The sequence below is a fragment of the Hydrogenimonas urashimensis genome, from assembly GCF_016593255.1.
GTDB classification, from domain to species: domain Bacteria; phylum Campylobacterota; class Campylobacteria; order Campylobacterales; family Hydrogenimonadaceae; genus Hydrogenimonas; species Hydrogenimonas urashimensis.
Genome location: NZ_AP023212.1, coordinates 57,672 through 514,061 on the forward strand (window position 1 = coordinate 57,672; position 456,390 = coordinate 514,061).

The window sequence follows — 456,390 nt, forward strand, 5'->3', positions numbered from 1 at the left end:
TTTGCGGGAGAGCGGCTTCGAGCGGCATCGCGTTTTGGGCATGGCAGGAATTCTTGACAGTTCCAGAATGGCCTATTTCATCCAGGAGAAACTGGGATACGGTGCCGGTCAGATCCGGGCGTCTGTGATGGGCGGTCACGGTGACGACATGGTGCCGCTTCCCCGCTACTCCACCGTTGCCGGCGTGCCCCTCAACGATCTTCTGACGGATGAAGAGATCGACGAGATTGTCGAGCGGACCAAACATGGCGGTGCGGAAATCGTCAACTATCTCAAGACAGGTTCCGCCTATTATGCGCCGGGTAAGTCTGCGGTGATCATGGTCGAGGCGATACTCAAAGACACGAAGCAGATCTATCCCTGTGCCGTCTATCTGGATGGCGAATACGGATACAGCGACGTGGTCAGCGGTGTTCCTGTCAGCATCGGTGCCGACGGTGCCGAGGAGATCATCAATATCTCGCTCAATGCCTGCGAGCGGAAAATGTTCAAAAAATCGGTTGAGTCTGTCAGGGAACTGATCGATACACTCGAGAAAAACAACTTTTTTGGAGAGAAACGATGAGAGAAATTGCCTACGAAGATATCGTCAAAGCGGTCAAGAACATGGTCATTCATACGGCCACGAATCTGCCGGAGGATGCGCTGAAAAAACTCAAGGAGGCGCATGAGAAAGAAAAAAGCCCGGTGGCCAAGAAAGTTTTGGAGCAGCTTCTCGAAAACGCGGAGATCGCGCGAACTGAGAAACGCCCCCTCTGCCAGGATACGGGTCTTGCGGTCTATTTCGTCAAGGTGGGACAGGATGTGCATGTAACCGGCGGCACCCTGACCGATGCGATCAACAAGGGAACGGAAGAGGGATACATCGAAGGGTATCTGCGCGCTTCCACGTGCGACTGTTTTACCCGCGCCAATCTCAAAGACGTGATCGGCTACAATCTTCCCGCCGTCATCCATTACGATATTGTCGAAGGGGACAAAATCGAGATCGAATACGCCGCCAAAGGGGGCGGAAGCGAAAATGTCAGCCGCGCCCGTGTATTGGCACCGGCACAGGGGCCGCAGGGTGTCATCGATTTCGTCAAGGAGGTCATCTCCGAAGCGGGCCCGAATCCCTGTCCTCCGATCATCGTCGGTGTCGGAATCGGCGGTACGTTCGAAAAAGCGGCGGTTGCGAGCAAGTATGCGCTCTTCCGTGAAGCGGGCAAACCCCATCCGGATCCGGAGGTGGCCGAGTTCGAAAAAGAGCTTCTCTACGAGCTCAATAAACTGGGGATTGGTGCCATGGGAATGGGCGGTACGGAAACGGTATTGGCTGTCCATGTCGAAAAAAATCCGTGCCATATCGCCAGCCTTCCGGTCAGCGTCAATGTCCAGTGCCACAGCAGCCGACACAATCACGTAACGATTTAAGGATTTGCCATGAGTCAAGTACACTATCTTACCACACCGCTTACAGACGAAGATATCATGAACCTCAAAGCCGGGGATATCGTCTATCTTTCCGGCACGATCTTTACAGCCCGAGACGCGGCGCACAAACGCCTTGTCGATCTGATTGAGAACAAAGAGGAACTTCCCTTTCCTTTGCAGGGCGCCGTCATCTATTTTGTCGGACCGACTCCGCCCAAGCCGGGTGAACCGATCGGAAGCGCCGGGCCGACGACCAGCTACCGTATGGACAGCTACTCGCCGACACTCATCAAATACGGTCTGAAAGGAATGATCGGAAAAGGGAAACGCAACCAGGCGGTCAAAGACGCCTGTAAAGAGTACAAGGCGGTCTATTTCGGTGCGACAGGGGGTGCCGGTGCGCTTCTTGGCAAGCTGATCAAAGAGGCGGAAGTGATCGCCTACGAAGAGCTCGGACCCGAGGCGATCCGCATGCTCAAAGTCGAAAATTTTCCGGTGACAGTCATCAACGACGCCTATGGGAACGACCTTTATGAAGAGGGTCGCAAGAAGTACGAAGTCAAAGACTGAAAATCTAAACGAAAGGGATTAACATGAACATTCATGAGTATCAGGCGAAAGAGATTTTTCGTGAGTATGGCGTTCCGGTGCCGCGCGGACAGGTTGCGTTCAGCGTCGACGAAGCGGTGGAAGTGGCCAAGAATCTGGGTGGCAACATCTGGGTCGTCAAAGCGCAGATTCATGCCGGCGGCCGCGGCCTGGGGGGTGGTGTGAAACTCGCCAAGTCGATCGACGAGGTGCGCCACTGGGCCGATGAGATACTCGGCATGACACTGGTGACCCATCAGACCGGACCGGAAGGAAAACTGGTTCAGAAAGTCTACATCGAAGAGGGTGCGGATATCGCCAAAGAGTACTATCTTGGAATGCTTCTGGACCGTGCACTCGAAATGCCGGTCATGATGGCCTCCACCGAGGGCGGCATGGAGATCGAAAAGGTGGCTGCCGAGACACCCGAAAAGATCGTCAAGGTCCATATCGATCCGGCGATCGGATTCCAGGGATTCCACGGACGCGAGCTTGCTTTCGGTCTGGGATTGGCGAAAGAGGAGATCGGACCTTTCATCAAATTCGCCCAGGCACTCTACAAAGTCTACATGGACAAAGATGCGGAGATGATCGAGATCAATCCTCTTATCAAAACCGGGGACGGCAAATTTCTGGCACTTGATGCCAAGATGGGATTTGATGACAATGCGCTGGGCCGCCATCCGGACATTCATGAAATGCGTGACCTGAGTGAGGAAGAACCGACGGAGGTGGAAGCCAAACAGCATGGACTCAGCTACATCAAACTTGACGGGAATGTTGGATGCATGGTCAACGGCGCGGGTCTCGCGATGGCGACGATGGATATCATCAAGCACGAAGGGGGCGAACCCGCCAACTTCCTCGACGTGGGTGGCGGAGCCAACCCCGAAACGGTGGCCAAAGGATTCGAAATCATTCTCAAAGACCCCAACGTCAAAGCGATTTTTGTCAACATCTTCGGCGGGATTGTGCGCTGCGACCGTGTAGCCAACGGTATTCTCGAAGCGACGAAACTGACCGATGTCAATGTACCCGTCGTCGTGCGTCTTGATGGAACCAATGCGGAAGAGGCGGCAGAGATTCTCAAAAATGCCGGTATCAAAAACATCATTTCAGCGACCGACCTCGCAGACGGTGCGAAAAAAGCGGTCGAAGCTGCGAAGTAAAAGGAGAGTAGTATGAGTATTTTGGTCAATAAAGATACGAAAGTCATCGTCCAGGGATTTACCGGCAAAGAGGGTACCTTCCACGCTTCTCAGTGCATCGAGTACGGTACGAAAATCGTCGGTGGCGTTACGCCGGGCAAAGGGGGACAGGAACACCTCGGACAGCCGGTCTTCAATACGGTAAAGGAAGCGGTCGATGCGACGGGTGCCACAGTCTCCATGATTTTCGTTCCGCCGGCTTTTGTCGCCGATGCGGTCATGGAAGCGGCCGATGCGGGTATCGAACTTTCTGTCATCATTACCGAAGGCGCACCCGTCAAAGACATGATGTACGCCAAAGCCTATGCGACGAAAAAGGGAATGAGTACGATAGGACCCAACTGTCCGGGAGTCATCACGGCGGAAGAGTGCAAAATCGGAATCATGCCGGGTTTTATCTTCAAAAAAGGGCCCGTGGGTCTCATCTCCAAATCGGGTACGCTGACCTACGAAGCTTCCAACCAGGTGGTTAAGGAGGGGTTGGGAATCACCACGGCCGTCGGAATCGGCGGTGACCCGATCATCGGTCTTAGCTACAAACAACTCCTTCCGATGTTCGAGGCCGATCCTGAAACCGAAGCGATCGTTATGATCGGCGAGATCGGCGGGGATCTCGAGATTCAGGCAGCCGAATTCATCAAAGAGCATATCAGCAAACCGGTCGTCGCTTTCATCGCAGGTCAGACCGCTCCGAAAGGCAAGCGGATGGGACATGCAGGTGCGATCATCTCCGGCGGCAGCGGTACGGCAGCCGAAAAGATGGCGGCACTCGAAGCGGCTGGTGTCAAAGTCGTCGTTTCTCCTGCTGACATCGGCAAGGCCGTCAAAGAGGTAATGGGCAAGTAAGTTGCTTAAAACCTACGAAGTAGCCAACATACGCTGCGAAGGGTGTGCCGCCACAATAAAAAAGGCACTCTCTGGGCATTTTGGTAACAGCGTTGTCATCGACTTGAGTGTAATGCCACGAAAGGTAACAGTCGAAATCGGGGACAATGCTGAAGAAGAGATTTTAATTTCATCCTTAAGAAAACTGGGGTATCCTCAAGTCGACGATGAAATATCGAATATAGAAAGCGCGGTGATGAAAGGAAAAAGTTTCGTTTCCTGTGCTATTGGAAAATTCAATCCAACGAAGGAGAAGCAATGAGTCTGATGAAAGCACCGGAGAACACTCCGGTTTGGACCGATGAAAATCGATGCAAAGCATGCGACATCTGTGTTGCCGTATGCCCTGCGGGCGTACTGGCCATGCGTTACGATCCCCACACCATTCTGGGACAGATGATTACCGTCGTCGAGCCCGATTCCTGCATCGGATGCAACGAATGTGAACTCTCATGCCCCGATTTCGCTATTTTCGTAGCGGACAAGAAAGAGTACAAGTTCGCCAAACTGACCGAGCAGGCGAAAGAGCGCGCGAAGAAGATCGCCGAAAACAACTATATGGTTCTCGGTGCCTAACAAAGGAGAAAAAATATGAGTGACAAAAGAGAATTGATATCTTCCGGTAACGAACTTTCCGCCATTGCAGCGGTCGACGCCGGCTGTATGTTCTTCGCCGGATATCCTATTACCCCGTCGAGTGAAATCATGCATACGATTTCCGACCTCTTGCCGAAAGTTGGCGGTGCGGCCATTCAGATGGAAGATGAAATCGGCGGAGTCTGTGCCGCTATCGGTGCGGGAATGAGCGGTGTCCGATCCCTGACGGCGACATCCGGTCCCGGAATCTCCCTCAAAGCGGAGAACCTGGGCCTTGCACAGATGGCGGAAGTGCCGTTGGTGGTGGTCAACGTCATGCGTGGCGGTCCCTCCACCGGTCTGCCGACCCGTGTTGCCCAGGGCGATGTCGCGCAGGCGAAAAATCCGAGCCACGGCGACTACAAATCGATCACCCTCTGTGCCGGAACACTTGCTGAGTGTTATACGGAAGTGGTGCGCGCCTTCAACCTGGCCGACCGCTTCATGCAGCCTGTAATCGTCTTGACCGACGAAACTCTGGGCCATATGCACGGCAAAGCGATTCTTCCGAGCCTCGAAGAGGTCAAAGCCGGCATCAAGCCGCGCAAAACCTTCGACGGCCCGCCGGAAGAGTACAAGCCCTACGGTGTTGGCCAGGATGAACCGGCGGTTCTCAATCCGATGTTCAAAGGCTACCGCTACCATTTTACCGGCCTTCATCACGATGCCGACGGATTCCCGACCGAAGAGATCGAAACCTGCCGCAAACTGATCGACCGTCTTTTCCGAAAGGTCGACGCTCATCGCGACGAACTGGAAAGCAACGAAGAGTACATGCTTGATGATGCCGATATCCTCTTCGTCGCTTACGGTTCCGCATCACTGGCGGCCAAAGAGGCGATTCTGGAACTTCGTGAGCAGGGTATCAAGGCAGGCCTTTTCCGACCGATCACTCTCTGGCCGAGCCCGGAGGAGCGACTCTATGAACTTGGACAGAAATTCGACAAAGTCCTCTCTATCGAGCTGAACCAGGGACAGTATCTGGAAGAGATCCAGCGGGCGATGGGACGCAAAGATATCCAGAAACTGACCAAAACCAACGGCCGACCATTCTCCCCGGCAGACATTATCAACAAAGTCAAGGAGGTATTCTAATATGGCTTTCAATTACGATGAATATTTGCGTGTCAACAAGATGCCAACCCTCTGGTGCTGGGGATGCGGTGACGGCGTGATCCTGAAAGCGTTCATACGCGCCATGGACAAACTGGGCATCAACAAAGACGATATGTGTGTCGTTTCGGGAATCGGTTGTTCCGGGCGCTTCTCCTCCTATATCGACGTCAATACGGTCCATACCACCCACGGCCGAACCGTAGCCTACGCTACGGGAATCAAACTGGCCAACCCTGACAAGCATGTCGTCTGTGTCGCCGGTGACGGCGATGCGCTGGCGATCGGCGGTAACCACACCATTCACGGCTGCCGACGAAACATCGATATAACAATGATCCTTATCAACAACTTCATCTACGGCCTGACCAACTCCCAGACCTCTCCGACCACGCCCCAGGGCATGTGGACGGTGACAATGAAAAAAGGCAATATCGATCCGACATTTGATGCCTGCAAACTGGCCGAAGCATCCGGTGCCTCCTTCGTCGCCCGCGAAAAGGTGAGCGAGCCGAGAAAGCTGGAAAAAGTTTTCGTCGAAGCGCTGAAGCACAAAGGATTCTCCTTCGTCGATGTCTTCTCCAACTGCCACATCAACCTGGGTCGAAAAAACAAGATGCAGTCGGCGATGGAAAACCTCGACTGGATTGACTCTATCACGATGTCCAAAAAGAAGTGGGAAAAACTTCCGGACGAAGAGAAGAACAGTTATTTCCCGACCGGTATTCTGAAACAGGATACCGAAGTCGAAGAGTACACGAACCTCTATGGCAAATTGAAAGAGGTCTATCAGGGCAAACGTGGGCCTTTGACGCCGGAAGATTTTAAAAAATCGAGCAGTGAAGGATAAGCGATGAGTAGAATTGTCATGCGATTTACCGGAGTCGGCGGACAGGGTGTCCTGCTGGCCGGCGAGATTTTCGCCGCGGCGAAAATCAAAATGGGCGGCTACGGTGTCAAAACCGCAACCTATACTTCCCAGGTGCGCGGCGGTCCGACCGTCGTTGATATCCAGCTCGACGACAAAGAGATCTGGTACCCTTATGCCATTGACGGGCAGATCGACTTCATGCTCTCTGTCGCCGACAAAAGTTTCCAACTCTTTAAAAACGGGGTGCGCGAAGGCGGAACCATCGTGATCGATCCCAACCTGGTCTATCCGAAGGACGAGGATTACGCCAAGTGGAATATCTACGAAATTCCGATCATCACGATCGCCAAGGAAGAGGTCGGTAACGTCATTACCCAAAGTGTCGTCGCCCTGGCCATTGCCAACACCTTTACGAAGGCACTTCCGGAAGAGGCTTTGATCGAAACGATGCTCAGCAAAGTTCCGAAGAAAGTTCATGAAGCGAATCTCAAAGCGTATGAGCTTGGCAAGAAGTATGCCGAAGAGGCCATTGCCAAAGGTCCTGTGAAAAAGTAACATTTGGCCGAAGTTCTGCAGCGCCTTTGGGCGCTGCAATCTGAATAATCTTCTCTATTTTTTTTACCTCAAAAACCACTGCCTCCTTTTTGTTATAATCACTCCAAATCACGAACCTTTAACGTCTTGGAGTCTCAATGATACGAACCGCCTGTCCTCTGGACTGTTACGACGCCTGCGCCATCACCTGCGACCCGGCTCATCCCAACAAGCCGATCGCCACAGAAGCCCATCCCATGGCAAACGGGGCGCTCTGCGCCATGCTCAACCGCTACATGCACGAAACGCCACGTATCGAAAGAGCGAGAGTGGATGGCAAGGAGGTGTCGATGGAAGAGGCTCTCGATGCCATCGCGGAATCACTGAAAGCGCCAAATCCGCTGCTTTGGCGCGGTTCGGGAAACCTGGGTGTCATGCAAAATGTCACCAACCTGTTGATGAGCGGACTGGGCGGGACGCTGACTCACGGAAGCCTCTGCGACGCGGCGGGCCAGGCGGGCATTGAAGCGGGACGGGGACTGAATCGTATTTTGCCCCCCGAGCAGATCGCCAAAGCCGACGTGGTGGTTGTCTGGGGACGCAACCTGACAGTGACCAACGCTCATCTGATGCCCTTCATCGAAGGGAAAAAACTGGTTGTCATCGACCCGGTAAAAACCCCCATCGCCAAAAGGGCAGATCTGCATATCCAGCTCAAACCCCGTACCGACTTCTACCTGGCCATTATGCTCTCGCGCTTCAATATCATGGAAGATGCCCAGAACGACGAATGGCTGGAGTCGATGGAGATGGATATCGACGACTTCTACGATTTCACCCGGAGCTTTCGCATCAAAGCTATATTGGAGTATATGGGACTGAGCCTCGATCAGATGGGAGATCTTTTGCTGATGCTCCAGCAACCGAGAGTGGTCTATCTGGTGGGAAACGGTGTACAGAAATATACCATCGGCCACTATGTGCTTCAGGCCATCGACTCCCTGGCGGCGACGATGGGGCATTTTGGCAAAGAGGGGTGCGGTGTCAGTTTTCTTGGCAACAGCCGTCTGGGATTTGATGACCCTTTCAGGGTCAAAACCGATACGGTCTCCATCGTCACGACCCCGTTCGAAGCGTTTGAGACCGTGCTTGTGCAGGGAGGCAACCCCGCTGCTTCCATGCCCAACTCCCGACGAGTCGTCGAATCCTTGAAGAAGGTCGAAAACCTTATCTATTTCGGCCTTTACGAAAATGAAACAAGCGAACTGGCGCGCATCGTTCTGCCGGCCAAAACTTTTCTGGAAAAGGAGGATATACGCCTCAGTTACGGCCATCAGTATGTGATGCGGATGAACAAAGTGATCGACAGCGACATCGGTATCAGCGAGTACGATTTCACCAAAAAGATGTTCGAAAAGCTGGGGCTGGAGGGACTGGAGCCAGAAACGGTCTACCTCGACCGGTGGCTCGGCCAGTGTGAGAAGGAGGGGGAAGCCCACATCGCTCCGGGTTATGAAGAGATTCCCTACGCCGAAGGGTTTGGAGACGAGGGTGACGAACCTTTCGAATATATCGATGACTTCGACGACGATTTCGAGGATATCAAACCTCTTAGAAAATTCAGAAAAAAAGGGCTCAAAGAGGAGAAGGACATCTATCGGCTTCTGACTCCCAAATCTCCCCACTCCCTCAATACCCAGTTCAGACGGGACGACAGGGTGTACCTCCATCCTTCACTCGGATACAAAGACGAAGAGAACGTCATCGTATTTTCCGAAATCGGCGAGCATCCGTTCAGAGTCAAAACGACGGAGAAAGTACGCCCCGACTGTGTACTCATTCACGCCGGGACCTACGGCGTCAATTACCTCACGCCGGATATCGAAAGCGAGGAGGGAGACAACGCCTGTTTTCAGGAGGTCAAAGTGAAAATCCGCCGAGAGGGCGAAGAATAAGGGCACCTCCAACAATCCATGATTAAGAAAAATTTAAAAAATATGCTATAATTCCATCAGGCACGGCGGATGCTTGCATGACGCAAGTCATGAGGAAAGTCCGGGCTGCAGTGAAGCAGGGTTCCGTCTAACGGACGGCCACCGGAAGGTGAGGGACAGTGCAACAGAAAGCAGACCGCCATCCGGAAAATTGGCACACAACAAAGCGGTGCCAGCACCGCAGGCCCGCTGCCGAAGCGGACCCAGTGTCGACATAGCGAGCAGGGGCCTTACTCCTGCCGCGCAATTTTCGGATGGTAAGGGTGAAACGGTGGGGTAAGAGCCCACCAGCGCCTTGGGCAACCTTGGCGGCTATGTAAACCCAACCCGCAGCAAGAAGGGTATGGTATAAGCTTCACAACTTGGGCCCTTCGCTTGAGCGTCATGGCGACATGACGTGTAGATAAATAAGCATCCTCGACATAACCCGGCTTACAGCCGTGCCTAATAATCCCTCTTCTACACTTTAATCAATAAAATCAATAATATAAACTGATTTTAATTTGTTATTCTTTATACTGCTTTCATCTTGCATCCAAGGAATCTACAGATGAAAAAAGGCGTTTCTTTTCTTTTTGCCACGGCAATTGTCTCTTCCGTTGTCATGGCGGATCATCATGCTATCCACTGGGGCTACAGCGGCCACGGCGGGCCGGAACAGTGGGGACAGCTCTCTGACGATTACAAAATGTGCATGATCGGTAAAAACCAGTCTCCCATCGACATCCGAACCGATACTGCCTACAAAACCGAACTGCCGGCGATCCGGTTCGATTACCACACTGCGACCGAAGATGTGGTGGACAACGGCCATACCGAGCAGGTCGACATCGAGGCCGGCAGCGGCATCACGATCGACGGCATCACATTCGAGTTGAAGCAGTTTCACTTCCATACACCCAGCGAAAACCGCATCGACGGAAGATCCTTCCCGCTGGAGGCTCACTTCGTCCATGCCGATGCACACGGCAACCTGGCGGTCGTGGCGGTGATGTTCCAATACGGCAAAGCCAATCCGATTCTGGCCAAAATCTGGAGCAAAATGCCCAAACATGCGGGCAGAAAACACCATTTGAGTATGACGGCAGACGATGTCAAACATCTGCTTCCCAAAAACAGAGCCTACTACCGTTTCAACGGCTCTTTGACCACGCCGCCCTGCTCCGAGGGGGTCCGTTGGCTTATTCTCAAGCATCCGGTTACTGTCTCCAAAGCCCAGGTCCGGGAGTTCGCCAACATCATGGGAGATGCCAACAACCGTCCCGTTCAACCTCTCAATGCTCGTATTATTCTGAAGTAGGCGATGTACGACCCTTTCGATATTCCTACACGCAAAACGACGCGGCGGAAACCCTTCCGCCCCCGGTGTAAATCCTGTCGCACCAACAAATACATCGTTCCCGTCGTTTACAGTGTCGAGGTCACCAAAGAGCTTCTGAAAAAAGAGAAGAAAGGCGAACTGAAGATAGGTGGCAATGCCAGAAGCGTCGATGCGCCCAACTGGTACTGCATGCGTTGCGGGGGGAGCTTTCTGCGCTAAGTCGTAAGTCGTTTGTCGTTGGGGTGCTGATAGCGGTTTTTATAAATTACCAACGACCAACGACCACTCACCTTTTTATAGAAATTCTTTACGCAGCGCCTCTTTGTCGATGCTTCGACTGTGGAGTGATTTTCTCGGCATGTTGGGATTGAAAACGATCTGAGCCGGCAGCATATAGTTGGGGAGATGTTTTTTCAGTTCGAAAAGGATCTCGTTTTTCGGCAGCTCTCTTTTGCCCCCGTAGACCATGACGATCTCCTCCTCGATTTCCTCGTTTGGTATCGAAAAAACGACGCATTCGGTGATTTCGGGTATGTTCGCATAGACGACACTTTCGATCTCGTAGGGGCTGACACGGTAGCCCTGGGTCTTGATCATATCGTCCTTGCGGCAGACGAAATAGATGTATCCCTCTTCGTCTGCGTAGACATAGTCCCCGCTGGCCACGACGATTTCGTCGGTAAGCCGGCCTTCGGGTTCGAGGACCTTGTCGAGTATTCTGATACTTTTGAAACGTTTTTCGGTCTCTTCGGGTGCGTTCCAGTACCCCTTGTAGATACAGGCCCCGCGATGGATCAGTTCGCCGACTTCGCGGGGCTTGCACGCCTCTCCCTGATCGTTGATGATGTAGAGTTCCACGTCGGGCACCGCCTTGCCGATGGAGTTGGGGCGTATATGGATCTGTGCCGGATCGAGGTAGGCGGAACGAAACGCCTCGCTCAGGCCGTGCATCGAGTAGAACCTGGCATCGGGGAAGTGGGTCGTGATGTTTTTGATCATGAGCGGAGTGATGTTGCCGCCCGATGAAGTGATGGTTCGCAGTTTTTTAAAATGCTCGGGCTTCGGAATGCGGTGGGGGTCTTCGTCGAACATCTGGGTGATGTGGATAGGCATCAGCGGCAGGATTGTCACGCCGTCGTCGATGAGATGGGTGAAAAAATCGCTCGGAAGGACAAATTTGTGAATCGCGAGTGTCGCCCGATTGAAAAGCGCCGTGAATATCTGATTCAGACCGTAGTCCAGGTTGAAAGAGAGGATGCCGCTGATGACATCGTCGGCACGGATATCCAGATACTTCGATACGATGGCGGCTCCGTCGAAAAAGGCACGGTGGTTGATGACGATTCCCTTGGGATTGCCCGTCGAACTGAAAGTGTAGGTGATGGCGGCGTTGTCGTGTCCCTTGATCTCGCAGCTGTGCTCGCCCGTGTAGCATTTGTAGATCTCTTCGAAAGAGACATCGCTGGCATCTGTGGGAGTGTAGGAGACAATCTTTCCCGAAAAACCGGTCGCTTTGACGGTTTCGATTTTTTGGGTATCGGTAATGATGCACACAATACCGCAATCCTCGATGATATGTTTGACCTGTTCCGGTTTGAGCAGCCGGGTAATCGGCACGAAGATATGTTCAGTGGACATGATAGCCAAAATAGCGATTGCCTGGTCGCAGCTCTTGTTGGAGTAGATGCCGATACGGCTACCTCTGGGCAGCGACAGGGTCGTAAGATAGTGTGCCACCTGGTTGACACGTTCCAGAAGCTGGGCATAGGTATAGTGCTCGCTTCCCAGCGTGATGGCTGTTTTTTCGGGATGGTAGCGGGCGGCGTTTTCGAGCAGTTCGCGAACGGTATTGACGGTCATGGTAACTCCTTGGTGGCCTCGTTGTTTTCCAAAATCGCCTGCATTCCGTAGGTCCAGATTTCGTAATTTCTGTCCAGAACGATTTCGGGTATCTGATGGAAATGCAGCAGTTTTTTGTAGAAGAAGCGGATAATCGTTTCCGCATCCTCCTTTTCCAGTACTTTCGTGATTCCGCCTGTGAGAACGATATTGTTGAGGTTTTCGAGTTTCAGTTCCACATACTCGCTGTGGTGTCTGGATACTTTGTAAAGAACGAGGAATATCGCCAGCTGCATCAGAACCTTCGTCGCCGCTTCGCTCTCTTCTTCGAGAACGTTTTCGGTGACATTGAGGTGGTTGAGCAGCTCATAGACGAATTCGTTCTGACGGGCCGTATGCACCAGGCTTTCTCGGGATTTGTAGACACCCAGCTTTTTGAATACAAGGCGGTCGTAGCCTCCTTCGCCGGTGATGTTGTCGCTTACAAGGTCACGGCTGTAGTGGATGTCGGTCGTAGCACCGCCGATGTCGATGACGATAAAAGGATCGGTTACGTCGAGACGGCGACTGATGAATGGAAGCGCCCGGTTGACGACGTAGGGGGTGGAGAAAATCTGGTTGGCCGTGATTTCGTAAAGCTGTTTGATATCTTCCTTGCCCATGATGTCGGCCTGGTAGAGGTCGGTCAGGTAGGTTTTGAGCGCACGTTCGTTGATCTTCAGTTTTTCGGTGATGATGTTTTCAAGCACGACCAGCCGCCGGATGTGTCCGCTCAGGAAATTCCGTTCGTCGGCGCTGCCGACGTAGACGATATTCTGGAAGGTGCACTTTTCCAGAAAACCGATGAGTTTCTCGTCGAATATTCCTCCCACACCGTCGATGCCTCCTACGATGATGACCACATCGATCGTCTCCACAGGAGGTGTGGCCCTTTCGATTTCGTGATAGAGCACCGTATCGATGATATTGATACCCGAGTTGAAGGCGATATTGATCGCGTATTTGAGGCTGAAAGAGTTGCTGATGCCAATAATCAGAGTGCTCAATCCGCCGTTGGCGGAGCTGCAGATCTGGATCTCTTCCGGCCTGTATTTGGCGACAAGATCACCGCATTTGTCCATCAGATCCTCGAAAATCGGGCGGTTGAAATCGCGGAACCAGTGGCGGATAGTTCCGTTTTCCGCCACTTTGAAATAGGTACTGCCGATATCGAATAGAAGTTTTTTTCTGACGGCGCTCATTGCATGATTCCTATGTCTTTGATGATTTTGTCGACGACCCTTTCGCCCTCTTTGAGCCTGATTTTCGATCTTTCGAAGGCGAAGCTTCTGTCGGATATCGGCAGTTTTCCCCGTTCTAGAATGCGAATGTTCTCCTGGGGGTCGCGAATCGTTATGACTTCGTTGGCGTTGATGACATGGGGAGAGAAGGGGATCTCGATATGTCCCTTTTTGATGGCGTTGAAAACTTTGCGCCAGAGGGTGTCGGCGCTGTCGTTCAAAACCGCCTCCATGATTTCGTTGACCATGTTGGTGAGGTTTTCCTCCTCCTCTTCGTCGCTGACATTGGGCAGTCCCTTGAGCATGCCGAGGGTGTACTTGACACTGGCGACGGCCCGGGCGTTGGCCTCTTTGGTCGGAATGCCGAAGGCTTCGTTGCGTGTCTTGGTGATGATCTTGTCGGCACCCACCATGGCGGCGATGACGGTCGAGGCGGTGATCAGGGCGTCGGAGAACTCCTTGTTGTAGGGAAACGCCCCCATCCACTGGTGGTAAACGAGATGGATATCCGCGTCGTGATGGCCGAACATATCGGCGTAGCGGCGGGAAAGTTTCCTGATCACGTTGGCGGTGACCACATCCTGAATCATCGATCCGGTCTGGGAGAAACTGACGGAGAAAGATTTGACGCCCTCCTCGAGTGAAAGCAGCATTTCGATGATCTGGATGACGATGACAATGGCCGGCGGCTGAAGCGTGGCGCTCAGGGGACCGAAAGATTCCCGGTTGATCGGTTCGTTGAGCTTGGAGTAGAGGGCGCATACTTTCTCGACATATTTCCAGTAGAGAAAAGCTTTGTCCAGCGGAAAATTTTTGGAGTAGGGGAGCAGGTAGGTGATGGGTCCCCCTTCGATCTCGAAAATGCCCGAAGCGAGCGCCATCTCCACAAGGAGCCTGGCATCCGGTGTGCCGTGACGGAGGCTGACGGGGGTGTCGAAATGGGTGATCATTTTCCGGGTCGTGCGGTAGCCGTGGTTGATGAGCGGATAGCCGTTGAGCATGTCCACGTCGTTCTCTTCACTCAGCGCTAGCATCTTCTTGGCGGTGGCGTAATCGTTGAGACGTGTGTTGGAATCGATCGTCAGGGGCAGGACGTCGACACCCGCCTCCTTGAACTCTTCGTAGAGACGAAACACCTTTTCATAGGTCGGAAAGCCGCCGCGGGGCTGTACCTGCATCGCGTCGGAGGTTTTGAAACGATGGGAGATGAAGAGCTCTTTGCTGGCGTTTTTCACGAACTCTTCGATCTCGTCGAAATCGAAATGGTCGACATACTCGTTTCTCGTGATGATTTCCCGTTCGCGCCTGAAAAGGCTCATGCGCTCTCCTTCAGAAAAACTTCGAGCCGGTCGAGACCCTCGTTGAGATCGACCTGGTGAAAAACGAGGTCGAAGCCGTAGCTTTTGAATTTGGGCACGAGCGCATCTGGGTCCATCTCTCCGACTCCCAGGTTGCCGCCGATCATGAAGACGACGCGTTTTCTGAAGCGGTAGCTCTCTTTAAGAATCTGCAGATCCCGGCACCACCCCTCCGCCTCGCCGTTGAGGGACGAGATGAGCAGGACGTCGGCGTCGGTCTCGATGACGGCATCGAGAAACTCTTCGAGATAGGTGTTGACCCCCAGGTTGAAGACGGTAAAACCGCGTTCTTTGAGAGAGATTTCGATCAATCGGTTGGCGACGACATGGATGTCGTTTCCGACCACTCCTGTTACAACTTTCATCCGGATTCTTCTTCACTTGGAAATATGATCGATATTTTATCCAATCGGAGATGTTTTTAAGTATAATTTTCCAAAAAAGGTGGAAAGATGAAGTTCTTCACGGCCGATATCTGCGATGAATGCAAAGAACGGGTCCAGGTGCTCGATCCGGTTTTCAAATCCTACGGGGGCGCACCGGCGTGCTACGGGCCCATCCAGACGCTGAAACTCGAGAAAAACAACACCGAACTGATCTCCCTGCTCAAAGAGGAGGGGCACGACCGATTCATCGTCGTCGATGTGGGAGGCGCCTACGATGCGGTGGTCGGTGAGAACCTGATGAAACTGGCGCACCACAATGGCTGGGCCGGCATCCTTGTACATGGGTATGTCCGCGATATCCATGTGACAACGACGATTCCCGTAGGCCTCTGGGCGCTTGGGACCTGTCCCAGGAAAAGTTTCGAACACAACCCGGCACAGCGGGATGTGGAACTCTCCTTCGCCGGCGCGACTTTCCGCAATGGCGACTACCTTCTGGCGGATAGGGACGGCATTGTGGTCATCTCACCCGAAACAATGGCCGATTTGCAGGAAAAGCTCTTTTAAAGGCTGCCGGTGCGACTCGATGATATGCGGGAGAGCGGCCATGTCGACGACCGCCGTTTCCGAAGCCCGGGACCGGGGAGGATCGGTTGGCAGTCTATTGAGAATCTGGCCGCTGATACGGATGCTTTTACGGACCAAATTCGGCTGGGTACTCATCGCTTTGGGAATCCTCGCCTACATGGGTGGGTACGATCCTCTGGCGCTGCTGGACGGCGGCGTCTCTTCAGGGCCTGTGGATCGGGCGCACGAGGAGCAGGAGGCCCGTTTCGTCAAGAGGGTGCTTGCAAGTACCGAAGATGTATGGAGCCGCCTGCTGCCGGCATACGGCAAAAACTACAGCCCGCCGGTTCTGGTGCTTTATCGGGGCTCGACACGCAGCGGTTGCGGTTACGCCGCGTCACAGGCGGGTCCTTTCTACTGCCCGAAGGATCAAAAAATCTATCTCGATCTCGGCTTTTACAACGAATTGGCGAATCGTCACGATGCGCCCGGCGATTTCGCGCAGGCCTATGTGCTCGCCCACGAGGTAGGGCATCATGTGCAGAATATTTTCGGTACGCTCGAAAAGGTCCACCGGGCACAGAAAAACGCTCTGCAGATCGGCGACAAGGCGACGGCGAACCATCTTCAGATACCGGTGGAGCTTCAGGCCGACTGCTATGCCGGTGTCTGGGCCCATTACGCCCGAAACCGGCTGGAACCGGGTGATTTGGAGGAGGCGATCAACGCGGCGTCGCGCATCGGCGACGATACGCTTCAGAAAGAGGCACAGGGGTATGTGGTACCCGACAGCTTCACCCACGGCACCTCGAAGCAGAGGATGACGTGGTTTCTCAGAGGATTCAGGAGCGGAAAACCCGAAGCGTGCGATACGTTCCGATAGTTTGGCGACTATTTTTTTATTTTCGTGATTTTCGAACCCTCGAGGGTCAAGTTGTACATCAGGCCTTCGTTGCCGAAAACGAAGCCGATGACGGGGTCCTTGAAGTCGATCGTGTTGACATCTTCGCCGACCCCCCATTTGGCAAGAGCCACCGATGCGTCGACGCCGATCTTCCAGCCGTCGCTGTTGCGGAAATCGTCGAGCGCTTTTTGGGTCAGAAAGACAATAAGAAGCGATTTTCTCTGGGCACCGATCTGAAAACCGTAGGATGCGGCGACGGTGTTGTAGTACCCGACGATCCTGCCGCGAACCATCAGCCCCCCTTCGCCATATTCGCCCCCGATGCCGAAACCGGCTTTGTAGACGTTGGGGAAAACGAGATAGCCATTGGCTTTGCGCAAAAACTCGGCACCGCCTTTGACCTCTTTGTCAAAACGCTTGATCGTCTCTCTTATTTCGATGGTGAGCTCCTCTTTCGAAGCGGCGTGAAGAGAGTGCGCCCAAAAGAGGAGCAGTGCCAACCATGCAAAAAACATTCTTTTGGTCATATACGTGCCCCCAATGGTCGATTTCCGGAATTATAGCCAAATCGTTGCTATGCTTTGAAAAGGGGATATGAACGATTTTAAATGACCGCAAAGCCCTCTCTCAAGAGATTCGTTGTAAAATTTCCCAGATATTACGGAAACGGGACCATCAGTATGCGAAAAACGTTAATACTCTGTCTGCTTTTTTTCCCATTGGTGCTGGCGGCGCGGGTACACTATGCCAAGCTCGAACCGGTGGAAATCTATGTCATAAAGGCGGCGGCGCCGGGGCAGGTACTTGAGGCTGACGACGGGGCCGAGGGGCGTATCGGGGACGCCAGCGTGGTCGTGCAGATCGACGACAGGGTAGACCGGGCGCAGAAAAGGGCCGTCGAACTCTCCCTGAAAGCTCTGAAATCGACTCTGCAGCTGACCCGGGAGATGGAGAAGAACCAGCAAAAGGTGTATGAAAAAGATTACCGCTACTATCTGCGCACGAAGGATTTGAAGACCAAGTCGCAAACCGAGAAGGATAGGATATTCACCGCGATGATGGCTTCGAAAAACCAGCTTCTGAGTCTGCGGGAGAAGATTGCCACCCTGGAAAAACAGATCGCGGACACCGAATACCAGAAAGCTCTGCTCGATGACAGAATCGCCAAAAAAGCGGTCCGTGCCAATGGTCTTTATATCTACAAAGTGGCGGTGAGACGCGGTGATTACGTCAATCCGGGTGCTCTGCTTCTCAAGGCGATGGATATCTCCCGGGGGCGACTCGTTCTCTACCTGGATGCGGACGAGATCGAGGGTATCGCCGACAAGCGCATCTATCTCGACGGCAAAGAGACCGATCTGACATTTAACAAGGTGATCCGCGTGGCGGACGATGTGCATATCTCCTCCTACAGGGCGGAGGTCATTCTCGATCGTCCGGGAAAACTCTTTTCAAGACTGATCAAAGTTGAACTGAAATAAGGAACAGAACATGACACTTCAGGAACTCGACCGGGCCTATGTGCTTCCGACCTATGCCAGAAACTATGTCCACTTCGTACGGGGCGAGAATTCGATGCTCTACGACGCGGAAGGAAACGATTATGTCGATTTCGGCAGCGGCATCGCCGTGTGCAGCGTGGGCCATGGCAACCCCAGGCTCGCGGCGGCGATCTGCGACCAGGCGAAGAAGCTGATTCACACCTCCAATCTCTACCTGATCGAACCGCAGGCGCTTCTGGCCAGACGGCTGGCGGAGCTGACCGGTATGGATGTGCAGACCTTTTTCGCCAACAGCGGAGCGGAAGCCAACGAAGGGGCCATAAAAATCGCGCGCCGTTACGGCACTGACGATGAAGGCAACGTCAAACGCTACAAGATCATCACCCTCGAGCACTCCTTCCACGGGCGCACCATCACAGCGCTCAAAGCGACGGGACAGGAGGCGATGCATACCTATTTCGGCCCATTCCCGGACGGCTTCGTCTACGCGAAGAACATCGCCCACGTCTACGACCTGATCGACGATCATACGGTGGCCGTCATGATCGAACTGGTGCAGGGCGAAGGGGGTGTGCAGCCGATGGAGAAAGAGGAGGTGCAGCAGCTGGCGGCGGAGCTGAAACGGCGGGACATCCTGCTGATCGTCGACGAGGTGCAGACGGGCATCTACCGCACCGGCGAAGTGCTGGCGAGCAACCTTTACGAGATCGTGCCCGATATCGTCACCCTGGCCAAGGGACTCGGCGGCGGTGTACCGATCGGGGCGATCATGACGACCCACAAAAACATTCTCAAAGCCGGTGACCATGGCAGCACGTTCGGGGGAAATTTTCTCTCCACCCGGGCGGCGCTCGAGGTGCTCGACATTCTGGAGGAGAGGAAAAACAGCGGCGAGCTGGACCATATGCTGCTTCTTTTTGAAGAGCGCCTGAAATCGTATGTGACGAAGTATCCGCACCTTTTCGAAAAAGAGGTGGGCATCGGCCTCATGCGGGGACTTCGCGTCAAAGAGGGGAGAGATGCGGCCGACATTATCAAAGCGGCCTTCAAACAGCGTCTTGTTGTTTTGAAAGCGGGCAAAAACACGGTCAGATTCCTGCCGGTGCTGACCCTGACGAAAGAGGAGATGGAGCTTGGATTTGAACGGTTCGAAACTGCGCTGGGCACTCTGTAGCCTTCTGGCCGTCTCTGTGCTGCAGGCGGGAGAGGCCGATGAGCTGCTCTCTGCGCTGAAGCGAAAAAGTCTTGCGCTTCAGCACGAAAAGAACCGAGCCGACAGTGGCGAGCTGGAGTTCAGCTGGGTCAATGCGGTAACGCTCAGCTATACCGACAGTCGCAGCGAACAGTTCGACACGACGCAGAGACGGCGCGAATTCGCCATTGTCGTCGATCAGCCGATCTTTAAAAGCGGCGGCATCTGGTATGCGGTCAAATATGCGAAAGCGACGCGGCATGTGGGGGATCTTCTCATCGAAACACAGCGCAGGCAGCTGATCAAACAGGTGGTCGCCACGCTTTTTAATTTCAAGAAAAACGCCTACCAGATAGAGAAACAGAAACTGATGATCGAAAACGACAGGCTCGACATAGAGCGGAAAAAAGAGCAGTATCTCAGCGGAGACCTCGACAGTGGCTTTCTCGACCAGGCGATTTTGAAGAAAAACCAGGACACGCTTAACCTCTATGTCCTTGAGGATACAAAAGCTCAGCTGCAGAAGCGGTTCGATGATCTGAGTGACGCCGACCCTTCGACGATAAAACTGCCCCGTTTCACGCTGATGGACAAAGAGACCTTTTTGAAAAACCATATCGACCTGGCCCGCCAGAAAGAGGAGATCGATCAGAAAAACTATTTCAATACGATGACATGGGCCCGCTACATGCCGACGCTCTCCGTGCAGGCGAGTTACGTCAAACCGTACGAAAACAACTATTTCTTCAGCGGGGGAAACGTTTACGATCTGACCGATGACTACTATACCTACGGTTTTCGTCTCTCGATGCCGCTTGATATCAAATCCTACTACACCATCGAATCGACGAAAGTGGATTATCTCAACGCCAAAGTGAAGCTGAGCGACAGCAGAAGAGAAGCGGACAACACCTATGTCGCGACGCTTAAACGCCTGAAGGTACTCGACCGGATGATAGAACTCTCCAAAAGCGACGAAGTGCTCTACAGCAGCCTTGTGAAGAGTACGAAAGAGAAGGTGGATGCGGGCGAAATGACGATGTACGATCTTCAAACGATGCAGAATTCAAAAAGAATCCGCCAGCTTGATCAGAAGATATTCGATCTGGACAAGCAGCTGGTGCTGCTCGATCTTTACGAAAAGAGTTACGAAAGTGTGGGAAAGTGAGACTGCCGTTTTGCGGCAGACGCAAACGCCAGGAGCGTCGAACCTATTGCGCGAAGGAAACAGATGAAGCCATTTTCCGAATATATGAATGAGTGGCTCTACGGACCGGATGGGTATTATGCCCATTTCAAGGCGATCGGAAAAGAGGGGGATTTCTATACCGCTGTAAGTACCAGCCGCTTTTTCGGTGCGACGATCGCCCACTACATGATCTCCCTGATCAAAAAGGAGAAGCTCTCTCCCCGGACATTCCTGGTAGAGATCGGGGCGCATCAGGGATATCTGCTCGGTGACATGATCGAGTGGATCGCCCAGGAGGCGCCGGAGCTGCTGGAGACGATGCGTTTTGGCATAATCGAACGGTTCCCTTCGCTGCAGCGTGTGCAGAAGGAGTATTTCAAAAGCCGTTTCGGCGATACGGTCGTTTTGCACCACTACATCGATGCGAGACAGATCGGTGCTAAAGAGGCTTTTGTCGTCGCCAACGAAATTTTGGACGCATTTCCCTGTGACCTGGTCTACAGGGGGAAAACGGCACTCGTTGATGAAAACCATGCAATCCGTTTCGAAGGGGAGGATGAACAGGCACTGGCAATCGCCAAACGGTACGGTCAGCAAAAGGGAGAAGTGGCGAGAGGGTATGAAAGTTTCGCCGCTACGCTTTATGAAGCGGCCGAAAAGATCGTGTTCACCGCTTTCGACTACGGAGAGAAGGAGGCGCGTCCCGACTTCTCTATCCGAATATACAAAGGGCATGAAGTCTTTCCCCTTTTCGAAGAGGGGATCGATCTCAAAGAGCTTTTTGGAAAGAGTGACATTACCTACGATGTCAATTTTTCCCATGTCATGGACGCTTTCGAGGGGGCCGGTTTTTCGACAGCCGCTTTCAAAACGCAGCTTCGGGCACTGACAGAGTACGGTCTGCCCGATCTGTTGGAACAGCTGGCACGGCTGGGAGATCAGAAACTCTATCTGCGGGAGCTCAATAAAATCAAAACCTTAATCGATCCACAAATGATGGGAGAACGTTTCAAACTGATTGAGTTTCATAAGAATATCGGATAAAATAGATGGCATGAAAAGAGTCGCATCGATTGTTTTGTTTGTATTGATTCCGATGTTTGCGGACAGTGTGAACGGGTGGGAGCCTCTGCACGAAGCGGTCTACGAGGCCGATATGAACCGGACACGGGGGATTGTGGAAAACTCCGATGCCGATATCGATGCCCAGTCAAAAGCCGGGATCGCCCCGCTGCATATCGCCGTGAAGATAAGAAATCTGCCGATGGTGGACTATCTTCTCGAGCATGGTGCGGATGTGGACATTCAGGACAATAACGGCTACACACCGTTGCTCTATGCCATCGGCCAGCATCGTCTGAAGATCGTAAAGACGCTTCTACAGCATGATGCCGATGTCAATCTCGCCAACAGCCAGGGGATCACCCCACTTCAGCAGGCGGCCTACAGCAACGATTTTCCGATTGTCGACTATCTGCTCGACCATGGTGCCGACCCGGAGATTTTGAATGCAAACGGCATCAATGCCTGTGAACTGGCCTATATCAAAGGGAATTTTTCGATGGCACACCATCTGCTGGCCTACACGAAAGGTGTTTGTGGAAAGTATGTGGATGAACTGAACGCGACGAAGGGGAGCAGAGAATGAAAATCATCGTCAATGGAGAGGAGAAGGAGTTCGCCGACAACATCACGCTGGCACAATTGATCGAACATCTCGGCATCGCCGAGAAGGTGATGGCGGCGGCGGTAAACATGGAGGTGGTGAAGAAAGAGGCGTGGGACCGCTTCGTGCCGAAAGAGGGTGACAAAGTCGAGCTCCTGCACTTTGTCGGAGGGGGATGATCGTCGAAACGGTGATAAGCAATTCGTAGACGGTGATCCGTTCGATGCCTATGTCGTCTCGATGGCGGCGACGGCGATGGCGAAACCGCCGTCGTGGGCGATGGAGAGGGAGGTGGCGGTGATGCCGAAAACTTCTGACACTCTTTCATTCAGCCTGAAATGCGGCGCGCCCTTCGCGTTCTTGCCGATAACTATGTCGTGAAAACCGACCTCCTTGCCGATTCCGGTACCCAGAGCCTTGGCTACCGCCTCTTTGGCGGCCCAGAACCCGGCGGCGGTCTGCGGCCCTTTGACGAGGGCGATCTCTTCTTCGCTCAGGTAGCGGGACAAAAACTTTTCGCCATGCTTTTGCAGTGACTTTTCAATGCGATCGATTACGACGATATCGACACCGATCATTGAATGACGAACTCCGTAAAGTAGATATGGCGTATTTCACCGTCTTCCAGGTGCCTGTTGATCTGGGCGATGATCTCCTCTTTGAGCTTCTCTTTCCCTTTGGCAGTCGTGATCTCTTCCACCGTTTTGGAGGAGAGGATGGAGATGACGATATCGCGGATCAGGGGCGTTTTTTTGTCCAGTTCCGGCGTGAGCTCTTCACTGTCTTCTTCCAGGTTCATCTTGGCCACAAGGAATCTTCTGCCGTTTTCACTCATCAGGTTGACGGTGAACTTGTCGAGCGGGTACATCGGTCCGACTCCGATATCTTCGCTCCGGTGGGAACGCTTTTTCTCCACCTTTTCCTGTTTGACGGCCGTCGCATCCTCCGCCTCGTCGCCCGAGAGCATCAGGTAGGCGACAACCCCGCCGATGGCAAGCACCAGAACCAGCAGTACCACGATAAGAATGAGCACGACATTGCTGCCGCCCGATTCTTTTTTCGAGTCGTTTTCACTCTCTGCTGCAGCTTCTTTTTCTTCTTCGGCCATGCATTCTCCTTGGCATTTATAAATATTTGAAATAGTATCGTCGTTTCGGGCCTGAAGTTAATACCGTTGTCCCACAAAAAGGAATCGGCATGGCGTATTATACGTCAATTCAGGGGCCATACGGAGTAAATAGGTTAAAATATCGGCAAAAAGCGAAAGCAGGCAGTACGAGTGGGAATATTGGAATCTTTCTTTGCACGCATCGGCGCACCCTTTGTCAAAATGTACGAAAAAATCGGCGATTTCGGCCGATTCGTCGAATTCCAGGTGGGGTTGATTCCTCTGTATTTCACCCGTCCCCACCGTATCCGTGAATTTTTCCAGCAGATGGACAGCATCGGCATCGGGACACTGGGAGTCATCCTGCTGACGGCCCTTTTTACCGGCATGGTCGAAGCGATCCAGCTCTATCACGGTTTTCACCAGTTCAATGCGGAAAATTTCATGGGGTATACGATTTTCGTTTCGATCTCCCGTGAACTTGGCCCGGTTTTCGCGGCTTTGATGCTCACATCCCGCGCCATCAGCGCCATGGCGGCGGAGCTGGGCACGATGCGCGTCACCGAGCAGATCGACGCGATCGAAACGCTTGCTGTCGATTCGAAAAAATATCTGATCATTCCGCGGATTCTGGCGACGACAATCTCGCTGCCGCTGCTCGTTATTGTCTTTGATTTCGTCGGCAATGTCAGTGCCTATCTCATCTCAACCGAGGCGCTTGGGGTCAATCCGGTCTCCTATCGGAACCTGATACAGCAGTACCTGGAATTCGGTGACATCGGAACGGGGATTTTGAAGGCGTTTGTGTTCGGCTATCTGGTCAGCTCCATCGGTACCTATCTTGGATACATCGCCCGGGGCGGTGCGCGGGGCGTCGGACAGGCGACGACGGCCGCCGTTGTCTATTCGGCGATAACGATTTTCGCTGCCAACTACTTCCTCTCTTCGCTCTTTCTCTTTCTGGATTGGTAGAAATTTGCCTTTTTGGCGGGCAGCTCCGCAAAGCGCGTTTTCTGAGCGCTTCTACTCACACCTGTCGATTCCCAGAGTTTTCATCAAAGCATCAAAAAACGGACCGGCCTCTTTGTCGTAGTCGTCGTGAAATTCGACGGCGATGAATCCCCGGTTCTCTCCTTCGCGGACATCGCTGATTTCGACCTGGCACTCCTTTCTGTAGTTGAGCCGGTCGATCGCATTCAAAATCTTCTTTTTTTCCGCTTCGTTTCTGTATAGGAGCTCGAGTTTATCGTAGCGCTCCTCGTGGGAATGGATGGCTGTAATATTGTCAAGAATATCCGGCATATGCTCTATCTTTCTTCAATTAAAGTTGTATCTATGTAAAATAGCGGGGTGATTATAGCAAAAGGAAACCGATGGCTTTCATATTGAATCCCAAATCCCATTTCAATCTCGCCAATCTCTTTACGATGGTCAATATCACCTGTGGTCTTATCGCCACCTACCTCATTACCCAAAACAACTTTTTTGATGCCATTGTCTTCGCATGGATCGGCGGCGCTTTCGATATTTTCGACGGAAAGATCGCCAGGAGATTCCGCCTCTCCAACGAGTTCGGCATTCAGCTCGATTCGTTCGCCGATTTCCTCTCGTTCGTACTCGTTCCGGTCTTTTTGATCTTTCAGGCCGTCTATTCCCATCTGGAAGGCGGTTGGTTCTACTTCTCGGCGATAGTGAGCATATACTATGTCATCAGCGGACTTCGCCGGCTGATCCAGTTCAACATCAACGCCGAAGCCGGTGAGGTGGGAAAATATTTCGTGGGGGTGCCGACACCGCTGGGAGCGATACTCCTGTGGCTCGTCTATCTCGGATATACCTACAATATTCTTCCAAGCGAATCGGTGACCATGCTGATGATCGTCATCGGCTGGTTGCTCAACTCCACGGTGAGAGTGCCGCACCCCTGATGGGAGAGTCAAAAAAAGAGGCCGGATGTTTCACATCCACTCCACGACTTTGGCGACCTCGTCGGCGACGAAACATTTCAACGGGGTTTTGAAAGAGGGCTTGTTCGGGACTATCGCTTTTGTAAACCCCAGCGTATGGGCTTCTTTTAGGCGCTGTTCCAGGTGGAATACTTCCCGAATGTCGCCGATGAGGCTCACTTCGCCGATGAAGATGCTCTCATCGCTGAGCGGCCTGTTCCTGAAACTGCTGATGATGGCGGCGATGATGGCCAGGTCCGCGGCGGGTTCACTGATTTTGATTCCCCCCGCGATATTGACGAAGACGTCGTACTGGCCGAAGGGGAGGTCCAGTTTTTTTTCAAGAAGGGCCAGGAGCATCGTCAGTCGGCTCGAGTCGTACCCGGTGGTGGAGCGTTTCGGGTTGCCGTATCCGCTGTCAGCCACGAGTGCCTGCACTTCGATGACCAGGGGTCGGCTCCCTTCCATGATGACAGTCACTGCGCTGCCGGCCTGCGCTCTGCCCCGGCTGAAAAATTTGCTCGCGATATTTTTGGCGCTGACCAGACCCTCCTGCGTCATCTCGAAAATCCCCACTTCGCTCGTACTGCCGAATCGGTTTTTGAAAGCGCGCAGCATCCGGATCTCCCGGCTGCCGTCTCCTTCGAAATAGAGCACCGTATCGACCATATGCTCCAGTACGCGGGGGCCGGCGATGGAGCCCTCCTTGGTGATGTGGCCGATGATGAAGATGGGAAGCTGTTTCTCTTTCGCAAGGCGCATCAGGTCGAAGGTGATGGTACGCACCTGGGTGACACTTCCGGGTGCGGAGGGAATCGCTTCGGAGTAGAGGGTCTGGATGGAATCGATGATGATCAGATCGTACCGGTTTTTCGCTACTTCCGCCATCACCGCCTCCAGGCGGATTTCACTGAGCAAAAAGAGATCCTCGTGGTTGGCGCCAAGGCGGTTGGCACGCATTTTGATCTGTCCTCCCGACTCCTCACCGCTTACATAGAGCACCCTTTTTCTTTCCCTGGCGAGATTGCCGCCGATTTTCAGAAGCAGCGTCGATTTTCCTATCCCCGGACTGCCGCCTATGAGCACCAGGGAACCCGGGACGATGCCGCCGCCGAGCACCAGGTCGAGTTCGCTGTCACCGCTTGTAAACCGCGTGACCTCCTCTTCGTGGATCTGGGTAATCGGTCTGGCTTCGGGTGCGCCCGCGGAGGTCTTGGAGATTTCGTCCAGGACCTTCTGCTGTTCGGCGGAGAGTTCGACGAAGCTCTCCCATGCGCCGCAGTTGGGACATTTCCCCATCCAGCGGGGGCTCTGCATCCCGCAGGCCTGGCATTCGAAAAGGGTCTTTTTTTTAGCCATCAATCAATCCGTACTTTCTTCATCCCTCTTGACCGTTTCCGGTTCACCGCCCAAATCATTCCTCCAGTTCTTCGGCTCTGTAGGCGCGGACGATGCTGCCGTCTTTGTCAAGGATTTCCATCAGATCGGCATTTTCATTGACGTTGAGCCTGTAGGTTTCGCCGCTCGCCCGTTCGCTGACGAAATGTTTGGAAAGGAGGTTGAAGCCGTCGTTGTCCAGAAGCTCTTCGAGACGCTTTCGCTGCGATTCGGTGAGGGCATGGAGATCGACCCGGTGGATTTTTCCGGAAGACGGGATCTCCTCCTCTGTCGGTTCGGTGAAGATCGCGTCGAGGATCGTGTTGACGAACTCTTTGGGATCGAAAGGGATCAAATCTTCCGCCTTTTCACCCACTCCCACATAATAGATGGGAAGTTTCAGCTCTTCCGCGATGCTGAAGAGTGCGCCCCCTTTGGCGGTACCGTCGAGTTTTGTGATGATGATCCCGTCGATGTCGATCATCTCCTTGAAGGCTTTGGCCTGGTTGATGGCGCTGTTGCCCTGGGTGCCGTCGAGGATCAGAATCTTTCGATGCGGTGCCCCATCCATCGCTTTGCCGCAGACCCGGACGATCTTTTTGAGCTCTTCGGCAAGATTGCTCTGGGTGTGCAGTCGTCCTGCCGTGTCGATGATGACATGGTCGAAACCTTTTGCTTTGGCGGAGCTGATGGTATCGTAGGCGACGGCGGAGGGGTCGTGCCCCTGCCGGGTGTAGACGATGGGAATGTCGAGCTTTTCGGCCCAGGTTTTGAGCTGTTCGATCGCTGCAGCGCGGAATGTGTCGGATGCGCCGAGCATGACCGTCTCCCCCTCCGTTTTGTAGCGCTGTGCCAGTTTCGCGATGGTCGTCGTCTTGCCTGCGCCGTTGACGCCCACGATCAGTTCGACGAAGGGTTTTTCGCCCCGGGGTTCGATCTTTTCGACCTCGTAGATAAACAGAGAGATGAGTGTGTTGTAAAGCTGTATGCGCTTGATGTTTTCTGGAAGGGATTCGACGATTTTCTCGACGAGGTCGTAGGTCACATCCGCTTCGAGCAGGAGGTCTTCGAGTTCGTCACGGCCGATCTTTTCCCGTTTGACAGGCGCGTTGCTTTCGATCGTTTCGACCGTCTTTTTAAGCCCGCGTTTCAGAAAGCTGAACATTATTTGCTCACCTTTTTCAGTGCCTCTTTGATGTCGCTTTCGAGCATCTCTTCGGGAACCAGGCCGATGTAGTGACGGAAATATCTGCCATCGACGAAAAGGACCATGAAGGGGATCGAAAAGTTTCGGGGCTGATGGAGCATGTCGGCGACTTTGGCGGCGATGGCCATATTGTCAGGGGCGTTGGAAACGAAATAGTTGATATTGTGCCCCGTAATGAATCGTCGCATTTCGGCGGGATTTTTCGATTCGATCGAAACGCCGATGATTTTCAGTTTGCCCCTGTATTTCTCCTGCAGGTTCACGAGATGGGGAATCTCGGCACGGCAGGGGGGACACCATGTGGCAAAGAAGTCGAGCATAACGACACGCTCTTTTGCGCCGAAATCGAATTTTCCGTCTCTGAGCGTCGCTTTGACGGTATTGTTCGCGTCTTTGAGAATAAAAAGAGTTTTCTGTGCCACATTCACTGTCGTGCGGCTCGCTTTTTTCTCTTTTTTCTCCCCGCATCCTGTATAAAGGAGTGTCACAAACACCAGAACCGTAAGTGAGAGAAATTTGATACGCATTTGAAAACCTTTTTGGATAAAATGGCGATATTATAAGATATCAGGGCTTAAACATTGGACAAAAAAACTTTCAGAAAACAGTGCCTCGCAAAGTTGCAAAAAGCTGAAAAAAACGGTAGATTGAACCGGAACAGGAAAGTGTTGAAAAGAATCGATATGATTATAAGAAAATATAATCCAAAATCCATTCTTTTCTATCTTCCGATGAGCCATGAAGTCGACGTCAGACCGCTGTTCAGGCGGTTGCGGCGCGACAGAAAAATTTACGTTCCGTTTATGGAAGGCGAAAGTTTTAAGCTGGTACAATACAGACTGCCGCTGAAAAAGAAGCGGTTTGGTATTTACGAACCGATGAATTCACATTTTTATCTGTCAAAAATAGATATGGCGATTGTGCCGGTTGTGGGGGTTGACGGCCGATTTCGCCGCATAGGATTTGGAAAAGGTATGTACGATAGATTTTTTGGGTCGCTGAGGCAAAAGCCTCTGACCGTGTTTGTACAGTTGGCGAAATGCTGTACAAAAAAGAGAATTACCGATGATTTCGACGTCATGGCAGATATCTACATAACCCCCGAAGATATTACAGTCCGAGGGAAAAAAGATGTTGACAGAATTGATCATAGGAGGTGCGGCAGCCACTGTTAGCGGTGTAGCGGCATTTTTCATCACAAAAAAGATCGACGCTTCGAAATACGACATCTTCGTCGAACAGGCCAAGGCGAAAGCCAAGGCGATTGAACACGAAGCGGAAGTGGTTTTGCAGAACGCCCGGCTCAAAGTGACCGAGGCGGAGCTCGAAGCGAAGCAGAAATACGAGGACGAGCTGCTCCGGCTCAACAACGAGTTCAATGCACGGCTGGCGCAGCTGGAGAAACGGGAAGAGCAGCTTGCCAAACGTCTCGAAGAGGAGTTGAAGCAGGTCTCCGAAGAGAAAGAGGAGATCAAAAACGCCAGGGCGGAACTCAAAGCCGCCCGGGAGCAGACAGAGGCGCTGCGCAGGGAGTATGAAACCAAACGCGACGAGATGTTGAAGATACTCGAACGGGCATCGGGTCTTACCGCCGACGAAGCACGTGAACTCGTTCTCAAAGAGGCGGAAGAGGATGCGCGGGCCGAGATCGCCCATATCGTCAGAAAATACGAAACCGAGGCGAAGACGGAAGCCAAACGGAAGGCGAACTACATCCTTGCGCAGGCAACGACACGGTATGCCGGCGAGTTCGCCGCGGAACGGCTCATCAATGTCGTCTACCTGCCCGATGACGAACTCAAAGGGCGCATCATCGGCAAAGAGGGACGGAACATCAAAACCCTGGAAATGCTGCTGGGCGTCGATATCATCATCGACGATACGCCGGGAGCCATCATTCTGAGCAGTTTCAACCTCTATCGGCGTGCCATCGCGACACGGACAATCGAACTTTTGATCGAAGACGGTCGCATTCAGCCGGCGCGGATCGAAGAGATCTATGAAAAGGTGACGGAAGAGTTCGAGCAGATGGTCCTTGAAGAGGGAGAGAGAATCGTCGTCGACCTGGGTGTCTCCCCGATGCATCCCGAACTGATGAAACTGATCGGACGCCTGCGTTACAGGGCCAGCTACGGACAGAACGCCCTTGGGCACTCTCTTGAAGTGGCGCATCTGGCGGGCATCATGGCGGCGGAGATGGGCGGAGACGAGACTCTCGCCAAGCGTGCTGGCATTCTGCACGATATCGGCAAATCTCTGACGCATGAATATGCCGGAAGTCATGTCGACCTGGGGGCGGAAGTGTGCCGCCGCTACAAAGAGCATCCGGTGGTGATCAACGCCATCTATGCCCACCATGGGCATGAAGAGCCTGAAACCGTGGAAGCGGCAGCCGTCTGTGCCGCCGACACGCTTTCGGCGGCCAGACCGGGAGCGCGCCGGGAAGTACTCGAAAGTTTCCTCAAACGCGTCAAGGCGATCGAGGAGATCGCGACTTCCAAACCGGGAGTCCATCACGCCTACGCCATCAACGCGGGCCGGGAGGTGCGCGTCATCGTCAACGCCTCTCTCGTCAACGACGACGAAGCGATCCTCCTCAGCAAAGAGATTGCGGAGGAGATCGAAAAAAGCGTCCAGTATCCGGGCGAGATCAAAGTGAACGTGATAAGAGAGACCCGGGCGATCAACTACGCGCGGTAGAAGCTTTTTTCGAGAGCCGCGCAGCGGTGCCGGGCCCGCTGCCGAAGCGGACACAGCGTCAGCGCAGGAAGGAGGGCTTTGCTCTCCTTCCGTGTACGGCGGAGCCGAATGTGAGTCAAAAGCGTCCAGTATCCGGGCGAGATCAAAGTGAACGTGATAAGAGAGACCCGGGCGATCAACTACGCGCGGTAGAAGCTTTTTTCAAACAGCCGCGCAGCGGTGCCGGGCCCGCTGCCGAATCCTTCTGATGAAAAAATTTTTCGATTCCGCGCTGTCGCATGACAATACGATGATGCCGATATTCCTTCCCTATCCCTTCGGGTTTTGATACAAAACTCCACACTCTTTATGTATAGATAAATTTAATTATCAAAAAGTGATTATGTTAAAGCAAAAAGAGAGTAAAATACGCGAAATATATAATTTTTAACGGTCGCTACAGCCATGCAAGGAGAATACTATATGCCTGAACAGACAACAAAGAGCCGGTGCGGACGCATCAAAGCCTATTTCAGACGGGAAGAGCGCTATGAAGGTCTTCAGCTCGTCTTCAAAGAGCATCCAGAGCTGAAGGAGGAGATACTCCAGGCGATCGATGAAACGATGAAAGAGACCGGAGAGAAACCGGCTGTTTTCGAAAACAGCGAAAAATCGGGTGCCGAACCGTACGCGTTCTATGTCGAATTCAACGACGATTACGACAAAGAGGGTGGTGACTTTTTCGAGATTCTTCTCAAAAAACTCGGCATCGACAAGTGTGAAGAATAAACCTCAAGCGCGGCATCGTCGAAGGGTGCCGCGCTCCTCTTTTTCTATCTGACTCTGCCTACGCTTCCTTTTTTGATTTTGCAGCCTCCTCCATATTGATGACGGAATCGTCATAGGGATCGAGATGGATGTTGATGAGCCAGTCGGCTTTCGGGTCGACTGCCTTGATCTTCTCCTCGACGTTGTCGCCAATGCGGTGCGCTTCCAGCAGTGACATCTCCGGATTGAATACCAGATGGACATCGACGAAGTAGTCGTTGCCCGCTTTTCGCGTTTTGAGCCAGTGGTAGTCTGTCACACCCGGTTCGCTTTTGATCGCTTTGACGATCTTTTTGACTATCTCCTCTTCGAGCGCCACGTCCAGAAGCATCAATACCCCTTCATGAATCAGCTCGTAGGCCGAGTAGATGATGTAGATGGCGATGAGGATGCCCAGAATCGCATCGATCATGAAGAAAGCAGTGAAATGGATGACGGCGAGGGAGACGAGGATGGCGCCGTTGCTCAGAAGGTCGGTTTTGTAGTGCAGGGCATCCGATTTGATCACCATGTTCTGGGTGACCCTGGCTACATGGTTAAGATACATCACCAGCGCGCCGGTCATAACGATGGAGAGCAGCATCACCCCGATCGATGCATCCAGGTGGGTGATCGGTTCGGGATGGAGGATTTTCATGACCGCCTTGTATCCGATGAACAGACCCGACATCGTGATGACGACTCCTTCGATGACAGCGGCGATCGCTTCTACTTTGCCGAGTCCGTAATTGAACTTTTCACTGGCCGGTTTTTCGGCATTGGCGACGGCGAAATAGTTAAAAAGCGAGACGGCCAGGTCGAGGCCGGAGTCGATAGCCGATGCGAGAACGGCGACGGAACCGCTGATGATCCCGACAATCAGTTTGACGATCACCAAAACGACAGCGACGGATGAACTGACAACGGTGGCTCTCTTCTGCATTGTCATATTTTATCTCCGGAAAAAATTTTTCTTATATGGTGCGGCATGCACCCTCGTCCGCGGCATCGTCGCCGTACGGGAACAAGGCGCCGCGGTGAAGTGCAGCCGACTTCGCACCGATGGACAGATTTATGAATTTTATCCGATTTAAACTATAATCCTCTTTATGGATATTGACAAAATCATCGAAGAGCGCCGCTCCTGGCTCGGCTGGAAAAATATCGCACCTTTGCGCGAAGCGCTGAAGAAGTTGCCCCGCATCGACGACGTCGAAGTGCTGCTGGACGATACCGTTACGATTCGCAGCGACTCCGTCACCTCCGCCCAGCGTGAACAGATAGAGACGGCAGCGCGGATGATGATACCGTGGCGCAAAGGGCCCTTCGATCTCTTCGGAATCTTCATCGACAGCGAGTGGCGAAGTTTCAAAAAGTACAATCTGCTCAGGCCCTACATGGATCTGGAAGGAAAAAGGGTGGCCGATGTGGGATGCAACAACGGGTACTATATGTTCCGGATGCTCGAGTTTCGTCCCCACAGTATCATGGGCGTCGACCCCTCTCCGCTTTTTCGAACCCAGTTCGATCTGATCAACCTCTATGTCAAAAGCCGTCTGCTACGTTACGAAATGCTGGGCATTGAACATATGCGCGGGTTTGCCGATATGTTTGATACAGTGTTCTGTTTGGGAGTGCTCTACCATCGAAGCGACCCGATTGCGGCGCTGAAATCTTTGAAACAGTGTCTCAAACGCGGCGGCGAACTCTTTCTCGATACCTTCATGATCGACGGAGAAGAGCCGGTCTGCCTCGTGCCCGAGTCGACCTATTCGAAGATTTCGAACGTCCATTTCGTTCCGACGATTTCCGCGCTGGAAAACTGGTGCAAAAAAGCGGGTTTTGAAGGTTTCGAAGTGCTCGAGATCGTAAAAACCGAAAAGGAAGAGCAGCGAAAGACCGAATGGATCGCGGGAGAAAGCCTTGATGCGTTCCTCGATCCGCACAATTCAGCCTTGACGGTCGAAGGATATCCTGCTCCCAAACGGGTCTATATCAAAACCTACAGGAAGTAGTATGGCCGAAGAGATCATCACCGAAGAGGAGACGGAGAGCGAAAGCGAAGAGCTGCATCCGGAACTGCTTGAACGCGTCGAACTCAAAACCCATCAGCGCATCGACCAGTCCCTTTGCGGCACTCTTCTCGAGCTGCGGGTGGGATATGCGAAGGTGGAACTCGAAACGACCCGTGAAATGGTCGTTGACGAGATGGGACTCGTTCATGGAGGATTTACCTTCGCCGCAGCGGATTTCGCTGCCATGGCGGCCGTGAACGACCCGAACGTGGTACTTGTCAGCAGTGAATGCCGTTTTCTCTCGCCGGTGAAAGTGGGTGACAGGATCGTTTTCGAAGCCACAGAGCTTTACAAAGAGGCACGAAAGCGGAATATCCATGTCGTCGGCTATTTTGAAGATATCAAGGTCTTCGAAGGGGAGTTCATGGCGGTCGTTCTCGAACGCCATGTGCTGAAGCTCAAACTCGTCAAAGACGAAGCGTAGAAGAATTGACGAAGGGCAACCGAGCCCAAATCAGCCCAGTGCCTCGATCCAGTAGGGGATGACCTTCTTTTCCGCTTCCAGTGTCGTCCGGGGTCCATGGCCGGGATGGAGAATGGCGTTTTTGGGCCATTCCAGTGCTCTTTTGAGACTTTTTACCATCGCGACGGGATCGGAGTAGGGAAAATCGACCCGCCCGATCGATCCTTTGAAAAGAAAATCTCCGCAGAACCAGTTTCCTTCGATCTCGATGGCGCTTGTGCCGGGTGTATGTCCCGGAAAATGGAGGAAGGTCATCGTCACGCCGCTGAGTTGCAGTGTTTCGTCCGGCTTGACGGCGACATCCGCCCTGCTAGGGGGCGTTCCCTGGGAAAAGGGATCCTTTTCGAGCATGAAGGTGTCGCCCTCGGGACAGCAGATCGGAACACCCAACCGCTTTTTCAACTCCGCATTGCTCCAGACGTGGTCGAAATGGCCGTGGGTATTGAGAATGGCGATGGGGTTTTTCACATGTTTCATGACCCATTCCGTGGCTCCGACACCCGGGTCGACGATGAGATCCCTTCCGTCGATCGTGACGATGTAGCAGTTGGTTTGGTACGCTCCCATCGGCTGCATCTGTATCTGCATGGTATAATCTTTCCTATGGAATTTTTCAGTGAAACACGCGCCGCACTGCTCGAAAGCGATCCTCGTAAAAAAGGGGCGCTTGTGGAGCAATTGTACACAAATTTGAAACAGAACAAGCTGACGTTCGATCACGACGCACCGGTGAGTCTTTTCGAACAACCCTCCTATGCCCCCATCGTGCAGATCGTTCGCCCCCGGGATGTTCCCAAGCGCAGACATTTCGACAATCGTGAGGGGCAGGGGATACTTCTGCATGCCATCGCCCATATCGAATACAGCGCCATCGACCTTGCGCTCGATTCGGCCTACCGTTTCCGTCACATGCCCCGCGAGTACTACAGGGACTGGATCGAGGTGGCCGACGACGAGGTGCGCCATTTCCGCATGCTTGAGGAACTGATGAAGAAAGCGGGTGTGAGGTATGGCGACTACCCTGTGCATACGGCACTTTTTGACGCCGGAAAAAAGAGCGGGAAAGATATTTTGGAACGGATGGCGGTGATTCCGAGGTACCTGGAAGCCAACGGCCTGGATGCCAATCCGAAAATCATCCGAAAGCTTCGGAACTCTCCCCCCGATGCGATGCTCGATGCCATCGCCGAAGCGCTGGAGGTGATCCTGGAGGAAGAGGTCGTCCATGTCGCCAAAGGGGACAGATGGTTCAAATACGTGTGCGCACAGCGGGGTATCGACCCTTCGGTCTATTTCGAGATAATCGAGCGATTCTATCCCGGCATGGAAAAGAGACATCCGCAGCTCAACATCGAGGCGCGTCGTGCCGCGGGATTCGCCTGCGAAGAGCTCAAACGGATGGGGGCCGAAAAGTGTGAATAAGAGTGCATCCAGAATCTTTCCGACAAAAATGGAATGCCCTGCAAGATGGGTGGGGCGCCTACATATTCTTCGCATAGGCTAAAAGATGGGAAATCCCGGCTAACTTATGTCTTCCAATTATATATAAAAGCTGCCATTAATAAAAATTTCAATATCATGTACCACATTAAAAAAGATGAGGAGCATCACGTGGCACGAGAAATCCCCTTTTTCAAACCCGACATCGGCAACGCGGAGCGTGAGCAGATCGAACAGGTTCTCGATCTGGAGGGTGAAACGAAAATCGAAGATCTCGAAAATGCGTTTGTCAAAAAAACCGGGGCGACCTATGCCGTTTCGACCAACAGCGGTACATCCGCGCTCCATCTGGCGATGTGCGCGATGGATCTCAAACGCGGCGACAAGATCATCTGCTCGGTGAACTCTTTTCCCTCCGTACCGGAAGTCGTTCGCCATTTCGATGCCGAGCCTATTTTCGTCGATATCGACAGCGAGGATTTCAATATCGACCTGGATGCTTTCGAAAAGATTTTGGAAGAGAACAAGTCGAAAAAGCTCAAAGGGGCGATCATCAACCATGTCGGCGGGCAGCCCACCGATCTGGCGAGACTCTACGAGATAGCCGAGAAGTACGGTATCCGGATCGTCGAAGATGCAAGCGACGCGCTGGGCGGGAGCTACGAGGGAAAACCCATCGGTGCCACGGGTGCCGACATCACCTGTTTCAGCTTCTCCCCCCACATGAAACACTCCATCGCCAATGCGGGGATGCTGCTGTGTGAGGACGATTCGCTCTATGAGCGCTCCATCCTTCTGCGCAACCACGCCATCAAGTCGGACGGATGGGACAAATACGGAAATCTCGAATATATGTACGATGTCGTCGATATCGGGTGCAAATATGATATCAGCATTCTCGATGCCGCCTACGCGCTCGCCCAATACAGTCGCGTCGACAAGATGATAGCAAGACGACAGCAGATCGCGAAAATGTATGACGAACAGCTTGCCGGTATCAAACATGTGACGCTTCCTGTGAAAAAACGGGACCATATTTACCAGCTCTATATCGTGCGCATCGACCGCAACAGGGACGGTTTCGCCCGGGCGCTCAAAGAAAAGGGTGTCCATACGGGGCTGCACTACATTCCTCTGCATCTGATGAGCTACTACAAACAGAAATACAATCTGAGGGTCAACGATTTTCAGCAGGCGCTGCAGACCTATCAGCAGGTGCTTTCTCTTCCCATCTACCACAATATGAGCGACAGTGACGTCGAGTATGTCTGCAACATGGTCAAAGAGGTCGCCGCAGAACATATTTGATGCCCGCCGTTGTCACCTTTTTCGAAAATCTCTACTACCGCCCGAAATGGTACCACTGGGCGGCAGCATTTCTGCTTCTTCCTTTTTCGATTCTCTACGCTTCGATCATGTGGATTCGACGCAGGATCGTTCGCCGCAGAAGATTCAAACTCCCGATCATAGGGGTGGGGAATCTGCTCGTCGGCGGCAGCGGCAAGACGCCGATGACGATCACCCTGGCGAAAAGGTACGAGAAAGCGGCCGTCGTACTGCGCGGCTACGGCCGCAAGAGCAGGGGGCTCGTGGTAGTCAGCCGATGGGGACGCATCGAATCGGATGTCGAAACGAGCGGCGACGAAGCGATGCTGCTGGCGCGATCACTGCCCGATGCGACGATCATCGTCGCCGAAGACCGCATCGAGGCGATCGAAAAAGCCCATGCGATGGGGGCAACGATCGTTTTTCTCGACGACGCTTTCAGCAAAGTGGGGATAGAAAAGTTCGAGATACTTCTCTATCCCGCCAAAACTCCCAACATCCTGCCGCTTCCTTCAGGGCCCTTTCGCGAATTTCCGTCGGAGAAAAAGTTTGCAGACCTCGTGCTCGTGGAAGGAAGGGATTTCGAACGCATCGTCACATGCGAGGGATGTGACGAGCCAATGCTTCTGGTCACCGCCATCGCCAATCCCCAGCGGCTGGAACCCTTTTTGCCAAAAGGGCGGATCAAAGGGCGCCTGATACGTCCGGACCATGCCTGGTTCGACACAAACGAAATTGAAAGAGCGATGCAAATTGCCGGCGTAAAAAAGATTCTGACCACACAGAAAGATGCCGTGAAACTTGAAACATCCGGTTTTGACATGGCACTTCTTACGCTTCGGCTGCGCATTGAACCTACCGTTTTCGATGCAATCGAAAGGTATGTCGAGCGTTTTGACACTCAACGACCGGCTGCGGCTCCTACGTAATCGCACTCATCGTTTTTTTACCTGCGGGCTGATATACTCTCTGCCAGACGATACCATTTGGAGAAATGATCATGAAAAAGAAGATGCAAGTGGTTCAGACACTGCTCGACACCCTTCCGTTCATCAAGAAATTCGCCGGCAAAACCATTGTCATCAAATATGGCGGGGCCGCCCAGGTGAAGGAGGAACTCAAGGAGAAATTCGCCCAGGATGTCGTACTGATGCATCTGGTGGGTATCCGTCCTGTCGTCGTGCATGGCGGTGGGCCCAAGATAACGCAGCTTCTGTCGGATCTTGGCATCGAAACAAGTTTTGTCGACGGGCAGCGTGTCACGACGAAAGAGGCGATGCGCATCGCCGAAATGGTCCTCAGCGGGGAGGTGAACAAGGAGATCGTTTCGCTTCTGAACGACCACGGTTCCAAAGCGATCGGCATCAGCGGCAAAGATGCCCATTTTATCCAGGCACGGGCGAAAGACCGCAGCCGATTCGGCTATACGGGGATCATCGAAGAGATCCACGCCGATGTGGTGCAGAATCTGATGAACGAGGACTTCATTCCCGTCATCGCACCGATCGCCGCGAGCAAGGATCCGGGCGAACCGGGTTTCAACATCAATGCCGACCTCGCCGCAAGCAAGATCGCCATAGCGCTCAAGGCGACGAAGGTGATTTTCCTTACCGATACGCCGGGCGTGCTGGATGGCCAAGGCCGGCTGATCGGGACGCTGGGAACCGAAAAGATCGAGCTGCTCAAGCAAGAAGGGATCATCAGCGGAGGCATGGTACCCAAAGTCGACGCCTGCCTCGAAGCGATTCAAGGGGGGGTCCAGAAAGCGCATATCATCGACGGGCGTGTCGAACATTCCATTCTGTTGGAAATTTTTACCAGCGAAGGGATCGGCACGCAGATCGTTCATTGAGCGGGAGGTGGAACATGAATCTCTGCAGCGACGAAGTGAAAGATTACGATGGGTCGGCAGCCGGAGCAGGCTGTGGCTGATTTCCGGTTGGTTGTGGTGACAGCTTCCGATACAGCCGAGGCGGAGCGCATTGCACGCAAAATTGTCAAAAAGAGGCTGGCGGCGTGTGTCAACATCGTGCCGAAAGTCCGATCCATCTATCGGTGGAAAGGAGAGGTACAGGAAGATCGCGAGACACTGATGCTGATCAAAACCGACAGGCGAGTGCTTGCCAAACTCAAAAAACTGATCAGAAAGATGCACAGTTACGACCTCCCAGAAATTCTGGCATTCAAGATCGACGGAGGAGATCGCGACTATCTGGCCTGGCTGGACGATGCGCTGCGAAAGAGATAGACGAAAGCGGGAGTGACGGAGGAGCGGGTTTTCTTTTTTCACCGTCAGTGGCGAGGCGGCTCGGGTTTTCCTGTCTGCAATGAGCGTCTGGAGGCGGAAAAGCCTGTAATTGCCAAAACGCACCGCCGATGCATCGAAACGGCGACGGGAGCCGCTGCCTTGCTCTTCCCACCGGTTGAGAGAGGTCTGCCGTTGCAGAAACAGCCGAAGAGAGAAAACGCCCTGAAACCGAAGAGAGAACCGGATGTGCGTACCCGAAAAATGGTATACTTTCACCAAAAAAGCAGGATGATGCATGACTTTCATCGAGACACGCGGCAATGACGGCAGGAAGCCGTCGGAAGTGACTTTCAGTGAAGCGATACTGAGCCCGAGTGCCAGCTTCGGCGGACTCTACGTACCCAAAAAGCTGCCTGAGCTGGGGTTTGATTTTTTCAAAGCCCATATCGACAGCCACTACAGCGATCTGAGTCGGGCGCTTTTTGAAAAGTTCGACGTGGATGTGGACCCGGAAGATCTCGACAACGCGCTGGCACGCTACAACCGTTTCGATGACCCCTCCGACCCTGTCCCCCTTGTGAAGGTGGAAGAGGATGCCTTTGTCAGCGAACTGTGGCACGGACCGACACGCGCTTTCAAGGACATGGCCCTTCAGCCTTTCGGCTACATTCTCTCCAGACTGGCGCAAAAGCGCGGCGAACACTACCTTATCATGGCGGCGACCAGCGGGGATACGGGACCCGCGACGCTCGAAACGTTCAAAAACACCCCGAACATCAAGGTGGCATGCCTCTATCCAAGCGGGGGAACCAGCGACGTTCAGCGCCTGCAGATGGTGACGGAGGAAGCCAGCAACGAAAAGGTGATCGGCATTCGGGGAAATTTCGATGATGCCCAGACCGCTTTGAAGAATCTTCTGGCCAGCGAGAGTTTCAATGCCAGGCTCAAAGAGAGCCATACCGAACTTTCCGCCGCCAACTCGGTCAATTTCGGACGAATCATTTTTCAGATCATCTACCATGTCTCCAGCTATCTGAGGCTCGTGAAAGAGGGTGAAGTCTCGCTTGGAGAACCTGTCTATCTGATCGTACCCAGCGGGAATTTCGGCAATGTGTTGGGCGGATACTACGCGAAAAAGATGGGACTTCCGGTCGAAAAGCTTCTCATATCATCTAATATCAACAACATCCTGACAGAACTCGTCACGAAAGGGGAGTACGATCTGCGGGGAAAATCGCTCATTCAGACCACTTCACCGGCTATGGACATTCTCAAATCTTCCAATGTGGAGCGGGTCCTTTTCGACAAGTTCGGCGCGGAGCGGACAAAACAGCTGATGGACGATCTGAACGAAAAGGGCGTCTACAGACTTTCGGAAGATGAACTGGCGATGCTTCGGGAGGATTTCGACGCCACCTTCTGCAGTGACGAGGAGGGGAAGGCGATCATCGCGAAATACGCCAAAAAGGGGTACATCATGGACCCGCATACCGCCACCTGCTTCAAAGCCTACGGGGAGTTGAGAAAGAAGAGCCTCAAAACGGTGATTTACTCGACAGCCGAATGGACGAAGTTCAGCCCCACAGTCAGCGAAGCGCTGGGCCACAGGGCAAAGCGGGATCTCGATGCACTGCAGTGGATCAGCGAACATTACGGCGTACCCGTTCCCAAAGTGATCGCCGACCTTTTCGAAAAACCGGTCATCCACGACACGGTGGTCGACAAAGAGCGGATAGAGGAAGAGATCCTCAAATTCATCTGATGAACTCCCGATGCGTGTAGCGATTGTCGGCGGCGGTGCGGCGGGGTTGATGACCGCATTGACGGCAGCGGAAAAAAGTATTCATATAGATTTATATGAATCGGGTCCGAAATTGGGACGCAAGATCCTCGCATCCGGCAACGGCCGCTGCAACATCTCCAACCGCCGCCTCTCTTTGGAAGATTACAGCGGCCGTCATCCCGCTTTTGTCCGCTACGCCCTGAAACGATTCGATTTCGACGCTTTCGAAAGATTCTGCCACTCCATCGCCCTTCCGCTCTCGATCAGACCCGACGGCAGAGCCTATCCCTTAAGTAACGAGGCCCGTTCGGTGCATCGTGCCTTCACGGAGGAGATCCGCCGCCGCGGTGTGAATGTCAGGATTCAAACCCCCGTTGACTCGATAGAGAAGGTTTCCGGCGGTTTCCTGATCCACTCTCCGGCAGGCTCCGAGGGATACGACAGGGTGGTGTTGGCAGCCGGTTCTCCGGCCGCTCCGCAACTTGGGGGAACAGACGGCGGCCTTCATCTGGCACGAAAACTGGGACATACCGTTGTTGCTCCCTATCCGGCGCTTGTGGGCCTGCATCTGGCGGGAAAGATGCATGAGAAGATGAGCGGTGTCAAAAGCGATGCCGCTTTGAGACTTTTTGAAGATGGCCGCCCGGGCGGGAAGGTCAACGGCGACCTGCTCTTTACACGGTACGGCATCTCCGGCTTCGCGGTTCTTGATATCTCCATCGATGCGTCACGGGCTCTTCGGGAAGGCAGACGGGTCGATGTGGAGATCGACCTGCTGCCCGATTATCACCGGCAGCAGCTCGTATCGGAGATGACCCATGCCCTGAAGTGGATTCCTGATGCCTCAATCCATCGGCTGATACACGGGTTTTTGCCCCTGAAGGTAGCCGATCAGCTTCTGATATCGCTCGATTTGCCCGGGGAGACCCCCTGCCGAAAGATCAATGCCAGACAGATACGACAGATCGCCTTCCGGATCAAAGCCTGGCGGTTCGAGGTGACCGATACCCATGGGTACAAACACGCAGAGAGTGCCGGTGGCGGGGTGGCCACCGACGAGGTGGATCCCAAAACGATGGCGTCGCAAAAAGTAGACGGCCTCTTTCTGGTAGGAGAGGTGCTGGACATCGTGGGAAAACGGGGCGGCTACAACCTCCATTTCGCCTGGGCCAGTGGATATCTTGCCGGAAAATCTCTCTGAAACCTTTCTGAGGGAGGAGTCACCGGCTCTTTTCAGTCTTCCATAAGTCACAATCTGGGATAATCTTTAGAATTCTTTAAAATTTCATCGAAGGTGACGGACTATGGAAATCCTCAAGCTCGGCGAAACCGCGAAAAAGATGCACGTCGGCCCGGAGCGTGCGAGAGAGATACTCGAAAAGCGTGTCGTTCCCGGCATCAAAAAGAGTTCATCCACCCGCGAGACGTACTATGTGCCGCGGATAATGTTCGACTATGCGAAAACGATGCTGGGACTGGAAAAGGACAAAGAGTTCAAAAAACTCGAAACGGACGACGGGATATCCGGCCGTTTTGCAAACAGAAACGGTCCCCGGGTGATCTCCTTCTCCAATCTCAAGGGCGGCGTCGGCAAAACCTCCATTGCGGCCAATTTCGCCTACAACCTGGCGCTGCTGAACAAACGGGTGCTGCTTGTGGATATGGATTCACAGGCCAACAGCTCCCGCTATTTCGCCAACCGCTACTTCGTAGGCGAAAGCATCAAGAACCTATTCGATCGGATGAGCCGGCGGGAGCATGTGGGGTACGAGGAGATCAAAGAGAAGATTGTGCCGATCGCGTTCGACAACGCGACGATCGATCTTCTGCCGAGCGAACTCTCCCTGGGGCGTATCGTCGAACTGAGCCGGTCGGTCTTTACACTTCCGCATAAAAAACTGAGCGACATCCTCAAGCTCGTGAAGGAGGATTACGATTTTATCGTCATCGATACGCCTCCGTCAACGGGGCTTTCACTGCATATGTCTCTTTATGCCAGCGATCTTGTGAGTATCGTCACCGACGCGGAGGATTTCAGCGTCAACGGATTGAACGAACTCTATCTGGAGATCAAGGAACTGGCCGAAGAGACCGACCACGATGTAAAGGTCGATTCTGTCTTTATCAACAAGGTCAAAAAGAGCAACATCCACAGCGTCTACATCGAAGCGATTGCCGAAATGGCCGTCAACGAAGGGATAGAGAATCTCTACACGATCAAAGAGAGTACCCGTTTTAAAGAGTCGCAGAATCTGCACATCCCTCTGATCGAGTACAAAAAGGAACTGGAGAAAAAACTTATGATCGCCGAGAGCATGCTCGAATATGCGATCGAAAAAGCGGTGGAGGCGTAGGATGGCGAAAATCAATCTGGAAAAATTCAAAAGCAATGCCAAAAGCGCACTGTCGAAAAAAGAGACGCACGGGATTTTCAAAGAACAGGGAGAGAAACTGGAGACGATTCCGCTCAGTTCTCTCGAAAAAGGGGTCGTGATACGACTCTTCGAAAAAGAGCCGGCCTCTTTGGTGCGATCGATCAAAGAGCAGGGGCAGCTGGAACCGATTATTGTCCGAAAAAAAGGGGAACGATACGAGATTCTTGATGGATATCGCAGGGTCGCCGCCGCCGAAAAGTTGGGACGGGCGGATATCTCGGCGGAAGTGGTCGAAGCGGAGGCGGAAGAGGCGCCTTTCATGCCCTATATTCTCAACGCCCCGGAGAGTTTCGATCTGATTGAAGTCGTGCACTATCTGCACCGGCTCAAAAAAGAGTTCGGTTTCGACGACGAGACGATCGAAAAAAGAACGGGCCTCAAGGTTGCCGACTACCGTGAGCTCTTTTTCGAGACGGAAGGGGCAGAAGGGGTCCTTGACGCGTTCAACCGACATTTCGAGGGTCTACTGAAGCGATATTTCCGCGTCATTCATGGAGAACTCGATATCGAAAAGGGAGGGGTGCGTTTGAAGCTGCGCATCGACGGCCAAGAGGCAGATGAGGCAACAAAAGCGGAAATTTACCGATTTATCTACCGATTGAGTCGATTATAACAGGGAGATTCGTTGCGCCACTCCGTTTTTTTCATTGTGTCCTGCCTTTTCCTCCTTACCGGCTGCGGAAGCGGCGGAAACCCGGTGCCGACGGAGGCCTCGGCGGATGAAAGGGGGGTGGCGCAAAAGAGCTATCCTCTCCATGAAAACATCACTTCGACGATTTTCTGGATCGGAGAGGAGGCGAGTGCGGACAACGGCGGTATCGCCAATGTCGCCAGCGTGTGGGACGAAAAGTGGATGGAGCGGTACGGAGGGGTCGATACGCCCGATCGGCGCAACGGCTATCTTCCCGCCGCTTTCAAGCCTATGGAGAATCCTTTCTACGCGGCACTCCCTTTCAACGACTTCGATGAAAACGGTGAGAGAAAACCGGATCTTTCCGCAACGATTCCCTGGTACGAGCCGGGCCTTCCAAAAGAGCGTTCCTACTGCAAAAACCGCTGGATCGAAATCGTCAAGGACGGGAAGAGAGCCTATGCCCAATGGGAAGATGCCGGGCCTTTCGGCGAGGATGACGCCGCTTATGTTTTCGGTAACGCGGCACCGAAGAACACCCTCAACGCAAACGCCGGCATCGATCTCTCTCCGGCGGTTCGCGACTATCTGGGTCTGAAGGATATCGACTGGGTCGACTGGCGATTCGTCGAGGAGGAGGATGTGCCGCAGGGGCCGTGGAAGGAGGTGCCCACTCTCAGCGGTGTCGGGTGGCCGCTGTGGTATCGTCCCGCCCCGAATACCACATGGCAGTGGCAACTGCAAAAAGAGGTGAACATCTCCTACGATGTCGAAGTTTACGACATCGATCTTTTCGACAGCGGTACGGACCGGATCGAGGCGCTCCATCGAGACGGCAGGAAGGTTGTCTGCTATTTCAGTGCGGGCAGTTACGAAGAGTGGCGGGAGGATGCCGGATCTTTCCCCTCCGATGCGGTGGGCCTCTCTCTTGAGGGATGGGCCGGGGAGCGGTGGCTCGATATCCGGTCCGAAGAGGTACGCAACATTATGGTTAAAAGGCTCGATCTGGCCCGAATCAAAGGGTGTGACGCTGTGGAGCCTGACAATGTGGATGGGTACGCCAACGATACAGGCTTCACTCTCAGTGCCAAGGACCAGCTCGACTACAACAGATTTCTCGCCGACGAGGCGCACAAAAGAGGACTGGCCGTCGCATTGAAAAACGACCTGGATCAGGTTGAAGCGCTCGAACCGTGGTTCGATTTCGCGCTCAACGAAGAGTGCCACATCTACGAAGAGTGTGATCTGCTGGAGCCTTTCATCAAAGCGGGCAAACCGGTGTTCAATGCGGAATATGCGCAAATGTACCGCCGCGATCCCGAGATTCGCCGGCAGCTGTGTGACGATGCGAAAAGAAGAGGCTTCCATACACTTATTTTGCCGCTCGATCTTGATGACACTTTTCGCTACAGCTGTGAATAGATCCATCCAAACAGTGTATGTATATTAATGATTTTTTGAAAAAGACGATATAGAAATAACAGATTTTTTCACCTATTAAAACCGTATCGCCAAAGCTCCGAGGTGGCAGCCGGTGCGTCGGAAACGGGTTCTGGAAAGCGACTATGGGTAAAACAGGAATAGAGGATTCGGTCACTGTCGGTTTGCTCGATTCGGACGAGAAGTTCCGTGCGCTCGTCGAACATGCCGTCGTGGGCATATACATCATACAAAACGGCAGGTTCAGCTACGTCAACGAGCGGCTGGCGGAGATATTCGGCTACGAACAGCATGAGCTGATCGGAAAGAGCAATCTCGATCTGACACATCCGGACGATAGGGACCTTGCGACCAAGAATATCAGAAAGAGGATCGAAGGGCACGAAGAGAGCATCGAGTACTCATTCCGCGGAGTGACGAAGGGCGGCGAGATCAAATACATCCGTGTTTTCGGGAGTGTTTTTGGTTCCACAGGAGAGCGGGCGATCATCGGGACACTGATAGACGAGACCGAAACGGTCATCGCCAAGCAGCAGCTGGAAAAGCTCGCCAATTACGATACCCTCACCGGACTTTACAACCGCCATGTCTTCGTCGACGAGTTCCGGCGTGCCGTAGCGTTGGGGAACCGGCGTGGTCACAAGGTGGCGCTGATCGTTTTCGATATCGACAATTTCAAACGAATCAACGATTCCCTGGGCCACAAGGCCGGCGACAGGCTCCTGGAGATTATCGGGGAGCGTATAGCACGGATTCTTCGCAAGACCGATCTTTTCGCCCGCATCGGCGGCGACGAGTTCGCCATTATCGTCGAAGACTACCTCAATCTCGAAGAGATAGGCGTTCTTATCGGCCGTATCCAGAATGCGGTGCACAATGCCGTGGAGATCGAAGGGCTCTCTTTGCATATTTCCATCAGTCTCGGTGTTTCGCTCTTTCCCGAACACGGCAGGGATATCGAGACACTCCAGAAAGCCGCGGACATCGCTCTTTACGAGGCGAAGAAAAACGGCAAGAACCGTTTCGCGTTTTTCGCCCACAACAGTGATGTCATGTTCGACAATATTCAGATGGAGAACGAGCTTTTCGAAGCGATAGACAAAAAGGAACTGATGATCCATCTGCAACCGCAGATCGATTTGAAAAGCGGCGATATCTGCGGGGCCGAAGCGTTGATACGCTGGAACCATTCGCAAAAAGGGATCATCCCCCCCGATCGTTTTCTCCCGCTGGCCCGGGAGCTTGGTATTTTGTATAAAATCGACACGTTCGTCATCGAAAGTGTCCTTGAGATGCTGGAGAGATGGAAAGAGGCGTGCCGTTTCTGTCCCGTAGTTTCGGTCAATATCTCGAGCGCTCTTTTTCACCATCAGCGATTTCTCCCGACAATGAAAGAGATGCGCCGACGATACGGCGTCATCTGTGAATCGGTCGAACTGGAACTGACCGAGGATATTCTGATCGAAAACGAAAGACACGCCTATCTGCTCATCAAGGCCTTGAAATCGTTGGGTTTCAAACTTTCGATCGATGATTTCGGCACAGGATTCTCCTCTTTGAGCCATCTGAAGATGCTGGAAGTGGACAAACTGAAGATCGATCGGAGTTTCATCGAAGATATCGCGGGCAATCCCAACGATATGGCGATCGTCAAATCGATTATCGTCATGGGACACACACTGGGACTTGCGATCGTTGCGGAGGGGGTGGAGAGTGAAGGGCAGCGCACTATTCTTGAATCGATCGGCTGCGACATCATCCAGGGGTATCTCTATTCGAAACCTCTGCCGGTCGAGGCGTTCGAGAAGATGTGGCTTCCCGGACTCTCCCGGCTTGGATGGCAATAGCGCCTATTTTTCCCAGGTCCACTTTCGCAGTTTCTGGTGGCAGCCCACACACTCTTGCATAATATGGGTGTAACCGGCGGCTATTTTGCTGTAGTCGTGTTTCGTGAAGATGTCTTCTCGCATCATTCTGACGTACCGTTCGATATTCTGTTCACTTTTCATTGCAAGGCTCAGAGCGAATTTCGGATTGTCCGGCTCGAACTTTTTCAGCGCCTCGCCATGTTTTGTCAGGTATCCCTCTCGGACGCGTTTGAGTGCGCGCACGCCTGCGAGCAGAGTTTCCCTCTCGTTGTAGAGAATACCCTTCTGGATTTTCATGAGGCCGTCGGCCATGGAAGTCATCGTGTTTTTGAGCGCTTTTTGCTCAGGGGTCATTGGTGAATTGGTCTGACCGGCACCCAACATCACAATTCCGAGCCCAAGTGTCACAATCAGTTTTTTCATGACAGCTCCTTTTTGTGAGATAAGAATATTTTATAGTATTATTGTAAAAACGTTCTTGAAAATAATAAATTAGAATTATATTTAAGAAGTGGTGCCGAAGCGTGTTGAAACCCCTATGAGAGAAGAATTTCGTAGGGGCGGCGAATCTGTTCGACGAGAGCGGGAATACTCACATTCCGGCTGACACGCGCAAACTCTTTTCCGTCCAGAAACACGATGGCCGTGGGGATGGAAAAAACACCGAAATGTGCGGCAATATCGGCATGTTCGCCCACATCGATCGTGATTTTCTCTATTTTGGGAAAGTTTTTGTCGAACGCTTCGAAAAGTTTGGGCTGCAGCGCGTGGCAGACGTTGCAGTGCTCGCCCCAGAAATAGAGCATAACACCTGTTTGGTTGTGAATCTTCTCTCCGATACTCTCGATTCTCATGCGGCTCCTTCGCGGTCTATATGAAAACGATTCCGAACATTGTAGCAGAATCGATCTGTCAGTGCCTGTGCTTTTTCAGTTCTACGAACCCTTCATCTTTCAGGTGCCGAACCAATGCTTCGCTATCCGGCAGGTCGTTGCGGATGCCTGCCCATGTTTGGGAATAGCTGTCATAAAAATATCTGTCTGCGCCGATGGGAACGTCGATTTCTTCGCCAGTGACGGGATTGTCGTATCTCTCTTCACCTCCCAGGGCATAGAAGGTGTCCCAGAGCTCTTCCGTTTTTTCATGCGTCTGCGATTCCCACATCCGCAAATTCTGATTCATCCGGTATTCGGCGTTTTCATGGATGATTCGAGACATGTTCCTGTAGTGTCGCAGGATACTTTTGGCTTCGGCCGCACTGTTTCGGTAGTGTTGCATCAGCCATTCCTGGGAGGTTTGCCAGCTTGTGGCGATATGTTCGAACACCTGCATCCATGATGAGAGTTCTCCTTTTTTCGCCGTCTCAATAAAAAGAGGTGCCGGTCCCCATGCGTAGGAGTATCCGGCCCCCTGCAGGGGCATGGTCGTATACTGGATGATTCCGACGATCAGCATATCGTACGGTTCGCCTTTTTCGGTGTAATGGGCCCTGGCCAGGACCGCTTTGGTCTGTAACGATCCTGTGAACCCCGCTTTCCGTGTCAGTTCGTTGTTTTCGGCTTCCAGCTTTCGGCTGATTTCGCGCTCTTCTGCAGCCGAGTCGATGGCCAGATTGTCAAAACGGATGTTGTAACGGCTTTGAAGGTCCTGGAAGAAACGGTATCTGATGTACTCCTGCGGCTTTTGAGGGGGAATCCCGCTGTTGCCGCCATACAGCTGCGCATACTGATAGAATGGATAGTAGATGCCGTAAATACCGGCATTTCCGTTTAAGGATGAGAGCCTAACGAGTCGGATGTAGCCGTTGACGCCCAGGTCCGCGGTGCCTCCGTCTGCCTGCCAGTTTAGCGGGACATCAATGGTGAAACTGCCGTCGCGCGGCGTCCAGCGGCGATATGCGGTGTGGATGGAGCGATTTGCTCCATGATCGGTATGCTTCGGTTTCAAAGAGGCGATGGCGATCGATAGGGCCTTGAAGTCCCCCATGTTTTTCGCTCTGACGAAACTCGCGATGCCGGGTGCCGATCTTTTGGTCATGACCTGGATGATACGGTAGGGTGCGCCGGTGCGGCAGAGAAATAGGGTGGAGTCACCCTTTTGGAGTACGTGCTCGGGTTGACAGCTTTTTTCCATTCGCCGGATAACAGTTTCCGGGTGTTTCGTTTTGCCGAGCCACGCGTCGCTGCCGCGGTAGGAGAGTGTCACACCCTTCCTAGAGGTTTCGACTCTGCACCCTTGGGGGACGTAGACAATGAACTCTTTGGCTTTGTGAAGATGCCACTGTTTTGGGAAAGGGTTCGAAACGGCTTTTTTGCCCGCTTTTTCCCTTCGCGCTTTTGGGGTGTGGTCCGATGCAGGCAACCGGCACCCTTCCCGTTGAAAGATACCGGCTTTCTGCCAGCGGAGGCGGCATTTGTCGATGATTTCGGCACGGGATGGGGTGAGGTTGCCGATATCGCTCGCTGTTGGTTTGAAATAGATGTATTTGCCGCGAATTTCGCAATCACCGGTCTGAATGTCGAGAATCTCATCCCCCTTTTCGATCCAGTAGTCATAGAGGCCCTCTTCGATATCCAGTTTCATACCGGGCTGATTCATGTTGATGTAGATGCCGTTTTCCAGGGATATTGCCGGCGTCGGCAGCATGAAAAACAGCAGCGAAACGGGCAGCAGGAGAAAAAAACGGCAGGCGTCATGCACGCATCCTCGACAGGCCGTTGCGGTTTCGTCTCTTTTCATTTTGCTCTCCTTTTATCGTCCTTCCAGCTCCTCCTGAAGCTCCAGAAGCTCCAGGTAGCGGTCGGCTTTGGTATTGTACTCCACCTCCAGGTCGTTCAGTTCGTCGGTGAGTTTCTGGATGCCATTTTCCTGGTAGCAGTCGGGGTCGGCCAGGCATTCGTTGATTTCGGCGATGCGGTTTTCCAGCACGTCGATCTCTTCCGGAAGCATGTCGAGTTCGCGCTGCTCTTTGTAACTCAGTTTTTTCTTTTTTTTCGGTGCAGGTTTGGCGCCTTTTGGGGTGGCCTTTCGGACTTCCAGCTCCTGTTCGAAGTGGTCCAGGTTTTTGAGCTCTTTTTCGATGGCGAGGAATTCCGAGTAGGGCTGGTAACTCTCTTCGACGATGCCGTGGCCTTTGAAGATGAAGAGCTTTTTGGCGATCTTGTCCACGAAGTAGCGGTCGTGGCTGACGAAGATGAGCGCACCCGGGAAGTTGAGCAGGTACTCTTCGAGAATGTTGATGGTGGGAATGTCCAGGTCGTTGGTCGGCTCGTCGAGGATGAGGCAGTCGACCTTTTTCGTAAACAGAAGCGCCAGGGCGACCCGGTTCTTTTCGCCGCCGCTGAGAACGCCGATTTTTTTGTCCAGGTACTCTTTGGGGAAGAGGAAGTTTTTCAGGTAGCCGTAGACGTGCATGTTCTTGCCCTGCACGTCGACCCGGTCGCCACCGAAAGGACAGAAGGTTTCGATGAGGTTTTTGTCGTCGTCGAGCATCTCCCGGTGCTGGTCGAAGTAGCCGATTTTGAAATCGCCCCGCTTGATGACGCCGGCATCCGGTTTTTCGCGTCCCAGCAGCAGGTGCAGGAAGGTCGATTTGCCGCTGCCGTTTTTTCCCACGATGGCGATGCGGTCTTTTTGGAGGATGCGGTTGGAGAAGTTGTGGATGAGCAGTTTGTCGCCCAGCCGTTTTTCCAGATGTTCGATCTCAAAAAGCACCTTTTTGCGGCTGACGCCCTCCTCGCGGTTGAAGTGGTGCTTCTCCCGCTCCAGCTCCAGTTTGATCTTTCGGATGGCGGCGGGATTTTTCTTCGCCTTTTCCCGCATCTCCATGACCCGTTTTTTGCGCCCCTCGTTGCGTTTGAGGCGCGCCTTGACCCCTCGGCTGAGCCACTCTTCCTCCGCTTTGAGGAGTTTGAGCAGGTTTTCGTGCTCCTTGGCCATGGCCTGAAGCAGCTGCTCCTTTTGCAGAAGGTAGCTTTCGTAACCTCCCTTGAAGCTGCGAAGCTCGTGGTTGTCGATCTCTACCGTGCGGGTGGCGATGCGGTCGATGAAGTAGCGGTCATGGGAGATGAGCAGCAGGGTAAATTTCTCTTTGAGCAGCAACTCCTCGAGAAATTCGACCATATAGACATCCAGATGGTTGGTGGGTTCGTCAAGGAGCAGAATATCCGGTTTTTTCAAAAGCAAAGAGGCGAGGGCGACGCGGCGCTGTTCGCCTCCGCTGAGCAGGTTTACCGGCCGGGTTTCGTAGGTTTTGAGGTCGAACTCTTTGAGAATCCGCTCGATTTTGTCGTCCAGATTCCAGGCGTTGTGATAATCAAGAAAGGCGGTCAGCCTGGCATGTTCCTCAAGAAGGGCCTTGTTCTCGAAATCTTCGGCCAGAAGATTGGAGAGCTCCTCGTAGCGTGTTTTGGCATCCTGAATTTCCGTCAGCTCCTTCTCGATGGCTTCCCTGACCGTCACCCCCGCTTCGAAAGAGGGCTGCTGGCTGAGCATTTCGATGCGAATGCCCTGGCGGACGATCCGTTTTCCGGCATCCGGCTCGATTTCGCCGCTGACGATTTTCATGAGTGTGCTTTTGCCGCTGCCGTTGCGACCGACGATGACGATGCGTTCATATTCATCGATATGAAAATGGATGCCTTTGAAAATGATCTGTGATTCGAACTGTTTGTCGACTTCAAGAAGGTCTACAAGCGCCATGGATACCTTTTCTTACATAGTTGGGTTAGGTTGAACGAATGGAATTGGATTTTAACCTAACTTGGCTATAATCCCCATAATTTCAAATATGCAAGGATCTCCCGAAATGGTTGAAGCACTCTCCATAATTTTCTTTCTGTATGTCTTGATAAAAGTCTACATCAGTGTCATGCAGATAGGGTATGTCGCCAGGGCGAAAGAGATGCCGCCGGTTCTGATGAAGCCCGGAAGCTGGATGAAATCCGCACGCTATCTTATCTCCAACGAGCGGCTCAAAATCGTCGAAACACTGGTGGAGTACGCTCTTTTCGTCTTCTGGCTCTCCTGGGGAATCCACTGGCTCGATACGATCACATGGAACATGGATCCTCTCTGGCAGGCTGTCGTCGCCGTCGATCTTTTCCTTGTCGTCAATTACATTGTCGAGCTGCCGTTTTCCATCTATAAAACCTTCGTCATTGACGAGCGGTTCAAATTCAACCATTCCACGCCCGAACTTTTCATCAAAGACCAGATCAAAGGGGGTCTTCTGACGCTGGCACTGGCTTCGGTTCTGAGTGCCGCGATCGCCTGGATCATCATAAACGTTCCGATGTGGTGGTTTTTCAGTTTTCTGCTTGTTTTCGCCGTGATCGTCCTTTTGAACCTGCTCTATCCGACCTTCATTGCGCCGATTTTCAACAAGTTCACCCCTCTTAAAAACGAGGCACTTAAAGAGAAGATCGACAATCTGCTGGCACGGAGCGGTTTTGAGAGCGAAGGTGTCTATGTGATCGACGCAAGCAAGCGGGATGCCCGCCTGAACGCCTATTTCGGAGGCTTGGGGAAGAGCAAGCGGGTTGTTCTTTTCGATACGCTGCTCAACAAGCTGAACGAGAATGAGCTGCTCGCGGTTCTTGGACACGAACTGGGGCACTTCAAACACCACGATATCTACAAGAACATCCTGATGCTCGGAGGGGTCCTTTTCGTCGGCTTCTACATCTTCGGAAATCTTCCCACCTCTCTTTTTATGGAGTTGGGTGTGCGCGAAACGCCGGCGATGCTGATGATCATCTTCATGCTGATGATCTCCGTTTTCATTTTCCTGTTCATGCCGATCATGAGTTTCGTAAGCCGACAGAACGAATACGCCGCCGACCGCTATGCGTCGCGAATGTGCGGGAGTGAAAGCCTTGTCAGCGCCCTGAAAAAACTGGTGGACGAAAACAAGAGCTTTCCCAAAGCCCACAAGCTCACCATCTTCTTCTACCACTCCCATCCCCCTATCATCGAACGATTGAAAGCGCTGGGTGACAAAAGTGTCCGCGACGACACAGAAGACGAGGCTCTCAAAGGCGAGTGCACGATATGACGATCGAACAGGCGCTTCGCGAAGCATCTGTTTTGTTGTCAAAAGTCTCCGAACGCCCGAGGCTGGAGGCGGAGATACTGATGTCCCATCTTCTCCATAAGGAGCGGACATGGCTGCACACGCACAGTGACGAATCTTTGGGAGACGAAGAGGGTTACCGCAGGTTCGTGGAGCGCCGCAGAAAGAGCGAACCGATTGAGTATATCGTAGGCCGTGTCTCCTTTTACGATGTGGAGCTTGAAGTGGGAAAGGGTGTTCTCATCGCCCGTCCCGAGACGGAGCTTTTGGTCGATATGGCCGCTGAGGTCATTCGGAAGCACCGTTTGCAGCGCATTTGCGAAATCGGTGTCGGAAGCGGCGCCGTAAGCATCGTACTGGCCAGAAAGTTTCCGCATCTGACAATCGTGGCAACCGACATTTCCCGGGAGGCACTCGGATACGCTGAAAAGAATATAAAAAAATATGGCCTGCACGAGCGCATCGAACTTGTGCATACCAATCTACTGGATGGCGTTTCATCGGAGTGCGAAATGATTGTCTCCAACCCTCCCTATATCTGCAAAGCCTATCTGCTGCCCCATTCGGTGCGGTACGAGCCGCAAAACGCCCTGATAGGGGGTGAATGTGGCGATGAACTGCTCAAGGAGATCATACTCACGGCGAAGCGGCGGAAGATTCCCCATCTTATTTGTGAAATGGGATACGACCAGCGGGAGTCGATTGCCGATTTTTGTACCCAAAAGCGGCTTCCTGCGCCCAGGTTCTACAAGGATCTGGCGGGACTCGACCGTGGATTTTATCTGCAGTTGGCAACCAAAAGCCGATGAGAGGAAATTTCGCCACCCTGCCGGTACGATCACAGCTTTCAATTTTGTTTTATATCGTGTTTTTGTCGAAAAACGGAGAGGGCGCAAAAGTCGAACATCCTTCCGAAATCTTCGAGTTCAAAGCTTAAGAGGTGCACGGGACGGAGTATCCCGGCAAAAGCATGGGCTCTGCCCATAATCAGTAAAAAGGAGAATTCATGCCATCCAGCCCAACCAACCCACCCAGATCCCCCATCGAACTGTCGATGCCGAAAAAACTGTGGATCGGCTATCTGTTGATCCTTGGCATCACGCTGGGTGCCGGGATTTGTGCCGGGGTTTTCGCGGCACCGGTTGTCTTCCATGCCGACGATCTGCTGGGCGGAGGGGTATTGAGCCACTATCAGGAGGGGATCATCATGACGCAGATCTTCCTGAAAATGAACTGGCTTGTCAATATCGCGTGCACGCTCATACTTTTTGCGGAGGGGTACCATTTTCTCCGTTTCTACCGTGACCAGATCACTTTCTACAGCGCTTTTGTTACTGTCTGGACCGGCTTTATGTTTACGCTCTACTACACGCCCCAGATTGTAGAGTTTCAGCGGCAGGGGGAGACGATTTTGAACAACAAGCTCTTCCAGAATGCCCATATGATGTCTGAGTGGGATTTCAAGATCTTTGTGGTAGCATTGACCGTACTACTGGGACGATACCTCTACCGAAAGATCGTCTGACGCCAGGGGATGGAATGATTGAAATCAAAGGCTTGAAAAAACGCTTTGGTCCCAAAGAGGTTCTAAAAGGGGTGGACCTGACTATTCCGGAGGGCAAGACCACCGTCATTCTCGGACTTTCAGGCGGAGGAAAGTCGACGATAATCAAACATATTGTCGGACTGCTCAAACCGGATGAGGGAGAGATATGGGTCGATGGCGAAGAGATAGGCCGTGCCGACGAAGAGCAGATCCGCGCCATTCGCAAAAAGGTGGGTTTTCTCTTTCAAAGCGGTGCCCTTTTCGACAGTATGAACGTTTACGAAAATGTCGCCTTTCCTCTCAGGGAACACACCGATATGACGGAGGATGCGATACGCAGCCGGATTGTCGAGTGCCTGGAGATGGTCGCGCTCAAGCCCAAAGAGGTGATCGATCTCTATCCCGATGAACTAAGCGGCGGCATGCGCAAACGCGTGGGCCTGGCCCGCACGATCGTCCTGGGGCCTCGTATCATTCTCTATGACGAACCTACGAGCGGACTCGACCCCATCACCAGTGACCTGATATCGAAGATGATCGTTCATCTGAAAAAGACACTCGGCGTCACTTCGGTGCTCATTTCGCACGACATAAAAGAGAGTTTCAAAGCGGGAGACTATTTCGCGATGCTCTATGACGGAAAGATTATAGAATTCGGGGACGCCGAGCACTTCAAGGCGACAACGAACCCCTACGTCAGACAGTTTCTGGATGGGAAGAGCGAAGGCCCCATCCAGTTTCAGGAAGGATAGGAGTACGCGCAGAAGGAATCAGTCCATCTGATTGCGCATCCAGGTCGGAATGTCGAGGATATCTTCGTTGTCGTAGCCGCCAACCACTTTGACACGGGGTGTGCTGACCGGAATGGCGGCTTCCGCGTTCTCTTCGGGCTGCATCAGGGTGATCTGCTGTTTTTTTGTTTCAGCCTTCTTCTCCTCCTCTTTGGCATGCCCCTCTGCGCTTTCGAAACCCGTGGCGACGATCGTGATTTTGACTTCGTCGACAGAGAGCGACTCGTCGGTCGTGGTTCCGAAGATAACGTGGGCATCTTCGTCCGCGTTGTCCTCGACGATGCTCATCGCTTCGCTGATCTCCAGAATCGGATAGTCCGGATGGATATGGAAATGCACGAGTACGCCCATCGCCCCCTTGATATCCATGCTGTCTAGAAGCGGTGATTCGATGGCGTTTTTGATCGCCTCGTAGGCCGCACTCTGTCCGGAGGCTTCACCGACGCCCATCAGGGCGAGTCCACGGTGGCTCATGACGGTGTTGACATCCGCGAAGTCGAGGTTGATGTCGTGCTCGCCCCGTGAAACGATGACGTTGCTGATGCCGCTGACGGCTCGTGCAAGAATGTTGTCGACCAGTTTGAAACTCTCTTTGATACCGAGATTTTTGTCGACGATGCTCAAAAGCTTTTCGTTGGGGATGACGATGATCGAGTCGCTCTCTTTTTTGAGCTGTTCGAGTCCCGTTTCGGCGAGTTTCATCCGTTTTCGTCCTTCGAATCGGAAAGGTTTCGTGACGACCGAAACGGTAAGCGCACCGACCTCTTTCGCCGCCTGTGCGATAATGGGGGCGGCACCCGTTCCGGTGCCACCGCCAAGCCCCGACGACACGAACACGATATCGGCACCGGCTAGGACCTCTTTGATCGTGTCGTAACTCTCGAGCGCCGACTCCTGACCGACTTCCGGTTTCATTCCGGCACCGAGCCCTTTTGTTAGCTTCTCTCCCAGCTGGATCTTGTAGGAAGCTTTCGATGTTTCCAACGCCTGGGCATCGGTGTTCGCCACGATCAGATCGATTCCGTCGATTCCCTGGTGAATCATATGGTTGATCATGTTGCCGCCGCCGCCGCCGACACCGATCGCTTTTATTTTCGCTCCACTGACTGTAACTGACTCCTCTATGGTGAATCCGGGCACTCTTCTCTCCTTCCTAGAATATTTGTGTCATCCAATGCCAGAACTTTTTCAGTGACTGGCCGAATGTTTCTTTGTCTTCCTGCGCGACGCGCGCAAGGGTCTGTTTGACATCCTCGTTTTTCAGTTTGATGCTATTCTCTTTTTCCTGACCGGTGGAGGTCGGCGAAATGGTGGGCAATTCTCCCTCGTCGGTCGTGATAGGCTCTTTCTTGTGAAGCATCTTTCTATGGGAATCGATTTCGTACTGGGTATATCCTCCCGCCCCGTATTCGAGCAGTCCCATGACCGTCGCGAAGGCGGGATCGTTGAGCGGTTCGAAATCCCCCTCGACAGGGGATGGTCTGGCGATGCGGACGGGCATGTTGTCGAAGATCGCCATGGCCAGTTCTCTGATGCCGTCGAGTTTGGTCATGCCTCCTGTGAGGACGATGCCCGCTCCGATCTGGTCGCGGAGATTGCTCTTTTCCAGCTCTTTGGCAAGAATCATAAGGGTCTCCTGCACACGCGCCTGGATGACGTTGTAGACAATCTCCAGGGAGATTTCGTGATTCTCCTCCTCGTCGCCGATGACGGGGATCTCGATCAGGTCGCTGGAGGGGGAACGGAGCGAGCCGTATTCGAGCTTGATCCGCTCGGCGACATGCAAGGGAGTGTGCAGCGCCATCGAGAGGTCGTTGGTAATATGGTTCGATCCGACAGCCAGAAACGTGTTGAAACGGATGGAGTTGCCCGAATGGACGACCATCTCGCAGGTTGAACCGCCCATGTCGATGACGCAGACACCCAACTCCCTTTCGTCGTCATTGAGTACGGAGATAGCGGAAGCGTAGCCCGCGAGGACGACATTGTCGATCTCGATGCCGGCTGACTTGACCGCTTTTTTGAGATTGCTGAGGCTCGATTTCTGGGCCGTGATGATATGGGTATCGACCTCGAGCCGGCTCGCGTTCATGCCGAAAGGATCTTCGATGAACTCCTGCTCGTCCACTTTGAAGTTGTAAGGAAGAACATGAAGGACCTCATACTCGTTGGGGATATTGGCATTGTAGAGGGCTGTCTGCATGACGCGGTTGATCTCACTGATGCCGATCTCCTGCTGGGGGATGTTGACGATCCCGGAACTGTTGATCGAACGGGTGTAGGCACCGGAGATCGAGATGATCGCCTTGGAAGCGACGGTACCGGCGACGCGTTTGGCATCGCTTAGTGCCTGACGGATCGAACGTGTCGTCAATTCGATATTGGTGATCGTTCCTTTGCGGACACCCTGGGATTTGGCGACGCCCGAGCCTATGACATGGATCGTGTTCTCTCTCTTTTCAGCGATGACAACGCTGATTTTGCTCGATCCGATATCAATGGCGAGGAGAGGTTTGCTCACTCAGCTTCCTTTAGAAATATCTCGATCGGATATTTTTGCTGCAGCTGCGTTATCAGATTGTTTTGGAGAAGATTGGATTTGATCTTTCCTGCATTCTCTTTGACAAACGCCTCGTGCTCTTTCAGTTTGTCACTGTCAAGCAACTTTTGTTCCACTATCGCATAACTGACAGCTTTGTTGTCAAGAAGTATCGCGCCCCTGGCCTTTTTCGCACTGAAAAGCTGCCGCAGAAAGAGGGAGGCTTCGGCTTTCGTCAAAGGGGGAAGTTTGTCAACGCTGTCACGTGTCACATAGTCAGATTCCTGTGCATCCGTAAGATTTTCGCTCGACTTTTGTGCGACTTTTTTCAACGCTTCGGCACGTTTTATCTTCATGAAGTCGTTTTTGACATCATTGTAGGCTTCCTCGAAACTTTTCGGCTTGGGCAGAATCATCTTTTCGATTTTGATGACCGCGTACCTGCCGCCTACGATTTTGGGTTTGAGGGTCGTCCCGGCAACGGCGCCTTCGATCGCCTCCCATGTCTTCGTGTCAAAAAGTGGGTCTCCCGCATCGACAACACGCTCCTCGCTCGCACTCTTTTTCCCTTTCTTAAGATCGATATACGCAAGCTGAGCCTTTTTCTTCGCGTGTTTGAGGCGAATTGCTTCCACGATCTTCTCTTTTGCCGATTCGAGGGGGAGAATCTCTCCCTTTTCATTCACGAAATCGGTTCGGTTCTCTTTGTAATAGCTTTCGATTTCGGTATCGGAGGGTGTTTCGTCGGAGGGTTCGACCCAGAGGATCGCCAGTTTGAAACGTTTGGGGGTCATGTAGGCCTCTTTGTGCGCTTCCCAGTATTTCTTCAGTTCCTTTTCATCCGCCTTTACGGTGACATCGTCGGCCGTGAAGACTTTGTAGCGGAGTCTGTCGGCCATGAAAAGCGCCGCGCCGAAGGCTTCAACCTCCAGCGGTGCCGCGTCGGAAGAGAGCAGGGAGAGTGTCTTCTTGATCAGGATTTCGCTTTTGAGACTCTCTTCGAACGCCTTTGGTTTCATCCGCATGTTCTGAAGCACGGCGAGATAGGTGTTTTTGTCGAATTTCCCGTCTTTTTGGAATGCGGGAATCGCAAGAATCGCCTTTTGCACCTCTTCGTCACTGACCACGATGCCGTGGTCTTTTGCGAAATTTTTGACGAGTGCCTGGTAGACAAGCGATTGCAGAACCTGTTTTTGAAGCCCCATTTTTCTGGCGGTCGCTTCATCTAGCGTGCCACCCATTGCACGGTTGTACTGCTCAAAGGCATTTCCGTAGGCCTGCTGAAACTCTTCCAGCGAAACGGGAATGTCGCCGACGAGCGCGACGCTGTTGCTTTTGCTTCCGTACTGGTAGGTGCCCCATCCCACAAAACCGGCGCCGACGAAAGCGATCGTGCTGATCCAGATGGTGATGACTAGATATTTTCTGTGTTTCTGCATCCAAGAGATCATTCAAAAGCCTTTGATGTTTATGCGGTATAATTGATTAACTGATTTTATTTGATTTGAAATTAATTTCGGTTTAAATTTAACGCTTTAGCGCCGAATTTACCGATATTTTGTCAATACTTTACAACTTGTCAAAAAAGTTTACAAATATTGACAGAAATGAGGGGAAATGCCGTGAAAAACAGCGAAGTGACGGAGCGTGACCTGGCTCACATATGGCACCCGTGCACCCAGATGAAAGATCATGAACGGCTGCCTCTGGTGCCTGTCAGATCGGGCAGGGGCGTCTGGCTCGAAGATTTCGAAGGCAACCGGTTCATCGACGGTATCAGCAGCTGGTGGGTCAACCTTTTCGGTCATGCCCATCCCTACATCACCCGGAAGCTTTCCGAACAGGCGGCGACCCTTGAGCATGTGCTGCTGGCCGGTTTCACCCACGAACCGGCGGTGCGGCTGGCCGAAAGGCTCTGCCGTATCGCTCCGGGCGGTCTGGAAAAACTCTTCTTCGCCGACAATGGTTCCAGCGCGATCGAAGTGGCACTCAAGATGAGTTACCACGCCCACCTCAACGCGGGGGAGAGGAGACCGCTCTTTCTCTCCCTGACCAACAGCTACCACGGCGAGACGATCGGGGCGCTCTCCGTCGGTGACGTGGCACTCTACAAGAAGACCTACGAACCGATCCTCATCCGCTCCCTACAGACGCCGGTGCCGGAAGACCGGAGTGTCGAAGCGGCCGAAAACGCGGCAATCGCCCTCGAAGGTATTCTCAAAGAGCGCGGAGGAGAGATTTCCGCACTGATCGTGGAGCCGCTGGTACAGTGTGCCGGATACATGCACATGTACCATCCCCGTTATCTGAGCCTTGCCAAGAAGCTGTGCGAAGCCTACGGCGTGCACTTTATCGCCGACGAGATCGCCGTCGGATTCGGTCGGACCGGTACGATGTTCGCCTGCGAGCAGGCGGATGTCGTTCCCGATTTCATGTGCCTCTCCAAAGGGCTCACCGGCGGGTATATGCCCCTCGCCGCTGTGTTGACGACCGACGAAATCTACAGCCGTTTTTACTGCGACTATCTTGAATACAGAGCCTTTCTCCACTCCCACAGCTATACCGGAAACCCGCTCGGATGCAGCTGTGCCAATGCGGTATTGGATATTTTCGAAACAGAGAATGTGCTAAAGAGCAACCGTGAAAAAATTCGATGGATGACGGAGCTTCTCGAGCCTTTCGGGAAGCTGCCCAACGTCAGGGATGTCCGGCAGCAGGGGCTGATCGCAGCGGTGGAACTTAAGGGGTACCGCCCTGAAGAGCGGGTCAATCTCAAACTTTTCGACTACTGCCTCAAGCGGGGTGTTTTCATCCGTCCTCTGGGGCATGTCCTCTATTTCATGCCTCCCTACATTATCACGAAAGAGGAGATGGCAACCATGATCGAAACGGCCTACGATGCCATAAGGAGCCTGTGATGGCGGATTCGAACATTCGGGTTGGAACCTCGGGTTTTTATTACGAGCACTGGCGCGGGGTTTTCTATCCCGAGGATCTTGCGAAATCGCACTTTTTCGAATACTATATGCGCCGTTTCAAAACGGTCGAGCTCAACAGCACCTTCTACCATCTGCCCCGTCTGAAGACGACAGAGCACTGGGCGCAGATGTCGCCGAACGACTTTCTCTTTTCGCTCAAGGCCTACCGGGGCATCACCCATTATCGTAAACTCAAAGATGTCGAAGAGGACCTTTACCGCTACCTTCATCTGGTCAAGCCGCTGAAGCCGAAACTCGGGACCATACTCTTCCAGCTTCCACCTTCGCTGCATCTGGACCGGGAACTGCTCGCCGATTTTCTTCAACTGCTTCCCAACGGATATCGCTACACGATCGAATTCCGCCATGCAAGCTGGCTGAACGACGACATTTTCAACCTGCTCAAAAGCTACAATGTGGCACTTTGTGTCAACGATTTCGGGAAACGGCAGATGGATTGGATCGCGACGGCCGATTTCGGCTATCTCCGTTTTCACGGACCGACGGGGCATTACGGGGGAAGTTACGACGACGCGACGCTGGCGGCATGGGCCGATCGTCTCAAAAAGGAGATCCGGTCACTGCGGGCGATCTTCGTCTATTTCAACAACGATTTCGGCGGATATGCCGTCATGAACGCGATGACTCTGATGAGAATGCTCGGAATAAGCTATAATTCGCAAAAAGATTCGGAAACGCGATGAACGAAAAAATTCCCCACGTTCCTGTTCTTCTGGAAGAGGTTCTGCGCTGTTTCGAAGCGATGCCCCGCGAGGGCTTCTTCATCGACTGCACGCTGGGGTATGGCGGCCACAGCGAAGCGATTTTGGAAAAATTTCCGAAGATCCGTCTCATTGGAATCGACCGTGATCCGGAAGCGATCGCCTATGCGACGAAACGCCTCGCACCGTTTAAGGAGCGTTTCGAGGCGAAACAGGGACGCTTTTCCGATCTGCTGCCGTCTCTTTTGACGCTTCCTGTCGCCGGTGTTCTGGCCGATTTCGGTGTCTCATCACTTCAGCTGGACAAAAAGGAGAGGGGATTCAGTTTTCTTTCGGAAAACCTCGATATGCGGATGGATCCCGAAGCCCCATTGAGTGCCTACGAGGTCGTCAACCGCTATCCGCAGGAGGAGCTCGAGCGCATTTTCAGGGAGTACGCCGAAGAGCGCGCCTACAAAAGAGCGGCCAGGGCGATCGTGGAGGCGCGGGCCGAAAAACCGATCGCAAGCGGGTTGGAGCTGGCGGAGATTCTTGGCCGTGTCATCCCAAAACGGGGAAAGACCAATCCCGCCACGGCGCTTTTCCAGGCGATACGCATCGAAGTAAACGATGAATTGGGAGAGATCGAGCGGCTTTTGGATATTCTCGAAAAGATGCCGCCCAAAGGGGCGGTCGTCGGCCTGATCACATTCCATTCGCTGGAGGACAGGCTAGTGAAGCAGCGTTTCAGAAAGTGGAGTACCGAGTGCATCTGTCCCCCCGAAGCGTTCCGGTGTTCCTGCGGCGGCGGCCATGCCCTTGGCAAACAGCTCGGCCGTAAACCTGTAACGGCTTCCGCCTCGGAGCTGAAAGAGAATCCAAGAAGCCGCAGTGCGAAACTGCGCTGTTTCAAATTCAAGGAGTAGAAGCGTTGGCGGAAAAAAAGGTGTCGAAAAAAGCGGCAGCCGAAAAAAAAACCTCGACGACCGCTAAAGAAAAAACGGAACTGGTCGATAGTATCAGTGAGGCCACTTACGACGGCACGGCTGATTGGCAGTTTTTACTTTTGGTTTTAATCTCTATTGCCATTGCTCTCCTCCTTTTGCTGCCGAAGATATATCTTAGAAACTCTATCTATTATCAAAGCCGTGCCATCGACCGACTCGAAACCCAGTACGGTGCCCTTCTGGAAGAGAACAAGCTTTTGAAACGGAAAGTGGAGGGATTGAAGGTCAAAAACCAGATTCTCGACACCATCTTCTGACCATGATCGAAAAATTCATCCGTTTCGGAATCGAAAAGCCGATACTGAACCATATTTTTCTCGCGTTCTTGCTCCTTCTTTCGATTTTCGCCTACCACAATATCCCCAAGGAGATCTTTCCGCCCGGCACGCTCGATAGGGTCGTCATCACAGGGCACTACAGCGGTGCGAGCGCGGATATACTGGACAAAATGGCCGTTCATACGATCGAGGACGGGCTCAAGAATCTAAGTGAAATCGATACGATCGAATCGGTCATCAAGAACGGCGCCTTTTCGATCGGTGCCGATATCAAGCCGGGGAACGATCCCTCCCTGACGCTTGATGATGCCAAAGATATCGTCGCCAACATCCGCAGGGATCTTCCGGCAGACATGGACGAACCGATCGCCAAGATCGCCAAACGCAATTTTCCCCTGGTACTCATCGCCGTCGCGGGCGATACGAAGAAGAAGGAACTGCTCGCCGTGGCGGACGAGATCAAAAACGATCTTGCCAATCTCAGGGAACTCAGCGACATCGTCATATACGGCGACGCGGATGACGAACTCGACATCTACATCGACAGCGAAAAGGCGAAGGCGCTCGGGGTCTCCTACCGCTCTTTGATCAATGCGCTCTCCCAGCTTGCTTCGATCTTTCCTGTCGGTGCCGTGAAGCAGCGGGGGGAACACTATTTCATCAGTACCATAAACGGTGAAAAAAAGGCGAAAGAGCTGGAAAACACGATTCTCAAGGTCGACGGGAAGAGTATTCTTCTCAAGGATGTGGCCACCGTGAGGTTCCAGCTCAGCGATCCTGAGGAGATTTCGCATTTCAACGGTATCAAAAACGTCTCCATCTCCGTCAGCAAGTCGGAGCGGGGCAATGCCATCGCCCTTTCCAAAGAGATAAGGCGGATGCTCGAGGGGTACAAAAAGAGATATCCGCAGCTGACTTTCGACGTCTATACCGATACCTCCGTCTGGATAAAAAACCGCCTCAACACGGTTGTCTCCAACATCATCTTCGGTCTCTTTCTGGTCTTTCTCTCCATGCTGCTTTTCGTCAACGCCCGCATCGCCCTGGTCGTCGCCATCGGTATTCCTGTCAGTTTCATGATCGGCCTGGTGGCCCTCGAAATTCTCGACTACAGTCTCAATATGCTGACACTGCTGGGGGCGCTGATCGCGCTGGGGATGCTGGTGGACGAGGCGATCGTCGTGGCGGAGAATATCTACCGCTACATCGAAGAGGGAATGCCGCCGCAGGAAGCGGCTCTCAAAGGGGCGGTGGAGATGTTTCCCGCTGTGCTGACAGCGACGATGACCACCGTTTTCGCATTTCTTCCCCTGCTCATGCTCAGCGGCCAGCTGGGGGAGTTCATCAAGGTGTTGCCGGTGATGATCACGGTACTGCTGCTCAGTTCGCTTTTCGAAGCTTTCTATTTTCTGCCGCTGCATGCGAAAGATATGCTCAAACCGACGCATGAAATGAGTTTCACACGCCGTTTCTGGGCACGCAACTACGCCGTGTACCGTGCCGTTCTCAAACCTCTGGTCCACTACAGGTATCTGTCGCTTCCCCTGATGGTCGGCGCGATCGTGCTGGCAACGTGGCTGTTGGCGAAACAGAGCAAATTTCAACTCTTCCCCGATTTCGATACGACGCAGATATACATCAATGGCGAGGTGGACATCAACAACGACCTGCGGGACAACGAAAAGATCGTCTCGAAACTCGAAGCGGCGCTTCTGAAAAGACTTGATAGAAGAGATGTCGCCTCTTTGACGGCGGTCATCGGCCTGAAGGTGGACAGCAACAACAAAGGAGAACACGCCGACAATCTCTTTCACATTTTCGTGAATCTGCACGAACCGGTCCCGAAGAACTTTTTCGACAGGTATCTCAATCCCTGGCTGAGTCCCGAATACGACGACAGCGACATGATGCGTGTCCACTCGGCCCAGGAGATCGCCGGGCAGATTCAGAGCATCGTCGAGCCTTTCCGAAAGATGAAGGACAGCTACGGTCCCCTTTTCAAGGAGATCAACGTCATCGTGCCCCAGGCGGGCATCGTCAAAAGCGATATCGAACTCTCCTTCGGCGGGGCTCCCGAAAAGGTGGCATACGCCCTCAAAAGCGTCGAAAAGGTGCTGCAGGAGATAAAAGGGGTCGAAAACATCACGGACGATGCCATGCTGGGCGAGGATGAGCTAAAACTAAGAGTCAACCGTTATGGCCAGCGTCTTGGATTCAACGAAGTGCTGGTCACGCAGGCGCTGCAGCCCTTCTTTCTGGAAGGCGAGTACGGAAAGATGTTCAACGAGGAGGGATTGGTGCGCATCCGGCTTCAGGAGAGGTTCAAGGACCGTTACGAGCGGTTTTTGCATTTTGAACTTCAGGTACCCGGAAGGATGCAGTGGGTGAAACTTTCGGAGATTGTCGATATCGGGCACAAAAAGAGCTTCGCGAAAATCTACAAAGTCGACGGAAAACGAGTCAGCACTGTCTATGCCTCCTTGAACAAAAAATTCGTCACTTCCGGCGAAGTGATGGACCGGCTCGCCCCCCTTTTTGTAAAACTCGAAAAAGAGGGTGTGTCGATCGATATCAAAGGAGAGGAGAAGGAGAACCGTACCGTCAGAAGAGAGATCATTCAGTCCGCCGTCGTGGCGATTTTTCTGATATTCGTCGCGCTTGTCTGGATGTTCGACTCCATCGCCCTGCCGTTGATTACGCTGACGACGATTCCTCTTTCGATCTTCGGCGTGCTGATCGGCCACATCGTCATGGGAATGAATATCACGATGCCGAGTCTCATCGGCATCGTGGGTCTTTCGGGGGTGGTGGTCAACGATGGGCTGATCATGATCGATTTCATCAAACATACGCGCTCCATCGACGAACTGCTGGAGAGGGCCAGACTGCGATTGCGGCCGATTCTGCTCACATCCCTCACCACTGTTCTGGGACTTTCGTCGCTAATGTTTTTCGCTTCCGGGCAGGCTCTGATACTCCAGCCCATGGCGGTGACCCTCGGTTTCGGTCTGATCTGGGCGACGGTTCTTAATCTCTACTTCGTTCCGCTGCTCTTTTCGGTACTCTACAGGGTGAAGGCGTAGGGGAAGTCGCAAAAAATCCATCGCTTTTGCACCCTCATGCGGCCGGGGAGAAAAAGCGTGATCGGAGGCAAACCGTTTTTCACCCTGCCATGCCTGCCATCTGTAAGCTATTAGTGGTATAATAATGGCTTTTAAGACCGGATCGAAACACAATTCATAGGGGGAAACATGTTATTCGAAGATGAAGAGGATATCTTTACGGGCGGATCGCCGAAGAGAAAATTTTTCGACATTGTCTACCATGCCAACCGCAATCTCGTGGAAAACGAGATCGACAAGCTGGTGATGCGTCTGTGTATCGTGGAGTCGATGCTCGAAGAGAAAATCGGCGAAGAGGCCCTCGAGAACGAAGTGCGGCGGCACTCGGCACTTCCGTCCGAAGAGCTCGAGGATTGCATGGCAAGCAAATACATCGGATTGACGGCGGACATTCTGACGCAGAATGAGTAGGGCCGTCGCCGTTTTGCTGTTCGTTTCGTCTCTGCTGTTGGGAGCGGGGGCGAACGATCCCAACGAGGCATGGAGCCATTACGATACGTTTGCTTTGAAAAAAGATCAGGTTCAGCATGTCCGGATAGATGCGAACGAAAAGAGTCATCGGCTTGCGTTCAGGTGGACACTTTACAAAAACGGCGGACTTGTCATGCATGTCGATTACGACGGGCACAGGTTTCAGCCGCTGCTCTACACCGGCTACAAACGCAACGCCTTTCGCATCGATCTTTTCTCAAGGCCGAACGACGCCACGCCAATGCAGTTGGAAACACCTTTCGCGCTGTTGATTTTCACGGCTTTCGATCCCCGAAAGCGGGAAGCTCACATCGATATGAAGATCAGAAGCGACGAAGCGAGTGAAGTATTTTATGTAAAAGGGAAGTAGAGACGATGCTTGAAGCTGTTGAATCGAAGATGCGCGAATACATCGCCGAGCTGGAAAACGACGAGGTGGCGAAACTTTTCGAAGCGCTGCCGCATGGGAAGCGTCTTCGCGCGAAACTGGTGCTGAAAGTGGCGAAAAGTGACGACAGAGCCGTCGTGCTGGCCGCGGTTATCGAAATGATCCATGCGGCGAGCCTGCTTCATGACGATGTGATCGATGATGCGATGACGCGCCGCGGCGTGCCTTCGATGAACGCGACCGAAGGGAGCAAGCAGGCGATCATGATGGGAGACATCCTCTATTCCAAAGGATTCGAGGAGCTGACGGCATTCGAGAGGAAAATCGCCTCCACCGTGGCCCGCGCCGTAACGCAACTGAGCATCGGGGAGCTTATGGATGTGCGCCTTTCGGATCGCTTCAACCCCGACGTGGCCGCCTATATGCGGATGATTTATCAGAAGACGGCGGCGCTGATTGAGGCGACCGCCGCATCGGCGGCATTGCTGGCCGGAAAAGATGAAAAAATCTACGGCATTTACGGCAAAAATCTCGGCATCGCCTTTCAGATCATCGACGACATTCTCGACATCACCCAGACGTCCGAACGGCTCGGCAAGCCGGCGATGCACGATTTCGAAGAGGGCAAAACGACACTTCCTTATATCTACCTCTACGAATCTCTCGACGAAACGGCGAAAGAGCGTCTTGTTTCCCTCCATCGAAAGCCGCTCACGGATGAAGAGAGAGCGTGGATTACAGGTATGATGGAAGAGACCGGGGCGCTGCGCAGGGCCTATCTCTACGCCAAAGAGCTGGGAGAGGAGGCGGTCGCGCTCATGGAAGGGGAGGGCGAAACCTCACTGGCCGAGATCGTCACGGCGATGATCGAAAGGGAGTTTTGATGCAGTATCTCGTCGTGAGCTATTCCCACAAAAATACCGATATCGTCGTTCGGGAGAAGCTGGCTTTTTCGGACGCGGAAGAGAAACACCGGGCACTCCGTTCCGTTCTCGATGTTCACGGGGTTAACGAGGCGATTCTTCTTTCTACGTGCAACAGGGTCGAATTCATCGTCAGCACATCGAACCCTTCCGCTGCGCTCGATGCCATATTCATGGTTTTGCACCACCACAGCGCTCTTTCTGTCGAGGAGTTGGAAGGACGGGCCGACGTCTACGAGGATGAAGGAGCGGTGCACCATATCTTCGCTGTTGCTTCTTCGCTCGATTCACTGGTGGTGGGGGAGACGCAGATTGCAGGGCAGCTCAAAGATGCCTTCCGCTTCGCCTACGAAAACGGCTACTGTTCGCAGAAACTGGCGCGCGTCATCCACTTCGCCTTCAAATGTGCCGCCGAGGTGCGCAACTCCACCGATATCTCCAAGAGCCCCGTGTCGGTGGCGGGAGCTGCGGTCACACAGGCCAAAGAGGTCATGGGAGGCAACCTGGGCGGTTTCACGGGGCTGGTCGTGGGAGCGGGAGAGATGAGCCGTATCGTGGCGCAGCATCTGGTGGCCAACGGCTGCAACGTCATCATCTTCAACCGTTCGATGGAGCGAGCCAAGGCGATCGCCGAAGAGGTGGGCGAACGTATCGACGTGGAACCGTTCCACGCACTGCCGGAATATATCAACCGTTACCGTCTTCTTTTTACGGCAACAGGCGCGTCCCATGCCGTGATTACCGATGAGATGGTGCAGCCGGCGACATTCGAGCGCCACTGGTTCGACCTGGCGGTTCCCCGCGATGTGGATGTCATAAGCGGCAAAAACGTCAACGTCTACGCCGTCGACGATCTTCAGCAGATCGTCGATACCAATCTTTCGATGCGCCGGGAACAGGCACGAAAAGCCTACGAGATCGTCGGGCGCTACACGATGGAGTTTTTCAGGTGGCTGCAATCGATGATGATCGATCCGCTCATCAAGGAGATCCGTCTCAAGGCCAAAAAGTCGGCATTGGCGGAGGTGGAACGCGCCGTAAAGAAGGGATTCATCACGCCGGAGTCGCGTGAAAACGTGGAACGTCTCGTCCACAACGCTTTCAAGAAGTTTCTCCACGACCCGACCGTGCGCCTGCGTGCCGTGGCCGACCAGCCGCGCGCCGATACGATAATCGAAGCGATCAAGTATATATTCGATACCGACGCCGAGGTGAAGATGGGCGACAAGTACAAGTGCGAGTTTATTATGAAGGACGACATAAAATAGTGAAGACTGACAAGTGAAAAGAGATTGAATTTTTAACAACCAATACACCCATGACAAAAAGGTAAGAACGTGCGATTTTCCAAAATGTTGATTCCAACCCTCAAAGAGGCGCCCAAGGATGCGGTGCTGCCCAGCCATATCTACCTCGTGCGCGGCGGATTCATCCATCAGGTGGCCAGCGGCATCTACGATTTTCTGCCACTGGGCAAAAAGGTGCTCGACAAAGTGCGGACCATCGTCAAGGAGGAGCTCGACGCGGCAGGCTCTCAGGAGGTCCAGCTCGGGTTCGTCACGCCGGCGGAGCTGTGGAAGAAGAGCGGCCGTTACGAAAAGTATGGAGCGGAACTGCTCCGTTTTGAAGACCGCAAAGGCAACGAATTCGTTCTGGGACCGACCCACGAGGAGATGATGGTCGAACTCGCCAAGCAGTTCGTCAGCAGCTACAAGCAGCTGCCGCTGAACCTCTATCAGATCAATCTCAAGTTCCGCGACGAGGCACGACCGCGTTTCGGTCTGATGCGCGGGCGTGAATTCATTATGAAAGACGGTTACAGTTTCCATGCCGACCGTGAGGACATGATACGCGAATTCAATCTGATGGAAGCGACCTACCGCAAAATTTTCACCCGCATGGGGCTCGATTTCCGGGTCGTCGAAGCCGACAGCGGTGCCATCGGAGGCGAGGGAAGCAAAGAGTTCATGGTGCTCGCCGACAGCGGAGAGGATACGATCGTCGTCTGCGAAGGGTGCGAATACGCTGCCAACATCGAAGCGGCGAAACGCAAAAGGCCCGAAACCGAAGCGGAAGCACCGGAAGCCGACCTGAACAAGTTCCATACGCCGGGGATCACTACGATCGAGGATCTGTCGCGATTTTTCTACGTCGATCCCCATTATCTTGTCAAAACGGTAGCCAAAAAGGCGATTTATGACGAAGGCAGAAGTGAAATCGTCCTCTTTTTCCTGCGTGGAAATGATGAACTCCAGGAGGTCAAGGCGGCCAACGCCGTCGGTGCGAACGAACTGGTCGATGCATCCGAGGAGGAGCTCGAGGCGGTCGGACTCGTACCCGGATACATGGGGCCGGTTGATCTGATCCGCAACGTCGGCGCGATGGAGGGGGCACCGCCCTACCATGAAGAGAGAGCGCATCTAAATGTCCGAATGGTTTTCGACGAAGGGCTGAAAGATGCAAAAAACATGATCTGCGGGGCCAACGAGAAAGATTACCACATCGTCGGAGCCGATCTGAGTGTTTTGAAGGATCTGGAGTTCACCGACCTGGCACAGACACAGGAAGGGGACGCCTGCGTGAAATGCGGCGGAAAACTCTCCTACACCAAAGGGATCGAAGTGGGGCATATCTTCCAGCTCGGCACCCGCTACTCCGAGCCGCTCGGTGCCACATTCCTCGATCAAAACGGCAAGGCGCGCCCTTTCGTGATGGGGACTTACGGCATCGGTGTCAGCCGCCTGCTCGCTGCGGTCATTGAACAACACCACGATGAAAGAGGCTCCATCTGGCCTCTTTCCGTGGCCCCTTTCGAAGCGGTCGTAATCGTCGGCAACATCAAGGATGAGGCACAGAAAGAGACGGGTGAAACGATCTACCGGCAGCTTCTTGATGCCGGTGTGGATGTGCTGCTTGATGATCGGGCGGAGCGGTTCGGCTTCAAAATGAAAGATTTCGAACTGATCGGTTTCCCCTACGCCATCGTGGTGGGAAAGAGACTTGCCGACGGCATGGTCGAACTGGTCAATCGGCAGTCGCTTGAAAAAAGGGAGCTTCCCGTGGAAGAAGCGGTACGGCAGCTGGTGGAAACGATCCGATGATCTATTTTCTGCTCTATCTCTTTCTGGAGATACTGGTTTCGGTCGAAATTTCTTCCGCCATCGGCCCCTTCTGGACCTTTGTGGAGGTGATTGTCAGCGCCATCGCCGGTTTGCTTCTGTTAACGAACTTCCGTTATACTTTTTTCGAAATCCTGCGGGCGATGACGGAAGGGGATATCACCCCCGAAACGTTCCAGAACCAGAATATGGCGGCACTTATCGGTGCACTGTTGCTGATCGTTCCCGGATTTTTGACCGATATCGTCGGCGTGCTGCTGCAGTTTGGCGTCTTTACCAATCTGCTGGCCTCGAAACTCGCCCGTAAAAAGCGCACGAAAAGCCATATAGATACCAATCCATTAGATGAAGGAGAAACGGATGTCATCGATGTTGAAATCATTGAGCATCATGATGATCGCAGGTAGTCTCGCCTTTGCGGGCGGTGACGGCGATGTGATCCATTATGTCAAAAGAAAGCTGAGCAGAAATCCACAGGTGAAGATCAACGACGCCAGAATCGACGACAAACTGCCGATTCCCGGTATCAAAGGATGGTCGGCCTATGTGGTCTCTCTCGACATCAATCTGACGCGCGGCAAGGAGACGCGACGGATCAAATTTGACGATATTCTGTTTGTCAGCAAAGATCTCATCACGTCGGAACTTGTCGACAGGAAGACGGGCCGCGACGTGCGCTCGATGATTCAGCCGAAAATGCCGAAAGATATCTACAGCAAGGATCATCTGCTCTACGGCAATCCCGATGCAAAACACAAGATTGTGCTCTTTTCCGATCCCCTGTGCCCCTTCTGCCGCATGTCGGTGCCCGATATACTCAAAGCGGCCAGAAAGCATCCCGACGCCATTGCGCTCTACTATTACCATCTCCCCCTGACCACTATCCATCCGGCATCCGAAACGCTGGTGCGAGTGATGGAACTGGCGCAGAAGGAGGGGCGCATGGATATCGTCGAGAAGATGTACAAAATCTCCGTGGATCCCGAACTCAAGGATGAAAAGAAGATTCTCGAAATCGTCAAGAAAGAGGCGGGCTACACGGTAACGCCGAAGCAGATTCATCAGGGCTGGATCGACAGGAAACTGAATCGGGACCGTATGATGTCCCGGAAACTTCTGGTGACAGGAACCCCGACCGTTTTCGCCGACGGCAAAAAAGATGTCACGCGTGAAAAATACAAAACATTCATACAAAAGAAGAAGTAGTCATGGATAAACTGATTATCGCCACACGGGGAAGCCAGCTTGCGATGTGGCAGGCCGAATATGTCAAGGCACAGCTGCTGAAGAGCTTTCCGAATATGGTCATCGAGTTCGCCGTCGTCACGGCGACGGGCGACAAAATTTTGGACAAGCCCCTGGCCCTAATCGGCGGAAAGGGGCTCTTTACCAAAGAGATTGAAGATGCGATGTTGGCCGGCAGGGCGCATCTTGCCGTTCACAGTCTCAAGGATGTGCCCACCGAACTGCCCGAGGGACTGCGCCTTGCGGCCATTACCAAGCGCGACGATACCAGGGATGTCTTTCTCTCCCACACCTACAGAACCATCGACGACCTTCCCCACGGGGCCGTCGTCGGTACGACCAGCCTGCGCCGTCAGATGCAGCTGCGCGCGATCCGGCCGGATTTGACCATCAAAAATCTTCGCGGCAATGTCAATACCCGACTGAGAAAACTGGCGGAGGGGCAGTATGACGCCATCATTCTCGCCTATGTCGGGATGAAGCGCCTGGGCCTTCTTGAAAGCGTTCCCTATCACGACCCCATCAGCGAGGATGTGATGATTCCCCCGTCGGGCCAGGCGTCATTGGGCATCGAGATTATCGACGATCCCGAGGTGGCGAAAATCGCCGAAACCCTCAACGACCCCGATTCGCAACTGGCCGCGAAAATCGAGCGCGATTTCGTGGCGCGGCTGGAAGGAAGCTGCCAGGTGCCCATCGCCGTCAATGCCAAAGTCAACGAAAAAAACGTTCTGGGCAGGGCGATGGTAGGCCTTCCCGACGGTACCGAAATTTTGCAGGAGACTCTGGAATTGCCCAGAGAGGAAGCGGAGGAGATGGGTCTCAAAATGGCCGATATCATGATCGAAAATGGCGCCAAGGAGTTGTTGGCCCGCGCCGAGGCGATGGCGTTCAAAGAGGAACGCTGCGAGCGCTTCTGACCTCTGCCGCATGGCGCCGCTTTGGCGTCATGGCCCCTTTCTATTTTTGTACTTCTTGCCTTTTGCTATCTCCACTTTTTTCCCGGTTCCCGATAAAATTGGCATCGGTGCCGCGAAATCCGTAGACAGGGGCGCGATTTGCCCCCGGGAGCGCGATCGTTCAAACCCCGATGCTTGCGGGAGAGCACAACGCTGATGTTGGCACGCCAATCGAGTCGGGACGGTTTTGCCTCCGAATCTCTTTATGTGCATATACTATATTAGTATACAAATTATGATTAATATCCATATAGAATACTATTATGGTATAATACACAAAAGGAGGGCGGATGAAGATCAAAAAGATGGAACTGGCGCGCAGGTTGAATTTGCGGTACGCCACACTGCTGGAGTGGGAAAAGAAGAGGCCGGAAGTCTACCGCCGACTGGTGCTTTCCTACGAATATGAAAAAGTGATCGAAGAGATATCCCAAAGACTTGCGGATACCCAGTCACTGATCGAAACGGTTCGAAAGGAGAAATCGTGAAAAAGAGAAATGTTTCTGTCGCCAAAAAAGATGATCCGATCTACAAAGAGCCTTTGCAGATCGAAAATGCAACGGTCGCTTCCAAGAAGGTGCCCAAAGGGAAGAAAAAACGTAACAAAGAGAAAAAGAGAAAGAGAAAAAGCGAAGAAACCATCACTTTTTCGATTACGAAAGAGGAAGAGGCGGAGTTTCAGGAGATGCTCGAACAGCAGAATGGGGCGACCCTGAAGATCGCAGAAGAGTCGAAGATCGTCGATGAAAAATTGACATCGTATCTGGAAAAAATCATGGATGCGGAGAATGTGTGGCCGCAGAGTATCGGATATTATGAATTGATCGGCTTTTTGAGTGACATCAAGCACCACAATGCACAGATCCGTCGGGAAAACGAAATACTGCTGGAAACATTCGGCCTGTCCTAAACGAAACCAAGATCCGTTAAACGGAGTTTTCAGCTCGTTGTGGCTATGATAACGTCAGTGTGCCGTCACGGCTCTTGAGAGGCGGAATGTTTCGCGATGGATCAATGCAACAAAAAGAAAGGGGTGTGCTATGGCCACGGAACCTTTGGGTATCGATACGATCGATCACCGGTGCGACCCGGATATCTTTGGATTTGAGACAACAAAAGATGTCGAAGCGGCATTCGCCCCGATAGGGCAGGAGCGGGCGATACGGTCGCTGGAGTTCGAACCCGTTTCGGCCGCCAACCGCTACAATGTCTATGTCATGGGCCCGGGCGGGCTCGGGAAACACGAATTTGTTGAAAAGATTCTGCAGGAGAAGGCCCGGTCGAAAAAGACCCCCCGCGATATCTGCTATGTCAACAATTTCGATGAGCCCAACAAACCCGTCGCAGTCGAATTGGAGCCCGGACTTGCCAAAACTTTCAGAAGCGATATCGAAAAACTTGTCGAAAATCTGAAAAATGCCATTCCCGCCGCTTTCGAGAGCGACGCCTATCATGCCCAGCGGAAAAGGATCGACGAGCGGTTCAAAAACCGAAGCGAAGAGGTCTACAAGAGCATCGAAGAGGAGGCCAAATCGATGGGCATGGCGATGCTCAGGACTCCCGCCGGTATCGTGTTCGTCCCCCACAAAGAGAATGGCGAACTGATGAATCCCAAAGAGTTCCAGGCGCTTCCCCCCGAAGTGCGTGAAGAGATGGAACGCCGTGTGGATCTGCTCAACGAGCATTTGGGGGAGGCAACGCGGGAACTGATGCTGTTTCGCAAAGAGCTTTTCGAAAAGATCAAAGAGCTCAACATAGAGACGACGAAAATGGTAGCCGGCGATATGATCGAGACGATCAAAAAGCGCTATGAAGCGTATGAAAAAGTACAGAGTTATCTGGAAGCTTTTGAAAAGGATGTCGTGGAGAATGTCCAGGACTTTCTTTTCAAAGAGGAGCAGATGGCGGGTGTGCCGCAGCCGTTCGTTCCCCTCTTCCGTCCCTCTTTCACCCGGTACGAAGTCAATATCCTCGTCTCTCACGACATGAAAAAGGGCGCCCCGGTCATCTATGAAGACAATCCCTCCTACGAAAATATCGTGGGACGCATCGAGCATATCGCGCAGATGGGCACACTCATCACCGACTTCACGCTGATCAGGCCCGGATCGCTCCACAAAGCCAGGGGCGGGTATCTGATCATCGATGCCCGGAAGATACTGGTCGAACCTTTCGCCTGGGAGACGCTGAAAAGGGCACTGATGTCGGAAAAGATCAAGATCGTTCCGAAAGAGAGGATGATCGGGCTCATCAGCACGTTGACACTGGAGCCGGAACCGGTGCCTCTTGACATCAAGGTGGTGCTCGTGGGCAGTCGGCTGCTCTACTACCTGCTGTACAATCTCGACCCCGATTTCAAGGGTCTTTTCAATATAAACGCCGATTTCGACGAGATTTACGACAGAGACGACGAGTCTTTGCGGCTCTACGCGTCGCTGATCGCTTCGATCGCCAGAAAAGGGCGCCTGAACCCGCTGACGAAAAGAGGTGTGGCCCGGACCATCGACTACAGCTCCCGCCTGGCCGAAGATGCCAGGAAACTCTCGCTTGAAATCAAGAAAATCACCAATATGCTGGAACAGGCCGACTATTTCGCCCGAAAGAGAGGGAGCGAAGTGATCGATGACATCGACATCGACACGGCGATCGAGGAGATCGAATACCGCAGCGGCCGGATCAAAGAGCGGATTCTTGAAGAGTTCGAGCGGGGGATCGTGAAGATCGATATCGAGGGGGCGAAAAGGGGCCAGGTCAACGGTCTTAGCGTCATCGATCTGGGTGAGATCTTCTATGGCAAGCCTGTTAGGATCACGGCGGTCGCCCGTATGGGCAAGGGCGAAGTGATCGATATCGAAAAAGAGTCGGAACTGGGGGGTAAGATTTTTTCCAAGAGCATCATGATCGTGACCGGCTTTCTCAAAGGCCGTTACGTGCCGGATATGCCCCTGACACTCACCGCCTCCTTGGTATTCGAACAGAGCTACAGCGGGGTGGAAGGAGACAGTGCCTCCCTTGCCGAGACCTGTGCGCTCCTCTCGGCGATCGCGCAGGTGCCGATCAGACAGAACATCGCGATCACCGGTTCCATGAGCCAGAAGGGCGACGCCCAGGCGATCGGAGGTGTCAACGAGAAGATCGAGGGATTTTTCGAAGTGTGCAAACTCAAAGGGCTGACAGGAGATCAGGGGGTCATCATACCCAAATCGAACATCGATCATCTGATGCTCAAAAAAGAGGTGCTCGACGCGATCGGGAGGGGAGAGTTCCACCTCTATGCCGTCGAAAACATCGACGAGGCGATCGAAATTTTAACCAACCTGCCGGCCGGTAAAAGGGGCGATGACGGAAAGTTTTCCAAAGGGAGTGTCAACCGCCTCGTGGAGGATAAACTGACGGAGTTTGCAAAAAAAGCCAAAGAGATCATGCGCGGAAGCACCAAATAACCATCGAAAGGAAAGAGATACCATGGCGAATCTGCAGGCTTGGCTGGAGAGGCTGAAAAACGAAGGCGATCTGAAAATCATCGATGAACCGGTCGATGTCGATCTGGAGATGGCGCATATCGCGTATGCGGAGGTCAAAAAAACCGATTCCAAAGTCTTGCTTTTCACCAAACCGGTCAACAGGAAAAAAGGAATCGAATATCCGATGCCCGTGGTCATGAACATGTTCGCCGATTTTGGCGTAACCGAAAAGATCTTCGGCCGCCATCCCGATGCCATCGCCGCGGAAATCGAAGAGCTTCTGCACATGAAACCGCCGCAGGGTTTCAGGGAAAAACTCTCGCTCATTCCCAAACTTTTCGCTCTCAAAAACGTCTTTCCCAAGCGTATGAAGCAAAAAGGTCTCTGCCAGCAGATCGTCAAAACCGGCCCCGAGGCGGATCTGGACGAACTCCCGATCCTCAAGACATGGAGCGAAGATGGCGGCCCCTTCATCACGATGGGGCAGGTCTATACCCGTTCGCTGGACGGCAAGATGCAGAATCTCGGAATGTACCGACTGCAACAGTATTCAAAAAACCGCCTCGGCATGCACTGGCAGATTCACAAGGATGCCAGCCACTTCTTCGATCAGTACAAAGAGGCGGGCAAAAAGATGCCAGTCACCGTCGCGATCGGCGGCGACCCGCTCTATATCTGGTGCGGCCAGGCACCGCTCCCCCACGGCATGTTCGAGCTTCTTCTGTATGGCTTCGTGCGCAACGAGAATGCGCGGCTAATCAAGTCCATTACCAACGATATCTGGATACCCGAAGATGTCGATATCGTCATCGAAGGGGAGGTCGACCCCGCCGAAACACAGATCGAGGGACCTTTCGGCGACCATACCGGCTACTACACCCTCAAAGAGCCGTACCCTGTCATGACGGTTACGGCGGTCACGATGAAAGAGAATCCCATCTATCAGGCCACGGTCGTCGGTAAGCCGCCGCTGGAGGACAAATATATGGGATGGGGCACCGAGCGCATCTTTCTGCCGCTGCTAAAGACCACCACTCCCGATCTGATCGACTACCATATGCCCGAAAATGGGGTGTTCCACAATCTTATACTGGCACAGATGGAGACACATTACAAAGGGCATGCCAAACAGTTCATGCACGCCTTCTGGGGGGTGGGACAGATGAGCTTTGTCAAGCATGCCGTTTTCGTCGGGAAGGATGCGCCGAAACTGACCGACTACGAAACCGTCACCGATTACATACTCAACCGCGTCGCCCCCGAAAAGGTGCTCATCACCGAAGGGATCGTCGACGCCCTCGACCACTCCAGTCCCGAAGCGCTGGTTGGCGGCAAGCTGGGGCTCGACTGCACCGGTGAAGAGGTGGCCAACGGTGTCGACGAACCCATCGACGACGAAAGGCTTCTTGAGGCACTCCGGACCATCGATCCCAACATCGTGGCGATCAGACAGTATGCCACCCATACCAAAAACCCCGTTACGGTCATCGCCTACCGGAAAGAGCGGTGTGTCCAGTCGCTTTTCGACGATATCGAAGGACTCCACCGGCACATCAGAATCGTCGCGGTGGTCGATGCCGAAGCGAACGATGTCGACAACCCCTACATGCTCGTCTGGCGCATCGCCAACAACATTGACGCCCAGCGCGATGTCCGGCTGAAACCCTTCATCATGCTCGATGCGACCAACAAAAACGAACTCGACGGCTATGGGAGAGAATGGCCCGGAGATGTCTACTGCGATCCGGAGGTGCTGAAATCACTGCAGGAGCGGGGACTGCTCGACATCGATGATGCTTTTGCTAAGAAATTTCAGCTGATATAACCGCTCTCCCTGCTACGGTCGGATGGTTGCCACCCAGCCGACCAGATCTTTCGTGATGGCATCCAACGCTTCGTTGAACGCTTTGACACCGCCTTCGGCATCGTCAGTCGGCGCAGGCGTTTCGGCCGTGAAAATTCTTGAGACACTCTTTTTGTCGCTGTGAAAAGTCGCAAGAAGACGGACAGTGGCAGTGGATGGACCCTTTGAGGAAAAATCCTGGCAGAAGGCGAGCAGTTGAATCTGCAGCATGGCTTCGGGCCGAAGGGACGAAAGGCCGTCGGATACGGTTTGGGCGATATTCGCCTCTTTAAAAGCCGTCAGCAGTTTGTTCTGCAGCATTGTGCCCACCGTGTCGTACCAGATGCTGTAGGCGTAGGGCTGAAGCCGGTAGTTTTTCGTCAGGTAGTAGATGTTCCGCGTGGCGGTCGTTCGGCCGTTTTGTTTGACGAGAATCTCCAAGGTGCGCCAGACGGGTTTTTCAAGGGCCCTTTTTTCCAGACCCGGCGTTTCGGGTGCAATGGTGTAGCTCTGTGCGGGGGGAACCTCTTTGACGGCACATCCGCCGAGCAGCAGGAGAATAAGGGGTATGAAAAATTTCATCGATTGCTCCTTTCGCCGGGTCCAAGAAGGGGGCGGGACTCTTTGAAGAGGAGGTCCCTCGGGCTCTGGCGGAGTTGCCCGATTTCCTCCTCAAGCTCATACAGAAGCGACTGGGTCGTTTCCAAAAGGGCGTCGGCACGGGTGATGGTGGGGTTGAGCATGCTTTGAAAATCGAATTGGCCCTCGTCGAGATGTCGCGTGAAGGTATCGCTCATCCGCCTGAATGCCTCGGCACTTTCCTGGATGGCACGCATGGTACGGTTGCCGTCGTCCGTAAGCTTCAAAGCGGCCGCTTTGACGGCATCGGAGGCTTCATAGAGTTTTTCGAGTCTTTCCGATGCATCGGCGAGATTCTGCAGGAGACGCCGGATGTTTCGGGTGTTCCTTTCGCTGATAAGACTTTTGAGCCGGCGGGTCGAGGCGTCGAGATTGGCGACAATGCCGTTGAGGTGTTCGATGGTATCTTCGCTCAGTATTTTGTTGATGCGTTCGAAGGCGTCCGCCATATTGACCGCCACTTTGGGCAGGGCGTCGCCCAGTTTGGTCAAGGCGGAGGGTTTGGAAGGTATGATGGGAATTCTGCCTTTTTCCATCTCAATCGGTTTCGCTCCCGCCCGTCCTCCGCTGATGTCGACATAGGCGATACCGGTGACCCCTTCGAGTTTGAGCTGGGTGTACATTCCCTCGCGCACGACGAAATCGGCCGGAAGGCGGAGCGTGAGGCGGATGCGTGTCGGATCGTTGGAGTTGATGTGGATGTCGCTCACCTTGCCGATTTCGACTCCCATGAATTTAACAGCCCCGTTTTTGGGAAGCCCCGAAACCGATTCGAACATGTAGGTATAGTAATCCCTGTAAATCTTTTTCCGCTCGCTGAATTTGCCCATCCACAGGGCGAAAAAGACCGCCCCGGCGGCCAACAGCAGAACGAAGAGACCGACAAGGGTGTAACTGGGTCTGCTTTCCATCACGACTCCTCTGTTGCATTGGAATATATCGGCATTTTTTCATGCAGCATCGCTTCGATACGGACTCTGGCCCGGTTTCCGCCGAAGAAGCGGTGTATGAAAGGGTGGCCGCTTTTGAGAATTTCCGTCAGCTTTCCTTCGGCCACGACCTTGTGGTCGGCCAGAACCGCCATGCGGTCGACGACGTTGAAAATGGTGTCGATATCGTGGGTGACCATGACGATTGTCAATCCCAGCAGTTTGCGAAGTTCGGTGATGAGGTTGTCGAACGCTTCGGCGCTCACGGGGTCCAGGCCCGAAGTGGGTTCATCCAGAAACAGAAGTTTCGGGTCCATGACCAGGGCCCGGGCAAGACCCGCCCGTTTGATCATCCCGCCACTGAGTTCTGCGGGGTAGAGTTTTCCGACATCCGGTGCCAATCCCACCATCTCGAGCTTCGAGAGCACGATCTTTTCGATCAAAGATTCCGAAAGCGTGGTGTATTCACGCAGCCAGACGGCGATATTGTCGGCGACGGTCAGCGAGGTGAAGAGCGCGCCGAACTGGAAGAGGACTCCCCATGAGGCGCGGAGCCTGTGGGCGTCGGCATCGGATATGTTGAGTACATCATAGCCCAGCACTTTCACCTGCCCGGCAGTGGGCCGCAGTAGCATGATCATCTCCCGCAGCAGTGTCGTCTTGCCCGAACCACTGCCGCCCAGCAGGCCGTAAATCTCCCCTTCGTAGACGGTGATGTTCACGTCGTCGTGTACCACCTTTTCGCCGAAGCGGGTACGGATATGACGCATTTCTATTAGAGGCTTCATATGCCAAGCTCCGTGAAAATGACCGAAAAGAGGGCATCGACCGCGACGACAAGAAAGATGGCGTTGACGACGCTCATGGTGGTGTAGCGGCCGATGCTTTCGGTGGTTCCGGAGACTTCAAAACCCCGAAAACAGCCGATGGCGGCGATGATGAAAGCGAAAAAGGGGGCTTTGAAAATGCCGACGATGTAGTGTTTGACATCCACGGCATTCTGGAGACGGTCGAGAAACTGCACCGAATTGATGCCCAGCTGCGATTTGGCGATGATCATCCCGGCATAGATACTGATGATATCGGCGAAAAAGATAAGCAGCGGGAGCGCGACGATCATGGCGAAGATGCGGGGCAGGACGACGAAACGGAAAATCTCGAACCCCATCGTCTTCATCGCGTCGATCTCTTCGGTGATCTTCATCACCCCGATCTGCGCCGTGTAGGCCGAGCCGCTGCGTCCCGCGACGATGATGGCGGTGATGAGCGGTGCCAGTTCCCGCGGAATGGAGATGCCGATCATGTCGACGATAAAGATGTTGGCGCCGTATTTTTCCAGTTGTACGGCACTCTGGTAAGCCACGACGATTCCGACCAGAAAGGAGCTGAGCGCCACGATGGGCAGGGCTGTCACCCCCGCTTTGTAGATGTTGGAGGAGGTCTCCTTGAAGCGGATGGACGAAGGATGAAGGATGCTTCTGAATATGGCCGCCGATGTTTCGCCCAGAAAGTTGAGAAAACGAATGAAATCCATGACAACGGTGACGGCGCTTGCGCCGACACGGTTCAGGAAATCGGAAAACAGAACAAAGGCTCTTGTTTCGGCTTTGGGAACAGGACGGCTGTAGCGTTTGACCAACCGGTACATGCGGCAGAACTCTCTGGGGACGCGGCGTACTTCGAGCGGGAGAGTTTTGCCGAGTTCTTCGCGGATGGCGATGAAAAATATCATACCCCCCGTATCGACACTGCGAACGCCCGAAAGGTCGAAAACGACGCGTTTTGACTTTCTGATGCGGGGCAGCAGCGCACGGTAGGAGGCTTCGATTTCGTCGAGCCGGTCGATTCGCCACTCTCCCGACAATCTGACGAGAGTGCAATCCTCTGTGTTTTCGAGTTGGAAAAAAGTTTCACTGTCCATACCGATGATTTTAGCCAAGCCGATATTAAAGGGATGTTACGCAATGGCGGGTGACGGAAAAGAGGAAGGGTGCTTTGTCGCATCTTGTTTTCTCCTCCCACAATACCCGGTCACTCTCTGCCGACCCCGATGGCTCTAAACCTGATTTTAATCAACGAAAAGATAGAATAAATAAAATTTTTTGGATTTTTTGGAGAATTTATTGAGAGTCGATAAATATTTGAGCAGTGTCAATCTCGTCAAGCGGCGTACGATCGCCCAGGATATGGTAAAAAGCGGGGTCGTTTTCATCAACGGGGTGCAGGCGAAGCCGAGCAAAGAGGTAAAGGTGGGCGACACGATCGAAATTCGCTATCTCAAAGGAGCGAGACGGTACAAAGTGCTCAAGATACCGACGACCAAATCGATTCCAAAAAGTGCGAAAGATGACTATGTCCAGGAGCTTGCATGACATACGACGAAGCCAAGACGGTATTCGAACGCCTTTTCCTCGGATTGATGGACGAAGAGGAAGCGAAAAAGATTCTGATAGAGATGGCCGAGCGTGGTGAGACCACTGACGAGATTGCGGCGGCGGCGGAGGTGATGCGGGCCCATTCGGTGAAGCTGCCGGTTCCCGAGGATCTTCGGATCAAACTGATCGACAACTGCGGCACGGGTGGCGACAAGAGCGGCACTTTCAACATTTCGTCGACTGTCTCGCTTCTTCTGGCCGGGGCGGGATGCTACGTGGCCAAACACGGCAACCGCTCCATCACCAGCAGATCGGGAAGTGCCGACATGCTCGAGGCGCTGGGCATCAGGCTCGATCTCTCTCCCGAAAAGCAGGTGCAGATGCTGCAGGAGTGCGGTTTTACCTTCATCTTCGCCATCTATCACCATCCGGCGATGAAGTTCGTCATGCCGATTCGCAAATCGATCTCTCACCGAACCATTTTCAACATATTGGGACCTCTCAGCAATCCGGCCGGTGTGCAAAAGCAGTTCATCGGTGTTTTCGACCCCGCTTTCGTACCCAAAATCGCCAAAGCGCTCAAGAGGCTCGGCTCGAAACGGGCGATGGTCGTCAGCAGTCGGGACGGTCTGGATGAAATTTCGCTCGGGGCGCCGACGGATACCGCATTTTTGGATCAGGGGCATCTGGAACTGCGCACCATCGATCCTGTCGAGTACGGCATCGGCCATGCGCCGCTGGAAGCCGTTGCGGGGGGAGACGCGCAGGAGAACGCGCGAACAGCACGGGAGATTCTCACGGGCAAGTTGCAGGGGCCCAAACGGGATATCGTGCTGATCAACGCGGCAGGAGCGCTCGTCGTGGACGGCAAAGCGCGCGATATCGGCGAAGGATTGGCTCTGGCCAGAGAAACCATCGATTCAGGAAGGGCCGCCGAGGCGCTCGAGAAGATCATCCGGGTCTCCAACGCTTTATGAAAGAAGCGGAAGTCATAGAAGCGCCGCTGGAGAAGATCGACAGCGTCGCCCGAAAGATCGCAAAGAGGCTTCCAGAGCATGCGATCGTGTTTTTGCGGGGTGATCTCGCCGCTGGAAAGACGACGCTTGTCAGGGCGCTTGCCAAAATAAGGGGGTACGGGGAGGCGGTCACCTCTCCGACCTTTTCGATCCAGCAGATATACGGAAAAGATCTTTTCCACTACGACCTCTATCAGTGCCCTAACGAGAAATTTCTCGCCATGGGGCTTCTGGAGAGTCTGGAAGAGCCGGGATGGCACCTGATCGAGTGGGGAGACGAAAATCTGGAAAACTATTTGAAAGCGCACGGTTTCAGTACGGTCGTCATAGAGATCGAACCGACGGAGAGCGGACGCCGATACAGGATAAGCGCCGATGCATAGACTCAAAACGGAAAATCTTGTCAAAACCATCAAAAAACAGATGATCGTCCGGGGAATCTCGCTCGAATTGCAGACCGGGCAGGTGGTGGGGCTGCTGGGCCCCAACGGGGCGGGAAAGACGACGACGTTTTACATGATATGCGGACTGATTCCCGTCAGCGAAGGAAAGGTCTTCATCGACGACGCCGATGTGACCAAAGAGCCGTTGCATGCCAGGGCGCGGAGGGGTATCGGTTATCTTCCCCAGGAATCCAGTATTTTCAAGGAACTGACGGTGGAAGAGAACCTGCTGATCGCAGCGGAAGCGGCGAAGCTCGACAAGGAGAGTGCCGCCAAACGCATCGAAAGCCTGTTGGAACTTTTCAACATCGAGCCGATACGAAACCGCAAGGGCATCCGTCTCAGCGGCGGTGAAAGACGCCGGACAGAGATCGCGCGGGCTCTTGTTAACAAGCCGAAATTCCTGCTTCTGGACGAACCTTTCGCCGGTGTCGATCCTATCGCCGTCATCGACATTCAGAATGTGATCCGTCAACTGCTTGAGCTCGATATCGGTGTGCTCATTACCGACCACAACGTCCGGGAGACGCTCGGCATCTGCCACAGGGCCTATGTCATGTACGAAGGGACACTGATGGCGGAAGGAAGCGCAAAGGAGATCGCCAGCCATCCCGAAGTCATCAAACACTATCTGGGAGAGCATTTCACTCTATGAAACTGCGCCAGACACAGAGTGCCGGCTTAAAGACGAAGCTTTCGAGCACTTTGCGCAGCTGGCTGCCGATTCTCCAGTCGGGCCTGGAAGAGCTGGAAGATCAGCTCAGGGCCTACGAAGAGGAGAACCCCTGCATGGAGGTCCGCTCGGGTTTCGAAGAGCAGTTTTCGGCCAAATTCGGCAAACATGTACTCCACAGCCGTGAGCGTTCCGGCAGTGCCGAGGCGATCGAAGCACTGACCATCCACGAAAAATCCCTCTACGAACGTCTCTACGAACAGATCGGCGCCCCGCTTTTTCCCACGCCCCGGAGTGAAGCGATCGCCTTTGCGATCATCGAAGAGATCTCCGCGGAGGGGTATTTCGAAGGGAGTGTGGCATCGATAGCCCGCCGCCTGGCTGTTTCGCCCCAAGAGGTTGAAAAGATACGGCAGCGATTTGCTTACCTCTCACCTTCGGGTGTCGGAGCGCGAGATACTGCCGAAGCGATGCTTTTTCAGCTTCGTCAGAGCGAAGTGACCGAGCCTCTCTATTCGCTGGTGGCGCGAATGCTGGAAGACTTCGAAAATCTCGCACGGTTCAAGGAGAACCCGCTCTATTCGGAAGCGATCGGAGTGATACGCCGATTCAAAAATCCTCCGGCCATCGAAACGATGGAGGCCTCGCCGCCGGCCATACCCGATCTCATCATTGTCCGAAACGACGAGAACATCGAAGTGAAAATCAATGACGACTTCTATCCGGACATTCTGGTCCACGGCGGCGATCTCGACCACCGTTTCCTCCGGAAAAAGATGAAAGAGGCGAGGGATCTTTTCGATGCGCTTCAGATGCGCAAGGCGACACTCTACAAGATAGGGCTGATGATCGTCGAATTCCAGTACGATTTTTTTCGGGGAGGTGACATCCGTCCGATGAAACTTAAGGATATCGCCGAAGAGTTCGACCACAATCCCTCTACCATATCCCGTGCCATCGCCAACAAATATCTGATGTGCGACCGCGGCATATTCCCGATGAAGGCGTTTTTCACTGCCGGACTCGACGAAGATGTGAGCAACGCCTCGATCAAGAGGTTTATTGCCGAAACGATTGCCTCAGAGGATAGAGACAAACCCCTGAGCGACCAGAAGCTTCTTGAGTTGATCGAAGAGAAATTCGGTGTCAAGATGGTGCGAAGAACGGTGACAAAATACCGGAAACAGATGAAGATAGGCGGATCGAGTGAACGCAAACGATTTTACAGACTTGCGTGAGCGGCTCGATGCGGAGGTTCACAGGCGCGAGTGTGCCCTGGAGCTTTCCTCCAAGCGCCCCGATCCGCTGATGGTGGCCAGGGATCTCGACGACGACCGTGCGATCCTGCTCTGCGCGCTTTTTGGGTACGGCAATGCCGGAAGGATCGTCACATTTCTTCGTTCCCTGGATTTTTCGCTGCTCGATGCCGACGAAAGAGAAATACGAAAGGGCCTTGAGCACCGCTACCGTTTCCAGTCGCCGGAAGATGTCGTACAGATCTTTCTGACCCTGCGGCGGGCGGGGCACGGCGCGATGGAAGAGATTTTCATGGAAGGGTACCGTCGGAACCATGCCGTTATCGACGGCGTTTTTGAACTTATCGAGTATTTCGGACGACTCAACGGATGGAACAGCCGGGGATACCGTTTTCTCACAAGCACCGTTCCCGCCGACGGGCGGCCGCGGAGTGCCTATAAACGGTGGATGATGTTTCTGCGATGGATGGTGAGGAAGGAGGCACTGGATCTGGGGCGATGGCGGGGAGTCGACACGGCGGACCTGATCATGCCTCTGGACACCCATACCTTCCGCGTGAGCCGGCGCCTTGGGCTGCTGAAGCGAAAAAGCTGTGACTGGAAGGCCGCCGTCGAATTGACCCGGTCGCTGAAACGCTTCTGCCCGGAAGATCCCGTCAGATACGATTTCGCCCTCTACAGGATCGGGCAGGAAAAAGCGGAATTATAAGGCCTGTATTAAAGCCTGATTAATGGACGTTATGCTAAAATCGCACAAATCTATGACAAAGGAAGATGAATGGAAGGTCGTATTTTCACCTTTTTGGGTGTGATTTCCGAAAATCACTCCTATCTGTTCGCGTCCCACTTCATTTTGGCGGCCATTCTTGTACTGCTGGTGGCAAAAATGGCGACGAAATCGCTCAAGCTTGTTCCGACAGGTACGCAAAACGTGATGGAAGCCTACCTGCAGGGTATCGTTGCGATGGGTCGCGATGTCATCGGTGAGAGCAATGCACGTAAATACCTGCCGCTCGTTGCGACGATAGGTTTGATCGTTTTCTTTTCCAACCTTATGGAGATCATTCCCGGTTTCGAACCGCCGTCGGGCAATATCAACATGACCTTGACGCTGGCGCTCATCGTATTCATCTACTACAACTTCGAAGGCATCAGGAAAAACGGACTCGTCCATTATTTCGCGCATTTCGCCGGTCCTGTGAAATGGCTTGCGCCTCTGATGTTTCCGATCGAAATCGTTTCTCATATTTCCCGCATCATTTCCCTCTCGTTCCGACTTTTCGGAAATATCAAGGGAGACGACCTTTTTGTCATGGTACTCCTTCTGCTCGTTCCCTGGATTGCGCCGATTCCAGGATTCATGCTCATGGCGTTTTCAGCCATATTGCAGACATTCATCTTCATGATCCTCACCTACGTCTATCTGGCGGGTGCAGTCATGCTCGAAGAGGAAACCCTCTGATCGGGTATTCTGTTTGAAACGGACAATCGCCGAAACTCTCGTCAGTTTTCTCCTGGGCGCCGCCTGGGCGGTTGTTCTGCTGGGCGCCCTTTTTCTCTTCTGGTCATTTCTTCCTTTCGGTATTTTTATCGCCATCATGGCCGGCATCGTCGGATCGCTGTTCGGACTTCTGTGCGTGGTGCTTCTGGAAGTGGCGGCACTGCAGTTTGACAAGTATCGGGAACTGAAACATCAGACCCGCCTGCTGGAGCAGATCAGCGCCACTTTGAACCGGAGCGATGATTCTTCGTTACGCCATCACTGATCCGGCGTACTACACTTCCGACCCGGCAGAACTGCGTCGCAGGGTACGCACAATGCTCGCACAACACGGTGCCCACATGGTCTGCCTCCGCGACAAAGAGTGCCATGACTATCATCTCCTCGCCGAAGCCTTTCTTTCCCTGAAACCGGAATTTCCCGGCACGAAATTTCTGCTGCATACCGACTTCGCCCTGGCCGAGAGGCTGGAGGCTGATGGTGTGCATCTGCCTTCCGGCCGTATCGACGATGTCACGGAAGTGAAAAAGAGGGGGCTGTGGTGCATTGTCAGTACCCATACCCCCGAAGAGATTACCCTGTGTGAAAAGAAAGGAGCCGATGCCGTAACCTACAGCCCGATTTTTGCGACCCCCGGCAAAGGGGAGCCCAAGGGTTTAGAGAAGTTAAAAGAAATTAAAGATAAAATATCTCTCAAACTCTTTGCCCTTGGCGGCATCGTGTCGATAGAACAGGTCAAGGCCGTCGAAAGAGCCGGAGCCGACGGGTTTGCGTCGATACGCTATTTCGTCGAATGAAGGAAAAAAACAGATCATGAGCGCTTTTGAAGTCGTCATCGGACTGGAAATACATGTCCAACTCAATACCAAAACGAAAATATTCTGCAACTGTGCCACCAGTTTCGCCGACCGTCAGAACATCCACACCTGTCCAGTGTGTCTTGGACTGCCGGGGGCTTTGCCGGTGCTGAACAAAGAGGCCGTCAAAAAGGCGATGATGTTCGGCTACGCCATCGAAGCGACGGTGCACAGAAAGTCGATTTTCAATCGCAAGAACTATTTTTATCCCGACCTGCCGAAAGGGTATCAGATCAGCCAGTTCGAGGTACCCATCGTCGAGAACGGCCATCTGATGATCGATTTTGACGACGGAAGCCAGAAACGCATCGGCATCACCCGTGCCCACCTCGAAGAGGATGCGGGCAAAAACATCCATGAAGGCAGGCACTCTCTTGTCGATCTGAACCGCGCCGGCACGCCGCTTCTTGAGATCGTCAGCGAGCCGGACATGCGAAGTGCCGACGAAGCCGTCCGCTATCTGAAAAAACTTCATGCCATCGTCCGCTATCTCGGCATCAGCGACGCCAATATGCAGGAGGGTTCCTTCCGCTGCGATGTCAATGTCTCGATCCGTCCGAAAGGGGACGAAAAGCTTTACACCCGTGTCGAAATCAAAAACATGAACAGTTTCCGTTTTATCCACCAGGCCATTGGCTACGAGGTAGAACGCCAGATCGAAGCGTGGGAAGACGGTGTCTACGACGAAGAGGTGTGGCAGGAGACCCGCCTTTTCGACCCGGACAAGGGAGAGACCCGTTCGATGCGCGGGAAAGAGGAGAGTGCCGATTACCGCTATTTCCCCGAGCCGGATCTGCTGCCGGTCATCCTTGACGAAGAGATGATCGAAGAGGCGAAACAGATTCCCGAAATGCCGGATGAAAAACGGGCGAGATATGTCAAGGATTTTGGTCTTCGCGAATACGATGCGGCGGTCATAACTTCGGAAGTCGAAATGGCACGCTATTTCGAAACGATGGTAGAGGAGGGCGCCGATCCGAAAGAGGCGGCGAAGTGGCTGACGATCGAACTGCAGGGCAGGCTCAAGGGCGTGGCGGCACTCGAATCCTCACCTGTGACGGCCAAACAGTTGGCGGCGATTGTCAAACGCATCGCCGACGGTACCATCAGCGGCAAAGCAGGCAAAGAGGTGCTCGACTATCTTTTCGAACACGAAGGAGCAGATGTGGATGAGGCAATCGAAAAACTCGGCCTCAAACAGGTGAGCGACGACAACGCCATCCTGGCGCTCATCGACGATGTGCTCGCCGCCAATGCCGAGAAGGTGGAGGAGTACAAAGGGGGCAAGGAGAAGCTCTTCGGCTTCTTCGTCGGGCAGGTGATGAAAGCATCCAAAGGGTCGGCCAATCCCGGCAAAGTGAACCAGCTGCTTAAAGAGCGTTTGAACCGTTGAAACAGCTCTTCGTAAAATATCTCGTCTCCTTCTCCTATCTGCTGGAGAGCTCTTCGCGCTACAAGCGCGTGAAGAGATTTTTTGACAATCTTCTCAACAACGACGATTACCCCTACAAAAAATATTTCGACATTTTCATGGTATTCATCATCCTCTCAAGTGTCACCATCCTCGTCGTGGATGTGCGCGAACATGTGGCCTACTGGCTGGAGTGGTACGATTATTACATTGTAACTATCATTTTCATCATCGAATATGAACTGCGCCTCTGGGTACACGGGGATATGCACAAAATCATCATCGCGCACTACGAAGAGGCGGAATTTTTCGAAAAGCCCTTTTCTTTGAAAAAGGTCTTTTCCGAAATTTTCGCCCAGAAATGGGAATTTGTCACTTCCCTGCCCGCTATCATCGACCTGGTCGCGATTCTTCCCAGCTACCGGGAAATCCGGGTTTTGCGGGTTTTCGTACTTTTCCGTGCTTTCAAGATGCTTCGCTACTCCAGGAGTCTGTTGCAGTTTTTCGACATTCTCCGTAGCAAGAAGGTTGAACTCTACGCCCTTTTTCTGCTGCTCGCATTTTTCACGCTGATCGCTTCGATGATGATCTATGTTTTCGAAGGGGCGGGGCAGAATCCCAATATCAATTCGCTTTTTGACGCCATCTACTGGGCCGTCGTCACCGTCACGACCGTTGGTTACGGCGACATCACTCCTGTAACTCACGAGGGGCGCTTCATTTCGATTCTGGTCATTATCACGGGTCTTGGGGCTATCACCTTCCTGACATCGATCATCGTTTCCGCCTTTGGTGAGAAACTGCCCGAAATCAAACAGACACGGGTTCTGAACCAGGTGGCGAAAGTCAAAGATCTCAATCTGGTATGCGGATACGGAAAGATCGGCCAGATCGTATCGCAGAAACTCAAAGCCCGCGGCGAGAAGATTCTGGTTATCGAAAACGATCCCCAGAAGGTCGAAAGGGCGGAACTTGACGGCCACAGAGTACTGCAGGCGGATGCCACCAAAAGCGCCACGCTGCTGCAGCTGAAGCTGTGCGACAATGTCAAGTCGATCATCGCGGTCACGCATAATGACATCATCAACGTTTTCATCACGATCAACGCACGAAGTCTTTGCAAGAGTGTGGAAATCATAGCGCGCTGCAGCGAGAAGAGTGTCGCCACGAAACTTAAACTTGCCGGCGCGAATCACCTGATCATGCCCGAAGAGATTGCCGGGCTCCTCGGGGCCGTTTATATCGGCCAGCCGGTCGCATTCGACGCGCTGCAGGCGATACTGACCCGCAAGAAATCGGCACGCATCGACGAAGTGGAGGTGAAGCGCGGTTCCTTCCTGGACGGCAAAAAAGTTGGGGATTTCGATTTTACCGGTTCACGGCTGGTGCTTTTGGCGGTGCTCAAACCTCTCAAACCGGATGAAAAGATGAGTCACTACGTACTCTTCAACCCTCCGGAGGAGACGCAGCTGCACGCCCATGACATTCTCGTCGTCATGGGCTACAATGTCAGTATCGCCGATTTCAAGGAAAGGATGCTCGAGAGTGTTCGATACAAAAAAAGATCAGCGTGAAATCGTGCTGTTCGGCTACGGGAAGCTGGGTCACCGAGTCTACGAGATGCTCTCGACCTATTTCTCCAAAATTACCGTGGTGGAGCAGAGTGACATACTGACGCAGGATGCCAAAGACCACGGCATCGTCAAATCCTTCACGGTCGACTTCAAGCATGACCAGGAGCTTATGGACCTGGGGCTGGAGGGGAAGATTCTCTTCTGTGCGATGGACGAAATGGCGATGAACATCTTCCTGGTGCTTTCACTCAAAAGCATGACGCAAAACGCCACGATCATCTCCATCTCTACTTCGGCGGAGAATACGAGAAAACTCAAATTCATCGGGGCCGACAAAGTGATCGACATCTACGAAGCGAGCGCCAACCGCATTGTCGACATCATTACCCGTCCAGCGGTAACGCGGGTTCTCGATGAGATCATTTTCATCGACAACGGCATCAGTCTCGAAGAGATCGAGATACCGCCGAACTCTTTCCTGGAAGGAAAATATGTGCATGACATCGATTTCAAGGCGATGGATCTGATTTTGGTCGGAATTACGGACAAGGAGATGGGAGACGATTTCATCTTCGTCTCACGCGGTATCGATCACAAGTTCGATGCGGGAGATATCCTGGTCCTGCTTGGCGAGAGCCCGGCGCTTGATGCGTTTTACAAAAAGCTGACGGAATCCCGCCAGACTTCAACAGAATCGAAAAGAGGTTGAGATGAAAAAAGTAGCGGTCGTCGGAGCGGGAAAATGGGGACAGGCGCTTGCCCATGCGTTGAGTCAGAAATGCGATGTGGTCATCACATCCAGAAGGCCGCGCGACCTTCCGAATTTTGTTTCACTCGAGATGGCGATGGCGCGGGATTTCGTCGTCATCGCCATTTCCGCCCAGGCGATACGGGGGTGGCTCGAAGAGCACCGTGTATTCAGGGATTCCCACCATCTGCTCATCGCATCGAAGGGAATCGACGCGAAAACCGGCGCGTTCATGAACGAGATTTTCGAGGAGTATCTTTCGCCCGCCCAGCTCAGCTACCTTACGGGACCCTCCTTTGCCAAAGAGGTGATGCAATCTCTGCCCACGGCACTGGTGGTCAACAGCCGCAACCGTATGATCGCCCAGGAGTGGAGCGAACTTTTTCCCGATTTCATAAAAACCTATACCAGTACCGATGTCGTCGGTGCGGAAGTGGGCGGAGCCTACAAGAACGTCATCGCCATCGCGGCCGGAATCTGCGAAGGTCTGCAGCTGGGTGAAAATGCCAAGGCGGCTCTCGTTTCCCGGGGGCTCGTGGAGATGGCGCGCTTCGGGACCTATTTCGGTGCCAAAGAGGAGACTTTCCTTTCCCTCAGCGGGGCGGGCGATCTCTTTTTGACGGCCAACAGCCGACTTTCACGAAATTTCCGTGTCGGTCTGGGGCTGGCGCAGAAAAAGAGCCTTGATGAAATTCTAAAAGAGCTTGGCGAAGTGGCGGAAGGCGTCGGTACCGCCCATGCACTTCACAAAATTTCCATCAATAACGACATCTATCTGCCGATCGCCAACGAAGTCTACGAAATTTTGCACGGCAAGAGCGTCAAAGAGAGTCTGAAAGATCTACTATCGCACAGGAGGAACTGATATGCAGAACTATCTCAAAGAGGCCAAAACCTCCGCGTCGGTGCTGGCTACACTGAGTGGCGAGGTGAAAAACCGTGTCCTGCATTCGATTGCGGATGCCCTTGAAGCCAACGACGTATTTATTATCGAACACAACAGGTACGATATGGAGGAGGGGAGGCGGAACAACCTCTCCTCCGCCCTGATGGACCGTCTTTTCCTGAACGAGAAGCGCATCGCCGAGATGGCGCAGGCGGTCAGGGATATCGCATCTCTCAAAGAGCCGGTGGGACGGATACTCGACGGATGGGTTACCGACAACGGTCTGCGAATTGAGAAGGTCAGCATTCCCATCGGTGTCATCGGCATCATCTACGAGTCGCGTCCCAATGTCACGAGCGATGCGGCGGCGCTCTGTTTCAAAAGCGGCAACGTTGCGATCCTCAAAGGCGGAAAAGAGGCGCAGCGGAGCAACGAGGCGATCGCGAAAATCATCCAGAATGTCCTTGAAGAGGAGGGGCTTCCGCGTTCCTTGATCAGTCTGCTTCCCGATGCCAGCCGCGAAGGTGTGGCGAAACTGATCAAAATGGACAAGTACGTCGATCTGATCATTCCGCGCGGGGGTGAAGCGTTGATCCGTTTCGTCAATGAAAATGCGACGGTGCCTGTTGTCAAGCATGACAAAGGGCTCTGTCACACCTACATCCATGCCGACGCCGATTTTAAGGAGGCGGTGAAGATCGCGGTCAACGCCAAATGCCAGCGTCCGGGTGTCTGCAATGCGATGGAGACGCTGATCGTCGATGCGGCCATCGCCCCGAAGATTCTTCCGGAGCTCAAAGAGGCGTTCGATGCGGAATCGACCCGGCTGCTCGGGGACGATGCGACACGTGCCGTCATCGATGTCGCTCCCGCGACGGAAGAGGATTACGATACGGAGTATCTGGCCAACACCCTTTCGATCCGAGTGGTCAACGGTGTGGACGAGGCGATCGCCCATATCCGTCGCTACGGTTCGGGACACTCCGAAGCGATTCTGACCAACAATCACCGGGCCGCCGAAAAATTTCTCAACGAAGTGGACGCTGCCTGCGTCTACGTCAACGCGTCGACCCGTTTTACCGACGGAGGCGCCTTCGGTTTCGGCGCGGAGGTTGGCATCAGTACCAACAAACTCCATGCGAGAGGGCCGATGGGCATCAACGATCTGACTACTTACAAGTACAAAATCTACGGAGAGGGACAGATTCGCTGAAAGATGGCCGAGACCGTTTTGGATATCCGCAACCTCACCTTCGGTTATACGAAAAAAAAACTGCTCTATAAAAATTTCTCCCTTTCGCTGAAAGTGGGGGAAATTGTCACGATTCTCGGCCCGAGCGGGAGCGGGAAGAGCACGTTGTTCGAACTGATCGCCGGCAATCTCAAACCTATGACAGGGAAGATCGAAAAAGCCCCTTTTTCCCAGGTTTTTCAAGACCCCTACAGCTCTTTTCATCCCACCTATACCGTCGAAAACCAGATCGCGGATGTCGCCGATCTGCAGGGCATCGAATCGCTGTGCCGCCAGATAGGATTCGATTATGCCCTGCTTCGGAAGTATCCCCATGAACTTTCGGGCGGGCAGCTTCAGCGTGCGTCCATTCTACGCTCGCTTTTGATGAAACCCAAACTGCTTCTTGCCGACGAGCCGACGTCCGCTCTGGATAATCTGATTCAGCTTGATGTGATGAAACTTCTTTTGAAGACACTGGAGAGAGTCGGTATTCTGATGATTACGCATGACCGCGATCTGGCGAAATGGTGCAGTGACCGCATCATCGAACTTGCATAATTTTTTTGTATAATAGTTTATGAAGTCGCTACTCTTTTTTCTTCTTTTCGCCTATGCATTGATAGGGCAGGATATTACTCCATCCGCAGTTTTCTCGGTCAGAGGCTATGTCAACGATTTTGTTGTTTCCGACGGAAAACTCTTTGTCGCAACCGACAGAGGCACCGTCGATATTTTCGATTTGAAAAAGATGGCGCTGGTTTATCAAATTGTCTTGAACCCAACCGAAGACGGATGGGGAGAGAGGGTCCCTGTGAGGATTTTGAGCGTCGATGTTCAGGACCGTCGCATTCTTGTTACAGGTATCGTGAAAGATGGCTTTCGGGCTGTGTGGCTCTTTGAAAACCTGAGACTCAAGCCGATTGTGGATGCAAAAGAGAAATTGATGCTCAAGGAGGCACACTTCGCCGATGACGGCCACATCGTAATGGGGACGTTCAGTTCCGAATTGATCCGATATTCCCTGCAGGAGAGAGCGCCCCTGTATCGCAGACAGCTCAACGATACGGCGATCGGAGATATGGCGATGAGCCTGGACCGGCGCTTTGTCGTAACGTCCGATGAGAGCGGCGCCGTACGTGTCGTGTGCGCGAAGACGGGAAAAGTGGTGCGTGAGCTTCCATCAAAACATCTGGACAATGTCTTTCATGTCGCTGCAGGCAAAGATGTGATAGTAACGGGGGGAAACGACAGGCGGGTCTGTATCTTCGGGAAAAAGCGAAATTATGTGATTCGTACCGACTTTCCCGTCTATTGCGTAGGCGTGAGTCCGGAAGGGAAAACAGGTGTCTATCTCAAAGGCGACGATCAAATCCTGCAGCTTTTTGATATCGAAACGGGCAAAGAGACGGACCGCCTTGTCGGCCATAAGGCTCTCGTCAATCAAATCCGCTTTCTGGATGAAACGACGCTGCTCAGTTCCGAGAAGGGGCCGTATGTCTACTTATGGAAAATCAAAAGCGCTAACCCACGGTAAACAGACCATCCCATTCATCATCCCATGGCTTGCTCCTTTCTGCATCCCGTTTGTTACAATATCGCAACTGCCGCATCATTGCCAAAATGAGCCGGGCAGCAGATGAAATGGCGACCCGAAAGCGTCAAACAGGAAAATTCCAAGGAGGTCTCTTATGGAAAAGATGACGGACGAGGCGTTGGAAAAGAGTATCGAAGCTCTAAGAAGGGCCTACAGGAAAGAAAAAGAGAAAATGGAATGGACGGACAACGATTTTGAGGCTTCGATGGTAGCCGAAGAGATGGAGCGTCTCAAAACGAAAATCAAACGTCTAAGAGGCATTCTGAAAGAAAGAAAAGAGAAGCAGAGGCCTGCTTAGCCATGGCCGAGCGTATTGATGCGCATATCGCCGAGATTCGCAACGATTCCGTTCACGGCGCTACTTTTCTGACAAAAAAAGCGCTTGCGGCGATTCGGGAAGCGGCGGTGGCGGGATCGCAGGAGAAGACGTTGCGAAAAGCGGCGCTGCAGATCGCGGCCGCACGGCCCATGATGGCATCTTTGTTCAATGTCGCCAACGGGCTGTTGTTTCAGCTCGACGAAGATGCCGGCAGGGATGCCGTGATCGCCTATTGCGACGCTTTTGCCGAATCGATGGATCGCGCCGCCGCCTCCGTTTTGGAGTCCGGCATCGAAAGGATCGCCGGTGCCCGAACCGTTTTGACCCACTCCTACAGTTCGCTGGTGTGTGAAACATTGCTTGCGGCCGCCGGACGGGGAGAGAGATTCCGTGTCGTATGCACGGAGTCTCGGCCCGGAAACGAAGGCGTGGCGCTTGCCGAAAGAGTGTGCAAAGCGGGGATCGAGACATCGCTGGCCATCGACGCATCCGCGGGTTTTATGATGCAGCGGATCGATCTCGTACTTCTCGGAGCGGATGGCGTCGGCCGATTCGGCCTCGTTCACAAAATGGGAACCTATCCGATCGCGCTTGCCGCCCGCGAGAGCCAGGTGCCGTTCGTGTCGCTCGCAACCTCGGAAAAATTCTGGCCCGCAGAGGTTAGATACGTTTCGGAACCGTCGAAACCTTCCGATGAAATCGGAGGCAAAAACGTCTGTTTCGATGCGATCAATCTCTATTTCGACGTGACGCCGCTTCGGCTTGTCGATACGGTAGTGACGGAAGAGAGCGCATTGGAAGCCGGAGGGATCCTCGATCTATGCGGCTCGAAGCCTCTGCATCCGCTGTTGAAAAAATCAGTGGGTTGATTTTTCCATAGCTTCCAGCAGAGCGGAGAGTTTTTCACTGATCGCCGGCTTGAACCGTTCTTTGGATTCAAGCACTTTGAGCTCTTCCGGAAGCTGTTCGAAATTTCGCAGGGTTTGGTCGCGTATGACCTCAAGAGAGGGAATCGGTACGATCGTTTTGCCGCCGCTCATGCAGTGGCGCAGGAGGGGCGTGCCCCGCATATCTTCGTTATGAAGAGCGATCGTGTCTTTGTGGATCTTTCCGTCCCGATACTCTCTGAAAATCTGTTTTTTTGCCGGAAGCGTAAGTTTGCCCGGGCTGAATTTCATTTTCGGACGGCCCTCATATTCGACCAGTTTGTAGGCGCAGTCAAGATACGGGCTGTCCGCAGAAACGACCAGTTCCGTGCCTACACCCCATGCGTCGATCGGGGCGCCCCGCTCCAAAAGATCTTTGATCTTGTATTCGTTGAGGCCGCCGCTTACCAAAACCATCGCATCGTTGTATCCCGCATCGTCCAGGATTTTTCGGGCCGCTTTCGAGAGTGTCAGAATATCTCCGCTGTCGAGTCTCACGCCTTTGAACGTTTTCATTCCCAGTTTCCGGACGGTCTTGACGGCATCTCTTACCCCCTCGATCGTGTCGAACGTATCGACCAGCAGAATGGTGTTGTCGGGGTAACTTCGGGCGAAGTGTTCGAACGCGCTCTCCTCTGTGTCGTGGGCGAGAATGAAGGAGTGTGCCATCGTCCCGAAAATCGGCAGGCCGAACTCTTTACCCGCCAGGACATTCGAGGTTCCGATGAATCCGCCGATATACGCGCTTCGGGCCGCTTTCATTCCGGCATCGGTGCCATGGGCACGTCTGAGGCCGAAATCGACCAGTCCGGTCCCTTTGGCCACACTGTGGCATCGCAAAGCCTTCGTGGCCACGAGAATGGAGATCTGCATCGTGTTGATCAGAAAAGTTTCGATAATCTGCGCTTCGATCAGAGGTGCTTCGACGCGAACGAAAGGTTCGTTTTCAAAGAGAATCTCCCCTTCTTCGACGGCGTAGACGTCGCCGGTGAAACGGAAGGTGGTGAGGTAGTCCAGAAAGTCGCTGCTGAATCTGCCCGTTTGTCGCAGAAAGTCGATCTCTTCCGGTTCAAAACGCAGCGATTCGAGATAGTACAGAAGCTGTTCAAGGCCGGCACTTACCAGGTAGGATCGTTTCTTTGTGTGCCGCGCAAAAAAATCGAAAACGGCCCTGCCGTTCATCCGATGGTCGAAGTAGGCCTGCGCCATCGTCAACTCGTACAGATCGGTCAATAGACTCATGTTTTTTTCGTCGACGAATCCAAATTTCATGCCAAGTTCCATAGTTTTTCATATATTGTACAATATCGGGATGAACCATCACGAAAAAGGAGAAAACATGCGGATCAGAATCACCGAAACGGATGCTCTGATCGTCGTGGACATGCAAAAGGATTTCATGCCCGGCGGGGCGCTGCCCGTGCCGGGAGCGGATACCATCGTTCCCGTTGTCAACAAATATGTGGAGCGATTTGCGCAGACGGGCAATCCTGTCTACCTTACAAGGGACTGGCATCCCGACAATCACATCTCGTTTTCCTCCAACGGCGGTGTATGGCCAAAGCATTGTCGGCAGCATACGGAAGGGGCGGCCTTTGCGAAAGGGCTTGCCATTCCTTCGGACAACCGTTTCATCGTCTCCAAGGGGGTTTCGGAAGATTTCGATGCCTATTCGGGTTTTCAGGGGACGATTCTTGAATCGCTGCTTCGTGAGAGGGGTGTCAAGCGGGTGTTCGTCTGCGGAGTGGCGACCGACTACTGCGTCAAACACACGGTGCTGGGGGCGGAAAATCTCGGTTTTCGCACGGTGCTTCTTGAAGATGCCCTCAGGGGCGTGGATGTCAAGCCGGGCGATTCTGCCCGGGCCGTCGATGCGATGCTTGAGCGGGGCAGCGTACTTTGCACATTTGAGGATCTGGTCTAATCGTATCAGCGGCTGATGGCGTGGGCTTCGTATTCGCTTTCGATGGTCTCCTGCATCTGCCTGTGAAGCCTTTCGTACCAGTCCTTGGGAGCGTTGGCGACATCGATGGAGGGGAGGAATATCACTTTCAGATCACCTCCTGTGGACGTTTTTTCATGCTCGTTGACGACACTCTTGCTTCCCAGAATCACCACGGGCTGGACGCGCAGTCCGAATTTTTCCGCGATGAATTTTGCCCCCTCCTTGAATGGAAGAAGCTTCTGGTCTTTCGAGCGGGTCCCCTCCGGAAAGATGGCGACGGGTCGGTGCATCACCTCCAGTGACTCCTTGACATCCTTCATCAGCTTGATGAGTCCCCGGCGATCTTCCCTGTCGATGCCGATCATTTCCGCGCCGCTGAGCAGTTTGCCGAACCAGGGAACTTCGAAAAGCTCCTTTTTCGCGACCCATCGGAGGTTTTTGTCCAGAAGCGCTTCAAGGGTGATGATGTCGACGATGCCCTGGTGGTTGATCAGATAAAGCTGCGCCTTCTCGTCCGGCCGGCCTGCGACTTCGACTCCCGCCCCCAGTAAAAAGAGCATCACTTTGTTCCAGAAGTGCAGGATGGAACCTTTTCTCTCGGGAAAAAGTCCGAGCAGGAGGATCATGATCGATACGACGACAGAAATGACAAGAGCGGAGTAGTAGAATCTAATTCGAGCAAAGATCTTCATTTTTCACCCATCCTATGCGGTTGTTTGGCAACTGTATTTTCGTGTAGCTGGCATTTCGGTTCATCTCTTTGGCCGTCGTCTTTTCATAGAGCCTCATGAAAGGTGTGCTCTTTTCGGTCGGCAGGAGATAGACGGTCGATTCCGCTTTGATGCAGACATTTTTAAGAGGTATCAGATAGGTCAGCAGGTAGGCGGAAGCGAGTACTATGAGGATCGGGTAGCCCCATCCCCTGTGTCGAAGCCAGAGTATGAGCCATATCAGTATCAAAACGACTGTCGCGGCGATTTTGAACTTGGTGAATTCACTGGCCTGCGGGTCGAGGTTGGTCTGGGTGCTGACACTGCTGCGCTTGACGATAATGGGCACATGAAATTTCTCGTATCGATTCTTTTTCAGATTGAAATAGCTGAAAACGACCTGTTCGACACCGAGGGGATAGACTCCGTAGTAAAGAAGCGTCGTGGCGTTCAGATCGCCCTCGTAGGAGTCGATTCCCTGCATCATGCTGTCGGGCAGCCTGAAATCGTCGTAGTTGCCGTATTCTATGAGAAGCTGCAATGCGAGAATGTTGCTGTTTTCATCGTAGGAGGAAGCCTGGTAATTGATCAGCTCCATCCGGTTGGCGAGCAGGCCGCTGAACTCTCTGGGCGGATTGAGCCTGACGGCCGTCAGTGTGATGCTCTCCGTACGGTATTCGCGGTTTCCGTCTGCGTATCTTACAATGAAGGCGGGCAGCTGAATCGTCGGCCCGGTCGCTTTGAAGAAGTAGGTGAGATGGTTGATGGCCCGGGCGGGGATATCGTCGTGCTTTCTGACGACGGAGACATTTTTCCCCCCTTTGAGCTCGACGATATATGGACGGTATTTGTCAAGAGAGGTGATCTTGATGGTGACGGGAAAAATCTGTCCCACGTAGATTTTCTTCGGTACCTCTTCGATCGTAAGATAGATCATCCGTTCCGTCTGCTCTTCGATGCTCTCTTCGTCGCCGCCCAGGCTCTTTTCCGGCACGACGGCGGGTGTTTCGAGGGCAGGGGGTTCGTCGAAAACAGACGGTTCCTCGTCGATGGTGGTGAAAGCGAAAAGCTGTAGCCATCCCACCACAAGAAGGAGAAGAATCCGAAACATCACTTAAAGGATAAACCCTTCCAGCATTCTGACACCGTCGGCGGATCCGAGAATAGGCTCCATGGCCCTTTCTGGATGGGGCATCAGGCCAAAAACATTTTTCGTTTCGTTGCAGATGCCGGCGATATTGTCGATCGAGCCGTTCGGATTGTCGGGGTTGCCGTTTTCATCACAGTACGTAAGCAGTACCTGTCCGTTGTCATAGAGTCTTTTGAGGCGTTCTTCGTCGATGTAGTAGTTGCCTTCGGCGTGAGCGATGGGGATATTGAGTGTTTCGCCCTCGCGGCAGTGTCTGAGGAAGCGATTGTCACTGTTTTCAATTTTGAGATACTGATGTTTCGAGACGAAGTGAAGATTTTCGTTGCGTTTCATCGCGCCGGGCAGCAGATGGCTTTCAAGAAGTATCTGGAACCCGTTGCAGATGCCAAGCACATATCCACCGTTGTCGGCATAGGCTTTCACAGCTTTCATAACGGGACTGAATCGTGCGATGGCGCCGCTTCGCAGATAATCGCCATAGCTGAATCCGCCGGGAACGACGACGAGATCGGTGTTGGCGGGAATCACATCCTCTTCGTGCCAAACGATCTTCACCTCCTGGTCCAGACGCTCGAATGCGTAACGGGTGTCGTACTCGCAGTTGGTGCCGGGGAACTGCAGAACCGTGACGTTCATTGCACAATCTCGATGCTGTAATCTTCGATGACGGTATTGGCCAGCAGCGTTTCGCACATCTTCTCCACCTCTTTCTGGGCGTCGTGCATCGAGTCGGCCTCAAGGTCGAGAACGATCTGTTTGCCTACACGGACATCGGAGACGTTGCCAAATCCCAGCGAACCGAGAGCGTGGTGGACCGCTTTGCCCTGCGGGTCGAGAACACCTTCTTTGAGATAGACGTTGACGATGGCTTTCATGTAAATCCTTTTATTGGTGAATGGTGACGAGCGGATGGTGGACACCCGAGGGTGAGCGCTCACCCTCCTTGCCGTTTGGCGACAGAGATGAACGAAGCCGTTTTCCGCAGCGTTTCACTCTTCGTATTTCGCTTTTCACCGTGAAAGAATACGTTTCAGTACTTCTTCGTAGGCGACCTTCAGGCCGCCCAGCCCTTGGCGGAACCTGTCTTTGTCGAGCTTCTCACCTGATTCCATATCCCAGAACCGGCAGCTGTCGGGGCTGATCTCGTCAGCAAGAAGTATTTTCCCCTCGCTGTCGTATCCGAACTCGACTTTGAAATCGACCAGATTGAGACCCTTTTTCGCGAAAAAGGCTTTGAGGATCGTATTGATTTCGCGCCCCAGCCGTTTGAGCTCCTCCAGGTCCCCTTCGTTCCTGACCAGGTCGAGGATGATGCAGTGCTCGTCGTTGATGAGCGGATCACCCAGTTCGTCGCATTTGTAGTAGAACTCCACCAGGGAGAAAGGAAGCTGTGTGCCGTCGGGAATGCCGAGCCGTTTGGTGAGACTGCCGGTGGCGATGTTGCGTACCACCACCTCGATCAGGATGATGTCCACTTTTTTGACGAGCATGTGGTTGTCGTCGGGGGTATCGACGTAATGGGTCGGGATGCCGGCATTTTCAAGGAGTTTGAAAAGCTCGGTACTGATTTTGTTGTTCAGTGCCCCTTTCCCAGCCTCCAGGCCGTACTTTTCTCCATTGAAAGCGGTCAGGTCATCTTTGAATTCGGCGATCAGGAGGTTCGGATCCTCTGTCGTAAAAAGATGTTTGGCCTTGCCCTCGTAGAGCAGCTCTTTCTTTGTCATTTCCTCTCCTGTGTGATGATCAGAGCGCGCAGGATATCAACACCCTCTTTGAGCTGGTTGTCGTTGTAGAGATCCTCTTTCGTGATGATTTTCTCTTTTTTGAGCGCCTTTTTTTCGGAAGCTTTCTTCTCTTTGCCGTTGCCGTCGATCTTTTCGAGTTCGCTTTTGAGATGTTTTTTGAGCTCGGATTCCTTGATTGAGAAGTGGTCTTCTTCCACCGTCACTTTCCCGAAAGGCACGACAATGTCCGGCGTGACGCCAACCGCCTGTATGGTCCGTCCGCTGGGAAGATAGTACCTTGCGATCGTCAGGCGCAGCGCCTCGGTCTTGTTGATGGGCAGGATGATCTGTACGCTTCCTTTTCCGAATGTCTTCTCGCCTACGAGGACGGCACGGTGGTGGTCCTGCAGGGAACCGCTGACGATTTCGCTCGCACTCGCGCTGCCGCCATTGACGAGTACGACGATCGGAATCTTTTTGTAGGTTCCTTTCGCCGTCGCTTTGAAGACTTCGTTTTCGTCTTTGACGCGTCCTTTTTGGGAAACGATGACGCCCTTGTCGACAAAAAGATCGACCATGCCGACCGCCTGGTCCAGAAGTCCTCCCGGATTGTTGCGCAGGTCAATGATGAGCCCTTTGGCGCTCGGGTTTTCGACCAGCGCTTTTTTGACATCGTTGACCACTTTTTTGTCGAAGGAGACGACCCGCACATAGAGAATGTCGTTGCCGATTTTTTTGGTATAAACCGACTGGATTTTGATGATGTCGCGGATAATCGTGACGACGATTGGCTTGGGTTCGTTTTTGCGGACGATGGTGAGGACGATTTTCGTTTTCGGTTTGCCACGCATCAAAGAGACCGCTTCGTCGAGCGTCATGTTCAGGGTCGATTTGTCATTGATTTTGAGAATGATGTCTCCCGCTTTGAGGCCCGCCCGATAGGCCGGCGTGCCTTCAAGAGGCGCAATGACCGTCAGCGCACCGTCGCGCATGCCGACGGTCACACCCAGCCCGCCGAACTCGCCGCTGGTCTGGATTTTCATCTCTTTGAAACTCTTTTCGTCGAGGAAGGAGGAGTGGGCATCGAGATTGGCCATGAGCCCTTTGATCGCTTTGTTGATGATATCGTTGATCGTCAGGTCATCCACGTAGTACTTTTCGACCGTTCCGATGACCTGGGTGAATTTCGTCAGGGCTTCGAGTTTCGAAACCTCTTTTTTCTCTTTGCCTTTCGCAAAGAGAGCGGGGGATGTGACAAGTGTCAGTGCTGCGGCGGTTGAGAGAAAGCCGGCAGCGATAAAACCTCTTTTTTTCTTCATTTTGTATGATCCATTGCTAACGATAAAATTTGTGGTTGATATTATATTGGTTTGTCTCTGAAATGTTGATAAATAAAATTTTCGCCCCCAAAATGTTCATGATAGCGGGAAGTTTAGAAACATTCAATGATTCAAGATCAAAAAACTTGACACAATAAGACTAAAGTAGTTATAATACGGCATATTCCATCGAACATCAGAGAGTTTCTGTGCGACTTAAGTTGCAGTAAAGTTTACAGGGATGCGCTAATATATCCGCAAAAGAAGCCTCTCTGCGACAGAGAAAAAAAGGAGTTGCCAATGAGCATTTTTGAAAAACTGACTCACCAGATGACCGAAACCATCGAATCGGGTGTGAGCCTAGCCCTTCACAACAAGAATCCCGAGGTGGAGCCGGTCCATCTGGTATGGGCGCTCTTGACCAACAGCGGCAGTGTCCTGAACCAGGCACTCAACCGTATGAACGTCGACAAGGCGCCTATCGAACTGGAAGCCAAGAGCGTTGCCGACAGGCTGCCCAAAGTCTCCAGTGTGACCAAAGAGAGTATAAAGATTTCCCGGGCCCTGCAGGAGTCGCTGCAGAAAGCGGAAGGGTTGATGGCCAAGCAGGGCGACCAGTTTCTTGCGGTCGATACCTGGATGCTCGCCAACCTTGACCATCCGCAGATCAAAGAGGTGCTGGGCAAGTATCTCGACATGATGGAGCTCAAAAAGACTTTCGAGGCGATTCGCGGCGGTAAGAAGATCGAGAGCCAGACCGCCGACGAGACACTCGAAGCGCTGGAGAAGTACGGCATTGACCTGAACAAGAAGGCGATCGATGGCGAACTCGACCCGGTCATCGGCCGGGATGAAGAGATCGAGCGGGTCATGCAGATTCTGATCCGAAAAACCAAGAACAACCCGATTTTGCTGGGTGAGCCCGGTGTCGGTAAGACGGCCATCGTCGAAGGGCTTGCGCAGCGCATCGTCAACAAAGAGGTGCCGCTGAGCCTGCAGAACAAGCGGGTCATCGCGCTCGATATGAGTGCGCTGATCGCCGGTGCCAAATACCGCGGTGAGTTCGAAGACCGGCTCAAAGCGGTCATCGAAGAGGTCAAGAACAGCGGGGATGTCATTCTCTTTATCGACGAGATTCACACCATCGTCGGTGCGGGTGCGTCCGAGGGAAGCATGGATGCGGCCAACATGCTCAAGCCCGCGCTCGCCCGCGGCGAGCTGCACACCATCGGTGCCACGACGCTCAAGGAGTACCGCAAGTACTTCGAAAAAGATGCGGCGCTCCAGCGCCGCTTCCAGCCGGTGTACGTCAACGAACCGACGATCAACCAGGCGCTTCAGATTCTGCGCGGACTGCGGGAGCGGCTCGAGGCGTTCCACAACGTCACGATTCTTGACAGCGCGTTGGTGGCGGCGGCCAAACTCTCGGCCCGCTACATCACCGACCGCTACCTGCCCGACAAGGCGATCGACCTGATCGACGAAGCGGCGGCGGAACTGAAGATGCAGATCGAGAGCGAGCCGAGCGAGCTTGCACGAGTGAAGCGTGAAATCGGTCAGCTGCAGGTCGAAAAAGAGGCTCTGACAATGGAAGAGTCGAAAAAGAATGAAGCCCGTCTTGCCGAAATCGAGAAGGAACTGGCCGATCTTGAAGAGAAGAAACGCAAACTTGAAGCGCAGTTTGAGACCGAAAAGAAGGTCTTCAACGATATCGCACAGATCAAAGTGGAGATCGACAGGCTGCGCACCGAGGCGGAAGCGGCCAAACGGGAAGGCGACTACAACAAAGCCGCCGAGATCGAGTACGGAAAGATTCCTCAACTCGAAGAGCAGCTCAAACAGCTCGACGAGCAGTGGGAACGCATGCAGAAAGAGGGTACGCTTCTGAAGAATGCCGTCGACGAAGAGATGATCGCCAAGATCGTCAGCCGATGGACACAGATTCCGGTAACCAAAATGCTTCAGAGCGAAAAAGAGAAGATTCTGCACGTAGAACAGGTTCTGGCCGAAGACGTGGTCGGACAGGAGCAGGCGATCAAGGCGGTTGCACGGGCCATCAAGCGCAACAAGGCAGGACTCAGCGAACAGAACCGTCCCATCGGAAGCTTCCTCTTCCTGGGACCCACCGGTGTGGGTAAGACCCAGACCGCCAAGACGCTGGCGAAGTTTCTCTTCGACACCGAAAAATCGCTCATCCGTATCGATATGAGCGAATATATGGAAAAACACGCGGTCAGCCGTCTGGTCGGTGCGCCCCCGGGATATGTGGGCTACGAAGAGGGCGGACAGCTCACCGAAGCGGTTCGGCGCAAACCCTACAGCGTCATCCTCTTCGACGAGATCGAAAAGGCCCATCCGGATGTTTTCAACATCCTGCTGCAGGTGCTTGATGACGGACGCCTGACGGACAACAAGGGCGTAACAGTGGATTTCAGGAACACGATTATCATCCTGACATCCAATATCGCGTCCGACAAGATCATGGAGTTCAAAGATCCAGAAGACAGGGAAAAAGCGGTCAAGGACGAGCTGAAGATGTACTTCAAGCCCGAATTCCTGAACCGTCTGGATGACATCATCATCTTCAATCCGCTCGATAAAGCGGCGATTGCGAAGATCGTGGAAATCCTCTTCAGGAGCATCCAGGAAAAACTTACCGAGCGCGACATCAAAGTTTCGCTCACCGATGCGGCCAAAGAGCGAGTCGCCGAGGCGGGTTTCGATCCGGTCTACGGTGCACGACCTCTCAAAAGGGCGCTTTATGAACTGATCGAGGATACGCTGGCCGAACTGATTCTCGAGGATCGGGTCAAAGAGGGCGACACTGTCATCTTCGACGTGGAAAACGGCCAGATCGTTCCCCGTATCAATCCGTAATCTTCCAATTCCGCGGAGGCCGGCCAATCCGGTCTCCAAGCTTCTTCTTTCTCTTTTTGGGCACTTGTGCGAAACTTCATAGACTCCAGCAGAGATTTTTCCGGTCGAGATGTTACGACAAAGCCAAATCCGAAGCCCGAGCGTATCTGGATCGAAAGATCTGGCAAAATTTCACTTTCTTTGATGTAAAATAGGATCAAAGAGGCAACATCGGAATGTTTCAAGGTGACCAATGAAAAAGGCAGCGTGTGTCATTGTCATTCTACTGCTGGCGGCACTCAGCGGCTATCTCTACCACCGACTCCATAAAATAAAGATGCAGAGTTTGGAGCGTTCGGAAGATACGCAGACGCTGCAGTATCTCAACGAGAGCCTCCAATCGCAGAACAGAAAATTGAAGCGGAAAAACAGAATGCTCCGTGCGAAACTGAAACGGCAGAAAGAGGCGGTCGGACGGTTTCGTGCGGCATTCAAAGCCAGAAGCCGGCAGTGGATAGAGACGCGTCTGACAGGTGTGGAGGCGCAGAGCGCCCCCTTTGCAGGGATGCCCGCCGTAGCGGCGCTGACGCTTGCCGATGTCCGGACCTATTGCGAAGATGCCGATTCGATGCGGAAACTTGAGGAGCTCTTTTTCGGGTTCAGCGCGGAAGGGGAGTCCCCCGACGAAATCTGCACGCCGGACCTGAACGAAACGGCCCGGAAAATTAAAAAAGACGCGACAGCGGCGCTGAAACGCTATCTTCTGATTGACCCCCGAAACGAAGAGGAGGTCGCCTCCTACTGGAAGGAGGAGATGAGCGACGGACTCGCTGCGGTCGGTGAAGAGGACGGGCGGATCCGACGCTACACGTTGAAGATGTACGAAGAGCTTTTCGACGAACTGAACGTAAGTTCGGCTGTAAGGCGATCTTTGGATGAAACTTTCAATTATTGGAAGTATGTGTTCGGAATGAGAGTCGGGCAGTCGCAATGATCTTCGCCTCCTTTTCTTGATGGGTGACATAAAGGAGTGTGAACCCGAGTCTCTCCTGCAGTTGCACGATCTCTTGGGCGAGGCGGTGGGAGAGGGCGGTGTCGAGGCTCGAGAGGGGCTCGTCCATCAGCAGAATTTCGGGTTCGAGGATCAAGGCCCTGGCGAGGGCGACCCGCTGCTGTTCGCCCCCGGAGAGTTCGGAGGGCTTTTGGGGACCGTATCCGGCCAATCCCACGCGCCGAAGCATCGCGTCGACCCGCTCTTTCCGCTCCTTTTTTTCAACCCCCCGTATTTTCAGGCCGAAACCCACATTCTCTTCCACACTCATGTGGGGCCAGAGCGCAAGATCCTGAAACACCATACCCAAGTGGCGCTTTTCCGGCGGTACGAGAATCTTTCCGTCGATGGCAACGGGCCGTCCCTTCAGCAGGATCGCACCCTTTTCAGGGGCGCAGAAACCGGCTATAAGACGCAGAAGCGTCGTTTTGCCGGAGCCGGATGGTCCAAGAATCACAAGTCTTTGGCGCTCCCTCACATCCAGGGAAAAATCTTCGAAGAGTCTCCTGCCGCGATAGCGGAAGGTGACATTTTTGAGCTGTATCATGCTCATCGGATACCCTTTCGCACAAAAAACCACCCCCATGTGGCGGCTGCCGGCAGCACGATGGCGGCGGCCATCAGAAGGGAAAGGGTTGCGATGGTATCAGGTCTGCCGTTGGCCATCAGTGTAAAGATACGCACGGGAAGGGTCTCTTTCCCCGGAGGATAGAGGATCATCGTCATGGCGGTGTCGCGAAAGATGAAGAGATAGGCGACGATCCACGCACCGGCGATTCCGTCGGCTGCCAGCGGCGAAACCACATGGAGTATCCGCTGGAACCATCCCGCGCCCGCCATCTGTGCCGCCTCCTCCATCGAGGGGGGAATCATCGAAATTTTCGCCATGCAGATACGGCTGGTCAAGGCGGTATATTTCGCGAGATAGCCAAGAAGCAAAATAAGGGGCGTGGTGTAGACGATGCCGGTGATGGGACGGTTCCAGAAAACAACCAGCGCGATGCCGACCACCGTTCCTGGCAGCGCAAACAGAAAAAGTGTGGCCGGATCGAGCATTCGGACAGGGCGGTATGGGCTTTTGAGGGAGAAATATCCCGTAAAGAAGCCGACGAAAGTGAGAACGAAGGCTCCGCCAAAAGCGTAGAGCAGACTGCGCAGCAGCGCATCATCGCTTTGTGTCAGCGCCAAAGCGAGCGGTCCGGTGCCGCCGCCTTGGTGTATCAGGGCGAAAAAAGGAAGGAAGAGAAATACCGAAACAAAGAGAACAAGAATGGCGGAGATGATTATTTTCGCTTTTGGGCCCAGGGCAATGCGAAGAAACTCCTCTTCCGCGGCGATATAGGAAGGGGCCGCCGTCCGTTCCCGAAGGTAGCGGTTTTCCAGCAGAATCAGCAGCAGTGCGAAAATGACCAGGGAAAGCCCCGCAGCCGTGGCGCTTGAGATATCGTAGAAGGCGGCGAAACGGGTGAAACTCTCCACGGCGTAGACATCGTAGCGAAAATACATCGGCACACTGAATTCTCCGAGTGTAAGAAGAAAGACGAGCAGAGCGGCCAAAAGAAGTCCGTGGCGTATGGAAGGAAGAGTGATGTAGCGCAAAACGGCGGGCCAGCCAGCGGCGAGCCGCCCCGCCTCTTCCAGGTGGGGATGGATGGTGCGCAGATAGAGTGCGGTCAGCAGCACCGGAAGGGAAAGATAGACGCAAAAAAGAACGAAGGCGGTACCGGTAAGACCGAAGAGCCACGAGGAAGGAAGGTGCAGATAGGTAAAAAGAGCGTCCCACGCCACAGCGAGAATATAGGGAGGCATCAGCAGGGGGACGAGAAACAGAAAAGTGAAAAAATGGCGCATCGGAAGATCGGTTTTGCCAAGCACCAGCCCCAGTGGCACGCCCACAGACATCGTCGATGCCGTCACGAGAAAAGCGAGGGTGAGACTGTTGTGCATCTGTGCGAGAGCTTGGGACGAGAAGAGAATCGCCATCAGGGGTGAGGCGGTGCTTCCGGTCGTAAAGGTTTGATAGAGCATGAGTGCGACCGGAAGAATTCCTGCCAGCAGAAGTATGGCGCCCACAAGACCCAGAAAAAACGGCATGCTACTCCGTGGTCCAGCGTTTCAGGTAGGGTTGAAGTTCCATCAGCTTTTTTGCGACCTTTCCGTAATCGACCTCCATGATCCGAATGGCGTCGATTGGCCTGAGTTCCCTGGGCACGCTCACCCCGGGATGGAGGGGAATCTGGGCACAATCGGCGAAAGCGAGCCGCCGTTCGGTCTCTTTTGAGAGCAGGTAGTCGATAAGCCGTTTCGCCTCTTTCGGATGGGGGGCGTTTTTGATGAGAACGGCGGCGTTGGGCACGATGAAACATCCCGGCTGTTTCGGCTTCTGATCTGGATAGACCATCGTCACGGGCTTGCCCTGGCGAATACGGTTGACGGCGTCGTCACTGTCGACGAGGGCGAAGGCATAGCGTCCCTCCGCGACAAAATCGGCGCTTTCGCCATTGCTCGTCGTCACTGTCACGTCGTTGTGTTTCATGCCGCGCATAAAGGCATCGGCCCTGTCTTCGCCCCAGTAGACGAAGAGCGCGGCGATATGGGCCGTCGTGGTTCCAAAGAGAGGATTGGCGATGACACTCCTTCCTTTCCATCGGCTTTGGGTATAGGCTTCGATACTCTCTGGCTTTTTTTTGACACTGTTGTGAACGATGAGCACGCGCGCCCTGGCCGAAAATCCGGTCCAGTACCCTTCGGAATCTTTGAAAACAGAGGGTATCCCTTCGGCGTTGGGCGAAATATAGGGGGCCGATATCCCCTTTTGCTTGAGAACTTCCGCGCGGATCGGTTCGTTGGCCCAGTAGACATCCGCCCTGGGATTGGACTTTTCGGCGATCAGCCGGTTCATGACGCCCGTGCTTTTGGCTTCCTCGGTATCATAAAGCGCTTTGACTTCGATGCCTGTCTCTTTTTCGAACGCCTTGAGTATGGGTTCTGAAAAGACCCTGTCTTCGGAAACGTACACCACCACGACCGCTCTGTTTTTCTCCTTTTCCGTGTCCTTGCCCGTGTACCAGTAGATCAGCAAAGCCACGGCCAGCACGATCAGGCCGATGATGAGTTCCTTTTTTTTCATCCCCGCTCTCCTTTTCGGCACCCGGGTATGCGAATGCCGCGGATGGAACTTCTTTTTCCTTACTTATAATGATAACAAATTCGCAGATGCCGGTCTGAAAAAACGAAACCGGCGTAAACGGAAATTTTCAGCTCTTTGATGCTACCATTTTCATTCATGGAAAATCTGGCGCAAACAGGGGATGAAAACGTGAAGCCGGGAATAAAAATCGCAAATCTATTGTTATTGTGGGGATGGCTGCTTTCAAGTGCCTACGGGATGGATTCGGACAAGACCAAGCACGCCGTGGCCGGCACGCTTATCTATGGCGCCTGCGTCGGCATCGGCAGCGCGACCGATACGGAGTGGCTCAACTACAAAACCTGTCTGCTGCCGGTCTTCGTGGCGGCGGCGGGAAAAGAGGCGTACGATGCGGCAACGGACGGCGATGCCGAGTGGGCCGATGCAGGGGCCACCGTCGCTTTTCCCCTGATGATCGCGGGAGTCACGTTCCTCGTCTACGAATGGTAGGGCTTCTGTCGTTGAAGGATGATCGACTTCATCATTCTAATCTCCTATTAAGCGAAGTTTAATTAAAATTACGGGCTAAATTTTATAGAAGGACAGATAGATGAAACGAACCTATCAACCGCATAACACCCCGCGCAAAAGAACACACGGTTTCCGTGCACGCATGAAAACGAAGAACGGCCGCAAAATCATCAACGCACGCCGTGCCAAAGGTCGTAAGCGATTGGCGGTTTAATCCACTTCGAATCCCTCAAGCGTTCCGCCGACTTCAACAGGGTCTACAAAACCGACAAACGCTGGCATGACAGGGCGTTTGTCCTTTTTGCGGTGCCGAATGCGAAGGGATGCAGGGTTGGCTTTGTCGCAAGCAAGAAAATCGGCAATGCTGTCAAAAGAGCCCGGGCCAAACGGAGGCTTCGGGCTCTCTTTTTGAAAATGGCACCGCTTCTGAAAAACGGCGAGTATGTGATGGTGGCCAAACCTCCGGTACTCGATACCCCTTTCAGTGAACTTGAAAAAGCTTTCAGGCGGGCCATCAAACGATTGGAAATCGGGCAATGAGGCTATGAGATGATCAGAGAGGCACTATCGGGATCTTTGAAGTTCTACCAGAAGTACCTGACACTTCTTGGGTTTGGAAGCTGCCGATATTACCCGACCTGTTCCGAATATGCCAAATGGCAGATCGAAACCAATCCGAACATTTTGAAAGCACTTTTTTCTTCCACCCTCAGGATTCTTCGATGCAACCAGTTTTTTGACGGTGGCATCGATTATCCGAAAATCTCCTGTAAACATTTTTCACCGACTCGTCTGCAAGGTCCGCTGCCCGAAATCAAATTCTGGTACGTACCTGAACGGAATGGATGCAGAGTTATAAAAAATACTTTTTCGAAAGGCCCATCGTGTTAGAAAATATGAATACCCAGACACGTGTCGTTATAGCGACCGTGCTTTCCCTGCTCGTTTTCATCGGCTATGACTACTTTTTCATGCCCAAACCGGCGCATCTGGCAGAGCGAAACAGAACGGTACAAAGTGCCCAGGCGGGGGAAAGCCGGGGGACTCAGGCAGCGCCTGCTGCAAAAAGTGCGGCACCGGCGGAAGAGAAGCCGAAGGCGGCTGCTCAGGAAGCGCCGGCCGGCAGCGCTCTTGGCCGTGTCATCGCAACGGTCGAGACTTCCAACGCGACCATCGAATTCGATGCGCTCGGGCGGATTTCACAGGTCTATCTGAAAGATATCCAGTACAGAACCGAAGAGGGAGAAGAACTCAAACTCTTCAACTCGCCCAAAATTCCAAAGCCTTTGGAGATTCGTTTCAGCGACCCGGCGCTCAACGCGCTCGCTTTCAAAACGCCCTATACCGTTTCTGCCCCGAAACTGGATGTCAGCGGAGAAAAGCCTGAAACGATCACGTTCACGCAGAATCTTGACGGATTCATCGTTAAGAAGACAATCACGATCTTTCCCGATCACCACTACGATATCGACGTCAAGCTCAGCCGTCCCGTCTCCTACTTCATTTCACCCGGTGTCCGCCCCGATCTGCGCATCGACAATTATACGGTCCATGGCGCCATGGTCGAGGAGTCCGACGGAACGTTGACATTCATCAAGGATGGGGACGCAAAAGGGACGGAGGCTTTCCGAAAAGCGCGTATCGCCGTCGCGTTCGATCGTTATTACGCAACATCCTTCTATGATTTCGAAAATGGTCTGAACGTGGTCGTCAACAAAGATGCGGAAGAAAATCCCGTTCTTTTCATCAAGGAAGAGGGCGATTCTGCGACACTGCATGGGTATATTGGACCAAAAGAGTACAAGATTCTCCACGCCATCCATCCGGAGCTGACGAAAATCATCGAGTTCGGCTGGTTCACATTCATCGCCACCCCGATGTTCAAGGTGTTGATGTGGCTGCACAGCTTCATTCCGAACTGGGGATGGACTATTGTTCTTCTGACACTTTTGATCCGCATTATTCTTTATCCGCTGACCTACAAAGGCATGGTTTCGATGCATCGGCTCAAACAGTTGCAGCCGAAAATCAAGGAGATCCAGGCGAAATACAAGGGTGACCCGCAGAAGATGAATGCCCACATGATGGAGCTTTACAAAAAACACAAAGCCAACCCGCTGGGCGGATGTCTTCCGATGATTCTGCAGATTCCTGTCTTCTTCGCGATCTACCGCGTCCTGCTCAACGCCATCGAGCTCAAAGGCGCGCCGTGGATTCTGTGGATCCAGGACCTTTCGGTCATGGACCCCTACTATGTTCTACCGGTTCTGATGGGAGCGTCGATGTGGCTCCATCAGCGTGTCACACCGAGCAATTTCACCGATCCGATGCAGGAGAAGATCTTCAAATGGCTGCCGGTTGTCTTTACCTTCTTCTTCGTCACATTCCCGGCCGGTCTGGTCCTCTACTGGCTGACCAACAATATTTTCTCGGTGGCTCAGCAATTGATGATCAACCGCATGCTTGAGAAACATCCAAAGGCGGAGTGATGAAACGTTTCGAAGCATCGACCCTGGAAGAGGCATACGCTGCGGCTGCCAAGGAGTTCTCCTGCTCCGTTACCGAGCTGGATATTCAGGTCGTCCAGAATCCTTCGAGGGGATTTCTGGGCTTCGGACGAAAACCGGCCATCATCGTGGCAAACGCCGTCAACAGAAAAAAGGGTTCGGCCAAACCCAGGAAAGAGAAGATGCCATCGAAAGGGGCCGAACCGGTTGAAGAAAAGAGAAAAAAGAGGGAGAACGAAAACGTTCATGCAGCAGAAGACAACGAGAGTCCCGCTGAGCACGCCGAAGTCTCCAAGGAGCCTGTTGAAGAGTTCAAAACAGAGACTCCGCAGGTCACGGAAGAAAAGAAGCTCGAAAACCGCGATTTCATAAAGAAGAGCAATGACGCCATTTTCGGAAATTTCTACACGGAAACTCCCGACATCGCGACAGTCGCGGCCGAGATCGAAAACGAGATCAATGCACTCTTTTCTCACGCATGCTTCGACATCGAGACGATCCGGGTCTCACCCTACGACGATGAGACGGTTCTGATCGCTTTCAAAGGCAACGATGCCGCCCTGCTGATCGGAAAGGAGGGGTATCGCTACAAGGCGCTCGCCCACCTGCTGTACAACTGGATCCACAGTAAATACGGCTTCAAGGTACGGCTGGAAATCGCCGAATTTCTCCAGAATCAGGAGATGATGATCGAGAACTATCTGCAACCGATTATCGAGCGCGTCGAAAACGAGGGGCGCGGCCAGACCAAAGTGCTCGACGGTATTCTCGTACAGATCGCCCTCAAACGTCTCAGAGACCGCTTCCCCGACAAGTATGTGGCAGTACGTACCAACCGCGAAGGCGGCCGATATATCATCATTAACGAGTTCATGGAGAGAAAATGAGCGACACCATAGCCGCCGTCGCCACCGCCAGCGGGGTGGGGTCGGTCGCTATCGTTCGTCTCAGCGGAGAAGAGGCTCTGCGGATTGCCCGTAAGCTTACGAAAAAAGAGACATTCATTCCCCGCCACGCCCACCTGTGCAACCTCTACAACCAAAATGACGAACTGATCGACGAGGCGATCGTCATCTGGTTCAAGGCGCCCCACAGCTTCACGACAGAAGATGTGGTGGAGTTTCAGTGCCACGGCGGCTCGGTCGTCGCCGAGGAGATTCTGCGGAGCGTGATCGCCCACGGGGCGAGACTCGCCGAGCCCGGAGAGTTCACCCGGCGCGCTTTCATCGGTGGACGCATTGACCTGACGGAAGCGGAAGCGATCGCGAAACTGATCGAAGCCCGAAGCGAGGATGCGGCGAAAATTCTGGCCCGACAGATGAAAGGGGAGCTCAAGCGTTTTGTCGAAGAGATACGCGACAGGCTCCTGCGCGCTGTCGCCTACGCCGAGGTGACGATCGATTATGCCGAAGAGGATCTTCCCGTCGATATGGTAGACAGCATGTTGCACCAGCTCGAGACGATCGAAAAGCAGATCGCGACCATCGTCGCATCGAGCGAGAGAAGGCGCGGGTTGATAGAAGGTTTCAGGGTGGCCATTATCGGCAAACCCAATGTGGGGAAAAGTTCGCTGCTCAATGCGATGCTCAATTACGAGCGGGCCATCGTCAGCGAGATTGCCGGGACGACGCGGGACACGATCGAGGAAGAGCTTCGTATCGGAACCCATCTGGTGCGCATCGTCGATACGGCTGGTATTCGCGAATCGACAGACACGATCGAGAAGATCGGCATCGAACGCTCAGTCGCCGCTATCGAGCAGAGCGATATCGTCATCGCGATGTTCGACATGAGCCGTCCCTGGGACGACGAGGATGAGCAGATACTCTCTCTGATCCGGCGGTACAGCGAAAGCAGAGAGATCATCGTCGTACTCAACAAAATCGATCTGCCCAAAAAACTGCGGACAGAAAAGCTCGAAACCTTCCATCCGCTTCGCCTGGGACGGGAGACGAAGGGCGAAGAGATCATCGAAGCGCTTGAAAAGCGGCTCACGCAGATGGCGCAGGGCGACGAAGTGCTGCTGATTTCGTCGCGGCAGATCAAGGCGGTCAAGAGGGCGAAGAAGGCGATTTCCGAAGCCAAAGAGCCGCTTGTCGAGGGAGAACTCGAGCTTTTCACCTATCATCTGAACGAAGCGATCACAGCAATCAGCTCTATCTCCAAACCAGTGGATTTTAACGATATTATGGATAAAATGTTCGGGGAATTCTGTCTGGGAAAATAGATCCTTACAGCCTCCAATGCGCTAAAAATCGATCGACAAATGTCGATATTTACGTTAGTCCAAATTTTTGAAACATTTTAAAAAGGAAAGATTTTTTATGTGTGGAATTGTTGGATATTTAGGAAAAAGAGAGATCAAAAGCCAGCTTATCGATGGTCTTCGTGAACTGGAGTACCGGGGGTACGATTCTGCCGGCATCGCTGTCATGCAGCAGGGCAGCATCCAGTCCTTCAAGGCTGTCGGCAAACTGACCAATCTTGACGAAAAGACGAAAAATTTTCAGACAAAAGGGCAGGGGGTCGGCATAGGCCATACCCGGTGGGCGACCCATGGCAAACCGACCGAACTCAATGCCCACCCCCACATGGGCGAGTACAGCTACGTCGTCCACAACGGAATTATCGAAAACTATCGGGAAATCAAGGAGATGCTCGAAAATGAAGGAGTCCATTTCCTGAGTCAGACCGACACCGAAGTGATCGTCCACCTTTTCGAACATGAGGCAAAACGCCACGACGATCTTTTCGAGGCTTTCAAAGCCACGATCGACCGGCTCGACGGGGCTTACGCCGTGCTGCTGGTGTCGCAGAAGGCGCCCGATACGATCTTTTTCGCCAGGAATGGATCGCCGATGATCATCGGGAAAAACGCCCACGGAGAGGTCTTTTTCGCCTCTTCCGACGCGCCGCTGATCGGAGAGGCCGAAGAGGTGGCCTACATGGAAGACGGCACGATCGGCTATGCAACGTCCGGGAAGATCCATGTCGAACCCGAACCGCTTCAGTTCGTTCCCCTCGCCGGCGACAAGATGACGGCCCAGAAAGGGGGCTACCGCTTCTTCATGGAGAAGGAGATCTACGAGCAGTACCAGGTGGTGAGCGATGCGATGATCGGCCGGGTGCTGGATGACGATATTGTCTTCGAAGAGCTGGACGATGCGTTTCTCGAAGGCATCTCGCGGATTAAAATCTGCGCCTGCGGAACCAGTTACCACGCCGCGCTGACATCCAGCTACCTTTTCGAACGCCAGGCGAAAATGCCTGTCAACGTGGAGATCGCCAGCGAATTCCGCTACAAAGATCCGCTGCTGACGGAGGATACGCTTTTTATCGTCATCAGTCAGAGCGGGGAGACGGCCGATACCCTCGAAGCGCTCAAAATGGCCAAAGAGGCGGGGCTCAAGACGCTTGCCATCTGCAATGTCGACAACTCATCCATCGTTCGTCTCGCCGACGCGACGATTCTGACCCGCGCTGGTATCGAAAAAGGGGTCGCGAGTACCAAGGCTTTCGCCACCCAGGTGATGGTGCTCTGGATGCTGACACTCTTTTTCGCCAAGAAACGGGGAACCATGAGCGACGATGCGATCCGAAACGAACTGCTCTACATGAGCTATGTGCCGAAAGATCTTAAAAAATCTCTGGAAGTGCACGAAAAATGCAAACGTCTCTCCAAACGCTACCTGCACGGCCATGGCTTCTTTTTCATCGGCCGGGACATCTTCTACCCACTGGCGCTTGAAGGGGCGCTGAAACTCAAGGAGATCAGCTACCTGCATGCCGAAGGGTATCCGGCGGGAGAGATGAAGCACGGACCCATCGCCCTGGCCGACGCGGAACTCTTTACGATCGCCCTGATGCCCAAAACGATGCTCTACGACAAAACCAAGAGCAACGTCGAAGAGCTTAGCGCACGCGATTCGACGATTCTGTCCATCTCTCCGGAGATGTTCGACCTGGCGGACGATTTTATTCTGACCCATCCCCACAAACATCCGATGCTCGAATTTTTCGAAATGATGGTCGTCGAACAGCTGTTGGCGATGGAAATAGCCATCCGCATGGGCAACGATGTGGACATGCCCCGAAACCTTGCAAAGAGTGTCACCGTTGAGTAGATGGATTATTCTGGCCATCGTCGCCATCGCCGTCATCGTGCTGTGGCGCCTGAGCCTGAAGACTCCCGCAGCCATCTCTTTTACACAAAGAGGCATGCTGCTGCAAAACGGCGAATGCCGTCTGCATCTGCCCATGGAGAAAATCGAATCCGAAAATTTCCAGGCCGATGCGCTCTTGGTAGAGAGAACCGTTGCGACATTCCCCAACGGATACAGGGTCGTGGATGAGAAGGTTTCGATGCCGGAAAACTACACTTTCGGAAAAGCTGTCTCGGCCATGGTACGGGCCGTTTTTGGCATGAAGCATCTTGAAAGCGTTGCGGAAAACAGAAAAATGGTCGTCTACGAGGGAGTGCTTCAAGACGGCAGAACAATGAAAGTTTTGGCCGTTTTCAAAGGAAAAAAAGATTTGGAACTCCTCTACCCCCTCAACGAATCCTTCTTTTTGACGATTAAAAGATGTCTGATCGACGGCAAGGCCGCCAAGGAACCGACCATCGTGAACCATGTCATCGATGAATCGGAAGATTCGCTGATTCCGTATGCCAAGTGGGATCAGAAGCTTTTCGACCTTGATATACTGATCAATAAAGATATGTAACAGTTTCTCAGTTGCCTTCGAGTATAATGTGTAATATGAGTTAAAAAAGTCAAAACGATTGGAGGTGATGTCGTTTGATCCTTGCCCAATATGCCATTTTCGGCACGCTTGTCGCCGGGCTCCTCGCTCTGCTTTATTATCAATACAAAAAAATCAAAAAGCTCCAGACAGAGAATCAAAAAGTCGCATATCAGCTCAAAGAGTGCCGAAGTCTCGATGAAGTGACCGGCGCCTACAACTACGCCTTTTTCGTCAAAATGGGAAACATCCAGGTCAAGCTGGCGCGACGGAAGAAGTGGCCCATCAGCATGCTGCTGGTCGATATCGTGGAGCTTGAAAAGATCAATGTTCGACGCAGCTACGCCGTGGGAAATGCGGTGCTGCAACACCTCTACAACACGATCAAAGCGTGCATACGTGAAAGTGACATTATCGGACGATTCGGAGGATCGGGCTTTTTCATTCTGCTCAACGACTGTGCGGAAGACGATCTTCCCAATGTCATTGTGCAGATTCAACAGTGCGTCAATACATCTTCATGTGTAGACCACAATATAGAAATTCCCTACAAAATACGTTTCGGCGGTGTGACAATGCACGGCAAACATATCTATCTCAATACGATGTTGAGTGCTGTGGAAGAGGCCCTTCACGGTGCAAAACTGCGAAACTGTACCTACGCCATCGCCGATCATACGGGAAGCGTCATAAAATCCGATGCGAAACAGGAAATGGGGTAAAAAGAGGAGGAGGCGCGAATACCGCCTCCGGAAGATTACAGCGGAGTAACGTTTTCTGCCTGAGGGCCTTTTTCTCCCTGTCCGATAGAGAAAGTGACTTTCTGACCTTCGTTAAGTTCGACACGGCCGAAACCTGTATGATTGACTTGACGGAAATGAACGAAGACATCTTTGCCGCCATCTTCGGGTTGGATAAAGCCGTAGCCTTTTTCGGTATTGAACCATTTGACGGTTCCGTTGATAATATCTGCCATGAGATATCCTTTTCTTGAAAAATTCGAAAGGATTGAAGCTGTTTTGCGGGGTAGAAATTCTATATCGAAAGATCGAAGGTAGAACGGTCACACACAAAGACGAGAATCGAAATCATCTTTCTTGAAAAGCAGTATAGCGGAATGTTCCGACAATAGCAAGCTTTTTGGAATATTCCACCGGCAATCTTTTTATCGACCAAAAATCGAGCCTTTTTTCAACGTTCATTTGTGAAACCATATGGATGCGGTTGCGCAGGCACAACGGTTGCATGCGCAGACGTCCCTATGGCCGCACCGTATGCTCTCGGGCTGAGCGATGACGATATTGTAATGTAGCGGTCGGCAATGACCATGTTGTAATTAAAATGGGTGGTTGCCGCCCGCCTGGGTGTCCAAACACCTGAGAGAGTTTCGAAGTGCTTTTCCACGCCCAGGAAGCATCTGGCTGCGAAGACGATGGTCTGGAGTTTGGAGAAGACTTATGTCAGAGAGAGTGGATTTAACGCTTTTTCAAGCACTCTTTGACTATAATCCCAACAATTACATTTTACTGCAAGGGTACCCGAATGCAACAGGATATTGCCGAAATATTGAAGGCGCACAAACTCTCCCAGGAGGATTACGACCATATCAAGAAAATCCTCGGACGGCTTCCCAACATCGTGGAAATCGGCATCTTCAGTGCCATGTGGAGCGAACACTGCAGCTACAAATCGAGCAAGAAGTATCTGCGGGGTTTTCCCACCGAAGCGCCGTGGGTCATCCAGGGGCCGGGCGAGAACGCGGGTGTCATCGATATCGGCGACGGGTACGCGGCTGTCTTCAAAATGGAGAGCCACAACCACCCGAGTTTCATCGAACCCTACCAGGGGGCGGCGACGGGTGTCGGCGGGATTTTGCGCGACGTCTTCACGATGGGGGCGCGTCCCGTGGCCAACCTGAACGCCCTGCGTTTCGGGCGTGTCCGTGGCGACGACGCATCGGCGGCCTACCAGCGCCACCTGGTGCGGGGCGTCGTGGCGGGCATCGGCGGTTACGGCAACTGCATGGGGGTTCCCACCGTCGGCGGTGAAACCTTCTTCGACGACAGTTACAACGGCAACATCCTGGTTAACGCCTTTACGCTGGGCATCGCCAAAGCGGACGAAATCTTCTACGGCAAAGCCGAAGGTATCGGCAACCCGGTTATCTATGTCGGCTCCAAAACGGGCCGCGACGGCCTGGGCGGGGCGGTGATGAGCTCGGACAGCTTCACCGAAGAGTCCAAAAGTCTGCGCCCCACCGTCCAGGTGGGCGACCCCTTCACCGAAAAACTGCTGCTCGAAGCGTGCCTGGAGCTTTTCAAAACCGACTATGTCGTCGGCATCCAGGACATGGGCGCGGCGGGCCTTACCTCCAGCTCCTTCGAGATGGCGGGCCGAAGCGGCAGCGGTATGCGGATGGACCTGGACAAAGTCCCCATGCGCGAAGAAGGAATGACCCCCTACGAGCTGATGCTCAGCGAATCCCAGGAGCGGATGCTCATCTGCGCCCGCAAGGGAACGGAAGATAAGATCATCGAAATTTTCAACAAATGGGACCTCGACTGCGCCGTCATCGGCGAAGTGACCGACACGGGCCGCATGGAGCTTTACTGGCACGGCGAAAAGGTGGCCGACGTGCCGGTCGACCCGGTGAGCGAAGAGGCGCCCGTGCTCGACCGTCCCGTCAAACGCCCCGCCTATCTCGACGAGATCGCCGACATCGACATCGACCGTTTCGACCTGCCTTCCAACCAGGAAGCTTTTGAAACCCTCGTCAAATCGATCGAAGTGGTGGACAAAGCGTGGGTCTACGAGCAGTACGACTCGATGGTGCAGACCAACACTGTCAAAAAAGGGGGCGACCTGGACGGCTCGGTCATCCGCGTCAAGGAGAACGGCCGCGCCATCGCCATGAGCAGCGACTGCAACCCCCGCTACTGCTACATCGACCCCAAAGGCGGCGCCGCGGCGGCGGTGATGGAGTCGGGCCGCAACGTGGTCATGACCGGTGCCAAGCCTCTGGCCATCACCGACTGCCTCAACTACGGCAACCCCGAAAACCCCGAAGTGATGTGGCAGTTCGCCCAGGGGTGCGAAGGCATCAAGGAAGCGTGCGCGAAACTGAACACCCCCGTCACCGGCGGCAACGTCTCTTTGTACAACGAAACCAACGGCGTCAGCGTCTTCCCCACCCCCACTATCGGCATGGTCGGCCTCAATGACGATCAGCACAAAGTGCTCCCCTCCTGCTTCCAGAAAGAGGGCAACCGACTCCTGCTCCTCGGCGAAACCCGTAAAGAGTTCGGCGGAAGTCTCTACCTCAAAGAGCTCTTCAAAACCGTCGGCGGCAAACTCCCCGCCATCGACTACGACAAAGAGCTGGCGCTGTGGGACCTGATAATCGAGGCCAACAAAGAGGGACTCCTTAAAGCTGCCAAAGACCTGAATGTCGGAGGCCTCGCCATCGCCGTCGCCAAGATGGCCGCTGTCGGCGGCATGGGCGCTGAAGTCGAAGCCGACCTTGGTGAAAACGTCAACATCTTCAGCGAAAGCCTCTCCCGCGCCCTGTTGGAAGTCGCACCCGAGCATGCCGAAGCGGTCACCAAAATGGCTGAAGCACGTGGGCTTGCCTGCCAGGTTATCGGTACTGTGGGTGGGGACAGCGTGAAAATCAACGATGTTCACATGCCTATGAGGCAGCTGGATGATCTCTATTCCAATACATTTAAAAGAATTATCGAGCAGGATATCTAAGCGACATGGAATCTCAACGGTTTTAATATGTTCCGAGCGGTGGTAAGGATATAATAAAAATACGGTGGGATATCGCTACCACCGGACCTCCCTCTTTCCTCTCTATTTATAGGGCCAAATTAGCGACGGCAACTGTATTCTGCGTTCAAAGAAATAGAATAGTATTGACTATTATACGATAAACATATATAATCGTTCAATATATTAAACTATAATGGATCGAAGATGGAAGTATTTGAAAGCCTCCGAAAGGTCTCCTACCATAAGTTGAAGCAGAAGCTTCCAGAGTATCGTCGATTTTTGTATCGGAACATACTCGAGAGCGATAGCCGCATCGTCGGTATCTATGGCGCTCGCGGCGTGGGGAAGACGACGCTGATGCTGCAGGTGGCGCAGACGCTCGATTATGCTCCCGACGAATTGCTCTATCTCTCGTGCGATCATCCGCTTTTTACGGAGGTGTCGCTCTATGCTTTCGTCGAGTATTTTTATGAGCATGGTGGAAAGTGTATCCTGATCGATGAGATACACGAGGCGAAGAATTTCGAGCGGGAGATGAAAGCCGTTTATGATTTTCTAAAGATCAAAGTGATCTTTTCCGGTTCATCGGCCGTGAAAATCACCAACGCATCCTTCGCCAGGCGTTATGCGATGTTTCATCTGCCGGCGCTCTCCCTGCGGGAGTATATGGAGATGGCGTTGAAGATGAGCTTCGACGCCTATCCTCTTGAAAAGATTCTGCAAAAGCATACCGTGATCGCGGATGCTGTCAACAGAGAGCTTGGTGAGCGGAAAATATTGAAGCTCTACAGAGATTATCTCGATCACGGGGCCTATCCCTACTATTTCGACGATCCCGAGAGCTACTACCAAAAAATGGTCGACAGTATCAATACGGCGCTCTATACGGATATCGCACTCCTGTATGGAGTCCCCGCCGAGAAAGTCACTCTGCTCAAAAAGCTCCTGCTGACCATCTGTGTATCGAAGCCTCTGGAGCTCTCCATAGAAAAACTCTCCAAAAGGGTCGGTGTCTCCAAGGCGACACTCTACAAATATATCGATTATCTGCACCGTGCCGAGCTTTTGAAGCATATCACCCACGAAGCGAAACGGTTCAAGTCGATGCAAAAACCGGACAAGCTCTATCTGGCGCATCCGAATCTTTTCAATGCTCTGTGCAAACAGAGCGATATCGGCACACTCAGAGAGACGTTTTTTGCTTTCTCTCTTTCGTATGGGCATTCCATCCATTATCTCGACAGAGGCGATTTTCTCATTGATGAGAACATCACATTCGAGATCGGCGGCAGAAATAAATCCTTCGAACAGATTAAAGAAGTTCATAACGCTTTTGTAGCGGCGGATGATATCGAGATAGGATTCAAAAACAGAATACCGTTGTGGCTGTTTGGGTTTCTGTATTGAGGGCGCCTCCTGCGCTAAGGGTATTGGGCATGGAGATTCGCTTCGCAAATCGGCATGAGGTATGAAAAAGTATCTCACCTTCTCACCCTCTCGCCAGCCGTGAAGCGGCGATCTTACCTTCTTACCTCCCGCTGAAGCACTTCAAACACTTGATGTGAAAAGTGCTTAATGAAGGTCAGGTGATCACAACCAGCAGTGAGCGGTGAGTGGTATAATAAAAAGAATAAGCCATTAAGAACAAACTTAAAAAGGTTGATAATAAAATAAATCTAACAATCCGCTTAGTTCAAACGTTATAAGTAGATAATGAAAAATGGAAAATAAAAAAATAAACATTCAAAGCACAATAGTATATATAGTTATCGCTGGAATCTTTGGTTTGCTTGGTGCGATTATTCCACCGTATTTCTTAGGTGAACTGAAACAACAACCGGATTATTATCCCTTTTTATATTGGGTTATTGAAAATAGTCATGCAACGACTGGAATATTATGGTTTTTTGTAGGTATTTTTTTGGGCTACAAACAACCAAAAATATGGTTCATTTGGGGAATAGCGGTAATGAGTTTATTCCCTATTCTTACAATTTATGAAGTAATCATATACCCTAAATCCCACAATCTTTTACCCTTTGAAATTATTATGTATGCTATATTAAGCGTTATTCCGTTTTTGGGGTCTTTAACCGGAATGATAATTAAAAATTTAAGAAAATAAAATCATTTATAATCAAGCACTTCAGCGGATGATAACGTGCCGCTGATTTTTGTAATAGATAAAAATAAATGAAAAAAATGAAGAAATTAAAAAAACTTTTACTAATAATAGCTCTACCGCTATTACTGGCGGCATGTGGTAAACCCTATGGTCAAAATATAGAAATAAAAAATATCAAAACTAAAGAAACGGTCATTCTTAATAAAAAGTCCTCTAAGGGTAACATTTACGGCATAAGAATAAAAATTTCAGGACAAATTGAAGGTGAATCAAAAATTTCTCTTATCCAGAATAATAAAGAATACAAAACAAATAAATTAAAAGATAACTTTTCGTTCATTTGGAATTGTGATTGGTATTCAGACAGTGCCAAAATTATCTATGAACCAGTTAATGCTAAAAATGGAAAAGTGTTTATAGAATATAAATTTAAAGACATGTAGAGCCCAGATAACAAAACAATGCACCTGACCTTTTTCCACCGCGCTCCAAAAGGCAGGTGATTTCTATGTTATGCTTTTAAAAATTCATGATAATATTGTTGCCACCTGACCCCTAGGGCCTGACCCCGGAGGAGAAGCCCTCTTCTATACGGTCCCGCGGTTGCGAGGTTTTACGAGAAAAATCCGAGATTGCGCTGATGGAAGCTCCCGAGATTGGGGAAGATCGCATCGAGATCACTCTCCGATACCCCCATCCATGCCGCCAGGGTGGCGAGATAACTCTCCATGGCGATGGTCGGCACCAGACGGTCGTGCCAGGCATCGGGTGAGTCGGGCTCTATGCGCGGCATGGTGCCGTAGATCGCTCCACCCTTGACCGCACCGCCCATCACGAAAGCGTGCGATCCCCAGCCGTGGTCGGTTCCCGCACCGTTGGGACTGAGAGAGCGGCCGAAGTCGGAGACGGTAAAGGTCGTCACCTGCTCGGACAATCCCATCTCGTCGAGTGCATTCTGGAATTCACCAAGTGATTGGCTCAGGTAGCCTGCCTGATGTTCGTTGTCACTGTCGTGGGTGTCCCAACCGTGATGATTGACGAAGAAAATCTGTCGTTTCGGAGTGCCGGGGAAGTTCTCTTTCACCGAGAGAATCTTGGCGGCGATCTCGAGCTGTTTGCCCAGCGGCTTACCCACTTCATGGACCCCGGTATCGAACTCCAGCTCTTTGACTCCGTCAAAAAGTCCGTTAAGCGTCTCGGGACGGTTGAGCTCGACCACACGTCTGGAAGCGAAAACTTTCATCAGTTTATGGCGGGCAGCCATTTTGGATTCGTAGATGTCCTGATAGACATTGCCCAGATCGCTTCCGCCCGATTCAGGCCCGAAACCGTAACTGCGCATCGTATCACCCGGAATCTCCGCGTCGGCAAACTGCACCGCCTCGTGCCGGCCGCCGTTTTGCAGCAGGGTATTGACATCGGCGGCATTGATATTGGCATAGGCCGCTGCCGTATCACCGGGATCGTAGAGCCAATCCGCCGCCCGTGCCGCCCAGCCGCTGCGACTGCCGCCGGTGGCGTCTCCTAGCATCCATTGGTTGCGCTGGGTATTGTGGGCGAAGAGTTCAAAGGGAATCGCTTTGCTTCCCTCTTCGACCTCTTGAGCGGTGACCGGCTCGACAAGGGTGCCGACATTGGCGATGACGGCGAGTTTCCCGTCTTGGAAGAGCTTCTGCATATCACCCATGTTCTCACGCATGCCGTATTCACCGGTGAGAGACAGAAGAGACTCTTTGGCCAGGGCAATGTTTTTGCGTACAGCCTTGTAGGCGTCATATTTTTCATCCAGGGGTGCTATCATGTTGCACACATCCGCTCCCCCTTCAAGAAGCACACAGACGATGGCTTTGTAGTCCCTGCCGTCATCAGCCGCTTCGAGCCGTTCGAATGCTCCCAGCAGTGACATCAGTGCCGGGATGCCTGCCGAGGTCGCAAGTGCCTGTTTGAGAAAGTCTCTGCGTTTGGTATTGGTTCCCATCTTTACTCCTTAACGCTGCAGCGCATAGTCGGGGGATGTCATCACCAGCCCGATCGTCAGGCGTGTCAGATTCTCATCGCTCAGACCGGAATGGTTCTGCATGTATCTTTTGATGGCGGAGCGGGTGTTTTGGCTGAGATTTCCACCGGTCAAAATCAGATCGAGACGGTCGAGCAGAGCATCATGCTTTTTACTGTGTACCAGCTCTTTTTCTTGCTCGAACTGAAGCGCTGCCGTGATATGGAAGGTCCGGTAGACAAAGCCGTTTTTCGTAATGAGCCCCATCAGCACATCATCGATTCCCTGTTTGCCGTACAGTTCCAGCTCGGGTGCGGCGAGATTGCGTTTTTTGAGCGCTGCCGGTGCGTCATCGGGAGCGAAATAGTTAAAGACCGTCAGGGCTTCCAGCGGCCCCTCCTGCTTCATCATCCCCGTTCCGTGGAAATTGAACGATTTGTAGCGATAGAGGACGTCATCTCCCTGGGTGAGATTGTTCTCAGCGTTTTGGGCATGAAAGGCGCGCCACAGGTGGGTGATGTAGAGCATCGGTTCTCTAAATTTCCCGAAGTGTTCGGGATCGTTCTCTTTTCCGTGCAGTGCCTCTTCATCGAGCAGAATCGCTTTGACCACCGCTTTGAGATCCCCGCGGACTCCGCGACCGTTGTCGGCGAACACCCGGGCGACCCGCTCGACATAGGCCGGCGAAGGGTTGGAGGTGACCAGCCTTTGGATAAGCTGCCGGGAGATGAAGGGGGCTGTATTGGGATGTTCGAAAAGCAGATGCAGGGCCGTATTGATATCGGTTTTGGTATCTCCGCCTGCAGGAATGATCTTTCGGGCGTGCAGTATCCTCTTCTCACCGGTGTCGTGATAGGTTTCGAATGCGGCCATCGGAGAGGTCCGGGCATGGTAACTGTCGAAACAGGCCTCTGTCTCGAAGTGTCCGTTGTCGTCACTGAGACCGGTGAAGACTCTTGCCATCTCCCGGATATCGTCCTGCGTATAGGTGGCGATCCGTCTGCCTCCGATGGTTTTGTATGTTCCATCCATATTGAGTTCATACAGCCCGATGGTAAAAAGCTGCATCACCTCTCTGGCGTAGTTCTCATCCGGGTGGCTTCCCACGGAAGGATCGGCTTTGGCGTTGCCGAGATAGCTGAGATATCGGCCCATCGCCGGGTGGTAGGTCACCTCCCGAAGCAGTGTTTCGAAATTGCCGAAGGCATTCTTTACCAGCACATCGTAGTAGGACATCCGCGCATCCGGATAGGTCAGCAGAGGGCCGTTGCGGGAGATGACGAGTACCTCGCTGAGTGCGAAGGCCACCCGCTGGCGGAGCTGATCCTCTCCATAAACGGCGATATCCCACCACGCATCCCGCTGCAGGTCCCCCAGTGCATCGCTGTAGGTTTTCCAGTCTTCGCGGTGGAGACTGAGATCGGGCACACGGCCGACCCCCTTGGCATGGGCATGCGCCCAGGCGACGTGGTAAGTGGGGGCTTTGGCAAACTGAGCCTCCAGCCACGCTTCGTAATCTCCACCGGAGACAAGATCGTCGATCTCTTCCCTTGTCGCACCGAATGTAGCGCGTGAGAGAAAAGCCGAAGCTTCCTCGGCAGAAGCGACTCTGTACGTTACAGGATTTACATGTGTATGGCTATTTCCTTCCGATCCGCAACCGGCAAATGAAAGTATGAGCATATACAAAACAAGCAACCATTTCATATTGTAATCCTTGAATATCAGACCATATCACTATACCGTCACTTTGTTAATCAATTGTTGCTTGATGTACAATATTTGTTATGTTGCGATTTTGTTCCGGTAAAAGAGGGATATGAGGATAACAATATTACAAGACAATCAGCGAAAAACTCTGAAATACCAATAAGTCGATAAAAGCTCTTCTCGAAGATCCGGTATACCAGGGTTTAGGGGTCAGACGATAATAATAACAAAGCCCGAAACACTCATGAATCCGATCTTATCAGTTACTGTGAAATTATGTAACGAATCGAAACGTACTGCCCAGCGAAGAATATGGTTTGTTTATTACCGTGTATATTTAAGAAAGTTTAATGGTATACTCGTATCGGAAAGAGATACGATAAGAAGATAGAAGAACGATAGTGAGCAAAAGGAGTTATTGTTATCACTTGACCCCTTTCTTCCCAGGGATTCGAGAACATCAAGTCGATTCCCGGTATCGGTGATGTGACCGCCATTACATTGTTGCACCTGTTCATGCACTATGAGGATACCGACCAGGCGCAAATCGTCTCTTTGGCCGGCTTGGACCCTATCGAAAAAAATTCTGGAACATCGGTGCGTGGACGAACGAAAATTTCCAAAGCCGGAAGCAGAATATATCGCAGTGCTTTATTTATGAGTGCGATGGTGGCTATTCGTTACAACGATAGAATGAAAATATTTTATAATCGTCTCAAATCATGCGGCAAACATACGACTGCCGCTCAGGTAGCTGTGATGAGAAAGTTGCTGATCATCGCCCATTCACATTATAAAAATAATGAAACATACAAGACACAGACTGATAAATGGGCATCTGGGCAAGGATGTGAAGCAGCCTGATTTAAGGAAGACTGCTTTATGGTCGGAAAGTCGTTGTAAAATGTAAAGGTTCTTCAAGATTTTTAGAAGGTTTTAAGGTGGCGACTGATCCTTATGCTCTTAAAGGAACAAAGTGTGAGAAAAACAAATGTATCATTAAAAAATTCCGATAAATATATTTGTGATAATATAAAAAGAATTAAACCAGATGATATTGATTTCTACTCAAGCAATATTTTTAAAGGTTTAAGAGATTTTACAGAAAATGTGGTTGTAAAATTATCAGGGGAAGAGTATTATAGTCATGATATTTTTAATAATGTTAAAGGTAAAGTTTTTTCCAATGGTAAATATAAATTTTTAAAAGATTTTCATCAATTACTTCAAAAATCAATGTCTCATTATACAGAAGTCGGCGAGAATGCAACAAGGTTGATATTTAAATATTACGAATATCTACTAAAGATTAAAACACTTATGAAAAACGAATTTGATTTAGACTTATTAAGTGGATTGGAAATAATTGAAGATTTTATAAATGAAGATAAAGATTTAAAAGAATACTATGAAAAAATAGCCAATGTAATTAGTACACCTACTATTTTTAGAAAATCCTTGGATTATAGTGATGTTTATTATGTTGATCGAGTGAAACCATTTTTTATTAATCAAAAGATTTTTTATGAAGTAACTTTTAGAATAGCAAATGATTTTACAAGCAAATTTGATAGAATGATTGCTTTTACAAATATAGAATTAATATCAAATTATGCTTTAAAATTTGCAATAGTTGAAAATACCATAGAGCTGTATGACAAAATAATCCCTATTAAAATTATAACAGATTATGAAGTATCTATTAGGCCTTGTGAATTTAAAAATCTATCACAAATAATCTTTGGTAGATACAACAATTTCTCAAGAAATAATGAATATAAAAACTTAATGCGGTATATGAAAAATAATAATTTAAATTTATTAGATATTATTTATTTAAGTGAAGAAAAATATATACAATTTAAAATAGATTTAGCAAATAATGCAAAAACATCAAATATAAGAGATTTGTTGGATAAGTATAGAGAAATTGTACTACCTAAGCTTCCGGGTTCTAATATATTAAGATATTTATTGTATGTAATGAACAATAATATTATTAAAAAACAATTTTGGAGCAAACCTAACAATAAATTATCAGATTTGTATTTGAAAAATAGTGTAATTCCTTTTGATAAAATTCCTTATAGTTTTTTTCCTCCTAAACATACTCCAAGAATTGTTGAATTGTTTAAATGTATAGATTCTGAGAATAGAGAAGATGAACTACTCGCAAGGTTAATTAGAAATAATTCAGAAATAAGAGGAATGTTATATACAAACAAAAAAGATATAAAAACTTTTAAGAATATTGACGAACTAATAAAAAAATATAATGTTAAATTGTACCATGCACATAAACCTGATGCAGAATTAAAAGAAGATAGAAGGCAAATATATCTACACGGCTATGAAAAAAATGTTATAGAAATAATAGAAAAGATAAATAATTTATCTAAAAAAGGATTAAAAGGATATTCGGAAGCAGTTAAATCTTGGTTAGAAGAAAAGGGAGGCTTTGTTGATGATCCTATAAAAAAAGAGGCATTAATAGATATGTTTGAAAATTCAACAGTTTCATTGGTTTATGGATCGGCAGGAACAGGCAAAACAAAATTGATAGAATATATAACACTTTTTTTTAAAGATAGAACAAAAGATTATAGCATTTTGTTTTTAGCAAATACTCATACTGCTGTTAATAATTTAAGAAGAAGAGTAGGCAATGTTTCAAATTCCACTTTTGGAACAGTGAAAAAATATAGTCAAGAAGAATTCACTATAGATATTCTCATAATTGATGAGTGTAGTACAATTAGTAATATTGATATGCTCAATATTTTAAAGAAAATCAATTTTAAATTATTAGTACTTGTGGGAGATATTTATCAAATAGATTCTATTAGGTTTGGAAATTGGTTTTATTTATTAAATAAATTTTTTCCACATTTGGTAGTTGAGCTTCAAGAGACTCGTAGAACAAAAAATACGGAGTTGTTAGATTTTTGGAATGCTGTTAGAAATTTAGAAAATACTATTGAAGAAAGAATCAGTAGAAATAATTTTGCAACAAGTTTAGATAATACAATTTTTGAAAGTAGTGATACTGATGAAATTATTTTATGTTTAAACTATAATGGTCTATATGGGATAAATAATATCAATATGTTGCTACAACAAAGCAATCCAAAACCTGAAGAGAAATGGGGCATATATGCCTTTAAAATTGGTGATCCTATTTTGTTTAATGAAATAGGTAGAAGAAGTTTTGGTGGTGTTTTGTATAATAATTTAAAAGGAATTATTAAGGATATTAGTTTTGAATACAATCAGGAAACAGGCGAGAAAATAAAAATTTTTTTTACAGTAGAAATTGAGGATGTTTTAACTGAATTTGATGTAGCTGGAACAGATGTGGAGCTAATTGAGCCGAAGGAAAATAGTTCAATTATCAAATTTTATGTTAATAAATTTGCTTCTGCAGATGAAGATAGCAGTGAATTAAAAGATGATATTATTCCTTTTCAAATTGCTTATGCTCTTTCAATTCATAAATCTCAAGGATTAGAATATAACTCTGTAAAAATAGTCATTACAGATGAAGTGGAAGAACAAATTTCACATAATATATTTTATACAGCTATTACAAGATCAAAAGAAAAATTAAAAATATATTGGTCACCACAAACACAGAAAAAAATATTAGAAACAATAACACATAAATTTAATGATAAAGATTTCAATATATTGAAAAGCAAAATAAATACTTATTGACAGTTTGATATGTTCTATTGTTATATAAACTGTTTTGATACAACGGCCAAGACGATCAAGTGATTTTGATCGTTAAACTAAATGTCTCAACATAATCTCCCCCTAACCACCCAAGAGCTATAATTCCAGAAATCTTTCGACAGGACAGTGAATATGCGAGCATTGATCAGTGTGAGTGACAAGACGGGTGTGGTGGAGTTCGCCAGGGGATTGGCGGATATGGGTTGGGAGATCGTCTCGACGGGCGGTACTTACAAAATTCTCAAGGAAAACGGCATCGACGCCATCGAGATCGACGAAGTGACGAAGTTTCCGGAGTGTTTCGAGGGTAGGGTGAAGACGCTGAACCCCTACATTCACGGTGGTATTTTGCATCGGCGTGACAAGCAAAGCCACATAGAGCAGGCCAAAGAGTTGGGTGTGGAGGCGATCGACCTGGTATGCGTGAACCTTTATCCGTTCAAAGCGACGATCGAGCGGACCGACGATTTCGAGGAGATCATCGAAAACATCGACATCGGCGGGCCGGCGATGGTGCGGAGTGCGGCGAAGAATTTCGACAGTGTCATCATTGTCACCGACCCTGCCGACTATACGTCGGTACTCGAAGCGCTAAAAAGCGGCGACAATACGCTGCAGATGCGCCGGAACCTGATGATCAAAGCCTTCGAGCATACGGCGGCCTACGACAGCATGATCGCCAACTACATGAACCGACGCTTCAACGAGGGATTCGGGGCGAAGCAGTTTATCGTCGGAAGCAAAGTGTTCGATACCCGCTACGGCGAAAACCCACACCAAAAAGGGGCCCTCTACGAGTTCGACGACTTCTACACGAAAAACTTCACGACGCTCAAGGGTGAAGCGAGTTTCAACAACCTCACCGACATCAGCGGGGCGGTGAAGATCGCCGCGGCGTTCGGGGATGAAAAGGCCGTCTGCATCGTCAAGCACGGCAACCCCTGCGGTTTCGCCATCCGCGACGACCTGGTCGACGCCTACACCGAAGCGCTCAAGTGCGACCCGGTGTCGGCTTTCGGCGGTGTCGTGGCGGTCAACGGGGTGGTGGACAAGGCGCTGGCCGAGAAGATGAACGAAATCTTCCTCGAAGTGGTGATCGCCGGGCGCATCACGCCCGAAGCGCAGGAGGTGTTCGCCTCCAAAAAGCGCATCAAACTCTTCGAATTCGGTGCCGACCGGCTGCTGGTGAGCGACGACGCCTACGACTTCAAGCATATCTCCGGCGGTTTCGTCTATCAGGATGCCGACAAGGTCAGGGACGAAGAGGTCGCCAATGCCGAGCGCAAGAGTGCGCGCGAAGCGACCGAACAGGAGAAGAAGGACCTGCAGATCGCCTGGAAAGTGGCGGCCCTGACCAAATCCAACTGTGTCGTCTACGTCAAAAACAGCGCGATGGTCGCCGTGGGCATGGGGATGACCAGCCGCGTCGACGCGGCGCGATGTGCGCTCAAAAAGGCCGAAGAGATGGGACTCGACGTTACCGGTGCGGCGATGGCCAGCGAAGCCTTTTTCCCCTTCCGCGACTCCATCGACGCGGCGGCCGCGGCGGGCGTGAAGGCGATCATCGAACCGGGCGGGTCGATTCGCGACGACGAAGTGATCGCGGCGGCCGACGAACACGGCATCGCCCTCTACTTCACCGGCGTGCGCCACTTCCTGCACTGATAATGATGGCGGCTTCACGGCGTGAAGCCGCGAAAAAAGGCCTCTTTTGCGACGTTTTTCGACTCTTTTTCTTTTTCCTCTGCTTCTTTCGGCGGCTTCTAACACCTATCTCTACCGATGCGGTGATGGTTTGCGTTTCACGGCACGCTTCGACAACGGCAGGGTCTGGCTTTTTTTGCCCCGTAAAAGCGTGGCGCTTCCGTTTATCGATGCAAGAGTGGGCGGGAAGAAGGTTTACCGTGACGGTTCGACGGTTTTTATTTTCGAGGGCGAGAGAGCCGTCCTGGAAGAGAACGGCCGTCTGCACGGAAACTGCCGAAACGACAGGCGCGGGGCCATCTGGGAAAAGGCGAAGCTCGATGGCGTCGACTTCAGGGCGGTGGGCAACGAGCCGCCGTGGATTTTGGAGATAAGAGGTGACCGGCTCGACTTTTTTTACGGCTACGACAAAAAGCGCTGCCGTTTCAAAGCCAAGCCGCAGGTCGATCGCCATAAACGCCAAACCCGATATGTCGCGGTATCGAAAGGGTCGTCGCTGGAAGTGATTTTGCGTCCGGGCCCCTGTCACGATTCGATGTCCGATGAAACCTACGAAACCCGGGTGGAGATACGATGGAGTGGCCGCCGTCTCACAGGCTGCGGCACGGCATTGCACTGATCAAATTTAAAAGGAAAGTAGATGTTGAGAAATTATATCTGTCTGGGCGTCGCCGGCAATTTCGCCCACCATCTGGAGCAGGCGGGTGAAGCGGGCGATTTTGTGGATGTGGAGGTGGACGAGGCCCACGCTCCTAAGGGGATTTTCCCGTTTTATCTGCCGGGTAACGACGGTTTTCTGGGAGTCTACCCCATCAGCAAAGATACGCTGGTTCTGCCCAGGGAGGAGGCCAATGCCCAGGTGGAGCCCGAGATCGGTATTCTGTTCGCCGTGGCATATGACGAACGAAAGCGCGTCAAAGATCTCAAAGCGCTGAAGTTCACCGTCTTCAACGACACGACCATCCGAAAAGACGGCGCTTTGAAGATCAGCGAGAAGAAGAGCTGGCATGAAAACTCCAAAGGGAAGGGCGACATCTGGATCGACATCGACAGATTCGAGAAGGGCGGGGTGATGGACCGCTTCCGCCTGCGAAGTTTTCTCATCCGCGACGGGGTGAAGCACGAATACGGTGTCGACGCGCCGTTGACGGGGTACAGCTACTTCCACGGGAAACTGACCCGCTGGCTTGTGGAGAAGATCAACAACCAAAAAGACGCCGGCCCTCTGGAGGATATCTCCAAACATTTTAAAGCCTGCGGCTACCCCGATCATCTGTTCGTGAGTATCGGCGCGACCGCCTATGCGCCCTTTGGTGAGCGAAACTATCTGAAAGAGGGGGACGAAGTGATCGTCGAGGCCTACGATGCCGAAAACCCCGATCGGCGGATCGTGTTGCGCCAACAGGTAAAGCGGCATGCGTGACCAAAAGGGTTGGAAGACGAAGCGGATGAATCGGGGCTTCGAGCGCGGAGTCGATTAAGCAGGTTGTCGTAATTTTTTGGACATTGCAACCGTTGGCAAAAGATGCATCGGTGTCGGCGTAGGCTGACACGCTCTTTGTCTCCAACGATGTTATCCCATAAACCACTCCAGCTCATCCAGGCGTTCCCACGGATAATCGTCATACCCTACCTGGCCTCTGGCCGCGATGTCGGCATAGAGAAAAGAGGATCGCGACGGTTTGTCCAGGCCGAATTTTTCGGTGATCCATCGGGGTGTGAGGGGAAATTTTTCGGTGATTCTGACCGAAAGCTCCTCGTCCCTGAAGGGTTTTAACGCCGTGCCCATCGTGTCGACAGTGACACTGACGGGCTGGGCCCGGCCGATGACGTAGGCGATTTCCACCACCGCCTTTTTCGCCAGTTTGGCCGCGACGATATGTTTGGCGAGCCAACGGGCCGCGTAGAGGCCCGAACGGTCGACTTTGGTGTAGTCTTTCGAGCTTTGGGCGCCGCCGCCGATGGGCGCGTAGGCGCCGTAGGTATCGACGACGGTTTTCCTGCCTGTCATGCCGCTGTCGGCCAGGGGGCTGTGGGTGACATAGCGGCCCGTTTCGTTGATAAAAAATTCGCACGCTCGTTCGTCGAAGAGCGGATCGTTTCCGAGTGTTTCGACGATGACTCTTTTTACAACACTGCGCGCTTCTTCGATATCCACATGTGCAGCATGGGGAACGGCCGCGACAATCTTTCGGATAGCTTGGGGCAAATTGGCGTCGAAGTTGCTCTTGGTGCCGTAATCGAGGCTCACCTGTGTTTTGATATCGATACCGAAACGGTCGGGATGTTCGAGGGAGTGGACATAGAGCGCGTCGCGCAGTTTTCGGGCATATTCCAGTGCGCCCGGCATGAAGGTCGGGGTTTCGTCGGTCGCGAAGCCGATCATCATCCCCTGGTCACCCGCGCCGATCTCTCCGCTTTTTTTGTCGACGCCGATGCTGATGTCGGGCGACTGCCGCGAAACGAGTACCCGGATGTCCGTGGCATCGGGGTAGAGTGTCTGGCTTTCGTCGAAACCGATTTCCGGGTAGCCGATGGCAGAGAGGGCGTCGATGGCACAAAGACGGTAGAAGCCCTCGCCGATATCGGCAGAGGTGCGCACTTCGCCGCCGATGATGATATGTTTGCCGCTGATGAACACTTCCGTGGCGACACGGGCGTTCGAATCGAGTTCGAGGAGCCGGTCGACAATCGTGTCGGCGATGATGTCGGCACATTTGTCGGGATGTCCGGCCGACACCGATTCGGATGTAAAAAGGTACATTCGCAGCTCCGTAAAGATTGTTTTATTGGGAAGGATACTCGAACCTCCCTGAAAGTGGTATAATTTATCCAGAGACTAGACCGTAGAAAGAGGAGGTGTCAGATGGCCGAAATGGATCTGGAATATTACAAAAAACGGCTTTTGGAGGAGAAAGAGAGAATTTTGAAAAGTATGGAGGCGATCAGCGACGAGATGGCCGTTATTTCCGCCGAAGACGAGATCGACGATATCGAAGATATGGCGGAGCTGAAGATCGACAACGATCGGGACAAAGAGGTACTGCGGATTCTGGTGCAGCAGCTCAAAGATGTCAATGACGCGCTGCGGAAGATCGAAACGGGTCAGTACGGTATCGACGAAAAAACCGGCGAACCGATTCCGGAGGAGAGGCTGCGCGCCAATCCTGCGGCCAGGAGCGCCGTTGCCTGAAAAAGGAGGCGAACGATGATACTTACGAGTCCAGCTTTTGAAAACGGTGGTTTGATTCCCCCGAAATATACATGTGACGGGGCGGATGTTTCGATTCCGCTGCTTTTTGGCGATATACCGGAAGGGACGGAGAGCCTGGCGCTCATTATGGACGATCCCGATGCCCCGATGGGTATTTTCGTGCATTGGGTCATCTACAATATTCCCGCCGACATGACCGGACTGCCGGAGGGGATTCCGAAAGAGCCCTATCTGGAAAACGGGATACGTCAGGGTCTCAACAGTTTCAAAACCATCGGTTACGGCGGCCCCTGTCCTCCCGACGGCGCCCATCGCTACATGTTCAAACTCTACGCGCTGGATATGCCGCTCGAGATGGATGCCGGCATGACGAAACATCAGTTGCTTTCGGTGATGGACGGCCATGTTCTCGACGGGGCGGGATTGATGGGGATCTACGAGCGCTGATCTCTTTTCTGTGACATCGCCACGGCTGTTCTGACGGCTTGGAAGTAGCTTTTCAGATTGAGCGGGCGGTCGGGGAGATAGGCGATGTCGAAAGCGGTGCCGTGGTCGACGGATGTCCGGACAATCGGCAGATTGAGCGAGACATTCACGCTTTCGTCGAAATAGAGCGCTTTGAGAGGCGCGAGCCCCTGATCGTGGTACATGGCGACGTAAAAGTGGAAATTTTCACGCATCTTCGGTGTGAAAGCCACGTCGGGAACGAGAGGCCCCTCAAACGGCGAACATCGGGAACCCTCACCCGAAAGTCGGGCGTTTGCGGCCGCGATGGCGGCCGCGATCGTCTCTTCTTCGACGCCCAGGACACCGTGGTCGCCGGCATGGGGATTGAGCCCCAGAACACCGATCTTCTCTGCGCCTGTCTCTTTCTGAAAATCGAGCAAAAAACGTGTCAGTCTCTTTTTTTCTATATGCCGGGGCACCTCTTTGAGGGCAATATGCGCGGTGAAGAGGGCGACCCACATCTTTTCGCATCCGAGCATCATGATGGCATCCTGCTTGAAAAAGTCGCGGAGTGCGTCCGTGTGCCCTTTGTAGCCGATTCCGGCGAGCATCCACGCCTCTTTGTTCACAGGAAGGGTGACGACGGCATCGGCTTCCTGGTTTCTTACAGCTTCCACCGCTTTTTTGAAAGAGAGAAAACCGTATCGCCCCGCATGCGCATCCGTTCTGCCCGGAAGGATGGAGAAGGGCGCCGCATCGGGTGCGCTGTGGTCGAAATCTTCCGGTATGTCGAGGTGAAGAATCTCGGCAGCCCGGCGACACATTTCGTAGCTGACGAAGTAGACGGGATGGCACCACTCTTTGATTGTGGCATGCGCTCTTAATGCGATTTCGATTCCAATGCCGTTGAGGTCCCCTATACTGACGGCGATTTTGGGTCTGCGGCTCATCGTTTCAGGAGATTCACCATCTCTTCGACCGCCTCTTTTAGACCCGTAAAGACGCTTCGGGCGATGATGCTCTGTCCGATATTGAGCTCTTCGATCGCATCTATTTTCACGATTTCAGCGACATTTCGGTAGTTGAGTCCGTGACCGGCGGCCACCCTGAGGCCAAGGGTCGCGGCATGATCGGCGGCGCTTCGAATGGTTTCGAGGCTCTCTTCGAGTTTGGTTTTAAGCGTATGTCGGGGAAGCTCCAGCGCTTTGACAGAGTGGTGGGTGCGGGGGAGATTGGAGTGGAGCATGGCATGGATGTTGGCGTAGCTTCCGGTATGGAGCTCGATCCATTCGGCTCCCAGAGCGTCGGCCCGTGTGATCGTTTCGAGGTCGGGATCGATGAAGAGCGATACTTCGATTTCATTGGCGTGAAGTTTTTCAATGGCCGCGATCGTCCGGTCCTCATATTTAAAAATATCAAGACCGCCTTCCGTGGTCACCTCTTCCCGCCGTTCCGGTACGAGTGTCGCCCGGTGGGGACGCAGGCGGCAGACGATTTCGATGATCTCCTCGTCGATGGAGCACTCGAGATTAACCGGAAGCGGGCTGAGTCGGACGATCTGCTCCGCATCTTCGTCATGGATATGGCGGCGGTCTTCTCTGAGGTGGATCGTAATCTGGTCGGCGCCGGCACGCGCGACGATTCCGAGTGCGTCGATGGGGCTCGGATCGTTGATCTTTCTCGCTTCGCGCAATACGGCGATGTGGTCGATGTTGACACCCAGTTTCATCATGGCAGCATATCTCCTAACTCTTCATAGATTTTTTGTGCGACGATGTGGTATCCCGCGCCGTTTGGGTGCGTGTAGTCGCTTTTAAGCTCTTCGTTTCTCAATACGGGGCCGAAGACGTTGGCGATATAGAGCGATCCTGTTTCACGGGCCACTTCCTCGTACAATCCGATATCCGATGATATCATCAATTCTATCAAATCCATATCCGGAATACCGAGAATAACCGCTTTGGCACCGCTTTTTTTGATGATACCGACCATCTTTTTCAGATTTTTTTTGATCGTTTCTCTTTCCCGCTTGTGCAGAACGTCGTTCATGCCCTCTTCGAGCAGGACGATATCGGGTTTGTAACGTTTCAAAATCGCGGGAAGGCGTCCCAGAGCCCGGGCGGTCGTTTCACCATAGACCCCGGCGTTGATGACTTCGATACCGAGCAGTCTCGAAAGCTGTGCCGGATAACTCTCCTCTTCGGATATTCCCGTTCCCGCTGTCAGGCTGTCTCCGAATGCCACGATTACGGGTGTATGGTCATCTTTCGTATAGAGTGGGGCATTGACGGTTTCCTCGAACGCATCGTTCTCCATTTGGTGTTTGTTGTAGAAATGGAGTCCGATGACAAATACGATGACAAGAGCGATCCACTCCATTTTGCTAAGATGCATTTTCTACCTTCCGTTCAATCTGCATAGTTATACGATACAGTATCGGCTATTTTGCCCTTTTATTGTAGAAATCGCGTTTAAATGCGGCGAATTGACCTCTTTCAATGGCGTCTCTGGCACGTTTTGTGAGTGTCAGATAGAAGTGGAGATTGTGCAGCGAAGCGAGACGGAAATAGGTAAGCTCCTTTGCCCGATAGAGGTGGTTGAGATAGGCGCGGCTGTACCGGCGGCACGTGTAACAGCCGCATGCACTGTCGATCGGTTCCGTATCCGCTTTGTAGCGGGCCGCCTTGATGTTGATTTTTCCGAAAGTGGTGAAGAGCGTTCCGTTTCTCGCGTTGCGGGTGGGCATGACACAGTCGAACATGTCGACGCCGCGTTCGATGTTTTCCACCAGATCTTCGGGGGTGCCCACGCCCATCAGGTAGCGGGGCCTGTTTTTGGGCATGAACGGGGTCGTGAATTCGACCGTATCGTACATCGCCTGGTTCGCTTCGCCGACGCTCAGTCCCCCGATGGCGAATCCGTCGAAGTCCATGGCGCAGAGGGCTTCGGCCGAGATTTGTCTGAATTCCGGATCGGTTCCGCCCTGGATGATGGCGAATATGTTCTGGTCCAGGCCGATGCCGTGGCTCTGTTTGAATCGGTGGTAGGTGATCGACTCCTTGGCCCATCGGGTCGTTCTCTCTATCGAAACCGCGATTCTCTTTTTTGTGGCGGGCAGGGCGACAAGGTCGTCGAGAATCATCATGATGTCGCTGCCGAGATTGTACTGGATATCGAGCACTTTGGAGGGGGTGAAGTAGTGTTTGCTTCCGTCGATGTGGCTGCGGAAGAGGATGCCCTCGTCATCGGGTCTGCTGATGTCGCTCAGACTGAAGGCCTGGAAGCCGCCGCTGTCGGTCAGGAAACTGCGGTCGTAGGTGGTGAAGCCGTGGAGCCCTCCCATTTTGGCGACCGTTTCGTCACCGGGACGGAGGCAGAGGTGGTAGGTGTTAGCCAGGATGATCTGCGTGTCGAGAATCTCGCGCATGTCGCGGGTATCGAGCGCCTTGACGACGGCGCCCGTTCCGACCGGCATGAAGACCGGTGTTTTGATCGTGCTGTGGGCCGTTTCGATCGTACAGGCCCGTGCGCTGCCGTCGACGGCGTCGATGGAGAATTTCATGATGAATGTCCTGTTTCGCTATAATTGCCTATTTGAAGCTGTCACAAAACAGCATTCACTGAAGGCGGTGCGGAAGTCATGAAAAAAATATTGATCATTGCTGATGGAATTGTAGCAAAACATTTTCTGCAGCGAATCAGCGAGACCTTTATCAGCACCAACGAATACACCGTCGTTACGCTGGACAGGTCGATACTTCCAGACAAACAGCCTTCCAATTTTATCAGCTATCAGTTCGATCCCACCAGCTACATCAAGCTCTCGAAAATACTCAAGCGCGATTTCGACGATGTCTTCATCATCATGAAAAACCGTACCGACGCGGAGGGGAGCTATCAGAACATCCGCCGTGACAATCCCGTGATACGGATTACGTTTTTCAACCGATGGGATATCGAATTCAGCGAAGAGAACCTCTTCAACGATCAGAACCTGATCAATGTCAACGCCAACGAACTGCTCGCCAACCGGCTCTACGATTTCCTTCCCAATGTGCCGGTCATCGCCCAAAATGTCGGGCTTGGGCAGGGGGAGATTATGGAAGTGCTGGTGCCTTTCGGCAGCGCCTACGTCTATCGGCATATCGGTACGATCATCCAGAACCAGTGGCGTATCGTGGCGCTTTACAGAGGAAACCAGCTGCTCCTTTCGAAACCGTCCCTGATGATCAAACCCAACGACCTACTACTGCTTGTGGGCAAACCCTCCGTCCTGGAGTCAGTTTTCAAGGCGATCAAGCAGGAACTGGGGCAGTTCCCCGCACCCTTCGGAGAGAATCTCTACATCTATTTTGACATGGGAGTCGAAAGACCCGCCTGCATTCTCAACTGTCTGGAGCAGGTGAAATATCTGCACAAACGCATCAAGGGGCGTAAACTGGTGGTGAGGATCACCCATCCCTCCGATATCGGACTGCTGGAGACCATCAAGGGGATGGATTCCGAAAACGTGGAGTGCATCGTCGACTTCCGCAACAGGAAACCGGAAGAGATTATCGCCGAGGATGTGGAGAACTACAATATCGGACTGATCGTGTGCGGCCGGGATATCTTCGAGGAGAAACGGTTCAAAGAGATCTTCTACAAGCTTCGAAAACCGGTGCTGCAGTTTAGCAACGTCTCCCTGATGCAGTTGAAAAAACTGGTCCTCGTGCTTTCCGATGACAAAAGCATGGAAGTGATTTCGGCAACCGTCTTCGACGTGGCGTCGCAGCTCGGTCTTGATATCGAACTGCTCGATTACGAACCCGACAGCGATTTCGAGAAAAAACGTTTCATTCTCAACCATTACGAAAATCTCTCGAGCATCTTTTCCAAAACGCTTCAGATTCGGCAGGAGAACAGAAACCCTATCCGGGAACTCGCCCACGAAGAGTCGTTTCTGCAGATCGTTCCTTTTACGGAGAAGATTCTTCAAAACCGCTTCTTCTCCTATTTCAGTACGGATGTGGAGAAACTCTATTTCAAACTCTCCTACAACCCCCAGCTTTTCGTCCCTGTCGATCTCGAATGACCCGGCCGTTCAAAATCGTGCGGCACGCCGCTTGGCGGCGGAATCTTCGTCGACCGATTCGTTTACAATTTTTTTCAAAAGCCGATATTTACGGCGTACAAAGCACTTTTTTATATAAATTTAAGTAAAATAAAAAAACCATCTCAAGAATCCATGTGGATAGTACCGGAGACGATTTTTTTTCCGATTGCGGCGCTTCGACGAGGACATGGCGAAACAGGCCCAAAGAAGCGGCAAAGAGCGGGAAAAGCATCAGCCGGCCCCGCCGGGTCTCTTCCAAAGCGGCATCTGTTTTGTAAAATAGTGCCGGGGCGACATGAGCTCTGCATCCTATGGCTTGGAAGATTGTTTCTGCAACCATGGATTCTTGAGTCGGGTTCCGTTTAAAAAATACATTATCCAGGTTATTGCATGAAAGTATCCATTACGCTTCCGACACCCCAGAGCAGGGATTACGATATCACGATCGACACCCTTCCCGAAATCGCCATCGAGGGAAAGGCGGCCATCATCACCAATCCGAAGGTGGCCGGCCTTCATCTTCGCAGGGTCATGGAGAGAATAAAAGCGGACGAACTCTATGTCGTCACGATACCCGACGGTGAATCCTACAAGACGATGGAGACGATCGAATCGATCCTCGAGTCGCTTTTCAACCACCGGCTCGACAGAAAATCGACACTTGTCGCTTTCGGCGGCGGGGTTATCGGCGACATGACCGGTTTTGCCGCCAGTATCTTTCAGCGAGGCATCGACTTCATCCAGATACCGACGACGCTTCTTGCCCAGGTCGATGCCAGCGTGGGCGGAAAAACCGGCATCAACAACCGTTTCGGAAAAAATCTCGTTGGCGCCTTCCACCAGCCCCGTGCCGTCTATATCGATACTTTTTTTCTTTCGACACTGCCGAAGAGGGAGTTCGCCGCGGGTGTGGCGGAAATCATCAAGATGGCGGTGATGTTCGATGCGGAGTTTTTCCGATGGCTCGAAACCCACGATCTTGATGAAGAGGAAAACCTGAAAGAGGCGATTCGCCGCAGTGTGGAGCTCAAGGCCCGCATCGTCAACGAGGACGAGAGAGAGAAGGGGGTCCGTGCCGTTCTCAACTACGGCCACACCTTCGCCCATGTGATCGAAAATTTCAGCGGATACGGCCATTATCTCCACGGTGAGGCGGTGGCTCTGGGGATGGTCATGGCCAACGAGCTGGCGCTGGAGTTTGGTCTTTTCAGCCAGGAGGAGGCCGAGCGGGTCAGAAAACTTCTCGAAAGATACGGTCTTCCCACCCGGTATGGGATCGATTCGGCCGAAACCTTCTACGAGCAGTTCTTTCTCGACAAAAAGAGCCACGACAACAAGATCACTTTCATCGTTCCCGAAAAAGTAGGGCGTTACAGAATGCTGGTGGATCCCGAAAGAGAACGGGTGGTGCGCGTATTGAAAAAGTTTGAAAAGGATCGCGACGGTGCGCGTTAAACTCACTCTTTTAATACTGCTCGCACTCTTTTCCTACGGTGAGATGAACCATACGAAACTATCGCCTGCTTCGATTAAAGAGCGCGTGAAGGCGGCCAAAGAGATCGTGGCGTCGAAAAAAGCCGAAGAGGAAGCGAAAAAAACGGAAGCGAAAATCCGACAGCTTCTTGAAGCGCTCGCTCTGACCGACCGTCGGCTCAACGAAGAGAGTGTCTGGCAGAAGATCTATGCGAACCACCTCACCTATGTCCAGATCGAGTCCGATATCCGACAAATCGACAAAAAAATAAAAGAGTACAAAAGGGCGGGTGCGAGAAAATACCGTTCCAAAATCAAAGAGCTCGAAAACCGGCGGACGCGGCTGGCCGAGCGGCTCAGCCTGCTGAGCGATTATGCCCACAATCCATTCAAGACGCTCATCCGTCCCAAGAAGATTGCCGAAGTGCCTTCGGTCACGAATCCCGTAGCGATCATCAACGCCTTTTCCTATATCAAGCTGCTGGGCGAGCAGCTTTCCCGTTTCGAGCACGAGATAATGAATCTCGAATCCTTCATCGCGATGCTCGAACAAAAAGAGTCGATTCTCAGGGAGCTGCGGTTGTTGAAACCCGACGACCCGAAGATCAAAAAGATGATGGCGCAGACGCTCAAAGAACTGGAAGAGGCGCAGGAGGCTCTCAGCCTCCATCAAACAGCGCTTGTCGTCTACAAGAAGAGGGTGGATGAAATCAAACTCCGTCTGACCGACCAGATCAAGGAGCAGGCGAAAAAAGCGGGGACCATCGGCGTCTCGATTCTGATTCTGCTTATTCTTGTGATACTCGTCAAATGGCTCATCAAACGAACCATCACCGACAATGAACGATTCTACATGGCGAACAAGATCATCAACTTCTCGTTCGTCTTCATCGTCGTGATGATTCTTCTTTTCGCCTATATCGAAAACGTCTCCTATCTCGTCACGGTACTCGGCTTCGCTTCCGCCGGTATCGCCATCGCGATGAAAGACTGGTTCATGAGCATGCTGGGATGGCTCGTCATCGTTCTTGGCGGGTCGATCCATGCGGGCGACAGGATACGCGTCGACAAGGACGGCATGCGGTATGTGGGGGATGTGCTCGACATATCGCTCCTTAGGATCACGATTCTCGAAGACATCACGCTAACAAGCTATATGCACAACCGCAGGGCGGGGCGGGTCATCTTCATTCCCAACAACTTCATCTTCACGAACATGATCGCCAACTACTCCCACGCCACGCTCAAAACGGTGTGGGACGGCATCGACTTCACGATCACTTTCAACTCCAACCACAAAAAGGCGGTCCATATCGCCAAGGAGACCGCCAAGAAGTATGCAAAAGGGTATACCGACATCACGCGGAAGCAGCTCAACAGGCTGCGGTCGAAATACAGTCTCAAAAATACGAATGTCGAGCCGAGGGTCTACTCTTTTATCGAAGAAAATGGTATAAGGATCAGTGTCTGGTATCTGACCAACGCCTATGCGACGCTCACGCTTCGCAGTACCATTTCGGCCGAGATACTCGACTTGATCAAAGAGGAGGAGGATATCGTCATCGCCTATCCTTCTCAGCATATCTATCTGGATCGGGCGAAGCAAAAACCGACGCTGCCCGATCTTTCGCAGGGGAGTGAGACTGTATGAAAAAGGTCTATTTCAAAACGTTCGGCTGCCGTACCAATCAGTTCGATACGCAGGTGATGATGGCGAGGCTTGGCCGATACGAAATCGCCCGGGACGAGACGGAAGCCGATGTTATCGTCGTCAACTCCTGTACCGTCACCAACGGCGCCGACAGCGGCGTAAGAGGATACATCAACCAGGCCGCGCGCATCAACCCCCGTGCCCGGCTGCTTTTGACGGGATGTGGCGCCTTCACCAAAGGAGAGGAACTCTTCGAAGCGCAAAAAGTCTCGGGTGTCTTCGGACACAGTGAAAAAGAGAAGATCGTGTCGTTTCTCGACAAAGAAGAGCGCTTTTTCGAGATCGGCGATCTGGAACATGTCGACACCACGGTCGTCGAGCAGTTCGTGGGCAGATCGCGTGCTTTCATCAAGATACAGGAGGGGTGCGATTTTCGGTGCAGCTACTGCATCATCCCCTTTGTGCGCGGGCCTGCCAGAAGCCTGGACGAAGCGCAGATTCTCGAGCAGATACGCCGTCTCGCCGCCAACGGGTTCGGGGAGTTCATACTGACCGGCACCAACGTAGGCAGTTACGGCATCGACAGGGGCACTTCCATCGCGGGGCTGCTCAAAAAAATGAGCCGGATTCGCGGCGTGCGGCGCCTGCGTATCGGTTCGCTGGAACCCGTTCAGATCACGAAGGAGTTCAAAGAGCTTCTGGATGAGCCTTGGATGGCGAAGCACCTTCATATCGCGCTGCAGCACACTTCCGACAGGATGCTTGAAATCATGAACCGCCGCAACAGTTTCGCCGGCGACCTGGAGCTTTTCGAAGAGATCGCATCCCACGGGTACGCGCTGGGAACCGATTTTATCGTCGGCCATCCCGGAGAGGACGACATGGTGTGGCGGGAGGCGATCGAAAGAGTTAAAAAGCTACCGCTGACCCATGTGCATGCCTTCACCTACTCCAGGCGGGACGGCACACCCAGCAGCACCATGAAACCGCAGGTTCCCGGCAACGTCGCCAAAGCGCGGCACAAGGAGCTGACGACACTCGTCAAGGAGAAAAATCTGGCGTTTCGGCGCGCCCTGAAGGGACCGCTGGAGATATTGGTAGAGAGCGAAAAAGCGGGGGAATATGTGGGTCTTGATCAGTATTTCAACAAAATCGCCATTCGCTGTGAGCGGGATATCCGAGGCGAATGGCTCTTTTTGGAGAGTTTCGAAGCCGTAGGGGAGATGAATCGTGGAACTTTCTAAAAAAAACCGGATCATACTGGCAGTTTCGGCGGTTCTGATCGTGGCGATCTTCGCTTTCGCCTATCTGCGCGACCGATCCAGGACGATCGATGCCCAGACGGCGGAGAATCTCATTAGCAACAGTCTCGTGAGCGATGCCGTCATCGAAGGGCCCTATCTCTATTTCAAAAGCGGCGGCGTCCGATACAAAGTTCCCAAGGACGCCGTGGACCTCAAAGAGGTCTACAGCAAAACGGCCGTGACGATCGTCGAACCCAATCCCTACCTGGCCGATGTGATCACAATCGTCATTCTCGCGCTGCTGGTCGCCTACCTGCTGCGCTGGTTGAGAAAGAACCGCGAGATAAAGGAGCAGCAGCTGAGCGAGCAGATCCAGTTCGCCAGCGAACTGCAAAAGCCCGCAGATATCCAGCCCATCATCTCCAATATCACGTTTCAGGATGTAGCGGGCATCGACGAGGTCAAAGAGGAGCTCGAAGAGATCATTGATTTTCTGAAACATCCGAGAAAATATCTCAATTTCGGTATCCGTATGCCGCGTGGCGTCCTGCTGGTCGGACCTCCGGGCGTTGGCAAGACGCTTATCGCCAAGGCGGTGGCCGGGGAAGCGGGTGTGCCCTTTTTCTACCAGAGCGGCGCCTCTTTCGTGCAGATTTACGTGGGCATGGGAGCCAAGCGAGTGCGTGAGCTCTTCAAACGCGCCAAAGCGATGGCTCCCGCCATCGTCTTCATCGACGAGATCGATGCCGTGGGCAAGGCGCGCGGCGGCATGCGCAACGACGAGCGCGAAGCGACCCTCAACCAGCTTCTTACGGAGATGGACGGCTTCGAAGACAGCAGCGGCATCATCGTTATCGCGGCCACCAACAAGATCGAAATGCTCGACGATGCGCTGCTGAGGCCGGGACGATTCGACCGCAGAGTCTTCGTGTCGCTTCCGAACAAGGAGGAACGCAAATCGATTCTGAAAATCTATTTGGCCAACAAACCCCATTACGTGGATCTGGACGAGATCGCCGAGATGACGGTGGGTTTCAGCGGTGCCGCACTCTCTTCCCTGGTCAACGAAGCGGCGATTCACGCGCTGAAAAACGGAAAAAAAATCATCGAAATCGAAGATTTTCTCGCCGTCAAGGACAAGGTGCTACTGGGAAAAAGGAAGATTCTGACCTACTCCGATGAAGAGAAGCGTATCCAGGCGGTCTATCAGGCGGCAAAAGCGGTGATGGCCTACTGGCATGATATCAGCTTTTCGAAAATCGGCCTTCTGAGCGACCATTTTCAGCACTCCGAAAAGGAGATTGTCTCGAAGTCTGAGATTCTCAACCGAATCAAGGTGCATCTGGCGGGAGACATGATGATGCACTACCATTTCCACGAACACTACACCAACGCCGCCAACGACCTCAAAGAGGCGCGTCTGCTTGCCCAGGACATGGTGGAACACTACGGCATGGGTGAGCATTTCGGTGTCGATATCGCCGATGTCGAGAAGATACTCGAAGATGCACGGCTCGATGTGGAGGGATTCATCGGCCGGATGGAGACGGGAATTCTGAAACTGGCGGACGAGATTTTAAAACGGGAAATCGTCACAAAAGAGGATGTCAAAGAGATTCTGCATGATCTTTTTTAGCGGTTTCTCTCTAAAAGGCGAAAAGAAGATTTTCTCGGAGTATCTGGAAAGATACGGGAAGAATCCCTACGTCGTGGCGGGATTCAGCTACGGTGCGATCAGAGCGCTGGAGTACGCCGTCGCCTCACAGAAGAGAATCGACAGGCTCATTCTGCTCTCTCCGGCCTATTTCAAAGAGGTGTCGAAAGCCTTCGTCAAAACCCAGATGGTGCATTACCGAAAAGATCCCGATGCCTATATCGAAAAATTTTTGGCAAACGCCGCTTCTCCCGCCTCTTTCGATCTGGATCCCTTCCGGTCGGACTCCACTCCCGAAGAGCTCGAGGAGCTTCTGGGGTATGAATGGCCGTCGGCGCATTTTAAGACCCTGCTGGCCCGGGGCGTGAAGATCGAAACGTTTCTGGGAGGAGAAGACAGAATCGTCGATGCCCACAAGGCGCATCGTTTCTTCAAACGATACACGACGAGCTATCTGTTCAAACCTTTTGGCCACCTTCTTCGCTGAAAAGGACAAATGTGTACCTGTAGGGTGAGCCGGAGGTTCCCAAAACGATGGTGTCACCGTCTTCGATTTCCGTCCGCTCCGTATCAGAATCGCCGCCGATGCGTTTTTCGTTGACCCCTGTGCCGCACTTGCTTCCGTCGTCGATGACATAATATTTTCCATCCTCTTCCACGATCTGCAGATGGTCTCTTGAAATCTGCAGTCTCTCACCAAAATCGATCAGGTAGATATCGTTGGTAGGAACGCTTTTCATGCCGTGTTTGAAGCGCTCCTTGACGATGATGTGACCGTGATCGTCGACTTCGACACGCGATTCGCGTCCTATCCGGTAGGGAAATTTCCATATGGGAATCATGTCGTCAAACTGGTTTTTGATCGGAATCGCCGCAGCCGCCTGGTCGGTCTGGGCCAGCAGGACCGCCCTGGGAAGAAACTGTCGCTTGATAGCCTCTTTGTCGATACTCTGTTGCATGGATAGCTCCGTTTTTCATCAATTTTACCAGTGGTTCACTTATACCCGTATCAACGGAAGAGAAGGAAGGAGGATTTTGTGAAAGATTCGCGCTAATTTTGGTAAAATAGAACCAAAAACAGGATGTTTGAAATGGATAAAATCAGGGTCGGTGTCGTCACGGCGAGCGACAGGGCAAGTGCAGGGATTTACGAGGATGTCTCGGGCGTGGCCATCATGGATACGCTCAGGGAGTATCTGCAAAACGATATCGAGTTTCTCTACCGCTGCATCCCCGACGAGCAGAAAGCGATCGAAGCGGCACTCAGGGAGCTGGCCCGTGAAAAGGAGTGCGATCTGATCGTTACGACAGGCGGCACAGGTCCCGCTCCAAGAGACGTGACGCCGGAAGCGACGGAGGCGGTTTGCGAGAAGATGATGCCAGGCTTCGGGGAGCTGATGCGGCAGGTGAGCCTGCAGTACGTGCCCACGGCGATTCTGAGTCGACAGACAGCCGGTATCTGCCACAAAAGTCTCATCATCAATCTGCCCGGCAAACCGAAATCGATCCGGGAGTGTCTGGATGCCGTCTTTCCGGCGGTTCCGTACTGCATCGATCTGATCGGCGGCCGGTATATGGTGACGGATGAGAATGTGATCAAAGCTTTCAGGCCGAAAGGATCGTAGCCGGCAGGAGCATCGAGATTGCACCGAATGCGGTCAAGAAGGTCGAAAAGAAAAAGAGAAAGGATGACGGCGCTATCGGCCGTAAAAGGCCTGTTTGCTTTCGTTTAGAACCCGGCCTTGCCGGCGAAGCAAAAGGAGTGGGAGCGCAGGTGTCGGGACTTTGATTCGGTACCGTACGATTTAAAATGGCAAAAAAGAAAAAAAAATTCATCAAATACAATCAGACCATCCGGAAAATTTTCGGTGGGGAAGGATTCGACGAGGGCATCACGCGGGTACCCCTCGACAATCTCATCGAAATGGCGATGATACTTTCGCTCAAAGAGCAGCATCTGACAAAAGCGGACCTGGTCCGGGCATTCCGGCGCCTGTGGTCGAGCGGTGATGTCGCCGACAGAGCGCTGATTACCGAATACCTCAAATCTTTGGATACCACCTTCAAGTCAGACAAGAGCGTCACGAGCAACGAAGCCCGGATGGAGAAGATCGACGAGATTCTCGCACAGATCGAACACACGCCCGCAGAAGAGGTGGCGCTCAAAGAGCAGTTCGAAGAGGTCCGCCTGAAAAAGATCACCCCCAAAAGGATCGCCAAAGCACTGCTGAAACTCCGTAACGCCAAAAAACGGTCCCGCCTGGAGGAGGCGTTCGACGGCTCTTTTGACGAAGCCGGGCGCTTTCTCTTCTTTCACTCCTTCCGTTTCAGGATATTCGAGGAGGATTTCCACAAAATCGTTCAGCTTACGTGTATGCCTTTCGAGGATGAAGAGATTGCGCATCTGGATGAAGCGGCGCTGAAGGAGCGTCTGAAACAGTGCAAAGAGAAGGCGATCGAAAAAAAGAGGAGGGAGATCGACCTTTTTTTGCAGAAGGCATCCGGCCCCAACCGCTATCTGAGCCAAGAGGAGGTGCTGCAGACCATCAAACGGATACCGGAAGAGTGCGACTTTCTTTTCGTTCCGGTACCGGAACCCTTTTTGCGCCGAATCCTTTTCGAACAGTTCGAAATTTCCGAAGCGGAAATGCTCGCCGAGTCGATACGCCTCTTCAGGGATATGGAGAAAACTCTTTTCGGAAAAGAGGAGTGGAGAGTCCGCTACAAACTTGTTCTGGAAGTTCAGAAGCGCTGGCTGTATCAGAGCATCTGGGACAACGCTCCTTTGCAGATCGACGAAGATTTCGAGCTCAGGCGGGTCGAAGTGGAGGCACAGTTCGATGCGGAACTGGCGGCACTGAAGAGTGCACTGCTTCACGAGGCCGAGGGGCTGGATCTGCACGAAGAGGAGATAGAGACGATCATCGCCCATGCGATCATCGACGCGATCGCCCGCAAGGAGATTCTGGAGATACCCTACAAGACCCTCAAGACGATCAACCGCCATTTCGCCCGCCAGATCGAGGGGCTGAAACTCAAAAAACAGCGGGAAGAACTGCTGGCGCGCACCATACGGGATTTCAAGAACCTCTTTCCCTTGGCAAGAGAGATGGATCGCCGACTGATTTTCCATGTCGGTCCGACCAACAGCGGCAAAACCTATGCGGCGATGGAGCGTCTCAAGAAAGCGGATACCGGCTACTACCTGGCACCGCTTCGTCTGCTGGCGCTGGAAGGGTACGAGACGCTGCTCAAATCGGGCATACCGGCCTCACTCGTCACCGGGGAAGAACAGCTGATCGACGAAGAGGCGGCCCATATCAGCTCGACGATCGAAATGGCCAATTACCAGATCGAAGTGGATGTCTGTGTCATCGACGAGGTTCAGATGATCGACGATCCCGATCGCGGGTGGGCCTGGGCCAACGCCATCATCGGTATTCCCGCCCACACCGTTATCATGACGGGAAGCGAAGACGCCCTCGAGGCAGTGAAGGAGCTGGCGTCGTGGCTGGAGGAGGATCTGGAAGTGGTCCGTTTCGAGCGCAAGGCGCCGCTGATTCTCCATCATCATCCCGCATCGCTCAAAAAGCTTGAGCCCTCCACCGCCATCGTCGCCTTTTCGCGCCGGGACGTTCTGGCGTTCAAAGAGCAGCTCAGCGGCCGGTACGACGTCTCCGTGGTCTACGGGAACCTCAGTCCGGAGGTGCGCAGGGAAGAGGCGAGGCGTTTCAGGGAAGGAGAGTCGCAGATTCTCGTGGCCACCGACGCCATCGCCATGGGGCTCAACCTGCCGATCAAGACGATCCTCTTTGCCAGGGATTCCAAATTCGACGGGCAGAGCCGGCGGCTTCTGACCCCTTCGGAAATCCGTCAGATCGCGGGGCGGGCAGGGCGGTACGGTCTGCACGAAGAGGGGTATGTGGGTGCCTTGACGGCGCCGGTGCTCCAGACCGTTACGGAGCTGATCGACGAACCGGCTCCGCCGATACGAGGACCCTATCGTGTCATGGCCAATTTCGAGCATATCGAGCTGATCGCCAAAATCATCGAGACCGAAAGTCTCTCCGAAATACTCGGGTTTTTCGTCAAGCATATGCGGTTCGACGGCCCGTTTGTCGCCGCCAACATCGAAAACATGCTCGAAATCGCCAAGATGGTCGATCTCTACCACCTCGATCTGAAGTCCAAATATCATCTCGCCTGCGCGCCACTGAGCCTTGGGTCGCCCTATCTTGAGAGCGTCTTCCACCGCTATCTGATCGCTTTGGAGAGGAAAGAGCCGATCCCCTTCGCTGTTCCCGAAGATCTTCCCGGCATCGCCCAGACGTCGGATATGCTTTTTGAAGCGGAGGAGAGGGTAAAAGAGATATCCCTCTACCTCTGGCTCTCCTACCGCTTTCCCGATGCCTTCGTCGATACACAGAACGCACTGCAGGCCCGTGAAATACTCAACCGGTTCATCGAGCGTTCACTGCGCAAGGGAGTTTTCGCAAGGGCATGCAAACGGTGCGGCAAACCCCTGCCGCCCCATTTCCGCTTCGGTATCTGCCAGGAGTGCTTCCGAGGGGGGCGACAGATCAAAAGATAGTGGATGCGCCGCTTGCTCCTTTGGGGAATCCGATTCGGTATCCCGTTTAATCAATTATTCATTTGATTAATATTACAATGGTTGAATCACCATAAAAGGATAGGCTCATGAACGTACTGCATCCCCCATTTGTCCATTTTGTCATTGCATTGCCACTGGCGGCATTTTTTTCCCAAGTGACATATTTGGCGACCCTGGACAAAACCTATTCGAAAGCCGCGACAAGAATCCTGGCGCTTTCGCTGCTTATATCGCTGTTTGCCCTGTATGGAGGTTTCCTCGATGCGGAAAAGATTCTGGCCGATCACGATATTCTCGAGAAGGGAGTCGCTGTTCTTAATAGCCATAAAACGTTCGGTTTCATAGTGGTAGGCTTTCTTGCATTGACAACATTTTTGAAATGGCTGGCGACCAACAAAGATCTCGTGATGCTTGAGAAGATTTCACTTCTGCTTATCATCCTTACAATCATCGCCACACTTTATCAGGGCAATCACGGCGGTTCTCTGGTTTATAAATATTCTGCCGGTATCGATAACAGAATAGTGAACCAGAGAGTGGAAGAGAGTCAAAAAAACTGGGAAAATTGAAAACAATCCCTCATTTGACTTCACAGGAGCTCAAAAAACTTTAGCGCTTCCTCTTCCGCATCTTCCAGGGTAGCAAGATCGATTTCCCCCTTTTCGACTCTCTCCTGGAGGCTTTTTTTGATGAAATCGAACGCCCGTTGTCTGGCCGTTTCGATATCGTCGACATAGGCACAGCCGTTGAAGCTGTAGGGCCGTTCGTTTTCGATGCAAACGACGGCTCCCTCCACCTCTTTCTCCAGAAATTCCGCCACTTCCCGCGCATTGATGCCGAATTCGCAACTGTACCAGATCAGATCGTCGAGCTCTTTGTCCAAAAATTCGGTGATGCCGTCAGCCGTGGTGTCCTGATAGAGGGCGAAAGGCTCGTTGGCTGCCAGAAGCTCCTGCCAGGCGCGTCCTGCGTAGATGGCGATTTTATCCCCCTCGTCTTTCACTTCGTAGTTGTCTGTGAGTATTTTGGCCAGTGGAGTCGGCCTGGAAACGGCCGTGCCCACCAGGGATTTGGGCGTGCCGACGAAAATGTAGGGCTGAGAGGGTAGATCACCCGATGCGTCGAGGATGTCGCCGCCCAGGGTGATGGCGATCGGCTTTTGCGCATTGACGGCGTCAAGAAAGCTCTTTTTGTCGACTTTTATATCGTGATTGAGAAGATTGTAAAAGGTCATCGGTTCTCCATTTGTGTTGGCATGTGGATGCTGTGCAACCTCAGCTGTCGATTGTAATAAAAAAGCAACAGAGCGACCTTTTCTCTCCCTTTTAACTTGCGGTTTTCAATTTTTTACTATCCGATGAATTTGCCGCTTCGCAGCCGCTGCGCCTCCATCAGTTCGATCTCCCTGGCACCGGATACGACGATGTTGCTGTCGGGAACGTAGTCGAGCATTTCGTCGCGTCCCTCGTAATGGATGGAATTGAGGATGACCCGCATGACATTGAGGCGGGCGAGATGCTTGTTGTCGGAGCGGATGATGGTCCAGGGGGCGATGGTGGTGTGGGTGTGTTTGAGCATCTCATACTTCATGTTGGTGAAGTCGTCCCACCGCTCCTGTGCCTGCAGGTCGACTTCGCTCAGTTTCCATTGGCGCAGAGGGTCGGTCTTGCGACGTTCGAAACGGCGGCGCTGTTCCTCTTTCGTCACACTGAAATAGAGTTTGATGAGTATGATGCCGTTGCGGACCAGTCCCTTTTCGAAGCTTGGGGTGTCTTCGATGAATGTCCGGTATTCCTCGGGTGTGCAGAAACCGAATACCGGTTCCACCATTGCGCGGTTGTACCAGCTGCGGTCGAAAAGCACGATTTCGCCGCCCCGGGGAAACTGCTCCACGTAGCGCTGGAAATACCACTGTGTCCTCTGCTCTTCGGTCGGTTTGCCCAAAGCGACGACACGGTAATGTTTTTCGTTCATGTAGCGGGTGACACGGCGAATCGTTCCTCCCTTGCCCGCGGCGTCCCGTCCTTCAAAGAGAATGATCATTTTCAGCTTATTGATTTCCAGATGTTTCTGAAGTTTGATGAGTTCTGCCTGGTAGGGTTTGAGTTCCTCGGCCTCGAGATACTTCCTTATCGCCTTTTTCTTTTTCAAAAGAACCGGCAGCGGGTCGCTGTTGCCGCATACTTCCACGTCTTCGAATTCTTTCAACTCTTCCATCGTTTCATTCTTTTTGGCCAAAACACAACCTCCTCTTTATCTTTTTTTATTGTATCATTTTAAGACTCAATAAGAGGCTAAAGAATGGATTATAAAAAGATTGAGGAATTGATCGGACGAATCGAAGCGGCGGAGAGTGAACTCTACCGGGAGCTGGCCGGGGAGACGAAAACGATCACATGCGATTTTGCGGAAGAATATATCCCTCTTTGGACCTATATTCGCCGGGGGAATCCTAAATATGCGCTTTCGGCCCCCATAATCTACGCCATGATCGTGCCGGCACTCGTCATGGATGCCTCCGTTACGGTCTACCAGGCGACCTGTTTCCCCCTCTACGGCATTCCGAAGGTCGCAAGAGGCGACTACATCGTTTTCGACAGACACCGTCTGAGCTATCTCAACGCCCTTCAGAAACTCAACTGCGTCTATTGCGCCTACTTCAACGGGCTGATCGCCTATGTCCGGGAGATCGCTTCGAAAACCGAGCAGTTCTGGTGTCCGATACGCCACAGCAGGCGCATACGGGGTCCCCACCGCCGCTACTGGCACTTCCTGCGATACGGTGACGGCAAAGATTTGAAAAGGAGATGGATGAAAATGCGTGAAACATTGAGGGACGAGGAGAAACAGTAGTGGATATCAAAGCGTGTCTGAACGAGTACATCAAAGAACTTGAAAACGAGGTGATGAAGATTGTCTCGAATCCAAGAACCGACAAAAAGACGAAAAACCTGGCCATGAAACCTTTGACGAGCAAGAAACAGATCATCCTCAACACGATCGACGCTCTCGATCTGGTGGACAGGGTGCATGCAGAAGAGATGGCAAAAGCGGATGATTTTCAATCGTGAGCCGTCACTTTGGAGCGCTCCCATGGTTTTTACGTGATAGAAGGCGCCGTGGAAGCGCCTCTTTCTTCTACCGCGACATTTCAGATCTGTGTGAGCTGTAACAGTTCCGCTTCGATTTTCTCCAGTTTCTTCTTCGCGTCCTCGAGGGCCTTTCGGTTCTCTTCGACCACGTGGGCGGGAGCGTTGGCGACGAATTTTTCGTTTTTGAGCATGCCCGAGAGTTTGACGACCTCTTTGGTCAGTTTGCTCTGCTGTTTTTCAAGACGCTCCAGTATGGGTTGCAGATCGATATCCGTCAGGGGCAGATAGACCTCCATGTGGTCGCTGACGTCGGTAATGGCATTTTCAACCTTTTCGTCCACAAACGTCACGTTTTCCGTTTTGGCAAGGAGCCGGATAAAAGGGGCGGCGAGTTTTCCGTCCATCGCCGCGTCCGGCTTGACATAGGCGATTTCGATCTTTTTGCCCGGCATATCCACTGTCGCTTTCGCCCGGCGTATGGCTACGATCGCCTCGATGATAAGGGAAAATTCCCGTTCGATCGATTCGTCCCGCGGCAGATTCTCGGGGTAGGGCATCACCATGATGGAGCCCTCTTTTTGGACGGTCGTTTCCGAGAGCCTGTGCCAGAGGTATTCGGTGATGAAAGGCATGAAGGGGTGCAGCAGCTTCATCGCCTCTTTGAAGATGGCCCCCAGCTCCGCGACACTCTCTTTGCTCGCCTTGCTCAGCTCGATGCCCCAGTCGCAGAACTCTCCCCAGAGGAAACGGTAAAGGGTCGTGGCGGCGTCGTTGAAACGGTACTGGTCGATGAAGCCCCTTGTCTCTTCGACAGCGAGCGAGAACCGGGAAAGAATATAGCGGCCCAGCGGCGTTTTGACTTCGATCTCTTCGAGGTTTTCGAAGCGGGGCACATTCATCTGCAGGTATTTCGCGGCATTGTAGAGCTTGTTGGTGAAATTCCTACTCTGGTCCAGCTTCTCGCTGCTTAGCCGGATGTCCCGGCCCTGTACGGCCAGGACGGCGAGAGTGAAGCGAAGCGCGTCGGCGCTGTACTGCTCGATCGTATCGAGGGGATCGATGACGTTGCCGCGGGATTTGGACATTTTGTTGCCATGCTCGTCCCGTACGAGGGCATGGAGATAGATATCTTTGAAAGGGAGCTCTTTCATGAAATGCTCTCCCATCATGATCATTCTCGCAACCCAGAAAAAGAGGATGTCGAAACCAGTGATCAGAAGGTCGTTGGGATAGAAGTTTTCGATGTCTCCCTCGTTCCATTTGACACCTTTGAGGGCCTCGCCGTTGCCCCAACCCAGTGTCGAAAAAGGCCAGAGAGCCGAACTGAACCAGGTGTCCAGAACGTCGGGGTCCTGCGTCATGCGGGTGCTGCCGCATTCGGGACATTTTTCGGGGTGTTCGTTCTCGTCCGCCCATTCATGGCCGCAGTCGTTGCAGTAGAAGACCGGAATGCGGTGTCCCCACCAGAGCTGGCGGCTGATGCACCAGTCTCTGAGGTCGCTCATCCATGCGTTGTAACTGTTGATCCAGTGGGGCGGGAAAAATTTCGCCTCACCGGCATTGACTTTTTCGATGGCTCTGGTCGCTATCTCCTTTTTGACGAACCACTGTTTGGAGATATAGGGTTCGACAACGTTGTGGCAGCGGTAGCAGTGGCCCACCTGATGGCGATGCTCCTCTGTTTTTTCGATGTATCCCTCCTCATAGAGGCGCTTGACGATTTTCTCTCTCGCGTCGAGCCTTTCGTGACCTTCGAACTCGCCGGCGAATTTGTTGAGAATCCCTTTTTCATCGAACACCGTGATAAAATCGAGGTTGTGGCGTTTTCCGACTTCGTAGTCGTTGGGGTCGTGGGCGGGGGTGACTTTGACCACGCCCGTTCCGAACTCCATATCGACATGTTCGTCGGCGATGATCGGAATTTCACGGCCGATCAGCGGCAGCCGCACCTTTTTGCCGATCAGATGCTTGTAGCGCTCATCGTCGGGATGGACCATGACGGCGGTATCGCCGAAATAGGTTTCGGGCCGGGTCGTTGCGACGACGACGAAGCCCTCTTCATCCGCCAGCGGATAGCGGATGTGATAGAGTTTTCCGTCGTGTTCCTCATACTCGACTTCGATGTCGCTCAAAGCACCGTCGTGGGTACACCAGTTGACCATGTAGTTTCCCCGGACGATGAGCCCCTCTTCGTAAAGCTGCACGAAAGCTTTTCGCACGGCGTTTTTGAGCCCTTCGTCCATCGTGAAGCGTTCACGGCTCCAGGCGGGTGAGACGCCGAGCTTGCGCATCTGGTGGACGATCATGCCGCCGCTGTGCTCTTTCCACTCCCAGACCCGCTGAAGAAACGCTTCGCGCCCCAGGTCCTCTTTGGTTTTTCCTTCGGCCAGCAGCTGCTTTTCAACGACATTCTGTGTCGCGATGCCCGCATGGTCCGTCCCCGGCTGCCAGAGGGTTCTGTAACCGTCCATGCGCTTGTAGCGTACGATGATATCCTGCAGCGTGAAAGTGAGTGCATGCCCGATATGAAGACTTCCCGTGACGTTCGGAGGCGGCATCATGATGCAAAAATTGCGGCCGGGTTTTTGAATCGCCCGGTTGCCGTCGATTTCGAAACAGCCGCCGCTTTCCCAGATGTTGTAAAATTGCTCTTCGATTTCGTGGGGATCGTACCCTTTTTTCTCGCTCATTCAATGCCCTCAAATGTAAAAAATTAAACGCGATTATATCCAATTGCGGGTAACATTCCGGTTAAAGGATGCAAGAATGAAAAAGAACCGCAGCGAAACCATGACAAAGGAAATGTTCGACCCATGCCCCTGTCGCGTCTGAATCCCGAACAGCTGGAGGCGGCCAGAGCGCCCTTTGGCCACAACCTCATCATCGCCTCCGCCGGCACCGGGAAAACATCCACGATCGTCGGGCGTATCGGCTTTTTGCTCTCCGAAGGGGTGGCGCCGGAAGAGATTCTTCTGCTGACATTCACCAACAAGGCGGCGGCGGAGATGATCGAGCGTGTGGCGGGCTATTTTTCACGTGAGACAGCCGGAAAGATCGAAGCCGGCACTTTCCATGCCGTGAGCTACCGGTGGCTGAAGAGGATGGAGCGCCCCATCATACTCAAGCAGCCTTCGGAGCTCAAGACACTCTTTCGAAGCATCTACGAAAAACGCCAGTTTCACCATGTGGGAGCCGAAGCGCAGCCTTTTTCGGCCAACTATCTCTACGATCTCTACTCCCTCTTTCAGAATGCGACGATGGAGCCTTTCGAGGAGTGGTTCCCGAAACGGCACGAGGGGCAGGAACCCTATGTGGATATCTATCTCGATATTATCCGGGAGTTCGAGGAGACGAAAAAGGAGTTCGGTTTCGTCAATTTCAACGACCTGCTCATTCTGATGCGCGAAGCGCTCGGCGAGAGAAAGCTCCCCTACAAAGAGGTGCTCATCGACGAGTATCAGGACACCAACGAACTGCAAGGCTCGCTGATCGATGCGATGCGTCCCCCGTCGCTCTTCTGTGTCGGCGACTACGATCAGAGTATCTATGCCTTCAACGGCGCGAATATCCACATCATCGGCTCGTTCACGAAAAAGTTTCCCGACGCCAGGGTTTTCACTCTTTCGAAAAACTACCGCTCCACGGCTCCCATTCTCTCTTTGGCCAATACGGTGATCGAGCACAACGAGAGGATCTACCCCAAACAGCTCGAAGTGGTCAGGGAAGGGAGTGCGCAGATGCCGAAGCTTCTTATTTTCGACAATCTGATGCAGCAGTACGAATCGATCGCGCAGCTCATTCGTCGAAGCACGACGCCCCATCACGAGATTGCCGTCATTTTCCGAAACAATGCTTCCGCCGACGGGATCGAAGCGATGCTCAGGGAACAGAACATCTCGTGCCGCCGCAAAGGAGGACGGAGTTTTTTCGATGCGAAAGAGGTGAAAGCCGCGCTCGATCTGGCGACACTGGTGGCGAATCCGAAAGATTTGATGGCTTTTATTCACATATTCGATTATGCCAGGGGAATCGGCAGCGCCACCTCCAGGGAGCTTTTCGAAGGGCTCGTGGCTCTGGGGGATGGGAATATGTTCGAGGGGATGTTCCGTCCCAAAGCGATGACCAACCCTTTCAAAGCGCGGGCGACAAACTACCAGCTGGGGCTTTTCGACCATCCCACACAGATCGGCTCGGTCTCTCGCTTCGCGCATATGGGGCTCGATGAAAATTTTCTGGCCCATCCGATTCTCAAACATCCGGCACTCAACAGCGACGGCGTCCGGTTCATTGACGATTTTTTCAGACTGATGGGATCGCTTCGGGCCAAAAAGCAGCCCCAGTCGATCGTGCGTGCCATTCTCTCCTCGCCTCTTTACGCTTTTGTCGCAGACCAGTTGGCCTCCCGGCGTGCTACGCTCAAAAACGGGGAGATCGATCCGGCGAAAAAAGAGGAGTCGATGGAGAGAATCCGACGCAAAGGGGTGCTGCTAATCCAGCTGGCTTCAGCCTACAATACCCTCGAAAAGTTCATCAATGCCATGGTGCTCGGAGGCAGGGAGCTGAGTGAAGGGGAGGGTGTCAATCTCCTGACAGTCCATGCGAGCAAAGGGCTTGAATTCGACGAGGTATATGTGATCGACCTGATGGACGGCCGGTTTCCCAACAGAAAACTCGCAAGCGGTGCCGGGGAGATCGAAGAGGAGAGGCGACTCTTCTACGTAGCCGTCACACGGGCTAGAGACATGCTTTACCTCTCTTACGCAAAACACGACAGTTTCAAAGATACCGATTTTTTCCCTTCCCAGTTTCTCTACGAAGCCGGTCTTTTGAAAAAAGACCGGACCTACGAGAGGCTCAAAGGGCTCAGTGGCCTTTGACGGCGCGAGCCATATCCCACATCGGCAGGAAGATACCCAGAGCGAGCAGAAGAACGAGCGCGGCGATGATAGCCAGCATGATCGGTTCGATGTAGGATGACATGTTGTCGAGAATGTGGTTGAAACGCATACGGTAGTAGTCGGTGACTTTGCGCATCATATTGTCGAGCTGGCCGCTGCTTTCACCGGCCGAAATCATCTGGATGATCATGTTTTCGAAGACACCGGTGTCCTTGAAGGCCTCGGTGAGGCTGATACCCCGGGAGACCGAGACCTTGACCGCTTCGAGCTTTTCACGCATGACCGCATTGTCGATCATACCCGTGGCCGTATCGAGCGCGTCGGCAATGGGAATACCGGCATGGACCAGTTCGGTGAAGACGATGGAGAAGCGGTTGAGAGTCGCAAAGAAGATGATATCTTTGATCAGATAGGTTTTAAGCATCAGTTTGTCGGCTTTGTACTTGAAGTTGTCGTTGTTCCTGTACAGGTAGAGAATGATCACGATGAAAGTGACAAGGCCGGCAAGCACGAGCAGTCCGTAATTGCTCATGACATATTCGATGCCCAGAAGAATTTTGGTCGGAAGCGGCAGTTCCGCATGGAATTTTTCGAAGATCGATTTGAATTTGGGCACGACGACCATGATCAGAATGGTAAAGGCGATCGCCATGGCGCCCAACGTGATCATCGGGTAGCGCATCGCCTTTTTGAATTTCGCGACGTTTTCTTGAATCTCTTCGAGAATGTCCGCCAGGCTCGAGAGGGCATCGGCCATATTACCCGTCTGTTCTCCCAGTTCGATCATCGCCAATGTGATGCCTCCCACATCGTATCGGTATCGCCTGAACGTTTCAGAAAGGCTCAGACCCGCGTTGATGTTTTCCGAAGCCTGCTGCAGGATCTCTTTGAGTTTGGCATCGTTGGTGGCGTTGGCGATTTCGTTGAGTGCGTCATGGATGGAGATGCCGGCATTGGTCATGACTGCCAGCTGGCGAATGGCTGCGATGAGATTTCTGGGTTGGACCTTTTTGTTGGCCACGGTGGATCTGAACTGGGAGATGAACTCCTTGATCGTGGCGTCAATGGGAGCGGAGATCTCTCTGACCCGAACCAGGGTGCCCTGATAATCCTTTTTCGTCTTTTTGATGGCATCGGCCCTGTTGAGAGCCTTGAGAATGATGTTGCGTCTCGTGCCCCGGACCAAAAGTGTAACTTGATAATATTTCATGATAACCTCGCAACTCGTAATACTTCTTCGATGGTCGTATGCCCTTCCAGGGCCTTTTTGACTCCATCCTCGATCATGGAGACGAATCCCTGCCTCAAAGCCTCTTCTGTCAGTTCCGCTTTTGAGGCTTCCCGTGCGATCATGCTTGTGAGTGTTTCATTGACGCGCAGAACCTCGCTGATCATTTCCCGTCCGCTGTATCCCGTTCCCTGGCACTCTTTGCAGCCTGTTCCTTTGTAGAACTGATAGTTTTCCGGAATGTATTCCTGGAGTTCTTCAATGATATGATCGGGAATTTCGACAGCTTTTTTACAGTAGGGACATATTTTGCGAACCAGGCGCTGCGCCTCGATGGCAATCAGTGAACCGCTGATGAGATAGGGTTCGATTCCCATGTCGGCCATACGGGTGATGGCACTGATCGCGTCGTTGGTGTGAAGCGTGGAAAGCACGAGGTGTCCGGTGAGTGCCGCCTGCACAGCGATACGCAGAGTCTCCTGGTCGCGAATCTCACCGATCATGATGATATCGGGGTCCTGCCTCAAAATCGAACGAAGCGCACTGGCGAAGGTGAGTCCCACTTTCGTATTGACCTGAACCTGCTGTACGAGATTCATCTGGTATTCGACGGGATCTTCGACGGTGATCAGTTTTTTGTCCACGCTTTTGAGGTTGTTGAGAGCCCCGTAGAGTGTCGTGGTTTTACCGCTTCCTGTCGGTCCCGTGACCAGGACGATTCCGTAGGGAATTTTCAGGGCGTCGTTGAAAATTTTGAAGTTGTGCGGGCTCATGCCGGCATCTTCGAGGCGTATCATCACTTTCGATTTGTCGAGAATTCGCATGACGATCGATTCGCCGTTCATGATGGGGAGCGTAGAGACACGGAAATCGAATTCACGGTTCATGATCGTGGCCGAAAAGCGGCCGTCCTGGGGTTTGCGTCTTTCGGCGATATCGAGATTGGACAGAAGTTTCAAGCGTGAGGAGAGGGGAGGGTAGATGTCTTTGTCAAACCGGAAACTCTCTGTCAGCATCCCGTCGATACGGCTTCGGACGATACAGCTGTTCTCTGTCGGTTCGATGTGGATGTCGCTGGCACGGCCGATGATGGCGGATTTGAGAATCACTTCGATCAGCTTCAAGATGGCCGAAGATTCGCTCGCTTCCGTGGCGGAGGCGCTTTCTGAGATCTCTTCGCGTATTTCGTTGACCAGACCTTTGATGCTTTCGGACATCTCGAGACGGTTGAGATGATAGGCGATCTGGCTGGGTCTGGAGAGTGCGACGATGACGGGTTTTTTGGGGAATGCCCGCTGGATCGTCTCCTGTGCGCTGAAATCGAAAGGGTCTTTGAATACGACAGTGACATTGAGATCACTCTCTTTGACCGGCAACGCGCCGATTTTTTCCAGTTTCTGCATAGGAAGTCTCGAGATGAGGCGCAGGTCGATATCGATCTCGTCGAGATTGATATACTCCATTTTCATCAGTTCGGAGAGATGCTTCAAAATCGTATCTATATTGATCGCTCCGCCCTCTTTTTCGAGCATTTCCAGGGAGAGATTGCCTTTGCGTACCTCGTCGGCGATGAGTTTGTAAGCCTGCTCCGCATTGACGATGTTGTGGTCGATAAGAGACCGGAGCGTGATCTTTTTCGTTTTTTTGCTTTTGATGAGTTCGGCTATCTGCTCTTTGGTTACCAGTCCATGTGCAATAAGCAGTTCTACTATTTTACCCATACTTTACCAATACCTGTGTTTTTTCAAAAGATGATTGTCGAGTCGCTCCTCTATCACCATTTTGGGAGCGCCTTTTCCGTATTCGCAATAGAGTACGTAAAGCATCTGTGGTCTCTTTTTGGAATTGAAATAGTATTTGTCATCCACCTTTTTATACTCTTTTCGCGTGTACATGTCAAATACTTCCGAGAGGATGTAGTCGGTTTTGGGAAGTCTCAGGTGGGTGATGTCCACATTGTCCAAGAGTGCATGGTAAAGGAGCTTTTTTTGAAGAATGATCGTAGCGAAATAGCTGGCGTTCGCACGCTCCGTTTTCGTATGCCTCAGACCGGTCATGGGCACAGCCAGGCGGTCGATGTAGTCTGATCTGAGGCAGGAAAAACCGTACAGCATCAGAAACTTGGAGTTTTTCTTGTACCGGTTGAAAATTTTCAGGCCGAGATGGCACGCCTTGGCATACTGTTTTTGCGTATAGAGAGAATAGAGTGTTTCCAGTTCCGATGCGTAAAGCGATGTTGTGACATAAAGAGGCAACAGAAGAAGCGAAATTTTTTTCACAGGCCACTCTCCAGGGTTTGAAGATAGGATTTGACTTTTTTGGATGAGTACTGGTTGAGATAGATACGCAATGCATTGATCGCATCCTCTTTCTGTCCAAGTTTAACTTTCGCCTGGGCGAAAAGCAACCAGCTCTCTTCACTGGAAGGATCGAGAGAATTTGCCACGATGCTCCACCGGACGGTTTCGTTGTAGTTGCCTTTTTTGTAGAAGCTCTGTGCAATATAGGTGGCAAGCTTCGGATCTCTTTTCTGATTGAAACGTTCGATCAGATATTCGAGAGTGTTGTTGGTCCGTTTCGTCTGGATGAGCAGAGAGGATTTTCTTTTGGGTTCGACCTGAACGGACACGGCGTTTGTCTGTTTCGCCGGGACCGGTTCGATCTCTTCCAGTCTCGGTTTTTTCGTCTTTTTTTCCGCTCTGGATGTTTCGTTTGCAACCGGAATCACTTCCTGCTTGACAGGCGTGTTCGAAACGGGCTTCTCTTCTTTCAGCGATGCTTTGAACTCGCTGAGAAATGCCGTATCGGGATTGAGGACGACCGATGCTTCCCCGGTTTTCGGAGTCGGGGCTTTTTCTCTTTTTTCGGTAGGTTGGACGGTTGCGGGCTTTACAGCGGCCAGAGCCGGTTTTTCGGGAAGCTGTGTCGATGCCGATACCGGTTCCGGTGATCTCGTCCGCTCCTGCGCTTTTTCATGCTTTTTTGCAACGGGAGCCGCTGTCGGTTTTTTCCCGACGACTCTTTCAGACTGCTCCAAAGAGGGAAAAAGCGTGCGGATTTCCGGCCACAAGAGTGTGGCTGCCGCGCCTCCGCCAAGAAGCAGCAGAGTGACGACGAGCGGGCGGAACTGCTTGAGTTTGTAGCGTCGCCACTCTTTTTCCAACTGTTCGATTTCAAGCATGGATATATCCCAGTTTCAAAGCGGACATTTCGATAAATTTGTTTTTGATCGTACGGTGGGCGATTTTGGACGGTTTGTTGTTTTCGTAATAGTCGTAGATTTCAAAAAGTGTGTACATCAGTTTGTTGATTTCCCTGTAGTTTCCTTTTGTGAATTTATGGATATGTTTGATATTGGTTTTGTCGAACATGCTGGCGATCTCGAAATAGTTCTGCTGTATCAGTTTTTTCTGAATATACATCTGCGTATCGTGGACCGTTCCGTTTTTCAGTTCGATCGTCTCCCAAATTCTCGACTGGAAATGCTCTTTGGCTATAAGGTCCTCTTTTTCCGTCTTGTGCAAAGAGACGACGAATTTGATAACGCGTGTATCGGAAATGAGCCGTATCTGCTCCATCATTCCGGAAGGATAGAGCTGCGCCTCGTCCAACAAAACGGTGATATGTTTTTCATCTTTGAGCGTATTGCAGATATCGATGAACTGGTTGTATGTAAGATGTTCGGGCACCTCGTCCTCTTCGATTAGGAAAGAGTAGAGCGTTTTGATGAATTCGTCGGGATTCTGTATAGGGGTTGAGATGAGAAAGACATTCTCTTTCTCTTTGAGGTCATGATAGATTTTGTTGATGAGTATGCTTTTGCCCGTTCCCGGCTTTCCATAGAGCAGTATCATTTTCAGAGGTTTGGCGATACTCTCCTGAAGTTTGTTGTAAAACAGGATCGAGGTATCGAGGCCGATGTACTGGCTGATCTCGATCCTGTCGATGAATATTTTCTGCAGCTCTTTGAATTTGCTCATTGCATATGGGTCAAATTGCTATCGGAGAGTCTGTTGTATCCGATATCTTTGAGTGTCATAGAATTCTTCGCTTTGACCAGATGCGGCGTGACGATGATAACCAGTTCGATCTTTTCGTTGGTTTGCTCATCATACTTGAAAGCGTAGCCAAGCAGGGGAATGTCGCCAAGCAAGGGAACTTTGTTGGTCTCATTCTGAACTTTGTCGGTGATGAGTCCACCCAGAATGACATGGGCACCGTCTTTGACCGTGACAACGGAAGCCATCTGCCGGCGCTCGAGGTCGGGCGGCATCGTTCGGTTGACATTGTCGTTGGTGACGGGATTGATCGTATCGCTGACAGAAGGGTTGATTTTCAACGTGATCGTGCCGTCTGCAGAAATTTCAGGGGTGATATCAAGCAGAATCCCCGCAAACACCGAATCGATGATTTCATTTTGCGCCACGGTGCTTCCGCCTGTGTTGCTGAGAGTGGTGCTGTTCTGTATTTTGTAGAAATACTGTTTTCCTACCGTAATCATTGCCGCCTGATTGTTGAGTGTCAGGACTTTCGGATTGGAAACGGAGTGGACATCCCCCTGTGATTCAAGAAACTTGATGATCGTCCCAAGCTGGGCGTTCATGACGATATCCGTGAATGTCGCCACTTTGCCGATGACAGGATCGGCGATGAAAGGTATTTTCCCGCCAAGTCCGTCACCCGGAGTGATGCCTCCTTCATTGATGTTGCTGTTGGTCCGGAGTCTTTCGGCGGATACACTGAAGTTTTGCAGTTTGTATATTTCACGCCAGTCGATACCGGTTTCTTTTCCTTTTTTCAAAACGACGGCGTACATTTTTACATCGATCAGTACCTGCTTGTGCAGACGGTTGATCAGATTGTCGAGATACTCTTCCACACGGTCCAGCTGCTTTTTCGTTCCGGTGATCGTGACAAGACCCGACTCCTTGTCGATGACAGGAGCTCCGGCCTGATAGGTGTCTTCGGGGCGGTTGAGGATGTTTTCGATCTGATCGGAGAGCGTTGCCCAGAAAATGAATTCGTCGTTTGAAGAGATGTCGATGCCGCTTTCCGATTCCCCGGTGCTCATGTTGCTTGTCGAAACCATGCCCCCTGTACTTCCCACCGTCTGCTGGCTGGCCACTCCGCTGGCGAGCATGACCTTCGTATTGCTCTGACTTTTGCGGTCGGTGCTGATATAGTCGACATGGAAGGTTTTCGTCAGCAGATAGGAGATTTTCAGGATATTGCCGTCAAGAGAGTAGTTCAGATTGTGTTCGTTCAATGCGACATTGAGGACTTCCGGAAGCGTTGCATCTTTGAGAGAGAATCGGTTCAACGGCATTTTCAGCCGTTTTGCAGCCTCTTTGTCTTTGATTATAAGTGTCAGATCGCACTGTTCCGCCAGTTGATCAATCAATTCGGAAATCCTGGTCCCCTTGTTCGCCTTGATGTTGAACAGGTTGTCTTCGCAGCCGGCCTTCAGGTTGCTGGTCATCCCGACCGATGCCGTAATAACCGCTGCCAAAATTGACATCTTGATTGTTTTTATGCAATTCATTCCCAATCCTTATTTCGCGAGAAGTTTTATTTTTTTACTTTTTGGACGCTTCAAAAAGACACGCACCTGTTTGTTGTTACGGACAAGCAGGACATTGTCCTCCCCGATTTTCGATATTTTGTATCCGTTCACTTTTGCATTGAGCCCATACCATTTTCGGTTGATTTTGACCCGGTCGTTGATGATGGCCGTCAGGTTGAAATGGTACCGCTTTTTCCTCTTTTTTACATTTTTGGACATGATATATCGGCCACCTGGATAGATGAAAGGATCTTTCGCCGTGGCAACCTCTTTTTTCTCAAGCCCGATCCGTTCCTCTTTGATATCGTTGACGAGCTTGTCGATATCATTGATCGTGATTTCGGCATTGAGCACTGTCGCTGTCAAAAGAGCAACGGCCGTACTTTTAATCAATAGTTGATTCCCCATACTGATACCTTAAAGTTTGCGTTGATAGTCTTGTCGCTTTCGAGCTCAAGGTTGTAAATATCGACAACCAGCTCACTCTCTTCGATTTCGTTCAGGAAATTGATCATGTTCCTGTAATTTCCCGCACATTCGACACCGATTTCAAGAACATGTCCGAAACTGTCCTTGTTGTTGATGAATTTGTTGGAGATCAGGAAAATATCGATATTGTTCTTTTTCGCCTTGAGTGCGATCGAATCCAGAAATTTCGCCCAGTTCTTTTCGTTGAACAGAAGTTCCGAAAGGGTCTGGATCTGGTAATCGGAATATTCGTTGATCTCTTTGAGGTCGTTGAATTTGACCTGGAGCGTCTGTATCTCTTTTTGAAGCTTCTTGATTTTGTATCTCTGGTCATTGTTGACAGTCACGGAAGCGAGATAGGACTTCTCTTCGCGAATCTTTTTCTCCAGGCGTTTTTGCTGTTTCAGATCTTTTTTCAGCTGCTTTTCCGTGATGGGAATCAGATAGGAGTAGGAGATCAGACCGACAACCGCCATGATTCCAAGGACCATGAGGTAGAATTCACTCTCCTTCTTCTCCTCGAAATATCTGTCCAGTTTTTCCAGTAAATCCTCTATGATTTTCATAATACTGTCACCTTTAGATCGCCTTGATAGATACCGGTTTTCTCATCCTTGTATATCTTTTCGATATCTGTATGGATCTTCCTTTCATATTTATCGGTCAAATATTTGATGAATTGAGTGATCCTCTTTTCGCTGGTCGAGTAGAGCGAGAGAGTAAAAGTGTTGTCTTCGTCGACGATTTTGGTCACTTTTACATTGAATTTACCCATGTCGTTTCCAAAATTGACGATCGTTTTCGCTTTCATCGGGTAATTCACTTTTTTGTCGTAAATAGCGGAAAGAATTTTCTTTTTGGTTTCGAAAAGATCCTGCTCGGCCTTGATTTTCCCGAGGACATCTTTCTTTTTCGTCTGCAGCGAACTGATCTCCCTTTTGATGGAAGTGACCAGTTCGTTGAGTTTTTTCTCTTCCTTCGTCAGCTTTTCGTTGACGATTTTCGTGTAGGTGTCAAAGGTGTAGTTGTAGACCGGAAGCGAAAGCGCCAGTACCACTGTCGCCATGGTTGTGATGATAAACTGGCCGCTTCGTCTTGCAACGAACGGGGGAGGCCTGAAAAAGAGGGTGAAGTTTGGACTCTCTTCGCCTTCGATGTCTTTGATCGCTTCGAGAATACTGAGATAGTGGAACTGGTCGATGTACCACTCGCCCTTTTCCATTTCGTAATCGAAATCGAAATCGTTCGATTCGATACCAAGATAGGTATGGGCATATTCGTTGAGCCCCAGGATCGGACCGCTTTCGGATCCGGCGTAGAACATGTCGATCTTTTCGATGTCGAAGGCTCTCTTGGCGTAGATGAGGATGTCGTTGACATAGAGAAAGATTTCGCTGAAGAGCTTCATCAGCTGGTCTTGGTAATCGAAATTCGATGTCTTCAGCCCTTCGTTTTGCAGCATGTCGTAGAACGCTTCCTCATCGACCCTTTCGCCATACAATTCGCAGAAACGCTCGTAAATGTTTTCAAAAGAGTATTTCAGCGATTTGGAGTAGAGATATTCGCCATCCTTGAAGAGCGCCAGGAAAGCATCCTCTTTCTGAAAATAGAGAAAACCGTGGACGCCGAATGCGTCGAGAATCTCTTTTTCGTAGATATTTTGAATCAGGTAGGGTTTGGGATAGATGTAGTCGATATACTTGACCTGTTCCCTTATCGGATCGAACGTTTCGTGCAGCACTTCCGGTTCCGCTACGAAAACGTGGAAATAGCGGAGTTTGTCGGTTTTTCTTTCGGGTGCCTCGACAAAGCGGATGACATACTCGACGGCCTGGTCGAGACCGAGGTCGTCATACGCTTTCAGTTCGATGGCATCCTGCAAATCCTCCGGCGGGATGTTGACACTGATCTCTATGAGAGAGGAGATGAAATCTTTCGCGTCGAGGGTGGATACGACGAAATTCTTTTTGTCGTATGTCAGTTTTTCGATTTTTTGCAATGCATTGTTCTGGAACTGGTAATATTCTTTTTTGTATGCATTGATCGAGACGATTTTCTGAAGGTTCGGGTTGACCTGATCTACCATGGTTTGCGATCTTTTGAACATTTACTGCCTCTTTTTAAGTCAATACGTTATATAACTTGGGATCTATTCTAACCCAGCAAAACTTAAATATGAATTCAAGTTTTGACGATTCGGTTGATTCTCATCACCAAGCCACGGATAAAGCAACGCTCTTTTATGCCTGATGCTACTGGAAACTGTAGCCAATCTCAGAAAGCGATTTCTTGTTTTTGGACCATCCGCTTTTGACCGATACGAAAAGTTCGAGAAAGATCTTTTTCCCCGCGAATTTCTCCATTTTGATGCGCGCATCTCTTCCGATGCGTTTGATCGTCGATCCCCCGCGTCCGACAAGTATGAGTTTCTGACTCTTCTTTTCGGCGATGATCGTAGCCTGCACACGATCAAGATGCGGTTTCTCGTCGATCTTCTCGATAATCACATCCGTTTCATAGGGAATTTCGTCACTCAGGTTGTCGAAAATCGACTCCCGGATCATCTCTTTGTAGATGTCCCGGATGTTGGTCGTCGTCATGAGTTCCGGATCGTAGAGCCAGGGAGAGCAGGGCAGATGTTTCCCGATTTCATCCAGCAGCTCTTTTTTCCCGATATCTTTGGTGACCGAGACGGGAATGAGTGCCAGAAATCTCTCCTGAAACTTTTGATACTCCGAGATCTTTTCGAGCAGTTTTTGGTTGCTCACTTCGTCGATTTTCGTCAGGACGACGATATGGGGGCGTCCTTTCGTGTTGAGTTCCAGAAATTTCTCGTAATGGTCCAGCCTGTCTTTTGCCGGTGCAAGAAAAAGAACAAGATCACAGTCGCCGATCGCCTTGATCGCCTCAGAGAGCATGAACTGGTTCAAAAGACGCTCTTTTTCATGGATTCCCGGCGTATCGACAAAGATGATCTGAACATTGCCGTGCATCACGATAATGTTCATGCGCTTTCTGGTAGCCTGTGCCTTTTTGCTCACCATCGCCAGTTTCTCGCCGACGAGCCAGTTGAGTAGCGTGCTTTTGCCGGCGTTCGGGCGCCCTACGACGGCAACGAATCCCGCTTTCGTCGGACAGTCAGAGGATGTAGCGCGCAATATCTTCATCCTCGACGATGGAATCGAGCTTACCATGGACATAATCGGCAGTTATCGTGAAAGTTTTACCCCTGTACCGGTCCGCTTCGAAACTGATCTCTTCCAGGACCTTTTCGATGACGGTATGCAGACGCCGCGCACCGATGTCCTCCGTGCGCTCGTTGGCCTGGTAACTGAGGTGCGCGATCGACCTGAGGGCATCCTCTTCGAAAACGAGTTCCATGCCCTCGACACTCAGCAGTGCCTGATACTGTTTGATCAGTGAGTTTTTCGGTTTGGTCAGAATTTCGTACAGTGCCTCTTCCGTCAGGCTGTCGAGCTCGACACGCAGGGGAAAACGGCCCTGCAGTTCGGGAATGAGATCGCTCGGTTTGCTGACATGGAATGCGCCCGCGGCGATGAACAGGATGTGATCGGTATCGATGGGGCCGTATTTGGTGTTGACCGTACTCCCCTCGACGATCGGAAGAAGGTCGCGCTGGACTCCCTCTTTGCTTGGATCCTGCCTTCCGCTGTTCTGGCTGGACACGGCGATTTTGTCGATTTCGTCGAGAAAAATGATGCCGCCCTGCTGCGCCCGACGCAGTGCTTCCTGTTTGATCTGCTCTTCGTCGAGAATCCTTTCGCTGGCACTCTGCCTCAGAATCTTTCGGGCTTCTTTGACTGTCACCTCTTTTTTGTTCTCCCTGCCGAACGAACCGAAGACCCGGGCCAGGGATTCCTGCACCTTGCTCATCTCCGGCGGCATGTTGCTGTCTGCCATTTCGATCTTCGGAGCCGGCATTTCCACTTCGATCTTCAGTTTGTCCAGCTCCCCTTTTCTGAGCTTCTCCCGCATCCGTTCGAAACTGCTTTGGTACTCCTGCTGTTTGCTCTGCGGGGCGTTTTTCGGCAGCGGCGGCAGGAGTTTTTCGATGATCATTTTTTCGACATTCCGGTCGATTTCCCCCGCTTTGAGTTCCTTTTGCTCCTGGGTGACGAGATTGATCGAAGTGGCGACGAGATCGCGTATCATCGATTCGACATCCCGTCCCACAAAGCCGACCTCGGTGTATTTGCTGGCTTCGACCTTGACGAAAGGAAACCCCATCATCTTCGCAAGCCGCCGTGCGATTTCCGTTTTTCCTACGCCGGTCGAACCGATCATCAGGATATTTTTGGGCATGATCTCATCCTGAATCTCTTTGGGCAGCTGCATGCGTCTGAATCGGTTGCGAAGGGCCACGGCGATCGTCTTTTTCGCCCTCTCCTGACCGATGACATAGTTGTCAAGATAGGCGACGATCTCTTTGGGTGTCATGGTATTGGCGTTTTGGTTGCTCATTTTCTCAATTCCAGTGTTTTGATATTGTGGTTGGTGTAGATGCACAGGTCGGCGGCGATGTGGAGGCTCTCCTCGACCAGCGCCTTGGGATCCATGTCGGCATGTTTCGCCAGTGCCCTGGCGGCGGAGATCGCGAAATTGCCGCCGCTTCCGATGGCGGCGATCTTGCCATCTTCTGGTTCCACGACATCGCCGTTTCCGCTCAGAATGAAGATGTGCTCATTGTTCAGAACGATCATCATCGCCTCGAGGCGCCTCAATACTTTGTCTTTGCGCCACGCCTTGGAAAAGTCGATCACCGCTTTGAGCAGATCCCCCTTTCTGCTCTGCAAAAACCCCTCGAACATGTCGAAAAGGTTGAAAGCGTCGGCGGTGCTTCCCGCAAAGCCTGCGAGCACCTCGCCGTTGTGGAGTGTGCGGATCTTCGTGGCGTTTCCTTTGAGGACGGCGTTGCCGAAGGTCACCTGTCCGTCTCCGCCGATGACGGCATAATCGTCTGCTCTGTAGGCCAGTATCGTCGTCGCTTCAAACATCTCCTCTACTCTCCGGCCACTTCGAATTTGAGAGAGGCATGGATGCCGTGTCCCAGTTTGATATCGGCTTCGTATTCGCCCGTTGCCTTGATCGCATGGTCGAGGTGGATGTGCTTTTTGTCCACTTCCAGCCCGATCTCTGCCAGGGCGTCGGCCAGATCATGGTTCGTGATGGCTCCAAAGAGCGATCCGTTGGCCCCAAGCTTCTTTTTGATCACCGGATGGACACTTTCGAGTCTCTTTTTCATCTCTTCAAGACGCGCGATCTCCGCCGCTTCTTCCGCTGCTTTGCGCTGCTGCTGCGCCTGCCACTCGGCGACCACTTCCGGAGTCGCCACTTTGGCGAATCCCTTGGCGACGAGGAAGTTTTTCCCGTAGCCGTCTTTCACCTCTTTGATCTCTCCGGCTTTGCCCAAACTTTTCACATCTTTTATCAACAGTACTTTCATAAACTGAACTCCTACGTATAATTTGGGTGATTATATCGAAAATAGCGTAATTCGGTTATAATTCCGAAAAAATCGAGGGGGAAGGTCGATCATGTTCATACCGTTTCGCGTACCCGATTTCGACACGTTCGTCGATGCGTTGCAGAATCTCTTGAAAGAGAACGAAAAAAAGATCGAAGCGCTGTTGGCCCAAAGCGAGAAGGAGTACATCACTTTCGCCAGGCCCTATATGGAGACATTCGAAAAGCTCGATCTCTTCTTTACCCCGCTCTCCCATCTCAACAGCGTGGAGAACTCCGAAAAGACGCAGAAAACCTACGAAGCGTCGCTGCCGCTGCTTTCGCACTACCATACGAAACTCATGCAGAACAAAAAACTCTATGAGGCCTTTGCGTCGATACGGGGCGAGGATGCGGCGCAAAAGGAGATGCTGCGGCTTGAAATCCGGGACTTCAGACTCTCCGGCGTCGATCTTCCCGAAGAGAAGAAAAAGAGGCTCGAAGAGATCGACCTGAAACTCAGCGAGCTCAACAACCGTTTCTCCCAGAACCTTCTTGATGCGACGAACGCCTACGAACTGATCGTCGAAGATCCGAAAGACGTGGAGGGAATTCCGCAAAACGATCTGAAACTCGCAGAAACGGAAAAGGAGGGAAAACGAGTCTGGAAATTCACTCTTCAGCTGCCAAGCTACATGGCCTACATGAGCTATGGGCCCAACAGAGCGCTGCGCGAGGAGCTCTACCGGGCCTACGTGACCCGGGCTCCCGAAAACGGGGACGTCATCGACGAGATACTGCGGCTTCGGGACGAGAAGGCCAAAATACTCGGATTCGACCATTACAGCGAGCTTTCGCTGGCCACCAAAATGGCGCCGAACGACGATGCCGTCGTCCGTTTTCTGAATGAACTGGCCGACGCGTCACTCCCCCACGCTGAAAAAGAGGTCCACAAACTCGAACAACTGGCACGTGAGGAGGGGCTCGATACCATCGAGAGCTTCGACGTCGCCTACTACAGTGAAAAACTCAAAAAGAGAGAACTCGATTTCGACGACGAGATGACACGTCCGTTTTTCGAGCAGGGCAGGGTAGTGAAGGGACTGCTCGACTTTGTCAGCGAGCTTTTCGGAATCGACTTCGTCGAAGTCGATGTGCCGGTTTGGAACGAGAAGGTAAAAGTCTATGATCTCGTAGAAAACGGCGAAAGCTTCGCCAGGATCTATTTCGATCTCGAGGCCCGAAAAAACAAGCGCGGCGGTGCATGGATGAACGACTGGCAGACCCATCATGAGGACGAAAATGGAAGGGTACATCCCGCCTCCGCTTTTGTCGTGTGCAATTTCCCGCCATCGAGTGGCGATGTACCGTCTCTTTTGCGTCACGATGATGTTGTGACACTCTTTCACGAGATGGGGCACGCCATCCATCACCTTTTCAGCAGGGTCAGGGAACGGTTCGTCAGCGGTATTCATGGGGTCGCGTGGGATGTGGTCGAGTTTCCGTCCCAGTTTCTTGAAAATTTTGCCTACGAAAAAGAGGTGCTCGACCGCTTCGCGAGACATTACGAAACCGGGGAGTCCCTTCCGCGCGAACTGGCGGAAAAGATCAAACGAAGCAGGAATTTTCTCGCGGCCATGGGAATGTTGAGGCAGATAGAGTTCGCCCTTTTTGACTTTATGCTTCATCAAAGACTCTATCAGGGAGAGGAGGTCCAGCGGCTTCTCGATGGATTGCGGGAACGGCTGGCGCTGATCAAACCGCCGGCCTACAACCGTTTTCAGTGGGGTTTCGCGCATATTTTCGCGGGGGGATACGCGGCAGGCTACTACAGTTACAAATGGGCAGAAGTGCTTAGTGCCGACGCCTTTTTCGCCTGTTACGAAAAAGGGCGCATAAAAAGGGAGATGACAGACGGTTACAAACAGACCATATTGGAAAAAGGCGCCAGCGCGCCAATGGACAGCCTCTATCGCGAATGGCTGGGACGCGACCCCGATCCGAATGCGCTTGTGAAACTCTACGATCTGGCAAGTCGATGAGCAGTTTTGAATTCTGGGGGTACGTTCTTGTCATCGGGTCGATACTGACCTACATCTGCTGGGGATTCGTTTTCGCGATTCAGGGCCTTCTGCTGCTGCACGGTCGGCCCGAGGCGGTGGCCTGGCTGAAAAAGCGCTACACGATCAAAAGTTTTATGCGCGAACTCTACGTTTTCATGCCTATGCTCTATATTTTCCATTTTCTGCTGGAAGTGCTCCCGCGCCTGATAGGGATCGACGATGCCGTCATAAAATTCAGCGTGGGGGACCTGATCGAGCGTGCCGAAGACGCACTGGGCCGTTGATTGGAGAATCCCTTCAAACTATATCTGCAAAAAAGAGACGGGTAGAGGTTTCCTCTATCTTTTCGCTTTCTTCGTCGTTGACAACAGAACGAGATAACCCACGATTCCGGAGAGAAACGATCCGATAAGAATGCCCAGCCGCTCGTCGACGAGGGGGATGCAGGCACCGCCGGTGCATTCGAAGGCGAGCGATCCGATGAAAAGGCTCATCGTAAAACCGACACCCCCCAAAACGGAGAGGCCGTAAAGATGTTTCCATCCTATCCCGTCGGGGAGCGAGCCAAGACGCAGGAAGATGGCCAGCGAGCTGAAGAGGAAGATGCCAAGCTGCTTGCCCAAAAAGAGCCCAAGTGCGATTCCAACCGTCACGGCGTCTGTGAAATCCCCTACCGAGACGTTGGAAAAGCTGATTCCTGTATTGACGAAGGCGAACAGCGGAAGAATGACATGGTTGACAGGCGCATGTAGCGAGTGTTCCAGGGCATGAAAGCTCGCCTTGTTGTTTCGTATCGGAATGAAGAGGCCCAGTATGACGCCGGCAAGCGTGGCATGGACCCCCGATTTGAGCATCGCGACCCACATGACGATGCCGATGAGAACATAGGCGGTATTGTTCACGACTCCCCCTCTGTTCATCATGAAAAGAGTGAATATCGTGGCTGCGACGATGCCCAGTGAGAGGTAGGAGAGGCCGGAGGTATAAAAAAGTGCGATGATGATGATCGCCCCGAGGTCGTCGATGATGGCCAATGTTAAAAGAAAGAGTTTAAGCACCGGCGGAACCCTTTTGCCCAGCAGAGAAAGGATGCCCAGGGCGAAGGCGATATCGGTGGCCGTGGGTATGGCCCACCCCTGCATCGCAGCGGGGTTTTCGCTGTTGAAAAAGGCGTAGATTATCGCTGGAATGGCCATGCCGCCGAATGCCGCGAAGGCGGGCACAGTGATTTTTCCGGGATCTTTCAGCTCCCCTTCAACCACTTCCCTTTTGATCTCCAGGCCGACCATGAAAAAGAACACGGCCATCAGGCCGTCGTTGATCCAAAGGAGCAGGGGTTTGTCGATAATCAGCGTGCCGATGCGTATCGTCACGGGAATTTCGGTAAAGGCGTCGTAGTATCCCTTCAGGGGCGAGTTGGCGATGAGCATCGCCGCAAGGGTCATCAGAAAAAGCAGTATTCCCGTTGAGGAGTCTTTCTTGAAGAAAGCGAGCAGGTTGTCTTTGAGCATGGCATCGCGTCCGTTTTTGGAAAATTATACCATCAGTACGATGCCCGAAAGCGGTGATCTACTTGTCGTGGAATTTTTTTTGGTAGTAAACCGTGAAGACAACGACAACGGCGGTGACGAAGAGTATGGAGAGTATCTCCCACAGCAATTCATCGACCGTCATTGATATTCTTTAGTATGAAAATAGGTTCTTCCGCATCTTCGCAAAGAGTCCCTCCGCCGGCAACCATGAAAAGAGGCGGGTGCCCTCATTTTTTTCGCGCGTGGCCCTCGATGATAAACCGCAGGGCGTTGAGGCGGATGAATCCTTCCGCGTCTTTCTGGTTGTAGACCGTATCCTCTTCGAACGTGCTGAATTCCGGATGGAAAAGGGTGTTGGGAGAGCGTCGTCCGACCACCATGACGCTTCCTTTGTAGAGTTTAAGGCGGACATCGCCGTTGACGTTTTCCTGGGTTTTGTCGATTGCCGCCTGGAGCATTTCACGCTCGGGTGCGAACCAGAAACCGTTGTAGATGAGCTTCGCATAGCGGGGCATCAGCTCGTCTTTCAGGTGCGCCTCTTCGCGGTCGAGTGTGATCGATTCGATGGCCCGGTGCGCTTTGAGCATAATGGTGCCGCCCGGCGTCTCGTAACATCCGCGGCTCTTCATGCCGACAAAGCGGTTTTCGACCAGGTCGAGTCGTCCGATGCCGTGTTTGCTTCCAAGACGGTTGAGCTCCATTAGAATCTGGGCCGGCGTCATCTCTTCGCCGTTGATGGCGACGGGATCGCCACTCTTGTAGGTGATGGTGATGTATTCGGGGGCATCCGGGGCGTTTTCGGGGCTGACGGTCCAGCGCCACATCTCCTCTTCGGGTTCGTTCATCGGATCTTCCAGCCGGCCGCCTTCGTAAGAGATGTGCAGGAGGTTGGCATCCATGGAGTAGGGGGACTTTTTGCCGTGTTTTTCGATCGGTATGCCGTGGTCTTCCGCAAACTTGAGCAGTTTCTCCCGGCTGTTGAGATCCCACTCTCTCCATGGCGCGATGATCGTTATGTCGGGATTGAGCGCCAGGTAGCCCAGTTCGAAACGGACCTGGTCGTTTCCTTTTCCGGTCGCACCGTGGCTGACGGCGTCGGCGCCCGTGAGCTTCGCGATCTCGATCTGGCGCTTGGCGATGAGGGGACGGGCGATGGACGTGCCGAGCAGGTACTCCCCTTCGTAGATGGCGTTGGCCCGGAACATCGGAAAGACGTAATCTTGCACGAACTCCTCCCGAAGATCCTCGATGAAGATGTTTTCCGGTTTGATGCCCAGTTTCAGTGCCTTCTCCCTGGCGGGTTCGACCTCTTCTCCCTGACCTATGTCCGCGGTAAACGTGACCACTTCGCAGTTGTACTCATCCTGCAGCCATTTCAGGATGATACTGGTGTCGAGGCCGCCGGAATAGGCGAGAACGACTTTTTTGACATTTTTTTTCATGAAGCTGTACCCCTTGGAAAATTTGGAGTGATTTTATCCAAAAAGAGTTGAAAGGATTATGATGTAATGTCGAGGCGGGTGGAAGAAACGGACCCGCCGGAGGAGGTGAGGAATTTTTTGGATGTTTCGACTCTTTTCATCTCTTCGGCGAGCTCTCTTTTTTTACCGATGATGAGACCGCGGGCCTGATCGATCAGATGCATCGCGCGTTTTATTTCATCGGTCGTGTCGAATGCCGGCATCCGGTCGATCAGAGATGAGAGGCGTTCTTCGTCCTCTTCGATTAGGGCGATTTTGAAATCGTCAAGCCATGCCATCTGCCGTCACTTCTCTCCAGGCTTCCAGGAGTGTCCGGGTCACTTTGAGCACGATGTCGATCTTCTCCGGGCAGTTTTCGATATTGCTTTCTGTCATGAATTTGATCTGCTGGTTGTAGAGTCCTTCGAGATAGTAGGCGACATCGCCGCCTTTTTCGGGATCAAGGGAATTGATCAGTTCCACAAAAATCGCAATGGTCCGGTTGGTCCAGTAGGCCCGCTTTTCGATCTCTTTGTTCTCGATCGACTTTTTCGCCAGCGATGCGAAGCGGATGATCCCTTCGTACAGCATCTCGATCAGTTTTTCCGGGGATTCGATCTGAAGGTTGTTCTGGGTATAGGTACTGTATGCGGCTGCTGCGGTCATTAAAAAATCCTTTTTTACTTAAATTATGCATCCATGCAAAAATCGGGCTTTCACCCTTTTTTGTCGAAAATCATTCCGACAATCTCACGCATTTTGGCGGCCAGGCGCATCGCCTCTTCCGAAGGAATCTTGCGAATCTCCTGATTGTTGCTCGAATCGATGACCGATATGTAGAGCTCCTCGATGGAATCGTCAAAACCGAAGCGGATGCTCGTTTTGAGCGGGTTCATCTCTTTGTTGAGTTTGTCGGTAATCTCCTGCAGCTGCTTTTTCAGCTTTTCGGCATCGGCTCTCTCTTCCGTTTTTTGCGCCTCTTCCTTGCGCATCTGCAAAGAGTTTTTATGGGTTTGCTGTACAGATTGATGTGCGTGCCCAACACCCTGTGACGATGGGGGCTGCTGAGTGCGCATTGCGTTGAATATTTCCATGCGTCCTTCACCTCCGATTTGTGCTTTGAAGAAGTATCGGATGGTTTGCGAAATAGTTTAGGTCGGTTTCAAAAACCCATCTTGGGAATGATATAATAACGGCGTGACTCCACCGTACCGGGTGACGCCGGTAAAAACAGGGCTTTCATGAAAATCGCACTCAAATGCCATTCCATATTAATAGAAAAGAGTCTGCACCGGTTTTTGAAGAACAGGCTCGTACCCGAGCAGGAGGCGGATATTGTGGTGTCCGATCACGATACGGTGACGGAAAAACCGCTGCTTCGTATCGGCAGCGATCCGGAAGCCGACCTCAAAAAACCCTTTTCACGTTCGCAGCTCATGATCAAACTCGAAGAGAAGCTTAAAAGCAGTACGAACCGGCAGAGGGTTCACTCCTTTTCCCTCGAAGAGGAGGACGAGACGCTCGAAGAGAAGATCGAAAGGGTAACACGTCTGTTTGTCGACGATCTTGTTGCCATCATAAAAGAGCACTATGAAACCAAAAAGTAGCCCGATGACGACCAAAATCATTGGTGGGAAATACCGGGGCAAGAAGATAGTTCTGCCCGACAAGAGTGTCACACGCAGCTCAAAAGCGAGACTTCGCGAGTCTCTTTTCAACACGCTGCAGTTCGACCTGATCGACAGAAATTTCATCGAAATGTTCGGCGGAAGCGGTTCAGTTGGCCTTGAAGCGATCAGCAGGGGAGCGAAGCGGGCGTGGTTCATCGAGCGGGACCGCGACTCCTACAGAACGCTTCGGAACAATTGCGGATCGCTCGATCCCAAGCGATGCGAGCTTCTGTTGGGAGACGCTTTTGAAGAACTGCCCCGGATTCTGGAAAAGCTGAAGGAGAGGGGCGAGAAAGCCTATCTCTACATCGACCCGCCATTCTCCATACGCGAAGGGTACGAAGAGATCTACGACAACGTGCTCGCGACGATCGCCCGTATCGATCCGGCGGTTATTTGCATGATCATCGTGGAACACATGACAAAAGCCGAGTTTCCCGACACGATAGGGCCCTTCAAACGGGTGAAATTCAAAAAATTCGGCAAAAGCGCACTGAGTTACTACACCGCGGCGTAACTCTGGAACGCCATTTGCTTTCGCTTTTTGAAAGATTTCGAAGCGAAAGGTTTCCATTGAGACGGGCAGCATTTCTGATCGTACTTTTGCCTCTTTTTCTCCATGCCGCGAAAATAAAAGAGATTTGCAACGTCATCGGCGTTCGGGACAACCAGCTCATCGGATACGGGCTGGTCGTCGGCCTCAACAAGACTGGAGACGGCACCACTTCCAAATTCACCCTGCAGACCATCGCCAACATGCTGCAGTCGATGAATGTGAAACTCGATCCCAAAGATATCAAATCGAAAAATGTGGCCGCTGTCATGGTCACCGCGACACTTCCTCCTTTCGCCCGGCAGGGAGACCGCATCGACGTGGTCGTCTCCTCGATGGGGGACGCCAAATCGATTGAGGGCGGGACACTTTTGATGACACCGCTCAAAGGGGTCGACGGGCGCATCTATGCACTGGCCCAGGGTTCCGTGACGATCGGAGGGAGAAACGGCAGAGGCGCGGGAACGCTCAACCACGCGACCGCCGGCCGCATTCCGGGAGGCGCCCTGGTGGAACAGGAGGTCGCATTCGATCTCTACTCGCAAAAACAGGCGACGCTCAGCCTCAAAGAGGCGAACTTCAAAAACGCCATCGCGATTCAGAAGATGCTCAACCGCTACTATAAACAGAGAGTGGCAGTGGCCATCGATGCCAGAACCATCCGGCTCAAAAAACCGGAAACGATGAGTATGATCGAGTTTCTCGCCGAGGCGCAGGAGTTGTCAATCGATTACAGTGTCAAACCCCGCATTGTCATCGATGAAAGGACAGGGACCATCGTGTCCGGCGTGGATATCGAAGTTGAGCCTGTCATGATTACACACGGTGACATCGTTGTCAAAATCGAACGACAGAAGCGACTTCCGGCGATCAAAAAAGGATCGGATGCCGTCAATATCGGACGCAATACACAGATACAGCCCGGGAACAACGCGGTCGTGACACGCCCGGGTGCGACGACCGTCGCAAATATCGCCCGGTCGCTGAAAAAACTGGGTGCGACACCCAAAGACATCATTTCGATTCTCGAAGCGATGAAAAATGCGGGGGCGATTCACGCCGACCTGCAGATCATTTAAGGAGAAGCCATGCAGATTCGGATTCCAGAATTCAGCGGGGTCGAACCCGGGGTTCCTTCACTCAATGCAAAACCGAACGAGAGGGTGAGACTCAAAGAGCAGACCGATGCGTTTGAGGCGATCATACTGAAAATGCTTCTTGACAAATCAATACAGGGAAACGATCCGCTTCTTCCCAAAGATCCGGGCCGGGAGATCTACCAGTCGATGATGAACGGGGAGCGAAGCAAGCAGCTCAGCGGGGCTTTCGGGTACAGTGAACTTTTGTTTAACTATTTGGTTGAAAAACGGGCTTAACAAATAATCCATTTTGTCGATAGTATAATTACAGAAGCATATCAATGACAAAGGATGCATAATGATTCGCAACGTAGGTGCCCAAAACAGCGGGACGATAATCAACGATATGAGGAAGAACGACGTGCAAAACGCACAGAATATCGAAAAACAGACAGTGGAAAAACAGAGCAGGGTCGATGAGTTGAAAAAACAGATCGCCAATGGAGAGTACCAGATCGATCTGAAAGCCACCGCAACGAAAATGGCTCAGGAGCTCAAACCCGATCTCTAAACCGAGGAAATAAGATGCTGAATCACTATTTGGACAAGGCGGCAGAGGATTTGCAGTCGCTGATCGATTTGACGCAGATGGATATCGAAGACATCAAAGCGGCACGCCACGATGCCATGTTCGAACGCATCAAAACAAAAGAACACACGCTGGTGACTTTTGAAAACCGCAAAGCTTTGATCGACAACGAGATCAGCAATCTTGTCAAAGCCCATCCGGATAGTGAGATGGAGGATCTTCTGGACGCGACGATCCGGCAGAAACTCTCCGTTCTTCGGGAGAAACTCGAGGAGCTGCAGGCCCTCAACCGCTATTATGCACGTTTTGTCATTACCGTAGGAGAATTCTACAACACACTGTACGAGGAGATGCTCCCTGTCGAAAAAGACGGCTATACAGGGAAAAATGCCAAGCTGGCATCGTTCATCGAAGTGAGGGCGTAAGCCGTGGCTTCGATCTTCAATGCCCTGAATATCGGCTACAGCGGGCTGAAGACTTCCCAGATCGCGATAGATACGACCGGTCACAATATCGCCAACGCCCAGAATCCCGACTACACGCGCCAGCGTGTCGTCATCTCCCCCAATACGCCTCTTCATACCACGCCCGGCGATATCGGGCTCGGCGCGAAAATCACGGAGATCGTACGGATTCACGACGAATTTGTCTACAAGCGACTCAAGGACGCTTCCACTGACAACGAATACAGCCAGTTCAGAAAAGAGACGATGGACGAGGTCTCGACCTACTTTCCCGAGATCGACAAGAACGGCATCTACAACGGGATGCAGGAGTATTTCAACGCCTGGAACGATTTTTCGAAAAATACCGACGACACCGCACTGAAAACCAACCTCGCCCAGCAGACCCGCACCTTTACCTCGACAATCCGCCAGACCCGTGAACAGATAGCGACACTTCAGAACTCCCTCGACGAGCAGCTTCAAACGGCGGTGGACGAAATCAACAGACTCGGCAGACAGATCGCCGATATCAACATACGCATCAACACGGACGAGGCGGGCGGCGATCATGCCAACGATCTGCGGGACCAGCGGGACAAACTCGAGCTTGCCCTTAGCAAGCTGGTCGATATCGCCGTCTCCAAAGGCGATCTTCAGCCCGATGCCACGGTCGACAGGCATCGAATCGAATCGGGTGACGCCTACCACCTGAGTATCGGCGGCTCTTCCTTCGTCGACGGTTCCACCTTTCACCCTCTTGTCATCGACGAAAAAGAGGGAGGTGGTTTCAAGCAGGTCTATTACCAGCGCCAGGATTATGAGAAATTCGATATCACCGGCTATCTCCATGGCGGAAAAGTGGGAGCGATTCTCTCCCTCAGGGACGGAGATCTTCAAAATGTGATGGATGAGCTCGACAGTTACGCTTCCTCGATGGCCATGTTTACCAACAATCTCTATGCCGCCCATGCGACAACGGCGATGCGCGGCGACGCCGAGATCGAAGAGGATCAGACGGTTCAAAACTCCGAACTGCCGATTCGCGAGGGAAGCTTCTATGTCAAAGTCTACGACATCGACGGCAATGAAGTGGCAAAAAGAGAGATCGTTGTCACGAAAGAGAAGACGTTTGGCGAAATAGCGGGCTTCATCAATGCCAACATCGACGACAACGGCGACAATGTAACCAGCAACGATGTGGACGATTTTCTGGACGCATCCGCTAAAAATGGCAGATTCACTATCGATGTGAAACAGGAGGTGCAGGGCCTGGGTTACACATTCGCCATCGAAGAGGCCGATAAAGAGGCTCCGACACTTTTTGCCGGTGCTCTCGGACTCGAACGCTTTTTCGACGGCAGGAGCGCCGCCGACATACGGCTCAACAAGGCCCTGGACGAGAATCCTACCCGTATCGGCGGAAACGGTGCCCCCGTCGCGGGCGACAACCGTGTCGCCAACAGCATGATCGAATTGCAATACGACAAGATCGATTTCTACATGCCTGCAGACTCCGGCAATCTCTACACGTCCGATACGCTGAGCGGTTTTTTCCGAATGAGCGCGACGAACGTCGCCGATACGACCGCGTCGGCTCACGCCTCGGCGGAGACCTCGGAAGCACTGCTCAATGCCGTGGTCGATGAATTCGACAGCATCAGCAAGGTCGATATGGACGAGGAACTGACCAATCTCATGAAGTATCAGACAGGGTACAGTGCCAGTGCGAAGGTCATCACGACGATCGACCAGATGATTCAGACACTTCTTAACATAAAACAGTAATATTGCGGGTATGAAATGTCCATGCATCAGTGTGGCCATACTGGTCGCACTTTTTCTCTTTGCTTTCGCCGGTCCGTTTTTTTATACGGCCAGTCCTTACGCTCTGCATCCCGAATCGCTCCTTCTTCCCCCTTCCGGTGCCTATCCGCTGGGAACAGACAGACTGGGCCGGGATCTTCTGGCGCGGTTGATGCAAGGCGGACAGGTCTCCCTTCTTATCGGTGTCGGCAGCGCTCTCATTGCGTCGACGATCGGTCTGATGGTGGGCATAACCGCCGGTTTTTTCCGGGGAAAAGTGGACAGAACGTTCGTCGTGGTTGTCGATCTTTTTCTGACATTCCCCACCTTTTTTCTTCTGTTGGCACTTGTTAGTTACATCGAAGCTTCCGTCTGGGTTCTCATTTTCGTCATTTCCGTGACAGGGTGGATGACGATGGCCCGGATGATTCGGGCCGAGAGCTTCGCCATCGGAGAAAAACCCTTCATCAAGATACTCAAAATCGCCCGGGTCCCGACATCCCGGATCATCGTCAAATATTTCGCTCCGCTGCTGGCACCCATATTTTTCGTCAGCTTCACGTTCGGCGTGGGCGGGGCGATTCTGAGCGAAAGCGCCCTTAGCTTTCTGGGGCTCGGCATAAGCCCGCCGCAAATGAGCTGGGGCAGCCTGATCAGCGAAGGGAAGGAAGTGATGGAGATCGCCTGGTGGATCAGCTTCTTCCCGGGGTTGATGATCTTTCTGGTCACTTTCTCGCTGATGCAGATTTCCGACTATCTGCAGACCCGGACAAACCGAAAAGAGATCATAGGAAGTTAAAGAGGCCCGTTACAGGCCTGGCGCGTTCCGGCGCGCGAGCGCTCTTTCGAGATCTTCCGGCGTGTCGATGCCGAAACTCTGCGTTTTTGCTTCCGCCATGGCGATATCGTAGCCGTGCGAGAGAGCCCGCAGCTGCTCCAGTTTCTCGATATGTTCCAGGGGGGCGTGGGGAAGCGTGCAGAATTTTTCGAGCATCTTCCTGGTGAAACCGTAAAGTCCCAAATGCCCTTTGTAGCTCTCGAGGGTCCCATCCCGGTCGAAGGGGATGGGGCTTCTGGAGAAGTAGAGGGCGTATCCGCACTCGTCTGTCACCACTTTGACGAGATTGGGATCTTTTGCCTCCTCTTTGGAGACGGTTTTGTAAAGAGAGCATATCATCGTCTGCGCCTCGTTGCGATGTTTTTTGACAAGCTGTTCCAGTGTCCGGACGACATCGGGTTCGATGAAAGGCTCGTCCGCCTGCACATTGATGACGATTTCGCCTGCATCAAGCCCAAGACGCGTCGCCGCTTCGTTGATGCGGTCGGTGCCGCTTTGGTGCTCGCCGCTCGTCATGACAGCCCGGATGCCGTATTCTTCGCACACTCGGGCGACTTCGCCGCTGTCGGTGGCGACCGCCACATCGTCGACACTTCGGACCGCTCGGGCCGTGGCGACGACCATCGGCACACCGTCGATTTCGGCGAGAACCTTTTTCGGAAAGCGGGAGGAGGCGATACGGGCGGGTATGATAATCATGAATGCTCCCTTTTTTGCTATAATTCTACCAAAAACCGGGGGTTCGGTGCTTTTCTATCAACCGGAAGAGGGATACCGCTTCAACAGCGATTCCATGTTTCTCTACGATTTCATCTCCTCCTTTGCTCCCCGGGGGAAGGTACTGGATGTCGGGTGCGGGGTCGGCGTGATCGGCCTTTTGCTCGCGCGGGATTTTCCCATCGAACTGACGATGGTGGAAAAGCAGGAGATGATGGCGAAGCTGGCCGAAAAGAATATAAATGCCAATCGCGTCGAAGCCGAACTCGTGCGAAGCGACTTTCTCGACTTCGATTCAAAGAAACGGTTCGATCTCATCGTTTCCAATCCGCCGTTCTACCATCCCAAGGTGATTCGAAGCGACGATGAACATATGCAAATCTGCCGGTACAACGACCATCTGCCCATCGAACCTTTTTTCGGGAAAGTGAAATCCCTCCTGGCACCGCGGGGCCGTTTTATATTCTGCTACGACGCGAGACAGGTGGGTGCGCTTTTCGCCCGGCTGGCGGATGTGGGGCTGAGGGTCGAAGATGTGCGGTTCGTCCATCCCAAAAAGGAGAGACCGGCGAAACTGGTGCTGATACACGCCCGCAACAACTCCAAAGGGCTCTGCCGGGTTTGGCCCCCCTTTATCGTCTTCGAAGGGGATGCCTATGGCGAAGAGGCGGAAAAGATATTCAAAAAAGCAAGGACACATACGTTAAAATGTCTGATTTGATAACGAAAGAGGGGTACGATTTCGCTTTCGATCCGAAGGCGTGCGAAACCTGTGCCGGCAACTGCTGCATCGGAGAGAGCGGCCATATATGGGTGCGTGTGCAGAAGATTCCCGAAATGGCCGCCTTCTTGAATGTGGAACCGGATACATTCATTCAGCGCTATCTGGAAAAAGTAGGGTATCGTTTCAGTATCAAGGAAAAAGTGGTTGTCGAAGGAGAGTACGACTGTATCTTTTACGACAGAGAAAAACGCCGATGCGAGATCTATCCGGTTCGTCCGGTCCAGTGCCGCACCTATCCCTTCTGGGAGCATTTCAAAGAAAACGAAGAGGAATTGAAACGAGAATGTCCAGGTATCTGTCCGCGTTCGTAATACTGCTTTTTCTGTTTGCCGGATGTTCGCAGAAATCCCCGCATCCCCCAAAAGAGCCCAAGCAGCAGTACCGAGCGTTCGATTACGAGTACGACTACATCATCCATGCGCTCTACTACAAAGAGCATGGCGATTACGGCAGAGCCTACCTGCTTTTCGACGAACTCTACAAAAAGACCGGCAATCCGGATTACAAGATAGAATCGATCAAACTTCTGATCGCCGGAAAAAGGTACGAGGATGCGCAAAGAGAGCTCTCGCAACTGATGAAGAAGTTTCCGGAAAATGTGACGCTCTATCGGCTCTACACGGTGACGGAGCTGCGTCTCAACAAGGCCGACGAAGCCCTCAAAAGCGCCCAAAAAGCGGTGGAACTCGAACCCGAAAACCTCCAGAATATCGACATGTTGGCCTCGATCTACCTGATCAAGGGCATGTACCAACAAGCTTACGATGTCTACGACAGATACTATGCCACGCATCACGACGATACGACCGTCGTGAAGATGGCTTCCATCCTCTACCACCAGTTCAAGAAACCGCAGGACGCGATACGTCTGTTGGAGACCCACAGCAAGATGATAGGCTGTTCGGAAAACGTCTGCCTCTTTCTGGCGGAGCTCTATCGCCAGAACAACGATCTGGAAAACCTGGCCGACGTCTATGCCCGGATGTACGATGTGACGAAAACGGCGGAGTATGCCCGCAAGGCGGCGGAAATCTACGCCTACAAAAAAGAGTTCGACAAAGCGGAAAAACTGCTCATTGCGTCGAAAGCGGACGACAAGCTGCTGCTGGCCATCTACAAGCATACCCGCGCCTACGACAAGGCCTCGGCGCTGGCCGAGCGTCTCTATGAGCAGACGCTCGATCCGCTCTGGCTTGCCGAATACAGTATCCTCATCTACGAAGGCTCCCCGAAAAAGGACGATCCGAAACTTCTGAAAAAGGTTATCCGCAGCCTCTCCAGGGCTTTCAAGGAGGGGGTGGACGACCCGCTTTACTACAACTACCTCGGCTATCTGCTTATCGATCACAACATCGATGTAAAATGGGGTATCGAACTGGTCCAAAAAGCGTTGAAAGCCGAACCCGATTCCGCCTTCTATATCGATTCACTCGCCTGGGGACACTACAAGCTGGGTCAATGCAAAAAAGCCTATGAAGAGATGAAAAAAGTGATAGAGAAACTTGGGCTCAAAGATGAAGAGATCAAAGCCCACTGGAAAAAAATAGAAAAATGCAGGAGTCGTAAAAAGTGATACTCGATGAAATCATAGCCCGTACGAAAGCCGATCTTAAGAAGAAGAAAAAAGAGTTTCCGATGGAGTGGCTGGGACGCTCCCTCGCCTACAATCCCTATCCGCCGCGGGATGTGCACAAAGTTCTCAAGTCGACACCCGACAACCCCTACCGCATCATTGCGGAAGTGAAAAAAGCGAGCCCCTCAAAAGGGGTAATCCGGGAGGATTTCGATCCGCTTCTGATCGGCAAAGCGTACGAAGAGGGCGGGGCGGATGCGCTTTCGGTCCTGACGGAGCCGCACTATTTCCAGGGGGATGTGGAGTACCTGACGATGCTGCGCCGCTATGTTCCGATGCCGCTGCTTCGCAAAGATTTCATCATCGACAGGTATCAGCTCGTCGAGGCGCTTGTCTACGGCGCCGATTTCGTTCTGCTCATCGCCAAGGCACTGAGCCGAAAAGAGCTGAAAAATCTGCTGGAGTACACCTGGCACCTCGGAATGGAGGCCTTGGTCGAGATACATGACAGGAAGGACCTCGTCAAAGCGATTTTCGCCGGGGCCAACATCATCGGCATCAACCACCGAAATCTCGAAACATTCGAGATGGACATGACTCTGAGCGAAAGACTCATACCGCTTATTCCCAACTCCAAAATCATCGTCGCCGAAAGCGGTATCCACGACCACGAACAGGTCAAACATCTTCACGAAGTGGGTGCCGATGCCTTCCTTGTCGGCGAACACTTCATGCGCCAGAAAGATATCGCCGGTGCGCTGCGCAAACTCAAATACGGCAGTGACAACAAGAAAGGGTAGCGTTTCCCTTTACTTTTCTTCCTCGCCCAATTCCGATTTCGCCTTTTCGAGCAGGTCGATCACCTCTTCGTCACTGGTTTGGTCGAACCGCTCGTAATGGGCACCGACAGCCCAAAACGGCTCGGGCGTCTCCAGTACGACCACACGATCGGCCAGGCGTTCCATCTCAGGAAGCGTATCCTGCGGGGCCACGGGAACGGCAACGACGATGGTGGCCGGATTTTGCTCACGAATCGCAGCCAGTGCCGCTTTCATCGTATAACCGGTCGCGATACCGTCGTCGATCAGAATAACGCTTTTGCCTTCCAGGTGTTCGAGTGGGTTCTGCGACCCGCGATAGAGCTTTTGCCGGCGATGGAGCTCCTCGCGCTCCCGGGCGACCACCTGGTCGAGATAGGATTTGTCGACTCCAAGCCGATAGACCGCTTCCTCGTTCAAAAGGACACGCTCGGGATTGCCCTCCACCAGGGCGCCGATGGCGAACTCCTCGTTGAAAGGGGCCCCCAGCTTCCGGACGATGATGACATCGAGGGGAGCTTTGATACGCCTGGCGACTTCGTAGGCGACAGGAACGCCGCCTCTTGGCAGCGCCAGGACGATGGGATTTTCGAATGGGCCTTTCGCTGCGACGGCTTCCGCGAGTTTCTCACCCGCTTCGACTCTGTCTTTGAACATGGCAGCTCCTTGCAAATGTTTATTTTTATTTAAGATATAGCATAATTTAAGAATTATTTCAAGTTTTACAGAGTAATTTAAACGGTATGATGGAAAAAGAGAAAAAAGAAGGGTACTATTTTGGAACCACCGTCGATGGAAAATGGTGGAGACGGTATAGCGAAAAGGGTTTTTTCGCCCGGGGGAACGGTCTTTACTGGTTGGGATTGGACTCTTTTTGTTTTCAGAAACATCTCACGCAAGAGGCATTTCGCATCCCCTTCACATCGATTGTCGATGTCGGTATCGGAAAATGGCATGCCGGAAAGTGGGGCGGCGGGTGGCCCGTCGTGCGGATAACATGGGTCAAAGAGGGGAAAACACTCGCTTCGGGTTTTCTCTTCGCAAAGAGTGAGAAGCGATGGCGGGAGACGGTTCGCCGCCTCGAAGAGGCTGCCGCTCTCAACACCGGCTCGGGGGTGTAAATCTCAGGCGTTCAGAAGTTCTTTTGCGATCTGGTTGATCACTCTCCCCTCGGCGCGGCTTCCTATCTTCGCTTTGGCTTCGCCCATCACCTTGCCCATATCCTTCATTCCCGACGCACCCGTCTCTTCGATGATCTGTTTGAGGATTTCTCGCACTTCATCCTCGCTCATGGGCTCGGGAAGGTAGCTTCGAAGAATTTCGAGCTCTTTCTCGTTTTTTTCCACGAGATCCTCACGCCCTCCTTCCCTGAACTGTTCGATGGCGTCGTTGCGCTGTTTGATCTGTTTGACGAGGATCGCTTCGATGTCGGAATCGCTCAGCTCTTTGCGCTCGTCCACTTCGATCTGTTTGATGGCGCTCATGACAAATCGGATGACATCGCGTTTGAAGGTATCTTTCTCTTTCATCGCCGTCTTTAAGTCGGTTTTCAGTCTCTCTTTGAGTTCGCTCATGCTAATCCTTCGTTTGGAACGGTTTTTGCTAATCCGTTCATAAATCTGGACCGAATTATACCAAAAGGATGATGGGAATGCGAAAGATCGAAACGCTGGGGCTTTTGGCGACAATACTGCTCTATACCGGGTGCAGCACCCACCAGGCCGATGCGAAGATCGATTTCAAACCGCCGAAATATGTGGAACAGGTGCCGCCAAGGGAGAAGTTCAGGGGAACCTACAATCCCGGCAGCCTCTTCGGACGGGGAGACAATCCCGTCTTCTCCGACAAAAAAGCGATGAACGTCAACGACATCGTCACGGTTGTCATCGACGAAAACATTCTCTCCTCCTCGAGCGGTTCGAAGAAGATAAAGAAGACGACGAACGACAAGCTGGGCGGTGCGGTATTTGCGGGAGGCCCGGGAAATTTCGCATCGCAGGCGAACAAGATAACCGATATCAGCGCCGGTATCAGTTCGAACAACTCTTTCAACGCCACCGGCACCAACGAACGCAAAGAGAAGTTCACGACGACAATTTCCGCGAGAATCATCAAAATTCTCGAAAACGGCAACTATTTTATCGACGGCCGAAGAGAGATGCTGATCAACGGACAGAAGCAGATTCTCCATGTCAACGGAGTCATCCGTCCCGAAGATATCACACAGACGAACATGATCGACTCGAAACATATCGCCGATGCCAAAATACTGTACGAAACACAGGGAGATATCAAAGAGGCGACGGAGAAGGGGTGGGGAACCAAGGCGATCGAGTCGGTCTGGCCCTTCTGAGAGAGTGGCGGATATTACTCCCGGATGGCGGCGAGCGAGGCGAGCAGTGTACGCCTGCCGTCCTCTCTCGTGACGAATTTCTCACTGTATTCGACAATATTGAGTGGACAGAAAACATGGAGCAGTTCATTTTTCTGCAGCAGGTAGTCGGGGTTGCCAGGGGCGCCTTCGTTGGCATCATCCGCCACGAAGGTTTCAAAAAGCAGGAGGCCGCCTTTTTCAAGATGTGACATCATCGCCGGGTAGAGATTGCGGTTGAGATAGTTGAAGCAGAGGATGGCGTCATAGAGGCAATCGAGTGCGATGCCTCTTTCCAGGTCCGCTTCGATGGCACGGACATGCGGGATTTTTTTCAGTGCATCAAGAGCGACATCGCTCCATTCGATGGCATCGACATAGTATCCACGCTTCGAGAGGAAACGGGCATGGCGTCCCATCCCCGCCGCGATATCGAGGACCTTTTTCCCGACGATCCTGTCGACATGTCGCAGCAGCAGCTCACTTGGCACCCCGGAAGGCGGCTGCGAAGCGTATCTTCGGTTCCATCTCTCTTTGTCTTCAAACATCGACTCTGTGTTCCCGTACGATGGCGATGCCTCCTTTGACGACACCCCGATTTACAATGGGGAGCGTATCGATGTGAACCTCTTTTTCCCCTCCTGTAACAGGATCGACGACCGATCCGATCTTCGAGTGGAACTTTCCTTCCAGTGTCTCCTCCAGCAGCGAAACGATCCAGGATTCCATGCGGTGCAGATCCTTTCTTAAAGAGAGTTTTGTCCCCAGGCCGAGCAGTTTTTCGGCCGCTTTGTTGCATCGCTCCATCAGAAGATCGCTGTTGTAGAGAATCACTCCCGCGGTGTACTCTTCCATAAGAATATCCAGGGCACTTTCGCGCAGTTCGAGCTCCTCGAACATGACACGGCTCAGATGGCTCAGCGAATTGGTAAGAACAGTGGCCTCTTCCGAAGTGTCGGCGGGGAACGTTTTACACTCCTTCTGCACCTCTTCCTTTTTCTCTTTTCTTTCGCTCAGTCCCAGGACAACCATCGCCTGGTTCAGAAGGTAGGTTTTGTTCTCTTTGTGAAAGAACTGGCCGTATCCGAAATAGCCCACGGTCGTCGTATTTTGTGAGAGCATTTCAAGAGTCTCGTAGAGCCTCTCTTTGTTCAGCAGCTGGTGGGAGGCGTCGGAGAAGAGGAAAAAGGTTTCGAAACTCCTCTTCCCCGCCAATGTGGGAAAACAGAAGGTGGAGGAGACTTGCCTGTCGATATACCCGAATTTCCATTTTTTTTCCGGGTTGATGTTTCCGGTATAGCGGATCGAGCCATCTTCATACAGCGACGTGGCGTTTCGGGCGATCTGCAAGCCGTCCGTCTCCGTCACCAGGGCGATTTCGAGTCCGGAGAGGGGAAATTTTTCCAGGAATGTCTTGCCAAGATAGTGCTCATAGAGTTCCGCCGCGATCGTTCCGTTGATTTCGTGGACACGGTTCTTTTTTGAAGAGGTGATTTCCAGGTCGGGACCCACGACATGGAGGTCGACGATCGCTTTCATCGCAACCGTCAGGTTGGAACCGCTCAATCCCACGGCAACCGCCCCCTTGCTAATCGTTTGGTCGTTATGTACCAGAATCGTTTCGAAAAATTTGCCGTAATCCGCCGCGAGTCCGCCGCAGACGGGGGTCTTGTCATTAACCGTGGTGATGCCCGCAAGAAGCTCTTCCGGGTTGAGTTGGAGAGTGTCACAGAAAAGCAGCAGTAGTTTGGTGTCCCGTCTTATCACCTTTTTCGCCAGAAGTTTGCCCGCGTCGAAAGTCTGGTCATCTTCGATTTCGCCAAGCGAGTAGCTGGTGAGCCGGGTTTTTTCGAACGTGGAGATGGCGATGATGGTCTTATGCTCGCTGAAAGCGTTGTTGTGAATATCGCCGAACGTCGTGATCCCCACGATGACGGCTTCGGGAAAGAAGATCTGGACTTCATGCGCGATCTTTTCGAGCATCGAACGGGAGCGGTAGGTGCTGTAGATCTGCACCAGCACCGATTTGGCACGGTTGATCTCCTCTGTGGGAAGAAGATGAAAAGTCAGTACCGATTCGTATACAACGGAATAGGTTTTCATGAAGCCCTTTATAATGTGTTTTGTCTGGTACCGATGCTACAGTATACCATCAGTTTATATAATACAATAATCGGTATTTAAAGAGAGTTTGTTTACCATAGTTCCGAAAAGAAGGAGAAATTATTGAAAATCATGATTCAAAACGAAACCGTCCGGCTCGAGGAAGTGGGGCAACTCTATCCGGCAGCCATCATCAGGTATGCAGACGGGACCGTGACACAGATTTCTCTGGAGTGGTATGACGAAATGGCCAACAACGATGTGGAACTTCTGCATTATGCCATCTGCATCCACTATAAAGAGGAGGGGAGAGAACCTCTCGTCTTTTCATACGAAGACCGCAGCAAGCTGGAAGAGGCGATCGGTCAGCTCGTCTCCCAGTTTCGATCATGAGAGACGGTATTTGAAATCTTCGTAGCCGAAACGTCGGACGATCTCAAGTTCGTTCTTTTTGGTCCAGATGGCGATGGAGGGATGCTGCACGCCGTTGAATGTCGTGCTTTTGACCATCGTGTAGTGTATCTGGTCCTCGAAGACGATTTTGTCCCCGATTTCGAGTGGTTCGTCGAAGCTGTAGTCTCCCATGATGTCTCCGGCAAGGCAGGTGTTGCCTCCTAGGCGGTAGGTGTAGCGCTTCTCGCCCGCCTTTCCGGCACCGCGCACTTCGGCCCGATAGGGCATGGCCAGGGTATCGGGCATATGGGCTTCCGCCGATACGTCCAAAATGGCTATATCCATGCCGTTGTGGACAATGTCGAGTACCGAAGCGACGAGCGGACCGGTCTGCCACCCCACCGCTTCGCCCGGCTCCAGATAGACCGTCACATTGCCGTGGCGACTTTTGAATTCGCGGATTACGTCGATGAGACGAGCCACATCGTAGTCTTTGCGGGTGATGTGGTGACCGCCGCCGAAATTGATCCATTTCATTTTCGGAATATAGGCACCGAACTTCTCTTCGAACGCATCGAGCACGCTCTCTAGCGCATCGACATTCTGTTCGCAGAGGGCATGGAAGTGAAGTCCCTCAAGCCCATCGAGAAGATTGGAGTCGAAATTGTCGATTGTGGTGCCGAGCCTGCTGTAGAGCCCGCAGGGATTGTAGAGATCCACCGGCGCCGAAGAGAATTCCGGATTGACACGCAAACCGCAGGAGATTTGCGGATTGGCCGATTTGGCCGTTTTCAGAAACCGCCTTACCTGGTTGGGAGAGTTGAAGATGAGGTGGTCGCTGATGCGCGCGATGGTTTCGATCTCCTCTTCCTTGAAGGCCGGGGAGTAGGTGTGCACCTCCTTGTCCATCGTTTCCCGCCCCAGCATCGCCTCGTGCAGACCGCTCGCGCTCGTTCCTGCGAGGTATTTTCCGACAAGATCGAAAGTGCTCCACATGGCAAACCCCTTGAGTGCGAGCAGAATTTTCGCGCCGCTCTCTTTCTGCACGCGGTCCAGGATTTTCAAATTGCGTTCCAGCATCGCCTCTTCGCAGACGTAGCAGGGGGTTGGGATGATGGAAAGGTCGATCATGATTGTCCTTTAATAAGTTGTTTCAAAATTTCTTTTAAATGGAATATTCAAGGCTTTTCATAATAGTATTTATAGACTTCATGCCCGCCGATATCGAGAAAAAAAATCCTCTCGTCGACAATGACGATATCGATCACCATGCGATACTGCATATTGATGGATATGCTGTAAAATTCCCGCTCTTTTTTTATATTTTACAGAAAAAACTCCACTTTTAGACTGTTCCAAATTCTGGGAGAAAACCACTGTGTCCTAAGTGAAACATTCTGTTCAGCCGCCAACCAATTGAGAAACGACTCGATTCCCTCCTTTCCCATATGAATGAGATGCTTTTTTATCGGTGCCATTTTATCCTCCTGATAGCGGTACATTTTGTCATGCTATTGGATAAATGAACATTATCACGATAAAATGTGTTGATAATGGCTGAAAAACCAATAGCAAGAGACCGTAAAACAGGTAAATTGTAGTAAAAACCAATAAAATGAGCACAAAATATATCAATTTCGAAATATCTGAAAAATAGCACAACATTTTTTGTGTCGTGCTATTTTTTCATGACGAGGTGTTTAGTATACTTTGTTCGTACAATAAATAGTTCTGCGTTAAAAAGGATATATCATGAATTTTAGTGATTGGTTGTTGTCCACAATCGGGACTGGAGCAATATTATCCGGAGTTGGATGGATATTGCGTGATTGGATAACTAGTCGTCTGAAAAAAGCAATTGAGCATGATTATAATAAAAAACTTGAAAAATATAAATCCGACTTAAAATCAGAAACTGATAAGCAATTATTAATATTGCAATCGAAAGCAAATGTTGAATTTGAAAAATTCAGAGTTAGAATAGGTCGTTATACTGAAAAACAATTTGAACGATACAATGAGCTATGGGTTAAATTAACAGAACTACGGCATACTATGGATGATCTATGGGAATCTGCAAATGAAAGAACTCTAAATAGATTTTCAAGAGACCTTAACAATACATTCAGAATTCTTGAGAAAAGTGCATTGTTAATTGAACCGAATCATTATAGTGAGCTTATTGAGGCATTAAACGTATTTGCCAAATATCAAATAGGAAAGAAGACGCTAATAGAATTGAGAAAGCATACGGGCAACCAATATGTGTCTAATATTAAAGAACGGATTCAGGAGTTAATTATGACCAATGGACATCATAGGAATCGCCTCAATCAAGCGATGCAAAATTTAATGGACGACATGCGGAGACAAATAAATGGCACAAATGAATAGCACAGAACAAAGCGCTCCACCTGACCGCTATTCCGCTGCGCTCCATAGCGGCAGGTGAGCTTTGTCGTTATATATCAAAAAAAGAAGGAACATAAATGTTAGAAAACATAGATTTAAAAAATATTATATCAAGTATTGCAATAGTCGTATCAGTATTTATCGCAGTTTTTGGATGGTATTATAATAGTCAACAAAATAGAAAACATGAAATTTTTAAAAGAAGTATGGATGCAAGAATAAAACTTTTAGAAGATTATTTATTGTTTTTTCAAAATGCTCAAGAAACTAAATCGTTAGATGGATTTAATAAAATACAAGTTAGATTTTACATTTATGGCAATAAAGATGAAATTGAAATTGTTAAAACTATTTCTTCTGAAATAGAAAAAAATAAACAAATGACTAAAGAAATATTTGACAATTTTATAAAACTTAATAAACTAACAAGAGATAGACTAAGAGAAGAGATAGGGTTAGATAAAGTAGATATATAACAAGTTATTGGAGAGAAATATTTGACCGTACGGTCAAATATTTCTCAATTCAGTCGTTCGTTTCTGACGAAACGATTAAAAAGACAGGACGATTGAAGACAAGACGATAAAAAAAATTATCCTGCTTATCCATGTGAATATTATTCGTTTAATTCGCATAATTAGCAGTTAGAAATAGTTATGTCATTAATAATCTGCATAAGTTCAGAAACATATGGCACTCCAGCAAGGAGTGAGTATGCAGACCGATTATCTCTTTCATGGCCTCAAAGGCTTCAAAAGATTACAAAGCGTATGCTATCGTTTGCAGATGCAAACCAACACGGCACTGAAACGATTGAAGATTTTGAAGTTCTACGACAAGTGGGATCTTGATGCCACCCTGGAAGCGTTCGATATCAGTAGACGAACGCTCTATCGATGGAAGGCTCTTTACAAAGAGAGCGACGGGGATATCCTTTCGCTCAACCCCCGCTCCAAAGCTCCGAAGAAAAAGCGTCAATCCCAAACACCCGGAGAGATCGTGGAAAAAATAAGAGAACTCAGATCGACGTACCCCAATATGGGAAAAGCCAAACTCTATCATCTGCTCAAACCCTGGTGTGAAGAGAACCGGCTGCCTGTGGTTTCGGAATCGACGATCGGCAGAGTGATCGCCAACGATAAGGACAAAATGCGGCTGATCCCCTATCGAATCGACTCCAAAGGAAACGTCAAACCCAAAAGAAGAGTCTTCAAAAACCGGAAACCAAAAAACCTCAAAAGCAAACCGATGCGTCTATGGGCAGTGGATACGATCCAAAGAGTCTGTGACGGGATGAGACGATACATTATGACGCTCGTCGATCCACATAGCCGCGTCGCCTTCGCCGTCGCCATTCCCACCCGACACTCCAAACATACGGCCAATGTGCTCAATGCACTCCTTGAAGGTCTCTTTGATACCGCCCATGTCACGACAAAACCCCGATCCTTCTGTATCCTCTCCGACAATGGCAGTGAATTCATGAAACTCTTCGACGCCTTGGTACAGGAGAAAGGGCTGACCCATTACTGGACCTATCCAAGAAGTCCCAAAATGAACGCCCACAACGAAAGATTCAATCGGACACTCCAGGAACAGTTCGTGGATTTTCACGAAGATCTGCTCTTTACGGATATCGAACTGTTCAACCAAAAAATGGCCGAATGGCTTGTCGATTACAACACTCTCATCCCTCATCATTCCCTTCGATTGAAACCTCCGGTACAATACCTGATTGAACATCATCCGGAGTGCCATATGTGGTGGACTAATACATGCTATTTATAGAGTGGCGGGGAATATGGTATAGTTTGTTCATACAATAAATAGTTATGCGCCATAAAAGTAAGTGAAAGGGAAGTTTTTATGTTCAATCTAATTGTCAGTGGAAGCGGATGGGCAGAAACTCGCGATACTTTCCCGCTTGGCAGAATATTCGAATACACCACTGATGATATTGTTGAGCGGTTCAAGCCTGGCGGGATCATTAATTTCGACGCCCTGAGGAACCTTCCGACCGTATTCATGGAAGAGACATGGGGCGATGGAAAGCAATTAGCAAGAGTCGGAACAATTATTCGGGCGAGAATAACTGGAGGAGAAGTGTCATTGGAATATTTTTATGATCCAGATGTTCCGCCCATTCCAAATAAGGCCATAGAATCGATCTCAAGTGAATTAGACATCCGAGACTTTGAATTCAATCGCACGCATTGGGCTGTAAAAGATCAAGACTTATTTCGGGTGTTATTTCGTCATTTTCAACCACGCCGATTAAAACCCAAGGTTTTTTCATTAAACGAACCAGAACAAATAGAAAGTGTTCTAGCTTCTGCAATGATGCCTTTTTCCCCGCATTTTGATTCGGTATATGATGCCCTAAAAACTGTTTGTGAAAAGGTTGGCTTTAGGTGTAGAAGAGCGGATGATATTTGGGAGAATCCAGCTGTAATTCAGGACGTTGTTTCCCTTATTGATAGATCGAGGGTGGTTATTTGTGACTGCACAGGTAGGAATGCAAACGTGTTCTATGAGGCTGGGATCGCTCATACATTGGGACGTGAAGTAATTCTAATCACGCAATCAGAAGCAGATATCCCGTTCGATTTGCGCCACCTGAGGTATGTTCATTATCTAAATAATGGCGAGGGGTTGCTTGAATTACAAACAAAACTCGAGAAGCGGCTATCTGATATTGCTGGGAACTAGGGTTAACGCATAACAAGCGGGTGCACTTGACCGCCAATCCGCTGCGCCCTACGGGCTTGCGTCTTGTCGGCAAGTGATCCTTGTCGTAATGTGTGAAAGGCCGAGAAACCTTAAATACCCTTTTGATTAAATGAGCGTTGGAAACCATAAACCGCGAAGTGAAGTATAAAAGGCAATGTTTTTTAAAAAACTCAGAATTTTGGAGAACAGATTATTTATTATGAATTCATTTTTAGAAAAGTTGTTTTGTATTATTGCCATTGATACTGAACATTTAATTAACTCGTATTTAACGCAAAGTGAATTACAGTACCTGAATAATTCCTTGAAATCTATAAAAGACTTAAATGGTGAGTTTTATACTACCTCAGAAGGTGAGAATCTAGAGGTATTGCTTTATTTTTTATATTGTCATAAAGAAGATATTCTGACTCTATGGGAAGATGAGTTTAAAAAAGAAATACTTGTGAGGCTATATACATCAGGAGTTATCTCTGGAAATTATCCATGTTTTCATTTTGATCTGTCTAAATTCAAACAAACTTATAAATCAAGCGGTCAAACATTGACTTTGTATCGAGTTGGCAGAGAACAGGAGCAAAAAGAAAACTTAGGAAACTCATGGTCTACAAGCACTACCGGCTTGAAAAACTACGTTCAATCATCTTCAATAGAAGTAGAAAATAACCCTGTATTTGTTATTGAAATAAATGACTCAGAAGTATTGTGTGAAGGTAATTCTCGAGAGAATGAATTGATATTAAAGAAAGGCTTTAAATTTAATAGTATTAAGTCACTTGATATTGAACAAAAGCGTCAGCTTTTTGAGTGATATACTGTGCTTGTGGTATTAAAAACACCTAACAAGTGCGTCAACTTGGACTGGTTAACCCGCCGCTTCTCGTTCCTTGTCACTCTGGGTTAGCCAGCCGGTTACGTAAAACGTTAGAAGCTACTAGGAATATATGATGGCATCTCTTGCAGAAGAATTAATGCATACGACTGTCAGGCTTGAAGGGAAAAAAATACAAGGAACTTCTGTTGGGACAGGGTTCTTCTTTATGCATGAGCAACGATTATTCCTTATAACAAACAAGCATGTTGTAGAGGGCATAGTTCATGGCAATTTTGTGGTGTTGAAAGGAAAGGTCGATGGCAAGACAAAAAAGCCTTTACTCGGTCAAGGCTACAGGTTCTCATTCAACGCAAATAATTTTATAGGCCATCCAAATCCAGATGTAGACGTGGCTGCTATGAATGTTTCAGCAATATTCAGCGAAGCTGAGAATAACGGAGACATACTGTTCTGGAAGAATCTTACGGAAAGGGAATTCCCCACACAAGAGCAGATTGATAAATTCATTTCCCCAATAGAGGAAGTTGTATTTATCGGGTATCCAAGTGGCATATGGGACACGAAAAATATTCTCCCAATAATAAGAAAAGGCATAACAGCCACTCCTTATTATATAGACTTCGATGGGCAAAAAAAATTTCTGATTGATGCATCCGTATTCCCAGGTTCCAGCGGTAGCCCTGTATTCATCTACTATGCTGGAGGATATCCAGATAAAGAAGGGAATCTTTATGCGGGAAACAGACTGCACTTTTTAGGGATTGTCGCGCAGGTATATAAACGCGTAGAGCAAGGTGGTATTCGTATTGTCAATATCCCAACACAACAACTGCCTGTCGCAGAAATTGACCAAATGATCGACCTCGGCATCGTATTTAAGGCGGAAACAATAAAAGAATGTGTGGAATATTATGTCAACGTGGTCAATGCTTCTAACAATAAAATCCAGCCGGCGCAGTAAACTGCGCGGCTGATTTAATCGTTAATCCTCTCAAACCACTTTCATACCCTACACATTCATCTCTATCACATGCCACGGCAGCCCCTGGCGGTTAAGCTCCTCCATGAAGGGGTCGGGGTCCATCTGCTCCATATTGACGGTGCCGGGCCGCATCCACTTGCCTTCGCACATCAGTTTGGCGCCGATCATGGCGGGCACGCCGGTGGTGTAGCTCACACACTGAGCGCAGACCTCTTTGTAGGCTTCCTGGTGGTCGCAGATGTTGTAGATGTAGATTTTTCTCCTTTCGCCGTTTTTGATGCCTTCGCAGACGACGCCGATATTGGTCTTTCCCTTGGTGCGGGGACCCAGGGTCGCCGGGTCGGGGAGCAGGGCTTTGACGACATGCAGAGGCACGACTTTGCAACCGTCCACTTCGATGGGGTCGATGCGCGTGAGGCCGATGTTGTCGAGGACTTTGAGGTGAGTCAAGTAGCTTTCGCCAAAGGTCATCCAGAAGCGGATGCGCTTGAGGCCGGGGATGTGCTTGATTAGCGACTCCTCCTCTTCATGGTAGAGAAGGTAGCTGTCCTTGGGTCCGATGTCGGGGTAGTCCCAGACCATCTTCACCGCCATCGGTTCGGTCTCCTTCCAGTCGCCGTTCTCCCAGTAGCGCCCTTTGGCGTTGACTTCGCGGATGTTGATTTCGGGGTTGAAATTGGTGGCGAAAGGGTAGCCGTGGTCGCCGGCGTTGCAGTCGAGAATGTCGATGTACTCTATTTCGTCGAAATAGTGCTTGAGGGCGTAGGCGCAAAAGACATTGGTGACACCCGGGTCGAAACCGCTGCCTAGCAGTGCCATGAGCCCTTTGGCTTTGAAATCGGCATCCTTGGCCCACTGCTCCTTGTACTCGAATTTCGCCGTATCGGGGTGCTCGTAGTTGGCCGTATCGAGGTAGTGGATGCCGGTGAGCAGGCAGGCATCCATGATGGTCAAATCCTGGTAGGGAAGGGCGACGTTGATGACTACACAGGGCCGCACTTTTTTGATGAGCTGCACCAACTCCTCCACATTGTCGGCATCCACCTGTGCCACGTCGATCGTCTTACCCTGCATCCGTTCGATCTCTTCCTTGATCTGCACGCATTTTTCCAGCGTGCGGCTGGCCAGGGTGATATGGTCGAAAACATCGCTGTTTTTGGCGCATTTATGGGCGACGACCCGGCCGACCCCTCCGGCTCCGATAATCAAAACTCTGCTCATGTTCATCCTTGGAAATTGAAGTAGGTTATTATACCAAGCGATAGTTTCGATATAATCACGTCATTTTACAGAGTTTCCGAAAATAGGGATCGACCCATGAAAAAAGCTATCATATTAATGAATATGGGAGGGGCTTCCCGTCTCGACGAAATAGAAATCTTTATGCGTAACATGTTCAACGATCGGCGAATTATCGGCGCGCCCGGGATGATTCGCAAAAATCTTGCCGAGCTCATCACCCGTATGCGCCTGGAAGGGGTAAAAGAGAACTATCGACAGCTCGGCGGCGGCTCGCCCCTTCTGGAGATTACCGAAAAAATCCGGGAAAAACTCCAGGAAAAGGTCGACGACGCCGTGGTGGAGATCGTGATGCGCTACACGGAGCCTTTCGCGGTAGATGTTTTGAAAGGCCTGAAAGAACGGGGCATAGAAAAACTCTACCTGATTCTCATGTATCCGCAGTTTTCGACCACGACGACCGCCTCCTCGATCGAAGATATCCGAGCCGCGGCGAAATTGATAGACTATCACCCCGTCATGGTCAGCACGCTGCACTACCACGATTTCGAACCCTATCTCGAAGCGGTCGAGGAGCGCATCGTCGAAACGCTGGGCGACGAAGATCCCGGCACGGTCAATCTCGTCTTTTCTGCCCATGGTCTTCCGGTCCGGGTCGTCAAACGGGGCGATCCTTACCAAAAGCATGTGGAAGAGGAGGTGCTGCGCCATGTGACGCGTCTGCGCGCGAGGGGAATCGTCTTCAATCAGGTCCACATCGGCTATCAGTCGAAAGTAGGACCTCTCAAGTGGCTCACTCCGTCACTTGCGAGGGTGCTCGAAGAGATAAAAAACAAAAGGGTGTTGATCTATCCTGTATCTTTCACTGTCGACAATTCGGAAACTCTTTTCGAACTCGATTTTGAATATCGTGAGGTTGCGGAAAAATTGGGATTCGATCTTTACCGGGTGTGCCGCTGCCCGAACGACTCGGATAGGTTCATCCGAGCTCTTGAGCTGCTGTATAGAAAGATGGGGTAGGGGGTTGGGTTTTCAGCCCGCGGCCGATTCCAGATGCTCTTCGGCAAACTGCCTGAGTCCGTCGCACAGGACACGCCGTTTGTGTTCGATCACGGGAATCGATCTGATCTCCTCTTCGTTTTCGTGGTAGAGTGCGATTCCTTTGTCGAGCATCTCTTCCAACAGGTCGTCGGAAATGGCTTCGATTTTCATCTGCATTTCCTCCAGCAGACACTTGACGACGCTCATTCCCACGATTTTGGTATAGGGGTGGTTGCGAATCATCGTCCTGAGTCTCGGGTATTTGGTTCCGATGATCTTCACGACTTTCGCATTGAGTTGATGCATCATCTTCTCCTCCTTTTTTCACCGCTGCAGCGAGGCCATGCCGCACCGGATTGATGATTTTCGGCTACACATAAAACAATTTCAATCATCTATAACATTTCGCCCATGACGGGCCGATTACAAAATTACAAGTTGTTTGCGGATGTGCAGAAGAGAAAGTATTTTATCTAAATTTTATTTTATAATCAAGTCCGGAATTTGGTAAAATTGCTTTCATAATTATTCTGACTGCAGGAAAACCATGCAAAAAAGCGGTTCTTTTTACAACCTTTCCACACTCCTTCTTGCTCTCTTCGCTCTGAGCGTTTACCGTTTCTATGTGCTGACACAGGCGGCTGGAGTGATCGACCTCTACGCCGACGAAGCCTACTACTGGGGCTGGGCGCAGCATTTTGATTTCGGCTACTACTCCAAACCCCCCATGGTGGCATGGCTCATCATGCTCGGTACCTCGCTTTTTGGCGACACATTCGTGGGTATCAAGGTTCTCTCGCTCTTTGTCTACATACTGACAACGCTCAATATCTACTTTCTGGCGAAGGAGCTTTTCGACAACGAAGAGATCGCCTTTTTCAGCGGGCTCGCATTTGTCACCCTGCCGGCGGTCTGGCTCTCCTCCCTCATCATTTCGACCGATGTGCCGTTTCTTTTTTTCTGGTCGCTGGCAATGCTCTTTTTCGTCAAGGCGCTCAAGAGCGACCGCTGGAGGGATTGGCTCGTTACGGGCATCGCGGGCGGCGGAGGACTGTTGAGCAAATATACGATGATCATCTTCGTCGTCTCCGCTTTTGCCTATCTTATCCTTTCCTCCCGCTATCGGCATCACCTGAAAAATCCGCGTCTTTACAGTGCGATGGCTCTCGCGGCGATTTTGTACATGCCCAACCTCTACTGGAACTATACCCACGAATTCGTCAGTTTCAAGCATACCAGCCGCGACAACGCCCATATTACGGGTCTTCATTTCCATCTGGGCAAAATGCTTGAATTTCTCGGTTCACAGTTTGGGGTATTCGGTCCCGTGCTCTTCGGGTGGTTACTGGCGATACTGCCCCGCTACGGCCGCTTGAGGGACGATGAGAGGATGAAGCTTCTGTGGTGGTTCATCATGCCCATGTTCGCTCTGATTCTGACCGTGAGTCTTCTTTCGCGTGCCTTTGCCAACTGGTCGGCGCCCATGTACGTGGCCTCGACGCTGCTGGTGGTCGCCTGGCTCGTTCTCCGGGACAAAAAGAGATGGCTCGCCGCGGCGATCGCCGTGAATATAGCGCTCGGGGTCGGCCTCTACCACTATTACAGCATCGCCCATCTGATGGGCGTGGAGGTGACCCGGAAGATCGATCCGTTCCGTCGTGTCCGGGGGTGGCATGAACTCGGCACGGCCGTGGGCGAGATTCTGAAGCGCCATCCGGGGGCGAAACTGCTCAGTGACGACAGAAAGGTGATGGCGGAGCTGATCTTCTACGTTCATCCCCATCCCTTCGATGCCGTGAAGTGGAATCCGAATCACACATTGCGGGACCACTATGAAATGACGACCGACCTTCAGAAGCATGTTGGGGACGATTTCATCTACGTCACCCGCCGCAAAGGGGCGGGGGGTGTCGCGAAATATTTTAAAAGTGCCGAAAAGATCGCAACGATCCGCATTCCGCTCCATAAAGAGGACGCAATGGTCTTTGATGTATACTATCTCAAACATTTCAAAGGGTATCGATGAAACTTTCGGTAGTGATTCCGGTCATGAACGAAGAGGAGAATGTCGCTCCGCTTTTTGAAGCGGTCAGAAAGGCGCTCGAGGGGATCGACTACGAACTGATCATGGTCGACGACGGATCGACCGACAGAACCGTCGAGCGTATGAAGGAGCTGGCCGACGAACGGACGAAGATCATCGTGTTCAACCGCAATTTCGGGCAGACCACAGCGATGGCCGCGGGTATCGAAGCAGCGAAAGGGGATATTATCGCGACGCTCGACGGCGATCTTCAGAACGATCCGACCGATATTCCGATGATGATCGAAAAGCTGGAGAAAGAGGGGTGGGACCTTGTCGCCGGCCGTCGTAAAAAGCGGCAGGACGGGATGTTTTTGAGAAAGATACCCAGCAAGATCGCCAATGCCATCATCCGGCATTCCACCGGCGTCTATCTGCACGACTACGGCTGCACGCTGAAGGTCTTCAAACGGGACGTGGCCAAAAACCTGGGACTCTACGGGGAGCTGCACCGTTTTATCCCGGTTCTTGCCAAAATGTACGGCGCGAAAATCACCGAGGTCGATGTCAAACACCATCCGCGCATTCACGGAGAGAGCAAATACGGCATCGGGCGGACTTTCCGGGTAATCAGCGACCTGCTGCTGATGCTCTTCATGCAGAAATACAAGACGAAGCCGATGCACCTTTTTGGCACACTGGGTATCCCGATGCTCGCCATCGGCCTGCTCATCGACGCCTACCTGTTCGTTCTGAAACTCTTCGGAGAGAGTATCGGCCAGCGGCCGCTCCTGATTCTGGGGGTCATGTTGACCCTCGGCGGCATTCAGCTTATCACGACGGGATTTGTCGCGGAGCTCATCATGCGGACCTATTTCGAATCCCAGAACAAAAAACCCTATACCATCAAGGAGATATTCGTCGCTTCTTCGACAAAACCGAAAGAAAAAGAGGCCGATGAAACGGAAGCTTAAGCTTCTGCTGAAAATCCTTCTGACGGCAGCGGCTCTTGCGTTCGTACTCCAAAAGGTGGAACCGGACCGGCTGAAATCGGCCCTTCGGAGTGCCGATGCTTTCTGGCTTTTTTGTGCGTTCTTTTTTTTCAATCTCTCCAAAATCGCCAGCGCCCTGCGGCTTAATCTCTATTTCGAGACGATCGGCCTGCATCTAGCGCAAAGCTACAATCTTCTGCTCTATTATGTGGGCATGTTCTACAACCTTTTTCTCCCCGGCGGCATCGGCGGTGACGGATACAAAATCTATCTGCTCAACAAGACGTTCAAACAGAGACTCAAAACGCTCTTTCAGGCGGTGCTTCTGGACAGGGTGAGCGGTCTTGCCGCGCTGATTTTCTATGCGGCGCTTCTTTGCGCCTTCAGCCGATACGCCCAGCTCTACCCACTCACGTACGGTGCGGCGATTCTTTGCGCCCTGCTTGTCTTTCCCGCCACCTACCTGATGACGAAACTCTTTTTCCCTCTCTTTCTCGATGTTTTCGGCAAGACGATGGCCTGGGGGCTTGCCGTTCAGCTGCTGCAGCTGGTTTCGGCGTGGATGATCGCCAAAAGTCTCGGCATCGACGGGGCGCTGTGGGAGTATATGACGCTCTTTCTTGTCTCGAGCGTCGCGGCGGTGCTGCCGTTGACCATAGGCGGTGTGGGAATACGGGAACTCACGTTTCTCTACGGGCTGGAGTGGATTGGAGAAAATCCCGCTCTTGGCGTCACCTTCTCCTTTCTCTTTTTCATGGTGACGGCTCTCTCTTCGCTTGCGGGTCTCTTTCTTATCAACCGCATCCAGGCGCAACCTATCGACAAAGAGGTGATATGAACAACACAGCAAAACTTCGATTCATCCCCATGGACAGTGCGGCCCAGCAGTCTGTCGAAATGGCGAATTTGACACGCCGGAGCGAGATTGCAACCCTAACGGGGCCGTCGGAACCCTCATCCTCCGCCGTGCATGTTTTCGTTCTATCGGCTTTTGACGACTCCTCTTTGCAGAAGATAGCGGGTTTCAAAGGAAGAGGCATACTGCTGTTTCCGGATCAGGAGACGAGCGGCCCCTTCATCGAAAAGGTGATGAAGAGTTCTTTTGTTCCCGTTCCGGTGAAACTGGAATCTCTCGCGGCCCTCTCCTTTTCCCATGCCGTCAAGAGCATCGAAACGCTTTTTGTCGAATCTTCCGAACAGGATTTCTCGCTGGGCGAAGAGGACCTTTTCGCTGTCTTCCAGGCTCATCGGCTCAACCGGTTTTATTACACCGAGGGACGCCATCTGCGGGAAGCGGTGCTGCGGATGGCGCATCGCGTGCGCAGCCGAAGGGGCATCGAAAGTGTCGCCTACACCCTTACGGTTCCGGCAAACACCGCACTCTTTTCTCTCGATGAAGCCCTCGATGTGCTGGAGATCGCCGTGCCGCCCGAGAAGCCTCTGCATTTTGCGATCCGTTTCGCCTCAGGCACGAACCATATAAAAATCAGCGCCTGTATCGCCTCTTCGGAACGGACGCCTTCGGACATTCAAAGCCGCATCGATGCGCATCCGACCTATCTGGGCAAGCTGGCGGTGATCGTGGAGGGATTCGCCGACGGGAAGATCGACGAAAAGCGGATGGATGAGCTCTGCCGCGAGAACGGCATCGAGCCGGAAGATGCCGACAGGCTTTACGACATCTTCTACGTGCGTGCCGACGAGACGGCGGCTTTGATGCGCCATCTGCGGGAGAGCCGAAGCGCCGATGAGCGGATCGAACTCATCGCCAAGGCGCTCGCAGACAATTTCATCGATGTTCGCGTTCTCGAGGAGCTCGCCAACCTCTACCGCCTGCCCGCCGACCGTATCATCGCAAGAGCCGGCGCACTCCAGGAAGAGGGATCGGCTTCCAAATGAAGAGAGTGAGTGCGGGTATACTGCCGTTTAGGCAGAAAGAGGGCGGAACGGAGGTCTATCTGATCCACATGGGGGGACCTTTCTGGCGAAAGAGAGAGCGCGCATGGAGTATCGTCAAAGGGGAGGTGGAAGAGGGGGAAGATCTGCTCACGGCGGCCAAACGCGAATTTTTCGAGGAGACGGGAGAGCGGATCGAGGGGAGCTTTCTGCCACTGGGAACGGCGAAAACCTCGAACAAGATCATCCACGCATGGGCCGTCAGGGCGGAACCTTCCACCCGTATCGTCTCCAACATGTTCGAATTGGAGTGGCCGCCCGGGTCGGGCCGGAAACGGAGTTTCCCCGAAGCGGATCGGGCGGCATGGTTTCCCCTTAAGAGAGCGGAAGAGGTGATCGTCAAATCCCAGATTCCGTTTCTTGAAAGATTGCGGGAACTTCTTTCCGGGAACTAATGGCTGTTTGAAAGTGGTTTTCAAACCAAAGACTCTATAATGGCCCCAAGACAATTTCCAACATCAAACCAAAGGACAACGCGAATGAAAATGAAAATTCTGTCGGCACTTTTCGGTGCAGCTCTGTTGATTGCAGGATGCAGCAACAAGGTGGAAGAGAAGCCCGTGGTGGAGATCAAGAAGGGCAAGGTGGCTCCCGCCATCGAGATCGGAAAACCTTTCGTTTCCGGCACTCTCAAGGACCAGTTCGGTAAAAAGGGGCAGGTAACGGGAGAGACTAAAAAGGTGATCATCGTCTTCGGCAAAGCGACCGGGCACCTGGTCAAAGAGTATCTCAACACGAAACCCGACGACTATCTGGACAAAAAACGGGTTGTTTTCATCGCCGATGTCAGCGGTATGCCATCGATGATCCTCAAGTATGTCGCTCTGCCGGACCTGCAGAAACACCGATACTCGATCTTTCTGATCCGCGACAAAAAGGCGTCGGAGAAGTTTAGAAACGAAAAGTACAGAGACTACATTATGGTGATCGACCTGGATGACGGCCTCATCGAAGATGTGGAGTTCGTCACGACCCCCAAAGACCTTGAAGAGGCGATCGACTGAAAAGCTCGCCCTTTTCAAGGCGTTTCCCCTTTCGGAGAATTCCCATAGATCCCCGCGACGCTTTCCTCTTTTTTCACAAACCCATGCGCGATTAAGTCCGTTTCAAATGAAATGGCGTTAAAATGGAAAAAAGAGGCCTTCCATGCTCAAAATCCTTCCTTTCTACTTCATGGCTGCTCTGCTGGCCGGCCTGTTTCGCTACTGGTTCGGATTTTTTCCCCTCGCTCATGCGCTCTTTCTCGGATTGGGATCGGCCTGGTTCGCTTCACTTTTCTATCGGCAGGAGCGAACTGCCGGGAAAAGGACGGTTTTTGCAATCCTGGCGACCCTGCTCGTGGGGGAGCTGGCCGGATTCGGAATGGCTCAGCCCTGGTTCGATCCCCTCGGATGGCTATCGAGGGTTCTGCAGAGCGACACGACGGAAGAGATTTTCGGCCTGGCGCTGATGGGAGGGCGCATCGGGCGTAATTTCCAACTGGGAACGGGGGGAGGTTTCTGGGTTCTTTTTAATCTCATCGACGCCCTTTTTCTTCTCTTTTTCGTGATGACGGGCGTGAACACCTTCGTGTACAGGAAGCGGGGATGAACGCGATGATGAAAAAAATCACCGCCGTTACGCTTCTTGGTTCGGGGGTGCTGCTTCTTGTGTATCTGGGCGGATTCGATGCGGCCCGCGAACTGGAGGAAGCCGAATGGGCCTACCGCCACTTCGATTGCGACCAGGCGATCCGTCATGCACGGCGCGCCGCCTACTCGCAAGAGGGCAAAACAGCGGCCCGGGCATGGACAATCGCGGCGAAAGCCTCCGAAAGATGCGGCCGTAACACAGTGGCGTCCATCTATATCGAAAAGGCGATCGCCTCCGACGCCCGATGCGCAAAGTGCTACCTTTTCAGGGGGGATTTACGATACAAAGCAAAAAAGTACAAAGATGCGATAGAGGATTACAGCAGGGCATTCGTGCAGATTTCCCCGTTCCGGCGGGATGAAGCCGCTTTTTACCTGGCACGTCGCGGCATCAGCCTGCTGCGGGTGGGCCGCGTGAAAGAGGGATGCAGCGATGCCAGGAGTGCCACAGGAAGCGATCCCTCCTCGCCGCTCGCCCATTTTGCAAAAAGTTTCTGCCTGGAAAAATCGGGACATTTGCAAGCGGCGCTGAAGGAAGCGCAGAAAGGCTATGAGCTGGGCATGCTAAGTCGCGACTTCCTTTCACAGGAGGGGAGCGAATGGGCGAAATACCTCTCCCGCCTTGCGCTCGCCGCTGCCAAAAAGTGAGTCACACGCCAATCTGCATGAAATCGTAGGCGATATCGACTTTGCCGCTGAAATATCTCTTCGCTTCGTCCAGAAGTTCCGAAATTCTGTCGTTTTTGTCGTACCGTGGGCTGATATGATTTAATATCAAATGATCGACGCCCATCTGTTCGGCGGCGAGGGAAAGCTGCTTGGCGGTCGTGTGAAGAAACTTTCTCGGAAGCCGGTCGAAGTCGGCCTGGGTGTAGGTGGCTTCGTGGATCATCAGGTCGAAAGGGGCGTAGGGCGCGAAGAGGAGGGGGGCGTCGTTGTCCCCGCCGATGACGATCCGTTTGCCTCGGGTAGGAGGCCCGACGAGCGTGCTTCCTTCGATGGTGGATCCGTCCGGAAGGGTGATGGACTCTCCCCGTTTCAGGCGGGCGAAGAGGGGGCCTTCGGGAATACCGAGACTCCTGGCTTTCTCGGCGTCGAAATGGCCGGGTCTGTCATCGAACGAGATGACGAAGCCGAAGGAGACAATGGAGTGGGAAAGGGCGACGACATCGATCTTGAATCCTTCGTACCGCAGGAGTGTGCCTTCAGAAATCTCGAAAATCTTCAGATCGAAGGGGAGGTTGAGCTGCGAAAGATGCATCACGTTTTCCAGCAGTTCCCGCAAGCCTGGAGGCCCGTAGATCTCAAGGGCAGATTCACAGCGCTGCATTCCTTTGGAGGCCAAAAGTCCGCAAAGACCGTAGACATGGTCACCGTGCAAGTGGGTGATGAAAATCCTGGAGAGGTGATAGGCGCTCAGTGATGTGTTCATGATTCGGTGCTGCGTTCCCTCCCCGCAGTCAAAAAGCATCCACTCTTTGCTGTTTTCAAGCTGCAGAGCCAGCGCCGAGACATTGCGTGTTCGTGTCGGCACACCCGCCGAGGTACCAAGAAACGTTATCGTGTGCATGCAACTCCTTCATTGATAGGGGGGTGGTCCCCGCATTTTCCTCTCACTCCGCATCCTTTGCTATTTCGTCCATCACGCTCGCCGCCTCCCTGAGTCGCTCTTTGTCGAAGTGGGTATAGATGCGTGAAGTGTCGAGACTGGCATGACCAAGCGCCTCCTGGACCAGTACCAGGTCTTTCTTCTTGAGGTAGAGCATCGTGGCGAATGTGTGCCGAAGCATGTGGGCGCCGTTTTTTTCCTTGCGAATTCCCGCCTGCATCAGGATCTTCTCGACGATACGGCTCACGTAGGCCTGGGTGAGGAGAGTGCCCTTTTTGTTGCAGAAGAGCAGGTCCCCATCGCACTTGCGAAGAAGGAGCCACTCCTGGAGATATTTTTTAATATGAGACTGTTTGATCATGACGACACGCGCTTTGTTGCCCTTGCCGACGATACGGATGAGATAGACCTCGCCTTCGGGGATCAGGTCTTTGGTTTTAAGCTGCAGGGCCTCTCCGACACGGATGCCGGTAAAGAGTATCAGTTTGATAAGCATCCGGTTTCTGGCGGCAACGGCGCGTTGAAAGGGGTGGGTTTCGATCGCTTCGATGAATCGCTCGACTTCGGCTTCTTGCATGTAGGCCGGAAGTTTGGTACCGCTTTTGCCCCCCAGGCCGCCCCAGTTCTTGAGTTCTATGCCGAAATGGTGCGCCGAACCGTCTTTTTCGGCATTCTGTTTGTCGATATAACCGAAAAAGTTGATCATGGCGATACGGTAGTTCTTTTTCGTCGCGTCCGACAGTCCCGCCGTGGCGGAGGCCAGAAAGTCGCTGAGAAGCTCTTCGTCTATCTCCTTCATACTCGCCGGTCCCATGGCTGCCAGGTAACCGTAGAGCTTCTCCAGGGGCTTGTAATAGGTGTTGATACCGATCAGCCCCGCATTTCGGGCTTCCTTTGAAAGACGCGAGAGCGTTTCGATGGAATCGACGCCGCGTCGCAATCGGCCGATGATACGTGCCAGTGCCTGAGAATCTTTCACCTGACGGTTGGAGAGAGAGTTGAGTTTGGAGTGCATGTACCGACTCATCCAAAAGAGCAGAGTACGCTCGAAACGATCTTCGCAGTCAAGAGGATAGCGCATACAAATCCTTAGCAGGCGGACAGCGGGACGCTCACTCTGTTCGCTTGGCAAGTTTGGAATAAACACAGATTTCTGTGTCATTGTACCCGCCAAAGGCGTGGAGCGATTGTCCCGCTCGCCGTTTTGTAAAAAGTATTGAAAACTATAATTTTCAAACTATATTCTATCGACTCTCCCATTAAGAAATCCTTGCGAAATGTTATATGAACAGTCGTTAATGCTTGCATTCAAGAGATATTAACGATTGTTCATGTATTATTATTGAAAAAGAACGCCCGTTCATGTGATTATGAACAATCGTTAATGCCAATGGATCCCCAAATCAAGGAGTTTCTGACAATGCCTAAACAGACGAACACCAAGCAGAAAATCATCGAAGCGGCGATCGATCTGATTGCAAAATTTGGATACAGAGGCGCTTCGGTACGCAAAATCGCGAAAGAAGTGGGAATCAGAGAGAGTGCGATCTACAACCATTTCAAAAACAAAGAGGAGATTCTCAAACAGATCATCGCCGAGATATTCGTCACCCCTTTTGAATTCAAAGATATCGAAGAGAAAGCGAAAAGAGGCAAATCGTTTTTACGGGAATTCGTGGTGGCTTACAAGCTGATCGCTTTCGACAAAAAGAAGGAGAAGCTGTTTCGTGTGCTTGTGATCGAACTCTTTCAGAACCGGGCTTTGAGGGAGAGTTTTATCCAGGAGTTTCACCAGAAGGATATCCAGCAGATTTCCCAGGCTTTTTTTATCATGATGCAAAACGGCATGATCCGCTCCGGCGATCCGATGTTCATGGCTCAGGAGTTTCTCGCTCCCCTCTTCTACATACGTCTGCAGGTTTCGCTTTTGCGAATCGATGCCAAACCGACGACATCGGTCTCAACGCAGTTTGAGAAACATGTCGACTTCTTCTGGGAATCGGTGGCGCAGTGAAGGGAACGGCCAGCGGCCTTTTGGCAGAGAATCCGGCGGCGCATAGAACGCGGGATTTCAATGCGGTATCAGGCGTATACGATGTAGCGGATGGAGGCTGCCTGGAGTTTTGAGAGATTCTCTTCATGAACTCCGGTGATGATAAGCTCGATATCGAGACTTCCCAAAAGTGTCAAGAGTGCATTTTTGGAAGCGGTATCAAGATCGAGGAAGGAGTTTTCGCTCATTTTGACATAGGCGGGTGCACTGTATTTAAGATAGCTGTACTCCCCTCTTTCGGCACTGAAACGGCTGATACCGAAACGGACGCCGTACTCCTTGAGTGTCATGGAGACATGTTCTACAACAATCGGTTCGAGAGCCAGTATGTCGTGTTCCGAAATTTCGACGTAGAGTTTTCCCCTGTGGTTTTCCGCTATCTCTTTGACCGTATCTTCGAAAATGAAGAGCTTGTCGCTTTCTTGAAGCATATCGGCGATCATTTCGAAAGCGATCGTCTCCTCTTTGAAACGGTGTTTTTTCATATAGTCGAATTCGAAGTTCAGAAGATCCTGCTCCAATCCAAGTTCCACAACGGCGGGAACGTATTCGCCGTATCGGATGGTTCGGCCCTCGTGGATGATATCGAACGAAAGGATGTGGCTCGCCTCTTTTTGCTGTTTGAGATCGACAACCGGAGTCATAACTGGCTTGAGGTGTCCCTCCCTGAGGGCTTTTGTTATGATTTCCCGCCACTCTGTCTTTCCCGCCGCGGGCCGGTTTTCGTCCGATTCAAAGACCACGATGCGGTCCTCGTTGTACATTGCCGCATCGGTGAGCGCCGAATCGACACAGCTTAGAAGCTTGCTCATGGGCATCTTCCTGACATATTCGCAGATTCCGACACTTAGAGTGAGAAGATTGCGAAGGCCGTATCTCTCGCACAGCAGCATATGTTTTCCAATGATGCTTTTGGCGAGATCTTTGGCCGTTTGGGCATTGTAGACAGGCAGCAGCAGGGCGAATTCCGTACCGTTGATCCGGCAGATGAGCGGTTCATGAACCAGTTCACTCTCCTGCTTGAGAATTTTTGCAAACTCCAAAAGCAGTTCATCCATCTTTTTGTGCCCTATTTTTCTGTTTCCCTCCACCACCCCGTTCATACGGATCATCATCAAGGATCCCCGGGAGCGGGTATCGTTGGCCATCAGGTATTCGGGAAGTTTGAGCTGGAAATAGCGCCGGTTGAAAAGATCGGTCGCCTGGTCGAGATAGAGCATCTCCTGACTCTCTTTCATCGCTTCGGAACTGCGCACATAGAGCTCTTTGACCCGTTTGACCATCGAGTTCATCGCAAGCACCACGTTTTTGAGTTCCACCGTGGAGGGGATCTCCTTCTGGATGATGAAGCGGTTATGTATGACCCCTTCCGCTTGGTTTTTTATGTTCTCCAGCGAGCGCAGAACGACACGCAGAACGAGGTTGAGAAGCAGGAGTCCCAGGATGCCGAAGATCACGAAAAGGGCGATCGTGTAGAAAAAGAGTCCGTAAAGCTCTCGATAGGCGGCGCTTCGGTCTGCCTGAACCAGGAGATTGAGAAATTTGCTATGGTCCTCCTCCAGGACATCGGTAGCGATGGGTGCCTTTATCTGCACCAATTCGACGAACCATTCGGGTACCTCTTTGAGATCGGCACGTTTGATTCGTTTGTACAGAGTGGCATTTTGCATGTCCTTGAGTTCGATCAGACCAAATTTGCCGCTGCCAAACAGGGCGTCGACGACGGTTTTCATCTCCTTTTCGTCATCGATGACGGGTTTGAGAGAGCGGGTCAGCGCATGCGCCGCACTTTTTGCATCTGCCGCCAGCTGCTCTTCGAAAAACCCTTTCGACTTGACGAAGTAGATGCCCAGAACGCTTCCGAGGAGAAAAAGTAGAAGAAGTGAGACGACGATACCGATCTGTTTGGTGAGTGACACGGCGACCCCTTTGGCGGTAGAGTGAGGCGAATTATAAATTGTATAGTGCGTAACATAAGATTGTATATAAATATCGGTAATTGTATTCTTAATATTAGGTTGGGGCCTCCCGGGAAGAGACCCCTCACTGTTGGGGCTGATAGGGGATCAGTTCGAAGCCGATCGAACGAAGATAGAAGATGCCGCCGTCGAGATTGACGACATTGTAACCCTGCTGTCGGAGGAAATTGGTCACCATCCGGGTACGGCTTCCCGTTCTGCAGATGAGACCGACCAGCGACTCTTTGTCCGCTATCTTTTCATAGGCCTCCATGAATTTGTCGATATCGTAATTGCCGTAGGCGTCGAAAAAGGTGATGCACGCCGCACCCGGTACGATACCGGTCTGCCGCCATTCCGGCTCGGTACGGATATCGATGATCTTCATCACGCCGCTTTCGAGCATCTTGGCAGTAGGGCGCAGATGGATCGCGTTGCTGATTTCTTCGGGAGTCATTGTTTTCCTTTTGTCGAAATTTTGAAACCGACATTTTATCATCAATTCCGAGTTTTCAATCGCGGAGCAGACTCTTTGCCGGAACCGTCCGCCCTGCTTTTTTCAGCAGTTGCCTGTAATGGTCCACCCCCATGAAGCTCTTTTCGAGCCGCCATCTCAGGATGAATTCGACAATCTCCCCTTTGAGGCTCTCGTCGAGCTGTTCCACCCGGCCGAAGTAGCGGAGGCTGATGTTCTTGGCCCGCTTTCTCCCCTCCTCTTCCACGTAGGTGATGGCGATGATCTGCGCATATTTGCCCTCGCTGATTTTTCCCAGACTCTCCCCTCCCAGGGAGATGCCCGAAAGATTGATCGCCTTGAAAGCGAAAAGATCCTTAAAAGCCGGAACTTTCTCTTTCAGCCTAAGCGTTTCGTAGAGAGCTTTCAGCCGGTTGAGATTTTTCTTTCGTTCGATTTCGTAGGTGGATATGGCGGTGGCTTTGTCGGCGAGTGCTTTGAGGCGGTCGAGTTTGTCGGACATTTCAGCTCCATATTAAAGAATATCATCAATATTCTATCGCGTTTTTATGGTAAAATCAAACCACTTCCCAGGAAGGATGCCAAATGCCCATACGAACCCCCTATCTCGCAACGGACAGTGTCATCGAATGCTTCAACGAGATGGACGAATTCGAAGGAATCGTACTGATCGAGCGAAAAAACGCCCCCCATGGCCTCGCACTTCCCGGCGGTTTCGTCGATGTCGGAGAGAGAGTCGAAGATGCCTGCCGCAGGGAGATGAAAGAGGAGACCGGGCTTGATGTCAAGCTGCAGCATCTGCTCGGAGTCTACTCCGACCCCGAGCGCGATCCCCGTTTTCACAGTGTCTCGGTGGTCTACGTGAGCCGCGCCCGGGGTCTGCCTGTCGGGGGAGACGATGCGAAAACGGCCCATCTTTTCCATTTTTCCCGCATCCCCTGGGAGAAGCTCGTTTTCGACCACGAAAAGATTTTGCGCGATTATTTAGAGTACAAGGACAGATGTTAAATGGATTACCTATCGATTACCGGCCCGTCACGACTTGGCGGTGAAATTTCGATTGCAGGGGCGAAAAATGCCGCTCTGCCGCTCATGGCCGCCACGCTCCTGTGCGACGCTCCCGTTGTCATCAACAACATCCCCGACGTTGCGGATATACGGACGCTGCTGAAACTCTTCGACAAACTCGGCAGCAAATTTCTCTTCGAGGACCATACACTGACGATCGACAACGAAGCGGTCAACAACACGACGGCCACCTACGATATCGTTAAGACAATGCGCGCTTCCATTCTGGTGCTCGGTCCTCTGCTTGCCCGGTTCGGACGGTGCGAAGTGAGTCTTCCGGGCGGATGCGCCATCGGTCAGCGCCCCATCGATCTGCACCTCAAGGCCCTCGAGCAGATGGGGGCGATCATAGAAATCAAAAACGGGTACGTGGTCGCCACGGCGCCGGAAGGATTGCAAGGAACCCGTATCATTTTCGACAAAATCACCGTCACAGGCAGCGAAAACATCATCATGGCGGCCGCTCTCGCCAAAGGAAAGAGCGAACTGATCAATGTGGCCAAAGAGCCGGAAGTGGTGCAGCTATGCGAAGTGCTTCATGCCGCTGGGGTTGAAATCGAGGGAATCGGCGGAGATGAACTGATTATTCACGGGACCGACAGAGAGCCGGTCTGTTTCGAGGAGTTTTCAATCATTCCGGACCGTATCGAGGCGGGGACCTACCTCTGCGCGGCGGCCATTACCTACAGTAGCGTCACACTCAACCATGTACGTCCCGACCATCTCGACGCGGTGACGGCCAAACTTCATGAAGCGGGCTGCCGAGTGGAGAGCGATGAGAACACAATGACACTCTACCCCGCGGCGCGGCTCAAGGCGTTTGAAATCTCCACGACGGAGTACCCGGGGTTCCCGACCGACATGCAGGCGCAGTTCATGGCGCTTGCAACCCAGGCGGAAGGTGTGAGCATTATCGAAGAGCGCCTGTTCGAAAACCGTTTCATGCACGTCAGCGAGCTGCAGCGTCTGGGAGCGAGTATCCATCTTAAAGGTCATACCGCCACCCTCAACGGACCGATCCAGCTGCTTGGCGCCGATGTCATGGCGACCGACCTGCGCGCAAGCAGCGCCCTGGTGCTCGGCGGACTCGCTGCCAGCGGCGTGACCAATGTCCATCGTATCTACCATCTCGACCGCGGATACGAAGCTCTTCACGAAAAATTGAAATGTCTTGGAGCAAAGATAGAGAGGCTGAAAGAGTAGCCGGGCCTACTCTTCCTCTTCGAAGATGATGATTTCGTAATTGTTTTTCGCGACCATGGCGCGATGGCTTGGAATGGTGGCATGGCTGTGCGCCTTTTCGAGCTCTTCGCGAAGAGAGTCGATCTCTTTTTGCATCGCATCGATCTTCTCTTTGAGCTGCATGATAATGTCCACACCCGCCAGGTTCACTCCCAAATCCCGTGTCAGACGCAGAATGAGTTTGATACGGTCGATATCCCGCTGAGAATAAAGACGCATGCGTCCTTGCGTACGTGACGGTTCGATGAGCCCTTCCCTCTCGTACTGCCGGAGTGTCTGCGGATGGATGTTCAGAACCTTCGCCACCACACTGATCAGATAGACCGGTTCGTCATAGCTGTGCATCATTCACCTCCCGGTAGTTTTTCTTCCATCATTTTAGCAAGTTCCGGATCGAGCTCTTCGACTTTGGGCAGAAGGATGTTGGCGATGAGGTAGAGATCGCCTTTCGTCTTGGTTTTGCGATTCGTCGCACCCAGCCCTTTGACGCGAAACTTTTGCCCGTTCTTCGTGTTTTTTGGCACTTTCAGCGTGATCTCCTTCTCCAGCGTGGGCACTTTGATCTTTCCGCCGAACATCGCTGTTTTCAAAGGAATGTCGATGGTTTTGTAAAGGTTGTCGCCTTTGCGCTCGTACTCCGGACTGGGCGCCACTTCGATCTTCAATAACAGGTCGCCACGCTGTCCGTTGTAACTTTTGCCTTTACCTCGGATGCGCAGGGTTTCGCCCGTTTTCACGCCGGCGGGTATGCGAATGTCGAAAGATTCGCCGTTGATCGAAATATTGTGGGTACCGCCCTGTACCGCCGTGTTGAAGGGAATCGTGATTTTGGCATGAATATCAAGATCGGGGGCCCCCATGCCTCCCATGTCGAAACCGCCGAATCCACCGCTGCTGAAACCGCCGAATCCTCCTCTTGCGGAGCCTCCGAATCCTCCGAAACCGCCTCCGCCGAAAATATTGCGCAGAATCTCTTCAAGGTCGACATTGCCGCCCTGTCCCTGCGCGAAATCGTGGAAACTCTGGCCGCCGAACATCTGGTCACCGAACTGGTCGTACTGTTTTTTCTTTTCCGGGTCGCTCAGGACCTCGTAGGCGGCATTGATCTCTTTGAATTTCTCTTCCGCACCCGGATCTTTGTTGATATCGGGATGGTATTTTCTCGCTAATTTCCGATAGGCACGTTTGATTTCGTCGGCGCTCGCATTTTCGCTGACGCCCAATGTTTCGTAGAGGCTTTTGCTCATGCCCACTCCTTTGATTACATTACATAGACTCTTTTTAGAGTTTTTTTAAGGAATTTTATCATAAATCTTTAGTCTATGTCAATCAACTTTGAGCGGAAAAGCACCTATTTACGGCTATTTTTTTGAAAAAAAAGGAGTCGTAGGCAGTGAGGAGTGAAACAGACGGGAGGAACTTCACGGGCATACCTCTCGTAGTCATCGCCGAACTTTCTGCGGCACTCCCTCTCTTCCAAAGTGAGAACCATGACGACGATGAACACCATCTCCACAGGTGCCACGATCGTGATGAAAGCGGGTGAACCGACGACAAAGGCGAGCGCCAGCGGCACGAGCGTAAGACCAAAGAGCATCGGGTGGCGCATATGGGCGTATATGCCGGTAGTGACGAGCCGGTCGGTTTCGAGCCTCGGCACATCGGGTGAAGATTTGCCGCTTTTTGCCAGCTCCCTGCCGCCGGCCGCCGCAGCTTTGAAGGCAAGCGCCATCAGCCCAATGCCCGCCGGAAAAGAGAGCAGATGCCATATCCATGAGAAGAAAAGTTCCCGAAAATGCCGAAGATCGAGCCAGATGCCCAGACAAGTGCCGCCTATGAGCAAAAGAGCCCAAAGAAGCAGTCGCACAACGACAGAAAAAGATGTGTTGATTCTCAAAAGCATTCCTTTTGCATGAATGTCCCGTATTCCCTGCCGATTATAACTTAACAATTTAATGCCGAGATAGCTTCCGGAGTTTGCTATAATAACATTCGATTTTCCTGCAACACTCTTCGCATGCACCCATAGCTCAGCTGGATAGAGCGTCGGATTCCGGTTCCGAAGGCCTGAGGTTCGAATCCTCATGGGTGTACCACCCATCGTTCGCCTTGAATAATGATGTCCGATTTTACAAACTGATGTTACAAAATATCCCCGTTTTTCGAGAACGGCCCTAGCCGTTGTCTACCGATCTCTTCGTTTTGCGGCGTATCGCAGAAAGGCAATAGTTTGATAGAATAGTCCCAACAAAAAAAGAGAGGTTTTTCATGCTGTTCGATTACACCCAGACCGACCCGAAACTCAACTACAAGCTCATGAGCCAGACCATCATTCCCCGTCCCATCGCATGGATTGTCACCGAAAATGAAGGCGTTGTCAATGTGGCGCCTTTTAGCTATTTCACGGGACTCTCCTCCAAGCCCCCTACGATGATCGTTTCAATCGGTCACAAAAGCGGCGGCATGCCCAAAGATACGCTGGCCAATCTGCACAAAAGCGGCAAATGCACCGTCTGTATGGTAAAACCGGAGCATCTTGAGTGGATGCATCTAAGCTCTAAGGAGATGGCGGACGATCAAAGCGAAGCGGAAAAATTCGGTATTCCGCTGGAGCGGAAGATAAAAGCCTTTCCCCCGATGGTGAAAAGCTCGCCCGTCGCCTTCTTTTGCGAGCTCTACCAGGAGACCGACCTGAAGGGAAGCAAAACGATTCCGCTGGTCCTAGAGATCAAACAGCAGTATATCGACGACGGGTGCATCGTGGACAATGAGCGTTTGACGGTGAAGTTCGAAGCCCTCGCGCGAGTGGGCCGAAGCTATGCCCGCATAGGCGAGGAGTTGAGCGCTCCGGATATTCCGTAAAAGGTCACCACGACCCCCCTCCCCCGCCGCCGCCACCGCCGCCGGAAAAGCTTCCCCCGCCCGAGCCGCCTCCGCTGCTCGTGCGGGTCTGGGCCGTGTCGCTGAATTTTTCCAACGATCGGTCCAGATGCAGCAGTGTTTGCCTGTTTCCATCGAACCATGCCGGTGTGGAAGCCTCCAGGAGCGCATAAAATTTCAGCCAGTGGTCAGCGACGCTGAATACCATGGCATAGGGGAGTGCCCTGTCCAGATAGGCGGGATCTTTTTCGAGAAAACGTTTAAGCTCATCCTCCTTGACCCGTTTGATGAACTCCTTGAAACCGAGCAGATGCCGATAGGCTTCGGCCCCTTTGCGCGTGTAGACTCCCATGTATTTGGCGAAAAAGAGAACAGGAAGCAGGCCGATAAGCAGAATGACCAGCGGCATGGTAAAGAAAAGATGCAGCCCTCCGGCCTCGGCGACTATGGAGACGCCGATCGCTATCGGCACCAGAACGAAGCCGATACCCACGATTCTTGAGGCAAGATCTTTCTGAAACATGATGAGCATGAAACCCGCGACGAGAAAAACCGATAAGAAAAGAAGAGGCAGAATGACTTCAAATCCCCCGATCATCCGGGCGCTCTGGTAGGCGGCGAGGGCCATGAACGGGAGCATAACGCTGAAAGCCTTCCCGATGAAACGGATACGTGCCCTGGAGGGATTTTCCTGCATGTAGCCTTTTTGCCAGGACCATTCGTAAAGCGACCCGTTGATCTTTTCGTACCCTCTTTGAAACCGTTTCGCCCGGCTGTCGGAACGTTCGATCAGCACGAAGCGGTCACTGTAGGGAAAGAGAAGTTCGTTCAACACGATTCTGTACTCTTTCGAAAGGTTTCCGGTCTCTTTTTTTTGGCGGATAAGGACGATTTGCTCACTTTCGAACGCCCTGCCGACGAGGGGGAGGCTCGCCAGAAGATTGTCGGTGGGCTCTTCTTTGATGCGCAAATAGCCCATTCGGGCCAGATCGATGATGGCAGCCGCGATATCTTTGTTGTCGGCGAACTGGTCGATCAGAAGTCCGGCTTGAAGCACATCGATGTTTTCCGGAGGCTGGTACATCGGCGCGATCGCGCCGATGGCGGGATCTTTTCCGTGCCGGTACCAGTAGTTAAAAAGCCCCGCGGTATAAAAAAGTAGGAAGATCCATGGCCAGCGGTATTGGACCCACCCCCATACACCTTCGTTGAAATCGCCGCTTTGTCCAAGCGCTTCTTTTTCAAAGGCGAGCTCCACCGTCAATCCCTCGTGGGGCCTGAGTGAGTCGATGGTGGCTTCATAGAGTCGGGCACCACTTTTTTCTATTTTGGCGCGTGTGGCTATACTGCCGTAGGGGCCGCTGAATGTGCGGGGAGTCACGCTTTGCTGTGCCAGTTTTTCGGGAACGCGGATCATGACATGGACATTGTGGATGGGCACCTCCCACCCCGTACCGATGGCGTTCCAGCGCATCGCATCCCTTCCGTCATCCATACGGAGTATGCCGTGGGCGACCCGGTAATCGATGGTGTAGCGGTGCAGACCGGTCAGAAAAATGTCGCCGCGGCCTATTTTGAGCCGGACCATGGCGCCCGCGTCGCCCAATACATTCAGGGTCTCGAAGGGTTCCGGCGCATTGTCTCGCATGACGCGGAAATCGGCCAGGCCGATGGAGCGTGGGCCGTAGCGTCCCGTGACGTTTTTGGGGATGTCGCGGAAAATCCCGTGTCTTTGCGCCGTACCGAAATCGTAGTCGATGATCTCTTCGACATCCAAAGAGCCGTCTTCGTGCAGGTCGATCGTCACATCGTACTGCCGGATCGATTCCGCAAAAAGCAGCAGTGCGAAGAGCTGAAAAAGAAGGAGCGCTCTCATAGGTCGATATCCGGCATTTTCCTTTCCGAAGGTTCCTCCAGTTCGAAATAGTCCCGCTCTTTGAAATTGAATTTGTTGGCCACCAGAAGGTCGGGGAACGAGTGGAGTTTGGCGTTGTAGTCACGGACAACCGCATTGTAGTAACGGCGGGCATTCTGTATCGCCTCCTCGATGGCGGAAAGTTCGTTTTGAAGCTTCGTAAACTGGGTGTCGGCCTTAAGCTCGGGATATGCCTCCGCCAGCGCGAAGAGGCCGCCCAGCGCATGCGTCAGAGCGTTCTGGGCCGCCGCCTTCTCTTTTATCTCTTTGGCATTTTCACATCGCTGCCTGGCCTCTATCACCTTTTCTAGCGTCTCCTGTTCGTAATTTTTGTAGGATTTGACCGTTTTGACCAGTGCCGGTATCAGGTTGGCACGCCGTTTGAGCTGCACGTCGATATCGGACCACGAGGAATCGATGGCGGCGCGAAGCGATACGAATTTGTTGTAGATGGCGATGAAGTAGAGAACGACGGCGGCGACGATGCCTAAAAAAATCCAGAGTCCCATGCTGCAATCCTTAAACTTTGATATCATATTATATCGGTCAACGGAGCGAAATAGAAAATGGAATCGAAAATCGGAATATTCGAAAAATATGCGGAAGATTACGAAAAGTGGTTCGAGAGGCACGGGAGACTCTACCGGGCGGAACTCGAAGCGGTCCGCTCACTGATGCCGCCTTTTCAAAAAGGTGTCGAAATCGGAGTGGGAAGCGGAAGATTCGCCGCGCCGCTGGGCATCCAAACAGGTGTCGAACCCTCTTCCCGTATGGCCGAAATCGCCAGGCGGAGGGGAGTCGACGTAATCGTTGGCGTCGCCGAAAAGCTCCCGTTTGATGACGGGAGTTTCGATATGGCGCTGATGGTGACGACCATCTGTTTCGTCGACGACCCGCCAAAAAGCCTGAGAGAGATTTGGCGCATACTGAAACCCGGCGGCTATATCGTCGTCGGATTCGTCGACCGGAAGTCGGAACTGGGAAAGTTCTACGAAAGGAACAGGGAAAAGAGCAGGTTCTACAAAGAAGCGACATTCTTTTCCGCCGAAGAAGTGCTGGTACTGCTGCGCGAAGCGGGATTTTCGGATTGTGAAATTAGGCAGACACTCTTCGGACCCGATCTGGACCACATGCAAACCGGTGTCAAACCAGGATACGGCGAAGGCGCTTTCGTGGTCATACGGTGCAGGAAAAGCGATGCGCAAGCATAGGGGTCTCGCCCCCGAAGACAGGCTCTTTTTCGACAAAAGCCGTTTCGCCCGCCTCAAAAGGGCGGTGGAAGATCTTTCCTGGCTGCTTCGGCGCGGCTACGCGCAAAAAGCCGCGGTCGAACTGGTGGGCAACCGCTACCAGCTCACCCGGCGCGAACGCCACGCTCTCATTCACGCCGCGTGGGGGGGCGAGAACCGCCGCCGACCCGTTTCGGCGGACGAGCTTGCCGGTAGAACGCTCTGTATCGACGGTTTCAATCTGCTCATCACCCTGGAGACGGCACTGGGCGGCGGCATTCTTATACGCGGCCAGGACGGATGCTATCGCGACATCGCCAACGTTCACGGGAACTACACTCTGCGCATGGAGACGGAAGAGGCCATAAAACTGGCTGCCGAAGCGATCAAGACGCTGAAGGTGAAAGAGGCGCTCTGGTATTTCGACCGCCCCGTCTCCAACAGCGGCCGCATCGCGAAGCTTGTCAACGAAATAGCCGGACGATACGGGGCTGCGATGCGGGCAAAGACATCCGATCGGGTCGATTCTCTGCTCAAAGCGTGCGGCGATGTCGTCGTCACCGCCGATGCCGTCATTCTCGACAGCGGCGTCGCATGGTTCGACCTGGCCGGCTGGATCATCGGGCACGAAATCGATAAACCGCTCAATCTGCTCGACTTCTCATCCGTCCAATAGGCGACAATTCACCGATGACCCGTTTTCGCCTTCGCCATCCCTTTTTTCGTCCTGTTTGTCGCGACGGCGCTCAGCGGGTCTTCGGGCCAGTAGTGTTTGGGATAACGCCCCCGCATCTCTTTGCGCACTTCCGGGTAGACGCTCTTCCAGAAATGCAGAAGATCTTCGGTGATCTGCAAAGGTCGGTGCGCGGGCGAAAGCAGGTGCAGTGTCAGAGGCACCTTTCCATGCAGGATACGCGGGGTTTCTCTCCAGCCGAAAACCTCCTGCAGTCGCACCGGCAGCACCGCTTTGGCCGGGTCGCTGTAGTCGACGGCGATGTCGGAGCCGCTTGGCACTTCAATGCGCTCGGGTGCGATGTCGTCCAGCGTTTGCATGTTTTCCCACCCCGCATGGGCTCGTAGTATTTTCGCCATGTCGAGCCTTTGCAGGTCTTTGAAGGATTTCATTCCGCTCAGAAAAGGCCCGAGCCAGGTTTGCAGATGTTCAAGAAGTGCCATGTCGCTCATATCGCAAAAGGTCTCCGGCAGATGCCTGTGCGCAAAGCGGAGCCGCGCCAGCAGCGTCCTGCTCTTCGGAGTCCATGGAAGCGTTTGTAGGCCTTTGGCGCGCACCGCCTCCAGCAAGCCTTTGGTGATGAGGCGTTCGTCGGGATTTTCCAGCGGCCGGCTTTTAAGAACCAAAGCGCCGAAACATTCAGTTTCCAAAGCTTCGATGCGGCCTTTTTCGCCATTCCAGCCAACCACCTCCTTTTTCTCGATCAGGTGGGAAAAATGCGCATGAAGCGTTTTTTCATCCAGGGGCGCCGCTTCGTAGATGCGTCCTTCGGCGCCCTCCCCGCCCATGCGGGCGATCGCCAGAAATTTCGAATGGTGCAACGCACTCTTTTTCGTAAGGGCCGCCCCTTTGCCGGAGGCGCAGCGGTAGAGTCCCGGGCGGCCTCTTTGCATGGCGATGCGTTCCGGAAAGGCCAGGGCCGTCAGAAGCGCGGCGGCATCGGTGTCCGGTTCGTTTTTCGGCGCCGTTTCCATCGTTCGCAAAAGCCGCTTCAGTGACGTTTGAAACCGGGAATCTCTGCGGCACACATCCGCACATCGGCGCATGATGTCGCCAAGATCACCGTTTTCGCTCCTGAAAGGATGTTCCTGCCAGTAAAGAGCCAAAAGCGCCGCTTCGTACCCCAAAGAGAGTTTTTTGGCTTCCAGCAGCATGTGGGCGATACGGGGCGGCTGCCCCAGCGTGAGCGCTTTTTTGCCATGCGGTGTGATTTGATTGTCCGTGGACATCATATTTAAAAGTATCAACAGGTTTTCAGCCTCTTTCAGGGCATACTCCGGCGGAGCGTCGATCCATTTCAGTTCATTGGCCGATGCGCCCCAGGCGGCGAGCTCCAGCCGAAGCTGCGAGAGGTCGCCTGTCAAAATCTCCGGCTTGCGGGTGGGCGCAAGGGCATGGGTTTCATGCCAAAGGCGGTAGCAGACCCCCGGTTCCGTCCGCCCCGCCCTCCCCGCGCGCTGGGTGGCCGACTCCCGGCTGATGAGGCGCGTTTCGTACCTTTGCATGCCCGAAGCGGCATCGTAGCGCACACTCCGCTCCAACCCGCTGTCTACGACGACGCGCACGCCCTCGATGGTCAGGCTCGTTTCGGCGATATTGGTTGCCAGTACCACTTTGCGTTTTCCTTCGGGAGCGGGTTCGATGGCGGCGCGCTGGGCCTGCGAATCCATCGCCCCAAAAAGCGGCGCGACGACGATCTCTTCGCCGATCGCCGTTTCAAGAAGCCGTTTCGCTTTGAAAATCTCCGCAGCGCCCGGCAGAAAGACCAACACACTCCCCTCTTCGCTGCGAAGCGCATGCAGCGTTTGCCGCGCCGCCGCCTCGGCGATCCGCGAAGGGTGCGGGCGGGGGGTTCGGATATCAAGATGCCGCAGCGAAATCGGGAAGCTCCGCCCCTCGCTTTCGAGAATCGGCGCGTCGTTCAAAACCGTGGCGATGGAGGTTTTCTGCAGTGTCGCCGACATCACCAGAATGCGCAGTTCATCGCGGAACATCTCCTGGGTTTGAAGCGAAAGCGCCAATCCGAGGTCGGCATGGATGGAGCGTTCGTGAAACTCGTCGAATATCACGAGCCCCACGCCCTCCAGTGCCGGGTCGTTTTGGAGCATGCGGGTTAAAATACCCTCTGTCACCACCTCGATGCGGGTTTTTTCGGAGACGTTCACCTCGCCCCGCATCCGGTACCCCACGCGCTCGCCAACCTTCTCGCCCAGTGTTCGGGCCATACGTTGCGCCGCGGCACGAGCCGCCAAACGCCGCGGTTCGAGCATGACGATCTTTTTGCCATCGAGCCAGGGCTCGTCCATAAGCGCGATCGGTACGACCGTGGTTTTCCCGGCCCCGGGAGCCGCCTGCAAAACGGCGTGAGGAGAGGCGCGAAGTGTCGATTTGAGGTCCGGGAGAATGGCGTGTATCGGAAGCGTTGTCATGGAAGCGAAAGGAAGCGACGGCCCGGCATTGCGAAGCCATCGACTGGAAAATCAGCCCTGCTGTTGGGCCTCCTGCTGTTTTTTGACCTCTTCGCGAACCTGCTCCATATCGAGCGCTTTGACCTGTCTGATCAGATCGTGCAATCCCTCTTCGGGAATGAGGCCGGGTTGCATGAAAAGCACGATACCCTCCCTTAAAATAGCGACCGTCGGAATGGATTGGATATTGAAATGCGCCGCGATTTCGCGCTCCTCTTCGGTGTTAACTTTGCCAAACAGAATATCGGGATGCTCCTGGGAAACCTTTTCGAAGATGGGACCGAACTGCTTGCACGGCCCGCACCAGGGAGCCCAGAAGTCAAGAATGACGATATCGCTGGCCGAGACTTTGTCGTTGAAGTTCCCGGAAGTGAGATTTTCGAGTGCCATGGGAGTTCCTTTGGGTAAAGTAGGGGGCATTATGGCATGAATGGGTTGAAAAGGGGATTAGTCAGCGAATCATTTCCATTAATGCATCAAAACTGTTTATTACATCATATTTCACTTTATCCGAGGTGATCTGTTTGAAAAATTTCCTTGCACATGTGATCTTGACTTTTTCAATTTTACGCAGCTCCATTGTCAACATTGACCCCTTGGTCTCGGCTATAAAATAGATATGTCTGACGCTGCCTTCCTGAAAGGCGATGGCCCAGTCGGGGTTGTATTCGCCCACGGGCGTGGGAATGAAAAAACTCGATGGAAGCTTGGCGTAAACCACCACCTCATTCGCCGTATCGAGGTCATGGGCGAATGCTTTTTCCGTTTTCGAATCTGTCACAACATAGTCATAGACATGCTTGCGCACCTGCTGCAGACGCTCGGTATCGTATGTTTTGGACTCGAGGGTGAAAATATCTTCCAGACGGTGCCGATCTTCGATGGCGTTGTAACTCAAATGTTCCACCACGGTGGCCGCTTTTTGCTCGTTGATAATCCGGGCGGCGTTTCGGATGAACTCTTCGGGATTCTGCCGGTATTTGTCGAAGGTTTTGTCGCTGATCTTCTTGAGGATATTCCCGACCGTGCGACGGGTCAGTTTCGTCGCTTCGGCCAGTTGTCCAATCAGATCATACCGCACTGCGGAGTGTGCGGAGCGATCCGCTTCGACAGTTGACTGCTCTTTGACGCTGAAGCCGTCGCCACGCTGGAGCTCTTCATCGCTCAGATCGCTTTTCATCTCCCCTTCGATCAAACGATAAGCCAATTTTGCCACTTTCAGCTCTTTGTTCAGGGCGTTGGCTGCATTGTTTACCAACTCATCCGAGTCAAAATGGACGGTATAGACCGCTTTGCGGTTAATCTTCTCCCACAGAGAGAGGAATTCCCTCTTTTTGATATTGTCGTTGAGGCGATTGCGTTTGACTTTGTGCTCATCGGCGAAGTCGGGAAGCAACGCATCGCTGTAAACACTGTCGATGAGCAGGAAAACCCCGTCGGCAATGGGCCCGAGCTCTTCAGGCAGCGGTGCCAGAGCCCCCTCCTCTTTGGCTTTGTGGTAGTTTTTGGTGATTTTCCCATCCAGATCGACATAATCGTTTTTGATGAGATAGCGTTCGATCAGTTTCGCCGTGCACTCATCGATCACTTTCGACGCTTCCTCCGTTTTGACCACTTTGCCCGTGAAATATTTGGCGTCGGCTTTTTGGGGCCGGTCGCTGACGGCTTCGGCGATCTCTTTTTGCAACCCGGCGACAAAATCCTTGTAGCTCTCGTTGGCGACGACGGTGAGTACATTGATATCGTGCACCGTCGCAGGATCGTCCATGCGCTCCCCTTTCTGGTTGACCGCGATCCGCATGCCGCGGCCCACCTCCTGGCGGCGGGCGACGGTGTTGTCGCTATGCTTGAGGGTGCAGATGACGAAGATATTGGGGTTGTCCCACCCCTCCCGCAGCGCGGAGTGGGAAAAGATGAACCGGGTCGGCTCGTCGAAGGAGAGAAGGCGCTGTTTATCTTTGAGGATCAGGTCATAAGCATCCACATCGTCACTCAGCCCCGCCTCTTCGCCCCGTTTTTTGATCGCGGGATCCTTGAGTCTTCCCTTTTTGTCGATAGAGAAGTAGCCGTTGTGGGTCTTTTCGACGTCGATGGCGCGCAGATAGTCGAGATAGGCGGGATCGTACAGCGAGCCGATCTCTTTGATCGCTTCTTTGTACTCCTCTTCGAAAATCCTGGTGTACTCCCCTTTCTGTGCTTCGCCGGCTTCCTCATAGAAGCGGTATTTTGCCACCTCATCGATGAAAAAGAGGGTCAACACCTTGACCCCTTTGACATAAAGTTCTTTCTCTTTCTGCAGATGTGAATCGATCGCTTCTCGGATCTGGATACGCCGCAGCATCGCCTCATCGACATGGCCGACCGCCTCTCCGGCGCTCAATGTCACTCCATTGGTCAATTCGACGCTATTGCGCAGCGCGTCGATCTCTGAGACGACATAGCCCCGGTACTGCTCCAGCTCCCCCGAGAGCTCGAAAAGGTTGTCTCCCCTCTCCAGACGGCGCAATACCCGTTTGATGCCCCCTTTTTGCCGTATCTCCATCTCCATTCTCGCCACGGGCGCTCTGCCTTTGGCCACCTCGATCGACTGCAGGTAGAGATACCCCTGGGTGCCGCTGAGCCCCTTGACGCTGATCCCTTTGACGGCGATCTTTTTGACCAGTTTTTTGTTGTAGGCATCCAGCGCATCGAGACGGTGAACCAGATTGTGCCGGGTTTTATGAGTGGCGGAGTAACGCAGAATCATCAGGGGGTCGAACTCTTTGAGTTTCGCTACCGTCTTTTTGCCCTCCATCTTTTGAGGTTCGTCTAAAATGAGAATGGGACGGTTGGCTTTGATCAGGTCGATGGGGCGGCGCGATTCGAACTCGTCAAGCTCCATATAGATGCGTCTGGCATCTTTGCTGCGTGCATTGCTCTCCGCGTTAAATGCCTGCACGTTGATGATCATCACCTGGATCCCGCCGTCGGTGGAGAAGCTTTTGATGTTTTGGGGTGATTTGGAGTCGTAGATGAAGTGGCGCGCCTGCAGGCCGTACTCTTCGAGGAAATGCTCACGCGTCAGATCGAAGCTCTGCGCCACCCCTTCGCGGATCGCCACACTGGGAACGACGATGATGAACTTGCTCCAGCCGTAGCGTTTATAGAGCTCGAAGATGGTCTTGGTATAGACGTAGGTTTTGCCTGTCCCCGTCTCCATCTCCACATCGAGATTGACAGGACTGACGGAAGTTTTGACCAGTTTGCCGTCCATCGGCAGGTTCTGCCGGCGCTGCACCGCCTGGATATTGTGCAGCAGTTGCGAATCGCTCAGTTCGATGGGGTGGTTCTTGAACCCGGTCTCGATCTCTTCGTCATACACAATACGCTGCTGCCCCTTGATCGTCACCGTCCGCCCCGGATCGACACGGTACGCTACCCCTTCCCTGCGTGGCTGCCCCTCGAAACAGTCGATGACGGAAGCGACCGCTTCAGCCTGATAGAGTTGGTGTTTGAATCGGATTTTCATGCAGTTTTCCTTATTTTCGTTCAGGATCCGTTAAATATACTTTGGTATAATACCGTCGTCACAAACGCCAAGCCTCTACTTTTGCGGCATTGCGCCCAAAAGATACGCTTGGCTTTTTTCATTCCATCCCTTTCAGAATGAATTGACATATTCTTTCAAACTCTTTTCTGCTCATCCGCTTTGTAAGATAGAATGAATCGGTTCGTATGTAATAGTCTTTTTTGAATGATCGGCAGAGTCTTTTGATCTCCTCTTTCTTGAAAAGCTCTATAGTCGGATACCTGTGAAAATCCAGTTTCCCAAGCATAAAAAACAAAAAGAGATAGACATCCATAAAGCCATGATCCCTGATCGTTTGGCTTATACGCTTGTAATGCCCCACACGCGTAACGCTTCGGTAGCTTCTGTTAAAAAGCCGTTCACGGTGTGCGGCACGGTTTCGCACTTCATTGAGACGTTCCAAATAGGAAACAAAATCGACCTTCGGGTTGAAAATACCAAATTTTTTCGCCACATGTTCCATGACATCGAAACTGTCGATTTTTAAATGTTTTATCAGGTATTTGATCGTTCCAAGCGTGGCGCTTTCCACGAAATAATGAAAAGGAGGATAGTTGACTCCATTTTGCAAATGGAGCGTGTGGGATGATGAAAGATAGCTCCGTTTATTTGAAGGAAAATCATATTTCGCATGATAATACAATCCATAATGGATATACTCTTCGGTATGGGTTACCGAAGATTTGTTTTTCCAGTTATCTACCGAAGGTCCATAGAGTTTTGGATGACTGTTTTTGTAGTTTGCGCTTATCAGATAGAAAAAGGGGTTGTTTTTCAGAGGATGGCTGCGAGGTAGTTTGCTTATATGCTGATAGCATGTCTCTATCAATACCGATTTGAGTCGCGTCTCGACACCCGAAGTCATATCCATCAGCAAACGACTCAAATATTTATCGAAAAAGAAAAGCAGTACTACATCATCCAAAGTGTGCCTGGAAATATCGGGACGAAAGGCATAGACATACCCTTTGAATTTGAATATTCCAATCCTTTCCAAAAGTTCAACGACCGTAGAATCATCCAGATAGCGGCTCTTCTGCAGACCGTCTGCGTAGAGATTTTCGATGTACCTTTTGACATTTTTATTTTTGAATGTGTAGTGTCCCATCGATACCCTTTTTCATATCACCCTCACATCCGTCGACGGTGCGAGCTGCTTGAAGATCTGCTCAGTGTTGATCTTGGTTTCGGCGTTCATCTGTTAAATATTCCTAATCTCTTTAACATGTTTGCAGGATATGTTAAAAATTTTCGATTTTTTTAACATATCTGTGACATTTGTCATTACCTATCATCAAACAAGAATCAAACAAATCACTGACTCTAAGCCCCCAATTAATGGGCCTCAAGGTTATTTTAGCCATCTTCATCCCCGCAGCGATCAAACAACAGTCAAACAAAACAGTCTTCATTGTCGAGCCCACCATGGAATATATTTCCTGGCCTTTGTCCCAACCGATTCATCGTAAATGTAAATTACACCTTCATCAAGGGCTTCTTTTATAATCCTCGATATCATAGCGGTATTTTTGCTTTCTACGCCAAACCTTTCCCTCAAGGATGTATTGGTCATATAGTTATGCTGAACATAACGGAGGCAGGCATGGAGATAACAGGCACGCACCCTGTCTTGCTTATCCATCTCCTTTAATTTCTTATGAGCAAAAAGTATTGCTTTGGTATGTTCTTGGGTTGTCTGGAACAGCGGGGCAGGAAGCTGATAGAATTCTGTTTCAAAAACCACTTTGTCTATGCCACTACCTCGTTCTTCGCAAACGCCGATTCTCCTCATGAATGAGGCAAGAGCCTCATTCCTTGATTTGGGAGGAGAGTCGAGAAACCTATCGGTCGGCACCAGAGGCTTCCCAGGATTGGTGATCTCCATACGATTAGAAAATATTTCAATCATAGGACCGGTACCGGCTTGAAAAAAATCTTGATGGATCAGTGCGTTGGCTATCAATTCACGAATTGCCAATTCAGGATACATGGGTACAGTTTCCCGTAAGGCCTGATGGATCACTTCATTGGTGGGCAAAAGAGCATTCACAAAACCAATCAACCCCTCAAAACCACTGGCGTAGCCTTTATGCCCTACCTCTTCACGGATGGTTTTGATACGCCCTGTTCCCTCATACTGTATTACTCGAACCGCTTTGCGTTTTAGTCCTTGAAAACTCTCCAACTTTTTGGCGAACAATATCGCTCCCAGATTGGTGATATTCCAACCCCCTCCATCATTTTCCACGATGAGATCATCACTGGACAACGCCTCGAGTATTCCAAGTCTATTTTCAGGCAAGGGGAGTTTGAGTAGTTCAAAATAGGCGGGATAGTCCAATAACGACAACACTTCATCATCATTTATATGCTCTGCCGCGATCTGTTTTTCAAATGGCACAGCGTCCAATATCCGCCATAATTTTCTCTCTTTTTCCGGGTAATCTTTGAGCTTCTTTTTATAACTGCCTATACGAATGTACTCTTCGCCTTTGAAGCGTACAGGATGACGATAGGCCGGTGTAATCTCCAATATGACAATCGGCTTGTCATCTATGTTCAACTCATGAAATCGAAAATCGATTTTTGGTTCCAACAGACGCAAAAGCCAGTTTTCCAACTCTTCATTTCCGACTTTTGTTTCCTGTGGGCAAAAAGTTGTGCCGACAATCTGATGTGAGTTATCTTCGATACCCCAAATCATATAGGCACTGCTTCGCCCATTGACTGCGGCACTGTTGGAGAGTGCGGAGATATATTCACCTATATCCTGTGCGACGGCCTTATTGGTTTTAAATTCGATCCACTCCGTCTCTTTGGGATAACTTCGCAGTTCATGCAGCAGTGAGACAAGATAATCGGGATTACGATCGATGCTCATATCACCCTCACATCCGTCGACGGCGCGAGCTGTTTGAAGATCTGTTCGGTGTTGATCTTGGTTTCGTCGTCTTTGAAGCCGCTCTCTTTGAAGACGACGCGCAGGGCGTCATACCTGGCGAGCTTTTTGATGAGCTCCAGGTCCAGGTCGTCGTCGAAGCAGGCGATGAGGTCATCGTGGCCGACGAAAAAGACCGTTTTGTCCCCGATCGTTTCGCGGCGGATCGGCAGGGTCAGGTCCACGCCCCAGTCTACCAGTACCCCAAAGAGCAGGTCTTCGGGGCTGCGGTCCTCTTTGATATGATCGACGGTATCGAAGAGGCTTTCGCGGTCCACTTCGTCGGGGGTGTAGTAGATATCTTTCATATTGGAGCTGTCGATCTTGAGGACTCTGAAGCCGATATCCAGATCGTCGATCCCCTCTTTGTCGGCGTTCTCTTCTTTGATCTTTCGGCCCGCGCGGCGGATGCGCTCTTTGCCGATCTCGGCGATGGTTTTGTAGCCCGCTTTGTAGGCTTTGCTCTTTTCGTCGGTGGCTTCGGGAAGCTGCACCATGATAAACCTGCGCCTGCCGCCGTCTTCGGCGTTGAGCTGCATCACGGCGTGGGCGGTGGTGGCGGAGCCGGAAAAGAAGTCGAGGATGATGTCGTCTGGACCAGATCCTGTTTCAATTAATTTTTTTATTAAAATAACAGATTTTGGAAAATCCATTACCGTCTTACCCATAAGTTCTTTAATTGATTTTTTCCCATAATCGTTATTAATTTCTTTATCAATCCATAATGATTTTGGTAATGTAGTTGCTGAGTTTCCAGATTTATCATATAAATAATCTTTCCTATAGACTCTCCACTCAGATCCTATTTTTTCAGCTATTAAAAGATCATTTTCGGCTATGATTTTTTCTTTCCCCCAAGTCCAACAGGTTTTAATTCCATCTGTGGTATCTGGCCATACTTCATCAGTAAAATCCTTACTTTTCTCAAGAGAAATTTCATGAGTTTTAGGATTTACGTACAATGGAAAATATAGATTTGGTCTTGTTGTTGGATTAAATGATTGATTTCTATTACGAAGACCCAATATTCTATATTTTCCTCGATTATCTTTACGATTGTATTCTTCAATCATTTTTCCTTCTTTTTTAACACCAAACATTGTAGTATTTTTGTCTATATTTTTTCCTATTGCAAGGATATATTCATGTGTTTTTGCAATAAATTTATCTAAATGTCGACCTCTTGGGTTTAGCTGTACTACAAGCTGAGCGATAAAATTTCCCTCCCCAAACACCTCATCACAAATCTTCCTCAGATTATGCACCTCGTTATCGTCGATCGAGATAAAGATCACCCCGTCATCGCGCAGCAGATTTCGCGCCAGGCGCAGGCGTGGGTACATCATGCTCAGCCAGTCGGAGTGAAAGCGCCCGTTGCTCTCCAGGTTGGCCACCAGCCGTCCCCCTCTTCGTCCATCTGCCCGCTCTCTATGAGCTCCGCTTCGCGGCTTCGGGTGAAGTTGTCTTTGTAGACGAAATCTTTGCCGGTGTTGTAGGGCGGATCGATGTAGATCATCTTCACTTGGCCCAGATAGCTCTCCTGCAGGAGCTTGAGCGCTTCGAGGTTGTCCCCTTCGATGTAGAGATTTTTCGTAGTGTCGAAATCCACACTCTCCTCCTTTGAGGGGCACAGGGTCTTGGTGATGGGGGTATTGGCGGCCAGCAGCGCCTCGCGCTTGCCCGGCCAGTCGAGGCGGTAGCGCTCTTTGGGCCCGTCGACGATGTTGTCTGCGAGTTCCTGTTTGAGCAGATCAAAGTCTATCGCTTTTTTGAGCTTGCCGTTTGCATCCTCTACTTCCGTCACACAATGCGGAAACATCGCTGCGATCTTCGCTATGTGTTCATCGGTAAAGTCCGGGGTTCGCTGGTCGAGTCGTTTCATTCGGGGCATCCTTTTTTCTCTTCTTTGAAATATTTGTGCTCTTTGAGATATTCAAGCTCTTCGATCAGCAGATGCACATAGGTCGAGGGGTCGTCAGTACCGGCGCTTCTTGCGGCATGGAGAGCTCTATGGGCATTGGTTTTGGCTATCGGCAGTTTCTCTTCTACCAGTCTCTTGGCTTCCAGCCTGTCGGTTTTGCTGTAGCCGGGCAGATGAGTTTTGATGAGTTGATCGCAGGGCTTGTGCCCCGAGGTGCCGAATGTGGACGTCGTGTATCTTTCGTGCATCAAAATCCAAAACTCGAAGCAGGGAACAGACGGTACGACACAAAGCACGGTAGCGCACTCTTTGGGAGGTGTATAGTGTCGAACTTTCGAGAGTGCTTCATCATATTTCTGATGATGGTCTTTGTCGATGACGCAATAGACTTTGGCGTAAGGGTTGCCCTGTGCACAGGCTCTTTCAAGCTCTTCGATCGCATAGGCTACGACGGTCTGCGGTGCGCTCCTGCCCCGGGCCGGATCAACTTTGACGGCAGCTGTGGGTAGTTGCAGAAAGTTGATCACCGCATTGAAATAGTTTGGCTCCGTCTCACTTCCTTCGCATACGATCAGGACGCTATCCCCCGCATATCGCATCGGCCTTCTGGAGCGGGCGGGGTAGCCGCTGCGTTTTCTACTCCTGCGGGCCATCGCTGTCCCTCTGTATCAACCCGTAGGGGATGGAGATGAAAGGAAGGGCTTCGTAGCGACCGCTCAGATAGGCTTTTTCGATATCGGTTACCCCTTTGCGCGGTTTGAACTCGACCAATGAATAGAGTTGGGTCGCCTTGTTTTTCTTGTCGCAAAACCAGATCTGATCCCGTCGGAAGATATCCTGACTCATCACCGTCGTTTCGTGAGAGGTAAAGATAAGCTGGGCGTTGCGGGTATTGATATCGTTGTCATGAAAAAGCTGGATCAAAAACTTCACCATCAGCGGGTGAAAGTTGTCATGTAGCTCATCGATCACCATCACATAACCATTTTCGAGTGTATCGATCCAGGGTCCGATAAAGCTGATAAACTTCTTTGTCCCTTCAGATTCGTGGGTATCGACTTTGAAACGCACACGCTCGCCTTGCAAATCGGTATGAATCGAATAGGCTGTTTTTAGTTTTTTCCCTTGCAACTCATCGACGATCTCTTTTTTTAGAACTTCCGGCACATCGTCAGGCAACATTTCATTGGGGTCAAAAGGCTTCTCTTCCACCTCGATATCATCGATATCCATATCGGCGACTTTGAGAAACTCCAGGACTCTCTTTTTGTGCTCTTCATCTTCACAAAGTTGATAGGTGAAAGAAGGATGCCAATACTCTTTTGCATTGCTCAGAATATGAAGTTTTTTCTTGAACCAGTCGTAGACGGGTCGAAGCATCTCGCTATTCATATTGACGGCTGTGGAGAGAAAAAGGGAGTTTTCGCGCGTTGATTCGCTCCAGAGTTTTTTATTGCCCCGGAAATAACTGCCGAAAGTCCATTTATCTCCTATTCGGTGATACCACTTCTGTGCCGTTTTTTTCGGGTAGGCGTAGAGCCACTCCTCTTCGATTCTCTCCTTTGTCGCCACAAAACCATATTGATACTGCACTCCCCCTTCGATAAACATCACTTCGAATTCGGAAGGCGCGTGGCGGGACTGGGCGTCTAGCAGGAACGGCTCGATCGGCAAAGTATCACCACGCTGATACTTGCTATAGGAAAAGAGCACGATATCCTGCATCGCATCGAGTGCCTTGATAAGATTGCTTTTGCCTGAAGCGTTGGGTCCGTAAATCGTGGCACTTCGCAGAAGCCGAAAATTTTTCTTTTCCGCGAATGGAGCAAAAGTATTGCTATTTTCCAAGCCTGTTATTGAGCTTTTGACCATCGACAACGTTACTTCTTCCAAGATGGAACGAAAATTTTTCACCCTGAAGTCGATTAGCATATTTACCACCTGGAATTGAGATTACAGTAATTTTTGCATAAAAATGCAAATTTTTGGCTTAATTTATTGTTTGGTAGGTAATTTTAACTCATCTATCTCTATTTTTAGAGTATGCATCTGCCCATTGATCTGCACCTTTTTGTTGAACTGCTTCTCTCTGTCTCTTTTCGCCTTGAGCCGACGGTATTCCCGCTCCAAGGCCTCGATGCGCTTCGCCCGCTCCACCTCCGCCTCGATGTCGCCGGTTTTGGCGGTCTCGGCGATCGTCTGGGGCATCAGGGCTTTGATCAATTGGGCATAGAGCTTCTCCAGATCCAGCGCCACGGGGAGCGGCTCGGCCGGGGTGTCGGCCGGGAGCCAGTCGGTCTCGAAATAGCTCTCGATGACCCATTTATGGCTGTCCGCTTCACTGGGGCGCTTGTAGGCGGCTTTGATTTTGAGAGCGCCGTCGCCGCTGCGGTGGAGGATAAACAGGATCGGCAGGGGAATCGCCCGGTCGATCGCTTTCAATACCGCTTCATCGATCGTATCACCCTTGAGGTAGATATCGAAAATCTCGATCTCAGGAACTTTTTCGGTGGCGGGGAGATGGAGCGTCTCTTCGGCCAGCTTGTAACTCCAGACGATCTTGTCGATCTGCCCGATGAACCTCTGCCGCAACGCACCGCCGATGGAGGCGTGCTCGTAGATTTTGCTCTTGGGGATGACGCGGCCGTATTTTGCCTGCGACGGAAACTCAAAGCGCATCGTCGGTCTCCTGCACGACAATGAAACTGATGAGCTCGAAATCCTCCAGCCCTTCGATCCTGGTCGTCAACGCCGTGGTCCGGCCGCCGCTGAAGAGCGAATCGATATCGTTCTCCTCCTCTTTGTCGATCATCGAGGCGATGGCACGGTCGAGAAGCTCGGAGTAGACGTGCATATCCCGCCCGTCTTTGGTCGCCTGGTTGAAAGCGTGGTAAGCCGCAACGATTGGTTTGTCGCGCCCTTTGCAGGCGGCGCGGGCGAGGTCGAGGAGCCGCTTGGCTTCGGTATGGTCGGCGAGGATCTCCCCGTCGTTGCCGATATAGACCAGATAGTAGGGGTGCAGTCGGTTGCGGCGGTTGACATTGACGCCCGGGTTGCGGTTGTAGAGAGTGAAGATGACACCGGGCTCCAACCCTCTGGCAGGGTCGGCGGGCACGACGGTATGCAGGCCGTTGGGGAGGGAGCGCATCTCGCCGTGCTCTTTGATGTAGCCCAGCAGGTCGACACGAAATTCGTTGAGCCCCAGGTCGGTGATGGAGATACCGGTTTTGAGATCTTCGAGCTCGATCACCTCCTCCTGCAGACGCCGCAGCTGCTCTTTGCGGTAGGAGATATCGTTGGCTTTGGCGCTGAGGATATTGTCGTCGCCCGTGGCGGTGACATCGACGATCATCATGCGGTTTTCGACCCGCTCTTTGAGGTTGATGTACTCATCCAGCGAAATGTCGGGCCAGTAGTTGACGAGCTGGATTTGGGAATTCGGAGAGCCGATGCGGTCGATCCGCCCGAAACGCTGAACGATGCGCACCGGATTCCAGTGGATGTCGTAGTTGATCAGATAGTCGCAATCCTGAAGATTCTGCCCCTCGCTGATGCAGTCGGTGGCGATGAGAATGTCGATCTCGTCGGGATTTTCCGGCATCACCAGTGCCTTCTCTTTGGCCCTTGGGGCGAAAAGCGTCAGGGTGCTTTGGAAGTCGTAATGCGCTTCGAGGGTGGTTTTGGGATTGCCCTGCCCGGTGATGCAGGCGGTGTGAAGGCCGTGCGTCGAGAGAAAATGGGCGGAGAGCTGCTCGTAGAGATAGTAAGCCGTATCGGCGAAGGCGGTGAAGATGATCACCTTTCGGTTGCCGGGGTTGATGGGATGGGCGATCTTGTCATCGACGCTTTGGCGCAGATGCTGGAGTTTGTAGTCTTCGTCAGGGGTGATCTTGTCGATCTCGATCAGCAGATAATCCAGAATGAAAAAATCGTTCTTGAGATCATGCTTCCATGAAAGAATATCGACATCTTCGAGCTGAATACGCACCTTGCCGCCCACCCAGCTCTCCTCGGCCTCTTCGAGCTCCTCTTCGAAACCTTTGGGCAGCTCTTCAATTTTGACGCTTTTGTCGCCCTGTTCGTAGCGGCTGATCTGCGAAAGGAGATCGCCGTAGTTCTTCCGCAGCTTCTGCAAGGTCAGGCGAAACGCATGAACCGAACTCTCCAGCCGCTTGAGCAGGTTGGTGGTCATGAGCGCCTGGAGGCTCCGCTCACGGTCGCGCTGGTGAAACTTCGATTTTCCTTCCTGCACATCTGTATCGTACAGCGCTTCGTACTTCGCCAACCGACTGGGATAGACATAGCTCAGCGGCGCATAGATGGAGAGGTTCATCTCGGAGAGCTTGGTATAGAGTTCGTTGAAACTAACCACATGCTCCATCCTCGAGAGCGGCGTATGGTGGGAGATGGGCGGCAGACGTGTCGGGAAGGTTCCGATGTCGCTGGTGTCGTAAAAGGTCTGGATATGTTTGCGGGAGCGGGCGATGGTCACACTGTCGAGCAGTTTGAAGAAGTCGAAATCGAGCCTATCGAGAATCGCCTGGGCCGTGCGCTTTTCGGGCGGGAGCTTCGACCAGGCGTTGAAAGCCGCCTGCGCCCTGCGGAAAACCTCTTCGATACTCTGGCCGATGCCGATCTTTTCGCGCAGCGACTCGGACTCCCCTTCGTACGCCAGCGCCAACTGGTTCCGCAGATCGGCGAAACGGTTGTTGACCGGGGTGGCGGAGAGCATCAGCACCTTGGTCTTGACACCGCTTTTGATTATTTTGTTCATCAGCTTCTGGTAGCGGGTCTCCTTCTCCTTGTAGACCTGGGCATTGCGGAAGTTGTGGGATTCGTCGATCACCACCAGATCGTAGTTGCCCCAGTTGATGCGGGGAGGTCGATGCCGTGGGAGTAGCCCCGGCTCCGGGAGAGGTCGGTATGGTTGAGTACGTCGTAGTTGAAGCGGTCTTTGGCGAAGATGTTGGTGACGAGATTGCTGTTGTAGGTCAGCCAGTTGTCGGCCAGCTTTTTGGGGCAAAGCACCAGCACGGAGCGGTTGCGCAGCTCGTAATATTTGATCACCGCCAATGCCGTGAAGGTTTTACCCAGCCCCACGCTGTCGGCGAGGATACAGCCGTTGAAAGTTTCGAGTTTGTTGATGATCCCCGTGGCGGCGTCTTTCTGGAAATTGTAGAGTTTCTGCCAGATAAGCGTCTCTTGAAATCCGGTGCGGTCGTTGGGTAGGACGTCTTCGTTCAGATCTTCGAGAAATTCGTTGAAGATGTTGTAGAGCATCAGGAAGTAGATACGTTCGGGAGCGTTTTCGCGGTAGACGGTGCTGATGTGTTCGATAATGGCATCGGTGACGTCGTCCAGCTTCGTTTCGTCGTTCCAGATCTGATCGAAGGTCGCCAGCCATGCCCGGGTCATGGAGGGCTCTTCGAAGCGGTTGACCATATTGGTGACAGCATCGCCTCTTTGATACCCCAGGTCGACTGCGGTGAAACCGTTGAGCGGCATGTAAACAATGTTGTCGGCGTCGGGCTTTTCGATGCAGGCGAACTGCTGCATCGGGGCGGCGGTTTTGTTGGATCGGAACGTGACTTTGGCGCGTATCCATTCGGCGCACTCTTTGGCGATGGCCCGTTGGGTGAGTTTGTTGCGCAGCTGTATCTCGAACTCGGTGCCGTAAAAACTTCGCTCCCGCTCGCTTTTGGGGATGTAGAACTCCCGACGCTCTTTTTTGATCTTGTCGACCACTTCATCGGGAACGAAGGTGGGAGAGGTGAAGATAAACTCCAACGCATCGACCTGCTTCAACTCTTTTTTCAGAGCCTCGTAGGCATAGATGGAAAAAGTGGCGGTGGCGATTTTGAGACGATCGCCTTTTTGCAGGGTTGTTTTGAGATCGTCGCCCAAAAAGTGGGTTATATTGTCGATAATTTGCATAATCAGTCCTAATTTTACTAAGGTATATTTTATCTCAAAATTTAGAACAATGCTAAAATAGTCATGAATAAATAATGATTGTAGAAATATCTGGTCACATAGAAAATAATATAATATATGAGGAACAAACTTAAATATGTACAAGTTAATAATAGTTTTCGACAACTACGCCTATCTCGAAGGTTTTCCCACACCGTGGGGGTTCGCCTGCTTCATCGAAACACCGGAAACGACGTTTCTGTTCGACACCGGCAGCAACGGACGGGTGCTTTTGAAAAATATGGAGCGTCTTGGCGTCGATTTGCAAAAGGCCGAGGCTCTGGTGCTGTCGCATCCGCACTGGGACCATATCGGCGGGGTCGATTCGGTGCTCGAAGTCCATCCGAACCTGAGAATTTTCGCCCCCTCTTCCCTTTCGAAACATCTCGTTCGTGACCTGAATGCCCAGAGCCTTGGCGTGACCGTCATCGGCGAAGAGCCGTGGCAGATTCTGCCGGATGTCTGGTCCACGGGGACCATGGGGGAGATCGGCGAGCAGTCGGTTGTGATCGATACCTACAAGGGGCTCGTCGTGGTGACGGGATGCGCGCACCCGGGTGTCGAGAATATCGCGGCACGCGCCATGGAGATGCTTGGCAAGCCGATCGATCTGTTGATGGGAGGGTTCCACCTGATGTACTCCGACGCGGCGCACATCGCTTCGGTCATCGAAACGCTCCGGCGCCTTGGGGTACGGAATGTCTGCCCGACCCACTGCAACGGCGATTTGGCCATAGAAATGTTCAAAGTGGCGTTCGGCTCCCACTTCCTTCGGGGCGGCGTCGGAAGGGTCATCGAACTGTGAAGCCAAACAGAAGCTTCGCGAAATCGCTGAAAAAGGCATTCATCGGCCTGGTCGGGATGTTTCCGATGCTGCTGGCCGTCATCGGGCTGGTGGGGCTTTTTCAGGTTTTCGTTTCCAAAGAGATGCTCGCGTCGATGTTCACCGGCGATCCTGTCAAAGATACGATCACGGGCACGGTCGCCGGTGCCATCGCCGTGGGGCAGGCGCTCATTAGCTACATACTCGGCGGCGAACTGCTGCAGCAGGGGGTGTCGATGTATGCGGTCACGGCCTTCATCCTGGCGTGGGTGACGCTTGGCGTCGTGCAGCTTCCGGCGGAATCGGAAGTGCTGGGTGTTCGTTTCACCCTCTATAGGAATATTCTGGCGTTTGTCTCGACGATACTGGTCTCCGTCGCCACCGTTTGGACACTGGGGCTGTTTCGATGAAATTCAAAGGCGTCAAATTTCTGATCGCGGTATCGCTTCTTTATGCGGTGGTTGGAGCGCTCCATAGCGAAAAATCTGTCGCGGCGCTCGAAAAGAGCGGGATGGTTCTGACGAAAATCGGGCCGATTCTTCTGATCGTTATTTTCATCACCGCGGTGATCGACTACTTCTTCAATCCGAAGGATGTGGCGGCACATCTGGGCGAAAAGTGCAGCCTGAAAGGGTGGCTCATCGCACTGGCTGCTGGCATCGCAAGCCACGGCCCCATGTACGCCTGGTACCCGATGATCGAGGATCTCAAGCGGCATGGGCTCAGAAAGGGGCTTATCGCTACTTTCTTCTACGCCCGAAGCATAAAGGTTCCGCTGCTTCCGATCATGATCGACTATTTCGGGCTCGCTTTCACGTTCGTGCTGACGCTTTACATTCTGATTGCATCGGTCATTCAGGGAATTCTGATCGATCGGTTGTGCAGTAAAATTAATCGTTGTGATTAACTGAATCTATACAAACGATACGTATAATTTGGTGAAAAAAGAGAAGGAGGATAGATATGAATGCAGTGAAAATGGCCATGATAGCCACATTGACCTCGGGGTTGCTTTTTGCGGCGCAGGGTGAGCCGAAAACGGCTTCGAACAAGGGGAAAAAGAGCGGCGGTGAAATATCGCAGGTCGTCAAGACGGGCAACGAAGCGAGCCGGCTGCTCCTCAAGACGCTCGGCGGCAACATGAAAAAACATATGAAAAAGGGCGGACCGCTGGAAGCTTTCGAATTCTGCTCCTCCCACGCGAGGGAGCTGACCGAGGAGGTCAACGCAAAGCTGCAGGCGGGAGTGAGTGTCAAACGCATCACGCTCAAACCCCGCAACCCGCTCAACGAAGCGAAAGGGGATGAACGGGACGTGCTCGAAGCGCTTGAGCTTTTGAAAAAAAACGGCGTGCGTCTGCCCAACCATCTGGTGCAAAAGACGGAGGATGGGTACAAGTTTTACAAACCCCTGAAAATCAGCAAAAAAGTGTGTCTGACGTGCCACGGAACCGACATCGATCCGACGCTGGAGAAAAAGATACGAAGTATCTACAAGATGGACAAAGCCCACGGTTACAAAATGGGCGATCTGCGCGGTGCGATTGTCGTAGAAATCAAAAAATGAGCCGGCGATACAGGCAGGAAGATTCCAAAGTCGAGGTGAGAGGTTTCGAAGCCCGTCACTACGACACGCTGATGAATCTGATTACATTCGGCTGGTACCCGAAATTCATTCGCCAAGCCATTGCGGATCTGGGTCTGCAACCGGGTGAAAAGGTACTCGATTTCGGCGCGGGAACGGGTCGCAACGCTCTGTTGATGCGCGAATATGTGGGCGAGAACGGCACGATCACGGCGCTGGAGATCGGAGAGGAGATGAAAGCGCAATTTACAAAGAAGACGGCGACCTTTCGCAACATCGGATTGGTCGACCGGCGTATCGACGAACCCCTGCCCTACGAGAGTGAATACGATGTCGTCTTCATCTCCTTCGTCCTGCACGGTTTCGTGCAAGAAAAGCGCGACATCATCATCCAAAACGCCTACCAAGCCCTCAAACCGGGCGGCCGTTTCGCGATACTCGACTACAGCAATTTCGACGTGGACCGTGCGGTCTGGTATGTCCGGTGGGCCATCCGCAAAGCGGAGTGCCCGCTGGCGGAGGATTTCATCGACCGCGATACGAAAGCGATGCTCAAACCTTTCGGTTTCGAGAGGTTCGAAGAGCATTTCTATTTCAAGAACTATTTGAGACTGTTGAAAGCTTACAAACCGATCAAAATCTAAATTAAGCGTCGTTGTGACCCTGAAATTGGTTACAATGGCGCCATGAAAAAGCTATGGATAGTTCCCCTTTTGCCACTGCTTCTCGTTGCCGCGGAGTTCAAGGTGGCAAGCTACAACGTCGAAAACCTTTTCGACCTCAAAAAGAGCGGTTCGGAATATACCGAGTACATCCCTTTCACCGGATACGGCTGGAACGAGAAAGCCTTCGCGACGAAAGTGCGGAACATATCCAGAGTCATCTGCGACCTCAAACCCGACATCATCGGCTTGCAGGAGATCGAGAGCGACGAAGCGCTTAAGGCGCTTCAAAAAGGGCTTATGGCGTGCGGATGGAAGATGCCCTATCGGGCGATTGCCGACAACAAGCCCACAGTGGTCAAAACCGCCCTGCTTTCCCGATATCCCATCGTCGAAAAGAGTGAGATCGATCCGGACGGGTCGCTTCGGACCCGGAATATCCTGGAGACGACCGTCGATTTGAACGGGAAACATCTCAAAGTTTTCGTCAATCACTGGAAATCGCGCAACGGGCCGGAGAGTCGGCGTATCGTCAGCGCCGAAGCGCTGATGAAGCGGGCAATGTCGCTGCCCAAAGAGAGCGACTACATTCTGCTCGGGGATTTCAACAGCGACTGGAACGAGTGGCGGACCCTTCCCAAATCGCCCCGCCTGAACGACACCGGCGGCATGACCGGTATCAACCATATTCTCAAAACCGTCGAAAACGGCAAGCCTGTCACCAAACGAACGATCGTGTGGCCCTGCCATTACGACCTCTGGCTGGAGCTTCCGCCCCAAAAACGCTGGTCTCACAACTTCTACGGCCATAAACACGCATTGGACCATATGCTGCTACCGGTGGGAATGTTCGATGCACGGGGTATCAATTACAAAGACCGCTCATTCAGGAAGTTTACCCCCCGATACCTCTTTACAGAGCGTGGAGCGCTCTATCGGTGGCAGGTAGCCAAACAACGGAGGGGAAAGCATTTGGGTGCCGGGTATTCGGATCATCTTCCCGTTTACGCCTATATCACGACGAAGCCTTTCGGTTTTTCTTCCGATGCCCATAAAAGAGCCGATACGGAAAACTATGTAAAAACGGCGCCCCGAACGATCCATATCGCCGAGCTTTACAGTTTGCCCCTGGGATGGATGAACGGCATCGTCGAAGATGCGGTCGTCATCTACAAACGCGGGAAAATCGCCATTCTCAAGGAGCCCAGGGGCCGGTCGATTCTGGTCTATCGGGATACGGGGCATCTTAAAAAAGGGCATCGCTTCAAAGTAGCCATACGCAAACTCTACGAATACAAAGGGCTGCGCGAAGTGACGAAAGTCGACGTGCTCAAAGACCTCGGCAAAGCAGATGTGGAACCGCTCCTGCTGAAATCTGTCGAAAATCTGAGCGATCCGGGAGTTGTCAACGAAGTGGTCGCTTCCGTTTCGGGTATCTACAGACGGGGGTATCTCTATTATGGTCAGGGCAAAAAGATCAAACTCTTTTTCCGCGACAGAAAACGGCGGCCCAAAAACGGGGAAACGGTGAGACTTCAGAAAGTGCGTATCGGTATATACCGGAATCGGCCCGAACTGGTCGTCGATTAAACGGAAGTTCGATAAAATAGCACTATCTTTTTCAAAGGGAAGCGATGGGCAGTGTCGAATTGAGTACGATCTTTCTGGTGGCCCTACTTGGATCCTTCGGGCATTGCATCGGGATGTGCGGCGGGTTCGTGCTCGCCTATACGGCGGCGAAAGTGGATGCCCAATGGTCCAAAACACGGCAGATGACCGCCCACCTCCTCTACTCCCTCGGCCGGGTCACAAGCTACATGATTATCGGGGCCTTTTTCGGATATCTCGGGCAGAAGGTCAGTTTCGACATGACGGCGAAAGGTCTTCTGTTCATCGCGGTCGGAATGCTGATGCTTTTGATCGGTCTTTCGCTTATTGGAAAACTCAAGTTTCTCAATTCGATCGAATCCTCCATCGCCCAGAGTTCCTGGTTTGGCAGACTCTTCAAGATGGTGATCCACTCCAGGACCCTTCCCAGTTTTTTTCTGATGGGCATGCTCAACGGATTCATCCCGTGCGGCCTTGTCTACTTTTTCGCGACCGCCGCCATCGTGGCGGGTTCGGCGCTCAAAGGCGCCATCGTCATGGGAGTCTTCGGTATCGCCACAATTCCTGCGATGCTGGGCGTGGGCATCTTCTCCTCACTGATCAAAGGGTCGAGTTACCGCCAGCTGGTCATCAAAATCGCGGCGGTGGTTGTGATGCTCTTTGGCCTTTTTACCAGTTACAAGGGGTATATAATGATCACGAAACCCGAAATCATTCAGAAAAAGATGCAGAAGATGCACGAAGAGTTGAAAATTCTTCCCGAAAGAAACGTTTCAACTCATTCGAAATAGACGATATAAAGAGTCACCAGCCAGACGGCAATCGTAAAAATGACGGTAAAGAGCACCATCGTGGCGCCGGCATCTTTGGCGTGCTTGGCGAGGGTGTGCCTTTCTCTTGTCACCAGATCGACCGTGCGTTCGATGGCGCTGTTTGCCAGTTCGGCGATAAGTACCAGCAGCATCGAGAGGCCCAGAACAGCCTTGGCGATCAGCGGCATCGGAACAAACGGGAGGGCGACCCAGACGATGACGCTTAGAATCACTTCGATTTTGAAAGAGGTTTCGTGGCTGAAAACTTCGAAAAACCCCTCCATCGCGTAGCCGGCGTTTCTAAAGAGCGAATATTTCGGCTGGTTCCTCATCGCATCTGCTCCAGTGTGCGCTCATAAAGCGCTATTTTTTTCTCCAGCCGCTTCGAGAGCCATGGCGACGCTTCCGCAAGCATCTGCAGTATCAGATTCGCGTTGGCCGTGATGGTTTCTATTTTCATTACGCTCCATTCCGACGATACGGGCAGCATGCTGCTGATTCGGTCGGCCAGTTTCGCCATGGCGATCTCCCGGGGCTGTTCCAGAATCCGCACCAGCGAATCTTTGAGCTGCTCCTCCTTCGGGAGGATTTCGTTTTTCGTCATTGCTTCCACCCCTTCCGCCACCGACTTTCCGAAATCCTTCCGGATCGATTTGAGTGTGACATCACTCTTTTCGACGACATCGTGCAGAAGTGCCGTTATCACGGCAAGATCGACATTGAAGGTTTCTCCCGCGGCCTGTGCGGCGATGATTTCATACCCTGCCGCCACGGGATGGGTGACATAGGGATCGCCAAATTTCGTCACCTGACCATAGTGCGCCCAGGCAGCCAGGCGAAGCGCTTTGTGATAGAGATCGGTATTTGGTATCATATTCAGGACTTTATGTAATTGTTCGGTACATCGGTTCGGAATTTTACCAAAAAAGGGAATAATTTGTTGGATCAGCTCACCGCTGCCTTGCTTGACGCGGGCCGAATCTTTCAGGAAGGGTTCGAAACAGTCAAGGAAGTCCGGCACAAAGGTACGGTCGACCTCGTCACGGAATACGATGTCGCCGTGGAAGAGTTTCTCAAAAAGAGGATTTCCGCGATATTGCCCGAGCATACGATCGTCGGCGAAGAGAGTGGCGACGAACATACCCGGGCGCAAAAGGCGGTCTATATCGATCCGATCGACGGGACGACCAATTTCGTCCACAAGATCCCTTTCTGTGCCATCTCCGTGGGGGTCTGGGACAAGGGGATACCCGTCGCCGCGCTCGTCTACAATCCGGTTCTCAACGAACTTTTCGCCGCCGAAAGAGGAAAAGGTGCACGGTGCAACGGCCTGGCGATCCATGTCTCAAAAACCTCGGACCTGCAGCAGTCGCTTCTAGCGACCGGATTTCCCTACACGAAGGTCGAAAAGGGACGTGACTTCCGATGGGTCGTGCGGACACTGGAAAATCTTCTTCCCTATACACAGGATATCCGCCGATTCGGGGCGGCATCGATCGACCTGTGCTATGTGGCCAACGGCATTCTGGACGGATTTTACGAGTGCAATCTCAAACCGTGGGATGTCGCCGCCGGGATTCTGCTCATCGAAGAGGCGGGGGGAAGAGTGACCAACCATCGGGGCGAAACCTATCGGCTAGGCGATCCGGTCATCGTGGCGACAAACGGGAAAAATCATGATAAACTTCTCGAAAAGATGGCAGATTACGAGGAGGTTTGAATGCAGAGGCTCAACCCGCAGCGCTGTGCGCTGCTGACCCAGGTCATCTCATCCCACTACCCCAATCAGCAGATCCTCCATCTGACGGATGGGTGCAACGATTTGCATCGGACGCTTTACGACTTCACCAAAACGAAGAATTTCGAGTATGACCTGCGGACCGTCGGCTGCGAGATCGGCGACCTGGACGCATCCTGCCATGCCGGTTTCCGTCTCGAGCCCCTTGATCTCTCGGCGCGGCGATTCAACAGGCATGCGAAACTTTACGAAAATATTTTCGTCACGCTTTCGGCACAGACGCTGGAGCGTGATATTCAGACGGTCCTGAAGAAATTTTTCCGTGTCATGAAAAACGCCGGGGTGTTGACATTGATGATCGAACGGGACTCTCCGCTTCTGGAGCGGATAGACCGTGAGCTCGAGGAGTGCTATTTCGTGGCGATCAGCCATATCGACATTTTCGACGACTACGATGTCGTCACGTCGCGAAAGATGCATGGATGGGGTGCCTACAACGTGGGCTTTTGAAAGCTGTTTCCCGCAGGATGATGCAAAGACGACAAAAAGGATGTGAGGATGCAAGAGAGACGCTATACGCTTGAAGAGGCGGTCAGACTCTATGAAGAGGAACGGTTCGAAGAAGCGCTGACAGCGCTGAAGCAGCACAGGAAAAAGGCCGATGCGCAATATTTCATAGGAATGATCTACTACGAAGGGTTCGGTGTCGTGAAAGATATGCAAAAAGCGAAGCACTGGTTCAAAAAAGCCTCCCGTCAGGGAAGCCTCGATGCCGAATATATGCTGCTTTGCTGTGAAGGCAACACGTCCAGCTGCTGCAAGGCGTGATCACGGCCCTACGTAGATCTGCCGCGGCCGGACGATCTTCTGGTCTCTGTCTTTTTTGAATTCGATCCACTGGGAGATCCAACCGACCGTCCTCCCGATCACGAAGATCGGGGTGAACATGGTGCGCGGAATGCCCAGTGCCGTCAGAATCACCCCGCTGTAGAAATCGATATTCGGGTAGAGCTTCCGCTGGATGAAATAGTCGTCGCTTAAAGCGATCTCTTCGATACGCGAGGCAATTTGCATCAGGTTGCTGTCGAGATCGAGCTCCTCTTTGAGGCTGTCCTGGTACTTTTTGAGAATCTGTGCCCTCGGATCGAAGTTTTTGTAGACCCGGTGACCGAATCCCATCAGGCGGAAGGGATCGTTCGGGTCTTTCGCCTTGGCGATGAATTTGTCGACATTTTTGACATTGCCGATCATCTTGAGCTGTTCGATGACCGATTCGTTGGCACCGCCGTGGGCTCTGCCCCAGAGTGCGGAGATCCCGGCGGAAATGGCGACATACGGGTGGGCGCCTGTCGACGCGACACTGCGCACCGTCGTCGTGGAAGCGTTCTGCTCATGGTCGGCATGGAGGGTGAATATCGTGTCGAGGGCTTCGATTTCGATAGGCCGGATCGTATTCTCGCCCTTTTTCGTGATGTGCATCTTGCCGCCGGGATAGGCGCGCAGCATGTAGAGGAAATTTTCTGTGAAACTTCTCCCGATATCGGGATAGATGAAAGGGATTCCCCGTGAATGGCGGTAGGAGAAAGCCGCGATGGTTGGAATCTTGGCGATGATGCGCCGTGCCATCTCCTGATATTCCGCCTCTTTGTTGATCGTCAGATGCTCGTAATAAAAAGATGAGAGCGCCGCGACCGCCGAAGAGAGTGTCGACATCGGGTGGGCATCCTGGGGAAAGGCGTCGAAAAGGTTTTTGAGCCCCTCATGGATAAAGGAGCGGTGACGAAGTTCGAAGTCGAAATCGACCAGTGCGTCCCGCGTTGGCAGGGAGCCGGTCAGGAGCAGATAACAGGTTTCCAGGTAGTTGTGTTCCGTCGCGAGTTTTTCGATGGGAATGCCCCGGTAGAGCAGTTCGCCCTTCTCTCCGTCGATGAAGGTGATTTCCGAACGGCAGCTTGCCGTCGATGTGAAACCGGGGTCGAAGCTGAAGTGACCGCTGTCACGGTAGAAGGTACGCATATCCACGCCGTTGGGTCCCCGTGTCGATTCGATTACCGGGTAGGAGTACCTTTTGCCTGTCGTATCATCGATTATGGTAAATCTCTTCTCGGCCATCTGTTTTCCTTCTGTTTCTTGAGTATCTTCCATTGTATTGTTTTTTCTTTTCATTTTCCCTTTTCTGCCGCATCGTGGCCGGATTGTCGGAAAGGGTCGCAACGGCGGTTTTTCCTCTCAAACGCCGATTCATGCAAAATAGCCACCGGCCATCGATTTGAGTTTTTCATAGACTTTCTGGAAATCGGTGCTGTAGACACGGGTTTCGCCGATGGTGGTGATGAAATTGGTATCGCGCTGAAAACGGGGCACCAGGTGAAGATGGATATGTTCGGCGATGCCCGCGCCGGCCGCTGCACCCAGGTTCATTCCCAGGTTGACCCCTTCGGCACCGAACCCCTCTTTGAGCATGCGCACGCCCTGATGCGCCAACGCACTGATGCGCAGCCAAACGTCAGGATCGAGTGTTTCGAGTGCGTCGGTGTGCCGGTGGGGAATGATCATGAAATGGCCCGGTGTGTAGGGATATCGGTTCATAACGATAAAGCAGCGGTCGTCTCTGAAGAGTACATGGTGTTTTTCATCGCGTTCGGGATGTTCACTGATGTGGCAGAAGACGCATCCTTCGATCTTCTCTTCGTTGGTGATATAGGCGGTGCGCCAGGGTGCATACAGGTGATCCATTGCCACTCCTCGGTAAATAAAAAATTATACAACATCTTTTTTCAAAGAAGCTTTTAAATAAGAAAGATTAATAATAAAACTATCAGCTTCGAAGGAGGCAAAGATGATAGGAGGAAAGTACAAAAACATCGCGCTCGTCACGATCGTTCTGGGCGGATTCGTGCTCTTTATGATCGTCACGACGGCATGGGTCGTCTACGACGTTTCAAAAGGACGCTCCTGCGTGAAGACCTGCGAGAAAAAAGAGAAAAAGGCTAACGAAGAGACGAAGAACGCCTCGTCCCCTATCCCAGCCAGTAGATGATCTTCGGCCAGAACATGACGATGGCCAGCGCCGTCATCTGCAGGAGAATGAAGGGGACAACCCCCCGGTAAATCTGCCCGGTCGTCACTTTGTCTCCGGCGGCCCCTTTGAGATAGAAGAGCGCGAAGCCAAAGGGCGGGGTGAGGAAGGAAGCCTGCAGGTTCATGGCGATCAAAATGGCAAACCAGATGGGATCGATACCGAAAGTGGCGGCGATCGGGACCAGGATAGGCACGACGATAAAAGAGATTTCGATGAAATCGACGAAAAATCCCAGCACGAATATTACCGCCATTGTCACGAGTATGAAGGTCCATCTGCTGCCAAGCTCTTCGGTGAAGAACCGGTGGACGAAATCGCCCCCGTCGAAGGCGTTGAAGACCAGGCTGAAGGCGGTCGCGCCGATGAGGATCATGAAGATCATGGCGCTCAGTTTTACTGTCTCGATGGCGGCGTACCTGAGAATTTCGAAGTGGAAACTTCTTTTCAGAATCGTCAGGATCACGGCACCCACGACACCGACGGCCGCCGATTCGGTGGGGCTTGCGATGCCGGCGAAGATGGAGCCGAGCACCGCAACGATGAGAACGAGCGGTGGCAGAATCGCCATGCCCGCCCGCAGCAGAAGTCTTGCGTAAGGGATCGGCTCCCGCTCCATGGCCGGCGCGATATCGGGTTTGAGCCAGGAGAGGATGAGTATATAAAGAATATAAAGCGATGTCAGGATAACGCCGGGCATGACGGCCGCTTTGAAGAGGTCCCCGACACTGACATACATGACGTCACCCAGAACGATCAGAACCACAGAAGGCGGGATGAGCTGTCCCAGGGTGCCGCTGGCGACGATAGCCCCGCTGGCCAGCTTCGGGTCGTAGCGGTGTTTGAGCATGATGGGCAGGGTGATAAGCCCCATCATGACGACGCTGGCTCCCACGATGCCGGTGCTGGCGGCGAGAATGGCGCCCACGAGGACCGTGGAGATGGCGAGCCCTCCCCGAACGGGCCCGAAGAGTTTGCCCATCGATTCGAGCAGGTCTTCCGCCATTTTGGACTTTTCGAGAACAAGCCCCATGAAGATGAAAAGGGGCACCGCCATCAGGGTGAAGTTCTGCATGATACCGTAGATGCGAAAAGGAAGCAGTTCGAAAACCTGCAGACCCACATCCCACGGGAAGAGGAGTGCGAAAAGAATCGCCACCCCTCCAAAGGCGAAAGCGACGGGAATGCCCAGCAGCAAAAACACGAGGGCGGTCAGAAACATCAGCATGCCGATCATACCCCGCCTCCTTCGAGCTCACCCAGACGATAGAAGGCTTTGACGGTTTCGCTGAGAGCCTGAAGAATCAGCAGCAAAAAAGCGAGGATAACGAAAGATTTGATGACGTATCGGCAGCAGAGGCCCCCGGGGTCGGGGCTTCCTTCGTGTTGGATGAAACTCTGCAGAACGAAATCCCAGCTGTACCAGACCACCAGAAGCCCCAGAGGGATGACAAAAAGGAGCATCGTGAGGATGCGGACGATCTCTTTGAAACGCTGGGAGAAACGGGTGTAGAGGATGTCGACACGCACATGCTTGTCATGCTTGAGGGCATAGGCGAGCCCTAGAAGAAAGAGGATGTCAAAAAGATGCCACTCAAGCTCCTGCAGGGCGACCGATCCTTCGTGAAAGATATAGCGCATCGAGGCGTCGTAGACGATGAGCAGTGCCAGGAGGATGGAGGCGAAAGCCCCCGTCGCCCCCGCCCATTTGTTGATTTCGTCGATGGCGTAGGATATTCTTATCCACAGATTCTCACGTCGTCGCACTTTTCGCTCCTTTTTCAGATGAAACTCGGTGCATCGTTGGCAAAGAGTATCAGATCGCCGGGGTGCGTCAGCTGCGCAAGTGTCTCCTCCATTTTCGATTTGTCGTCGAGATAGTGGAGTTTGTCCTCGGGGATGTACATACGGAAGGTTTCTCGATTGATCTTGCCGGTGACGATGACAAGATCGAAAATCTCGGCAGCCCGTTTGGCGACCTTTTCGTTCTGCTCCCGGTCGCTTTCTACCAGCCCCGGCGTAATCAGGACTTTGCGTTTCGGGTAGCGGGCGACGAGATCGAAAGAGGCCAGCATCCCGTCGATATTGCCGTTGAAACTGTCGTCAAGAATTATCTTTCCGCCCGCATCGATGCGCTGAAGACGGTGTGGAATAGGTGTAAGCCTTTTTGCATAGTCCGCCCCCTTTTCATAGGGGATGCCCAGAGCATTGGCAACGTGCAGCGCCGCCGTGACGTTGATGGCGTTGAATGCGCCGAGAACGGGAATATGCAGATGCAGAGTCCCGCTTGGCAGGGCGAGGTCGAAATCGACGCCCTCGAGCGTGGCTTTGACATCTTTGATTTCGTCGCCGAAAAGCGTCACTTTCCCGTCCGGCTTCACTTTCGCGGATTTGTGGACCCAGGCATGGCGGAGCCGTCTGCTTGAGAGTATCTCCATTTTGGTGTTGCGGATTCGTTCGAGAGTTCTGAAATACTCGATATGCTGGGGACCGATGACACCGACCACCGCATAGTGGGGCTGGACAAATTCGGTGATTTCCGCAATATCCCCGGGACCTCTGGCTCCCATTTCGACGATATAGACTTCGGTATTTTCGGGAAGCTCTTCGTTGATGTCCTTCATGACACCGGCCAGCGTGTTGACGCTTCGCGGGGTAGCGTAGACTCTTTTTTCCTTTCCCACTATCTGGGCGATGAAGTTTTTGATGCTCGTCTTGCCGTAGCTTGCCGTGACGCCGACGACAATCAGGTCCTCCATGCTCTGGAGTTTCCTTTTCGCTTGGACCTTGAAGCCGTGGAACATCACCTTTTCGATGAATGCGGAACCGATGGCAGCGATCGCCATGGGAAGGATGACTCCGAAAACCTCACACGCCTGTTTGGCGAGGCACAGAAGGTCCTGAAAAAGTGTGAGGGCCAGAAGAAGGGCGAAAAAACGTTTGACACGGCCCGTTATGACAAGTTTTCTGTCCAGTTTCCTGTGCCAGAGCCATAGAGTCGGCAGGTAGGCAAAGTAGAAGTAGATCCAGAAGTAAAGACCGGTGAAGTAGTAGGCGAAGAGCGGAATCAGAAAATAGATGATATGCCAGTGGTATTTCGTATGGTGCAGCACGACACGTTCGATCCTGTAGCTGTACCACTGCAGATTGGTGATGAGATACCATCCCAGCGCCATGACCAGTAGGATATGGGAGATGAATTCGAACCAGATCATCTGACAACCTTGAATGTAGTGAACACAGAATCGAGTGGGATCTCTTTGCAATCGATTTCGGTGACGATCGACATCGGCGAGCCTTTCAAAAGAAGTTTTTCAAAACGTTCGAGCCTATCGGGGTTGCAGTCGACGACCGCCTCGACGTTTCCATCGGGAAGATTCTTCACGTAACCGGCAAAACCGGCTTCTCGTGCCATTTCGGCCACATGCCTTCGGTACCATACCCCCTGGACTTTCCCTTTGACGATGCATCTATACCGTTTCAAGAAACGCCTCCATTTTGGAAATGACAGGATGCCGGTTTTTCAAAAAGAAGTAGTGGTCGCCTTCAATGAGGGAAAATTCCGATTTCTGCATAAGTTTTGCGAGGGTCTCGCCGGTGACGGGGGGCGTGGCCGTATCCTGGGTGCCCCACAGCAGCAGTGCCGGTTTGTCGAAAGCGGCAAATTCGCTGCGGAAATCCTCGTCGACCACGTTTTTGAAGGTTTCGTACATATTCTGCGCCATTCCGGCGGCGTCGGAAGAGGCGAATATGTTTCGCAGTCTCGTTCCGCCGAATGGTTTGAGGAGTTTGAAAAGCGCGATTTTCGCCCGCACCTTGAAAGGTTTGGGCAAAACGATGCCGGCACTTGAGAGAAGAACGAGGCGCTCCGGCTTGATAAGTGTCGCCACCTTGCCGCCGAAGGAGTGGCCCACGGCGGCCTCTTTGTTTGCGCCCAGATTCTGCAGGAACAGGTCGACAATCGCCGCGTAATCCTCCGTTTGCAGCACCATATCGTTGCTGCTCTTGCCAAAACCCGGCAGGTCGATGTAGATGTGCCGCCACGCTCCGAAGGCCTGTGCGAACGGCTGTTTCATCACCTCTTTGCTGCTTCCCCATCCGTGCAAAAAGATCAGGTCGCGGTCGGCTTCGGGATTGACGATATCGTAGGCGATGCGGAACGTTTCGCCGCGGTAACGGATCGGTTTGACGGCCATGACTCTACTCTCTCCTCAAAATCTTTTCGAAAAAAAAGTCGGCGACGAAGCTGGTGCGGTTCTCTTTGAACCGCTTCTCGAAAGCTTTGCGTCGCTCCCGGTCCGCCCATCGCTTCGACCATTCGATGATGTCGGCACCCGGATGCTCCTTTTCGTAATCGACGAATGCTTCGAAATAGGCGGCGATAATACCCGCGCCGGAACTTTTTATGTAGCCGTAGGGCCAGAAACGCAGGTGCTTTCGCATCGCCTCTTCGATCGGCATCTTCTCCACCCAGTGCAGGTAGAGCACCGATGCGAGTGAACTTCTGTCTGCCCCCGCCTTGCAGTGCATCAGAACAGGAAAGGAGGCTTTTTCAAACGCTTTTTTCAGAGCCTTCAATGTCGTATCGTCAGGTATTCGTCTGGAAAAGATGCTCACGTCGATCAATGGCACCCCCTTTTCGTCGCATACCCTTTTTTCGAGGGCATAAACCGGCCGGTGCGGTTTTTCGCCACGAAGGTTGATGACACTTTTGAATCCATACTCCCGAATCAGCTTTTCAAGCTGCCAGGGTGTCGGCTGGGCGGAACGGTAGATTTTCCCTTCGGCGACGGGATGAAGATTCAACCAGACGATGTTGACAAGATTGTGCTGTGAAATCAACGCGTGATACCACGCCCGCGCTTTCTCCGCAAACGTATCGAGTCTGACCGGAGGTTTGCTCAAGTTCCTACCCCCTTCTCTTTCCGGTAGAGGTTCTGGAAGGTCACACATCCGCGTGCGAGCTCTTCTTTGGTGCCCCGGCATACGATCTTTCCGTGCTCGAAAACGAGAATCGTGTCGGCGTTTTCGATGGTACTGAGCCTGTGGGCGACGATGAAGACGATAAGCTCATTTCTCAAAGCGTAGATCGTCTCCATGATGGCCGCTTCGCTCTTGTTGTCCAGGGCGCTGGTCGCTTCGTCGAGAATCAGGATGTCGGGCTCCTTGTAGAGGGCCCGGGCGATGGCGATGCGTTGCCGCTGACCGCCGGAGAGGTTGGTGCCTCCCTCCTGAAGGATCGTCTCTATGCCTTCCGGAAGTGTTTCGACAAAAGACCAGAGATTCGCCTTTTTCAAAGCCTCGATCGCCTTTTTGCGATCGGGCCGCGTATCGCCGTAGGCGACGTTGGCCAAAATCGTGTCGTTGGCGATATAGATGCGCTGGGTGACGATGGCGATGCGGCTTCTCAGTGATTTGAGATCGATGTCGCGCGCGTCGATGCCGTTGATCTTCACGCTCCCTTCGGCAGGATCGTAGAAACGCAGAATCAGGTTGACCATCGAACTCTTTCCGCCGCCGCTGTCGCCCACCAGTCCGACAACCTCCCCTTTTCTCGCCGTCATGGAGATCTCTTTCAGGGCGACTGTATCGCCGTAGCGCAGCGTGACGTTTTCAAAAGCGATCGTCTCCACATGGTCGATACACTTTTCCCCGCTTCGGATCATCGGTTTGTATCGCAGAATCTGCTGAATCCGCTCATGGGCCGCCACGGCGTTCTGGAACTGTCCGTAAAGATTGGAGATACGACGGATCGGGTCGATCAGCAAAGAGAGTGCCGTCAAGAACGAGAAGAACTCCCCTGTCGTCATCGTCTTGTTGATAAGAACTTCGCGTCCCCCTATGACGATGAAAATGGTGATGGCGATGGCGGCCACCAGCTCCAGAATGGGGGTCAGGGCCAGCTGAACCTTTACCGTCTTCATGTTGGTTTCGAAAAAGTCACGATTGTAGTGTTCGAAACGGACCAGTTCGTAATTCTGGGCGTTGTAGGACTGGATCATTTCGTAATTGGCGAAATTCTCCGAGAGCTGTTTCATCAAATCAGCGTTTTTTTCCTGGGACCGGTGGGAGAGCTTTTTGAGCTTTTTGGAAAGATAGTCCACGGGCCATGCCACCATTGGGACGATGATGAGGGTATAGAGTGCGAGCTTGGGACTTTGGTAAATGACCACGCCAAGCAGGACAATCGCCGTGAGGCTTTCACGCAGGAAAGAGGCGAGCTGCGAGGAGATCGCTCCTTTGATCCGCTCGATGTCGTTGTTGATCCGGCTGATAAGCTCGCCGCTGTGAAAGGCGGCATGAAAATCCATATCAAGATGCATCATGTGCGAAAGCAGACGATCACGAAGCTGCCGCACGATATCGTGCCCCACGTAACTCATGGCATAGCCCTGCATATAGGTGCCAAGGCCTTTGGCGACGAAAGCGGCGATGATGAAGACGGGCACGACATAGAGCATCTGGATATCTTTTTCGATGAAGATGCGGTCCATCAATGGTTTGACCATGTAGGCGATGGCTCCCGTTGCAGCGGAGGTGAGGACCATGCCCGCAACCATGTAGGCGATCTTCTCTTTGTAGTTTCTGTAAAGAGGGAGATAGGCTGAGAAAAACTCTTTCAGACTCAATGCGCATGCCCCGTTTTCGGTCCTTTCGCACTCTGGACCCTGTCGATGTAGGCGTAGTCGGGCCTGATGTGCCTTTGTTGGGGAAGTGCGTGTCCAAGTTTTTCAATGACCTTGCCGAAATCGTCGAAGAGATAGTTCGCCATCGAACCGGGTATCGGGTTGATCTCGTTGAGCATAATATAGCCATCCTTCACGAAGAAATCGCAGCGTATCAGCGCCCCCTCGAAGAGATGGCCGTAGATGATTTTGAAGGATTCTATCAGCTTCTGGGCAAGCTCCAGATCGACATCCGCCTCCGAGACGCTTTCGGTGCGGGAGAAGTCGAGATATTTCTGCTCGAAATCGAGAAACTCCTTCTTCTTTGGCGATTCGATGCGGCTTATGATCCATTCGTCTTGGGTTTTGCATCCGGCGATATTGTACTCTTCGATGCCCGTGATGAAAGGCTCGATCAGCACTTCGTCATCGAACTCGAAGGCGACGTCGAGAGCGAAATCCAGATCCTCTTTCCGTTTGACGATCGAAACACCGATGGAACTGCCCAGCCGAAGCGGTTTGACGATGACGGGGTAGTCGAATTTCACGGCCCGCTCCTCCTCTATGCGCACGACCTGGTATTTGACCGTACTGATGCCTATCCCCTCCGCGTAAAGTTTGGTCAGCCACTTGTTGAAGCTGAGAACCGACGCCTCTTTGCGGGGTCCGATGTAGGGGATGTCGTAAAAATCAAGCAGCGCTGCCACGGTGCCGTCTTCCCCCTCGGCGCCGTGCACCAGGTTGAGCACCGTCCCCGTTTCATCCAGCTTTTTGGAACCGAAAAAACCTCTTTTTTCGAAGCCGCCTTTCGTGAGTGTCAGAATCTCATCTTTTTTGTACTCGCCCGAACTGAAATGGTTCGATTTCATCTTTTCGGACGGAACATGGAAAAAATTTCCCTCGGCATCGAGAAAAACGAATGTCAGACGGCCCTTTAGGACCTTTTTCAAAGCGATGGCGCTCACGATGCTTATTTCGTGCTCGTAACTGGCTCCGCCAAAGAGTATAGTCAGATTCATAGTCTCCCGTTCTCCATTATTTGCTTAATGTTTTCAAGGCCTCTTTTATGAGGCTTTCCGTGTCTTTGCCGCTGCACCGGGCAAGTGCCTTGGTGATCTGCTCTTTTTTGAAGCCCAGGCTTTCAAGAGCCATCGCCGCTTCGTTGTGTGCCCGGCTGGCCGGATTGCTCTCTTCAGCCATCTCCAGCGAGAACCCGCCCAGCTCCACGAGGATGCGGCCCGCGCTTTTGGGTCCGATGCCCGGTACGCGTTTGAGCATTCCGACATCCTTGCTCTCGACGATCTGGGCGAAAGAGGCGGGCGTGAAAGTGGAACAGATCGCCATTGCCACCTTGGGGCCGACCCCGTTGATTTTGATCAGCGTATCGAACATCCGCTTCTCGTTGATATCCATGAAACCGTAGAGCAGCTGGGCGTCTTCTCTGATAATATGGGCCGTATGGAGGCGCACCTCCTCGCTTTTGACGGCAGCGCTGCAGTGAAGTGAGACGAAAACCTCGTAGATGAGCCCGCCGGATGTGAGAATATGCAGATGGGTCGGGTCTTTTTTGACCACTTTTCCCGTTATGCCGACGATCATTGTTCTCCTGCCTCCCTTACTGCGATCTCGTAATGCTCCTCGTCAATCTTCTTCAGGTAGATCTCCTGGTTGGAAAGACCCGGTGTGGGCGTATACTCCAGCGTGATCTGGGGATAGAGGAGGCGGTATTGGACTGTGGTGTACTCTTTCCACTCGCCCCGGTTGACGACCGTGGCATGGATGATCATCTCCTGATAGGCAAGAAGTCTGCTGCGAATCTCTTCGAGCCGGTTTTCCACAGCCACGATCTCTTCTTTCGCTTTTGCGATCTCTTCGTGAAGTTTCTGAAACTGCTTTATTTTCGCGATGAAGGCGGGACGGGGCTTGATGCACCGTTTTTTATCCTGAAGGATTTTCTCCTTGAGTGTCTGGACTGCCGATTCGCTTTTGTTTTTCAGTTCTTCCCTCTCTCGAAGCTTTTCTCTCAGTTTCTCGAGTTTTTTCTCGAGCTCTTCTATCTCCTCTTCCAGCGAGAGGATCTCGTTGTGGTAGGCTTCGATTTCCGATGCATCGATGATCAGTCTGTTGTTCTCGCCGACCATCTTTCCGATCTCGATACCCGAGACGGCATAGATTTTCGCATTGGAGCCCAGCAGTTCCACCTCCACCTTCATCGCTTTGACTTCGCCTCCGATCATCTGGGACACTTTCGCCTCTTTGGCCTCGACGATCCCTCCCTCGATGCGGGTCACTTCCGCTATTTCCTTGGTTTTGAGATAGCCTCTGAGAACATTGACTTTGGCGTGGTCGGCAACGATTCGGCTGGTCTGGTGGGTCTGTCCTCCTATCACCACCTCTTCTGCCGTGATGGATGCGGATGCACCGACGTTTCCTTCGACTTTCACTTCGGTCGCTTCGACCTCGACGCCGGTCCCGATGGCCTCTTTCATCGAATCGGTTTCGTTGACGTGCAGCTTCACTTCCGTCTCGACGCCCGCATCGATGGAGCCGGTCTTTTTGAAACTCACCTCTTCGAGCTCCATCTCTTCACGGATGTCGTAGATGTTCTCCTTGAAAACGACATAGCCGCCACGTCTGGCGCGGTAGAGAATGGAGCTTTCGGTCTCTTCCGTTTCGATGTTCTCGCTGACGCGAAATTCCGGTTTGTGGCTCTCCTTCGGATTTTCTACGGGGATGAACTCCCCCGCGCAGTTTCTTCCCGGTGTGCCCGGTTTCGCTTTGACATATTCGATAATCACTTCGCCCTTTTCGACCGCCTGGATGAACCCCCGCTTCGAATAGTCGATACGGTCCCCCTGCTCTGCATTCTCATCTTTCAGTTTGTAATGGTAGATGAGCGCATCGTCGACGGAGGGCTGGGACGCGAAGCAGACCGCCGCATCGAACTTGAAATCTTCGGTAAGGATGTGCTGCCCCTGTACTTTTGCTTTGGCGACGAGTTCATCCAGCCTTTTTTCGATATCCAGGTCCCACAGGCCGATCAGAACCCTGGCGCGAACCATCTTCTTGTGAATAAGGTTTTTCAGCTTGGCACCGAGATCTTCCGTGTCTTTGATGATGGATCCGCTTTTGAGGGTGCAGACGATTCTGTTTTTCTCTTTGTTCGAAGCGATATGCAGTATCAGGTCACGCATCCACGGCTCATCCCTGTATTTGTGAATCTCGATCTCGTAATCCTGTTTGACGACAAAATTGGGATTGAGAAGAATTTCGGGCTTGTTGAACTTCTCCCAGTCATTGCCCTCCACTTCTATCCACTCGGTCTCTTTGCTGTCCATTTTGATATAGGTTTTGTAGTTGATGATGCGAATATCGAGAGTCTGGGAACTGATACCGTACTTCAGCGCAGTCTCCTGCAGCGTTTTGGGAACATCGTCGGTTGTTGTGACAACCGGCGTGAATTCGGCCGCCTTGCTGCCCTCTTTCTTCTCCTTTTTCTCTTTGTCGCTCTTGAATACCTTGTCAAAAAATCCCATACCGTTCCATTTCTGTTGTTTTTCGTCGTCATTCCAAATAAAAAGAGACTCTATTTTAATATAACTATCGTTAAAATAAGATCAACTTCTTCAAAGGTTGGAAACTTCATGCGTTTTCGGTCCATTTTCACGACGAGTGCAGGGATTCTGACATCCAGGATATTCGGCTTCGTCCGTGATCTGCTCATGGCGTCGATTCTCGGAGCCAACATCTTTTCCGACATCTTTTTCGTCGCTTTCAAACTTCCCAACCTTTTTCGCCGTATTTTCGCCGAAGGGGCGTTCGTGCAGAGTTTCCTGCCCACATTCATCGTATCGAAACACCGCAGCGTCTTCGCGATTGCGATACTGATACGCTTCTTTCTCTTTCTCGTTGCGTCTTCCGTTCTCGTGACACTCTTCGCGGAGCCGGTGACCCGTCTCATCGCCATCGGTTTCGGCGAGGAGAGTGTCCGGGCGGCGGCACCTCTGGTGGCGATTAACTTCTATTATCTCGATCTGATCTTTCTTGTCACCTTCCTCTCGGCGCTCCTGCAGTACAGGGAGCATTTCGCGACGACCGCCTTCGGCACGACCCTGCTGAATATCTCGATGATCACCGCTCTGCTACTTTTCCGTAACGAAGAGCCCTCCACCATCGTCTACGCGCTCAGCTACGCGGTACTGGCGGGGGGAGCGCTGCAGCTTCTTCTGCATCTTTGGATGATTCGCAAAAAAGGGCTCGATACGCTGCTTGTCGGCGGCCTGATCTATCTGCAGAGAAAGAAGGAGAGCATCCGAGAGGATATCGACCGATTCAGCCGCGCCTTTTTTCCTTCGGTACTCGGCAATTCGACGGCGCAGATCTCCTCTTTTATCGATACATGGCTCGCCTCGTTTCTGGTGAGCGGCTCCATCAGCTACCTCTTCTACGCCAATCGTCTCTTCCAGCTTCCGCTGGCACTTTTCGCCATCGCCGCCTCGACGGCCCTCTTCCCGACGATCAGCAAGCTGCTCAAAGAACAGAAAACCGGTGAAGCGAAAAGTCAGACCCGCAAGGTCTTCTGGCTACTGTTTGCCCTGTTGGGCGGTGCCTCCGCCGTGGCGGTTATTCTCTCGGAGGAGATTGTCCGACTTCTCTTCGAACGGGGCGCTTTTGGCATCAACGATACGGAAAATACGTCGATAGTACTCGTGATGTATATCGCAGGACTGCTCCCTTTCGGTCTCGCGAAGCTCTTTTCGCTCTGGCTCTATGCGATGCATCGCCAGGGCGAAGCCGCCTCGATCGCAGCGAAATCGCTGGGAGTCAACATTCTCTTTTCGATTCTGCTCATCGTTCCGATGGCGGCTCCGGGCCTCGCGCTGGCCAGCAGTATCAGCGGCTGGGTCCTTTTCTGGCTGACGGTCAAAGCGGTCGGGAAAGAGCTCTTTTTGGATATAATGCACGCAAAATACGCCTCCTACGCGCTGCTTTTTGTCATGTGTGCGGCAGTCGCGTCGTGGGGCCTAAAGGTAATGATCGATGGTTATTTTTGATTCCGTGAAAAAAGAGAAGGTACCTTTCGTGCCGATTCGTGACCGCGAGGTGCGGATGTATGTCTGCGGTCCCACCGTTTACGACGATGCCCATCTTGGACACGCTCGAAGCGCCATTGCGTTCGATCTGCTCCGAAGAACCCTCATGGCGCTGGGATACCATGTCACGTTCGCCAGAAACTTTACCGACATCGACGACAAAATCATCAAAAAATCACTCGAGACCGGTCAGCCGATCGAAGCGATCACAAAAAAATACACAGAGCGCTATCTGAATGATATGCATGCCCTGGGCGTTCTCGATGCCGATATCTCGCCCCGTGCGACGACCTCTTTGAATGCCATTGTCGAAATGGTCGAAAAAATCATCGAGAACGGCTGCGCCTACCAGAGCGAGGACGGCACGGTCTGGTTCGACACCTCGAAGGATGCCGAATACTGTTCCCTCTCCCACCGCTGCAGCGACGAGGAGGAGGCACAGGCCCGCATTGAACACGAAGAGGGAAAGCGCCATCCCCGCGACTTCGCCCTCTGGAAGGCCTGCAAGGAGAACGATGTCTGCTACGACTCTCCCTTTGGCCGCGGCAGGCCGGGATGGCACATCGAATGTTCGGCGATGATCGACAGCTATCTCGCCTACAAAGACGAAGAGTACGCTATCGACATTCACGGCGGCGGCGCAGACCTCTTCTTCCCGCACCACGAAAACGAAGCGGCGCAGACCCGATGCGCCACGCACCAGAAACTGGCCAAGTATTGGATGCACAACGGTTTCGTGAACATCAACGGCGAAAAGATGAGCAAGAGTCTGGGCAACAGCTTTTTCGTCAAGGATGCGCTGCGCTCCTATGACGGGGAGATACTCCGTTTCTATCTGCTCTCAACCCATTACCGCGCCAACTTCAACTTCAACGAAGAGGATCTTCTGGCATCCAAGAAGCGGCTGGACAAGCTCTACCGTCTGAAAAAACGGCTCTACGGAAGCAGGGTCGGAGAGGTCGACAGCGCTTTCAAAAAAGAGATGCTCGATGCGCTCAGCGACGATCTGAACATCTCCCGTGCCCTGGCATCCGTGGACGAAATGGTCGCCAAAGCCAACGAATCGCTCGATGCGAATCCCAAAGACAAAACCTTCAAACAGACAGTCGCTGCCAATATCGAATGGATCGACGGGGTGCTGGGCATCGGGGGCAAAGATGCCTACCGCTATTTCCAGCTGGGAATGAGCGAAGAGGAGATCGCCCGCATCAACGAACGGATCGAAGCGAGAAACGCCGCGAAAAAGGAGCGGGATTTCGAAACGGCCGATGCGATCCGCGCCGAACTGGCCCAGATGGGCATACAACTGATGGATACGCCGCAGGGCACGGTCTGGGAGAAGTCGGAGTAGCTCCGGCATGCGGGCTTTTTTTCGCCATGCCGCTGCGGCGACTCTGACCCTGTCTCTTCTTCAGGCTTCCCAGGAAACGGCATTGTCTGCCGGAAGCTGGGTCGAAAAGGGGCTGCCGACGAAAAAAACCTACGAACTGATTATGGCGATTCGCTCGGACAGTACGATCGTGTGCGACAAAAGCCGCTACGGTCTCGGCCGCATCGACCGTTTGATGCAACGTTCACCTCTCGATCCGCAGGCGCGGGAGGAACTCGATGCCCTGTTCGAGGAAATCGACCGGCTGTACCGGCACGATCGAGGCAACGGGTGTCTCGACCCCTACACCATCTATCCCGATGCGATCGCCATTGAAAAAAAGGAGGAGAACGAAACCGACTCCTCCCCCAACATCCTTGTCAGCAGGCTGGAAGAAGCACTGGCCTTTTACGAGACAATCGAGAGAAATGGCGGCTGGAGCGTCATCGGGGACGATTTCCATCTTCTAAAAGAAGGCGATACCCACCCTCTCGTTCCCGCCATTAAAGCACGGCTGCGGGTTACCGGCGATTACAACGCAACACTCGATTCGAATACCACTTACGACACGGTGCTTTCCGATGCCGTCAGAGTTTTCCAAAAGAGGCACGGGCTCAAACCCGACGGCATTCTGGGTCCCCGTACGCTGCAGGCGATGAACGTTCCGGTAAGCGAAAAAATCGAAAAGATAAAAATCAATATCGAACGGGCACGATGGCTGACGACAGGAAGCAGAGATTTCGTCGCGGCCAACATCCCCGACTATACTCTGAGACTTTTCAGAAATGCCAGGCCGGCATTGACGATGAAATGCATCGTCGGCAGAAAGGAGCGTCCCACGCCGATGCTTTCGGACAGGCTGACCTATGCGGTGCTGAATCCTTTCTGGCGGGCACCGGCGACGATCGTGGAGGAGGATATCCTCCCTAAACTCAGAGCGGGAGAGTTCGATTATCTCGAACGTGTCGGGATCGTCGTGACGAAAGCGGCCGACGGCAACGTGACGATCGATCCGCGAAGCGTCGACTGGCGACGATACACTGCCGAGAGTATGGCCTACATTTTCCTGCAGAAACCGGGTCCCCGCAACTATCTGGGTTTTGTCAAATTCATGTTTCCCAACGATTTCGATGTCTATATCCACGATACCCCCGAAGATGATCTTTTCGAAGAGAAAGAGCGCGCGAGAAGTTCCGGATGCATCCGTGCCGAAAAACCCCTCGAACTTTTTCATGCCCTGTTCGATCCCGACGGCAACGGAGAGTGGAGTTACAAGCATATCGTCAAAACCTTGCTGAAAAAAGAGGAGAGACTGGTGGGACTTCAGCATCCGCTGCCGGTCTATATCCTCTACATGACCGTCTATGTGGACGAGCAGAACCGAACCCGCTTTCTCAAAGATATTTACGGATATGACAGGCAGATGCTTGACTATCTAAACGGACATCAATGAAATTGGCCGAACCGTTGGTTTTTGGTACAATTTTTGCCAAAGAGTCCGATATTTACTGCGACACAGATGCTTGGGAGAGTTCCAAAGCCATTCAGTCTCCGACTGAGGCATGCAAAAACGCAGGAAGTGAGACGATGCAGAGCAATCGAAGAGATTTTATAAAAAAAGGGATCAGCGCGTTGGCACTGTGTGCCTTTCCCCATATCGTTCTGGCAGAGAGCCGGGCCAGGAAAATCGAAAAAAGGCTCTCTTTTTACAATATCCATACCGGCGAATTGACCACGGCGCTCTACTGGGCTGAGGGAAACTATATCGCCGAAGAGATCGATCGTCTAAACCATATTCTTCGCGATTACCGAACCGGCGATATTCACCCGATCGATGCGAAACTTTTCGATCTGTTATACGATTTGAAAGCGCATTTTCAAAGCTGCACAAAACCCTTTCACGTCATTTCCGGATACCGCTCTCCCAAAACCAACGCTATGCTCAGAAGAGACTCCAAAGGCGTGGCGAAACACAGCCTGCACATGGAGGGACGCGCCATCGACATCAATCTCCCGGGCATCGATCTGGCCCATCTGAGGCGGGCTGCCCGCCTGATGGGACGCGGCGGCGTCGGATACTATCCCAAATCCGGATTCGTACACGTCGACACAGGCCGTGTCCGCCAATGGTCGGGAAGCTGACGGTCTCTTAGGTATTGCACGCGAGAATGGAGCAGAATCCTTCCCCCGCTCCGTCGCTTCCTCCAAAACGTGACCAGTCGATGGCAGGCATCCGTTTGATTCTCTTCTCATAATCTTCTTTTGTAATCGGTTCGATAGGCATCTGTTCGTAAACCTCTTTCACCCCCCTTGGAAGCATTGACGCCGATTTGATGACCGGTGCGAACATCGCCAGCATATGTTCGATCTGTCCGCCCTCTTTCTCTCTGTCGAAATTGATGGTGCAGGAGACCATATTGTCCGACCACTCCCTTTGCAGCATCGCCAGCAGAGCGAACTGTTCCCAGGCGGAAACCTGGTCCACCGAGCGTGGATTGTCATAGCGTATCGGAAATTCGAAAACCGTGGTGTTTTCACTGTAGGCGTCGGGCATGTGAGGGACCCCCGCTTCGATCAGAAACTGCGTGATTTTTTGATTGTTTCCTACCCGAAGGCGTCGTATCGCGTAGCGGCTGACAGGAAAATGCATGCCCGGGCTCACACCTGCAAGCAGGCTGATGGTGCCGGAAGGCTTGATGGCCGTCACTTTCAGCGAAACAGGAATGCCCGCTTCCTTCGCCAGACTTTCGTTGACGGCGCGCACCTGTTTGTAGGTATCCCGCAGGATCCTGGTCATTCTGGCGACCCCGATCCTTTCGATCCAGTCGGTGATGCCCGAAATGCTCACCCCGGTACGCCGGTTGCGGGCGACCACGGCATTGGTCTCTTTCCGGTGGGTAGGCAGTAGCGAGACGGTGATTGCGTAGAACGTGGCGAATTCGACCGCCTCTTTGAACGCCTCGTCGCTCGGACAGCGTGTCGGAAAGATTTCGGCGAGGTTGCAGAGTTCGTAACTTTCGAGCGCGATCTCGCCGCAGGGGTTCGTGAGCCAGGCCCTGTCGGGAATCTCTTCTTTGAACCGTCCGTATTTCTGGACATTGACGAGATTGAGTATGCCCGGCTCGCCGTTGTGGCGTATCAGTTCGGCGATTTGGGGCAATTTCACGAAATCCTCATGATGCTCCAACACGACCGAGTTGTTGGACATCCATCCGATCTCCTCCCTGTCGGGAAAGCGTTCGTAATCTTTCAGATGCAAAAACGTCTCGTCGTGGGGCGATCCCAGTGCGATCTCCGCCGATCGCCGTACATTTCCTGCGACCACGCAGACGCCGATCGCATTGAAAACGTCGGCAATGCAGCGTGTCCTGTTGATTTCACCGCGGCAGAAACGGTCCATGATGTTTTCCAGACGGGCGTGGAGTTCCCTGAGCGGACCCGGTCCCGATGCCGTGCCTCCAAAACCGTGGATCGGCGAACCCGCAGGCCTTATTTTGGAGTAGTCGTAGCGATAGAACGGCCCATTTTTGCAGTAGCTCTCAAGCAGAAGACGGACCGACTTGATCCATCCTTCCTTGCTGTCCTCGATGACATATAGCCTGGGTGCACTCTTGTCGGGCATTCTGGCTTCTGTACTCCATGCGGTATTGAACCCCACACCGACGCCGCTCATGAGCATATCCATCGCCCACTCGGCGGAATCCACCAGATCCGATGTGTCGACCGCACCGCAGTTGTAAAGAGGGGCACTTCCACGTTCGTAGACATAGTCGGTTCCCATGATCCAGAGTCCGCGCCCCGGAGGAAGCCAATGCATCGCAAAACAGCTTCTTGCCATACGCTGCGCAAACGTCTGCCATCGGCTTTCGTCCCATGTAAGACCCTCCTGCTTGTAATGGTTTTTCCTGATGGAGAGTATCCCCTCTACGACGCGGATGACCGTATCGGCCCAGTGCTCCTGGGTGCCGTCACGCTTTTTTCGACTGTAGGTCCGGTAATAGATCGCTTCACCGAAACCGTTGAAACCGAATCGGGGTTTTTGGCGCCGCAACCCGTTTTTGAAAGAGGCTTCGAGCTCGAAACGTTCCGTGACAATCATGACGATTCCTTGTGGTTTCTTTGGAATATTGTACCGAATCTGGGAGCATATTAAGTAATATCAACCCCCTTTTCCTGCGGTTGACACAGCGATTAAAGGGGAATTTGACACTTTTTTTGTATAATCAATCCCAATTTACAGAAAATTGGACGACAACCGAATGGATTATGAAAAAATCAAACCGCTCTTTTTCCGTCTCGATCCGGAAACGGCGCACCATCTCGTGACCGCGTTTCTGCAGATCGGTGAATGGGTCCCGCAGATCTTCAACCCCTGGATAGAACGCCATTTCATCGACGATCCGAGGCTGAAACAGGAGATTTTTGGACGCACTTTCCCCAACCCCGTGGGGCTCGCGGCCGGTTTTGACAAGGATGCGGATCTGATACGGTCGATGACCGCTCTGGGTTTCGGTTTTACCGAAGTGGGCACGGTCACACCCAGGCCGCAGCCGGGCAATCCGCGTCCGAGACTTTGGCGTCACGTCTCGGAAGAGGCGCTTCAGAATGCGATGGGTTTTAATAACAAAGGCAGCTACCATATGCAGATGAAGCTCAAAAAACGCTACCCTTACGTGACGCCTGTGGGGGTGAATATCGGGAAGAACAAAGTGACCCCCGAAAGGGAGGCACTGAAGGATTACGAGCACGGCATCAAAGCTTTCAGAAACCTCTGCGACTACCTGGTGATCAATATCTCTTCTCCCAACACTCCGGGACTGCGTGATCTGCAAAACGAGGCTTTCATCCATGCGCTTTTTGACATGGGCAAGAACCTTACCGACAAACCGATTCTTCTGAAAATCGCCCCCGACATGCCCAAAGAGGCGGCAGTCGCACTCTGCGCAAGGGCGGTCGAAGCGGGTGCGGACGGGATCATAGCGACCAATACCAGCATCGACTATTCTCTCGTAAAGGAGCCCAAAGAGGCGGGCGGCATCAGCGGACGCGTCATACGGGATAAGAGTTTCGAGATATTCGACGCAATCGCCGACGAGCTTTTCGGAAAAACGGTGCTTGTCAGTGTGGGGGGAATCGACAGCGGTTACGAGGCCTACCGCCGGATCAAAGCCGGCGCCACGCTGGTGCAGCTGCTCACGGGGCTTATCTTCAAAGGCCCTGAACTGGTCGGCAATATCAACCGGACCCTGCTTCGGCTTCTTGAAAACGACGGTTTCGCGAACATCTCAGAAGCGATAGGAGCCGACCGAAAATGAGACCTTTTCTCAAGCTGTTCACTCTTTACTGTTCACTCTTCACCATCTTCACAGGAGTTCTGATGGCAAACAATCTGCCCAAATACTATACAAAGACCTTGAAAAACGGTCTTGAAGTGGTTGTCATCCCGCTCAAAAACGAGAGTGGGGTCATAACGACCGATATCTTCTACAGAGTCGGAAGCCGCAACGAAGTGATGGGCAAAAGCGGCATCGCCCATATGCTCGAACATATGAACTTCAAATCGACCGGGAACATGGCAGCCGGTGAATTCGACAAAATCGTCAAGCGCATGGGCGGCATCGACAACGCCTCGACCGGGTTCGACTACACCCACTACTTCATCAAGAGCGCCTCCCGCCATCTTGAGAGGTCGCTGGAGCTCTTCGCCGACATGATGGCGAATCTGAGCCTCAAAGACGAAGAGTTCCAGCCCGAACGCAAAGTGGTCGCCGAAGAGCGCCGATGGCGAACCGACAACAATCCGGTGGGCTATCTCTATTTCCGCCTTTTCAACAACGCCTTCATCTATCACCCCTACCACTGGACACCCATCGGTTTCATGAATGACATTCTCAACTGGTCGATCGATGATATCCGTACTTTTCACAAGACCTATTACCAGCCGCAGAACGCCATTATCGTCGTGGCGGGCGATATAGAACCGCAAAAAGTGTTTGAGGCGGCGAAAAAACATTTCGGCAAAATCGAAAACTGCTGTGACATTCCGAAACTGCACCAGGTCGAACCGGCGCCTGACGGGCCCAAGCGGGTCGTCATACACAAAGAGAGCGAAGTGGATATCGTGGCGATCTCCTTTCCCATCCCCAACTTCCGGCATCCCGACCAGCCGGCGCTCTCAGCCCTGAGCGAACTGCTGAGCCACGGAAAGAGCAGCCGGCTTATCGAGGATCTGGTCGACAAAAAGAAGATGGTCAACCAGATCTATGCCTATAACATGGAACTGAAAGATCCGGGAATCTTCCTCTTCCTGGCGGTTTGCAACCCCGGCGTCAAAGCCGAAGATGTGGAAAAGGAGTTCTGGGCGCAGATCGAGCGGATCAAAAAGGAGGGCGTCAGCGAAGAGGAGCTTGAGAAGGTGAAGGTCAACACCCGGGCCGATTTTATCTTCAGTATGGAGAACTCCAGCAATGTCGCCGATTTTTTCGGAGGTTATCTTGCCCGCGGCGATATCGGGCCGCTCCTGCATTACGAGGAGAATATCGAAAAACTGAAACCGGACATGGTCCGGGAAGTCGCGAACCGCTATCTCGACAAAAAGAGATCCGTGACAGTGATTTTACGAAAAGGTGAGACGAAATGAGTGAAACGATTATCGGGGCCATGACGGCGCTTGTAACCCCTTTCAAAAACGGTGAGGTCGATCACGCACAGTATGCGAAACTGATCGAAAGACAGATCGCCAACGGCATCGACGCAGTGGTTCCTGTGGGAACGACGGGCGAGAGTGCGACCCTCAGCCACGACGAGCACAAGGAGTGCATCGAAACGGCGGTCAGCGTCTGCCGAGGCACAAAAGTGAAGGTGGTCGCAGGTGCGGGAAGCAACTCGACGCGGGAAGCGGTCGATTTGGCCAGATTCGCGGAAAAGGCGGGAGCCGACGCCATTCTCTCCGTCTGTCCCTACTACAACAAACCGACCCAGGAGGGGATTTTCCAGCACTACAGAACAATCGCCGAATCGATCGAGATTCCCGTCATGCTCTACAATGTGCCGGGACGCACCGCCCTGGACATCGCGCCCGATACCGTTTTCCGCCTCTTTGACGAAGTGGCGAACGTCTATGCCATCAAAGAGGCGACGGGATCGATGGAACGCACCCTCCATCTGAAGGCCAAACGCCCGCTGCTTGCCGTTATCAGCGGTGATGACGCGATCAATTACCCGATCATGGCGACCGGCGGAAACGGATGCATCTCCGTCACCTCCAATCTGCTGCCCAATCTCATCGCCGATCTGATCCACTCGGCGCAGGAAGAGGATTATGCTTCGTCCAAGGTGATAAGCGATCGGCTTTACGACATCAACAAAGTTCTCTTCATCGAGAGCAATCCCATTCCGATCAAAGCGGCAATGTATATCGTGGGCCTTATCGATACCCTCGAATATCGCCTGCCACTGACACCACCGACAGCGGAGCATATGCGCCAGATAGAAACGGTGGTGAAGCAGTACGAGATACCGGCATGAGACCGTAAATCGGAAACGGGTGTCTCTGCGGTGCCTGAACCAAAAAAGAGATTTCAAACATCAGACGTCAAACGACGAATAAAGGAATATCATGAGTCAATGTGAAAGTATGAAAGGCAAAGTTCTCGTCATCAGCGGTGCCACGCGCGGCATCGGAAAAGCGATTCTCTACCGTTTTGCAAAAGCGGGAGCGGACGTGGCGTTCACCTACAACTCGAACGCCGAAGAGGCCGAAAAGATTGCTGAAGATGTCAAAGCGAAATATGGCATCCGCGCCGTACCCTATCAGCTCAACATTCTCGAACCCGAAACCTACAAAGATCTCTTTAAACAGATCGACGAGGATTTCGAACGGGTCGATTACTTCATCTCCAACGCCATTATCTCGGGGCGTGCCGTCGTCGGTGGTTTCGGACCTTTTATGCGACTCAAACCCAAAGGGCTCTGCAACATCTACACCGCGACCGTCAGCGCTTTTGTCGTCGGCGCCCAGGAGGCGGCGAAACGGATGGAGAAGACGGGCGGCGGCAGCATCATCTCCCTCAGTTCCACAGGGAACCTTGTCTACACGCCCAACTACGCCGGCCACGGCACCAACAAAGCGGCCGTTGAGACGATGGTCAAATATGCCGCGGCGGAGCTCGGCGAAAAAGGCATCCGCGTCAACGCCGTCAGCGGCGGTCCCATCGATACCGATGCCCTGAAGAAATTTCCCAACTACGAAGAGGTGAAGGCGGAAGTGGTGGCGCGTTCGCCTCTCAACCGTATGGGAGAGCCCGAAGATCTCGCCGGGATGTGCTGGTTCCTCTGTACCGATGAATGCTCGTGGCTGACGGGACAGACCATCGTCATCGACGGGGGTACGAGCTTTCAATGACGAAAGGGGCCTTGAACCTACCCAACATCCTCGCATTTTCGCGGCTGCTCATGGCGCCGCTTATGCTCTGGCTCCTTGCCTACAGAGAGACCCCTCTCCTTCAGGGCATCCATTCCAGCTGGCTCGACTATTACGCGGCACTCGTTTTCGTTCTTGCCAGCGTCACCGACTTTTTCGACGGCTATGTCGCACGCCTGTGCGATCAGATTACGCCTCTGGGCAAGATTATCGACCCTCTGGCCGATAAAATGCTCACCCTGGCTGCCTTTTTGGGGCTGGTCGTATTGGGACGTGCCGACGTTTTCGCCATTTTTCTCATTCTCAGCCGCGAGTTCTTCATCACGGGGCTTCGTGTCGTGATTGTCGGTGAAGGGAAGGATGTCAGCGCCTCCTGGATGGGAAAGGTCAAGACAGTGGCCCAGATGTTCGCCATCGGTTTTCTGACGATGGACTGGCCCGGCGGGACACTGCTGCTCTGGGTCGCCGTGGCGATTACACTTTATAGTGGGTACGAATATGTACGCGACTACGCGAGGGGGAAATAGATGGGTATGATCGTCTCCCTTCTCGTCCTCTCCTTTCTGATCTTTTTCCATGAACTGGGCCATTTCCTCTTCGCCCGTCTTTTCGGTGTGCATGTGGAGCGTTTTTCCATCGGTTTTGGCAAAGTGATCGCTTCAAAAACGGTCGACGGCACCGAATATGCGCTCAGTGCCGTGCCCCTTGGCGGCTACGTGAAGATGAAGGGGCAGGACGACACCGATCCGACAAAAGTCAGCCACGATCCGGACAGTTACAATGTCAAACCCCCGTGGCAGCGGATTTTGATACTTCTCGGCGGTCCCCTTTTCAACTTTCTCCTTGCCTTTTTTCTCTATTATGCCATCGCGTTGATGGGGGCGAACGCCTACAAACCCGTCATCGGCATGGTGCAGGAGAATTCGCCGGCCGATCTGGCGGGACTGCAAAAAGGGGACCGCATCATCGCCATCAACGACGAAAAGATCAGGATATGGGACCAGCTCAGCGATATCATCTCCCACTCCAGCGGTTCTTTGCAGATGCTTGTGGAGCACAACGGCACGCTTCGTTCCGTCGTCGTCTCGCCCCGGATTCTTGAGGCCAAAAACATTTTCGGCGAAACGGTGAAGCGACGAATGGTGGGTATCGGGCCCAGCGGCGATATCGTGAAAGTGAAGTACGATCCCGTGCACGCCTTTGCCTACGCCTGGAAAAAGACGGTGGAAGCGAGCATGATGATTGTCATCAGCGTCGAAAAGCTGATTGAGGGGGTCGTCCCCGCGAAGGAAATGGGCGGTGTCATCGCCATCGTCCAGGTGACAGCCGACGCGGCACAACACGGCGTGGTGGCGCTTTTTGCCCTGACAGCGCTCATTTCGGTGAATTTGGGGGTTTTGAACCTGCTGCCGATACCGGCACTCGACGGCGGACACATCATCTTCACCCTTTACGAGATGATTTTCCGCCGCCCTCCCAACGAAGAGATAGTTTACCGTCTCACTCTGGTGGGATGGGGACTGCTCCTTTCTCTCATGGTCTTTACCATCTACAACGACATTGCAAGGATTACACATGGATAGAGCACAGATGCAAAAACGTCTCGATCAGTTGGTATGGCGTGTCGAAGAGGCGCGCATAAGGCGCAGCGAACACCACATCGTCAAAATCGTCGCAGTCAGCAAATATGCCACAGAAGAGCAGGTCCGGATGCTCTACGATCTGGGTCAGCGGGCCTTCGGCGAAAACAGGGTCCAGATGCTTCAGGAGCGCACGGAGCATCTGGAGGATCTGCCGATCGAGTGGCATTTCATCGGTCGGCTTCAGAAAAACAAGATCAACCATCTGATCCGGGCCAATCCGTTCATGATGCAGTCGCTCGATTCTCTGGAACTCGCCGAAGCGATGCAGAAGCGCCTGGCGGAGCAAAATGTCACGATGGAATGCCTGATGCAGATCAACAGCGCCCGGGAGGAGTCCAAAACGGGTGTCGATCCCGACGAAGCGGTGGAGATCTATACGGCGATCAAAGAGAGATGTCCCAACATCGATCTGCGCGGTGTCATGACCATCGGTGCCCATACCGAAGAGAAGGCGCTGGTCCGCAAAAGTTTCGAGACCACCTACGACATTTTCGACAGACTCAAAAAGGACGGGGCACAGATTTGCTCCATGGGAATGAGCCACGACTTCGAGCTGGCCATCGAGTGCGGTTCCAACATGATCCGCATCGGGTCGTTGCTGTTCAAATAGATTGCCGGCGGGGGCAGCGGGCCTTTCGAATCGTCGTTTTTCTATGGTATAAAGAGTATCGCTTAAATCTGTCGAGGAGGAAGCCATGGTGTTTAGAGACAGAAAAGATGCGGGCGAACATCTGGCCCGCGCGCTCATGCGTTACAAAAGCGAACATCCGCTGGTTCTGGCCATACCCCGCGGAGGTACGGAGGTCGGATACGAAGTGGCCAAAGCGCTGGATGCCGATTTCGACCTGCTCATCGCCCGCAAACTCCCCTTCCCCGAAAATCCCGAATCGGGTTTCGGCGCCATCGCCGAAGACGGGTCTTTCTACATCATTCCCTACTATGCCGAAATACTCGATCAATCGCTTATCGAAAGCATCGCCGCGTATCAGAAGGAGGAGATTGTACGGCGTATACGCACATTGCGCGGCGGCAGACCCATCACGCCGGTTGCGGGAAGAACCGTCATTCTTGTCGACGACGGTATCGCCATGGGTTCGACGATGCATGCCGCCATCGAATTTTGCAAACATCAGCAGGCGGCGAAAATCGTCGTGGCGGCGCCTGTCGGAAGCCCACGGGTGAAAGCGGAACTTCAGAAGATTGTGGACGATGTGGTCATTCTCTCCACCCCGCCCTGGTTCAGAGCCGTCGCCGATGCCTATGAAAACTGGTACGACGTGAGCGACGAAGAGGTATTGGAAATCATGGCGCGATGGCGCCGATTCAAGGCAGCAGAGAGAATTTGAGAGCGAGTCCCTCTTTGGTTTCGAAAATTTCCGCGTAAGTGGAGACGGGCGGTTTCTGTTTTGCGAGCGCATTGCCGAGAGATTTGGCGACATGGTGGAAGTTACGGTGCATGGGAAGGACGATATACCGCACGCTTCCTTCTTTGAGCTCTTTAGCGAGCCTATCGATGAGAAGATAGTAGACCGCCTTGTTGACACCACGCTGAATGACATAGTTTTGCATCAGTCGCATATTTTTCAGCCATGCTTCCTTTTCCGCAGCGTCGAGAAGTCCATTGTTTTCCGTACGCTCTTTCAGCACACTCATCCGATTTCTCACCGCTTCGGCGGCATTTTCCATCCGACTCTCCACGCCGGGGTCGATTTTGCGCACCTTTTCGAGTATCGTCGCGCCATCAAGCGGCTCTTTTTTGATGCCGAATCGCAATATCCCCTCCTGCGGTACGCGCCTATCGAGGGCTTCGACAAGCTGAATAAGCGTGTCGAGGTAGATATACCTGTCATCTTTCGCGTAATCGAACACAACCCCATGGCCGGAACAGACAGGTTTTGGACCGGCATATTCGAGTCTGTAGCTCATAGCTCCTCCACATCATGATATCGGCTGGTGGCATGATAGCGCAAAAAGAAAAGAATGCCGATACCATACCCCCCGCCAAAGAGAAAGAGAGGAAAGTCTCTTGGAACATCGCCGTCGAGTACTTTCATTCCGGGGATAATGAAGGAGAGAATGATGATTGCGGCCGCGACCGACTCGGCCGCAATGAAGCTTCTGTCGTAGCGGTAGAAACGTCTTCGTCGATTGCTTCTCAAAATCCAAAAGCCAAAAAGAAGCATCGAGGCCGCCACCAGCATCGGTGCCCAGACGGGTCCTGCCCAAGGCAGCGGAATCAGAAAGAGAATATCCCATGTCTGAAGAGAGGAAGGCCAGTCAAGAAGGAGTTTGAGAAAAACGTAGTAGAAGATGTCCCAGATACCGAAAAGGACGAGAAAAGCGGCGATTCGGTTTTGGAGACGGCGGCAGGCAAGTGACGCCGTGGCCCACAGGATGACAAGGGTTGCCGCTTCGCGGATCACCTCTGTCAGAAAAATTTTGGGCTCGATCGGAACGAGCGGAAAGGCGAACCCGTTGGGATAGTAGATTTTACGCAGATAGACGACAACGGAACTCTCGATATAGGCGAAAGCGACACCCCATACCAAGAGCCAGATTGTCTGTTTGGCAAATTTAGAATCTGTAAGCATCGATCTGCGCACGGACACTCTCTACCAGCGACTCGAGTGTCTCCTGAAGAAATTCCCGCACACTCTTTTCATTCGCGAAAGGCGGGACCCATTTTTTCTGTGTCAGACCCACATGTTTGGTGATCTTTTTTTTGCCCTGCTCAATCAGAAGCGTTACACGGGCGGTCGCTTCGAGATTCTCTTTTGTCAACTCGTCGTGGTTGAGTCTTGCATTGAGTCTGTCGATGAAAATGGAGATTTTGGCGACGTTGGCATTCTTCACGTTGTGGGTGACGACTTTGCACCCTTCCGTATCGAGTGCCTTGATGATTGACTCTTTGAACCAACTGTCGACAGGATGGGAGATCGTGACGGTGGTGACGATTTTTCCGTCCTTGACGATTCTGCCTACGACCCCTTTTTGTTTTCTTACATCCTTGACACCGGCAAGGTAGATGGTGCCATTCTTCTGGTAGACGGCGGGATCGGGTGTGAAAGGAGCGAGCGAAATGATCGCCTGAGGCTTCTGCGAACAGCCTCCGAGTCCCACAAGGATTGAGAAAGTCATTATGCATACTGTCAGTAATGATCGAATCATTTGTATCAACCTGTTGTGAAATAGAGCCGCAATGATAGCATTTGGAATTTTAAAAACGGATATCGTGAAACATCGGTTAAAAAATGGACAATGGCGGCCTTGTATATGTATGCTCTATTGCTCGTCAAGGGTTCTTTCGCCTGCGATTTCTTCCGAAGCGCCCCGGGAAATCTTCATAATGTAGAGTGCGAGCATCGAGACCTGATAGGGGGCAAGACGGCTGTAGGCGGGCATTCGGCCGAGTATGCCGAATTTCCCGTTTTTCAAAATGGCCGCAACCGTTACAAGATCAAAATGGCGAATATTGGGTGCCCGATATCGGATGCCCCTGCCCTCTCGGCCATGACACCGGGCGCAATGCGCTTTTTCGTACAATGCCGCTCCCTCGTGGGTTTCGGGAAAGCCGGAAGCCACATAGTCGGCGATCGCTTCGGCACGTATTCTGTCCGGTACCATGGGGGGCATGCCGCCGGGATAGCTGTGAACGAAATTGCGGGCGCCTTTTTGGATATTCAGCAAAGCCCGTTCGCTGGAAATCCGTCGGGTAAGGTCGGCAGCGAACCCCTGACGTCCCCTGCCGTCTTTGCCGTGGCAGAAAGCGCACTTTTTCATAAAGAGCGTTTTCCCCATCTGCGCGAGACGCTCTTTGTCGATTTTGTTCATGATCGTATCGAGTGCCGCCAGATACCGCTTTTCACGCGCCAGGGAAAAATCCTCCGCACGGAGGGAGAGAATCAGCAAAAGAAGAAGCCAAACCGTCCGTTTCATACCGGATAGTTTAATACACCCAAAAATAAATTTTATTGATATATATCAAACCGTCCGTTTCGTGAGAAATGCAGGGAGAGTATTGGCGGAAGCGTGTTTACGAAAAAGCTTCGGTCCGCCCGTGGCTTGAAGATGGATCAAGAGCATCGCCGTCCATAAATATCTAGATGCCACCATGCTCAGCGATTTGGGTACAATTTCACGATGAAAAAAGGATCGACATCTCTTGGAAAATGCCCGGAATGCGGTGAGAGGATTGTCAAAAGAGAGGGCTTCTACGGATGCGAAGGTTTTCGTGACGGCTGTGCTTTCACCCTCCCCTTTGGCGCGCTTGCCTCGATTGGACACTACTCCCTTTCCGCTGGAGAGGTGCGACGACTGCTCAAAGGTCCTGCTAGACTCCGTTTCAAAATGGCCAACGGCACTGAGCGCATGTTCACGGTCGAACTCAAAAAAATCGAAGGCAGGTGGCGCCCATGGATCGATTACGAAGCCGGAAGCGAACTCGAAATTCTGGGTGCATGCCCCCTCTGCGGTGCCGATGTCGTCGAAAGTCCGCTCAGCTACGGCTGTTCGAAATGGGAGGATGGGTGCGAATTTGCCATTTTCAAAAATTCGATTAAGCGTTTCGGCGGTAAAATGCTCAGCAAGCAAAAAGCGAAAGAGCTGCTTTCAAAAGGGATCACCACCGTTACTATCCGCGGATTTGACGGGAAGCAGAGAAAAGTCCCGCTTCGGCTCGATACCGAGTATGGATGCAGAATAATTTTCGATTAAGGAGATGGATGATGTCGCTTGAACCGGCATACGGCGAAATCCGTGAAACGCTCAAAGCAAAGGCCGCTTCCAGCGGGAATGACGAAGCGGTCAAGACCCTTCTGGCTCTTGAGAGGCTTCTTGGCGAACTCGATGAGAACGGTCTGATGGGAATGATCGATCTTGATCCCTATTTCGGCGAAACTTCCCTTCCGCTCAAAGAGGAGACCGATCTGCTGGCCGAAAAATATCCGGAAGATTTCGCTTTTTTCAAAAACCTGATGGATGACCTTCAGGAGGAGATCGAGATCCATTTCGAAGTAACCGACCTGTACGAAGACGAAGAGTTCGAGCAGTTCGAGGAGGATGTGCGTATCATTAAATCGCACTACACCGAAAGTTTCAATACCGAATACCGCGCCGCCATGGATGCGTTCGCCAAAAAGGTACTGCAAGAGCTGGGCTGAATATCAGCCAAGAACCAGCTTTTTGAGTTGGTCGCCTTCGATGACCTCCTCCTTAAGGAGCTTTTTGGCGATCCTTTCGATCGTTTTCCACTCCGTTTCGACAATCTCCTCGGCTCTTTTCGTCCCTTTATCAATCCAGGCTCTGACGCGTGATTCGATCGTCTCCTTGAAAAGGGTGTGGCTGACGTTTTGCAACAGGATCTCCACATGGAGATTGAACAGTTCTTCATCCATCCCGAACTGCGCCACGGCACTGTAGGCATAGAGCGAGGCTTCCTGCAGGTCGTTGTAGGCACCGGTTTCCAGCCCTTTCTCTTTGCCGAATTTTTTGATCGTGGCGAGTCGGCCTGCCAGCAGTACCGCGATGTTGGCCTCGATCTCCTCTTTGCTCATGTTGGTTTCGATGGCGTCTTCCATGTAGGAGACCAGTCCGAGCGCTTCGCTTCGGGGAATCACGGTCACCTGTTCGATCTCCACATCGGGAAGCAGACGCAAGGAGGCGACAGCATGGGCCGCTTCATGCCAGGCACTCTTTTTCAGATCCTCCTCAAAGTTTTTGAACCGTTTCTTTTCGAGTTTGTGGCCGTATTTGATCGTATTGATGCGATCGATGACGATCTCCTCGCTCAATTTCTCTTTGCCTGCCCTCAGCGCGTCCAGCGCCGCCTCTTTGGCGATGCGTTCCAGTTCGTACCCGTTCATGCCGGACATGTAGCGGGTGATGCGGTCGATGTCGATTCCCTCTTCATGGGGCTTTTCAAGTATCTTTTCGGCAAAAAAGCGCCGCGCTTCCCGGTCGAGTTCGGGAACTTCGACACTCTGGTCGATTCGGCCGGGATGGGTCAGATCTTCGGGTACCTCCTGCAGGTCACGCGCCGTAGCGATTGTGAAGATGTAGTTGTCCGGTTCGGCGGGGGCGCGGTCGATCATGTCGCAGAGCGTACCGGTGGGGATATGGGTGTAATTCCCTTCGATCACCCCTTTGGTATCGACGCCTTCTAGCACCACGATGACAGGGGCCGCGATCCTGGCCCGGCTGTAGACCTCCTGAATCAGCACTTCGTCAAATAGATCGACACTGCGGAGGTAGATGTAGGGAAGCCCCGCCTCCTTGGCGAATGCCTTGACGAGCATCGTCTTTCCCACACCTTCTGGCCCGTAGAGGAGCAGCCCCTTTGGCAGTGTAATACGGAAGTGTTTGAGCCCCTTTTCGTTCTGCAGCACTTTGATGATGGACCTAAGCTCCTTTTTGACGCGAATCTGCCCCGCCACGTCGCCGAATCCGATATGTGACGCGCGTATCGAGAGTCTGTCGGCATAAGCGGAGCGCTGCTCGGGACGCTGCGGTTCGATTTCTTTGAGGGCATCGATAAGAAGCGTCGTTTCTCTTTTTCCCTCCCTGGTTTTCCATGTCAGTTCGAAATGGCGCTCGAATTTGATGAAATATTTCAGATCGAACGAGAGATCGAAAAAACCGCTCAGCCACCTGCGCGCTTTGGGAGAGAGCGCAATGATGCACTTTCCAGCCCTCTGGCACTGAAGCGAGAGCCGGTCTGTCAACAGTGCGGGAAGTTTGTGGGCGATCCGTTTGGCGTTGAGATAGGGAGAAAAACCGAGTAGCAGCGCCAGTGCCACCTCTTTGGGATCGCGTATCTCGATCTCCGTAAGCGAAACGCTGTTGAGCTGCGCCACGGTTCGATTCATGATTCGTTCCGTAATGCTCCAGAGCGCTTTGAGATCGAGAAGGTAAAAGAGCGTCAGATCCCCTTCGCTCAGAACGTTGAGCAGTTCGGCATCGAAAAGCGCCACCATATTGCCCACTTCATCGGGGGCGGCCACTTTTGAGATATCTTCATAGAATTTTCCTTGGCGCAGCAGCGGGTTGTCATAAAAGGCGTCGACAAAGGATCGTTCGTACCAGGAGGGGTCCCCCAGAGTGAAGGTAAAGAGAAAGAGCGCCTGGCGGTAGCGTCTCTGATCGTCCGGAGCCCCGTCGGAGACGATGGCCGCTATCGCCCGCTGGATGGAGTGATCCGCTTTTTCGATCTCTTCGAAAACGACGACGCCGTTGGGATGTTCGTTGATCCACCGTTCCAGCACGCCGTGCTTTCCCACAAGTCGTTCGATGTCGTCGGCATAGGCATATTCGCCCATATGAAGAATCAGCGTCTCCCGCTGCAGGTAGCGTCCGACGATCACGGCGGCGAAATTCTTTCCGCAGGCGGGCGGGCCCGCCAGGGCGATCGCTCCTTCCACGCCGTCGAAAAGTCTGACCCGCCCGACTCTTTCGACCGCGAGGCTGAGAAATGCTATCGCCCTCTCCTGTCCGACAATCTCTTTTTTCGCATATCTTTCAAATGAATTGACACTACTCATAGCTTCTCTTTCAAAGGTCTGTTGGCGATCATTTCAAGCAACACAGTGGCATAGGAGCCTTTGGGCAGAGTAAAGTGCAGCTCGTAATGCCACTCCTCTTTTTTGTAAACGCCTTCGATCGCTTCCGGCCATATCCAGGCATACCGCCGGCCGCCCTGGGCCGGGACCTCCCTTAAAAACTCCTTTTCGATCTCCCACGCAAGTCCCGTCGCCTGTTTGGCTTTGAGCCCCGGAAGAATACCCGTAGGACTTATCTCACGGGCCTGAAAGCGGGCCGCGTCTTCGTGAATGTTGGATACGGTGAAGAGTCTGCCGTGGGGATAGTGCTGGGCCAAGTCGCCGGGAAGAAGTTTGAAGAAGTGGGGCTCTTTGTGAATCTGCCGTATCACTTCGTCGTTCCAGACGAACACCTCTTTCAGCTCTTTGGGCTTGAACGCATCGAAAAGCCTGGAAATTTCGATCCGCTTGCTCAGCCACATATTGAATAGGTGCGACTGATAGGCGCTCATCAGAAAATCGCGCTTTTTGCGGTGGCGCATTCTCTTTTTCCCCTCGATGATCTCCCTGGCGATTTCGAAATTGTCCCCCTCTTTGCCGAATCGCTGCCAGCCGAAATAGTTGGGTGATCCATTCGCTTCTATCCACTTCAGAAGCGAATCGATTTTCGCCGCATCAGTGGGGCTCACCTTTTTTAGACGGATGAAGAAGCGGTTGCCTTTCAGATGGCCGATACGCAGTTTGTTTCCGTGACGGGTCGTTTCGAGTATTTTAATCTGTTTGTGGGAGAAGTTTTTCAACGCCTCTTCATGCTTTTTGGGAATGGAAAGGTACTGCACGGTCATGGCTTCTTTGTCCTTGAGGCCGGCATATCCGATATCTTTGACTTTCAACCCGAGAGTCGAACTGAGTGTTTCGAGCATCTGCCAGGTCGTCAAACCCTTTTTCCTGATTTTGATTACAAGATGCTCGCCTTCCCCCGAAAAGTCGTATAGGGGAATCTCCGTCACGACGAAATCGGTGGGATTTTGCCGAAAATAAAACTCTATGGGAGTATGGCTCAATGGATAGAGTCTGTCTACTTTCATGGACGAAGTATAACGCAAAAAGGGCCGGTAACGACCCTTTTGGAAGAAGTTCTATCAGAAAGTGACGCCGCCGATGAGGCGCAGCGCCCAGGTGTTGGGTTCGTGATCCAGATCCACATGTTCGTAGGTCCCGGTGAAATAGACCCCACCCTCGTTCTTGTAGGAAAGACGCAGGCCCAGCAGCTGCATTTTGCTTTGGGGCTCGTCCGACGCGGTTTTGGAATACTTGCCATCGAGGTCGAAATAGGTATATCGCACCCCGCCCCACAGACCCCCCGCACCCAGTTTGCCCATGTCGTATCCCAACTGGAGTTTGTAGGAGTTGGCGTTGCGCAGACTGCCCGCCTCGAAGAAGTGGAAAATCATGCCATTGGCGAAATAGGGATAGCCGCCCCAGGCGCCGAGGGTGTCCCCTGTCCCCGGCCCGTCGCTGTAGAAACTCGCACCCGTGGCGAAATCGAAGCCGTTGTCGAAGCTGCCGTCAAACCGCAGCGAGAAGATGTTGTAGTCGATCCCTTCGAATCTGGAGTCGGGATCGGCAGGGTCGAGACGTTTTCCTACCCAGTCCGACATTTTGCCCACATCGGTGAAGTCGATGAACTGCAGACCGAAATCGTAATCGAGACTCTCCCATCGGTCGGTGAAATCGTACTGCGCGAAGAAGGTGTTGTACATGTCGTTGCCGTAATAGTCCCAGAGCTGAAGGTTGTGATGTTCTATGTTGTAGACACCGGCGACGGTGTAGACCCCCTCGTCGCCGATGTCGTCCTTGATGATTCCTGGCAGAAAACTCGCTTCGGACATCGAGGCGTACTCTTCGCTTCCGTTTCTGGCGCCGCTGTCCCAGGGACCGGCCATTTTGTAGAAGTAGGCGACGCCAAGTTTGAGATGGTCGATCTGTTTGTTGACGTAGTAGGCTGCCTGGAACGTGTCGGCCAGCATATACCAGTCGTCGGCGTCGATCATCGGAGTGACGATCTCTTTGGCGCCGATGGCCGCTTCATGGTCGCCGTTTTTATATTGCACATAGGCTTCCTGTAAAATGGCGTAGGATTTGTTGTCGGTTCCCAGAACGAAGGTACGGGATTCGTCGTCGGGGTCGTTGAGCCCGAAATCGGTGGCGCCGGCGACCGTCACTTTGCCCGACCATCCGTTGAAATCGGGAGACTCCAGCGATACTTTGGGAATGAGATACAATCCCCTGGAATCGGTATGCCCTTTGTTGACGTTTGGGTTGGCCGGGTACGGGTTGGAGTAGTCGTAATCGACCCACCCTGCCCGCATATCGCCCGATATTTTCCACCCCGTGTCGTAAAGGAAGATACCTTCCGGTTTGCGGTTGAGAAGCGGCTCGTAGCTATGGTCGTCATCCACCACCTCTGCCGAGGGGATAGCGATAGGTTCCGCTGCCTGCGCCGAAACCACCATCAAGAGAGCGGCTGTCGATACAGCAAAGTGTATGCGTCTCATCTACTCTCCTTACTGGGCATAGGGGTTGAGCCCCAGCTTCTCGATGATGTAGATGGTCGCTTTCTGGGCACGGACACTGTTGCCGTATTTGTCCAGCGGCGGGGAGACGACGCCGATGGCCAATTTGCCCGGAATCACCGTCAGCAAGCCGCCTCCGACACCGCTCTTGGCGGGAGCCCCCGTCTCGTAGAGCCAGTCGCCGGCATTGTCGTAGAGTCCCGCGGTGGCCATGACCGCCAGCAGTTTGGGCACGTAGGCCGCTTTGAGTACCCGCTTGCCGGTGATGGGGTTGACACCGTGATTGGCCAGTGTCGCTCCCATCACGCCCAGGTCGTGGGCGTTGACGTTGACGGAACACTGCTTGGTGTAGACCGTGGTCGCCTCCAGCGGGTCGGAGCCCATACGGCCGTAGGCATCGAGAATTTTCGAAATCGCCTGGTTGCGCTTGTTGTCATTGACTTCGGAGATATAGACCTCTTCGTTGAAAGCCAGTTCATTCCCCGCGTAATCGTCCATATTCTTCTTGATCTTCGCCCAACGCTCCTTGGAGTCTTTCGCCCTCACCCAGCTGGTCGCCTGGATGGCTCCGGCGTTGACGAAGGGGTTCGAAGCGCTGCCGTCATGCAGTTCGATGGCGATGATGGAGTTGAAAGGCAGTCCCGTAGCGTTGGCACCGATTTTTTCCTGCAGAAACTTCGCACCATGCTCCTGCATCACCAGCGAGGCGGTGAAGACTTTGGAGATGGACTGAATCGATACTGCCGATTTCGTGTCGCCCGCTTCGATCACCTTTCCGTCGCGGGTCACGACCGTGATGCCGAAAATTTTGGGATCAACTTTGGCCAGGGCCTTGATATAGTCGGCGTTTTTTCCGCTGTTGTCGTTTTTGAACTTTTCGTACGCCTCCTTAACCACCTGTTTGATTCCGGTTTCCGAGAGGGTATGCAACCCCGAAACGTCTCTCGCAAAAAGAGCGCTCCCCGAAAAGAGTACCAGTACCATGGCGAAAAATGCCAAAAAACCTCTACGTCCCGATGCACCCATTCTTTACTCCTTTGAATAGTTTCGTGATGCGACACACCCGAATGAGAGATTCTACAATCAAAAAACTTAATGGCTACAAAATGTTTCTTTGTGTTAAAATATGGAATCTTTTCGGGGAGTCGATTTTGCATTCCAAAACATCCGTCCATCGACGCAAACTTAAATGGAATGATAAGAAGCTCATTCTATGGGCTCTTACGCTCTTGCTGGGCATTCTTCTTTGGTTTTCGCCTCCTCCCCGGGGACTTACACCCGAAGCCTGGCGCCTTTTCGCCATCTTTTTTACCACCATTTTCTCCATCATCGCGGGGTTGATGCCCATTCTCGTCGCCTCCATTCTGGCCATTGCCGTCACTGTGCTTTCGGGATTGCTGACGCCGGAGCAGGCGTACGAGGGGTATTCGCAGGGTTTCATTCTGCTCATCGTCGTGGCTTTTCTGGTCTCCCAGGCGGTGGTGAAATCGGGCCTGGGTAAGCGTATCGCCCTGCACATCATCGCCAGATTCGGACGTTCGACCCTGGGGCTCGCCTACTCCATGATGGCCACGGATTTGCTGATCGCTCCGGCCTTTCCCTCCAACACGGCGCGCTCCGGCGTGCTCTTTCCCATCGTCCAGTCCCTGGCGCATGACAGCGGCTCCAAAGTGGCCGACGGAACCCGAAAGAGACTGGGGGCCTATTTGATGATGAACATGATGGTGAGCCTCTCCATCAGCTCCAGTCTCTGGTTCACCGCCATGGCCGCCAACCCGTTGGGGGCCCAGATGGCGAAGAAGTTCGGTGTGGACATAACGTTTGGCAACTGGCTGCTGGCCGCATGCGTACCGGCCCTTACGGCATTCGCGCTGGCGCCCCTGGTGCTGATGAAAATCTTTCCGCCCGAAGTGAAGAAAACGCCCAGCGCCCCCGAGCAGGCGAAAAAGGCGCTTGAAAAGATGGGCCCCGTTCATAGAAACGAATGGATAACAGGCGTCGTCTTTGTCGCTATGGTGATTTTATGGGCCCTTTCGGGCCTCTTTCCCATCGACAAAACCGCCGTCGCTTTCGCCGGGCTCGGCGTTTTGATGGTGGCTCACATCTTCACGATGGCCGATATGCGCCACCAGGGCGAAGCGCTAAGCACGCTCATCTGGTTTTCGGCGCTCTACACCCTCAGCTCCTATCTGGACAAATTCGGTTTCATGGGATATGTGGGCGGGCATATCGCCCATGCCGTCGAAAGCTTCTCGTGGCCCCTGGTCTATGTCATACTCATTCTCGTTTACGTCTTCATCCACTACCTTTTCGTCTCCCAGACGGCCCAGATGCTAGCGCTCTACGCCATATTCCTGGAAGTGGGTGTCAACGCCGGCGTACCGGCCTACCTGATGGCCTTCATGCTACTTTTCGCCACCAACTTCAACGCCATCATCACCCCCCAGGGCTCCAGTGCCAACGTCCTTTTCGTCAGTTCCGAATACATGACATCCAAAGAGCTCTACAAAAACGGCTTCTGGATGACCCTTTTCAATACGGCCCTTTTTATGGGTCTGGGAACCTTTTGGATTTTGCTGGTTTTCTAACATAGCGTAGCATCAGTCGCTGATGTTGCGGTAATCAATTCAGGGAAACCGATTAGAAGTGGTGCGCTCTGCAGGGATTTCTGTAGGGCTTTTTTATCGCTTTCGCAAATACCGTCAGGGGAGTTCGTGTCATTTTGGCTATGTTTCGGATCGCTTTTTCATGACGGGGATCGAAGGCAAAGAGTATCTCGAACTCCTCCCCGCTGCATCCTATGCGTTTGGGAATCGGCTGAAAAAAATCGAAACCGAGTTTGTTGGCGCGATGCAGCTTTTCCAGGTCGTGAAAAAGTCCGTCGGAGATATCCATGGCTGCATGCATAAATTTCGCCGCTTTGAAAAAGAAAGTCTCCCGAAGCACAGGATGGATGAAACGGGACGAAGGCGATACCGTCCCGCCGCGCAGCAGGCGTTTGAGATCCCGCAGGCTGCCGCCGGGTTTTCCGGTGTATGCCAGCAGGTCGTGCTCTTTCAACCCGTCGCGCCGGATGGGACGGTCGCATTCGGCAAGTATTGTGATCGAAATGTCGAGTTTGACGTTGGCGATCGTGTCACCCCCAATAATCGTGATGCCGTAGGCCTTCGCCGTTTCCTGCAATCCCCGGGCAAGCTCTTTGAGTTCACTGCGCGAGTACGTTTTGGGTATCGCGACGGTCAAAAGTGCGTATTTGGGCCGCCCGTTCATAACGATGGCGTCGGAAATGTTTACAATCATCGCCTTTCGGCCGATTTCATAGAGGCTCATCCATTCTCTTTTGAAATGGACATTTTCGAAAAAAGCGTCCTGACTGATGCACATATTATTTAATATGGCCGCATCGTCGCCGATATAGGGGCTTTTGGAAAAACAGCCGATGAAGTAATCCTCTTTGTTCATGAGTGCGATTATATCGCATATTAATTTTTTATATGGGATAATCGCACCTTTGTTTGGAATAAGGAAACCGTAATATGTCGAAACTGCACCACAGCCGTATACCCGCCTATCTCGACGTTACCCAGAGTGTGACGGGACTTTTGCTCGCACTCTTCATCGTCGCGCATATCATTTTCGAAGCCTCTATTCTACTGGGCCCCGGCGCCATGGAGAAGATGACCCTCTTTTTCGAGGGCTACTATCTTTTCGGAGAGAGACACCCGATCATCATCACGATTCTTGGCATCATCATCTCCGCCCTGTTTCTTGTCCATGCGGCGCTTGCAATACGAAAAATTCCCTCGACATGGCATCAATACCGGACATTCAGAAAACATATGAAACGCTTCAGGCATGACGATACGACACTCTGGATGGTTCAGGTCGTGACGGGATTTGCGATGTTCTATCTCGGGTCGGTCCATATCTACATGATGATGGCCAATCCCTCGAAGATCGGCCCCTATCTCTCTGCTCAGCGTGTCGTCGAAGGGTGGATGTGGCCGCTCTATCTCGCCCTGCTCTTCTGCGTTGTCCTCCATGCGTTTATCGGTCTCTATCGGCTGGCTCTTAAATGGGGATGGTTCGAGGGAAGCAACTACCGTCAAAGCAGAAGAATCATGAAACGGATCATGCGGGCGGCCATTCTTATTTATATCGTTATCGGTCTTGCGTCGCTGGGAACCTACGTTTCCATCGGGCTCGATGCCGGTCAAAAGAGAATCGAAAAGGCACAGCAGTGAGAATTATCTATACCGATGTTCTGGTCGTAGGCGGCGGATTGGCGGGACTTCGTGTCGCCACGGGTGTGCAGGAGCGGGGTCACCGTACCATCGTTTTGACACTGGTACCGCCCAAACGCTCCCACTCCGCCGCGGCTCAGGGGGGTATGCAGGCCTCCCTGGGAAACTGCGCCATGGGATGGGGCGACAACGAGGACATCCATTTCGAAGATACGGTCAAAGGGAGTGACTGGGGTGCCGACCAGGAGGTGGTGCGGATGTTCGTCAACACCGCCCCCAAGGCGATCCGTCAGCTGACCCAATACGGGGTCCCCTGGAACCGCGTGCGCAAAGGAAAACACGAAGCGATTATCAATGCCGAAAAGGTCGTCATCGAAGAGAGAGAGGAGGCCCACGGACTCATTACGGCCCGTGACTTCGGCGGAACAAAGAAGTGGCGCACCTGCTACACTTCCGATGGGACAGGCCACAGCATGCTCTACGCCATGGATAACAAAGCCCATGAGGAGAGTGTAAAAATCCACGAACGGATGGAAGCGGTATCGATCATCCACCGGCACGGCCGATGCTACGGTGTCGTAGCGCGAAACCTCATGACCGGCGAAATCATCGCCTATATCGCCAAGGCAACGACGATCGCTACGGGAGGATACGGTCGGATTTACGAAGTCTCCACCAATGCGATCATCTGCCAGGGAACGGGCCAGGCGATCGCGCTGGAGAGCGGCATCGCCACTCTGGGCAACATGGAGGCGGTCCAGTTCCATCCGACAGCCATCGTACCCGTGGGAATTTTGACGACGGAAGGGTGTCGAGGCGACGGAGGCATACTCCGGGATGTGGACGGTTATCGCTTCATGCCCGACTACGAGTCGGAGAAGAAGGAGCTCGCTTCCCGGGACGTGGTGAGCCGTCGTATGATCGAACATATCCGCAAAGGCAAGGGCGTTCCCTCCCGCTACGGCGACCATCTCTGGCTTGATATCACGATTCTGGGGCGGGAGCATATCGAAAAAAATCTACGGGAAGTGAAGGATATCTGCGAAAATTTCCTCGGGATCGATCCCGCCGTCGACTGGATTCCCGTGCGTCCGACACAGCACTACTCGATGGGAGGCATCCGCACCAAACATACCGGCGAGTCCCAGACGCTCAAAGGGCTCTATGCCTGTGGTGAAGCGGCTTGCTGGGATCTGCACGGATTCAACCGCCTGGGCGGCAACTCCGTCAGCGAAACGGTGGTTTCCGGTATGCTCGTGGCCGAGTATATCTCCGATTTCTGCGATTCTCCCCAAAGCCATATCGGCATCTCTACGGGTGCCATCGAAGAGTTTGTACGTATCGAGGAGGAGAAGATTCGCCGCCTTCTGAACAACGAGGGCGGGGAAGATGCCTATGTGCTGCGCCGCGCCATGGAGAAGATAATGATGGAGAAGGTCGGTATCTTCCGAAACGGCAAGGACCTGGCGGATGCGGTCGAACAGCTCGAGCAGCTCCACATACGAAGCAAAAACATTTCGGTATTCCGTTCCAAATCCTATGCCGCCAATCCGGCTCTGGTGGTGGCCTACCGGACCCAGAAGATGATCAAAGTGGCACTGACCGTCGCCTACGGCGCGCTGCTTCGCACCGAAAGCCGTGGTGCCCATGCCCGGGAAGACTATCCGATGCGCGACGATGTCAACTGGCTCAAGCGCACCATCACATCCTGGCCCGATCCCGAACAGACACTTCCCACGGTCACCTACGAACCCATCGACATCATGAACATGGAACTGCCGCCGGGTTGGCGGGGATATGGCAAAAAAAACATCATAGAGAATCCCGACAGCGCGATCCAGCAGGCGAAAATCGATGCGATAAGGAACGAACTGATCAAAAAAGGGGCATCCCGTTTCGACATCCAGAAGGCGTTGATGCCTTTCGAGCATCTGCTTCCCGAACGGTATCGGGGACGAAACGAGAGACTCTACGAAAGATTCGACGAACCGAAGGAAAACCATGAATGAGCAAAGTCCGAGAAAACTGACCATCAACATTTTGCGCTACGACCCTCACGTCAAAGGGGACAAGCCCCACGTCGACACGTTCGAGATCGAAGAGGCGCCCGGCATGACGCTCTTCATCGTTCTCAACGATATCAGAGAGCATCACGACGCCTCGCTGAAATTCGATTTCGTCTGCCGCGCCGGCATCTGCGGAAGCTGCGGCATGCTGATCAACGGCAGGCCCGGGCTCGCCTGCAGCACCCTCACTTCCAAACTGCCCGATGTGATCAACCTCGCCCCCCTGCCCGTTTTCGAGCTTATCGGCGACCTCTCCGTCTACAATGGCAAATGGATGCGGGGGATGAACGAACGTCTCGAGACCTGGATCCACCAGAAAGAGAAGGAGATGAGAGACATAAACCGCATCGAAGAGCCGATGGATCCCGATCTTTCCGAAGAGATCTACGAACTCGACCGCTGCATCGAGTGCGGTTGCTGCGTCGCAGGATGCGGCACCCTCCAGATGAACGAAAACTTCGTCGGGGCCGTGGGACTCAACAAAATTGCACGCTACAGGCTCGATCCCCGTGACGAGCGGGAAGACGCTGACTATTACGAACTGATAGGTGACGAAGACGGTGTATTCGGCTGTATGACTCTGCTCGGATGCGAAGATGTCTGCCCCAAAAAGCTTCCTCTGCAGTCCAAAATCGCCTATCTGCGCAGGCAGATGGTCAAAATCGGATTGACGAAAGATATCCACAAATGCGACTGTCTGGAGCACGACGAGGAGTATTGAAACCGGCGTGAAGCGGGAAATGAAAGAGGCAGACCCGCTCTCTTGCCATCCTCTGCCCCTTTCTGTAACATTCGCGCAAAGTCTCACTTTTTCTCTCTGACAGATTAAACTATTTTATAGCCTAAACATGTATAATTGACCTATCTATGCCATAAAAAGGATGCGTCTAACATGAGTGTACAGATACATAAATACGATGTAGTGATTGTCGGTGCCGGTCTCGCCGGTCTGGCAGCCGCACGCGAACTCCAGCGCGCGGGCAAACAGGTCGCCGTACTGACGAAGCTCCATCCGCTTCGCAGTCACTCCGGCGCGGCGCAGGGCGGTGTCAACGCGGCGCTGAGCGAAGACGATGACATCGAACTGCATATGTTCGATACAGTCAAGGGAAGCGACTACCTGGCCGATCAGGACGCCGTCGAACTGATGTGCTCCAAAGCACCGGAAACGATCCGCTGGATCGCCAACGCCGGCGCGGCGTTCAGTCGAAAAGAGGACGGCACCATCGCCCAGCGCCCCTTCGGAGGGCAGTCCAAGCCGCGCGCCTGCTACGCCAAGGACCGCACGGGTTTGACGCTCCTTCAAACCATCTACGAGCAGGCCGACCGCGAAAATGTCACTTTTTTCGATGAATGGTACGTGGCCGACATCGTGTATGAAGATGGTGTTGTCAAAGGGGTCGTTGCCTACAATATCCGTAATCTCGAACCGGCTATTTTCAACGCCAAAGCGGTCATGTTCGCCACTGGCGGCTACGCACGCGCTTTTAAAATCAGCTCCAATGCCCATGCCAACACGGGCGACGGTCTCTCCATCGTCGCGCGCCACGGCCTTCCGCTGGAAGATATGGAGTTCGTCCAGTTCCACCCGACCGGACTGGCCGGCAGCGGCATTCTCATCTCCGAAGCAGCGCGGGGCGAGGGCGGGCGCCTCTACAACAGCGAGGGCGAGCGGTTTATGGAAAAATACGCACCCGAAAAGATGGAACTGGCCCCCCGCGACGTCGTCAGCCGCGCGATCACCAAAGAGATTCTCGAAGGGCGCGGTGTCGGACCGAACCGTGACGCGGTCGCCATCGACCTGACGCATCTGGGCGAAAAAATCATCATGGAAAGATTGCCGGAACTGCGTGACCTGGCGATCACCTTCCTGGGGCAGGACATGATCAAGGAGCCGATCCATATCGCCGCGACGGCCCACTACTCCATGGGCGGCATCCCTGTGGATATCGACGGGCACGTCAAGAAAAACCCCAATGAAATCGTCCGCGGTTTCTATGCCGCCGGCGAGTGTGCCTGTGTCAGTGTCCACGGCGCCAACCGTCTGGGCGCAAACTCCCTGCTCGAAGCGCTCTTCTTCGGACGCCATGTGGGGCAGCATATTGTCGAAGATCTTGAAAACGGCAATCTCGAGTGTCACGCCGTCAGTGAATCCAACGCGCAGACCATGCTCGAAGAGATCGCCTTCTGCATGAACAACAACGGCACCGAAAGCGTTCCCCAGCTTCGCAAAGAACTTCAAGAAAGCATGATGATGAACGCAGGCGTTTTCCGAACCGAAGAGACGATGCTCAGACAGCGCGAAATACTCAAAGAGCTTCGGACGCGATACAGAAATATCCGCATCGACGACAAGAGCAAGATTTTCAATACCGATCTTCAGGAAGCGATCGAATTCGGTCATATGCTCGACTACTCCACCTTCATTGTCGAGGGCGCGATCGCGCGCAAAGAGAGCCGCGGAGCCCATTTCCGTGAAGATTACCAGAAACGTGATGATGAAAAATTCCTCAAACACACCTTTGCGACCATGAACGAAGACGGTTCGATCACCATCGAATACGGTGATGTCACACTCGGCAAATTCGAGCCGCAAGAGCGAAAATATTAAGGATTGGGTATGAGTACTGAACGCATTACAAAAAAACTGACTTTCAAAACTTTCCGCTTCAATGCGGAGACCGATTTTCTGCCCTACTTCAAGACCTACGAGATGGAGGTGGGCAAGGATGAACTGGTGCTTGACATCCTCAACCGAATCAAATGGGAGTTCGATGGAAGTTTCAGCTACCGAAGGAGCTGCCGGCACGGTATCTGCGGAAGCTGTTCGATCAAGGTGAACGGCAAACCGGTCCTTTCGTGCAAGCAGAACGTGTGGGAACTGGTGGATATTTTCAAAACCGATACGCTCCTGCTTGAGCCCCAGAGCACCAAACGTGTCGTCAAAGACATGATTATCGACAAAAGCGATTTCTGGAGCAAACACGATAAACTCAAGCCCTATCTCGAAGCCGAAATCGACGAAAACCCTGCAGAGGAGATCAGGGTCTCTCCGAAAGAGGCGGAAGAGCTTCTGGAAGCGGACTACTGTATCCAGTGCGGCAACTGCTACTACGCCTGCCCGGTCGTCGAAGTCAACGAAGAGTATTTCGGACCGGCCCAGTTCGCCAAAGCCTACCGATTCAACGCGGATGTACGAGACACCGCCAAGAAAGAGCGCCTCGAAGCGGTACGTGAAATGGGCCCCGGCGTCTGGGATTGTGTCAAATGTTTCGAATGTGCCGAAGCGTGTCCCAAAGATGTCAATCCTATCGAGAAGATCACAAAACTGCACAACCAGATTTTCGAAGAGGGTATGGCACAGAACAATGTGGCCACACGTCACGCGGTCGGATTCAAACACTCCATCGTCAAGCATGGAATTCTCGACGAGGGAGAACTGGTTCGCTACAGCGAAGGGAACATCGGTGTGCTCAAGCATCTACCGGAGGCGATCGCAATGTTCAAAAAGGGCAAAATCGTCATGCCCTGGAATATGCCCAAATCCAAAAAACTCGATGAGATCAAAACTCTGGTCAAATCTTCATCGAAAGTCAAATTTTAAGGGGGAGAAAAAATGGCTGAACTCAAATATGCACTCTATACCGGATGTACGGCGAGAGAATCGACCCCCGAACTGCTGATGTCGACAATGGCGGTCGCAAAAAAACTCGGGATCGAACTGGTGCTTCTGGACGAAGCGAGCTGCTGCGGCGCGAGCCATCTGCAGGATTTCGATGATTTCCTCTCACTGGTTCTCAATGCACGGAATATCTGCTATGCGGAAAAAGAGGGGCTGGACATGGTGACCATCTGCAATACGTGCCAGCTCAATACCGTTATGACGAAAGAGCGCCTCGACAGTGACGAAGACCTGAAGTCGCAGGTCAACGAAAAACTGGCGGAAGTCGGGCTGGAGTATAAAGGCACAAGCTCTGTCCGCCACTTCCTTTATGCGATTATCGACGATTACGGTCTGGATAGACTGGCTGAAAAGGTCGAAAAACCGCTCAGCGACTTCAACATCGCGGCGTTCTATGGCTGCCACAATATCCGTCCGAGCCATATCCACCATAAACATAACAGTAAAGTCATCGAAGAGGATGTGGGTGAAGGAGGCGGCGAAGAGGCTTTCACTACCGAGCCGCTTCTCTCCAAATACAACGACAACGAAAATCCCTACAATCCCACTTCGCTCGATCGACTCATCGAAGCGCTGAAGGGCAAAAGTGTCGATTACGAAAGCAAAAACAAGTGCTGCGGATTCCATGCCGACCTCCAGGCGCCCAAAACGGCGAACCGTCTGACAGGAACCGCCCTGCTTGACGCCATCGACAACGATGCCGACATGATGGTCACTCCCTGCCCGCTCTGCCATTTGAATATGGATGTCAAACAGCATGCGGTCGCCAAAGAGATGGGTCGCGACATCGCGCTCCCTGTTCTTCATCTGCCCCAGCTTGTCGGACTCGCTTTGGGAATCGATCCGAAAGAACTCGGACTTCAGCACAACGTGGCACCGGTCGAATTCGTCTGAGTAGACCTTCCCGGGGACTCCCGCCCCCGCCATAGCGGGTGTGTCCCGGAAATATCTTTTTATTTAATTAAATTATACTTAAGCGATCCATCAAATCGGACAAAATCTCTCTTCTTTAACATCACACATGATAGAATTGTTGCAACACATCAAAGAAAAGGAGGCCAACATGCCCAAGGTAAACCGATATGTTGACATCGATACAGTAGAAAGAGAAGCGAAAAAAGACTACATCGATCGGCATTCTCCGTTCGTTCACTGTGAGACGACTGCCGAGAAGGGAAAACCTTTCCCTGTCAAAGTCAAGGTAGGCAACGAATACACCCATCCGGATGATTTCGACCACTACATCGCATACGTCCAGCTCTGGAACGGTGAAACCCTTCTGGGACAGGCAACATTCACTCCGGGAACTCTCGGTAACGAAAAAGGCCATGTCGAAGTCGATTTTCATATCGTTCCTATGAAAAATATGACGCTGACTGCCATGAGCTATTGCACGAAGCATGGTCTCTGGGAGAGCGATCCGGTCAAAGTCGAAGTAAAATAAATCATTTCGCAAAAATCCGTGAGCCGGAAAATAGGATCTATTCCGGCTCAAATCTTACAAAGAGGCAAATAATGCCGATAATGTTTCCAGGAACAGTTGCAGGAGATTTGCAAATCTCCTAACAAATTTGCACCGGAAGGGATGCGCGGCATCCCTTCTATAACCTCTTTTTAACCCCATTTGATCTAAACTTCCCCTATGAATCGACTCTACAATGCACTGCAGCTCAAACGTCTCCGCCAGCTCAAACAACTGGGGTTCAGGTACGTACCTCTCATCGAGAAACGAAGCGCTTCCGACCTGGTTCTTCCCGACGACCTGAAGGCACTGGAACAGATCGTTTCGCAGTGTCAGCTCTGTCCCCTCAGCAAAACGCGGACCAAAACGGTCTTCGGAGAAGGCAATCCCCGCGCAGCGCTGATGTTCGTGGGGGAAGGTCCGGGCGCCCAGGAGGATATAAGTGGTCGCCCTTTCGTCGGACGTGCTGGCGAACTTTTGACGAAAATGATAGAAAACGTTCTCGAAATTCCCCGCAGTGAAGTCTATATAGCCAACATCGTCAAATGCAGACCCCCCAACAACCGCGTACCCACGCCCGAAGAGGCCTATACCTGCCTTCCCTATCTTCACAAACAGATTGAACTGGTTCAGCCCAAAGTCATCGCGGCACTCGGGGCCACGGCATACCACTATCTCACAGGCGACAGGACCGGTATCACAAAAATTCGCGGAACGGTTATGGACATGGGGACCTTCAAGCTGGTTCCCACCTATCATCCGAGCTATCTGCTCCGCAATCCATCCGCCAAAAAAGAGTCTTATCAGGATCTGCTGACCATCAAGGGTTTACTATGAAAAAGATTTTCTATCTTGTTTTACTTTTTTTGCCACTTTCGCTTTATGCCCAGAGCCAGCTGCTCTCGCCCATTCCTCTTCCTTCGCAAATCATTATAGATCTCGATACGACCCCCTATGACGATGCGATGCTTGAAGAGGCACTGGCGCAGGGTCAGATTTTTACGTTCCTGGCCAAATCTGGCCAGACCGAAAATCCGGACATTCTTGCTAAGCGCCGCAGCTACATGGCACTTTTCAATCTCAAAGGAAGGATATACGGACAATCGGCCTTCAGGATAGCGTTTCTGGTTTCCAAAAAAGTGATCGGCAAGTATGCCGTATCCACCACCCATTCGGCACTGGCCTATCTTCTCAATCGCGGCATTCCGTTCGAAATGGACGTCTTTTCGATGCCGGATGAATCCACCGAGGCACTCCAGAATGCAGTGGGGAAGATCGCGACGAAAGAACCCTATGATCTGATTGTCGCACCGGTGACGAGAAGCGGGGCGGAGTATCTGTGCAATCAGATTCTTCCGGCCAGACTCTACATTCCCACACTGCACAAGAGCCGAATCGACTGTATCAACGAAAACGTGTTTTTCGGTGGAATAGACTATACCCGGCAGATCGAGACATTGAGCTATCTGGTAGAGTCGAACGCGACAACGATCACCGTTTCGGACAAATCGGGACTTTCCAAAATGCTGTCGGAAACCGTTGCGCAGTTTGTTGATATCAACGATTCCATCGAACTGACAAAAAACGGTTATTACAAGGATCTTATTTCAAGACACGAAGATCTCAACCAATCGACGATCTACCTGAATACGCCAGTCGTGAAAAGCAGTCTTTTTCTCTCGCAGCTGACACTTGCGGATTTCAAACCCGCACTCATACTGAGCACCCAGATCAACTACTCTCCCCTGCTTCTGACACTCACGCAGTATCACGACAGAGAAAACATGATCCTTGCAAACTCCGTCGGAACTCTCGATCCGTTTCTGACGGAGAATGTCGCATTGGTCAACCAGGATGTCCGTTTCAACTGGCTCAATTACGCCACGGTCGTCGGCATCGACAGCTTTTTCAATCTGAAAACAGCAGAACCCAGGCTCTCCAGAGAGCCCTTTGCAAATCGCTCTCTCGATTATGAAATACGTCTTTACGAAGCGGGACTATACCGGTTCATCCCGCGCGAAATCCCCTACCCTGAGGTAGAAGAGATCCTACAACCCTACGAAGAAGAGGAGCAGAGCCCTGCTCCCTACTCGCCACTCTCCCAGGCTGATACGAGCCGGTAGATTTTCTCAGGAATCTTTACCGGTCTGCCTTGATGGAGGTAGGCAAGTTTTATCTTCATTTCGAAAAGAAGGGAAGCTTCTTTTTTCACACGTTGAAGCAAAACGATCGAAGCGCTTCTTTTTTCCAACAACTCTGTTTCAATTGTCAGAATATCTCCCAAAGAGGCTGGTGAAAGATACTTCGCCTCCAGCTCTTTGACAACGAAATAGCCGCTTGCGCTTTGCGGTGTTTCACCCGCTTCGAAGAAGACTTCGCTTCTCGCCCGCTCGCAGTATTTCAGATAGTTGGCGTAATAGACGATACCGGCCGCATCGGTGTCCTCGTAATAGACACGTATCTTCATACTCTTTTTCTCCTTGAAGAGCCTTCAGTAATGAATGCTGAAATAAAGATCGGTGGTGGTTTTGTTGTTGCCAACTTCAGGGACCGGATTGTCATCATTGACGACGCGGTAGACCCATTTGAGAGACAGCATCGTGCTAATGGGAATCTCTATGGTAAATGTCATCCGTGACAGCCAGTCGTTGGCGGGATCGGAAAAAGAGGGCATATAGAAGATGCTGCCCGTCATGATGAGTTCTTTGATGAGCCACAGATTTTTCAGATGGTCCCTGGCGCTGATACCGAGAAAAACGGCACCGTAATCGTTGCTACTGACAAATTCCTCACCCGGAGGCACATCATAGGGATAGAAAGATTCGTACACATAGCCGCCGCCGCCTTTGAGCTGTATCCATGTATCTTTGTCGAAAATGAAACGGTATCCGTATCCCAAAGCGGGATAGAGACGATATTCGATGCCGCGGGGTTGGTCGAAATCGTACCCTAGTTGCATGAACCAAAAGCGCTTTTCATCGAGAAGATAGTTTTCTTCACCGCTGACATGGAGCTCTTTTTTGTCGAGGCTCTTGATATCGCCTTCGGGTTTGGAAGTGGTTGTCGTCTCGTAAGCGTAGTGAATATCCAGAAGCTGGCGCTGATTCATTTTTTTGCGCGTCAAGTGATAATCGATCGTGATCTTCCTGTTGTATTTGACACCCGTTTCCGTTTCGATGCCGATATCGATGCTTCCGCGGGTATAGGGAAACCTGTTTCTCAAACGGTTTTCTATTGTATTGTTCTCCTTGACGGAAAGAATAAGTCGATCGATATTCTCTATTTTGATGATCTCCTTGATATCGTGGTGCAGAATGATCAAGAAGGCATGATCCTTGATGCCGATGATGCGCCCCGTCGTCTCTTTGCCATTGTAGAATATATGGTATTCGTGTTCGGTGGTGATCTGTTCGATGTTTCTGTAGTCGATGCGTATGCTGCCACTGCCGTAAACCAGCGAAAACTGCACATATTTGCTGGTCAGTTCGGTAATTCTTCCCTGCAGCACGGTTCCTTTCACCACGATCGTATCGATCTTTTTGGCTTTTTCTTTGAGTTTGAGTTCCTCTTTCTGGCGGGAACCTTCGGCCTTTTTTTCCAGCTGTTTCTGCTTGGCCCTGACAATATCCTTTTTCGTCACTTCATCGAGACGCTCACCGGGTTTGAGCTTTCGTCCAACCGGCTGTGTTGTATTGCTTTCTGTGCCATACAGCATAGTCAGAGCCAAAAATATGCTAAAAAGCCGCTTCATGCCTACAGTTCGATCTCTTCGACAATATCCAGACCGAAGCCTCCGAGGCCGACAAACTCTCTTCCCTTGCTGGAGACGAGCAGACGGATGTTTTTGATACCGAGTTCGGCCAGTATCTGTGCCCCTATGCCGTACTCTTTCATCGTGTCACTCGCCACCGTGTCATCAGTGTCTACAAAGATGATCGTTCCGCCGTTGCGTTTGAGATAGTCGATGGATTTGATGAGCTGCCGGTATTTTTGCTGGTTCAAAAAGAGATCGACATCCCTGCCGATATTGTGAAATTTGACATTTTCTGCCTCGTGGAGCTTGTAGAAAACGATGGCTGTATGCTCCTTGCCTTCATGGTCCGTGAATACCTTCTTCTCGACATTCGTGTCGAAAAACTTGATCGTTTCCTCCTCTTTGAGACGCACAAGGCGTTCGTTCCTTAGCCTGTACTCCACCAGATCCGATATATAGACAATATTGAGGCCGTGTTCTTTCGCGAAAATCTCCAGATCGTCCCGGCGTGCCATCTGGCCGTCTTCGCGCATGATTTCGCAAATGACAGCACTGGGTGCCAGACCGGCGAGTCGGCAAAGATCCACGGAGCCTTCTGTATGACCCGTACGCACCAAGACTCCGCCCTCTTTCGCGATAAGAGGAAATATGTGGCCGGGACGCACCAGATCCTCCGGGGAACTGATGGGACTCGCGAGAAGTCTTATTGTCATGTCTCTTTCGTAGGCCGAAATGCCCGTCGTCGCCTCTCTTGCATCCACCGACACCGTGAATGCGGTTTCGTGCTGCGAATCGTTGTGCTGCACCATGGGTCGAAGATCAAGTCTTTCGGCAATCTCCCTGGAGATTGCCACACAGATGAGCCCCTTCGCCTCCGTTGCCATGAAGTTGACATGTTCGGGAGTGGAAAATGTGGCTGCATAGACCAGATCTCCCTCATTCTCTCTGTCTTCGTCGTCGATCATAACGACCATCTTTCCATGTTTGATATCTTCTATTGCCTGTTGTACACGTTTGATTGGCATGATCTTTGTCGTCCTGTCATTAAATTTGAAAAATTATATCCTAAAAACTTGACAACGGCCTGCTTTTGCATTATAATTCTGCCCGTAAACAGCCAACAGGCTCCTCAGAGTCTGGGGTGTCGCCAAGTGGTAAGGCAGCAGGTTTTGGTCCTGCCATTCGGGGGTTCGAGTCCCTCCACCCCATCCACTACACTCTTCTGTCGCGGGATAGAGCAGCTTGGTAGCTCGTCGGGCTCATAACCCGAAGGTCGGAGGTTCAAATCCTCCTCCCGCAACCAACTCACACAAAATCGACATCTTCCAAATACTTAAAATCCAATCCGAAAAACATCGTGTTTATCGCCTGTTTCAACGCTTTTGCTCTTCGACATGGCACTCCAAAAATCAGAAGAATAGATAACTTTATTCAATTGTTTCGAAGGAATGCTTCAAATATTTATATTGTTTATGAAAAAATCTTTTTTTGAAAAGTAAAATTTACTCTTTTGGGGCAATTTTAAGAATTGCTTCAATGAAAGCACAATAGAATGAAGTGTCAGATAATAAAAGAAGGAGAAATTATGGCAAGAGTTGTCGTACTTGGCGCCGGTGTCTCAGGACATACAGCCGCCACTTTTTTGCGGGACTGGCTCGGGTCCGAGCATGAAGTCGTTGTCGTTACACCCAACAGCAAATGGAACTGGATCCCTTCCAATATCTGGGTGGGCTGCGGCGAAATGGAAAAAGAAGATGTTGTTTTCGAACTGGCTCCTGTTTATGAAAAGGCAGGAATCGACTATCGTCAGGCCAAAGCGGTTTCGATTCATCCCGAAGGCGGAGAGAACGAGGAGAAGCCCTACGTCACAATCGAATATACCGGTCAGGGCAAAGAGGGTCAGAGCGAGACCGTAACATACGACTACCTGATCAATGCGACTGGTCCGAAGCTCAATTTTGGTGCGACGGAAGGTCTTGGACCTGACAACGGCTACACCGTTTCAGTCTGTACGGCCGATCATGCAGTGCATGCCAATGAGGAGCTCCAGAAATGCATCGCCAAAATGAAAGCGGGTGAGCGCCAGAAAATCGTAATCGGAACCGGTCACGGTATGTGTACGTGCCAGGGTGCCGCATTCGAATATGTCTTTAACGTCGAGTTCGAACTCAACAAAGCCGGTGTCCGTGACATGGCGGACATTACGTGGATTTCAAACGAATCTTTCCTGGGAGACTTTGGAATCGGCGGTCTGCACCTCAAACGTGGAGGTTATGCGGCCAGTTCACGACTCTTTGCCGAATCCCTCTACGCAGAAAAGGGTATTCCCTGGGTCATTGGTGCGCACGTCAACAAAGTCGAGCCCGGAAAAATCCATTACGAACAGCTTGACGGAAGCACGGGCGAACTCGAATTCGATTTCTCCATGCTCATTCCTCCTTTTGCTGGTGTCGGCCTGAAAGCTTATGCCAAAGACGGAAGCGATATGACTGACAAACTCTTCGCTCCCAACGGCTTCCTGAAAGTCGATGCCGACTACACCGCCAAACCCTACGAAGAGTGGAAAGCGAGTGACTGGCCGAGAACCTATCAAAACCCTGATTATCCGAACATTTTCGCCGTCGGTATCGCATTTGCTCCGCCGCATCTTATCTCCAAGCCGATGAAAAGCCCCAACGGCACACCGATCAACCCGACTCCGCCGAGAACAGGTATGCCTTCGGGTATCATCGGCAAAACGGTCGCCATGTCCATCCGTGACATGATCACAAAAGGTGCCGACAAACCGACACATCATGCATCAATGGCCGAAATGGGTGCAGCATGTGTTGCTTCGGCGGGTAAAGACCCGATCCACGGTATGGCAGCGGCACTGACTGTCTATCCTGTCGTTCCCGATTTTGACAAATATCCCGGTATCGGACGCGACCTCGATTATACATTCGGTGAAATCGGACTGGCTGGCCACTGGATTAAACATATCCTGCATCATATGTTTATCTACAAAGCGAAACTTAAGCCAGGCTGGACACTCATTCCCGAATAAAAAAAAGAAGGAGATAGATTTATGGAACATATCGAAAAGAACATCAAACCTTACGAACCGAGTTTTACGACGATGGTGCCTACCAACGTCGTACGTTTTTTCAGAACCTGCCTGATTTGGCAGTTCATCCGCTTTATCATCATCAACATCAAAATGCTTCAGGTGGTTCGCAAGAGCCACCACTGACACTTCCCGCGCTTTTTCGGCGCGGGTTCCCCAAAAACATTTTCATATCATTTCCAAAAGGGTTTTCAAATGTCCGTCAAAAAAGAGCTTATCGTCTATCCTGACGAACGAATCCATATTCCGTGCAGCGACGTAAGAAACTTTGACGATACTCTTTTTGAAGTGATCGAAATGATGAAAGAGGTCATCGAAGAGAACGATGCCGAGGGATTGGCAGCTATTCAGACCGGTTATCCCTATAATATTGTCATCGTCAGGTTGGATAACGGTTCGTATCTGGAACTGATCAATCCGCGAATTTTGCGATACGAAGGAAAAACGACCGCCAAAGAGAAGACACTGTACTATCCGGATATCGAAATAGAGGTGCCCCGTTACGAAAAAATAAAACTGATCTATGAAGATCGATACGGCAAACAACACCATATGGAAGCGGAAGGCAAACTCGCGCGGGTTATTCAGCGAAAAATCGATTATACTTTCGGCGGAACCTTCCTTACGAAAGTCAAAAAAGAGATTAAAGAAGCGGTCGAAAAAGCGTTGGCGGAGAACGGTCTGGTACCGGAAGTCGAACTTTGCCCCACTTTTTCCAAACGGGTCTATTTCCTCAGCGTCGCCGACAAACTTCTCTTTTTTATGTTCCTGACACTTTTTGCCAAACTTTTCAATCCTTCTATTGAAACCCTGGCAACCTTCTACACTTTCGACAAAATAGGGGGATTGGCTGTCGTTTTTTTGATGATCGGCTATTTCATCTATGGTCGGTGGGAAGCGAAAAAGTACACAAGCTGCACCAGCTGTCAGGTGGGCAATATGATCGGCTCCATGGCAAAACGCCTTATCGCCGCTATCGTCATCGGCACCGCCACCTATTTTCTCGTCAATCCGGCCATGTAACGATGGGTCTTTTTTCGAGTTGGCTGTGGCCATCTCTTCCAAGCATTGCCTATTCTATAATGCTGAGGCCGTACACGGTTTTTTGATATGTCCAAATTTTTTCATGCCTCTTTAAACCTACTGCACTACAATGGTTTCATGAAGCATATCACAACACTCCTGGCCATTTTATGGCTGGGTATACAAGGATTCGCCATGGAACCTAAGTATGAAAAAGCGACGCTGGGCGGCGGCTGTTTCTGGTGCCTGGAAGCGGTTTTCGAACAGGTCAAAGGGGTCGTAGATGTCGTAAGTGGCTATGCCGGAGGCCATGTGGAAAAACCGACCTACCAGCAGGTCTGCACCGGGTCCACGGGCCATGCCGAAGTGGTGCAGATCACCTACGATCCCTCCATCGTCAGTTACGAAGCGCTGTTGGATATTTTCTGGACCATTCACGACCCCACGACGCTCAACCGCCAGGGCGCCGATGTGGGTACCCAATACCGTTCCGTCATCTTCTACCATAATGAAAACCAAAAGGAGATGGCACAACGATCCAAAGCCCAGGCCCAACAACGTTTCAATGCCCCCATCGTCACCGCAATCGCACCGTTGGACAAGTTCTGGCCCGCCGAGGCGTACCATCAGGACTATTTCAGAAAAAATCCCTCCCATGGATACTGTCACGCGGTCGTGGCACCCAAAGTGAAGAAGTTCAAAACGCATTTCAAGGAGATGGCCAAATGAGTGAAAAGATGATCGAACTGGAAGTCAAAGTGACGATGGACGAGATGAAAAAGATCGGTGAGTTCTGCCGGCAAGAGGGTGTCAACTTTTCCGAGTGGATGCGTAGACTCGCACTCAGGGAGATTGAGCGCAGAAACCAGGAGAAAAAAGAGGAGGAGAAACCGGCCTAAGAGAGTTTGAACTCCGCCTCCGCGGATTCGGCAGCCGTGATGCCTTTGAAGGTGAGCTCCCCGCCCTCTTTGATGAAGCCCCCGTTTTTAAGAGCGCGGGCCAGTCGTTTTCCCTCTTTCATCGTAAAGACGCGACTGTTTTCCAGCATCAGCAGGATCTCCCGCAGACTCTCTCCCTCCTCCTTTTTGAGCAGGGCCAGCAAAATCACCTTCTCTTCAATCGTCATGGTCAAACTACCTTTAAAAGTGGGACTCGTTTTGTAAACCCATGGAAGTATAGCATACCGAGGCTCGCATCAGACGTGATCGTTGTCGTCCTGGGCCCTGAAAACCGATGCGGGCACCGCGGCACATACAAGTCCTATTCCCCACCCGGCCAGTACGTCGGTGAACCAGTGCAGATGCAGATAGATTCTTGAAAAGCCTATCAGCAGGGGCCAGGCAAGAAGTATCCAAAAAAGTGACCACCGGTGCTTTATGCGTACAGTAGAGAGCAGAAAGATCGCCAGGGAGGCGGCGATGGCCATCGAAAGGGTTGCGTGCCACGACGGAAACGCGAAACTATCAAGTGAAAGCATCGCATCGGCGGGCCGTTCGCGTCCTATCATTTCCTTTAGCGCGGTGGCGCTCAATGCCGCTACAAAGAGACTGAAGAGATACCAGAAAAGTTCCCGTATTCTTCCCGCGTTCAGAAAAAGGATCCCGATAACGACGGAAAAAAGCATGACCGCCGGCATGCTCCCCAGACGGGTAATGGCTATCATCGCTCTGTCCCAAAACGGAGACCGCCACCCGCTGGCAACCTCCAGAACCACGCCGTCGATGTGGCCGGGTTCAGAGAGATAGAGAAAAAAAGCGATTAGAAAAAGAGACAATCCTGTTACTGCGAAGGCGAGAGAAAGGGTGCTTCTACGCACGGCAAACCTTATTCATTCTTTTGGCACGAGAGCCAAAGCGACGCATCTTTCGACTACAGCGCTTTGGGAACGTGTTACCCTGTCTCTTTGCCCAGATGCATCAAAAACCAGTCTCTCGCCAGTCTGGCGACCTCTTCGAGAGTGCCCGGCTCTTCGAAGAGATGGGTCGCGCCGGGTATCAACACCATTTTCTTTTCGCACCGAAGCTTGCGGTAGGCCTTTTCATTAAGCTCCACGACGATGTCGTCATTACTCCCTACTATCAGTAGTGTCGGGGCGGTGACTCGTTCCAGAATCCCTTCGGCCATATCGGGCCGTCCGCCGCGGGAGACGATGGCGTCAATCCGGTGGTTTCCGAGCACCGACGCTTTGAGCGCCGCCGCCGATCCGGTACTGGCTCCGAAATAACCCAGGTCGAGAGGCTGCAGTTTGGGCTGCGCTTTGACCCATTCCGTTGCCAGAATCAGCCGGGAGGCGAGCAGGTCGATATCGAAGACATTGCGACGGTCGATTTCCTCCTCCCTCATCAGCAGATCGAAAAGGAGTGTGGCAAAGCCGGCCTCATGCAATACGGAGGCGACATAGTTGTTGCGGGAACTGAACCTGCTGCTGCCACTGCCGTGTGCGAAGAGTACGATCGACTCCGCCCCTTCCGGCACGGCGAGAAAACCGCCGACCCGCACATTTTCCGCTTCGATCCAGATTTCTCTTTGCATGTTTCTAAAAGTTTCGTAACTCATGCCATCTCCTTCGGTTTCGTCGACCCTGTGCGGCCGCCATCCGACGCCTTGATTGTTTCCGCCCTCCTGTGGAGATAGAAAAGCTGCAAAACAAAGCTTTCATCTGCCTTCGTGAAGGTTCTTGTCTCATGCGCGCTGCGGGGCCGACCTTTTTACATTGTACCGAATGTTGCGTACTATTTGAAACGGTAGCCCAACGCTTTCAGAATATTCCGGAGAGCATCGGCCTGTTCACCCTGCAGTTGTATCCATCCCCTTTTGAAAGTTCCGCCGCTTCCAAGGCTCTTTTTGATCTTTGCCAAAAGCGCGTGGGCATCCGATTTTTCCAGATAAAATTCCCCTACGAGCGTAACAGGTTTGCCGCGGCGCTTTTCGCGCCGAAAAACGAGCCGGTGTTCATGCGGCGGCAGAGTTTCGCTCTGTTCTTTCGCCTCTTTCGCCCTGTTATCGGCTTTCCAACCCTCGTCGAAAGATCCAAACTCGATGTCGAGTTTCACGCCCCGCCCCATCAGACGCTCGCCGTCTCTCCGATGGACTCGGCATACTCTTCGTAATTGCCTTTGAAATCGACGATGTCGCCGTCGGGCTTGATTTCGATAATCCGGTTGGCGAAAGCGTCGATCAGTTCCCGGTCGTGGGTAACGCAGATGACGTTGCCCTTGAAGTTGTAGAGCGCTTCACCCAGGGCGATGATCGCTTCCAGATCAAGATGGTTGGTGGGTTCGTCGAGGACCAGGAAGTTGCCCTGCTCCAGCATCATTTTGGAGAGCATCATCCGGTGCTTCTCGCCTCCGCTGATCTTTTCGATACTTTTTTCCTGTTCCTCGCCGCTGAAAAGCATCCGGCCCAGACAGTTTCGAATTTCCGAAATGTCCGCCTCCCGGTCGTGGTTGCGCAGCCACTCGTAGAGAGTTTCGGTTCCCTTGATGCGGTCCGTCGTATCCTGGGGAAAGTAGCTGGGCTCCACCGTGGCTCCCCATCGGATTTCGCCACCGTCTGGTTTGAGGCCGTCGTCCATGATCATCTTCAGCAGCGTCGTCTTACCCACGCCATTGGGGCCAATCAGCGCGATCTTGTCGCCGGGGTTGACTTTAAGGTCGAGATTTTCGAAAACCACATGGTCACCGAAGGCTTTGGAAAGGTTTTCGATCTCCAGTGCCTCCTTGCCGATCTCCCGACGCTGCCTGAAAACAATGGATGGATCGCGCCGGCTTGAGGTCTGCAGCGCGGAAAGATCGAGTTTTTCGAGCTGTTTGCGCCGGCTGGTGGCCTGTTTGGCTTTGGAAGCGTTGGCGCTGAAGCGTTCGATGAACTTTTCGAGCTGCTCTTTCTCCTTGAGCTTCTTCGCCCGCTCCATCTCCCGCTGTTTTTGCAACAGGTTGGAGGCGATGTACCAGTCGTCGTAGTTGCCGGTGAACTCCCGGATCGTCTTGAAGTCGAGATCGAGGATATGGGTGACGACGCTGTTGAGGAAGTGGCGGTCGTGGGAGATGACGATCATCGTTCCCTCGTGACGTTTGAGCTGCTCTTCGAGCCAGGCGATGGCGTGGATGTCCAGGTTGTTGGTGGGCTCGTCGAGAAAAAGGATGTCGGGTTTGGGGAAAAGCACCTGTGCTAGCAGTACTTTGAATTTGTCGGCGCTGGGCAGCGTGCTCATGAGTTCCGTATGCTGGCTTTCGGGAAATCCTAGCTCTTCGAGAATCTTCTTGATGCGCACATCATACTCGTACATCGGATCCTCTTCGACACAGATCATCTCCAGCTCACCCAGACGTTCGTTGACTTTGTCGTCGTCGAAGTTGCCTTCCATGTAAAGTTTCTCTTTCTCTTTGATGGCTTCAAAGAGACGCTTGTTGCCGTAAAGCACCGCATCGGCGATGGTGAAATCCTCGAAGGCGTACTGGTTTTGACCAAGTACACCCACTTTCAGGCCGTTTCCGATGATGATTTCGCCGCTTGTGGCATCCTCTTCGCCGGCGACGATTCTGAGAAAGGTGCTTTTGCCGGCTCCGTTGGCTCCGATGAGTCCGTACCGCTTGCCGGCGTCGAGTTTGATGTTGACGTTTTCAAACAGCACCCGGCCGCCAAAACGTTTTGTCAGGTTGAGAGTCTGCAGCATAAATCAGTTTCCTTTGACGAGCTCTAACACTTTTTGCGGCGGGCGGCCCAGCACCGCTTTGCCCCCTTTGACGACGATGGGCCGCTCGATAAGTCTGGGATGTTCCGCCATCGCTTCGATCAGCTTTTCGTCGTCATCCACATCTTTTAGTCCCAGCTCTTTGTAGAGTTTCTCTTTGGTGCGCATGATTTCACGCGGTTTTGCCCCGATCATTTCGAGAACTTTCCTGATCTCCTCTTTGGTCGGATGCTCGTCCAGATATTTGTAGACTTCGGGCTCGATCCCCTCTTCCTGAAGCAGCTTCAGCGCTTCACGGGATTTTGAGCATCGGGGGTTGTGCCAGATAATGACCTCTTCATTTGCCATTGCTAAATCCTTATGGTAAAGTTTTCTCTATGGATGAAATAACCGGATACGAAGAGAAACCGACAATCGACCTGCTGCCTCCCCTGAAGCCAAAATGCCTCATGCTGGTGCGCCTGCTGCACGTCCTGTTTCTCTTCGTACCCATTCTGCTCGGCATTTGGTTCGCCGATCTTTTTGGCTGGTTCTACGGTTTGCTGCTCTGGATAGCCGCGGTTTTCGCCGCGATGATCATTCTGAGCAAACTCAAGCTCGCCTATATTCCGTTCAACCAGCACGAACTCTCCCACTCCACCGCCGCGATATTGAAATGGTATGTCTATCGGGAGTTTTGCGGGGACGGGAGTACAGGTTCGTGAAAATGTGGAGCCGGACACACTCACACGCCAAAGAGGGCTCCATACAGCGCTGAGTATTCACCATGCATCGATTCTTGCATCGCGGAAATCAATGCAGTTCCTCGTTCAGCTTCACTTCCCGTCGGCTTCGCATGGCGATCATGCGGCCTGTCGTACTCTCCTGGCGGAAATGGATACCGTTTTTGCCGGCCAGTTCGACGCCTTTGAAGATATTCTCCTCTTCGACCGGAACATCCCATTCGGGATTGACCTCTTTGATCTTCTCGAGCTCCGCGCCGCTGATAACGAATTTGGTCCCTTCCAGTACCGCGATGCCCGCATCGACGATACAGCCGTCGCCCAGAGGGATGCCCGTAACGCTGTTGGCACCCAGCAGTACGTTTTCACCAATCGTGACCGGATTGCCGTTGGTGCCGCTGAGTACTCCCAGTATTGAAGCGCCGCCGCCCACATCGCTGCCAGGCCCGACAATAGCGGAGCTGGAAATGCGGCCTTCCACCATGACCGCACCGGTGGTTCCGGCGTTGAAGTTGATGTAGCTCGCACCCGGCATCACCGTCGTTCCCGGTGCAAGCTGGGCCCCCATGCGAACCTTGGCGCTGTCGAGAATGCGGGTATTGTCCGCCGGAATGATGTGCTGCAGATAACGGGGGAATTTGTCGACGCTTTCAATCTCCGGATAAGCGCCGTTGAGTTTGAGATCGATTTCGTTGTCACGCAGCCATTCGAGTTCGAACGGTTCGTTGCCGAACCAGGCACAGTTGTGCAGAATGCCGAATGCCCCGTTGAGGTTGACGCTTCGAAGCGCCGCTTTGCCCAAAGAGAGGGCGTAAAGTTTCAGATAGACCGCTTCAACGCTCTTTGGAGCCGCATCTTCGAACAGAAAGACCACCCTGTAATTGTCCTCGAGCATCTCCGCTTCGGCGATGCCTGCAAGGTTGGCGATGACCTGCACGTTTTTGTGCGCTTCCCCTTTCGCTTCCGCGATATAGGGTGCGAATATGTTGATGGCGTTGATGATGAAAGCGTCACTCACTGTAAAAACCTGCTCCGTTGCGCCGAAATCGATGGTTTCGCCGCTCTCCTGCAGAGCCGCTGCAAAAACCGCCGCCGAACCGTAATTCTCGTTCCAGTTGATCAGAGGGTAGACCGCCTGAAGAATCTTGTCGTGATTCTTCTGTCCGCGGTCAACGCGACAAATACCGAATGCCACCGGTCGTCTGTAGCCCTCCTGACCTTCCGTATTCTCGACAAAACTTTTAAATGCCTCTTTCGATTCAATCTGCTCTATGGCCATGCTCTCTCCTGCAAAAATATAATAGTCGCGATTATACTTAAAAAAATCTGATAACGTATTGAATTTTTCACTCTATTGCGGTAAAATTTCTCCCGCAAACGCTGATGTAGCTCAGCCGGCTAGAGCACTTGATTCGTAATCAAGAGGTCGCGGGTTCGAGTCCCGCCATCAGCTCCACTACATTGAAAATAACCTTCCAAGCAAAATCCACACAATAAAACATTTCACCACCCGCTTCGCTCGACGTTCACTGCTTCACTTCGTTCCGACCGTGCCGTCGTGCGGGGCTGAAAACGCCAAGCAGTTGGCGTTTTCATCATGCCCCTCCGGTTCGAGTCCCGCCATCAGCTCCACTGTTATTCCCACAAAACAGAACCGGAATTTGGCAGCAGGTCAGGTCCACTTCAGAAAAAACAAACTCCTCTATATCATCTCCAAACTCATGAGGTACATATCTTCTCCATCTACCACTTTCGTGGCCAAACTTCCGCATTTCGGACAAGCCATGGCCAGCTCTTTCAGACTGCTTTCGTTTTTGCAATCGTGACAGTAGATCACCAGGGGCTGGATGTTCATGACAAACTCCGCCTCCTCGCAAATGGTTCCCTCTTTGAAAGTATCGAAAGCGGTCTGAAGCAGGTCCGGTTCCACGCCGCTGAGCACTCCGATCTTGGTGACGACCTTGACGATCTTTTGGGCCCTATGCTTTGTGGCATGCTCTTCGCACTGATTCAGCAACGCCTGGACGATCGAATATTCATGCATCATTTTTCCTGGTTATTGGATACAAAATCATCTCTTTCTCCTTGCCTCTTAACTCTTACCTTAACCCTGTGTCTTGCGATCCTTGTCGGTGCTCTGGAAGGACAGACTTTGTAGACGAAATCGTGACGCAGACGGTGAAAGTCGCTGTTTGGGTCCCAAAACTCCGGATACATCCGCTTCAGCTCCGCCTCCTTGCAGGCATCGATAAGCTCTCTCTCCGCCTCCAGCCGGTCTCTTTTGGCATCCAGCAGGTCGTAGTAGCGCTCCTCGTCAGTAAGAAGTTCCCGGCACCACTTTTTAAGAGAAGTTTCGTAAGCTTCGGCGGTAAAAACCGCATCGACCATCCCAAACCTTTTCGCTCTTTTGGCGCTGAGGGGCAGGCAGGCTTCGGTCACTTCTTTCGCTTTTGCCTCCCCTACCCTCCGTGGCAGGGTATAGGTATGGTATTCGCTGCCACTGAGTCCCATGGTTTTGTAGTGGGGGTTGAGCACCACCCCCTCTCTGGCCACAACAAAATCGCAGGCCAAACCCAGAAAAACCCCGCCGGCACCGGCGTTGGCCCCGAAGCTAGCTACGGTTAGAATGTCGTCAGAAAAGAGGATCGATTCGATGAGGTTGTTCATGGCGTTGATGTTGCTCCAGCCGTCTTCACCCTGTTTTTTGCTCTCTTCCAGAATGGTCAGGTGGATGCCGTTGCTGAAGAAGTTCGGCCCGCCGGTGAGCACGAGTAAATCCACCTCGTCGCGCAGCGTTTTGATGGCGTATTTGAGGCGTATGCACTGTTCGGCGCTCATGGCGCCGTTGTAGAAGTCAAATCCCAAATATCCGATACGGCCTTCTTGGACGAAGGTGATCTCCTTGAATGTTTCCAAATGCGGGTCGACATAGAGCGGAATGCGATGCTCCTTGATGCCTTTGAGCCGATTTTTGAGCACATAGGTCGCCGGAAGTTTGAAGCGATGGGACTCTTTGAGATGGCTTATCCAGACCGCGCCATCGACGGTTCCCAGGCAGATTGCGCCGTTACGTTTGGCCAGAACCTCTTTGGGGGCTCCTCGCAGTCTCCGTTCGGGGTGGGCTCCGTAGAGAGTGACCTCCAGTCCCAAAAGCGAGTCTTTGACCCCGGGATGGTTGTCAGAAGCGTTGATTTTTCGAACAATGGTTGCGGTATCGTCCTGCGACCAGTCGATGGCTCGATCCACCTGACGCACAGGGGCGTGCATCGGCTTTAGAGGATTTTGGGGTTTGGGATGAAAGGCGGGGTTTTCGAATTTCTCCAGTATTTCTTCAATTAAACACAATGTCGCCAGCCCCACCTCCGATCGGTAGATGCGCCCTTTGGGGCTTGTGGAAGGCATTTTAAAGCCTTTCGATGCCCAGATGGGCCCGGCATCCATCGCCTCTTCCGCCTGGAGAAGGGTGACGCCCCATTCGGTTTCTTTTCGCAGAATCGCCCAATCAAGCGAGCTGGGCCCACGGTCGCCGGGAGGACCGGGATGGACGATAAGGGTGGGGATGTTTCGCCAGATGGTTTCGGGCACCTTTTGCGTCAGATAGGGGCAGAGAATCAGTGAGGGTTTCCAAAGCGCCACCGCCTCCTCCATCAACCGGGGCGATCGGGCATACTCCACGCTCACCTCATGGCCCAGATCCTCCAAGCGGCAAAAGACCTGCTGTGTCAGGGAGTTGAAGGTGCTTACCAGCAGGAGAATGCGCATTCTCAGCAGATCCTCGGCAACAGTTCTCCCGTGGGCCAGTCAAGAAAGCGTCGGGTTCCCCAGGGGCTGTTGAGCACCACCTTGCCTGGATAGTCGCCCTTTACCTCTCCGATTCGCATCGCCATTTCACCGCCCGGGAAAGCTTCGAGAATTTCCAAGACCAAAGGTACGTCGGCAGGGTCAAGCGCCATGACGAAGGTGCCCTCGTTGGCCAAAAAGGCGGGTTCGAACCCCAGCAGTTCGCAAATGCCCCGCACTTCGTCGCTCACGGGGATCTCCTCTTCCTCGATTTCGATGCAAAGGTTATTGGCATCCGCCCATTCGTTGAGCACCGCAGCCAGCCCGCCCCTGGTGGCATCCCGCAGGGCGTGGGGCATGATGCCCGCATCCAGCAGCGACGCCACGTGGGGCCATAGAGAGGCGCAGTCACTTTTCAGTGCACTTTGAAGCTCCATCCCCTCCCTGGCGGCGAAGATCGCCGCGCCATGACGCCCGATATCGCGGCTGACGACGATGGCGTCTCCCTGGCGGATTTCGTTTATACCGATCCCCTCGCACTGCCGTTCCCCGATGCCGCTGGTGGTGATGAAAAGGCCGTCCACACTTCCCTTGGGCACCACTTTCGTATCGCCGCTGACGATAATCGCCCCGTTGAGGGCCAACTCCTTTTTGACGGAACGGACGATCTTCTCGAGACTTCGCATCTCCAAGCCCTCTTCGATCACCACCGAAAGAGAGAGATAGCGCGGCTTCCCCCCCATCATCGCCAGGTCGTTGCAGGTGCCGCAGACGCTCAGTTTGCCGATGTCACCCCCCGGGAAAAAGAGGGGCGTGACGGTGAAACTGTCGGTGGTGAAGGCGGGGCGCTGCAATGTTTCCAAGATCGCCGCATCTTCACCGCGGTCTAGAATTTCGTTGCCAAAATGACGCCAGAAAACCTCTTTGATCAATGCATGATTCTCCGCTCCGCCGTTGCCCTGGGCCAGAGTAATGGTCTTTTTCATCCAACGATGCTCCATAGCTTTATTATCATTTCAGCAAATCCCCATATTTGTAGTAAGCGGCGCAGGCGCCTTCGCTGCTGACCATACAGCTTCCCAGAGGTTTTGAGGGGGTGCAGGCGGTGCCGAAGACCTGGCATTCGGTGGGCTCGGCCATGCCCCGTAATATATCGCCGCAGATACAGAGTTTATGGTCTTCGATCTCTTCGACCGGCAGGATATCGGCATAGACTCTCTCCGCATCGAGATGGGCATACGCCTCCCGAAGTTTCAAGGCGCTATGGGGGATATTTCCCAACCCCCGCCATTTGAAAAGCCCCCGTTTTTCGAAAATCTTCTCGATCTGTTTTTGGGCTGTGAGATTGCCCTCCATCGTCACGCTGCGCCTGTACTGAATCTCCAGCGCGCAGCGGTTTTGAACGAATTGTCGTACCAGCATCCAAACCCCTTCCATCACATCCACCGGCTCGAAGCCGCTGACCACCACCGGCCGACCGTAGCGCTTGGGGAACTCTTTGTAGATTTTGGCGCCGGCGATCACGCTGACATGGCTGGGGCCGATGAAAGCGTCGATGCGGTTGTTGTAACTGTCGATATGCTCGTCACGGCTGTCGATGAGTTCGCGCATCACTTCCGGGACGGTGACATGGTTGATATGATAGAGCAGATTCTTCACCCCCAGCTTTTCGGCCCGATCGATGAGCGCCGCGGTCATCGGCGTGGTGGTCTCAAAACCGATGGCGAAGAAGATCACGGTTTTATCCGGGTTCTCTTTGGCGATCTTCAGTGCATCCAGAGGCGAATAGACGAAACGCACATCCGCCCCTTCGCTTCTGGCCTGTTGCAAGGAGCCTCGAGAACCCGGAACTTTGATCATATCTCCAAGTGTCACCAGAATGACGTCAGGCTGCCTGGCCAAAATAGTGGCATGGTCGATCCGCTCTTTGGGCATGATGCAGACCGGACAACCGGGACCGTGGATGAAACGGATGCTCTCTGGCAGCAACTGCTTGAGCCCATACTTCATGATGGTATGTGTATGGCCGCCGCATACTTCCATGATATTGACCGGCTTTTGCAGTCCCTTCGCCTCATTGTAAATGAGTTTCGCCAATGCCTTAATGGTGTCGGGATCTCTAAAATCATCATAAAGATTTTTCAGTTCCAACCGCATCCAACCCCTCTCTTACTACTAATCTCTTACATCTGATTCATCCCGAACAGTTGTTCCCATCCAGTATCGCCTGCCGCTTCTGCTCCTCATCCATCAGCGCCAAAATCTCCTTGTAGGTTTCGATGGATGCCAGCGCCTCCTCTTCACTGATGATATTCATGGCAAAGCCGATATGAATCAGCACATAGTCACCGATCTTCACCTCGTTTTCGATGAAATCGATCCCCACTTCCCGCTGCACACCCATCGTATCGACCACCGCCGTGGCTTTTTCTTTGTCGATTTTGACCACCTTACTCGGAATGGACAAACACACAACACCCTCCCATCGCTATCTATTACTTCTTACCTCATTTTCCGCTTGAACTCAATCCACTCGATCACCCGCTCTATCGTTTCAGGCTTCTTGATGTTCACTTCCAAAATATCCACCCCGGGTTTGATCTTTCTCGCTTCGTTCTTTTCGTGGTCGATGTCGTAATCGAAATAAGGAAGCAGGTCGGTTTTGGTAATGAGTACCAGATCGGCCTGGCGGAACATGACGGGGTACTTTTCGATCTTGTCGCTTCCTTCGGGCACGCTGACTAGAACGATGTTCAGGTGTGTACCCACATCGTAGCTCGCGGGACATACCAGGTTGCCTACATTCTCCACGAAACAGACGTCGATTTCATCCAGCGGCATATCGTGAAGCCCTTTATGGACCATGAAAGCATCCAGATGGCAGGCACTTCCCGTTGTAATCTGATACGCCGGTATCCCTTTGGCTTTGAGCCTCTCGGCGTCCCGGTTGGTCTCCAGGTCCCCTTCGATGACGCCGAACTTGAAAGGCGCCATCTCGGCCATCTTCTCCAATAGCGTCGTCTTTCCACTGCCCGGAGAGCTCATCAGGTTGATCGCCAGCACATTGTGGGCATCGAAATGGGCACGGTTGTGCGCCGCTTCGTGGTCGTTTTTGTCCAGAATCTTCTGAATCACCGAAATGGTCTTGGCATCGTTGAGCTGCGGATTGTGATGCAGATGCTCATGGGCCTTCTGATGCTCGTGAGAGTGATGGTCGTGGTCATGATGTTCGTGTCCGGCAATGGAACATCCGCAGTCTTTACACATGTTTGACTCCTTGGATATTTCGAATTTACACTAACATTTGTGAACCGACAAGCATCGAAACCGTTCCCGCGGTCGCAAATGCCAATCGGACGTTTCGTTTGCTAATCAGCAGGTTGTCGTTGACAAGAGAGATCAGGTAGCCAAAAATCATAAATACCAGCATCACTCCAAGAGTGAATGCCAGCACCATCCAGAGATTGACTTCGTTATGGGCAATGGCGCTCAGAGTCACCAACATTCCCCGCACACCGCCGATACCCATCAACGCTCCGATGGTCAGGGCCGAAGCGGTGCGCTTTTCGAAATCGGCATCGTCATGGTCGTGCGCTTTGCCGAACCAGATATGGATATGCTCCTTGCCCCGGTGGCTGTGGACGCCAAGCTGGATTCGGTCCGTCGCCGCCATAAAGAGCAGGTAGATGCCGATGAGAAGAATGACGGATGAGGAGATGACATCCCCATAGGCCAGAATCTCTTCGCTCAAATCGATATGCTGGAGTATTTTGGCGAAGATGAAGAGACTGATGCCGTGCCCAACGGCGAAAGCCAGGGTGATCCATAGGGTTTTGGCACGGCTTTTGCCGATGGAGAAATCGGCGATCGCCGTCAGATGGTCCGGTCCGAACGCATGCAATACCCCATACCAGAACATAATGGCGTAACCAATCGACATGCCAACCTCTTTAGTGAATACTTATTCAGTTTTTTCTTATTGTAACGCGCTATGATAAAACCATGATGAAAGAACGTTATTCCTGTTTAAAAAACGGACTAAATTTTTCCAAATGTTGCTTCTACTGCGGTGCAGCGGTCTATCGACTTTCAGACGGTCGCATCAAGTGCCGGGCTTGCCGTCGGCGCTACTCTCCCAAAAAAATCTGCCGTCGGTTGACCCTGGCACAATCCTTTTGCCGTAACCAGAGCGTCAAAGCGGCTGTGGAGCAACTCGGAATCAGTTACGTCAGCGCCAAAAACTTCTACGACCATCTTAGAAAATCTCTTTTGCCGCTGCTCGAAAGTGACTACGAAGCGGCCCGTGAGCAGGTGGAGCAATACGAAGAGACCCTCTATCTCGATCACAACAAACGCCGCGACAAGCGCTATATATTCGATGCCCAGAATTTTCTGACCTTCGTCTACGGAAACAGGGTTTACAACATTCTCATGCCCTCTCTTGAGCGTTACAAAACCACGCTGCTCGAGGACGGTATGCACGAACAGTACTGGAAAGAGTTTTCCCGTTTTCTCATTTTCCACCGTATCGCAAGGCTGGAGAGTCACGACAATGCCATCGAGCGTTTTCGACACTATTTCGATGGATTCATGAAGCCCTATCGTGGAGTGGATAGGGAAAATTTCATCTATTATCTAAAGGAAGCGGAGTTCAAATTCAACTACAAAGAAAAGTGTTTCGAGAAACTTATCGATCTTCTTCGACGGGCAGATTGAGCGCATACCAGACCTGTCCCAAGGCGATGCCTCCGTCGTTGGGCGGCAGTTGTTCGGGCAGCATAAGCTCTCTATCCTGCAGCAGGGGCAAAACTTTCTCCATCAGTGTCCTATTTTGAAAGACCCCGCCGGTGAGAATGAGAGGTAGATTGGGATGAGAATCGGAGAGGGAGACGATAATCTCTGCCAATGCCTGAATAAAAGCCGCTGCCGGGACAAGACGCCCTTCAATCAATCGGCGAAGCAGCGGTTCCCAGTCGATAATTCCATCCTTCACCACCAACAATTCTCCCAATTCTCCATTTTCCGTCGTCCATTTTCCATCTTTACTAGCCTGCGCCTCCAGAAGCAAGCCGCTTTCCCCCTCGTAGCTGATTTGTTGACAAAGCCCCATCAGCGAAGCCACACCGTCGAAAAGCCGTCCCATGGAGCTGGTTGTCGGCACGTTGGCGCCCCGCTCCCAGGCTCTGTGCAGCAGGCGAATCTCTTCGGGTCGAAAAGATTCGACCGTCGGGTTGCGTAGAGCCAGTACCTCCTCCAGCTCCAAAAACTCGAAAAGCAGCGCCAGGGCCACCCGCCTGGGCTCCTTGACCGCCTTTTCGCCACCCAGCAGCCGAAAGGGGCGCAATGACGCGATGCGTTCGAAACCGTATACATCCACGATCATCGCTTCGCCACCCCATATCGTGCCATCCTCTCCGTAACCGGTGCCGTCCCAGACGATCGCCAACGCCTTCTCGCGCCATCCGTGCTCCGCCATCACCGCCAACGCGTGGGCATAGTGGTGTTGTACTTTTTGAAGCATGAGAGGCAAGAGAGGATTTTTGGTCTTTCTTTGGGCCCATTTCGTGCTTTCGTAAAGGGGGTGCAGGTCGGTGACAACGGTTTGGGGCTTGAACTCGTAGAAACGTTCGAAGGTTTTGACGGTTCGATCGAAATACTCCATCGCCTCAAGACTTCCCAGGTCACCGATATGGGGACTGACGACGATTTTGTTGCCAAAAGTCAGCGTGATGGTATTTTTCTGGTTGGCCCCCACTCCCAGGATGGGCTTGTCGACCGTTTTGTCGAAGGTCAATGTCAGGGGCGTGATGCCTCGGGCCACCCGGAGCCACTGCACGCGTCCATCGACGATTTGCGCCACACTGTCGTCGCAGGCGTTGACAATCTCCCTGTCGTGATCGAGCAGGCCGTCGACGACATTCCCCAGTTTTTTTCGCAACTCTTCACCGTCGCGGATGATCGGCTCGTCGCTGAGATTGGCACTGGTCGCCACGATAGGCACATCCAGATGCTCGAAAAGGAGATGGTGCAGCGGCGTATAAGGCAACATCAAGCCGATGCGGTCGATTCCCGGGGCGACGGGTGAATCGTTCAAAATACTTTGTGTACAGAAAGCTTGTCTCAATAACACGATGGGGCGCTCTTTTGAAAGCAGCAGCGAGCGCTCGTTTTCATCCATTTGCGCCAGCCCTTCGGCCATCTTGAGATCTTTGACCATCAGGGCGAAAGGTTTGGCAGGACGACGCTTGCGGCGACGCAACTCGGCCACCGCTTCGGCATGGGTTGCGTCGCATATCAGATGAAAACCGCCCAACCCTTTGATGGCTACGATCTCTCCATTGCGTATCCGCCGTACGACTTTCTCGATCAGTTCACCCTGTTCTCCTTCTTCCTTTCTCCATTCACCCCGGTCATCCTTGCATAATAGCGATAGAGTGGGCCCGCATTCGGGACAGGCGATGGGCTGGGCATGGTAGCGGCGGCTTGTCGGGTCTTCGTATTCCGTTTTGCAGGCATCGCACATGGAAAAAGATGCCATGGAGGTGTTGGGCCGGTCGTAGGGAACGGTACGGATGATGGAGTAGCGGGGTCCGCAATCGGTGCAGGTTATGAAAGGATGGCCGAAGCGTCGGTTGGCCGGATCGCGCATTTCGGCCAGACAGGTGTAGCAAACCGCGATATCGGGGCTGACGGCTGTCGATTTCTCGGCGGTGGCTTGGGAAGAGAGAATTTCGAAACACTCATAACCGTGAGAGGGAATCTGGCGCACTTCCATCCCGTCAATGCGGGACAAAGGGGGCAACGCTTGTGGCAAAGCCTCCAAAAAATTCTTCAGTTTTCGCTCTTCTCCTTCGACAACCGCTTCCACCCCTTTTTCGTCATTTCGGACAAACCCTTTCAGCCCATGGCGCAGTGCCAGACGATAGAAGAAGGGACGGAATCCGACTCCCTGAACAATGCCATGAAAGAAGAGTCGATAAGAAGAAAGGTTTTGAGGCATAATTTTTCAGAAAAAGAGATTTTTCCGATTGTAACATATCTGTTTACCCATCCAGTGCGATCCGAGTGGAGAAATAGGGTTTGGAAATTTGGAATTTGCTCAATACGCGGCTGAAAAGCACCGTGCTTTCGAAAAAATCACCCATTAGCAGGAATTTGTCGATCTTGAATTCCCGTTTGAGTTGCCCTAGCACGGAAATGGTCATATCGCCGAAGGCTTCGAAAATGCTGTAGGCCAGATAGTGGGGCTCCGCGCCCGCCAGACGGAAACTCATGATCGACCCAAGCATCGCGGCATAGTCGAAGCCGTTTTCGCCAAAATTCATATCGATTTTCAGGCCGCCGTTTCCGTGAAACTCCAAAGCCAGATCGTTGAGTGCTGCGAAGGAACCATCTTCCTGACCCATGACAGCCATGATCGCTTCAAAAAGATCGTTCGTTTTCATTCCGGAAAGGATTTCCGATTCATCGGGATATCTTTCAGTGAAGTTTTCAAGGAGACGGCAACGGGTTTTGTCAGTTAGCATCGTTTTCAAAGTGGTTTGCAACTCGAAAGAAGGAAACTCGAGCGCTTTTTTGACTTTTTGATTGATCAAAACCGGAAAACTGATACCACGGTTTCGGCTAAGGTAGGCGCCGACGGCCTGATTCGCATTAGCCTCTTTCGCCACATTAACGAAGCGGTTGAGCACAGGATCGGCATGGAGATTTTTCAGCGGTGCGCTGATGCGGTTGTCATACACCATATGCAGATGTTCCTGTACCAAAACTACGGTGGGCTCGTTGGGCCGCTCGTTGAAAAATAGGGTACTGATGCCGCTCTCTTTGGCGTTTAAAGCAGCGAGCACGCTTTTGACATTGTAAGGGGCCTTGATTCGTAAAAATTTTTGACCGGTCATTGCCTGTAGTTCCGGGTCTTTGACGGTCAGTTTCAGCGTGGGTTTTTCGATGGAGAAGAGAGCTTTGAGCTCCTCGTCGGTAGCCAGAAAAAGCTCTCGGGCTTTCGTCGCATCACAGAGCAAGACCGTGTCGTTACCGTTGCAATGGGGAGAAAAACAGGTAGGATCCCGATCTTCGAATACCGCGTCGTTGGCGTAGTGGGTGCAACGGACCGTATCGTCCAAGTAGCGGTCACTGGCCGGGTCGGTAATCTCTTCCAGACAAAGGGGACAGGGAGCGATGGGATAGACCGGAGAATGGAAGCGGCTTTGGGCGGGTTCTCGATCTTCCCTTCTTGTGGTAATCTCTCCCAAAAAGATGGAATGGGGCAGATACTTTTGCGTATAGTTGCTGAAGCGCTCCAGTGCTTCGGCATCGCTTTCATCAAGGATCAAAGTGATGACCCCCTCTTTTTGTTCCACGCTGCCTTTCACACCGGTTTCATCGATGGCATGCTGCAGGAACCCTGTGAAATATCGGTGTTCTATTTTATATTCGATGGTTTGGACGATGGACATTCTTTTTGCCTTGTAACTTGTAATTGGTTGTTGGTGTATTGGTTTTATTGAGGAACGAAGCGTGGGGCCGTCGGTTCGGCGTAGCAGGAGATCACTTCATTAAGCGGCATGCCCGATCTCTTTTCTCGATACGTCACCCCGCTTCGCTCCAGTTCTCTGAGCGCTTCGGCTATGAAATCAAAGAAAGCCTTCTTCAGCGTTTCGCTCAGGCCCGCTTTGACGCTCAGAATGTCTTCTGGAACGATGCCGATAATGTGCACGTCACTCAGATTGCCGTTGAGCGCGGCGATTTCCAGCATCTCCACGATCTCCACCTCATGGGCGGTCTGTTTGTAGCTTCCCAACCCCAGCAACTCCTCGCCGGGAATGTTGAAAAGCGTTCCGGGCGCCTCGTTTTTCATCGTGATGGTATCGAGGATGATGACCTTGTCGTAATCGGTATAGTAGGTCATGAGCTGAAAGCCCAGGACGCCGCCATCTACCAGCGTCACGTTTCCGTCGAACTCGTAATTCTCCTGAAGGTAGCGCTGAGCGTAAACCCCTACCCCTTCGTCACGGAAAATGACCGTCCCGGCACCTACCACTGCTATGCGCAAAACAATCCTTTCAATTCCTATCTCTTACTTCTCACTTTTATTTCGTTTCGGGCAGAAGCCCGAAAACGATCACTTTTTGGCGAATTTGGTGCCGCCAAAAACGATGGCGATATCCCCTTCCTGCCAGAAGATGGTGCGCCATACTTCGTAATAGACATGAAACATTACCCAGGCGATGATGAAATACATTGTGGTATGGTGACTGATACGCACATCCATGTAGGTACCTCCGGTAAAGGCCACGATCCAGTCGGTCGCCAGGTGAAGGAGTGCGGGCCACCAGTCGCCGATACTGCTGTGTCCGCTCTCCAAACCGTGGACATAGAGTTGAAGCCCTGTCAACAGCATCCACAACAACAACAGGTGAAAGATGAAGAAATAGACCGCATTGAAACTGTCGGCATGGGCGGAATCGAATTTCTTGACTCGGTTGAAAGTAATCAAATTGATGAATACCGTAATAAATTCACCGATATTTTTGAAAGTGGGAACGATTTTCTTGATCGGTTTTTCGAAACGGCTGAAAAAGTAGAGATAGAAGATCACCACCGAACTGACATCGAAGACAATGGCCGCCATCAGGTGCACCCAGCGGTTCCAGGCCATCACGTATTTATCCACCGCCGGTTCGGCGATAAGCGTTTGATAGTAGGGATGGCCGATATAAAGGCCTGTTACCACCGCCGCGACCATACAGATCGCCACTATCCAGTGGTTGATTCGCATGGCGATGGTCATACGTTTGACTTTACGATACCTGCTTTTCATGATGCGCCTCCTTTAGATGGAGCAGCTGGTGCTGACCTTGAAACTACCCAATTCCCGGCCCTTGGTATCGACGATGTGAACCGCACAGGCGATACAGGGGTCGAAGCTGTGGACGGTTCTCAGGATCTCCAGGGGCTGCTCCGGATCGGCCACTTTGGTGCCGATCAACGCCGCTTCGTAGGCTCCCATACGCCCTTTTCCGTCTCGGGGTGAAGCGTTCCATGTGGAGGGAACGACCGCCTGGTAGTTTTCGATCTTGCCATCTTTGATTTTTACCCAGTGTCCCAGAGCACCTCGCGGCGCTTCGGCAAGACCGTAGCCCTTGGTTTCTTTACTGACAGCATCAAAATCGAACTCGGTCCATGTGCTGTGGTCGCCTGCCGCTACGTTGGCGGCCAATTCATCGATCCACTCCATCATCATGTCTGCCATCAGTTCCGTTTCGATAGCCCTGGCGGCAGTACGCCCGACAGTGGAGAAAAGGACACCGGCCGGTGCGGCTTTGCCCAGTCCCAGCAATGCGCCCAGCCGGTCCAGGAAGCCCATGACATACCTGGTAATCCGCTCGTCTTTGACTGCCACGCCGACCACCATGCGCGCCAATGGTCCCACTTCGACTCGATGATCGTCGTAGACCGGCGCTTTGACCCAGCTGTATTTCTCTTCGGTCTTCAGGTATGCGTAACCGTCAGATTTCTTTTCCAAGCCCGTATAGTGGGGCTCTGTTGTACCATCGAAGGGGTGTTGGGGCGCCGGAGCGTCGTACCAGCTGTGGGTGACATCCTCAGTCACCTTGGACTGATCGAAGGGGTGGAGCTTGTTCAAGTCGCCGTTTAGCACCACTCCACTGGGGAAGAGGAGTGCCGCTTTGTAAAACTCGTTGTCATCGAGACGGAAATCGCCGTATGCCATATAGTTTTTCAAGCCTGCGCCGGTACCGTCCAGGGCTTCGTCGGCATAGACGGTACCCGCCATCGCGATATCGGCAAGATAGGCGTTTTTAATGAATTGGCGCGCTTTGGTGAGAATCGATTTGAACTGGGCGTTGCGCGCGGGATTTCGAATATCCTGCACGCAGGTGACTCCTCCAACGACGATACTTTGCGGATGGGGCATCTTGCCGCCGTAGATCGCCATCAGCTTTGACATATCCCGTTGCATATCTAGTGCCTGAAGGTAGTGGGCAACCCCTATCAGATTTTGTTCCGGAGTGAGTTTGTAGTGTTTGTTGCCCCAGTAGCCGTTGGCAAAGAGTCCCAGACGTCCCTGTTTGACGAATTTGTTCAATCGCTCCTGAATCTGCTTCAATTCCGATTTGCTGGTGCCGTATGGGGTATCGGTCCATTTGTAGGATTCCGCTTCCGCTTTGGCGGGATCGGCTTTCAAGGCACTGGTGATGTCGATCCAATCCAGGCCGTGAAGGTGATAGAAGTGAACCACATGGTCGTGGATATAGAGTGATCCTTGCAGCAGGTTACGCACCAGGCGGGCGTTTTTCGGAATTTTAACACCAAAAGCATTCTCCACCGCCTCGATGGAACGCTGGTAGTGTGTGCCGGTACATACGCCGCAGATTCGCATGGCCAGGAGTCCGGCATCTCTGGGGTCGCGTCCTTTGAGGATCGTCTCGATCCCCCGGAACATCGTGGAACTGACGTATGCGTTTTTGATCACATTGTTCTCATCGATCACCGCCTCGATGCGAAGGTGCCCCTCGATCCGGGTGATGGGGTCGACAATAATATGTTTGCTGCTCATCGTTACTTCTCCTTCTCTTTTTTCCCTGCCGCAACGCTGATGGCGGCATGAATGGCGATTCCCACACCCGCGGCGGTCAAAAGCCCCAGACCGAACTGGTCGACACTCTTCTCCACTCCACCGGTGGGCGCTTTGATATTGGCGTCGGCCATGGGGCGTTCGTAGGCGTATTTGTCCCAAAATTGTGGCTCGGAACAGCCGATGCACCCGTGCCCGGCGCCGATGGGCCAGTTGGTCCCGCTGTTGTAACGGACGATGGAGCAGTTGTTGAAGGTCATAGGCCCTTTGCAGCCCATTTTGTAGAGGCACCAGTTGTTCTGCGCTCCCTCGTCACCCCACTCCTCGACGAACTCTCCCGCATCGAAGTGGGCCCGGCGTTCGCAGTTGTCATGAATACGGTATCCAAAAGCGAACTTGGGACGGTTGAGATGGTCGAGCTCTGGAATCTGTCCGGTCAAAACGAAGTGAAGAATCGTTCCCGTGATATTGGCCGGATTTGCGGGACAGGCGGGAATGTTGATGATGGGCTTGCCTTTGACGATATCCTGTACGCCCACGGCACCTGTCGGATTGGGCGAGGCGGCGGGGACGCCACCGAATGTGGCGCAGGTTCCTACCGCCACCACTGCAGCCGAATTGCCGGCCACTTTGAGCAGATGCTCTTCGAAGGTTTCCGCTTTGGCGCCGATGGTGCACCACTCTTTTCCCACTCCCACGGGAACGGAACCCTCTACCACACACAGATACTTTCCTTTGAAGGTCTTCATCGCCTCTTCAAGATGCTCTTCGGCCTGATGTCCGGCCGCCGACATCAAAGTTTCGTTGAACTCCAGGTCAATGGTCTCCAAAATCAGCTCGTCAATCGTCGGTGAGTCGGAGCGAAGAATCGCCTCGGAGTTGCCGGCACAATCTTGCAGTTCGATCCAGATGATAGGCACCCGGTTCATCAATTCCGCCGCTTCGGCCACCAGGGGTGTGAAGGAGGCGGGCAGCATCAGCATCGCCGTGATCGCACTGGCCCACTTCATGAAATCGCGTCGGCTGAGCCCTTCGGCGTCGAGTACCTTGTGGATATCGACTTTGGAGGCCGCCGGCGATTCCCTCAGCTGTCGTAGACGCTTTTCCATCGTTTTTTTCAATTTTTCGTAATAGGCCTCACCCCGATTGGTATTGACCCTTACCCCTTTGGCGCTGAACATTTTGGCCAATGCATCACGTCGATCCATCTTCTACCTCCTACGAATGAATAGTCATTCACCATTCTATGGGAGCCAAATTGAAAAATGGCTTAAAAATCAGAAAATTACTAAATTTTTGATAAATTTTTTTAAATCCTATTTAAAAAACGGACCAGGTTAAACTATGAGATAAAAGATGAGAGTTGAAAAGGTCTGCATTCAAAAAGTATATTCAGCACCCTCATCGCCACCGGCAATCTCCAACTTAAAATATCAAATCTATCCAATGCCCGATGCAAGTTTGGAAAGTAAAACTGAATGTCTTATGCCTCACACAGCACTTTTGTTACTTGATAGACAAAATCTCTTACTTCTTACCTCTTCCCTCACTTCGTCGTGCAGACCGAACAGACGTCGAAAGCTTTGAAAACCAGTTCCGCCGGATCGTTACGATGGAGCCCAATCAGCGCTTTTTGGGCAGGATAGAGGTTGTCGCGACTGCCGTTGCCCAGGTTCCACTGGGTTGGCGTTACGATGCGGTAACGGGCAATTTTTCCCTCTTCGATCTCTATTTGATGAATCAGCGAACCCCGGGCCGCTTCGACGACACCCGTGCCTTTCGCTTCTTTCGGCATGGGTCCCGGATCGATCCAGGCCGCCTGGGAGAGGTCCAGCTTCTGCAGTGTTTCATCCAGATAGCGCAGGAGCCTAGGTACTTCGCAGACGCGGGCGAGTATGCGGCTAAAAAGCGAATCTTTGTACCGCCGGTGAGCCTCTTTGATAAGCGGTGTTTTCATGACCATCGCCCTCGCCAGTGGGCCCGTTTCGTAGGCGCGTCCCCGGTAAGCGACCAAACGTGCGGCACTTTTTTGTATCTTTTCTTCTTTCAAATAACGCAGATCCAGATGCTTTCTCATGCGGGTGGCCGTCGATTTTCCGCTTATGAAAAAACCGCTCTCTCCAAAAACGATGAAGCGATCCAGACTCTGACCCATCCGTTCCCAGCCAAGATCGAGTATCGTTCGCATCGCCTGGGGAAGGTCCCCTTTCTTACCGAGCATCTCCTCGATACGGTCGCATCTAACAAAATAATCGAGATCCACATCGATCAGATAACGCCGAAAAATCTCTTTAAGTTGCTCCAATCGGTGTCGAAACTCCAAAAGATCCACAGGGGTGATCTCTCCCGTTATGCCTCCGGGAATCGCGTAACTGTTATGAGGGTATTGTCCTGCCAACAGGGCGATCATCTCACCGGCGAGTCGAGAGGGTTCCAAAGCCCTCTCGATCGGTGCTTCAATGTCCAAAAGAGGCAGAATCGTCAGGTAGAACCATTTGAAATGGTTTTGCAGCAGTTCCAGGCTTAGGGTCATTTCCCTGATTTTCAGCGCTTTGTCGCTTATTTTAATGGCCTCGTAACAATCTTCCAACGCCCGAACCGTGGCGATCAGGTGCGCATGACCGCAGATGCCGCAAACCCTGGGATTGATGCTAAGCGCATCCATCGGGTCCCGCCCTTCGAGAATCTTTTCGATATGGCGACTGCTCAGAAAGCGGATTTGGGCGAAACCGATTCGCTCTCCTTCGTATTCGTAGAGAACCTGGGCTTCTCCCTCGATCTTTTCGATCAGTTCCAACCGGGTGCGGGTCGCCATCACTCCTCTTTCATCAAGGGCGTGTAGAATCGTTCGATGCGAAAGGCCTTGGCGATGCCCGCCAAAGAGAGATAGGCCCTGCGGGGAACACCCAGGGGCATCCGCGCTGGTATACCCATATGCTTGGGGGTTTGCCAAAGATTCTCTTTGGGAAAATCGGGCTCGGTGCATCCCATGCAGGGCTGACCGTTGCGGGTTTTGGAACCCAGGCCATTCCAGAGAATTTTGTTGCAGCTGCCGTGTGTGTAGGTGCCCTGACAGCCATGATCGTAGAACATACACCCTTCCAGTCGGCCAAAACGGTGTTCGTCGATTTTGTATTCGAAGTATTCGTTACGAATGCAGCCGTCGTGCACGGTGTAGGCATAATAGTATTTGGGTCGTCGCAAAGGGTCCAATGGGATGTCCGTTTTCCTTTTTAACAGTGAAAGGGTTCCCGCGAGCACTTCCGGCTGCACGGGACACCCGGGCAGGCTGATGCTTTTTTGCCAAAAGTTTTTGAAAATATCCAGACGCTCGTCTCCTCGAAAATGCAGACCACTGCGCCCCTTGCCACCCTGAGCGAAAATACCGCCAAAAGTGGCACAGGTCCCTACCGTTACGATATGGTGCGCCTGTTTACCGTAATGCTCCAACAGCTCCATATAAGGCCGTCGGTACTTCACGTACCCCTCTTCCAATGTGCCGTCGACCAGCAACACGTCACAACCCTCGGCCATCCCTTTTTCAACCTCTTTGAAACTATATTCGGATGGTAATAGCGGATGGTAAAGCCATTCGAACTCTTTCTGCCATACTTTAAAACCCGGATAGTTCAAAAGGGCATGGGCGTTTCCGTTGCATGCAAGTGCCGAGAGCCAGAGTAGTCGCATCATGCCACCTTGAGGGCGTTATAGATATTCATGGAAATATCGTCAATATAAGCCTCCATCGGTTTGGGGAGGATCGACTCTCCGGCCAGGAAAACCATCCCGCCAAGATACCCCATAAAAAGCCCGAAAGCACTGAAAAAATCCTGATTTTTCAGCTCGCCCCGCGCTACACCGTCGTCGAAGAAGATCATAATTTCCGTCACGAATTCGTTGACGCATATCATCCCTTCGCACCCCTCTCCGAAAACCTCCCGATTGGAGAGATAGACCCTTAAAAAGAAATCGATCATTTCCGGTTCGTTTTGTGCCGTTTCGAAGTAGGTTTCGACGATTCCACGGATTTTTTCCCGACTGGAAAGAGCGCTTTCATTGATCTTTCGAATCCGCTTCCCCAGATAGGCGGAGATGTATCGAAGAATCTCCTGGGCCAGAATCTCTTTGGAAGGGAAATAGTTGTAGAAATTTCCGACGCTCATTCCAATATGGCGGGCGATATCCGGAATGGTTGTAGCATGAAACCCTTTTTGCGCGAAAAGTTTCAGCGCCCCCGAGAGAATTTGAAGACGACGTTCCTCTTTTGTTGACGATTTCACATCTCACTCCAATATTTGGTCTCATCGGTTGATGAGAGACACTTTTGGCAAAATTATAACCGAATGTAGGTGCCAAAATTATCCCGATACCCTAACTGGAAATTGATCCAAAGAGAGATTCCAATCCTCTGATGACACCGTTGTAAAGCTAATAGTCTATAACAAAGCATAAGGACACCCCGCCGCTTGGATGTGGCCACGTCCCAAGCAGAGGATACTATCAAGTGGCATCATAGCATAATCGTCCACGTAGTTCGGATAAAATCATCGAAATCGACAGCGGTCACTATCCGCTTTCACTCTCTGTGAGAAACGGCGGATTGAAACGACACCGGTTTTTGAATTGGCCAATAAAACAATTTCCTTTTTTACCGATTTATCCATAGTATAATAACATTATCCAAAAGGTAGGAAATGATCCGTTCCCTCTTTTTCCGCATGCGTCTCGTCCATTGGATCGGTATCGCGCTGCTGCTTCTCAATGCATTTTTGTTTACAGACAATCCTATCGGTACGGCCGTACAGGTGGTGATCGCGCTCGTTATCTTTGTCCACGACCTCGACGAAAAGTTCAACGGTGTCGACCTGACGAAAAAGATGACACGCTATCTGGAAGAGATGAAACTCTCCATGCCCTTGAGAGTTGATGCCAAATACAGTATCGAGTATGAAAAACTGATGCATGCGATCAACAATTTTCGCGACAAGGTTCAGCAAGTCGTCGATCTCGGCTCCCTCGCCGAGGAGATAGGTCGCCTGGAAAACAGAGTACAGCAAACATCCGAAACCGTCGATGCCATTGTCGAAGAGACAAGGGAAATGTCGCGAAAAATCGACGAATCTCTCGACACTGCACAGGACGAGGGAAGGAAAAATATCGAATTTTCCGGGAAGCTGCAGGCCGAAATAACCCATGTGGGGCAATCCATAAAAACGGCGCAGGATGTCATCGTCGAACTGAACGAAAATATAGATAATCAGCATCAGCGCAGTCTGGAGGTCAACACGCGTCTGCAGTCGCTTGCGGATACGACCGCGCAGATCAAGGATGTTTTGGGCATCATCTCGGACATCGCCGACCAGACCAACCTTCTGGCACTCAATGCGGCCATCGAGGCCGCAAGGGCAGGAGAACACGGGAGGGGATTCGCCGTTGTCGCCGATGAAGTGCGAAGTCTGGCCGAAAAGACACAGAAAAGTCTGAGTGAAATCAATATCACCATCAACACGATCGTTCAGTCTGTCAGCGACGTTTCCCAACAGGTCGATCATGATGCGCGAAACATGCAGACACTCGTCGAAAAGAGTTCGCAAGCCCACCGCAGCATGGAAGAAGCGGACAGGCTCATCGACAGTGTCGTCGCACTCAGCAACGACGATATCGAAAACTCGAAAATCATCGAGGACGAAGTGATCCGAACAAAAGGGATGACGAAAGAGCTGACCGAGAAAATTCAGGCCATCAAAAAAATCGTCGAAGACAACCACAGCGTCATCCAGACGCTCATTGCCAAAGTCAACGCCCTCAAAGAGCAGATAGCCGCCGTCTGACATCCGTTGCGGCCAGTCTGCCAAAGCCTTATTTTGGATTATTCTTCATAAAATCGCGTTGAACTTTGTTGGATCGTTCATCTGCACGTGGATGCAGACCGGCCCTTGTTCGGGCATATTCTCTTGCCGATACCTTTGACAATCACTCCGGCGGATGCCGTAAAATGCCACTTGAAAACAGAAAAGCTGTTAACGGTATTTGCAGTATTTGGGATTTTTGCGGGCCAACTTCTCCATCGACATCAGGGCGGGATAGCGGTACCGTTCGAGATACTTTTTCGGCTCCCCGATGATTTCGAAAGGAACATTCGCTATGCGAAGAAGCCGGTAGAAATTACCTTCGACGGCACAGAGCAGATACTCCATCCCTTCCCGCTTCATCAGAGGGCAGCCGTTGAGCATGATGAGCTTGAAGATTTTGATGGCGGTCTGGATACTCCGGTAGCGCCGATCGACGGTGATGCGGGATATTTCACACAGTTTTTCGGCGGGGATCTCTTCGAGCAAGTCATTCATCTCCATGACGTTGAGAGTGGGAAAGCCGATGGGAGAACGGTAGATGAGACGAAAACATCCGACCATCTCCCCTTTTTCATCCAAGACGGCGAAGTGGTCGGCATACGCATCGTATCGATCTTTTTCCAGGCCGTCGGGATAGTGTGATTTGTCCAGAGTTTTGATCTCTTTGCAGAGTACTTCGTAGCGGAGCCTGTATATCTTTCGAAGAAGCTCTTCGGTTTCGGCCTTGACGATTTTCACATCGGACTCTTTGGGTTGGCGATGATTTTTGAAAAAAACATTATACCAATTTCCCGACCGATTCGCTTTCTGCGAGCAGTTGCAGCACGGTTTTTCGCCTGGCGGTGTCGACGCGGCGGCACGCCCCTTTGAAAGCGGTCTCTTCACCGACGATGATGCACATCTTCTTCGCCCTTGTCACGGCGGTATAGAGAAGCTTGGCATTGTGCATGATGTAATGGCTGTAACTCATGGGAATGATTACTGTATCGTATTCCATCCCCTGGGTTTTGTGGATCGTCAGCGCATAGGCGAGTGTCAGATACTCTCCAAGCATCTCGTAGCCGTACCGTACTACCAGATCTTCGTTGGGATAATAGACAAAACACTCCTCTTCCTCCGGGTCCATTTTGAAAACGAATCCTATCATTCCGTTGAAGATGCGCTGATCGACGGCCCCCTCCTCTTTCTTGAACTTTTCGGAGGACCAGGTGGGCATATTTTCGTTTTTTATATGGACGACCTTGTCGAAAAGGCTGTATGTATAGGCACCTTTTTCAACACTCTGCCTGGCATAGGGATTGTAGAGCGCCTGAAGATGGCGGTTGAGATTTTCGACACCGAGCGGACCGCCCCGCATCGGGGTGACGATCTGCAGATGGCCCAGGTATGCTCGGACATCTTTTTCTTTCAGAGACTCCCTCGCTTCGAGTATATAGGGGACCGCCTCTTTTTTGATCGCTTCGAGAATCGCCAGATTGTGCCGCTCTCTCAGTTCCCTCTTCTCCTCCTCCCTCAGCGTGTGACGCACGGCATGGTAATGGGGAATCGTCAGGTCGACGAATTTGAAATCGGCATATGTTCTGCGATATTCCGGAATCTGTGCCCGTCGTATGGCGTCGGCGATCACGGCGATTGCGAGCTCTTCGCTCTGTCGGTAGATTTTGGTCAGTTTGATGACGGGAAGCAGTTCATATTTTATAATATCTGAGAGTGTGTTCCCCGCACCGATGGGCGGCAACTGTCCGTCATCCCCGACAACGAGAAAAACCGTGTTCTCTTTGAGTTTCGAGATGAGTTGATAGAATATCTGCGAATTGACCATCGAGGCTTCGTCGAGAAGCACGACATCATAGGGAAGGCACTCCTGCTCCCTGTGGGCGACCAGAAGGCTCTGAATCGTGGCGGAGCAGAAGCCCGTTGTTTCGTGAATGCGCTGGGAAGCGATACCGCTGAGTGCCGTGGTTACGATGGCATCGTATCCGTAGCGTCTTTCAAGAAGCTTGAGCATCATCCTGGCACTGGTGCTCTTTCCCGTTCCGGCGTATCCGACGAGGGCCAGTGCCGTGACACCTTCGTTGAGCAGGCGCACGGCAGCTTTTTGCTCATCTCCCAGACGGAAACCGGCTTCCCTCTCCTCTTCGGCGATGAAGGCGTCGATATCTTCGACCAGAGGTTCGAGGCGGATTTTCGCCCTCCTCTTGAAAAAACGCCAGATGCCCTCTTCGGCGGTGAAATAGAAGGTGTGGGCCAGATGGCCGCCGATCTCTTTGAGGGTCTCCTCCTTCACCATTTTCCCTATGACATCTTCGATCAGGGCCGTTTCATTCTCCATCCGCAGCTCTTCCTGCAACTTTTGGACAAAGAGGCTTTTTTCGACGGCACTGCTGCCCTGCTGTTCGCTGATTTCCCTGATCAGATAGTTTATGGCGGCTTCGACACGGAAAGGGGATCGGGGATCCAGCCCCATGGAGCGCGCCATCTCGTCGGCCCGTTTGAATCCGACCCCTTTGACCTGTGTGATGATGTAGGGGTTGCGGCGGATGGCCTCTATCATGTCGTCGCGGCCGGAAAATGTCTGATAGATTTCGCCGACGATGCTTTGATTGATCCGGTAGGGTGCCAGAAACATCGCGAGATCACGGATCTCTTTGTAGCGCTGCCAGCTCTGCGTAATCTGGGCGAGTTTTTTCTCCTTGATCCCTTTGAATGCGAGGAGCTTCTGCGGATTTTCATCGAGTATCCGAAGCAGCTCCTCCTCGCCGTAATGGTCGATAAGACGTTTGACCAGCTTTCTGCCGACTCCCTTGACCACTTTGGTCAGATAGAAATAGAGTTCGCTTCCTTTTATGCCAAGTTCCGTAAACTCAAATTGCGGGCCGAACTTCGGATGCTCCTGCCATGTCCCCTCCAGCTCGACATCCTGCCCCACGAGTGCATCGATATCGGCGATGAGGCAGTTTCCCGATATTTTGGTTCCGCCTTCGAGCAGCGCGATAAGAAATCCCTCTTTCTGAAAGAGAATCCTTGCAACCTTTCCGCTCAGTTTCACAGAAGTCTCTTTCGCAGCTCACGGTAGTCGGGAATATGTGCCGCCACGAGATGCCAGAAAGGTTTTCGGTGATGTTTGTAGCGGATGTGCGCCAATTCGTGCACGACAACGTAATCGATAATGTCGGTATCGTAACACATAAGCGCGGTATTGAAGGTGACGATGTTGTCACGGCTGCAGCAGCCCCAACGGCTCCTGTACCAGCGGTGGCGCACCGCTTTGGGAAAAAGTCCCGTTACCGCGGACCAGTAGGCGACTCTCTTTTCGAAAAACTCCCCGGCATGTTCGGTATAGAAACCGCGCAACGCCCTCTTTAGATCGTCGGGGGTGCGCATGAGAAAAACAAACCGATCCCCCTCCCATCTTACTTCACTGAACCGTGCCGATTCTGCGATGACGGGATAGTCGCGCCCCAGATACCATGCCCGACACCCCTCCGTGAAGACGGAAGGATTGACACGGGCGTGTTCGAGCCTCTGTTTCAGGCGTTTGAGTACCCAGCCCTCTTTTGAAACAAGAAACGATTTGATCTCTCCCATCGGAAAGGAGAGAGGAGCCGAGAGATGGATTGTTCCGTCACTTTTGACGCGCAGGTAGAGGTTTTTTTGACCTTTTCTGCGCATCACGGCGCAGGAGAGTATGGTACCGTCATCGCAGATGTGCAAAAAAGCGTTATCAGCCGACAGTGTGTTTTGCCTCTTCGATCATTTCGTTCAGCAGATTCCGAATACGTTCCAGCGCTTCGGGGGAGACAGCCTCGAACCGGGTAACGAGAATCGGTGTCGTATTGCTGGCACGGACAAGTCCCCAGCCGTTTTCGAAAATGACCCGCACGCCATCGATCGTTACGATATCTTTGATGCCGAGTTCACTCTTTCTTTCGTTCAAAAGCGCTTTGAGTGCATCGATGATCGCGAATTTTTTCTGGTCGGTCGTGGGAACCTTGATCTCGTCCGTGCTGTAGAGTACCGGAAGCTTTTCGTATTCGGCATCGAAATCGAAACCGTTTTTCAGCATTTCGAGGATCCGCAGCATCGTGTAGATGGCGTCGTCGTATCCGAAGTAGCGGTCATTGAAGAAGATATGCCCGCTCACTTCCGCCGCCAGGTCGGCGCCTGTCTCCTTTAGGAGTACTTTGAGGTTGGAATGACCCGTTTTATGCATGATGGCCTTGCCGATTGCGTTGATGCCGTCGTACATGACCTGGGAACACTTCACTTCGCCGATCACGGTGGGATTCTCCATTGTTTTGGCGAAAAAGAGAGCCAGTATATCTCCTTTGAAATTGTGCTTTCTGCTCAAAAACGCGATGCGGTCGCCGTCGCCATCGAAGGCGAAGCCGTAGGCCGCGCCCTTCTGCAGCACCTTTTTGAGATCTGCGAGATTCTCCTCTTCGCTGGGATCGGGATGGTGGTTGGGAAAAGTGCCGTCGGGCTCGAAATAGAGTTTCGTGGCAGATATCGCCAGTTTTTCAAGAAGCGGCTCGATCGCCACACCGGCGGCACCGTTGCCGCAATCGATCGCCATCTTCGGGTCGAAACCTTTCAGAGCCGAAAACTCCTTTGTCAGGTAGTCAACATATTTTTCCAGAGCGGGGATTTCTATGGCGTCGGTTTCGTCGGCGATGGCGATGTGGCTGTTCGCTTCAACCTCGCGCCCCAGGGCGTAGATGTCCTCTCCGTAGAAAGGAAGCTGGTCGATCGTGATTTTGAAACCGTTGTATTCGGGAGGGTTGTGGGAACCGGTAATCTGGATACCGCCGGCGGGCATCACCTCTTTGCCGCCCACCCGGAAGGTGTTGAAGTTGCAGAAGTAGTTGACGGGCGTGGGAACGAGGCCGCCGTGGAGCACGATCACTTCCGCCGCATTAAGACCGCTGACCAGCCAGTCCGAAAGCTGCGGCGAGTGGGTTCTCGCATCGTAGGTCACGACAGCGTAGTCTCCCCTCTTTTTGATCCTCTTTCCCAAAAAATATCCGATCAGTTTCACCGTCTTTTCGTTGAGGTCTTCCTGGAAAATACCCCGGATATCGTACTCTCTGAAAATATGCTGCATGCAATATAACCTTTTTGGGTGCTATTTTATCAAAAAATCGATGCGTTCTTGCTGCAGAATCGCCGTAATCTGCGCGATTTCACTCTTGGAAGCTCTTACGTGCCAGGTGGCACCCGCCGGCTCGAAATCTCTTTCAACGGTGGCATTTGCAAGTTTGCCGATTCTGTGCTCCCATTGGGACATTCGGGCGTAAGGGGTATGGAATGTGATGCGTGCAAACTCTTCGTAGGGGATCAATTCGGCAGCCGATACGACACGTTTCGCCGCTTCGCCGTAGGCTCTCGCCATGCCTCCCGTACCTAGTTTGATGCCCCCGAAATAGCGGACGACAAAAATGGCCGACGCGATCAGGTCGTTGCCACGCATCACATGAAGAAGGGGTTTTCCGGCACACCCTTTCGGTTCACCGTCGTCGCTGCTGTTTTCTATAATATGCCCATGTTCGTTGCGCTTGCGATAGGCCCAGACGATATGGCTGGCTTTCGGGTGCTCGGCGCGAAGACGGGTTTTTGTCTTTTCAAACCGATCCATGGGCACCAAAAAAGCGAGAAACTTCGAACGTTTGGCTTTCGTCTCGGCATAATGCGGTGTAGCAACTCTCTTCATTGTGTTAGAATTCTATCCGATTCCGTAAAAAAACCAAAGGGGTGCCGATGAGTTTCGATGAACGGGCCAGAACATGGGACGCTTCAAAGAGAAGACAGGCGCTGGCCGAGAGCGTCGCCGAAGCGATCCGGGACCGTTTCGCTTTGGATTCCTCGATGCTACTTCTCGATGTCGGTGCGGGGACAGGACTTTTGACACGCCGTCTGCTGCCGAGTGTCGGTAAAATGGTGGCTCTGGATACCTCAACGGGCATGCTCGAACAGCTCAGAGCGAACCTTATGGAGTTCGGAGAGAAAATCGAAGCCGTCCATTCCGACATCATGGCGTTCGAGACGACAGAAACGTTCGACGGAATTGTCAGCTCCATGACCCTTCATCACATCCCCAACACCGATGCGCTGCTGAGAAAACTTCATGGCCTGGTTCGTCCCGGAGGTTTCATCGCGCTAGCCGATCTTGCGCCCGAAGACGGGACATTTCATGATCACGGCAACGAAGGGGTCTGGCATTTCGGATTTGAGGAAAAAAGTCTGAAAGAGTCTGCGAAAAAGGCGGGATTTTCCGAGATATCGTATCGTATTGTCCACCGTGTGCAAAAGTGCGGCAAACGCCGTTACGACATCTTCTTGCTGGGTGCCAGAATCAAAGACCGGGCACAAGACTCGAAATAAACGGAGAGTCTCACTTCGTTTCGTAAAAAGATGAGGCTGTGTCGGCGTATTCGAAAGGGTCTCGCACTTTTCCATGAGCCCCCTGTCGGATTGTTTGCCGGGTGCTACAAAACCACCGAGTTGTTGACACAGATTCTGTTGCGCCCCGCATTTTTCGCGCAATAGAGCTGTATATCCGCTTTTTCGATCGCCTCGTCGAGATTGGATGCCGATATCACGCTGTCGTTGATACCTACCGATATCGTAATGTGCAGAATATTGTCTCCGATGACGAAGGGCGACGTTTCAACCGTCTTTTTGATTCTCTCTGCGACCTCCATCGCCTCTTTTTGGCTGTTGGTTTTGAGGAAAATGATGAACTCCTCTCCTCCGAAACGCACCAGATAATCTTCACGCCGAAGCATTCTTTTGACTCTTTTGGTAAGCATTTTGAGCACATCGTCACCCGTATCGTGGCCGTATGTATCGTTGACCTCTTTAAAGTGGTCCACGTCGTACATGATGATCTGGTACTCCTCATAGTTGCCGTTGGCGAGAACCTCGTAGAGAAATTTCCTATTGCAGGCCCCCGTCAACGGATCGATGAAACTGCGGGAGCGTCCCTTGAAATAGTAATAGATCTGGATGTATCCGAAGATCAGGAGTATTCCGATGATGACGGCGACGCTCAGAATCAACGTCTTGATCTGGGAAAATCTCCGCTGGACATCGGTGCGTATGGAAGCGGACAGATCACTGCCCAAAACGGCGGCCACACGCCCCTTTTCAATGATCGGAACAGCAACGGAGACCCACAGCGTGCCGTTTTTCACATGTTTGAAAAACTGTTTCTCTCCGCTTTTGTAGGCATTGTCCCAGACATTTGAAACAGGTTCGAACCGCTGTTTGAACATTGCCTGTTTTTCAGGATCCATTTCCGCATCCAGAAGATAGCGGTATTTGCCCCTTTTGTCCCTGTAGATGACGAAAATGTTGTCGATCTCGGGAGTCTTGTAAAAGGCGAGATTCTGTTGCAGTCGTAAGCGCAGGGCCGGCTGCGCCTCCAGTTTCTCAAGAAGCGCACCGTCCGAGAGGTATTCGATCAGTCTTGCCGCATTGCTCAGCTCCATTCCGTAGCGGTCGATGATCATTTCGGTCATCTCCTGCCGGGTCGATGAGAGGACCTTGTCGACCTGCAGATAGAGATAGATCATCGCCATGGTCAAAAGTGTCAGAATGACGATTCCGATTTTCAGTACCAGGTCGAATTGGCGTGTGATCTTCATTATTCGATCTCTTCGAGATAGTCTTGCAGTTCGGGCGCGACGGTCAGACCGAACCGTTGAAGTCTGGGTTTTGAAAAAATGATGGTCGGTCGTCCTTTCATCCAGAAAAACGCACCGATTTCATCCTTTTTCCTGACCATCAGGCGGTAATCGTTGGAGAGCCTGGGAATGGCTTCACATTCGTTTCCTTTGACGATATTGTGCTTCGTATCGATGATGAGTGTCGCATCCGTACAGGATGGGAGCACGTCGATACCTGGTATTTGGATAAGTAATGTTTTTATTTTCTCATCTTCCGTATAGACCCTGTACTGTTTCAAAGAGAGGTCGAAAATCATACGTTTCCATATTTTTATATCGATCGAGTCTTCGGAGGAGGCGAAGAGTTGGAACGAAAAAAAGAGACCTAAAAAGAGTATGAACTTTCTCAAAACAGCCACTCCAAAGAGAAATAGACCTGTCGCTCCACTACCGGAAGTACAGTATCGCCCAACGTCGCGTTCGGAAACTGCTGCGTTCTCAGATCAGGCAGTCGAAGGGTGTAATATTTCGTCTTTTTCGCCTTATCAAGAATGTTGACACCCTTGATCGCCAACGTCAGATCTTTGCTCAGGTGATATTTCAAACCAGCATTGTAATCCCATCCTTCGTCGACACCCGTGGTTTTTTGACGAAAAATCAATTCATTGAACAGATCGAGATTGTCGAAAGTGTCCAGTAGCCGGAACATTCCGCCTGTATAATTTTTGTTGGAACCATCGAAACTCTTGTTTAGATGGGTATAGTAAAAATTGAAATCGAGTCGGTGGTTGTCGCTGAAGTTGTGAGAAGCTTCAAAGACGGCATTGAATATATTCAGATCGATCGACTCGACACGGTTGCCTTCCGTGACCGACCAGTTGACGATATTGACATCCTGTGCATTGGACCCGGAAGCCACCACCCGATACTGGTCGGCATCGTCGATATATTTGGTTTCCATCGAAAGGGTATTGAGTTTCTGGGAATCGAGTTGCGCATCGTGCAACAGGAGTTCGAAAAGCTGCGTGGAGAGTTCGTTGTGGGTCAGGAAGGTCTTGAAATGCCAGTTGTCCCTGATGAAACTGTAGGCGATTCTTCCCTGCCATGTATCGAGTGAATCGTCGTTCGATTCGCCATCGTATCTTCTTTGAAGGTCGTAGTAGTTGTATTTAAAGGAGAGGGAGAGCATGGCGTTGCCAAAAAGTGAGACCTGATCCTGCAGATAGAATGACCCGATATTGAAATGGGCCTTGTCCTGGGCGTTTCTGACCTGGTTGAAAACCATCTTGTCGGTTTTCGCGGCTTTGTAACGGTATTCGACACCGCATTTGAGGAAGTGCTCGCCCCATTTCCAATCTTTATAGATTTTCGTCGTGAACAGATCGCCTGTGCCTTTGAGTGCAAAATGGTGCTGACCGTCCGGTCCCGGAATCCAGCTGCCCGGGTTGAAGGGATGATCCGGATTGAACGGATCGGACGGGTCGCCCGACGGGGCGAAGGGATAATAGATCTGTCCCCAGAAGAGTGAGCGGGATCGCATATCCATTTCCAGCGTCGAGTGGATATAAGAAAGATCGGTATGAAAACTCCTGTTAAACCACTCACCCGAGTACGATGCTCTCAAAACAGGCATTTTCCAGTACCCTCCGGTGGGTGTAATCTCGGTGCTTTGGGCCGTGAAAGGGTCATGCTTCTGATTGAGGTATTCGAATTCGAACCGGTCGCCCTCGCGTTGCAGATCGAAAAAGAGATGCTGCTGCCGGTAGTTTTTGGAGAGGGTGGAACCGAGGTGTTGATCGTGCTTGAAATAGTTTTCACTCTCCTGCGCATAGGCGAAATACTCCCATGTATCAAACACCATGGCATGGGAAACGTAAGCCTCCTGCGAGCCTCTGTCTGCGAGGCGCATTACCAGGCTTCCGCCGTTTTCCCGTTCGGGCTCTTTGGTGTAGAGCTTGATGACAGCGATGGCCGGTTCCGTGGCCACGTCGAGCACGGGCGAGTCGTAGTAGATCTCCACATGGTCGAACATACCCATGTCGACATTGCCGTAAAACTGAAGGCCACTGCCGGAGAAACCGCTGGTGATTTCATGGTCGTTGACATAGATTTTAATCGAATCGCTCGAATAGAATACGGGGTTTTTCTGCAAAGGATCGGGCATGCCGAAACTGTTGAGATCGTACCGGAAAAACCACATCGATTTGATCAGATCGGAGAGGCGGTAAACCTGCATCCGTTCCAGATCGTCCCGGGTGTAGACAGTGACGAAGCCGGCATTCTCTTTCTTCGTTTGTTTCGAAAGATCCGCCTCTTTGCGGTAACTTTTCAGAAGATCCTCCATCGATTCGTCTGCATGGAGCGAAGGTGCCAGACAAAGAGGAAGCAGGATGAGTGCGGCCGCGGAAAATGCGTATTTTCTCATGGTTTTCAATCGACCTGTTTGCTCTGACGATGATAGCGCTGGACTATATCGGGATCGGGATGGAGTATGGAACTCGCCTCTTTTCTTCCCTCATACGGAATTTTCGAAAGGACATAGCGGATCGATTCGAGACGCGCCGATTTCTTGTCGTTGCTTTTGACAATGATCCAGGGTGAATAGCTGGTGTGCGTCCGGCTGAACATCTCCTCCTTGTAATAGGTGATCTCATCCCACATTTTCTGCGCTTTCATATCGATCGGACTGATTTTCCACTGCTTCAGGGGATTGAGTTTGCGCTCCTTGAAACGCTTCTGCTGCTCTTTTTTCGAGATGGAGAACCAGAATTTGATCAAAATGATGCCGTCGTCGATCAATGCATGCTCCAGCCCCGGCACCTCCTGCATGAACTTTTCATACTGCTCTTCGGTGCAGAATTTGAAAACCGGCTCGACGATGGCCCGGTTGTACCAGCTTCTATCGAAAAAGACGATTTCACCCGGATTCGGAAGCTGGGCGATATAACGCTGGAAATAGAACTGCCCCATCTCCACTTCTGTTGGCTTCGGCAGGGCTACGACCCGGTAGCGGCGGGGATTGAGATGCTCTGTAAAGCGTTTGATGGCCCCTCCTTTTCCTGCCGCGTCCCGGCCTTCGAAAATAATCAGTACGCGCTTCTTGTTCTCGTAAATCCAGTTCTGCAGTTTGACCAGTTCGATCTGCAGTCGGACAAGATCCTCTTCGTAAGCGACCGTCCGAAGCGCCTTGTCAAGTTTTTTTCCTTTCGCCAGCAGTGTCAGCCCGCTCTTGGTGTGGAGCTTTTCCATCAGTTTTTCGATGCGTTCGATCTGCTTGAGCGTCTTTTTGTCTTTCGCCTCTTTTTTCAACTGTTGGAGTCCTTCGTTGATCATATCTTTACCTTTGTTGCGAAATTATATGTCTTTGGATATCGTCCGGTCTTTCGGCTTTCAAAATATCCGCGAACTCTTCCGGAAGATGGAGTGTATATCCCCATGTCACAAAGATCGCATCGACACGGGCACCTTGGGCCGCCATGAGATCTTTGGGACTGTCACCGATCATCCAGATTTCATCATATTTCGATTTTTCGACTATTTTCAAAATCACTTCGGGATCGGGTTTCGCTTTTTCGACCCGGTCCGCACCTATAATATCGGTAAAATGGTGCGCGATGTTATTGTTTTGAAGTATCATTTCGGACGTTTTGCTGGGTGCGTTGGTCGCGATGTAGAGATCACACCCTTTCGACTTCAGCGCCTCCAGCAGTTCGGGAATTCCCGGAAAGGTCTTCGCGTTTTTGACACACTGTCTGCTGTAGTGGTCTTCAAAAAGCGCTTTGGCCTTCTGCTCGTACTCTGTGACACCGTAAAATTCCAATGCGAGATTGAGACCTCTTTTGTTGATTCTGTCGATGACGAATGCCGAATCCAACGGATCAAGACCATAGATTTGAGTGCGCACATGATTGATGGAAGCGGTGATGTCTTCCTGGCTGTCGACCAGGGTCCCGTCAAGATCGAAAATAACGGTTTTCACAGCAACTCCTTTGTATAATGGGTCCAAAAACAGGGTAGCCGGTGAAACGTGTCCTCGCCTTTTCGCTTTTTTTTGTACAGCTTCTTTCGGCTGTGCCACTGCCTGTCAAATTCAGAGGCAACGACCATATCGAAGAGAGCCGGCTCTATGAAGTGATGGGAATTCCAAAACCTCTTTTTTTCGAATTTTGGAAGAAAAAACCCAAAATCGACCCCACGAAAGTCAACGCACTGCTTCCTGCTATCGAAGAGTACTACAAATCACACGGATTTTACCATACAAGAGCGTCCAGCCGTATCGAAAAAAACCGGATCATCATCGATATCGTAGAGAATGTGCCCATCAGGGTTGCCGACGTATCCGCCGTCTCGACACTGGATATAGAAAAGATCATTCCATTCCATCCGGGGGATCGTTTCGATGCGGAACTCTTTGTCAAAAGCAAAGAGAAGATCAAACGGTACTATAGGGACAATCACTTCTGCAACGTCTATCTCGATGCCAAAGCATTCGTGGATATCGAAAAAAACGAAGCCTATATTGTCTACGATGTCCATCCGAACGACCCCTGCGTTTTCGGAAAGATCACAATCCATACGCCTCCGACAGTGGATGAAAGGATCATACGCTCACTCCTGATGTTTCGGAGCGGAGAGCCCTATTCGGCCGAACTGATTCGCCGCTCCTACCGCGAAATCTATGCCAACGAGGGCATCGAGCGTGTCATTATAGACGACACGAAACACCAAGGCAACGAAGTACCTGTCAATATCACCGTAACGGTCTATACCAAGCCTGTCCACTTCACGGCCGGTGCAGGTTACAGCAGCGACGAGGGCATCAATCTGCAGATGGGTGTCAAACACCGCAATTTTTTTGGCAATCTCAAGACGGTGGGCATCGATACACGCTACTCCCAGATCAAGCAGTATGTCAGGACGACGGCTGAGATGCCCCTGGCCCACCACAACCGTCTCGGTATGGAAGCGGGCGTGAAAAAGGAGATTTTCGACGGATACGACGAATACTCCATACTCGCCAGTTTCAATCTCAAACATATTCGTCATCCCCACTACTTCCAGGAGGGAATCATCTTCGACAGATCCGACACGAGGAACAGCAACGACCCTGTCAATTTTCCCAACGGAAAACTGACGATCGTCTCTCCGGGCCTCAGATGGGAGGTGGACAGGCGCGATTCATTTCTCGATCCGACCCAAGGCTATCGGATAGAACTGGAGGGAAAGGGTTCGGTGAAGTGCTACGTTTCCGATGCGACTTACTATAAAATCATGGGATCGGCTTCCTACCATAAATCGGTTGACTGGGGTATCGTTTCGACCCGATTGAAACTCGGATCGATCGATGTAATGACCGGGCGCATCCCGCCATCCTACCGTTTTTATGCCGGCGGCATGAATTCCAACCGCGCCTACAATTATCGCCGCCTCGGTCCGAAGAATCGTTACGGCGACCCTATCGGCGCTTACAGCATTGCGGAAGGGACCCTTGAGTTTCGTATACCCCTGGGAGACAATTTCCGATGGGTGCTCTTCAGCGATGTCACCTTTCTGGGGCAGGATGCGTTTCCGGATTTCGGTAAATCCTACATCGCTGTCGGCCCGGGAATACGGTATCTCACACCGATGGGACCGATCGCTCTGGATGTCGGTTTCGATGTCGAGGACTTCGGGCAGTTCGCCTTCCATTTTCATATCGGAGAGCTCTTCTGATGCGAAGGCTTTACGCAAAACTGGCACTCTCACTGCAGGGAGCGATCATCCTGACCGGACTTTTTTTCTATGTGACGCTCCATCCCGAAACGACCAATTACATCGCCAAAAAAGCGCTGCGAGACAACGGCATCCTCTACAAAAAAATCGAAGGAACTCTCTATACCGGTTTCGATGTGTACGACATTGCATACAAAAAAGCCTTTCACGCGCGACACGCCTCCCTTCACTATTCGATTTTCAGACTCCTTTCACCGGCCCCTGCTGTCGATTCCGTGCTTCTTGAAGATGTGAAAATCTATCCCGGGCGCTTCGACTTCAAAACCAAAAAGGGGAAAAAAACCTCCTCTATCGTGCTTCCTCCCCTCCGCATAAATCGTATCGCAATCGATAACTGCGACATATTCCTGCCCGATCGGATCGGTTTTGATCTCGATGCCCGAAATTTCCGATGGTTCGGCCGCGATTTCGACATTCCGTCATTTTCCATCGCAGTCCGCTCCCCGTACGCCCGCGGCCGGTTCGAAGGAATGCTTCACAATCTCGATGTCACGCTCAAAGGGCGGGCTTCCTTCTCCCGAAAATACCACCTTATGGCGGCAAAAGTGCTTCGAAAAGTTCCCGAAAACCTCCCGATCGCGATACATATCAACCAAAACAGGCTGAAAGCTTCCACCCATCTGGCGACACCGCTCTGCCTACGCGAACACAACCTCTCCATCGGCCGTTTGCATCTTGACTTCAACTACTTTTTCGAAGAAAACTATATGACATCCAAAGCAACCTACCGCCTCAGGACAACGGCGGTCGATGCCGATATCAACCAAACACTGCTCATGACCCCTTCACTGGCTTATGCATCCAGAGTCAAAGGTGTGGTGGTGCGGCAGACCCACCCCCTGCCGGCAAAGCGTTTCGAGGCGGATGCCGCCGGAGACGAGAGTGTCGTGACGGCGGACTTTTACATGGGTGCTTTCAATATCAGCCTCTTTTCCACCGATTATGATCTATTCGCCCTCAAAGCGACAGCAAAACCCCATAAAATAGAGTATCTGGAACATCTGCCCAAACTTTTCTCGCAGCAGACGATCTCGCTGGAGGCGAATGCCACGGCCAAAATATCTCCCGATCCGTCACTCAAAGGGGTCATTCGCCTTGACGGTAACTATTCGACATCGAAAAGCTTCGTCGAGATACATCCCGAATCGGTTCTTGTCCGTGCCTCCGTCGAACCCAAGGATGTGCGAGGGGGTATCTGGGAATCTGTGCCCCCCATGTTCAAATCGGAAGTCAACGCCTACATCTTCTACTCGAAAAACAACAAACTTTTCAATATCTCGGCTCCCAAAGCCTATATTACCCTTTTCGAAAGAGACAAAGTGGTCAAAGGGTGGGCCAATGTGGGATCTTTGACACTCGATGTCAAAGGAGGCATCGAAAAGGACGATTCCGTGAATCTGGATTTTCATACCCATATCGACTCCCTCTATGCGCTCATGCAGGATTTTAATATCAAAAGCGAGGTCACCGTCGACGCGGAAGTGGATAGCCGTTTCAGCCTCCGGATTTCGGATTGGATCACCCTTCGATACCATACGCAGATACCATGGTACCTGGTGCAGCCCGATTCACAAACGGTCTATTACGGGCTCGATTCCAGGCTTGTCGGAGGGGTCAATGGAGAGAAAATCTCGATCGACAGCTATGACATCGGATTCAAAGAGCGCCGTTTCACTCAAAAGAGACCATCCTACTTCCACTTCGACCAAAACCTCACCTTCCATGTCGATCGCTTCTGTGTTCTGGACACGGGCGAGCTGAAGGGGTCGCTGAATCTTAATGAAATGACGGGCGACTTCCGTTTTGAGGGAGAGGCTATGCGCTACGTAGGAAGGGAAGGTAACATCACCGCCGATGCGGGCATCGATGTCAATCTCACACAAAAGAGCCTTGACGTCGAGGGAGAAGTCAAAGTGACCGATGCGAACATCACCTATATGCCCAAAAAGGAGTATACCGTCACCGACGAGGATATCATCATCATCCAGGACATCAGGGAACCGAGCCATACCCGTAAAAGTCTCAACGTCCGAATCTATTCGACAACTCCCCTAAGATACGATATCCCGATGATACATCTGCGGTTCAAGCCGGATGTGACGATATGGAAAGAGCCTCTCAAACCCACTGTACTGCTTGGAATCGTCCGCCTGGTCGATGGAGCCCTGGATGTGGAGGAGAAACACTTTCGCATCCTGCCCTCGGAAATCTATTTCGGCGGCGCTTACCCCATCAACCCCTACCTCGATCTGCATATCCGGTACGAAATCGACTTCAATCGTTTCAATATCTACGTAAGCCACACGCTGGCGGATCCGGTCTTTCTCTTCTCCTCCGAGCCACCGATGAGCCAGAACGACATCATGAGCTATATTCTTTTCGGAAGTCCGGCCGACGAATCGTTTCAGGGACGGGGAGACGCATCCACTTCCGTCGCGACGATGCTGCTCGGCATGGGGTTAAAGAGTGCCATCGGGTCTGCAACGGGACTGAAATTCGACACCTTCAATATCCTCAACACCGAAGAGGGAGGGTTCGGTATCGAAATCGGCAAGCGTATCGGCAAACGCTTCCGGATCATTTATCGCAACGACACGCTTTCGAGCTTCATCATTCAGTACAAGATCTCCAGGAGCATCCGGGTCGATGTGGATGTCAAAGAGACGGGCCAGGGAATCAACGTGCTCTATATCAAGGATTTCAGGGATCTTGGACTCTTTGACAAATCCTCCGGGGATGAATCACGATAAAACCGTCCTCTCTGCTCACCATGGACCCGTTGACAACCACCGGCTTCTTTGAAAGCGTCATTTGCTCTTCATAGCCAAGAAGATAGCGCAGCAGCTGATAGACGTGATAATGGGAAACAATATGCGTCAGGCTTTCGGGCAACTCAACGTTGGCCGCGACCATCAAGGGCACTTCATACACAACAGGGTCGAACGTGTTATGGCCGAATCTCCCTTCTTCTCCGGTAAACTCTCCATGATCCGACGTCATGACAAATACGAAGGGAATGTTTTGCTCTCTCAAGTACCAGATGATGGCATCGTAAAGCATGAAACTGTAACTAAGGGAGCGGTGATAGTTTACAAGCGGCTCATCGGATTTTTTCCCCGGATAATAGATATAGGGCGAGTGCTGTCCGATCTGTTGCAGCACAATGAATCGCTTTTTGGTTAAGTTGGAGGACTCGAGCGCTTCGAAGAGGTGAAAGTCATACAGCGGCGGACACGAAGTTTTGGCGTACGTTTGATAGTGATCGATAAACGGTCTCTGCAAAAAGGGTTCGATGTAACGAAGGCTCTTTGGACTTTGAGCGGAGCAGAACATCGTACTGTATCCGTTCTTTTTCGCCAATCGGAAAAGATTGGTTTCGTTTTTTCCGGAAAGCTGCCGGGGATCGGTCAATCCGTTGAGCAACAGCGGTACCGAAACATCGGTATTGGTCGCCCCCGCATAGATTTTTTTGTAGAAATTGCCACTTTTTTTTAATCTTCTTTCCACTTCGCTGTCGTATTTCATGCTTTCGCCAATCACCAGGACGATGGTGATATTGGATTCCCTGAGAGGATAAAGAGGCGCCTGCGCCCTTTGCAGATATTCCGTGTTGTCCCGAAAAAGCGTCTGCATGGTCGCGACACCCAGCTTCATACCCAACGTGGCATCAGCAGAAAGCAGTATCAAAACAAGCAAAAGCGCCCTCTTCGTCCATCGCCCCATCGTCAATGTACAACTTTCGCTGAAAAATCTTCTCAATCCCCCAACAAGCAGCAGTCCGATTATGAACAAAAGGGTGGGCCGCAGAAAAAGATGCCCCATGGCAAAAAATGTTTCGAACGTTTCGTCAATGTGGCCAAAAAACAGACGAATATCCGCGGCGGATACCTCTCTTTGGAAAAAGGTAAAAAAGAGGTGATGGAGATAGCCCAGAAGCAGCAGGGCCGGATAGAGAATCGTACCTCTTCGGAAAAAGCATGTCACGAACAGAATGAAAACAAAAAACACGAGGCTTCCGGCAAGTGAGACGCGATGCGTGACAAAAAAGTCCGAAAAAGCGCAATAGAGAGAAAATGCGAGTGCGGCGAACAAAGAAGCGGCACGCATCAGTGATGCCGAAGAAACCTCAAAAGATAGCGGTCCGGCGAAACTCGGATGTCCACCGGGCTGTTTTGGATAATTTTCTCCGCTACCATCTTTCCCATCATAGGGCCGAAGACAAAACCCCGTCCGCCGAAACCACCGATCAGGAAGAGCCCCCCGATGCGGGGTATCGAACCGTCTTCGGGTTTGAGGCTTTTGGACGGCTTCCCAAGGCGTGCCAGTGCCGTTTCGGCATCGGCGGCCGCTCCGGCCAACGGGAAATGGTCGCTGACCGAGGAGCGGTGCCCGGCATAGATGCGCACAATCTGCTGGTCCTGCAAAGATGGAACCAGTCCGACGGCATCGACGATGAGCTGGTTCACCCGCTCGATCTCGCTTCGGGAGTCGTTTCTGACATGGGTCGCCCCGATGCGCACGATGCCTTCCACATTGGCGGAGACCGAAAGTTTCCGATGGAGGGTCACGGGTATTTCCGCATCGCTGCGCACATCGACACGCTCGCCCCATACTCCGCCTATTTCGATGTAGGGAATCTTCACCGGGAGACGATCGGCACCTGTGGCCAGCACGATGTTTTCCGCCGAAAATTGCCCTATGTGCCAAGCCCCTTTCCGATAAACCGGCTTCGCGTCGAAACCCCACCGCGTTTTGATACCTTCCATCAGCCTCATCGCCACCGTCATCGGGTCGACAAAAGCGGCATCTTTGAAGAAAAAAGCGCCGAAGCGCATCGCCTCAGGCGCGATGTGGGGAAAGTCCGAAGCGGTCACTTTTTCGAAAGGTACGTCGATGAATGGTTCGAAGGATGCGAACTTTTCGGCATCTTTTTCATCTTTGGGTATCCGGACCAGCCCTTTTTGGAAGAATCCTTCCGGAACCCTCTTGGCATAGAACCTAAGGGCGAAGCGGTAAGCTTCGTTCGTGATTTTCTGAAGGTCGCCGCCGCGTCCAAGACGGGGGGAGAGAAAAGCCCCCGCCGCCCCGCTCGCTCCCGCAAGCGGCCCTTTTTTGTCCAGCAGCAGGACCTTCTGTCCGGACTTTTTGAGCCACCAGGCTGTTGAAATGCCTGCGATACCGGCACCTATAACTATTGTATCGTACAGCCGTTCATTCAACGCCAACACTCAAACACTGATCTCTTTGATATCCGCAATCTCTTTGAACGCTTTGTAGATGCTGCCCACCAGGTTTTTCCGGTTGGTGCGGATTTTCTCATTCTCCGTATTGACCATGACATTGTCGAAAAAACGATCAAGCTGCGGTTTGAGCGAAAAGAGCGCATCCAGCTGCGCTTCGTACTCCTCGTACTCTTTCGAAACGACGTCGCCAAAGGAATCCCAGAGAGCTTTTTCCTCCTCTTTTTCAAAAAGCGAAGGATCGACGCTCAAATCGCCTTCCAGGTCGACATCTTTGCTGATGTTGGCCACCCGTTTGAATGTGGTGAACACCTCTTTGAATTCGTCGCTTTCGGTGATGTTCCTGAGCGCCTCGACCTTCCTGACGATTTCGTTGACATCCCGCTCGCCGCTTGCCAGGACCGCCGTGATGATCGAAGGGTTGGCATCGAGCGCTTTGTAGAAGCGTTCATCGAAAAATTTCTCCAGTTCTTCCGTCTCGAAGGGAGCGTACTCCTTTTTGAAATACTCGATCATCTCCGTAATATGGAAGGGGATGCCAAAATGGGTCACGATGCGAATGATTCCCGCCGCCGCGCGTCTGAGAGCGAACGGATCGCGGGAGCCGGTCGGTATCTTGCCGACGGAAAAGAGTGCCATCAGGTTGTCGAATCTGTAGGCGATGGCAAGCAGTGCGGCGAAGAGATTTTCGGGAAGGTCGCTCTCCTCACCGGCGGGCAGATACTGGTCGCGTATCGCCACGGCGACAAGATCCTCCTCGCCCAGGGCCCTGGCGTAGTAGTATCCCATGATCCCCTGCAGTTCGGTGAATTCGTAAACCATTTCACTGAGCAGATCGGCTTTTGCGAGCATGGCGGCACGCTCGGCAAGCGCCTTGAGCTCTCCCAGCTCTTTGGAAGTCTCTTTTTCGAGTCTTTCGGCATACACTTCCGTCAGCGTCGTCATGATGACGCTTTCGCGAACGCTTTTGTCAAACATCGTTCCCAGCCCGTCCATATAGACGATATTCTTGAGCCCTTCCGGGTCGAGTCCCCGTCTGAGGTCGTTTTCGTAAAAGAACATGGCATCGGCCAGCCGGGGCTTGAGTACCCGCTCGTTGCCTGCGACAACCTGGGAGAAATCGTCGGTTTTGGCATTCGAGACGACAACGAATCCGTTGTGAAGTTTTCCATTTTTGAAAACGGGAAAGTATCGCTGATGCTCCTTCATGCTGGTCATGACCACTTCGGGAGGTAGCTTCAGGAAACTCTCATCAAAACGTCCAAACAGGGGGGTAGGATACTCCGTGATGGCCACCACCTCTTCCATGAGTTCTTCGTCCCGCCCTACTTCGATATCCAGATCCTTTTCGATGCGGTCGAACCCTTCGAGGATGCTCTTTTGGCGATGGTCGGCGAAAAGGTCGACACCGCCGTTTTTCAGTGCCTTGAAATAGGCTTTCGGAGAATCGACCGTTACCGGATCGAAAGAGACCTGCCGGTGCACACGGGTCGTGTTGCCGCTGCGCACGCCAAAAAGCTCCATCGGCACCACTTCATTTCCCAGAAGCGTCAATACCCACCGTACCGGGCGGATGAACTCCTCTTTTCTCTCGCCCCAACGCATCATTTTGCCAAAGCGCATCGAACCGAGCCAGGTTTTCACCATCTCTTCGAGCAGCGCTTCGACCGGTTCGCCTTTGATGATTCTTTTGTAGTAGAGCACCTCTTTGCCGCCCTTTTTGCCGCGGCCTATCTCATCCAGAGACACCCCGCACTTCTTAGCGAAACTCTCCGCCGCTCGGGTCGGCTTCCCCTCTTTGAAAGCGATCTGTACCGGCGGGCCGAACATCTCCTCTTCGCTGTCGGGCTGCCGGGTCGGAAATTCCGGATGCCACAGCACCAGCCGGCGCGGCGTGTAAGAGAATTCGAATTCGCTCATAAGCCGGTTGGCCTCCAGAATATTCGCCCACGATCTTTCGATGTCGTCAAGTATTTTAAGCAGCGGAATGGCGGGAAGCTCCTCCACCCCGATTTCGATAAGCAAAGGTTGCATCATGGCTCTTACCTTACAATTGGAAAAGTTGATGCGATTGTACAGAATCTGCGCTTATAACGAGGTGAGAGAAAGAGTAGAGCGCGGTTTCGAAGGTCTCGTCCACCCGCTGTCATACGAGGGTTGGACACTTCTGTTCGTAGCCAGCGGCCGATTGATGAGGATGAAGATGAGAACCTTTTTGAATACCGGGGAATCTGCAGAAATATTGCAAACAGCCCATATGATCAAGTGCCCTGCTACCCGATCGACGTCGTAGGGCATTTACGGAAATTGTACCGTTTCATGGCAAAAGAGAATAGCCATGATACATTTCTTAATTTCCGTTTCCTCACATTTGTGGGGCGAAAATACGCATGACGTTTTCACCCAGCCGGCGCACCTTGGAAGCCGGTGCGAGACCATAGCTCGAATCGGCAAGGAGGCTTTGCATCCACCTCTCCGTATGGCGGATAATCGCCTCCGAATAACAGAAACTCACTACCTCGTAGTTGAGCAGCAGGCTGCGGTTGTCGAGATTGACCGACCCGAGCATCGCTCCCAGGTCGTCGAAGAGAATGGCTTTGGCGTGGAGCATATTGCCTTCATAAAGCGCCACGTCGATCCCCTCTTCCGCCAGCTCTCGCATGTAGCTGCTGCGCGCCAGGTCGGCAATGCGGTGGTTGGATTTACGGGGTGTGATGAGTTTGACATCGACTCCTTTGTGATGGGCGATACGCTGAGCCAGCATCATCGCTTCGTCGGGAACGAAATAGGGGGTGACGATCCAGAGCCGTTTTCGAACGAAAAAGGCAGCGCTGACAATCGCTTCAAAAAGCGCGTCGCCGGGAATGTCGGGACCGGATGGAACCACCTGCATATAGGCTTCGCCCTTCCCTTCGTTCATTGGCTCCAATGGCAGTCTCTCCCCCGTCGCGAATCGCCAATCGGCGGCGAAAACTTCCGCATAGCGGTGTACCACGGGGCCTTCGGCGTAAAGCAGCATATCTTCCCAGCGGTTGGGCACGGGGGTGGGCCCCAGATACTCCTCGCTGAGGTTCATGCCGCCCGTCAAGACGGCGCGCTGGTCGAAAAGATAGATTTTGCGATGGTTACGAAGGTTGATGTAGTTGCTCCTGGGCGATTGGAAAATAGGCATAAAAAAGCGCACATCCACCCCCGCTTCTTTCAAACGGCGAAGCGGCTTGCGGCGAAAATAGACCCCCCACGACCCCACCGCGTCGATCAGCAGTTTCACCGTCACTCCCGCCCGGGCCCGCTCGATCAGCAGGTCACCCAGGCGTCGCGTCACGTCGTCGTCTTTGAAGACGTAGGTGCTGATCCAGATAGTGCGCCGCGCCTCACGGATGGCGCGCTGCAGATAGGAAAATGCCTCCACCCCGTCGAAAATGAGCCGCACTTCGTTCCCGTAGGTCGCTTCGGGGATGCCGTTGTTGCGCAAAATCCCCTCGATGGGGTTACCCGTCTGCGCAGTCGGTTTTCCGGTAGTCCGTTTGGCTTGTTTCGCCGGAATCTTGCGGGTGCCGATCACCAGATAGACGAGCGTCGCCAGGTAGGGCACCACCACCATCGCGAAAAGCCAGGCGATCATGCTCGTCGGCGACCGGCGCTGGTAGAGCATGTGCAGAAACGAAACGACGATCAATATCTCCCAAAGGAGAAAAAAACCCGTCGCCAAAAGGGATCCGTTCACTTCGATCATGAAAATCTCCTATCCAAACACGAAAGAATCGTCGCGAAATGGTCACTCCCCACCAACCGCAAGGCCGGCTTGGTGCTTCGCAGGGCTATGAGGTATTCGTAGGTCATCGGTTATTCGGTAGCTTCATCTGTCATCGACCCTATGATTTCCCGCGCTTCACGCAGCCCTTCATTGTCGCCGTAGAAATACTCTTCGAGCAGTGGATCGATTTTATACTGAAGGACGAATTTGAGCTCTTCGTCACTACTTATCGGCATGAAGTAGCTGTGACCCAGGCGGTACTCTTCGCCCAGTTGATCCGCGACGAAGTTGTTCAGTTCTTCAAAAACTTCTCTGGCTTTCTGGTGTTCTATCAATTCCGCATTCGGCGCCATCTTCAAAAAGGTGAAGCGTCGCCGCAGCGCCACGTCGATGAGGGCGATCGATTTGTCGGTGCTGTTCATCGTCCCGATGATGTAGAGGTTTTCGGGCACCGTGAAGCGCTCTTTGGAGTATGGCAGCGTCACTTCGAGCGTGCCGCGTTTGTCCTCTTCGATGAGGGTGATGAGTTCGCCGAAGATTTTGGAGATGTTGCCTCGGTTGATTTCGTCGATGACGAGGTAGTAGTTTCGCTCCGTGTCTTTTCGCGCATCATCAACGATTTCGCAAAAGACTCCTTTCGTCAACACGATTTTTCCCTCGTTATTGGGACGAAACCCTTCGACGAAATCTTCGTAACCGTAGCTTTGGTGGAATGTAACGAAACGGATACGGTTGTTTAAACTCTCATCGAAATCGGGCAAATCGTAATGATCGTTCGAAGTGATAATATCGAAAATTTCCCACTCGGACTTGCCCTCTTCGATGAGTTGGATGAGTTGTTTGATGTTGTGGGTTTTGCCGACGCCGGGAGGGCCATAAAGTATGATGTTATTAATATAATTTAACTTGTTTTTTTGAATAAAATAATGTTTTCCGTTTCTCTCAAAATCATTATTATCTTTATTTTCTAAAGTAAAAAAATTTATATTTTTTTCACCAAAAATATCGACAAGCCTCCTTTTTATTTGCTCAACCGTTAAATCAGATGACTGATCTATTGCATCTTTGTATATTGCTTTAACTGGATATTGACTGGCATCTTGATTGATTGAAAAATACCATTTGACCGATAATGGAACATCAAAATCGTTGGGATTTTCACGAAATTTTTTCATGCTATTTTTAATTTTATTTTTATTAGTTGATATATTTTCGTAATATTTCTCATGTTCTTCGAGAGATTTTTTCGCATTTTCACAATAATTTTCATCAAAATCATTACAAATAGATTCAATGAAATATTTTTTTGCATCATTATTTATTGTTTGTGTAAATTTTTCGCCTTTTAACATATAAATTAAATTATTCAAATAAATTTTCAAACTTGATTCATTCCAATTGTGATCGCTATCTTTTTTTACAGTTTCTTTTATTTTATCAACAATATGTGCTTGTGTTTTAGTGTTTATGACATTTATTCCATTTTCTTCAATATAATTTTTAAATTTTTCATATACGTCTTTTATGTGATTTTCTGTAATACTATTTTTCATCAAGCATATCCTTTAAATTATTTTTGATATTTTTCATAAATTCATTGGAAGCATATCCTAACTCCAAACTCCGCATCCTCAATCTTACCACGTTCTCCCCTTCCCCCAGAACCAAATCTTCCCGCACATCGACACGATGTTTGGGGTAGAGCAGCATGACATCTTTTATGCCGAAGTTGATGCCGTAGGCGAACATCTGGTATTTGTCCTGGGTGGCGAGGTCGTCGCGGTTGGCGATGCTTTTGTATTTGGTGTCGATGATGAGACGGTCGGTGAGGATGTCGGGTTTGAGCTGGAGGTTGCCGAAGTTGCGCTGCACCTGCAGGCGTGCGGTGGAGTCGATCTCCTGAACGAGTCGCCCGACGAAGGCTTCGAAGACCTCTCCCATATCGAACAAAAAAGCGAAGCTTCGCTCCTCTTTGGTGGAGGGGAGCGGCACGAGCCTGTCGAGGATCATTTTGGCGATGGTGTAGCTTTTTTCGAAGCGGCGGTTCAATCGGTCGAAACGGACGGCATGGCGGCGATGGTCGATGCGCTGGCGGGTCACTTCGTCGAAGATCGCTTCGCAGCGTCGCAGGGTGGCATCGTGGCTGAATCGTCGAAAAATGTCGATGGCATAAAGAAAGAAACGGTTGAGCGGATTGTCCATGCTGAATTCGTCATATTCACAGTGGAGGTTCTGGTGGTGGAAGTGGCGGAAATTCTTTTCGAAAAGGTATTTGCCCCGCAGCACTTTCAGGTCTTCTCTTTTCGTCACGTAGCTTCGGAAAACTCCCCGTTTGAGCTCTTCGAAGAGCCCCGTGGCGAAGAGTCGGATGAAAAGCTCCAGAATATCGTGCTTTTGATTTTGGGCTTCGAAGAGGTCTTCGTTTCGTAGATCGACCCCTTGGGCGTAGAGCAGCATCGTGATGAAAATGTCGAGGTTGTCGGTCGCTTCGTCGGCGATTTTGGGGACGATGAAATAGCTCTTTCCCTCCAGTTGCAGAAAACCGCAGTAGTTGTCGGGCACGACCCCTGCGAAGCTGTTTTTGAAATAGGGTTGCAAAGCCGGAGTGCGGCGTATCGTTTCGGCCAGCTCTTTCGGAACGGGCCGATTTTCCGTTAGATATTCCATGACATGATCGTCTTTTTACCACTCCAATTCTATCTTCACTTTTGCATTTTCATGCAAAAACGTCCAACGATTCAGCTTTGCGCTCCACACTCCCTGCTTTGCATCCGGTTTCAAAGCGAGCCAATCGCCTGTTTCGCGATATCGATGAGTCCGTCGGCTCCAGGGAAGAAGGGGATAAGGCCCGTTCCGATGCCGCCCCAGATGGCCATGAGCGCCATCATTGTAATCAACAACGTACTCATACCGAATCGAAACGGTTCTCTTTTCGATTCGGTTTCGTAGAAATACATCACGGCGATGAGCTTGAAATAGTAGTAGACCGAAACGAAGGCGATGAAGATGCCAAGACCTGCAAGCAGAAACTGCCGCGACTCGATGGCGCTGGTGAAGATATAGAATTTGCCCAGAAACCCGATGGTCGACGGAAAACCCGAAAGCGAGAGCATGAAAATCGCCATCATCGCGGCCAGATAGGGGCGTTTTTGGGCGAACCCTTTGAAATCGTCGTAGGTCAGCGGTCTTTTGGCGTCGGCGGCGATGTAGCTGAGTATGCCAAACGCCCCCACCGAGGAGATGAAATAGGAGAGCAGGTAGAACATGATGGCCGGTGCCGCCAACTGCGACCCAAGGCCGATGGACGAGAGGGCGATGAGCATGTAGCCGCCGTGGACGATGCTCGAGCCCGCCAGCATCCGTTTGAGAATGGATTGCGACAGCGCCAGCCATGAGCCTCCGAGCAGCGTGAGAATCGTGAGGACGGTGAGTATTTCGCTGCCGTGCAGGCCACTGAGGGCAAAATATGCCAAGTAGATGCGCAACGCCACGGCGAAGAGCGCAATTTTGAAAGTCGATGCCATGAACATCGTGACCGGAAACGGCGAACCGTGGTAGACGTCGAGCACCCAGGCGTGAAAGGGAACGGCACCGATTTTGAAAAGGATTGTCACAAACAGCAGCATGCCGGCGACTGTCAACGCTAGCGTGTAATGACTCCCCTGCTGCTGGACAAAGGTACCGATTTCAGTGATGACGGTGGTTCCTGTCACCCCGTAGATGATGGCGGCTCCCAGTATGAACATCGCCCCCGCCAATGAGCCAAGTACCAGATATTTGAACATCGCCTCGCCGCTGAGCGGATTGTTTTTGTGATATCCCACCAGCGCATAAATGCTCAATGAGGCCAGTTCCAGGCCGATGAATGCGGTCACCAGGTCGTTGGCATGGGCAAGCGTCATCATGCCGAAAATGCTGAAGAGAAAGAGTGCAAAAAATTCGCCGTTGTAGTATTTCCGCTTCTCAAGATAGACGCTGTTGATAAGAAGGGTCAATATGGCGCCTGCTAAAAACATCAGGTCAAAAAGCGTCGAGAAATCGTCGATGAGATACATCTTTCCGAAAATGTCAGGGAATGCGTAGCGTGCCGGCCCGTTTCCGAATTGCGGCAGTTCGATGACGAACGAGACGGCGAGAAACGCTACGGCAACGGCCAGGTAGCGCCTCAGACCGATGGTTTTGACGGTACTGAGCATCAGAAGCACGAAGGCGCCCACGACAGTCAGTGCCATTGGCAGTACAAGAAGCGTCTGTTCCATCACGACGCACCTCCCACACTCAGTGCCAGACGATGGAGCATCTCCTGCAACTGGGGTTCGAAAAGCGGCGCAAAGAGCGAAGGAGCGATGCCCGTAACGACAAGCAGCAGTGCGATGGGCGCGAGCATCAGCATTTCCTTGTTGTTCAAATCTGCAAAATGCTCCGTATGGGTTCTGGCCGGGCCGAATAGTGTACGCTGCAGCATCCAGAAGACAAACGTCATCGCTGCCAGCATCGTCGTGGCCGTGGCCAGACCAATCCCCAGGTTCTGCTGAAAAGCCCCGACGATGATGAGCAGTTCCCCGACAAATCCACCGGTCCCCGGCAATCCGGCGATACAGAGAGCGAAAAAGGCGAAAAGAAAGGCGAACCTCGGTGCCACCGAAGCGATGCCGCCCAGGTTGGAGATATGCACGCTTCCCGTGCGCTGGTAGAGCAGACCGATCATTAGAAAAATCCCCCCAGACGCAAGGGCGTGGGTCGCGATGAAATAGAGGCTCCCGCTCCAGGCGTAGATGTTGGTAAGAACGATGCCCAGAGCGATGAGCGAGAGGTGTGAGCCTGACGAATAGGCGAACATGCGCCGCAGATTGTTCTCCATGATCGCGTGGATGGCGAAATAGAGCAGACCGATAATGGCAAGAACGGCGATAATAGGTTCGTAGTAGCTCAGCGTCGGGCCGAAAACACCGTAACCGAACCGCCACAATCCGTACGCACCAAGTTTCGCCATGACCGCCGAAAGAATCACCAGCGCGGGAGTCGGCGCGGAGCTGTAGGCGGGGGCCATCCAGGTATGAAAGCCTATGAGGGGTATCTTGATCGCAAACGCCAGCAGGAATCCGGCCGCCAGCCAGATCGATGTTTTCGGGTCGAAATGGAGAGTGGCGAGCCTGTCATACGCGAAACTCCACGAACCGTGAAGATCGTAATACTCGTACCCGAGATAAAGAATGGAAAAAAGCATCGCCATGGAGCCAAGCACCGTCATTAGCAGGATTTTCATGGCGTGAAACTGGTTCATGCCGTGGCCGTAGCGCCCGATCATGATAAAGATGGGCAGCAGCATCGTCTCCCAGAAGAGATAGAAGAGAATCAGATCCAGTGAGAGCACAGCACCCGTTACACCGGTTTGCAGCAGCAGCATGTTGTACCAGTAGCCCCGTTTTTCGTAATGCCACATATAAAGATGAAGCAGCGGCATCAAAACGGCGATCATAAGCAAAATGACCAGGGAGATCGCATCGAGACCAAGGTAGTAGGAGATGCCGTAATTTTTTATCCAGGGCAGATGGCGAACGAACTGCATCCCCGATGCGTGGGGATCGAAATGGAGAGTGGCATAAAACACCAGTGCCAGAACCGCCAGGGCCGACAGCATCGCCCCGATGCGCAATACGGCGTGCGAAACCCTCAAAAGCCCCATCACCATCGCGAAGAGCATCGGGAGAAAGACAATCAGACTGAGCAACATTTCCATCATCGACCTCCGATACCCTGAAGAATATAGAGCGAAAGCCCCGCGATACCCGCCATGATATAAAGGGCATACCACCGGACATTGCCGTTTTGCAAAAGCGCAAACCCGCCTGCCATCAGACGGTAGCCGCCGACACCCAGGCCAATGATGCCGTCGACGAGACGGTTGTCGACCACCCTGTCGAAAAAGCGGCTCAGACCGCGAAGCGGCCTGACGAAGAGCGCATCGTAAAGGGCGTCGATATACAGAGTACGGTAAAGCAGTGTCTGCCACGGCGCCCCAATCTCTTCACGCACCGCCTGTTTGACAAATTTCACGTAGGCGACATAGATGCCCGCCAATGCGACAAGGACATTGAAACCATCAAGCAGCATCTCCTGAAGGTGCCCTACATGCACCGGTCGGTCGGCAAGATGCAAAAAGAGAGCGAACCCGTCTCGGCCGCCATAGGCTTCCGGCACACCGAGGAATCCTGCCAAGGCACTGCCGGCGGCCAGGATGACGAGAGGCCATGTCATCGTCGGAGGAAGCGGCCGCGGTTCGAGATTTTTCTCCGCCGGGGCGACGAAGACGACGAAAAAGAGGCGGAACATGTAGTAAGCGGTCAGATAGGCCGTTGCGACACCTACCGTCCAGATAAGATAGTGATGGGAAGCGAAGGCGTGGGCGAGAATGGCGTCTTTGCTGAAAAATCCCGAAAAAGGCGGGATACCGCTGATGGCGAGGGTCGCTATCAGCATCGTCAGCGTGACCAGCTTCATGCGTTTGCGCAAGCCGCCCATTTTGAAAATGTCCTGCTCGTGATGCAGGGCGATAATCACCGCACCCGCCCCCATAAAAAGGAGCGCTTTGAAAAAGGCGTGGGTGAAGAGATGGAAGATGCCGCCGCTGTAAGCCCCCAGTCCCACGCCGATGAACATATAGCCAAGCTGGGACATCGTCGAATAGGCGAGTATCTTTTTGATATCACGCTGATAGCAGGCGAAAACCGCCGCGAGGATGGCCGAAGCGGCGCCGATGGAGGCGATGAAAACGCCAACGTCCGGCACCATGTTGTACATAAAAGCGAAGCGCGCGACCATATAGACCCCCGCCGTGACCATCGTGGCGGCGTGTATCAGTGCTGACACGGGCGTGGGGCCGGCCATGGCGTCGGGCAGCCAGACAAAGAGCGGAATCTGCGCCGATTTTCCCATGGCACCGATGAAAAGAAGCATCCCAACGAGCCCAACCATTTCGATGTCGATATCGCCGATATGCGCGGCGATATCGAAAAAGGTGAAACCGTGGCTTCCGACCAGGGCGAAAAGCAGCCCCAGGCCGCTGATGAAGCCGAAATCCCCCACCCTGTTGACGATAAAGGCTTTGTTGGCCGCTTTGACGTTGGCCGGGTCTTCGTAATACCAGCCAATGAGCAGGTAGGAAGCGAGTCCTACCAGTTCCCACCCGATAAACATGATGATAGGGTTGTCCGCCAGCACGAGAAGAAGCATGCTTCCGAGGAAGAAGTTGAAATAGGCGAAAAACTTGCCGAAGCTCCTCTCTTTCCACATGTACCCGACAGCGTAGATATGGATGAGAGAGCCCACGAACGTGACGATAAAGAGCATCACGGCACTCAGTGCGTCGGCCATCAGGGTGACATCGATATTGAAACGACCCACGGCGATCCATTGAAAGAGCGTATAGGTGAAAACCGACCCTTTCGGGGCGTGCATCATGTTGCCCAGTACCATGGCTCCGAACATCGCGGAGAGTATCGGACCGGATATGCCAAGCAGCGCGTAGAGCCCGTCCATGGATCGGCTTCGGGGAAAAGCGAGGTGCAAAAGCCCGATGATCAGAGCACCCAGAAACGGCAAAACCAGAATCCAGCCAAGAATCGGCAGCGACAAAGAGGGGTTCATGACCATCTCCTGTGGGCCAGGTCGGCGAATGCGTCACTGTCGACACTCCGTTTTTTACGGTAAAGCTGCACGATCATGGCCAAAAAGAGCGCCGCCTCGGCGGCGATGACACCGATCATAAGCAGTGCGATGACGGAACCGCCCATATCGGGCCGAAGGCGGGAAAATGTGGCCAGTACGAGATTCACGGCATTGAGCATCAACTCGATGGACATGTAGATGACAAAAACGTTTCTGCGGCTTGCGACCCCGACGAACCCGATGCAAAAAAGCGAGGTGGCAAGCGCGAAAAAGGTTTCAGGTGCGAAGATCATAAGCCTGCTCCTTCTTCCCGATGATAATCGCGCCGACCATGGCGGCCAGCAGCAGCAACGAGAGAATTTCGAACGGCAGCACCCAGTCGGAAAAGAGGGTTTTGCCGACGGCCTCGATCGTGCCGAACCCCTCTTTTGCTTCGGGAAAGCGGTTCGCCACCGAAACGAGCGTTTCATACAGCAGCCATCCGAAGGGGGCTGTGACGATAGAGGCTGTCACGAACCAGAGGGGTTTGAAACGCTCCTTTGGAAACTGCTCCTCTTTCAGATTGATGGTCAAAACAACAATGAGCGTCAACACAACCACGGCCCCGACGCTGACAAGAATCTGTGCGAGGAAGAGAAACGACTGAGCAAGCAGCGCGAAAAGCCCGGCGACGGCCAGCAGGACGGCCAGAAAACCGATGGCGCCGGTCGCGGGGCGTCTGGCGACGACCACCGTCAAAGCGCCCACCATCAAAAACGAAGCAAGCAACGTCAAAACAATTTTTTCAGGCACGGCTGGTATCCTCCCCGAATGCGCATGTATGGGCGAGCAATTGCTCTTTTTCCAAAACGAAATCCTCACGATTTTTACCGGTAACCGAAAAGATGCCGGTATCCATCCGTATCGCGTCGCAGGGGCATGCCTCGACGCAATAACCGCAGAAGATGCACTCCAGCGTGTCGATGGCGAAGCGTGCGGGCATCTTTTCCTCGATACCGTCGTCTCTTTCGGTGGCCACGATGTGAATGCACTGCGCCGGACAGGCGGTAGCGCACATGAAACAGGCCACACACCGGATCGAGCCGTCTTCCCGATGGGTCAGGCGATGCAGGCCGCGGTATCGGGGGGTGATATCCGTCGGTTGCTCTTCGGGATATTCCAATGTCTCAACGCTGTTGATATCGGAAAGGTTACGCGCCAGATGGCGGACGGTCACCTTCAATCCCTCCAAGATGGCGGGCAGATATACCTTCTCTTTTTTGCTTTCTCCGAAGCGTGGAACGGTTTTGATTCTCTTAGTCATGATGCGGCTCCTACGACGACGATGGCGGTGATAAATATGTTCAGAAGCGAAAGCGGCAGAAGGCCGTGCCAACCGAGCCACTGCACCTGGTCGTACCGAAAGCGCGGCAGCGTCCAGCGGACCACAATGAAAAAGATGTTGAACGCCATCAGTTTCACCACGAAAACGGCAATCTGCAAAAGGGTGACGGCGATCGCCGTGCCCACGGAACCTTCCGGAAGCAGGCTGATATAGATTAATATCAATTCGATGACTGCCGTCATGCCGATGAGCACACGCGTCAGTACCTTCGTTTCGAAGTGGCGTCCCCAGTCGGTGGAGACGGTGGGACGCACCGTATTGTTCTTCTTCATCCATTGGATGAAGAGCCAGACAGCGGGGGGAAGCAGCAGGAGAATCACCCATGCAAAAGCCGGGAAGTGAACCAGCAGTGTCTGTGTGGATACCCAGGGGAGCTGGTATCCGCCGAAAAACATCGTGATGATGACGGCGCTGGCCGTATTCATCGCCACATATTCACCCATGAAGTACATGGCGAACTTCATCGCCGTATATTCGGTGAAAAACCCTGCGACGATTTCACTCTCCCCTTCGGCGACACTGAAGGGCGCCCGATTGGTCTCCACAAACAGCGCGACGATGACGACGATGGCGGCCAGCGGCTGCACCAGTACTCCCCAGGCAGGCAGAAAGCCCAATACCGTTCCGCTTTGCCAGTGGACCATCGCATTGAAATCGATCGTGCCGTAGGTGAGTATCATGCTGATAATTCCCAGCCCCAGCGCCAGTTCGTAACTGACCATCTGGGAGGCGGCCCGCATGGCGCCCAGCAGGGAGTATTTGTTGTGACTGAGCCATCCGCCGAACACCATGCCTATAACACCCACGGAACCGATGGCCAGATACCACAGGATGCCGTAATCCACCGGTAGCGCCTGGATGCGCATCCGTTCTCCCTCAATGATCAGGTCGTCAGCGAAGGGAATCACCATAAAGGCCAACAGCGCCGCGGCGAAGGTGATCATCGGCGCTAGGATGAAAATCCAGCGCCCTTTGCCGATATGGGCGGGATAGTACTCCTCTTTGACCACCAGTTTTATGACATCGGCGAAGGATTGGACCACGCCGCCCAGACGAAAGCCGAAAAGATTGGTACGGTTCGGTCCCAGGCGGTCTTGTATGAGTCCGCAGACGCGCCTCTCCAGCCAGACAAGCACCGGAATCATCAAAAGCGCAAGGAGCGCCGCCAGTACGATAGTCACGAGTGTCACGACAATGGCTACAGTGCTCATACCACACACCTTTCACCCAGATCGAAGGCTTCGAGCCACCGAAGCACCGTCGGCACCGGTTCGTTGGGGAAAATCGCCTGTTCGCACCGCTGTGCGATGCCATCGACATTTACAAGCGTGCCGGCGGTTTCGCTCCATACGGCGATAGGCAGCGTCAGGAGTGTTCCGCTCTCTCTTTTGGGCCGGTGGGTGAGAAAGTCGATACGCCGCTTGACATCGAGGGTATCCGCCGCCGGATGGTTGAAGTTTATGAGCAGTACCCCCTCTTCCACTTCCGGCATCGTGGTATCGATAGCCAGTCGTTCCACACCTCTGGCGTTGGCAGCGCGCATCGGTTGTTTGAGCCAGTCGTCTTTGAATTCGTCGTCGATATAGCTTTCCAAAGGCGCATGGAGCGCCGCGCCGATTTCGTTGGAAAAGATCCTGATCATCTCCAGCTCTTCGGTAAAGAGATTGGCGTCGGCCAGCACGACGATGGGGCCGTTATGGGCTTCAAGAAGCGTTTTCAAACGTGCTTCCGCCTCCTCGAAACCGATCGGCCCACTTTCAGAAAGAGCCTCTTTCAAACGCCCGTGCTGCAGCCTTTTGTAACCAAGGCGTCCCGCGTCGCAGATGAAGTGGCCGTTGATGTCGGGATTTTTCCGCGGACGGAAGCGGTAGATCGTATCGTCCTGGTATTTCAGTCTGGCATGGTCGATGAAGATGTTGCACCCTTTGGCGCAGCCGTGGCAGACAGAGGGTGTGGAGGTCAGAAACCAGACACGCTGCTGAAAACGGAAATCTTTGCTCGTCAACGCGCCAACGGGACAGAGGTCGACGATATTCATGGCATACCCGTTGTGCAGCTTGCGCCCCGGCATCGTATCGACACGGGAAAGATCGCCGCGCCGGACGATGCCCAGTTCGTTGGTTTTGGTGATGTTCGACGTAAAGCGGGTGCAACGCTGACAGAGCACGCACCGCTCCTGGTCGAGCATCACGTTGGCACCCAGGTCCAGATGCTTCTTGAAGTGGAGTTTCTTTGCCTTGTCGACCTTTCCGTGGTAGAGGCCGTAGTCCATGTAGTAATCCTGAAGCGAGCACTCCCCCGCCTGGTCGCAGATGGGGCAGTCTACCGGGTGGTTGATAAGCTGCAGCTCCAGAATGCCGCGACGGACCTTCCGTATGTTTTCGGTATCAGTTCGTACCACCAGCCCCTCTTCCACGAAAGTGTCGCAGGAGATCTGGGGGCGCTTTTTCCCTTCGATCTCCACCATGCACATGCGGCAGTTGCCGTCGGGCCCCAGCGCTTCGTGGTAACAGTAGTAGGGGATGTTGAAACCATGCTCGAGCAGCACCTGCAGCAGTATGGCGCCCTCTTCCGCTTCGATGATTTTTCCGTCGACCGTGAATTTCACCTTTTTGCTCATTTCACGTTCCTCAAATAGGCTACGAATTCGCTTCTGAATTTGGTGACGAAACCGTCGATGACGCCGGAAACGGCCGGTGCGAAGACGCAGATAGTCTTGCCGTTCATCGTCCAGGCAATGTCGAGGAGTTTGTCGATATCCTCTTTGCCGCCCTCTCCGGCAAGCACCGATGCGACGATGGCATCCACCCAACCGGTCCCCTCCCGGCACGGGGTACACTGGCCACACGATTCGTGATGGTAGAACTCCAGCAGATTTTTGAGAGCGGCGACCATATCGACACTCTCGTCCATCACGATCATCCCCCCGGTTCCCAAAGAGGAGCCCATGGACCGCATGCTTTCGTAGTCGAGTTTCGCTTCCATAACCTCTTCTGCCGTCAAAATCGGAGTGGAAGCGCCGCCGGGAATGACCGCTTTGAGCCGTTTGCCGTCTTTGACACCGCCGCCAAAATGTTCGATATACCGCCACATCGGTGTACCGAATTCCGCTTCGTAGACACCGGGACGGTTCACATGGCCGCTCAGGGCGAAGAGCATCGCTCCGGGACTCTTTTCGGTACCGAAAGCGCGGTAGGCCTCCGCCCCCTGCTCGACAATGAACGGAACCGTCGCGATCGTCTCCACATTGTTCACCAGTGTGGGTTTGCCAAAATACCACTCCGGCTCTTTTTTGTGGGGTTTGAGACGGGGGTGACCCCGTTTGCCCTCCATCGACTCCAAAAGTGCCGATTTCTCCCCGCAGATATAGGCTCCGGCACCCCGATGAATCGTCACGTCGACCCGGTAGCCGTGCCCCATGACCTTCTCTCCCAGAATCTCCGCTTCGTAGGCTTCGTCAACGGCGCGCTGCAGCACTTTTTGAAACGTATGGTATTCGCCGCGTATGTAGATGTAGGCGTCGTGGGCACCAATGGCGTAACAGGTGAGAATGATCCCTTCGATCAACAGGTGGGGATCTTTCGTGATGACCTGGCGGTCTTTGAAGGTTCCCGGCTCGCTCTCGTCGCAGTTGACAGTGAGAATTTTGACGGGGTCGGGATGCTCCGCCGTCAGTTTCCACTTGCCGCAGGCGAGTGCCCCGCCGCCCCCCTTGCCCCTCAGACCACTGGCTTCAATTTCGTCCATCACCCATTTCGCTCCATTGGCGAAGGCTTTCTCGACGGCTTTGTAGGCCCCATGTTCCAACGCCACTTCCAGCCTGTGGCTATCCGGCAGGTCGAACCGCCGACTCACGATTTTCACTTCACGCACAGCAGGATCACCACCGACAACCCCATTCATTCCAACCCCTCCAGTATCTCGTCCACCTTCATGGGGGTGAGATTTTCGTACAGCGTATCGTTGATCTGCATCACAGGCGCCGTGCCGCAGGAGCCCAGGCACTCCACCTGCGAAAGAGTGAACCGCCCGTCTGTCGTCGTCTCCCCCACATCGATGCCCAGCCGCTCTTTCAAATGTTCCAGAATTTCCCCTTTTCCGCACAACGCACAAGAGAGCGTCTTGCATAGCTGGATATGGTAGGTTCCCACCGGTTCGAGATGAAACATCGTATAGAAGGTCGCTACCCCATATACCTTCATCGGAGGTACCCCCAGATACTCTGCCACGGCGTCGATGGCATCCATCGAAATCACACCCTCCTGCTCCATCACCTTCCACAGTGCCGGCAGCATCAGCGCCTCTTTGCTCGGGTAGCGCTCCGCCAGCGCATCCAGCGCTTCGAGGGACTCCTTTTTCCATTGAAAACTCATAGAACCATCCTTGAAAAAGGGGTGGATGACATTGTCATCGCGTCCAATATGAACAGATTCATCGATCCATCTCCCCGGCGATGATGTTCAGGCTTCCCAGTGTCATGATGGCGTCGGCCACCTGATACTCCTCGATGATTCTGGGATAGGCCTGCATATGCAGAAAACTGGGCGCGCGCACCTTCACCCTGTAGGGCGTACCGCTGCCGTCGCTGACGATATAAAAGCCCAACTCCCCGTTTGCCGCTTCGGTAGCGCCGTAATGTTCGCCCGCCGGCACTCTCACCCCTTCGAAAATCAGTTTGAACTGGTTCATCGTTCCCTCGATGGTACGGTAGACTTCTTCTTTGGGCGGAAGCGTTACGGCCCGGTCATCCACGTTGACGGGGCCTTCGGGCATCGCTTTGACCGCCTGTTCGATAATGCGGATGCTCTGTAGCATCTCTTCGAAGCGCACCATCATCCTGTCGTGGGTGTCTCCGACACTGCCGACGACCATGTCGAAATCGAACTGGTCGTAATAGTAGTAGGGGTCGGCGAAGCGCAGGTCGTACGCGACCCCGCTGGCACGAAGGTTGGGACCGGTGAACCCCCAGCTTATCGCATCTTCGGCGGAAACGGGCGAAATGTTCTGCACCCGTTCGTTGAAGATGCGGTTGTGCTGCGTCATCCTCAGCGTCTCGTCGATCCCTTTGCGCACCTTTTTGAGAACATCCTCCAGGTCCTCCCGCCAGCCCTCGTAGAGGTCGTGGGCCATACCGCCGATGCGCATGAAACTGTTGGTCAACCGCGCCCCGGTCAGTTTGCTTAGGAAATCGTAGGCGTCGTTGCGGGGGTTGAAAAGATACCAGTAGTTGGTCTGCGCCCCCATGTCCAGAAGCCCCGCCGCCAGACAGACCAGATGGTCGATGATGCGCGAAAGTTCCGCCAGAACGACCCGAATGAATATGGCGCGATCGGGCAGCGTGAGACCCAGCATATCCTCCACGGCTTTGGCGAAGCCTATATTGTTCATCAGCGCCGAACAGTAGTTGAGCCGGTCGGTGTAGGGGATGATCTGATTGTAGGTGTGGTTTTCGCAGCTCTTTTCGAATCCCCGGTGCAGGTAGCCGATTTCGCTCGCACCCGCCACGATACGCTCCCCGTCCAGGGCCACGATGGTACGGATGGTGCCGTGGCTGGCGGGATGGGAGGGGCCGAGGTTGAGCACCATCAGGTTGTCCCGCTGCAGGTCGTATCCTTTCGATGCGGCCCGGGGGCCAAGCTCGTCCAACATGTCCTGGGTTTGCGTGCAGTACTGCCCCTGGGTGATGGGGTAATCTTTGCGCAGGGGATGGCCAACGAACTGCAGGTGGTTCAAAATCCGCTTCAACGTCGGATGGTTTTGGAAGCGAATGCCGTACTGGTCGTACACCTCCCGCTCCAGCCAATCGGCCGCGAGATAGAGGGGCGTGATCGACGCGACACCGGTCTTGGGATCGGGCACCGGTACTTTGAGCGCCAGCGTTCTTGTAAAATCCCTGTGGCGAAAGAGGTAGATAAGCTCGAAGCGGGTTTTCGGAGGTCTGGCCAGTTTCAGGTTGTCCACCGCCGTCACGTCCAGCAGCATCGCGTACCCGCTGATCTCTTTGAGGTGCTTTACTGTCCGAAAAAGTGTTTCGGCTTCGACCGAAATCGCCGGGAGTGTTTTCATCGAAGAGACCGGCGTCGCGGAAATGGACGCATCCTGAAGAGAGCGGATTTCAGGAATTTCTCTTTCACTCATCGAGAATGCCTTTGAAATCGGGGTGGCGCGGCTGCAGCGCCGGCTCTTTCCAGAGCATCTTCTGAATCTCCACGACGGCATCGAGCAGCGCTTCGGGCCGCGGCGGGCAACCGGCGATGTAAACATCGACCGGCACGATTTCATCGATACCCTGCAACGTCGTGTAGTTGTCGTAAAAGCCGCCGGATGAGGCGCACGCCCCCATGCTGATGACCCAGCGGGGCTCGGGCATCTGGTCGTAGATCTGCTTGAGAATGGGTGCCTGCTTGTAACTGACGGTGCCGGCGACAACCAGCAAATCGGCGTGGCGGGGCGAAAAACGCAACACTTCCGCCCCGAAACGGGCGATATCGTAACGGCTCGCGGCCGTCGCCATGAATTCGATGGCGCAGCAGGCGGTGCCGAAAACGAAGGGCCAGAGCGAACTCTGCCGTCCCCAGTCGATGACGGCGTCTATACGCGTCGTGATGACCGAATCGCCCAGCATATTCTGGTCGATCAGCTTCTGTGCCGTCAAATCCATCGAAGTATCCTCGATCTATAGACATAGACCAGGCCGCCGACAAGCAGCCCCATGAACACGAACATCTCCATGAGTCCGAACCACCCCAGGTCGCGAAGCTCGACCGCCCACGGAAAGAGATAGAGGACCTCCACGTCGAAGATGAGGAAAACGACCCCTACAAGAAAGAATCGGACATTGAACGCATCGAAGGGGTCTTTGACCGTCTTTCGCACACCGCTTTCATAGACTTCGTTTTTGCGGACATTGTCGCTTTTGGCACCGATATATCGTGTCAGATGAAACACCGCCGGCAAACCGACCACCAATATGGCGATAATCGCGGATGAGAGCAGCAGAGAGCCTGTCATACCGATCCTTGTTGAATTTTATTTCTCATCATAACCCAAAGCAGATGTGAGAAAGATTAATTTCTGCTGCCGCAGATGTAACAGACATCTACGGGCGCATAGGCGGAATGGGGAGTGTCGGCGTCGCTTTCCATCCTGTCTCCGGGCATCAGCTCGAGCGTCTCGCCCTTTTCGACAATACGGAGCCGACCTGAAAGTATCCAGCGCACCTCATGGTGGGGGTGGGTATGCTCGCCGTAATGCGTGCCGGCGCTGTCGCACCATTTGAAGATCTTGAAATACCCTTCTTTTTCCAACGTTTCGCGTATCACCTGTTCGTCCATGATACCGGTATGGATAGCCACAGCCATCACAACGCCTTCGAATCGACGATGAACGTAACCGGTCCGTCGTTGTGGATCTCCACATCCATCATGGTGCCGAACTCCCCTGTGCGAACCGGCACATACGTTTCCAGGGTTTCGCAAAAACGTTCATATAGCCGTTTGGCCTCCTTGGGCGGCATCGCATCGTCGAAACTGGGGCGTCGTCCTTTTTTGACGCTGCCAGCCAGAGTGAACTGGCTCACCACCAGCGCTTCGCCGCCGACATCGAGAATACTCCGGTTCATTTTGCCCGCTTCGTCGGCGAAAATACGCAGGTGGACCAGCTTGGGTACAAGCTTGTTTATATCGCTTTCGCTATCCTCCTTCAAAACGCCAAGAAGAATGGTGAATCCCCGTCCGATACGGGCGATTTCGTCACCATCGACACTTACCGAGGAGCGGCTGACCCTCTGCACAAGTGCAATCACCGTTTGTGGCCTTCATCTTTTTTATCGGCTTCCGTGTCGCTTTTGCCATACCGCTCCTCATATTTGTTGGCGTGATATCCCCTGATGATCCATACCATAAAAAGTACGAAAGCGATGAGCATGATGGTATCCATGACCGATTTCACATAAGCTCCTTGAAAGTTTTGAAATTCTGTCGTACCGCTTCGTAAGCGACGATACCTACGGCGATGGAGATGTTGAGGCTGCGCCCTTCCGGCGTCATTGGAATCGTGATGCAGCGCTCTTCGTAGCGTTTCAACAACGCTTCGGGCAAGCCGGAGGTTTCACTGCCAAAGAGCAGCCAATCTCTTGGACGGTAATCGGCCTCGAACCAGGGGCGGTCGGTTCTGGTGGTGGCGAGCCAAAGCCGCTCGTCACCGTGGGTCTGTAAAAAAGTCTCCAGCGAGGGCCAGATGGTGGGTGCGAGTTTGTGCCAGTAGTCGAGTCCCGCACGTTTCAGCCTAGTATCGGTGATTTCGAATCCGAGCGGCTCGATGAGATGGAGTTTCGCTCCCATATTGACGCAAAGGCGTCCGATGGTCCCGGTGTTGGGTGCGATTTTGGGTTCGACAAGGACGATGTTGAGCATTCACGATAACTCCATACAAAGATGATAAAATTGTAACCAAAAAAGAAGGTCGATCGGATGAAACGGTTATTGATGCCATTTTTGCTGCCCCTGCTGCTTTTGATCGGATGCGCCAAAGCGCCGATCACGGGCCGAACTCAGATTATGATGGTCACTCCCCAGCAGGAGAAGGCGATGGGTTTCCAGGCGGAGAAGGAGATTCTGAAAAAAGAGAAGCTCTCCACCGACCAGGCTCTGATCGCCCGTGTCCGACGTATCGGCATGCGTATCGCGAAAGCGACCGAACTGAATCTCGACTGGAAGTTCTATGTCATCGAAAAACCTGATGTCGCCAACGCTTTCTGTCTTGCCAACGGCCATGTTTTCATCTATACCGGCATTTTAAAGTATACCGACAACGATGCCCAACTCGCCACTGTCATGGCCCACGAGATCGGCCACGCCATCGCCCATCATGTCGCCGAGCAGGTGAGCATGGCGATGGTCACCAACATTGCGGCGACGGCGGCGGCTATCGCCATTGAGCACAATGTCAAATCGAGTACCGAAGAGGCGGCTTATATGGCGGCATTGGGACTTGGCGCCAACATGGGCATCGTGCTTCCCTATTCGAGGATGCTCGAATCGGAAGCCGACCATATCGGCCTGATGCTGATGGCCAAAGCGTGCTACGACCCCCGTGAATCGATCAAATTCTGGAAAAAGTTCGCCAAAAAAGGGAAGGAGCCCATCGTCTACTTCTCGACACACCCCTCTTCCGCCCAGCGCATCGAGCAGCTGACAGAGCTGATGCCGCAGGCGATGAAAATCTACCGTCAAAGCGGCTGTGAAAAGAGTGTATCGGCTGCCGATTCGCCACTTTGAAAGAAAGTAAAAGCCCCTCCTCTTTAGGCAGTTCGCTCAGAGAGTCATTCGCGGCCGTAGAGTCGTGCCATACGCCCCACTCTTTCAAAATCGCATGCTTGCAGCTGCGCTTCACTGACACGCCAGCACCAGTTGTTTTCGGGATGGCCGGGCCGGTTCATCCGCGCGTTGGACCCCAGGCCAAGGATATCCTGGAGGGGGATGAGTGCAAAGAGCGATACGGATGCGAGTGCCTCGCGTATCATCGCCCAGTGAATCTCCCTGTCGCTTCGGCTGAGATAGGATGTCACGTACGCTTTATTGTCGATCGATTCGAACCAGCCGACCGTCGTGTCGTTGTCGTGGGTGCCGGTGTAGATGACGCTGTCGCGTACGCCGTTGTGGGGCAGATAGGGATTTTGGGCATTGCCGTCGAAGGCAAACTGCAGTATCTTCATGCCAAGCAGATTGAATTCGTCCCGGAGTCTCTCCACTTCCGGAGTGATCACTCCCAGATCCTCCGCGATGATCGGAAGATGTCCGAGTCTCTCTTTCAACTTTTTGAAAAAACGCCGGCCGGGCCCTTTGACCCATTCGCCGTTGACCGCCGTCTCTTCCTCGGCCGGAATCGACCAGTAGGCCACAAACCCCCTGAAATGGTCGATGCGGATGATATCGTAAAGCGCCAGGCTTTTTTGCAGACGCAGGATCCACCATGCGAAATCCTCTTCTTCCATCCTGTTCCAGTCATAAAGGGGATTGCCCCATCGCTGACCCGTGGCGCTGAAATAATCGGGCGGTACGCCGGCGACGGCGGTAGGCCTGCAGGATTCATCCAGCTGAAAAAGAGCCGGGTGGGCCCAGACATCGCTGCTGTCTTCGGAGACGTATATGGGCAAGTCACCGATGATCTGTACCCCTTTCGCGTTGGCGTAAGCTTTCAAACGCTTCCACTGGCCAAAAAAGAGATACTGAAGAAATTTCTGAAACGCAATCTCCTCTTCCAACACCTTTTTTTTATGGGCCAGCGCCTTCGGATCGCGCTTGACGATTTTCGTGTCCCATTCGTACCAGATTTTTCCGCGATACTCTTTTTTCAGTGCCATGAAGAGGGCATAATCTTCCAGCCACTCCCTCTCTTCGTGGCAAAAAATCTCAAAGCGCCCTTTTTCCTCCTTGCCAGCATGCTCGCTGAACCGCAGAAAAGCGCTTTTTAACAGAGGCATTTTGTAGGCGGCGACCCAGTCGTAATCGACACGGTTTTCATCGAAATCAAACCGCTTGCCGGAAACGTTCTCATCGAGCCATCCCGCCTCCTGGACCATCCGCAGGTCGATCAGCAGAGGGTTGCCGGCGAATGCCGAGTAGCTCTGATAGGGAGAGTTTCCGTAGCCGGTGGGCCCGAGGGGGAGTATCTGCCACAAACCCTGTCCGTTTTCACAAAGCACATCTATCCACCGGTAGGCAGCCTTTCCGAAAGTTCCGATACCGTACTCCCCCGGAAGCGACGTGGGATGGAGGAGAATACCACTCTTTCTTTCGTTGAAACAGTTTTCTCGCGAATGGTTGTCTGACATCTTTTTTCACTCCTGATTGCTCAAACGCGTTCATATTATCCCCAACTCTCCCTTATCCGAAGATAAGCGTCTTTATCGCATCACATGTGTTACAATTCATATAATATTTCATAAGCAACCATGTTGCGGCCCGCCGTTCGTACGGCAACCGCTTCGTTGTTCAGTTTCAAAGGATAGAGTCATGCATCACAGCGATATTCTCATTATCGGGGGCGGCCCTGCCGCCATGGTCACCGCGGGGACGGCGCGTCAGTACTATCCCAATAAATCGGTCACGGTACTTAAAAAAGGGAAAGACTCCATGGTGCCCTGTGGCATACCCTACGTCTTCGGCCCGCTTCTAGAATCGGTGGAGGATGACATGATTCCCTGCGGCGACATGGCGGCGAAGATGGGTACCGAACTGATCGTCGAGGAGGCGGTGGGTATCGACTTCGAAAAAAAGAGGGTCGCCGGAAAGAGTGGGGAGTCCTACGGCTATGAAAAACTGATCATCGCAACAGGCTCGGTACCGAAAATTCCCAGACAGATTGCCAATCACGACGCACCAGGTGTCTTCTTTGTGCCTAAAGATCCCGACTACATCCGAAAGATGCATGCTGAAATGGCCGGCATGAAAAAGATCGTCGTCGTCGGCACCGGTTTCATCGGGATAGAGATCGCCAACGAATTCCAAGACAGCGGCAAAGAGGTCACACTGGTCGGTTCGCGCCTGCTCAAACACTCTTTCGACCCCGAAGTGAGCAGCTATATGGAAAAGATCGTCGAAAACAAAGGGATTGTTCACTACAAAAACCAGCGTACATGCGAAATCGTTCTCGACGAACGTGGGCATGCGTGTGGGGTGAAATTCGAAGACGGCGAAGTGGTGGCATGTGACGGGGTGGTACTGGCCACGGGTTACCGTCCCAACACCGATCTTGCCAGAAAAAGCGGCCTTTCGATGCGTCAGGGCGATACGATCTACGTGGATGAGTATATGCGTACGACGCAACCGGATGTCTTCGCCATTGGAGACTGCGCCGAAAAGCGCCACTTCATCACCAAACGAACGATTCCGGTGATGCTCGCATCCACCGCTACCGCCGAAGCGCGGATTGCCGTGGCGAACCTCTACAGCATCAATCTGGTCAAATCCTTTTCCGGTACCATCGCCATCTTCTCCACCGTCATCGGCGACACCTGTTTCGGCTCGGCAGGTATCACGGAAGAGGATGCCAGAAAACAGCGGATCGATATCACGACAACGGTGGTGACGGTGCCGGACAAACATCCCGCGAAGCTTCCCAACAGTCACGAACAGGCGGTCAAGCTGATCGCCAGCCGTGCCACGGGCCAGCTCATCGGCGCACAGGTGGTCGGCGGCATCGATATCGGCGAAATGATCAACATGCTCGGTACCATCATCGAAAACCGTATGACCGTTTTCGACCTTCTGGGACTTCAGGTGGCGACGCATCCGCTGCTCACTTCGGCCCCCACCACCTACCCCATCATCGTGGCGGCCCAGAATATCGCCGCCCGAACTTTGGGAGCCTGATTCCTGGCGTCACGCGGGGGGTCATCTTCTGCCCAACCTTTCAGAGCAACGGGAAAGAAGTGGATATGCTATGATTTTGCATGGATAAAAAATCCCTGCTCCTGGCCGTAATGTTTCTCTGCACGACCTTTGGATGGGGCATAGAACCGCTGAAAATCGACGAAATCCAGTGGTATACACCGGACCTTTACAAAAAACCTCCAAAAAGCGGCGTAGCCTACGGATGGAACGCCATCGATACGAAGTGGCTCTATATGAAGGCACTGGCGATGATCGCCTTCGATTACAACCACTTTCACCAAGACCAAAAAAATATCGAAACAGTCGGCGAACTGGAGAGTTACAACCGATGGGATATCCGGGGCGCCCGCGCCGGCGTCGCCGGATCGATCCATTTTTCCCGTCCCTGGAGTTACCTGATCTCAGGAACGCTCAATCACTGGAGCAAAACCTTCGACGAAAGGAATCAGGGGAAATACGACATTCTCGACTGCATGGTGAGCATACCGTTATGGGGTGAATACGGACGCATTCAGCTGGGCAAGATGAAGGAGCCGGTCTCGATGGAGCGCGTGATGGGCATGGTCTTCGAACAGACGATGGAGCGCCCGATGCATCTGGACGCGCTTCTGCCGTCAAGAAACATCGGTATCGCGCTCCTTGATACCCTTTATGACGGTCGGCTGCGGTGGCGCATAGGGATTTTCAACGACTGGATCGAGAGAGACGATAGCTCCTTTTTTGAAAACAACATTGTCTATGCGGGCCGTCTTACAGGGTTGCCCTACGAAGATGTGGGCAAAAAGCAGCTTGTGCATATCGGCGGTTCTTTCCGCTACGAAGATGTCAAACGAGGAAGCGTCCGGTACGACGTGGGACCAGAAAACTGGTTCGTCGACTCCTGGCTCGATACGGGAGAGATACCCGCCGACGCCACACAAACCGCCAACCTGGAAATCACCTATCTGAATGGGCCGCTCTGGCTCGCGTCGGAATATACCGCCACGCGGGTCGATTCACCGAAGATGGACGATCCCTTCTTTTCGGGCTGGCATGTCACTTTCAACTATTTCCTTACGGGTGAATACCGCGGCTACAATTACCAAAGAGGCACCGTCCGGCGCATCATACCCCAGGAGAATTTTTTCGGCGGCGGATGGGGGGCGCTGGAACTTTCCCTCCGATACTCAACACTCGACCTCGACAGTAAAGAGGTTCACGGGGGAAAGATGCAGATCACCTCGGCCGGTTTCATCTGGCATCCTATGCGTGAGACACAGTTTCATATCCAGTTCAGCCACGCGGAACTCGACAGTTTCAACCCAGCCAACTCCCGATCCACGGGAGGCAACGCCAACATCATCCAGCTGCGATGGCTTATCATCGTCGACTGAGCCGACGTCTGTTTTTCGCTTGTGCGCCTAAATCCCTTCGGCGATCATCGCGTCGGCGACACGCTTGAATCCGGCGATGTTCGCGCCATCGACATAATTGCCTTTCACGCCATACTCTTCGGCCGTTTGGGCCACATTGGTACAGATATGCTCCATGATGGTTTTGAGCTCCGCATCCACCTTTTCGAAACTCCACCGCATCATCTGGGCATTCTGGCTCATCTCAAGGGCGCTGACGGCCACACCGCCGGCATTGGCCGCCTTCGCGGGTCCGAAACAGATGCCGCTTTTTTGGAAATAGTGGATGGCCTCCGGAGTCGAGGGCATGTTCGCCCCTTCGGTAACGCTGACGCAGCCGTTTTTGACCAGCGCCTTGGCGTCCGTTTCGGTCAGTTCGTTCTGTGTGGCGCACGGAAAGGCGGCGTAACACGGGATATGCCAGGCGGCATGGCCCCCTTTGGGATAATCGGATACCGGAATATATTTCGCTTCCGGATGCTTTTTTGAGTACTCTTGCAGCGACACTCTTTTGACGAATTTCAACTCCTTGAGCAGCTCCAGGTCCACGCCCCTTGGATCGTAAACGGTCCCTTTCGAATCGGAGCATGTCACCGGCAATGCCCCGAGTTGGTAAAGCTTCTCGATGGCATGCAGTGCCACGTTTCCCGAACCGCTGACGGTACAGACTTTCTCTTTAAGAGGCTCTTTGTTCTCGATTTCGAGCATCTTTTCGGTGAAATAGACAACCCCGTACCCGGTCGCTTCCGGGCGCATCAGGGACCCGCCGAAGAAGAAAGGCTTTCCGGTCAGTACGCCTTCATAGGCGGATGTGATCTTTTTGTATTCGCCGAAAAGATAACCGATCTCCCGTGCCCCGACACCGATGTCGCCTGCCGGCACGTCGATACGGGGTCCGATATATTTGTGAAGTTCGCGCATGAAAGCCGAACAGAAGCTCATCACTTCGAAATCGGTTTTCCCTTTCGGGTCGAAATCGCTGCCCCCTTTGGCGCCGCCGATGGGCAGTCCTGTCAGGGCATTTTTGAGTATCTGTTCGAATCCCAGGAATTTGAGAACCCCTTCGTTGACGGTGGGATGGAAGCGCAAGCCGCCTTTATAGGGGCCCAGGGCATTGTTGAACTGGACGCGATAGCCGGTGTTGACCTGGATTTTGTTGTTTCTGTCAAGCCACTCCACTTTGAATTTGAAGATTCTATCAGGAACGACGAGACGTTGCACGATGGCATTTGCCTGATATTTCGGGTCGGAGAGATAGAGCGGCGCGATGGAAAGCAGCACCTCCTCCATCGCCTGGAAAAAAACATCATCCTCTTTACAGTTGGGATTTCTCAGACTTTTGATATATTCTCTTGCTTTCTCCAGCTCTTTTTCGTCCATACGGATCGCTTTGCCTTTACTCATATCGTTCCTTTATCACACTATTTTTTCGATTATAACAAAATTTTGTTTTATAAACCGATGTTATGCGATACCATCGTTGTTAAAGTAAAAAATGCGCAGCGACAGGAAACGACCGACGTTGTGCGAATGCCCTCAGACATCCTTATTGAGCGGTGATGAATTCACGCCTTCGGTATTAAAAGGAACGCCCGCGCCAACGTCGCCCAAAAGAGCGGAGATAGCCGGAAATTGGCGAAGATTTTTATACTTTCCGTTTTACACCCTCTTTTGGATTCAAAAAAAAATCAATGCACGAACGTGGAGCAATCCTTTTCCGCCACGTCGAAACGGAAGAGAGGTTTTTTGCTCGCTGCGGAGATATAGCGATAGGAGATGACGATTCCGCTTTTCAAAAAGCGTTGAGAGGTGCTACATACGCCGGCCATGACATTGCGCCGCATCCTCTCTTTTCCCTCTTTGATGATCTGATCGTCGCTTTTGGGGCCCGCATCGATTTCGAATGTATAGATTAGCATAACACCGTCGGCATCGATACCTGTGAGCCTGGTAAAGGGGTCGACCCGCTTTGGCAGCTCTTTCGAAAGCTCATGTGCCGCTGCTTTGACAACATTTTGATTCTGAAGGCGTATCTTTTCTGCCAATTCATCGGCCATGAGCAGTGTCGAAAGCATAGCCAGAGTTGTCAGCCAACCGAAGACGTTTTTCATGGGTTTCTCTCCTTGAACGGAAGTTTGGCGATTATAACATAGTGTCGATTCACAACCGACCCACAATCTATTGCGACAATACAGTTGAAGCCATCCGATATGGAGTGCATGCATAAGGAGAGAAGATGTGGGGCAATGCCGTTATGTTACTGGTGGGCACCGCCATCGCAGGAACCTTTGTCGTCACGAAAATGGCGAAAAAACACGAAGGAATCCGGTATGGGAAGGTGTTCGATTGCACAATGCGTCTTGAAACTTTCCTTCATAAACATCTTAACGCCCAAGGACGCGGTCTTCATGCGAAAATCAACAATGTCATCGACAGACTTGACACAACTGACGTGGATATTCTCAGGCAAATCGCGGCCGCAAGGGAGCACTTGCTGCAGGGTAGCGATTGTAAAATCGATCCCAACGCTTTCGACAGGCTTTGCAAATCGATCCGAAAACGATTGAAAGAGACCTACGGGGCATCGGTTTAGCCGATGCTCCTTTTACGGTGGTTTACTCTTTCCACTCTTTCCAGCGATTGATCAAACCGTTGGTCGAGCCGTCGTGCGATGTGACGCGCTTGGTGCCGTCGAGTTCGGGAAGGATCTTTTTGGCAAGCTGTTTGCCCAGTTCCACACCCCACTGATCGAAAGAATAGATGTCCCAGATGACGCCCTGTACGAAAATCTTGTGCTCGTACATCGCGATCAGTTTTCCCAGAGTCCGGGGTGTCACTTTGCGCAGCAGAATGGAGTTGGTGGGGCGGTTGCCTTCGAAAATCTTGTGGGGAATCAGATCCTTCACCTCATCGAGCGATCGGCCGGAGCTTATGAACTCCTTTTCGACCTCCTCCCGCGTTTTGCCGAAAGCCAGCGCTTCGGTCTGGGCGAAGAAATTGGAAAGCAGGATTTTATGGTGCTCGCCGATGGGATTGAGTGACTGCGCCGGTGCGATGAAATCGCACGGAATCAGCTTGGTTCCCTGGTGGATCAGCTGGTAGAAGGCATGCTGGCCGTTGGTTCCCGGCTCGCCCCAGATAATGGGGCCCGTCTGGTAGGTCACCCTTTTGCCGTTGCGATCGACATACTTTCCGTTGGACTCCATGTCTCCTTGCTGAAGATAGGCGGCGAAACGGTGCAGATACTGATCGTACGGGAGGATCGCATGGCTTTCAGCCCCGTGGAAGTTGTTGTACCAAATTCCCAACAATGCCAGGATGACGGGAAGATTCTTTTCGTAGGGAGCTTCTTTGAAATGGTTGTCCATCTCATGGGCTCCCTCCAGCAGTTCGACGAAACGGTCGAACCCGATCGTCAGGGCGATGGAGAGTCCGATGGCCGACCAGAGGGAGTAGCGCCCCCCGACCCACTCCCAGAATTCGAACATATTCTCCGGATCGATGCCGAACGCTTTGACGGCTTCGGCATTGGTCGACATGGCGACGAAGTGTTTTGCCACCGCCTTTTCGTCTCCTGCCGATTTCATGAACCACTCCCGCGCCGTGTGGGCATTGGTCATCGTCTCCTGTGTCGTGAAAGTTTTGGAAGCGATCAGGAAAAGGGTCGTTTCCGGTTCGATTTTTTTGAGGGTTTCGGCGATATGGGTTCCGTCGACATTCGAGACGAAATGGGGTTCGATATCCTCGAGTTTGTAGGCTCTCAGCGCTTCGGTGACCATAACAGGACCCAGGTCCGAACCCCCGATGCCGATATTGACGATGTCGGTGATTTTTTTGCCGGTGTATCCACGCCATTCGCCGCTGTGGACCCTGGAACAGAAAAGCTCCATCTGTTTCAAGACGGCATTGATCTTCGGCATCACATCCTCGCCGTCGACATACACAGGGGTGTTTGAACGGTTGCGAAGCGCCGTGTGCAGCACGGCACGGTTTTCGGTGCGATTGATCTTCTCGCCCCTGAACATCGCTTCGGCTGCCCCTTTGACGTCACACGCCTCCGCCAACGCGACCAGCGCGTCGAATATCTCTTCGTCGATCAGGTTTTTGGAAAAGTCCAGCATTATCTCGTCGTCGAGTATTCTTGAAAACCTCTCGAAACGTTGGGGATCGGAGGCGAACATCTCACGCAGATGAATGCCTTTTCTCTCCTCAAACAGTTCTCTCAGCCGTCTCCACGCTTCGGTCGTCGTCGGATCGATATTTTTCAGCATTGTCTGAACACTCCTCTTCTTTTGCATAATTTCGTTTGTCTCTTCAGCCGATACGGCCCTTTTTCGCCGTTACACCAGCTTGAAAAAGCAGACACCCAGCGGCGGGAGGCGAAGCTGCAGCGAATATTTACGGCCGTGACACTCGATCTGCTCCGTTTCGATCGGATGCGGATTGGTGATGTCCCACCCCTCGTAGTGCCGGTACTGGGAATTGAAGATCTCCTGCCACCGTCCCGGTATCGGTATGCCGATCCGATAGTGGTTATAGACGGTGTCGGCGAAGTTGCAGACCACCAGGATCGTCTCCTCTTCGATGTCGCTCTTTCGAAGAAACGCCAGGACATTGTGCTGGTAATCGGTATCGTCGATCCACTCGAAACCGGCGTGTTTTTCGTCATAAAGATGAAGGGCCCGTTCGCTTTTGTAGAGGGCGTTGAGATCGCTCACGAGTCGCTGTATGCCCCGATGGCACGGGTTTTCGAGCAGGTGCCAGTCGAGGCTCTGCTTGTAGTTCCACTCGGCCCACTGGGCGAACTCGCCCCCCATGAAGAGCAGCTTCTTGCCAGGATGGGCCGTCATATAGGCAAAAAGCGCCCTGAGGTTGGCGTATTTCTGGTTGTCGTCTCCTGGCATTTTGCGGATGAGCGAGCCTTTCATATGCACCACTTCGTCGTGGCTGAGGGGAAGAACGAAGTTTTCGTCGAAGGCATACCACATGCTGAAAGTGATCTGATGGTGATGGTGCTGCCGGTAGATGGGGTCGAGTTTGAAATATTTGAGGGTGTCGTGCATCCATCCCATGTTCCATTTGAAACCGAAACCCAGGCCGCCGGCATAGACGGGTCTGGTCACCATCGGATAGGCGGTCGACTCCTCCGCCACCATGATGATATCCCCGTGTTCGCCGTAGACCGTTTCGTTGAGCTGCTTGAGAAATTCGATCGCTTCGAGGTTTTCATTGCCGCCGTATTTGTTGGGTATCCACTCTCCCTCGTTTCTGGCGTAATCGAGATAGAGCATGGAGGCGACGGCATCGACACGTATGCCGTCGATATGGTATTTTTCGAGCCAATACATGGCGCTGGAGATCAAAAAGGCTCTCACTTCGTTGCGGCCGTAGTTGAAGATGGCACTCTTCCATTCAGGGTGGTATCCCAGCCGGGGATCCATATGTTCGTAGAGGCAGGTGCCATCGAAATTGATCAGACCGTGCCCGTCGGTGACGAAATGCGACGGTACCCAGTCCATGATGACCCCGATGCCGTGTTGGTGCAGGATGTCGACAAACTGCATGAACTCCTGGGGTGTGCCGTAGCGCGCAGTCGGGGCGAAATAGCCCGTCACCTGGTACCCCCAGGAACCTTCGAAGGGGTGTTCTGTGATCGGCATGATCTCCACATGGGTGTAGTTCATATCGACGAGATAGCGCGCGAGCTCCTCAGCGGCCTCGATGTAGGTGAGGGGACGGTTGCCCTCTTCGACCTTCCGCCGCCACGACCCAAGATGCACTTCGTAGATACAGATGGGCTTGTCATGGGCGTTTTTCTCTTTGCGCAGATCCATCCAGCTCTCGTCGTTCCACCGATAGTCCTCTATTTCCCAGATACGGGAGGCAGAGTTCGGCGGTTTTTCGGCATATTTGGCGTAGGGATCGGCTTTTTCGAAGGTTCTGCCGTCCATCTTCGAGACAATATGGTATTTGTAGGTTTCTCCGATTCCGACGTTGTCGATGAAACCCTCCCAGATGCCCGACTCATCCTCCCGCAGTTTCAGGGGATGGGCGGCGGCGTCATAGCCGTTGAAATCCCCGATGACGCTGACCATCGCGGCATTGGGCGCCCAGACGGCGAAATAGACGCCGGGCACACCCTCTCTCTCCATAAAGTGGGAACCGAATTTGTCGTAGAGTTTGACATGGGTGCCCTCCTTAAAGAGATAGATATCCATCTCGCTCAATCGCGTGACGTCGTAGTGTATTGCATGTTTCATCCTCTTTCTCCTTGCTTGGATGGCTTTCGCCGGAAATCTTCTTCCAGCCCGGGTGCCTCTCTCTTCATGTCACCGATAGTCCGCTACCCGCCGCGCATAGAGCGTGTGATAGTAGAGATCTTCATACTGTTTTGCCGCACGTTCCCAGTCGAACCGTGCCTGCATCGCCGTGCGCTGCATGATCGTGTAGGCGTCTCTGTCGTACCGGTAGGTGTCGGCCGCCCACTTCACCGTATGGTAGAGGGCATCGTTGGTCGCCCAGTCGAATTTGAATCCGTTGCCCGTTTTGGTCGCCGGATCGTAGTTCTGGATCGTGTCGTCCAGTCCCCCGGTGGCACGGACGATCGGCAGTGTGCCGTACCGCAGGGAGTAGATCTGGTTGAGCCCGCAGGGTTCGAACAAAGAAGGCATCAAAAAGAGATCGCTTCCCGCTTCGATGATGTGGGCCAGTTTGTTGGAGTAGCCGACATGGCATGCGAAACGGTCGGGATAGCGACGGGCGATGTCGCTGAAGAAGCCTTCGGCCCACTTCTCCCCTGTCCCCAGCATGACCATCTGCAGGTTCAGATGCAACAATCCTTCGATCGTGCCGGCGATGAGTCCTATCCCCTTCTGTTCGGCGAATCGTCCGACAAACCCGATAAGGGGGACATCGTCCCAGACAGGGAGGTTGAAACGCTCCTGCATGTCGGCTTTGCAGAGCGCCTTGCCGCTCATATCGTCCAGATCGTACCGTTTGGCGATATAGGGGTCGATATCCGGGCTCCACTCCTCGTAATCGACTCCGTTGAGAATGCCGTAGAGTTTGTGCGCATGCGCCCGGATATGGCCGTCGAGGCCGAACCCGAACTCGGGCGTGCGTATTTCGTGGGCATATTTTCGGCTGACGGTCGTGACGGCATCGGCATGGGCGATGCCCCCTTTGAGAATGTTGACACCGTCCATCGCTTCGAGCTCGTGGGGATTGAAGTGTTCCCAGCCCACCTCCATCACGTCCATCACGCCTTTGAAAAACTGTCCCTGGTGCTGCAGATTGTGAATGGTCAGAACCGTAGCGGCATTCCTGAACTCATCGTCGAAGGCGAAACGGGTGTTTCTCAAAACCGGCTGGGCTGCCGTATGCCAGTCGTGGGCGTGGATGATGTCGGGCCTGAACGCGAGTTTCTTACAGAGCTGAAAGGCGGCTTTGCTCAAAAAGATGAAACGGTTGTCGTTGTCGGGATAGCTGAATCCGTTCTCGTCGGCGTAGAGGCCTGAGCGTCCGAAGAACCGCTCGAAATCGATGAAATAGACCGGTACGTCGCTGCCGGGCAGCGTATCCTTGTAGACGCCGGCCCACAGCTCCCCCATCGCCCCCATCGGCACTCCAAGCGGTCCGGGAACATGCTCCAGCTTGCTCTTGTCGATCGAGTAGTAACGTGGCATGACGACGATGACGTTGTGTCCCAGTCTCGCGAGCGCTTTGGGCAGCGCTCCCGCCACATCGGCCAGCCCGCCCGTCTTGGCGAAAGGGACAACTTCGGAGGCGGTGAAAAGTATGTTCAGCGCTTGATTCATTTCATTCCTTTAAAAGTTTACTCCTGTACTCTTATTACATTGTATCCAACAACAGCTTCGCTCCTTCCAAAGAGGCGTTTTCAATACGGGTCATCTCTATGTTGAGACCATCGCACGACGTTAAGAGCGCAAACTCGGTTATTTTCTTTCTGACAATCGGCAGAAGAAAAGGGTTGTGCGATACGACGCCGCCGCCTAGAACGAGAATCTTCGGATTGAGCAGAGTGACAAGTGTCGCCGACGCGTGCAGAAGCGCCTCGATATAGTGGATTGCGACCTGACGGCAGGAATCGTCCTTTGCATGATAGAACCTCTTCAAATCGGGCGAGCCGTCGCATCCGAAGTGGCGCATCCACTTGCCGATGCCGGCGCCGGAAGCGTAAAGTTCAAGACAGTTATCCTTTCCGCATCCGCAGGCAAACGGCGCTTTACGGTAAGGAACATGCCCGATCTCCCCTGCGAGGCTGCGGAATCCATGGCATATCTCGCCCCGCTCCACGATGCCGCTTCCTAGGCCGGTGCCCGAATAGAGGGCCACGAGGTGCCCCTCCTTCCAGTAGACCGATTCGGCCAGCGCGGCGCAGTTGAGATCGTTCTCTATCCGCAGGGGGATGCCGTAGGCGGTTTCGAAGTAGTCCCGCAAATCCGGCCTTCTGACCTCTATGTTCGGTGCCGAGAGGATCACCCCATCATGCACCTGTCCGGCAAAAGAGACGGCGACGGCATCGATGCCGGGATGGCTTTTGAGCATCGACTCGATGAAGAGGGAGATCTCCGTCTTTTTGCTGGGAAGGATTCCGCAAGTTTCTCTGCCTTCCCCGACCAGTTCGTACCGAAGATGCGTGCCCCCGATGTCGATCGCAAGCCGGCTCATACCAGTCTCCGATAGAGCGAGAGGTAGTGTTCGGCACATTTTCGGATCGAAAAGTCACACACCATGTCGAAGCTCCTCACCCGGTTGAAACGTGGCTTCTTCGCGTACAGATCCAGTGCCTCCTTCATCGCCGAAACCATCGCGGTTGCGTCGGACTCTTCGAAAAAGATCCCTTTCCCGCAGAGCGGTTCTTTCGCGTGCCATGCATGGACCGTATCGCGCAGTCCTCCGACCCGATGCACGACGGGAATCGTGCCGTACCGCATCGCGATCATCTGGTTGAGGCCGCAGGGTTCGAACAGCGAAGGCATCAGGAGAAAATCGGCGGCGGCGTACATCCGGTGGGAGAGTGTTTCATCGTAACCGAAACGGACAACTATTCTTTCGTGGCGTTTCGCCGCCTCTTCGAGAAGTGCATGGTAACGGGCATCGCCGGAACCGAGAATGGAGAGAAAAAGCGGCATTTCCCCGATCGTATCGATCGCTTCGATGATCCAGTCGAGCCCTTTTTGCTCGACGAAACGGCCGATGAAAACGAAAAGCGGAAATTCATATTTGTTTATATCGATTTCTTCCAGGTAGGCTTTTTTGCACCTTTTCTTGTTGAGAAGCCGTTTTTTTGAGAAGTGAAAAGGAAGGGCGGGATCGGATGAGGGATCGTAGAAGGCTTCGTCGATGCCGTTGAGGATGCCGTACAGTTTGTGGCGGTGTTCGCAAATAAAACCGTCGAGTCCGCATCCATACTCCGCCCGCTGAATCTCGAGGGCGTAACTGGGACTCACCGTCGTAACGAGGTCACTGTGGCGTATGCCACCCTTCATCCAGTTGATCGCCCCGTAGAACTCCATATCCTTCATCGTGAAATGGTGGGGGGAGAGCCCGATACCGGCCAGTGACTCCGCGGGAAAGATTCCCTGGTAGGCGAGATTGTGGATTGTATAGACGGTTTTGGCGGCGATGCCTCTCTCTTTTAACAGCGGCGCCGCGAGTGCCGTGTGCCAGTCGTTGAGATGAACGATATGCACACCAAGACGTTTCGAAAGCTCCGCAACGGCGTGGCAAAAGAGCGCGAACCGGATATCGTTGTCCGGGTAGCAGCCGCCCGGCGGCCCGTAGATACCCTCTTTGTCACTGAGCGCTTCGTTGTAGACGAAAAGGTGCAAAACCCCGTCATGAATGGCCGAAAAAATTTCGGCCGTCCGGGTCGCCCCGCCGATTTGGAACGTGAAGTGTTCGCCGGTGGGTTCGATACCGTAGCGCTCCCTGTCCACGAAACGGTAGAGGGGCATGACCGCCGTCACCTCTATCTTGTTGGCAAGGGCCTTGGGAAGCGCGTGGGCGATATCGGCCAATCCCCCGCTCTTGGCAAAAGGAAACATTTCGGCGGCGGCGAAAAGGAGTTTCATGCTTTGCCTTCGACGACACTCCGAAGAAGGTAAGCCGCATCTTCGGGTGGTACGGGGTTGATATGAACACCGCTTCCGAATTCGAAACCCCCGAGCCTGAAGAGTCTCGGAACGATCCGCAGTGCGAACCGCCACATCTGCGGAAGCGTTTCGAAAAACGGTTCCGTCACGATGTTTTTCTGCACGGGCGGCGTGTTGAAGGTGATATTGAAATCAAAATCCCCCAGTTCCACATAGAGTGCTTCCACGGTTTGTTTCAGAACATCGGAGAGGTCCCGAAGTTTCGCATCGTTGAGGGCGATCAGCGACTCCGTATTCTCCCTTCCCAGGATCACCACTTCGAAGGCGAAGGTCGAAGCGAAGGGGCAGAGAACGACAAAATGGTCGCTTTCGATGACGATTCGCTCTCTGTCGTGCAGTTCCTGCGACAGCACGCTTTCGAAAATGTTGTGGCGCCGTTCGAGAAAGTAGCGGTGGGCGCGCTCAAGTTGATCGAGTTTGCGTTTGGGAACCACCGGCAGCGCGATGAGTTGGGTATGGGGATGCGACTGCGTCGCGCCCGCGTAGTGGCCATGGTTTTTGAAGATCGAAAAATAGACGAGGCGGAAGTCGTTTTTCAGATCGTTGATGCGGGAACGAAGGGTAAAGAGCCAGTTGAAATATTCATCGTGGCTCCACCGGTCCATCCGGGTCAGGTGGCGCGGGGTGTCTATGATCACCTCATGGGCGCCCAGACCTTCCCATGCCTGGTAGATACCCGCTTCCCTGCTTTCCCAGGCCGCTTCGATCTGGACCGCTTTGTAGAGATTCGGCACGACACGGGTTTTCCAACCCGGGGTGTTGGGCTCATTCTCCCGGAGGGCGAAAATTTCGGGCGGCGTCATCGACTCGTGTCCTTCGCAGAAAGGGCATCTCTTTTTTGTCTCTTCGGTTCGGACGGGAGATTTGTAGCAGTCGGGTTTGTGCAGCCGCTCCGGCGCGATCAGGGCATACTCGTCATGGAGCAGATCGTAGCGCATTTCAGACATTCGAAGTTCCTTCCATCTTTGCGATTGTCTTTCTCAAAACGATCCCCCTTCTCTCATACGAACCAGTGTTCGGAGTAGTCTTCGTTCAGGTCGACCACCAATTCCGAGACACCCGGAAGCACCTGGACCACCTCCCTGTCGACAAGGACTTCAAGGCGCAAGCGGATACTCTCCATGTCATGAAAATGGAGCCGTTTTCTGATGCCGATTTCGACGATTCTGTCGATGGCCGCCGTCACGAGTCCCCCCTCTTTCGGCGGATTGCGAAGATCGATGTCGATCGACCTTTCGAGCCCTTTGACATAGATGCGGATCGTGCCGCTTTTCTTGAGCCTCTCCATCTCTCCATCAAGACGGATGTAGAGGGTGTCGATATCTTCCCCCCAGTAGATCTTCGTGATGGGACCGCGTACCTTGTCCATTGTCGAAAAGAGGCGCGACTCGTCGATCATGCCGCTTCCGAGCCATTCGAAAAAGGAGGTAACCCGGCCGTCGATGGTCGGATGAATCGGGAATTTCGGCTCGTTGACCAGCGCATGGAGATTTTTTTTGTCCCCCGTGATCGGCTTGAAAAGCACGGCAGGAGGGGGCACATCCATTAGGCTGTATATTTCGATCAGATGCGACCTGAAAAGGGCGTCAAACTCTTCCGAGTAATCGGTGTAGTGATCCTCCCCGTACCACCAGAACCAGTCGGAACACTCGGCTGCCAGAAAGTGGTCGGTTATCTTCTTTCGCACATCCTCCTGAAGCCTCTGTCTGTGGTTGAGATAGTCGCTTTTGGTCTGATAGATGAGCTCCCACGCCGCATTTTTTTCGGGGTGCCCGACCCAGGTGTCGAACGTGCCGTAAATCCAGGAGCCGGGGTGGAGTGTTTCCAACCTCCTTTCGTGTGTTCTGGCCAGTTCGTCCATCGTTACGGTGGAGCACCAGGGGGTCTGGCTCAGTTTGCGGTAGAGGGCATCGAAGAAGTCGAAGGCGTTATTGGGGTAGAATTCCCAGGCATTCTCGCCATCGAGAATGACAGAAACGGCCGCATTTTCGCCTTTTTCGTCGATTTTTCGAAGATGGTCGAGGAAATCGCCGGCCGCTCGGTCTCCTTCCCAGAAGCGATAGGTGAACCCAATCAGATCGCTTAGGCCGTGGTCTCTAAAGGCGATGAACAGATCGTTAAAAGCGTATCGCCGGTAGAGTTCGTCACGGTTGTCGCTTCCGATCGATTTGAAGAGGATCGCTTCGTCGGTGGCGATCCATTGCACACCGTTGTCTTTGTAGATCTCGGCGCTTTTTTCATCCACCGCCCCTTCGGCCGGCCAGAAACCGGTCGGTCTGCATCCAAAAACCTCCTCGTAGAGCGCGATGGCACGGCGCACCTGCTCTTTCGCGTCATCGACCATTGGAAAGTGGTTGGGCGGTATCTTCGTCTTCGGATTGGAGCGTTGCGCATTGCTCATGTCGATCAGCAGCGGAAGGATCGGATGGTTGAAGGGAGTCGTCGCCAGCGAAATCTGCCCCTTTTCCATCAACGAGCGGTAGAAGGGAAGAATCGTCGGAAGAAACCGCATCAGGGTCTCAAGAAGTTCCCGCTTGTCCGCCGAAGTGTACCCGCTCCCCTTTTTGAGCAGGCGATCTACCGTGGCATCGTTATGCCTGAGATAGTTGCCGCACCAGGCGAGCATGAAAAGAACTTCCAGCTCGATGAATTCGATATCGTTGAGATCGTCCCGTTTGAAAAGCTCCACATAGCGGTGAAACGGTTTGACCATCGTATCGAACTGGGTCGAGTTGCAGATTTTCATCACATAGGCGCGCTCGTCACTGCTCAGATCCCGCGGTTCCTTGCTCCAGAGTGTCAAAAAAAGATCGCACTCGATGCCATTTTGGATGTAGAGACGCAGCTGCTCGATCAGCGGCGGCGTTATATTGAATGTCGCTTTCAATGAGGGGTAGCGTGAGAGTAGCCACGGCATTTCGTAGTAATCTTTTATGGCGTGCAGAAATACCCACGGCATACCCATCTTCCCTTCCGCATTGCGGTAGTCGGGCTGATGCATATGCCAGAAGATGCTGAGAGAGAGGGCCATCTACTCGTTCATCCACTCTTTGATCAGTCCGGTATACTTTTCATAGAGCGCTTCGCCCGCATCGTTGTCCCTGGCCTGCAGATAGAGATTAAGATAATCTCCATAGGTATCGGGAATCATCAAAATCCAGTCTGTATCGCTTTCCCAGATTTTGACACCGTCGACGGTGGAGTGTTTCTTGCCCTTGGCTATCTCGATGAATTTTCTCATCATTTTGCCCTTCTTGGCCTGCGGGCAGGGAATTTTATCCATTTTGTAGAAGAAGGGGTGAATCTCCTTCCCGATTTCGGAGAGTTTGATATCGTGGCGTATGAGCATCTCGACGATTTTCAGTGTGGCGAACATCGCATCCCTGTGGAGGGTAAACTGGGTAAAAGCGAAATTTCCGTCGATCGTGGCGATCAGATCGTATTCCCGAAGTTTTTCCGCTTTGAAATTGCTGTAGACGCCCCGCTCGATAACAAGATGCTCGAAAGCGACCATGTCGGGCGCCCAGGTGGGCAAAAAGACCTTCATTTTGCGATTCTGCGACTTCGCTTCCAGGTTCAGCAGGTACAGAACGATCGAAAGCCCCTCGATCTTGTCGAAAAAATTCCCCTTGTCGCAGACCAGTGCCACCCTCTGCCCGCCCGAAAAGATGGCAAAACCAGCATCGAGTCCCAGCGAAGGGACGATTGTGGTCAAATCTTTTTTCGTCTTGTTGAGCACATGCTGAAGACTGCTCATGCTCCGCGTCTCGGGATGGGCATTGAGGGTGATGTTGTCCAGTCCGATGTCGCTCAAAATCTTCGGAAAGATATCGGCGGTAATGCCATGCATCAAATCAACAGCGATGCGTACATTTCTTGAACGGAGTATCTTCTGATCGATCGTCAGTTCGATGGCGGTGCGGTAATCGTGACACTCTTCCCAGTTCAAACTTTCATGTATCGTCCCGATTTTGGTAAATTCGACCCGTCGGAATTTTTCGTTGAAAAAAGCCTTTTCGATCGATTTGGCCGTATTGTTGTCGATGCGCAGGCCGTCTTCATTGTAAAAATTGATCTCCGTCGATGTCGGGTCGTAGAGATTGCGCCGGACATAGGCACCTCCGACGATATTCTGGTTCTGGGCGATCGCATAACGAACAACGGAGGGAGGAAGGCTTTTGAGATCGATCACATTGATACCCGCCGAAAGCAGTCCCCCGAGAAAGGCCCTTTTGATCATACGGGAACTCTTGTCGTGATCGCGTCCCACCATGATCGTCGTCCCAGAAGGCAGTTGGGCCGCGTAGGCTTCCGCCAGTTTCGTCGCCATTTCACAGCTGAGTTCGACATTCGATTTGCCGATCACGCTGCCGTATTCAAAGATCGAATTTTTGTATCTGCTGCCCCAGACCACGTTTCGATTGACGATGGCGGCGGGTTCGATCTCCTTGTCGGGCCAGATCGTGACATCCTGCTCGATTTTGGCGAGTTTGCCGATCGTACATCCTTCGGCGAGAATGAGTCCCGCCTTGGCGGTGACATTGTCGTCGATGCGGTTGTTGTTGCAGATCACACCGTTGTCGAGAATGAATTTCTTGCCGATCTCGATATCGTGCCAGAAAACAGAATTGCGTATCTGGCACTCTTCGCCCAGTGTTACATTGTCTCCGATCACGACATTGTTGAGCTTCGATCCCCTGCCGATTTTGACATTCTTTCCAACCACGACATTGCCGATGATTTCCACCGACTCGTCGATTTCGCTCTCTCCCGTCAAGTAGAGCGTCCCGTCGGGATAGGCCACCTTCCGGCCGGGGATTTTGAAAACGAGTCTCTCATTGAGAATGTCGTCGTGCACTTCCCTGTAACTGTCGGGATTTCCCACGTCGCGCCAGTATCCGACCGCGTTGTATCCCATCAGGTCGATTCCCTCTTTCATCAGCAGAGGGAAAAGGTCTTTGGCGAAGTCGAAGTTTTCTCCGACCGGAATGTAGTCGAGAATCTCCGGTTCGATGATGTAGATACCCGTATTGATCGTGTCGCTGAAGACCTCTCCCCAGCTCGGTTTCTCCAGAAACTTCTCGATCTTCCCGTCTTCGCTTGCGATGACGACACCAAACTGCAGAGGATTCTCCACAGAGGTGAGGGTAATGGTGAGTTTCGAGTTTTTCTTTTCGTGATAATCGAAAATCTTTTTGAAATCAAAGTCGGTCACGAGGTCGCCGCTGACGATCATGAAAGTGGTGTCAAGATACTCCCGGCCGAAACCGACGGCGCCCGCCGTTCCGTAATCGTCATCCGGCAGAACGTAGTGAATTTTCACCCCCCAGTTGCTGCCGTCACCGAAATGGTTTTTGATCACTTCCGGCTTGTAATAGAGCAAAATGACAATTTCATCGATACCCGTTTCAACGAGCTTGTTGAGCGTATGCTCCATCATCGGCAGATTGACAACGGGCAGCATCGGCTTGGGTATGGAATGGGTCAGCGGCTGGATACGTGTTCCGAATCCTCCAGCCATCATGACCGCTTTGATTCTTTTGGACATTATTGAATCCTTTGATAAATGAATTAATCTCTATTTATAAATTTTACAACTCCAAAACTGAATTTTTACTTCCAAAGGGGCTCTCTGTCTTTGGAAGATCATGATCGGTAATCCAGTCACTCTCGTCGACCAGATAGCCGAACTCGAAGGACTCTCCCACCGGCAGGACCTTCGTGATATAGTACTCGCCGTTCTTTTTCCGTTTCAACGGCTCCGGCTCCCAGTCGTTCCAGCTTCCCTTGATGGCGATCGTTTCGCATTCGTTGACCGGTGCCGTGAATGTAACCCACGCTTTCTTCCCTTTTTTTGTAATTTTGACCATGTTGTTCTCCTTTGATTTGGTTTGGTTCAGTCAAGGACATTCAGCATCGCGAGATGATGCGGATTGACCTGGTTTTTGTTATTGACGACCGTATCGATGTCGATCAGTCCGAATTCGCCCTTGTTCCAGACGACTACTTTGTTGGACTCTTTCGTCCGGCAGAGATGCTCCACCGCATGCACCGCGAATTCAAATCCCATCATCCTGTCGAACGTGGTCGGAACACCGCCTCGCTGAATGTGCCCAAGAATCGTCACGCGGGTATCCATTCCGAGCTTTTTTTCGAGCCATTCAGCCACTTTTGCCGTCATCTTCGTCCCTTCGGCCACAATCGCCAGGACATACCGCCTGCCATTCTCGACCTCTCTGACCAGTTTGTTCTCGATCGTGGGCAGATAGAAATCGACTTCCGGGATGATGCAGATTTCCGCACCGGAGCTGATGGCGGAAATCGCCGCCAGGTAGCCGCAGTCGCGACCCATCACTTCCACGACAAACGCCCTGTTGAAAGTCGATGCGGTGTCGTAAATCTTGTCAAGAGCATCCCTGATCGTATTAAGAGCCGTATCGACCCCCAAACAGTACTCCGTCCCGTAGATATCGTTGTCGATCGTGGTGGGAATACCCACGAAATTGACGGGAAAATCTTCGCTGAAACGATCCATCGCCCTAAAAGATCCGTCTCCTCCCAGTACCACCAGGCCGTCGATATTGAACTTTTTGAGATTCTCGTATGCCTGCTTTCGGTAATCGTATTCGTAGAAACGTTTCGATCTCGAGGAGCGTATCACCGATCCTCCGCGGTGCAGGATGCCTGCTACATCTTTATAATCGGCCTTTTTGATCTTACCGTCAATCAATCCCTCCAGTCCGTCATAGATAAGATAGGGCGTCTCCTTCTTGTCGAATGCGTAATCAACGAATTTTTTGACCGCCGCATTCATTCCGGGAGCGTCGCCTCCCGAACACATAATCGCCAACGCCATTCACTCTCCTTCAATTTCATGATAACCAACTTGAAACGATGATACTGTATATCATGTTAAAGTATCGTGAAACCGTTACAATTCAATGACCGGACTCCAAGCCTTCATGTCGGCTCTTTATGTTATCATGTACTCTCTAAAAAGAACGAATTCAAAGGAAAAAGATGAAACCGAAAGTAAAAATCGTCGCCACTGTCGGGCCATCGACCAACAATCCCGAATCGATCGCTTCACTGATCGAACACGGGGTCGATGTCTTCCGACTCAACTTTTCCTACGGAACCCATTCGGAACACAAAGAGACGATCGGCATGATCCGTTCCATCGCCCGTGAGAAGAAGAGGATCGTCGGTATTCTGCAGGATATTTGCGGCCCCAAAATCCGTATCCGCGGGATGGAGGAGCCTGTGGAAGTGAACAAAGGCGACCACCTCTTCCTCGCCAAGGAAGCCGGAAAGGACGCCTTTACCATCAGTTTTCCCGGCATTGTCGAGGATCTGAAAGAAAACGACGAGATCTTCTTCGCCGACGGTACCGTCCAGACAAGGGTTTTGCAAAAAAGAGACGACGGGGTCGTGCTCGAGGTCCTGACACCGGGACGCCTGATGGAAGGCAAGGGAGTCAACTTCCCGAAAGCGGACATTACGCTCCACGCACTCACCGACAAGGACAGGGAGGACATACGTTTCGGTGCCAGTGAGGGTGTCGATTTCGTGGCCATCTCTTTTGTCAGCAGTGAAAAAGATGTGATAGAGGCGAGAAAGATCCAGCGTGAAGCGGGCGGAACGGCCTGGATCATCTCCAAAATCGAACGGACGGCGGCGGTGGAAAATATCGACACGATCATCGACGAAAGTGACGGCATCATGGTGGCAAGAGGCGACCTGGGAGCCGAAGCCGGTCTTTCCAGAGTGCCTGTTCTTCAGAAAAACATCATCAAAAAGTGCAACAAGAAGGGCAAACCGGTCATCACGGCCACCCAGATGCTCACTTCGATGGTCAACTCCCCCTACCCGACCCGTGCGGAAGTTTCCGACATCGCCAATGCCGTTTTCGACGGCACCGACGCCGTTATGCTCTCGGACGAAACCGCCGCAGGACACTACCCGTACGAAGCGGTCGATACACTGGTTGCGACCATTCTGCAGACGCAGGAGTTCTACCCCTATTACAAATCGTTCGAAACCCGTCCGGGCGAGGCGTTTCCCCACGCCGCCGCCTCGCTCGCGCAGATAGTATCCTGCGACTTCATCGCGGCGCTGACACTTTCGGGCTATACGATGCTCCATCTTAGCAAATACCGCCCCAAAGAGAGCCTCTTCGCGATAACGACCGATCCTTCCCTCATCAACAAAACGGCACTGGTCTGGGGTGTGGAGGGTGCCGTGACGATAGACCACGCGAGTTTCCACACCGAACAGGAGATGGTCGAAACGCTTCTGGCGCATCATGGAGCGGACCCCGATGCGTTTTTGCTGGTGACAGGATATCTTGGCGAACAGATTTCCATGGGGAAAAGTATCCGCTACATTCGAAGGGAAGACAGAAATTCGTAATCTTTGAAGCTCGCCGCAGCAGCATCACAATCGAAGCGGCCGCCCCGATTGCAAAACAGCGGTCACGGTAAGTGCTTTTATGTAAGAGGCTGGTGCTCTTTCATAAGACGGTCCGAAAGCCGCTTCGGCTCGTAGGGTTTGAAGTTGTAGAGCTTTTCGTAATATTCGACCACCATGCGGGACGAGGTGAAATAGCCGTGAATATCGTTCATCCCGTTTTTGACGATGGTGATCCACTCTTTCTGATTCTCGTAATACATCGGAAGAATCACGTTTTCGAGTTTTTCCATCATCGCCAGGTAATCGTGTCTGTCCTGCTCTTCGACCGGCAGCGTGGGATCGGCATGGGGAATCGTGAAGGAGTTGACACCGTCTTTCTGGAACTCGGCATGCCATCCGTCGGCGATGGAGAAGTGGACCGAACCGTTGATGCCCGCACTCATGCCGCTGGTACCGCTCGCCTCGCGCCCCCACCTGGGTGTATTGAGCCAGACGTCGGAACCCTGTTTGAGCATTTTGGAAAGGCGAAGCTCATACCCTGTGAGCACCGCCACGTTTTTAAACTCTTTGGACATCAGAATCAGGTCGTTGAACATCGACACCGCCCTGTAGTCGAGCGGAAAGGGCTTACCCGCCCAGATGATCTGGATAGGCCGGTCTGTATTCGTAATCAGGGCCCTGAAACGCTCCATATCGTACGTCAACAGCCAGGGACGTTTGTATTCGGCGAAGCGTCGCGCCCAGACCAGTGTCAGAATATCGGGATCGAAGAGTTTTCCTGTCTGGTCCGCCACCTCCTCGAAAAGAATGTGCTTGAGATGCTTCTTTCGGCCCACCAGCTGGTAATCTTCATGTTCGAGCATCCAGCTCAGCAGCTGCTTGTCGGCCCAGTATCGCATGTTCTGTGCATTGGTGATGCTGATAATCTCGCATTTTCCCGGTACATCCTTCCACATTTCGTTGGCCACTTTTTCATGAATCTTCGAAACGGCGTTGGCCCGCTTCGAAGTCTTCAATGCACCGACGGTCAGAGAGAAGTTTTCGTCATAGTAGTCGAGTTTCTTCTGTACCTCTTCGACGGAAAAATCGTTGAAAAATCCCATTCTGCCGAGAAAGTGGACATTGTGAACCTCGTTGCCCGCCATCTCGGGCGTATGGGTCGTGAAGACAACATGTTTCTTCAGCTCTTCGAACTCGGGATACTTTTTCATCAGTTCGAAGACCATCGGCAGCGCATGCCCTTCGTTCATGTGGTAGATATCGATATCGATGCCCATTGCGTCCAGCACTTTCACACCGCCGATTCCAAGGACAATCTCCTGTGCTATCCGCGTCTCTTCGTTGGGATCGTAGAGTTTGTGGCTGATGGTTCTGGAAAGATAGTCGTTTTCGAAAATATCGGTCGTCAGCAGAATGACCGGGGCGGAACGGAATGTATCGGCCGGAAGCAGGTAGGCTTTCACTTTGACCGGTTTGCCGTTGATCATCACTTCGACGACGATTCCGGTCTCTTGAAGGAAATAGTAGAATTTCCTCCTGAAATCGATCTTGAGAGTGTTGTCTTCGTGTCTTCCTTGATCGTAATAGCCGTAACTCCAGAGCATGCCGATACCCAGCGTATGCTGACGTTTGTCGTTGGCGCTTCGCATGTGCGATCCGGCGAGAAATCCGAGACCCCCGGAGTAGGTCTTGAGTGACTGATCGATCGCGAACTCCATGGAAAAATAGGCCACTTTTGTTTTGAAGTGCTCGTCAATCACATAGGGAAACAGTTCTTTGCTCATCTTTTTGTATCCTTTGCTTTTTTTTCATCCGATCTGTTCCGGCACGCTGAGAGCCTTTCGGGCTTTCGGGCAGCGCAGCCGCTTATTCTTTGCAGAGTCGACAGATTCTAGTATACAATGATTTTCCCTTGATTTTTCGGAAAAATCGCTGCCGTTGAAATTCATAAAAATTCCATCATTGTCTATATCGGCAATTTTTTCGGGTCGTTACACTCCGATTCTTCCTTTTTTTCCCGATAAAATGCTCCTCTATCCGATAAGCCGTGTAACGATCTGCTGGGCGGATTGCTGGATTTTCGCCAGGTGCTCTTTTGAAAGAAAACTCTCCGCGTAGATTTTGTAAATATCCTCCGTACCGGAAGGTCGCATGGCGACCCATCCGTTCTTGGTCACCAGTTTGAGACCTCCGATCGGCGCCCCGTTGCCGGGTGCATTGGTAAAGATGTTTACGATCTTTTCGCCTGCCAGTTCATCGGCTTCGATATCTTCGGGCCGCAGCGTTTTGAGTTTTGCCTTCTGTTCCGCAGTGGCCGGTGCGTCGATGCGCGCGTAATAGGATTTCCCGAACCTCTCTTCGAACTCCGCATAGATCTCCGCCGGATCCCGGCCCGTCACCGCTTTGATCTCCGCGGCGAGCAGATTGAGAATGATGCCGTCCTTGTCGGTCGACCAGACGTTCCCGTCGAATCGGAGGAAGGAAGCACCCGCACTCTCTTCACCGCCAAAACCGAGCCACCCTTCATAAAGACCCTCGACGAACCATTTGAAACCCACCGGCACCTCGTAGACCTCTTTGCCAAGATCGGCGGCGATACGGTCGATCATCGAACTCGAGACGAGAGTTTTTCCGATCTTGAGATTTTCGGGCCAGGAGGTACGGTGCTTGAAAAGATACCAGATGGCGACACTCAGATAATGATTGGGATTCATGAGCCCCCCGACCGGAGTGACAATACCGTGCCGATCCGCGTCGGTATCGTTGCCGAAAGCCAGGTCGTAGGACTCTTTCAGGCGAACCAGGGAAGCCATCGCCCAGGGTGAGGAGCAGTCCATGCGGATCTTTCCGTCATGATCGAGGGTCATAAAGGAGAAAGTGGGATCGATCCACGGATTGACGATATCCATATCGAGTCCGTAATGCTCTTTGATCTTTTTGTAGACCCCCAGCGCCGAACCACCTAGAGGGTCGGCCGCGAGTCTTAGGCCGGATGCCTTGATGGCGTCCATATCGACGATCTTTCGCAGTGCTTTGACATAGGGGGTGATGAAATCGTACGTCTGCACATACGATGAGGCCAGCGCCTCTTCGTAGGAGAGTGCCTTCACCTCCGCCAATCTCCCCGCGAGAATCTCGTTGGCACGCTTTTCCACCACGGCCGTCACATCGGTGTCCGCCGGTCCTCCGTTGGGTGGGTTGTATTTGAATCCCCCATCTTCCGGAGGGTTGTGGGAAGGCGTGATGACGATGCCATCGGCGATGTCGGACGAGTTCTTGTTGTGTTCCAGGATAGCGAACGATACCAGCGGTGTGGGCGTATACTCATTGTCGGAGGCGATACGCACGTTGACGCCGTTGGCGGCACAGACACGCAGAGCCGTCATCTGCGCCGGCGTCGAAAGTGCATGGGAATCCATCCCCATATACAGCGGCCCCTCGTACCCCTGCGCTTTCCTGTATTCGCAGACCGCCTGCGTAATGGCGAGTACATGTGCCTCGTTGAAACTCTTTTTCATGGCGCTGCCGCGATGGCCCGACGTTCCGAACGCGACACGCTGGGTCACTTCCGAAGCATCGGGAGCGAGAAGGAAATAGTCGCTCAGAAGTCGCGGCAGGTTGATGATTCTCTCTTTCGGGACCGGCTGTCCGGCCAGTGTGTCAATCATGAGTTGTCTCCTCCTTCGTGTCGATGGTTGCCCTTTTCAGCGTTTTGTGTTCCATGATCCAGTGGAAAAACATGATCTGCGCGAAGAAAGGCGCAAAGATGTTGATGACGGGAAGAAAATTGAAAAGCGACGTCAAAACGGCGATGCTCCAGATCATGAAGCGATGGTGCCGAAGATGCTGATAATCCTCCTCCTCGCAGTAGAGGTTGCAGGTACTCAGGAAGTAGGATTCCCTGTAGAGCCACGACCAGAGAAAGATCTGCATGAAGACATTGGCGATCGGAATGAAAAGAATCGGAAAAGCGATGATGGAGAGAATCACGAAAACTGTCATGTCAAGCATGACACGGCCATGATGCTTTTTGCTGATGCCGCCTTCTTGAATCGTTACATTGGGATAGTCGCTCAAACGGATCTTTTCGAGGAAAGGTTTTCTAAAAACCGAAATGATCAGAAAAAGCGTCAGGATATAGGCATTATAAAAGAAATAGAAAGCCAGAAGCCAGGCGAACGCGTCGGCGACGGTCTGGAAAGGAAGCAGTGTCAGTAGTTTCTGGATTTCGTCGAATATGTATTGCCATTTTACCAATATTACAAGGGCCCAGAGAGTCGAAAATAGAAGAAGTAACGTGAATGTGTAGATATAATAGGTCTTCTGTTTGAATTTTCTAAGAAGTGGCGGGCCCACAAGGACGGTCATCGCGGCGAACGAGGCGAGCACACCGACAAACCAGAGAAAGAAGATGATGAACAGCGCGCCGTTGGCTTTGACGATCGAAAAGGGTACCCAGCCTATGATGATCGAAGCGATCGCGACGGCATAGTCCCAGAGGCTCATACTGAGCCAGACCCACAGACCCATGAGCGGCAGACCGATCAGAAGAGCGAAACGCAACACGTTCCATCTCAGTATATCGTTGATACTGCGCAGCAGATAGCTGTTCACCTGTTTCATCCAATAACTCCTTCTGGCCATGTTTTTGGGCATTCCAGCACATCTTTTTACACAGGAGAGAAAGCCGTTTTGGCACCTTTTTTGTTGAAATATTCTTCCCGGCCCTTCACAAAGCGTTTAAAAATACCGAAAAGCCGGTTCCTGTGAATGATTGGCTGTTTGGAATGAGTTTAGCAAATAAAAGCATAAAGTTTTATTTTTGGCTTTCGGCCTACTTTCCGAAAAATTGTAGTACCATATCCGGAAACGAAAAGTGAACGGAGAGTGCATCATGTATATCTTTTCGGACAGACTCTACAAAAAAGATGAGATTCTGCTTGATGAGAACAAAAAACAGATCATCTTCACGACCCTCGACAACGAAGATATCATCGAATGGCTTAAAAGCCACAATTTTCCGGAAAGCTTCATCGAAGATATCACCAATGAAGACCAGAGTGTCACCTACGAGGAGAACAACCAGTTCAAACTCGCCATTCTCAAGTACTTTCAAAAGGATCCCGAAGACGATCTCCTCTTCCATGCCCACAACGTGGTGATCATCATGAGCGAAAAGAAATTCATCTTTCTCGCCAAAGAGCAGAAACTGATCAAAACCATCACCAACAAACTCTACCGCCGCTACAAGCCGGCCGATTCGCTGGAATATATCATGTACTCGGTCATCGACATCATGGTCGACCATACCATGGGCATCGTCGATATGATCGATGACCGCCTCGAAGAGATCGAAGACAGGATATTCGACGAATCGCTGGACGAGCAGGAGGTTCAGAAAAACCTCTATTTCGCCAGGCGAACACTCAACCGTATCGGCAAACTTTCGGTGCAGCACAACGATATCGTCAACAAAATCATCAACCATTTTCCGATCAACATCCGTAAAAAGCTGAAATACGAATTCATCGACCTCAAAGAACATCTCTCCTTTCTCATCAACGAATCGAAAACCTATCTCGACAGAACGGGTTATCTTCAGACGCTGCTGATGGGCTTTTTGAGCAACCGCATGAACCAGGCGATGCAGCGACTTGCGGCCATCTCACTGATCTTCCTGCCGCTGACATTTATCGTCGGAAACTACGGAATGAATTTCAGGCATATGCCGGAACTGGACTGGAAATACGGCTACCTGTTCGTCTGGGGGCTCAACCTGGCAATCGCCTACCTGATCTTCCAGTGGCTCAAAAAGAAGAGATGGATCTGATGGAAATAACAGCATTTATTCAATTTTAATGGCTTTTTATGTATACTCGCACCATCATTGACTTTTAAAGGAGAGTAAGAATGACAAAGAGACTTGGAATGGTACTCCTGAGCATCGCTGCGGCAAGCAGCATGATGGCGCAGGATTACACAAACTCCGTAACCGTAACGGGCGGTGGATACAGCCCCCTCAACAAAGAGTGGATCGACGATGCATGGACACTCGGTGCACGCCTCGGATTGATCGAAGGCGACACACACGGCCTCGAAGTCGAGTATGACTTCATCAACAATGTGGACCTCGACAAAAACGAAGGAACAGGCGACACCTATGGCAACCAGGTGTTCGCAAACTACCTCTACCATTTCAAAGACCAGAGCGAGAGCCTGCGCCCCTATCTTCTCGCTGGGGTCGGTTACGAAAACTGGACAAACGGCCAGCTTGATGACGGCGGTGTCGGTGCCATTGGAGCAGGTCTCAAATATGCCGTCAACGAATGGCTCAATCTGCGCGCGGAAGTGAAAGATGTTATCCGTTTCGACGACGGCGGCAACACGCTAGCCTATGTAGCCGGTTTCATGATACCGTTTGGCACACCGGCTGCCGCGGCACCGGTCGCTGCCGCGGCACCACTGACCTCCCTTGACAGTGACGGTGACGGAGTCATCGATACAAAAGACAAGTGTCCCCACACGCCGGCCGGCACGATCGTTGATGAAAACGGCTGTCCCGACACTAAAGACAGCGACGGCGACGGTGTTATCGACGTTCTGGACAACTGCCCCAACAGCAAAACGAATCAGGTCGATGAAAACGGTTGTCCGCTCGATACGGACAAAGACGGGGTGCCCGATTACATCGACCAGTGTCCGAACACACCGCCGAATTTCCATGTCGATGCAAAAGGTTGTACCATTGGGGTGACGCTCCACCTGAACTTCCCGTTCGATTCGGCCAAAATTCCGGCCCAGGAAACGATGGATGTCGACCGCATTGCGGAATTTTTGAAAAAACATCCGAAGGTAACCGCGGTTATTGAAGGACACACGGACAGCACGGGACCGGCTGATTACAATATGAAGCTTTCCAAACGTCGTGCCGAAGCCGTCAAGAAAGCTCTTGTCGAGCGCGGTATCGACGCTTCCCGCCTCACGGTCAAAGCCTATGGCGAAACCAAGCCAATAGCTCCGAACGATACGGAAGAGGGACGCGCGAAAAACCGACGTGTCGAAGTCGTACTGGTTCCCGGAAAAGGCCAGTAACCGATCTCTCCTCCGCTTCCCGGCGGAGGATCAACGCTTCTTTCCGCACTTTTTTTTCATGCAACTTTTCTCAACATTTCATCTTTTTTCGGAAATTCTATTTTTTTCTTCGAAGCGCACGAACGTCTCTATTTCAACCGATTAAGAGGTTCTGTCATGTACAATGCGCCCATCAAACCGGTTGGCCGGCAGAGATTCCAGGAGGTCTGGCATGGAACGCAATATCGATGATCTCGCCCTCGAGATAGAACGCCGCATCAACCTCTTTCGGGAGGGCATGGATGAAAGTGCCCAGGCGTATGAAACCGCCGAACTCCTCGAAGAGGCCCGCAATCTCAACAAAACCCGATTCCTTGAACTTCTGAAATCACTCCCCGAAGACCTCAAAGCGGAGGTGCTCTCCGAACTTTCCAAAAATGCCCAGGGGGATGCCCTCGAAGCGATCGACGCCAAGGAGCTCGCCGAAATCATCGAAGAGATGGATACCGACGATGCAGCCGATATTGTCCAGCAGATCGAGGAGATGGACGAGGAGAAAGCCGAAGAGGTCCTCGAGGAAATCAACGAAGAGGAGAGTAAGGTCATCCGAGAACTCATCAGTTACGATGAGAACGAAGCGGGTGCCTATATGCAGACCGAACTCTTCAAGGCCTACGTGGACGAAACGGTCGGCGAATCGATCAAACGTCTCAAAGAGTTGAAAAGCCGGGGGGAGATTGACAACGCCTACCATGTCTTCATCGTCGACAGCAAGGAGCGGTTTCTGGGCATGATGCCCATGGAGGATCTGGTACTCCACGGACCCGGCGAAATCTATCGCAACATCATCGACCTCGAAGGTGTGCTGACAGTGGCCGTTCATCCAAAGGATGCGATCGACAAGGTAATCGAACTGGCCGGTAACTACAACATGAACGTGATCCCTGTCACTGACGAGTTCGGTATCTTGCTCGGACGTATCACGGCCGACGACATCTACGACCTGATGGAGAAGCAGGCAACCGACCAGATCTACGGCATGGCAGGGGTTCAGGAAGAGTCCGAAGAGAGCGAAAACATCATCGAAGCGGGGAAAACCCGCGCCATCTGGCTCGGTATCAACCTCGTCACGGCCATCGCGGCATCGATTGTGATCGGACTTTTCGATTCGACGATCCAGTCGATCGTGGCGCTTGCCGTTTTGATGCCCATCGTTGCATCGATGGGAGGCAATGCGGGCACTCAGTCGCTGACCGTAACCGTCCGTCAGCTCGCACTTGGTGACATCGATCCGACCGAAGCGAAAAAGGTTATCACAAAAGAGGTGCTTCTTTCGCTGGGCAACGGTCTTGTCTACGCGGTCGTAATGGGCCTTATCGCATGGATATGGTTCAACATGCCGATGCTTGGACTCGTCATCGCCCTCTCCATGGTCATCAATCTTCTCGCAGCCGGATTTTTCGGAGCCACGATACCTCTCGTTCTCAAAGGACTTGGCATCGACCCGGCGGTCGGATCGACGGTGCTTCTGACTACCGTTACCGATGTTGTCGGTTTTTTCAGTTTCCTGGGCCTCGCGACGATGATCCTGCTGTAGCGTCCTTCTTCGTCATTCGGGAACCCCCTTCATCCACTCCCGGACCGCGTTGCGGAGCGATTTCGAAAAACTTTTGCTCAGATGCAGATCGTTGATGGCGATGGTCGTCATCTCCGAAGCGATCGAGCGGTTTTTGGCGATCTCCCCTATGATCTGCATACTGTTTCGATAGGATTGGGCGATTCTTTTATAAAAACGCTCCATCTCCTCGAACGACTCTCTCTCCCCATCTTTGAAAGCGCCGTGAAATGCCCGCACACTCTTGATGATCTGATACCGCAGATTTCGCAGAAAGAGACTCCCCTCCCGATTGTCCTCGTCGTACCACCGATCGATGTCGTGAAGCATATCTTTGATCGATTTGGCCGCGGTGGCAAGATAGGCGGTCGTCCGTGCCATGCGGTCGAGGTCGGCCTGAAATCTCTCATCCGCCCGCTTGCCGGATAGTTCTGTGATGAAACGGAGTATCTCCCCTTCGAGACGCCGGATATGGGCGTAGAGACGGGCATAGGAGAGGGTCATGTTTTCATCGTAGGTATCCAGCAGTTTGTCAATGGGAAGATGTTCTGCAAGCACCTTCTGCGGAGGTGTGTTGACAGCCAGCAGGGCAAAATTCTCCACCTCCTCGGCAAGATGGAGAATCTCTTTGAAAAGCGCATCCCGCGCCACTTCCGGCAGGTCTGCGGAGACATTGTGGATATAGTGGGTGACATGGGCCTTCTCTTTTTTGAAAAATCGTTTCATGAAGGCAGTCAGAAACGGAATGAGGGGGTACCACATCGCCACACCCAGCACGTTGAAAAGCGAATGGAAGAGTGCGATGCGGATGACAGGATCCGAACCCGGCCAAATCGCCTCCGTCATCTTCAAAAGCGGTCCGATGGCCAGCAGTGCGACGATGCCTGTGGAGACGTTGAAGAGAAAATGAGCCAGTGCCGTTCTCTTCTTGTCGGGAGACCCGCCCACGGCACCGAGTATCGCGGTTACCGTCGTCCCGACATTTGAGCCGATGACAAAGGCTGCCGCCGCCTCGAAACCGATGATATGGGCAAAAAGTGCACTCTGCACGATGGCGATGGATGCGGAGCTCGACTGGATCAGCGCCGTGACACCCAGCCCCATCAGCGCATACCAGCCAAGATGGGCGAAACGGTGGGCGCCGATATCGAAATCTTCCGCAAAAAGCGAAAAACTCTCTTTCATCCCTTCAAGTCCGAGGAAGATGAGGCCGAACCCGACCATCGCATTGAAGAGACTTCTTGTACGCGTCCCCTCTTCCAGAAATATGCTGGCCAATCCCCCGATCCCAATGAATGCGTAGGAGAGGATCTTTATATCCATCTTGAAACCGACGAACCCCACGATCCATGCCGTCACGGTGGTTCCGATATTGGCTCCGAAGATAACGGCAATAGCGTGTTCGAGGCTCATCAGCCCCGCACCGATGAGAGAGATGGCCATCAGAGTCACCACCGAGGAACTCTGAAACAGGGCCGTGGCAAACAGTCCCGCCAAAAAGCTGCGAAACCGCGTCCCCGTGGCGAAGCGTATCCAGCGCCGAAACGCCCGTCCCGCCGAGAGCCGTATCTGGCTCTCAAGATAGATCATTCCAAAAAGGAAAAGTCCCAGACCGGAAAAGGCTTCGATCCATATTTTAAGGCTTTCCATCCTTCAGGTCCTTCTTACTCCACCTCTTTGGTTGAAGCGCCGAAGGTGCACTCCTGCCGATCGGGATTTTCTGCGGCAAAGAGCTCAGCACGCGGCGCCATATTCACAGATAGATCTTCTCTTTCGGCCTGACGATATGGGCTCTTTTTCCCACTTTTTCGCGAATCGCTTTTTTGAAAACGCTCTGCTTTTCCCGTTCTCCGTGAACCAGGCAGATTTTGCCCAGTTTCTTGATATGGGCAATCCAGTCGATCAGATCCTGCTGATCCGCGTGGGCCGAAAATCCGTTGATCGTGTATATCTTCGCGCGGATGCGGATCTCCTCCCGGTATATTCGTACCCATTTCACCCCGTCGACAATATACCGCCCCAGCGTCCCTTCCGCCTGGTAGCCGACGAAAATGACGCAGTTGCGCTCGTTCCAGAGCCTGTTTTTGAAATGGTGGAGAATCCTTCCGCCTGTGCACATGCCGCTCCCGGCGATGATGATGGCTCCCCGTTCGATTTCGTTGATCTTTTTCGACGACTCCACATCACAGGTAAATCGGAGGTAGGGAAAATCGAAAACATCCCCGTCCTCTTTGTAGAAGAGATTGCACTTAGGCCCCAGCTGGCGGTGGAACTTCGAGAAGAGATGGGTCGCCTTGATCGCCATCGGGGAGTCAAGAAAGACTTTGCAGCGGGGAAGTTCTCTCTCGCGGTACATATCCTTCAGGATGCAGAGCACCTCCTGGGTCCGTTCGATCGCGAAGGAGGGAATGATGACATTGCCACGGTTGAGCAGTGTCTTTCTGATCGCCTTTTTGAACTCCTTAATCGTCTCTTTCATATTCTTGTGGTTCCTGTCGCCGTAGGTCGATTCGATAAAAAGCATATCCGCTTCCGGAACGTTTTCGACATACGGCATCACCAGGTCGTCCCTGTTGCCGAGATCACCGCTGAAGACCACTTTATGGGTCTTCCCCTCCTCCTTGAACCGTATTTCCACTGTCGCCGAACCAAGAATGTGGCCGGCGTTGCGAAATATGACCTTCACCCCTTTTGCCACCTTCAGAGGCCGGTCGTATTTGGCCCGGATATGGGTCAGCAGCCAGGTATCTTCCACATCCTCGGTCGTATAGAGAGGTTTTGGTACACTCTTCTCTTCGCCGCGCCTCTGCGCTTTGCGGTAACGTGTGCGATACTCCTCCTCCATCAGCTTGGCACTGTCGAAAAGCACCACCTGGGCCAGTTCGAATGTCGCCTTCGTCGCTACGATGATTCCATCAAATCCCTCTTTTACGAGTTTGGGAATACGCCCCACGTGATCGAGATGCGCATGGGTAATGAGAAGTATGTCGACCTTCCTCGGGTCGAAGCCGAAGTGCTGCCGGTTCTTCTCGTCTTCCCCTTCTCCCTGGAACATACCGCAGTCGATGAGAATACGAAGACCGTTTCGTAGCTTCAGAAGATGGCAGGAGCCTGTCACCTCCTCCGCCGCACCGAAAGATTGTACGATGGCCATGTTTCACCTCCTGCCGATTGGCGAGCGCTCAGGCCCGCCGGCAGGACTCCTCTTTAGCCTTGATCGCTTCAAGACGCTTGAGAATGTGGTCGAGTTCCGCCAGGTTCTCTTCGCACTCTTTTTGCAGTTTCTCGCGTTTGCTCACTATCAGGTTGATCTGTTTTTGAACATCTTCGAGGTCGATTTTGCAGTTCTGTGCCGCCTGTTCCTCCTTGTCGAGTACCCATTCGGTCGCTTTTTTCAGAAATTCCATCATGTGGACTCCTTCGCAATTTTTTTAAGAGTAACACAAAGTATATTAATACCTGATGTTACGCAGAGCATGGGCAAAGCCCATGCTTTGGCGGGGAGACAAGCCTCCCCTAAAACTTCGAAATCGAATATTTCGAGATGACGTTCCGCTTTTTTGCGTAACCTCAATTAATAACCGATGTCAATCCATGCTCTTGAACAGCTCCGCCGTGTTAAGAGCATAAAAGCCCCTGAGCTCTTCATAGAGGTCGGGAAAGTGCTTTTTCAGGATTTCTGGTTTCTGAAAGAAGAGTTCGGTGATTACGGCGAAAAATTCTGCCGCGCTGGTGGCGGCATACTCGCCGATGAGCCTGTAATCCTCCCAGTTGCGGTTTTTTATGCTTTTTTCTCTCAACTCGTTAAAACGGCGGTAGAGTACCGTCGTCCATCGGTGATACCGTGACCGTTCCAGAGGCGGAATCCCGTCGGCGGCGCCGTTTTCGAAATCGAGAACATGGGCGAGTTCGTGCAAAATGACGTTGTGCCGGCGGATGTGCAGAGCTTCCCGCCTCGCTTCGTTCCAAACGATGACCACGGTATCGCCGGCGGATTCTCCTTCCAGAGCCAGATCCTCTTCCCGGTAGATTCCCCCTTCCGATTCGATCTGCCTCTTTACCACATCATAGGGGTAGATGAGAATGGTTTGCAGTTCATCGTAACACTCGTCGGGAATGTTGACGACCATCAGACAGGCGTAGAAGGAGATGATCGCCTTCATCTCGTCCGTCACCTCCGTGCCGATGCCGACAAATTCTTTCGTCCAGACAAAAAAGAGCAGTCGCGGACGGATTTTCTCCTTCAGCCTCGCCGGCAGAACCCTGTAATGGGCAACTTTTTCAAGCGCTTCGCGATAGGATGGCGGAAGAGCCGTTTTCTGAGCCCTTTTCCACAAACGCATACGCCGGAAATAACCCACCGCCTGCCAGGTCAGAAAGAGCGCCGCCAGGAGCAACAGAATCTGCGTCAAAATGATGTAGTACAATGTGTCCCATCCCCCAGAAAGGCTTTCACCTCCTCCCAATCGCCCCGGAAGAGTATACGCTCCCGTCGTTTTTGTATCTGGTAGTCGTACATCGGGTCGTAATACTCCCGCAGCAGGTATTCGACCCAGGTTTTGTGCGCTTCCACTCGGCCGCTTGCAATCTGCTCACGGTAGGCGTTTCGAAGCATCTGAAGCACCTCTTTGCAACGTTCGCCCCCCAGACGCTTTTGGATACGCCCGATCGCCTTTTCGATATCTTCGTACCACCGCTTGAGCGGATCCTCGAAGCGGTGCAGCGCATACCCCTCCTGGGCCCGGACCACATACTCTTCGAAGGTGATCGCCACCCTCCGTTCCATCGATGTTTTCAGCACGACAAGAGGCGCCTTTGCCAGGTGTTCGTAGAGCTTTCTTGGCAGATAGAGACGGCCGACGTTTTTTCCCTCGTCTTCGAAAACAAGCCGTTTCCACCCAGTCGCCAGCTTTTTTATGATCGCATAGGCGAGCGCGTTTTCAAAATCGATCTGCGTCGGCTGGGGAGTGATTTTTCTGCCGAATGATGAGCCCCTGTGATTGGCGAGGGCTTCCAGGTCTACCGCGTCGGGGAGGGTACGAAGCAGTATCGTCTTGCCGGAGCCGGTCCTGCCGGCGAGCACCAGAGGGGAAAACCGGGCCTCACTTCGCTCCATCTCCTCGATGAGATAGCGCCGGAACGCTTTGTACCCCCCTTCGATGCGGACGATATCACACCCCGCCTCGGCCATCCACGCCTGGGCGATCTGCGATCTTAGCCCGCCCCGGAAGCAATAGAGCAACGCATCCGGATGCGTTTTAACAAAACTGCACCACGCTTGGATGCGCCGGGCTTTCACACCGCCCGAAACGAGTCTGTGCCCCAGTGCGACAGCCGCTTCGTTGCCCTCCTCTTTGTACATTTTTCCTACAAGATGCCGTTCTTCGTCACTCATCAACGGCAGGTTGACGGCACCGGGGAAAGCTCCTTTGGCAAACTCCACGGGTGCTCTGACATCGATAAGGGGTCTGCTTTCCAAAACGATGCGCCGGTAGTCGTCCGTTGTCGGAAGCGGCAATCTACTCCACCTCGATGAGATGTTCGCGTCGCGCATGGGTTTCGCCGATGGGTTCCAGATTAAGTCCGTGCTTTCGTGCTGTCTCGTAAAAGGCATCAAGCCCGGACTCTTCGACGATGACAAGAAGGCCTCCCGATGTCTGGGCATCGCATAGAATCTCTCTTTGCTGCTGTGTCATCTCGCCGATTTTGTGGCCGTAGCTTTTGAAATTTTTGCGCGTGCCGCCCGGAATGCACCCCATTCGACGGTACTTTTCCACATTGGGAAGAAGGGGCACCCTGTCAAACCGGACGGTCGCGCCGATGCCGCTGCCTTCGCAGATTTCGCTCAAATGGCCGAGCAGGCCGAAACCGGTTACATCGGTCATGGCACAGACACCTTCGAGCCTGGCGAAATCGCTTCCGGCCCTGTTGAGTGTGGTCATTGCCTCGATGGCGGGGGTGATATCGTTTCCTTCTATCTTCTTCTGTTTCTGGGCAGTGGAGAGAATACCGATGCCCAGCGGTTTGGTGAGGAAAATTCTGCACCCCTCTTTGGCCGTATCGTTTCGCATCAGGTAGCGGTTTTCCACCAGTCCCGTCGCCGCCAGGCCGAATATCGGCTCAGGCGAATCGATGGAGTGTCCGCCGGCAAGGGGAATGCCCGCCTCTTCACAGACCGCCCTTCCCCCTTCGATCACTTCCCTCCCCACTTCGGCGGGAAGCTTGTCGATGGGCCATCCGAAAATCGAAATCGCCATCAGCGGTCTGCCGCCCATGGCGTAGATGTCGCTGAGTGCATTGGTCGCGGCGATCCGGCCGAAGGTGAACGGATCGTCCACGATCGGCATGAAAAAATCTGTCGTCGAGAGGATTGATGTCCCGTTTCCAAGATCGTAGGCTGCCGCATCGTCTTTGCTGTCGTTTCCCACGAGCAGCTGCGGACACTCGATCTTTGCCCGTGTCGTCTTGAGAATGTCGTCAAGCAGCACAGGGGATATTTTGCACCCACACCCCGCACCGTGGCTGTATTCGGTAAGTTTGATGGTTTCTGACATATCTGTTCCTTACGTTTGTTATACTTGCGAATTATATCACTGATATTACGCACATTGAAACGGATCGAAGCATGAAGATAGAGATACCAAATTACGCCACAATCGACATACGGCATATCGTCTGCGACTACAACGGCACGATCGCAAAAGACGGCATGATTCTTCCGCATCTTAAAACGCTGTTGCAAAAGCTGTCGGAAGAGTTTACGATTCATGTCATTACGGCCGATACCTTCGGAAGTGTCACGGCGCAGCTGGCGGAATGCCCCGTATCGATCAAGATTCTTGAAACCGACGATCATACGAAGGAGAAGATGGCGTTCGTCCGCTCTTTGGGAGAGGAGTTGTGCGTCGCGCTGGGAAACGGAAACAACGACGAAGCGATGCTAAAAAGCGCAAAACTCGGCATCGCGGTCACAGGGGATGAAGGGTGCAGCACAAAAGCGTTGATGGCGGCCGACATTGTCTGTCGCGACATTTCGGACGCCCTGGAACTGCTGCTTCATCCCAAACGTCTGACCGCCACGCTGAGGCGTTAGCCGATTTTTTTCATCAGGCGAGGAGATCCTTGATCGGCAGGTTGTTGTTGGTCAGGATTTCGGGGTTTTTGATGCCATACATCCTGTAGATGGTCGCAGCGATGCTGAAGACCTGGAAATGGTACGATTCGCCCGAACTTCCGAAATTTTTGGGACGCTGATAGATTCTTCCACCTCCGCCTGTCACCTCGGTCTCCCCGACGATACCCAGATGGTTCATGTAGTCGCCGCCCCCGAACCAGTAGACATTCTGAAGATTGCCGTGGTCCCAGCCCAGTGAATTGTTGTAGTTGACATTGCGTCCGAACTCTCCGAATACGACGATATTGATGTTGCTCTTGCCCGCGGCTTTCAAATGGGCCATCGCCACTTCGATCGACTCCATCAGCTGGGTCATCCGCCGGGTGTAACGGTCGATGGCGTTGGAGTGGTCGTCCCATCCGCCAAGGCCTGGGCTTCCCATGCTCACGATTTTGGTGTATTCGTTGTTGATGAGCAGGCTGACCGCCGTTTTCAGACGATTTCCGAATGTGTTGTCCGGATAGACGATGCCTTCGGGCAGGGTGATTTGGTGGATATCGTCGGCAAACTTCTCGAGTGTGACGCGCCGTTCGAACGACTCCTTGATCTTTCCGGCGCGATTGTATTTCTGCGCCAACGTATCGAAAATCTCGCCGATAGTCGTATTGGTCTCCTTGTTGAGAACCCGGCTTTCATACCATGAAGCCGAGCCGCCACGCTTGTAGGGATTGTCGGAGCCGCTGCCAAACGCCACCGGCTTGAGGAAGGGTTTGAGATCGACGTCATCTTCGGTGAAAAAGGTCGACTCCCCCTCCATCGTGACGAAAGGAATCGTCTTGCCCACATCATCCGTTCCCGAAGGTTCGGTGATGACACCTTTGTGATAGAGGATGGAGGCGAGATTCGCGATGATGCCCGCACCCCCTTCCGTCTCCTTGCCCCTCTGGGCCTGGGATGTACACGCGCCGTGTGACTTCAGATCGTCCACCGTCCGGAAACAGGTCCTAAAAACGTTCATATCCCCGGCATCGAGCATCCGCTGCATCGCGTAGCCCCCGGCATTTCCCCAGAAACCATCCTGCGTCAGCTTGATATAGCGCTCGTTTCCCAGAGGATAGGGATTCTGGCTCTTTTCACTGATCTCTTCTATATTCGTCATGTTTCCGGCCAGCTGGGACGGACCGCCGTAGAGGTAGATGATGATGGTCTGCGCATTGTTGTTTTCGTATACGGAAGGATCGAATTCGATACGGTCATAGTCGAGATCGGCGCTTTTGAGCGAAAGCGGCAGAACGGAAGAGATGCCAAGAGCACCGAGTCCTTTCAGAAAGTGCCTTCGGTTGAAATGTGCTTCGTTAAAATCGGTTCGTTTCATCTTCATCCTCCTATTTCACCGCTTGGAATTCGTAAATGGAATCGAGTCTGGAAAGGTAGTCGAGCACCAGCATCGCAAACTCCCCGCGCTCTTTGAGATCGTCGATCTCTTTTCGGTTACCATACAGGTCGATCCAACTCAGATTGTCGAAGGTTTCGTCGTAATCCTTTTCGTCGTCGATCAGGTCTATGAGGAAATTCCTCTCCTCCTCGGCCGCTTTGCGCCCCGCGATCGAAAGGAAGAGCGAATCGACGATATAGCCGGCGCGTCTTCTTTCGTTGGGCGCCCATTCGTGCAGCCTTCTTCCGTCTTCGCCCAGCTCCGTCGGACTGATCAGATCGGCCGGCAGATTTTCGAAAAGCTCGTAATAGGGCCAGCCATCGTCACTGTTTTGCAGTGAGGCGTTGCGTTCGTAGTTGGTCATGACATTTTCACGAATCGTCTTGTGGAACCATGCGAAAGATTGCGAATCGAGCGGCACCTCGACCTTGCGCCCCAGCTTGTAGCGCATCGTCGACTGGTGCATACTGTCGAGATTGCGCGCGATGTAGTAGAACGATTTCGCCTTGGGAAGCCACTTCAGCGCTTTGGCGATTTGATAGAAGGACTCTTCGAAGGAGCGTGTTTTGGCCGACTCGAGCAGGTAGGCTTTCGAATAGACGATCTGCTTGAGCAGTCCCGTCCAGGTCATCGGCCGGCTTGCAATCAGCTGATCGACGACACGGTTTTTCCGCTCTTCCGTGAAATTGGGGAAATAGAGGTCGACGAGCCGCCGAGTCACCGCGGGAACGAAAGTGGGCTGCAAAACGAGGGCGCTGTAGAAATCGGTCCCGTTTTTGATCACCTGGCCCGGGAAGAGATCGGTGATCGGCTCCACGTTTTCGTCCAGCGTCATGACGAGCGTGTTCGAACGGCGGTCGAGTTTCCAGTTTTTCAAAGCTTTCGCCGCCAAAGGAACGTGGGCATCGTTGAAATCCATCGTATAGATCTCCAGCATCTCCCGACCGTTGTCCTCGGGGCTTCGGAAGCGGCGCCAGTTTTCGTCGGTCATCATGTGGGTGAAAGTCACCCATTGCATACTGAAGCCCGCGTCGAAATCGCGCACCAGGTCCCCGTACACGTCGATCGCGTCGACGGTGTAGACCGTGTCGAGCTCGTAGGCCGGCGAAAAGAGAATGGTCTGACTGAGGATGTAGGCCGCCCATCGGTTGATATAGGCGCGCCCCGGCTGAAGCTCGTAGAGACGGGCAAGCATCGAGGCGACGATCTTGTTGTCGCCCCAGCCGTATTCGTCGTAATATTTCATCTTCTCTTCCACAGCCGCTATCTCTGCGGGAGAGTTCTGCCTGTCGAAGAGGGCCCGGGTATCGCTGATGAAACTGCCGGAGTTGACGGCTTCGACCAGCGTATCGTAGTCGACACCGTAAAAGAGTGTGCCGTAAAGCTTGATCGCCACTTTATATTTTTGCTCTTCGGTGAGTGCATTGAAATCTTCATCCGTCAGCGGGGCGAGCCGATACCGATCGTAGGGTATCTCGCTGGCAAGAACCGGTATGCTGTAAAGAACCGGTCCGGAGGCGATCTGGTTGAAGGCATCCTCATCCGTCAGTTTCAGGTTTCGGACACCGCTGTCGGCATATTTGGCATAGGATTCCTTCAGGTGCGCCGCCGCCTTCGCGAAAGAGACAGGCGTAATGTCTAGCGACGGTACGCGCTTGGCCACCTTTTCCACGACATCTGTCAGTTCGTTCTCGGTTTCGGGCACTTTCAATATCCCCTGCTCTTTCAGGGCGGAGACGACCTCCTCCTTGATCTCGATGCCGTTGGTGGGGTCCGCATCCGCATCAAGAGACTGAAGGAGCGCATCCACTCTCATGTCGCTCTCGATGATGAGAGCGCCGTCGGAGAGCTGGGTCTCTTCCAGTGTACGCAGTCTGATGTTTCCGAGTGTGAAGGTACACCCTTTTCCGACCTCGAAACGGAATGCGCCTTCCTCATCGGTGATCCCGTGCTGGCTCCCACAGTTGTAGGCGACACCCTTGACAGGGGAATCGACCAGATAGGCGGTCCCGACGACTGAAGAGCCACCGCTTCCGGGGAGGACGCCCCCGTCTGACGAAGCGGTCGTGGAACCGCCGCCTCCACCGCCACAGCCGACAAGAAGCATACCGGCCGCCACGACCAATACATGACGCAGTTTGCTGTTCACTTTACTCATTTCTCTTCCTTTCCATAACATTGCGAGGCAGTTGCAATGCTCCATTATAGAGGATTGCAAAGGGCTTTTGCTTCGCGATTCACAGTGGTTGATGGAACATGAAGGAAGTGGGAGGAAAAATCAATGCAGGTAAATGAGTCTTACTCTTTATTGAACGAATGTCAACAAAGAGGCAACCTGGCGATCTTCGCAAATCACGCGAAGACCCATGGCTTTCCGTCCCTGCTTCACAACAGGTTTGGCAACTGAACCTCCATTATAATGAGAGGATTCTTAATCGGTGTTTAAACAAACATTCTTCTTAAAATTGGTTTACATTCTCTCCTCTTCGATATCCTCGACAATCTCCGCGAGGATTTTCCGATCGATTTTGTCTCTTTTTCCTTTGTAGATATTCTCTTCCAGTCTTTCGAGAGCCTCTTTGATTCTTTCATCCTCCTGGGCATAGGGAAGAAGAAGATCCAGCAGTTCTCTGTCGTTTTTGGCGTGTCGGATCGCTCTGGCGATGTCGAACTCTCTCTTTTTCATGAAAACAGGAAGCTTCCGGTTGCCCAGCCACCAGGCGCCTGCGGCCCCCAGCACGATGCCGACAAGAAGATAGAGCCAACGGTATTCCTCCTCTTTTTCTTGACCTTTCAAGCTCCTGCCTTCTTTGCCGGCGGTCGTAGCCGAAGGGACTTTTTCGGTTTTTTCAGGAGGTCTGCCCAAATCCTTTACATCGGCGTTCTTTTTGCCTCCGACCACTTTGATAGGAATCGGTTCCGTGCGTTTTTCTATGACCTGCTGACGCTCTTTGTCGTAATATCTCAGAACAAAAGAGGGAATCGTGAAATCGTGATCGGAGACGATCGTGACCGTCTCCTTGAAAGTTCCGCCGTAACGTCCTTCCGTAATCCGCTCCTTGACCACGGGATCGTCGCTGTAGACCACGGTGTCGGGAATGTGGGGTTCGAACTTCTTGATATCGTCGATATTGCCCTCCCCTTCGATCTCAATCGTCACGCGCACCGGCTGATTGGCCTCCACTCTCTGCCTGTCGACCGATGCACGGATCGTGAAATCGCCATAGAGTTCCACATTGCCAGGAAGCGGGTCGACCTGGATCGTCACGGCATTGGAAGCGATTCGGCTCCACTCCAGTCTCGCAAAAAAACCGTTGAAAAAGTCGTCGTCGAAAAAGGGATCGTTGATGGGAGGCTTCACACGGACCCGCTTGGCGATCTTCGCTGTCAGGGGGCCGAGTTTGAAACTGCCGGCCTTTTGGGGAAAGATCAGGTAGCGCTGTTTTTCGACGATATACTCCCCTTCGTACGACTTCTGCACCTCTCCCACTTTTTTGATCCAGAAGTTCGGAAACTCGGGGGATTGAAGATCCACCTGCGCGAACCGGGCATCTCGGCGGTAGCGAATCACCACATCGAACGTGACCGGCTCGCCCACATGCACCCTTTTTTTGTCAATGTCGATTTCAAGCCGGGCATCACCCTTTCGGGTACCCGGTTTGGGTGCGTCGCTCACGCTGATTCTGACCGGATCGGTCCGGTAGAGGGTGCCATCGACTTTCACTTCCAGCGAAGGGATCGTCACATCCCGCATCGGCGCGAACGTGTAGCTTTTCGTCACGCTTCGGGAGGTATGGCCATTGATGATGGAGATGTTCGATCGCTGGGACGTACCCAGAATCGGAAAACCGTCAATCTCTTTCAAAACGGGAAAGGCGACATCCTCTCCCTCCGCCGTGATCGAGAATGTAACGGTGTCTCCCCGTGTCACCTCTTTCCTGTCCACATGCATCTTTATGCCTGCTGCGGCCAGAAAGAGCGGGACGAACAGCAGCGCCCACAGCAGCCGTTTACCAGGGTGTCGTCTCATCCTCGCTCCTTTCGCTCTTTTTTGTCGGCATCGGCAGCATCAGAGTGTGTATGCCGCGCTGGTTCAGCACTTTGTTCCATTTCCGCAACTCCATTTCACTGATCGGTTCCTCCCTTTTGGCTTCCGGTTTCTGGATTTTCCCACCTTTTTGGGCCTCTGGTTCTCTTTTTTTATCCTCACCGGCGTTTAGCTTTTCGTTTTCATCTCTCTTTGTCTCTGCGGTTTCGCTCTTTTGTTTCATCTGCTCTCTCTTGCCGCTTTGACTCTTCTGATCGTTTTGTTTGCTCTTTTCGCTCTTTTTTTGGTTCCCGGCGCTTTGGTTCTGTTTCCGGGAGTTTTTGCCGTCGGTTTCTTGGTTTTCGTTTCGTTCCCTCTTTTTCTGGCGTTTTTTCTTCTCTTTAATCTTTTTCAGCAGTTCAAGATTGAAACGGGTCTCTTTGTCCTCTTTGATTTTCAAAGCCTCCTCATAGGCCCTGATTCCTTCGTCGATCTTCCCAAGATGAGCGTAACAGTTTCCCATATTGTGCAGCTTTTCAAACTGCAGACTCTCTTTGTTCACCTTTTTGAAAAACGATAGTGCCTCTTCGTATTTTCCTGCTTTGTACAAAGCGTCGGCCGCGTTGAACGTCGCTTCGTCACTCCCCTTTTTTGCCAACTCTTTGTAGAGTTTCGCAGCCTTGTCGAATTCTCCCTTTTCATACGCATCTTTCGCCCGTGTCGGCGTCAGGAAATCGAGTGCGCCGGCATACGCAAGTGAAAAAAACAAAATTGATATTAATAAATATCTAATCATTGTCTCTCTCCTCCTTCGCTCTTGACAGGCCGTCTCATCTTTGCAGGGAGAGATGTATGGGCCATAAGAAAGAGAAGAATCGACAGCATCAACGGGTAGTAGAAGAGCTCTTCGCGTTCATGGATGGTCCGCTCCTTGATCTCACCGGATACAAGACGCGATCGGATGAACTCTGCCAGACGTTTCATGTCGCTCGAGCTGAAAGAGAAGCGCATATAGACTCCCCCGGTTTTTTCGGCAAGGGAGGATACGGCGGGGTTTAGTCGGGTGATGACCACATTGCCGTTTCTGTCGCGGACCACATCCCTTCCGATCTTCATCACACCCCCCTTGCGGGTTCCCAAAGCGTAGATGAAGACCTTGATTCCCTCTTTTTTGGCGAAGGCGATCTCCCTGGAAAAATCTTTTTGGTCCCCGCCGTCGGTGAAAATGAGCAGGGCTCTTTTCTTCCTCTTTTTCAGCAGGTCGGCCGTCACCTCCAGGGGAGCCATCATGTCGGTTCCCTTGAGTGTCACATAATCGAACCCCATATGCTTGACGAGATATTTCAAAGAGGCGTAATCACGTGTCAGCGGTGCGATGAGAAAGGCACGGGAGCTAAATCCGATGACACCTATGCGTGTCTGCTTCATTGCATCAAGAAGGTCGAAAAATTTCCGCTTGGCCAGTTCGAACCGATTGGGAAAGAGATCGTTGGCGAACATGGAACGGGAGATATCGAAAGCGACCACCAAGTCCACGGTCGACTCTTTCACCCGGATCACCCCCTTTTCCATGACGGGGCGCGCGAGGGCGACAAGTCCCAGTGCGATCGCCAACAGCAGGAGTGTTCTGCGGGCTCTTCGGCTCAATCCGCTCCCTTGGGCCACCATTTTCCGATAAAGCTCCGGGCTGAACCGCCTGCTAAGATCGTCCCCTTTTTTTCGGATCACGATCCCCAGCGGCACCAGAAAAAGAATCAATATTAAAAAATATGGATAAAGAAACGTCATCGGTCCGCTCTCCTCTCACGCCGGATAGGAAATCGAAGGCCGAGGGTGGAAAGAAGTATCAAAAGCAGGGCCGTGCCGAGCGGCCAGGCGTAATAGTAGCGCTTTTTGACATAGCGGTTGCCTTCGATTTCGCTCTTTTCGAGGCGGTCGATAGTCTCGTAGACCTTTTCAAGTTTCTGCACCGTATCGGCCTCGAAAAACTTGCCGCCCGTCTCCTTCGCGATTTTTCTGAGCACGTAGGGGTTGTAGTCGCCCCGTCCGCCGATGCCGATCGTATAGACCTTGATGCCATACTTTTTCGCCGTGTTGATCGCCACCTCCAGCGGCACAGTCCCGGCATTGTCGATTCCGTCTGTCAGAAGTATGGCAATCTTGTTTTTCGCATTGGAATCCCTGAAAAGCTTCGTACTCATGAAAAGCGCCTCATAAAGTGCCGTACGCCTAGTTCCCGCGATCCCGACCTCCACCTTCTCCAGAAGCCTCAGAAGGGAGGTCTTGTCGTAAGTAAGAGGCACGGCCACATAGGCGAAATCGGCGAAGATCGTCAAACCGATCTTGTCATGTTTTCTTGCTTTGACGAATCGGGTGACGATATCTTTGACGATGCCGAATTTGTTGTTTTGCGCCATCGACCCGCTGGCATCGAGGATCAAGGATATTTCGTACCCCTTCTGCCTCTCGATGACGATCTCGTTTGTGACGACCGGACTTGCCAGGGCTGTCACCAGAAGAGAAAAAGTGGCGGTTTTGGCGAGAGCATGGAGCCGCGATCGGCTCCGGGAGATCGTATGCAGCCTGTCGCTGCCGGGAAACCAGATGCTCTCGTAACGGGGCCGGCACCATTTCAGGCAGAGAAGAAAAAGAGGGATCAACGCAAAAGCAACGGGATGTTCGAAGGTGAAACTACCCATGTTTCATCACCTTTTTGATCAGGCTTCTCATCCGCCGTTCGTCGTAGGCATCTAGCGGTGGCACCGTTTTTCTGTATTTGTATTTTTCCAGTTCTTTTCGAAGATGCTCGAATGTCTCCCTCTCCGAGGCCTCTTCGATCAATACCGGCATGTACTCGTCGAAAGTGTAGACCGCCTCCTTCACGCGGTTGAAATCGATGGATGCGATTTTTTCGCGCGCGACTTCCCGGGGATCTCTGCGCCGCCTTCTTCTGCGTCGCCCCGCTGTGGCGCCGAGAAACCGGTACAGAAGCAGCAGGATAAGAGCCGCGAGTACAGCAAGAGCGAAGAGGATCAACCACGTGTGATCTGGCACTTCCACAGGCGGTTTGATATCTTTGAGCTGCGCCAGCATGTCGTTCATTTGAGCATCTCCCGAAGCTTAATGAAAGGATCCTCGTCGGTATAGATTTTCGTAAAACCGATTCGCTCTTTCAGAAAATGTCCCTCCAGGGCTCTGTCATGGCGCAGCAGATCCTCTCTGTAGCGCTGTAGCGTCGCCGGGGTTAGATCGAGCAGATGGTGTTGACCGCTGACGGGATCGATCAGATCGTACTCCCCCGCAAAAGCCGGATTCTCCTCGAACCGGTCACGGACGATTACAGCATACACCTCGTGCTTCGCACCCAAAAGACTCAGATCGGCGATGTCGTAGAAATCTCCCAGAAGCAAAACGATGGATCGCTCCCGAATGGCACGGAGCAGGAAGTCGGCCACCTTCTGCAGCGAGGTGCGCCGTCGAAGGACATCGACATTCAGGGCGTATTCGAGGGCGGCATAGACGATATTGGGACTCTTGGAAGGTTTGAACCACTCCAACACCTCCTCGTCATAGAAGATGGAGGTAACTCTGTCGGAGTTTTTCAGTGCCGCGAATCCCAGCAGCGCGAGCATCTCCGCCATGACTTCCTGCTTTTGTCGCACCGTACCGAAATAGATGCTTCCGGAAACCATGTAAACGATGACGATGTTGAGTTCACGCTCTTCGTTGAAGACATTGATGTAGGGTTTTTGTTCCCGTGCGGTCACTTTCCAGTTGATTTTGCGCACATCGTCGCCGTAGGTGTACTCCTTCAGCTCGGCAAAATCGATGCCGTTGCCCTGGAATGTGGAGATGTTGTTTCCCACATTCTGGCCAAAAAGACGCCGGCGGGTGCGAATAAGAATTTCATGCGCTTTTTTGTTCATGCAACACCCACCCTTCGGGTTTCCGCTTCGTTTTGCATAACCGTTGTCCGTTCCTGGCTTTCGTTTCAGGGTACCCTGACTGCCTTCTGGATCGCTTTGACCACATCGTCGCTGGTGATACCCGCCGCTTCGGCCCGATAGTTGAGTATGATGCGGTGACGGAGCACATCGTGGAGAATCTCCGCGATATCGACGGGCGTGACATAGTCCTTTCCACGCATCAGCGCCACGGCACGGCTTGCGCGGAAGAGATCGATCGAAGCCCGCGGACTGGCGCCGAATTCGATATATTCTGCCATGTCCTGCGCTCCGTATTCGTCGGGAAAGCGAGTGGCGAAAACGAGTTTGAGCATATATTTCTGCACCGCATCGTCCACATGCACGGCATGGAGCTCTTTTTGCATCTGGGCAATTTCGGCCTTTCCGGCCACCTGGGAAATCTCCCCGAACCCCTTCGCCGCGACCCGGCTCACGATCTCGAACTCCTCTTCGATCGAGTTGTAGCCGACATTCACTTTCATCATAAAACGGTCCAGCTGCGCCTCGGGAAGACGGTAGGTACCCTCCTGCTCCACTGGATTCTGGGTCGCAAGCACGAGAAAAGGACGGTCCACCTTGTAGGTCTCTTCGGCGATGGTCACCTGCTTCTCCTGCATCACCTCCAGCAGTGCCGACTGCACTTTCGCCGGCGCCCGGTTGATTTCGTCGGCCAGGAGAAGGTTGGTGAAGACGGGGCCGTGCTTGACCTTGAACTCCCCGCTTTTTTGATCGTAGATTTCTGTTCCCGTAATATCGCTGGGAAGCAGGTCGGGTGTAAACTGCACCCGTTTGAAGGCGAGCCCCAGTGCCTGAGCCAGCGCATTGATCGCCGTGGTTTTCGCAAGCCCGGGCACCCCTTCCACCAGCAGGTGCCCTTCGCAAAGCAGCGCGATCAGCATTGCATCCACGAGATGCTCGTGTCCCACGATAACCTTTCCGACCTCTTTTTTGATCGAATCGACAATAGGATTCATTCGCGACTCCGTAGAAATTTTGTGAACAATTATAACCGACGAAGGAAAACTGAGGGTAAACGGAATATTAAAACCGGCTGCAGGTCACTCATCTACCGAAGCGTTATAAAGTTTGCATAATTTTTGTTCTAGAATCTTTTCCAGAAGGAGGATGTAAAAAGTATGAAGACGGTATAGCACTCCAGACGTCCCACAATCATGCCAAAAGATAGCACCAGTTTGTCGATATCGTTGAAAAAACCGAAATTTTCCGCGGGCCCCACATGGCCGAAACCGGGTCCCACGTTGCCCACGATCGCCACTGCGCCCGAAATAGCTGTCATCTCGTCATATCCCCTGGCATAGATATAGACACTCATGATGCCCACGGTAAATACGAAAAGTACGAAAAACCCGAACGTCGATGCCAGAATGTTTCGTTCGAGTTTGATGCCGTCGATGAATACCGAAATGAAGGCTTTGGGATGGAGAATCCGCTTGAGCTCGGCAAAGAGCGTCTTGAAAATGACGACATACCGAATCACTTTGATGCCTCCGGCCGTTGATCCCGCATTGCCGCCCACCAGCATGGCGATGAATATGAGCGCGACGGCAAGATGGCTCCATGTCCCGTAATCGATCGTGGCAAATCCCGTTGTCGTCATCACGGAAGCGATCGTGAAAAAGGCATGGGTTGCCGCATGGAAAAAGGTGTCGCCTCCGATATCGATATGCACCAGTGTCAAAAGTGTGCCCAGTGCCAGAAAAATTGTGACATACCAGCGTACCTCTTCGCTCCGGTAGCCGCTTGTGTCCCGGTAGAAAAGTTTCAGATGCGCAAGAAAGTTGATCCCTGAAAGCATCATAAACAGGGTGGTCGTCCAGATGATCCAGGGGCTTTCGAAATAGCCCAACGAGCTGTTTTTCGTCGAAAACCCGCCCGTGGAGAGGGTGGAGAAGGCATGATTGACAGCGTCGAACCACCCCATGCCGAAAAACCTGAGCAACACTACATCGATGGTGGTCAGAAAAAGATAGATGCCCCAGAGACTAAGAGCAGTATCTTTGATTTTCGGCCGCAGCTTCTCTATCTGGATGCCGGTCGCCTCCGCCTTGAAGAGCGAAAGGCTTCCGGTGGGGTTGATAACGGAGAGAAGTCCCACCCCAAGAACGATGATCCCCACCCCGCCGAGCCAGTGCATCAGGCTCCGATGGAAAAGAATCATGTGGGGAAGCGCCTCGATATCGGTATAGACTGTGGCACCTGTCGTGGTGAAACCGCTGATGGCTTCGAAAAAGGCGGAGGGAAAGGTAACGGGTGTATAGAGCAAAAGCGGCACGGCGCCTGCGATTCCTATGAGAATCCACAGCATATTGACGGCCAGGATGCTCTCGCGTATGTGCAAAACGACGGTATATTTGCGCAATATCAGAAAAATGGCGAGATTGAGCAGAATAAAAGAGAGATCGAAAAGAAACAGCTTCGTAACGGGCTCGCCGAAAAGCAGACCGACCAGGATATCGAGCGTGAAGAAGAGTCCCAGCGTCATGCCGATGAGACTCAGCACTTTGAAGATACTCCTAAAGTCCATAGAACCACACTTTCAGTTTCGGCGCATGCTCCTCGGCGGTGAAGCCGACAAGCACATCCCCCTCTTCCATCGTCTCTGCCTCTTCGAAAGGTATCAACCTATCCTCGCGTATCAGATAGATTTTGATGTGATCCTTCTTTTTTGGGGGTTTGACCTTCTTTCCGATCAGATGGGACTGCTTGAATACTTTCCTGAGGAAAATGACCGCTTTGCCCCCACAGAATTTTCTCTCCATGACGACGCTGCTCGTATAGAGCGACTCGAGAATCGCGTTGTAGGCACTCATTTTCGGTCCACGCACGACGACGATGCCCAGCGTATGCATCAGATTGTAGTACTCTCTCTCGTTGTTGACGGCGACGACCTTGTGAATGCCGTGTTCCTTCGCTTCGAGGCACTTGATGATATTGTATTCGTCGTTGTTGGTGGCGGCAATCATCATGTCGGCATACTCCAGTCCCTCCTCTTCGAAAAGCTCCTGGGTGCCGTATTTGCAGCTGAGCATCATTGCCTCACCCTCCAGCTTCTCCTCGGCGGTTTCGCAAAGCGTCATATCCTTTTCGATCAGTTTCACCTCTTTGCCGTTTTCGATCAGCTTTTTGGCGATGGAGATCCCAAGGTCTCCCGCACCAAACACGATGCACCGTTCGATGGAGCGGGGGGTTTCGGTATCGAAGCGGCGGCAAAGCTCCCTGATCTTCGCTTCGTCGCCGAAGAGATAGACGAGATCGTGCGGTTTCACCGGCGTGCCGTCCTGGGGAACAAAAAAGTGTTTTCCCCGTTCGATGCCGACGATATCAAAACCCTCCCTTTCGATCACGGTCGCCTCGTTCAGGCTCGTCGCCCATACGGAGATCAGTTTGAATGCGGTATGTCTGAAAGATTTGACATTGTTGGCCTTGGGATAATCAAGCAGCGTGGCCACCGTCTCGGAGGTGATCCTGAGTGGAAAAACCGTTTTTGAAATGCCCAGTTTGTCACGAATAGAGCTTCTGTCGAAAAAAGCGTTCCTCAGACGGATCACCTTCCTTTTCACATCGATCATGTCATCCGCGATCAGGGTCGAGATGAGATTGGCCTCATCGGTATCGGTCACGGCGATGAACAGATCGGCCTCCTTGTCGATAAGCTTCCGGTAGGTATGAGGGTCTTCGATGTCCCCGTGAATCGGAAGAATGTCCAAAGACTCCTGCAGACGGTGAAGCGCTTCCGCGTTCCTGTCGATAATCGTGACATTGTGGCCGATCGAAAGGGTTCTTGCGAGATTGAATCCGACTCTGCCCGCCCCTGCGATGATGATATCCACTTACGACTCCTTCTCCTGTTTGATTGCCGAAATTTTTTTCTTTTTCTTTTCCCGCAGAATTTCACGCCGCCGTTTCAGCCGCTCTTTGATGTTCCGGATACGCCCGATCTCCTTCTCCTCGAGATCGACCTCGGCATGCTCGATCATCTCCCCGACTTTCACTTCCAGCATGTCGGACTTTTTCATGGCAAGAATCTGGGAGGGGAAGACACTGCGGTGGCCGGTGATCAGAAAACTTATCACGGCGCTGATGGCGGCGTAGTGGGCGATCTCAAGACCGAAAAGTTCCACCGCCATGATTGTCGCGGCGATCGGTGCGTTGGTCGCTCCGGCCAGCACACTGACAAAACCGAGAGCTGCGAAAAGCGTCACGTGGCTGTCCCCGATCAGATGTCCGAACGTCATACCGCTCGTAGCGCCGATATAAAAGAGCGGCGTGATAATGCCGCCGCTTCCTCCCACCCCGAGGGTCAGCGACGTGAAGAGCGTTTTGAGGATGAAAGCGTACCAGGGAACGTCGATGGGAATGTAGGGGTGCGGTGTCAGCACGTCCCGTATCGTATTGAGTCCCAGACCGAGATAGCGCTCTCCGAAAACCATGGCCAGACCCACGAGAACGATACCGCCGCAGAATGCGATCAGATAGGGATGCAGCGGGATTTTTCTGATGAGGCGGTGTGTCACGTTCATTGCGGTGACGATCGCATCCGACACGAAACCGAAAAAGATGCCGGCAGCCACCACCTTGAGAATGAGAGGAAGATCGAGTGCGACACTCTGATAAAAATGGATATCGAAATAGGTGTATTCGATACCGAGAAACTGTGCCGTCGTGAAGGCCGCGAACCCGGCGATGAAAGAGGGAAGCAGCACATCATAAAGAATCACCCCGATAATGAGAACCTCCACACCGAAGATCGCTCCGGCGATCGGTGTGCCAAAGACTGCGGCGAAGCCCGCACTGATACCGCATATTACCAGTTTTTTACGATCCTCCCTGGAGAAACGGAGCATATCCGACAGGAGTGAAGCCGCACCCGCACCGATCTGTGCCCCGGGCCCCTCTTTCCCCACCGACCCGCCGGCAAAAAGGGTCATCACCGTCGCGAAAAGTTTGACGGGGATCACCGCGACATCGATTTTGCCATGCTTTTTGTGCACCGCGTCGATCACCTTTTCCGTTCCGTGTCCCTCGGCGTTGGGAGCGAAAATCCGTATTACGAACACCGTCAGGAAAAGCGCCACGGGAAGAAGGTAGTAGTAGGGAAAGGGAAGTGTGGAGCGGCTCTGCTCCCCGACGATCAATATTTTCAAAAAGAGGGTGACAACCGCACCGATTACGATGCCTACAGTCGAGGAGAGCATCACCCATTTGGCGACACTCAGGAAAATGGCTGTCTGTTCGGTCAAATGTTTTCGAAAAAAACGCATTTTCTATCCGCCTTCTATTTTCCTGCCGAGAGCAATTTTGTGTTCTCTGCAGCCTTTTTGAAACTCTCACCGATATTTTCCGGATCGAAATAGACCGATTCGGAGGGGAAGGCGAAATCGAGACCGTGTCTGTCGAGAATTTCCCAGATTTTCAGCAGCACATCCTGTTTCACCTCCAGCCACTCCTGCCAGACGACGCTCTTGCTGAAGCAGTAGATCAGAATATTGATCGAGTAGTCGTCGAACTCGTCCAGATAAACCAGAAGCGTCGTTTTTATTCCGTATTTATCCTCCATCGAAAGGAGTTTTCTCGACCGTTTGGAGCGCCGGCTTATCATCTGCCTGTCCACTTTCTGGGGAGATGCGATGCCGGGATGCTCTCTGAGCATGGTTTCGATCTCCTTAATCGCCGCCATCAGTCTCTGCCTGTCGGCGCCATATGTCACTCCCACGTGCATCTTGATGCGCCGCCCCACGCTTCTTTTGCTCCAGTTTTTCAGTGGCGAATTGGCCAGCACCGCATTGGGCACCGTGATCATCGCATTGTCGAATGTCCTTATCATCGTGCTGATAAAGCCGATTTCCACGACGGTGCCCTCCACATCGCTTGTTTCGATCCAGTCTCCCTGGGAGAAGGAGTTGTCGAAAATGATCTTCAAAAGGCCGAAAAAGTTGCTCAGCGTGTTCTGCGCCGCAAGAGCCACGGCCAGACCGCCGATTCCCAGAGAGGCGACAAGGCCTGTGATATTGACACCCATCCGCACCAGAAGCATCGATACCGCGATAATGACGATCAACGCCTTGATGATGGATAGAATGAGATTGATCAGTTCCTGCCTGAGTTCCTTGTTGCGCAGTTCGCCCTTTTTAACCATGTAGTCGAAAAAGAGGCTGTCGATGATGATGATTATGATATAGGCTATCGTGCCAAGCAGGATGGCATAGAAGAAGATGGCGAGCTTCTCCGGAATCGGAGCGGGATGGAAAAGTACCTCCAGACCGAGGCGGAAACCGAAAGCGAGAACCAGGATGAAAAAGGGCCGACGCATGCCCTCCAGGTTGCTTAGCAGCAGTTCGTCGGTTTCGTGATATTCTTTTTGAATCTCTCTTTTGAGAAAGGCATAGAGCTTGTAATAAAACAGATAGGAAGATCCCCACGCCAGAATCATGATGAAGATGAAAATAAGCAGCCGTCCCATGTCGGTATGGATATGGCGCAGATGGGTATTGGCTTTGGCGAAAGCCTCGATCGTGTTGATCCGGTCGATGATTTCATCAAGTCTGAAAAGCGACATGATCGAACGATAGCGAAGCATCGACGGATTGGTGGAGAGATACTCCAGAAATTCACTGAAAAAGAGATAGTGCATCCGCAGTTTTTTGTAATTTTCGACGATCTTCCCGGAGATGGGATCGTCCGCCTTTTTGGCCGCGATGAAGGCTTTGGTGAATCGGGCGGTATCGACCGACTGGAGCGTTTTGGCATATTGTTTGAAAAAATCCAGCATCTCCTTTTGTGACATATCGGTCCAGTTCTCGGCCAGTGTGACAAAAAAATTGTAGATATTGCGGCGTATCTGAAGTTCCACGAGACCGATTTCGTCACGAATGACTGCCAGGTCATAGCCGTATTGGCGGTTGACGGCGATGCGCGTGCGGAGCTTGGACCGCTGCTGTTCGGAGGTAGCCGGATTGTAGAAATCGTTGTGAGGGTTGTCCACCTCGTAGGGACGCTCTTTCATGATTGTTAGCAGAAGATTGAATTTGGCAATCTTCTCATCGGCCAGATGGGAGAGGTCCGGAGAGGGTTTCTTCCCGCTCTGAACAGGCGCTTTCTTGGCCGGCACGGCCTGAGCGCTTTGCATACCGGCAGGGCTTTTAGGCTGCGTGACATTGGTTTCGGGACTCTGTGAAGGTTTTGTGGAAAGAGGAAGCGCGATGGATGGCTCCGTGGCATAAAATGTTTTCTCCACCTCTATCAGTGTCTGCCAGAAGCCTTTGGCGGCAAAGAGTGAAAGCGCAAGAAGAAGAAACAGGCCAGCCCTTTTCATCTGCTTCTCCTAGTCAAAAATGACCGTTTTGTTGGCATAGACGAAAATTTTGTCCTCCAGTGCCAGCCTGAGCGCCTTCGCCAGGACGATTTTTTCCACATCCCGTCCGGCATTTCGCATCTGCCGCCAATCCATCGTATGGTTGATCGGAATGATGTCCTGGGCGATGATCGGTCCCTCGTCGAGATTGTTGTTGACAAAGTGTGCCGTCGCCCCGATGATCTTGACACCCCGGTCGTACGCCTGCTTGTAGGGATTGGCGCCGATGAAGGCGGGAAGAAAGGAGTGGTGGATGTTGATGATCCGCTCATCGAAATGGGCAACGAACTCGGGCGTTAGGATGCGCATGTATTTTGCCAGCACAATATAGTCGAGGGGGCCGAATTTCTCAAGCTCCTTCAGGACTCTCTCTTCGTGTTCTGCCCGCTGAAGCCCTTCGTGACTTACATGGATGTAAGGGATATCGAACTTTTCAACGAGAGAGCGGAGGGTATCGTAGTTGGAGATGACGCCGACGATCTCCGCCTCGAGTTCCCGGGCTTCGTGGCGAATGAGAATGTCTCCGAGGCAATGGCTCTCTTTTGTCGCCATAAGCACGATACGTTTGGGACGGGGTTCCACAAGCCGGATCGTCGCCCGTTCGGGAAGCACGACTTTCAGTTCGGCCTCAAGCGCCATCGGGTCGAACTTTCCGCTCACTTCGCTACGCATGAAAAATTTGCCGTTCTGGGCGTCCACATACTCACGGTTTTTTTCCACGTTGAGCCCGAAATCGTAAAAAACTTTGGAAATTTTATAGACGAGACCCTTCTCGTCTCTGCAGTCGATGAGGACACGATAGTCGCGATTCATGAGCAACCTTCACACGAAATAGTTTGAGTGTGAAAGATTATATCGCACCGATCGTATCAAGCAGCTTTGAAACCACCTTTTCGCCCTCTTTTATTCCGGCGTCGTAGGCTTCGTCTATTTTTTTGAAGTCGAAAATATTGATCCGTTCGCAGGCGGCCGGTTCGACATAGAAGTGGCAATGGCGGCGGGAAGCTTCTATATTGGCTGCCATCATCAGCACAAGCGCCCGTACGGTCGTACGGATGACATTGTCCGGCTTTTTGGGCAGGATCGGATTGACATTGATGCCGATGACCGGCAGACCCAGGGGTTTGAGGGGCCTTGCCGGCATATTGTCCATGAAGCCGCCGTCAGCCAGCAGCATACCGTCGTAACGGACAGGTGAAAAAACGGGCACCAGGGAGGAGGAGGCGATGCAGAGCTCGCCGACAGCACCCCGGTCGAAATAACGAATCTCCCCGCCAGCCAGATCGGTGCAGGCGACAAAGAACCTTTTGCGCAATCTTTCGATCCTCCCGACCGAAAGCCTCTCCTCCAGGAGTCGGCGAATGCCCTCAAGTGCGAAAACACCGCCCCTGCCTCTTGAGCCGAAGAGATTCCATAGTTTGACGGCCTTGATCATCTCGACGATCTCTTCGGGTTCCTTGCCGTCACAAAGCAGCGCCCCCACGAGGGCACCGCCGCTCGCGCCGGCGATCGCCTCGATTTCCACGCCGTTATTTTTCAGTACCTTGACGATTCCAAGATGGGCGACGGCACGGATTCCACCGCCCGAAAGGGCCAAAGCCGCCTTCATCCATCCACTCCGAAAGCGGCCCGTACGGCTGCTAGAATACGGCGTCTGAGCTCTTTTCCGAGCGCTCTGCCGCTGTATCCCTCTTCCAGAAGCTGTGCCGGCCGGATGCCCGGATCGAACTGCTTCTCGTAGATGCCGAGTTTTTTCGAGCGCTCCGTCACACGGTCCGCATAGATGCCCAGCCACTGCCGGATCGGAAAACGGAGCGAAAGGGCCCCCAGAAAACGGTCGGTAATATGGTGAGGCACCCTTTTTTGAAAGGAGAGGATTTTTTTGTAGACATTGGGTGTGTGAATCTTTTCGCACAAGGCGACAGCCGATCGGTGAAGATCGGTGGAGAGTATGAAAATAAAATAGTAGGGCCGCATCGCTTCGTCCCCAAGCGAGCGAGCTTTTTGCATGTGGCGCGCCATTTGGATAAAACCTTTGCGGTCGCATCCTAGTCCGAGAATTTTTTCGGCGACGAGAAGATCCAGCATCGCGAACAGGCCATAATGGAGCCATGGGGCTTTGAACATCTTTTCGAATTCCCAGAAAATCCGTTCAGGGGTCAAATCGTCCAGCGGCATCGACCGCATCAGATCCCGGCTCTTCTTTTCTATCCTGAATTTCAGACGGGCCGAAAACTGCATGGCACGCAGAACCCTCAGAGAATCTTCGACGAATTTTTCCGGGTCGACGACACGTATCACTTTTTTGCGGATATCTTCCAGTCCGCCCCAATGATCGACGATTTCGCCTGTGCGAAGATCGAGCATCAGCGCATTCATCGTAAAGTCGCGACGACGGCTCGCCTCCTTCGTATCCTTGGCAAGAGAGACGGCAAAACCCCTGTGCCCTTCACCCACCTTGCGTTCGATACGCGGGAGTGCAATATCGATATGACCGTACTTGTAGACGAAAAAGCTCTTTCCGACCCCCTTTGCCCCAAGTCGCTGCAGAGCGCTGTCGAACGTTTCGGGATCAATGCCGAAGCATTCGATGTCCAGATCGCAGATCTCGCGGCCCATCACCATATCCCGTACGGCGCCGCCCACGAGATAGAGTCTGACATTGGGATAATGGATGGAGAAGAAGTCAAGAACCTCTTTTAGCTCCGAAGCGAGCGGTTCGGGAAGGTTCGGAGGTATCACGGCTTTTTGAGGGTTTCGATCCGCTCGTCGAGAGTCGCCAGCAGATATTCGAGAAAATTCAGCGTCAAATCGACCTTTGCCTCCACACGCCTGTTGTTGGGAGACTGAAATCCTTCAAAAAGAACAAGGATGCGCTCCCGTATTCGCTCGAGAAATGCGCGTTCCTCTGCGAGAAAACTCTCGTCCGTCGTCGCTTGTCCCCCGATCTCGGGAGCATCTTTTGACGCCGGGGCCCGCTTCGCGATCTCGTCGTGCACCTTTTTCAGGCTTTCGGATGAGATTTTCGCATCGGCAAGCCCCTTGCCCGCATCCTCCCCGAGTTCTGCGATCGTGGAAAGTATCACATCTTTGAGTTCCATCGTTTCCCTTTAAATTCCGGCGAGCCAACGTTCGAATTCGGCGAATTGGGCATCGCTCTCCATGGAGACGAAAAACTCTTTCATCGTCTCGTTCACACCGGCAAAATGGCGATGCACTCCGGAGAGTCTGTGTATGGCCGCTCTCGCTTCACCGTTTTTCGGATCTTTTTTCAAAATTTCCTTGTAAATCTCCAGTGCCTCCTCTTTGAGTCCCTGAAGCTCGTAAATCTGCGCCAGCGTGAGGGTTTTCACGAAAAAGCCCTTCGCCCTTGGGAATCGGCGATTCGAACATCAAAATTTTTCATAATCCACCCACGCCTTCTTTTTTTTGTTCACTTTTCAGCGCTTTCGGTCCAGCTTCATTTGCTGGCGTAGTTCGCGATGATCGAACCGATCTCGCTGGTCGAGCAGACCTCTTTCGCATCGAAGGCGCTCAGATCCTGTGTCCTGTATCCCTCATGCAGCGTCTGTTTGATCGCTTTTTCGATACGTTCTGCCGCTTTCTCTTCATTGAGTGCGTATCGCAGCATCATCGCGGCGCTGGCGATTGTGGCGATCGGATTGGCGATTCCCTGTCCGGCGATATCGGGAGCGCTCCCGTGGATCGGTTCGTACAGCCCGTATTTTTCTCCGATCGAAGCCGAAGGAAGCAGCCCTATGGAGCCGCTTAGCATACTCGCCTCGTCGCTGAGTATGTCGCCGAAGATGTTGCCGGTTAAAATGACATCGAACTGCTTCGGATCACGCACGAGCTGCATCGCCGCATTGTCGACATACATATGAGTCAGTGTCACTTCCGGATACTCCTTCGCCACCTCCTCGACCGTCTCCCGCCACAACTGGCTCACATCTAGGACGTTGGCCTTGTCGACCGAACATACCCGCTTGCTTCGCTTCATTGCGATATCGAACGCTTTTTTCGCGATACGCACGATCTCCTCTTTGCTGTAGACCATCGTATTGAATGCCTTTTTCCCGTCGTTGCCGCGGGGCTCGCCGAAATAGATACCGCCGATAAGTTCACGCACGACCATCAGGTCGACCCCCTGGATGACCGAGGGCTTCAGGGTCGATGCGTTGATGAGTTCGTCGTAGACCGTCACGGGCCGCAGATTGGCGAAAACCTCCAGCTCTTTCCGCAGTTTCAAAAGTCCCGTCTCGGGGCGTTTTTCCCTGGGGAGGCTGTCCCATTTTTCACCACCGATCGCCCCGAAAAGCACGGCGTCGGCCTGTTTGACCCCTTCGAGTGTCTCCTTGGGCGCCGGATCGCCTGTCGCATCGATCGCTGCACCTCCAAGCAGATACTCTTCATATTTGAATTCGATTCCTTCGGAATAGCTGACGGCGTCGAGAACCTTGACCGCCTCTTCGACGATTTCCGGACCGATACCGTCCCCTTTGATAAGTGCTATCTTATAGCTTCGCATCACGCCTGCTCCTTCTTCAGCATTTCGGCCTTGGCGTAGTTGATCAGGCCGCCGCATGCAAGAAGTTCCTGCATAAATTCGGGAATGGGTTGGAACCTGTAGGTAACCCCTTTGTTCATATCGATGATGGTGCCTTTATCCATCTCGATGGAGATCAGATCTCCTTCGTTTATCCGGTCCGTTTCCTTGAGCTCGAAGATGGGCAGTCCCATATTGAAGGCGTTGCGATAGAAGATACGCGCGAAACTCTTCGCCACCACAGCCGAAACGCCTGCCGCCTTGAGTGCGATGGGCGCATGTTCGCGGCTGCTTCCGCATCCGAAATTCTCTCCGGCGACGATTATGTCGCCCGGCTGCATCTTTTTCACGAAATCGGGATCGGCATCCTCCATCACGTGCTTCGCCAACTCGTGGGGATCCGATGTGTTGAGATAGCGTGCCGCGATAATGAGATCGGTATCGATATTGTCCCCGAATTTCCAGACTTTTCCGGTAATTACGTTCATCCATGTCCTTTGAAAGGCCGGCCCTCGGGCCGTAGAATTTACGCGGATTATAGCAAAAGTGAACTTCGGAAAGATTAAGAATTAGGGTACCCGGGCCGCTATCGAAAACCTTGGCCCCACAAAGGCATTCAAGCTGTGCGGTTTTTGCAACCGGTTTCTATCACGATTTGCGAAACGACAAACCCGGGAACTATCGTTTGAGATTGTTCACGATCTGCAGCATTTCGTCACTGGTGGTAATCGCCTTGGAATTGGCTTCGTAGGCCCGCTGGCCGGTAATCAGATCGGTCATCTCCTCAACAAGCTGGACATTGCTCATCTCAACAAAACCCTGCCGTATCTGTCCCAGACCGTCGATCCCCGGAACGCTCTCGATCGGATCCCCCGAGGCGGACGTATTGATGTAGAGATTGTCGCCCAGGGAGTGAAGCCCTGCCGGATTGATGAAATTGGTCAGCTGGATCTGGCCGATATCGGTCGCCTCCTGCTGTCCCGCCTGCAGTACGGAGACGGTACCGTCCGTGCCGATGGAGATCGCGACGGCATCTTCGGGGATGACGATTTCCGGGGAGAGCGTATAACCGTCCGAATTGACGATGGTTCCCGTTTCGTCCAGTTTGAAGGCGCCGTTGCGGGTATAGACCTCCGTTCCGTCGGGCATGATGATTTTGAAAAAACCGTTGCCGGTGATGGCGAGATCGAGATTGTTGCCCGTCTCTTTGAAGTTGCCCTGCGAAAACTGTTTGACGATCGCGGTAGGCCGCACCCCCAGCCCGACCGAAATGCCGGTGGGGGATTTGGTCGTCTCGCTGGTGGATGTGCCCGCATACTCCGCCGTCTGATACATCAAATCAGCAAATTCCGCCCGCTGTTTCTTGTAGCCTATCGTATTGACGTTGGCAATATTGTTCGAAGTGGTGTCGATCTGAAGCTGCTGAGCCACCATGCCGGTAGCCGCTGTGTAGAGTGCTCGTATCATTCAGTCTCCTTATGCCCTGACCGAGGCGAGTTTGGTGATGGCGTCGTTGTTCATGTCGTCCATCTGTGCAGTCATCGCTTTCTGGTACATCTCCACGAGCCGGTTGGTCTCGATGAGTGCCGTCATTTCACGAATCGGGTTGACATTGCTCTTTTCGATCATGTACTGGTAGACACCGCTGGTTTCCGTCACAATGTTCATCTCCTTTTCAAGGCGTTTGCCGGGCATCGTAAAGTAGTTGTCTCCCTCCGCCTCCAAATCCTGGAGATTGTCGACGCGCACCACCATCAGGTCGTCCAGATAGACAGGCGTGTCCATCGCCGTTTTGTCCATGTATTCGATGCGCCCGCTCTTGCCGATGTTGATATTGATGGCATCCACAGGCACCGTAATCGCCTGGTGATTCTGAAAATAGTGCCGGGAGAGGACCTTGAAGCCGTCGCGGGTCATGAGTTCGCCATGCTCATTGAGCCTGAACGCGCCGTCGCGGGTCAGACGGATGCCGGAAGGGGTTTCGACCGCAAAGAAAAGATTCTTTTCGTCCAGTGCGACATCCAGGGGATTGCCCGTATGGACCATCGCTCCCATTCTGAAATCGGTGAAGCGCTCCACGATGCGGGGGACCCGGTTGATGGAACGGTTCAGGAATTTCGCCCCCTCTTTCGTCTGGTTGGGGAGCGGAAGTTCATCGCGCCTGCGTTGAAAAAGACGCATAAAATCGCCGATGACGACATCCGTCCCTTTGTAGCCGTTGGTCCTGACATTGGCCAGATTGTGGCTGATCTGGTCAAGACGGTTGAACTGGGTCACCATACCGCCCGTTACCGAATAGAAGCCGTTTTGCATGAAAATCCTTGCTTCGAAATTCACTGTTTGCCAAATAAAAGCAACAACCGTTCCAATCCACAATTTCGCCGTCAAGGTTTCTTGAAACGATTAATCATCCGTTAGAAATGTCGATCATATTCGAACATCAAGGATTTTTTACATTTTTTTGGATATAATCCGTCTTACTCTCACGAACCACGAAGGAGCCCTCCTTAATGACTGCTAAAGAGCTAAATCAGGCACTCGAAAAACTTTTTGAAGAGCACAAAAACGAAAAATACATCACTTTTGAAAAGATCGTTCAGCTTTTCGAAAAACAGCCGACACTTACCCAGGCGAAAAACATACTCAAACTCGCCAAAAAACACAACATCAAAATCATCACATCCAGCGAACGCGCGATGCTTTTGAATATCGAAGAGGCGGAAAAACGCGAATCGGACCGGCAGAAGCTGAGCGACCAGTCGCTCGAGGAGGAGTTCGATTTCACCCGGGAAAAGGAGCTGCTCGAATGGTCCCGAAGCGATTCGCCCGTTCGCATGTATCTGCGCGAAATGGGACAGATTCCCCTTCTAACCAAGGAAGAGGAGATCGAGATCAGCAAAAAGATCGAAATGGGTGAAGACATCATCCTCGATGCCATCTGTTCCGTTCCCTACCTGATCGACTTCATCCTCGACTACAAAGAGCCGCTCATCAACCGCGAGCGAAGGGTCAAGGAGCTTTTTAAAAGCTTCGAGGAAGCCGACAGCGACAGTGACGAAGATGTCGACGAAGCGACGAAAAAGAGTTCCAAAGACGACAAGCGGGTCAAAAAGGTGATCGAAACCTTCAAAGCGCTCGAAAAGGCGAAGAAAGACTGGCTCAAAACCCAGCAGAAGCAGCCGCCGGAAGATGCGAGCGAGGAGGAGAAATTCCATTACCAGCTGGTGCTCTCCTACAAGAAAAAAGTACTCAAAGACCGCCTGCTGGACCTGGGCCCCACATCCAAACTGATCAACGAACTGGTCAAGGCGATGGAGACGGCGCTCAAAAGCGACGAAGGGTTCGAGAAAGAACTCAAACGCCTCGAATACCGACTCCCCCTGTTCAACGAGCAGCTCAGGGCGAACCACCAGAAAATCCTCGACAACATCGTGAACATGTCCAAAGAGGAGATCGCGGCAGCCGTACCCGAAGCGACAATGGTCAGCACCTACCTGCAGATCAAAAAACTTTTCCAGACCAAAGAGGCAAGCAAAAACAGCTTCAATCTCGATCCGGAGAAGCTGCAGGAGATTCTGGAGCAGATCAAACGGGGCAAGAAGATCTCCGAAGAGGCGAAAACCCGCATGGCCAAATCGAACCTGCGACTGGTGGTCTCCATCGCCAAGCGCTACACCAACCGCGGCCTTCCGTTTCTCGACCTGATCCAGGAGGGCAACATCGGCCTGATGAAAGCGGTGGACAAGTTCGAGTACAAGAAGGGGTACAAATTCTCGACCTACGCCACCTGGTGGATCCGTCAGGCCATCAGCCGCGCCATCGCCGACCAGGCCCGTACCATCCGTATTCCGATCCATATGATAGAGACGATCAACCGCATCAACAAAATTATGCGAAAGCATCTCCAGGAGACGGGCAAGGAACCCGATGTCGAAACCATCGCCAAAGAGGTGGGCCTGAGCGTCGACAAGGTCAAAAACGTCATCAAGATCACCAAAGAGCCTGTCAGTCTCGAAGCCCCCGTGGGCAGCGAGGAGGATGGACGGTTCGGAGACTTCATCGAGGACAAGAGCTCGGCAAGCCCCGTCGAGTCGGTCATGAAAGAGGATCTCAAAGAGCAGATCGACGATGTCCTCGACCAGCTCAACGAACGTGAAAAAGCGGTCATCTGCATGCGCTTCGGCCTGATGGACGATGAGAGCGACCGCACGCTCGAAGAGATCGGCAAAGCCCTCAACGTCACCCGCGAGCGCGTCCGCCAGATCGAAAGCAGTGCCATCAAGAAACTGAAACACCCCAAAGTGGGTCGGAAGTTGAAGAACTATATTGAAGAGTGATTGGTCATTAACCATTGGGGAGCGGATGAAGCATATTAAAACTTTATTGACTGCCCACTTTTCACTCGCGAAGCGTTGCGGAGCGTAAGCGGATGGACTTCCACGAGGCGAAGCCGAGATGGGCCTGCTGCCGAAGCAAACCCAGTGTTAACGTAGCCGACCGGACTTTGTTCGGGCGGCGTATTCCAGGAGCGTAAGCGGATGGACTTCTATGAAAAATGGCTGGAGTACGACTACAATCCCTGGATCCTCTTCGATGCGGGCGGAAAGGTTGTCACACTCAACCAGGAGGCGCAGTTCCTGTTGGCCGAAGTGCCCGCCCACGAGATTTTCGAACTGGCCGTCTCCTATGCCAACCAGTCCTACGGTTTCAAAACGACGATGCTCGACCTGGAGTATGGAAAATTCGAATTCTTCGGCATCATGGTCGGATACGAAGACAACGACGCCATCGCCATCCGTCTCTATCAGAAACCGCCGGATCGCATCACCGAACCCCATCTGCAGAGTCTCGATTTTCATAATATCTACACTCTAATCGATCTGGCGGTCAGCACCAGTTCCATCAACAGGCAGCACGGTTTTACGACGCTGCTCGATCCCGCTTTTCCCGATATAAAAATCGATCCCGATCTTTTCATCAGCCTTCTGACCCGGATGTTCGACTGTTTCGAGGACAGAGAGGACGTAAAAATATCACTCTCGCTGAAGACCGGGGAGACCCTCAAATTCGAAGGGAAACGCTACCCCATTTTCCAGCTCGCCGTCGGGGGAACCTTTCGCGACAATTGCCCTTTTGCCACCCTCAAACAGCTGGCCAATCGGCTAAACGGCTACATTATGCAAAAAAACGGGCAGCTGCTTCTGGAGGGACCGCTCATTCTCGACTGAGGTAGAGTGTGGCGGCCACGGCAAGAGGCGCCAGACCCGCACCGATCAAATAGGGCACCGGCGCGAACATCTCTTCCCTGATGAGCCAATAGACGCCTGCTGCAAGAAGCAGGTAGGCAAGCAGCCTGTAAACAGAGATGGCGGGCCGGGCTGTTTTCAGCACGGTTTTAAAATCTCTTCGTCTCTTTTTCAGTCTCGTTTTTTCGGCTTTCAGCAGCGATTTGGCATCGTCGGTTTCGGCGGCTCCCTCCTCATCCCACAGATCGTAGCGGTCGTCCATCTGTTCCACGATATCAGGTAACGGATGGTGAGGCGCACTCCCGGCGCTTCCGGCGACCATCTGCCAGTAGCCGAACGCCGATGCCCCCAGAACCACGAGGGCACTCACAAAACCCGTCGCGAAATTGATCGTCGAAACTCTGCCATCCATACCGAACCAGACCGCACCGCCTCCCAGAAGCGCCACAAGAAGAAGTACGGCGGCGACTTTACGCATCATCCTCGTCGTCGAAATCCCTGTAGTTCCTGTATCGGGGATCGTTTTTCAGTTCATCGAAGGATTTCACCTGCTTTCTGTAGGCTTTGTAAACATTCAGTACCGCGGCCGCAACTCCCCAGAAGACACCGAGCCAGAATAGCCACTCGTAGCCGAACATTTTCCGCAACCAGTAACCCAGTCCCACACCGATGAGAACGGCCAGCACCATCGAAATGCCCAGGGAGAGGTCGTAGGCGCCTTCGACGACTTTGCGAACCTTCGGCTTCTTTTGTGATGTCGATTCTTCCGACCGTTTCTCTTCCGACGGCATCAGAGTGCTCCCATCACTTCATGGGCGTTTCGTATCGTCTCGTCGATCATCGTCTCCGTCGTTTTTGTCGAAATGAATCCCGTCTCAAACTGGCTGCAGGCGAAATAGAAGCCCCTATCGAGCATGGCGCGGTGGAATTTGGCGAAGCGCTCCGTATCGCTGCATAAAGCATCGTCGAAATTCCTTACGGGTCTGTCGTTGAAGAAAAAGCCGAACATGCTTCCGCGCACATCGACCTGCAGGGGAATGTCGTGGGCGTCCGCCGCCGCTTTCAGACCGTTGACGAGGCGGATGGCTCTTTGTTCGAGTATTTCATATAACGCCAGGTCGGCTTTGAGCTGGCGTACCTGGGCCAGTCCGGCAGCCATCGCTACAGGGTTGCCGCTGAGAGTTCCTGCCTGATAGACCGGACCTTCCGGGCTCAGTTGCGACATGATATCAGCCCGTCCGCCAAAAGCTCCTACCGGCATGCCGCCGCCGATCACCTTGCCGAGCGTCACGAGATCGGGTTTGACATCCGTCAATCCCTGCGCTCCCGTCAAAGAAGCGCGAAAACCGCTCATCACTTCGTCGAAGATGAGAAGCGCGCCGTGAGCGTCACACATTTCCCGCAATTCGTGCAGAAATGCGTCGTCGGCAGGCACGAGTCCCATGTTGCCTGCTATCGGCTCGATGACGACGCAGGCGATCCCTTCGCTCGCCTCGAAACAGGCTTGAACACTTTCGATATCGTTGTAGTCGGCCAGCAGCGTATGTTTGGCGAAATCGGCAGGAACACCCGGAGAATTCGGTGCACCGAAGGTCGCCGCACCGCTTCCGGCCTGCACCAGCAGGGAGTCGCTGTGCCCGTGGTAGCATCCTTTGAACTTGACGATATCGTCCCTCCCTGTAAAACCGCGTGCCAGACGGATGGCACTCATCACCGCCTCGGTGCCGCTGTTGACGAAACGGATTCTGTCGATCGCCGAAAAAAGCGTCACAATCTCTTCGGCCAGTTCCGTCTCCAGAAGCGTCGGCGCACCAAAACTGAGCCCCTTGCGTGCCGTCTCGATGACCGCCGCTTCGACCGTGGGGTCGCAGTGTCCGAAAATGAGCGGTCCCCAACTCTGGACATAGTCGACATAGCGGTTACCGTCGATATCGACCAGATAGCCGCCCTCACCCCGCTCGATGAATGGGGGTGTTCCTCCTACGCTGCCAAAGGCGCGTACAGGAGAATCCACTCCACCCGGAATCACTTTTTTCGCCGCTTCATACGCTTCGATGCTCTTTGTATGTTTCACGTTTTTTTCCTCACTCAGAAATTTTAGGAGATTATAGGCAAAAAGGAGTTAATAAAGTATAATACCGTTCTATTTGAGTGAAAAGTGAAAATCAAAAGTGAAAAATTGGGTTCGAACGATCGGCTTGCACTGTTTTGTCGATATGCCATCCGCATCGGCCTGTGCCGTTGCTTTGCTCCATTTTGAGCCATTGGACAGTCGGCACTCTCCGATAAAACATCCGTTCTTATTCCATGGAAACCGATGAATCGACGCAAGCTCGTCTCCTTTTTTCTTTCGCTGCTGATACACCTGATTATCCTGACTCTTCTTTTTGTCGTAACATACCGGGCGAAAAAGGAGATGACCTCCTCGGGCTCCAAACGTGTCGAACTCTCGCTAAAAAATTTCGTCACACCCCAGCCGGCAAAATCCGTATCAAAACCGACCCCACCCTCACCGCCACAGCCCAAACCCGTCCAAAAGCCCCTACCCAAGCCCACCAAGCAGGAACCGAAAGCACAGCCAAAACCGAAAGTACAGGAGCCGACCCCGCCCAAGCCAAAACCAAAGCCAAAACCAAAGCTGAAACCTAAACCCAAACCTAAACCCAAACCTAAACCGAAGCCGAAAAAATCATCAAAACCGGCGCCTGTCGAAAAAAAGGTCGCACAACCGAAGCCGCACCCCAAACCCAAACCTCTGCCCAGAAAAAAGGAGACACCCGCATCGGCTCTCGCCGGAGCGTTGGGTATGCCGGCTGTACCGTCTGAAAGCCGGTCCGTGCAAAAGATGCCCAAACCGCCCTCCGTCGACCAGATCGGCAACGCCATGTCGGACAGGGAGTTCCATGCTCTCTACAAAGACGAGTTCGACCACTTCACACCCAATCAGAAGAGGTTCATCAAATCGAATCTCAACCGGATCCAGGCGATCACCCAGCACTACCTGACGATGCGCGGATACCCTCCTTTCGCAATTCAGCAGCGCATGCAGGGTGTCAACATCGTCGAATTCTATCTTCATCCCAACGGCGACATCACCGACTTGAAAATGATCTCTTCGTCGGGTTTCAACGTTCTAGATGACAACTCCCTCGATACGATCAAAACGGCCTACAAAGACTATCCACGTCCCAAAGAGACAACGAAAATTCGCTTCTATATCCACTATCAGATCTACTGAGACTCTTTTTTGTAAATCATCTCTTTGACTTTCACAGGCTCTTTTTTGTACCGTGACCTTGCCTTGAGCGAGAAGGCCTCAAACGATTGCGCCAGGCTTCTTTTGAGCTCTTTTTCGATCCTGCTTCTCTTTTGGTCTATCGCGAAGAGAATCTCTTTTCTGAAACTCTCCCGGGTCAACATCTCGTCCGCTTGGATCACCGCCGCATCGGTCGCGAACCATGCCGCCGTCGCCAGTAGCGGGGAGCAGATCCAGACGAAGGGGCCGCACAGGACACCGCCGGCTGCCCCCGTCTCGGCCGCTGCTACCTTCCCCGCCGTTTTGGCCGTCGTTTTGGCCGCCAGCTTCGCGCCCGCTTTCGAGAGAAATTTGGCTGTTATTTTCGGAACGATGCGCGAGGCCAGCTTCGTTCCACCCGCCACGCCGATAAAGGTCGTCGCCGTCACCGCGACATTTTTCGCGATGTCGTATCCGATCGCATCCACTATCGCTTCGTTGAGCCGAATGTCGATGCCCTCGGAGGCAATCTCACCGATCAGCTCGCCGTGGCTTTGAAGCAGGATAGCGTAACGTTTTTCGATTTTGCTCATCTGCGATTTGAAATCTCTTTCGAAACCTTTCCCGAAGAGCCGGTCCCTGATGATCCGATCGATGTGGCCGGTCGCGGCATACCCGAGTTCGGCGTATTCTCCCCTGATGGAGTAGTGATAGTCAAGAAAAAGCTCCACATTGTTGTAGACGTTCGCAAAAACCTTTTTGAGCGCCGTATCGACAGCTCTGTTCATCTGTGTCTCTTTTTCGAGAAGATCCTTTTGAATCCGCTGTCGGCCCTTTTCGATATTGCGCGCAAAAAGATCTTTTTGCGAGATTCGGATGATCGGCTCACGCATCGGACTTTTTTGAAGTGACGCTTTTGTGTTGATTATGGCCATCAGCGTCGCGAACGCGAAAAGGATCAGAAAGAGAAGGATGGTCCCCCAGAAATACCTCTCTGCCCGACCTGTTCTTTTCCCGCAAAAGCGTGATGTCTCAGGCGAGGGCTCAGCGCTTCTGCCTGTGCCGGAATCTGCGCGGCGTGGGTAAGCCGCTTCGGATTTCAAACACTCTCTTTTGCTGCCGTTTTCCATCACTCTTTTCCTCTCCCATCGATCAGATAGAGCACTTCCGCGATGAAACGATTGATGCCAAGCACCGCGAGACTGTTGTAGAAAAGAAAAAGAAGCCATCCTCCTGCGCGGAAAAGCTCACTGCTGAGCATGTCGGACTCTTTTTGCATGAACCACCATGCGATCGCCTCCAGTTCCCTGTGAAATCGCAATACCCTGTCGCTGAGCGTGCAGAGCGATCGTGTGCTGTTGGTCGCCGCGCGGAGTGTCTCCTCCAGCCCGGTATGGAGATAGGCCGGCACAACCCCTTCGTAGGCAACATAGAAGACGACGGCGACAAGAAAGAGAGCCGAAAGATTGATGCTCCACTCCCTCGCAAAAAGAGGCAGGTAGGCCGCCTGCACCTGTGCCGAGAAGAGTCGTCCGATACCGCGCGCGAGCAGGAGCATGATCACGGCATGCATCGGCAGATAGGCCCATATTGTCCAGGAAAAATCGATCACGGCCAAAAAAGCGGAGAGCGCCATCAGAAAGGAGACGGCCAGGAAAAAGAGGGAGACGGCAAATGGCGAAAGCAGCCATCGTGCCGCGAACCCTTCGGGATGGATGTAACAGCGCCGGATACACCGGCGCTCGTGCATCTTCAAATCGATGAAACTCGCGGCGATCACTCCCCAGAAGAGAAAAAAGAGAAGCAGCGCGAAGCAGCCGTAGGGATAGGTGACGTACCAGCCCCCCAATACCGCCATGACAACCACCACCCCCATGAGCAGCGGCTTGAGAAACGTCACACTCGGTCCTTCACACCGCTACGCCTCTTTTTCGGCCATCTGGAGAAGATTTTTCGCGTTTTTGTAGATCGGTTCGTCGATAAAACCCAGCTCTTCGTCCGCGAAACCGCTGCATTCGGCGTCAGATTCGAACAGCGCCACAACCCGTCTGGCCCATTCGATCTCCTCCTGTGAAGGAAGAAAGACCCGGTTGGCGATCTCCACCTGTGCGGGAGAGATGCACCCTTTGGCGTGATATCCCATCTTCCTTTCCAGAAGGCACCAGTTTTCGAACGTTTCTGTGTCCCGGTACTCCTGAAACACGAAAGAGACAGGCAACACCCCCGCGGCCGAACACTTCAGCAGAAAGCGGGTCATGACCGTATGCATCGTCGGATTGTGAAGGTGGACCAGGCGCTGCGGCAGCCCCATTGAAGCGAAGAGGTCGAGCACACCCAGGTAGCAGGCTTCGATTCGTGGCGAAAACAGGAGCGAACCGAGGTTTTCCCACGCCTCTTTCGTCTCTATCGAAAGATGCACGGCGATCGTATCCTCGACCAGTTCGAGCGCCTCCTCCACATCCGCCGCCGTCTTGATTTTCGGTATCCGGATCGCGTCGGGACGGATCCCGTTGAGATAGGCGATCTCCTCTCGACCCCCCGCATCCAGAGGATTGACGCGCACCACCGTTTTGGATTGGATCCTCTTGGCTTCGGCGAGAAAGAGGCCTGCTAGACGCAGTGCCAAAGGTTTCAAAGAAGCGGCCACCCCGTCTTCAAGGTTCAAAACGACGACATCGGCCTCCAGTTCGTCGAGTCTGTTCAGGTGCCTCAACCGGTGGGCCGAAAGCATCAGGGCGCTCCGCACATAGGGCGGGGTATGGCGGGCACGCTGGCCGCGTCCTCTCCTAAGCCGCTCGATTCCGTCGAGATCGCCCTTTTTGACCAGGCTTTCTATCGTATCCAGATCTGCAAATACCATCTGTTTTCCCTCTCTTCTACTCTTCTTTGCTCGTCAGGTAGTAGTGCAGCGCACGAATCTCCGAATCGGTGAGAAAATAGGTGGGCATAACACGGTACCGTCTGACAAGGCTCTTTTTGAGTTTTTCGATACCGATTTGCCGGATGTCGGGACCTTTTAGAACGATCTTTTTCCCCTCTTCCACGTAAGTGGCGATCACGGTTCCCTCTCCGTGTCTGCCGTGGCAGTGGATGCAGCCGATGCCGCGGGGGTTGCGGTAGAGCATCTCCCCGTATTCGTACTGAGTGATGAAAGAGTCCTCCGCACAAACGAAACTGCTTAAAAGCAGAATGAACCAATACTTCACTAACCGCCCTTTAATCATCTTTTGGGTACGATTTTATCCAAAATGTGATTAAGGAACCGCGATGCAGATTATCGACGGCAAAAAGCTGGCCCAGCAGATCCGCCGGGAGATCGCAAAAGAGGTGGAAGAGCTCAAAGCCTCCCGGGACATTACCCCCGGTCTGGCGGTGATACTCGTGGGCGACGATCCGGCAAGCCACGCCTATGTCAAAATGAAAGCCAAGGCGTGTAAAGAGGCGGGCATCTACTCCATCACCCACGAAATGCCCGAAAGCATCAGCCAAAACGAGATTGAAGAGACGATCCTGATGATGAACAAAAACCCGAATATCGACGGCATTCTCGTACAGCTGCCTCTCCCTACCCATATCGATGCGACGAAAATCCTCGAACTCATCGATCCGGCGAAGGATGTGGACGGCTTCCATCCCTACAATTTCGGCCGCCTCATGACGGGACTCGACGGCTTCGTCCCCTGCACGCCCCTGGGTGTCATGGAGATGCTTGAAGCCTACGGTATCGATCCCAAAGGAAAAGACGCCTGCGTCGTGGGGGCGAGCAACATCGTCGGCAAACCGATGGCGGCGCTGCTTCTTAATGCCTTTGCCACCGTCGATATCTGCCACATCTATACGAAAGATCTGGCGGCGCACACGAAGCAGGCCGATATTCTCGTCGTCGGCGTCGGGAAGGCCGGTCTCATCACGGAAGATATGGTCAAGGAGGGGGCCGTCGTCATCGACATTGGCATCAATCGCCTTGAGGACGGGTCGCTGACGGGTGATGTGGACTACGAAGGCGTCGCCCCCAAATGCAGCCATATCACACCCGTTCCCGGCGGCGTCGGCCCCATGACGATCGCCATGCTGCTCAAAAACACTCTCAAAGCGGCGAAAGACCGGTCATGAGCGAAAAGCTGAACACCGAAACGGCCGATCTTTCGGAAACACCGAAAAAGCCCCACTGGCTGGTGCGTCTCTACCACTGGTCCAACACATGGACCGGCACGGTCGTCATCGTTTTGATGGTGATCTTTTTCATCGCCCAGGCTTTCGTCATTCCCAGCGGATCGATGAAGAACACCCTGCTCATCGGGGACCACCTCTTTGTCAAAAAATTCGCGTACGGCGTGCCGGTTCCCCATATCCCCTGGCTGGAGATACCCGTCGGATTCGACACCGACGGTGACGGCCACATCATCGCCTCCGAAGGGCCAAAACGCGGCGACATCGTCATTTTCCGCTATCCGCGCAACGAAAAGATCCATTACGTCAAACGGTGCGTCGCCGTCGGTGGCGATATTCTCTTTCTCCATAACAAGGTTCTCTACCTTCATCCCCACGAAGGCAACGACTGGATCGCCGCCCATTACCCCAAGGAAAAGATAGTCGACTACCGGGGCATTCTGTTCGTTAAAAATCCCTACAGGGATGATTTTCCAGGCATACACAACGATCCGAAGGTGACCGATGACGGGTATCAGCCCATCGAAATTTTCGAATTCGGCCCGATCAAGGTCGAGGAGAACCACTGGTTCATGATGGGTGACAACCGAGACCACTCCAACGACAGCCGCTTCTGGGGCACGGTCCCTTATCGTCTCATTGTCGGAAAACCCTGGTTCATCTACTTCAGCTGGGACGAGAACTACACCATCCGCTGGGATCGCATCGGAAGAGAGATCGACACCCTCCAACGGGAAGAACCGCGCTATGTCGAATGAGGTGGAAGCAGTCAAAATCGCCGCCATCGTACTCTCACTGATGGTGGCGATCATCGGCCACGAGATCATGCACGGCTGGGTCGCCTACCGATTCGGTGATCCGACGGCCAAGGCGGCGGGTCGCCTGAGTGCCAACCCGATCGTCCATGTCGATCCCGTCGGCACCATTTTCGTTCCCCTGCTCCTTTATGTCAGCGGTGCGCCTTTTCTTTTCGGATGGGCCAAACCGGTACCGGTGAACATCCATACGGTCATCGGCAACGGCGGGTTCAAAGCGGCGGTAGCGGTGGCGCTGGCCGGGGTGACATGGAACTTTCTTCTCGCCGGCATTTCGGCCCTGCTCTTTCCCATGTTCGAACATCCCCACTCCCTCCTGTCGGCTTTCATTGGGCTTTTTCTGATGTATTCGGTGATCTACAATGTGGTGCTCGGGGTTTTCAACCTCTGGCCCTTTCCGCCGCTTGATGGTGCCAACGCACTGCGCTATCTGGCCATGGAGTACCGCTGGAAAGCCGTCGTCGATCTGTTGAACAGAATCGAGCCGATCGGTATGATTCTGCTCATCATCGTCATCGCCACGCCGTTGTCGAACTGGTTTTTTCTGCCGGCGAGCTGGCTTATCAACCTGTTGTTGGGATAATTTGAATATAATTTGACTTAACGATCTCAAAAATGCGAGGAGAAACGATGAGATATTACGTCGGAAGCGACCATGCGGGATTCGCCGTCAAGGGACTCGTCATCGAAATGCTGAAAAACCGGGGGCACGAAGTGACGGATATGGGGCCGGAAACCGACAATCGTGTCGACTATCCCGATTTTGCCGAAAAGGTGGCACGGGCCGTCGCTGCGGACGTCGGGAGCCGCGGCATCCTCATCTGCGGCACCGGCATCGGCATGAGCATCGCCGCCAACAAAATAGACGGCATCCGCGCGGCGCATTGCCAGGACTACTACACGGCACAGATGGCCCGTGCCCACAACGACGCCAACATTCTCTGCTTCGGCGAACGGGTCAGCGGAGCCGGTGTCATCGAAAGCATGATCGACGCCTTCACGACGACACCTTTTGAAGGCGGACGCCACGAAGGCCGTGTCGAAAAGATTATGGCACTGCAAGCGAGAGACTGATGCTGCTGGAGTGGTCGCTGGTCACCTTTTCCTTGCTGCTGGTGGTCTTCGTCGTGGTCAAGATGTTCTATTTCAAAAATCTGACGCTCAAGGAGCAGCGCAACAACGATGTCATGAAACTGACGCTCAAAGAGGCGGAAGTTCTCATCAGGAAATACCAGATTCAGCTCCAAAGGGCTCTGGGCAACATCGACATTCTCAACGAGCAGATGAACAAACTGCGGCGGGAGATCAAAACACTCAAGCAGCGCAACAGCCAGTACCGCATCGAAAACGAAAAACTGAAAAAACGTATCAAAGAACTCGAATCGCGCATCGAAGCGCTGATTTGACAAAGAGAGAAGAGCGATGAAAACATTGGGCAGTGAAGAGAAGAAATTTCTGATGGAGTCGATCCGGGATGTGCCGGATTTTCCGAAACCGGGCATCCTTTTCAAGGATATCACCACCCTTTTGAACAATCCGAAAGCCTACAATCTGCTGATGGAACACCTGAGCGAACGGTATGCCGGAATGGACCTCGACTACGTGGCCGGTATCGAAAGCCGGGGATTCATCTTCGGCGCAGCACTCGCGGCAAAACTTGGTATCGGGTTTGTGCCGGTGAGGAAGCGGGGCAAACTCCCCTACACGACCATCGGAGAGAAGTACGCACTGGAGTACGGCGTGGACGAGATCGAAATCCATATCGACGCCTTCAACAACCGGGAGGGGGCACGTGTTTTGCTCATAGACGATCTGATCGCCACGGGCGGGACCGCCGAAGCGGCGGCCAAACTGATCAAAGACGCCAGGGCCGAATGTGTTGAGGCCTGTTTCATCATCAATCTCACATTCCTCAACGGCGCCGAAAAACTGAAGGGGCTGGCACCCGTCTATCATGTTCTGGAGGTCGTCTGATGTATATTCCCAAACCGCTTCGATTCGATCCCGATGAGCTGGGCCACTTCGGTATCTTCGGCGGACGCTATGTCCCCGAAACCCTGATGCCCATTCTTCGGGAACTGGACGAAGCCTATACCAAAATCCGCTTCGACGAAACCTTCTGGGAGGAGGCCCACTACTACCTGGAGCACTATGTGGGCCGCCCCAGTCCCCTCTACTACGCCAGAAACATCTCCGACGACGTAGGCGCCACCGTGTACCTCAAACGCGAAGACCTCAACCACACGGGGGCCCACAAGGTCAACAACACGATCCTTCAGGGACTCATCGCCAAACGTCTGGGCAAAAAGAGGGTGATCGCCGAAACGGGGGCGGGCCAGCACGGCGTCGCCACCGCCACCATCGCCGCGCTTCTGGGGCTTGAGTGTGAAATTTTCATGGGAGCCAAGGATGTGGCGCGCCAGGAACTCAACGTTTTCAGGATGAAACTGCTGGGGGCCAAAGTCCATGCCGTCGAGAGTGGATCGAAAACCCTCAAGGACGCCATGAACGACGCCATCCGCTACTGGGTCACCAACGCCCGCGACACCTTCTACATCATCGGCACCGTCGCGGGGCCCCACCCCTACCCGATGATGGTGCGCGATTTCCAGGCCATCATCGGCTACGAGGCCAAAGCCCAGATTCTCAAGGCTCAAAACCGCCTGCCCGACTACGTCATCGCCTGCATCGGCGGCGGTTCCAATGCCATGGGCATCTTCGCCCATTTCCTGGACGAGCCCGAAACCACCTGCATCGGCATCGAAGCGGGCGGACTGGGTCTTGATACCGACAAGCACGGCGCAAGCCTGGCCAAGGGAAGCCCGGGTGTTCTGCACGGTCAGATGAGTTACCTGCTTCAGGATGAAGACGGTCAGATTCTCGAAGCCCACTCCATCAGCGCCGGCCTCGACTATCCCGGCATCGGGCCCGAACACGCCTACCTCAAGCAGATCGGTGCCGCCGAATACGACAGCATCACCGACGCCGAAGCCCTCGAAGCCTTCGTCTGGCTGAGCCAGCGCGAAGGGATCATTCCGGCCTTTGAAAGCTCCCATGCGATCGCGTACCTGAAAAAAATGGACCCCGAACGCCTGAAAAACAGGCTTGTCATCGTCAATCTTTCCGGCCGGGGCGACAAGGATATGATCCAGGCCAAAGACCTGCTCCATTTCGACTGATTGAGAAGAACGGATGGAACAGTTTCTGATCGACGCGCTGACGCAGTATGGCTATATCATTCTCTTTGTCTGGAGTGTCATGGAAGGTGAGCTTGGGCTCGTGATGGCGGGAACGATGGTCCATACCGGTCATATGAACATGCCGATGGCCATCTTTGTCGCGGGTCTCGGCGGCTTTGCCGGCGACCAGCTTTATTTCTATATCGGACGCTCCAACAAAAAGTGGCTCTACAGATATCTGAAAAAACACCACAGAAAATTCGCCCTGGCGCACCTTCTTCTGAAAAAGTACGGGTGGCCCGTTATCTTTATCCAGCGTTACCTCTACGGCCTGCGGACCATCATTCCGATGAGCATCGGACTCACGCGCTACAGTGCCAGAAAATTCGCTATCATCAATTTCCTGAGTGCCCAGGTCTGGGCGGCCGTAACGATTGTACTGGCCTACATTTTCGGAGAACAGATACTGGCAGTTCTCGAATATACGAAACACCACTGGTATTTCGCCCTGCCGGTCGCCGCTCTCATTTTCGGTACAATCGGCTATACGTTCAAACGCATCGAAGACAATATATTACATAGGAGGAGTGTACGTCATGCAAATCGAAACAAGTCCGCTGAAGCGGCATGAAATCGACGCGGACATCGAAATCGTCTGTGTCGTGGCGAAAAAAATGGACCATCCCTGGATAGAGGAGAAGGATCTGCTGGAAATGGCGGGATTCAAAGGAGAGCAGGACGAAACCTGTCTTCTGATTGAGAAAAAGAGGCTCTATGTCGGTGTCGATTCCCTTCACCACGACGATGTCCGAAGCGCCTACGCGGCGGCTATCCGTGCCGTTAGAAAAACGCAGGCCCAAACCGTCAAGACAGCTCTTTATCTGGGAAAATGCTCCGCCCAGAACGTCAAGGCGATGGCGGAGGGGATGATCTTCGGCGATTACGAATACGACACCTACAGGAGTGAAAAAGCGAAACACCCCGTCAAAAAGGTAACAATCTCCTGCGAAGATTTCAACGGCAAAACGATCGCGTGCGAAAAAGCGGCGGCGTATGTACAAAACGCGGTCATACTCGCCCAGGCGACCAACTACACCCGCAACATTGTCAACACCCCTCCCGATGACATGATTCCCGAGATGCTTGCCCTCAAAGCTGTGGCACTGGCGGAAGCGAACGACCTGGAGTGCATCGTGCTGGACGAAAAGGGGCTCGAAGCGGAAAACATGGGAGCTTTCCTGGCCGTCAGCCGCGCCAGCGACCATCCGCCGCGCCTCGTCCATCTCGCCTACAAACCCAAGAACGCGAAATTCAAAGTCGCACTGGTGGGCAAAGGGCTTACCTACGACAGCGGCGGTCTGAGCCTCAAACCCGCCGAATACATGGTCACGATGAAATCGGACAAGGCGGGAGCCTGCGCGGTCATGGGCATTATGAAAGCGGTCAGCGAACTGGGGCTGCCCATCGAAGTTCACGGTATCGTGGGTGTCACTGAAAACATGATAGGGGGCAACGCCTACAAACCCGACGACATCCTTACTGCAAAAAACGGAACGACCATCGAAATACGCAATACCGATGCCGAAGGGCGGCTCGTCCTGGCCGACTGTCTCTGCTACGCCCAGGAGAAGGTCAAGCCCGACTACCTTCTCGATTTCGCGACACTCACGGGTGCGTGTGTCGTCGCGCTGGGAGAGTACACCACGGGCCTGATGGGACACGATCGCTCTTTGAAGCACAGCTTTTCGAAAGCGGCGTCCAATGCCGGGGAACTTACCGGCACCCTCCCTTTTAACCGCTACCTGAAAAAACTGCTCAAAAGCGACATCGCCGACGTCTGCAACATCAGCTCCTCACGCTACGGCGGCGCCATTGCCGCAGCGCTCTTTCTCGACCATTTCATCGAAAAGGAGTACAAACACAAATGGCTCCATCTGGACATCGCCGGACCAGCCTATGTGGAGAAGGCGTGGGGCTACAATCCCGCCGGCGCCAGCGGAGCGGGTGTACGCATGACCGTCAAATGGTTCGAACAGATCATCAAACAGGCGGAGAAAAAGCAGTCATCCGATCCCTCGCACGGGGAGTGATACGGAAGCGTTCATGCTTCCGGACCGCTTCACTCTTTTGGATGGCGGTCGTTTTTCTTCGGCCACCTGAGCACAACGATCATCACAATGACCGCACCGGCCAGCATTCCTATTCTTATCCATTCATCTGTCATCGCAGCCCCGTTTCGTTTTCATTGATCAATAGCCATATTGAGCAATTTTATATCTTTTCGGCTAATACCGTCTAATTTCGGCAAAACTCCCTCCCCTTTTCCGGTTATGCGGTCATGTTTTCGTCGGTATAAACTTCGATTTAACGTATTTGAGATATTCTTTGACAAAATAAAAAGGAAAAGGAAGGACGATGAAAAGAATTTGGACTTTCGTTTTGATCATGCTGTTCGTTTCGTCTCTTGCGGGTGCGGAGAGCGAAACGGAAAACAAAATACCTCCGCCGCCGAAGGATGCACTCAAATATACGATCATGGTGAAAAAATTCGCCAACGAAGCGGGATGGAGAGGCAGATGGGAAATCGGTCAGGGCATGACGACCGTGATGATCGATATGCTCAACAAATCGGGATGGTTTACGGTGCTTGGTGACGAGGAGATGCGCAAAGCGGCGATGCAGGAGCAGGATTTTGCGGCTACCGGCCGGGTCGTTCAGGGTAGAAAAACTCCGAAAATGGGCAGAATGACACCGGCGCAACTGCTTCTTCGCGGTTCGATAACGAATGTCCAGGAGAGTGGAAGCATGGGCGGCGGCATCAATTTCATGGGTGTCTCCATCGGCGGCAGGGAAGGCACGGCGGAAATCAATTTCACCATCTATCTGATCAACAGCGAAACGGGACAGGTAGTCGCTTCCAAAAGCGTCGTGGGCCGATCGGGCGAACGCGGTTTCAGACTCGGCTATTACGGTTCGGCGCTTGAAGGTCTCACCGGCAGTTTCGGCGGGACGAAGAAAGACAATGTCATGGAGGCGGCGGAAAACGCGCTGGGCAAAGCACTCGCCTTTATCGTGCAGCAGCTCGACAAAATTCCCTGGGAAGGTCACATCATCCTGATGAAAGGGGACAAGATCATCATCAATCGAGGCACCCGCGAAGGGGTGAAGGTGGGAAAAGTTTTCAAAATCGGCAAAGTGGAAGAGCTGGTCGATCCCGATACGGGTGAAGTTCTCGATATTGAGATGACGCCGGTCGCAACGGCGAAAGTTGTCAAAGTCAAGAAAAAAATCTCCTATCTCAAGCCGCTCTCCGGCAAAAGCAAAATCCGCCGCGGCATGAGCGTTTTTCCTGCCGAGTAAAAGGCAATAAAATCGGAGGGGGTCTTTTCCCCTCCAGACCGGCGTCCTGCATCACTCCCGCCGGAAAATGATGGTATTGCTGTTTTCCAGTGACTTTTTGCGCGCATGCATATAATCTTTCATCTCTTTCATGACGTTTTTCGCCTCTTCGGCCGTCAGTGTAAAGACATGGAACGTGCCGTTGTTTTTCTTGACGAGTATTTTTTTCAGTTTCTGCCCCGAGCCGTCGGGAGCGTAGCAGTCGGCACTTTCGACTTTGTAAATCTCGTCAATTTTGGCGGTGGCAAAGCCCGTCTCTCCGTCACAGCTCATCGTTTCAAACATCACCTGATAGCTGTCCGCCATGATGGGAGCCGCTCCCAGTATCAGCATGGCCAGTGCGATCAACCCTTTTTTCACGATGCATCTCCTTTCGTTTGATCCTATCCATTCAATGTGACTCCATATTAACGAATTTTCATTTAATAGCCAAGAATCCTTTCATCGTGAATCTTTCCAATCGTTGATTTTTCCCTTCCACTTTGATATAATCCGCCAAAATTCATACTGCAAAACCCTCCTTTGACAATCAAAGAGTTTATCGCAACATAAGGAGCTATATATGGGTCTTCCCGTAGGTATCGTCGGTCTGCCCAACGTGGGCAAATCGACCACATTCAACGCGCTGACCAAAGCGCAAAACGCCGAATCGGCCAACTATCCCTTCTGCACCATCGAACCCAACAAGGCGGTCGTGCCGGTCCCCGACCCGCGCCTGGAGGAGCTGGCCAAGATCGTCAACCCCGAACGTATCCAACACAGCACGATCGACTTCGTCGACATCGCGGGGCTGGTCAAAGGGGCCAGCAAGGGCGAGGGGCTTGGAAACCAATTTCTTAGCAACATCCGGGAAACGGAGATGATTTTGCATATGGTCCGCTGTTTCGACGATGGCAACATCACCCATGTGGAAGGTTCCATCGACCCGTTGCGGGATATCGAGATCATTGAAAGCGAACTGATCTTCGCCGACATCCAGCAGCTGGAGAAGAAGATCGACCGCCTCGCGCGTCAGGCCAAGACCGGTGACAAGAAGGTGCGCGCCCAGCTGGAGATCGCCCAGGAGCTGATGAAACACCTGGAGGAGATCAAACCGGTCAGCACCTTCGAAAAACGTGACGACGAAAACTTCCAACAGCTCGACAAAGAGCTGCGCTTTTTGAGCAACAAGCCTATCATCTACGGCGCCAACGTGGACGAGGAGGGACTGCTGGAAGACAACGAGTATGTGAAGGCGGTGAAAAAGCATGCCCAGGAGGTGGGTGCTGATGTCATCAAACTCTGCGCCAAGATCGAAGAGGAGCTGGTGCAGCTGGAGGAAGAGGAGGCCAAAGAGTTCCTCGAAGAGCTCGGCATCGAAGAGTCCGGGCTGGACAAGATCATCCGAACCGCTTTCAAACGGCTGGGGCTAATCAGCTACTTCACCGCCGGCGTGAAGGAGGTGCGTGCCTGGACGATCCACAAAGGGTGGAAAGCCCCCAAAGCGGCCAGCGTCATCCACAACGACTTCGAGAAAGGCTTCATCCGCGCCGAAGTGATCGCCTACGAGGATTTCATCAGATACGGCGGAGAACAGGGTGCCAAAGAGGCTGGCAAGATGCGCTTGGAAGGCAAAGATTACGTCGTCGCCGACGGCGATGTGATGCATTTTAGATTCAACGTCTGATATCTGGAAGCGGCCATGCCGTTTCCCTTCTCTATTTCTTTTCAAAATTCCCTCGTTCCATGACTTATGTTGCATCCGGATGCCCTGTATTGAGGTATAATTGAAGCAGTACAACATCAGTCAAGAAGAAGGAGAGAATATGGCCTTTAAACTGCATATCGAAGGGGAAGGCAGAAAAATAGGATTCTATAAAATCAACCGGCTGGAAGCGCAGGGTCTCGAAATCGATCCCGATATGGAGTTCGACAAAGAGAATATCCGGGAACTGTTCGAAAACATCAACGCTTTCATCGAAAGCGGCGAACTCGACGAGATGGACGAAGCGCAGTCGATCTGCACGTTCAATCCGGAAAAAGTGGCGATCACACTGGATGCGGACAATATGGAAGAGATCGAAATATCCGTCGATGACGTGACACTCGAAAACATCAATGTCGACAGGAAACTCGAACTGCTCGAGAGAGCCAAAATCGGCAATATCATCTTCATCCGCACCGAGGTGGGCGACGCCTACTGGGACATCGGGGGTGAGGGTGAAGCGAATTTCGATATCGAAAAGGTCGTACTCGGCTATCTCGACTGCAGCCAATCGCATGACCAGTACGACATCTTTCGCGAAGGATACTACGATTTCCTTTGCGATCTCGTCATACCGGAAGAGGCGCGCTACAACGGAACCAAACTGGAAATCGACGAGCATGTGTTGCGACCGCAGCAGATCTGGGGTGAACTCTACATCGTTCGCGACAACATTCCCGACCACCGCAAGGAGTTCGAGCGTGTGGACATCGGAGGTCCCATGCTTCTTGACACAACAGCAACGCCCGAAGAGTTCTCCTAGACTTCCTGGCATCGTTGGGTATGACGGAGAAACTGGCACCCGAATTCGTTCCGCTCGTCGAAGCGGTCGAAGCGCATCTGCTGGGCAAGCGACATGCCGTTACACTCACCCTCGCCGCCTTCTTCGCACGGGGGCATCTGCTTTTAGAAGATATCCCCGGCGTCGGCAAGACGACCCTCGCCAAAACCTTCGCCGCCGTCATGGGGCTTGGTTTCGGGCGCGTTCAGTTCACCAGTGATCTCCTTCCCTCAGACATTCTGGGTATCAGCTACTTCGATGCCAAAGAGAGCCGTTTCATCCTGAAAAAAGGACCCATCTTCACGCCGTTTCTTCTCGCGGACGAAATCAACCGCGCCATGCCCAAAACCCAGTCGGCCCTGCTTGAGGCAATGGAGGAACGCCATGTGACGATCGACGGCGTTACCTACCCGCTTCCCGAACCTTTTTTCGTCATTGCCACGCAAAATCCCCACGAAGAGGTGGGCACTTTTCCTTTGCCTCTCTCCCAACTGGACCGTTTCATCTGCAGTTTCGGCATCGGCTACCCCGAGAGAGAGGCGGAACGGGAAGTGTTGCTGGGAGCGGCTGAGAGGCCCCTGCCTGCCACTCCTTTGATGGACGAAGAGCAGATTCATACGGTTTTTATGAGCGTCAGAAACGTC

451 protein-coding genes, 4 tRNA genes, 1 other RNA gene, 2 pseudogenes and 1 riboswitch (2 of these 459 running past the window's edge) are annotated in these 456,390 nt (G+C 52.5%); of the genes and pseudogenes, 228 read left to right on the forward strand and 230 right to left on the reverse strand.

The genetic code is table 11. The annotated features are described in order from the left end of the window. From mdh to JMG82_RS00330, 14 genes are all read left to right on the forward strand, one after another. On the forward strand, positions 1-565 hold the 3' portion of the coding sequence (gene mdh / locus JMG82_RS00265; RefSeq protein WP_201352946.1) for a malate dehydrogenase. It extends 395 nt beyond the left edge of the window; 565 of the gene's 960 nt are visible here — the last part of the coding sequence; its start codon lies beyond the left edge, outside the window; the stop codon is at positions 563-565. Then, positions 562-1,413 carry a fumarate hydratase gene (locus JMG82_RS00270; protein WP_201352947.1) on the forward strand — a complete coding sequence of 284 codons (852 nt, stop codon included), beginning with the start codon at positions 562-564 and terminating at the stop codon, positions 1,411-1,413. The genes mdh and JMG82_RS00270 overlap by 4 nt, the downstream gene beginning before the upstream one ends. Positions 1,414-1,422: 9 nt before the next feature. Then, on the forward strand, positions 1,423-1,983 hold the full coding sequence (locus tag JMG82_RS00275) for a Fe-S-containing hydro-lyase (protein WP_201352948.1): 561 nt from the start codon (positions 1,423-1,425) through the stop codon (positions 1,981-1,983). Positions 1,984-2,006: 23 nt separating this feature from the next. Continuing rightward, positions 2,007-3,170 (forward strand): ADP-forming succinate--CoA ligase subunit beta, encoded by a 1,164-nt coding sequence (gene sucC, locus JMG82_RS00280; protein WP_201352949.1) that lies wholly within the window; start codon positions 2,007-2,009, stop codon positions 3,168-3,170. A gap of 12 nt (positions 3,171-3,182) precedes the next feature. Further along, positions 3,183-4,055 (forward strand): succinate--CoA ligase subunit alpha, encoded by an 873-nt coding sequence (gene sucD, locus JMG82_RS00285; RefSeq protein WP_201352950.1) that lies wholly within the window; start codon positions 3,183-3,185, stop codon positions 4,053-4,055. A gap of 1 nt (position 4,056) precedes the next feature. Then, complete coding sequence (locus tag JMG82_RS00290) at positions 4,057-4,356, forward strand: heavy-metal-associated domain-containing protein (RefSeq protein WP_201352951.1); 300 nt, start codon at positions 4,057-4,059, stop codon at positions 4,354-4,356. Further along, a complete protein-coding gene (locus tag JMG82_RS00295) occupies positions 4,353-4,670 on the forward strand; it encodes a 4Fe-4S dicluster domain-containing protein (RefSeq protein ID WP_201352952.1) in 318 nt (105 codons plus the stop codon). The genes JMG82_RS00290 and JMG82_RS00295 overlap by 4 nt, the downstream gene beginning before the upstream one ends. Positions 4,671-4,685: 15 nt before the next feature. Next, positions 4,686-5,825 carry a 2-oxoglutarate synthase subunit alpha gene (locus JMG82_RS00300; RefSeq protein WP_201352953.1) on the forward strand — a complete coding sequence of 380 codons (1,140 nt, stop codon included), beginning with the start codon at positions 4,686-4,688 and terminating at the stop codon, positions 5,823-5,825. A gap of 1 nt (position 5,826) precedes the next feature. Next, complete coding sequence (locus tag JMG82_RS00305) at positions 5,827-6,693, forward strand: 2-oxoglutarate ferredoxin oxidoreductase subunit beta (RefSeq protein ID WP_201352954.1); 867 nt, start codon at positions 5,827-5,829, stop codon at positions 6,691-6,693. Between the two features lie 3 nt (positions 6,694-6,696). Next, positions 6,697-7,269: a 2-oxoglutarate:acceptor oxidoreductase subunit OorC gene (locus JMG82_RS00310; protein WP_201352955.1), complete on the forward strand. Its 573-nt coding sequence runs from the start codon at positions 6,697-6,699 to the stop codon at positions 7,267-7,269. A gap of 137 nt (positions 7,270-7,406) precedes the next feature. Beyond that, positions 7,407-9,203, forward strand: coding sequence for a molybdopterin-containing oxidoreductase family protein (locus JMG82_RS00315; protein WP_201352956.1), 1,797 nt, complete (start codon positions 7,407-7,409; stop codon positions 9,201-9,203). 57 nt (positions 9,204-9,260) lie between these two features. Next, positions 9,261-9,693: RNase P RNA component class A (gene rnpB, locus JMG82_RS00320), an RNA gene on the forward strand. A 99-nt stretch (positions 9,694-9,792) separates the two neighbouring features. Continuing rightward, a complete protein-coding gene (locus JMG82_RS00325) occupies positions 9,793-10,542 on the forward strand; it encodes a carbonic anhydrase (RefSeq protein ID WP_201352957.1) in 750 nt (249 codons plus the stop codon). Between the two features lie 3 nt (positions 10,543-10,545). Beyond that, positions 10,546-10,782: a hypothetical protein gene (locus JMG82_RS00330; RefSeq protein ID WP_201352958.1), complete on the forward strand. Its 237-nt coding sequence runs from the start codon at positions 10,546-10,548 to the stop codon at positions 10,780-10,782. 75 nt (positions 10,783-10,857) lie between these two features. Here JMG82_RS00330 and JMG82_RS00335 read toward each other — a convergent pair whose 3' ends face one another. Genes JMG82_RS00335 through glmS (JMG82_RS00350) form a run of 4 tightly spaced genes read right to left on the reverse strand, consistent with a single transcriptional unit; the run spans position 10,858 to position 15,405 of the window. Next, on the reverse strand, positions 10,858-12,423 hold the full coding sequence (locus JMG82_RS00335; RefSeq protein ID WP_201352959.1) for an AMP-binding protein: 1,566 nt from the start codon (positions 12,421-12,423) through the stop codon (positions 10,858-10,860). Beyond that, entirely contained in the window at positions 12,420-13,643 is a 1,224-nt protein-coding gene (locus JMG82_RS00340) for a glutamate mutase L (RefSeq protein WP_201352960.1), read from the reverse strand. Before JMG82_RS00340 ends, JMG82_RS00335 begins: the two co-directional genes overlap by 4 nt. After that, positions 13,640-15,001: a methylaspartate mutase gene (locus JMG82_RS00345; protein ID WP_201352961.1), complete on the reverse strand. Its 1,362-nt coding sequence runs from the start codon at positions 14,999-15,001 to the stop codon at positions 13,640-13,642. The genes JMG82_RS00340 and JMG82_RS00345 overlap by 4 nt, the downstream gene beginning before the upstream one ends. Next, positions 14,998-15,405 (reverse strand): methylaspartate mutase subunit S, encoded by a 408-nt coding sequence (gene glmS, locus JMG82_RS00350; RefSeq protein WP_201352962.1) that lies wholly within the window; start codon positions 15,403-15,405, stop codon positions 14,998-15,000. Before glmS (JMG82_RS00350) ends, JMG82_RS00345 begins: the two co-directional genes overlap by 4 nt. An 87-nt stretch (positions 15,406-15,492) precedes the next feature. On the opposite strand from glmS (JMG82_RS00350), the gene rraA reads away from it, so the two are divergent. Continuing rightward, a complete protein-coding gene (rraA, locus tag JMG82_RS00355) occupies positions 15,493-15,993 on the forward strand; it encodes a ribonuclease E activity regulator RraA (protein ID WP_201352963.1) in 501 nt (166 codons plus the stop codon). Between the two features lie 9 nt (positions 15,994-16,002). Beyond that, positions 16,003-16,876, forward strand: a pseudogene (gene ypfJ, locus JMG82_RS00360) (KPN_02809 family neutral zinc metallopeptidase). Positions 16,877-16,884: 8 nt separating this feature from the next. Here the strand turns inward: ypfJ and JMG82_RS00365 are convergent. Continuing rightward, positions 16,885-17,412: a lipid-binding SYLF domain-containing protein gene (locus JMG82_RS00365; RefSeq protein WP_201352964.1), complete on the reverse strand. Its 528-nt coding sequence runs from the start codon at positions 17,410-17,412 to the stop codon at positions 16,885-16,887. A gap of 165 nt (positions 17,413-17,577) precedes the next feature. Here JMG82_RS00365 and JMG82_RS00370 point away from each other — a divergent pair, with 165 nt between their 5' ends. The 6 genes from JMG82_RS00370 to thiS all read left to right on the forward strand — a co-directional run bounded on the left by JMG82_RS00370 (position 17,578) and on the right by thiS (position 22,625). Then, positions 17,578-18,378 (forward strand): HlyD family secretion protein, encoded by an 801-nt coding sequence (locus JMG82_RS00370; protein WP_201352965.1) that lies wholly within the window; start codon positions 17,578-17,580, stop codon positions 18,376-18,378. 10 nt (positions 18,379-18,388) lie between these two features. Next, positions 18,389-19,573, forward strand: a complete 1,185-nt coding sequence (locus tag JMG82_RS00375; protein WP_201352966.1) for an aspartate aminotransferase family protein — start codon at positions 18,389-18,391, stop codon at positions 19,571-19,573. After that, entirely contained in the window at positions 19,539-20,759 is a 1,221-nt protein-coding gene (locus JMG82_RS00380) for a TolC family protein (protein WP_201352967.1), read from the forward strand. The genes JMG82_RS00375 and JMG82_RS00380 overlap by 35 nt, the downstream gene beginning before the upstream one ends. Positions 20,760-20,822: 63 nt before the next feature. Continuing rightward, on the forward strand, positions 20,823-21,824 hold the full coding sequence (locus JMG82_RS00385) for an SAM-dependent methyltransferase (RefSeq protein WP_201352968.1): 1,002 nt from the start codon (positions 20,823-20,825) through the stop codon (positions 21,822-21,824). Between the two features lie 10 nt (positions 21,825-21,834). Next, a complete protein-coding gene (locus tag JMG82_RS00390; RefSeq protein ID WP_201352969.1) occupies positions 21,835-22,428 on the forward strand; it encodes an ankyrin repeat domain-containing protein in 594 nt (197 codons plus the stop codon). Beyond that, positions 22,425-22,625, forward strand: a complete 201-nt coding sequence (gene thiS / locus JMG82_RS00395; RefSeq protein WP_201352970.1) for a sulfur carrier protein ThiS — start codon at positions 22,425-22,427, stop codon at positions 22,623-22,625. The genes JMG82_RS00390 and thiS overlap by 4 nt, the downstream gene beginning before the upstream one ends. 48 nt (positions 22,626-22,673) lie before the next feature. Here the strand turns inward: thiS and acpS are convergent, their stop codons facing one another. After that, on the reverse strand, positions 22,674-23,024 hold the full coding sequence (acpS, locus tag JMG82_RS00400; RefSeq protein ID WP_201352971.1) for a holo-ACP synthase: 351 nt from the start codon (positions 23,022-23,024) through the stop codon (positions 22,674-22,676). Beyond that, positions 23,021-23,554 (reverse strand): flagellar basal body-associated protein FliL, encoded by a 534-nt coding sequence (fliL, locus tag JMG82_RS00405; RefSeq protein WP_201352972.1) that lies wholly within the window; start codon positions 23,552-23,554, stop codon positions 23,021-23,023. The genes acpS and fliL overlap by 4 nt, the downstream gene beginning before the upstream one ends. 171 nt (positions 23,555-23,725) lie before the next feature. On the opposite strand from fliL, the gene JMG82_RS00410 reads away from it, so the two are divergent. Then, complete coding sequence (locus JMG82_RS00410) at positions 23,726-24,526, forward strand: MlaE family ABC transporter permease (RefSeq protein WP_236579148.1); 801 nt, start codon at positions 23,726-23,728, stop codon at positions 24,524-24,526. A gap of 51 nt (positions 24,527-24,577) precedes the next feature. On the opposite strand, the gene JMG82_RS00415 is transcribed toward JMG82_RS00410, so the two are convergent. Next, positions 24,578-24,856 carry a hypothetical protein gene (locus JMG82_RS00415; protein ID WP_201352973.1) on the reverse strand — a complete coding sequence of 93 codons (279 nt, stop codon included), beginning with the start codon at positions 24,854-24,856 and terminating at the stop codon, positions 24,578-24,580. Positions 24,857-24,927: 71 nt separating this feature from the next. Between JMG82_RS00415 and JMG82_RS00420 the strand changes: the two genes are divergently transcribed. Beyond that, positions 24,928-25,482 (forward strand): CDP-alcohol phosphatidyltransferase family protein, encoded by a 555-nt coding sequence (locus JMG82_RS00420; RefSeq protein WP_201352974.1) that lies wholly within the window; start codon positions 24,928-24,930, stop codon positions 25,480-25,482. A 30-nt stretch (positions 25,483-25,512) separates the two neighbouring features. Here JMG82_RS00420 and radA read toward each other — a convergent pair whose 3' ends face one another. From radA to JMG82_RS00435, 3 genes and pseudogenes are all read right to left on the reverse strand, one after another. Continuing rightward, positions 25,513-26,859 carry a DNA repair protein RadA gene (gene radA, locus JMG82_RS00425; protein WP_201352975.1) on the reverse strand — a complete coding sequence of 449 codons (1,347 nt, stop codon included), beginning with the start codon at positions 26,857-26,859 and terminating at the stop codon, positions 25,513-25,515. A 313-nt stretch (positions 26,860-27,172) separates the two neighbouring features. Continuing rightward, positions 27,173-28,042: pseudogene (gene ftsY, locus JMG82_RS00430) on the reverse strand (signal recognition particle-docking protein FtsY); the annotation flags it as partial. Continuing rightward, entirely contained in the window at positions 28,042-28,611 is a 570-nt protein-coding gene (locus JMG82_RS00435; protein ID WP_201352977.1) for a TlpA family protein disulfide reductase, read from the reverse strand. The gene JMG82_RS00435 and the pseudogene ftsY, both read right to left, overlap by 1 nt. A 54-nt stretch (positions 28,612-28,665) precedes the next feature. Here JMG82_RS00435 and JMG82_RS00440 point away from each other — a divergent pair, with 54 nt between their 5' ends. The 3 genes from JMG82_RS00440 to JMG82_RS00450 all read left to right on the forward strand — a co-directional run bounded on the left by JMG82_RS00440 (position 28,666) and on the right by JMG82_RS00450 (position 31,552). Then, the gene (locus JMG82_RS00440) at positions 28,666-29,259 is read left to right on the forward strand and encodes a 5-formyltetrahydrofolate cyclo-ligase (RefSeq protein WP_201352978.1); all 594 of its coding nucleotides are present in this window, start codon (positions 28,666-28,668) and stop codon (positions 29,257-29,259) included. Beyond that, positions 29,216-30,784 carry a ribonuclease Y gene (gene rny, locus JMG82_RS00445; protein WP_201352979.1) on the forward strand — a complete coding sequence of 523 codons (1,569 nt, stop codon included), beginning with the start codon at positions 29,216-29,218 and terminating at the stop codon, positions 30,782-30,784. Before JMG82_RS00440 ends, rny begins: the two co-directional genes overlap by 44 nt. 462 nt (positions 30,785-31,246) lie before the next feature. Then, the gene (locus tag JMG82_RS00450) at positions 31,247-31,552 is read left to right on the forward strand and encodes a hypothetical protein (RefSeq protein WP_201352980.1); all 306 of its coding nucleotides are present in this window, start codon (positions 31,247-31,249) and stop codon (positions 31,550-31,552) included. Between the two features lie 58 nt (positions 31,553-31,610). Here JMG82_RS00450 and JMG82_RS00455 read toward each other — a convergent pair whose 3' ends face one another. Next, positions 31,611-32,519, reverse strand: coding sequence for a cation diffusion facilitator family transporter (locus JMG82_RS00455; protein WP_201352981.1), 909 nt, complete (start codon positions 32,517-32,519; stop codon positions 31,611-31,613). 160 nt (positions 32,520-32,679) lie between these two features. Between JMG82_RS00455 and cmoB the strand changes: the two genes are divergently transcribed. Continuing rightward, positions 32,680-33,585, forward strand: coding sequence for a tRNA 5-methoxyuridine(34)/uridine 5-oxyacetic acid(34) synthase CmoB (gene cmoB / locus JMG82_RS00460; RefSeq protein ID WP_201352982.1), 906 nt, complete (start codon positions 32,680-32,682; stop codon positions 33,583-33,585). Position 33,586: 1 nt separating this feature from the next. Next, positions 33,587-34,069 (forward strand): hotdog domain-containing protein, encoded by a 483-nt coding sequence (locus JMG82_RS00465; protein ID WP_201352983.1) that lies wholly within the window; start codon positions 33,587-33,589, stop codon positions 34,067-34,069. Between the two features lie 30 nt (positions 34,070-34,099). Here JMG82_RS00465 and JMG82_RS00470 read toward each other — a convergent pair whose 3' ends face one another. Further along, complete coding sequence (locus tag JMG82_RS00470; RefSeq protein WP_201352984.1) at positions 34,100-34,696, reverse strand: MBL fold metallo-hydrolase; 597 nt, start codon at positions 34,694-34,696, stop codon at positions 34,100-34,102. Between the two features lie 15 nt (positions 34,697-34,711). Between JMG82_RS00470 and JMG82_RS00475 the strand changes: the two genes are divergently transcribed. From JMG82_RS00475 to JMG82_RS00525, 11 genes are all read left to right on the forward strand, one after another. After that, positions 34,712-35,530 carry a ferritin-like domain-containing protein gene (locus tag JMG82_RS00475; RefSeq protein ID WP_201352985.1) on the forward strand — a complete coding sequence of 273 codons (819 nt, stop codon included), beginning with the start codon at positions 34,712-34,714 and terminating at the stop codon, positions 35,528-35,530. A 156-nt stretch (positions 35,531-35,686) separates the two neighbouring features. After that, the gene (locus tag JMG82_RS00480; protein WP_201352986.1) at positions 35,687-36,856 is read left to right on the forward strand and encodes a DegT/DnrJ/EryC1/StrS family aminotransferase; all 1,170 of its coding nucleotides are present in this window, start codon (positions 35,687-35,689) and stop codon (positions 36,854-36,856) included. Then, a complete protein-coding gene (locus JMG82_RS00485) occupies positions 36,856-37,803 on the forward strand; it encodes a tetraacyldisaccharide 4'-kinase (protein ID WP_201352987.1) in 948 nt (315 codons plus the stop codon). Before JMG82_RS00480 ends, JMG82_RS00485 begins: the two co-directional genes overlap by 1 nt. A 71-nt stretch (positions 37,804-37,874) precedes the next feature. Continuing rightward, entirely contained in the window at positions 37,875-38,726 is an 852-nt protein-coding gene (gene argB, locus JMG82_RS00490; protein ID WP_201352988.1) for an acetylglutamate kinase, read from the forward strand. 48 nt (positions 38,727-38,774) lie between these two features. Continuing rightward, positions 38,775-39,122: a divalent-cation tolerance protein CutA gene (gene cutA / locus JMG82_RS00495; RefSeq protein WP_201352989.1), complete on the forward strand. Its 348-nt coding sequence runs from the start codon at positions 38,775-38,777 to the stop codon at positions 39,120-39,122. A 295-nt stretch (positions 39,123-39,417) separates the two neighbouring features. After that, positions 39,418-40,884: a threonine synthase gene (thrC, locus tag JMG82_RS00500; RefSeq protein ID WP_201352990.1), complete on the forward strand. Its 1,467-nt coding sequence runs from the start codon at positions 39,418-39,420 to the stop codon at positions 40,882-40,884. 10 nt (positions 40,885-40,894) lie between these two features. After that, complete coding sequence (locus JMG82_RS00505) at positions 40,895-42,106, forward strand: BaiN/RdsA family NAD(P)/FAD-dependent oxidoreductase (protein ID WP_201352991.1); 1,212 nt, start codon at positions 40,895-40,897, stop codon at positions 42,104-42,106. Between the two features lie 103 nt (positions 42,107-42,209). Then, positions 42,210-43,259 carry a ParA family protein gene (locus JMG82_RS00510; RefSeq protein WP_201352992.1) on the forward strand — a complete coding sequence of 350 codons (1,050 nt, stop codon included), beginning with the start codon at positions 42,210-42,212 and terminating at the stop codon, positions 43,257-43,259. A gap of 1 nt (position 43,260) precedes the next feature. Then, positions 43,261-43,953: a ParB/RepB/Spo0J family partition protein gene (locus JMG82_RS00515; RefSeq protein WP_201352993.1), complete on the forward strand. Its 693-nt coding sequence runs from the start codon at positions 43,261-43,263 to the stop codon at positions 43,951-43,953. Positions 43,954-44,037: 84 nt separating this feature from the next. Next, on the forward strand, positions 44,038-45,393 hold the full coding sequence (locus JMG82_RS00520) for an endo alpha-1,4 polygalactosaminidase (protein ID WP_201352994.1): 1,356 nt from the start codon (positions 44,038-44,040) through the stop codon (positions 45,391-45,393). Between the two features lie 143 nt (positions 45,394-45,536). Further along, positions 45,537-47,258, forward strand: a complete 1,722-nt coding sequence (locus JMG82_RS00525) for a putative bifunctional diguanylate cyclase/phosphodiesterase (RefSeq protein WP_201352995.1) — start codon at positions 45,537-45,539, stop codon at positions 47,256-47,258. 3 nt (positions 47,259-47,261) lie between these two features. On the opposite strand, the gene JMG82_RS00530 is transcribed toward JMG82_RS00525, so the two are convergent. The 4 genes from JMG82_RS00530 to abc-f all read right to left on the reverse strand — a co-directional run bounded on the left by JMG82_RS00530 (position 47,262) and on the right by abc-f (position 51,980). Continuing rightward, complete coding sequence (locus JMG82_RS00530; RefSeq protein WP_201352996.1) at positions 47,262-47,702, reverse strand: hypothetical protein; 441 nt, start codon at positions 47,700-47,702, stop codon at positions 47,262-47,264. Between the two features lie 113 nt (positions 47,703-47,815). Then, the gene (locus tag JMG82_RS00535) at positions 47,816-48,133 is read right to left on the reverse strand and encodes a thioredoxin family protein (RefSeq protein WP_201352997.1); all 318 of its coding nucleotides are present in this window, start codon (positions 48,131-48,133) and stop codon (positions 47,816-47,818) included. A 58-nt stretch (positions 48,134-48,191) separates the two neighbouring features. Continuing rightward, on the reverse strand, positions 48,192-50,018 hold the full coding sequence (locus JMG82_RS00540) for a hypothetical protein (protein ID WP_201352998.1): 1,827 nt from the start codon (positions 50,016-50,018) through the stop codon (positions 48,192-48,194). A 12-nt stretch (positions 50,019-50,030) separates the two neighbouring features. Then, positions 50,031-51,980 carry a ribosomal protection-like ABC-F family protein gene (abc-f, locus tag JMG82_RS00545; protein ID WP_201352999.1) on the reverse strand — a complete coding sequence of 650 codons (1,950 nt, stop codon included), beginning with the start codon at positions 51,978-51,980 and terminating at the stop codon, positions 50,031-50,033. Positions 51,981-52,086: 106 nt separating this feature from the next. Here abc-f and JMG82_RS00550 point away from each other — a divergent pair, with 106 nt between their 5' ends. The 4 genes from JMG82_RS00550 (at position 52,087) to JMG82_RS00565 (ending at position 55,650) form a co-directional block, all read left to right on the forward strand. Continuing rightward, the gene (locus JMG82_RS00550) at positions 52,087-53,334 is read left to right on the forward strand and encodes a M48 family metallopeptidase (RefSeq protein WP_201353000.1); all 1,248 of its coding nucleotides are present in this window, start codon (positions 52,087-52,089) and stop codon (positions 53,332-53,334) included. Continuing rightward, entirely contained in the window at positions 53,331-54,161 is an 831-nt protein-coding gene (gene prmC / locus JMG82_RS00555; RefSeq protein WP_201353001.1) for a peptide chain release factor N(5)-glutamine methyltransferase, read from the forward strand. The genes JMG82_RS00550 and prmC overlap by 4 nt, the downstream gene beginning before the upstream one ends. Before the next feature lie 197 nt (positions 54,162-54,358). After that, entirely contained in the window at positions 54,359-54,877 is a 519-nt protein-coding gene (locus JMG82_RS00560) for a DUF4149 domain-containing protein (RefSeq protein ID WP_201353002.1), read from the forward strand. 14 nt (positions 54,878-54,891) lie between these two features. Then, complete coding sequence (locus tag JMG82_RS00565) at positions 54,892-55,650, forward strand: ABC transporter ATP-binding protein (RefSeq protein ID WP_201353003.1); 759 nt, start codon at positions 54,892-54,894, stop codon at positions 55,648-55,650. Between the two features lie 18 nt (positions 55,651-55,668). Here JMG82_RS00565 and ftsZ read toward each other — a convergent pair whose 3' ends face one another. From ftsZ to JMG82_RS00580, 3 genes are read right to left on the reverse strand one after another with little or no spacing between them, the layout of a single operon-like run. Further along, positions 55,669-56,829 carry a cell division protein FtsZ gene (gene ftsZ / locus JMG82_RS00570; RefSeq protein ID WP_201353004.1) on the reverse strand — a complete coding sequence of 387 codons (1,161 nt, stop codon included), beginning with the start codon at positions 56,827-56,829 and terminating at the stop codon, positions 55,669-55,671. A gap of 13 nt (positions 56,830-56,842) precedes the next feature. Then, on the reverse strand, positions 56,843-58,210 hold the full coding sequence (gene ftsA, locus JMG82_RS00575; protein ID WP_201353005.1) for a cell division protein FtsA: 1,368 nt from the start codon (positions 58,208-58,210) through the stop codon (positions 56,843-56,845). Continuing rightward, complete coding sequence (locus JMG82_RS00580; protein ID WP_201353006.1) at positions 58,207-59,667, reverse strand: peptidylprolyl isomerase; 1,461 nt, start codon at positions 59,665-59,667, stop codon at positions 58,207-58,209. The genes ftsA and JMG82_RS00580 overlap by 4 nt, the downstream gene beginning before the upstream one ends. Positions 59,668-59,850: 183 nt before the next feature. Here JMG82_RS00580 and JMG82_RS00585 point away from each other — a divergent pair, with 183 nt between their 5' ends. The 17 genes from JMG82_RS00585 to JMG82_RS00665 all read left to right on the forward strand — a co-directional run bounded on the left by JMG82_RS00585 (position 59,851) and on the right by JMG82_RS00665 (position 78,708). Then, entirely contained in the window at positions 59,851-61,146 is a 1,296-nt protein-coding gene (locus JMG82_RS00585; RefSeq protein WP_201353007.1) for an adenosylmethionine--8-amino-7-oxononanoate transaminase, read from the forward strand. Further along, positions 61,146-61,910 (forward strand): DUF72 domain-containing protein, encoded by a 765-nt coding sequence (locus JMG82_RS00590; RefSeq protein ID WP_201353008.1) that lies wholly within the window; start codon positions 61,146-61,148, stop codon positions 61,908-61,910. Before JMG82_RS00585 ends, JMG82_RS00590 begins: the two co-directional genes overlap by 1 nt. Beyond that, positions 61,907-62,833, forward strand: a complete 927-nt coding sequence (rsmH, locus tag JMG82_RS00595) for a 16S rRNA (cytosine(1402)-N(4))-methyltransferase RsmH (RefSeq protein ID WP_201353009.1) — start codon at positions 61,907-61,909, stop codon at positions 62,831-62,833. Before JMG82_RS00590 ends, rsmH begins: the two co-directional genes overlap by 4 nt. 20 nt (positions 62,834-62,853) lie before the next feature. Further along, the gene (locus tag JMG82_RS00600) at positions 62,854-63,171 is read left to right on the forward strand and encodes a hypothetical protein (RefSeq protein ID WP_201353010.1); all 318 of its coding nucleotides are present in this window, start codon (positions 62,854-62,856) and stop codon (positions 63,169-63,171) included. A 2-nt stretch (positions 63,172-63,173) separates the two neighbouring features. Next, positions 63,174-66,275 (forward strand): efflux RND transporter permease subunit, encoded by a 3,102-nt coding sequence (locus JMG82_RS00605; protein ID WP_201353011.1) that lies wholly within the window; start codon positions 63,174-63,176, stop codon positions 66,273-66,275. A 168-nt stretch (positions 66,276-66,443) separates the two neighbouring features. Further along, on the forward strand, positions 66,444-66,725 hold the full coding sequence (locus tag JMG82_RS00610; protein ID WP_201353012.1) for a DUF2018 family protein: 282 nt from the start codon (positions 66,444-66,446) through the stop codon (positions 66,723-66,725). Beyond that, a complete protein-coding gene (locus JMG82_RS00615) occupies positions 66,718-67,155 on the forward strand; it encodes a hypothetical protein (RefSeq protein ID WP_201353013.1) in 438 nt (145 codons plus the stop codon). The genes JMG82_RS00610 and JMG82_RS00615 overlap by 8 nt, the downstream gene beginning before the upstream one ends. 5 nt (positions 67,156-67,160) lie before the next feature. Next, positions 67,161-68,057, forward strand: a complete 897-nt coding sequence (locus tag JMG82_RS00620) for a polyprenyl synthetase family protein (protein WP_201353014.1) — start codon at positions 67,161-67,163, stop codon at positions 68,055-68,057. After that, complete coding sequence (gene hemA, locus JMG82_RS00625; RefSeq protein WP_201353015.1) at positions 68,057-69,364, forward strand: glutamyl-tRNA reductase; 1,308 nt, start codon at positions 68,057-68,059, stop codon at positions 69,362-69,364. Before JMG82_RS00620 ends, hemA begins: the two co-directional genes overlap by 1 nt. Before the next feature lie 69 nt (positions 69,365-69,433). Then, the gene (locus JMG82_RS00630; RefSeq protein ID WP_201353016.1) at positions 69,434-71,197 is read left to right on the forward strand and encodes a proline--tRNA ligase; all 1,764 of its coding nucleotides are present in this window, start codon (positions 69,434-69,436) and stop codon (positions 71,195-71,197) included. Continuing rightward, positions 71,194-71,622, forward strand: coding sequence for an FxsA family protein (locus tag JMG82_RS00635; protein ID WP_201353017.1), 429 nt, complete (start codon positions 71,194-71,196; stop codon positions 71,620-71,622). Before JMG82_RS00630 ends, JMG82_RS00635 begins: the two co-directional genes overlap by 4 nt. Continuing rightward, positions 71,576-72,421 carry a DsbA family protein gene (locus JMG82_RS00640; protein ID WP_201353018.1) on the forward strand — a complete coding sequence of 282 codons (846 nt, stop codon included), beginning with the start codon at positions 71,576-71,578 and terminating at the stop codon, positions 72,419-72,421. The genes JMG82_RS00635 and JMG82_RS00640 overlap by 47 nt, the downstream gene beginning before the upstream one ends. Before the next feature lie 2 nt (positions 72,422-72,423). Beyond that, positions 72,424-73,380, forward strand: a complete 957-nt coding sequence (gene hemC, locus JMG82_RS00645) for a hydroxymethylbilane synthase (protein WP_201353019.1) — start codon at positions 72,424-72,426, stop codon at positions 73,378-73,380. A gap of 329 nt (positions 73,381-73,709) precedes the next feature. After that, entirely contained in the window at positions 73,710-73,907 is a 198-nt protein-coding gene (locus JMG82_RS00650) for a hypothetical protein (RefSeq protein ID WP_201353020.1), read from the forward strand. Next, positions 73,904-74,329, forward strand: a complete 426-nt coding sequence (locus tag JMG82_RS00655) for a hypothetical protein (RefSeq protein WP_201353021.1) — start codon at positions 73,904-73,906, stop codon at positions 74,327-74,329. The genes JMG82_RS00650 and JMG82_RS00655 overlap by 4 nt, the downstream gene beginning before the upstream one ends. Positions 74,330-74,459: 130 nt before the next feature. Next, positions 74,460-76,862 carry a Lon protease family protein gene (locus tag JMG82_RS00660; protein ID WP_201353022.1) on the forward strand — a complete coding sequence of 801 codons (2,403 nt, stop codon included), beginning with the start codon at positions 74,460-74,462 and terminating at the stop codon, positions 76,860-76,862. Between the two features lie 31 nt (positions 76,863-76,893). Continuing rightward, positions 76,894-78,708: a menaquinone biosynthesis decarboxylase gene (locus JMG82_RS00665; RefSeq protein ID WP_430408182.1), complete on the forward strand. Its 1,815-nt coding sequence runs from the start codon at positions 76,894-76,896 to the stop codon at positions 78,706-78,708. A gap of 12 nt (positions 78,709-78,720) precedes the next feature. On the opposite strand, the gene JMG82_RS00670 is transcribed toward JMG82_RS00665, so the two are convergent. The 4 genes from JMG82_RS00670 to JMG82_RS00685 are packed head-to-tail and all read right to left on the reverse strand — an operon-like array spanning position 78,721 to position 82,233. Then, positions 78,721-79,308 (reverse strand): ABC-type transport auxiliary lipoprotein family protein, encoded by a 588-nt coding sequence (locus JMG82_RS00670; RefSeq protein WP_201353024.1) that lies wholly within the window; start codon positions 79,306-79,308, stop codon positions 78,721-78,723. Further along, positions 79,305-80,276: an MlaD family protein gene (locus JMG82_RS00675; RefSeq protein ID WP_201353025.1), complete on the reverse strand. Its 972-nt coding sequence runs from the start codon at positions 80,274-80,276 to the stop codon at positions 79,305-79,307. Before JMG82_RS00675 ends, JMG82_RS00670 begins: the two co-directional genes overlap by 4 nt. Further along, positions 80,276-81,082, reverse strand: a complete 807-nt coding sequence (locus tag JMG82_RS00680) for an ABC transporter ATP-binding protein (protein ID WP_201353026.1) — start codon at positions 81,080-81,082, stop codon at positions 80,276-80,278. The genes JMG82_RS00675 and JMG82_RS00680 overlap by 1 nt, the downstream gene beginning before the upstream one ends. Further along, a complete protein-coding gene (locus tag JMG82_RS00685) occupies positions 81,079-82,233 on the reverse strand; it encodes an ABC transporter permease (RefSeq protein WP_236579150.1) in 1,155 nt (384 codons plus the stop codon). Before JMG82_RS00685 ends, JMG82_RS00680 begins: the two co-directional genes overlap by 4 nt. Before the next feature lie 184 nt (positions 82,234-82,417). On the opposite strand from JMG82_RS00685, the gene JMG82_RS00690 reads away from it, so the two are divergent. From JMG82_RS00690 to JMG82_RS00775, 18 genes are all read left to right on the forward strand, one after another. Beyond that, on the forward strand, positions 82,418-82,666 hold the full coding sequence (locus JMG82_RS00690; protein ID WP_201353027.1) for an RNA-binding S4 domain-containing protein: 249 nt from the start codon (positions 82,418-82,420) through the stop codon (positions 82,664-82,666). Beyond that, positions 82,663-83,646, forward strand: a complete 984-nt coding sequence (gene trpD / locus JMG82_RS00695) for an anthranilate phosphoribosyltransferase (protein WP_201353028.1) — start codon at positions 82,663-82,665, stop codon at positions 83,644-83,646. The genes JMG82_RS00690 and trpD overlap by 4 nt, the downstream gene beginning before the upstream one ends. Then, positions 83,643-84,068, forward strand: coding sequence for a tRNA (adenosine(37)-N6)-threonylcarbamoyltransferase complex ATPase subunit type 1 TsaE (tsaE, locus tag JMG82_RS00700; RefSeq protein ID WP_201353029.1), 426 nt, complete (start codon positions 83,643-83,645; stop codon positions 84,066-84,068). Before trpD ends, tsaE begins: the two co-directional genes overlap by 4 nt. Further along, the gene (lptB, locus tag JMG82_RS00705; RefSeq protein ID WP_201353030.1) at positions 84,061-84,783 is read left to right on the forward strand and encodes an LPS export ABC transporter ATP-binding protein; all 723 of its coding nucleotides are present in this window, start codon (positions 84,061-84,063) and stop codon (positions 84,781-84,783) included. The genes tsaE and lptB overlap by 8 nt, the downstream gene beginning before the upstream one ends. Further along, positions 84,780-86,039, forward strand: a complete 1,260-nt coding sequence (locus tag JMG82_RS00710) for an RNA polymerase factor sigma-54 (protein ID WP_201353031.1) — start codon at positions 84,780-84,782, stop codon at positions 86,037-86,039. Before lptB ends, JMG82_RS00710 begins: the two co-directional genes overlap by 4 nt. Beyond that, positions 86,008-86,766: a TIGR02757 family protein gene (locus tag JMG82_RS00715; RefSeq protein WP_236579151.1), complete on the forward strand. Its 759-nt coding sequence runs from the start codon at positions 86,008-86,010 to the stop codon at positions 86,764-86,766. Before JMG82_RS00710 ends, JMG82_RS00715 begins: the two co-directional genes overlap by 32 nt. Positions 86,767-86,835: 69 nt before the next feature. Beyond that, the gene (locus JMG82_RS00720) at positions 86,836-87,519 is read left to right on the forward strand and encodes a F0F1 ATP synthase subunit A (RefSeq protein ID WP_201353032.1); all 684 of its coding nucleotides are present in this window, start codon (positions 86,836-86,838) and stop codon (positions 87,517-87,519) included. Positions 87,520-87,532: 13 nt separating this feature from the next. Next, positions 87,533-87,823 carry a hypothetical protein gene (locus JMG82_RS00725; protein ID WP_201353033.1) on the forward strand — a complete coding sequence of 97 codons (291 nt, stop codon included), beginning with the start codon at positions 87,533-87,535 and terminating at the stop codon, positions 87,821-87,823. Then, positions 87,798-88,355, forward strand: coding sequence for a thiamine phosphate synthase (locus JMG82_RS00730; protein ID WP_201353034.1), 558 nt, complete (start codon positions 87,798-87,800; stop codon positions 88,353-88,355). Before JMG82_RS00725 ends, JMG82_RS00730 begins: the two co-directional genes overlap by 26 nt. Positions 88,356-88,371: 16 nt before the next feature. Further along, complete coding sequence (gene gatB / locus JMG82_RS00735) at positions 88,372-89,808, forward strand: Asp-tRNA(Asn)/Glu-tRNA(Gln) amidotransferase subunit GatB (protein WP_201353035.1); 1,437 nt, start codon at positions 88,372-88,374, stop codon at positions 89,806-89,808. Continuing rightward, positions 89,805-91,400, forward strand: coding sequence for an NAD-binding protein (locus tag JMG82_RS00740; protein ID WP_201353036.1), 1,596 nt, complete (start codon positions 89,805-89,807; stop codon positions 91,398-91,400). Before gatB ends, JMG82_RS00740 begins: the two co-directional genes overlap by 4 nt. Beyond that, positions 91,372-92,109, forward strand: a complete 738-nt coding sequence (locus JMG82_RS00745; RefSeq protein ID WP_201353037.1) for a potassium channel family protein — start codon at positions 91,372-91,374, stop codon at positions 92,107-92,109. The genes JMG82_RS00740 and JMG82_RS00745 overlap by 29 nt, the downstream gene beginning before the upstream one ends. A gap of 1 nt (position 92,110) precedes the next feature. Further along, positions 92,111-93,013: an NAD(P)H-dependent glycerol-3-phosphate dehydrogenase gene (locus tag JMG82_RS00750; RefSeq protein WP_201353038.1), complete on the forward strand. Its 903-nt coding sequence runs from the start codon at positions 92,111-92,113 to the stop codon at positions 93,011-93,013. A 1-nt stretch (position 93,014) separates the two neighbouring features. After that, on the forward strand, positions 93,015-94,247 hold the full coding sequence (locus JMG82_RS00755) for a glutamate-5-semialdehyde dehydrogenase (RefSeq protein WP_201353039.1): 1,233 nt from the start codon (positions 93,015-93,017) through the stop codon (positions 94,245-94,247). 3 nt (positions 94,248-94,250) lie between these two features. Then, positions 94,251-94,826 carry an ATP-binding cassette domain-containing protein gene (locus tag JMG82_RS00760; RefSeq protein WP_201353040.1) on the forward strand — a complete coding sequence of 192 codons (576 nt, stop codon included), beginning with the start codon at positions 94,251-94,253 and terminating at the stop codon, positions 94,824-94,826. Positions 94,827-94,845: 19 nt separating this feature from the next. After that, on the forward strand, positions 94,846-95,802 hold the full coding sequence (locus tag JMG82_RS00765; RefSeq protein WP_201353041.1) for a WD40 repeat domain-containing protein: 957 nt from the start codon (positions 94,846-94,848) through the stop codon (positions 95,800-95,802). 154 nt (positions 95,803-95,956) lie between these two features. After that, positions 95,957-96,160 (forward strand): hypothetical protein, encoded by a 204-nt coding sequence (locus JMG82_RS00770; protein ID WP_201353042.1) that lies wholly within the window; start codon positions 95,957-95,959, stop codon positions 96,158-96,160. A 2-nt stretch (positions 96,161-96,162) separates the two neighbouring features. After that, positions 96,163-97,050, forward strand: coding sequence for an eIF2B alpha/beta/delta subunit family protein (locus JMG82_RS00775; RefSeq protein WP_201353043.1), 888 nt, complete (start codon positions 96,163-96,165; stop codon positions 97,048-97,050). On the opposite strand, the gene JMG82_RS00780 is transcribed toward JMG82_RS00775, so the two are convergent. Further along, positions 97,039-98,379 carry a nicotinate phosphoribosyltransferase gene (locus JMG82_RS00780; RefSeq protein WP_201353044.1) on the reverse strand — a complete coding sequence of 447 codons (1,341 nt, stop codon included), beginning with the start codon at positions 98,377-98,379 and terminating at the stop codon, positions 97,039-97,041. The two genes, JMG82_RS00775 and JMG82_RS00780, sit on opposite strands and share 12 nt — an antisense overlap. Before the next feature lie 67 nt (positions 98,380-98,446). Between JMG82_RS00780 and JMG82_RS00785 the strand changes: the two genes are divergently transcribed. Further along, complete coding sequence (locus JMG82_RS00785; protein ID WP_201353045.1) at positions 98,447-99,031, forward strand: nicotinamidase; 585 nt, start codon at positions 98,447-98,449, stop codon at positions 99,029-99,031. Between the two features lie 5 nt (positions 99,032-99,036). Here the strand turns inward: JMG82_RS00785 and JMG82_RS00790 are convergent, their stop codons facing one another. The 6 genes from JMG82_RS00790 to JMG82_RS00815 all read right to left on the reverse strand — a co-directional run bounded on the left by JMG82_RS00790 (position 99,037) and on the right by JMG82_RS00815 (position 103,955). After that, on the reverse strand, positions 99,037-99,744 hold the full coding sequence (locus JMG82_RS00790) for a lysophospholipid acyltransferase family protein (protein WP_201353046.1): 708 nt from the start codon (positions 99,742-99,744) through the stop codon (positions 99,037-99,039). Continuing rightward, positions 99,722-100,873, reverse strand: coding sequence for a hypothetical protein (locus tag JMG82_RS00795; RefSeq protein ID WP_201353047.1), 1,152 nt, complete (start codon positions 100,871-100,873; stop codon positions 99,722-99,724). Before JMG82_RS00795 ends, JMG82_RS00790 begins: the two co-directional genes overlap by 23 nt. A 3-nt stretch (positions 100,874-100,876) precedes the next feature. Beyond that, the gene (gene purQ / locus JMG82_RS00800) at positions 100,877-101,548 is read right to left on the reverse strand and encodes a phosphoribosylformylglycinamidine synthase subunit PurQ (protein WP_201353048.1); all 672 of its coding nucleotides are present in this window, start codon (positions 101,546-101,548) and stop codon (positions 100,877-100,879) included. After that, entirely contained in the window at positions 101,545-101,787 is a 243-nt protein-coding gene (gene purS / locus JMG82_RS00805) for a phosphoribosylformylglycinamidine synthase subunit PurS (RefSeq protein WP_201353049.1), read from the reverse strand. Before purS ends, purQ begins: the two co-directional genes overlap by 4 nt. Before the next feature lie 135 nt (positions 101,788-101,922). Continuing rightward, positions 101,923-102,636, reverse strand: a complete 714-nt coding sequence (gene purC, locus JMG82_RS00810; protein ID WP_201353050.1) for a phosphoribosylaminoimidazolesuccinocarboxamide synthase — start codon at positions 102,634-102,636, stop codon at positions 101,923-101,925. Next, positions 102,633-103,955, reverse strand: coding sequence for a S41 family peptidase (locus JMG82_RS00815; RefSeq protein ID WP_201353051.1), 1,323 nt, complete (start codon positions 103,953-103,955; stop codon positions 102,633-102,635). Before JMG82_RS00815 ends, purC begins: the two co-directional genes overlap by 4 nt. A 300-nt stretch (positions 103,956-104,255) precedes the next feature. Between JMG82_RS00815 and JMG82_RS00820 the strand changes: the two genes are divergently transcribed. After that, positions 104,256-106,832 (forward strand): ATP-dependent Clp protease ATP-binding subunit, encoded by a 2,577-nt coding sequence (locus JMG82_RS00820; protein ID WP_201353052.1) that lies wholly within the window; start codon positions 104,256-104,258, stop codon positions 106,830-106,832. A 232-nt stretch (positions 106,833-107,064) separates the two neighbouring features. Then, a complete protein-coding gene (locus JMG82_RS00825) occupies positions 107,065-107,805 on the forward strand; it encodes a hypothetical protein (protein WP_201353053.1) in 741 nt (246 codons plus the stop codon). Here JMG82_RS00825 and JMG82_RS00830 read toward each other — a convergent pair. Genes JMG82_RS00830 through JMG82_RS00840 form a run of 3 tightly spaced genes read right to left on the reverse strand, consistent with a single transcriptional unit; the run spans position 107,756 to position 110,992 of the window. Next, positions 107,756-108,415: an ABC transporter ATP-binding protein gene (locus tag JMG82_RS00830; RefSeq protein WP_236579152.1), complete on the reverse strand. Its 660-nt coding sequence runs from the start codon at positions 108,413-108,415 to the stop codon at positions 107,756-107,758. The genes JMG82_RS00825 and JMG82_RS00830 overlap by 50 nt on opposite strands. Further along, positions 108,412-109,956, reverse strand: coding sequence for an ABC transporter permease (locus tag JMG82_RS00835; protein ID WP_201353054.1), 1,545 nt, complete (start codon positions 109,954-109,956; stop codon positions 108,412-108,414). The genes JMG82_RS00830 and JMG82_RS00835 overlap by 4 nt, the downstream gene beginning before the upstream one ends. Position 109,957: 1 nt before the next feature. Then, positions 109,958-110,992, reverse strand: coding sequence for an extracellular solute-binding protein (locus JMG82_RS00840; RefSeq protein ID WP_201353055.1), 1,035 nt, complete (start codon positions 110,990-110,992; stop codon positions 109,958-109,960). 156 nt (positions 110,993-111,148) lie between these two features. Between JMG82_RS00840 and JMG82_RS00845 the strand changes: the two genes are divergently transcribed. From JMG82_RS00845 to JMG82_RS00890, 10 genes are all read left to right on the forward strand, one after another. Further along, a complete protein-coding gene (locus JMG82_RS00845) occupies positions 111,149-111,502 on the forward strand; it encodes a hypothetical protein (protein WP_201353056.1) in 354 nt (117 codons plus the stop codon). 100 nt (positions 111,503-111,602) lie between these two features. After that, positions 111,603-111,737 carry a 50S ribosomal protein L34 gene (gene rpmH / locus JMG82_RS00850; RefSeq protein WP_201353057.1) on the forward strand — a complete coding sequence of 45 codons (135 nt, stop codon included), beginning with the start codon at positions 111,603-111,605 and terminating at the stop codon, positions 111,735-111,737. Continuing rightward, on the forward strand, positions 111,737-112,063 hold the full coding sequence (gene rnpA, locus JMG82_RS00855; protein ID WP_201354119.1) for a ribonuclease P protein component: 327 nt from the start codon (positions 111,737-111,739) through the stop codon (positions 112,061-112,063). The genes rpmH and rnpA overlap by 1 nt, the downstream gene beginning before the upstream one ends. 9 nt (positions 112,064-112,072) lie before the next feature. Continuing rightward, complete coding sequence (gene yidD, locus JMG82_RS00860; protein ID WP_201353058.1) at positions 112,073-112,414, forward strand: membrane protein insertion efficiency factor YidD; 342 nt, start codon at positions 112,073-112,075, stop codon at positions 112,412-112,414. A gap of 5 nt (positions 112,415-112,419) precedes the next feature. Then, complete coding sequence (gene yidC / locus JMG82_RS00865) at positions 112,420-114,012, forward strand: membrane protein insertase YidC (RefSeq protein ID WP_236579153.1); 1,593 nt, start codon at positions 112,420-112,422, stop codon at positions 114,010-114,012. Continuing rightward, positions 114,012-114,917, forward strand: coding sequence for a Jag N-terminal domain-containing protein (locus JMG82_RS00870; protein ID WP_201353060.1), 906 nt, complete (start codon positions 114,012-114,014; stop codon positions 114,915-114,917). The genes yidC and JMG82_RS00870 overlap by 1 nt, the downstream gene beginning before the upstream one ends. After that, complete coding sequence (gene mnmE, locus JMG82_RS00875; protein ID WP_201353061.1) at positions 114,914-116,257, forward strand: tRNA uridine-5-carboxymethylaminomethyl(34) synthesis GTPase MnmE; 1,344 nt, start codon at positions 114,914-114,916, stop codon at positions 116,255-116,257. The genes JMG82_RS00870 and mnmE overlap by 4 nt, the downstream gene beginning before the upstream one ends. 97 nt (positions 116,258-116,354) lie before the next feature. Continuing rightward, a complete protein-coding gene (glmS, locus tag JMG82_RS00880; RefSeq protein WP_201353062.1) occupies positions 116,355-118,154 on the forward strand; it encodes a glutamine--fructose-6-phosphate transaminase (isomerizing) in 1,800 nt (599 codons plus the stop codon). After that, a complete protein-coding gene (locus tag JMG82_RS00885; protein ID WP_201353063.1) occupies positions 118,147-118,755 on the forward strand; it encodes a hypothetical protein in 609 nt (202 codons plus the stop codon). Before glmS (JMG82_RS00880) ends, JMG82_RS00885 begins: the two co-directional genes overlap by 8 nt. A 74-nt stretch (positions 118,756-118,829) precedes the next feature. Then, complete coding sequence (locus tag JMG82_RS00890; RefSeq protein WP_201353064.1) at positions 118,830-119,495, forward strand: GGDEF domain-containing protein; 666 nt, start codon at positions 118,830-118,832, stop codon at positions 119,493-119,495. Between the two features lie 35 nt (positions 119,496-119,530). Here the strand turns inward: JMG82_RS00890 and JMG82_RS00895 are convergent, their stop codons facing one another. Continuing rightward, a complete protein-coding gene (locus JMG82_RS00895) occupies positions 119,531-119,749 on the reverse strand; it encodes a cold-shock protein (RefSeq protein ID WP_283242318.1) in 219 nt (72 codons plus the stop codon). 566 nt (positions 119,750-120,315) lie between these two features. On the opposite strand from JMG82_RS00895, the gene purL reads away from it, so the two are divergent. From purL to JMG82_RS00915, 4 genes are all read left to right on the forward strand, one after another. After that, entirely contained in the window at positions 120,316-122,526 is a 2,211-nt protein-coding gene (purL, locus tag JMG82_RS00900; RefSeq protein ID WP_201353065.1) for a phosphoribosylformylglycinamidine synthase subunit PurL, read from the forward strand. A 225-nt stretch (positions 122,527-122,751) separates the two neighbouring features. Then, positions 122,752-123,954, forward strand: a complete 1,203-nt coding sequence (locus JMG82_RS00905; RefSeq protein WP_201353066.1) for an ATP-binding protein — start codon at positions 122,752-122,754, stop codon at positions 123,952-123,954. Between the two features lie 313 nt (positions 123,955-124,267). After that, positions 124,268-124,672 (forward strand): hypothetical protein, encoded by a 405-nt coding sequence (locus JMG82_RS00910; RefSeq protein ID WP_201353067.1) that lies wholly within the window; start codon positions 124,268-124,270, stop codon positions 124,670-124,672. Positions 124,673-124,740: 68 nt separating this feature from the next. Next, the gene (locus JMG82_RS00915) at positions 124,741-125,115 is read left to right on the forward strand and encodes a hypothetical protein (protein WP_201353068.1); all 375 of its coding nucleotides are present in this window, start codon (positions 124,741-124,743) and stop codon (positions 125,113-125,115) included. Between the two features lie 170 nt (positions 125,116-125,285). Here JMG82_RS00915 and JMG82_RS00920 read toward each other — a convergent pair whose 3' ends face one another. Together JMG82_RS00920 and JMG82_RS00925 are read right to left on the reverse strand one after the other, a co-directional pair. Further along, a complete protein-coding gene (locus tag JMG82_RS00920; RefSeq protein WP_201353069.1) occupies positions 125,286-126,650 on the reverse strand; it encodes a DUF1501 domain-containing protein in 1,365 nt (454 codons plus the stop codon). Between the two features lie 9 nt (positions 126,651-126,659). Then, positions 126,660-128,375, reverse strand: coding sequence for a DUF1800 domain-containing protein (locus JMG82_RS00925; protein WP_201353070.1), 1,716 nt, complete (start codon positions 128,373-128,375; stop codon positions 126,660-126,662). A gap of 462 nt (positions 128,376-128,837) precedes the next feature. Here JMG82_RS00925 and JMG82_RS00930 point away from each other — a divergent pair, with 462 nt between their 5' ends. The 5 genes from JMG82_RS00930 (at position 128,838) to JMG82_RS00950 (ending at position 135,240) form a co-directional block, all read left to right on the forward strand. Next, positions 128,838-129,242: a transposase gene (locus JMG82_RS00930; RefSeq protein ID WP_269089365.1), complete on the forward strand. Its 405-nt coding sequence runs from the start codon at positions 128,838-128,840 to the stop codon at positions 129,240-129,242. Between the two features lie 114 nt (positions 129,243-129,356). Next, positions 129,357-132,092, forward strand: coding sequence for an AAA family ATPase (locus JMG82_RS00935; RefSeq protein WP_201353072.1), 2,736 nt, complete (start codon positions 129,357-129,359; stop codon positions 132,090-132,092). 153 nt (positions 132,093-132,245) lie between these two features. Continuing rightward, positions 132,246-133,778 carry a bifunctional phosphoribosylaminoimidazolecarboxamide formyltransferase/IMP cyclohydrolase gene (gene purH, locus JMG82_RS00940; protein ID WP_201353073.1) on the forward strand — a complete coding sequence of 511 codons (1,533 nt, stop codon included), beginning with the start codon at positions 132,246-132,248 and terminating at the stop codon, positions 133,776-133,778. A 46-nt stretch (positions 133,779-133,824) separates the two neighbouring features. Further along, positions 133,825-134,436: a hypothetical protein gene (locus tag JMG82_RS00945; RefSeq protein WP_201353074.1), complete on the forward strand. Its 612-nt coding sequence runs from the start codon at positions 133,825-133,827 to the stop codon at positions 134,434-134,436. A gap of 21 nt (positions 134,437-134,457) precedes the next feature. After that, positions 134,458-135,240: a DUF5718 family protein gene (locus JMG82_RS00950; protein ID WP_201353075.1), complete on the forward strand. Its 783-nt coding sequence runs from the start codon at positions 134,458-134,460 to the stop codon at positions 135,238-135,240. 150 nt (positions 135,241-135,390) lie between these two features. On the opposite strand, the gene metK is transcribed toward JMG82_RS00950, so the two are convergent. After that, positions 135,391-136,581: a methionine adenosyltransferase gene (gene metK, locus JMG82_RS00955; protein ID WP_201353076.1), complete on the reverse strand. Its 1,191-nt coding sequence runs from the start codon at positions 136,579-136,581 to the stop codon at positions 135,391-135,393. A gap of 102 nt (positions 136,582-136,683) precedes the next feature. Here metK and JMG82_RS00960 point away from each other — a divergent pair, with 102 nt between their 5' ends. Both JMG82_RS00960 and JMG82_RS00965 read left to right on the forward strand, forming a co-directional pair. Then, positions 136,684-137,010, forward strand: coding sequence for a TraR/DksA family transcriptional regulator (locus tag JMG82_RS00960; protein WP_201353077.1), 327 nt, complete (start codon positions 136,684-136,686; stop codon positions 137,008-137,010). A gap of 15 nt (positions 137,011-137,025) precedes the next feature. Further along, entirely contained in the window at positions 137,026-137,478 is a 453-nt protein-coding gene (locus JMG82_RS00965; RefSeq protein WP_201353078.1) for a YbhB/YbcL family Raf kinase inhibitor-like protein, read from the forward strand. Here JMG82_RS00965 and pdxA read toward each other — a convergent pair. Genes pdxA through tgt form a run of 4 tightly spaced genes read right to left on the reverse strand, consistent with a single transcriptional unit; the run spans position 137,466 to position 141,040 of the window. After that, positions 137,466-138,428, reverse strand: a complete 963-nt coding sequence (gene pdxA, locus JMG82_RS00970; protein WP_201353079.1) for a 4-hydroxythreonine-4-phosphate dehydrogenase — start codon at positions 138,426-138,428, stop codon at positions 137,466-137,468. The genes JMG82_RS00965 and pdxA overlap by 13 nt on opposite strands. Beyond that, positions 138,425-139,207 carry a pyridoxine 5'-phosphate synthase gene (locus JMG82_RS00975; RefSeq protein WP_201354123.1) on the reverse strand — a complete coding sequence of 261 codons (783 nt, stop codon included), beginning with the start codon at positions 139,205-139,207 and terminating at the stop codon, positions 138,425-138,427. Before JMG82_RS00975 ends, pdxA begins: the two co-directional genes overlap by 4 nt. Then, on the reverse strand, positions 139,207-139,872 hold the full coding sequence (locus JMG82_RS00980; protein ID WP_201353080.1) for a GDSL-type esterase/lipase family protein: 666 nt from the start codon (positions 139,870-139,872) through the stop codon (positions 139,207-139,209). The genes JMG82_RS00975 and JMG82_RS00980 overlap by 1 nt, the downstream gene beginning before the upstream one ends. A 46-nt stretch (positions 139,873-139,918) precedes the next feature. Further along, the gene (gene tgt, locus JMG82_RS00985; RefSeq protein WP_201353081.1) at positions 139,919-141,040 is read right to left on the reverse strand and encodes a tRNA guanosine(34) transglycosylase Tgt; all 1,122 of its coding nucleotides are present in this window, start codon (positions 141,038-141,040) and stop codon (positions 139,919-139,921) included. Positions 141,041-141,118: 78 nt separating this feature from the next. On the opposite strand from tgt, the gene JMG82_RS00990 reads away from it, so the two are divergent. Beyond that, entirely contained in the window at positions 141,119-142,552 is a 1,434-nt protein-coding gene (locus tag JMG82_RS00990; RefSeq protein ID WP_201353082.1) for a COG3400 family protein, read from the forward strand. An 88-nt stretch (positions 142,553-142,640) separates the two neighbouring features. Here JMG82_RS00990 and JMG82_RS00995 read toward each other — a convergent pair whose 3' ends face one another. After that, complete coding sequence (locus JMG82_RS00995; RefSeq protein ID WP_201353083.1) at positions 142,641-142,913, reverse strand: hypothetical protein; 273 nt, start codon at positions 142,911-142,913, stop codon at positions 142,641-142,643. Positions 142,914-142,963: 50 nt separating this feature from the next. On the opposite strand from JMG82_RS00995, the gene aroB reads away from it, so the two are divergent. The 5 genes from aroB to bioV are packed head-to-tail and all read left to right on the forward strand — an operon-like array spanning position 142,964 to position 149,082. Beyond that, positions 142,964-144,028 (forward strand): 3-dehydroquinate synthase, encoded by a 1,065-nt coding sequence (aroB, locus tag JMG82_RS01000; RefSeq protein ID WP_201353084.1) that lies wholly within the window; start codon positions 142,964-142,966, stop codon positions 144,026-144,028. After that, the gene (locus JMG82_RS01005) at positions 144,018-145,697 is read left to right on the forward strand and encodes a mechanosensitive ion channel domain-containing protein (RefSeq protein ID WP_201353085.1); all 1,680 of its coding nucleotides are present in this window, start codon (positions 144,018-144,020) and stop codon (positions 145,695-145,697) included. Before aroB ends, JMG82_RS01005 begins: the two co-directional genes overlap by 11 nt. Further along, positions 145,694-146,941, forward strand: coding sequence for a tRNA (N(6)-L-threonylcarbamoyladenosine(37)-C(2))-methylthiotransferase MtaB (gene mtaB / locus JMG82_RS01010; protein ID WP_201353086.1), 1,248 nt, complete (start codon positions 145,694-145,696; stop codon positions 146,939-146,941). Before JMG82_RS01005 ends, mtaB begins: the two co-directional genes overlap by 4 nt. Next, positions 146,928-148,577, forward strand: coding sequence for an AAA family ATPase (locus JMG82_RS01015; RefSeq protein ID WP_236579154.1), 1,650 nt, complete (start codon positions 146,928-146,930; stop codon positions 148,575-148,577). The genes mtaB and JMG82_RS01015 overlap by 14 nt, the downstream gene beginning before the upstream one ends. Further along, positions 148,564-149,082: a pimelyl-ACP methyl ester esterase BioV gene (gene bioV, locus JMG82_RS01020; protein WP_201353087.1), complete on the forward strand. Its 519-nt coding sequence runs from the start codon at positions 148,564-148,566 to the stop codon at positions 149,080-149,082. Before JMG82_RS01015 ends, bioV begins: the two co-directional genes overlap by 14 nt. Here the strand turns inward: bioV and JMG82_RS01025 are convergent. After that, the gene (locus tag JMG82_RS01025; protein ID WP_201353088.1) at positions 149,054-149,554 is read right to left on the reverse strand and encodes an FHA domain-containing protein; all 501 of its coding nucleotides are present in this window, start codon (positions 149,552-149,554) and stop codon (positions 149,054-149,056) included. The genes bioV and JMG82_RS01025 overlap by 29 nt on opposite strands. 132 nt (positions 149,555-149,686) lie before the next feature. Between JMG82_RS01025 and mog the strand changes: the two genes are divergently transcribed. From mog to JMG82_RS01040, 3 genes are all read left to right on the forward strand, one after another. Then, positions 149,687-150,220 carry a molybdopterin adenylyltransferase gene (gene mog, locus JMG82_RS01030; RefSeq protein ID WP_201353089.1) on the forward strand — a complete coding sequence of 178 codons (534 nt, stop codon included), beginning with the start codon at positions 149,687-149,689 and terminating at the stop codon, positions 150,218-150,220. Positions 150,221-150,405: 185 nt separating this feature from the next. After that, entirely contained in the window at positions 150,406-153,186 is a 2,781-nt protein-coding gene (locus JMG82_RS01035) for a helicase-related protein (protein WP_201353090.1), read from the forward strand. Between the two features lie 107 nt (positions 153,187-153,293). Further along, positions 153,294-153,776: a DUF2231 domain-containing protein gene (locus JMG82_RS01040; RefSeq protein WP_201353091.1), complete on the forward strand. Its 483-nt coding sequence runs from the start codon at positions 153,294-153,296 to the stop codon at positions 153,774-153,776. A gap of 20 nt (positions 153,777-153,796) precedes the next feature. On the opposite strand, the gene JMG82_RS01045 is transcribed toward JMG82_RS01040, so the two are convergent. Next, positions 153,797-154,441, reverse strand: a complete 645-nt coding sequence (locus JMG82_RS01045; protein WP_201353092.1) for a hypothetical protein — start codon at positions 154,439-154,441, stop codon at positions 153,797-153,799. Between the two features lie 116 nt (positions 154,442-154,557). Beyond that, positions 154,558-155,445 carry a polyphosphate kinase 2 gene (ppk2, locus tag JMG82_RS01050; RefSeq protein WP_236579155.1) on the reverse strand — a complete coding sequence of 296 codons (888 nt, stop codon included), beginning with the start codon at positions 155,443-155,445 and terminating at the stop codon, positions 154,558-154,560. A gap of 63 nt (positions 155,446-155,508) precedes the next feature. On the opposite strand from ppk2 (JMG82_RS01050), the gene JMG82_RS01055 reads away from it, so the two are divergent. Both JMG82_RS01055 and JMG82_RS01060 read left to right on the forward strand, forming a co-directional pair. Continuing rightward, positions 155,509-156,060 (forward strand): hypothetical protein, encoded by a 552-nt coding sequence (locus JMG82_RS01055; RefSeq protein WP_201353093.1) that lies wholly within the window; start codon positions 155,509-155,511, stop codon positions 156,058-156,060. After that, entirely contained in the window at positions 156,060-156,278 is a 219-nt protein-coding gene (locus JMG82_RS01060) for a hypothetical protein (protein WP_201353094.1), read from the forward strand. Before JMG82_RS01055 ends, JMG82_RS01060 begins: the two co-directional genes overlap by 1 nt. Before the next feature lie 80 nt (positions 156,279-156,358). Here JMG82_RS01060 and JMG82_RS01065 read toward each other — a convergent pair whose 3' ends face one another. Further along, entirely contained in the window at positions 156,359-158,989 is a 2,631-nt protein-coding gene (locus tag JMG82_RS01065) for a valine--tRNA ligase (RefSeq protein WP_201353095.1), read from the reverse strand. Between the two features lie 123 nt (positions 158,990-159,112). Here JMG82_RS01065 and JMG82_RS01070 point away from each other — a divergent pair, with 123 nt between their 5' ends. After that, positions 159,113-161,176, forward strand: coding sequence for an ATP-dependent helicase (locus JMG82_RS01070; RefSeq protein ID WP_201353096.1), 2,064 nt, complete (start codon positions 159,113-159,115; stop codon positions 161,174-161,176). Here the strand turns inward: JMG82_RS01070 and JMG82_RS01075 are convergent. The 13 genes from JMG82_RS01075 to rplI form a co-directional block, all read right to left on the reverse strand. Then, positions 161,163-162,407 (reverse strand): type II secretion system F family protein, encoded by a 1,245-nt coding sequence (locus tag JMG82_RS01075; protein WP_201353097.1) that lies wholly within the window; start codon positions 162,405-162,407, stop codon positions 161,163-161,165. The two genes, JMG82_RS01070 and JMG82_RS01075, sit on opposite strands and share 14 nt — an antisense overlap. Then, positions 162,404-164,146: a GspE/PulE family protein gene (locus JMG82_RS01080; RefSeq protein ID WP_201353098.1), complete on the reverse strand. Its 1,743-nt coding sequence runs from the start codon at positions 164,144-164,146 to the stop codon at positions 162,404-162,406. The genes JMG82_RS01075 and JMG82_RS01080 overlap by 4 nt, the downstream gene beginning before the upstream one ends. A 3-nt stretch (positions 164,147-164,149) precedes the next feature. Continuing rightward, positions 164,150-164,704 carry a hypothetical protein gene (locus JMG82_RS01085; RefSeq protein WP_201353099.1) on the reverse strand — a complete coding sequence of 185 codons (555 nt, stop codon included), beginning with the start codon at positions 164,702-164,704 and terminating at the stop codon, positions 164,150-164,152. After that, a complete protein-coding gene (locus JMG82_RS01090; RefSeq protein ID WP_201353100.1) occupies positions 164,701-165,606 on the reverse strand; it encodes a CDC27 family protein in 906 nt (301 codons plus the stop codon). Before JMG82_RS01090 ends, JMG82_RS01085 begins: the two co-directional genes overlap by 4 nt. After that, positions 165,599-166,405: an ATP-binding protein gene (locus JMG82_RS01095; RefSeq protein WP_201353101.1), complete on the reverse strand. Its 807-nt coding sequence runs from the start codon at positions 166,403-166,405 to the stop codon at positions 165,599-165,601. The genes JMG82_RS01090 and JMG82_RS01095 overlap by 8 nt, the downstream gene beginning before the upstream one ends. Further along, entirely contained in the window at positions 166,402-167,943 is a 1,542-nt protein-coding gene (mshL, locus tag JMG82_RS01100) for a pilus (MSHA type) biogenesis protein MshL (RefSeq protein ID WP_201353102.1), read from the reverse strand. The genes JMG82_RS01095 and mshL overlap by 4 nt, the downstream gene beginning before the upstream one ends. Before the next feature lie 33 nt (positions 167,944-167,976). Then, on the reverse strand, positions 167,977-168,381 hold the full coding sequence (locus JMG82_RS01105) for a hypothetical protein (protein ID WP_201353103.1): 405 nt from the start codon (positions 168,379-168,381) through the stop codon (positions 167,977-167,979). Then, on the reverse strand, positions 168,378-169,022 hold the full coding sequence (locus JMG82_RS01110) for a type 4a pilus biogenesis protein PilO (RefSeq protein WP_201353104.1): 645 nt from the start codon (positions 169,020-169,022) through the stop codon (positions 168,378-168,380). Before JMG82_RS01110 ends, JMG82_RS01105 begins: the two co-directional genes overlap by 4 nt. Beyond that, positions 169,019-170,542 carry a rhoptry family protein gene (locus JMG82_RS01115; RefSeq protein WP_201353105.1) on the reverse strand — a complete coding sequence of 508 codons (1,524 nt, stop codon included), beginning with the start codon at positions 170,540-170,542 and terminating at the stop codon, positions 169,019-169,021. The genes JMG82_RS01110 and JMG82_RS01115 overlap by 4 nt, the downstream gene beginning before the upstream one ends. Before the next feature lie 166 nt (positions 170,543-170,708). Further along, on the reverse strand, positions 170,709-171,623 hold the full coding sequence (gene era, locus JMG82_RS01120) for a GTPase Era (RefSeq protein WP_201353106.1): 915 nt from the start codon (positions 171,621-171,623) through the stop codon (positions 170,709-170,711). After that, positions 171,595-172,914: an ATP-dependent protease ATPase subunit HslU gene (hslU, locus tag JMG82_RS01125; protein WP_201354129.1), complete on the reverse strand. Its 1,320-nt coding sequence runs from the start codon at positions 172,912-172,914 to the stop codon at positions 171,595-171,597. Before hslU ends, era begins: the two co-directional genes overlap by 29 nt. Before the next feature lie 20 nt (positions 172,915-172,934). Next, complete coding sequence (gene hslV / locus JMG82_RS01130) at positions 172,935-173,471, reverse strand: ATP-dependent protease subunit HslV (RefSeq protein WP_201353107.1); 537 nt, start codon at positions 173,469-173,471, stop codon at positions 172,935-172,937. Between the two features lie 5 nt (positions 173,472-173,476). Next, on the reverse strand, positions 173,477-173,920 hold the full coding sequence (gene rplI / locus JMG82_RS01135; protein WP_201353108.1) for a 50S ribosomal protein L9: 444 nt from the start codon (positions 173,918-173,920) through the stop codon (positions 173,477-173,479). A gap of 91 nt (positions 173,921-174,011) precedes the next feature. Here rplI and JMG82_RS01140 point away from each other — a divergent pair, with 91 nt between their 5' ends. Beyond that, on the forward strand, positions 174,012-175,961 hold the full coding sequence (locus JMG82_RS01140; RefSeq protein ID WP_201353109.1) for a M3 family metallopeptidase: 1,950 nt from the start codon (positions 174,012-174,014) through the stop codon (positions 175,959-175,961). Beyond that, the gene (locus JMG82_RS01145) at positions 175,958-176,266 is read left to right on the forward strand and encodes a hypothetical protein (RefSeq protein ID WP_201353110.1); all 309 of its coding nucleotides are present in this window, start codon (positions 175,958-175,960) and stop codon (positions 176,264-176,266) included. Before JMG82_RS01140 ends, JMG82_RS01145 begins: the two co-directional genes overlap by 4 nt. Positions 176,267-176,320: 54 nt before the next feature. Here JMG82_RS01145 and nhaA read toward each other — a convergent pair whose 3' ends face one another. The 5 genes from nhaA to JMG82_RS01170 all read right to left on the reverse strand — a co-directional run bounded on the left by nhaA (position 176,321) and on the right by JMG82_RS01170 (position 180,068). Next, entirely contained in the window at positions 176,321-177,493 is a 1,173-nt protein-coding gene (nhaA, locus tag JMG82_RS01150; RefSeq protein WP_201353111.1) for a Na+/H+ antiporter NhaA, read from the reverse strand. 248 nt (positions 177,494-177,741) lie between these two features. Further along, complete coding sequence (locus tag JMG82_RS01155; protein ID WP_201353112.1) at positions 177,742-178,956, reverse strand: argininosuccinate synthase; 1,215 nt, start codon at positions 178,954-178,956, stop codon at positions 177,742-177,744. Positions 178,957-179,012: 56 nt separating this feature from the next. Further along, entirely contained in the window at positions 179,013-179,273 is a 261-nt protein-coding gene (locus JMG82_RS01160) for a hypothetical protein (protein WP_201353113.1), read from the reverse strand. Beyond that, entirely contained in the window at positions 179,260-179,640 is a 381-nt protein-coding gene (fliS, locus tag JMG82_RS01165) for a flagellar export chaperone FliS (RefSeq protein WP_201353114.1), read from the reverse strand. The genes JMG82_RS01160 and fliS overlap by 14 nt, the downstream gene beginning before the upstream one ends. 50 nt (positions 179,641-179,690) lie before the next feature. Further along, the gene (locus JMG82_RS01170; protein ID WP_346727045.1) at positions 179,691-180,068 is read right to left on the reverse strand and encodes a flagella length regulator FlaG; all 378 of its coding nucleotides are present in this window, start codon (positions 180,066-180,068) and stop codon (positions 179,691-179,693) included. A gap of 147 nt (positions 180,069-180,215) precedes the next feature. On the opposite strand from JMG82_RS01170, the gene JMG82_RS01175 reads away from it, so the two are divergent. From JMG82_RS01175 to JMG82_RS01210, 8 genes are all read left to right on the forward strand, one after another. Next, positions 180,216-180,581, forward strand: coding sequence for a hypothetical protein (locus JMG82_RS01175; RefSeq protein WP_201353115.1), 366 nt, complete (start codon positions 180,216-180,218; stop codon positions 180,579-180,581). After that, positions 180,565-181,161, forward strand: a complete 597-nt coding sequence (rsmD, locus tag JMG82_RS01180) for a 16S rRNA (guanine(966)-N(2))-methyltransferase RsmD (RefSeq protein ID WP_201353116.1) — start codon at positions 180,565-180,567, stop codon at positions 181,159-181,161. The genes JMG82_RS01175 and rsmD overlap by 17 nt, the downstream gene beginning before the upstream one ends. Before the next feature lie 56 nt (positions 181,162-181,217). Beyond that, positions 181,218-182,276 carry a flagellar basal body P-ring protein FlgI gene (locus JMG82_RS01185; RefSeq protein WP_201353117.1) on the forward strand — a complete coding sequence of 353 codons (1,059 nt, stop codon included), beginning with the start codon at positions 181,218-181,220 and terminating at the stop codon, positions 182,274-182,276. Between the two features lie 9 nt (positions 182,277-182,285). Continuing rightward, positions 182,286-182,573, forward strand: coding sequence for a rod-binding protein (locus tag JMG82_RS01190; RefSeq protein WP_201353118.1), 288 nt, complete (start codon positions 182,286-182,288; stop codon positions 182,571-182,573). Between the two features lie 61 nt (positions 182,574-182,634). Further along, positions 182,635-182,847 (forward strand): flagellar biosynthesis anti-sigma factor FlgM, encoded by a 213-nt coding sequence (locus JMG82_RS01195; protein ID WP_201353119.1) that lies wholly within the window; start codon positions 182,635-182,637, stop codon positions 182,845-182,847. Positions 182,848-182,861: 14 nt separating this feature from the next. After that, positions 182,862-183,290, forward strand: a complete 429-nt coding sequence (locus JMG82_RS01200; protein ID WP_201353120.1) for a hypothetical protein — start codon at positions 182,862-182,864, stop codon at positions 183,288-183,290. A gap of 3 nt (positions 183,291-183,293) precedes the next feature. Next, on the forward strand, positions 183,294-185,096 hold the full coding sequence (gene flgK, locus JMG82_RS01205) for a flagellar hook-associated protein FlgK (protein ID WP_201353121.1): 1,803 nt from the start codon (positions 183,294-183,296) through the stop codon (positions 185,094-185,096). 10 nt (positions 185,097-185,106) lie between these two features. Beyond that, positions 185,107-185,913, forward strand: coding sequence for an ABC transporter permease (locus tag JMG82_RS01210; RefSeq protein WP_201353122.1), 807 nt, complete (start codon positions 185,107-185,109; stop codon positions 185,911-185,913). 9 nt (positions 185,914-185,922) lie between these two features. Here the strand turns inward: JMG82_RS01210 and kdsB are convergent, their stop codons facing one another. Then, positions 185,923-186,651 carry a 3-deoxy-manno-octulosonate cytidylyltransferase gene (kdsB, locus tag JMG82_RS01215; protein WP_201353123.1) on the reverse strand — a complete coding sequence of 243 codons (729 nt, stop codon included), beginning with the start codon at positions 186,649-186,651 and terminating at the stop codon, positions 185,923-185,925. Between the two features lie 46 nt (positions 186,652-186,697). Here kdsB and JMG82_RS01220 point away from each other — a divergent pair, with 46 nt between their 5' ends. From JMG82_RS01220 to trpC, 4 genes are read left to right on the forward strand one after another with little or no spacing between them, the layout of a single operon-like run. After that, the gene (locus tag JMG82_RS01220) at positions 186,698-187,390 is read left to right on the forward strand and encodes a tRNA1(Val) (adenine(37)-N6)-methyltransferase (protein ID WP_201353124.1); all 693 of its coding nucleotides are present in this window, start codon (positions 186,698-186,700) and stop codon (positions 187,388-187,390) included. Next, positions 187,378-187,764 carry a YkgJ family cysteine cluster protein gene (locus JMG82_RS01225; RefSeq protein WP_201353125.1) on the forward strand — a complete coding sequence of 129 codons (387 nt, stop codon included), beginning with the start codon at positions 187,378-187,380 and terminating at the stop codon, positions 187,762-187,764. The genes JMG82_RS01220 and JMG82_RS01225 overlap by 13 nt, the downstream gene beginning before the upstream one ends. Next, positions 187,737-189,026, forward strand: coding sequence for a tetratricopeptide repeat protein (locus JMG82_RS01230; protein ID WP_201353126.1), 1,290 nt, complete (start codon positions 187,737-187,739; stop codon positions 189,024-189,026). Before JMG82_RS01225 ends, JMG82_RS01230 begins: the two co-directional genes overlap by 28 nt. Further along, entirely contained in the window at positions 189,023-189,826 is an 804-nt protein-coding gene (gene trpC, locus JMG82_RS01235; protein WP_201353127.1) for an indole-3-glycerol phosphate synthase TrpC, read from the forward strand. Before JMG82_RS01230 ends, trpC begins: the two co-directional genes overlap by 4 nt. A gap of 9 nt (positions 189,827-189,835) precedes the next feature. Here trpC and JMG82_RS01240 read toward each other — a convergent pair whose 3' ends face one another. Beyond that, positions 189,836-190,501 (reverse strand): phosphoribosyltransferase, encoded by a 666-nt coding sequence (locus JMG82_RS01240; RefSeq protein WP_201353128.1) that lies wholly within the window; start codon positions 190,499-190,501, stop codon positions 189,836-189,838. Between the two features lie 89 nt (positions 190,502-190,590). Between JMG82_RS01240 and JMG82_RS01245 the strand changes: the two genes are divergently transcribed. Continuing rightward, entirely contained in the window at positions 190,591-190,965 is a 375-nt protein-coding gene (locus JMG82_RS01245; protein WP_201353129.1) for a PH-like domain-containing protein, read from the forward strand. A 3-nt stretch (positions 190,966-190,968) separates the two neighbouring features. On the opposite strand, the gene JMG82_RS01250 is transcribed toward JMG82_RS01245, so the two are convergent. Next, positions 190,969-191,418 (reverse strand): GatB/YqeY domain-containing protein, encoded by a 450-nt coding sequence (locus tag JMG82_RS01250; RefSeq protein ID WP_201353130.1) that lies wholly within the window; start codon positions 191,416-191,418, stop codon positions 190,969-190,971. A 77-nt stretch (positions 191,419-191,495) separates the two neighbouring features. Between JMG82_RS01250 and flgH the strand changes: the two genes are divergently transcribed. Further along, positions 191,496-192,197 (forward strand): flagellar basal body L-ring protein FlgH, encoded by a 702-nt coding sequence (flgH, locus tag JMG82_RS01255; RefSeq protein WP_201353131.1) that lies wholly within the window; start codon positions 191,496-191,498, stop codon positions 192,195-192,197. A gap of 14 nt (positions 192,198-192,211) precedes the next feature. Here the strand turns inward: flgH and JMG82_RS01260 are convergent, their stop codons facing one another. Both JMG82_RS01260 and JMG82_RS01265 read right to left on the reverse strand, forming a co-directional pair. Further along, on the reverse strand, positions 192,212-192,763 hold the full coding sequence (locus JMG82_RS01260) for a class I SAM-dependent methyltransferase (protein ID WP_201353132.1): 552 nt from the start codon (positions 192,761-192,763) through the stop codon (positions 192,212-192,214). Continuing rightward, on the reverse strand, positions 192,756-194,318 hold the full coding sequence (locus JMG82_RS01265; protein ID WP_201353133.1) for an FIST N-terminal domain-containing protein: 1,563 nt from the start codon (positions 194,316-194,318) through the stop codon (positions 192,756-192,758). The genes JMG82_RS01260 and JMG82_RS01265 overlap by 8 nt, the downstream gene beginning before the upstream one ends. A gap of 123 nt (positions 194,319-194,441) precedes the next feature. Here JMG82_RS01265 and JMG82_RS01270 point away from each other — a divergent pair, with 123 nt between their 5' ends. Next, positions 194,442-194,711 (forward strand): hypothetical protein, encoded by a 270-nt coding sequence (locus JMG82_RS01270; RefSeq protein ID WP_201353134.1) that lies wholly within the window; start codon positions 194,442-194,444, stop codon positions 194,709-194,711. On the opposite strand, the gene nspC is transcribed toward JMG82_RS01270, so the two are convergent. After that, the gene (nspC, locus tag JMG82_RS01275; RefSeq protein ID WP_201353135.1) at positions 194,706-195,842 is read right to left on the reverse strand and encodes a carboxynorspermidine decarboxylase; all 1,137 of its coding nucleotides are present in this window, start codon (positions 195,840-195,842) and stop codon (positions 194,706-194,708) included. The genes JMG82_RS01270 and nspC overlap by 6 nt on opposite strands. Positions 195,843-196,463: 621 nt before the next feature. On the opposite strand from nspC, the gene JMG82_RS01280 reads away from it, so the two are divergent. The 6 genes from JMG82_RS01280 to JMG82_RS01305 all read left to right on the forward strand — a co-directional run bounded on the left by JMG82_RS01280 (position 196,464) and on the right by JMG82_RS01305 (position 201,649). Continuing rightward, positions 196,464-197,105 (forward strand): hypothetical protein, encoded by a 642-nt coding sequence (locus tag JMG82_RS01280; RefSeq protein ID WP_201353136.1) that lies wholly within the window; start codon positions 196,464-196,466, stop codon positions 197,103-197,105. A gap of 95 nt (positions 197,106-197,200) precedes the next feature. Continuing rightward, positions 197,201-197,599: a hypothetical protein gene (locus JMG82_RS01285; RefSeq protein ID WP_201353137.1), complete on the forward strand. Its 399-nt coding sequence runs from the start codon at positions 197,201-197,203 to the stop codon at positions 197,597-197,599. Positions 197,600-197,837: 238 nt separating this feature from the next. Next, positions 197,838-198,911 carry an integrase core domain-containing protein gene (locus tag JMG82_RS01290; RefSeq protein ID WP_201353138.1) on the forward strand — a complete coding sequence of 358 codons (1,074 nt, stop codon included), beginning with the start codon at positions 197,838-197,840 and terminating at the stop codon, positions 198,909-198,911. 78 nt (positions 198,912-198,989) lie between these two features. Then, positions 198,990-199,832 (forward strand): hypothetical protein, encoded by an 843-nt coding sequence (locus tag JMG82_RS01295; protein ID WP_201353139.1) that lies wholly within the window; start codon positions 198,990-198,992, stop codon positions 199,830-199,832. A gap of 175 nt (positions 199,833-200,007) precedes the next feature. Next, positions 200,008-200,664: a hypothetical protein gene (locus JMG82_RS01300; RefSeq protein ID WP_201353140.1), complete on the forward strand. Its 657-nt coding sequence runs from the start codon at positions 200,008-200,010 to the stop codon at positions 200,662-200,664. A 136-nt stretch (positions 200,665-200,800) separates the two neighbouring features. After that, positions 200,801-201,649 (forward strand): trypsin-like peptidase domain-containing protein, encoded by an 849-nt coding sequence (locus tag JMG82_RS01305; RefSeq protein WP_201353141.1) that lies wholly within the window; start codon positions 200,801-200,803, stop codon positions 201,647-201,649. A gap of 48 nt (positions 201,650-201,697) precedes the next feature. Here the strand turns inward: JMG82_RS01305 and JMG82_RS01310 are convergent, their stop codons facing one another. After that, a complete protein-coding gene (locus JMG82_RS01310; protein ID WP_201353142.1) occupies positions 201,698-202,891 on the reverse strand; it encodes a saccharopine dehydrogenase family protein in 1,194 nt (397 codons plus the stop codon). A gap of 96 nt (positions 202,892-202,987) precedes the next feature. On the opposite strand from JMG82_RS01310, the gene hemH reads away from it, so the two are divergent. Further along, complete coding sequence (hemH, locus tag JMG82_RS01315; RefSeq protein ID WP_201353143.1) at positions 202,988-203,929, forward strand: ferrochelatase; 942 nt, start codon at positions 202,988-202,990, stop codon at positions 203,927-203,929. Between the two features lie 12 nt (positions 203,930-203,941). On the opposite strand, the gene JMG82_RS01320 is transcribed toward hemH, so the two are convergent. Next, positions 203,942-204,259, reverse strand: coding sequence for a hypothetical protein (locus JMG82_RS01320; RefSeq protein ID WP_201353144.1), 318 nt, complete (start codon positions 204,257-204,259; stop codon positions 203,942-203,944). Between the two features lie 238 nt (positions 204,260-204,497). Here JMG82_RS01320 and JMG82_RS01325 point away from each other — a divergent pair, with 238 nt between their 5' ends. From JMG82_RS01325 to JMG82_RS01360, 8 genes are all read left to right on the forward strand, one after another. After that, positions 204,498-205,976, forward strand: a complete 1,479-nt coding sequence (locus JMG82_RS01325; protein ID WP_201353145.1) for a glycosyltransferase family 39 protein — start codon at positions 204,498-204,500, stop codon at positions 205,974-205,976. Next, the gene (locus JMG82_RS01330; RefSeq protein WP_201353146.1) at positions 205,973-206,947 is read left to right on the forward strand and encodes a glycosyltransferase family 2 protein; all 975 of its coding nucleotides are present in this window, start codon (positions 205,973-205,975) and stop codon (positions 206,945-206,947) included. The genes JMG82_RS01325 and JMG82_RS01330 overlap by 4 nt, the downstream gene beginning before the upstream one ends. Beyond that, on the forward strand, positions 206,931-207,803 hold the full coding sequence (locus JMG82_RS01335; protein WP_201353147.1) for a lysylphosphatidylglycerol synthase transmembrane domain-containing protein: 873 nt from the start codon (positions 206,931-206,933) through the stop codon (positions 207,801-207,803). Before JMG82_RS01330 ends, JMG82_RS01335 begins: the two co-directional genes overlap by 17 nt. Continuing rightward, the gene (locus tag JMG82_RS01340) at positions 207,800-208,864 is read left to right on the forward strand and encodes a hypothetical protein (RefSeq protein WP_201353148.1); all 1,065 of its coding nucleotides are present in this window, start codon (positions 207,800-207,802) and stop codon (positions 208,862-208,864) included. The genes JMG82_RS01335 and JMG82_RS01340 overlap by 4 nt, the downstream gene beginning before the upstream one ends. After that, entirely contained in the window at positions 208,861-209,316 is a 456-nt protein-coding gene (locus JMG82_RS01345; protein ID WP_201353149.1) for an NUDIX hydrolase, read from the forward strand. Before JMG82_RS01340 ends, JMG82_RS01345 begins: the two co-directional genes overlap by 4 nt. An 84-nt stretch (positions 209,317-209,400) precedes the next feature. Next, complete coding sequence (locus JMG82_RS01350) at positions 209,401-209,925, forward strand: hypothetical protein (protein ID WP_201353150.1); 525 nt, start codon at positions 209,401-209,403, stop codon at positions 209,923-209,925. Between the two features lie 142 nt (positions 209,926-210,067). Then, entirely contained in the window at positions 210,068-210,511 is a 444-nt protein-coding gene (locus tag JMG82_RS01355; RefSeq protein WP_201353151.1) for a hypothetical protein, read from the forward strand. Continuing rightward, entirely contained in the window at positions 210,508-211,200 is a 693-nt protein-coding gene (locus JMG82_RS01360) for a tetratricopeptide repeat protein (protein ID WP_201353152.1), read from the forward strand. Before JMG82_RS01355 ends, JMG82_RS01360 begins: the two co-directional genes overlap by 4 nt. Position 211,201: 1 nt before the next feature. Here the strand turns inward: JMG82_RS01360 and rnz are convergent, their stop codons facing one another. Together rnz and JMG82_RS01370 are read right to left on the reverse strand one after the other, a co-directional pair. After that, positions 211,202-212,122 carry a ribonuclease Z gene (gene rnz / locus JMG82_RS01365; protein ID WP_201353153.1) on the reverse strand — a complete coding sequence of 307 codons (921 nt, stop codon included), beginning with the start codon at positions 212,120-212,122 and terminating at the stop codon, positions 211,202-211,204. 43 nt (positions 212,123-212,165) lie between these two features. Next, positions 212,166-213,242: a tyrosine-type recombinase/integrase gene (locus JMG82_RS01370; RefSeq protein WP_201353154.1), complete on the reverse strand. Its 1,077-nt coding sequence runs from the start codon at positions 213,240-213,242 to the stop codon at positions 212,166-212,168. 339 nt (positions 213,243-213,581) lie between these two features. On the opposite strand from JMG82_RS01370, the gene JMG82_RS01375 reads away from it, so the two are divergent. Continuing rightward, on the forward strand, positions 213,582-214,175 hold the full coding sequence (locus JMG82_RS01375; RefSeq protein ID WP_201353155.1) for a TetR/AcrR family transcriptional regulator: 594 nt from the start codon (positions 213,582-213,584) through the stop codon (positions 214,173-214,175). Between the two features lie 68 nt (positions 214,176-214,243). On the opposite strand, the gene JMG82_RS01380 is transcribed toward JMG82_RS01375, so the two are convergent. The 3 genes from JMG82_RS01380 to JMG82_RS01390 all read right to left on the reverse strand — a co-directional run bounded on the left by JMG82_RS01380 (position 214,244) and on the right by JMG82_RS01390 (position 217,149). Continuing rightward, positions 214,244-216,133, reverse strand: a complete 1,890-nt coding sequence (locus JMG82_RS01380) for a bifunctional diguanylate cyclase/phosphodiesterase (protein ID WP_201353156.1) — start codon at positions 216,131-216,133, stop codon at positions 214,244-214,246. Between the two features lie 124 nt (positions 216,134-216,257). Beyond that, positions 216,258-216,629: a rhodanese-like domain-containing protein gene (locus tag JMG82_RS01385; RefSeq protein WP_201353157.1), complete on the reverse strand. Its 372-nt coding sequence runs from the start codon at positions 216,627-216,629 to the stop codon at positions 216,258-216,260. Positions 216,630-216,684: 55 nt separating this feature from the next. Further along, positions 216,685-217,149, reverse strand: coding sequence for a hypothetical protein (locus JMG82_RS01390; protein ID WP_201353158.1), 465 nt, complete (start codon positions 217,147-217,149; stop codon positions 216,685-216,687). An 83-nt stretch (positions 217,150-217,232) separates the two neighbouring features. Between JMG82_RS01390 and JMG82_RS01395 the strand changes: the two genes are divergently transcribed. Further along, positions 217,233-217,655, forward strand: a complete 423-nt coding sequence (locus tag JMG82_RS01395) for an NUDIX domain-containing protein (RefSeq protein ID WP_201353159.1) — start codon at positions 217,233-217,235, stop codon at positions 217,653-217,655. Continuing rightward, positions 217,656-218,918 carry a UDP-N-acetylglucosamine 1-carboxyvinyltransferase gene (murA, locus tag JMG82_RS01400; protein WP_201353160.1) on the forward strand — a complete coding sequence of 421 codons (1,263 nt, stop codon included), beginning with the start codon at positions 217,656-217,658 and terminating at the stop codon, positions 218,916-218,918. A 6-nt stretch (positions 218,919-218,924) separates the two neighbouring features. On the opposite strand, the gene JMG82_RS01405 is transcribed toward murA, so the two are convergent. From JMG82_RS01405 to JMG82_RS01415, 3 genes are all read right to left on the reverse strand, one after another. Beyond that, positions 218,925-219,302 (reverse strand): heat shock protein transcriptional repressor HspR, encoded by a 378-nt coding sequence (locus JMG82_RS01405; RefSeq protein WP_283242324.1) that lies wholly within the window; start codon positions 219,300-219,302, stop codon positions 218,925-218,927. Continuing rightward, a complete protein-coding gene (locus JMG82_RS01410; RefSeq protein ID WP_201353162.1) occupies positions 219,302-220,204 on the reverse strand; it encodes a DnaJ C-terminal domain-containing protein in 903 nt (300 codons plus the stop codon). Before JMG82_RS01410 ends, JMG82_RS01405 begins: the two co-directional genes overlap by 1 nt. A 104-nt stretch (positions 220,205-220,308) precedes the next feature. Next, a complete protein-coding gene (locus JMG82_RS01415; RefSeq protein ID WP_201353163.1) occupies positions 220,309-220,854 on the reverse strand; it encodes a methyltransferase family protein in 546 nt (181 codons plus the stop codon). Between the two features lie 122 nt (positions 220,855-220,976). Between JMG82_RS01415 and JMG82_RS01420 the strand changes: the two genes are divergently transcribed. Next, positions 220,977-221,053, forward strand: a tRNA-Arg gene (locus JMG82_RS01420). A gap of 172 nt (positions 221,054-221,225) precedes the next feature. Then, complete coding sequence (locus JMG82_RS01425) at positions 221,226-221,819, forward strand: flavin reductase family protein (protein WP_201353164.1); 594 nt, start codon at positions 221,226-221,228, stop codon at positions 221,817-221,819. A 4-nt stretch (positions 221,820-221,823) separates the two neighbouring features. Here the strand turns inward: JMG82_RS01425 and JMG82_RS01430 are convergent, their stop codons facing one another. Continuing rightward, positions 221,824-223,713: a DUF2207 domain-containing protein gene (locus JMG82_RS01430; protein WP_201353165.1), complete on the reverse strand. Its 1,890-nt coding sequence runs from the start codon at positions 223,711-223,713 to the stop codon at positions 221,824-221,826. Next, complete coding sequence (locus JMG82_RS01435) at positions 223,710-224,261, reverse strand: LemA family protein (protein WP_201353166.1); 552 nt, start codon at positions 224,259-224,261, stop codon at positions 223,710-223,712. The genes JMG82_RS01430 and JMG82_RS01435 overlap by 4 nt, the downstream gene beginning before the upstream one ends. A gap of 57 nt (positions 224,262-224,318) precedes the next feature. On the opposite strand from JMG82_RS01435, the gene JMG82_RS01440 reads away from it, so the two are divergent. Further along, complete coding sequence (locus JMG82_RS01440; RefSeq protein ID WP_201353167.1) at positions 224,319-224,963, forward strand: class I SAM-dependent methyltransferase; 645 nt, start codon at positions 224,319-224,321, stop codon at positions 224,961-224,963. Then, positions 224,950-225,657, forward strand: a complete 708-nt coding sequence (locus JMG82_RS01445) for a DUF434 domain-containing protein (RefSeq protein WP_201353168.1) — start codon at positions 224,950-224,952, stop codon at positions 225,655-225,657. The genes JMG82_RS01440 and JMG82_RS01445 overlap by 14 nt, the downstream gene beginning before the upstream one ends. A gap of 8 nt (positions 225,658-225,665) precedes the next feature. Here JMG82_RS01445 and hrpB read toward each other — a convergent pair whose 3' ends face one another. The 12 genes from hrpB to JMG82_RS01505 form a co-directional block, all read right to left on the reverse strand. Further along, positions 225,666-228,143: an ATP-dependent helicase HrpB gene (gene hrpB / locus JMG82_RS01450; RefSeq protein ID WP_201353169.1), complete on the reverse strand. Its 2,478-nt coding sequence runs from the start codon at positions 228,141-228,143 to the stop codon at positions 225,666-225,668. 51 nt (positions 228,144-228,194) lie between these two features. Continuing rightward, complete coding sequence (gene trxA / locus JMG82_RS01455; protein WP_201353170.1) at positions 228,195-228,572, reverse strand: thioredoxin; 378 nt, start codon at positions 228,570-228,572, stop codon at positions 228,195-228,197. 61 nt (positions 228,573-228,633) lie between these two features. Then, positions 228,634-231,690: a type III restriction-modification system endonuclease gene (locus JMG82_RS01460; protein WP_201353171.1), complete on the reverse strand. Its 3,057-nt coding sequence runs from the start codon at positions 231,688-231,690 to the stop codon at positions 228,634-228,636. A gap of 118 nt (positions 231,691-231,808) precedes the next feature. Next, on the reverse strand, positions 231,809-232,858 hold the full coding sequence (locus JMG82_RS01465; RefSeq protein ID WP_201353172.1) for an Abi family protein: 1,050 nt from the start codon (positions 232,856-232,858) through the stop codon (positions 231,809-231,811). Between the two features lie 300 nt (positions 232,859-233,158). After that, complete coding sequence (locus tag JMG82_RS01470) at positions 233,159-234,631, reverse strand: ATP-binding protein (protein WP_201353173.1); 1,473 nt, start codon at positions 234,629-234,631, stop codon at positions 233,159-233,161. Beyond that, the gene (locus JMG82_RS01475; protein WP_346727055.1) at positions 234,628-236,034 is read right to left on the reverse strand and encodes a site-specific DNA-methyltransferase; all 1,407 of its coding nucleotides are present in this window, start codon (positions 236,032-236,034) and stop codon (positions 234,628-234,630) included. The genes JMG82_RS01470 and JMG82_RS01475 overlap by 4 nt, the downstream gene beginning before the upstream one ends. Before the next feature lie 2 nt (positions 236,035-236,036). Next, entirely contained in the window at positions 236,037-236,570 is a 534-nt protein-coding gene (locus JMG82_RS01480; protein WP_201353175.1) for a hypothetical protein, read from the reverse strand. Beyond that, the gene (locus JMG82_RS01485; RefSeq protein WP_201353176.1) at positions 236,567-237,262 is read right to left on the reverse strand and encodes an RloB family protein; all 696 of its coding nucleotides are present in this window, start codon (positions 237,260-237,262) and stop codon (positions 236,567-236,569) included. The genes JMG82_RS01480 and JMG82_RS01485 overlap by 4 nt, the downstream gene beginning before the upstream one ends. Then, positions 237,246-238,457 (reverse strand): AAA family ATPase, encoded by a 1,212-nt coding sequence (locus tag JMG82_RS01490; RefSeq protein ID WP_201353177.1) that lies wholly within the window; start codon positions 238,455-238,457, stop codon positions 237,246-237,248. The genes JMG82_RS01485 and JMG82_RS01490 overlap by 17 nt, the downstream gene beginning before the upstream one ends. A gap of 147 nt (positions 238,458-238,604) precedes the next feature. Continuing rightward, a complete protein-coding gene (locus JMG82_RS01495; RefSeq protein WP_201353178.1) occupies positions 238,605-239,288 on the reverse strand; it encodes a DUF4391 domain-containing protein in 684 nt (227 codons plus the stop codon). After that, positions 239,278-241,455, reverse strand: a complete 2,178-nt coding sequence (locus tag JMG82_RS01500; protein WP_201353179.1) for a DEAD/DEAH box helicase — start codon at positions 241,453-241,455, stop codon at positions 239,278-239,280. Before JMG82_RS01500 ends, JMG82_RS01495 begins: the two co-directional genes overlap by 11 nt. Further along, positions 241,452-242,543, reverse strand: coding sequence for an SNF2-related protein (locus JMG82_RS01505; protein ID WP_201353180.1), 1,092 nt, complete (start codon positions 242,541-242,543; stop codon positions 241,452-241,454). Before JMG82_RS01505 ends, JMG82_RS01500 begins: the two co-directional genes overlap by 4 nt. 136 nt (positions 242,544-242,679) lie before the next feature. Here JMG82_RS01505 and JMG82_RS01510 point away from each other — a divergent pair, with 136 nt between their 5' ends. From JMG82_RS01510 to JMG82_RS01540, 7 genes are read left to right on the forward strand one after another with little or no spacing between them, the layout of a single operon-like run. Next, positions 242,680-243,387, forward strand: a complete 708-nt coding sequence (locus JMG82_RS01510; RefSeq protein ID WP_201353181.1) for an MBL fold metallo-hydrolase — start codon at positions 242,680-242,682, stop codon at positions 243,385-243,387. After that, positions 243,384-243,815, forward strand: coding sequence for a permease (locus JMG82_RS01515; RefSeq protein WP_201353182.1), 432 nt, complete (start codon positions 243,384-243,386; stop codon positions 243,813-243,815). The genes JMG82_RS01510 and JMG82_RS01515 overlap by 4 nt, the downstream gene beginning before the upstream one ends. After that, the gene (locus JMG82_RS01520) at positions 243,812-244,312 is read left to right on the forward strand and encodes a permease (RefSeq protein WP_201353183.1); all 501 of its coding nucleotides are present in this window, start codon (positions 243,812-243,814) and stop codon (positions 244,310-244,312) included. Before JMG82_RS01515 ends, JMG82_RS01520 begins: the two co-directional genes overlap by 4 nt. Positions 244,313-244,368: 56 nt before the next feature. Then, positions 244,369-244,971 carry a Tll0287-like domain-containing protein gene (locus JMG82_RS01525; RefSeq protein WP_201353184.1) on the forward strand — a complete coding sequence of 201 codons (603 nt, stop codon included), beginning with the start codon at positions 244,369-244,371 and terminating at the stop codon, positions 244,969-244,971. Beyond that, positions 244,968-245,633: a class I SAM-dependent methyltransferase gene (locus JMG82_RS01530; protein ID WP_201353185.1), complete on the forward strand. Its 666-nt coding sequence runs from the start codon at positions 244,968-244,970 to the stop codon at positions 245,631-245,633. The genes JMG82_RS01525 and JMG82_RS01530 overlap by 4 nt, the downstream gene beginning before the upstream one ends. 42 nt (positions 245,634-245,675) lie before the next feature. Next, positions 245,676-247,241 (forward strand): endonuclease/exonuclease/phosphatase family protein, encoded by a 1,566-nt coding sequence (locus JMG82_RS01535; RefSeq protein WP_201353186.1) that lies wholly within the window; start codon positions 245,676-245,678, stop codon positions 247,239-247,241. 44 nt (positions 247,242-247,285) lie between these two features. Further along, positions 247,286-248,050: a sulfite exporter TauE/SafE family protein gene (locus JMG82_RS01540; protein WP_201353187.1), complete on the forward strand. Its 765-nt coding sequence runs from the start codon at positions 247,286-247,288 to the stop codon at positions 248,048-248,050. On the opposite strand, the gene JMG82_RS01545 is transcribed toward JMG82_RS01540, so the two are convergent. After that, positions 248,038-248,403, reverse strand: a complete 366-nt coding sequence (locus tag JMG82_RS01545; protein WP_201353188.1) for a diacylglycerol kinase — start codon at positions 248,401-248,403, stop codon at positions 248,038-248,040. The two genes, JMG82_RS01540 and JMG82_RS01545, sit on opposite strands and share 13 nt — an antisense overlap. Next, the gene (locus JMG82_RS01550; RefSeq protein ID WP_201353189.1) at positions 248,400-248,945 is read right to left on the reverse strand and encodes an HD domain-containing protein; all 546 of its coding nucleotides are present in this window, start codon (positions 248,943-248,945) and stop codon (positions 248,400-248,402) included. The genes JMG82_RS01545 and JMG82_RS01550 overlap by 4 nt, the downstream gene beginning before the upstream one ends. A gap of 63 nt (positions 248,946-249,008) precedes the next feature. On the opposite strand from JMG82_RS01550, the gene JMG82_RS01555 reads away from it, so the two are divergent. From JMG82_RS01555 to JMG82_RS01565, 3 genes are read left to right on the forward strand one after another with little or no spacing between them, the layout of a single operon-like run. After that, positions 249,009-249,791 (forward strand): inositol monophosphatase family protein, encoded by a 783-nt coding sequence (locus JMG82_RS01555; RefSeq protein WP_201353190.1) that lies wholly within the window; start codon positions 249,009-249,011, stop codon positions 249,789-249,791. After that, positions 249,792-250,319, forward strand: a complete 528-nt coding sequence (locus JMG82_RS01560; protein WP_201353191.1) for a hypothetical protein — start codon at positions 249,792-249,794, stop codon at positions 250,317-250,319. A 48-nt stretch (positions 250,320-250,367) separates the two neighbouring features. Further along, positions 250,368-250,637 (forward strand): SEL1-like repeat protein, encoded by a 270-nt coding sequence (locus JMG82_RS01565; protein ID WP_201353192.1) that lies wholly within the window; start codon positions 250,368-250,370, stop codon positions 250,635-250,637. Here JMG82_RS01565 and JMG82_RS01570 read toward each other — a convergent pair whose 3' ends face one another. Together JMG82_RS01570 and JMG82_RS01575 are read right to left on the reverse strand one after the other, a co-directional pair. Further along, positions 250,638-251,921: a citrate synthase gene (locus tag JMG82_RS01570; protein WP_201353193.1), complete on the reverse strand. Its 1,284-nt coding sequence runs from the start codon at positions 251,919-251,921 to the stop codon at positions 250,638-250,640. Between the two features lie 129 nt (positions 251,922-252,050). After that, entirely contained in the window at positions 252,051-252,545 is a 495-nt protein-coding gene (locus tag JMG82_RS01575) for an HIT family protein (protein ID WP_201353194.1), read from the reverse strand. 103 nt (positions 252,546-252,648) lie between these two features. Here JMG82_RS01575 and JMG82_RS01580 point away from each other — a divergent pair, with 103 nt between their 5' ends. Continuing rightward, entirely contained in the window at positions 252,649-252,849 is a 201-nt protein-coding gene (locus JMG82_RS01580; RefSeq protein WP_201353195.1) for a hypothetical protein, read from the forward strand. Here JMG82_RS01580 and JMG82_RS01585 read toward each other — a convergent pair. From JMG82_RS01585 to JMG82_RS01630, 10 genes are read right to left on the reverse strand one after another with little or no spacing between them, the layout of a single operon-like run. Continuing rightward, the gene (locus JMG82_RS01585; RefSeq protein ID WP_201353196.1) at positions 252,830-254,125 is read right to left on the reverse strand and encodes a TRAP transporter large permease; all 1,296 of its coding nucleotides are present in this window, start codon (positions 254,123-254,125) and stop codon (positions 252,830-252,832) included. The two genes, JMG82_RS01580 and JMG82_RS01585, sit on opposite strands and share 20 nt — an antisense overlap. Continuing rightward, positions 254,122-254,655, reverse strand: a complete 534-nt coding sequence (locus JMG82_RS01590) for a TRAP transporter small permease subunit (protein WP_236579158.1) — start codon at positions 254,653-254,655, stop codon at positions 254,122-254,124. Before JMG82_RS01590 ends, JMG82_RS01585 begins: the two co-directional genes overlap by 4 nt. A 14-nt stretch (positions 254,656-254,669) precedes the next feature. Next, positions 254,670-256,103: a Mur ligase family protein gene (locus JMG82_RS01595; RefSeq protein WP_201353197.1), complete on the reverse strand. Its 1,434-nt coding sequence runs from the start codon at positions 256,101-256,103 to the stop codon at positions 254,670-254,672. Beyond that, on the reverse strand, positions 256,100-256,372 hold the full coding sequence (locus tag JMG82_RS01600) for an acylphosphatase (RefSeq protein ID WP_201353198.1): 273 nt from the start codon (positions 256,370-256,372) through the stop codon (positions 256,100-256,102). Before JMG82_RS01600 ends, JMG82_RS01595 begins: the two co-directional genes overlap by 4 nt. Then, positions 256,359-257,084 carry an alpha/beta fold hydrolase gene (locus JMG82_RS01605; protein ID WP_201353199.1) on the reverse strand — a complete coding sequence of 242 codons (726 nt, stop codon included), beginning with the start codon at positions 257,082-257,084 and terminating at the stop codon, positions 256,359-256,361. The genes JMG82_RS01600 and JMG82_RS01605 overlap by 14 nt, the downstream gene beginning before the upstream one ends. A gap of 4 nt (positions 257,085-257,088) precedes the next feature. Continuing rightward, positions 257,089-257,793, reverse strand: a complete 705-nt coding sequence (locus JMG82_RS01610; RefSeq protein WP_201353200.1) for a fused DSP-PTPase phosphatase/NAD kinase-like protein — start codon at positions 257,791-257,793, stop codon at positions 257,089-257,091. Next, positions 257,790-259,517 carry an ABC transporter ATP-binding protein gene (locus JMG82_RS01615; RefSeq protein ID WP_236579159.1) on the reverse strand — a complete coding sequence of 576 codons (1,728 nt, stop codon included), beginning with the start codon at positions 259,515-259,517 and terminating at the stop codon, positions 257,790-257,792. Before JMG82_RS01615 ends, JMG82_RS01610 begins: the two co-directional genes overlap by 4 nt. Next, on the reverse strand, positions 259,514-260,572 hold the full coding sequence (locus tag JMG82_RS01620; protein ID WP_201353201.1) for a D-alanine--D-alanine ligase: 1,059 nt from the start codon (positions 260,570-260,572) through the stop codon (positions 259,514-259,516). The genes JMG82_RS01615 and JMG82_RS01620 overlap by 4 nt, the downstream gene beginning before the upstream one ends. A 16-nt stretch (positions 260,573-260,588) precedes the next feature. Continuing rightward, the gene (ruvA, locus tag JMG82_RS01625; RefSeq protein ID WP_201353202.1) at positions 260,589-261,152 is read right to left on the reverse strand and encodes a Holliday junction branch migration protein RuvA; all 564 of its coding nucleotides are present in this window, start codon (positions 261,150-261,152) and stop codon (positions 260,589-260,591) included. Beyond that, positions 261,149-263,089 (reverse strand): flagellar assembly protein A, encoded by a 1,941-nt coding sequence (locus JMG82_RS01630; RefSeq protein WP_201353203.1) that lies wholly within the window; start codon positions 263,087-263,089, stop codon positions 261,149-261,151. Before JMG82_RS01630 ends, ruvA begins: the two co-directional genes overlap by 4 nt. Before the next feature lie 108 nt (positions 263,090-263,197). On the opposite strand from JMG82_RS01630, the gene murJ reads away from it, so the two are divergent. The 4 genes from murJ (at position 263,198) to mepK (ending at position 268,157) form a co-directional block, all read left to right on the forward strand. Then, a complete protein-coding gene (gene murJ / locus JMG82_RS01635) occupies positions 263,198-264,607 on the forward strand; it encodes a murein biosynthesis integral membrane protein MurJ (RefSeq protein WP_201353204.1) in 1,410 nt (469 codons plus the stop codon). Next, positions 264,594-265,997, forward strand: coding sequence for a cysteine--tRNA ligase (gene cysS, locus JMG82_RS01640; protein WP_201353205.1), 1,404 nt, complete (start codon positions 264,594-264,596; stop codon positions 265,995-265,997). The genes murJ and cysS overlap by 14 nt, the downstream gene beginning before the upstream one ends. 7 nt (positions 265,998-266,004) lie before the next feature. Next, positions 266,005-267,468, forward strand: a complete 1,464-nt coding sequence (locus JMG82_RS01645; RefSeq protein WP_201353206.1) for a L,D-transpeptidase family protein — start codon at positions 266,005-266,007, stop codon at positions 267,466-267,468. A gap of 134 nt (positions 267,469-267,602) precedes the next feature. Continuing rightward, positions 267,603-268,157, forward strand: a complete 555-nt coding sequence (mepK, locus tag JMG82_RS01650; RefSeq protein ID WP_201353207.1) for a peptidoglycan L,D-endopeptidase MepK — start codon at positions 267,603-267,605, stop codon at positions 268,155-268,157. 7 nt (positions 268,158-268,164) lie between these two features. On the opposite strand, the gene JMG82_RS01655 is transcribed toward mepK, so the two are convergent. Further along, positions 268,165-270,114, reverse strand: a complete 1,950-nt coding sequence (locus JMG82_RS01655) for a glycyl radical enzyme family protein (RefSeq protein WP_201353208.1) — start codon at positions 270,112-270,114, stop codon at positions 268,165-268,167. 160 nt (positions 270,115-270,274) lie between these two features. On the opposite strand from JMG82_RS01655, the gene JMG82_RS01660 reads away from it, so the two are divergent. The 8 genes from JMG82_RS01660 to JMG82_RS01695 all read left to right on the forward strand — a co-directional run bounded on the left by JMG82_RS01660 (position 270,275) and on the right by JMG82_RS01695 (position 277,426). Then, complete coding sequence (locus JMG82_RS01660) at positions 270,275-271,330, forward strand: quinone-dependent dihydroorotate dehydrogenase (protein ID WP_201353209.1); 1,056 nt, start codon at positions 270,275-270,277, stop codon at positions 271,328-271,330. Between the two features lie 62 nt (positions 271,331-271,392). Beyond that, positions 271,393-272,655: a M16 family metallopeptidase gene (locus tag JMG82_RS01665; RefSeq protein ID WP_201353210.1), complete on the forward strand. Its 1,263-nt coding sequence runs from the start codon at positions 271,393-271,395 to the stop codon at positions 272,653-272,655. After that, positions 272,652-273,542, forward strand: coding sequence for a 4-hydroxy-tetrahydrodipicolinate synthase (gene dapA / locus JMG82_RS01670; RefSeq protein ID WP_201353211.1), 891 nt, complete (start codon positions 272,652-272,654; stop codon positions 273,540-273,542). The genes JMG82_RS01665 and dapA overlap by 4 nt, the downstream gene beginning before the upstream one ends. Before the next feature lie 91 nt (positions 273,543-273,633). After that, entirely contained in the window at positions 273,634-274,419 is a 786-nt protein-coding gene (locus tag JMG82_RS01675) for an enoyl-ACP reductase (protein WP_201353212.1), read from the forward strand. Then, complete coding sequence (gene pgsA, locus JMG82_RS01680) at positions 274,416-274,964, forward strand: CDP-diacylglycerol--glycerol-3-phosphate 3-phosphatidyltransferase (protein WP_201353213.1); 549 nt, start codon at positions 274,416-274,418, stop codon at positions 274,962-274,964. Before JMG82_RS01675 ends, pgsA begins: the two co-directional genes overlap by 4 nt. After that, positions 274,965-276,020 carry an RIP metalloprotease RseP gene (gene rseP, locus JMG82_RS01685; protein ID WP_201353214.1) on the forward strand — a complete coding sequence of 352 codons (1,056 nt, stop codon included), beginning with the start codon at positions 274,965-274,967 and terminating at the stop codon, positions 276,018-276,020. Then, positions 276,013-276,690, forward strand: a complete 678-nt coding sequence (locus tag JMG82_RS01690) for a YggS family pyridoxal phosphate-dependent enzyme (protein ID WP_201353215.1) — start codon at positions 276,013-276,015, stop codon at positions 276,688-276,690. The genes rseP and JMG82_RS01690 overlap by 8 nt, the downstream gene beginning before the upstream one ends. A gap of 85 nt (positions 276,691-276,775) precedes the next feature. Beyond that, entirely contained in the window at positions 276,776-277,426 is a 651-nt protein-coding gene (locus JMG82_RS01695) for a phosphoribosyltransferase (RefSeq protein WP_236579160.1), read from the forward strand. Here the strand turns inward: JMG82_RS01695 and JMG82_RS01700 are convergent. The 4 genes from JMG82_RS01700 to JMG82_RS01715 all read right to left on the reverse strand — a co-directional run bounded on the left by JMG82_RS01700 (position 277,404) and on the right by JMG82_RS01715 (position 280,016). After that, a complete protein-coding gene (locus JMG82_RS01700) occupies positions 277,404-278,006 on the reverse strand; it encodes a hypothetical protein (protein WP_201353216.1) in 603 nt (200 codons plus the stop codon). The genes JMG82_RS01695 and JMG82_RS01700 overlap by 23 nt on opposite strands. Beyond that, positions 278,003-278,683: a hypothetical protein gene (locus tag JMG82_RS01705; protein WP_236579161.1), complete on the reverse strand. Its 681-nt coding sequence runs from the start codon at positions 278,681-278,683 to the stop codon at positions 278,003-278,005. Before JMG82_RS01705 ends, JMG82_RS01700 begins: the two co-directional genes overlap by 4 nt. Beyond that, entirely contained in the window at positions 278,655-279,218 is a 564-nt protein-coding gene (locus JMG82_RS01710; RefSeq protein ID WP_201353217.1) for a YajG family lipoprotein, read from the reverse strand. The genes JMG82_RS01705 and JMG82_RS01710 overlap by 29 nt, the downstream gene beginning before the upstream one ends. A 144-nt stretch (positions 279,219-279,362) precedes the next feature. Further along, positions 279,363-280,016 carry a c-type cytochrome gene (locus tag JMG82_RS01715; protein ID WP_201353218.1) on the reverse strand — a complete coding sequence of 218 codons (654 nt, stop codon included), beginning with the start codon at positions 280,014-280,016 and terminating at the stop codon, positions 279,363-279,365. Positions 280,017-280,220: 204 nt separating this feature from the next. On the opposite strand from JMG82_RS01715, the gene JMG82_RS01720 reads away from it, so the two are divergent. Continuing rightward, positions 280,221-280,793, forward strand: a complete 573-nt coding sequence (locus JMG82_RS01720) for a hypothetical protein (RefSeq protein ID WP_201353219.1) — start codon at positions 280,221-280,223, stop codon at positions 280,791-280,793. Between the two features lie 8 nt (positions 280,794-280,801). Further along, complete coding sequence (locus JMG82_RS01725; protein ID WP_201353220.1) at positions 280,802-281,239, forward strand: hypothetical protein; 438 nt, start codon at positions 280,802-280,804, stop codon at positions 281,237-281,239. 3 nt (positions 281,240-281,242) lie between these two features. On the opposite strand, the gene JMG82_RS01730 is transcribed toward JMG82_RS01725, so the two are convergent. Genes JMG82_RS01730 through glsA form a run of 4 tightly spaced genes read right to left on the reverse strand, consistent with a single transcriptional unit; the run spans position 281,243 to position 287,214 of the window. Then, positions 281,243-283,615 carry an AAA family ATPase gene (locus tag JMG82_RS01730; protein ID WP_201353221.1) on the reverse strand — a complete coding sequence of 791 codons (2,373 nt, stop codon included), beginning with the start codon at positions 283,613-283,615 and terminating at the stop codon, positions 281,243-281,245. Continuing rightward, positions 283,612-284,700, reverse strand: coding sequence for a tRNA pseudouridine(13) synthase TruD (gene truD, locus JMG82_RS01735; RefSeq protein WP_201353222.1), 1,089 nt, complete (start codon positions 284,698-284,700; stop codon positions 283,612-283,614). Before truD ends, JMG82_RS01730 begins: the two co-directional genes overlap by 4 nt. 54 nt (positions 284,701-284,754) lie before the next feature. After that, complete coding sequence (locus JMG82_RS01740) at positions 284,755-286,170, reverse strand: OprD family outer membrane porin (protein WP_201353223.1); 1,416 nt, start codon at positions 286,168-286,170, stop codon at positions 284,755-284,757. A gap of 9 nt (positions 286,171-286,179) precedes the next feature. Next, positions 286,180-287,214 (reverse strand): glutaminase A, encoded by a 1,035-nt coding sequence (glsA, locus tag JMG82_RS01745; protein ID WP_201353224.1) that lies wholly within the window; start codon positions 287,212-287,214, stop codon positions 286,180-286,182. 80 nt (positions 287,215-287,294) lie between these two features. On the opposite strand from glsA, the gene JMG82_RS01750 reads away from it, so the two are divergent. Then, complete coding sequence (locus tag JMG82_RS01750; RefSeq protein ID WP_201353225.1) at positions 287,295-288,776, forward strand: DASS family sodium-coupled anion symporter; 1,482 nt, start codon at positions 287,295-287,297, stop codon at positions 288,774-288,776. A 52-nt stretch (positions 288,777-288,828) separates the two neighbouring features. Here the strand turns inward: JMG82_RS01750 and JMG82_RS01755 are convergent, their stop codons facing one another. Then, positions 288,829-289,650: a thiamine-phosphate kinase gene (locus JMG82_RS01755; protein WP_201353226.1), complete on the reverse strand. Its 822-nt coding sequence runs from the start codon at positions 289,648-289,650 to the stop codon at positions 288,829-288,831. 74 nt (positions 289,651-289,724) lie between these two features. On the opposite strand from JMG82_RS01755, the gene JMG82_RS01760 reads away from it, so the two are divergent. The 9 genes from JMG82_RS01760 to JMG82_RS01800 all read left to right on the forward strand — a co-directional run bounded on the left by JMG82_RS01760 (position 289,725) and on the right by JMG82_RS01800 (position 299,765). Next, complete coding sequence (locus JMG82_RS01760; protein WP_201353227.1) at positions 289,725-290,432, forward strand: fumarate reductase cytochrome b subunit; 708 nt, start codon at positions 289,725-289,727, stop codon at positions 290,430-290,432. Further along, positions 290,429-292,441 (forward strand): fumarate reductase flavoprotein subunit, encoded by a 2,013-nt coding sequence (locus JMG82_RS01765; RefSeq protein ID WP_201353228.1) that lies wholly within the window; start codon positions 290,429-290,431, stop codon positions 292,439-292,441. The genes JMG82_RS01760 and JMG82_RS01765 overlap by 4 nt, the downstream gene beginning before the upstream one ends. Further along, positions 292,434-293,219 (forward strand): fumarate reductase iron-sulfur subunit, encoded by a 786-nt coding sequence (locus JMG82_RS01770; protein ID WP_201353229.1) that lies wholly within the window; start codon positions 292,434-292,436, stop codon positions 293,217-293,219. Before JMG82_RS01765 ends, JMG82_RS01770 begins: the two co-directional genes overlap by 8 nt. Before the next feature lie 171 nt (positions 293,220-293,390). After that, positions 293,391-295,109 (forward strand): succinate dehydrogenase flavoprotein subunit, encoded by a 1,719-nt coding sequence (sdhA, locus tag JMG82_RS01775; RefSeq protein WP_201353230.1) that lies wholly within the window; start codon positions 293,391-293,393, stop codon positions 295,107-295,109. A 9-nt stretch (positions 295,110-295,118) separates the two neighbouring features. Beyond that, the gene (locus tag JMG82_RS01780; RefSeq protein ID WP_201353231.1) at positions 295,119-296,102 is read left to right on the forward strand and encodes a succinate dehydrogenase/fumarate reductase iron-sulfur subunit; all 984 of its coding nucleotides are present in this window, start codon (positions 295,119-295,121) and stop codon (positions 296,100-296,102) included. 12 nt (positions 296,103-296,114) lie between these two features. Continuing rightward, positions 296,115-297,074, forward strand: a complete 960-nt coding sequence (locus tag JMG82_RS01785) for a CoB--CoM heterodisulfide reductase iron-sulfur subunit B family protein (RefSeq protein ID WP_201353232.1) — start codon at positions 296,115-296,117, stop codon at positions 297,072-297,074. A 169-nt stretch (positions 297,075-297,243) separates the two neighbouring features. Then, positions 297,244-297,624 carry a class II SORL domain-containing protein gene (locus JMG82_RS01790; protein WP_201353233.1) on the forward strand — a complete coding sequence of 127 codons (381 nt, stop codon included), beginning with the start codon at positions 297,244-297,246 and terminating at the stop codon, positions 297,622-297,624. A 198-nt stretch (positions 297,625-297,822) separates the two neighbouring features. Continuing rightward, the gene (locus JMG82_RS01795; protein WP_201353234.1) at positions 297,823-298,479 is read left to right on the forward strand and encodes a uracil-DNA glycosylase; all 657 of its coding nucleotides are present in this window, start codon (positions 297,823-297,825) and stop codon (positions 298,477-298,479) included. Continuing rightward, positions 298,476-299,765 (forward strand): hypothetical protein, encoded by a 1,290-nt coding sequence (locus tag JMG82_RS01800; RefSeq protein ID WP_201353235.1) that lies wholly within the window; start codon positions 298,476-298,478, stop codon positions 299,763-299,765. Before JMG82_RS01795 ends, JMG82_RS01800 begins: the two co-directional genes overlap by 4 nt. On the opposite strand, the gene JMG82_RS01805 is transcribed toward JMG82_RS01800, so the two are convergent. From JMG82_RS01805 to JMG82_RS01815, 3 genes are read right to left on the reverse strand one after another with little or no spacing between them, the layout of a single operon-like run. Beyond that, complete coding sequence (locus JMG82_RS01805) at positions 299,729-300,109, reverse strand: YbgC/FadM family acyl-CoA thioesterase (RefSeq protein WP_201353236.1); 381 nt, start codon at positions 300,107-300,109, stop codon at positions 299,729-299,731. The two genes, JMG82_RS01800 and JMG82_RS01805, sit on opposite strands and share 37 nt — an antisense overlap. A gap of 24 nt (positions 300,110-300,133) precedes the next feature. Next, positions 300,134-301,357, reverse strand: a complete 1,224-nt coding sequence (locus tag JMG82_RS01810) for a DUF481 domain-containing protein (protein ID WP_201353237.1) — start codon at positions 301,355-301,357, stop codon at positions 300,134-300,136. A 38-nt stretch (positions 301,358-301,395) separates the two neighbouring features. Beyond that, positions 301,396-302,421, reverse strand: a complete 1,026-nt coding sequence (locus tag JMG82_RS01815) for a bifunctional 3,4-dihydroxy-2-butanone 4-phosphate synthase/GTP cyclohydrolase II (protein ID WP_201353238.1) — start codon at positions 302,419-302,421, stop codon at positions 301,396-301,398. A 112-nt stretch (positions 302,422-302,533) separates the two neighbouring features. Between JMG82_RS01815 and JMG82_RS01820 the strand changes: the two genes are divergently transcribed. The 7 genes from JMG82_RS01820 to JMG82_RS01850 all read left to right on the forward strand — a co-directional run bounded on the left by JMG82_RS01820 (position 302,534) and on the right by JMG82_RS01850 (position 306,424). Further along, positions 302,534-302,608, forward strand: a tRNA-Gln gene (locus JMG82_RS01820). Between the two features lie 14 nt (positions 302,609-302,622). After that, positions 302,623-302,699 (forward strand) — tRNA-Met (locus JMG82_RS01825). 282 nt (positions 302,700-302,981) lie between these two features. Beyond that, the gene (locus JMG82_RS01830; protein WP_201353239.1) at positions 302,982-304,442 is read left to right on the forward strand and encodes an NAD(P)/FAD-dependent oxidoreductase; all 1,461 of its coding nucleotides are present in this window, start codon (positions 302,982-302,984) and stop codon (positions 304,440-304,442) included. A gap of 21 nt (positions 304,443-304,463) precedes the next feature. Then, on the forward strand, positions 304,464-304,628 hold the full coding sequence (locus tag JMG82_RS01835) for a hypothetical protein (RefSeq protein WP_201353240.1): 165 nt from the start codon (positions 304,464-304,466) through the stop codon (positions 304,626-304,628). 69 nt (positions 304,629-304,697) lie between these two features. Next, on the forward strand, positions 304,698-305,525 hold the full coding sequence (locus JMG82_RS01840) for a peptide deformylase (RefSeq protein ID WP_201353241.1): 828 nt from the start codon (positions 304,698-304,700) through the stop codon (positions 305,523-305,525). Positions 305,526-305,720: 195 nt separating this feature from the next. Next, positions 305,721-306,254 (forward strand): peptide-methionine (S)-S-oxide reductase MsrA, encoded by a 534-nt coding sequence (msrA, locus tag JMG82_RS01845; protein ID WP_201354142.1) that lies wholly within the window; start codon positions 305,721-305,723, stop codon positions 306,252-306,254. Continuing rightward, a complete protein-coding gene (locus JMG82_RS01850) occupies positions 306,251-306,424 on the forward strand; it encodes a hypothetical protein (RefSeq protein ID WP_201353242.1) in 174 nt (57 codons plus the stop codon). Before msrA ends, JMG82_RS01850 begins: the two co-directional genes overlap by 4 nt. Here the strand turns inward: JMG82_RS01850 and JMG82_RS01855 are convergent. The 6 genes from JMG82_RS01855 to arsC all read right to left on the reverse strand — a co-directional run bounded on the left by JMG82_RS01855 (position 306,421) and on the right by arsC (position 310,566). Continuing rightward, positions 306,421-306,651 carry a hypothetical protein gene (locus tag JMG82_RS01855; protein ID WP_201353243.1) on the reverse strand — a complete coding sequence of 77 codons (231 nt, stop codon included), beginning with the start codon at positions 306,649-306,651 and terminating at the stop codon, positions 306,421-306,423. The two genes, JMG82_RS01850 and JMG82_RS01855, sit on opposite strands and share 4 nt — an antisense overlap. 69 nt (positions 306,652-306,720) lie before the next feature. Beyond that, on the reverse strand, positions 306,721-307,341 hold the full coding sequence (locus JMG82_RS01860; RefSeq protein ID WP_201353244.1) for a phosphatase PAP2 family protein: 621 nt from the start codon (positions 307,339-307,341) through the stop codon (positions 306,721-306,723). Positions 307,342-307,415: 74 nt separating this feature from the next. Next, positions 307,416-308,081: a dienelactone hydrolase family protein gene (locus JMG82_RS01865; protein ID WP_201353245.1), complete on the reverse strand. Its 666-nt coding sequence runs from the start codon at positions 308,079-308,081 to the stop codon at positions 307,416-307,418. Positions 308,082-308,257: 176 nt separating this feature from the next. Further along, positions 308,258-308,578 (reverse strand): translation initiation factor, encoded by a 321-nt coding sequence (locus tag JMG82_RS01870; RefSeq protein ID WP_236579162.1) that lies wholly within the window; start codon positions 308,576-308,578, stop codon positions 308,258-308,260. Positions 308,579-308,589: 11 nt separating this feature from the next. Further along, entirely contained in the window at positions 308,590-310,200 is a 1,611-nt protein-coding gene (locus JMG82_RS01875) for an ABC-F family ATP-binding cassette domain-containing protein (RefSeq protein ID WP_201353247.1), read from the reverse strand. 3 nt (positions 310,201-310,203) lie between these two features. Beyond that, positions 310,204-310,566 carry an arsenate reductase (glutaredoxin) gene (gene arsC, locus JMG82_RS01880; protein ID WP_201353248.1) on the reverse strand — a complete coding sequence of 121 codons (363 nt, stop codon included), beginning with the start codon at positions 310,564-310,566 and terminating at the stop codon, positions 310,204-310,206. Between the two features lie 29 nt (positions 310,567-310,595). Between arsC and JMG82_RS01885 the strand changes: the two genes are divergently transcribed. Then, entirely contained in the window at positions 310,596-310,922 is a 327-nt protein-coding gene (locus tag JMG82_RS01885; protein ID WP_201353249.1) for a hypothetical protein, read from the forward strand. An 88-nt stretch (positions 310,923-311,010) separates the two neighbouring features. Here the strand turns inward: JMG82_RS01885 and JMG82_RS01890 are convergent, their stop codons facing one another. After that, positions 311,011-312,219: a 2,3,4,5-tetrahydropyridine-2,6-carboxylate N-succinyltransferase gene (locus tag JMG82_RS01890; RefSeq protein ID WP_201353250.1), complete on the reverse strand. Its 1,209-nt coding sequence runs from the start codon at positions 312,217-312,219 to the stop codon at positions 311,011-311,013. A gap of 100 nt (positions 312,220-312,319) precedes the next feature. On the opposite strand from JMG82_RS01890, the gene JMG82_RS01895 reads away from it, so the two are divergent. Beyond that, positions 312,320-312,396, forward strand: a tRNA-Thr gene (locus JMG82_RS01895). A 246-nt stretch (positions 312,397-312,642) separates the two neighbouring features. On the opposite strand, the gene hypA is transcribed toward JMG82_RS01895, so the two are convergent. From hypA to JMG82_RS01930, 7 genes are read right to left on the reverse strand one after another with little or no spacing between them, the layout of a single operon-like run. Further along, positions 312,643-312,984 (reverse strand): hydrogenase maturation nickel metallochaperone HypA, encoded by a 342-nt coding sequence (gene hypA, locus JMG82_RS01900; protein ID WP_201353251.1) that lies wholly within the window; start codon positions 312,982-312,984, stop codon positions 312,643-312,645. Then, entirely contained in the window at positions 312,984-314,702 is a 1,719-nt protein-coding gene (locus JMG82_RS01905; RefSeq protein WP_201353252.1) for a hydrogenase maturation protein, read from the reverse strand. The genes hypA and JMG82_RS01905 overlap by 1 nt, the downstream gene beginning before the upstream one ends. A gap of 2 nt (positions 314,703-314,704) precedes the next feature. Then, positions 314,705-315,706 carry a hydrogenase expression/formation protein HypE gene (gene hypE / locus JMG82_RS01910; RefSeq protein WP_201353253.1) on the reverse strand — a complete coding sequence of 334 codons (1,002 nt, stop codon included), beginning with the start codon at positions 315,704-315,706 and terminating at the stop codon, positions 314,705-314,707. 25 nt (positions 315,707-315,731) lie between these two features. After that, on the reverse strand, positions 315,732-316,877 hold the full coding sequence (gene hypD / locus JMG82_RS01915; protein ID WP_201353254.1) for a hydrogenase formation protein HypD: 1,146 nt from the start codon (positions 316,875-316,877) through the stop codon (positions 315,732-315,734). A gap of 37 nt (positions 316,878-316,914) precedes the next feature. After that, positions 316,915-317,193 carry a HypC/HybG/HupF family hydrogenase formation chaperone gene (locus JMG82_RS01920; RefSeq protein ID WP_201353255.1) on the reverse strand — a complete coding sequence of 93 codons (279 nt, stop codon included), beginning with the start codon at positions 317,191-317,193 and terminating at the stop codon, positions 316,915-316,917. 29 nt (positions 317,194-317,222) lie between these two features. Further along, positions 317,223-317,987 (reverse strand): hydrogenase nickel incorporation protein HypB, encoded by a 765-nt coding sequence (hypB, locus tag JMG82_RS01925; RefSeq protein ID WP_201353256.1) that lies wholly within the window; start codon positions 317,985-317,987, stop codon positions 317,223-317,225. Between the two features lie 25 nt (positions 317,988-318,012). Further along, positions 318,013-318,660 (reverse strand): hypothetical protein, encoded by a 648-nt coding sequence (locus tag JMG82_RS01930; protein ID WP_201353257.1) that lies wholly within the window; start codon positions 318,658-318,660, stop codon positions 318,013-318,015. Positions 318,661-318,722: 62 nt separating this feature from the next. On the opposite strand from JMG82_RS01930, the gene JMG82_RS01935 reads away from it, so the two are divergent. Beyond that, positions 318,723-319,436, forward strand: coding sequence for a transposase (locus JMG82_RS01935; protein WP_201353258.1), 714 nt, complete (start codon positions 318,723-318,725; stop codon positions 319,434-319,436). Here JMG82_RS01935 and hypF read toward each other — a convergent pair. The 9 genes from hypF to JMG82_RS01980 all read right to left on the reverse strand — a co-directional run bounded on the left by hypF (position 319,408) and on the right by JMG82_RS01980 (position 330,596). Next, on the reverse strand, positions 319,408-321,720 hold the full coding sequence (hypF, locus tag JMG82_RS01940) for a carbamoyltransferase HypF (protein WP_201353259.1): 2,313 nt from the start codon (positions 321,718-321,720) through the stop codon (positions 319,408-319,410). The genes JMG82_RS01935 and hypF overlap by 29 nt on opposite strands. A 43-nt stretch (positions 321,721-321,763) precedes the next feature. After that, a complete protein-coding gene (locus tag JMG82_RS01945) occupies positions 321,764-323,176 on the reverse strand; it encodes a hydrogenase (RefSeq protein WP_201353260.1) in 1,413 nt (470 codons plus the stop codon). Positions 323,177-323,220: 44 nt separating this feature from the next. Further along, positions 323,221-323,772, reverse strand: coding sequence for a HyaD/HybD family hydrogenase maturation endopeptidase (locus JMG82_RS01950; protein WP_201353261.1), 552 nt, complete (start codon positions 323,770-323,772; stop codon positions 323,221-323,223). Between the two features lie 69 nt (positions 323,773-323,841). Then, positions 323,842-324,540, reverse strand: a complete 699-nt coding sequence (locus tag JMG82_RS01955; RefSeq protein ID WP_201353262.1) for a cytochrome b/b6 domain-containing protein — start codon at positions 324,538-324,540, stop codon at positions 323,842-323,844. Positions 324,541-324,552: 12 nt separating this feature from the next. After that, positions 324,553-326,298: a nickel-dependent hydrogenase large subunit gene (locus JMG82_RS01960; RefSeq protein ID WP_201353263.1), complete on the reverse strand. Its 1,746-nt coding sequence runs from the start codon at positions 326,296-326,298 to the stop codon at positions 324,553-324,555. A 2-nt stretch (positions 326,299-326,300) separates the two neighbouring features. Continuing rightward, a complete protein-coding gene (locus tag JMG82_RS01965) occupies positions 326,301-327,524 on the reverse strand; it encodes a hydrogenase small subunit (RefSeq protein ID WP_201353264.1) in 1,224 nt (407 codons plus the stop codon). 338 nt (positions 327,525-327,862) lie between these two features. Continuing rightward, positions 327,863-329,131 carry a nickel-dependent hydrogenase large subunit gene (locus JMG82_RS01970; protein WP_236579163.1) on the reverse strand — a complete coding sequence of 423 codons (1,269 nt, stop codon included), beginning with the start codon at positions 329,129-329,131 and terminating at the stop codon, positions 327,863-327,865. Then, positions 329,131-330,006, reverse strand: a complete 876-nt coding sequence (locus JMG82_RS01975; RefSeq protein ID WP_236579164.1) for an NADH-quinone oxidoreductase subunit B family protein — start codon at positions 330,004-330,006, stop codon at positions 329,131-329,133. The genes JMG82_RS01970 and JMG82_RS01975 overlap by 1 nt, the downstream gene beginning before the upstream one ends. Next, on the reverse strand, positions 330,003-330,596 hold the full coding sequence (locus JMG82_RS01980; RefSeq protein ID WP_201353266.1) for a TetR/AcrR family transcriptional regulator: 594 nt from the start codon (positions 330,594-330,596) through the stop codon (positions 330,003-330,005). The genes JMG82_RS01975 and JMG82_RS01980 overlap by 4 nt, the downstream gene beginning before the upstream one ends. A gap of 414 nt (positions 330,597-331,010) precedes the next feature. Here JMG82_RS01980 and JMG82_RS11910 point away from each other — a divergent pair, with 414 nt between their 5' ends. Further along, entirely contained in the window at positions 331,011-332,147 is a 1,137-nt protein-coding gene (locus tag JMG82_RS11910) for a methyl-accepting chemotaxis protein (RefSeq protein WP_201353267.1), read from the forward strand. Between the two features lie 189 nt (positions 332,148-332,336). On the opposite strand, the gene JMG82_RS01990 is transcribed toward JMG82_RS11910, so the two are convergent. Genes JMG82_RS01990 through JMG82_RS02010 form a run of 5 tightly spaced genes read right to left on the reverse strand, consistent with a single transcriptional unit; the run spans position 332,337 to position 337,878 of the window. Then, the gene (locus JMG82_RS01990) at positions 332,337-332,906 is read right to left on the reverse strand and encodes an acyl-homoserine-lactone synthase (protein ID WP_201353268.1); all 570 of its coding nucleotides are present in this window, start codon (positions 332,904-332,906) and stop codon (positions 332,337-332,339) included. A 40-nt stretch (positions 332,907-332,946) separates the two neighbouring features. Beyond that, on the reverse strand, positions 332,947-335,217 hold the full coding sequence (locus JMG82_RS01995) for an AAA family ATPase (RefSeq protein WP_201353269.1): 2,271 nt from the start codon (positions 335,215-335,217) through the stop codon (positions 332,947-332,949). After that, positions 335,214-335,840, reverse strand: a complete 627-nt coding sequence (locus tag JMG82_RS02000; RefSeq protein ID WP_236579203.1) for a M48 family metallopeptidase — start codon at positions 335,838-335,840, stop codon at positions 335,214-335,216. The genes JMG82_RS01995 and JMG82_RS02000 overlap by 4 nt, the downstream gene beginning before the upstream one ends. Before the next feature lie 52 nt (positions 335,841-335,892). Further along, entirely contained in the window at positions 335,893-337,272 is a 1,380-nt protein-coding gene (locus JMG82_RS02005) for a phosphomannomutase/phosphoglucomutase (protein WP_201353271.1), read from the reverse strand. Between the two features lie 21 nt (positions 337,273-337,293). After that, positions 337,294-337,878, reverse strand: coding sequence for an IMPACT family protein (locus tag JMG82_RS02010; protein WP_201353272.1), 585 nt, complete (start codon positions 337,876-337,878; stop codon positions 337,294-337,296). 47 nt (positions 337,879-337,925) lie between these two features. Here JMG82_RS02010 and JMG82_RS02015 point away from each other — a divergent pair, with 47 nt between their 5' ends. Next, positions 337,926-338,549: a class I SAM-dependent methyltransferase gene (locus JMG82_RS02015; RefSeq protein WP_201353273.1), complete on the forward strand. Its 624-nt coding sequence runs from the start codon at positions 337,926-337,928 to the stop codon at positions 338,547-338,549. 104 nt (positions 338,550-338,653) lie between these two features. Here the strand turns inward: JMG82_RS02015 and JMG82_RS02020 are convergent, their stop codons facing one another. Genes JMG82_RS02020 through JMG82_RS02040 form a run of 5 tightly spaced genes read right to left on the reverse strand, consistent with a single transcriptional unit; the run spans position 338,654 to position 343,814 of the window. Continuing rightward, the gene (locus tag JMG82_RS02020) at positions 338,654-339,814 is read right to left on the reverse strand and encodes a diguanylate cyclase (protein WP_201353274.1); all 1,161 of its coding nucleotides are present in this window, start codon (positions 339,812-339,814) and stop codon (positions 338,654-338,656) included. Beyond that, complete coding sequence (locus tag JMG82_RS02025; RefSeq protein WP_201353275.1) at positions 339,814-340,245, reverse strand: hypothetical protein; 432 nt, start codon at positions 340,243-340,245, stop codon at positions 339,814-339,816. Before JMG82_RS02025 ends, JMG82_RS02020 begins: the two co-directional genes overlap by 1 nt. Next, positions 340,242-342,260 carry a TonB-dependent receptor gene (locus tag JMG82_RS02030; protein WP_201353276.1) on the reverse strand — a complete coding sequence of 673 codons (2,019 nt, stop codon included), beginning with the start codon at positions 342,258-342,260 and terminating at the stop codon, positions 340,242-340,244. Before JMG82_RS02030 ends, JMG82_RS02025 begins: the two co-directional genes overlap by 4 nt. A 5-nt stretch (positions 342,261-342,265) precedes the next feature. After that, the gene (ppk2, locus tag JMG82_RS02035) at positions 342,266-343,168 is read right to left on the reverse strand and encodes a polyphosphate kinase 2 (RefSeq protein ID WP_201353277.1); all 903 of its coding nucleotides are present in this window, start codon (positions 343,166-343,168) and stop codon (positions 342,266-342,268) included. Positions 343,169-343,172: 4 nt separating this feature from the next. After that, positions 343,173-343,814, reverse strand: a complete 642-nt coding sequence (locus JMG82_RS02040; protein ID WP_201353278.1) for an HAD family hydrolase — start codon at positions 343,812-343,814, stop codon at positions 343,173-343,175. 41 nt (positions 343,815-343,855) lie between these two features. On the opposite strand from JMG82_RS02040, the gene JMG82_RS02045 reads away from it, so the two are divergent. Together JMG82_RS02045 and JMG82_RS02050 are read left to right on the forward strand one after the other, a co-directional pair. Beyond that, the gene (locus JMG82_RS02045; RefSeq protein WP_201353279.1) at positions 343,856-345,547 is read left to right on the forward strand and encodes an autotransporter assembly complex protein TamA; all 1,692 of its coding nucleotides are present in this window, start codon (positions 343,856-343,858) and stop codon (positions 345,545-345,547) included. Further along, positions 345,547-348,357: a translocation/assembly module TamB domain-containing protein gene (locus JMG82_RS02050; protein ID WP_201353280.1), complete on the forward strand. Its 2,811-nt coding sequence runs from the start codon at positions 345,547-345,549 to the stop codon at positions 348,355-348,357. The genes JMG82_RS02045 and JMG82_RS02050 overlap by 1 nt, the downstream gene beginning before the upstream one ends. Here the strand turns inward: JMG82_RS02050 and JMG82_RS02055 are convergent. The 23 genes from JMG82_RS02055 to JMG82_RS02165 all read right to left on the reverse strand — a co-directional run bounded on the left by JMG82_RS02055 (position 348,308) and on the right by JMG82_RS02165 (position 372,070). Further along, a complete protein-coding gene (locus JMG82_RS02055; protein ID WP_201353281.1) occupies positions 348,308-349,615 on the reverse strand; it encodes a sulfatase-like hydrolase/transferase in 1,308 nt (435 codons plus the stop codon). The two genes, JMG82_RS02050 and JMG82_RS02055, sit on opposite strands and share 50 nt — an antisense overlap. Positions 349,616-349,713: 98 nt before the next feature. After that, entirely contained in the window at positions 349,714-350,835 is a 1,122-nt protein-coding gene (locus JMG82_RS02060) for an NAD(P)/FAD-dependent oxidoreductase (RefSeq protein WP_201353282.1), read from the reverse strand. After that, positions 350,836-352,884, reverse strand: coding sequence for a glycine--tRNA ligase subunit beta (gene glyS / locus JMG82_RS02065; protein WP_201353283.1), 2,049 nt, complete (start codon positions 352,882-352,884; stop codon positions 350,836-350,838). Between the two features lie 328 nt (positions 352,885-353,212). Beyond that, positions 353,213-354,583 (reverse strand): phospholipase D-like domain-containing protein, encoded by a 1,371-nt coding sequence (locus tag JMG82_RS02070; protein WP_201353284.1) that lies wholly within the window; start codon positions 354,581-354,583, stop codon positions 353,213-353,215. Positions 354,584-354,693: 110 nt separating this feature from the next. Then, a complete protein-coding gene (locus JMG82_RS02075) occupies positions 354,694-356,157 on the reverse strand; it encodes an McrB family protein (RefSeq protein ID WP_201353285.1) in 1,464 nt (487 codons plus the stop codon). Continuing rightward, positions 356,147-357,271, reverse strand: coding sequence for an McrC family protein (locus tag JMG82_RS02080; protein WP_201353286.1), 1,125 nt, complete (start codon positions 357,269-357,271; stop codon positions 356,147-356,149). The genes JMG82_RS02075 and JMG82_RS02080 overlap by 11 nt, the downstream gene beginning before the upstream one ends. 110 nt (positions 357,272-357,381) lie before the next feature. Further along, complete coding sequence (locus tag JMG82_RS02085) at positions 357,382-358,863, reverse strand: NADH-quinone oxidoreductase subunit N (protein ID WP_201353287.1); 1,482 nt, start codon at positions 358,861-358,863, stop codon at positions 357,382-357,384. Then, positions 358,863-360,347, reverse strand: a complete 1,485-nt coding sequence (locus tag JMG82_RS02090) for a complex I subunit 4 family protein (RefSeq protein WP_201353288.1) — start codon at positions 360,345-360,347, stop codon at positions 358,863-358,865. The genes JMG82_RS02085 and JMG82_RS02090 overlap by 1 nt, the downstream gene beginning before the upstream one ends. Then, on the reverse strand, positions 360,344-362,251 hold the full coding sequence (gene nuoL, locus JMG82_RS02095) for an NADH-quinone oxidoreductase subunit L (RefSeq protein ID WP_236579165.1): 1,908 nt from the start codon (positions 362,249-362,251) through the stop codon (positions 360,344-360,346). Before nuoL ends, JMG82_RS02090 begins: the two co-directional genes overlap by 4 nt. Further along, entirely contained in the window at positions 362,248-362,565 is a 318-nt protein-coding gene (nuoK, locus tag JMG82_RS02100) for an NADH-quinone oxidoreductase subunit NuoK (RefSeq protein WP_201353289.1), read from the reverse strand. Before nuoK ends, nuoL begins: the two co-directional genes overlap by 4 nt. Then, positions 362,549-363,064, reverse strand: a complete 516-nt coding sequence (locus tag JMG82_RS02105; RefSeq protein ID WP_201353290.1) for an NADH-quinone oxidoreductase subunit J family protein — start codon at positions 363,062-363,064, stop codon at positions 362,549-362,551. Before JMG82_RS02105 ends, nuoK begins: the two co-directional genes overlap by 17 nt. After that, the gene (locus JMG82_RS02110; RefSeq protein ID WP_201353291.1) at positions 363,057-363,575 is read right to left on the reverse strand and encodes a NuoI/complex I 23 kDa subunit family protein; all 519 of its coding nucleotides are present in this window, start codon (positions 363,573-363,575) and stop codon (positions 363,057-363,059) included. Before JMG82_RS02110 ends, JMG82_RS02105 begins: the two co-directional genes overlap by 8 nt. After that, a complete protein-coding gene (locus tag JMG82_RS02115; RefSeq protein ID WP_201353292.1) occupies positions 363,572-364,867 on the reverse strand; it encodes a complex I subunit 1/NuoH family protein in 1,296 nt (431 codons plus the stop codon). Before JMG82_RS02115 ends, JMG82_RS02110 begins: the two co-directional genes overlap by 4 nt. Next, positions 364,864-366,276, reverse strand: coding sequence for an NADH-quinone oxidoreductase subunit G (locus JMG82_RS02120; RefSeq protein WP_201353293.1), 1,413 nt, complete (start codon positions 366,274-366,276; stop codon positions 364,864-364,866). Before JMG82_RS02120 ends, JMG82_RS02115 begins: the two co-directional genes overlap by 4 nt. Next, on the reverse strand, positions 366,273-367,559 hold the full coding sequence (nuoF, locus tag JMG82_RS02125) for an NADH-quinone oxidoreductase subunit NuoF (RefSeq protein WP_201353294.1): 1,287 nt from the start codon (positions 367,557-367,559) through the stop codon (positions 366,273-366,275). Before nuoF ends, JMG82_RS02120 begins: the two co-directional genes overlap by 4 nt. Next, positions 367,556-368,029, reverse strand: a complete 474-nt coding sequence (gene nuoE, locus JMG82_RS02130; protein ID WP_201353295.1) for an NADH-quinone oxidoreductase subunit NuoE — start codon at positions 368,027-368,029, stop codon at positions 367,556-367,558. The genes nuoF and nuoE overlap by 4 nt, the downstream gene beginning before the upstream one ends. 58 nt (positions 368,030-368,087) lie before the next feature. After that, positions 368,088-369,722, reverse strand: coding sequence for an NADH dehydrogenase (quinone) subunit D (nuoD, locus tag JMG82_RS02135; RefSeq protein ID WP_201354148.1), 1,635 nt, complete (start codon positions 369,720-369,722; stop codon positions 368,088-368,090). A 64-nt stretch (positions 369,723-369,786) separates the two neighbouring features. Beyond that, positions 369,787-370,317 carry an NADH-quinone oxidoreductase subunit B gene (locus JMG82_RS02140; RefSeq protein WP_430408179.1) on the reverse strand — a complete coding sequence of 177 codons (531 nt, stop codon included), beginning with the start codon at positions 370,315-370,317 and terminating at the stop codon, positions 369,787-369,789. Beyond that, positions 370,308-370,667 carry an NADH-quinone oxidoreductase subunit A gene (locus JMG82_RS02145; RefSeq protein ID WP_201353296.1) on the reverse strand — a complete coding sequence of 120 codons (360 nt, stop codon included), beginning with the start codon at positions 370,665-370,667 and terminating at the stop codon, positions 370,308-370,310. The genes JMG82_RS02140 and JMG82_RS02145 overlap by 10 nt, the downstream gene beginning before the upstream one ends. A gap of 56 nt (positions 370,668-370,723) precedes the next feature. Beyond that, positions 370,724-371,017 (reverse strand): cupin domain-containing protein, encoded by a 294-nt coding sequence (locus tag JMG82_RS02150; RefSeq protein ID WP_201353297.1) that lies wholly within the window; start codon positions 371,015-371,017, stop codon positions 370,724-370,726. After that, on the reverse strand, positions 371,017-371,460 hold the full coding sequence (gene dtd / locus JMG82_RS02155; protein ID WP_201353298.1) for a D-aminoacyl-tRNA deacylase: 444 nt from the start codon (positions 371,458-371,460) through the stop codon (positions 371,017-371,019). The genes JMG82_RS02150 and dtd overlap by 1 nt, the downstream gene beginning before the upstream one ends. Further along, positions 371,457-371,606: a hypothetical protein gene (locus JMG82_RS02160; RefSeq protein WP_201353299.1), complete on the reverse strand. Its 150-nt coding sequence runs from the start codon at positions 371,604-371,606 to the stop codon at positions 371,457-371,459. Before JMG82_RS02160 ends, dtd begins: the two co-directional genes overlap by 4 nt. Further along, positions 371,603-372,070 carry a tRNA (cytidine(34)-2'-O)-methyltransferase gene (locus tag JMG82_RS02165; protein ID WP_201353300.1) on the reverse strand — a complete coding sequence of 156 codons (468 nt, stop codon included), beginning with the start codon at positions 372,068-372,070 and terminating at the stop codon, positions 371,603-371,605. The genes JMG82_RS02160 and JMG82_RS02165 overlap by 4 nt, the downstream gene beginning before the upstream one ends. Positions 372,071-372,127: 57 nt before the next feature. On the opposite strand from JMG82_RS02165, the gene JMG82_RS02170 reads away from it, so the two are divergent. Beyond that, positions 372,128-372,934 (forward strand): M48 family metallopeptidase, encoded by an 807-nt coding sequence (locus JMG82_RS02170; protein ID WP_201353301.1) that lies wholly within the window; start codon positions 372,128-372,130, stop codon positions 372,932-372,934. Positions 372,935-372,978: 44 nt separating this feature from the next. On the opposite strand, the gene malQ is transcribed toward JMG82_RS02170, so the two are convergent. After that, a complete protein-coding gene (gene malQ, locus JMG82_RS02175; protein ID WP_201353302.1) occupies positions 372,979-374,490 on the reverse strand; it encodes a 4-alpha-glucanotransferase in 1,512 nt (503 codons plus the stop codon). Positions 374,491-374,671: 181 nt separating this feature from the next. Here malQ and JMG82_RS02180 point away from each other — a divergent pair, with 181 nt between their 5' ends. Together JMG82_RS02180 and JMG82_RS02185 are read left to right on the forward strand one after the other, a co-directional pair. Next, the gene (locus tag JMG82_RS02180; RefSeq protein ID WP_201353303.1) at positions 374,672-376,030 is read left to right on the forward strand and encodes an NAD(P)/FAD-dependent oxidoreductase; all 1,359 of its coding nucleotides are present in this window, start codon (positions 374,672-374,674) and stop codon (positions 376,028-376,030) included. A gap of 80 nt (positions 376,031-376,110) precedes the next feature. Then, a complete protein-coding gene (locus JMG82_RS02185; protein ID WP_201353304.1) occupies positions 376,111-377,424 on the forward strand; it encodes an OprO/OprP family phosphate-selective porin in 1,314 nt (437 codons plus the stop codon). Positions 377,425-377,451: 27 nt separating this feature from the next. Here JMG82_RS02185 and gdhA read toward each other — a convergent pair whose 3' ends face one another. Then, the gene (gdhA, locus tag JMG82_RS02190) at positions 377,452-378,846 is read right to left on the reverse strand and encodes an NADP-specific glutamate dehydrogenase (protein WP_430408180.1); all 1,395 of its coding nucleotides are present in this window, start codon (positions 378,844-378,846) and stop codon (positions 377,452-377,454) included. A gap of 284 nt (positions 378,847-379,130) precedes the next feature. Further along, complete coding sequence (locus tag JMG82_RS02195; RefSeq protein ID WP_201353305.1) at positions 379,131-379,553, reverse strand: PA3611 family quorum-sensing-regulated virulence factor; 423 nt, start codon at positions 379,551-379,553, stop codon at positions 379,131-379,133. A gap of 125 nt (positions 379,554-379,678) precedes the next feature. Between JMG82_RS02195 and JMG82_RS02200 the strand changes: the two genes are divergently transcribed. Then, the gene (locus tag JMG82_RS02200) at positions 379,679-380,035 is read left to right on the forward strand and encodes a hypothetical protein (RefSeq protein ID WP_201353306.1); all 357 of its coding nucleotides are present in this window, start codon (positions 379,679-379,681) and stop codon (positions 380,033-380,035) included. Between the two features lie 22 nt (positions 380,036-380,057). Here the strand turns inward: JMG82_RS02200 and pgi are convergent, their stop codons facing one another. From pgi to JMG82_RS02250, 10 genes are all read right to left on the reverse strand, one after another. After that, a complete protein-coding gene (gene pgi / locus JMG82_RS02205; RefSeq protein WP_201353307.1) occupies positions 380,058-381,713 on the reverse strand; it encodes a glucose-6-phosphate isomerase in 1,656 nt (551 codons plus the stop codon). Positions 381,714-381,782: 69 nt separating this feature from the next. Next, positions 381,783-383,702 (reverse strand): 1,4-alpha-glucan branching protein GlgB, encoded by a 1,920-nt coding sequence (gene glgB, locus JMG82_RS02210; RefSeq protein ID WP_201353308.1) that lies wholly within the window; start codon positions 383,700-383,702, stop codon positions 381,783-381,785. 69 nt (positions 383,703-383,771) lie between these two features. Further along, positions 383,772-385,259 carry a glycogen synthase GlgA gene (gene glgA, locus JMG82_RS02215; RefSeq protein ID WP_201353309.1) on the reverse strand — a complete coding sequence of 496 codons (1,488 nt, stop codon included), beginning with the start codon at positions 385,257-385,259 and terminating at the stop codon, positions 383,772-383,774. 34 nt (positions 385,260-385,293) lie between these two features. Next, complete coding sequence (locus tag JMG82_RS02220; protein WP_201353310.1) at positions 385,294-386,133, reverse strand: ROK family protein; 840 nt, start codon at positions 386,131-386,133, stop codon at positions 385,294-385,296. Next, entirely contained in the window at positions 386,130-387,539 is a 1,410-nt protein-coding gene (locus tag JMG82_RS02225; RefSeq protein ID WP_201353311.1) for a glycogen synthase, read from the reverse strand. Before JMG82_RS02225 ends, JMG82_RS02220 begins: the two co-directional genes overlap by 4 nt. After that, positions 387,536-388,567 (reverse strand): galactose-1-phosphate uridylyltransferase, encoded by a 1,032-nt coding sequence (locus JMG82_RS02230; protein WP_201353312.1) that lies wholly within the window; start codon positions 388,565-388,567, stop codon positions 387,536-387,538. Before JMG82_RS02230 ends, JMG82_RS02225 begins: the two co-directional genes overlap by 4 nt. Before the next feature lie 53 nt (positions 388,568-388,620). After that, positions 388,621-390,651 carry a glycoside hydrolase family 57 protein gene (locus JMG82_RS02235; protein ID WP_201353313.1) on the reverse strand — a complete coding sequence of 677 codons (2,031 nt, stop codon included), beginning with the start codon at positions 390,649-390,651 and terminating at the stop codon, positions 388,621-388,623. Then, complete coding sequence (locus tag JMG82_RS02240; protein WP_201353314.1) at positions 390,652-393,168, reverse strand: sugar phosphate nucleotidyltransferase; 2,517 nt, start codon at positions 393,166-393,168, stop codon at positions 390,652-390,654. It abuts the gene before it with no gap. A gap of 43 nt (positions 393,169-393,211) precedes the next feature. Continuing rightward, positions 393,212-393,490 carry an isoamylase early set domain-containing protein gene (locus JMG82_RS02245; protein ID WP_201353315.1) on the reverse strand — a complete coding sequence of 93 codons (279 nt, stop codon included), beginning with the start codon at positions 393,488-393,490 and terminating at the stop codon, positions 393,212-393,214. 26 nt (positions 393,491-393,516) lie between these two features. Further along, a complete protein-coding gene (locus tag JMG82_RS02250) occupies positions 393,517-394,476 on the reverse strand; it encodes a 6-phosphofructokinase (RefSeq protein ID WP_201353316.1) in 960 nt (319 codons plus the stop codon). A gap of 164 nt (positions 394,477-394,640) precedes the next feature. Here JMG82_RS02250 and pyk point away from each other — a divergent pair, with 164 nt between their 5' ends. Next, complete coding sequence (pyk, locus tag JMG82_RS02255; protein WP_201353317.1) at positions 394,641-396,032, forward strand: pyruvate kinase; 1,392 nt, start codon at positions 394,641-394,643, stop codon at positions 396,030-396,032. A 77-nt stretch (positions 396,033-396,109) separates the two neighbouring features. Here the strand turns inward: pyk and glgP are convergent, their stop codons facing one another. The 3 genes from glgP to JMG82_RS02270 all read right to left on the reverse strand — a co-directional run bounded on the left by glgP (position 396,110) and on the right by JMG82_RS02270 (position 400,655). Continuing rightward, on the reverse strand, positions 396,110-397,816 hold the full coding sequence (gene glgP, locus JMG82_RS02260; RefSeq protein ID WP_201353318.1) for an alpha-glucan family phosphorylase: 1,707 nt from the start codon (positions 397,814-397,816) through the stop codon (positions 396,110-396,112). Between the two features lie 249 nt (positions 397,817-398,065). Continuing rightward, complete coding sequence (pgm, locus tag JMG82_RS02265; protein WP_201353319.1) at positions 398,066-399,700, reverse strand: phosphoglucomutase (alpha-D-glucose-1,6-bisphosphate-dependent); 1,635 nt, start codon at positions 399,698-399,700, stop codon at positions 398,066-398,068. After that, positions 399,693-400,655, reverse strand: a complete 963-nt coding sequence (locus tag JMG82_RS02270) for an EI24 domain-containing protein (protein ID WP_201353320.1) — start codon at positions 400,653-400,655, stop codon at positions 399,693-399,695. The genes pgm and JMG82_RS02270 overlap by 8 nt, the downstream gene beginning before the upstream one ends. A 271-nt stretch (positions 400,656-400,926) precedes the next feature. Between JMG82_RS02270 and JMG82_RS02275 the strand changes: the two genes are divergently transcribed. The 3 genes from JMG82_RS02275 (at position 400,927) to mgtE (ending at position 404,700) form a co-directional block, all read left to right on the forward strand. After that, positions 400,927-401,862, forward strand: coding sequence for a magnesium transporter CorA family protein (locus JMG82_RS02275; RefSeq protein WP_201353321.1), 936 nt, complete (start codon positions 400,927-400,929; stop codon positions 401,860-401,862). 80 nt (positions 401,863-401,942) lie between these two features. Beyond that, positions 401,943-403,124, forward strand: coding sequence for an OmpA family protein (locus tag JMG82_RS02280; protein ID WP_201353322.1), 1,182 nt, complete (start codon positions 401,943-401,945; stop codon positions 403,122-403,124). 211 nt (positions 403,125-403,335) lie between these two features. Next, positions 403,336-404,700: a magnesium transporter gene (gene mgtE, locus JMG82_RS02285; protein ID WP_201353323.1), complete on the forward strand. Its 1,365-nt coding sequence runs from the start codon at positions 403,336-403,338 to the stop codon at positions 404,698-404,700. A gap of 12 nt (positions 404,701-404,712) precedes the next feature. Here the strand turns inward: mgtE and JMG82_RS02290 are convergent, their stop codons facing one another. From JMG82_RS02290 to selD, 6 genes are all read right to left on the reverse strand, one after another. Further along, a complete protein-coding gene (locus JMG82_RS02290; RefSeq protein WP_201353324.1) occupies positions 404,713-406,368 on the reverse strand; it encodes a Na/Pi cotransporter family protein in 1,656 nt (551 codons plus the stop codon). A 103-nt stretch (positions 406,369-406,471) separates the two neighbouring features. After that, positions 406,472-407,872, reverse strand: coding sequence for an MBL fold metallo-hydrolase RNA specificity domain-containing protein (locus JMG82_RS02295; protein WP_201353325.1), 1,401 nt, complete (start codon positions 407,870-407,872; stop codon positions 406,472-406,474). A gap of 28 nt (positions 407,873-407,900) precedes the next feature. After that, positions 407,901-408,128, reverse strand: a complete 228-nt coding sequence (locus tag JMG82_RS02300; RefSeq protein WP_201353326.1) for a hypothetical protein — start codon at positions 408,126-408,128, stop codon at positions 407,901-407,903. Between the two features lie 177 nt (positions 408,129-408,305). Beyond that, on the reverse strand, positions 408,306-409,145 hold the full coding sequence (locus tag JMG82_RS02305; protein WP_201353327.1) for a M90 family metallopeptidase: 840 nt from the start codon (positions 409,143-409,145) through the stop codon (positions 408,306-408,308). Further along, entirely contained in the window at positions 409,127-410,236 is a 1,110-nt protein-coding gene (mnmH, locus tag JMG82_RS02310) for a tRNA 2-selenouridine(34) synthase MnmH (protein ID WP_236579166.1), read from the reverse strand. Before mnmH ends, JMG82_RS02305 begins: the two co-directional genes overlap by 19 nt. Position 410,237: 1 nt before the next feature. Beyond that, complete coding sequence (gene selD / locus JMG82_RS02315) at positions 410,238-411,272, reverse strand: selenide, water dikinase SelD (protein ID WP_201353329.1); 1,035 nt, start codon at positions 411,270-411,272, stop codon at positions 410,238-410,240. Between the two features lie 71 nt (positions 411,273-411,343). Between selD and JMG82_RS02320 the strand changes: the two genes are divergently transcribed. Further along, a complete protein-coding gene (locus JMG82_RS02320; protein ID WP_201353330.1) occupies positions 411,344-411,811 on the forward strand; it encodes an HAD family hydrolase in 468 nt (155 codons plus the stop codon). Positions 411,812-411,824: 13 nt separating this feature from the next. Here JMG82_RS02320 and JMG82_RS02325 read toward each other — a convergent pair whose 3' ends face one another. From JMG82_RS02325 to JMG82_RS02430, 22 genes are all read right to left on the reverse strand, one after another. Then, positions 411,825-413,207, reverse strand: coding sequence for a DUF1501 domain-containing protein (locus tag JMG82_RS02325; protein WP_201353331.1), 1,383 nt, complete (start codon positions 413,205-413,207; stop codon positions 411,825-411,827). A gap of 10 nt (positions 413,208-413,217) precedes the next feature. Beyond that, complete coding sequence (locus JMG82_RS02330) at positions 413,218-415,425, reverse strand: hypothetical protein (RefSeq protein ID WP_201353332.1); 2,208 nt, start codon at positions 415,423-415,425, stop codon at positions 413,218-413,220. A 168-nt stretch (positions 415,426-415,593) separates the two neighbouring features. Continuing rightward, positions 415,594-415,678, reverse strand: a riboswitch (cyclic di-GMP riboswitch). 59 nt (positions 415,679-415,737) lie between these two features. Next, positions 415,738-417,297, reverse strand: coding sequence for a BatD family protein (locus tag JMG82_RS02335; protein WP_201353333.1), 1,560 nt, complete (start codon positions 417,295-417,297; stop codon positions 415,738-415,740). After that, positions 417,278-418,063, reverse strand: coding sequence for a tetratricopeptide repeat protein (locus JMG82_RS02340; protein WP_201353334.1), 786 nt, complete (start codon positions 418,061-418,063; stop codon positions 417,278-417,280). Before JMG82_RS02340 ends, JMG82_RS02335 begins: the two co-directional genes overlap by 20 nt. 23 nt (positions 418,064-418,086) lie before the next feature. Beyond that, complete coding sequence (locus JMG82_RS02345) at positions 418,087-419,082, reverse strand: VWA domain-containing protein (protein WP_201353335.1); 996 nt, start codon at positions 419,080-419,082, stop codon at positions 418,087-418,089. Then, positions 419,079-419,993: a vWA domain-containing protein gene (locus JMG82_RS02350; RefSeq protein WP_201353336.1), complete on the reverse strand. Its 915-nt coding sequence runs from the start codon at positions 419,991-419,993 to the stop codon at positions 419,079-419,081. The genes JMG82_RS02345 and JMG82_RS02350 overlap by 4 nt, the downstream gene beginning before the upstream one ends. Beyond that, positions 419,986-420,396, reverse strand: a complete 411-nt coding sequence (locus tag JMG82_RS02355; protein ID WP_201353337.1) for a hypothetical protein — start codon at positions 420,394-420,396, stop codon at positions 419,986-419,988. Before JMG82_RS02355 ends, JMG82_RS02350 begins: the two co-directional genes overlap by 8 nt. Beyond that, positions 420,393-421,220 carry a DUF58 domain-containing protein gene (locus JMG82_RS02360; protein ID WP_201353338.1) on the reverse strand — a complete coding sequence of 276 codons (828 nt, stop codon included), beginning with the start codon at positions 421,218-421,220 and terminating at the stop codon, positions 420,393-420,395. Before JMG82_RS02360 ends, JMG82_RS02355 begins: the two co-directional genes overlap by 4 nt. A 65-nt stretch (positions 421,221-421,285) precedes the next feature. Next, complete coding sequence (locus tag JMG82_RS02365; RefSeq protein WP_201353339.1) at positions 421,286-422,233, reverse strand: AAA family ATPase; 948 nt, start codon at positions 422,231-422,233, stop codon at positions 421,286-421,288. 128 nt (positions 422,234-422,361) lie between these two features. Then, on the reverse strand, positions 422,362-423,804 hold the full coding sequence (locus JMG82_RS02370; protein ID WP_201353340.1) for a TrkH family potassium uptake protein: 1,443 nt from the start codon (positions 423,802-423,804) through the stop codon (positions 422,362-422,364). Beyond that, on the reverse strand, positions 423,794-425,110 hold the full coding sequence (locus JMG82_RS02375) for an NAD-binding protein (RefSeq protein ID WP_201353341.1): 1,317 nt from the start codon (positions 425,108-425,110) through the stop codon (positions 423,794-423,796). The genes JMG82_RS02370 and JMG82_RS02375 overlap by 11 nt, the downstream gene beginning before the upstream one ends. Next, positions 425,111-426,541 (reverse strand): chloride channel protein, encoded by a 1,431-nt coding sequence (locus tag JMG82_RS02380; RefSeq protein WP_201353342.1) that lies wholly within the window; start codon positions 426,539-426,541, stop codon positions 425,111-425,113. Positions 426,542-426,555: 14 nt separating this feature from the next. Further along, positions 426,556-428,592 (reverse strand): mechanosensitive ion channel family protein, encoded by a 2,037-nt coding sequence (locus JMG82_RS02385; protein WP_201353343.1) that lies wholly within the window; start codon positions 428,590-428,592, stop codon positions 426,556-426,558. Positions 428,593-428,601: 9 nt separating this feature from the next. Next, entirely contained in the window at positions 428,602-429,444 is an 843-nt protein-coding gene (gene purU / locus JMG82_RS02390; RefSeq protein ID WP_201353344.1) for a formyltetrahydrofolate deformylase, read from the reverse strand. 37 nt (positions 429,445-429,481) lie between these two features. Next, positions 429,482-430,240: a patatin-like phospholipase family protein gene (locus JMG82_RS02395; protein ID WP_201353345.1), complete on the reverse strand. Its 759-nt coding sequence runs from the start codon at positions 430,238-430,240 to the stop codon at positions 429,482-429,484. Next, on the reverse strand, positions 430,237-431,373 hold the full coding sequence (locus JMG82_RS02400; RefSeq protein WP_201353346.1) for a CCA tRNA nucleotidyltransferase: 1,137 nt from the start codon (positions 431,371-431,373) through the stop codon (positions 430,237-430,239). The genes JMG82_RS02395 and JMG82_RS02400 overlap by 4 nt, the downstream gene beginning before the upstream one ends. Then, positions 431,370-431,732, reverse strand: coding sequence for a CiaD-like domain-containing protein (locus tag JMG82_RS02405; RefSeq protein ID WP_201353347.1), 363 nt, complete (start codon positions 431,730-431,732; stop codon positions 431,370-431,372). Before JMG82_RS02405 ends, JMG82_RS02400 begins: the two co-directional genes overlap by 4 nt. A 9-nt stretch (positions 431,733-431,741) precedes the next feature. Continuing rightward, positions 431,742-431,984, reverse strand: a complete 243-nt coding sequence (locus tag JMG82_RS02410; RefSeq protein ID WP_201353348.1) for a tetratricopeptide repeat protein — start codon at positions 431,982-431,984, stop codon at positions 431,742-431,744. 107 nt (positions 431,985-432,091) lie between these two features. Further along, positions 432,092-433,159: a 3-isopropylmalate dehydrogenase gene (leuB, locus tag JMG82_RS02415; RefSeq protein ID WP_201354154.1), complete on the reverse strand. Its 1,068-nt coding sequence runs from the start codon at positions 433,157-433,159 to the stop codon at positions 432,092-432,094. Next, positions 433,159-433,665: a 3-isopropylmalate dehydratase small subunit gene (locus JMG82_RS02420; protein WP_201353349.1), complete on the reverse strand. Its 507-nt coding sequence runs from the start codon at positions 433,663-433,665 to the stop codon at positions 433,159-433,161. Before JMG82_RS02420 ends, leuB begins: the two co-directional genes overlap by 1 nt. A gap of 190 nt (positions 433,666-433,855) precedes the next feature. After that, on the reverse strand, positions 433,856-434,644 hold the full coding sequence (flgG, locus tag JMG82_RS02425) for a flagellar basal-body rod protein FlgG (RefSeq protein ID WP_201353350.1): 789 nt from the start codon (positions 434,642-434,644) through the stop codon (positions 433,856-433,858). A gap of 9 nt (positions 434,645-434,653) precedes the next feature. After that, the gene (locus JMG82_RS02430; protein ID WP_201353351.1) at positions 434,654-435,490 is read right to left on the reverse strand and encodes a flagellar hook-basal body protein; all 837 of its coding nucleotides are present in this window, start codon (positions 435,488-435,490) and stop codon (positions 434,654-434,656) included. Positions 435,491-435,687: 197 nt separating this feature from the next. Here JMG82_RS02430 and rpoD point away from each other — a divergent pair, with 197 nt between their 5' ends. Both rpoD and JMG82_RS02440 read left to right on the forward strand, forming a co-directional pair. Then, a complete protein-coding gene (gene rpoD / locus JMG82_RS02435) occupies positions 435,688-437,514 on the forward strand; it encodes an RNA polymerase sigma factor RpoD (protein ID WP_201353352.1) in 1,827 nt (608 codons plus the stop codon). Positions 437,515-437,715: 201 nt separating this feature from the next. After that, positions 437,716-438,405 (forward strand): hypothetical protein, encoded by a 690-nt coding sequence (locus JMG82_RS02440; RefSeq protein WP_201353353.1) that lies wholly within the window; start codon positions 437,716-437,718, stop codon positions 438,403-438,405. Here the strand turns inward: JMG82_RS02440 and JMG82_RS02445 are convergent. From JMG82_RS02445 to hemL, 3 genes are read right to left on the reverse strand one after another with little or no spacing between them, the layout of a single operon-like run. Then, a complete protein-coding gene (locus JMG82_RS02445) occupies positions 438,392-438,904 on the reverse strand; it encodes a hypothetical protein (RefSeq protein ID WP_201353354.1) in 513 nt (170 codons plus the stop codon). The two genes, JMG82_RS02440 and JMG82_RS02445, sit on opposite strands and share 14 nt — an antisense overlap. Further along, a complete protein-coding gene (locus tag JMG82_RS02450) occupies positions 438,894-439,214 on the reverse strand; it encodes an AtpZ/AtpI family protein (RefSeq protein ID WP_201353355.1) in 321 nt (106 codons plus the stop codon). The genes JMG82_RS02445 and JMG82_RS02450 overlap by 11 nt, the downstream gene beginning before the upstream one ends. After that, on the reverse strand, positions 439,214-440,497 hold the full coding sequence (gene hemL, locus JMG82_RS02455; protein WP_201353356.1) for a glutamate-1-semialdehyde 2,1-aminomutase: 1,284 nt from the start codon (positions 440,495-440,497) through the stop codon (positions 439,214-439,216). Before hemL ends, JMG82_RS02450 begins: the two co-directional genes overlap by 1 nt. Positions 440,498-440,740: 243 nt before the next feature. Here hemL and JMG82_RS02460 point away from each other — a divergent pair, with 243 nt between their 5' ends. After that, positions 440,741-441,661: an energy transducer TonB gene (locus JMG82_RS02460; protein ID WP_201353357.1), complete on the forward strand. Its 921-nt coding sequence runs from the start codon at positions 440,741-440,743 to the stop codon at positions 441,659-441,661. Here JMG82_RS02460 and JMG82_RS02465 read toward each other — a convergent pair. The 4 genes from JMG82_RS02465 to JMG82_RS02480 form a co-directional block, all read right to left on the reverse strand. Then, the gene (locus JMG82_RS02465) at positions 441,655-442,551 is read right to left on the reverse strand and encodes a hypothetical protein (protein ID WP_201353358.1); all 897 of its coding nucleotides are present in this window, start codon (positions 442,549-442,551) and stop codon (positions 441,655-441,657) included. The two genes, JMG82_RS02460 and JMG82_RS02465, sit on opposite strands and share 7 nt — an antisense overlap. 236 nt (positions 442,552-442,787) lie before the next feature. After that, a complete protein-coding gene (locus tag JMG82_RS02470; RefSeq protein WP_201353359.1) occupies positions 442,788-443,558 on the reverse strand; it encodes a hypothetical protein in 771 nt (256 codons plus the stop codon). Between the two features lie 18 nt (positions 443,559-443,576). After that, entirely contained in the window at positions 443,577-444,518 is a 942-nt protein-coding gene (locus tag JMG82_RS02475) for an HpcH/HpaI aldolase/citrate lyase family protein (RefSeq protein ID WP_201353360.1), read from the reverse strand. A 16-nt stretch (positions 444,519-444,534) separates the two neighbouring features. After that, on the reverse strand, positions 444,535-444,864 hold the full coding sequence (locus tag JMG82_RS02480) for a c-type cytochrome (protein WP_236579167.1): 330 nt from the start codon (positions 444,862-444,864) through the stop codon (positions 444,535-444,537). Between the two features lie 61 nt (positions 444,865-444,925). Between JMG82_RS02480 and folD the strand changes: the two genes are divergently transcribed. From folD to JMG82_RS02530, 10 genes are all read left to right on the forward strand, one after another. Beyond that, on the forward strand, positions 444,926-445,771 hold the full coding sequence (gene folD, locus JMG82_RS02485; protein ID WP_201353361.1) for a bifunctional methylenetetrahydrofolate dehydrogenase/methenyltetrahydrofolate cyclohydrolase FolD: 846 nt from the start codon (positions 444,926-444,928) through the stop codon (positions 445,769-445,771). Next, entirely contained in the window at positions 445,768-446,586 is an 819-nt protein-coding gene (lepB, locus tag JMG82_RS02490; RefSeq protein WP_201353362.1) for a signal peptidase I, read from the forward strand. The genes folD and lepB overlap by 4 nt, the downstream gene beginning before the upstream one ends. Beyond that, positions 446,576-447,226: a site-2 protease family protein gene (locus JMG82_RS02495; protein ID WP_201353363.1), complete on the forward strand. Its 651-nt coding sequence runs from the start codon at positions 446,576-446,578 to the stop codon at positions 447,224-447,226. The genes lepB and JMG82_RS02495 overlap by 11 nt, the downstream gene beginning before the upstream one ends. 47 nt (positions 447,227-447,273) lie before the next feature. Further along, positions 447,274-447,717 carry a ribose 5-phosphate isomerase B gene (rpiB, locus tag JMG82_RS02500; protein ID WP_201353364.1) on the forward strand — a complete coding sequence of 148 codons (444 nt, stop codon included), beginning with the start codon at positions 447,274-447,276 and terminating at the stop codon, positions 447,715-447,717. After that, entirely contained in the window at positions 447,717-448,049 is a 333-nt protein-coding gene (locus tag JMG82_RS02505) for a hypothetical protein (protein WP_201353365.1), read from the forward strand. Before rpiB ends, JMG82_RS02505 begins: the two co-directional genes overlap by 1 nt. 16 nt (positions 448,050-448,065) lie before the next feature. After that, entirely contained in the window at positions 448,066-448,617 is a 552-nt protein-coding gene (locus tag JMG82_RS02510) for an adenine phosphoribosyltransferase (RefSeq protein WP_201353366.1), read from the forward strand. Next, complete coding sequence (trpB, locus tag JMG82_RS02515) at positions 448,617-449,822, forward strand: tryptophan synthase subunit beta (protein WP_201353367.1); 1,206 nt, start codon at positions 448,617-448,619, stop codon at positions 449,820-449,822. The genes JMG82_RS02510 and trpB overlap by 1 nt, the downstream gene beginning before the upstream one ends. Before the next feature lie 13 nt (positions 449,823-449,835). After that, positions 449,836-450,453 (forward strand): DedA family protein, encoded by a 618-nt coding sequence (locus JMG82_RS02520; RefSeq protein ID WP_201353368.1) that lies wholly within the window; start codon positions 449,836-449,838, stop codon positions 450,451-450,453. Further along, on the forward strand, positions 450,419-451,912 hold the full coding sequence (locus tag JMG82_RS02525) for a leucyl aminopeptidase (RefSeq protein WP_201353369.1): 1,494 nt from the start codon (positions 450,419-450,421) through the stop codon (positions 451,910-451,912). Before JMG82_RS02520 ends, JMG82_RS02525 begins: the two co-directional genes overlap by 35 nt. A gap of 325 nt (positions 451,913-452,237) precedes the next feature. After that, on the forward strand, positions 452,238-453,182 hold the full coding sequence (locus JMG82_RS02530) for a CsgG/HfaB family protein (RefSeq protein WP_201353370.1): 945 nt from the start codon (positions 452,238-452,240) through the stop codon (positions 453,180-453,182). 51 nt (positions 453,183-453,233) lie between these two features. Here the strand turns inward: JMG82_RS02530 and JMG82_RS02535 are convergent, their stop codons facing one another. Beyond that, entirely contained in the window at positions 453,234-453,581 is a 348-nt protein-coding gene (locus tag JMG82_RS02535; RefSeq protein WP_201353371.1) for a hypothetical protein, read from the reverse strand. Between the two features lie 202 nt (positions 453,582-453,783). On the opposite strand from JMG82_RS02535, the gene ychF reads away from it, so the two are divergent. From ychF to JMG82_RS02550, 3 genes are all read left to right on the forward strand, one after another. Then, a complete protein-coding gene (gene ychF, locus JMG82_RS02540; protein ID WP_201353372.1) occupies positions 453,784-454,887 on the forward strand; it encodes a redox-regulated ATPase YchF in 1,104 nt (367 codons plus the stop codon). Positions 454,888-455,026: 139 nt separating this feature from the next. Beyond that, entirely contained in the window at positions 455,027-455,728 is a 702-nt protein-coding gene (locus tag JMG82_RS02545) for a hypothetical protein (protein ID WP_201353373.1), read from the forward strand. A gap of 20 nt (positions 455,729-455,748) precedes the next feature. Beyond that, positions 455,749-456,390: the 5' portion of an AAA family ATPase gene (locus JMG82_RS02550; protein WP_201353374.1), read on the forward strand. It continues 279 nt past the right edge of the window; only the first 642 of its 921 coding nucleotides appear in the window; it begins with the start codon at positions 455,749-455,751; its stop codon lies beyond the right edge, outside the window.

What these genes read in the sequence shown, in the direction of transcription:
- JMG82_RS00270 (WP_201352947.1), top strand. Translation starts at nt 562, where the DNA reads ATGAGAGAAATTGCCTACGAAGATATCGTCAAAGCGGTCAAGAACATG.
- JMG82_RS00275 (WP_201352948.1), top strand. Translation starts at nt 1,423, where the DNA reads ATGAGTCAAGTACACTATCTTACCACACCGCTTACAGACGAAGATATC.
- sucC (WP_201352949.1), top strand. Translation starts at nt 2,007, where the DNA reads ATGAACATTCATGAGTATCAGGCGAAAGAGATTTTTCGTGAGTATGGC.
- sucD (WP_201352950.1), top strand. Translation starts at nt 3,183, where the DNA reads ATGAGTATTTTGGTCAATAAAGATACGAAAGTCATCGTCCAGGGATTT.
- JMG82_RS00295 (WP_201352952.1), top strand. Translation starts at nt 4,353, where the DNA reads ATGAGTCTGATGAAAGCACCGGAGAACACTCCGGTTTGGACCGATGAA.
- JMG82_RS00300 (WP_201352953.1), top strand. Translation starts at nt 4,686, where the DNA reads ATGAGTGACAAAAGAGAATTGATATCTTCCGGTAACGAACTTTCCGCC.
- JMG82_RS00305 (WP_201352954.1), top strand. Translation starts at nt 5,827, where the DNA reads ATGGCTTTCAATTACGATGAATATTTGCGTGTCAACAAGATGCCAACC.
- JMG82_RS00310 (WP_201352955.1), top strand. Translation starts at nt 6,697, where the DNA reads ATGAGTAGAATTGTCATGCGATTTACCGGAGTCGGCGGACAGGGTGTC.
- JMG82_RS00315 (WP_201352956.1), top strand. Translation starts at nt 7,407, where the DNA reads ATGATACGAACCGCCTGTCCTCTGGACTGTTACGACGCCTGCGCCATC.
- JMG82_RS00325 (WP_201352957.1), top strand. Translation starts at nt 9,793, where the DNA reads ATGAAAAAAGGCGTTTCTTTTCTTTTTGCCACGGCAATTGTCTCTTCC.
- JMG82_RS00330 (WP_201352958.1), top strand. Translation starts at nt 10,546, where the DNA reads ATGTACGACCCTTTCGATATTCCTACACGCAAAACGACGCGGCGGAAA.
- JMG82_RS00335 (WP_201352959.1), bottom strand. Translation starts at nt 12,423, where the DNA reads ATGACCGTCAATACCGTTCGCGAACTGCTCGAAAACGCCGCCCGCTAC.
- JMG82_RS00340 (WP_201352960.1), bottom strand. Translation starts at nt 13,643, where the DNA reads ATGAGCGCCGTCAGAAAAAAACTTCTATTCGATATCGGCAGTACCTAT.
- JMG82_RS00345 (WP_201352961.1), bottom strand. Translation starts at nt 15,001, where the DNA reads ATGAGCCTTTTCAGGCGCGAACGGGAAATCATCACGAGAAACGAGTAT.
- glmS (WP_201352962.1), bottom strand. Translation starts at nt 15,405, where the DNA reads ATGAAAGTTGTAACAGGAGTGGTCGGAAACGACATCCATGTCGTCGCC.
- rraA (WP_201352963.1), top strand. Translation starts at nt 15,493, where the DNA reads ATGAAGTTCTTCACGGCCGATATCTGCGATGAATGCAAAGAACGGGTC.
- JMG82_RS00365 (WP_201352964.1), bottom strand. Translation starts at nt 17,412, where the DNA reads ATGTTTTTTGCATGGTTGGCACTGCTCCTCTTTTGGGCGCACTCTCTT.
- JMG82_RS00370 (WP_201352965.1), top strand. Translation starts at nt 17,578, where the DNA reads ATGCGAAAAACGTTAATACTCTGTCTGCTTTTTTTCCCATTGGTGCTG.
- JMG82_RS00375 (WP_201352966.1), top strand. Translation starts at nt 18,389, where the DNA reads ATGACACTTCAGGAACTCGACCGGGCCTATGTGCTTCCGACCTATGCC.
- JMG82_RS00385 (WP_201352968.1), top strand. Translation starts at nt 20,823, where the DNA reads ATGAAGCCATTTTCCGAATATATGAATGAGTGGCTCTACGGACCGGAT.
- JMG82_RS00390 (WP_201352969.1), top strand. Translation starts at nt 21,835, where the DNA reads ATGAAAAGAGTCGCATCGATTGTTTTGTTTGTATTGATTCCGATGTTT.
- thiS (WP_201352970.1), top strand. Translation starts at nt 22,425, where the DNA reads ATGAAAATCATCGTCAATGGAGAGGAGAAGGAGTTCGCCGACAACATC.
- acpS (WP_201352971.1), bottom strand. Translation starts at nt 23,024, where the DNA reads ATGATCGGTGTCGATATCGTCGTAATCGATCGCATTGAAAAGTCACTG.
- fliL (WP_201352972.1), bottom strand. Translation starts at nt 23,554, where the DNA reads ATGGCCGAAGAAGAAAAAGAAGCTGCAGCAGAGAGTGAAAACGACTCG.
- JMG82_RS00415 (WP_201352973.1), bottom strand. Translation starts at nt 24,856, where the DNA reads ATGCCGGATATTCTTGACAATATTACAGCCATCCATTCCCACGAGGAG.
- JMG82_RS00420 (WP_201352974.1), top strand. Translation starts at nt 24,928, where the DNA reads ATGGCTTTCATATTGAATCCCAAATCCCATTTCAATCTCGCCAATCTC.
- radA (WP_201352975.1), bottom strand. Translation starts at nt 26,859, where the DNA reads ATGGCTAAAAAAAAGACCCTTTTCGAATGCCAGGCCTGCGGGATGCAG.
- JMG82_RS00435 (WP_201352977.1), bottom strand. Translation starts at nt 28,611, where the DNA reads ATGCGTATCAAATTTCTCTCACTTACGGTTCTGGTGTTTGTGACACTC.
- rny (WP_201352979.1), top strand. Translation starts at nt 29,216, where the DNA reads ATGTTGACAGAATTGATCATAGGAGGTGCGGCAGCCACTGTTAGCGGT.
- JMG82_RS00450 (WP_201352980.1), top strand. Translation starts at nt 31,247, where the DNA reads ATGCCTGAACAGACAACAAAGAGCCGGTGCGGACGCATCAAAGCCTAT.
- JMG82_RS00455 (WP_201352981.1), bottom strand. Translation starts at nt 32,519, where the DNA reads ATGACAATGCAGAAGAGAGCCACCGTTGTCAGTTCATCCGTCGCTGTC.
- cmoB (WP_201352982.1), top strand. Translation starts at nt 32,680, where the DNA reads ATGGATATTGACAAAATCATCGAAGAGCGCCGCTCCTGGCTCGGCTGG.
- JMG82_RS00465 (WP_201352983.1), top strand. Translation starts at nt 33,587, where the DNA reads ATGGCCGAAGAGATCATCACCGAAGAGGAGACGGAGAGCGAAAGCGAA.
- JMG82_RS00470 (WP_201352984.1), bottom strand. Translation starts at nt 34,696, where the DNA reads ATGCAGATACAGATGCAGCCGATGGGAGCGTACCAAACCAACTGCTAC.
- JMG82_RS00475 (WP_201352985.1), top strand. Translation starts at nt 34,712, where the DNA reads ATGGAATTTTTCAGTGAAACACGCGCCGCACTGCTCGAAAGCGATCCT.
- JMG82_RS00480 (WP_201352986.1), top strand. Translation starts at nt 35,687, where the DNA reads ATGTACCACATTAAAAAAGATGAGGAGCATCACGTGGCACGAGAAATC.
- JMG82_RS00485 (WP_201352987.1), top strand. Translation starts at nt 36,856, where the DNA reads ATGCCCGCCGTTGTCACCTTTTTCGAAAATCTCTACTACCGCCCGAAA.
- argB (WP_201352988.1), top strand. Translation starts at nt 37,875, where the DNA reads ATGAAAAAGAAGATGCAAGTGGTTCAGACACTGCTCGACACCCTTCCG.
- cutA (WP_201352989.1), top strand. Translation starts at nt 38,775, where the DNA reads ATGGGTCGGCAGCCGGAGCAGGCTGTGGCTGATTTCCGGTTGGTTGTG.
- thrC (WP_201352990.1), top strand. Translation starts at nt 39,418, where the DNA reads ATGACTTTCATCGAGACACGCGGCAATGACGGCAGGAAGCCGTCGGAA.
- JMG82_RS00505 (WP_201352991.1), top strand. Translation starts at nt 40,895, where the DNA reads ATGCGTGTAGCGATTGTCGGCGGCGGTGCGGCGGGGTTGATGACCGCA.
- JMG82_RS00510 (WP_201352992.1), top strand. Translation starts at nt 42,210, where the DNA reads ATGGAAATCCTCAAGCTCGGCGAAACCGCGAAAAAGATGCACGTCGGC.
- JMG82_RS00515 (WP_201352993.1), top strand. Translation starts at nt 43,261, where the DNA reads ATGGCGAAAATCAATCTGGAAAAATTCAAAAGCAATGCCAAAAGCGCA.
- JMG82_RS00525 (WP_201352995.1), top strand. Translation starts at nt 45,537, where the DNA reads ATGGGTAAAACAGGAATAGAGGATTCGGTCACTGTCGGTTTGCTCGAT.
- JMG82_RS00530 (WP_201352996.1), bottom strand. Translation starts at nt 47,702, where the DNA reads ATGAAAAAACTGATTGTGACACTTGGGCTCGGAATTGTGATGTTGGGT.
- JMG82_RS00535 (WP_201352997.1), bottom strand. Translation starts at nt 48,133, where the DNA reads ATGAGAATCGAGAGTATCGGAGAGAAGATTCACAACCAAACAGGTGTT.
- JMG82_RS00540 (WP_201352998.1), bottom strand. Translation starts at nt 50,018, where the DNA reads ATGAAAAGAGACGAAACCGCAACGGCCTGTCGAGGATGCGTGCATGAC.
- abc-f (WP_201352999.1), bottom strand. Translation starts at nt 51,980, where the DNA reads ATGGCGCTTGTAGACCTTCTTGAAGTCGACAAACAGTTCGAATCACAG.
- JMG82_RS00550 (WP_201353000.1), top strand. Translation starts at nt 52,087, where the DNA reads ATGGTTGAAGCACTCTCCATAATTTTCTTTCTGTATGTCTTGATAAAA.
- prmC (WP_201353001.1), top strand. Translation starts at nt 53,331, where the DNA reads ATGACGATCGAACAGGCGCTTCGCGAAGCATCTGTTTTGTTGTCAAAA.
- JMG82_RS00560 (WP_201353002.1), top strand. Translation starts at nt 54,359, where the DNA reads ATGCCATCCAGCCCAACCAACCCACCCAGATCCCCCATCGAACTGTCG.
- JMG82_RS00565 (WP_201353003.1), top strand. Translation starts at nt 54,892, where the DNA reads ATGATTGAAATCAAAGGCTTGAAAAAACGCTTTGGTCCCAAAGAGGTT.
- JMG82_RS00580 (WP_201353006.1), bottom strand. Translation starts at nt 59,667, where the DNA reads ATGCAGAAACACAGAAAATATCTAGTCATCACCATCTGGATCAGCACG.
- JMG82_RS00590 (WP_201353008.1), top strand. Translation starts at nt 61,146, where the DNA reads ATGGCGGATTCGAACATTCGGGTTGGAACCTCGGGTTTTTATTACGAG.
- rsmH (WP_201353009.1), top strand. Translation starts at nt 61,907, where the DNA reads ATGAACGAAAAAATTCCCCACGTTCCTGTTCTTCTGGAAGAGGTTCTG.
- JMG82_RS00605 (WP_201353011.1), top strand. Translation starts at nt 63,174, where the DNA reads ATGATCGAAAAATTCATCCGTTTCGGAATCGAAAAGCCGATACTGAAC.
- JMG82_RS00610 (WP_201353012.1), top strand. Translation starts at nt 66,444, where the DNA reads ATGTTATTCGAAGATGAAGAGGATATCTTTACGGGCGGATCGCCGAAG.
- JMG82_RS00615 (WP_201353013.1), top strand. Translation starts at nt 66,718, where the DNA reads ATGAGTAGGGCCGTCGCCGTTTTGCTGTTCGTTTCGTCTCTGCTGTTG.
- JMG82_RS00620 (WP_201353014.1), top strand. Translation starts at nt 67,161, where the DNA reads ATGCTTGAAGCTGTTGAATCGAAGATGCGCGAATACATCGCCGAGCTG.
- hemA (WP_201353015.1), top strand. Translation starts at nt 68,057, where the DNA reads ATGCAGTATCTCGTCGTGAGCTATTCCCACAAAAATACCGATATCGTC.
- JMG82_RS00635 (WP_201353017.1), top strand. Translation starts at nt 71,194, where the DNA reads ATGATCTATTTTCTGCTCTATCTCTTTCTGGAGATACTGGTTTCGGTC.
- JMG82_RS00640 (WP_201353018.1), top strand. Translation starts at nt 71,576, where the DNA reads ATGTCATCGATGTTGAAATCATTGAGCATCATGATGATCGCAGGTAGT.
- hemC (WP_201353019.1), top strand. Translation starts at nt 72,424, where the DNA reads ATGGATAAACTGATTATCGCCACACGGGGAAGCCAGCTTGCGATGTGG.
- JMG82_RS00650 (WP_201353020.1), top strand. Translation starts at nt 73,710, where the DNA reads ATGAAGATCAAAAAGATGGAACTGGCGCGCAGGTTGAATTTGCGGTAC.
- JMG82_RS00660 (WP_201353022.1), top strand. Translation starts at nt 74,460, where the DNA reads ATGGCCACGGAACCTTTGGGTATCGATACGATCGATCACCGGTGCGAC.
- JMG82_RS00670 (WP_201353024.1), bottom strand. Translation starts at nt 79,308, where the DNA reads ATGAAATTTTTCATACCCCTTATTCTCCTGCTGCTCGGCGGATGTGCC.
- JMG82_RS00675 (WP_201353025.1), bottom strand. Translation starts at nt 80,276, where the DNA reads ATGGAAAGCAGACCCAGTTACACCCTTGTCGGTCTCTTCGTTCTGCTG.
- JMG82_RS00680 (WP_201353026.1), bottom strand. Translation starts at nt 81,082, where the DNA reads ATGAAGCCTCTAATAGAAATGCGTCATATCCGTACCCGCTTCGGCGAA.
- trpD (WP_201353028.1), top strand. Translation starts at nt 82,663, where the DNA reads ATGACATACGACGAAGCCAAGACGGTATTCGAACGCCTTTTCCTCGGA.
- tsaE (WP_201353029.1), top strand. Translation starts at nt 83,643, where the DNA reads ATGAAAGAAGCGGAAGTCATAGAAGCGCCGCTGGAGAAGATCGACAGC.
- lptB (WP_201353030.1), top strand. Translation starts at nt 84,061, where the DNA reads ATGCATAGACTCAAAACGGAAAATCTTGTCAAAACCATCAAAAAACAG.
- JMG82_RS00710 (WP_201353031.1), top strand. Translation starts at nt 84,780, where the DNA reads ATGAAACTGCGCCAGACACAGAGTGCCGGCTTAAAGACGAAGCTTTCG.
- JMG82_RS00720 (WP_201353032.1), top strand. Translation starts at nt 86,836, where the DNA reads ATGGAAGGTCGTATTTTCACCTTTTTGGGTGTGATTTCCGAAAATCAC.
- JMG82_RS00730 (WP_201353034.1), top strand. Translation starts at nt 87,798, where the DNA reads ATGATTCTTCGTTACGCCATCACTGATCCGGCGTACTACACTTCCGAC.
- gatB (WP_201353035.1), top strand. Translation starts at nt 88,372, where the DNA reads ATGAGCGCTTTTGAAGTCGTCATCGGACTGGAAATACATGTCCAACTC.
- JMG82_RS00750 (WP_201353038.1), top strand. Translation starts at nt 92,111, where the DNA reads ATGAAAAAAGTAGCGGTCGTCGGAGCGGGAAAATGGGGACAGGCGCTT.
- JMG82_RS00755 (WP_201353039.1), top strand. Translation starts at nt 93,015, where the DNA reads ATGCAGAACTATCTCAAAGAGGCCAAAACCTCCGCGTCGGTGCTGGCT.
- JMG82_RS00760 (WP_201353040.1), top strand. Translation starts at nt 94,251, where the DNA reads ATGGCCGAGACCGTTTTGGATATCCGCAACCTCACCTTCGGTTATACG.
- JMG82_RS00765 (WP_201353041.1), top strand. Translation starts at nt 94,846, where the DNA reads ATGAAGTCGCTACTCTTTTTTCTTCTTTTCGCCTATGCATTGATAGGG.
- JMG82_RS00770 (WP_201353042.1), top strand. Translation starts at nt 95,957, where the DNA reads ATGGAAAAGATGACGGACGAGGCGTTGGAAAAGAGTATCGAAGCTCTA.
- JMG82_RS00775 (WP_201353043.1), top strand. Translation starts at nt 96,163, where the DNA reads ATGGCCGAGCGTATTGATGCGCATATCGCCGAGATTCGCAACGATTCC.
- JMG82_RS00780 (WP_201353044.1), bottom strand. Translation starts at nt 98,379, where the DNA reads ATGAAATTTGGATTCGTCGACGAAAAAAACATGAGTCTATTGACCGAT.
- JMG82_RS00785 (WP_201353045.1), top strand. Translation starts at nt 98,447, where the DNA reads ATGCGGATCAGAATCACCGAAACGGATGCTCTGATCGTCGTGGACATG.
- JMG82_RS00790 (WP_201353046.1), bottom strand. Translation starts at nt 99,744, where the DNA reads ATGAAGATCTTTGCTCGAATTAGATTCTACTACTCCGCTCTTGTCATT.
- JMG82_RS00795 (WP_201353047.1), bottom strand. Translation starts at nt 100,873, where the DNA reads ATGTTTCGGATTCTTCTCCTTCTTGTGGTGGGATGGCTACAGCTTTTC.
- purQ (WP_201353048.1), bottom strand. Translation starts at nt 101,548, where the DNA reads ATGAACGTCACGGTTCTGCAGTTCCCCGGCACCAACTGCGAGTACGAC.
- purS (WP_201353049.1), bottom strand. Translation starts at nt 101,787, where the DNA reads ATGAAAGCCATCGTCAACGTCTATCTCAAAGAAGGTGTTCTCGACCCG.
- purC (WP_201353050.1), bottom strand. Translation starts at nt 102,636, where the DNA reads ATGACAAAGAAAGAGCTGCTCTACGAGGGCAAGGCCAAACATCTTTTT.
- JMG82_RS00815 (WP_201353051.1), bottom strand. Translation starts at nt 103,955, where the DNA reads ATGAAGAAAAAAAGAGGTTTTATCGCTGCCGGCTTTCTCTCAACCGCC.
- JMG82_RS00820 (WP_201353052.1), top strand. Translation starts at nt 104,256, where the DNA reads ATGAGCATTTTTGAAAAACTGACTCACCAGATGACCGAAACCATCGAA.
- JMG82_RS00825 (WP_201353053.1), top strand. Translation starts at nt 107,065, where the DNA reads ATGAAAAAGGCAGCGTGTGTCATTGTCATTCTACTGCTGGCGGCACTC.
- JMG82_RS00830 (WP_236579152.1), bottom strand. Translation starts at nt 108,415, where the DNA reads ATGAGCATGATACAGCTCAAAAATGTCACCTTCCGCTATCGCGGCAGG.
- JMG82_RS00835 (WP_201353054.1), bottom strand. Translation starts at nt 109,956, where the DNA reads ATGCCGTTTTTTCTGGGTCTTGTGGGCGCCATACTTCTGCTGGCAGGA.
- JMG82_RS00840 (WP_201353055.1), bottom strand. Translation starts at nt 110,992, where the DNA reads ATGAAAAAAAAGGAACTCATCATCGGCCTGATCGTGCTGGCCGTGGCT.
- JMG82_RS00845 (WP_201353056.1), top strand. Translation starts at nt 111,149, where the DNA reads ATGGAAAATCTGGCGCAAACAGGGGATGAAAACGTGAAGCCGGGAATA.
- rpmH (WP_201353057.1), top strand. Translation starts at nt 111,603, where the DNA reads ATGAAACGAACCTATCAACCGCATAACACCCCGCGCAAAAGAACACAC.
- yidD (WP_201353058.1), top strand. Translation starts at nt 112,073, where the DNA reads ATGATCAGAGAGGCACTATCGGGATCTTTGAAGTTCTACCAGAAGTAC.
- yidC (WP_236579153.1), top strand. Translation starts at nt 112,420, where the DNA reads ATGAATACCCAGACACGTGTCGTTATAGCGACCGTGCTTTCCCTGCTC.
- JMG82_RS00870 (WP_201353060.1), top strand. Translation starts at nt 114,012, where the DNA reads ATGAAACGTTTCGAAGCATCGACCCTGGAAGAGGCATACGCTGCGGCT.
- mnmE (WP_201353061.1), top strand. Translation starts at nt 114,914, where the DNA reads ATGAGCGACACCATAGCCGCCGTCGCCACCGCCAGCGGGGTGGGGTCG.
- glmS (WP_201353062.1), top strand. Translation starts at nt 116,355, where the DNA reads ATGTGTGGAATTGTTGGATATTTAGGAAAAAGAGAGATCAAAAGCCAG.
- JMG82_RS00895 (WP_283242318.1), bottom strand. Translation starts at nt 119,749, where the DNA reads ATGGCAGATATTATCAACGGAACCGTCAAATGGTTCAATACCGAAAAA.
- purL (WP_201353065.1), top strand. Translation starts at nt 120,316, where the DNA reads ATGCAACAGGATATTGCCGAAATATTGAAGGCGCACAAACTCTCCCAG.
- JMG82_RS00905 (WP_201353066.1), top strand. Translation starts at nt 122,752, where the DNA reads ATGGAAGTATTTGAAAGCCTCCGAAAGGTCTCCTACCATAAGTTGAAG.
- JMG82_RS00910 (WP_201353067.1), top strand. Translation starts at nt 124,268, where the DNA reads ATGGAAAATAAAAAAATAAACATTCAAAGCACAATAGTATATATAGTT.
- JMG82_RS00915 (WP_201353068.1), top strand. Translation starts at nt 124,741, where the DNA reads ATGAAAAAAATGAAGAAATTAAAAAAACTTTTACTAATAATAGCTCTA.
- JMG82_RS00920 (WP_201353069.1), bottom strand. Translation starts at nt 126,650, where the DNA reads ATGGGAACCAATACCAAACGCAGAGACTTTCTCAAACAGGCACTTGCG.
- JMG82_RS00925 (WP_201353070.1), bottom strand. Translation starts at nt 128,375, where the DNA reads ATGAAATGGTTGCTTGTTTTGTATATGCTCATACTTTCATTTGCCGGT.
- purH (WP_201353073.1), top strand. Translation starts at nt 132,246, where the DNA reads ATGCGAGCATTGATCAGTGTGAGTGACAAGACGGGTGTGGTGGAGTTC.
- JMG82_RS00950 (WP_201353075.1), top strand. Translation starts at nt 134,458, where the DNA reads ATGTTGAGAAATTATATCTGTCTGGGCGTCGCCGGCAATTTCGCCCAC.
- metK (WP_201353076.1), bottom strand. Translation starts at nt 136,581, where the DNA reads ATGTACCTTTTTACATCCGAATCGGTGTCGGCCGGACATCCCGACAAA.
- JMG82_RS00960 (WP_201353077.1), top strand. Translation starts at nt 136,684, where the DNA reads ATGGCCGAAATGGATCTGGAATATTACAAAAAACGGCTTTTGGAGGAG.
- JMG82_RS00965 (WP_201353078.1), top strand. Translation starts at nt 137,026, where the DNA reads ATGATACTTACGAGTCCAGCTTTTGAAAACGGTGGTTTGATTCCCCCG.
- pdxA (WP_201353079.1), bottom strand. Translation starts at nt 138,428, where the DNA reads ATGAGCCGCAGACCCAAAATCGCCGTCAGTATAGGGGACCTCAACGGC.
- JMG82_RS00975 (WP_201354123.1), bottom strand. Translation starts at nt 139,207, where the DNA reads ATGAAACTGGGTGTCAACATCGACCACATCGCCGTATTGCGCGAAGCG.
- JMG82_RS00980 (WP_201353080.1), bottom strand. Translation starts at nt 139,872, where the DNA reads ATGCATCTTAGCAAAATGGAGTGGATCGCTCTTGTCATCGTATTTGTC.
- tgt (WP_201353081.1), bottom strand. Translation starts at nt 141,040, where the DNA reads ATGAAATTCTCCATCGACGCCGTCGACGGCAGCGCACGGGCCTGTACG.
- JMG82_RS00990 (WP_201353082.1), top strand. Translation starts at nt 141,119, where the DNA reads ATGAAAAAAATATTGATCATTGCTGATGGAATTGTAGCAAAACATTTT.
- JMG82_RS00995 (WP_201353083.1), bottom strand. Translation starts at nt 142,913, where the DNA reads ATGGTTGCAGAAACAATCTTCCAAGCCATAGGATGCAGAGCTCATGTC.
- aroB (WP_201353084.1), top strand. Translation starts at nt 142,964, where the DNA reads ATGAAAGTATCCATTACGCTTCCGACACCCCAGAGCAGGGATTACGAT.
- mtaB (WP_201353086.1), top strand. Translation starts at nt 145,694, where the DNA reads ATGAAAAAGGTCTATTTCAAAACGTTCGGCTGCCGTACCAATCAGTTC.
- bioV (WP_201353087.1), top strand. Translation starts at nt 148,564, where the DNA reads ATGATCTTTTTTAGCGGTTTCTCTCTAAAAGGCGAAAAGAAGATTTTC.
- JMG82_RS01025 (WP_201353088.1), bottom strand. Translation starts at nt 149,554, where the DNA reads ATGCAACAGAGTATCGACAAAGAGGCTATCAAGCGACAGTTTCTTCCC.
- mog (WP_201353089.1), top strand. Translation starts at nt 149,687, where the DNA reads ATGGATAAAATCAGGGTCGGTGTCGTCACGGCGAGCGACAGGGCAAGT.
- JMG82_RS01035 (WP_201353090.1), top strand. Translation starts at nt 150,406, where the DNA reads ATGGCAAAAAAGAAAAAAAAATTCATCAAATACAATCAGACCATCCGG.
- JMG82_RS01040 (WP_201353091.1), top strand. Translation starts at nt 153,294, where the DNA reads ATGAACGTACTGCATCCCCCATTTGTCCATTTTGTCATTGCATTGCCA.
- JMG82_RS01045 (WP_201353092.1), bottom strand. Translation starts at nt 154,441, where the DNA reads ATGACCTTTTACAATCTTCTCAATCACGATATAAAAGTCGACAAAAAG.
- JMG82_RS01055 (WP_201353093.1), top strand. Translation starts at nt 155,509, where the DNA reads ATGGATTATAAAAAGATTGAGGAATTGATCGGACGAATCGAAGCGGCG.
- JMG82_RS01065 (WP_201353095.1), bottom strand. Translation starts at nt 158,989, where the DNA reads ATGAGCGAGAAAAAAGGGTACGATCCCCACGAAATCGAAGAGCAATTT.
- JMG82_RS01070 (WP_201353096.1), top strand. Translation starts at nt 159,113, where the DNA reads ATGCCCCTGTCGCGTCTGAATCCCGAACAGCTGGAGGCGGCCAGAGCG.
- JMG82_RS01075 (WP_201353097.1), bottom strand. Translation starts at nt 162,407, where the DNA reads ATGAAATATTATCAAGTTACACTTTTGGTCCGGGGCACGAGACGCAAC.
- JMG82_RS01080 (WP_201353098.1), bottom strand. Translation starts at nt 164,146, where the DNA reads ATGGGTAAAATAGTAGAACTGCTTATTGCACATGGACTGGTAACCAAA.
- JMG82_RS01090 (WP_201353100.1), bottom strand. Translation starts at nt 165,606, where the DNA reads ATGCTTGAAATCGAACAGTTGGAAAAAGAGTGGCGACGCTACAAACTC.
- JMG82_RS01095 (WP_201353101.1), bottom strand. Translation starts at nt 166,405, where the DNA reads ATGAGCAAATTCAAAGAGCTGCAGAAAATATTCATCGACAGGATCGAG.
- mshL (WP_201353102.1), bottom strand. Translation starts at nt 167,943, where the DNA reads ATGTCAATTTTGGCAGCGGTTATTACGGCATCGGTCGGGATGACCAGC.
- JMG82_RS01110 (WP_201353104.1), bottom strand. Translation starts at nt 169,022, where the DNA reads ATGAAAATCATAGAGGATTTACTGGAAAAACTGGACAGATATTTCGAG.
- JMG82_RS01115 (WP_201353105.1), bottom strand. Translation starts at nt 170,542, where the DNA reads ATGGTAGATCAGGTCAACCCGAACCTTCAGAAAATCGTCTCGATCAAT.
- era (WP_201353106.1), bottom strand. Translation starts at nt 171,623, where the DNA reads ATGAAGATATTGCGCGCTACATCCTCTGACTGTCCGACGAAAGCGGGA.
- hslU (WP_201354129.1), bottom strand. Translation starts at nt 172,914, where the DNA reads ATGACACCCAAAGAGATCGTCGCCTATCTTGACAACTATGTCATCGGT.
- hslV (WP_201353107.1), bottom strand. Translation starts at nt 173,471, where the DNA reads ATGTTTGAAGCGACGACGATACTGGCCTACAGAGCAGACGATTATGCC.
- rplI (WP_201353108.1), bottom strand. Translation starts at nt 173,920, where the DNA reads ATGAAAGTACTGTTGATAAAAGATGTGAAAAGTTTGGGCAAAGCCGGA.
- JMG82_RS01140 (WP_201353109.1), top strand. Translation starts at nt 174,012, where the DNA reads ATGTTCATACCGTTTCGCGTACCCGATTTCGACACGTTCGTCGATGCG.
- JMG82_RS01145 (WP_201353110.1), top strand. Translation starts at nt 175,958, where the DNA reads ATGAGCAGTTTTGAATTCTGGGGGTACGTTCTTGTCATCGGGTCGATA.
- nhaA (WP_201353111.1), bottom strand. Translation starts at nt 177,493, where the DNA reads ATGCTCAAAGACAACCTGCTCGCTTTCTTCAAGAAAGACTCCTCAACG.
- JMG82_RS01155 (WP_201353112.1), bottom strand. Translation starts at nt 178,956, where the DNA reads ATGAAAAAAAATGTCAAAAAAGTCGTTCTCGCCTATTCCGGCGGCCTC.
- JMG82_RS01160 (WP_201353113.1), bottom strand. Translation starts at nt 179,273, where the DNA reads ATGGCATGGCTTGACGATTTCAAAATCGCCCTAATCGAAGAGGACGAA.
- fliS (WP_201353114.1), bottom strand. Translation starts at nt 179,640, where the DNA reads ATGACCGCAGCAGCCGCATACAGTACCTATACCCAGAACAACCTTCAG.
- JMG82_RS01170 (WP_346727045.1), bottom strand. Translation starts at nt 180,068, where the DNA reads ATGGAAATATTCAACGCAATGCGCACTCAGCAGCCCCCATCGTCACAG.
- JMG82_RS01175 (WP_201353115.1), top strand. Translation starts at nt 180,216, where the DNA reads ATGAAAATCGCACTCAAATGCCATTCCATATTAATAGAAAAGAGTCTG.
- rsmD (WP_201353116.1), top strand. Translation starts at nt 180,565, where the DNA reads ATGAAACCAAAAAGTAGCCCGATGACGACCAAAATCATTGGTGGGAAA.
- JMG82_RS01190 (WP_201353118.1), top strand. Translation starts at nt 182,286, where the DNA reads ATGCAGATTCGGATTCCAGAATTCAGCGGGGTCGAACCCGGGGTTCCT.
- JMG82_RS01195 (WP_201353119.1), top strand. Translation starts at nt 182,635, where the DNA reads ATGATTCGCAACGTAGGTGCCCAAAACAGCGGGACGATAATCAACGAT.
- JMG82_RS01200 (WP_201353120.1), top strand. Translation starts at nt 182,862, where the DNA reads ATGCTGAATCACTATTTGGACAAGGCGGCAGAGGATTTGCAGTCGCTG.
- JMG82_RS01210 (WP_201353122.1), top strand. Translation starts at nt 185,107, where the DNA reads ATGAAATGTCCATGCATCAGTGTGGCCATACTGGTCGCACTTTTTCTC.
- kdsB (WP_201353123.1), bottom strand. Translation starts at nt 186,651, where the DNA reads ATGATTATCATACCCGCCCGTATCGCCTCCTCCCGCTTTCCGAAAAAG.
- JMG82_RS01225 (WP_201353125.1), top strand. Translation starts at nt 187,378, where the DNA reads ATGTCTGATTTGATAACGAAAGAGGGGTACGATTTCGCTTTCGATCCG.
- JMG82_RS01230 (WP_201353126.1), top strand. Translation starts at nt 187,737, where the DNA reads ATGTCCAGGTATCTGTCCGCGTTCGTAATACTGCTTTTTCTGTTTGCC.
- JMG82_RS01240 (WP_201353128.1), bottom strand. Translation starts at nt 190,501, where the DNA reads ATGTTCAAAGACAGAGTCGAAGCGGGTGAGAAACTCGCGGAAGCCGTC.
- JMG82_RS01245 (WP_201353129.1), top strand. Translation starts at nt 190,591, where the DNA reads ATGGAAAAAGAGAAAAAAGAAGGGTACTATTTTGGAACCACCGTCGAT.
- JMG82_RS01250 (WP_201353130.1), bottom strand. Translation starts at nt 191,418, where the DNA reads ATGAGCGAACTCAAAGAGAGACTGAAAACCGACTTAAAGACGGCGATG.
- flgH (WP_201353131.1), top strand. Translation starts at nt 191,496, where the DNA reads ATGCGAAAGATCGAAACGCTGGGGCTTTTGGCGACAATACTGCTCTAT.
- JMG82_RS01260 (WP_201353132.1), bottom strand. Translation starts at nt 192,763, where the DNA reads ATGTTTGAAGACAAAGAGAGATGGAACCGAAGATACGCTTCGCAGCCG.
- JMG82_RS01265 (WP_201353133.1), bottom strand. Translation starts at nt 194,318, where the DNA reads ATGAAAACCTATTCCGTTGTATACGAATCGGTACTGACTTTTCATCTT.
- nspC (WP_201353135.1), bottom strand. Translation starts at nt 195,842, where the DNA reads ATGATCGACCTTTCCATCATCCCAACCCCCTGCTACGTCTGCGAAGAG.
- JMG82_RS01280 (WP_201353136.1), top strand. Translation starts at nt 196,464, where the DNA reads ATGAATTTTAGTGATTGGTTGTTGTCCACAATCGGGACTGGAGCAATA.
- JMG82_RS01285 (WP_201353137.1), top strand. Translation starts at nt 197,201, where the DNA reads ATGTTAGAAAACATAGATTTAAAAAATATTATATCAAGTATTGCAATA.
- JMG82_RS01290 (WP_201353138.1), top strand. Translation starts at nt 197,838, where the DNA reads ATGCAGACCGATTATCTCTTTCATGGCCTCAAAGGCTTCAAAAGATTA.
- JMG82_RS01295 (WP_201353139.1), top strand. Translation starts at nt 198,990, where the DNA reads ATGTTCAATCTAATTGTCAGTGGAAGCGGATGGGCAGAAACTCGCGAT.
- JMG82_RS01300 (WP_201353140.1), top strand. Translation starts at nt 200,008, where the DNA reads ATGTTTTTTAAAAAACTCAGAATTTTGGAGAACAGATTATTTATTATG.
- JMG82_RS01305 (WP_201353141.1), top strand. Translation starts at nt 200,801, where the DNA reads ATGGCATCTCTTGCAGAAGAATTAATGCATACGACTGTCAGGCTTGAA.
- JMG82_RS01310 (WP_201353142.1), bottom strand. Translation starts at nt 202,891, where the DNA reads ATGAGCAGAGTTTTGATTATCGGAGCCGGAGGGGTCGGCCGGGTCGTC.
- hemH (WP_201353143.1), top strand. Translation starts at nt 202,988, where the DNA reads ATGAAAAAAGCTATCATATTAATGAATATGGGAGGGGCTTCCCGTCTC.
- JMG82_RS01320 (WP_201353144.1), bottom strand. Translation starts at nt 204,259, where the DNA reads ATGATGCATCAACTCAATGCGAAAGTCGTGAAGATCATCGGAACCAAA.
- JMG82_RS01325 (WP_201353145.1), top strand. Translation starts at nt 204,498, where the DNA reads ATGCAAAAAAGCGGTTCTTTTTACAACCTTTCCACACTCCTTCTTGCT.
- JMG82_RS01330 (WP_201353146.1), top strand. Translation starts at nt 205,973, where the DNA reads ATGAAACTTTCGGTAGTGATTCCGGTCATGAACGAAGAGGAGAATGTC.
- JMG82_RS01335 (WP_201353147.1), top strand. Translation starts at nt 206,931, where the DNA reads ATGAAACGGAAGCTTAAGCTTCTGCTGAAAATCCTTCTGACGGCAGCG.
- JMG82_RS01340 (WP_201353148.1), top strand. Translation starts at nt 207,800, where the DNA reads ATGAACAACACAGCAAAACTTCGATTCATCCCCATGGACAGTGCGGCC.
- JMG82_RS01345 (WP_201353149.1), top strand. Translation starts at nt 208,861, where the DNA reads ATGAAGAGAGTGAGTGCGGGTATACTGCCGTTTAGGCAGAAAGAGGGC.
- JMG82_RS01350 (WP_201353150.1), top strand. Translation starts at nt 209,401, where the DNA reads ATGAAAATGAAAATTCTGTCGGCACTTTTCGGTGCAGCTCTGTTGATT.
- JMG82_RS01355 (WP_201353151.1), top strand. Translation starts at nt 210,068, where the DNA reads ATGCTCAAAATCCTTCCTTTCTACTTCATGGCTGCTCTGCTGGCCGGC.
- JMG82_RS01360 (WP_201353152.1), top strand. Translation starts at nt 210,508, where the DNA reads ATGAACGCGATGATGAAAAAAATCACCGCCGTTACGCTTCTTGGTTCG.
- rnz (WP_201353153.1), bottom strand. Translation starts at nt 212,122, where the DNA reads ATGCACACGATAACGTTTCTTGGTACCTCGGCGGGTGTGCCGACACGA.
- JMG82_RS01370 (WP_201353154.1), bottom strand. Translation starts at nt 213,242, where the DNA reads ATGCGCTATCCTCTTGACTGCGAAGATCGTTTCGAGCGTACTCTGCTC.
- JMG82_RS01375 (WP_201353155.1), top strand. Translation starts at nt 213,582, where the DNA reads ATGCCTAAACAGACGAACACCAAGCAGAAAATCATCGAAGCGGCGATC.
- JMG82_RS01385 (WP_201353157.1), bottom strand. Translation starts at nt 216,629, where the DNA reads ATGACTCCCGAAGAAATCAGCAACGCGATCCATCTGCGCCCTACTGCC.
- JMG82_RS01390 (WP_201353158.1), bottom strand. Translation starts at nt 217,149, where the DNA reads ATGTCCGACAAACTCGACCGCCTCAAAGCACTCGCCGACAAAGCCACC.
- JMG82_RS01395 (WP_201353159.1), top strand. Translation starts at nt 217,233, where the DNA reads ATGCCCATACGAACCCCCTATCTCGCAACGGACAGTGTCATCGAATGC.
- murA (WP_201353160.1), top strand. Translation starts at nt 217,656, where the DNA reads ATGGATTACCTATCGATTACCGGCCCGTCACGACTTGGCGGTGAAATT.
- JMG82_RS01405 (WP_283242324.1), bottom strand. Translation starts at nt 219,302, where the DNA reads ATGCACAGCTATGACGAACCGGTCTATCTGATCAGTGTGGTGGCGAAG.
- JMG82_RS01410 (WP_201353162.1), bottom strand. Translation starts at nt 220,204, where the DNA reads ATGAGCAAAAGCCTCTACGAAACATTGGGCGTCAGCGAAAATGCGAGC.
- JMG82_RS01425 (WP_201353164.1), top strand. Translation starts at nt 221,226, where the DNA reads ATGCTGTTCGATTACACCCAGACCGACCCGAAACTCAACTACAAGCTC.
- JMG82_RS01430 (WP_201353165.1), bottom strand. Translation starts at nt 223,713, where the DNA reads ATGAGAGCGCTCCTTCTTTTTCAGCTCTTCGCACTGCTGCTTTTTGCG.
- JMG82_RS01435 (WP_201353166.1), bottom strand. Translation starts at nt 224,261, where the DNA reads ATGGGACTCTGGATTTTTTTAGGCATCGTCGCCGCCGTCGTTCTCTAC.
- JMG82_RS01440 (WP_201353167.1), top strand. Translation starts at nt 224,319, where the DNA reads ATGGAATCGAAAATCGGAATATTCGAAAAATATGCGGAAGATTACGAA.
- JMG82_RS01445 (WP_201353168.1), top strand. Translation starts at nt 224,950, where the DNA reads ATGCGCAAGCATAGGGGTCTCGCCCCCGAAGACAGGCTCTTTTTCGAC.
- hrpB (WP_201353169.1), bottom strand. Translation starts at nt 228,143, where the DNA reads ATGACAACGCTTCCGATACACGCCATTCTCCCGGACCTCAAATCGACA.
- trxA (WP_201353170.1), bottom strand. Translation starts at nt 228,572, where the DNA reads ATGGCACTCGAAAATCTCACTTCCGGGAACTTCAACGACAAAGTCTCG.
- JMG82_RS01460 (WP_201353171.1), bottom strand. Translation starts at nt 231,690, where the DNA reads ATGAAAATCCGATTCAAACACCAACTCTATCAGGCTGAAGCGGTCGCT.
- JMG82_RS01465 (WP_201353172.1), bottom strand. Translation starts at nt 232,858, where the DNA reads ATGGGACACTACACATTCAAAAATAAAAATGTCAAAAGGTACATCGAA.
- JMG82_RS01470 (WP_201353173.1), bottom strand. Translation starts at nt 234,631, where the DNA reads ATGAGCATCGATCGTAATCCCGATTATCTTGTCTCACTGCTGCATGAA.
- JMG82_RS01475 (WP_346727055.1), bottom strand. Translation starts at nt 236,034, where the DNA reads ATGATGTACCCACGCCTGCGCCTGGCGCGAAATCTGCTGCGCGATGAC.
- JMG82_RS01480 (WP_201353175.1), bottom strand. Translation starts at nt 236,570, where the DNA reads ATGAAACGACTCGACCAGCGAACCCCGGACTTTACCGATGAACACATA.
- JMG82_RS01485 (WP_201353176.1), bottom strand. Translation starts at nt 237,262, where the DNA reads ATGGCCCGCAGGAGTAGAAAACGCAGCGGCTACCCCGCCCGCTCCAGA.
- JMG82_RS01495 (WP_201353178.1), bottom strand. Translation starts at nt 239,288, where the DNA reads ATGCGCTTTGAGTTTCCGTCGCAGGCAAAATACGGCCGCGTCATCCCC.
- JMG82_RS01505 (WP_201353180.1), bottom strand. Translation starts at nt 242,543, where the DNA reads ATGCAAATTATCGACAATATAACCCACTTTTTGGGCGACGATCTCAAA.
- JMG82_RS01510 (WP_201353181.1), top strand. Translation starts at nt 242,680, where the DNA reads ATGTACAAGTTAATAATAGTTTTCGACAACTACGCCTATCTCGAAGGT.
- JMG82_RS01520 (WP_201353183.1), top strand. Translation starts at nt 243,812, where the DNA reads ATGAAATTCAAAGGCGTCAAATTTCTGATCGCGGTATCGCTTCTTTAT.
- JMG82_RS01525 (WP_201353184.1), top strand. Translation starts at nt 244,369, where the DNA reads ATGAATGCAGTGAAAATGGCCATGATAGCCACATTGACCTCGGGGTTG.
- JMG82_RS01530 (WP_201353185.1), top strand. Translation starts at nt 244,968, where the DNA reads ATGAGCCGGCGATACAGGCAGGAAGATTCCAAAGTCGAGGTGAGAGGT.
- JMG82_RS01535 (WP_201353186.1), top strand. Translation starts at nt 245,676, where the DNA reads ATGAAAAAGCTATGGATAGTTCCCCTTTTGCCACTGCTTCTCGTTGCC.
- JMG82_RS01540 (WP_201353187.1), top strand. Translation starts at nt 247,286, where the DNA reads ATGGGCAGTGTCGAATTGAGTACGATCTTTCTGGTGGCCCTACTTGGA.
- JMG82_RS01545 (WP_201353188.1), bottom strand. Translation starts at nt 248,403, where the DNA reads ATGAGGAACCAGCCGAAATATTCGCTCTTTAGAAACGCCGGCTACGCG.
- JMG82_RS01550 (WP_201353189.1), bottom strand. Translation starts at nt 248,945, where the DNA reads ATGATACCAAATACCGATCTCTATCACAAAGCGCTTCGCCTGGCTGCC.
- JMG82_RS01560 (WP_201353191.1), top strand. Translation starts at nt 249,792, where the DNA reads ATGCAGAGGCTCAACCCGCAGCGCTGTGCGCTGCTGACCCAGGTCATC.
- JMG82_RS01565 (WP_201353192.1), top strand. Translation starts at nt 250,368, where the DNA reads ATGCAAGAGAGACGCTATACGCTTGAAGAGGCGGTCAGACTCTATGAA.
- JMG82_RS01570 (WP_201353193.1), bottom strand. Translation starts at nt 251,921, where the DNA reads ATGGCCGAGAAGAGATTTACCATAATCGATGATACGACAGGCAAAAGG.
- JMG82_RS01575 (WP_201353194.1), bottom strand. Translation starts at nt 252,545, where the DNA reads ATGGATCACCTGTATGCACCCTGGCGCACCGCCTATATCACCAACGAA.
- JMG82_RS01580 (WP_201353195.1), top strand. Translation starts at nt 252,649, where the DNA reads ATGATAGGAGGAAAGTACAAAAACATCGCGCTCGTCACGATCGTTCTG.
- JMG82_RS01585 (WP_201353196.1), bottom strand. Translation starts at nt 254,125, where the DNA reads ATGATCGGCATGCTGATGTTTCTGACCGCCCTCGTGTTTTTGCTGCTG.
- JMG82_RS01595 (WP_201353197.1), bottom strand. Translation starts at nt 256,103, where the DNA reads ATGATCTGGTTCGAATTCATCTCCCATATCCTACTGGTCATGGCGCTG.
- JMG82_RS01605 (WP_201353199.1), bottom strand. Translation starts at nt 257,084, where the DNA reads ATGGCCGTCAAACCGATCCGTTACCGCGGCGAAACGTTCCGCATCGCC.
- JMG82_RS01620 (WP_201353201.1), bottom strand. Translation starts at nt 260,572, where the DNA reads ATGAATCTGACTATACTCTTTGGCGGAGCCAGTTACGAGCACGAAATA.
- ruvA (WP_201353202.1), bottom strand. Translation starts at nt 261,152, where the DNA reads ATGATCGTCGGCATAACGGGAAAAGTGGTCAAAAAAGACCCGACCCAT.
- JMG82_RS01630 (WP_201353203.1), bottom strand. Translation starts at nt 263,089, where the DNA reads ATGGGATTTTTTGACAAGGTATTCAAGAGCGACAAAGAGAAAAAGGAG.
- murJ (WP_201353204.1), top strand. Translation starts at nt 263,198, where the DNA reads ATGCGTTTTCGGTCCATTTTCACGACGAGTGCAGGGATTCTGACATCC.
- cysS (WP_201353205.1), top strand. Translation starts at nt 264,594, where the DNA reads ATGGTTATTTTTGATTCCGTGAAAAAAGAGAAGGTACCTTTCGTGCCG.
- JMG82_RS01645 (WP_201353206.1), top strand. Translation starts at nt 266,005, where the DNA reads ATGCGGGCTTTTTTTCGCCATGCCGCTGCGGCGACTCTGACCCTGTCT.
- mepK (WP_201353207.1), top strand. Translation starts at nt 267,603, where the DNA reads ATGCAGAGCAATCGAAGAGATTTTATAAAAAAAGGGATCAGCGCGTTG.
- JMG82_RS01655 (WP_201353208.1), bottom strand. Translation starts at nt 270,114, where the DNA reads ATGATTGTCACGGAACGTTTCGAGCTCGAAGCCTCTTTCAAAAACGGG.
- JMG82_RS01660 (WP_201353209.1), top strand. Translation starts at nt 270,275, where the DNA reads ATGGATTATGAAAAAATCAAACCGCTCTTTTTCCGTCTCGATCCGGAA.
- JMG82_RS01665 (WP_201353210.1), top strand. Translation starts at nt 271,393, where the DNA reads ATGGCAAACAATCTGCCCAAATACTATACAAAGACCTTGAAAAACGGT.
- dapA (WP_201353211.1), top strand. Translation starts at nt 272,652, where the DNA reads ATGAGTGAAACGATTATCGGGGCCATGACGGCGCTTGTAACCCCTTTC.
- JMG82_RS01675 (WP_201353212.1), top strand. Translation starts at nt 273,634, where the DNA reads ATGAGTCAATGTGAAAGTATGAAAGGCAAAGTTCTCGTCATCAGCGGT.
- pgsA (WP_201353213.1), top strand. Translation starts at nt 274,416, where the DNA reads ATGACGAAAGGGGCCTTGAACCTACCCAACATCCTCGCATTTTCGCGG.
- rseP (WP_201353214.1), top strand. Translation starts at nt 274,965, where the DNA reads ATGGGTATGATCGTCTCCCTTCTCGTCCTCTCCTTTCTGATCTTTTTC.
- JMG82_RS01690 (WP_201353215.1), top strand. Translation starts at nt 276,013, where the DNA reads ATGGATAGAGCACAGATGCAAAAACGTCTCGATCAGTTGGTATGGCGT.
- JMG82_RS01695 (WP_236579160.1), top strand. Translation starts at nt 276,776, where the DNA reads ATGGTGTTTAGAGACAGAAAAGATGCGGGCGAACATCTGGCCCGCGCG.
- JMG82_RS01700 (WP_201353216.1), bottom strand. Translation starts at nt 278,006, where the DNA reads ATGAGCTACAGACTCGAATATGCCGGTCCAAAACCTGTCTGTTCCGGC.
- JMG82_RS01710 (WP_201353217.1), bottom strand. Translation starts at nt 279,218, where the DNA reads ATGACTTTCTCAATCCTTGTGGGACTCGGAGGCTGTTCGCAGAAGCCT.
- JMG82_RS01715 (WP_201353218.1), bottom strand. Translation starts at nt 280,016, where the DNA reads ATGAAACGGACGGTTTGGCTTCTTCTTTTGCTGATTCTCTCCCTCCGT.
- JMG82_RS01720 (WP_201353219.1), top strand. Translation starts at nt 280,221, where the DNA reads ATGAAAAAAGGATCGACATCTCTTGGAAAATGCCCGGAATGCGGTGAG.
- JMG82_RS01725 (WP_201353220.1), top strand. Translation starts at nt 280,802, where the DNA reads ATGATGTCGCTTGAACCGGCATACGGCGAAATCCGTGAAACGCTCAAA.
- JMG82_RS01730 (WP_201353221.1), bottom strand. Translation starts at nt 283,615, where the DNA reads ATGAGTAGTGTCAATTCATTTGAAAGATATGCGAAAAAAGAGATTGTC.
- truD (WP_201353222.1), bottom strand. Translation starts at nt 284,700, where the DNA reads ATGAAAGTAGACAGACTCTATCCATTGAGCCATACTCCCATAGAGTTT.
- JMG82_RS01740 (WP_201353223.1), bottom strand. Translation starts at nt 286,170, where the DNA reads ATGAGACGCATACACTTTGCTGTATCGACAGCCGCTCTCTTGATGGTG.
- glsA (WP_201353224.1), bottom strand. Translation starts at nt 287,214, where the DNA reads ATGGGTGCATCGGGACGTAGAGGTTTTTTGGCATTTTTCGCCATGGTA.
- JMG82_RS01750 (WP_201353225.1), top strand. Translation starts at nt 287,295, where the DNA reads ATGTTTCTTTGTGTTAAAATATGGAATCTTTTCGGGGAGTCGATTTTG.
- JMG82_RS01755 (WP_201353226.1), bottom strand. Translation starts at nt 289,650, where the DNA reads ATGAACAAAGAGGATTACTTCATCGGCTGTTTTTCCAAAAGCCCCTAT.
- JMG82_RS01760 (WP_201353227.1), top strand. Translation starts at nt 289,725, where the DNA reads ATGTCGAAACTGCACCACAGCCGTATACCCGCCTATCTCGACGTTACC.
- JMG82_RS01770 (WP_201353229.1), top strand. Translation starts at nt 292,434, where the DNA reads ATGAATGAGCAAAGTCCGAGAAAACTGACCATCAACATTTTGCGCTAC.
- sdhA (WP_201353230.1), top strand. Translation starts at nt 293,391, where the DNA reads ATGAGTGTACAGATACATAAATACGATGTAGTGATTGTCGGTGCCGGT.
- JMG82_RS01780 (WP_201353231.1), top strand. Translation starts at nt 295,119, where the DNA reads ATGAGTACTGAACGCATTACAAAAAAACTGACTTTCAAAACTTTCCGC.
- JMG82_RS01785 (WP_201353232.1), top strand. Translation starts at nt 296,115, where the DNA reads ATGGCTGAACTCAAATATGCACTCTATACCGGATGTACGGCGAGAGAA.
- JMG82_RS01790 (WP_201353233.1), top strand. Translation starts at nt 297,244, where the DNA reads ATGCCCAAGGTAAACCGATATGTTGACATCGATACAGTAGAAAGAGAA.
- JMG82_RS01795 (WP_201353234.1), top strand. Translation starts at nt 297,823, where the DNA reads ATGAATCGACTCTACAATGCACTGCAGCTCAAACGTCTCCGCCAGCTC.
- JMG82_RS01800 (WP_201353235.1), top strand. Translation starts at nt 298,476, where the DNA reads ATGAAAAAGATTTTCTATCTTGTTTTACTTTTTTTGCCACTTTCGCTT.
- JMG82_RS01805 (WP_201353236.1), bottom strand. Translation starts at nt 300,109, where the DNA reads ATGAAGATACGTGTCTATTACGAGGACACCGATGCGGCCGGTATCGTC.
- JMG82_RS01810 (WP_201353237.1), bottom strand. Translation starts at nt 301,357, where the DNA reads ATGCTGTATGGCACAGAAAGCAATACAACACAGCCGGTTGGACGAAAG.
- JMG82_RS01815 (WP_201353238.1), bottom strand. Translation starts at nt 302,421, where the DNA reads ATGCCAATCAAACGTGTACAACAGGCAATAGAAGATATCAAACATGGA.
- JMG82_RS01830 (WP_201353239.1), top strand. Translation starts at nt 302,982, where the DNA reads ATGGCAAGAGTTGTCGTACTTGGCGCCGGTGTCTCAGGACATACAGCC.
- JMG82_RS01835 (WP_201353240.1), top strand. Translation starts at nt 304,464, where the DNA reads ATGGAACATATCGAAAAGAACATCAAACCTTACGAACCGAGTTTTACG.
- JMG82_RS01840 (WP_201353241.1), top strand. Translation starts at nt 304,698, where the DNA reads ATGTCCGTCAAAAAAGAGCTTATCGTCTATCCTGACGAACGAATCCAT.
- msrA (WP_201354142.1), top strand. Translation starts at nt 305,721, where the DNA reads ATGGAACCTAAGTATGAAAAAGCGACGCTGGGCGGCGGCTGTTTCTGG.
- JMG82_RS01850 (WP_201353242.1), top strand. Translation starts at nt 306,251, where the DNA reads ATGAGTGAAAAGATGATCGAACTGGAAGTCAAAGTGACGATGGACGAG.
- JMG82_RS01855 (WP_201353243.1), bottom strand. Translation starts at nt 306,651, where the DNA reads ATGACGATTGAAGAGAAGGTGATTTTGCTGGCCCTGCTCAAAAAGGAG.
- JMG82_RS01865 (WP_201353245.1), bottom strand. Translation starts at nt 308,081, where the DNA reads ATGAGTTACGAAACTTTTAGAAACATGCAAAGAGAAATCTGGATCGAA.
- JMG82_RS01875 (WP_201353247.1), bottom strand. Translation starts at nt 310,200, where the DNA reads ATGCTGCAGACTCTCAACCTGACAAAACGTTTTGGCGGCCGGGTGCTG.
- arsC (WP_201353248.1), bottom strand. Translation starts at nt 310,566, where the DNA reads ATGGCAAATGAAGAGGTCATTATCTGGCACAACCCCCGATGCTCAAAA.
- JMG82_RS01885 (WP_201353249.1), top strand. Translation starts at nt 310,596, where the DNA reads ATGGATGAAATAACCGGATACGAAGAGAAACCGACAATCGACCTGCTG.
- JMG82_RS01890 (WP_201353250.1), bottom strand. Translation starts at nt 312,219, where the DNA reads ATGGCCATAGAGCAGATTGAATCGAAAGAGGCATTTAAAAGTTTTGTC.
- hypA (WP_201353251.1), bottom strand. Translation starts at nt 312,984, where the DNA reads ATGCATGAATATTCGATCGTCCAGGCGTTGCTGAATCAGTGCGAAGAG.
- JMG82_RS01905 (WP_201353252.1), bottom strand. Translation starts at nt 314,702, where the DNA reads ATGCGCATTCTCCTGCTGGTAAGCACCTTCAACTCCCTGACACAGCAG.
- hypE (WP_201353253.1), bottom strand. Translation starts at nt 315,706, where the DNA reads ATGAAAAAGACCATTACTCTGGCCCAGGGCAACGGCGGAGCGGAGAAT.
- hypD (WP_201353254.1), bottom strand. Translation starts at nt 316,877, where the DNA reads ATGCGGTTGGAACTGAAAAATCTTTATGATGATTTTAGAGATCCCGAC.
- hypB (WP_201353256.1), bottom strand. Translation starts at nt 317,987, where the DNA reads ATGTGTAAAGACTGCGGATGTTCCATTGCCGGACACGAACATCATGAC.
- JMG82_RS01930 (WP_201353257.1), bottom strand. Translation starts at nt 318,660, where the DNA reads ATGTCGATTGGTTACGCCATTATGTTCTGGTATGGGGTATTGCATGCG.
- JMG82_RS01935 (WP_201353258.1), top strand. Translation starts at nt 318,723, where the DNA reads ATGATGAAAGAACGTTATTCCTGTTTAAAAAACGGACTAAATTTTTCC.
- hypF (WP_201353259.1), bottom strand. Translation starts at nt 321,720, where the DNA reads ATGCCTCAAAACCTTTCTTCTTATCGACTCTTCTTTCATGGCATTGTT.
- JMG82_RS01945 (WP_201353260.1), bottom strand. Translation starts at nt 323,176, where the DNA reads ATGTCCATCGTCCAAACCATCGAATATAAAATAGAACACCGATATTTC.
- JMG82_RS01955 (WP_201353262.1), bottom strand. Translation starts at nt 324,540, where the DNA reads ATGAAAAGCAGGTATCGTAAAGTCAAACGTATGACCATCGCCATGCGA.
- JMG82_RS01960 (WP_201353263.1), bottom strand. Translation starts at nt 326,298, where the DNA reads ATGAGCAGCAAACATATTATTGTCGACCCCATCACCCGGATCGAGGGG.
- JMG82_RS01965 (WP_201353264.1), bottom strand. Translation starts at nt 327,524, where the DNA reads ATGGATCGACGTGATGCATTGGCCAAAATGTTCAGCGCCAAAGGGGTA.
- JMG82_RS01970 (WP_236579163.1), bottom strand. Translation starts at nt 329,131, where the DNA reads ATGGCGACCCGCACCCGGTTGGAACTGATCGAAAAGATCGAGGGAGAA.
- JMG82_RS01975 (WP_236579164.1), bottom strand. Translation starts at nt 330,006, where the DNA reads ATGATGCGACTACTCTGGCTCTCGGCACTTGCATGCAACGGAAACGCC.
- JMG82_RS11910 (WP_201353267.1), top strand. Translation starts at nt 331,011, where the DNA reads ATGATCCGTTCCCTCTTTTTCCGCATGCGTCTCGTCCATTGGATCGGT.
- JMG82_RS02000 (WP_236579203.1), bottom strand. Translation starts at nt 335,840, where the DNA reads ATGCGCAGAAAAGGTCAAAAAAACCTCTACCTGCGCGTCAAAAGTGAC.
- JMG82_RS02005 (WP_201353271.1), bottom strand. Translation starts at nt 337,272, where the DNA reads ATGCAGCATATTTTCAGAGAGTACGATATCCGGGGTATTTTCCAGGAA.
- JMG82_RS02010 (WP_201353272.1), bottom strand. Translation starts at nt 337,878, where the DNA reads ATGAAGAGAGTTGCTACACCGCATTATGCCGAGACGAAAGCCAAACGT.
- JMG82_RS02015 (WP_201353273.1), top strand. Translation starts at nt 337,926, where the DNA reads ATGAGTTTCGATGAACGGGCCAGAACATGGGACGCTTCAAAGAGAAGA.
- JMG82_RS02020 (WP_201353274.1), bottom strand. Translation starts at nt 339,814, where the DNA reads ATGAAGATCACACGCCAATTCGACCTGGTACTGAAAATCGGAATCGTC.
- JMG82_RS02030 (WP_201353276.1), bottom strand. Translation starts at nt 342,260, where the DNA reads ATGAGAAAATACGCATTTTCCGCGGCCGCACTCATCCTGCTTCCTCTT.
- ppk2 (WP_201353277.1), bottom strand. Translation starts at nt 343,168, where the DNA reads ATGATCAACGAAGGACTCCAACAGTTGAAAAAAGAGGCGAAAGACAAA.
- JMG82_RS02050 (WP_201353280.1), top strand. Translation starts at nt 345,547, where the DNA reads ATGCGAAGGCTTTACGCAAAACTGGCACTCTCACTGCAGGGAGCGATC.
- glyS (WP_201353283.1), bottom strand. Translation starts at nt 352,884, where the DNA reads ATGATGCAACCTTTGCTTATCGAAATCGGGGTGGAGGAGCTTCCCGCC.
- JMG82_RS02070 (WP_201353284.1), bottom strand. Translation starts at nt 354,583, where the DNA reads ATGATCGAAGTGAACGGATCCCTTTTGGCGACGGGTTTTTTTCTCCTT.
- JMG82_RS02075 (WP_201353285.1), bottom strand. Translation starts at nt 356,157, where the DNA reads ATGAAAAATAGTATTACAGAAAATCACATAAAAGACGTATATGAAAAA.
- JMG82_RS02080 (WP_201353286.1), bottom strand. Translation starts at nt 357,271, where the DNA reads ATGGAATATCTAACGGAAAATCGGCCCGTTCCGAAAGAGCTGGCCGAA.
- JMG82_RS02085 (WP_201353287.1), bottom strand. Translation starts at nt 358,863, where the DNA reads ATGGAACAGACGCTTCTTGTACTGCCAATGGCACTGACTGTCGTGGGC.
- JMG82_RS02090 (WP_201353288.1), bottom strand. Translation starts at nt 360,347, where the DNA reads ATGATGGAAATGTTGCTCAGTCTGATTGTCTTTCTCCCGATGCTCTTC.
- nuoL (WP_236579165.1), bottom strand. Translation starts at nt 362,251, where the DNA reads ATGAACCCCTCTTTGTCGCTGCCGATTCTTGGCTGGATTCTGGTTTTG.
- nuoK (WP_201353289.1), bottom strand. Translation starts at nt 362,565, where the DNA reads ATGATCTTCGCACCTGAAACCTTTTTCGCGCTTGCCACCTCGCTTTTT.
- JMG82_RS02110 (WP_201353291.1), bottom strand. Translation starts at nt 363,575, where the DNA reads ATGACTAAGAGAATCAAAACCGTTCCACGCTTCGGAGAAAGCAAAAAA.
- JMG82_RS02115 (WP_201353292.1), bottom strand. Translation starts at nt 364,867, where the DNA reads ATGAGCACTGTAGCCATTGTCGTGACACTCGTGACTATCGTACTGGCG.
- JMG82_RS02120 (WP_201353293.1), bottom strand. Translation starts at nt 366,276, where the DNA reads ATGAGCAAAAAGGTGAAATTCACGGTCGACGGAAAAATCATCGAAGCG.
- nuoF (WP_201353294.1), bottom strand. Translation starts at nt 367,559, where the DNA reads ATGAATGGGGTTGTCGGTGGTGATCCTGCTGTGCGTGAAGTGAAAATC.
- nuoE (WP_201353295.1), bottom strand. Translation starts at nt 368,029, where the DNA reads ATGAGTTTTCAATGGAAAAAGGAGTCCCTCGAAGCGCTGGATGCGCTG.
- nuoD (WP_201354148.1), bottom strand. Translation starts at nt 369,722, where the DNA reads ATGAAAACACTCCCGGCGATTTCGGTCGAAGCCGAAACACTTTTTCGG.
- JMG82_RS02140 (WP_430408179.1), bottom strand. Translation starts at nt 370,317, where the DNA reads ATGGATTTGACGGCACAGAAGCTGATCGACCAGAATATGCTGGGCGAT.
- JMG82_RS02145 (WP_201353296.1), bottom strand. Translation starts at nt 370,667, where the DNA reads ATGACAGGCTCTCTGCTGCTCTCATCCGCGATTATCGCCATATTGGTG.
- JMG82_RS02150 (WP_201353297.1), bottom strand. Translation starts at nt 371,017, where the DNA reads ATGGCTGTGGCTATCCATACCGGTATCATGGACGAACAGGTGATACGC.
- JMG82_RS02165 (WP_201353300.1), bottom strand. Translation starts at nt 372,070, where the DNA reads ATGCTCAACATCGTCCTTGTCGAACCCAAAATCGCACCCAACACCGGG.
- JMG82_RS02170 (WP_201353301.1), top strand. Translation starts at nt 372,128, where the DNA reads ATGAAACGGTTATTGATGCCATTTTTGCTGCCCCTGCTGCTTTTGATC.
- malQ (WP_201353302.1), bottom strand. Translation starts at nt 374,490, where the DNA reads ATGTCAGACAACCATTCGCGAGAAAACTGTTTCAACGAAAGAAAGAGT.
- JMG82_RS02180 (WP_201353303.1), top strand. Translation starts at nt 374,672, where the DNA reads ATGCATCACAGCGATATTCTCATTATCGGGGGCGGCCCTGCCGCCATG.
- JMG82_RS02185 (WP_201353304.1), top strand. Translation starts at nt 376,111, where the DNA reads ATGGATAAAAAATCCCTGCTCCTGGCCGTAATGTTTCTCTGCACGACC.
- gdhA (WP_430408180.1), bottom strand. Translation starts at nt 378,846, where the DNA reads ATGAGTAAAGGCAAAGCGATCCGTATGGACGAAAAAGAGCTGGAGAAA.
- JMG82_RS02195 (WP_201353305.1), bottom strand. Translation starts at nt 379,553, where the DNA reads ATGAAAAACGTCTTCGGTTGGCTGACAACTCTGGCTATGCTTTCGACA.
- JMG82_RS02200 (WP_201353306.1), top strand. Translation starts at nt 379,679, where the DNA reads ATGTGGGGCAATGCCGTTATGTTACTGGTGGGCACCGCCATCGCAGGA.
- pgi (WP_201353307.1), bottom strand. Translation starts at nt 381,713, where the DNA reads ATGCTGAAAAATATCGATCCGACGACGACCGAAGCGTGGAGACGGCTG.
- glgB (WP_201353308.1), bottom strand. Translation starts at nt 383,702, where the DNA reads ATGAAACATGCAATACACTACGACGTCACGCGATTGAGCGAGATGGAT.
- glgA (WP_201353309.1), bottom strand. Translation starts at nt 385,259, where the DNA reads ATGAATCAAGCGCTGAACATACTTTTCACCGCCTCCGAAGTTGTCCCT.
- JMG82_RS02220 (WP_201353310.1), bottom strand. Translation starts at nt 386,133, where the DNA reads ATGAGCCGGCTTGCGATCGACATCGGGGGCACGCATCTTCGGTACGAA.
- JMG82_RS02225 (WP_201353311.1), bottom strand. Translation starts at nt 387,539, where the DNA reads ATGAAACTCCTTTTCGCCGCCGCCGAAATGTTTCCTTTTGCCAAGAGC.
- JMG82_RS02230 (WP_201353312.1), bottom strand. Translation starts at nt 388,567, where the DNA reads ATGTCTGAAATGCGCTACGATCTGCTCCATGACGAGTATGCCCTGATC.
- JMG82_RS02235 (WP_201353313.1), bottom strand. Translation starts at nt 390,651, where the DNA reads ATGGCCCTCTCTCTCAGCATCTTCTGGCATATGCATCAGCCCGACTAC.
- JMG82_RS02240 (WP_201353314.1), bottom strand. Translation starts at nt 393,168, where the DNA reads ATGTCCAAAAGAATCAAAGCGGTCATGATGGCTGGAGGATTCGGAACA.
- JMG82_RS02245 (WP_201353315.1), bottom strand. Translation starts at nt 393,490, where the DNA reads ATGGTCAAAATTACAAAAAAAGGGAAGAAAGCGTGGGTTACATTCACG.
- JMG82_RS02250 (WP_201353316.1), bottom strand. Translation starts at nt 394,476, where the DNA reads ATGGCGTTGGCGATTATGTGTTCGGGAGGCGACGCTCCCGGAATGAAT.
- pyk (WP_201353317.1), top strand. Translation starts at nt 394,641, where the DNA reads ATGAAACCGAAAGTAAAAATCGTCGCCACTGTCGGGCCATCGACCAAC.
- glgP (WP_201353318.1), bottom strand. Translation starts at nt 397,816, where the DNA reads ATGAGCAAAGAACTGTTTCCCTATGTGATTGACGAGCACTTCAAAACA.
- pgm (WP_201353319.1), bottom strand. Translation starts at nt 399,700, where the DNA reads ATGATTGACACACTGGCCGGACAGCCGGTCCCGAAAGAGAGAATCATC.
- JMG82_RS02270 (WP_201353320.1), bottom strand. Translation starts at nt 400,655, where the DNA reads ATGAAACAGGTGAACAGCTATCTGCTGCGCAGTATCAACGATATACTG.
- JMG82_RS02275 (WP_201353321.1), top strand. Translation starts at nt 400,927, where the DNA reads ATGTATATCTTTTCGGACAGACTCTACAAAAAAGATGAGATTCTGCTT.
- JMG82_RS02280 (WP_201353322.1), top strand. Translation starts at nt 401,943, where the DNA reads ATGACAAAGAGACTTGGAATGGTACTCCTGAGCATCGCTGCGGCAAGC.
- mgtE (WP_201353323.1), top strand. Translation starts at nt 403,336, where the DNA reads ATGGAACGCAATATCGATGATCTCGCCCTCGAGATAGAACGCCGCATC.
- JMG82_RS02290 (WP_201353324.1), bottom strand. Translation starts at nt 406,368, where the DNA reads ATGGAAAGCCTTAAAATATGGATCGAAGCCTTTTCCGGTCTGGGACTT.
- JMG82_RS02295 (WP_201353325.1), bottom strand. Translation starts at nt 407,872, where the DNA reads ATGGCCATCGTACAATCTTTCGGTGCGGCGGAGGAGGTGACAGGCTCC.
- JMG82_RS02300 (WP_201353326.1), bottom strand. Translation starts at nt 408,128, where the DNA reads ATGATGGAATTTCTGAAAAAAGCGACCGAATGGGTACTCGACAAGGAG.
- selD (WP_201353329.1), bottom strand. Translation starts at nt 411,272, where the DNA reads ATGTCAGAAACCATCAAACTTACCGAATACAGCCACGGTGCGGGGTGT.
- JMG82_RS02320 (WP_201353330.1), top strand. Translation starts at nt 411,344, where the DNA reads ATGAAGATAGAGATACCAAATTACGCCACAATCGACATACGGCATATC.
- JMG82_RS02325 (WP_201353331.1), bottom strand. Translation starts at nt 413,207, where the DNA reads ATGAAACGAACCGATTTTAACGAAGCACATTTCAACCGAAGGCACTTT.
- JMG82_RS02330 (WP_201353332.1), bottom strand. Translation starts at nt 415,425, where the DNA reads ATGAGTAAAGTGAACAGCAAACTGCGTCATGTATTGGTCGTGGCGGCC.
- JMG82_RS02335 (WP_201353333.1), bottom strand. Translation starts at nt 417,297, where the DNA reads ATGAGACGACACCCTGGTAAACGGCTGCTGTGGGCGCTGCTGTTCGTC.
- JMG82_RS02345 (WP_201353335.1), bottom strand. Translation starts at nt 419,082, where the DNA reads ATGACGTTTCTTTATCCATATTTTTTAATATTGATTCTTTTTCTGGTG.
- JMG82_RS02350 (WP_201353336.1), bottom strand. Translation starts at nt 419,993, where the DNA reads ATGGGTAGTTTCACCTTCGAACATCCCGTTGCTTTTGCGTTGATCCCT.
- JMG82_RS02355 (WP_201353337.1), bottom strand. Translation starts at nt 420,396, where the DNA reads ATGAACGACATGCTGGCGCAGCTCAAAGATATCAAACCGCCTGTGGAA.
- JMG82_RS02360 (WP_201353338.1), bottom strand. Translation starts at nt 421,220, where the DNA reads ATGAACAAAAAAGCGCATGAAATTCTTATTCGCACCCGCCGGCGTCTT.
- JMG82_RS02365 (WP_201353339.1), bottom strand. Translation starts at nt 422,233, where the DNA reads ATGAATCCTATTGTCGATTCGATCAAAAAAGAGGTCGGAAAGGTTATC.
- JMG82_RS02370 (WP_201353340.1), bottom strand. Translation starts at nt 423,804, where the DNA reads ATGGACTTTAGGAGTATCTTCAAAGTGCTGAGTCTCATCGGCATGACG.
- JMG82_RS02380 (WP_201353342.1), bottom strand. Translation starts at nt 426,541, where the DNA reads ATGCGTTTTTTTCGAAAACATTTGACCGAACAGACAGCCATTTTCCTG.
- JMG82_RS02385 (WP_201353343.1), bottom strand. Translation starts at nt 428,592, where the DNA reads ATGAAAAGGGCTGGCCTGTTTCTTCTTCTTGCGCTTTCACTCTTTGCC.
- purU (WP_201353344.1), bottom strand. Translation starts at nt 429,444, where the DNA reads ATGAATCGCGACTATCGTGTCCTCATCGACTGCAGAGACGAGAAGGGT.
- JMG82_RS02395 (WP_201353345.1), bottom strand. Translation starts at nt 430,240, where the DNA reads ATGAAGGCGGCTTTGGCCCTTTCGGGCGGTGGAATCCGTGCCGTCGCC.
- JMG82_RS02405 (WP_201353347.1), bottom strand. Translation starts at nt 431,732, where the DNA reads ATGGAACTCAAAGATGTGATACTTTCCACGATCGCAGAACTCGGGGAG.
- leuB (WP_201354154.1), bottom strand. Translation starts at nt 433,159, where the DNA reads ATGCGAAGCTATAAGATAGCACTTATCAAAGGGGACGGTATCGGTCCG.
- JMG82_RS02420 (WP_201353349.1), bottom strand. Translation starts at nt 433,665, where the DNA reads ATGAACGTAATTACCGGAAAAGTCTGGAAATTCGGGGACAATATCGAT.
- flgG (WP_201353350.1), bottom strand. Translation starts at nt 434,644, where the DNA reads ATGATACGAGCACTCTACACAGCGGCTACCGGCATGGTGGCTCAGCAG.
- JMG82_RS02430 (WP_201353351.1), bottom strand. Translation starts at nt 435,490, where the DNA reads ATGCAAAACGGCTTCTATTCGGTAACGGGCGGTATGGTGACCCAGTTC.
- rpoD (WP_201353352.1), top strand. Translation starts at nt 435,688, where the DNA reads ATGACTGCTAAAGAGCTAAATCAGGCACTCGAAAAACTTTTTGAAGAG.
- JMG82_RS02440 (WP_201353353.1), top strand. Translation starts at nt 437,716, where the DNA reads ATGGACTTCTATGAAAAATGGCTGGAGTACGACTACAATCCCTGGATC.
- JMG82_RS02445 (WP_201353354.1), bottom strand. Translation starts at nt 438,904, where the DNA reads ATGATGCGTAAAGTCGCCGCCGTACTTCTTCTTGTGGCGCTTCTGGGA.
- JMG82_RS02450 (WP_201353355.1), bottom strand. Translation starts at nt 439,214, where the DNA reads ATGCCGTCGGAAGAGAAACGGTCGGAAGAATCGACATCACAAAAGAAG.
- JMG82_RS02460 (WP_201353357.1), top strand. Translation starts at nt 440,741, where the DNA reads ATGAATCGACGCAAGCTCGTCTCCTTTTTTCTTTCGCTGCTGATACAC.
- JMG82_RS02465 (WP_201353358.1), bottom strand. Translation starts at nt 442,551, where the DNA reads ATGCGTGAGCCGATCATCCGAATCTCGCAAAAAGATCTTTTTGCGCGC.
- JMG82_RS02475 (WP_201353360.1), bottom strand. Translation starts at nt 444,518, where the DNA reads ATGGTATTTGCAGATCTGGATACGATAGAAAGCCTGGTCAAAAAGGGC.
- folD (WP_201353361.1), top strand. Translation starts at nt 444,926, where the DNA reads ATGCAGATTATCGACGGCAAAAAGCTGGCCCAGCAGATCCGCCGGGAG.
- lepB (WP_201353362.1), top strand. Translation starts at nt 445,768, where the DNA reads ATGAGCGAAAAGCTGAACACCGAAACGGCCGATCTTTCGGAAACACCG.
- JMG82_RS02495 (WP_201353363.1), top strand. Translation starts at nt 446,576, where the DNA reads ATGTCGAATGAGGTGGAAGCAGTCAAAATCGCCGCCATCGTACTCTCA.
- rpiB (WP_201353364.1), top strand. Translation starts at nt 447,274, where the DNA reads ATGAGATATTACGTCGGAAGCGACCATGCGGGATTCGCCGTCAAGGGA.
- JMG82_RS02505 (WP_201353365.1), top strand. Translation starts at nt 447,717, where the DNA reads ATGCTGCTGGAGTGGTCGCTGGTCACCTTTTCCTTGCTGCTGGTGGTC.
- JMG82_RS02510 (WP_201353366.1), top strand. Translation starts at nt 448,066, where the DNA reads ATGAAAACATTGGGCAGTGAAGAGAAGAAATTTCTGATGGAGTCGATC.
- trpB (WP_201353367.1), top strand. Translation starts at nt 448,617, where the DNA reads ATGTATATTCCCAAACCGCTTCGATTCGATCCCGATGAGCTGGGCCAC.
- JMG82_RS02520 (WP_201353368.1), top strand. Translation starts at nt 449,836, where the DNA reads ATGGAACAGTTTCTGATCGACGCGCTGACGCAGTATGGCTATATCATT.
- JMG82_RS02525 (WP_201353369.1), top strand. Translation starts at nt 450,419, where the DNA reads ATGCAAATCGAAACAAGTCCGCTGAAGCGGCATGAAATCGACGCGGAC.
- JMG82_RS02530 (WP_201353370.1), top strand. Translation starts at nt 452,238, where the DNA reads ATGAAAAGAATTTGGACTTTCGTTTTGATCATGCTGTTCGTTTCGTCT.
- ychF (WP_201353372.1), top strand. Translation starts at nt 453,784, where the DNA reads ATGGGTCTTCCCGTAGGTATCGTCGGTCTGCCCAACGTGGGCAAATCG.
- JMG82_RS02545 (WP_201353373.1), top strand. Translation starts at nt 455,027, where the DNA reads ATGGCCTTTAAACTGCATATCGAAGGGGAAGGCAGAAAAATAGGATTC.